Source organism: Arthrobacter sp. ERGS1:01 (genome assembly GCF_001281315.1).
Lineage (GTDB): Bacteria > Actinomycetota > Actinomycetes > Actinomycetales > Micrococcaceae > Specibacter.
This window is the reverse complement of sequence record NZ_CP012479.1, coordinates 3,036,824-3,498,196: the sequence shown is the minus strand read 5'-3', so window position 1 is coordinate 3,498,196 and position 461,373 is coordinate 3,036,824. Positions and strand designations below refer to the sequence as shown.

At 65.2% G+C, this 461,373-nt stretch carries 409 protein-coding genes, 5 tRNA genes, 5 pseudogenes and 2 riboswitches (1 of these 421 running past the window's edge); of the genes and pseudogenes, 261 read left to right on the top strand and 158 right to left on the bottom strand.

Translation table 11 applies throughout. The annotated features are described in order from the left end of the window. Window positions 1–105: 105 nt before the first annotated feature. From AL755_RS19755 to paaZ, 4 genes are read left to right on the top strand one after another with little or no spacing between them, the layout of a single operon-like run. Entirely contained in the window at window positions 106–1,329 is a 1,224-nt protein-coding gene (locus AL755_RS19755) for a thiolase family protein (RefSeq protein ID WP_054012469.1), read from the top strand. A gap of 11 nt (window positions 1,330–1,340) precedes the next feature. Next, window positions 1,341–2,147 (top strand): enoyl-CoA hydratase/isomerase family protein, encoded by an 807-nt coding sequence (locus tag AL755_RS19750; protein ID WP_445290519.1) that lies wholly within the window; start codon window positions 1,341–1,343, stop codon window positions 2,145–2,147. Then, entirely contained in the window at window positions 2,144–3,001 is an 858-nt protein-coding gene (locus tag AL755_RS19745; protein WP_054012468.1) for a 3-hydroxyacyl-CoA dehydrogenase family protein, read from the top strand. The genes AL755_RS19750 and AL755_RS19745 overlap by 4 nt, the downstream gene beginning before the upstream one ends. A 52-nt stretch (window positions 3,002–3,053) precedes the next feature. Further along, window positions 3,054–5,186 carry a phenylacetic acid degradation bifunctional protein PaaZ gene (gene paaZ, locus AL755_RS19740; RefSeq protein ID WP_054012467.1) on the top strand — a complete coding sequence of 711 codons (2,133 nt, stop codon included), beginning with the start codon at window positions 3,054–3,056 and terminating at the stop codon, window positions 5,184–5,186. Window positions 5,187–5,248: 62 nt separating this feature from the next. Here the strand turns inward: paaZ and AL755_RS19735 are convergent, their stop codons facing one another. The 4 genes from AL755_RS19735 to paaI all read right to left on the bottom strand — a co-directional run bounded on the left by AL755_RS19735 (window position 5,249) and on the right by paaI (window position 8,533). Beyond that, window positions 5,249–6,016 carry a DUF427 domain-containing protein gene (locus tag AL755_RS19735; RefSeq protein ID WP_054012466.1) on the bottom strand — a complete coding sequence of 256 codons (768 nt, stop codon included), beginning with the start codon at window positions 6,014–6,016 and terminating at the stop codon, window positions 5,249–5,251. A gap of 43 nt (window positions 6,017–6,059) precedes the next feature. Then, entirely contained in the window at window positions 6,060–6,680 is a 621-nt protein-coding gene (locus AL755_RS19730) for a TetR/AcrR family transcriptional regulator (RefSeq protein ID WP_054012465.1), read from the bottom strand. A gap of 82 nt (window positions 6,681–6,762) precedes the next feature. Then, window positions 6,763–8,079, bottom strand: coding sequence for a phenylacetate--CoA ligase PaaK (paaK, locus tag AL755_RS19725; RefSeq protein WP_054012464.1), 1,317 nt, complete (start codon window positions 8,077–8,079; stop codon window positions 6,763–6,765). After that, window positions 8,072–8,533, bottom strand: a complete 462-nt coding sequence (paaI, locus tag AL755_RS19720; RefSeq protein WP_054012463.1) for a hydroxyphenylacetyl-CoA thioesterase PaaI — start codon at window positions 8,531–8,533, stop codon at window positions 8,072–8,074. The genes paaK and paaI overlap by 8 nt, the downstream gene beginning before the upstream one ends. Window positions 8,534–8,745: 212 nt before the next feature. On the opposite strand from paaI, the gene paaA reads away from it, so the two are divergent. The 6 genes from paaA to AL755_RS19690 all read left to right on the top strand — a co-directional run bounded on the left by paaA (window position 8,746) and on the right by AL755_RS19690 (window position 13,699). Continuing rightward, window positions 8,746–9,756, top strand: coding sequence for a 1,2-phenylacetyl-CoA epoxidase subunit PaaA (gene paaA / locus AL755_RS19715; RefSeq protein WP_054012462.1), 1,011 nt, complete (start codon window positions 8,746–8,748; stop codon window positions 9,754–9,756). Between the two features lie 2 nt (window positions 9,757–9,758). After that, a complete protein-coding gene (gene paaB, locus AL755_RS19710; protein WP_054012461.1) occupies window positions 9,759–10,091 on the top strand; it encodes a 1,2-phenylacetyl-CoA epoxidase subunit PaaB in 333 nt (110 codons plus the stop codon). Then, the gene (gene paaC / locus AL755_RS19705; protein ID WP_054012460.1) at window positions 10,088–10,924 is read left to right on the top strand and encodes a 1,2-phenylacetyl-CoA epoxidase subunit PaaC; all 837 of its coding nucleotides are present in this window, start codon (window positions 10,088–10,090) and stop codon (window positions 10,922–10,924) included. The genes paaB and paaC overlap by 4 nt, the downstream gene beginning before the upstream one ends. A 5-nt stretch (window positions 10,925–10,929) precedes the next feature. After that, a complete protein-coding gene (gene paaD, locus AL755_RS19700; RefSeq protein ID WP_272946716.1) occupies window positions 10,930–11,484 on the top strand; it encodes a 1,2-phenylacetyl-CoA epoxidase subunit PaaD in 555 nt (184 codons plus the stop codon). Continuing rightward, window positions 11,484–12,704 carry a 1,2-phenylacetyl-CoA epoxidase subunit PaaE gene (gene paaE / locus AL755_RS19695; RefSeq protein WP_054012458.1) on the top strand — a complete coding sequence of 407 codons (1,221 nt, stop codon included), beginning with the start codon at window positions 11,484–11,486 and terminating at the stop codon, window positions 12,702–12,704. Before paaD ends, paaE begins: the two co-directional genes overlap by 1 nt. A gap of 212 nt (window positions 12,705–12,916) precedes the next feature. Next, window positions 12,917–13,699 carry an enoyl-CoA hydratase/isomerase family protein gene (locus AL755_RS19690; protein WP_054012457.1) on the top strand — a complete coding sequence of 261 codons (783 nt, stop codon included), beginning with the start codon at window positions 12,917–12,919 and terminating at the stop codon, window positions 13,697–13,699. Here the strand turns inward: AL755_RS19690 and AL755_RS19685 are convergent. The 4 genes from AL755_RS19685 to AL755_RS19670 all read right to left on the bottom strand — a co-directional run bounded on the left by AL755_RS19685 (window position 13,686) and on the right by AL755_RS19670 (window position 17,606). After that, window positions 13,686–14,234, bottom strand: coding sequence for a hypothetical protein (locus AL755_RS19685; RefSeq protein WP_054012456.1), 549 nt, complete (start codon window positions 14,232–14,234; stop codon window positions 13,686–13,688). The two genes, AL755_RS19690 and AL755_RS19685, sit on opposite strands and share 14 nt — an antisense overlap. A 55-nt stretch (window positions 14,235–14,289) precedes the next feature. Then, window positions 14,290–15,063: an isocitrate lyase/PEP mutase family protein gene (locus tag AL755_RS19680; RefSeq protein WP_054012455.1), complete on the bottom strand. Its 774-nt coding sequence runs from the start codon at window positions 15,061–15,063 to the stop codon at window positions 14,290–14,292. 260 nt (window positions 15,064–15,323) lie between these two features. After that, window positions 15,324–16,988: an APC family permease gene (locus AL755_RS19675; protein ID WP_054012454.1), complete on the bottom strand. Its 1,665-nt coding sequence runs from the start codon at window positions 16,986–16,988 to the stop codon at window positions 15,324–15,326. Window positions 16,989–17,153: 165 nt separating this feature from the next. Then, window positions 17,154–17,606, bottom strand: coding sequence for an Lrp/AsnC family transcriptional regulator (locus tag AL755_RS19670; RefSeq protein WP_054012453.1), 453 nt, complete (start codon window positions 17,604–17,606; stop codon window positions 17,154–17,156). 283 nt (window positions 17,607–17,889) lie between these two features. Here AL755_RS19670 and AL755_RS19665 point away from each other — a divergent pair, with 283 nt between their 5' ends. From AL755_RS19665 to AL755_RS19645, 5 genes are read left to right on the top strand one after another with little or no spacing between them, the layout of a single operon-like run. Beyond that, window positions 17,890–19,050, top strand: coding sequence for a thiamine pyrophosphate-dependent enzyme (locus AL755_RS19665; protein ID WP_054012452.1), 1,161 nt, complete (start codon window positions 17,890–17,892; stop codon window positions 19,048–19,050). Further along, on the top strand, window positions 19,047–20,135 hold the full coding sequence (locus AL755_RS19660) for an alpha-ketoacid dehydrogenase subunit beta (protein ID WP_054012451.1): 1,089 nt from the start codon (window positions 19,047–19,049) through the stop codon (window positions 20,133–20,135). The genes AL755_RS19665 and AL755_RS19660 overlap by 4 nt, the downstream gene beginning before the upstream one ends. Further along, window positions 20,132–21,688 (top strand): 2-oxo acid dehydrogenase subunit E2, encoded by a 1,557-nt coding sequence (locus tag AL755_RS19655; RefSeq protein WP_237762559.1) that lies wholly within the window; start codon window positions 20,132–20,134, stop codon window positions 21,686–21,688. Before AL755_RS19660 ends, AL755_RS19655 begins: the two co-directional genes overlap by 4 nt. Window positions 21,689–21,717: 29 nt before the next feature. After that, window positions 21,718–22,446, top strand: a complete 729-nt coding sequence (locus AL755_RS19650; protein ID WP_054012449.1) for an MBL fold metallo-hydrolase — start codon at window positions 21,718–21,720, stop codon at window positions 22,444–22,446. 47 nt (window positions 22,447–22,493) lie between these two features. Further along, complete coding sequence (locus tag AL755_RS19645; protein WP_054012448.1) at window positions 22,494–23,690, top strand: MFS transporter; 1,197 nt, start codon at window positions 22,494–22,496, stop codon at window positions 23,688–23,690. A gap of 304 nt (window positions 23,691–23,994) precedes the next feature. Here the strand turns inward: AL755_RS19645 and AL755_RS19640 are convergent, their stop codons facing one another. Beyond that, on the bottom strand, window positions 23,995–24,897 hold the full coding sequence (locus AL755_RS19640; RefSeq protein ID WP_054012447.1) for a phosphatase PAP2 family protein: 903 nt from the start codon (window positions 24,895–24,897) through the stop codon (window positions 23,995–23,997). A 59-nt stretch (window positions 24,898–24,956) separates the two neighbouring features. Between AL755_RS19640 and AL755_RS19635 the strand changes: the two genes are divergently transcribed. After that, entirely contained in the window at window positions 24,957–25,931 is a 975-nt protein-coding gene (locus AL755_RS19635) for an o-succinylbenzoate synthase (protein WP_054012446.1), read from the top strand. Window positions 25,932–25,950: 19 nt separating this feature from the next. On the opposite strand, the gene AL755_RS19630 is transcribed toward AL755_RS19635, so the two are convergent. Next, window positions 25,951–26,358: a hypothetical protein gene (locus AL755_RS19630; RefSeq protein ID WP_150117188.1), complete on the bottom strand. Its 408-nt coding sequence runs from the start codon at window positions 26,356–26,358 to the stop codon at window positions 25,951–25,953. Between the two features lie 109 nt (window positions 26,359–26,467). Further along, entirely contained in the window at window positions 26,468–27,313 is an 846-nt protein-coding gene (locus tag AL755_RS19625; RefSeq protein ID WP_054012444.1) for an SGNH/GDSL hydrolase family protein, read from the bottom strand. Between the two features lie 163 nt (window positions 27,314–27,476). Here AL755_RS19625 and menD point away from each other — a divergent pair, with 163 nt between their 5' ends. Further along, the gene (gene menD, locus AL755_RS19620) at window positions 27,477–29,258 is read left to right on the top strand and encodes a 2-succinyl-5-enolpyruvyl-6-hydroxy-3-cyclohexene-1-carboxylic-acid synthase (RefSeq protein WP_054012443.1); all 1,782 of its coding nucleotides are present in this window, start codon (window positions 27,477–27,479) and stop codon (window positions 29,256–29,258) included. A gap of 54 nt (window positions 29,259–29,312) precedes the next feature. On the opposite strand, the gene AL755_RS19615 is transcribed toward menD, so the two are convergent. The 4 genes from AL755_RS19615 to AL755_RS19600 all read right to left on the bottom strand — a co-directional run bounded on the left by AL755_RS19615 (window position 29,313) and on the right by AL755_RS19600 (window position 33,610). Then, the gene (locus AL755_RS19615) at window positions 29,313–30,116 is read right to left on the bottom strand and encodes an amino acid ABC transporter ATP-binding protein (protein WP_054012442.1); all 804 of its coding nucleotides are present in this window, start codon (window positions 30,114–30,116) and stop codon (window positions 29,313–29,315) included. Continuing rightward, window positions 30,113–31,087, bottom strand: a complete 975-nt coding sequence (locus AL755_RS19610) for an amino acid ABC transporter permease (protein ID WP_237762558.1) — start codon at window positions 31,085–31,087, stop codon at window positions 30,113–30,115. Before AL755_RS19610 ends, AL755_RS19615 begins: the two co-directional genes overlap by 4 nt. Before the next feature lie 3 nt (window positions 31,088–31,090). After that, entirely contained in the window at window positions 31,091–32,026 is a 936-nt protein-coding gene (locus AL755_RS19605; RefSeq protein ID WP_054012441.1) for an ABC transporter substrate-binding protein, read from the bottom strand. A gap of 213 nt (window positions 32,027–32,239) precedes the next feature. Further along, window positions 32,240–33,610 carry an isochorismate synthase gene (locus tag AL755_RS19600; protein WP_054012440.1) on the bottom strand — a complete coding sequence of 457 codons (1,371 nt, stop codon included), beginning with the start codon at window positions 33,608–33,610 and terminating at the stop codon, window positions 32,240–32,242. Between the two features lie 114 nt (window positions 33,611–33,724). Here AL755_RS19600 and AL755_RS19595 point away from each other — a divergent pair, with 114 nt between their 5' ends. The 4 genes from AL755_RS19595 (at window position 33,725) to AL755_RS19580 (ending at window position 40,637) form a co-directional block, all read left to right on the top strand. Next, window positions 33,725–34,426: a demethylmenaquinone methyltransferase gene (locus AL755_RS19595; protein WP_192841641.1), complete on the top strand. Its 702-nt coding sequence runs from the start codon at window positions 33,725–33,727 to the stop codon at window positions 34,424–34,426. A 16-nt stretch (window positions 34,427–34,442) separates the two neighbouring features. Next, a complete protein-coding gene (locus tag AL755_RS19590) occupies window positions 34,443–35,765 on the top strand; it encodes a geranylgeranyl reductase family protein (RefSeq protein ID WP_054012439.1) in 1,323 nt (440 codons plus the stop codon). Next, window positions 35,762–36,865 carry a polyprenyl synthetase family protein gene (locus AL755_RS19585; RefSeq protein WP_054012438.1) on the top strand — a complete coding sequence of 368 codons (1,104 nt, stop codon included), beginning with the start codon at window positions 35,762–35,764 and terminating at the stop codon, window positions 36,863–36,865. Before AL755_RS19590 ends, AL755_RS19585 begins: the two co-directional genes overlap by 4 nt. Before the next feature lie 505 nt (window positions 36,866–37,370). Continuing rightward, complete coding sequence (locus AL755_RS19580; RefSeq protein WP_054012437.1) at window positions 37,371–40,637, top strand: discoidin domain-containing protein; 3,267 nt, start codon at window positions 37,371–37,373, stop codon at window positions 40,635–40,637. A 144-nt stretch (window positions 40,638–40,781) separates the two neighbouring features. On the opposite strand, the gene AL755_RS19575 is transcribed toward AL755_RS19580, so the two are convergent. Continuing rightward, window positions 40,782–41,204 (bottom strand): hypothetical protein, encoded by a 423-nt coding sequence (locus tag AL755_RS19575; protein WP_054012436.1) that lies wholly within the window; start codon window positions 41,202–41,204, stop codon window positions 40,782–40,784. 40 nt (window positions 41,205–41,244) lie between these two features. Then, entirely contained in the window at window positions 41,245–41,889 is a 645-nt protein-coding gene (locus AL755_RS19570) for a trimeric intracellular cation channel family protein (RefSeq protein WP_054012435.1), read from the bottom strand. A 121-nt stretch (window positions 41,890–42,010) separates the two neighbouring features. Between AL755_RS19570 and AL755_RS19565 the strand changes: the two genes are divergently transcribed. The 15 genes from AL755_RS19565 (at window position 42,011) to AL755_RS19495 (ending at window position 60,289) form a co-directional block, all read left to right on the top strand. Next, on the top strand, window positions 42,011–42,955 hold the full coding sequence (locus AL755_RS19565; protein WP_054012434.1) for an ABC transporter ATP-binding protein: 945 nt from the start codon (window positions 42,011–42,013) through the stop codon (window positions 42,953–42,955). A 2-nt stretch (window positions 42,956–42,957) separates the two neighbouring features. Then, window positions 42,958–44,178, top strand: coding sequence for an ABC transporter permease (locus AL755_RS19560; RefSeq protein ID WP_054012433.1), 1,221 nt, complete (start codon window positions 42,958–42,960; stop codon window positions 44,176–44,178). Then, window positions 44,175–45,689: an MFS transporter gene (locus AL755_RS19555; RefSeq protein WP_054012432.1), complete on the top strand. Its 1,515-nt coding sequence runs from the start codon at window positions 44,175–44,177 to the stop codon at window positions 45,687–45,689. Before AL755_RS19560 ends, AL755_RS19555 begins: the two co-directional genes overlap by 4 nt. Before the next feature lie 70 nt (window positions 45,690–45,759). Further along, the gene (locus AL755_RS19550; protein WP_237762557.1) at window positions 45,760–46,473 is read left to right on the top strand and encodes a sirohydrochlorin chelatase; all 714 of its coding nucleotides are present in this window, start codon (window positions 45,760–45,762) and stop codon (window positions 46,471–46,473) included. Between the two features lie 95 nt (window positions 46,474–46,568). Further along, window positions 46,569–47,777 (top strand): thioredoxin domain-containing protein, encoded by a 1,209-nt coding sequence (locus AL755_RS19545; protein ID WP_150117187.1) that lies wholly within the window; start codon window positions 46,569–46,571, stop codon window positions 47,775–47,777. A gap of 112 nt (window positions 47,778–47,889) precedes the next feature. Next, on the top strand, window positions 47,890–49,653 hold the full coding sequence (locus AL755_RS19540; RefSeq protein ID WP_054012430.1) for a nitrite/sulfite reductase: 1,764 nt from the start codon (window positions 47,890–47,892) through the stop codon (window positions 49,651–49,653). Beyond that, window positions 49,650–50,468, top strand: coding sequence for a phosphoadenylyl-sulfate reductase (locus AL755_RS19535; protein WP_082369435.1), 819 nt, complete (start codon window positions 49,650–49,652; stop codon window positions 50,466–50,468). Before AL755_RS19540 ends, AL755_RS19535 begins: the two co-directional genes overlap by 4 nt. Next, the gene (gene cysD / locus AL755_RS19530) at window positions 50,465–51,484 is read left to right on the top strand and encodes a sulfate adenylyltransferase subunit CysD (RefSeq protein ID WP_237762556.1); all 1,020 of its coding nucleotides are present in this window, start codon (window positions 50,465–50,467) and stop codon (window positions 51,482–51,484) included. The genes AL755_RS19535 and cysD overlap by 4 nt, the downstream gene beginning before the upstream one ends. Continuing rightward, entirely contained in the window at window positions 51,484–52,875 is a 1,392-nt protein-coding gene (locus tag AL755_RS19525; RefSeq protein ID WP_054012429.1) for a sulfate adenylyltransferase subunit 1, read from the top strand. The genes cysD and AL755_RS19525 overlap by 1 nt, the downstream gene beginning before the upstream one ends. Before the next feature lie 272 nt (window positions 52,876–53,147). Continuing rightward, complete coding sequence (locus tag AL755_RS19520; RefSeq protein WP_054012428.1) at window positions 53,148–54,167, top strand: GTP pyrophosphokinase; 1,020 nt, start codon at window positions 53,148–53,150, stop codon at window positions 54,165–54,167. 241 nt (window positions 54,168–54,408) lie between these two features. Then, complete coding sequence (locus AL755_RS19515) at window positions 54,409–55,566, top strand: ABC transporter substrate-binding protein (protein WP_054012427.1); 1,158 nt, start codon at window positions 54,409–54,411, stop codon at window positions 55,564–55,566. Further along, window positions 55,563–56,366 carry an ABC transporter ATP-binding protein gene (locus AL755_RS19510; RefSeq protein WP_082369433.1) on the top strand — a complete coding sequence of 268 codons (804 nt, stop codon included), beginning with the start codon at window positions 55,563–55,565 and terminating at the stop codon, window positions 56,364–56,366. Before AL755_RS19515 ends, AL755_RS19510 begins: the two co-directional genes overlap by 4 nt. Continuing rightward, complete coding sequence (locus AL755_RS19505) at window positions 56,359–57,255, top strand: ABC transporter permease (RefSeq protein WP_054012426.1); 897 nt, start codon at window positions 56,359–56,361, stop codon at window positions 57,253–57,255. The genes AL755_RS19510 and AL755_RS19505 overlap by 8 nt, the downstream gene beginning before the upstream one ends. Window positions 57,256–57,500: 245 nt before the next feature. Next, entirely contained in the window at window positions 57,501–58,772 is a 1,272-nt protein-coding gene (cobA, locus tag AL755_RS19500; RefSeq protein WP_054012425.1) for a uroporphyrinogen-III C-methyltransferase, read from the top strand. A gap of 38 nt (window positions 58,773–58,810) precedes the next feature. Next, on the top strand, window positions 58,811–60,289 hold the full coding sequence (locus tag AL755_RS19495) for an FAD-dependent oxidoreductase (protein ID WP_054012424.1): 1,479 nt from the start codon (window positions 58,811–58,813) through the stop codon (window positions 60,287–60,289). A 77-nt stretch (window positions 60,290–60,366) separates the two neighbouring features. Here AL755_RS19495 and AL755_RS19490 read toward each other — a convergent pair whose 3' ends face one another. From AL755_RS19490 to AL755_RS19480, 3 genes are read right to left on the bottom strand one after another with little or no spacing between them, the layout of a single operon-like run. Further along, entirely contained in the window at window positions 60,367–61,917 is a 1,551-nt protein-coding gene (locus AL755_RS19490; protein ID WP_054012423.1) for an APC family permease, read from the bottom strand. 12 nt (window positions 61,918–61,929) lie between these two features. Continuing rightward, on the bottom strand, window positions 61,930–62,913 hold the full coding sequence (locus tag AL755_RS19485; protein WP_237762554.1) for an agmatine deiminase family protein: 984 nt from the start codon (window positions 62,911–62,913) through the stop codon (window positions 61,930–61,932). Then, complete coding sequence (locus tag AL755_RS19480) at window positions 62,810–63,952, bottom strand: nitrilase-related carbon-nitrogen hydrolase (RefSeq protein ID WP_237762553.1); 1,143 nt, start codon at window positions 63,950–63,952, stop codon at window positions 62,810–62,812. Before AL755_RS19480 ends, AL755_RS19485 begins: the two co-directional genes overlap by 104 nt. 139 nt (window positions 63,953–64,091) lie before the next feature. Between AL755_RS19480 and AL755_RS19475 the strand changes: the two genes are divergently transcribed. The 4 genes from AL755_RS19475 to AL755_RS24185 all read left to right on the top strand — a co-directional run bounded on the left by AL755_RS19475 (window position 64,092) and on the right by AL755_RS24185 (window position 68,102). Further along, the gene (locus AL755_RS19475) at window positions 64,092–64,703 is read left to right on the top strand and encodes a TetR/AcrR family transcriptional regulator (RefSeq protein WP_054012421.1); all 612 of its coding nucleotides are present in this window, start codon (window positions 64,092–64,094) and stop codon (window positions 64,701–64,703) included. A gap of 170 nt (window positions 64,704–64,873) precedes the next feature. Then, complete coding sequence (locus tag AL755_RS19470) at window positions 64,874–65,299, top strand: hypothetical protein (protein ID WP_150117186.1); 426 nt, start codon at window positions 64,874–64,876, stop codon at window positions 65,297–65,299. Window positions 65,300–65,304: 5 nt separating this feature from the next. Next, window positions 65,305–66,228 carry a hypothetical protein gene (locus AL755_RS24190; RefSeq protein WP_054012419.1) on the top strand — a complete coding sequence of 308 codons (924 nt, stop codon included), beginning with the start codon at window positions 65,305–65,307 and terminating at the stop codon, window positions 66,226–66,228. Window positions 66,229–66,329: 101 nt separating this feature from the next. Next, a complete protein-coding gene (locus AL755_RS24185) occupies window positions 66,330–68,102 on the top strand; it encodes a hypothetical protein (RefSeq protein WP_054012418.1) in 1,773 nt (590 codons plus the stop codon). A gap of 40 nt (window positions 68,103–68,142) precedes the next feature. On the opposite strand, the gene AL755_RS19455 is transcribed toward AL755_RS24185, so the two are convergent. Next, window positions 68,143–69,597: a PucR family transcriptional regulator gene (locus AL755_RS19455; RefSeq protein WP_054012417.1), complete on the bottom strand. Its 1,455-nt coding sequence runs from the start codon at window positions 69,595–69,597 to the stop codon at window positions 68,143–68,145. A 151-nt stretch (window positions 69,598–69,748) separates the two neighbouring features. Between AL755_RS19455 and AL755_RS19450 the strand changes: the two genes are divergently transcribed. From AL755_RS19450 to AL755_RS19430, 5 genes are all read left to right on the top strand, one after another. After that, window positions 69,749–71,179: a gamma-aminobutyraldehyde dehydrogenase gene (locus AL755_RS19450; protein WP_054012416.1), complete on the top strand. Its 1,431-nt coding sequence runs from the start codon at window positions 69,749–69,751 to the stop codon at window positions 71,177–71,179. A gap of 46 nt (window positions 71,180–71,225) precedes the next feature. Continuing rightward, window positions 71,226–72,590 (top strand): 4-aminobutyrate--2-oxoglutarate transaminase, encoded by a 1,365-nt coding sequence (gene gabT / locus AL755_RS19445; RefSeq protein WP_054012415.1) that lies wholly within the window; start codon window positions 71,226–71,228, stop codon window positions 72,588–72,590. Between the two features lie 182 nt (window positions 72,591–72,772). Further along, on the top strand, window positions 72,773–73,993 hold the full coding sequence (locus AL755_RS19440; RefSeq protein WP_150117185.1) for a hypothetical protein: 1,221 nt from the start codon (window positions 72,773–72,775) through the stop codon (window positions 73,991–73,993). Window positions 73,994–74,068: 75 nt separating this feature from the next. Further along, entirely contained in the window at window positions 74,069–75,100 is a 1,032-nt protein-coding gene (locus tag AL755_RS19435; protein WP_054012413.1) for a hypothetical protein, read from the top strand. A gap of 123 nt (window positions 75,101–75,223) precedes the next feature. Next, window positions 75,224–76,045: a universal stress protein gene (locus tag AL755_RS19430; RefSeq protein WP_054012412.1), complete on the top strand. Its 822-nt coding sequence runs from the start codon at window positions 75,224–75,226 to the stop codon at window positions 76,043–76,045. A gap of 49 nt (window positions 76,046–76,094) precedes the next feature. Here the strand turns inward: AL755_RS19430 and AL755_RS19425 are convergent, their stop codons facing one another. From AL755_RS19425 to AL755_RS19415, 3 genes are read right to left on the bottom strand one after another with little or no spacing between them, the layout of a single operon-like run. After that, window positions 76,095–77,477, bottom strand: a complete 1,383-nt coding sequence (locus AL755_RS19425; protein ID WP_237762552.1) for a dihydrolipoyl dehydrogenase family protein — start codon at window positions 77,475–77,477, stop codon at window positions 76,095–76,097. Between the two features lie 31 nt (window positions 77,478–77,508). Beyond that, window positions 77,509–78,522, bottom strand: a complete 1,014-nt coding sequence (rarD, locus tag AL755_RS19420) for an EamA family transporter RarD (RefSeq protein ID WP_054012410.1) — start codon at window positions 78,520–78,522, stop codon at window positions 77,509–77,511. Window positions 78,523–78,555: 33 nt separating this feature from the next. Continuing rightward, the gene (locus AL755_RS19415) at window positions 78,556–79,659 is read right to left on the bottom strand and encodes a hypothetical protein (RefSeq protein WP_054012409.1); all 1,104 of its coding nucleotides are present in this window, start codon (window positions 79,657–79,659) and stop codon (window positions 78,556–78,558) included. A 159-nt stretch (window positions 79,660–79,818) separates the two neighbouring features. Here AL755_RS19415 and AL755_RS19410 point away from each other — a divergent pair, with 159 nt between their 5' ends. The 6 genes from AL755_RS19410 (at window position 79,819) to AL755_RS19385 (ending at window position 89,529) form a co-directional block, all read left to right on the top strand. Next, entirely contained in the window at window positions 79,819–81,105 is a 1,287-nt protein-coding gene (locus AL755_RS19410) for an Ig domain-containing protein (RefSeq protein WP_054012408.1), read from the top strand. 174 nt (window positions 81,106–81,279) lie between these two features. Further along, on the top strand, window positions 81,280–82,698 hold the full coding sequence (locus AL755_RS19405; RefSeq protein WP_054012407.1) for an FAD-dependent oxidoreductase: 1,419 nt from the start codon (window positions 81,280–81,282) through the stop codon (window positions 82,696–82,698). 230 nt (window positions 82,699–82,928) lie between these two features. Further along, entirely contained in the window at window positions 82,929–84,950 is a 2,022-nt protein-coding gene (locus tag AL755_RS19400; protein WP_054012406.1) for a vWA domain-containing protein, read from the top strand. 230 nt (window positions 84,951–85,180) lie between these two features. Further along, window positions 85,181–87,046 (top strand): sigma-70 family RNA polymerase sigma factor, encoded by a 1,866-nt coding sequence (locus AL755_RS19395; protein ID WP_082369430.1) that lies wholly within the window; start codon window positions 85,181–85,183, stop codon window positions 87,044–87,046. Window positions 87,047–87,172: 126 nt separating this feature from the next. Next, window positions 87,173–88,681 (top strand): amino acid permease, encoded by a 1,509-nt coding sequence (locus AL755_RS19390; RefSeq protein WP_054012404.1) that lies wholly within the window; start codon window positions 87,173–87,175, stop codon window positions 88,679–88,681. Between the two features lie 68 nt (window positions 88,682–88,749). Continuing rightward, on the top strand, window positions 88,750–89,529 hold the full coding sequence (locus tag AL755_RS19385) for an oxygenase MpaB family protein (RefSeq protein ID WP_082369429.1): 780 nt from the start codon (window positions 88,750–88,752) through the stop codon (window positions 89,527–89,529). 35 nt (window positions 89,530–89,564) lie between these two features. Here AL755_RS19385 and AL755_RS19380 read toward each other — a convergent pair whose 3' ends face one another. Then, a complete protein-coding gene (locus AL755_RS19380; protein WP_054012402.1) occupies window positions 89,565–90,200 on the bottom strand; it encodes a DUF2461 domain-containing protein in 636 nt (211 codons plus the stop codon). Between the two features lie 153 nt (window positions 90,201–90,353). On the opposite strand from AL755_RS19380, the gene AL755_RS19375 reads away from it, so the two are divergent. From AL755_RS19375 to AL755_RS24695, 3 genes and pseudogenes are all read left to right on the top strand, one after another. Beyond that, window positions 90,354–90,812 (top strand): Fur family transcriptional regulator, encoded by a 459-nt coding sequence (locus AL755_RS19375; RefSeq protein WP_054012401.1) that lies wholly within the window; start codon window positions 90,354–90,356, stop codon window positions 90,810–90,812. 2 nt (window positions 90,813–90,814) lie between these two features. Further along, window positions 90,815–91,923, top strand: a pseudogene (locus tag AL755_RS24700) (catalase); the annotation flags it as partial. Between the two features lie 189 nt (window positions 91,924–92,112). Next, window positions 92,113–92,280, top strand: coding sequence for a catalase-related domain-containing protein (locus AL755_RS24695; RefSeq protein WP_445290518.1), 168 nt, complete (start codon window positions 92,113–92,115; stop codon window positions 92,278–92,280). A 206-nt stretch (window positions 92,281–92,486) separates the two neighbouring features. Here AL755_RS24695 and AL755_RS19365 read toward each other — a convergent pair whose 3' ends face one another. Further along, window positions 92,487–92,816 (bottom strand): ankyrin repeat domain-containing protein, encoded by a 330-nt coding sequence (locus AL755_RS19365; RefSeq protein WP_054013204.1) that lies wholly within the window; start codon window positions 92,814–92,816, stop codon window positions 92,487–92,489. Window positions 92,817–92,940: 124 nt separating this feature from the next. On the opposite strand from AL755_RS19365, the gene AL755_RS19360 reads away from it, so the two are divergent. Together AL755_RS19360 and htpX are read left to right on the top strand one after the other, a co-directional pair. Then, complete coding sequence (locus AL755_RS19360) at window positions 92,941–94,227, top strand: MFS transporter (protein ID WP_054012400.1); 1,287 nt, start codon at window positions 92,941–92,943, stop codon at window positions 94,225–94,227. Between the two features lie 75 nt (window positions 94,228–94,302). Further along, window positions 94,303–95,172, top strand: coding sequence for a zinc metalloprotease HtpX (gene htpX / locus AL755_RS19355; protein ID WP_054012399.1), 870 nt, complete (start codon window positions 94,303–94,305; stop codon window positions 95,170–95,172). A 97-nt stretch (window positions 95,173–95,269) separates the two neighbouring features. Here htpX and AL755_RS19350 read toward each other — a convergent pair whose 3' ends face one another. Further along, window positions 95,270–96,394 (bottom strand): aminotransferase class V-fold PLP-dependent enzyme, encoded by a 1,125-nt coding sequence (locus AL755_RS19350; protein WP_054012398.1) that lies wholly within the window; start codon window positions 96,392–96,394, stop codon window positions 95,270–95,272. Between the two features lie 146 nt (window positions 96,395–96,540). Here AL755_RS19350 and AL755_RS19345 point away from each other — a divergent pair, with 146 nt between their 5' ends. From AL755_RS19345 to AL755_RS19335, 3 genes are read left to right on the top strand one after another with little or no spacing between them, the layout of a single operon-like run. After that, window positions 96,541–97,239, top strand: a complete 699-nt coding sequence (locus tag AL755_RS19345; protein ID WP_054012397.1) for a histidine phosphatase family protein — start codon at window positions 96,541–96,543, stop codon at window positions 97,237–97,239. Continuing rightward, window positions 97,226–98,515 carry a sensor histidine kinase gene (locus AL755_RS19340; RefSeq protein WP_054012396.1) on the top strand — a complete coding sequence of 430 codons (1,290 nt, stop codon included), beginning with the start codon at window positions 97,226–97,228 and terminating at the stop codon, window positions 98,513–98,515. The genes AL755_RS19345 and AL755_RS19340 overlap by 14 nt, the downstream gene beginning before the upstream one ends. Next, window positions 98,512–99,189, top strand: a complete 678-nt coding sequence (locus AL755_RS19335) for a response regulator (RefSeq protein WP_054012395.1) — start codon at window positions 98,512–98,514, stop codon at window positions 99,187–99,189. Before AL755_RS19340 ends, AL755_RS19335 begins: the two co-directional genes overlap by 4 nt. Before the next feature lie 102 nt (window positions 99,190–99,291). On the opposite strand, the gene AL755_RS19330 is transcribed toward AL755_RS19335, so the two are convergent. Continuing rightward, window positions 99,292–100,068 carry a VOC family protein gene (locus AL755_RS19330; RefSeq protein WP_054012394.1) on the bottom strand — a complete coding sequence of 259 codons (777 nt, stop codon included), beginning with the start codon at window positions 100,066–100,068 and terminating at the stop codon, window positions 99,292–99,294. Window positions 100,069–100,341: 273 nt separating this feature from the next. Further along, entirely contained in the window at window positions 100,342–100,830 is a 489-nt protein-coding gene (locus tag AL755_RS19325) for a YajQ family cyclic di-GMP-binding protein (protein ID WP_054012393.1), read from the bottom strand. A 161-nt stretch (window positions 100,831–100,991) separates the two neighbouring features. Here AL755_RS19325 and AL755_RS19320 point away from each other — a divergent pair, with 161 nt between their 5' ends. The 4 genes from AL755_RS19320 (at window position 100,992) to AL755_RS19305 (ending at window position 103,033) form a co-directional block, all read left to right on the top strand. Continuing rightward, window positions 100,992–101,327, top strand: a complete 336-nt coding sequence (locus AL755_RS19320) for a hypothetical protein (RefSeq protein ID WP_150117184.1) — start codon at window positions 100,992–100,994, stop codon at window positions 101,325–101,327. Window positions 101,328–101,460: 133 nt separating this feature from the next. Continuing rightward, a tRNA-Tyr gene (locus tag AL755_RS19315) sits at window positions 101,461–101,542 on the top strand. A 101-nt stretch (window positions 101,543–101,643) separates the two neighbouring features. Continuing rightward, on the top strand, window positions 101,644–102,324 hold the full coding sequence (locus tag AL755_RS19310) for a hypothetical protein (RefSeq protein ID WP_054012391.1): 681 nt from the start codon (window positions 101,644–101,646) through the stop codon (window positions 102,322–102,324). Window positions 102,325–102,403: 79 nt separating this feature from the next. Further along, window positions 102,404–103,033 (top strand): sunset domain-containing protein, encoded by a 630-nt coding sequence (locus AL755_RS19305; protein WP_054012390.1) that lies wholly within the window; start codon window positions 102,404–102,406, stop codon window positions 103,031–103,033. Window positions 103,034–103,100: 67 nt separating this feature from the next. Here AL755_RS19305 and AL755_RS19300 read toward each other — a convergent pair whose 3' ends face one another. Together AL755_RS19300 and AL755_RS19295 are read right to left on the bottom strand one after the other, a co-directional pair. Next, on the bottom strand, window positions 103,101–103,343 hold the full coding sequence (locus AL755_RS19300) for a hypothetical protein (RefSeq protein WP_054012389.1): 243 nt from the start codon (window positions 103,341–103,343) through the stop codon (window positions 103,101–103,103). Window positions 103,344–103,443: 100 nt separating this feature from the next. Then, a complete protein-coding gene (locus AL755_RS19295; RefSeq protein ID WP_054012388.1) occupies window positions 103,444–103,995 on the bottom strand; it encodes a GNAT family N-acetyltransferase in 552 nt (183 codons plus the stop codon). Between the two features lie 58 nt (window positions 103,996–104,053). Here AL755_RS19295 and AL755_RS19290 point away from each other — a divergent pair, with 58 nt between their 5' ends. The 3 genes from AL755_RS19290 (at window position 104,054) to AL755_RS19280 (ending at window position 106,230) form a co-directional block, all read left to right on the top strand. Next, a complete protein-coding gene (locus tag AL755_RS19290; protein ID WP_054012387.1) occupies window positions 104,054–104,488 on the top strand; it encodes a MarR family winged helix-turn-helix transcriptional regulator in 435 nt (144 codons plus the stop codon). Between the two features lie 128 nt (window positions 104,489–104,616). Continuing rightward, window positions 104,617–105,777, top strand: coding sequence for an MFS transporter (locus AL755_RS19285; protein WP_082369627.1), 1,161 nt, complete (start codon window positions 104,617–104,619; stop codon window positions 105,775–105,777). A gap of 72 nt (window positions 105,778–105,849) precedes the next feature. Continuing rightward, entirely contained in the window at window positions 105,850–106,230 is a 381-nt protein-coding gene (locus AL755_RS19280) for a thioredoxin family protein (RefSeq protein ID WP_054012385.1), read from the top strand. 93 nt (window positions 106,231–106,323) lie between these two features. Here the strand turns inward: AL755_RS19280 and AL755_RS19275 are convergent, their stop codons facing one another. Further along, the gene (locus AL755_RS19275; protein ID WP_054012384.1) at window positions 106,324–106,602 is read right to left on the bottom strand and encodes a putative quinol monooxygenase; all 279 of its coding nucleotides are present in this window, start codon (window positions 106,600–106,602) and stop codon (window positions 106,324–106,326) included. A gap of 75 nt (window positions 106,603–106,677) precedes the next feature. Further along, window positions 106,678–107,634, bottom strand: coding sequence for a DNA-3-methyladenine glycosylase family protein (locus AL755_RS19270; protein WP_054012383.1), 957 nt, complete (start codon window positions 107,632–107,634; stop codon window positions 106,678–106,680). 73 nt (window positions 107,635–107,707) lie between these two features. On the opposite strand from AL755_RS19270, the gene AL755_RS19265 reads away from it, so the two are divergent. Next, window positions 107,708–108,217 (top strand): GNAT family N-acetyltransferase, encoded by a 510-nt coding sequence (locus tag AL755_RS19265; RefSeq protein WP_054012382.1) that lies wholly within the window; start codon window positions 107,708–107,710, stop codon window positions 108,215–108,217. A 106-nt stretch (window positions 108,218–108,323) separates the two neighbouring features. After that, window positions 108,324–108,818 carry a hypothetical protein gene (locus AL755_RS19260; RefSeq protein ID WP_054012381.1) on the top strand — a complete coding sequence of 165 codons (495 nt, stop codon included), beginning with the start codon at window positions 108,324–108,326 and terminating at the stop codon, window positions 108,816–108,818. A gap of 71 nt (window positions 108,819–108,889) precedes the next feature. On the opposite strand, the gene AL755_RS19255 is transcribed toward AL755_RS19260, so the two are convergent. Both AL755_RS19255 and AL755_RS23545 read right to left on the bottom strand, forming a co-directional pair. Then, a complete protein-coding gene (locus tag AL755_RS19255) occupies window positions 108,890–109,393 on the bottom strand; it encodes a hypothetical protein (protein WP_054012380.1) in 504 nt (167 codons plus the stop codon). A gap of 41 nt (window positions 109,394–109,434) precedes the next feature. After that, complete coding sequence (locus AL755_RS23545; RefSeq protein ID WP_160318934.1) at window positions 109,435–109,590, bottom strand: hypothetical protein; 156 nt, start codon at window positions 109,588–109,590, stop codon at window positions 109,435–109,437. 251 nt (window positions 109,591–109,841) lie between these two features. Here AL755_RS23545 and AL755_RS19250 point away from each other — a divergent pair, with 251 nt between their 5' ends. Beyond that, complete coding sequence (locus AL755_RS19250; RefSeq protein ID WP_150117183.1) at window positions 109,842–110,609, top strand: hypothetical protein; 768 nt, start codon at window positions 109,842–109,844, stop codon at window positions 110,607–110,609. Window positions 110,610–110,719: 110 nt separating this feature from the next. After that, window positions 110,720–111,322 (top strand): hypothetical protein, encoded by a 603-nt coding sequence (locus tag AL755_RS19245; RefSeq protein ID WP_054012378.1) that lies wholly within the window; start codon window positions 110,720–110,722, stop codon window positions 111,320–111,322. 28 nt (window positions 111,323–111,350) lie between these two features. Here AL755_RS19245 and AL755_RS19240 read toward each other — a convergent pair whose 3' ends face one another. Beyond that, entirely contained in the window at window positions 111,351–112,556 is a 1,206-nt protein-coding gene (locus AL755_RS19240; protein WP_054012377.1) for an SLC13 family permease, read from the bottom strand. Beyond that, entirely contained in the window at window positions 112,553–113,491 is a 939-nt protein-coding gene (locus tag AL755_RS19235; protein WP_054013203.1) for a LysR substrate-binding domain-containing protein, read from the bottom strand. The genes AL755_RS19240 and AL755_RS19235 overlap by 4 nt, the downstream gene beginning before the upstream one ends. Window positions 113,492–113,669: 178 nt before the next feature. Between AL755_RS19235 and AL755_RS19230 the strand changes: the two genes are divergently transcribed. After that, window positions 113,670–117,122: a bifunctional proline dehydrogenase/L-glutamate gamma-semialdehyde dehydrogenase gene (locus AL755_RS19230; RefSeq protein WP_054012376.1), complete on the top strand. Its 3,453-nt coding sequence runs from the start codon at window positions 113,670–113,672 to the stop codon at window positions 117,120–117,122. Window positions 117,123–117,223: 101 nt separating this feature from the next. Here AL755_RS19230 and AL755_RS19225 read toward each other — a convergent pair whose 3' ends face one another. Continuing rightward, on the bottom strand, window positions 117,224–117,625 hold the full coding sequence (locus tag AL755_RS19225) for a VOC family protein (protein WP_054012375.1): 402 nt from the start codon (window positions 117,623–117,625) through the stop codon (window positions 117,224–117,226). A 10-nt stretch (window positions 117,626–117,635) separates the two neighbouring features. Continuing rightward, the gene (locus AL755_RS19220; RefSeq protein ID WP_054012374.1) at window positions 117,636–118,085 is read right to left on the bottom strand and encodes a helix-turn-helix transcriptional regulator; all 450 of its coding nucleotides are present in this window, start codon (window positions 118,083–118,085) and stop codon (window positions 117,636–117,638) included. Between the two features lie 94 nt (window positions 118,086–118,179). On the opposite strand from AL755_RS19220, the gene AL755_RS19215 reads away from it, so the two are divergent. Both AL755_RS19215 and AL755_RS19210 read left to right on the top strand, forming a co-directional pair. Further along, window positions 118,180–119,556 (top strand): cystathionine beta-synthase, encoded by a 1,377-nt coding sequence (locus tag AL755_RS19215; protein ID WP_054012373.1) that lies wholly within the window; start codon window positions 118,180–118,182, stop codon window positions 119,554–119,556. 28 nt (window positions 119,557–119,584) lie between these two features. Next, window positions 119,585–120,745 (top strand): cystathionine gamma-synthase, encoded by a 1,161-nt coding sequence (locus AL755_RS19210; protein WP_054012372.1) that lies wholly within the window; start codon window positions 119,585–119,587, stop codon window positions 120,743–120,745. Window positions 120,746–120,862: 117 nt separating this feature from the next. On the opposite strand, the gene AL755_RS19205 is transcribed toward AL755_RS19210, so the two are convergent. The 3 genes from AL755_RS19205 to AL755_RS23350 form a co-directional block, all read right to left on the bottom strand. Further along, window positions 120,863–124,450: an alpha-N-acetylglucosaminidase TIM-barrel domain-containing protein gene (locus tag AL755_RS19205; RefSeq protein ID WP_054012371.1), complete on the bottom strand. Its 3,588-nt coding sequence runs from the start codon at window positions 124,448–124,450 to the stop codon at window positions 120,863–120,865. Window positions 124,451–124,577: 127 nt separating this feature from the next. Continuing rightward, window positions 124,578–125,393 carry a hydrolase gene (locus AL755_RS19200; protein WP_054012370.1) on the bottom strand — a complete coding sequence of 272 codons (816 nt, stop codon included), beginning with the start codon at window positions 125,391–125,393 and terminating at the stop codon, window positions 124,578–124,580. Window positions 125,394–125,423: 30 nt separating this feature from the next. Further along, on the bottom strand, window positions 125,424–125,645 hold the full coding sequence (locus tag AL755_RS23350; protein WP_150117182.1) for a hypothetical protein: 222 nt from the start codon (window positions 125,643–125,645) through the stop codon (window positions 125,424–125,426). 97 nt (window positions 125,646–125,742) lie between these two features. Between AL755_RS23350 and soxR the strand changes: the two genes are divergently transcribed. After that, complete coding sequence (soxR, locus tag AL755_RS19195; protein WP_054012369.1) at window positions 125,743–126,213, top strand: redox-sensitive transcriptional activator SoxR; 471 nt, start codon at window positions 125,743–125,745, stop codon at window positions 126,211–126,213. Window positions 126,214–126,607: 394 nt separating this feature from the next. Beyond that, on the top strand, window positions 126,608–127,336 hold the full coding sequence (locus AL755_RS19190) for a LysM peptidoglycan-binding domain-containing protein (protein WP_054012368.1): 729 nt from the start codon (window positions 126,608–126,610) through the stop codon (window positions 127,334–127,336). 125 nt (window positions 127,337–127,461) lie between these two features. Here the strand turns inward: AL755_RS19190 and AL755_RS19185 are convergent, their stop codons facing one another. Then, the gene (locus AL755_RS19185; RefSeq protein ID WP_082369626.1) at window positions 127,462–128,829 is read right to left on the bottom strand and encodes an amidohydrolase; all 1,368 of its coding nucleotides are present in this window, start codon (window positions 128,827–128,829) and stop codon (window positions 127,462–127,464) included. Between the two features lie 138 nt (window positions 128,830–128,967). On the opposite strand from AL755_RS19185, the gene AL755_RS19180 reads away from it, so the two are divergent. The 9 genes from AL755_RS19180 (at window position 128,968) to AL755_RS19145 (ending at window position 139,828) form a co-directional block, all read left to right on the top strand. Further along, entirely contained in the window at window positions 128,968–129,717 is a 750-nt protein-coding gene (locus AL755_RS19180) for an SDR family oxidoreductase (protein WP_054012367.1), read from the top strand. Window positions 129,718–129,909: 192 nt separating this feature from the next. Continuing rightward, window positions 129,910–130,002, top strand: a complete 93-nt coding sequence (gene kdpF, locus AL755_RS23035; protein WP_107503890.1) for a K(+)-transporting ATPase subunit F — start codon at window positions 129,910–129,912, stop codon at window positions 130,000–130,002. Window positions 130,003–130,011: 9 nt separating this feature from the next. Further along, on the top strand, window positions 130,012–131,667 hold the full coding sequence (kdpA, locus tag AL755_RS19175; RefSeq protein WP_054012366.1) for a potassium-transporting ATPase subunit KdpA: 1,656 nt from the start codon (window positions 130,012–130,014) through the stop codon (window positions 131,665–131,667). After that, window positions 131,664–133,754, top strand: a complete 2,091-nt coding sequence (gene kdpB, locus AL755_RS19170) for a potassium-transporting ATPase subunit KdpB (RefSeq protein ID WP_082369427.1) — start codon at window positions 131,664–131,666, stop codon at window positions 133,752–133,754. Before kdpA ends, kdpB begins: the two co-directional genes overlap by 4 nt. Before the next feature lie 4 nt (window positions 133,755–133,758). Beyond that, window positions 133,759–134,340 (top strand): K(+)-transporting ATPase subunit C, encoded by a 582-nt coding sequence (kdpC, locus tag AL755_RS19165; RefSeq protein ID WP_054012365.1) that lies wholly within the window; start codon window positions 133,759–133,761, stop codon window positions 134,338–134,340. Window positions 134,341–134,359: 19 nt separating this feature from the next. Continuing rightward, on the top strand, window positions 134,360–136,900 hold the full coding sequence (locus AL755_RS19160) for a DUF4118 domain-containing protein (protein ID WP_054012364.1): 2,541 nt from the start codon (window positions 134,360–134,362) through the stop codon (window positions 136,898–136,900). Between the two features lie 13 nt (window positions 136,901–136,913). After that, window positions 136,914–137,588, top strand: coding sequence for a response regulator (locus tag AL755_RS19155; RefSeq protein ID WP_054012363.1), 675 nt, complete (start codon window positions 136,914–136,916; stop codon window positions 137,586–137,588). Between the two features lie 75 nt (window positions 137,589–137,663). Beyond that, complete coding sequence (locus AL755_RS19150; protein ID WP_054012362.1) at window positions 137,664–138,266, top strand: PadR family transcriptional regulator; 603 nt, start codon at window positions 137,664–137,666, stop codon at window positions 138,264–138,266. Window positions 138,267–138,361: 95 nt separating this feature from the next. Further along, window positions 138,362–139,828, top strand: a complete 1,467-nt coding sequence (locus AL755_RS19145; protein WP_054012361.1) for an MFS transporter — start codon at window positions 138,362–138,364, stop codon at window positions 139,826–139,828. On the opposite strand, the gene AL755_RS24180 is transcribed toward AL755_RS19145, so the two are convergent. Continuing rightward, window positions 139,825–140,028 (bottom strand): hypothetical protein, encoded by a 204-nt coding sequence (locus AL755_RS24180; RefSeq protein ID WP_150117181.1) that lies wholly within the window; start codon window positions 140,026–140,028, stop codon window positions 139,825–139,827. The two genes, AL755_RS19145 and AL755_RS24180, sit on opposite strands and share 4 nt — an antisense overlap. 17 nt (window positions 140,029–140,045) lie before the next feature. On the opposite strand from AL755_RS24180, the gene AL755_RS19140 reads away from it, so the two are divergent. The 11 genes from AL755_RS19140 to AL755_RS19090 all read left to right on the top strand — a co-directional run bounded on the left by AL755_RS19140 (window position 140,046) and on the right by AL755_RS19090 (window position 161,499). Further along, on the top strand, window positions 140,046–140,684 hold the full coding sequence (locus AL755_RS19140; RefSeq protein WP_054012360.1) for an NAD(P)-dependent oxidoreductase: 639 nt from the start codon (window positions 140,046–140,048) through the stop codon (window positions 140,682–140,684). A gap of 247 nt (window positions 140,685–140,931) precedes the next feature. Beyond that, window positions 140,932–144,447, top strand: a complete 3,516-nt coding sequence (locus AL755_RS23340) for a DUF1349 domain-containing protein (protein WP_082369426.1) — start codon at window positions 140,932–140,934, stop codon at window positions 144,445–144,447. A gap of 107 nt (window positions 144,448–144,554) precedes the next feature. Next, a complete protein-coding gene (locus tag AL755_RS19130; RefSeq protein ID WP_054012359.1) occupies window positions 144,555–145,223 on the top strand; it encodes an MOSC domain-containing protein in 669 nt (222 codons plus the stop codon). A gap of 57 nt (window positions 145,224–145,280) precedes the next feature. Then, complete coding sequence (locus AL755_RS19125; protein ID WP_160318933.1) at window positions 145,281–148,703, top strand: DUF1349 domain-containing protein; 3,423 nt, start codon at window positions 145,281–145,283, stop codon at window positions 148,701–148,703. A gap of 417 nt (window positions 148,704–149,120) precedes the next feature. Beyond that, a complete protein-coding gene (locus AL755_RS19120; protein WP_237762551.1) occupies window positions 149,121–151,079 on the top strand; it encodes a DEAD/DEAH box helicase in 1,959 nt (652 codons plus the stop codon). A gap of 267 nt (window positions 151,080–151,346) precedes the next feature. After that, window positions 151,347–151,418, top strand: a tRNA-Thr gene (locus tag AL755_RS19115). A 64-nt stretch (window positions 151,419–151,482) separates the two neighbouring features. Then, window positions 151,483–151,556 (top strand) — tRNA-Met (locus AL755_RS19110). Between the two features lie 135 nt (window positions 151,557–151,691). Then, window positions 151,692–152,666, top strand: a complete 975-nt coding sequence (locus tag AL755_RS19105; RefSeq protein WP_054012357.1) for a helix-turn-helix domain-containing protein — start codon at window positions 151,692–151,694, stop codon at window positions 152,664–152,666. A gap of 215 nt (window positions 152,667–152,881) precedes the next feature. After that, window positions 152,882–159,022 (top strand): DUF5979 domain-containing protein, encoded by a 6,141-nt coding sequence (locus tag AL755_RS19100; RefSeq protein WP_160318932.1) that lies wholly within the window; start codon window positions 152,882–152,884, stop codon window positions 159,020–159,022. Between the two features lie 168 nt (window positions 159,023–159,190). Beyond that, a complete protein-coding gene (locus AL755_RS19095; RefSeq protein ID WP_054012355.1) occupies window positions 159,191–159,853 on the top strand; it encodes an NAD(P)H-binding protein in 663 nt (220 codons plus the stop codon). A gap of 71 nt (window positions 159,854–159,924) precedes the next feature. Further along, window positions 159,925–161,499 carry a Na+/H+ antiporter gene (locus tag AL755_RS19090; protein WP_054012354.1) on the top strand — a complete coding sequence of 525 codons (1,575 nt, stop codon included), beginning with the start codon at window positions 159,925–159,927 and terminating at the stop codon, window positions 161,497–161,499. Here the strand turns inward: AL755_RS19090 and AL755_RS19085 are convergent. From AL755_RS19085 to AL755_RS19065, 5 genes are read right to left on the bottom strand one after another with little or no spacing between them, the layout of a single operon-like run. After that, a complete protein-coding gene (locus AL755_RS19085) occupies window positions 161,483–162,838 on the bottom strand; it encodes an LLM class flavin-dependent oxidoreductase (protein WP_054012353.1) in 1,356 nt (451 codons plus the stop codon). The genes AL755_RS19090 and AL755_RS19085 overlap by 17 nt on opposite strands. A 2-nt stretch (window positions 162,839–162,840) precedes the next feature. Beyond that, window positions 162,841–163,779: a TauD/TfdA dioxygenase family protein gene (locus AL755_RS19080; RefSeq protein ID WP_054012352.1), complete on the bottom strand. Its 939-nt coding sequence runs from the start codon at window positions 163,777–163,779 to the stop codon at window positions 162,841–162,843. 37 nt (window positions 163,780–163,816) lie between these two features. Next, window positions 163,817–164,722, bottom strand: a complete 906-nt coding sequence (locus AL755_RS19075) for an ABC transporter permease (protein WP_054012351.1) — start codon at window positions 164,720–164,722, stop codon at window positions 163,817–163,819. Further along, a complete protein-coding gene (locus AL755_RS19070) occupies window positions 164,722–165,600 on the bottom strand; it encodes an ABC transporter ATP-binding protein (RefSeq protein WP_054012350.1) in 879 nt (292 codons plus the stop codon). The genes AL755_RS19075 and AL755_RS19070 overlap by 1 nt, the downstream gene beginning before the upstream one ends. Before the next feature lie 2 nt (window positions 165,601–165,602). Next, complete coding sequence (locus AL755_RS19065) at window positions 165,603–166,643, bottom strand: ABC transporter substrate-binding protein (protein WP_054012349.1); 1,041 nt, start codon at window positions 166,641–166,643, stop codon at window positions 165,603–165,605. A gap of 324 nt (window positions 166,644–166,967) precedes the next feature. Between AL755_RS19065 and AL755_RS19060 the strand changes: the two genes are divergently transcribed. From AL755_RS19060 to AL755_RS19050, 3 genes are all read left to right on the top strand, one after another. Beyond that, window positions 166,968–167,840 (top strand): HpcH/HpaI aldolase/citrate lyase family protein, encoded by an 873-nt coding sequence (locus AL755_RS19060; RefSeq protein ID WP_054012348.1) that lies wholly within the window; start codon window positions 166,968–166,970, stop codon window positions 167,838–167,840. Window positions 167,841–167,953: 113 nt separating this feature from the next. Further along, on the top strand, window positions 167,954–168,871 hold the full coding sequence (locus tag AL755_RS19055; RefSeq protein WP_082369422.1) for a hypothetical protein: 918 nt from the start codon (window positions 167,954–167,956) through the stop codon (window positions 168,869–168,871). A gap of 277 nt (window positions 168,872–169,148) precedes the next feature. Further along, window positions 169,149–169,388 (top strand): hypothetical protein, encoded by a 240-nt coding sequence (locus AL755_RS19050; RefSeq protein WP_054012347.1) that lies wholly within the window; start codon window positions 169,149–169,151, stop codon window positions 169,386–169,388. Between the two features lie 120 nt (window positions 169,389–169,508). On the opposite strand, the gene AL755_RS19045 is transcribed toward AL755_RS19050, so the two are convergent. Further along, window positions 169,509–171,059 carry an MFS transporter gene (locus AL755_RS19045; protein WP_054012346.1) on the bottom strand — a complete coding sequence of 517 codons (1,551 nt, stop codon included), beginning with the start codon at window positions 171,057–171,059 and terminating at the stop codon, window positions 169,509–169,511. Between the two features lie 78 nt (window positions 171,060–171,137). Here AL755_RS19045 and AL755_RS19040 point away from each other — a divergent pair, with 78 nt between their 5' ends. The 6 genes from AL755_RS19040 (at window position 171,138) to AL755_RS19015 (ending at window position 176,380) form a co-directional block, all read left to right on the top strand. Then, entirely contained in the window at window positions 171,138–171,692 is a 555-nt protein-coding gene (locus AL755_RS19040; RefSeq protein ID WP_054012345.1) for a TetR/AcrR family transcriptional regulator, read from the top strand. Window positions 171,693–171,743: 51 nt separating this feature from the next. Further along, window positions 171,744–172,193, top strand: a complete 450-nt coding sequence (locus AL755_RS19035) for an FAS1-like dehydratase domain-containing protein (RefSeq protein ID WP_054012344.1) — start codon at window positions 171,744–171,746, stop codon at window positions 172,191–172,193. Then, on the top strand, window positions 172,193–172,618 hold the full coding sequence (locus tag AL755_RS19030; protein ID WP_054012343.1) for a MaoC family dehydratase: 426 nt from the start codon (window positions 172,193–172,195) through the stop codon (window positions 172,616–172,618). Before AL755_RS19035 ends, AL755_RS19030 begins: the two co-directional genes overlap by 1 nt. After that, window positions 172,615–173,940 carry an MFS transporter gene (locus AL755_RS19025; RefSeq protein WP_054012342.1) on the top strand — a complete coding sequence of 442 codons (1,326 nt, stop codon included), beginning with the start codon at window positions 172,615–172,617 and terminating at the stop codon, window positions 173,938–173,940. Before AL755_RS19030 ends, AL755_RS19025 begins: the two co-directional genes overlap by 4 nt. Continuing rightward, the gene (locus AL755_RS19020) at window positions 173,937–175,001 is read left to right on the top strand and encodes a UDP-N-acetylmuramate dehydrogenase (protein WP_054012341.1); all 1,065 of its coding nucleotides are present in this window, start codon (window positions 173,937–173,939) and stop codon (window positions 174,999–175,001) included. Before AL755_RS19025 ends, AL755_RS19020 begins: the two co-directional genes overlap by 4 nt. Window positions 175,002–175,252: 251 nt before the next feature. Beyond that, window positions 175,253–176,380 (top strand): fatty acid desaturase family protein, encoded by a 1,128-nt coding sequence (locus AL755_RS19015; protein ID WP_054012340.1) that lies wholly within the window; start codon window positions 175,253–175,255, stop codon window positions 176,378–176,380. 458 nt (window positions 176,381–176,838) lie between these two features. Here AL755_RS19015 and AL755_RS19010 read toward each other — a convergent pair whose 3' ends face one another. Beyond that, on the bottom strand, window positions 176,839–178,236 hold the full coding sequence (locus AL755_RS19010) for a hypothetical protein (protein WP_150117180.1): 1,398 nt from the start codon (window positions 178,234–178,236) through the stop codon (window positions 176,839–176,841). Between the two features lie 508 nt (window positions 178,237–178,744). Here AL755_RS19010 and AL755_RS19005 point away from each other — a divergent pair. Next, window positions 178,745–179,863, top strand: coding sequence for a winged helix DNA-binding domain-containing protein (locus AL755_RS19005; RefSeq protein WP_054012338.1), 1,119 nt, complete (start codon window positions 178,745–178,747; stop codon window positions 179,861–179,863). An 80-nt stretch (window positions 179,864–179,943) separates the two neighbouring features. Here the strand turns inward: AL755_RS19005 and asd are convergent, their stop codons facing one another. The 9 genes from asd to AL755_RS18960 all read right to left on the bottom strand — a co-directional run bounded on the left by asd (window position 179,944) and on the right by AL755_RS18960 (window position 190,442). Then, the gene (gene asd, locus AL755_RS19000; protein WP_054012337.1) at window positions 179,944–181,080 is read right to left on the bottom strand and encodes an aspartate-semialdehyde dehydrogenase; all 1,137 of its coding nucleotides are present in this window, start codon (window positions 181,078–181,080) and stop codon (window positions 179,944–179,946) included. 89 nt (window positions 181,081–181,169) lie between these two features. After that, a complete protein-coding gene (locus AL755_RS18995; protein WP_054012336.1) occupies window positions 181,170–181,754 on the bottom strand; it encodes a dihydrofolate reductase in 585 nt (194 codons plus the stop codon). Next, window positions 181,751–182,569, bottom strand: coding sequence for a thymidylate synthase (locus AL755_RS18990; protein WP_054012335.1), 819 nt, complete (start codon window positions 182,567–182,569; stop codon window positions 181,751–181,753). Before AL755_RS18990 ends, AL755_RS18995 begins: the two co-directional genes overlap by 4 nt. A 9-nt stretch (window positions 182,570–182,578) precedes the next feature. Then, on the bottom strand, window positions 182,579–183,007 hold the full coding sequence (locus AL755_RS18985) for a GntR family transcriptional regulator (RefSeq protein ID WP_054012334.1): 429 nt from the start codon (window positions 183,005–183,007) through the stop codon (window positions 182,579–182,581). Between the two features lie 6 nt (window positions 183,008–183,013). After that, complete coding sequence (locus AL755_RS18980) at window positions 183,014–184,651, bottom strand: hypothetical protein (protein ID WP_054012333.1); 1,638 nt, start codon at window positions 184,649–184,651, stop codon at window positions 183,014–183,016. A gap of 225 nt (window positions 184,652–184,876) precedes the next feature. Then, complete coding sequence (locus AL755_RS18975; RefSeq protein WP_054012332.1) at window positions 184,877–185,845, bottom strand: NUDIX hydrolase; 969 nt, start codon at window positions 185,843–185,845, stop codon at window positions 184,877–184,879. Then, complete coding sequence (locus AL755_RS18970) at window positions 185,845–188,088, bottom strand: RNA degradosome polyphosphate kinase (protein ID WP_054013200.1); 2,244 nt, start codon at window positions 188,086–188,088, stop codon at window positions 185,845–185,847. The genes AL755_RS18975 and AL755_RS18970 overlap by 1 nt, the downstream gene beginning before the upstream one ends. Window positions 188,089–188,175: 87 nt before the next feature. Further along, on the bottom strand, window positions 188,176–189,162 hold the full coding sequence (gene mshD / locus AL755_RS18965; protein WP_054012331.1) for a mycothiol synthase: 987 nt from the start codon (window positions 189,160–189,162) through the stop codon (window positions 188,176–188,178). Between the two features lie 260 nt (window positions 189,163–189,422). Continuing rightward, window positions 189,423–190,442, bottom strand: coding sequence for a hydroxyacid dehydrogenase (locus AL755_RS18960; protein ID WP_054012330.1), 1,020 nt, complete (start codon window positions 190,440–190,442; stop codon window positions 189,423–189,425). Window positions 190,443–190,650: 208 nt separating this feature from the next. Between AL755_RS18960 and AL755_RS18955 the strand changes: the two genes are divergently transcribed. Further along, window positions 190,651–191,799 (top strand): substrate-binding domain-containing protein, encoded by a 1,149-nt coding sequence (locus tag AL755_RS18955; protein ID WP_054013199.1) that lies wholly within the window; start codon window positions 190,651–190,653, stop codon window positions 191,797–191,799. Here AL755_RS18955 and AL755_RS18950 read toward each other — a convergent pair. Further along, window positions 191,796–192,494 carry a winged helix-turn-helix transcriptional regulator gene (locus AL755_RS18950; protein WP_054012329.1) on the bottom strand — a complete coding sequence of 233 codons (699 nt, stop codon included), beginning with the start codon at window positions 192,492–192,494 and terminating at the stop codon, window positions 191,796–191,798. The genes AL755_RS18955 and AL755_RS18950 overlap by 4 nt on opposite strands. A 151-nt stretch (window positions 192,495–192,645) precedes the next feature. On the opposite strand from AL755_RS18950, the gene AL755_RS18945 reads away from it, so the two are divergent. The 5 genes from AL755_RS18945 (at window position 192,646) to AL755_RS18925 (ending at window position 197,704) form a co-directional block, all read left to right on the top strand. Continuing rightward, window positions 192,646–193,380, top strand: a complete 735-nt coding sequence (locus tag AL755_RS18945) for a hypothetical protein (RefSeq protein ID WP_054012328.1) — start codon at window positions 192,646–192,648, stop codon at window positions 193,378–193,380. 149 nt (window positions 193,381–193,529) lie between these two features. Continuing rightward, window positions 193,530–194,129: an FABP family protein gene (locus AL755_RS18940; protein WP_054012327.1), complete on the top strand. Its 600-nt coding sequence runs from the start codon at window positions 193,530–193,532 to the stop codon at window positions 194,127–194,129. 274 nt (window positions 194,130–194,403) lie between these two features. Then, the gene (gene ygfZ, locus AL755_RS18935) at window positions 194,404–195,501 is read left to right on the top strand and encodes a CAF17-like 4Fe-4S cluster assembly/insertion protein YgfZ (protein WP_054012326.1); all 1,098 of its coding nucleotides are present in this window, start codon (window positions 194,404–194,406) and stop codon (window positions 195,499–195,501) included. Between the two features lie 97 nt (window positions 195,502–195,598). Further along, window positions 195,599–196,162, top strand: a complete 564-nt coding sequence (locus AL755_RS18930; RefSeq protein WP_054012325.1) for a PadR family transcriptional regulator — start codon at window positions 195,599–195,601, stop codon at window positions 196,160–196,162. 45 nt (window positions 196,163–196,207) lie between these two features. After that, window positions 196,208–197,704, top strand: a complete 1,497-nt coding sequence (locus tag AL755_RS18925) for a DHA2 family efflux MFS transporter permease subunit (RefSeq protein WP_054012324.1) — start codon at window positions 196,208–196,210, stop codon at window positions 197,702–197,704. On the opposite strand, the gene AL755_RS18920 is transcribed toward AL755_RS18925, so the two are convergent. The 4 genes from AL755_RS18920 to AL755_RS18905 form a co-directional block, all read right to left on the bottom strand. After that, on the bottom strand, window positions 197,652–198,374 hold the full coding sequence (locus tag AL755_RS18920; protein ID WP_054012323.1) for a GNAT family N-acetyltransferase: 723 nt from the start codon (window positions 198,372–198,374) through the stop codon (window positions 197,652–197,654). The two genes, AL755_RS18925 and AL755_RS18920, sit on opposite strands and share 53 nt — an antisense overlap. Window positions 198,375–198,564: 190 nt before the next feature. After that, window positions 198,565–199,590 carry a 6-phosphofructokinase gene (locus AL755_RS18915; protein ID WP_054012322.1) on the bottom strand — a complete coding sequence of 342 codons (1,026 nt, stop codon included), beginning with the start codon at window positions 199,588–199,590 and terminating at the stop codon, window positions 198,565–198,567. 126 nt (window positions 199,591–199,716) lie between these two features. Then, window positions 199,717–200,046: a hypothetical protein gene (locus AL755_RS22635; RefSeq protein WP_082369421.1), complete on the bottom strand. Its 330-nt coding sequence runs from the start codon at window positions 200,044–200,046 to the stop codon at window positions 199,717–199,719. A 50-nt stretch (window positions 200,047–200,096) separates the two neighbouring features. Continuing rightward, the gene (locus tag AL755_RS18905) at window positions 200,097–201,602 is read right to left on the bottom strand and encodes a PspC domain-containing protein (protein WP_054012321.1); all 1,506 of its coding nucleotides are present in this window, start codon (window positions 201,600–201,602) and stop codon (window positions 200,097–200,099) included. 113 nt (window positions 201,603–201,715) lie between these two features. On the opposite strand from AL755_RS18905, the gene AL755_RS18900 reads away from it, so the two are divergent. Beyond that, window positions 201,716–203,014: an ATP-binding protein gene (locus AL755_RS18900; RefSeq protein ID WP_054012320.1), complete on the top strand. Its 1,299-nt coding sequence runs from the start codon at window positions 201,716–201,718 to the stop codon at window positions 203,012–203,014. A 10-nt stretch (window positions 203,015–203,024) separates the two neighbouring features. Then, a complete protein-coding gene (locus AL755_RS18895; protein WP_054012319.1) occupies window positions 203,025–203,681 on the top strand; it encodes a LuxR C-terminal-related transcriptional regulator in 657 nt (218 codons plus the stop codon). A 328-nt stretch (window positions 203,682–204,009) separates the two neighbouring features. On the opposite strand, the gene AL755_RS18890 is transcribed toward AL755_RS18895, so the two are convergent. Continuing rightward, a complete protein-coding gene (locus AL755_RS18890; RefSeq protein ID WP_054012318.1) occupies window positions 204,010–205,242 on the bottom strand; it encodes a pyridoxal phosphate-dependent aminotransferase in 1,233 nt (410 codons plus the stop codon). A 240-nt stretch (window positions 205,243–205,482) separates the two neighbouring features. Here AL755_RS18890 and AL755_RS18885 point away from each other — a divergent pair. The 9 genes from AL755_RS18885 (at window position 205,483) to rplL (ending at window position 211,519) form a co-directional block, all read left to right on the top strand. Continuing rightward, window positions 205,483–205,555, top strand: a tRNA-Trp gene (locus tag AL755_RS18885). Window positions 205,556–205,673: 118 nt separating this feature from the next. Further along, window positions 205,674–205,967, top strand: a complete 294-nt coding sequence (secE, locus tag AL755_RS18880) for a preprotein translocase subunit SecE (protein ID WP_054012317.1) — start codon at window positions 205,674–205,676, stop codon at window positions 205,965–205,967. Between the two features lie 89 nt (window positions 205,968–206,056). Next, window positions 206,057–206,902, top strand: coding sequence for a transcription termination/antitermination protein NusG (gene nusG, locus AL755_RS18875; protein WP_054012316.1), 846 nt, complete (start codon window positions 206,057–206,059; stop codon window positions 206,900–206,902). 129 nt (window positions 206,903–207,031) lie between these two features. Further along, window positions 207,032–207,463 carry a 50S ribosomal protein L11 gene (rplK, locus tag AL755_RS18870; RefSeq protein WP_054012315.1) on the top strand — a complete coding sequence of 144 codons (432 nt, stop codon included), beginning with the start codon at window positions 207,032–207,034 and terminating at the stop codon, window positions 207,461–207,463. Window positions 207,464–207,652: 189 nt separating this feature from the next. After that, window positions 207,653–208,360 (top strand): 50S ribosomal protein L1, encoded by a 708-nt coding sequence (gene rplA / locus AL755_RS18865; protein ID WP_054012314.1) that lies wholly within the window; start codon window positions 207,653–207,655, stop codon window positions 208,358–208,360. 115 nt (window positions 208,361–208,475) lie between these two features. Further along, window positions 208,476–209,018: a GNAT family N-acetyltransferase gene (locus AL755_RS18860; RefSeq protein ID WP_054013197.1), complete on the top strand. Its 543-nt coding sequence runs from the start codon at window positions 208,476–208,478 to the stop codon at window positions 209,016–209,018. A 22-nt stretch (window positions 209,019–209,040) separates the two neighbouring features. Continuing rightward, on the top strand, window positions 209,041–210,114 hold the full coding sequence (locus AL755_RS18855; RefSeq protein ID WP_054012313.1) for a GNAT family N-acetyltransferase: 1,074 nt from the start codon (window positions 209,041–209,043) through the stop codon (window positions 210,112–210,114). Window positions 210,115–210,458: 344 nt separating this feature from the next. Continuing rightward, entirely contained in the window at window positions 210,459–211,043 is a 585-nt protein-coding gene (gene rplJ, locus AL755_RS18850) for a 50S ribosomal protein L10 (RefSeq protein WP_054012312.1), read from the top strand. A gap of 101 nt (window positions 211,044–211,144) precedes the next feature. After that, window positions 211,145–211,519 carry a 50S ribosomal protein L7/L12 gene (rplL, locus tag AL755_RS18845; RefSeq protein ID WP_054012311.1) on the top strand — a complete coding sequence of 125 codons (375 nt, stop codon included), beginning with the start codon at window positions 211,145–211,147 and terminating at the stop codon, window positions 211,517–211,519. 258 nt (window positions 211,520–211,777) lie between these two features. Here rplL and AL755_RS18840 read toward each other — a convergent pair whose 3' ends face one another. Next, a complete protein-coding gene (locus tag AL755_RS18840) occupies window positions 211,778–212,257 on the bottom strand; it encodes an aminoacyl-tRNA deacylase (protein ID WP_054012310.1) in 480 nt (159 codons plus the stop codon). Beyond that, window positions 212,254–213,453 (bottom strand): acetyl-CoA C-acetyltransferase, encoded by a 1,200-nt coding sequence (locus AL755_RS18835; RefSeq protein ID WP_054012309.1) that lies wholly within the window; start codon window positions 213,451–213,453, stop codon window positions 212,254–212,256. Before AL755_RS18835 ends, AL755_RS18840 begins: the two co-directional genes overlap by 4 nt. Window positions 213,454–213,867: 414 nt before the next feature. Between AL755_RS18835 and rpoB the strand changes: the two genes are divergently transcribed. Beyond that, window positions 213,868–217,386, top strand: a complete 3,519-nt coding sequence (gene rpoB / locus AL755_RS18830; RefSeq protein WP_054012308.1) for a DNA-directed RNA polymerase subunit beta — start codon at window positions 213,868–213,870, stop codon at window positions 217,384–217,386. Between the two features lie 104 nt (window positions 217,387–217,490). After that, complete coding sequence (locus tag AL755_RS18825; RefSeq protein WP_054012307.1) at window positions 217,491–221,393, top strand: DNA-directed RNA polymerase subunit beta'; 3,903 nt, start codon at window positions 217,491–217,493, stop codon at window positions 221,391–221,393. Between the two features lie 124 nt (window positions 221,394–221,517). Here the strand turns inward: AL755_RS18825 and AL755_RS18820 are convergent, their stop codons facing one another. Continuing rightward, window positions 221,518–222,510, bottom strand: coding sequence for a patatin-like phospholipase family protein (locus AL755_RS18820; RefSeq protein ID WP_160318931.1), 993 nt, complete (start codon window positions 222,508–222,510; stop codon window positions 221,518–221,520). Window positions 222,511–222,913: 403 nt separating this feature from the next. On the opposite strand from AL755_RS18820, the gene rpsL reads away from it, so the two are divergent. The 4 genes from rpsL (at window position 222,914) to tuf (ending at window position 227,299) form a co-directional block, all read left to right on the top strand. Beyond that, a complete protein-coding gene (gene rpsL / locus AL755_RS18815; RefSeq protein ID WP_038464715.1) occupies window positions 222,914–223,288 on the top strand; it encodes a 30S ribosomal protein S12 in 375 nt (124 codons plus the stop codon). 1 nt (window position 223,289) lies between these two features. Then, a complete protein-coding gene (gene rpsG, locus AL755_RS18810; protein WP_054012305.1) occupies window positions 223,290–223,760 on the top strand; it encodes a 30S ribosomal protein S7 in 471 nt (156 codons plus the stop codon). Window positions 223,761–223,833: 73 nt separating this feature from the next. Beyond that, window positions 223,834–225,948: an elongation factor G gene (fusA, locus tag AL755_RS18805; RefSeq protein WP_054012304.1), complete on the top strand. Its 2,115-nt coding sequence runs from the start codon at window positions 223,834–223,836 to the stop codon at window positions 225,946–225,948. A gap of 160 nt (window positions 225,949–226,108) precedes the next feature. After that, on the top strand, window positions 226,109–227,299 hold the full coding sequence (tuf, locus tag AL755_RS18800) for an elongation factor Tu (RefSeq protein WP_054012303.1): 1,191 nt from the start codon (window positions 226,109–226,111) through the stop codon (window positions 227,297–227,299). Between the two features lie 198 nt (window positions 227,300–227,497). Here tuf and AL755_RS18795 read toward each other — a convergent pair whose 3' ends face one another. Continuing rightward, entirely contained in the window at window positions 227,498–228,925 is a 1,428-nt protein-coding gene (locus AL755_RS18795; RefSeq protein ID WP_054012302.1) for a GH1 family beta-glucosidase, read from the bottom strand. Continuing rightward, the gene (locus tag AL755_RS18790; protein ID WP_054012301.1) at window positions 228,922–230,211 is read right to left on the bottom strand and encodes an MFS transporter; all 1,290 of its coding nucleotides are present in this window, start codon (window positions 230,209–230,211) and stop codon (window positions 228,922–228,924) included. Before AL755_RS18790 ends, AL755_RS18795 begins: the two co-directional genes overlap by 4 nt. Window positions 230,212–230,614: 403 nt before the next feature. Here AL755_RS18790 and rpsJ point away from each other — a divergent pair, with 403 nt between their 5' ends. The 39 genes and pseudogenes from rpsJ (at window position 230,615) to glmM (ending at window position 256,579) form a co-directional block, all read left to right on the top strand. Beyond that, window positions 230,615–230,923 (top strand): 30S ribosomal protein S10, encoded by a 309-nt coding sequence (rpsJ, locus tag AL755_RS18785; protein ID WP_003803825.1) that lies wholly within the window; start codon window positions 230,615–230,617, stop codon window positions 230,921–230,923. 17 nt (window positions 230,924–230,940) lie between these two features. Beyond that, entirely contained in the window at window positions 230,941–231,591 is a 651-nt protein-coding gene (gene rplC / locus AL755_RS18780; RefSeq protein ID WP_054012300.1) for a 50S ribosomal protein L3, read from the top strand. A gap of 4 nt (window positions 231,592–231,595) precedes the next feature. Continuing rightward, window positions 231,596–232,249 (top strand): annotated as a pseudogene (gene rplD, locus AL755_RS18775) (50S ribosomal protein L4); the annotation flags it as partial. Continuing rightward, entirely contained in the window at window positions 232,229–232,432 is a 204-nt protein-coding gene (locus AL755_RS24690) for a sunset domain-containing protein (RefSeq protein ID WP_445290517.1), read from the top strand. The pseudogene rplD and the gene AL755_RS24690, both read left to right, overlap by 21 nt. After that, complete coding sequence (rplW, locus tag AL755_RS18770) at window positions 232,429–232,734, top strand: 50S ribosomal protein L23 (RefSeq protein ID WP_054012298.1); 306 nt, start codon at window positions 232,429–232,431, stop codon at window positions 232,732–232,734. Before AL755_RS24690 ends, rplW begins: the two co-directional genes overlap by 4 nt. 30 nt (window positions 232,735–232,764) lie before the next feature. Next, the gene (rplB, locus tag AL755_RS18765) at window positions 232,765–233,604 is read left to right on the top strand and encodes a 50S ribosomal protein L2 (RefSeq protein ID WP_054012297.1); all 840 of its coding nucleotides are present in this window, start codon (window positions 232,765–232,767) and stop codon (window positions 233,602–233,604) included. A gap of 12 nt (window positions 233,605–233,616) precedes the next feature. Continuing rightward, window positions 233,617–233,898 carry a 30S ribosomal protein S19 gene (gene rpsS, locus AL755_RS18760; RefSeq protein ID WP_011775591.1) on the top strand — a complete coding sequence of 94 codons (282 nt, stop codon included), beginning with the start codon at window positions 233,617–233,619 and terminating at the stop codon, window positions 233,896–233,898. 38 nt (window positions 233,899–233,936) lie between these two features. Continuing rightward, window positions 233,937–234,302, top strand: a complete 366-nt coding sequence (gene rplV, locus AL755_RS18755) for a 50S ribosomal protein L22 (RefSeq protein ID WP_044576432.1) — start codon at window positions 233,937–233,939, stop codon at window positions 234,300–234,302. Next, window positions 234,303–235,151, top strand: a complete 849-nt coding sequence (gene rpsC / locus AL755_RS18750; protein ID WP_054012296.1) for a 30S ribosomal protein S3 — start codon at window positions 234,303–234,305, stop codon at window positions 235,149–235,151. Beyond that, entirely contained in the window at window positions 235,152–235,568 is a 417-nt protein-coding gene (gene rplP, locus AL755_RS18745; RefSeq protein WP_054012295.1) for a 50S ribosomal protein L16, read from the top strand. It begins immediately after the preceding gene. Window positions 235,569–235,570: 2 nt separating this feature from the next. Further along, window positions 235,571–235,894: a 50S ribosomal protein L29 gene (rpmC, locus tag AL755_RS18740; RefSeq protein ID WP_054012294.1), complete on the top strand. Its 324-nt coding sequence runs from the start codon at window positions 235,571–235,573 to the stop codon at window positions 235,892–235,894. Between the two features lie 62 nt (window positions 235,895–235,956). Further along, window positions 235,957–236,187, top strand: coding sequence for a 30S ribosomal protein S17 (rpsQ, locus tag AL755_RS18735; RefSeq protein ID WP_082369419.1), 231 nt, complete (start codon window positions 235,957–235,959; stop codon window positions 236,185–236,187). A gap of 696 nt (window positions 236,188–236,883) precedes the next feature. Continuing rightward, on the top strand, window positions 236,884–237,252 hold the full coding sequence (gene rplN / locus AL755_RS18730) for a 50S ribosomal protein L14 (protein WP_054013196.1): 369 nt from the start codon (window positions 236,884–236,886) through the stop codon (window positions 237,250–237,252). 3 nt (window positions 237,253–237,255) lie between these two features. Further along, window positions 237,256–237,618, top strand: coding sequence for a 50S ribosomal protein L24 (gene rplX, locus AL755_RS18725; RefSeq protein ID WP_054012292.1), 363 nt, complete (start codon window positions 237,256–237,258; stop codon window positions 237,616–237,618). Further along, the gene (gene rplE / locus AL755_RS18720) at window positions 237,615–238,199 is read left to right on the top strand and encodes a 50S ribosomal protein L5 (RefSeq protein ID WP_054012291.1); all 585 of its coding nucleotides are present in this window, start codon (window positions 237,615–237,617) and stop codon (window positions 238,197–238,199) included. The genes rplX and rplE overlap by 4 nt, the downstream gene beginning before the upstream one ends. 85 nt (window positions 238,200–238,284) lie before the next feature. Next, entirely contained in the window at window positions 238,285–238,683 is a 399-nt protein-coding gene (gene rpsH / locus AL755_RS18715; protein ID WP_054012290.1) for a 30S ribosomal protein S8, read from the top strand. A 23-nt stretch (window positions 238,684–238,706) separates the two neighbouring features. After that, the gene (rplF, locus tag AL755_RS18710) at window positions 238,707–239,243 is read left to right on the top strand and encodes a 50S ribosomal protein L6 (protein WP_054012289.1); all 537 of its coding nucleotides are present in this window, start codon (window positions 238,707–238,709) and stop codon (window positions 239,241–239,243) included. Window positions 239,244–239,245: 2 nt separating this feature from the next. Continuing rightward, window positions 239,246–239,617, top strand: a complete 372-nt coding sequence (gene rplR / locus AL755_RS18705) for a 50S ribosomal protein L18 (protein WP_054012288.1) — start codon at window positions 239,246–239,248, stop codon at window positions 239,615–239,617. A 26-nt stretch (window positions 239,618–239,643) separates the two neighbouring features. After that, window positions 239,644–240,321 carry a 30S ribosomal protein S5 gene (gene rpsE / locus AL755_RS18700; protein WP_054013195.1) on the top strand — a complete coding sequence of 226 codons (678 nt, stop codon included), beginning with the start codon at window positions 239,644–239,646 and terminating at the stop codon, window positions 240,319–240,321. Next, window positions 240,321–240,533, top strand: coding sequence for a 50S ribosomal protein L30 (rpmD, locus tag AL755_RS18695; protein WP_054012287.1), 213 nt, complete (start codon window positions 240,321–240,323; stop codon window positions 240,531–240,533). Before rpsE ends, rpmD begins: the two co-directional genes overlap by 1 nt. Before the next feature lies 1 nt (window position 240,534). Next, on the top strand, window positions 240,535–241,008 hold the full coding sequence (gene rplO, locus AL755_RS18690) for a 50S ribosomal protein L15 (protein WP_054012286.1): 474 nt from the start codon (window positions 240,535–240,537) through the stop codon (window positions 241,006–241,008). Window positions 241,009–241,228: 220 nt separating this feature from the next. Beyond that, on the top strand, window positions 241,229–242,554 hold the full coding sequence (gene secY, locus AL755_RS18685) for a preprotein translocase subunit SecY (RefSeq protein ID WP_054012285.1): 1,326 nt from the start codon (window positions 241,229–241,231) through the stop codon (window positions 242,552–242,554). Window positions 242,555–242,559: 5 nt separating this feature from the next. After that, window positions 242,560–243,120 carry an adenylate kinase gene (locus tag AL755_RS18680; RefSeq protein ID WP_192841702.1) on the top strand — a complete coding sequence of 187 codons (561 nt, stop codon included), beginning with the start codon at window positions 242,560–242,562 and terminating at the stop codon, window positions 243,118–243,120. 111 nt (window positions 243,121–243,231) lie between these two features. Further along, entirely contained in the window at window positions 243,232–244,068 is an 837-nt protein-coding gene (gene map / locus AL755_RS18675) for a type I methionyl aminopeptidase (protein ID WP_054012283.1), read from the top strand. Between the two features lie 203 nt (window positions 244,069–244,271). Continuing rightward, complete coding sequence (locus AL755_RS18670) at window positions 244,272–244,994, top strand: glycerophosphodiester phosphodiesterase (RefSeq protein WP_054012282.1); 723 nt, start codon at window positions 244,272–244,274, stop codon at window positions 244,992–244,994. Further along, window positions 244,995–245,963 carry a carbohydrate ABC transporter permease gene (locus AL755_RS18665; RefSeq protein WP_192841638.1) on the top strand — a complete coding sequence of 323 codons (969 nt, stop codon included), beginning with the start codon at window positions 244,995–244,997 and terminating at the stop codon, window positions 245,961–245,963. It abuts the gene before it with no gap. After that, window positions 245,960–246,922 carry a carbohydrate ABC transporter permease gene (locus AL755_RS18660; RefSeq protein WP_082369416.1) on the top strand — a complete coding sequence of 321 codons (963 nt, stop codon included), beginning with the start codon at window positions 245,960–245,962 and terminating at the stop codon, window positions 246,920–246,922. The genes AL755_RS18665 and AL755_RS18660 overlap by 4 nt, the downstream gene beginning before the upstream one ends. Window positions 246,923–246,977: 55 nt before the next feature. Further along, the gene (locus tag AL755_RS18655) at window positions 246,978–248,336 is read left to right on the top strand and encodes an ABC transporter substrate-binding protein (RefSeq protein WP_054013192.1); all 1,359 of its coding nucleotides are present in this window, start codon (window positions 246,978–246,980) and stop codon (window positions 248,334–248,336) included. 86 nt (window positions 248,337–248,422) lie between these two features. Then, window positions 248,423–249,367: a P1 family peptidase gene (locus AL755_RS18650; protein ID WP_192841636.1), complete on the top strand. Its 945-nt coding sequence runs from the start codon at window positions 248,423–248,425 to the stop codon at window positions 249,365–249,367. A gap of 233 nt (window positions 249,368–249,600) precedes the next feature. Next, window positions 249,601–249,822: a translation initiation factor IF-1 gene (gene infA, locus AL755_RS18645; protein ID WP_009358723.1), complete on the top strand. Its 222-nt coding sequence runs from the start codon at window positions 249,601–249,603 to the stop codon at window positions 249,820–249,822. Between the two features lie 29 nt (window positions 249,823–249,851). Beyond that, window positions 249,852–249,965: a 50S ribosomal protein L36 gene (rpmJ, locus tag AL755_RS18640; RefSeq protein ID WP_011775570.1), complete on the top strand. Its 114-nt coding sequence runs from the start codon at window positions 249,852–249,854 to the stop codon at window positions 249,963–249,965. Between the two features lie 189 nt (window positions 249,966–250,154). Beyond that, window positions 250,155–250,532 (top strand): 30S ribosomal protein S13, encoded by a 378-nt coding sequence (gene rpsM, locus AL755_RS18635; protein WP_054012280.1) that lies wholly within the window; start codon window positions 250,155–250,157, stop codon window positions 250,530–250,532. Between the two features lie 47 nt (window positions 250,533–250,579). Then, the gene (gene rpsK, locus AL755_RS18630) at window positions 250,580–250,981 is read left to right on the top strand and encodes a 30S ribosomal protein S11 (protein WP_054012279.1); all 402 of its coding nucleotides are present in this window, start codon (window positions 250,580–250,582) and stop codon (window positions 250,979–250,981) included. A gap of 155 nt (window positions 250,982–251,136) precedes the next feature. Next, window positions 251,137–252,147, top strand: a complete 1,011-nt coding sequence (locus AL755_RS18625) for a DNA-directed RNA polymerase subunit alpha (RefSeq protein ID WP_054012278.1) — start codon at window positions 251,137–251,139, stop codon at window positions 252,145–252,147. Window positions 252,148–252,235: 88 nt separating this feature from the next. After that, window positions 252,236–252,751, top strand: a complete 516-nt coding sequence (gene rplQ / locus AL755_RS18620; protein WP_054012277.1) for a 50S ribosomal protein L17 — start codon at window positions 252,236–252,238, stop codon at window positions 252,749–252,751. Window positions 252,752–252,857: 106 nt separating this feature from the next. Beyond that, window positions 252,858–253,766 carry a tRNA pseudouridine(38-40) synthase TruA gene (truA, locus tag AL755_RS18615; RefSeq protein WP_237762549.1) on the top strand — a complete coding sequence of 303 codons (909 nt, stop codon included), beginning with the start codon at window positions 252,858–252,860 and terminating at the stop codon, window positions 253,764–253,766. Window positions 253,767–253,991: 225 nt separating this feature from the next. After that, entirely contained in the window at window positions 253,992–254,435 is a 444-nt protein-coding gene (rplM, locus tag AL755_RS18610) for a 50S ribosomal protein L13 (protein ID WP_054012276.1), read from the top strand. Between the two features lie 37 nt (window positions 254,436–254,472). Beyond that, window positions 254,473–254,988 (top strand): 30S ribosomal protein S9, encoded by a 516-nt coding sequence (gene rpsI, locus AL755_RS18605; protein ID WP_082369415.1) that lies wholly within the window; start codon window positions 254,473–254,475, stop codon window positions 254,986–254,988. Window positions 254,989–255,232: 244 nt separating this feature from the next. After that, window positions 255,233–256,579 (top strand): phosphoglucosamine mutase, encoded by a 1,347-nt coding sequence (gene glmM / locus AL755_RS18600; RefSeq protein ID WP_054012275.1) that lies wholly within the window; start codon window positions 255,233–255,235, stop codon window positions 256,577–256,579. Between the two features lie 71 nt (window positions 256,580–256,650). Here glmM and mscL read toward each other — a convergent pair whose 3' ends face one another. The 3 genes from mscL to coaA all read right to left on the bottom strand — a co-directional run bounded on the left by mscL (window position 256,651) and on the right by coaA (window position 259,168). Next, entirely contained in the window at window positions 256,651–257,043 is a 393-nt protein-coding gene (gene mscL, locus AL755_RS18595; RefSeq protein ID WP_054012274.1) for a large conductance mechanosensitive channel protein MscL, read from the bottom strand. Between the two features lie 76 nt (window positions 257,044–257,119). Further along, on the bottom strand, window positions 257,120–258,199 hold the full coding sequence (locus AL755_RS24175; protein ID WP_237762548.1) for a M15 family metallopeptidase: 1,080 nt from the start codon (window positions 258,197–258,199) through the stop codon (window positions 257,120–257,122). Then, on the bottom strand, window positions 258,200–259,168 hold the full coding sequence (coaA, locus tag AL755_RS18585) for a type I pantothenate kinase (RefSeq protein ID WP_054013188.1): 969 nt from the start codon (window positions 259,166–259,168) through the stop codon (window positions 258,200–258,202). Between the two features lie 141 nt (window positions 259,169–259,309). Between coaA and glmS the strand changes: the two genes are divergently transcribed. From glmS to AL755_RS18555, 6 genes are all read left to right on the top strand, one after another. Next, window positions 259,310–261,220 (top strand): glutamine--fructose-6-phosphate transaminase (isomerizing), encoded by a 1,911-nt coding sequence (gene glmS / locus AL755_RS18580; RefSeq protein WP_054012273.1) that lies wholly within the window; start codon window positions 259,310–259,312, stop codon window positions 261,218–261,220. 194 nt (window positions 261,221–261,414) lie between these two features. Next, complete coding sequence (locus tag AL755_RS18575; protein WP_054012272.1) at window positions 261,415–261,762, top strand: holo-ACP synthase; 348 nt, start codon at window positions 261,415–261,417, stop codon at window positions 261,760–261,762. A 2-nt stretch (window positions 261,763–261,764) separates the two neighbouring features. Beyond that, entirely contained in the window at window positions 261,765–263,294 is a 1,530-nt protein-coding gene (locus tag AL755_RS18570; protein WP_054012271.1) for an NAD(P)H-hydrate epimerase, read from the top strand. Window positions 263,295–263,308: 14 nt separating this feature from the next. Continuing rightward, window positions 263,309–265,414, top strand: a complete 2,106-nt coding sequence (gene glgX / locus AL755_RS18565) for a glycogen debranching protein GlgX (RefSeq protein ID WP_082369413.1) — start codon at window positions 263,309–263,311, stop codon at window positions 265,412–265,414. A 47-nt stretch (window positions 265,415–265,461) separates the two neighbouring features. Further along, window positions 265,462–266,499, top strand: coding sequence for an L-glyceraldehyde 3-phosphate reductase (gene mgrA, locus AL755_RS18560; protein ID WP_054012270.1), 1,038 nt, complete (start codon window positions 265,462–265,464; stop codon window positions 266,497–266,499). 256 nt (window positions 266,500–266,755) lie between these two features. Continuing rightward, the gene (locus AL755_RS18555) at window positions 266,756–267,835 is read left to right on the top strand and encodes an inositol-3-phosphate synthase (RefSeq protein ID WP_054012269.1); all 1,080 of its coding nucleotides are present in this window, start codon (window positions 266,756–266,758) and stop codon (window positions 267,833–267,835) included. 119 nt (window positions 267,836–267,954) lie between these two features. On the opposite strand, the gene AL755_RS18550 is transcribed toward AL755_RS18555, so the two are convergent. The 6 genes from AL755_RS18550 to AL755_RS18525 all read right to left on the bottom strand — a co-directional run bounded on the left by AL755_RS18550 (window position 267,955) and on the right by AL755_RS18525 (window position 276,074). Further along, window positions 267,955–268,575: an endonuclease domain-containing protein gene (locus AL755_RS18550; RefSeq protein ID WP_337589561.1), complete on the bottom strand. Its 621-nt coding sequence runs from the start codon at window positions 268,573–268,575 to the stop codon at window positions 267,955–267,957. A gap of 535 nt (window positions 268,576–269,110) precedes the next feature. Next, the gene (locus AL755_RS18545; RefSeq protein WP_054012267.1) at window positions 269,111–270,793 is read right to left on the bottom strand and encodes a glycoside hydrolase family 13 protein; all 1,683 of its coding nucleotides are present in this window, start codon (window positions 270,791–270,793) and stop codon (window positions 269,111–269,113) included. After that, entirely contained in the window at window positions 270,793–271,671 is an 879-nt protein-coding gene (locus AL755_RS18540; protein WP_054012266.1) for a carbohydrate ABC transporter permease, read from the bottom strand. The genes AL755_RS18545 and AL755_RS18540 overlap by 1 nt, the downstream gene beginning before the upstream one ends. After that, a complete protein-coding gene (locus tag AL755_RS18535; RefSeq protein WP_054012265.1) occupies window positions 271,668–272,597 on the bottom strand; it encodes a carbohydrate ABC transporter permease in 930 nt (309 codons plus the stop codon). Before AL755_RS18535 ends, AL755_RS18540 begins: the two co-directional genes overlap by 4 nt. 3 nt (window positions 272,598–272,600) lie before the next feature. Then, entirely contained in the window at window positions 272,601–273,911 is a 1,311-nt protein-coding gene (locus tag AL755_RS18530; RefSeq protein ID WP_054012264.1) for an ABC transporter substrate-binding protein, read from the bottom strand. A 9-nt stretch (window positions 273,912–273,920) separates the two neighbouring features. Next, window positions 273,921–276,074 carry an alpha-galactosidase gene (locus AL755_RS18525; RefSeq protein WP_054012263.1) on the bottom strand — a complete coding sequence of 718 codons (2,154 nt, stop codon included), beginning with the start codon at window positions 276,072–276,074 and terminating at the stop codon, window positions 273,921–273,923. Between the two features lie 106 nt (window positions 276,075–276,180). Between AL755_RS18525 and AL755_RS18520 the strand changes: the two genes are divergently transcribed. The 3 genes from AL755_RS18520 (at window position 276,181) to AL755_RS18515 (ending at window position 278,371) form a co-directional block, all read left to right on the top strand. After that, window positions 276,181–277,356: an ROK family transcriptional regulator gene (locus AL755_RS18520; RefSeq protein WP_082369412.1), complete on the top strand. Its 1,176-nt coding sequence runs from the start codon at window positions 276,181–276,183 to the stop codon at window positions 277,354–277,356. A gap of 110 nt (window positions 277,357–277,466) precedes the next feature. Continuing rightward, entirely contained in the window at window positions 277,467–277,991 is a 525-nt protein-coding gene (locus tag AL755_RS23005; protein WP_107503884.1) for an SSI family serine proteinase inhibitor, read from the top strand. Continuing rightward, window positions 277,988–278,371 (top strand): serine protease inhibitor, encoded by a 384-nt coding sequence (locus AL755_RS18515; RefSeq protein WP_237762547.1) that lies wholly within the window; start codon window positions 277,988–277,990, stop codon window positions 278,369–278,371. Before AL755_RS23005 ends, AL755_RS18515 begins: the two co-directional genes overlap by 4 nt. A gap of 106 nt (window positions 278,372–278,477) precedes the next feature. Here AL755_RS18515 and AL755_RS18510 read toward each other — a convergent pair whose 3' ends face one another. From AL755_RS18510 to mshA, 3 genes are all read right to left on the bottom strand, one after another. Further along, a complete protein-coding gene (locus tag AL755_RS18510) occupies window positions 278,478–281,612 on the bottom strand; it encodes a S8 family serine peptidase (RefSeq protein WP_445290484.1) in 3,135 nt (1,044 codons plus the stop codon). Window positions 281,613–281,948: 336 nt separating this feature from the next. Further along, window positions 281,949–283,652, bottom strand: a complete 1,704-nt coding sequence (locus AL755_RS18505) for a peptide-N4-asparagine amidase (RefSeq protein ID WP_054012262.1) — start codon at window positions 283,650–283,652, stop codon at window positions 281,949–281,951. Window positions 283,653–283,918: 266 nt separating this feature from the next. Further along, entirely contained in the window at window positions 283,919–285,187 is a 1,269-nt protein-coding gene (gene mshA, locus AL755_RS18500; RefSeq protein ID WP_107503883.1) for a D-inositol-3-phosphate glycosyltransferase, read from the bottom strand. 151 nt (window positions 285,188–285,338) lie between these two features. Between mshA and alr the strand changes: the two genes are divergently transcribed. From alr to tsaD, 5 genes are read left to right on the top strand one after another with little or no spacing between them, the layout of a single operon-like run. Continuing rightward, window positions 285,339–286,562: an alanine racemase gene (alr, locus tag AL755_RS18495; protein ID WP_054012260.1), complete on the top strand. Its 1,224-nt coding sequence runs from the start codon at window positions 285,339–285,341 to the stop codon at window positions 286,560–286,562. Then, on the top strand, window positions 286,562–287,170 hold the full coding sequence (gene tsaE / locus AL755_RS18490; protein ID WP_054012259.1) for a tRNA (adenosine(37)-N6)-threonylcarbamoyltransferase complex ATPase subunit type 1 TsaE: 609 nt from the start codon (window positions 286,562–286,564) through the stop codon (window positions 287,168–287,170). The genes alr and tsaE overlap by 1 nt, the downstream gene beginning before the upstream one ends. A gap of 10 nt (window positions 287,171–287,180) precedes the next feature. After that, complete coding sequence (tsaB, locus tag AL755_RS18485; protein ID WP_054012258.1) at window positions 287,181–287,873, top strand: tRNA (adenosine(37)-N6)-threonylcarbamoyltransferase complex dimerization subunit type 1 TsaB; 693 nt, start codon at window positions 287,181–287,183, stop codon at window positions 287,871–287,873. A 32-nt stretch (window positions 287,874–287,905) separates the two neighbouring features. After that, window positions 287,906–288,415, top strand: coding sequence for a GNAT family N-acetyltransferase (locus AL755_RS18480; RefSeq protein ID WP_054012257.1), 510 nt, complete (start codon window positions 287,906–287,908; stop codon window positions 288,413–288,415). Beyond that, a complete protein-coding gene (tsaD, locus tag AL755_RS18475) occupies window positions 288,412–289,518 on the top strand; it encodes a tRNA (adenosine(37)-N6)-threonylcarbamoyltransferase complex transferase subunit TsaD (RefSeq protein ID WP_054012256.1) in 1,107 nt (368 codons plus the stop codon). Before AL755_RS18480 ends, tsaD begins: the two co-directional genes overlap by 4 nt. 31 nt (window positions 289,519–289,549) lie before the next feature. On the opposite strand, the gene AL755_RS18470 is transcribed toward tsaD, so the two are convergent. The 13 genes from AL755_RS18470 to AL755_RS18410 all read right to left on the bottom strand — a co-directional run bounded on the left by AL755_RS18470 (window position 289,550) and on the right by AL755_RS18410 (window position 301,258). Further along, entirely contained in the window at window positions 289,550–289,879 is a 330-nt protein-coding gene (locus tag AL755_RS18470; RefSeq protein ID WP_160318930.1) for a YciI family protein, read from the bottom strand. A gap of 110 nt (window positions 289,880–289,989) precedes the next feature. Next, entirely contained in the window at window positions 289,990–290,430 is a 441-nt protein-coding gene (locus AL755_RS18465; protein ID WP_202813536.1) for an SRPBCC family protein, read from the bottom strand. Between the two features lie 25 nt (window positions 290,431–290,455). Then, window positions 290,456–291,424: a TIGR03086 family metal-binding protein gene (locus AL755_RS18460; RefSeq protein WP_054012254.1), complete on the bottom strand. Its 969-nt coding sequence runs from the start codon at window positions 291,422–291,424 to the stop codon at window positions 290,456–290,458. Beyond that, window positions 291,414–291,746 (bottom strand): ArsR/SmtB family transcription factor, encoded by a 333-nt coding sequence (locus AL755_RS18455; protein WP_082369623.1) that lies wholly within the window; start codon window positions 291,744–291,746, stop codon window positions 291,414–291,416. The genes AL755_RS18460 and AL755_RS18455 overlap by 11 nt, the downstream gene beginning before the upstream one ends. A 60-nt stretch (window positions 291,747–291,806) precedes the next feature. Then, entirely contained in the window at window positions 291,807–293,108 is a 1,302-nt protein-coding gene (locus AL755_RS18450) for an APC family permease (protein WP_054012252.1), read from the bottom strand. Then, the gene (locus tag AL755_RS18445) at window positions 293,105–294,106 is read right to left on the bottom strand and encodes a sensor histidine kinase (protein ID WP_054012251.1); all 1,002 of its coding nucleotides are present in this window, start codon (window positions 294,104–294,106) and stop codon (window positions 293,105–293,107) included. Before AL755_RS18445 ends, AL755_RS18450 begins: the two co-directional genes overlap by 4 nt. Next, window positions 294,103–294,774 carry a response regulator transcription factor gene (locus tag AL755_RS18440; protein WP_054012250.1) on the bottom strand — a complete coding sequence of 224 codons (672 nt, stop codon included), beginning with the start codon at window positions 294,772–294,774 and terminating at the stop codon, window positions 294,103–294,105. The genes AL755_RS18445 and AL755_RS18440 overlap by 4 nt, the downstream gene beginning before the upstream one ends. Beyond that, window positions 294,761–295,495, bottom strand: a complete 735-nt coding sequence (locus tag AL755_RS18435) for a VTT domain-containing protein (RefSeq protein ID WP_202813535.1) — start codon at window positions 295,493–295,495, stop codon at window positions 294,761–294,763. The genes AL755_RS18440 and AL755_RS18435 overlap by 14 nt, the downstream gene beginning before the upstream one ends. Next, window positions 295,495–296,211, bottom strand: a complete 717-nt coding sequence (locus AL755_RS18430; protein ID WP_237762545.1) for a phosphatase PAP2 family protein — start codon at window positions 296,209–296,211, stop codon at window positions 295,495–295,497. Before AL755_RS18430 ends, AL755_RS18435 begins: the two co-directional genes overlap by 1 nt. 355 nt (window positions 296,212–296,566) lie before the next feature. After that, window positions 296,567–297,247: a GntR family transcriptional regulator gene (locus AL755_RS18425; protein ID WP_054012249.1), complete on the bottom strand. Its 681-nt coding sequence runs from the start codon at window positions 297,245–297,247 to the stop codon at window positions 296,567–296,569. 61 nt (window positions 297,248–297,308) lie between these two features. Then, window positions 297,309–298,772 carry a chlorohydrolase family protein gene (locus tag AL755_RS18420; protein ID WP_054012248.1) on the bottom strand — a complete coding sequence of 488 codons (1,464 nt, stop codon included), beginning with the start codon at window positions 298,770–298,772 and terminating at the stop codon, window positions 297,309–297,311. Between the two features lie 56 nt (window positions 298,773–298,828). Then, a complete protein-coding gene (locus tag AL755_RS18415; RefSeq protein ID WP_054012247.1) occupies window positions 298,829–300,043 on the bottom strand; it encodes an amidohydrolase in 1,215 nt (404 codons plus the stop codon). A 228-nt stretch (window positions 300,044–300,271) separates the two neighbouring features. Next, window positions 300,272–301,258, bottom strand: coding sequence for an ornithine cyclodeaminase family protein (locus AL755_RS18410; protein ID WP_054012246.1), 987 nt, complete (start codon window positions 301,256–301,258; stop codon window positions 300,272–300,274). Between the two features lie 254 nt (window positions 301,259–301,512). Here AL755_RS18410 and AL755_RS18405 point away from each other — a divergent pair, with 254 nt between their 5' ends. After that, the gene (locus tag AL755_RS18405) at window positions 301,513–302,898 is read left to right on the top strand and encodes a DUF3100 domain-containing protein (RefSeq protein WP_107503952.1); all 1,386 of its coding nucleotides are present in this window, start codon (window positions 301,513–301,515) and stop codon (window positions 302,896–302,898) included. A gap of 177 nt (window positions 302,899–303,075) precedes the next feature. On the opposite strand, the gene AL755_RS18400 is transcribed toward AL755_RS18405, so the two are convergent. Further along, window positions 303,076–304,218, bottom strand: a complete 1,143-nt coding sequence (locus tag AL755_RS18400; protein WP_054012245.1) for a glutamate--cysteine ligase — start codon at window positions 304,216–304,218, stop codon at window positions 303,076–303,078. 103 nt (window positions 304,219–304,321) lie between these two features. Between AL755_RS18400 and AL755_RS18395 the strand changes: the two genes are divergently transcribed. Then, on the top strand, window positions 304,322–305,134 hold the full coding sequence (locus AL755_RS18395; protein ID WP_082369409.1) for a shikimate 5-dehydrogenase: 813 nt from the start codon (window positions 304,322–304,324) through the stop codon (window positions 305,132–305,134). A gap of 83 nt (window positions 305,135–305,217) precedes the next feature. Here AL755_RS18395 and AL755_RS18390 read toward each other — a convergent pair whose 3' ends face one another. The 3 genes from AL755_RS18390 to AL755_RS18380 are packed head-to-tail and all read right to left on the bottom strand — an operon-like array spanning window position 305,218 to window position 308,173. Continuing rightward, window positions 305,218–306,453: a class I SAM-dependent methyltransferase gene (locus AL755_RS18390; protein ID WP_054012243.1), complete on the bottom strand. Its 1,236-nt coding sequence runs from the start codon at window positions 306,451–306,453 to the stop codon at window positions 305,218–305,220. Window positions 306,454–306,482: 29 nt separating this feature from the next. Continuing rightward, the gene (locus AL755_RS18385; RefSeq protein ID WP_054012242.1) at window positions 306,483–307,295 is read right to left on the bottom strand and encodes an ABC transporter permease; all 813 of its coding nucleotides are present in this window, start codon (window positions 307,293–307,295) and stop codon (window positions 306,483–306,485) included. Next, window positions 307,292–308,173 carry an ABC transporter ATP-binding protein gene (locus tag AL755_RS18380; protein ID WP_054012241.1) on the bottom strand — a complete coding sequence of 294 codons (882 nt, stop codon included), beginning with the start codon at window positions 308,171–308,173 and terminating at the stop codon, window positions 307,292–307,294. The genes AL755_RS18385 and AL755_RS18380 overlap by 4 nt, the downstream gene beginning before the upstream one ends. Before the next feature lie 309 nt (window positions 308,174–308,482). Here AL755_RS18380 and groES point away from each other — a divergent pair, with 309 nt between their 5' ends. The 3 genes from groES (at window position 308,483) to AL755_RS18365 (ending at window position 312,785) form a co-directional block, all read left to right on the top strand. Further along, entirely contained in the window at window positions 308,483–308,779 is a 297-nt protein-coding gene (groES, locus tag AL755_RS18375) for a co-chaperone GroES (protein ID WP_038464523.1), read from the top strand. 97 nt (window positions 308,780–308,876) lie between these two features. Continuing rightward, entirely contained in the window at window positions 308,877–310,484 is a 1,608-nt protein-coding gene (groL, locus tag AL755_RS18370; protein ID WP_054012240.1) for a chaperonin GroEL, read from the top strand. 216 nt (window positions 310,485–310,700) lie between these two features. After that, window positions 310,701–312,785 (top strand): acyltransferase family protein, encoded by a 2,085-nt coding sequence (locus AL755_RS18365; RefSeq protein WP_054012239.1) that lies wholly within the window; start codon window positions 310,701–310,703, stop codon window positions 312,783–312,785. On the opposite strand, the gene AL755_RS23000 is transcribed toward AL755_RS18365, so the two are convergent. Continuing rightward, a protein-coding gene (locus tag AL755_RS23000) for an IS5 family transposase (protein ID WP_107503784.1) occupies window positions 312,782–313,679 on the bottom strand; the annotation gives its coding sequence in 2 pieces (ribosomal slippage) (window positions 312,782–313,321 and window positions 313,323–313,679; 897 coding nt in all). The two genes, AL755_RS18365 and AL755_RS23000, sit on opposite strands and share 4 nt — an antisense overlap. 221 nt (window positions 313,680–313,900) lie before the next feature. Between AL755_RS23000 and guaB the strand changes: the two genes are divergently transcribed. Next, a complete protein-coding gene (gene guaB / locus AL755_RS18355; RefSeq protein ID WP_054012238.1) occupies window positions 313,901–315,415 on the top strand; it encodes an IMP dehydrogenase in 1,515 nt (504 codons plus the stop codon). Between the two features lie 100 nt (window positions 315,416–315,515). Here guaB and AL755_RS18350 read toward each other — a convergent pair whose 3' ends face one another. The 4 genes from AL755_RS18350 to AL755_RS18335 form a co-directional block, all read right to left on the bottom strand. Beyond that, on the bottom strand, window positions 315,516–316,124 hold the full coding sequence (locus AL755_RS18350; RefSeq protein ID WP_150117177.1) for a hypothetical protein: 609 nt from the start codon (window positions 316,122–316,124) through the stop codon (window positions 315,516–315,518). 83 nt (window positions 316,125–316,207) lie between these two features. Further along, window positions 316,208–316,813 (bottom strand): hypothetical protein, encoded by a 606-nt coding sequence (locus tag AL755_RS18345; RefSeq protein WP_054012236.1) that lies wholly within the window; start codon window positions 316,811–316,813, stop codon window positions 316,208–316,210. Window positions 316,814–316,934: 121 nt separating this feature from the next. Beyond that, window positions 316,935–317,612: a hypothetical protein gene (locus AL755_RS18340; RefSeq protein ID WP_150117176.1), complete on the bottom strand. Its 678-nt coding sequence runs from the start codon at window positions 317,610–317,612 to the stop codon at window positions 316,935–316,937. Between the two features lie 75 nt (window positions 317,613–317,687). Next, entirely contained in the window at window positions 317,688–318,620 is a 933-nt protein-coding gene (locus tag AL755_RS18335; RefSeq protein WP_054012234.1) for a hypothetical protein, read from the bottom strand. A 218-nt stretch (window positions 318,621–318,838) separates the two neighbouring features. On the opposite strand from AL755_RS18335, the gene AL755_RS18330 reads away from it, so the two are divergent. The 5 genes from AL755_RS18330 (at window position 318,839) to AL755_RS23635 (ending at window position 325,275) form a co-directional block, all read left to right on the top strand. Next, entirely contained in the window at window positions 318,839–319,963 is a 1,125-nt protein-coding gene (locus tag AL755_RS18330) for a GuaB3 family IMP dehydrogenase-related protein (RefSeq protein ID WP_054012233.1), read from the top strand. 400 nt (window positions 319,964–320,363) lie between these two features. Continuing rightward, the gene (locus tag AL755_RS18325) at window positions 320,364–322,172 is read left to right on the top strand and encodes an HNH endonuclease signature motif containing protein (protein WP_054012232.1); all 1,809 of its coding nucleotides are present in this window, start codon (window positions 320,364–320,366) and stop codon (window positions 322,170–322,172) included. Window positions 322,173–322,546: 374 nt separating this feature from the next. Continuing rightward, the gene (locus AL755_RS23335; protein WP_150117175.1) at window positions 322,547–323,929 is read left to right on the top strand and encodes a hypothetical protein; all 1,383 of its coding nucleotides are present in this window, start codon (window positions 322,547–322,549) and stop codon (window positions 323,927–323,929) included. 396 nt (window positions 323,930–324,325) lie between these two features. Continuing rightward, complete coding sequence (locus tag AL755_RS22620; RefSeq protein ID WP_082369408.1) at window positions 324,326–325,105, top strand: rolling circle replication-associated protein; 780 nt, start codon at window positions 324,326–324,328, stop codon at window positions 325,103–325,105. Next, on the top strand, window positions 325,105–325,275 hold the full coding sequence (locus AL755_RS23635) for a hypothetical protein (RefSeq protein WP_192841634.1): 171 nt from the start codon (window positions 325,105–325,107) through the stop codon (window positions 325,273–325,275). The genes AL755_RS22620 and AL755_RS23635 overlap by 1 nt, the downstream gene beginning before the upstream one ends. On the opposite strand, the gene AL755_RS18305 is transcribed toward AL755_RS23635, so the two are convergent. Beyond that, window positions 325,270–326,670: a recombinase family protein gene (locus tag AL755_RS18305; RefSeq protein WP_192841633.1), complete on the bottom strand. Its 1,401-nt coding sequence runs from the start codon at window positions 326,668–326,670 to the stop codon at window positions 325,270–325,272. The two genes, AL755_RS23635 and AL755_RS18305, sit on opposite strands and share 6 nt — an antisense overlap. A 298-nt stretch (window positions 326,671–326,968) precedes the next feature. On the opposite strand from AL755_RS18305, the gene AL755_RS18300 reads away from it, so the two are divergent. The 6 genes from AL755_RS18300 to AL755_RS18275 all read left to right on the top strand — a co-directional run bounded on the left by AL755_RS18300 (window position 326,969) and on the right by AL755_RS18275 (window position 336,810). Next, complete coding sequence (locus AL755_RS18300) at window positions 326,969–328,708, top strand: glycerol-3-phosphate dehydrogenase/oxidase (protein WP_054012228.1); 1,740 nt, start codon at window positions 326,969–326,971, stop codon at window positions 328,706–328,708. 21 nt (window positions 328,709–328,729) lie between these two features. Beyond that, entirely contained in the window at window positions 328,730–329,221 is a 492-nt protein-coding gene (locus AL755_RS18295; RefSeq protein WP_054012227.1) for a PTS sugar transporter subunit IIA, read from the top strand. A 104-nt stretch (window positions 329,222–329,325) separates the two neighbouring features. Beyond that, window positions 329,326–330,153 carry an SURF1 family protein gene (locus AL755_RS18290; protein WP_054012226.1) on the top strand — a complete coding sequence of 276 codons (828 nt, stop codon included), beginning with the start codon at window positions 329,326–329,328 and terminating at the stop codon, window positions 330,151–330,153. Between the two features lie 12 nt (window positions 330,154–330,165). Continuing rightward, the gene (locus tag AL755_RS18285) at window positions 330,166–330,663 is read left to right on the top strand and encodes a DUF3817 domain-containing protein (protein ID WP_054012225.1); all 498 of its coding nucleotides are present in this window, start codon (window positions 330,166–330,168) and stop codon (window positions 330,661–330,663) included. 63 nt (window positions 330,664–330,726) lie between these two features. Further along, a complete protein-coding gene (guaA, locus tag AL755_RS18280; RefSeq protein WP_054012224.1) occupies window positions 330,727–332,316 on the top strand; it encodes a glutamine-hydrolyzing GMP synthase in 1,590 nt (529 codons plus the stop codon). A gap of 108 nt (window positions 332,317–332,424) precedes the next feature. Further along, window positions 332,425–336,810, top strand: a complete 4,386-nt coding sequence (locus AL755_RS18275; RefSeq protein WP_054012223.1) for a DUF4011 domain-containing protein — start codon at window positions 332,425–332,427, stop codon at window positions 336,808–336,810. Between the two features lie 266 nt (window positions 336,811–337,076). Here the strand turns inward: AL755_RS18275 and AL755_RS18270 are convergent, their stop codons facing one another. The 3 genes from AL755_RS18270 to AL755_RS18260 all read right to left on the bottom strand — a co-directional run bounded on the left by AL755_RS18270 (window position 337,077) and on the right by AL755_RS18260 (window position 339,250). Next, window positions 337,077–337,994: an RcpC/CpaB family pilus assembly protein gene (locus AL755_RS18270; protein WP_150117173.1), complete on the bottom strand. Its 918-nt coding sequence runs from the start codon at window positions 337,992–337,994 to the stop codon at window positions 337,077–337,079. A gap of 153 nt (window positions 337,995–338,147) precedes the next feature. Beyond that, the gene (locus AL755_RS18265) at window positions 338,148–338,438 is read right to left on the bottom strand and encodes an FmdB family zinc ribbon protein (protein ID WP_054012221.1); all 291 of its coding nucleotides are present in this window, start codon (window positions 338,436–338,438) and stop codon (window positions 338,148–338,150) included. A gap of 110 nt (window positions 338,439–338,548) precedes the next feature. Beyond that, the gene (locus AL755_RS18260; RefSeq protein ID WP_054012220.1) at window positions 338,549–339,250 is read right to left on the bottom strand and encodes a 5-formyltetrahydrofolate cyclo-ligase; all 702 of its coding nucleotides are present in this window, start codon (window positions 339,248–339,250) and stop codon (window positions 338,549–338,551) included. Window positions 339,251–339,334: 84 nt separating this feature from the next. Here AL755_RS18260 and galU point away from each other — a divergent pair, with 84 nt between their 5' ends. The 6 genes from galU (at window position 339,335) to AL755_RS24170 (ending at window position 343,955) form a co-directional block, all read left to right on the top strand. Continuing rightward, window positions 339,335–340,237, top strand: a complete 903-nt coding sequence (gene galU / locus AL755_RS18255) for a UTP--glucose-1-phosphate uridylyltransferase GalU (protein ID WP_054012219.1) — start codon at window positions 339,335–339,337, stop codon at window positions 340,235–340,237. Between the two features lie 5 nt (window positions 340,238–340,242). Continuing rightward, window positions 340,243–340,857, top strand: a complete 615-nt coding sequence (locus tag AL755_RS18250) for a GNAT family N-acetyltransferase (RefSeq protein ID WP_054012218.1) — start codon at window positions 340,243–340,245, stop codon at window positions 340,855–340,857. A 290-nt stretch (window positions 340,858–341,147) separates the two neighbouring features. Then, window positions 341,148–341,882, top strand: coding sequence for a hypothetical protein (locus AL755_RS18245; protein WP_150117172.1), 735 nt, complete (start codon window positions 341,148–341,150; stop codon window positions 341,880–341,882). Between the two features lie 120 nt (window positions 341,883–342,002). Then, a complete protein-coding gene (locus AL755_RS18240) occupies window positions 342,003–342,800 on the top strand; it encodes an SDR family oxidoreductase (RefSeq protein ID WP_054012216.1) in 798 nt (265 codons plus the stop codon). A 73-nt stretch (window positions 342,801–342,873) separates the two neighbouring features. After that, window positions 342,874–342,949: transfer RNA gene (locus AL755_RS18235), tRNA-Ala, on the top strand. A 601-nt stretch (window positions 342,950–343,550) separates the two neighbouring features. Continuing rightward, window positions 343,551–343,955, top strand: a complete 405-nt coding sequence (locus tag AL755_RS24170) for a hypothetical protein (protein ID WP_237762544.1) — start codon at window positions 343,551–343,553, stop codon at window positions 343,953–343,955. Here AL755_RS24170 and AL755_RS24685 read toward each other — a convergent pair. The 9 genes and pseudogenes from AL755_RS24685 to AL755_RS18195 all read right to left on the bottom strand — a co-directional run. Further along, window positions 343,875–344,669 (bottom strand): annotated as a pseudogene (locus tag AL755_RS24685) (recombinase family protein); the annotation flags it as partial. The gene AL755_RS24170 and the pseudogene AL755_RS24685 overlap by 81 nt on opposite strands. Window positions 344,670–344,893: 224 nt before the next feature. Continuing rightward, a complete protein-coding gene (locus tag AL755_RS18225; RefSeq protein ID WP_054012214.1) occupies window positions 344,894–345,499 on the bottom strand; it encodes an antirestriction protein ArdA in 606 nt (201 codons plus the stop codon). After that, a complete protein-coding gene (locus AL755_RS18220) occupies window positions 345,499–346,509 on the bottom strand; it encodes a replication-relaxation family protein (protein WP_054012213.1) in 1,011 nt (336 codons plus the stop codon). The genes AL755_RS18225 and AL755_RS18220 overlap by 1 nt, the downstream gene beginning before the upstream one ends. Beyond that, entirely contained in the window at window positions 346,502–348,391 is a 1,890-nt protein-coding gene (locus AL755_RS18215; protein WP_160318929.1) for a type IV secretory system conjugative DNA transfer family protein, read from the bottom strand. The genes AL755_RS18220 and AL755_RS18215 overlap by 8 nt, the downstream gene beginning before the upstream one ends. A gap of 262 nt (window positions 348,392–348,653) precedes the next feature. Next, entirely contained in the window at window positions 348,654–348,857 is a 204-nt protein-coding gene (locus tag AL755_RS23325) for a hypothetical protein (RefSeq protein ID WP_150117171.1), read from the bottom strand. A gap of 60 nt (window positions 348,858–348,917) precedes the next feature. Continuing rightward, complete coding sequence (locus tag AL755_RS23320; RefSeq protein WP_150117170.1) at window positions 348,918–349,115, bottom strand: hypothetical protein; 198 nt, start codon at window positions 349,113–349,115, stop codon at window positions 348,918–348,920. Continuing rightward, window positions 349,105–349,803 (bottom strand): MT-A70 family methyltransferase, encoded by a 699-nt coding sequence (locus AL755_RS18205; protein WP_202813534.1) that lies wholly within the window; start codon window positions 349,801–349,803, stop codon window positions 349,105–349,107. The genes AL755_RS23320 and AL755_RS18205 overlap by 11 nt, the downstream gene beginning before the upstream one ends. 530 nt (window positions 349,804–350,333) lie before the next feature. Then, window positions 350,334–350,579, bottom strand: a complete 246-nt coding sequence (locus tag AL755_RS18200; protein ID WP_150117169.1) for a hypothetical protein — start codon at window positions 350,577–350,579, stop codon at window positions 350,334–350,336. 9 nt (window positions 350,580–350,588) lie between these two features. Continuing rightward, entirely contained in the window at window positions 350,589–350,897 is a 309-nt protein-coding gene (locus tag AL755_RS18195) for a hypothetical protein (RefSeq protein WP_054012209.1), read from the bottom strand. 139 nt (window positions 350,898–351,036) lie between these two features. Here AL755_RS18195 and AL755_RS23315 point away from each other — a divergent pair, with 139 nt between their 5' ends. Then, window positions 351,037–351,909, top strand: coding sequence for a hypothetical protein (locus AL755_RS23315; protein ID WP_150117168.1), 873 nt, complete (start codon window positions 351,037–351,039; stop codon window positions 351,907–351,909). Between the two features lie 276 nt (window positions 351,910–352,185). On the opposite strand, the gene AL755_RS23310 is transcribed toward AL755_RS23315, so the two are convergent. From AL755_RS23310 to AL755_RS18190, 3 genes are all read right to left on the bottom strand, one after another. Next, window positions 352,186–352,932 carry a hypothetical protein gene (locus AL755_RS23310; protein WP_150117167.1) on the bottom strand — a complete coding sequence of 249 codons (747 nt, stop codon included), beginning with the start codon at window positions 352,930–352,932 and terminating at the stop codon, window positions 352,186–352,188. After that, the gene (locus AL755_RS22610; protein WP_082369407.1) at window positions 352,929–354,230 is read right to left on the bottom strand and encodes an SIR2 family protein; all 1,302 of its coding nucleotides are present in this window, start codon (window positions 354,228–354,230) and stop codon (window positions 352,929–352,931) included. The genes AL755_RS23310 and AL755_RS22610 overlap by 4 nt, the downstream gene beginning before the upstream one ends. 232 nt (window positions 354,231–354,462) lie before the next feature. Continuing rightward, the gene (locus tag AL755_RS18190) at window positions 354,463–355,509 is read right to left on the bottom strand and encodes a hypothetical protein (protein WP_202813532.1); all 1,047 of its coding nucleotides are present in this window, start codon (window positions 355,507–355,509) and stop codon (window positions 354,463–354,465) included. Between the two features lie 309 nt (window positions 355,510–355,818). On the opposite strand from AL755_RS18190, the gene AL755_RS18185 reads away from it, so the two are divergent. From AL755_RS18185 to AL755_RS18160, 9 genes are all read left to right on the top strand, one after another. After that, complete coding sequence (locus AL755_RS18185) at window positions 355,819–356,061, top strand: helix-turn-helix domain-containing protein (RefSeq protein WP_054012208.1); 243 nt, start codon at window positions 355,819–355,821, stop codon at window positions 356,059–356,061. Between the two features lie 181 nt (window positions 356,062–356,242). Then, the gene (locus tag AL755_RS22605) at window positions 356,243–356,524 is read left to right on the top strand and encodes a DUF3892 domain-containing protein (RefSeq protein ID WP_082369406.1); all 282 of its coding nucleotides are present in this window, start codon (window positions 356,243–356,245) and stop codon (window positions 356,522–356,524) included. A 204-nt stretch (window positions 356,525–356,728) separates the two neighbouring features. Then, window positions 356,729–358,120 (top strand): SIR2 family protein, encoded by a 1,392-nt coding sequence (locus AL755_RS22600; RefSeq protein WP_082369405.1) that lies wholly within the window; start codon window positions 356,729–356,731, stop codon window positions 358,118–358,120. Continuing rightward, window positions 358,117–360,246 (top strand): ATP-binding protein, encoded by a 2,130-nt coding sequence (locus tag AL755_RS18170; protein ID WP_082369404.1) that lies wholly within the window; start codon window positions 358,117–358,119, stop codon window positions 360,244–360,246. The genes AL755_RS22600 and AL755_RS18170 overlap by 4 nt, the downstream gene beginning before the upstream one ends. Window positions 360,247–360,692: 446 nt before the next feature. Further along, window positions 360,693–361,061, top strand: a complete 369-nt coding sequence (locus AL755_RS22985; RefSeq protein ID WP_107503882.1) for a peptidase inhibitor family I36 protein — start codon at window positions 360,693–360,695, stop codon at window positions 361,059–361,061. Between the two features lie 344 nt (window positions 361,062–361,405). Continuing rightward, window positions 361,406–362,299: a hypothetical protein gene (locus AL755_RS23305; RefSeq protein WP_150117166.1), complete on the top strand. Its 894-nt coding sequence runs from the start codon at window positions 361,406–361,408 to the stop codon at window positions 362,297–362,299. Next, window positions 362,296–364,290 (top strand): ABC transporter ATP-binding protein/permease, encoded by a 1,995-nt coding sequence (locus AL755_RS22595; protein ID WP_272946692.1) that lies wholly within the window; start codon window positions 362,296–362,298, stop codon window positions 364,288–364,290. The genes AL755_RS23305 and AL755_RS22595 overlap by 4 nt, the downstream gene beginning before the upstream one ends. A 21-nt stretch (window positions 364,291–364,311) precedes the next feature. Then, complete coding sequence (locus AL755_RS23300) at window positions 364,312–365,190, top strand: hypothetical protein (protein ID WP_150117165.1); 879 nt, start codon at window positions 364,312–364,314, stop codon at window positions 365,188–365,190. 545 nt (window positions 365,191–365,735) lie between these two features. Beyond that, complete coding sequence (locus AL755_RS18160; RefSeq protein WP_150117164.1) at window positions 365,736–366,692, top strand: hypothetical protein; 957 nt, start codon at window positions 365,736–365,738, stop codon at window positions 366,690–366,692. Between the two features lie 129 nt (window positions 366,693–366,821). On the opposite strand, the gene AL755_RS18155 is transcribed toward AL755_RS18160, so the two are convergent. The 3 genes from AL755_RS18155 to AL755_RS18145 form a co-directional block, all read right to left on the bottom strand. Further along, on the bottom strand, window positions 366,822–367,046 hold the full coding sequence (locus tag AL755_RS18155) for a DUF2188 domain-containing protein (RefSeq protein WP_054012202.1): 225 nt from the start codon (window positions 367,044–367,046) through the stop codon (window positions 366,822–366,824). A 165-nt stretch (window positions 367,047–367,211) separates the two neighbouring features. Then, entirely contained in the window at window positions 367,212–368,555 is a 1,344-nt protein-coding gene (locus tag AL755_RS18150; protein ID WP_054012201.1) for a hypothetical protein, read from the bottom strand. A 123-nt stretch (window positions 368,556–368,678) separates the two neighbouring features. Continuing rightward, window positions 368,679–369,428, bottom strand: a complete 750-nt coding sequence (locus AL755_RS18145; RefSeq protein ID WP_150117163.1) for a hypothetical protein — start codon at window positions 369,426–369,428, stop codon at window positions 368,679–368,681. A 70-nt stretch (window positions 369,429–369,498) separates the two neighbouring features. Between AL755_RS18145 and AL755_RS18140 the strand changes: the two genes are divergently transcribed. Both AL755_RS18140 and AL755_RS18135 read left to right on the top strand, forming a co-directional pair. Beyond that, window positions 369,499–369,984, top strand: a complete 486-nt coding sequence (locus AL755_RS18140) for a very short patch repair endonuclease (protein ID WP_082369402.1) — start codon at window positions 369,499–369,501, stop codon at window positions 369,982–369,984. 143 nt (window positions 369,985–370,127) lie between these two features. Next, window positions 370,128–371,135: a DNA cytosine methyltransferase gene (locus tag AL755_RS18135; protein ID WP_054013177.1), complete on the top strand. Its 1,008-nt coding sequence runs from the start codon at window positions 370,128–370,130 to the stop codon at window positions 371,133–371,135. Here the strand turns inward: AL755_RS18135 and AL755_RS18130 are convergent. Together AL755_RS18130 and AL755_RS18125 are read right to left on the bottom strand one after the other, a co-directional pair. Beyond that, window positions 371,132–371,977 carry an HNH endonuclease gene (locus AL755_RS18130; protein WP_054012199.1) on the bottom strand — a complete coding sequence of 282 codons (846 nt, stop codon included), beginning with the start codon at window positions 371,975–371,977 and terminating at the stop codon, window positions 371,132–371,134. The two genes, AL755_RS18135 and AL755_RS18130, sit on opposite strands and share 4 nt — an antisense overlap. Next, the gene (locus AL755_RS18125; protein ID WP_054012198.1) at window positions 371,974–372,906 is read right to left on the bottom strand and encodes a NaeI family type II restriction endonuclease; all 933 of its coding nucleotides are present in this window, start codon (window positions 372,904–372,906) and stop codon (window positions 371,974–371,976) included. Before AL755_RS18125 ends, AL755_RS18130 begins: the two co-directional genes overlap by 4 nt. A gap of 164 nt (window positions 372,907–373,070) precedes the next feature. Between AL755_RS18125 and AL755_RS22590 the strand changes: the two genes are divergently transcribed. The 6 genes from AL755_RS22590 (at window position 373,071) to AL755_RS18105 (ending at window position 380,288) form a co-directional block, all read left to right on the top strand. Next, the gene (locus tag AL755_RS22590) at window positions 373,071–374,180 is read left to right on the top strand and encodes a DUF262 domain-containing protein (RefSeq protein ID WP_082369401.1); all 1,110 of its coding nucleotides are present in this window, start codon (window positions 373,071–373,073) and stop codon (window positions 374,178–374,180) included. A 41-nt stretch (window positions 374,181–374,221) separates the two neighbouring features. Beyond that, window positions 374,222–374,704, top strand: coding sequence for a HEPN domain-containing protein (locus tag AL755_RS23295; RefSeq protein WP_150117162.1), 483 nt, complete (start codon window positions 374,222–374,224; stop codon window positions 374,702–374,704). 492 nt (window positions 374,705–375,196) lie between these two features. Continuing rightward, entirely contained in the window at window positions 375,197–375,571 is a 375-nt protein-coding gene (locus tag AL755_RS23290; protein WP_150117161.1) for a hypothetical protein, read from the top strand. 2,164 nt (window positions 375,572–377,735) lie between these two features. After that, the gene (locus tag AL755_RS18115; protein WP_150117159.1) at window positions 377,736–378,449 is read left to right on the top strand and encodes a hypothetical protein; all 714 of its coding nucleotides are present in this window, start codon (window positions 377,736–377,738) and stop codon (window positions 378,447–378,449) included. A gap of 214 nt (window positions 378,450–378,663) precedes the next feature. Next, window positions 378,664–379,068, top strand: coding sequence for an immunity 8 family protein (locus AL755_RS24680; RefSeq protein ID WP_054012195.1), 405 nt, complete (start codon window positions 378,664–378,666; stop codon window positions 379,066–379,068). Between the two features lie 434 nt (window positions 379,069–379,502). Further along, window positions 379,503–380,288, top strand: a complete 786-nt coding sequence (locus tag AL755_RS18105; protein ID WP_054012194.1) for a CPBP family intramembrane glutamic endopeptidase — start codon at window positions 379,503–379,505, stop codon at window positions 380,286–380,288. Between the two features lie 396 nt (window positions 380,289–380,684). On the opposite strand, the gene AL755_RS18100 is transcribed toward AL755_RS18105, so the two are convergent. Further along, window positions 380,685–381,461, bottom strand: a complete 777-nt coding sequence (locus AL755_RS18100) for a CPBP family intramembrane glutamic endopeptidase (RefSeq protein ID WP_054012193.1) — start codon at window positions 381,459–381,461, stop codon at window positions 380,685–380,687. A gap of 1,144 nt (window positions 381,462–382,605) precedes the next feature. Between AL755_RS18100 and AL755_RS18095 the strand changes: the two genes are divergently transcribed. The 3 genes from AL755_RS18095 to AL755_RS18085 all read left to right on the top strand — a co-directional run bounded on the left by AL755_RS18095 (window position 382,606) and on the right by AL755_RS18085 (window position 384,990). Beyond that, the gene (locus AL755_RS18095) at window positions 382,606–383,070 is read left to right on the top strand and encodes a MarR family winged helix-turn-helix transcriptional regulator (RefSeq protein ID WP_054012192.1); all 465 of its coding nucleotides are present in this window, start codon (window positions 382,606–382,608) and stop codon (window positions 383,068–383,070) included. 17 nt (window positions 383,071–383,087) lie between these two features. Continuing rightward, window positions 383,088–384,065: a zinc-binding dehydrogenase gene (locus AL755_RS18090; RefSeq protein ID WP_054012191.1), complete on the top strand. Its 978-nt coding sequence runs from the start codon at window positions 383,088–383,090 to the stop codon at window positions 384,063–384,065. A 160-nt stretch (window positions 384,066–384,225) separates the two neighbouring features. Further along, a complete protein-coding gene (locus tag AL755_RS18085; protein ID WP_082369619.1) occupies window positions 384,226–384,990 on the top strand; it encodes an alpha/beta hydrolase family protein in 765 nt (254 codons plus the stop codon). A gap of 34 nt (window positions 384,991–385,024) precedes the next feature. On the opposite strand, the gene AL755_RS18080 is transcribed toward AL755_RS18085, so the two are convergent. Further along, window positions 385,025–386,830 (bottom strand): glycerophosphoryl diester phosphodiesterase membrane domain-containing protein, encoded by a 1,806-nt coding sequence (locus tag AL755_RS18080; RefSeq protein ID WP_082369400.1) that lies wholly within the window; start codon window positions 386,828–386,830, stop codon window positions 385,025–385,027. Between the two features lie 238 nt (window positions 386,831–387,068). Between AL755_RS18080 and AL755_RS18075 the strand changes: the two genes are divergently transcribed. From AL755_RS18075 to AL755_RS18035, 9 genes are all read left to right on the top strand, one after another. Then, the gene (locus AL755_RS18075) at window positions 387,069–387,611 is read left to right on the top strand and encodes a PadR family transcriptional regulator (protein ID WP_054012189.1); all 543 of its coding nucleotides are present in this window, start codon (window positions 387,069–387,071) and stop codon (window positions 387,609–387,611) included. 5 nt (window positions 387,612–387,616) lie between these two features. Next, window positions 387,617–389,329 (top strand): ABC1 kinase family protein, encoded by a 1,713-nt coding sequence (locus AL755_RS18070; protein ID WP_054012188.1) that lies wholly within the window; start codon window positions 387,617–387,619, stop codon window positions 389,327–389,329. Between the two features lie 132 nt (window positions 389,330–389,461). Next, window positions 389,462–390,406, top strand: a complete 945-nt coding sequence (locus tag AL755_RS18065; protein WP_202813531.1) for an amino acid ABC transporter permease — start codon at window positions 389,462–389,464, stop codon at window positions 390,404–390,406. Beyond that, window positions 390,406–391,170, top strand: coding sequence for an amino acid ABC transporter ATP-binding protein (locus AL755_RS18060; protein ID WP_054012186.1), 765 nt, complete (start codon window positions 390,406–390,408; stop codon window positions 391,168–391,170). Before AL755_RS18065 ends, AL755_RS18060 begins: the two co-directional genes overlap by 1 nt. 34 nt (window positions 391,171–391,204) lie before the next feature. Then, window positions 391,205–392,125 carry an ABC transporter substrate-binding protein gene (locus AL755_RS18055; RefSeq protein WP_054012185.1) on the top strand — a complete coding sequence of 307 codons (921 nt, stop codon included), beginning with the start codon at window positions 391,205–391,207 and terminating at the stop codon, window positions 392,123–392,125. Window positions 392,126–392,159: 34 nt separating this feature from the next. Beyond that, window positions 392,160–392,906, top strand: coding sequence for a GntR family transcriptional regulator (locus tag AL755_RS18050; RefSeq protein WP_054012184.1), 747 nt, complete (start codon window positions 392,160–392,162; stop codon window positions 392,904–392,906). Window positions 392,907–392,969: 63 nt separating this feature from the next. Further along, a complete protein-coding gene (locus AL755_RS18045; protein ID WP_202813530.1) occupies window positions 392,970–393,755 on the top strand; it encodes a BtpA/SgcQ family protein in 786 nt (261 codons plus the stop codon). Continuing rightward, window positions 393,752–394,282 (top strand): ureidoglycolate lyase, encoded by a 531-nt coding sequence (locus AL755_RS18040; RefSeq protein ID WP_054012183.1) that lies wholly within the window; start codon window positions 393,752–393,754, stop codon window positions 394,280–394,282. Before AL755_RS18045 ends, AL755_RS18040 begins: the two co-directional genes overlap by 4 nt. After that, a complete protein-coding gene (locus AL755_RS18035; RefSeq protein WP_054012182.1) occupies window positions 394,275–395,225 on the top strand; it encodes a carbohydrate kinase family protein in 951 nt (316 codons plus the stop codon). Before AL755_RS18040 ends, AL755_RS18035 begins: the two co-directional genes overlap by 8 nt. A gap of 300 nt (window positions 395,226–395,525) precedes the next feature. Here the strand turns inward: AL755_RS18035 and AL755_RS18030 are convergent, their stop codons facing one another. From AL755_RS18030 to AL755_RS18005, 6 genes are all read right to left on the bottom strand, one after another. Then, on the bottom strand, window positions 395,526–396,017 hold the full coding sequence (locus AL755_RS18030) for an SRPBCC family protein (RefSeq protein WP_054012181.1): 492 nt from the start codon (window positions 396,015–396,017) through the stop codon (window positions 395,526–395,528). Between the two features lie 95 nt (window positions 396,018–396,112). Further along, window positions 396,113–397,300, bottom strand: coding sequence for an ADP-dependent glucokinase/phosphofructokinase (locus AL755_RS18025; RefSeq protein WP_054012180.1), 1,188 nt, complete (start codon window positions 397,298–397,300; stop codon window positions 396,113–396,115). A gap of 19 nt (window positions 397,301–397,319) precedes the next feature. Beyond that, window positions 397,320–398,183 (bottom strand): ketose-bisphosphate aldolase, encoded by an 864-nt coding sequence (locus AL755_RS18020; protein ID WP_054012179.1) that lies wholly within the window; start codon window positions 398,181–398,183, stop codon window positions 397,320–397,322. 46 nt (window positions 398,184–398,229) lie between these two features. Beyond that, window positions 398,230–399,069: a carbohydrate ABC transporter permease gene (locus AL755_RS18015; RefSeq protein WP_237762543.1), complete on the bottom strand. Its 840-nt coding sequence runs from the start codon at window positions 399,067–399,069 to the stop codon at window positions 398,230–398,232. A 7-nt stretch (window positions 399,070–399,076) separates the two neighbouring features. Then, window positions 399,077–400,036, bottom strand: a complete 960-nt coding sequence (locus AL755_RS18010) for a carbohydrate ABC transporter permease (RefSeq protein WP_082369398.1) — start codon at window positions 400,034–400,036, stop codon at window positions 399,077–399,079. A 12-nt stretch (window positions 400,037–400,048) separates the two neighbouring features. Beyond that, window positions 400,049–401,284 (bottom strand): ABC transporter substrate-binding protein, encoded by a 1,236-nt coding sequence (locus AL755_RS18005; protein ID WP_237762542.1) that lies wholly within the window; start codon window positions 401,282–401,284, stop codon window positions 400,049–400,051. A gap of 178 nt (window positions 401,285–401,462) precedes the next feature. Here AL755_RS18005 and AL755_RS18000 point away from each other — a divergent pair, with 178 nt between their 5' ends. Together AL755_RS18000 and AL755_RS17995 are read left to right on the top strand one after the other, a co-directional pair. Next, window positions 401,463–402,305, top strand: a complete 843-nt coding sequence (locus AL755_RS18000) for a DeoR/GlpR family DNA-binding transcription regulator (RefSeq protein ID WP_054012177.1) — start codon at window positions 401,463–401,465, stop codon at window positions 402,303–402,305. Between the two features lie 76 nt (window positions 402,306–402,381). Next, window positions 402,382–403,398, top strand: coding sequence for a class I mannose-6-phosphate isomerase (locus tag AL755_RS17995; RefSeq protein ID WP_054012176.1), 1,017 nt, complete (start codon window positions 402,382–402,384; stop codon window positions 403,396–403,398). A gap of 83 nt (window positions 403,399–403,481) precedes the next feature. Here AL755_RS17995 and AL755_RS17990 read toward each other — a convergent pair whose 3' ends face one another. The 8 genes from AL755_RS17990 to AL755_RS17955 all read right to left on the bottom strand — a co-directional run bounded on the left by AL755_RS17990 (window position 403,482) and on the right by AL755_RS17955 (window position 411,078). Continuing rightward, complete coding sequence (locus AL755_RS17990) at window positions 403,482–404,381, bottom strand: tagatose-bisphosphate aldolase (RefSeq protein WP_054012175.1); 900 nt, start codon at window positions 404,379–404,381, stop codon at window positions 403,482–403,484. A gap of 60 nt (window positions 404,382–404,441) precedes the next feature. After that, window positions 404,442–405,026 (bottom strand): AAA family ATPase, encoded by a 585-nt coding sequence (locus AL755_RS17985; protein ID WP_054012174.1) that lies wholly within the window; start codon window positions 405,024–405,026, stop codon window positions 404,442–404,444. A gap of 46 nt (window positions 405,027–405,072) precedes the next feature. Then, window positions 405,073–405,801: an SDR family oxidoreductase gene (locus AL755_RS17980; RefSeq protein ID WP_054012173.1), complete on the bottom strand. Its 729-nt coding sequence runs from the start codon at window positions 405,799–405,801 to the stop codon at window positions 405,073–405,075. Continuing rightward, window positions 405,798–407,312, bottom strand: coding sequence for a mannitol dehydrogenase family protein (locus AL755_RS17975; RefSeq protein ID WP_054012172.1), 1,515 nt, complete (start codon window positions 407,310–407,312; stop codon window positions 405,798–405,800). Before AL755_RS17975 ends, AL755_RS17980 begins: the two co-directional genes overlap by 4 nt. A gap of 89 nt (window positions 407,313–407,401) precedes the next feature. Further along, complete coding sequence (locus tag AL755_RS17970; protein ID WP_054012171.1) at window positions 407,402–408,382, bottom strand: ABC transporter substrate-binding protein; 981 nt, start codon at window positions 408,380–408,382, stop codon at window positions 407,402–407,404. Window positions 408,383–408,429: 47 nt separating this feature from the next. Then, on the bottom strand, window positions 408,430–409,515 hold the full coding sequence (locus AL755_RS17965; protein WP_054012170.1) for an ABC transporter permease: 1,086 nt from the start codon (window positions 409,513–409,515) through the stop codon (window positions 408,430–408,432). Then, window positions 409,512–410,276 (bottom strand): ATP-binding cassette domain-containing protein, encoded by a 765-nt coding sequence (locus tag AL755_RS17960; RefSeq protein ID WP_054012169.1) that lies wholly within the window; start codon window positions 410,274–410,276, stop codon window positions 409,512–409,514. Before AL755_RS17960 ends, AL755_RS17965 begins: the two co-directional genes overlap by 4 nt. Window positions 410,277–410,370: 94 nt before the next feature. Then, a complete protein-coding gene (locus AL755_RS17955; protein WP_054012168.1) occupies window positions 410,371–411,078 on the bottom strand; it encodes a nucleoside/nucleotide kinase family protein in 708 nt (235 codons plus the stop codon). A gap of 351 nt (window positions 411,079–411,429) precedes the next feature. On the opposite strand from AL755_RS17955, the gene AL755_RS17950 reads away from it, so the two are divergent. From AL755_RS17950 to AL755_RS17935, 4 genes are all read left to right on the top strand, one after another. Further along, complete coding sequence (locus AL755_RS17950) at window positions 411,430–412,419, top strand: LacI family DNA-binding transcriptional regulator (RefSeq protein WP_237762741.1); 990 nt, start codon at window positions 411,430–411,432, stop codon at window positions 412,417–412,419. 68 nt (window positions 412,420–412,487) lie between these two features. Continuing rightward, the gene (locus tag AL755_RS17945) at window positions 412,488–413,690 is read left to right on the top strand and encodes an AGE family epimerase/isomerase (protein ID WP_054012166.1); all 1,203 of its coding nucleotides are present in this window, start codon (window positions 412,488–412,490) and stop codon (window positions 413,688–413,690) included. A 52-nt stretch (window positions 413,691–413,742) separates the two neighbouring features. Then, window positions 413,743–414,396 carry a class I SAM-dependent DNA methyltransferase gene (locus AL755_RS17940; protein WP_054012165.1) on the top strand — a complete coding sequence of 218 codons (654 nt, stop codon included), beginning with the start codon at window positions 413,743–413,745 and terminating at the stop codon, window positions 414,394–414,396. A gap of 23 nt (window positions 414,397–414,419) precedes the next feature. After that, window positions 414,420–414,941 (top strand): hypothetical protein, encoded by a 522-nt coding sequence (locus AL755_RS17935; RefSeq protein WP_054012164.1) that lies wholly within the window; start codon window positions 414,420–414,422, stop codon window positions 414,939–414,941. Between the two features lie 12 nt (window positions 414,942–414,953). On the opposite strand, the gene AL755_RS17930 is transcribed toward AL755_RS17935, so the two are convergent. The 4 genes and pseudogenes from AL755_RS17930 to AL755_RS17915 all read right to left on the bottom strand — a co-directional run bounded on the left by AL755_RS17930 (window position 414,954) and on the right by AL755_RS17915 (window position 419,032). Then, a complete protein-coding gene (locus AL755_RS17930) occupies window positions 414,954–415,568 on the bottom strand; it encodes a phosphoribosylanthranilate isomerase (protein ID WP_054012163.1) in 615 nt (204 codons plus the stop codon). Window positions 415,569–415,741: 173 nt separating this feature from the next. After that, on the bottom strand, window positions 415,742–417,184 hold the full coding sequence (uriT, locus tag AL755_RS17925; protein ID WP_202813529.1) for a uridine transporter UriT: 1,443 nt from the start codon (window positions 417,182–417,184) through the stop codon (window positions 415,742–415,744). Window positions 417,185–417,232: 48 nt separating this feature from the next. Next, window positions 417,233–418,108: a carbohydrate kinase family protein gene (locus AL755_RS17920; RefSeq protein WP_054012162.1), complete on the bottom strand. Its 876-nt coding sequence runs from the start codon at window positions 418,106–418,108 to the stop codon at window positions 417,233–417,235. A 13-nt stretch (window positions 418,109–418,121) separates the two neighbouring features. After that, window positions 418,122–419,032, bottom strand: a pseudogene (locus AL755_RS17915) (pseudouridine-5'-phosphate glycosidase). Window positions 419,033–419,151: 119 nt separating this feature from the next. Between AL755_RS17915 and AL755_RS17910 the strand changes: the two are divergent. Next, window positions 419,152–420,054 carry a LysR family transcriptional regulator gene (locus tag AL755_RS17910; RefSeq protein ID WP_082369397.1) on the top strand — a complete coding sequence of 301 codons (903 nt, stop codon included), beginning with the start codon at window positions 419,152–419,154 and terminating at the stop codon, window positions 420,052–420,054. Here AL755_RS17910 and AL755_RS17905 read toward each other — a convergent pair. From AL755_RS17905 to AL755_RS17890, 4 genes and pseudogenes are all read right to left on the bottom strand, one after another. Then, window positions 420,051–421,397: an MFS transporter gene (locus tag AL755_RS17905; RefSeq protein WP_054012160.1), complete on the bottom strand. Its 1,347-nt coding sequence runs from the start codon at window positions 421,395–421,397 to the stop codon at window positions 420,051–420,053. The genes AL755_RS17910 and AL755_RS17905 overlap by 4 nt on opposite strands. A 282-nt stretch (window positions 421,398–421,679) precedes the next feature. Next, window positions 421,680–424,069, bottom strand: a pseudogene (locus AL755_RS17900) (ATP-binding cassette domain-containing protein). Between the two features lie 69 nt (window positions 424,070–424,138). After that, on the bottom strand, window positions 424,139–424,495 hold the full coding sequence (locus AL755_RS17895; protein ID WP_054012159.1) for a VOC family protein: 357 nt from the start codon (window positions 424,493–424,495) through the stop codon (window positions 424,139–424,141). 140 nt (window positions 424,496–424,635) lie between these two features. Continuing rightward, a complete protein-coding gene (locus tag AL755_RS17890; RefSeq protein ID WP_054012158.1) occupies window positions 424,636–425,334 on the bottom strand; it encodes a FadR/GntR family transcriptional regulator in 699 nt (232 codons plus the stop codon). A gap of 288 nt (window positions 425,335–425,622) precedes the next feature. Here AL755_RS17890 and AL755_RS17885 point away from each other — a divergent pair, with 288 nt between their 5' ends. The 3 genes from AL755_RS17885 to AL755_RS17875 all read left to right on the top strand — a co-directional run bounded on the left by AL755_RS17885 (window position 425,623) and on the right by AL755_RS17875 (window position 429,367). After that, window positions 425,623–427,110 (top strand): amino acid permease, encoded by a 1,488-nt coding sequence (locus AL755_RS17885; RefSeq protein WP_054012157.1) that lies wholly within the window; start codon window positions 425,623–425,625, stop codon window positions 427,108–427,110. After that, the gene (locus AL755_RS17880) at window positions 427,100–428,896 is read left to right on the top strand and encodes an asparaginase domain-containing protein (protein WP_150117158.1); all 1,797 of its coding nucleotides are present in this window, start codon (window positions 427,100–427,102) and stop codon (window positions 428,894–428,896) included. The genes AL755_RS17885 and AL755_RS17880 overlap by 11 nt, the downstream gene beginning before the upstream one ends. A gap of 93 nt (window positions 428,897–428,989) precedes the next feature. Then, a complete protein-coding gene (locus tag AL755_RS17875) occupies window positions 428,990–429,367 on the top strand; it encodes a VOC family protein (protein ID WP_054012155.1) in 378 nt (125 codons plus the stop codon). Window positions 429,368–429,398: 31 nt separating this feature from the next. Here AL755_RS17875 and AL755_RS17870 read toward each other — a convergent pair whose 3' ends face one another. After that, a complete protein-coding gene (locus AL755_RS17870; protein ID WP_054012154.1) occupies window positions 429,399–430,925 on the bottom strand; it encodes a PucR family transcriptional regulator in 1,527 nt (508 codons plus the stop codon). A gap of 176 nt (window positions 430,926–431,101) precedes the next feature. Between AL755_RS17870 and speB the strand changes: the two genes are divergently transcribed. The 4 genes from speB (at window position 431,102) to AL755_RS17850 (ending at window position 436,739) form a co-directional block, all read left to right on the top strand. Next, on the top strand, window positions 431,102–432,097 hold the full coding sequence (speB, locus tag AL755_RS17865; RefSeq protein ID WP_192841632.1) for an agmatinase: 996 nt from the start codon (window positions 431,102–431,104) through the stop codon (window positions 432,095–432,097). 277 nt (window positions 432,098–432,374) lie between these two features. Beyond that, complete coding sequence (locus tag AL755_RS17860; RefSeq protein WP_054012152.1) at window positions 432,375–433,832, top strand: purine-cytosine permease family protein; 1,458 nt, start codon at window positions 432,375–432,377, stop codon at window positions 433,830–433,832. An 84-nt stretch (window positions 433,833–433,916) separates the two neighbouring features. Next, entirely contained in the window at window positions 433,917–435,419 is a 1,503-nt protein-coding gene (locus AL755_RS17855; RefSeq protein ID WP_192841630.1) for an aldehyde dehydrogenase family protein, read from the top strand. 27 nt (window positions 435,420–435,446) lie between these two features. Next, the gene (locus AL755_RS17850; protein WP_054012151.1) at window positions 435,447–436,739 is read left to right on the top strand and encodes a D-arabinono-1,4-lactone oxidase; all 1,293 of its coding nucleotides are present in this window, start codon (window positions 435,447–435,449) and stop codon (window positions 436,737–436,739) included. A 77-nt stretch (window positions 436,740–436,816) separates the two neighbouring features. On the opposite strand, the gene AL755_RS17845 is transcribed toward AL755_RS17850, so the two are convergent. Further along, complete coding sequence (locus tag AL755_RS17845; RefSeq protein WP_054012150.1) at window positions 436,817–437,488, bottom strand: GAP family protein; 672 nt, start codon at window positions 437,486–437,488, stop codon at window positions 436,817–436,819. A gap of 107 nt (window positions 437,489–437,595) precedes the next feature. Here AL755_RS17845 and AL755_RS24165 point away from each other — a divergent pair, with 107 nt between their 5' ends. From AL755_RS24165 to AL755_RS17830, 4 genes are all read left to right on the top strand, one after another. Continuing rightward, entirely contained in the window at window positions 437,596–438,555 is a 960-nt protein-coding gene (locus AL755_RS24165) for an ATP-binding cassette domain-containing protein (protein ID WP_237762539.1), read from the top strand. Next, window positions 438,513–439,181 (top strand): ATP-binding cassette domain-containing protein, encoded by a 669-nt coding sequence (locus AL755_RS24160; RefSeq protein ID WP_237762538.1) that lies wholly within the window; start codon window positions 438,513–438,515, stop codon window positions 439,179–439,181. The genes AL755_RS24165 and AL755_RS24160 overlap by 43 nt, the downstream gene beginning before the upstream one ends. 90 nt (window positions 439,182–439,271) lie before the next feature. Beyond that, on the top strand, window positions 439,272–441,341 hold the full coding sequence (locus AL755_RS22980; RefSeq protein WP_202813528.1) for a S8 family serine peptidase: 2,070 nt from the start codon (window positions 439,272–439,274) through the stop codon (window positions 441,339–441,341). Between the two features lie 114 nt (window positions 441,342–441,455). After that, entirely contained in the window at window positions 441,456–443,399 is a 1,944-nt protein-coding gene (locus AL755_RS17830) for a penicillin-binding transpeptidase domain-containing protein (protein ID WP_082369395.1), read from the top strand. A 64-nt stretch (window positions 443,400–443,463) separates the two neighbouring features. On the opposite strand, the gene purU is transcribed toward AL755_RS17830, so the two are convergent. Next, a complete protein-coding gene (gene purU, locus AL755_RS17825; protein ID WP_054012148.1) occupies window positions 443,464–444,324 on the bottom strand; it encodes a formyltetrahydrofolate deformylase in 861 nt (286 codons plus the stop codon). Further along, the gene (locus tag AL755_RS17820; RefSeq protein WP_054012147.1) at window positions 444,321–445,811 is read right to left on the bottom strand and encodes an amino acid permease; all 1,491 of its coding nucleotides are present in this window, start codon (window positions 445,809–445,811) and stop codon (window positions 444,321–444,323) included. Before AL755_RS17820 ends, purU begins: the two co-directional genes overlap by 4 nt. Before the next feature lie 142 nt (window positions 445,812–445,953). Beyond that, window positions 445,954–446,051, bottom strand: a riboswitch (glycine riboswitch). Window positions 446,052–446,195: 144 nt separating this feature from the next. Beyond that, window positions 446,196–446,290, top strand: a riboswitch (glycine riboswitch). 152 nt (window positions 446,291–446,442) lie between these two features. On the opposite strand from AL755_RS17820, the gene gcvP reads away from it, so the two are divergent. The 6 genes from gcvP to AL755_RS17790 all read left to right on the top strand — a co-directional run bounded on the left by gcvP (window position 446,443) and on the right by AL755_RS17790 (window position 454,881). Continuing rightward, window positions 446,443–449,334 carry an aminomethyl-transferring glycine dehydrogenase gene (gene gcvP, locus AL755_RS17815; protein ID WP_054012146.1) on the top strand — a complete coding sequence of 964 codons (2,892 nt, stop codon included), beginning with the start codon at window positions 446,443–446,445 and terminating at the stop codon, window positions 449,332–449,334. 18 nt (window positions 449,335–449,352) lie between these two features. Beyond that, window positions 449,353–450,474, top strand: a complete 1,122-nt coding sequence (gcvT, locus tag AL755_RS17810) for a glycine cleavage system aminomethyltransferase GcvT (protein WP_054012145.1) — start codon at window positions 449,353–449,355, stop codon at window positions 450,472–450,474. 277 nt (window positions 450,475–450,751) lie between these two features. Continuing rightward, window positions 450,752–451,135 carry a glycine cleavage system protein GcvH gene (gene gcvH / locus AL755_RS17805; RefSeq protein ID WP_054012144.1) on the top strand — a complete coding sequence of 128 codons (384 nt, stop codon included), beginning with the start codon at window positions 450,752–450,754 and terminating at the stop codon, window positions 451,133–451,135. Next, window positions 451,132–452,448: a serine hydroxymethyltransferase gene (gene glyA, locus AL755_RS17800; RefSeq protein ID WP_054012143.1), complete on the top strand. Its 1,317-nt coding sequence runs from the start codon at window positions 451,132–451,134 to the stop codon at window positions 452,446–452,448. Before gcvH ends, glyA begins: the two co-directional genes overlap by 4 nt. Window positions 452,449–452,593: 145 nt before the next feature. Continuing rightward, window positions 452,594–453,991, top strand: a complete 1,398-nt coding sequence (locus AL755_RS17795; RefSeq protein ID WP_054012142.1) for an L-serine ammonia-lyase — start codon at window positions 452,594–452,596, stop codon at window positions 453,989–453,991. 140 nt (window positions 453,992–454,131) lie between these two features. Continuing rightward, a complete protein-coding gene (locus AL755_RS17790; RefSeq protein WP_237762537.1) occupies window positions 454,132–454,881 on the top strand; it encodes a methylenetetrahydrofolate reductase in 750 nt (249 codons plus the stop codon). A 16-nt stretch (window positions 454,882–454,897) separates the two neighbouring features. Here AL755_RS17790 and AL755_RS17785 read toward each other — a convergent pair whose 3' ends face one another. Beyond that, a complete protein-coding gene (locus tag AL755_RS17785; RefSeq protein ID WP_054012140.1) occupies window positions 454,898–455,638 on the bottom strand; it encodes a dienelactone hydrolase family protein in 741 nt (246 codons plus the stop codon). Window positions 455,639–455,814: 176 nt separating this feature from the next. Here AL755_RS17785 and AL755_RS24155 point away from each other — a divergent pair, with 176 nt between their 5' ends. Both AL755_RS24155 and AL755_RS17775 read left to right on the top strand, forming a co-directional pair. Further along, a complete protein-coding gene (locus AL755_RS24155; RefSeq protein ID WP_054012139.1) occupies window positions 455,815–456,096 on the top strand; it encodes a hypothetical protein in 282 nt (93 codons plus the stop codon). Next, window positions 455,991–457,673, top strand: a complete 1,683-nt coding sequence (locus tag AL755_RS17775; RefSeq protein ID WP_237762740.1) for a DUF2264 domain-containing protein — start codon at window positions 455,991–455,993, stop codon at window positions 457,671–457,673. Before AL755_RS24155 ends, AL755_RS17775 begins: the two co-directional genes overlap by 106 nt. 21 nt (window positions 457,674–457,694) lie before the next feature. Here AL755_RS17775 and AL755_RS17770 read toward each other — a convergent pair whose 3' ends face one another. From AL755_RS17770 to AL755_RS17760, 3 genes are read right to left on the bottom strand one after another with little or no spacing between them, the layout of a single operon-like run. Further along, on the bottom strand, window positions 457,695–459,332 hold the full coding sequence (locus AL755_RS17770; RefSeq protein ID WP_054012137.1) for an ABC transporter permease: 1,638 nt from the start codon (window positions 459,330–459,332) through the stop codon (window positions 457,695–457,697). Continuing rightward, window positions 459,329–460,267, bottom strand: a complete 939-nt coding sequence (locus tag AL755_RS17765; protein WP_054012136.1) for an ABC transporter ATP-binding protein — start codon at window positions 460,265–460,267, stop codon at window positions 459,329–459,331. The genes AL755_RS17770 and AL755_RS17765 overlap by 4 nt, the downstream gene beginning before the upstream one ends. Before the next feature lie 16 nt (window positions 460,268–460,283). Next, entirely contained in the window at window positions 460,284–460,952 is a 669-nt protein-coding gene (locus AL755_RS17760) for a TetR/AcrR family transcriptional regulator (RefSeq protein ID WP_054012135.1), read from the bottom strand. 49 nt (window positions 460,953–461,001) lie between these two features. Here AL755_RS17760 and AL755_RS17755 point away from each other — a divergent pair, with 49 nt between their 5' ends. Next, window positions 461,002–461,373 carry the 5' portion of a GyrI-like domain-containing protein gene (locus AL755_RS17755; protein WP_202813527.1) on the top strand. Its footprint extends 240 nt past the window's final position, so the window shows 372 of its 612 coding nt (coding positions 1–372); the start codon lies at window positions 461,002–461,004; its stop codon lies off the right edge, out of view.

The window sequence follows — 461,373 nt, the reverse complement described above, 5'->3', positions numbered from 1 at the left end:
GTGCCCCATCACATGGAATATTTATAGAACGAACGGTCGGTAATTTACCGCACGTACCCGGCGACGGCATGGGCCGCGCCGGCCACGACGTTGAAGGGTGTGTCCATGTCCGCAGCACCGCAGGCATTCCTGGTGGGAGGCGTCCGTACGCCCGTGGGTCGTTACGGGGGAGCGCTCGCCTCCGTCAGGCCCGACGACCTCGCCGCAGTTGCGGTCCGGGAACTGATGGCCCGCACCGGGATTGACCCGGCCGACGTCGACGAGGTGATCCTGGGCAACGCCAACGGCGCCGGCGAGGAAAACCGCAACGTGGCGCGCATGGCGTGGCTGCTGGCCGGCTTCCCGGACACCGTCCCCGGCATCACCGTCAACCGGCTCTGCGCATCCGGCATGAGCGCCATTACGATGGCCAGCCACATGGTCAAGGCGGGCGCCGCGGACATCGTGGTGGCCGGCGGCGTGGAATCGATGACCCGCGCGCCCTGGGTCATGGCGAAGCCGGAAAAGGCATTCGCCAAGCCCGGCGACACCTTCGACACCTCCATTGGCTGGCGCTTCTCGAACCCCAACTTCCTCTCCGGCGAGCTGTCCCGCGACGGGAAAATGACGTTCTCGATGCCGGAAACCGCCGAGGAGGTGGCCCGCGTGTACGGGACCTCCCGGGAGGACTGCGACGCCTTCGCGGTCCGCTCCCACGAACGCGCACTGGCCGCCATCGCCGCCGGCCGCTTCCGGGATGAGATTGTCCCCGTCACGGTCAAGGGCCGTCGCGGCGACACCGTGGTCGACACCGATGAGGGCCCCCGCCCCGGCACCACCCTGGAGGTCCTGGCTGGGCTGCGCCCCGTGGTCAAGGGCGGCAATGTGGTCACGGCCGGCAACGCCTCGAGCCTGAACGACGGCGCCTCCGCGATCATCGTCGCCTCCGAACGCGCCATCCAAAAATACGGACTTACCCCGCGCGCCCGCATCCTCGACGGCGCCGCGGCCGGCCTGGCCCCGGAAATCATGGGCATGGGCCCGGTCGCCGCCAGCCGCAAGATCCTCGAAAGGCAGGGTATCGGCGTGGGCCGGTTGGGCGCCGTCGAACTCAACGAAGCGTTTGCCTCCCAGTCGCTGGCCAGCATGCGTGAGCTCGGCATCAACCCGGAAATCGTCAACAACGACGGCGGCGCGATCGCCCTGGGCCACCCGCTGGGCTCCTCCGGATCACGGATCGTCATCACGCTGCTGGGCCGGCTGGAACGCGAGGCGCCGGGCGGGATGGGGCTCGCCACGATGTGCGTTGGCGTGGGCCAGGGCGCCGCGCTGCTCGTGGAGGCGCTGTGACGCCGGAAAACCTGCCGGGCCAGCCCCTGGCGCACGACGCCGGCGCCCGCCTGGACACCTCCGCCTTCAGCACGCTGCTGGTCACCGAGAACGCCGACCGCCTGGCCGTGCAACTAAACCGCCCGGCCGTGCGCAACGCGATCGACGCGGCGATGGTGGCCGAACTGCACGCCGTGTGCGCCCATTTGGAGGCCGCGCCGAAGCTGCTGGTCCTCTCCGGAATTCCGGGCACCCCGGAAGCCAAGGGGATCTTTGCCTCCGGCGCGGACATCGCCGAACTCATGCAACGCCGTCGCGCCGACGCCCTGGCCGGCATCAACTCCGGATTGTTCGACCGCATCGCCAAGCTGCCCATGCCCGTCATCGCCGCCCTGGACGGCTATGCGCTCGGCGGCGGGGCGGAACTCGCCTATGCCGCCGACTTCAGGATCGGCACCCCCTCGCTGCGCATGGGCCAGCCGGAGACGGGCCTGGGCATCATGGCCGCGGCCGGCGCCACCTGGCGGCTGAAGGAACTCGTGGGCGAACCCGTCGCCAAGGACATCCTGCTGGCGGGGCGCATCCTCACGGGCGAGGACTGCCTGCGGGTGGGGCTCATCACCGAACTCGTGGAATCGGCGGGCCTCCTGACCGCCGCGGACGCGCTCGCGGACAGGATTGGCCGGCAGGATCCGTTGGCGTTGCAAACCACCAAACGCGTGTTCCACGAACCACGCGAGGCGCACCCCGGGGTTGATAACCGGGCGCAGGCGGAACTATTTGAATCGCCCGCCAAATTTGAACGCATGCAGGCTTTTCTGGATAAGAGGAAGAAATGAGCTCAACAACCGCCCTGCCCACCCGCGTCGGCGTCCTTGGCGGCGGCCGCATGGGGGCCGGAATTGCCCACGCCTTCCTGATCAACGGCTGCGAGGTGCTGGTGGTGGAACGCGACGACGATTCCGCGGCCGCCGCGCGCGAACGGGTGGAATCCGCCGTGGCCAAGTCCGTGGAACGCGGCCTGGCCGGCACCGTGGAAGGGATCGCCTCCCGGCTGACAGTATCTACCGACTACGCCGACTTTGCCGACCGCGAACTGGTGGTGGAGGCCGTCCCGGAAATCTGGGACTTGAAGGTTTCATCGCTGCAGGGCGTGGAAAAGCACCTGGCCGACGGCGCCGTGCTGGCCTCCAACACGTCCTCGCTCTCCATGACCGGGCTGGCCGCCGAACTCGCCCGCCCGCAGGACTTCATCGGCCTGCACTTCTTCAACCCCGTTCCGGCGTCCACGCTCATCGAGGTGGTCATCGCCCAGCAGAGCCGCCCCGAGCTGGTGGGCACGGCGAAAGGCTGGGTGGAGGCGCTGGGCAAGACCGCCGTCGTGGTCAATGATGCACCGGGCTTCGCCTCTTCACGGCTGGGCGTGGCGATCGCGCTGGAAGCCATGCGCATGGTGGAGGAGGGCGTGGCGAGCGCCGAGGACATCGACAACGCCATGGTGCTGGGCTACAAGCACCCCACCGGACCGCTGCGCACCACGGACATCGTGGGCCTGGACGTGCGCCTGGGCATCGCCGAATACCTGGCGGAAACGCTCGGCGAACGGTTTGCGCCGCCGCAGATCCTGCGCGAGAAAGTGGCCCGCGGCGAGCTGGGACGCAAGACCGGCAAGGGCTTCTTCGACTGGGCCTAACCGCCCACACCACCACCTCCCCACATCAAGACCAACACGAAAAGGACGGGTCATGACGACCACAGCAACGTCGATTGAAACGGTTCCCAGCTACGTCCAGGACGCCTGGTGGACCCCGGCCGACGGCGCCAAATCCGTGGCGGCGCGCGACGCCAGCACGGGCGAGGTGCTGGCACAGGTCTCCGCCGAGGGGCTCGACCTGGCCGCCGCCGTGGCCCACGCACGCTCCGTGGGCCAGGCGGAACTGGGCAAGCTGACCATCCACGAGCGGGCTCTGAAGCTGCGCGAACTGGCCCAGTACCTCAACGACCGCCGGCAGGAACTGTACGAGGTCTCCGCCCGGACCGGCGCCACGAAGATCGACTCCATGGTGGACATCGACGGCGGGATCGGCGTGCTGTTCACGTTCTCCTCCAAGGGACGGCGCGAACTGCCCAACTCGAACGTGATCGTGGACGGCCCGGTGGAGGTGCTGTCCAAGGACGGCTCGTTCATCGCAGAGCACATCTACACCCGCATCCCCGGCGTGGCCGTACAGATCAACGCGTTCAACTTCCCCGTCTGGGGCATGCTGGAAAAATTCGCCCCAGCGTTCGTTGCCGGGGTGCCCACGATCGTCAAGCCGGCCACGCCCAGCGGCTACCTGGCCGAGGCCGCCGTGCGCGCCATGGTCGAGTCGGGCATCCTGCCGGCCGGATCGCTGCAACTGGTCTCCGGCTCCGCCCGCACCTTGCTGGACGTGCTGGACTACCGCGACCTGGTTGCGTTCACGGGCTCCGCGACCACCGCCAACACGCTCAAGAGCCACCCGAACGTGGTGCTGGGTGGGGTCCGCTTCACCTCCGAAACCGACTCCCTGAACGCTGCCATCCTGGGGCCCGACGCCGTCCCCGGAACCCCCGAGTTCGACGCGTTCATCAAGTCCGTGGTCACCGAGATGACGGTCAAGGCCGGCCAGAAATGCACGTCCATCCGCCGCACCATCGTGCCCAACGAGCTCAAGCAGGCCGTCATCGACGCGATTGGCGCCCGCATCAGCGAACGCGTTGTGGTGGGGGATCCCCGCGCCGACGGCGTCACAATGGGTGCGCTCGCCTCGCTGGAACAGCTTGCCGACGTCCGCGCCGCCGTCGAGACCATGATCGCGGCCGGCGGCGAGCTGGCCTGGGGCACCCTGGACGCGCCGGTCGTGACGCGGGCCGACGGCTCCGTGGCCGCGGTCGCCGACGGCGCCTTCATGTCGCCGGTGCTGCTGAGCTGGGCCGACGCCGAAGCCCCCGAGGTGCATTCGCTGGAGGCGTTTGGGCCCGTGTCGAGCGTGATCGGCTATGACACCCGCGACGGCGACGTTTCCGAGGCCGTGCGGCTCGCCGCGCTCGGCGCCGGCTCCCTCGTGGCCACGGTCTGCACCAACGATCCCGCCACCGCTCAGGCGCTCGTGACCGGAATCGCCGCCCACCACGGCCGCGTCCTGGTGCTCAACCGCGAGGACGCCCGCACGTCCACGGGCCACGGTTCACCCGTGCCGCACCTGGTGCACGGCGGACCCGGCCGGGCCGGCGGCGGCGAGGAACTGGGCGGCATCCGCTCGGTCAAGCACCACATGCAGCGCACCGCCATCCAGGGCTCGCCCAACATGCTCACGGCCGTCACCGGCGTGTGGCACACGGGCGCCAACCGCGTGACGGCCGGCGACCCCGAATTTGGCGGAACGGCCGGAGCGGTCCACCCGTTCCGGAAGTCCCTGGCGGAGCTGCACATTGGCGACGCCTTCGCCTCCGGACTGCGGCAGGTCACGCTGGAGGACATCACGGCGTTTGCCAACTCCACCGGCGACACCTTCTACGCCCACACCAACCCCGTCGCCGCCGAGCAGAACCCGTTCTTCCCGGGCATCGTGGCGCACGGCTACCTGCTGGTCTCCTGGGCCGCCGGGCTCTTCGTGGAGCCCGCGCCGGGCCCCGTGCTGGCCAACTACGGGCTGGAAGCGCTGCGCTTCATCACCCCCGTTGCCGCCGGCGACTCGATCCGCGTGACCCTGACGGCCAAGAAGATCACGCCCCGCGTCACCGACGAATACGGTGAGGTCTGCTGGGACGCGATCCTGCACAACCAGGACGGCGAAATCGTGGCCACGTACGACGTGCTGACCCTCGTGGAGAAGGAAGACACGCTATACAAGTAGGGAGTTCGGTGGTCGGGCTTGTCGAGACCCAGGCTGTGGAGACCGGATCTCGACAAGCTCGATCACCGGATTTCTTCGACGTCCACCAGGTTGTCGTAGAAGCACACGTAGCCGGCGAGCTCACCGGCTTCGGGCAACGGGTTTTGGTAGCTCCAGGCCACGTCGCCGTCCGGACCGCCGGCCAGCTTCCAGTAGCTGGCCGTGCCCTTGTACGGGCATAGGGTGGCCGAATCGGTGGGCGTCAGCAGGTCCCAGTTGACGTCAGCCGGCGGAACGTAGATCCGCTCCGGCAGGTTCGTTTCAAAGACCATCATCGGTTCGGCTGATTCGGCCAGCACCGCGTCGCCAGCGGTCACCTTGACCCGGCGCGAACTGTGCCGGAGGTCCACGCGGTGGAACGGGTCGCGGGGGTGCGACTGGACGGGGTCGTCCTCCTCCAACCAATCGAAGGCTTCCGAATTGAAGGCCACGTACCCCTCAAGGTCGGGGTCGTTGAGGCGGAAGGCGTCGCCGGCCGCGAGCTGGCCGCCCGCGGAGACGTCCAGGGCTGCGCCGGGTGTGCTGTGCCGGCTGAACGGGATGCCCGGGTGCAGCACGGGCGGGGAAGCGCCGTCGGCCGGGGTGGTGGTGGCGGGGCTCAGGGTGGCGGCCACGTCTTCGGCGGGCACCGCGTAGCACGGCACCACCCGCCGCGGCTCCCACACAATGACGGCGCGGCGGGAATCGAGGGCCACTGCCTGGCCCAACAGGGCGCGGATGCGCTTGGTGGTGGGTTCGTAACGGAGTTCGCGCGAGAGTGCCTGCAGCGATGCGGAGATTTTGGTTGCCATGACACCAGCGTGCGCCCGCGGGGCCGGGTTGTCGAGGGGATTTTTACCGGCGCAGGCCCTGGAACGACATGGAGATGACGTCGTCGGCGAGTTTCGCCCCGGTCAGGGCTCCTCCCGGTTTGTACCATTCGACGATTGAGTTGATGGTGCCGAACAACAGGCGCGTGATGGTGCCCGGCTCGATGTCCGTGCGCAGGGTGCCGTCCTGCTGGGCGGCGGAGACCAGGGTGGTGATGGTCCGGTCGAAGGCACGACGGCGGGCCAGCGCGTCGCGCTCCATCTGGGTGTTCCCGCGCAGGCGCAGCAGCAGCGTCACGAACGGCAACTTCTCCACGAGGACGGCGATGGTGCCGCGGAGCACGAATTCCAGCCGCGCATCGGCGGGTCCGGACGTGGCGCCGCTTTCGCGCAGCACCTCTTCCAGACCTCCCATCGCCTCCTCCAGGGCCAGCCGCAACAGTTCTTCCTTGGACGGCACGTGGTGGTAGATGGCCGACTTTGAAATGCCCAGGTTGGCCGCCAGGATGCCCATGGAGGTGGCCTCGTAGCCGTGGACGTTGAAGACGTCGACGGCGATCCGCAGCACCGACTGTTGGTCGTAGCCGGGCCGGCCGCGCTTGCTTGTGGCGGTTGTCGGCGTGGTGGCGGGGGCGGTGTTGGGCATGGTTCCTAGTTTCTCACGGTCCCCAGCCCCGCCCGGCGCCCGCATGCGCGCGCCGGATCTCTCGGGCTGTGGGCCCAGGCTCTCAGGCCTGGGTGCGGTTGTCGTAGATGCGCTTGAGCTTGCCGTTGGAGCGTTCCAGCGTGCCGGGCTCGACGACGTCGATCATGCAGGAGGAGCCCACATGGATCTTGATCTGGGCCTTCAAGGTTGCGGCGGCGGCGGCGCGGTCGGCCGGCGTCGTGTTTTCCCGCGGCTCGATGTGGATGGTCATTTCATCCATCCGCCCGGTGCGGGTCAGCTCGAGCTGGAAGTGCGGGCTCAGCGCCGGGATGCGCAGCGCGATTTCCTCGATTTGTGACGGGAACAAGTTCACGCCGCGCAGGATGATCATGTCGTCGCTGCGGCCGGTGATCCGGGCCATGCGGCGCATTGACGGGCGGGCCGTGCCGGGCAGCAGGCGGGAGAGGTCCTTGGTGCGGTACCGGATGATCGGCAGCGCCTCCTTGGTCAACGCCGTGAACACGAGCTCGCCCTCCTGGCCGTCGGGCAGCACGGTGGAGTGGTCGAAGGGGTCGATGATCTCGGGGCGGAAGTGGTCCTCCCAGATGTGGTTGCCGTCCTTGGTTTCCACGGATTCGCCGGCCACGCCCGGGCCCATGACCTCGGAGAGGCCGTAGATGTCGCAGGCCTGGATGTCGAGGCCGGTTTCAAGTTCGTGGCGCATTTCCTCGGTCCACGGCTCGGCCCCGCACACGGCGAACTTCAGGGACGTGGAGCGGGGGTCGATGCCGCGGTGCGCCATGGCGTCCATGATGGTCAGCAGGTAGGTGGGCGTGCACATGATCGCGTCGGGTTCAAAGTCGGTGATGAGCTGGATCTGCTTTTCCGTCTGCCCGCCGGACATGGGAATCACCGTGGTTCCCAGGGCTTCGGCGCCGTAGTGGGCGCCCAGGCCGCCGGTGAACAGGCCGTATCCGTAGGCATTGTGGACCTTCATGCCGGGGCGGACGCCGGAGGCGCGCATGGAACGGGCCACGAGCGACGCCCACACTTTGATGTCGTTGGCCGTGTACCCCACCACCGTGGGCCGGCCCGTGGTGCCGGAACTGGCGTGGATGCGCACCACTTCGCTTTGCGGCACGGCGAACATGCCGAACGGGTACTCCTGGCGCAGGTCTTCCTTGGTGGTGTACGGGAACTTTGCCAGATCCGACAATTCCCGAAGATCGGTGGGGTGCACGCCGGTCTCGTCAAACTTCCGCTTGTACAAAGGCACCTTGTCGTAGGCGTACTGCACCGTGTGCTGCAGGCGGGACAGTTGCAGGGCCTCGAGCTCGTCACGGCTCATGAGCTCGGCGGCGTCCAGCTTTGACGGGTCGATTACGGCTGAGTCAGTCATCGGTGACGGACCTTTCTGTCGTGGTGTGGCGGTTCGGGATGGTCCGGCTGCGGCCGCGGAATTCGGCAATGACGGTGGAAACGCCGTCGTTCTCGCCCAGGACCTGGACGTCGTACAGGCCGCTGCGGCCCTGCTGCTGGCGCCGGTTGGCGACGGCCGTGATGCGCTGGCCCGCACGGCTCGGGGCCAGGAAGTTAACGTCGACGCCGGCCGCAACAGTGACGGTGCTGCCGTCCCCGTCGGCAGGGTTGCAGGCCAGGGCGAAGGCGGAATCGGCGAAGGCGAAGATCATGCCGCCGTGCGTGATGCCAAAACCGTTCATCATCTCCGGGCGGAGCGTCATGGCGATCGTGGCGTGGCCGTCCCCGAGCCGGAGCACCTCGATGCCGAGCCACTCGGTTGCGTTGTCCTGGGCGAGCATCGGATGGTGGACATCCGAGTCGATGGGCGACATGTGTCACTCCTCACGTTTTCTTACCGAATGTTCATTAGGTAATACCCTTTCGGGTGGTTCTGTCAATCCATCGCCGAATAAAGACGGGCCGCCGGCGAGCCCGGCGCAAAGAGCCGCGAATAGTGATTGACGAGGCGTCCGTCACACTATATTCTGAACGAACGGTCGGTAATTAAATTCCGCATACATCGGCAGAAATCTGAGGAGACGTCATGGCGCAAAACGTGCAGTCCGGGGGAGAGCCCTCGCAGAGCCAGGCTGCGGCAGACGCCGCCGGGCAGGAGAATTTTGACGCGATCATCGCCAAGGATTCCCGCGTGGAACCGAAGGACTGGATGCCGGACGCGTACCGCCGCTCCCTGGTCCGCCAGATCTCCCAGCACGCCCATTCCGAAATCATCGGCATGCAGCCCGAGGCCAACTGGATCACCCGGGCCCCGAGCCTGAAGCGCAAGTCCATCCTGATGGCCAAGGTCCAGGACGAAGCCGGACACGGCCTGTACCTGTACTCGGCCGCCGAGACGCTGGGCACCTCCCGGGACGAGATGATGGACGCCCTCGTGGCCGGCAAGGCCCGCTATTCCTCCATCTTCAACTACCCGACCGTCACCTGGGCGGACATGGGCGCCATCGGCTGGATGGTGGACGGCGCCGCGATCTGCAACCAGGTGCCGCTGTGCCGCGCGTCCTACGGACCCTATGGCCGGGCCATGGTCCGGGTCTGCAAGGAGGAATCCTTCCACCAGCGTCAGGGCTTTGAGATCCTGCTGGAACTGGCCAACGGAACGCCCGCGCAAAAGGAAATGGCGCAGGACGCGGTCAACCGCTGGTACGCGCCGTCGCTGATGATGTTCGGCCCGCCGGACGACGATTCGCCCAACTCCAAGCAGTCCATGGCGTGGAACATCAAGAGGTTCAGCAACGACGAACTCCGTTCCCGTTTTGTGGGCATGCTGGTGGAGCAGGTCAAGGTGCTCGGCCTGACCCTCCCGGACGATCAGATCGGCTTCAACGAAGACACCAAAAAGTGGGATCACGGTCCGCTGGACTGGGAGGAATTCAAGGAAGTCCTGGCCGGCCGCGGCCCCTGCAACGCCCAGCGCCTGGAACGCCGCCGCTCGGCACACGAAGAGGGCGCCTGGGTCCGCGAGGCGGCCGCCGCCTATGCCGAGAAGCAGGCCGCCAAGCAGTTCGCCACCATCGCACAGAAAGCAGCAGCCTAAAGATGAGCGCCCAAGAATCGAATGAAAGCACCACGCCGGCTGCCGCAGCAGGTGCCTACCGCTGGCCCCTGTGGGAGGTTTTTGTCCGCTCCAGCCGCGGCCTGAGCCACGTCCACGCCGGTTCGCTCCACGCACCCGACGCCGAAATGGCCCTGCGCAACGCCCGCGACCTCTATACCCGCCGCAACGAAGGCGTCTCCATCTGGGTGGTCCCCTCCGACGCCATCGCCGCATCCGATCCCGACTCCAAGGGCTCCTTCTTTGAGTCCCCCCAGGGCAAGGATTACCGGCACGCCACGTACTACACCAAGAGTGAAGGGGTGAAGCACCTTTGAGCGACGCATCAGCCTCCGCAACCCGCATCACCCCCGGCAACGCCCTCCGTCCCGAGGACATCGCCCTGGCCACCCAGACCGGCACGGCCAAGGCCGGCGAGGATGTGGCCGAATACGCGCTGCGCCTGGGCGACGACGCGCTGATCCTGGCCCAGCGCCTGGGCCACTGGATCTCCCGCGCACCGGAGCTCGAGGAAGATGTTGCGTTGGGCAACATCGCCCTCGACCAGCTGGGCCATGCCCGTTCCTTCCTGACCTACGCCGGCAGCGCGTGGGACAAGAGCGAGGACGATCTCGCCTACTTCCGCCGCGAACCCGAATTCCGGTCCGCGCACCTCTTTGAGCAGCCCAACGGCGACTTCGCGGTCACCATTGCCCGGCAGTTCATCGTGGCCAACTACCAGTTCCCGCTCTACCGCGAGCTGGCCCGCTCCGCCGACCCCATGCTGGCCGCCATCGCCGCGAAGGCCGTCAAGGAAGTGGACTACCACCGCGACCACAGCACCCAGTGGGTGCTGCGCCTGGCCGGCGGAACCGACGAGTCCCGCCGCCGCATCGTGGCCGGGCTGGCGTTGATGTGGCCGTTCGTCGGTGAACTGTTCGAGGACGACGCCCTGACGGCGCGCCTGGGCGATTCCGGCGTCGTGCCGTCGAGCCTGCGCGCGGAGTTTGACCGGGCGGTGGCGGAAGTCCTGGCCGAGGCCGAGCTCGAGGTCCCGGCGGCGCCCGCAGCCACGGGTGGCGGGCGGCACGGCCGCCACTCCGAACACCTCGGCTACCTGCTGGCCGAAATGCAGGTGCTGGCCCGCGAATACCCCGGGGCCAGCTGGTGACCGCCATGGACACCATGGACAGGACTGCGCAAGCAAAGACAGCGCAAGCAAAGACAGCGCAGCAGGCGGCCTGGGATGTTGCCGCCTGCGTGTGCGACCCCGAAATCCCGGTGCTTACCATCGCGGACCTGGGGATCCTGCGCAGCGTTGAGGTGTTCGACGGCGGCGCCGCCGGCAAGCCCGCCGTGCAGGTCACCATCACACCCACCTACTCCGGCTGCCCGGCCATGGACGCCATCCGTGACGACCTTTCCGCCGCCTTTGCCGCGGAAGGCTACCCGCGGGCCGGCGTCGTACTGGTGCTGGCACCGGCCTGGACCACGGACTGGATGACGGACGCGGGCCGGGCCAAGCTGGAGGAATACGGGATCGCCGCCCCCAGCGGGCACTCCGGCGCCGGCGGCCACAGCGGCCCCGTCCGGCTGGCCCTGCAGGTCAAGTGCCCGCAATGCAGCTCGCTCAATACCAAGGAAATCACCCGCTTCGGTTCAACGTCCTGCAAGGCGCTCTACGTCTGCCAGGACTGCAAGGAACCCTTCGACTACTTCAAGGTGCTCTAATGACCGTCCCCGCAGACGCCGCGGCCCGACGCCGGGCCTCCTTCCATGAACTCGCCGTCTCCCAGGTGCGCCGGTTGACGGAGGACGCCATCGAGGTCACGTTCGCCGTGCCCGGTGAGCTCGCCGGCTATTACGACTACCTGCCCGGCCAGTACGTGGCCCTGCGCATGCACATGCCCGGTGCCGACGGCGTGGAGAGGGAAGTGCGCCGCAGCTACTCCATCTGTGCGGCCCCCGTGGAGTTCGACGACGGCAGCTCCGAGATCAAGGTCGCGATCAAGCGCGATATTGGCGGTGAGTTCTCCACCTGGGCCAACGCGGAGCTGGCTGCCGGCGCCGTCATGGAGGTCATGAGCCCCATGGGTGCGTTCATCTCCAAGCACGGTAAAGGGGAGCAGAGTAACGCAGTCGACGGACAAGTCGAGAACGTGCTCAACAGCATGAACCACCCCGAGGACATGGCGCGCGACGCCGGAAGCTACGTGGCGATCGCCGCCGGCTCCGGCATCACCCCCGTCATGGCCCTCGCCAAGTCGCTGCTGGCCGGCAATCCGGGCACCCGCCTGGATCTGGTCTACGCCAACAAGGCCACCATGGACGTCATGTTCCTGGAGGAATTGGCGGACTTGAAGGACAAATATCCGCAACGGTTCGCCCTCCACCACGTGCTCTCCCGCGAACAACGCATCGCCCCGCTCATGAGCGGCCGTCTCGACGCCGAGAAGCTCGAGACCCTGCTTGGCACGGCCATCCACGCCGACGACATCGACGAATGGTTCCTGTGCGGGCCGTTCGAACTCGTCCAGCTCTGCCGTGACGTGCTAGCCGCCCGCGGCGTCCCCAAGGACCGCGTCCGCTTCGAACTGTTCACCACCGGCCGCCCAGACCGCCCCGAGGGCCAGGCCGGACGCCCCATCATCGTGGACGAAGCCGAGGAGAACTACAAGATCACCTTCACCCTCGACGGACTCACGGCCGATGTCCTCAGCCCCACCCACGCCCGCGAATCCGTGCTCAATGCCGCGCTCCGGGTGCGCCCCGATGTGCCTTTCGCCTGCGCCGGCGGGGTCTGCGGAACCTGCCGGGCCAAGGTGGTTTCCGGCAGCGTCGAAATGGAGGAGAACTACGCATTGGAGCCCGACGAGGTCGACGCCGGCTACGTCCTCACCTGCCAGTCCCGCCCCACCACCGACGCCGTCACCGTTGACTACGACGGCTAACCCGGTGATCGAGCTTGTCGAGATTCCGGCGGCGGGGACGGCATTTCCTCGGCTGCTTTCCGGCCGTCGGCCGCGGGCGGCCTTCGGCCTCCCTGACGCAGCCTACGAAAACACCGTCCCCGCCGCCTTGCTGCTCGTCCCACCTGGTCCGGTGATCGAGCTTGTCGAGATCCCTTCTCTTGTCGAGATCCCTTCTACTGTCAGGAACCCACATGATTGAGCTTTCCATTGCCGGCAGCGTGGCCGAGATTGTGCTGAATGCGCCCGGGAAACTGAATGCGCTGGACGAGGCGGGGCTCGGGGAACTGGAGGCTGCGTACGGCGAGGCCGCCGCTGCCGTCGCCACAGGGGAAGTCCGGGCACTGCTGCTGCGCGGGGAGGGCCGGGCATTTTGCGCCGGCCGGGACATTGCCGGCGTCGACGGCGCAAACGACGACGCCCGCACCTACCTGGAGGGGCTGCTCACCCCGCTGTTGCGCAAGATGAGCACCTTCCCGGCGCCGACGTTTGCCGCGGCGCAGGGCGCCTGCCTGGGCGTGGGGCTGGGCCTGCTGATCGCCACCGACGTGGTCTATGTGGCGGACAATGCGAAGATCGGTTCCCCGTTCGGCAACCTCGGGGCCACGCTGGATTCCGGCGGCCACTGGCTGTTCACCGAACGGCTCGGCGCCCACCGAACCCTTGATCTCATCTACTCCTCCGAGCTCATGAGTGGCGCGGACGCGGTGGCGGCGGGGCTGTTCAGCCGGGCCATGCCGGTGGACGGATTGCTTGACTTCATCCGTGCCGCCGCTGCCAAGGCCGCCACCGGACCCACCACGGCGTTCAACGCGAGCAAAACCCTCGTGGCACAGATCCGGGACCAGCGGCTGGGACTGTGGGACGCCGTCGAACGTGAGAATGAGGCACAAGTGGCGCTGTCAAAAACCGCCGACTATGCCGAAGGATTCGCGGCCTTCACGGACAAGCGGAAGCCGGACTTTACCGGGAAGTGAGCCGCTGCCGCAGCTGCGGCGCAAACGGCCAGGCGACCGTCACCGCACCCAGCAGCGCCAGGATGTACGCCTCGCCGGGGACGTCCAGCACGCGCAGGCCAATCGCGATGAGGACGTATACCAGCGACGCCCACTTCAACGGCTTGAACTTCAACCGGGAGCCCCAGGCAAAAAGCATGACCGCGAAGAAGAGGCTCAGCTCAAAGCGGGCCGACCAGTCGATGAAGAAGAAGATCAGCGCCAGGATGAACATCAGTCCGGCGGCGGTCACCGACTGGCGGCGCGCCTCCGTGCGATTCGTGAAACTCAGCGGCACCCAAACGGCGACGGCGCACAAGGCCGGGACCAGCGGGGCGGCAACAAACACGCCCATGCTGATCCGGGCGGGATCCCCGGCGCCCAGGAACTGCATCACCGCGGACAGGATCGCACCAAGGCCCGCGGCCGCGAAGATCAGCTTATTCACCGCGGGGGCTTCCAGGGCGGCGACTGCGGTCTCGGCGGCTTCGGCCCTGACGACGTGATGACTCTTCATGCCCCCATCGTCGCAGATTAACCTGTGGCCGGATTCCCGGCCGGTCCAGATCCCGTTAGTTCAGCGGCCGGGTACCCTCCGGCAGGGCGCCGTTGTTCATCAGCGCGGTCGCGGCGTCGGCAATCGCCGTCATGGCCACCCGCTGGATCCACGGACCGTAGGAAATCCTCGCCACGCCCAGTTCCTCCAGCTTGGACGGCGTCAACGACCCCGGCACGTTGATGACGCTGACCATGCCGCGGCCAATGCCGGCCACGAGTGCCCGCACCGTCGGTTCGTCAAGTTTTCCGGGCACAAAGACGCAGGTGGCCCCCACCTCCAGATAGGCGCGGCCGCGTTCGACGGCGGCCTCCAGGACTTCCCGCGGGTCACGGTCGGCGCCGCGCAGGAACGCGTCGGTGCGGGCGTTGAGGACAAAGTCGATGCCTTCGGCCGCACCGGCGTCGGCGGCCTCCTTCATCTGTGCCACGGCCTGGGTCAGCGGCCGCATCTGGTCCTCGATGTTGGCCCCGACAATGCCGACACCAATCGCCTTCCGGATGGTGTCGCCCGGGTTCCCGTACCCGGCCTCAAGGTCCGCCGTGACGGGCAGCTCGGTGGCGGCGGCAATGCGGCCCACCGCCTCGATCATGGTGTCGAGCGGTATGTGCTCGCCGTCCTCATAACCGTAGGAGGCGGCAATCGAATGGCTGGCGGTAGCCAAGGCCTTCGTGCCGGGCAGATCGGAAATCACCCTGGTGCTGATCACGTCCCACACATTGGCCAGTTGCAGGATTTCCGGCGCCCGGTGGAGACGCAGGAGCTCGGTGGCCTTGCTTGCTGTGCTCATGATTTGAGCCTATCCCCACTTCCCGGCCCGGTAAATCGCTGGCGCGATTTCCGGGAACCTGGGAAGCGTGGCCCCACCCACTTCCCGGCCCGGTAAATCGCTGGCGCGATTTCCGGGAACCTGGGAAGCGTGGCCCCACCCACTTCCCGGCCCGGTAAATCGCTGGCGCGATTTCCGGGAACCTGGGAAGCGTGGCCCCACCCACTTCCCGGCCCGGTAAATCGCTGGCGCGATTTCCGGGAACCTGGGATTGAACCCGCTTACGCAACTCCCGGGGACGGTTCCTCCTCCGCCACCACGGAATTGACCATCTTGTGGATCTCCTCGGCGCTCAGCGAAACATGGATGGCCCAGAAGTAGATGATGGCGCTGAACACGGCGGTGGCGAGAATGTCCCAGCCCAGGGGGAACCAGGGGTGCTTGAGCGGACCAAAGTCGCTCAGGAACACCACCATTCCCATGCCCACTAGGTAGACCGGCAGCCATTGGGCGGCTTTCCAATCCATTTGCGGCTTGGTCGGGTTTAACTTGAACACCCGGTTGACGACCAGGATCACGTAGCCGATCAGGATGGCGATGCCCAGCTTCCAGTCCGTGGTCCAGCCCGCCCAGAGGATGAGCAGGTTCGCCACCACGAAGGCCAGGGGCGACATGATAGTGGCGGCCGGCAGCCGGTAGGGACGTTCCTCGTTGGGGAGAACTCGCCGGAACACGCCCAGCGCGAGGGGTGCGCCGGCATACATGAGCACGCTGGCACTGGTAATCAAGCCGACGATCGATTGCCAGGTGGGGAACGGCAGGAAACAAATGCAGCCGATCACGAACGCCGCGATCAAGCCAACCCACGGGACACCCGACCTGTTGGTCTTTTCAAAAGCCACGGGCACGTAGCCGTTGCGGCTCAGGCCGTAGGAGACGCGCGACGACGCCGTGATGTAGATCAGTGCGGTGCCGCCGGGGGAGACGATCGCATCAATGTACAAGATGGCCGCCAGCCAGCCGAAGCCCACCAAGGTGGCGAGCTGTGCGAACGGCCCCGTCATGGCCGTGTACAGGCCATTCTTCCAGGTGCTGCCAATCTGTGATGCGGGAAGGGCCACCAGGAAGGCGAATTGCACCATGAGGTAGATGAACACGCCAATGATCGTGGATCCAATGACCGCCCGCGGGATGTCGCGTTTGGGGTTCTTGCTTTCCCCGGCCAGCTGGTCGGCCTGTTCAAAACCCAGCAGGGCAAACACGATGCCACCGGTCGAAACCGCGGACAGGATCGCTTTCACGCCGCCCGGGTCAAAGCCGTTCGCGGCGGTGAAATTGCCGGGATGGAAGTTGAAGACGGCCAGCATGAAGATGGTCACCAGCGGTACGCCGACCTTCCACCACGTTGCCGCGCTGTTGACGGTTGCCAGCTTCTTGATGCTCAGGAAGTTGACGCCGGTGACAACCGCCATCAACAGGATGGCCACGGCAAGGCCGCTGGAGGTCAGTGTTGGCTGCGGCCCGGAAGCCGTTTGCTTGATGACCAGCCAGCCCTTGGCGAAGTCGTAGTGCCCGGCGTAATTGATCATGGCCTGGACCTCGATGGGAGCCACGGTTGCCGCCTGCAGCCAGGAGAACCAGCCAAAGGACGCGCCCACCGCGCCGCCGAACGCGTAGTGCGGGAATCGCGCCGTGCCGCCGGAAACCGGGTACATGCCGCCGAGTTCCGCGTGGGGCAAGGCCAGAATCAAGATACAAATACCGCCAATCACCCAGGAGATGATGACGGCTGGACCCGCTATTTGCAGGGCATCCTTGGCCCCGAACAGCCATCCGGACCCGATGACGGAGCCGGTGGACGCCCAGAGGAGTCCGATAAATCCAATTTCACGTTTCAAGCCCGGAGTGGAGCCCGTGGGCGGCACAGCTTTTTGCACGGTTGTCATGAGTTGCTCCCAAAATTTCAAATCCCCCCGCCGCACCAGAATGCGCGCGGCTGGGAAAAACGTCAATGGAAGCATTGCAATTCATGGCAAACTCATGGTCTAATGCCGCGAGTTTAGGTGGCGGGGGGATATTGGCAACGCCTGGCACTACCTTTCCGGGTGCCATCAGCGCGTGTCGAGGTCCTCGAAGATCAGGAATGTCTGGGTGTCCAGCACGCCCGTCATCGACTGGAGCTGGTCGAAGATGACCCGCCGCAGGCCCGTGTTGTCCTCGGCCCGCACCAGCAGGATCACGTCAAAATCGCCGCCCACCAGGGCAATGTGTTGCACCTCGGGAATGGCCCGCAATTCCTCCTTCAATTCCCGCCAGGCATGCTGGCTGACCTTCAGGGTCACGTAGGCGGAGGACTTCAACCCGGCCTTGACCGGGTCCACCAATGCGGTGAACTTGGTCAGGACGCCGGTGGAGGTGAGCCGGGAGATCCGCGCGTAGGCGTGCGCCCGGGAGATGTGCACGAGCTCCGCCACGGTGGTCACCGACAACCGGCCGTCTCCGGTCAGTTCCTTGATGATCCGCCGGTCCACGTCGTCCAACGGAACGGGGGAGGAATCGGGCATGGTTCTCCTTGGGGTGGCCGGCGGGTGCATGGTGTGCGGGTCAACGAGCCCTGGTGAACGAGTGCCCAACAAGCTGTCTACGTAACGCCCGTCACAGTGCAGTTATGTCTTTCAGGTTATGGCAATTACTCGCAATCTTCCAGACTTTCACCAAGTTATGGCGACGAAACGTCTTCCAATCCCATACTGAAATCACGGAACATCTTTGTATGCACGCATGGCCGCCACCCCGGAAACCGGGCGGCCCGCCAGCGTGCGACTCCACGGGAGGAGTGGGACTTCAATGACGAATCACCCGGAATTTTTGGAATACACCGGCAATGCCGGTCGCGCGGAGGGCTACCTCCTGCCGTCCGCCACGCCCGTCCAGCTCATCGACCAGGACGGCACCCCCGCAACGGCCGGCGGCTACAAGGAAAACTACTCCTTGCCTGACGCGGCCGTGTTGCTGGAAGGCTATGAACGGCTTGTGGTGGGCCGGCGCGTCAACGAACAGGCCAACGCCCTGGTGCGGCAGGGTCGGATGGCGGTCTATCCGTCGTCGACCGGGCAGGAGGCCTGCCAGGTGGCCGCCGACATGTGCCTGCGCAGCAGCGATTGGCTGTTCCCCACCTACCGGGACACCGTGGCGATCCTGGGCCGCGGCGTGGCGCCCCTGGAGGTTTTTGAGTCCCTGCGCGGCGACTGGCACAGCGGATTCGACCCCCACCAGTACAACACCGCACTGCCCACCACTCCGCTGGCAACCCAGCTGCTGCACGCCGTCGGGGTGGCCCATGCGGCCAAGCTTCGCGGCGAGAACACCGTGGTGCTGGCGCTGTGCGGCGACGGTGCCAGCAGCGAAGGCGACTTCCACGAGGCCCTGAACTTTGCCGCCGTATTCCACGTGCCCGTGGTGTTCCTGATCCAAAATAACCAATACGCCATCTCCGTTCCGCTCATCCACCAGTCCGTGGCGCCGTCCCTGGCCCACAAGGCCGTGGGCTACGGCATGCCCGGGGAGCGCGTGGACGGCAACGACCTCGCCGCCCTGTTGGCCGTGCTGGGCCACGCCGTCAACCGGGCCCGCAACGGCGGGGGACCGGCCCTCGTGGAGGCGCACACGTACCGGATGGAATCGCACACGAACGCCGACGACGCCACCCGCTACCGGAACGCCGAGGAAGTGGCACAGTGGGTGCCCAAGGATCCGCTGCGCCGGCTCAAGACCTACCTGGACGACGCCGGCCTGCTCAGCGCCGCCGATTCCGAACGGTTCGCGGCAGCAGCCGAGACCCTCGCGGCAACCCTGCGCGACGGCCTCAACACCGAAACCAGCCCCGACCCGGCCGAACTCTTCCGCTACGTCTATTCCGAACCGACGCCGCAGCTGCGTGAACAAAGCCAGCTGCTGGCGGCCGAACTCGCCGCAGGATCGGCAAACCTCGAAGGAGCGCTCCGATGACCACCATGGCCCAGAAGCCACAGTCGCAGGCCGCCGGGCCGGTTCCCGCCCCCGAACTGACCGGCGTACAAACCATCACCTTCGCCAAGGCGCTGACCCTGGCCATGTCCGACGCCATGACGGCGGACACCTCCGTGCTGGTGTTCGGCGAAGACGTGGGCACCCTGGGCGGCGTCTTCCGCGTCACCGACGGGCTCACCCGGCAATTCGGCGAGGAACGCTGCTTCGACACCCCGCTCGCCGAATCCGGCATCATCGGCATGGCCACCGGCATGGCCCTGAACGGCATGAAGCCCGTGGTCGAGATGCAATTCGACGCCTTCGCCTACCCGGCCTTCGAACAAATCACCAGCCACGTCGCCAAGATGGGCAACCGCACCAAGGGCCGCGTCCGGCTGCCCCTGGTTATCCGCATCCCCTACGCCGGCGGCATCGGCGGGGTGGAACACCACTGCGACTCCTCCGAGGCCTACTACGTCCACACGCCCGGCCTGACCGTGCTGACGCCGTCCACCGTCACGGACGCCTACATCATGCTCCGCGACGCCATTGTGTCGCAGGATCCCGTGATCTTCCTGGAACCCAAGAAGCTCTACTTCGCCAAGGACACCGTGGACCTGGACGCCCTCCGCGCCCGGTACGCACCCGCCGCCACTGCTGCCGCTGCGGAAACCAGCATCGGCAAGGCCGTCGTCGCCCGTCAGGGCACCGACGCCACCCTCATCGCCTACGGGCCCTCCGTCGCAGCAGCGCTCGCCGCCGCAGAAACCGCCGCCGCCGAAGGCCGGTCCCTCCAAGTGGTCGACGTCCGCTCCCTGGTCCCGTTCGACGACGAAACCGTCGCCGCCGCCGTCCGCTCCACCGGGCGCGCCGTCGTCATCGCCGAAGCCCCCGGATTCGCCTCCATGGCCTCCGAAATCGTCGCCCGCCTCCAGGAACGCTGCTTCCACTCCCTGGCCGCCCCCATCCTGCGCGTCACCGGCTTCGATATCCCGTACCCGGCCCCGCGCTTGGAAAAGTACTACCTGCCCGGCGTGGACCGGATCCTGGACACCGTCGACGAACTCCAATGGGAGGACTCATGAGCCCGCAAGTATTCCTGCTCCCCGACCTCGGCGAAGGCCTCGTCGAAGCCGAACTCGTCACCTGGCTCGTCGCCGTCGGCGACACCATCCACGTCGACCAGCCCATCGCCGAAGTCGAAACCGCCAAGTCCGTGGTTGAGGTGCCTTCACCCTTCGAAGGCACCGTCGAGACCCTCCACGGCGCCGAAGGTGACACCCTCGAAGTCGGCAAGCCGCTGATCTCAGTTGCTGCCCTTGGATCGTTGGACTCCGACGCTGCGGTGCCCGCAGGAGAAGCGGCCCCTACCCCTGCCCGTCCCCAGGCGCTCCCGGGACTCGCAAGCTCGCCCCAGGTCCCTCGCGCCAGTGGGCCCACCGCGGTGCCCACCACACCCTGGGCAGGGGCCGCTGCTCCTGCTTTGGGCACCTCCGCGCCTGACTCACCTTTGGCGGCGGCCCCGGAGCCTTCCGACGCCGAGGCTGCCGCTGTCACCTCACCTGTCGCCGTCTCCGAACCGGCTGCCTCTGGAGGGTCGGGGAATGTGCTGATTGGGTATGGGACTTCTTCGCATGGGGGGCCGGGTCGGACCCGGCCCTCGCGACGCAGCCACTTGCTGGGCGTGTCGGGGGTAACGGCGGCCGTGCCCGCTTCTGCTGTGCCGCACCGGGCGCATCTGGTGGTGTCGCCGTTGGTGCGCAAGATGGCGCACGACAACGGCGTGGCACTCGCCGACATCCATGGTTCCGGTGCCGGCGGGCTGATCCTGCGCCGCGACGTCGAGGCCGCGATCGCACCCGTCGCCGCTCCGGGAGCGGACCACGCCGACGCAGCAGAGGCGGGCGGGGCCGGCGTCGTCGATCCTCGCACGGGGCTGCACGTGCTGGCCCGCACGCCGCTGACCGGCGTGAAGAAGGCCGCCGCCACGGCGCTGGCCCGCAGCCGGCGCGAGATTCCCGAGGCCACCGTCTGGGTCGACGTCGACGCCACGGCCCTCCTGGAACTGCGCGCAAGCCTCAAGGCCAAGGACGGCACGGCGCCGAGCATCCTGGCCTTCGTGGCCCGGTTCGTCACGGCCGGGCTGGCCCGCTTCCCGCAGCTGAACACCCAGCTGGTCAGCGACGGCGGCACCGACACCGTGGTGGAGTTCGACGGCATCAACCTAGGCTTCGCCGCCCAAACCGACCGCGGCTTGGTGGTTCCCGTGCTGCGCGGCGCACAAGGACGCAGCGCACGCGCCCTCGACGGCGCCATCCGCGAACTGACCGGTACCGCCAGAGATGGCAAGGCCGGCCCCGCACAGCTGAGCGGCGGCACGTTCACCATCAACAACTACGGCGTGTTCGGCGTGGACGGCTCCGCGGCCATCATCAATTACCCCGAGGCCGCCATGCTGGGGATCGGGCGGATCACGGACAAGCCGTGGGTCGTCGACGGGCAGCTGTGCGTGCGGAAACTGACCGAACTGACCCTTGCGTTCGACCACCGGGTTTGCGACGGTGCCGTGGCCGCCGGGTTCCTGCGGTTCATCGCGGACGCCATGGAAAACCCGGCCTCCGCGCTCGCCGAACTCTAGACTGGGGGCACCAACCCCCGGAAGGACCCATGACGACATCCCCGCAGTGGCAGGACCTCGGCGGCGGCAGCCACCTGCTGCCCAGCAGTGCGGCCAGGGCGCTGGTCAACATCGGGCTGGTCGTGGGCACCGAGCGTGCGCTGGTCATAGACACCGGCTGCGGGCCCCGGCACGCCGCGGAAATCCTGGCGGCCGTGCGAACCGTGACCGCGTTGCCCCTGGTGGTGGCCAACACGCACGCCCACTGGGACCACTTCTTCGGTAACGCCGTCTTCAAGGACCACGGCGCTACCGAGATTTGGGCACACGCCGCCGCCCGGCGGGACATCGCCGCGACGGGGGAGTTGCAGCGTGCGGCGGTGGCCGGCGTCGAACCCGAGATGGCGGCGGGGGAGGGGTCGGGCACCGAACTGGTGATCCCCACGCACCTGGTGGACACGGAAGCAGTGGAACTGGACCTTGGCGGGCTGACCGCCACGCTGTTCACCCTGGGCCCCGCGCACACTGACGGCGACCTCCTGGTGGGCGTGCCCGGCGTATTGTTCGCCGGCGACATTCTGGAAGAGGGCGCCGAGCCCCAGTTCGAGGACGCCAACCCCGCCGGTTGGATCAGGGTGCTGCGGACCCTTGCCGTGATGGGCGCCGACTACCCCGTCATGGTGCCCGGGCACGGCCGCCCCGTCACGCCGGCATTTGCCGCACACATGGCGGACCGTATGGAGGCCGGCCAGGGTGACTGGGCCCGTCCCGGTGATTGAGCTTGTCGAAAACGGGGTGAGGGAGCACCGGGTCTAGAGTTGGGCCAGTGAGTAAAAACGACCGACCCGGTGACTTTAGCCTGTGGTCCATCGCCATCCCGGCGTTTGGGCCTTCCTTGTTGTTCGGCATCGGCGAAGGCGCCATCCTGCCCGTGATCCCGCTGAGCGCCCGAGACATGGGGTCTTCCCTGGCCGGTGCGGCCCTGGTGGTGGCGCTGATTGGCATCGGCTCGCTGGTGAGCAACATCCCGGCGTCGATCATCACGGCAAAGTTCGGCGAGCGGGTCGGCATGGTCGGCGCGGCCACCCTGAGCCTGGTGGCCTTGTTGCTGTGCGTCTTTGCCCACGATCTGTGGCTGTTTGGCCTGGGCGTGTTCCTCATCGGTGCCGCGTCCGCCGTGTTCAACCTGGCCCGGCAAAGCTACCTGACCGAAGCAGTTCCGCCCTTTTTGCGAGCCCGGGCCATGTCCACGCTGGGCGGGGTGGGGCGGATCGGGCTGTTTGCCGGCCCGTTCATCGGCGCCCTGTTGATCCATCTGGTGGGCCTGTCCGGCGCGTACTGGGTGGCCGCGATCGCCGTCGCCGGGGCGGGTGCCGTGGCCTGGAGCCTGCCGGACCTCGTCAGCAGCCAGGGGCCGGCGCCCAGCGGACCGGGCCCCACGATTCGTTCGCTCATGGTGGCGCACAGGCACGTGTTCCTGACCGTGGGCATCGGGGTGCTGCTGGTCAGCGCCGTCCGGTCCTCGCGCCAAGTGGTGGTGCCGCTGTGGGCCGACAACCTGGGCCTCAACCCCGCCGTGACGTCGCTCATCTACGGCCTCTCCGGCGCCATCGACATGCTGGTGTTCTACCCGGCCGGACGCGTCATGGACAAGAAGGGCCGCATCTGGGTGGCCGTGCCGTCCATGGCGCTCATGGGCATTTCGCTGCTGTTGATGCCGCTGACCACGGGTGCCGTGTCGCTGCTTTTGGTGGCGATGCTCATCGGTTTTGGCAACGGCATCGGCTCGGGCCTGATCATGACCCTCGGCGCGGACTATTCGCCCCGGCACGGGCGCGCCCAATTCCTGGGGATCTGGCGGTTCCTGGCCGACGCCGGCGGCTCCAGCGGCCCGGCCATCCTCGCCGGATTGACGGCCGCCGTGACGTTGTCGTTCGGGGTGGCCGTCACGGGGCTATTGGGCTTGGCGGCGGCGGCCGTGCTGGGGTATTCGGTGCCGCGGAACAAGCCGCAGCACCGCTAAACCGGGGGTTTTTCGGTACGCCCCAAAATAGTTCTTGACGCCCGGAGTGGTTCCGCGAACGATGGGACCATGAACACTCGAATCGTGGCACTCCGACAGGCTTTGCGGGAATCGCCGCGCAAGGTGTCCGCGCGCTGGGCCGGGCGGCCCAAACGCATACTACGTACCGGATGGGTCGTCGGGGAAAAGTCGTGGCCCGGGCCCTGGCTGCACCGCTGATGGCCGCCCGCTCCTGACGGAGCCGTGAGCGCCCATCGCTGCCGGGCTGTCGCGAGAGCGCCGGGCACTTGGCTGAGCCGGAATGCTAACGCCGTTTCCGGGCCTTGACCTGGCGGGTCATGAACAGTGTTCCGGCCGCCGTCACGCCGTATCCGGCCACAACGATCTGGCACACGCCGGCCAGGAAATAGCCCGTGGTGCTGGTTTGGTTGTGCCCCACCTCGGCCCGCAGGATCAAGAGCGTTGCCGCCGCGGCAAGTACCGCAACAACCGCCGCCGTGCCAACCCATCTGCGCCGTGATGCCCAGTGGTCGCCGGACCCCAGCCACACGTTCCACCCCGGACCGGTCCGCAGGATCAGCAGGCCCGCCGCGAGTGCCCAAAAAGAAACCACGAAGAACGCGGCCAGGACGTCGGCCGGCCTATGCCACTGGTTGATCAGGGTGGAGACGCCGGCCAGGATGGCGTAGCTGCCGCCCACAAAAGCGGCGGCCGGCCGCCAGCGGGGGGAGACCACCAGGAATACGGCGGCCGCGGCACTCGCCGCGAGCGTGCTGTGGCCCGACGGCAGCGAATTCAGCGCAAGGGTGGCGATGCCGACGTCGGGCCTGTCGGGCAGGCTGGCCTTGATCAGCTGGGTGGTCAGGTTGGCGGCAGCCATGGCCGCCAGGGCAATGCCCGCGGCCTTCCAGCGGCGCCGGGCAAGCGTGACAAAGAGCACCACGACCACGGCGATCACCACCGAGGTGACCGGCAGGAAGTCGAGCAGTTGCGAGGTCTGGGCGCCAATGATGCGCCGGGCCACGGCTGCCTGGACCAGGGCCGATTCATCGATGAACTGCCCGCGGGTGCTCTTGATAAAAAACGTATAGGTCGCCACCAGCCCGGCCACACAGGCCAGGGCCGCAACAATGAAGGGGGCAGCGGAAATGGGGGCGCGTCCGTGCGGGCGGGTTCCGCGGCGGGAACTGTGGGCGTGCGTACTCATCCAAACTAGGTTCCCACAGATTCATGGGAAGAAGCTGGCGGCGGCGCTACAGTGAATTCATGCCTGACACCGTGGACCTTGAGGAAATTCTTGCCCGCACCCACGTGGTGACCCTGCCCATGCGGGTGAAATTCCGCGGCGTGCTGGCCCGGGAGATCCTCCTGCTGGACGGCCCCGCCGGGTGGGCCGAGTTTTCCCCGTTCGTGGAGTACGACGACGTCGAAGCGGCCAGGTGGCTCGCCGCGGCCCTGGAAGCGGGCTGGCTGGGCTACCCCGAGGCGGTGCGGGACTGGATTCCCGTCAACGCCACGGTCCCGGCCGTCTCCGCCGCCGAGGTCCCGGCAGTGCTGGGCGCCTTTGACGCCGTCCAGACGGTCAAGATCAAGGTGGCCGAGGCCGGGCAGTCCCTGGCCGAGGACGCCGCCAGGGTGGGTGCCGTGCGCCATCTGCTGCCCGACGCTCTGATCCGGGTGGACGCCAACGGCGGCTGGGATGTGGAGACGGCCGTGCGGGCCCTGCGGATGCTGAGCGCCTTTGGCCTGGAATACGCCGAACAGCCCGTTGCCTCCGTTCCCGAGCTTGCCGCCGTGCGGCGCGAGCTTGCCGGCTCCGTATTGATCGCCGCCGACGAAAGCGTGCGCAAGGCCACCGACCCGCTGGCCGTCGCCCGGGCCGGCGCCGCGGACCTGCTGGTGGTCAAGGCCGCGCCGTTGGGAGGCGTGCGGCGGGCTCTGGAGATTGTCGCCGAAGCCGGCCTGCCCGCCGTCGTCAGTTCAGCCCTTGACTCCTCGGTGGGCATCCGCGCCGGGCTGGCGCTGGCCGCGGCCCTGCCCGAGCTGCCCTATGCGTGCGGGCTCGGGACGGTTTCGCTCATGGCCGGGGACGTGGCCGCCCGGCCGCTCGTGGCGGTGTCCGGCGGGATTGCAGTGCGGGACGTGGCCGCGGATCCGCAGCTGTTGGCCCGCTTTGCCGCGCCCGCGGAGCGGCGCGATTGGTGGCTGGCACGCCTGCGCCGCTGCCACGCGCTGCTGTAGCGAGCCTGCGGTTGTGAGGTTACCGAAACCCCGGGTTGCGGCGAATAACCAGCCAACCGAAGCCGACGGCGCCGGCCCAGATGGCGGCAAGGGACATCCATGGTGCCGGGGCGCCGATGACCATCGAAGAGACGCAAAACACCAGTAGTGCAACCATCACGACAGTGGCAAAAATTTCAAAACCCGTTCCGGTGTCCGGTCTCGAATGCCACCGGGAGAATTCCAGACGGTCCTGCCATTGGGGCAGGCGCGGAGCCACCACGTAAGATCCCGCAAAGACTCCAAGGATCATGAGGGTTGTGGGGATCTCCGTCCACCGTGTGCTGAGCGATCCAAGAGTGGCGTAAGCGGCCATGAGCAGGAACGCGCAGGCCAGGGGTGCGCCCTTCGTGGCTGAGCGCCACCTGAGCCGTTGCTTGTAAGACATGTTGCCGGACATCATGAATCACTTTCCCCCAATTGCCGTGACCTGCCGATGCCCCGACCCTGCCAGTCGCCGGAGCCGGCTGTCAAGGCGCCCGCGGGTGCGGCCGCCCCTATTTGGCCGCCGCGGGGCCCCTGAGGCCCATGGCCGCGAGCTGCTTGGCCAGCACCCTGGCCAGCACCTGGTGGCCGCTTTCATTCAGGTGCACGGCGTCGGCGAGGGACCCGGCCACCCCGTAGCGGGTCAGCCAGTCGCCGACGCTGACGAAGGGCAGTCCGTTGCGCTTCGCAAAACCGGCCAGCAGGGAATCCACGTGGGTGCGCCGGCCGCCGCCGTGCGTGGCGCCCTTGGCGAGGGTGCCGATGAACAGGAACCTCGACGTCGGATAGCTCGCCTTCAAGTCCTTGAGGAGGCGGGCGGCATTGGCCAGGATCGCATCATCGGCAACGCCCTGCGAGGCGTCGTTGCCACCGCCCTGGACCACGACCAGCGCGGGATTGCCGTACGGGAGCAGGGTCTTGCCGCTTTCCAGCCCGGTCGGATAGTTCGCCGCCTTGGACGTCCTGGCGACAAAACCGGTGCCGCCGTTCCCCTCAAAGCGCACCGTGTAACCCTGGGCCGCCAGCCCCCGCACCACCCAGGTGTCCGCCGACTTCACCCCGGCTGCCCCGCCGGATTGGGAGTCGCCAATGAGGACGGCGGAACGGGTGATGGCCGGGTCAATCACTTCCGTGCGGCCGGAAGCCGGGTTCAGGTACTTGGTGCCGGCCGGAAGTGGGGACGGTGGCAACGCGGCGCCCGCAGTGAAGGGCGTGGCCGGCGTCGTGGTTGGCGTGCCGGTGGCCGCCGGTGACATCACGGGGGCCGGCCCGCCGGCTGCGCCGAATCCGCAACCCGCCAGGGCCAGGGTGCAGGCGAGGACGGACGCCCAGCTGCGGATGGTGGTGCCGCGATGCATTCGTTGGTCCTTATCTTGGTGTGGTGCTCCCACCGACACTATAACCACGCAAAGTGACTTCCTTGCCCCCGGAGTCGGAAGCGCGGGCGCCCCGGGAAAACCGGCGTCCGTGCTGCTTGGCCGGGGCGGGTGATTAGATGGTTGCGTGACACTACTGAATTCCATGGACACCGCCCGCTACGTGGTGGATGCGCTGGAACGCGCCGGAGTCCGCCACATTGTGGTGGCGCCCGGTTCGCGCAGCGCCCCGCTCGTCTACGCCCTTGCGGAGGCCGAGGCCGACGGCCGGATCACCACGCACGTGCGGATCGACGAACGGGTTGCCGGCTTCACCGCGCTGGGACTCGCCCAGGGCTCGGGCAGCCCCGCCGCCGTGCTGACCACCTCGGGAACGGCCGTGGGCAACCTGATGCCCGCCGTCATGGAGGCCAACCATGCCGGCACGGCGCTGCTGGTGCTCTCCGCGGACCGCCCGGCGGAATTGCGCGGCACCGGGGCCAACCAAACCACCGCCCAGCTGGACCTGTTTGGCGAGCACGTGCGGTTCGCCACCGATGTGGCCGCCGGGACGGACCCCACGAGCGCCATTGCCACGGCCCTCAGCGCTGCGCGGGGACGCCTGGAAGGGATCCCGGCAGGCCCGGCACAAGTCAACCTGTCCTTCCGCGACCCCCTGACCCCGGCGCTCGACGGTTCCGAATGGGAACGCCTGATGCCGGTGGTCGATGTCCCGGTGGACGAGCCGGTTTCGGTGATTGAGCCTGTCGAAACCCCGTCCGGCCCGGTGGTTGGGCATGATCCGGTGATTGAGCCTGTCGAAACCACCAATGGCCGCCCGCCGCTGCCGTCGTCGAGCCACCGCACTGTGGTCCTCGCCGGGCACGACGCCGGCCCCGCGGCCGAGTGGTTTGCCCGCACCCTGGGGTTGCCGCTGCTGGCCGAGCCGTCGTCGAACGCCCGCTTTGGCCCCAATGCCGTGGGCCCGTACCGCCTGTTGCTGGAGAAGTTTGGCCCGGACAGTGCGCAGCCGATCGAACGGGTTGTCGTGTTTGGCCGGCCCACGCTTTCCCGCCCCGTGGCCAGGCTGCTGGCCCGCACCGATGTGGAGCGAGCCCTGTACCTGCCGCATCCCGTGGCCTGGTTTGAGGCGGGTCGCCGCCCCGAACTGGTGCTCACGCAATGGGACCAGGTGGTGGGTTTTGCCGGCCACGGTCCCGACGGCTGGCTCGCCGCCTGGCAGGAGGCCGCCGGCCTGGCCGAAGCAGCCCTGGACGCCGTGTTGGCGGAGGCCGCCGTGCCCGGGACCCTGAGCGGACCGGCCGTGGCCCGCCTGGTGTGGGAACGAATCCAGCGGGATGAACAGGACGGCACACCCGGCAACTTCATGCTCGGCTCCTCCAACCCGGTCCGCGACGTGGACCTGGCCGGCCGCCCCGCCGCCGGGTTGCCCGCCGCCGGGGAGTCCGGCTCGCTGGTGCGGACGTTCGCCAACCGCGGGTTGGCCGGCATTGACGGCACGCTTGCCACGGCCACCGGAATCGCACTGGGCACGGGCGCCCCGGCCCGCGTGCTGCTGGGCGACGTCACGTTCCTGCACGACGCCGGCGCCCTCCTGCTCGGCACGGGCGAGCCCGCGGCCGATGTCCAGGTCATTGTCCTAAACGATGCCGGCGGCGGGATCTTCTCCGTCCTGGAACACGGGGCCCTGGCGCAGGCACCCAACTATGCGGCCGCCGTCGAACGCTTCTTCGGCACCCCGCACGCCGTTGACGTTGCCGCCCTTGCCGCCGCCTACGGGTGGCGCCACACGGTGGCCCGCACGACGGCGGAGCTCACGGAGGCGCTCGAGGCACCTGTCGCGGGCCGGAGCATCGTCGAAGTCGCGGCAACCCGGGACGGCCTGCGCGATCTCCACGCCCGGATCCACAAGGCGCTCACCCTGTAGAAACAGAGGTGGCGGGGCCGGTGAATCACCAGCCCCGCCACCTAATTGCACTAGCTACAGCACGCGGCTGAGGAACTCCTTGGTCCGGTGGTGCTGCGGGTTGGCGATGATCTCGCGCGGGTTGCCGCTTTCCACCACCACGCCGCCGTCCATGAACGTGAGGGTGTCGCCCACCTCGCGGGCAAAGCCGATCTCGTGGGTCACCACGATCATGGTCATGCCGGACTTGGCAAGGTTCTTCATGACCTCCAGCACGTCACCGACGAGCTCAGGGTCCAGGGCGGAGGTGGGCTCGTCGAAGAGCATCAACTCCGGCTCCATGGCCAGGGCCCGGGCGATCGCGACACGTTGCTGCTGTCCGCCGGAGAGCTGGGCCGGGTAGAAGTTGGCCCGGTCGGACAGGCCCACCATCTCCAGCAATTCCAGGGCCTTGACCCGGGCCGCCGTCTTGGACTGGCGCTTGACCTGCGTGGGCGCCTCGATCACGTTTTGCAGCGCGGTCTTGTGCGGGAACAGGTTGAAGCGCTGGAACACCATGCCGATTTCCCGGCGCTGGGCGGCGATCTGCTTGGTGTTCAGGTCGTGCAGCTTGCCGTTGACCTCGCGGTACCCGATGAGGTCGTCATGGACGTAGATCCGCCCAGCGCTGATGGTCTCCAACAGGTTGATGCAACGCAGCAGCGTGGACTTGCCGGAACCGGACGGACCAATGATCACCGAGACCTCGCCCTGCTGGACGGTCATGTCAATGCCCTTGAGTACGTGGTGGTCGCCGAACAGCTTGTGCACGCCCTGGATTTCCACGAGCGGCTTGGTGCGGGTCGTTTCGGTTTTGCTAAGTGCAGCGGTGTCCGTCATGACTGGCCGCCTTCCGTGGTTCCGTCGGCGGGGTCCACCGGATTCGCGTGGGCTGCGGCGACGGCGGCCGTGGCCTTCACTGGCGCCTTCATGACGTTGTCCACGCCCTTTCCAAAGTGCCGTTCAATGTAGTACTGGCCCACCATCAGCACCGAGGTGATAACCAGGTACCAGAACGCGGCCACCATGAGCAGCGGGATGGGCAGGAACGTGCGGCTTGCCAGGGCGTTCGTGACGAACGTCAGGTCCAGCGTGAACGGCACTGCCAGCACCAGCGAGGTGGTCTTGAGCATGCCGATCGTCTCGTTGCCCGTGGGCGGGATGATGACGCGCATGGCCTGCGGCAGGATGATCCGCCACATGACCTTGGAACGGCGCATGCCCAGGGCCTCGGCGGCTTCCATCTGCCCGTTGTCCACCGACTTGAGCCCGGCCCGGAAGATCTCCGCAAGGTACGCGGATTCGTTCAGGCCCAGCCCCACAATGGCGGCAACGGTCGCGTTGATGACCGTGGCCGTATCCCAGGAAAACAGTTCGGGCCCGAACGGCACGCCGACGATGATCTTCGGATACAGGGCGCCCACGGAGCCCCAGAACAACAGCTGGGTGTAGACGGGGGTGCCACGGAAGAACCAGACCCAAACCCAGGAAACGTAGCGGAACAACGGGTTGTCCGACTGCCGCATGAACGCCAGCAGGATGGCCAGCACAATGGCGATAACCATGGAACTGACCGTCAGGATCAGCGTCCAGCCCACGCCCTGGATGACCAGGACATCAAAGAGGTAGGTCCGGAAGGTGCCCCAGTAGAACTTGGGGTTGGTGGTCATCGACTGGATGACCAGGATCAGGACCAGGAGAATGATCGCGGCGCCCACCCACCGCCACGGGTGCCGGACGGGAACTGAACGGATCAGGTCGACGTCGGCGCCCGCGGCGTGGGGGGAGCGGTGTGTGATGAGGCGGCTCAAGGTTTAGCCCGCCGTCGGGTTCAGGACTGCCTTGGGAAGGGCGCCCTCGTCGTTGTTCCACTTGGTCAGGATCTTCTTGTAGGTGCCATCGTCGATGAGCTTGTTCATGACCTTTTCAATGACACCGGCAAACACGGTGTCCGACTTGGCGATCGCAATGCCCTGTTGTGCGGAGTCATAGACCTCGCCGAGGGTTTCCAGCTGGCCGTTGGTCTTGGCGAGGGCGTTCTTGATGATGGGGGAGTCGGCGCTCATGGCGTCAATCGTGCCGCCCACCAGACGGGTGGTGACGTCGGTCTGGTCCTTGAGCGAGACGATCGTGATGGCGGGCTTGCCGGCGGCCACGCACTTGGCGGAGCGGTCCTTGACATCGGGATCCTCCTCGACCGTGCCGGTCTGGACGCCCACCTTCTTGCCGCACAAATCAGCCAGGCTGATGCCCTTGGGGTTGCCCTTCTGGACGGCCCACCAGACGCCGGCGTTGAAGTAGCTGACAAAGTTCACGGCCTTGGAACGCTCGGGGTTGATCGTGAAGGAGGAGATGCCCAGGTCGTAGATGGTGCCCAGCTTGGGCAGGATCGAGGAGAAGTCCGCCGTGTGGACGTCGGCCTTCTTGCCCAGGGTGGCCGCGATCGCCTTGGCGATATCGACGTCGTAGCCGATGGGGGTTTGGCCGTCCTTGTCCAGGAACTCGGCGGGCTCGTACGAGGTATCGGAACCGACATCGATGGTTGCCTTGCTCTTCAACGCCGCAGGCAGCATCGCGATGAGGGCGTCATCCTTGGCGACGGTGGTGGGATCGAAGGAGGCATCGGCTCCCGTATTGACTGGCGCACCGCTGGGGGTGTCCTGCGACGCAGTGGTGCATCCGGTCAGGGCCAAGGCGGCGACAGCGGCGACGGTGACAAGGCGAACGGTCAACCTGGATGAGATTTGCATGTAGTTACCCTTTATTTCTGAACTGGAGCACAGTAAGTGAAATCTAGTGTAGCGGCCTGTGATTTGCATCACGGTAAACGAGATTTTACTATTGAACAACTTTATCCGAGACTTGGCAACCCCGAAATTAACCCTTCTGTCTCTAATACCGGACTGCAGGATAAATTTCCGGCGCGCAAATGCGCGGCCATCCGCAGATGACGGGGGAGTGGATCAGGCGTGCAGTCCCAGGGCCTGGAGCATGGGGCGGAACTTGGCCCAGGTTTCGGCCAGTTCCGCGGTGGGGTCGGAGGCCTCCACAATGCCGGCGCCGGCATACAGGCGGACCGTGGTGGGGGTTTCCAGGACGGCGCCGCGCAGGGCAATGCCCCACTCGCCGTTGCCCGCACCGTCGAGCCAGCCAACGGGCCCGGCGTAGGGGCCGCGGTCCATTTTCTCCAACTCGAGGATCAGTTTTCCCGCGTCTTCCCGCGGAGTTCCGCACACGGCGGCCGTGGGATGCAGGGCCTCCACGAGGGCCAGGGAGGTGGGCAGGTGGCCGTCGGTGTCGGCCAGTTCGGCGCTGACGTCGGAGGCCAGGTGCCACACATTGGGCAGTTCAAGGATGAACGGCTCGGCAGGGAAGGATAGATCGGTGGCGAACGGGGCCAGCTGGCGGGTCAGGGAACGGACGGCAAAATCGTGTTCCTGGCGCTGCTTGGTGGAACCGCCCAGGACGTCGGCGGCGAAGCCGACCGAGCCCTCCGGCTCATCCTCGCGGTCGAGGGTTCCGGCGAGCACACGGGCCTGTGCGGTGGTCCCGTCCACCTTGATCAACATCTCGGGTGTCGCGCCCACCAGACCGCGCACTCCGTAGGTCCAGCATTCGCCATAGAGCCGGACCAATTGTTGCAAGATTGAAACCCGCTGCACGGGTTCGGCGAACGTGGCCACCACGTCGCGGGCCAAAACCACCTTCTCGAGGCCGCCGCGGGCAATGGCGCGGACGCCCTCGGCCACCGAATCCTTCCACTGCTCCTCGGTGAGCGCCCCGGACCGAAGGGTGCCGGCGGAGTCGGGCGCCGCCGTCGAACCATCCGAAGCGCCAAACGTGCCCAACGCGTCGGCAGGCGCGGCCCCCGTGAGGAAGGAGCGCAGCAGGGCATGGGCGGAAGCGGCCGTGGGGGCGCTGCCGTCGGCCGTGATCTGGGTCAGCCAGGCGGTGCCGTCGCGGAAACCCACCGCCAGGGCGGGGACGATCAATACGGACGGGTGCTGGCTGGTCTTGGAGAACGCGAACGAGCCAAAGGCCAGGGCGCCGGTGCCGGGGACCCTGATGGGGTCGTTGACGCGGGCGGCGTCCACCACGGCCTTCCACCACTGTTCGGCGTCGGCAAAGCGGTCGGGGCCGGTGCCGGAGAACGTGGCGACCTCGCCAAAGCCCAGCAGCCCCTCGCCGCGCCGCAGCCAGCACAAGGGATCGGTTTCCGGGCCACAGGAGGCCAGTAGGTCCGCCGGGGTGGCTGCGGACGCACCGCCCAGCGACGCGGCATCCAGGGCCGTGGTGAGGGTGCGCAGCGTGGGGGTGCCCAGGAAAGCAGTCATGATGAGTCAAGATTACTCGCCCGCGGGCGGGCGGAATCGCGGCGCGGCGGTGGGATGGCCCACAAGCGTGTCCCCCGATGCGCCAATGGGACCAAAGTTTGAGAGACTATGGGGGTGAACCGTGCATCCTTGGAGAAGCGTCCGGAAGAAGTGGCCGCCATGTTTGACGACGTGGCCCCCAAATACGACATCGTCAACGACATCCTGTCCATGGGGCAGACGCGGCGGTGGCGGCGCATTGTGGTTGATGCGGTCGGTGCCGTCCCGGGTCAGCGGGTCCTGGACCTGGCCGCCGGTACCGGCACCTCCAGTGAGCCGTACGCGGACGCCGGGATCGCCGTCGTCGCCTGCGACTTCTCCGTTGGCATGCTCAAGGTGGGCAAGCGCCGCCGCCCGGACATCGACTTCATCGCCGGGGACGCGACCAACCTGCCGTTTGCCGACAACTCCTTTGACGCCACCACCATTTCCTTCGGACTGCGCAACGTGATCGACCCGAAGAAGGCGCTGCGCGAAATGCTGCGCGTCACCAAGCCCGGCGGGAAGCTGGTGGTGGCCGAGTTCTCACACCCCACCTTTGCCCCGTGGCGCACCGTCTATACCGAATACCTCATGCGCGCCCTGCCGGCCGTGGCCCGGAAAACCGCCTCGAACCCGGACGCCTATGTGTACCTGGCCGAGTCCATCCGCGCCTGGCCCGACCAGGACAACCTCTCCGCCTGGCTGACCGAGGCCGGCTGGAACGGTGTTGCGTACAGGAACCTCAGCGGCGGCATCGTGGCTGTGCACCGCGCGGTAAAGCCCGCCACCAACTAAAGGAACCCCGCACACCGTGAAGGTACTTGTTGTAGGCGCCGGACCCGCAGGATCCACGGCGGCCTGGCACCTGGCATCCGCCGGGATCGAGGTCACCGTGCTGGAGAAGACCCGATTCCCGCGCGAAAAGGTCTGCGGCGACGGCCTGACCCCCCGCGCTGTTCGCGAAATGCAGCTCATGGGCCTGCCGCACGACCCCTCCGAGGGCTGGCGCCGCAACAAGGGGCTGCGCCTGATCGCGGGCGGTCGCACCGTGGAAGTTCCGTGGCCGGAGCTGAGCAACTTCCCCGACTACGGGCTGATCCGCACCCGCCTCGGTTTCGACGAGGCCCTGGCCCGGCATGCGCAGGCGGCCGGCGCCCTCATCCTTGAAGGCCATTCGGTCACCTCCGCCCTGACGGACGACGCCGGCACCGTGGTGGGTGCCACAGCGGCGGTTTTGGACGAGGCCGGGCGCAAGACGGGCCAAACGCGGGACTTCTATGCCGACGTCGTGCTGGCTGCGGACGGCAACTCCACCCGCACGGCCGTCTCGCTGGGTCACGAGAAACGCGACGACCGCCCCATGGGCGTGGCCTACCGGACCTACTTCACCTCCCCGCGCCACGAGGACGACTGGATGGAAGGCTGGCTGGAGCTGCCCGACAAATCCGGCAATCCGCTGCCCGGTTACGGCTGGGTGTTTGGCGTGGGCGACGGCACCTCCAACGTGGGCCTGGGCATCCTGAACTCGTCCCGCGAATTCGGCAAGCTCGATTACCGTGCCGTGCTGCGTGACTGGACCGCCGGCATGCCCGCCGAGTGGGGCTTCACGGAGGAAAACCAGGTGGGCCCCATCCGCGGCGCCGCGCTGCCCATGGGCTTCAACCGGACGCCGCACTACTCGCCGGGCCTGCTGCTGCTGGGCGACGCCGGGGGACTCGTGAGCCCCTTCAACGGCGAGGGCATCTCCTACGCCATGGAATCGGCCCGATTCGCCGCCGACTTCATTGAGCGCGCCTCCCACGCCAACTCCCGGCTGGCCGCCAACCACGCCCTGCAGGGGTACGCCGGTTTTGTCCGTGAACAGTGGGGCAGCCACTTCACCCTGGGCCGCGTGTTTGCGTCGCTGATCGGCAAGCCGCGGATCATGAAGCTGGCCCTGCGCACGGGCATGCCCGTGCCCGTGCTGATGCGTTTTGTGGTGCGCATGATGGCCAACCTCACCGACGCCGATGAACGCGGTTTTGAGGATAGAGTGATTCATCTACTGGAGAAGCTGGTGCCTGCCACCAGCAACCAGGGCAAAATCCGCACGTCCAAGCAACAATCCCTACCAATAGTTAGTGTTAAGCAGTGACTAATTCCGCGAACCACAGCTGGACCCACGCCGGACACGGGTTGCCCGAATCCGCCGAACCTTCCCCCAGCACCATGGCCATTGCCACCGGACTGCAATTGCCTTCCGGCTTCACCGCCGTCGCCGAAGACCCGGAACTGGGCCCGTCCATTGCCATGAGCATGGCCAAGGTGGAGAAGGTCCTGCGGGAAGCCATCGCCAACTCCGATCCCCTGGCCGATGCCACCAGCCGCCACCTGGTCGAGGCCGGCGGCAAGCGCATCCGGCCCCTGCTGGTGCTGCTGGCCGCCCACCTCGGCGACGCAAGCCGCAAGGAAGTGGTGCAGGCCGCCGTCGTGGTTGAACTGACCCACCTGGCCACCCTCTATCACGACGACGTGATGGACTCGGCCCCGTACCGCCGCGGCGCACCCACCGCGCACGAGGTGTGGGGCAACACCGTGGCCATCCTCACCGGCGACCTGATCTTTGCCCGCGCCTCCATCCTGGTGTCCGAGCTCGGCGCCCGCGCCCTCGGCATCCAGGCCCGCACCTTTGAGCGGCTGTGCCTGGGCCAGCTGCACGAAACCGTGGGCCCGCGCGAAGGCCAGGACCCCGTGGACCACTACCTGTCCGTCATTGCGGACAAGACCGGCTCCCTCGTGGCCGCCTCCGGACAGCTCGGCGCCATCTTTGCCGGCGTGCCCGAGGAACTCCAGGACGTCATGCTCGAATACGGCGAAAAGGTGGGCATCGCCTTCCAGCTGGCCGACGACGTCATCGACGTCACCGGCATGAAGCAGGTTTCCGGGAAGTCGCCGGGCACCGACCTGCGCGAAGGCGTCCCCACCCTGCCCGTGCTGTTGCTGCGCAAGGCCGCCGCAGCCGGCGACGCCTCAGCCGTTTCGGTGCTGGCGCTCGTGGACGGCGACCTGAGCAGCGACGAGGCGCTGGCCGAGGCCGTCGCCGCACTGCGCGAACACCCCGTCACCGCCGAATCCTGGATCGTGGCCCGCGAATGGTCCGCCGAGGCAATCGCCGCCCTGGCCCCGCTGCCCGACGGCATGGTCAAGACGGCCCTTGCCAGCTTTGCCGAGGCGGTCGTCTCCCGCGACGTGTAGTCCCCACCCGCTCCCCAGCCTCGTTCCTCGGCTGGGGCCCCTCGCGGGCGTGGCCCCACCCGCCCGCTCCCATCGCTCGCAAGCTCGCGACGGGCCCCTCGCGCTTGTGGCCCCACCCGCTTCCCAGTCGGTCCGGGGGTTGTTGTGGTGATTAGCCAGTGGCCGGCCACTGGCAAATCACCACAACAACCCCCGGACCGTCGTTTTATGTCCGCAGCGGCATCCAATGACCGTTCCGGCCCCCGCCCGGCTTTTGGCGTGCCCGGCAGATTCACTTGCCGCCCGCCCCTGCCCTTGTCCCGGGGACCACACCCCACCCCGGCCCGCCGCCGCCCCATGAGGCCCTGCGAAGAGTGGCCCCCAACTATGGGATGGTCAACATTCGGTAACCATTCGGCTAATTCCCAGCTTGAAATATCGGGTAATTACACTTGTGTTATGGATAACACGAATGTAGTGTGAGTCACGCTTCCCCACATTAATGACGTTGTAACTAGGTAGGGTCATGACTCGTATTCATTCCACCAAAGCCACCATCGCCGCAGTCGCGACGGTGGCCGCATTGTTGGCCACGCCAATCCTCGGAATCTCACCGGCCAGCGCCGATGCCGGCCCGCCTCCGGGCAGCGCGATTCCCGAGAACCTTTACTCCATTGCCGGGTTCGACAATGAATCGCCCGCATACCCCGCGCCGCCGTCGCTCGACGGCACCGCGAAGGGCGCCATCGACTCCGACGTCAGCACGGAGTGGACCTCACTCAACACGCCGGCCCCACATTGGCTTTCGGTTGACCTTGGCGCCAGCTACACCGTGACTGGCATCCAGTACTCGGTCAAGAAGCAGGGCAACGGCCCCATCAAGGATTACAAGGTCTTCGCAACCAACGATCCCGCGGTGGCCGGCTCGCCCACCGGCGACTGGGGTGCCGCAGTGGCAACGGGCACCTTCACCCAGCCCGCGAGCAACGCCGCACAGCAGCCGGTCACGTTCTCGGCACCCGTCAAGGCCCGCTACATCAAGCTCGAGGGCGACTCCACGATCAACGGCGCCAACTTTGTCGCGATCTCGGAGATCCAGGCCTTTACCTCCGACGACGTTCCGCCCGCAGGTGCCGCAATCCCGGCCGCCGGATACACGGTTGCCGGCGCCGATTCACAGGCAACCGGCGGAGCCGCAAAGAACGCCTTCGACGGCGACACCGGCACCGCGTGGACCTCCAACAACTCCGCACTGCCGCACTGGCTCGCTGTGGACCTGGGTGCCAGCTACCCCGTGACGGGCGTGCAGTACTCCGCGAAGAAGCAGACGGACGGTCCCATCAAGGACTACAAGGTCTTCGCCACCAACAACGCGGCCATTGCGCAATCGGCCACCGGCGATTGGGGAACCGCCGTCACCACCGGAACCTTCATGCAGCCTGCCAGCGATGCCGCGGTACAGTCGGTGTCATTCGCCAAGCCGGTAACGGCCCGCTACATCAAGCTCGAAGCCGACACCACCATCAGCGGCGCCAACACGGCCTCCGTATCGGAGTTCCGCGCCTACGCCAACGGCCCCGCGATCACGCCGCCGCCGTACAGCGTGAACGTGAAGTCGAAGGGCCCGTGGGACAACCCCGACGACACCTCCGCCAGCCCGTTCATCGACAAGGACGGCAAGTTCTACTACGAGTCCGCCCACTCGCTCTATGGAGCAAGCGACTCAAGGACGTGGACGTTCTTCACGGGCAACACCATGGACGACGCCACGGCATCCGACACCATCAACAACGCCGTGAACCCGAACGACCCCACGGACAAGAACAACGACACCACGGCCCGTTGCAACAACAGCCCCACCGGCAAGACCGCCACGAAGGCCCCGGCGGGATCCGGCTACGCGCAGCCCAACTACTGCGACCTGACCCAGATGTGGGTCGACCCGGACACCGGGAATTGGTACGGCCTGGTCCACAACGAGTTCACGCCCCAACCGTTCGGTGACGGCCTACACTACGACGCGATCGACTACGCCGTCTCCACCGACCAGGGCAAGACCTGGACCATCAAGTCGCAGGTCGTGACGACGCCGTACAGCACCGTCCGCGGGGACACCGCCACGTTCCCGCAGAGCACCTTTGACTATGGCGACGGCGATCCCCGCCTCTTCGCCGACACCGCCAGCGGCTACTTCTACATGTACTACGGCTCGAGGATCGTCAACAAGGGCGGTAGCTGGGCGGCCTTCTACGAGCATGTTGCCCGCGCCCCGATCTCCGGGAAGATGGCCCCCGGCACCTGGAGCAAGTGGTACAACGGCACCTGGTCGCAGCCCGGACTCGGCGGCAAGGAAAGCAACGTGGTTCCCGTTGACGCCTCCAACGCCAACGGATACACCCCGGTGGAGAAGGAATACAACCCGAACAACCCGGGCTCCGTTGCCTCGCAGGTTGCGGCCGGCACCATGCCTGCCACGTCGCCGTTGTTCGTCATGGACATCACCTACAACGCCTACCTTGGCCTCTACATTGGTGAGCCGCAGGTGCCGGACCAGAGCGGAAACGCCCCGCAGCAGTACTACGCCACGAAGGACCTAGCAACGCAGAAGTGGACCCTGCTCGGTGACACCGGCTCGTACACGACGGCGTCCTGGTACCGCTGGTTCCTCGATCCGGCCAACGCCACGAACTCAAACATCGTCGGCAAGGACTTCCGGTCCTACTGCTCCTTCGGTTGCTCCAACGGCAGCTCCAGTGAGTACGTGAACGTCTCCATCGAGCCGAACAATACCGTTCCGGCCTCCGTTATCGATACGTCCAAGAACTACTCCATCGCGAGCGGCGCGAACCGTACTTTGGCGCAGGCCAACGGATCCACCGCCACGACGCTCACCGATGGCGCCACGTACTCGGATGCGGCCGCCTGGACGTTCGCTTCCAACGGTGACGGCTCCTACACGATCGCCAACGTTGGCACCGGTGACTTGCTGGGGGTTGGAAACACCACGGCAGGCCGTGCCTGGGCCGCCCCGCTGCAGGTCACCCCGGCAGCAACGCCCAGCCAGGCGGCGCAGCAGTGGTTCGTGATTCCGGGAGCCACCGAAGCGGGTGTCGCAACCGGGGACTTCAAGTTGGTCAACCGCTACAGCGGACAGGTCATTGCGCTGACCGCAGGCGCCGACCACGGCCAGACGGCACCCGTCCGCAGCTGGGACGCCACCACGGCCACCCCTGCCGCGAAGGTCCTGGCTGCGGCCGCCACCGTTGCTTCCGGCGACGGCGGCAGCGCGAAGGCGCAGACCTTGGCCTTGAAGGAGGCCGTGGCGGTGGAGCCCACCGAAACCGCGACGGCGACCCCGACGGACACGGCAAGCCCCACGGCCAGCGCGACGGCAACCGACAGCCCGACGGCGACCGAGACTCCCACGGCAACGGACAGCCCCACGGCCACCGCGACGGCAACCGACAGCCCGACGGCGACCGAGACTCCCACGGCAACGGACAGCCCCACGGCCACCGGCACCGGGACGGCTTCCCCGACCGCATCCGCCTCGGCTATGCCGACCGGCACGGCCACCTCGCCGGCAACGTCGAAGCCCGCCGTGTCGTCGTCCACGCAGTCGAGTTCCAGCGCGGCCGCCGTCGTACCGACAGCGGCCGACAACACCCCCGGCAACGATCTTGCCTACACGGGTGCGCCGGTGATGCTGCCGATCGGCGGAGCCGCCCTGGCGCTGATCGCCCTCGGTGGTGTGATGCTGCGGCGTCGAAAGGCCGCGGCAAGCCACTCCTAGGCTGAGGGAGAACTAAAAACGCCGGGTTCCTTGGTGTGGACGTCACTAAGACGTTCACACCAAGGAACCCGGCGTTTTTGGCCCAAGCTCGGATCTCGACAGGCTTGGATCTCGACAAGCTCGATCACCGTGGTGGAGAAGAGGTTAGTCCTCGTCGTCGCTGAAAACCCAGTCCAGCATGTCGAATACGAACTCGCTGAAGGTGCCTTCCTCGTTGACCCAGGCGCCGGTGGCATTGTTGCGGCGCCACACGATCGGGTCCGGAACGTCGGCCTGGTCCGCGCGAACGCCCCAGGTGTAGGCCTCGTCCTCGTCCTCAAGGAAGAGCAGGTAGCCGTCCTGGACTTCGAGCTCCTCGGGATCCCAGAAGTAGTAGTACGCCTCCATGAGGTCCTCGCAATTGCCCAGGGCGTGCAGGAACTCGCGCAGGGCCTGCGGAACCGTGAGGTTCAGCTCGGTGAAGACGGCGTCGAGGTCCGCCATGGCGATCCCGTCGGCTTCCTGCCACGGCTCTTCCAGGTAGAGCGGCACCAGGCCACGGAACTTTTCCACGAAAATCTCGGACATCAACTTCTCCAAATCCAACGGAACCTACTTAGCCTCAATCCTAGCCGCGCCGGAAACGCGGCCGCGCCCAGCTGCGGGCCGCCAGCGGTGCGTGCCAGCCAAAGCGCCGGCTGAGCATCCGCAACCCAAAGACGACGACGGCGGCAATGCTCCCGGTGACCAGGTTAAGCCAGCCCAGGTGCCACAATGCGGCGGCCAGCCCGGCGCCCACAAAGGCGGGGATCGCGTAGAGGTCCTTGGGGTCAAAGACGCTGGGCACCTCGTTGGCCGTGACGTCGCGCAGGATGCCGCCGCCCACCGCCGTCGTGACGCCCAGCAGGATCGCGGCCACGGGGTTCATGCCGGCGTCGAGGGCCTTGAGCGTGCCGGTGATGCAAAACAGGGCCAGCCCGCCGGCGTCGAACGTCAGCACCCAGCGGCGGCTGCGTTCCACGTTGCGGGGCGTGAAGTACACGAGCGCCGCGGCCAGCAATGGCGGGGCCAGATAGATCGGGTTGGAGAACGCGGACGGCGGTCCGGCGTTGAGGATGACGTCACGGACCACGCCGCCGCCCAGGCCCACCATGGAGCCGAGCAACAGCGAACCCACCAGGTCAAAACCCTTCCGGGCCGCCAGCAGCGAGCCGGAGACGGCAAAGAAAAAGACGCCCAGCAGGTCAAGCATCAGGGCGAGGTCGAAAGTCATGAAGTCAGTCCAAGGGTGGTGGGGGCGGCCGCGAAGATTGGCCGATCCAAGCGTACGGGGCGTGGGAGTTCCGCGGCGAACTTTGCGTGTCTTTGCACCAATAACTGGCTACGCTGGGCGCATGAGCAATGACCCCGCCACCCACCAGCCGCTGATCCACATCCAAGACTTTCACATGCAGTTCGGCGACAAAAAGGTCATTGACGGGCTGAGCTTCGATGTGGCCCGCGGGGAGACCTTCGGCTTCCTGGGCAGCAACGGCTCCGGGAAGACGACGACGATCCGGGCGCTGCTGGGCATCTACCGTCCCACGGCGGGCATCCTGGAAATCAACGGGCGGGTCTTCAGCGACGATTACGGGGCACGGCTCGGGTACCTGCCGGAGGAGCGCGGGCTGTACAAGAAGGAATCCGTGCTGGACGTGATGACCTACTTTGGCCGGTTGAAGGGCCTGAGCAAGTCGGCCGCACAGAAATTCTCCCGCGACTACCTTGACCGGGTGGACCTGGCCGACAAGGCGGACATGCGTATCGACAAGCTCTCCGGCGGCCAGCAGCAAAAGATCCAGCTGGGCGTGACCATCATGAACGAGCCGGAACTGCTGATCCTGGACGAACCCACCAAGGGCTTTGACCCGGTGAACCGGCGGCTGCTGATGGACATCATCGAGGACAGCAAGAAAGCCGGCGCCACGGTCATGATGGTGACCCACCAGATGGAGGAGGTGGAGCGCCTGTGCGACCGGATCATCCTGCTCAAGGACGGAAAGTCCGAGGCCTACGGCACCCTGGACGAGGTGCAGAACCAATTTGGCGGGCGCACCGTGCGGCTCAAATACAGCGGCACCATCCCGGCGTCACCGCTCTACCAAGTGACCCTGCAAGAGAACAACTATGCCGAGCTGTCGCTGGACGACGCCGCCGACGAGGCCGACGTCCTGCGCGAACTGGTCAACTCCGGGCTGGTGGTGCGCGGCTTCGTGGCGGCCAAGCGCAGCCTTGATGACATCTTCATCCAGGTGTACGGCGAACGCCCGGTTCCGGCGCTCAACGGGGCGGTGGCGTAACCATGGCACGGCACAACCTCGGCACCGTGGTGTACTTTGAATTTACCCGGACCATCAAGAAACGCCGCTTCTGGATCGCCACGCTGGCCGTCCCCATCCTGCTCGCCATCGTGTTCGGGCTGGTGTTCGCCAGCAATTCCTCCACGAACTCCCTGACGGAGGCGCAGAAGAACAACAAGCTCGCCTTCTCCTATACGGACGCCTCGACGTTGATCAACCCGGACATCGCCAAGGCCATGGGAGGAGTCCTGGAGGCCAACCCCGGCACCGCCGTCGAACGGGTCAAGGACGGGCAGCTCGCCGCCTACTTCAGCTACCCGGCCACCATTGAAAACCAGCCCGTGCAGATCTACGGCGCCGACCACGGCATCTTCAACAACGGCACCTACGACGCCGTGGCCAAGCAACTGCTGGTCCTTTCCGCCCAGCAAAAGGTGGGATCGGCCGAACTGACGGCCGCCGTTCAGGGCAACTTCAACACGAACACGCAAACGTTCAAGGACGGCAAGCTCTCCGGCGGCCTGGAAACCGTGGTGCCGCCGCTGCTGTTCCTGGTGCTGTTTTACGTGGTGATCATCTTGCTGGCCAACCAAATGCTCGCCTCCACCCTGGAGGAGAAGGAAAACCGGGTCACGGAAATGATCCTGACCACGCTGAACCCGACCACCCTGGTGGTGGGCAAGGTGATCTCGCTGTTCCTCGTGGGAGCCGTGCAGGCGGTGGTGTTTGCCGCCCCCATGGTGCTCGGCTATGTGTTCTTCCATGACCAGCTGAGCATGCCCAATTTCGACCTCTCCCACCTCACCTTCCAGTTCTGGCCGTTGCTCGTGGGGGCCTTGCTGTTCATTGGCGGGTTCATCCTGTTCACCGGCGTGCTGGTGAGCATTGGCGCCGTCATGCCGACCGCGAAGGATGCCAGCGCCGTGTTCGCCCCCGTCATGATCATGATGTTCATTCCGTTCTACATCGTGACCCTGGTGGTCAGCGACCCCACCTCCCTGATCGTGCAGATCTTCACGTTCTTCCCGTTCACGGCGCCCGTGACGGCCATGCTCCGCAACGGCTTTGGCTCGCTCAACGGCCTGTCCGCCGCCCTGGTGATCGTGGAGCTGTTCGTCTTCGGGCTGCTGGCCCTGCGCATGGCCGTGCACCTGTTCCGCTACGGCTCCATCGAATACTCGCGCAAGCTTTCACTCCGCACCGCATTTGCCAGGAAGGGATGATTCCCATGCAGCGACGGGTCCTGTGGGTGGCCATCCTGGCATCCTTCGTGGCGTTCCTGGACGGCGCCATCGTGAACGTGGCGCTGCCCGCCATGACCCGCGAGATGGGCGGCGGCATCACCACCCAGCAGTGGGTTGTCGACGCCTATCTGCTGGCGCTCGGCTCGTTGATCCTGATTGCCGGATCGCTCTCGGACAGCTTTGGGCGGGTGCGGATCCTGCGGGCCGGGCTGTTGATCTTTGGCCTGGCGTCCCTGGCCTGCGCCTTTGCGCCGAGTGCGCTGCTGCTGATCGTGGCGCGCGCCGTGCAGGGGGCGGGGGCGGCCCTGTTGGTGCCCAGTTCGCTGGCGCTGATCACCTCCACGTTCAGCGGACCTGCGCAGGGCAAGGCGATCGGTTCCTGGACGGCCTGGACCGGCACTGCATTTCTGGCCGGACCGCTGGTGGGCGGACTGCTCGTGGAATTCGCGAGCTGGCGGTTCATCTTCGCCATCAACGTGCTGCCCATCGCCGCCACCTTGATCCTGCTCCGCGGGCTGGCCCTGCCGCAGTCCTTGCCGCAGGCAGCGAACGACGACGCCGGAGCCGCCACCGCGGGCAAGGTACCGTCCAGCGTGCCGCCGGGGGAGGGGCGGGCCCGCCGCATCGACCTCACCGGGGCCGCGTTGGCCGCAGCCGGGCTGGCCGGAACGGTGTTCGCCCTGATTGAGCAGGACCGGTTGGGTTGGGGCAACCCGGCCGTGTACGGGCCGTTCGCCGTCGGGCTGGCAGCGCTGGCCACCTTCCTGTGGTGGGAAAAACGCACGCCCCAGCCCATGATGCCGCTGCCGCTGTTCCGGATCCGCAACTTTGGCGTGGGCAACCTTGCCACCACGTTCATCTATGCGGGCGTGTCGCTGGGCCAGCTGATGGTGGTGTTGTTCCTGCAGGAGATCGCCGGGTTCACTCCCGCCCAGGCGGGGCTGGCATCCCTGCCGGTCGCCGTCATTTCCCTGTTTCTGGCGGGGGCCTTCGGCACGCTGGCGGGCAAGTACGGGCCGCGGCTGTTCATGGCAGCGGGGCCCGTGGTGGCGGGGATCGGCTACCTGCTCATGACCCGGGCCGGCACCCCGTTCAACTTCTGGCTCCAGATCCTGCCGGGCCAGATCGTGTTCGCCGTGGGGCTTTCCATCACGGTGGCGCCGCTGACGGCGGCCATCCTGGGCGCCGTGCCGCAGGAACAAAGCGGCATCGGCTCGGCCATCAACAACGCCGTGTCCCGGGTGGCGGGCTTGATCGCCGTGGCCCTGGCCGGGGTGATCCTGGGCGGCGTGCTCGACTATGATTCCTTCCGGCGCGTCATGGTGGTGGCGGCCGTCTTGTTCGTGGCCGGCGGCGTCATCTCCGCGCTTGGCATCATCAACAAACCGGCCGCCCACTCCGACGTGACCGCGGCCGCGGCGGCAAGCTGCCAGGACAAACCCGTGCCGGGTGCGTCCGCCCACACCGGGTCGCAGCCGACCGTTCCCTGACGTGCCGTACATTGGCAGCAAAACACCGCCGTACATTAGACGCAGACGTACATCCCGAAGGAAGAGGGCATTGGCCTTGGCAGAAGAATCGTTCAACCCGGGTGCGCCGGAAACCGTCATGGTGGCCTGCGCCCACGGCACCAACAATGCCCGGGGGCGGGAGCTGATCAACCAGCTCAGGGACCACATCGCGGCGCTTCGCCCCGGCCTTTCCGTCCTTGAGGCCTATGTGGACGTCCAGGAGCCGGCACTGCCCGACGTCATGGCGTCGGTGCCCGCCGGGGTGCCGGTCGTCGTCGTGCCATTGCTGCTCACGGTTGGCTACCACGTGCAGGTGGACATTGCCGAGGCCGTGGCGGCCAGGCCCGGTTCGGTGGCCGCGGCGCCGTTGGGGCCGGACCCGCGGCTGGCCGGACTCCTGCATGAACGGCTGGGGGAGCTGCCAAGGGACTGGGGCATCGTGTTGGCGGCGGCGGGGTCCTCGCGGCCCGAGGCCGCCGAACAGATCGAGGTGCTCGCCGCCGATCTTGCCGTCCGCCGGCCGCAACGCGTGCTGGCCGCCTATGGGGCCAGCGCCGAACCATCCGTGCCGGACGCCGTGGCGCGATTGCGCGCCGGTGGCGCCGCCGGGGTGGCCATTGCCTCCTATCTGCTGGCGCCCGGGTACTTCCACGACCAGCTGGCCACGGCGGGCGCCGATCTGGTGAGCGCACCCCTGCTGTCCTCCCGCTTGGTGGCGCAGTTGGCACTGGAACACTTTGATGCGGCGGTCAGGCACGCCTGAGGTCCGGATCTGCCTGACACGCCGGCCGTGGCCAACGGGCGGCTCACCTTTCTGGCACGATGGAAGGGACATTAGGCACTAGCGGAAGGCCACCCGTGGGCGAGGTTCCGGAGCACGACCCCTTTAATCCGCCGGCACCCCAAGGCTGGCAACCCCCTGTTCCGCCGGGGCCGGCGGTTCCCCCGTTGCCGCCGGGCCAGCAGCCCGTGCCGCCACTGCCTCCGGGACCTGCCGGGCCGCAGGGCTGGCAGCCGCCGAACCAACCCCCGGTGCCGCCGTCGTACTGGCAGCAGCCGCCACCCTACGGCCAGGCCTACCAACCGCCGTACCCGAACGCCGCCCCGTACAGCGATCGCACCAACACCCTGGCCATCGTTTCGCTGGTGTCGGCGTTCTTCGTCAGCCTCGCCGCCATCATCACCGGCCACATTGCGCTGGGCCAGATCAAGCGGACAGGGGAACAGGGCAGGGGCATGGCCATTGCGGGCCTCATCATTGGCTATGTGGGCGCGGTGGGGACGGCGTTGTTCGTCGTGCTCGCAATAGTCCTCGGGTTGATCGGCGGCTTTGCCACGACCAGCGGATTTGTCCAGCAGGGCGGGTCGACCACCGTGCAGAATGTGGGTCCGGTGCCGGAGAACGCCAACAGCTTCGGCGGCATCACCTTCGGCAAGAACGGTGCCGTGGTGCCGCCGGCGCCCGGTCCCCGGACCGTGGACTACTCCCAGTTGCCGCCCGATCCCGAGGGCGAGCCGGAAAAGGCCTTCGGGCTGAACAGCATTGGCATCCAGGCCTCGGCCACGGGCCAACCCGTCCAGGTGGTGGTCTACCTCGACTTCATGTGCCCCTACTGCGCCGCGTTTGAAAAACAAGTGGGCCCGGACCTGAAGAAGTGGCAGGACGAAGGGAAGGTCACCGTCGAGTACCGTCCGCTCGACTACCTGAACAGGGCCTCCAACGGCACCTATTACTCCTCCCGCGCCGCCATGGCGGCCGCCTGCGTGGCGAATGCCTCCCCGGGCAAGTACACGGCATTTGCCGAATCCCTCTTCGCCCACCAGCCCGCCGAGAACAGTGACGGGCTCGACGACGACACCCTGGCCGCCCTTGCCGCCGCTGCCGGCGCCGCGGACATCAGCGACTGCCTCGGCACGGAAACGTATTACCCGTATTCGGACTACACCTCGGGCCTGGCGTTCGCGCACGGGGTGACGGGCACGCCCACCGTATTCATGGACGGCAGGCAATGGCTCGGCGGCACCTTCGGGGAGTTCTCCGGCCCCATCCTGGCCGCCAAGAAGTAGCCCCGAAAGCACAAAATCCGGCCAAAAAGCATGTGTGACGAAATGTTGCCCTAGGTGAACGCGCGTTGCATTTTCGATTGGCCGGGGGTGGGCGGCACCCTACGCTCGATTCATGACACAGACAGCTCTAGCCGGAGCAACCGCAGAGGCGGACGCCACCGTACCCGCCGCCGTCGTACCTGCCCGCCCGGCCCGCACCCGGCCCGCGGCCAAGCCGCACGGCCAGTGGAAGATCGACGGCACCGCCCCGCTGAACGCCAACGAAACCTGGAAGCAGGAAGACGGCGGCCTGAGTGTCCGCGAGCGGATTGAGACGATTTATGCCGACGGCGGTTTCGACAGCATCGACAAGACCGATCTGCACGGCCGCTTCCGCTGGTGGGGGCTGTACACCCAGCGCAAGCAGGGGATCGACGGCGGCAAGACGGCCACGCTGGAACCGCACGAGCTTGAAGACAAATACTTCATGCTGCGCGTCCGCATCGACGGCGGCGCCCTGACCACCGAGCAGCTGCGCGTCATCGGCCAGATCTCCACCGATTTTGGCCGCGACACCGCCGACCTCACGGACCGCCAAAACGTCCAGCTGCACTGGGTGCGGGTCGAGGACGTCCCGGAGATCTGGAACCGGCTCGAGGCTGCGGGCCTGTCCACCACCGAGGCCTGTGGTGACGTGCCCCGCGTAATCCTCGGTTCCCCGGTGGCCGGCATCGCCAAGGACGAGATCATCGATCCCACCCCCTTGATCAAGGAGGTCAGTGCCCGGTTCATCGGCGACCCCGAACTGGCCAACCTGCCGCGCAAGTTCAAGACCGCCATCACCGGCCACCCGTCCCAGGACGTGGTCCACGAGATCAACGACTTCGCCCTGGTGGGCGTGATCCACCCCGAGCTGGGCGCCGGTTACGACCTCTGGGTTGGCGGCGGGCTTTCCACGAATCCCCGCCTGGCCGAGCGCCTGGGCGTATTCGTCAGCCCCGAGGTGGCCGCCGAGGTGTGGCTGGGCGTCACGAGCATCTTCCGCGACTACGGCTACCGGCGCATGCGCACCAAGGCCCGCCTGAAGTTCCTGCTGGCCGACTGGGGCCCCGCCAAGTTCCGCCAAATCCTGGAGGACGAGTACCTGGGCCACAAGCTGCCCGACGGCGAACCGGCCCCCAAGCCCACGTCCCCCGGTGACCACATCGGCGTGCACGAGCAAAAGGACGGCAAGTTCTTCATCGGCGTCACACCCACCGTGGGCCGCGTTTCCGGCAGCACCCTGACCGCCCTGGCCGACGCCCTGGAAGCCCACGGCTCGTTCCGGCTGCGCACCACCCCGCACCAGAAGCTCGTCATCCTCGACGTGCCCAAGGAGCAGGTGGAGCCGCTCATCACCGTGCTGGACGGCCTGGGCCTGTCCGCCCGCCCGTCGCTGTTCCGCCGCTCCACGATCGCCTGCACCGGCATCGAGTACTGCAAGCTGGCCATCGTGAACACGAAGGACACCGCGGCGACGGCCATCTCCGAGTTGGAGACCCGGCTGGCCGACCTTGTGGACACCGGCGTGCTGAACCAGCCGATCGCGCTGAACATCAACGGCTGCCCCAACTCCTGCGCCCGCATCCAGACCGCGGACATCGGCCTGAAGGGCATGATGCTTCCCACGGACGATGGCGGCACGGCCCCGGGCTTCCAGGTCCACCTGGGCGGCGGGCTGGCCACCGACAACCGGGTGGAGGCCGGCCTGGGCCGGACCATCCGCGGCCTGAAAGTCACCGCGTCCGAACTGCCCGACTACGTGGAGCGTGTGGTGCGAAGCTACGTCTCCCACCGCAGCGCCGACGAGACGTTTGCCGAATTCGCCCACCGCGTCGATGAGGAGCTGTTGAAATGACGAAGACACCCCAGGAGGTCTCGACAGGCTCGACCACCGAGCCGGTGGTTGAGCTTGTCGAGACCCCGGTGGTCGAGCCTGTCGAGACCGGATTTCGACAAGCTCAATCACCGCCGCTTCGCACTCATGAAGAGCTCAAGGCCATCGCCGAATCCGGTGCCGCAGAACTCGCTTGGGACGCGTCCGCGCAGGACGTGATCGCCTGGGTGGCACGGAACTTCGCGACCGGGGCAACCGCCGTCGCCTGTTCCATGGCCGATGCCGTGCTGCCGGCCCTCGTCGCCGACCAGCTTCCCGGCGTCGACGTGCTCTTCCTGGACACCGGCTACCACTTCCCCGAAACCTATGAGACGCGGGATGCGGTGGCCGAGAACCTGCGGGTGAACGTCGTCGACGTGCTGCCGCTGAACACCGTGGCCGAGCAGGACTCGCTGCTGGGCAAGGATTTGTTTGCCCGCGACCCCGGCCAGTGCTGCGCGCTGCGCAAGGTGGAGCCGCTGACCCGCTCGCTGAAGGGCTACGAACTCTGGTTCACCGGCGTCCGCCGCGACGAGGCCCCCACCCGGACCAACACGCCGCTGGTCACCTGGGACGAGAAGAACGGCCTGGTCAAGGTCAACCCCGTCGCGACCTGGACATACGACGAGCTGATCACCTACTCGGATGACAACCTGCTGCCCGTCAATCCCCTCCTCAGCCAGGGCTACCCGTCCATCGGCTGCGCACCCTGCACCAAGAAAGTGGCCCCCGGCGCCGACCCCAGGTCCGGACGCTGGGCCGGATCCTCCAAGACAGAATGCGGACTACACGTATGAGCACCCAAATTACCGAAACGGTGGTCGATCCCCAGTCGCTCCCCAACCTCGCAAGCTCGGCCGGGGACCCCTCGCGACAGGGGCCCCATGTCGAGACCCCTGTCGAGACCCTCGTCGAGACCGCCGAGCTGAACTCGCTCGACCTGCTCGAATCCGAGGCCATCCACATCATCCGCGAGGTCGTCGCCGAGTTCGAACGCCCGGCGCTGCTGTTCTCCGGCGGCAAGGATTCGGTGGTCATGCTGCACCTGGCCACCAAGGCGTTCTGGCCGGGCAAGGTGCCGTTCCCGGTGCTGCACGTGGACACCGGTCACAACTTCCCGGAGGTCATCGAGTTCCGCGACCGCACGGTGGAGCGCCTGGGCCTGCGCCTGGAGGTGGGCTCCGTGCAGGAATTCATCGACCGTGGCGAGCTGGCCGAGCGTGCCGACGGCACCCGCAACCCGCTGCAGACCGTGCCGTTGCTGGATGCCATTGCCAAGAACAAGTTCGACGCCGTCTTTGGTGGCGGCCGCCGCGACGAGGACAAGGCCCGCGCCAAGGAGCGCATCCTGTCCCTGCGTGACGAGTTTGGCCAGTGGGATCCGCGCAACCAGCGCCCCGAATTGTGGAACCTGTACAACGGCCGCCACACGGTGGGCCAGCATGTGCGGGCGTTCCCCATCAGCAACTGGACCGAGCTGGACATCTGGCGCTACATTGCCCGCGAAAACGTCGAACTGCCGGGCCTGTACTACGCCCACGACCGCGAGGTCTACGAGCGCGACGGCATGTGGCGCGCAGTGGGTCCGGTGTCCGAACCGCGCCCCGATGAGGAAGTCGTCGTCAAGCAGGTCCGTTACCGCACGGTGGGGGACATGTCCTGCACCGGCGCCGTGGCCTCCGACGCCGTCACCGTCCACGACGTCGTCCGCGAAGTCGCCGCCTCCACCCTGACCGAACGTGGCGCCACCCGGGCCGATGACCGCATCTCCGAGGCAGCCATGGAAGACCGCAAGAAAGACGGCTACTTCTAATGAGCACCATCACCGAGAACCCGATTTCGACAAGCTCAATCACCGGCGGAACCCTGTTCCGCTTCGCCACGGCCGGTTCCGTCGACGACGGCAAGTCCACCCTGGTGGGCCGGCTGCTGCACGACTCCAAGGCCATCCTCGCGGACACGCTTGACGCCGTGACCCGCACCTCCGCGGACCGCGGCTTCGGCGGGGAAAACGGCAGCACGCAAAAGATCGACCTTGCGCTCCTGACGGACGGCCTGCGCGCCGAACGCGAGCAGGGCATCACGATCGACGTCGCGTACCGCTACTTCGCCACGGACCGCCGCAGCTTCATCCTGGCGGACTGCCCCGGGCACGTGCAGTACACCAAGAACACCGTGACGGGTGCGTCCACCGCGGACGCCGTCGTCGTCCTTATCGATGCCCGCAAGGGCGTCCTCGAGCAGACCCGCCGGCACCTGTCCGTGCTGCGCCTGCTGCGGGTGCCCAATGTGCTGGTCGCCGTGAACAAGATCGACCTGGTCGGCTTCAGCGAGGACGTCTTCCGCGCCATTGAGGCAGACGTGCAGAAGGTCGCCGCGGAGATCGGCGTCACCGACGTCCTGGTGGTTCCCGTTTCCGCGCTGGAGGGTGACAACGTGGTGGACCGCTCCGCCCACACCCCCTGGTACACGGGTCCCAGCCTGCTGGACATCCTCGAAACCCTGCCCACCACCGATGAGCTGGAGCGCGGCCTGGAGCCGTTCCGCTTCCCGGTGCAGCTGGTGATCCGCCCGCAAGGTGCGCTGGCTCCCGAGCTTGCCCTGGCCGACGACGCCGGTGCCGCCTTCCGTGACTACCGCGCCTATGCGGGGCAGGTCGCCTCGGGCTCGGTGTCCGTGGGGGAGGAGATCACGGTGTTGCCGTCAGGCCGGACCGCGACGGTTGTCGGGATCGATTTTGCCGGGAGCTCACTGGAGAAGGCCGTGGCGCCGCAGTCGGTGTCGCTGCGCTTGAGCGAGGAGATCGACATTGCCCGCGGCGACGTCATCGCCGCCACCGGAACGTTCGGCGAGGTCAGCCAGGACGTGTACGCGGAGCTGTGCTGGCTGTCCGTCAAGCCGCTGCGCGAAGGTTCCAAGGTGCTGATCAAGCACGGCAGCAAGACCGTCCAGGGCCTGATCCGGGCCGTGACGGGCAAACTGGACCTGGCGACGTTCGCCGAGGAACCGGCGTCGGGCTTGGAATTGAACGACATCGGCTCCGCCCAGATCCGCCTCGCGTCCCCGCTGCCCGTGGAGAACTACGCACGGCACCGCCGTACGGGCGCGTTCCTGGTGATCGATCCGCAGGACGGCAACACGCTGGCCGCCGGCCTGGTCAAGGACCACCCTGGCGACCATGAGGACGAGCGCTACGTGATCTAGCGCCCCGCTCGGTGGTCAAGCCTGTCGAGACCGGAAAAGCCGGCGTTCGCGGTTAAAGCCGGCGGTCTACCGCCGTCCTTAACCGCGAACGCCGGCTTTTTTCGCGCCGAACACTGTCGTGCGCCAAACCCGCCACGAGTCCGGCGTGGAACAGTCCGGCAGCGGCGCAGCCGGGCCGCCGAGGTGGACAAGTGCGCCGAAGGTGGGAGAATCGCATCATGGTGCGGCGCTGCAGCAAGGGCGGCCCGCCGTGACAAGGGGGCAATGCAATCGTGACCCAGTTGGCCGGGAACTCACAACCGGCAGCCGAGGCGGTCCCGTACCGGGCCGTGGCACTGAAGGCTGCCGCCGAGTCGATCCGGAACACTATTGTGGGCCGGCTCCAGGACGACGGCCTGAACCACCACGACGTCCGCTACCGGGTCAAAAGCGAAAAGTCTGCGCTCGAGAAGATCGGGCGGCGTTGCGACAACGGCCAGTTGAAGTATCCCGGCGGCCTGACCCACCTGGACGACCTGATCGGCATCCGCGTGATCTTGTTCGTGGAAACCGACATTGACGCCGTCGCCATCGCCCTGACCAGCCAGTTCACCTGCCACGATGACGAAGACAAGACCGCCATGATGCGCAAGAACGGCGGCATTGGCTACGCGGGCCGGCACCTGACACTGGAAGTGCCCGCCGGCAATCCGCCCAACGGCTGCGGCGAATGGGTGGGGCAGCGCTTCGAGGTGCAGATCCGCACGGTGCTCCAACATGCGTGGGCCGAATTTGAACACGACATCCGCTTCAAGGGCACCAGCGGCGGCAACGCGGAAATCAGCCGCGCCTTCACCATGGCCTCCACCCTGATTGAGCTGGCTGACCAGCAATTCGTGAACATCAACGACATCCTCAAGCGCCTGCAGGCCGAGGGCGCCGTAGAACCTGCCGCCGAGGCGCAGCGGCTCGACGCCGGATCCCTCCGGGGCGTGCTGGCACGGGCCTTCCCCACCTTCCGCAGCAGCAAGGCCAACCAGTACGGCTGGATGGTGGACGTTTTGGCGGCCAACGGCGTGAACACCGTCAGCGAGGCCGAGGACTGGTTCAACTCCGTGGACCCGGACCAGGTCTCCCGCGTCATGGGGTACAGGTTCTCGCCGGGACAGGTTCGGGTGGCAGACGACCTCCTGCTCCAATCCTTGGGCGAGTCCTATGTGGATGCGACCAAGGCGGTCGGCAACGACACCAACCGTGAAGGGAAGCTCCGCTCCCGGCTGCGCAAGCTGCGCACCGAGCGCAACGGTTCCTGAAACCGCGCCCTATGTGACGCCGCATGAACCCGCGTGACCCCGGGTGTCAGGATCGTTGAATGCGTCCACGGGGTTTCCTTACCGTTGACCCATGACCACTTTGGCAGAGCCCGCCGGAATCCCGGCCCGGCCCATGATGAGGCGCCAGCGCACACCCCGAACGGGGATGTCCATGCCGCGATGTTGCCCGCAGTAGTCGCAACCGCCCTCCCGCTCATCACCCCCGAAGGACCCTTCCGCCATGTCGAAAAACCCGCAAAACCCCGAGTCGCAGAATTTGAAAACCACCCGGATCGTGGCCGGTGAAAAGCCCAAGCGCAAGCTGCGCACCATCGAAATCGTCGCCGTCGCCGGTCTCGTCGTCCTGATCGGAGCCGGCGCCGCCGTCGCCTCCGTAACCGCGAGCAACAACAACGACGCTGCCGCCCCGGCACCCACCCAGGCCGCCACGCTCAAGCTCGGCTACTTCCCGAACGTCACCCACGCCCCCGCGATCGCCGGCCTGCAGGAGGGCATCTTCGCCAAGGACCTGGGCGCCACGAAGTTGTCCACGCAGACCTTCAACGCCGGCCCGTCGGCCATCGAGGCGCTCAACGCCGGTGCCATCGACGCCGCCTACGTGGGTCCCAATCCGGCCATCAACTCCTACGTCAAGAGCCACGGCGCCTCCATCCGGATCATCGCCGGGGCCACCAGCGGCGGGGCCCAGCTGGTGGTCAAGCCGTCCATCACCTCGGCCGCCCAGCTGCGCGGAAAGGTCCTGGCCACCCCGCAACTTGGCGGCACCCAGGACGTTGCCCTGCGTTCCTGGCTGGCCGGGCAGGGCTTCAAGACGACGCCCGACGGCGGCGGCGACGTCACCATCAACCCCACCGACAACGCCCAAACCCTCAAACTCTTCCAGGACGGCAAGCTCGACGGCGCCTGGCTGCCCGAGCCCTGGGCCTCGCGCCTGGTGCTCCAGGCCGGCGCCAAGGTGCTGGTCAACGAGGCGGACCTGTGGGCCAAGGGGCAGTTCAGCACCACGGTGCTCATTGTGAACAAGTCCTACCTGGACGCCCACCCGCAAACCGTCAAGGACCTGCTCAAGGGCAATGTGGACTCCATCGACTGGCTCAACAAGAACAAGGACCAGGCCGCCACGGTCATCAACGCCGGGCTGACCAAGGACGCCGGCAAGCCGCTGCCGGAAAACGTCATTGACCGCTCGCTGAGCGAGCTTTCCTTCACGGCGGACCCGCTGGCCTCCACGTTCCCGGAACTGCTCAAGCACGGCGTCACGGCGGGAGTCACCAAGCAGGCCGACATCTCCGGGCTCTTCGACCTCGCCCCCCTGAACGCGACGCTCAAGACCGCCGGGCAGGCACCGGTCTCGGCCGCGGGATTGGGCACGGAATGACGCAGCTTGCCACGGGCGCCCAGCCCGCCGTTGAACTGAACCACGACGCCGGCCCGGCCGGCAGCGCCGGCGGGTCACCCGCCGTCGTCCTTGAGAACGTGGGCAAGCGCTTTGGCGCCGGCGCCCCCGTGCTGGAGGACGTCAGCGCCACGGTGGGGCAGGGCGAGTTCGTGGCCCTGCTGGGGGCCTCGGGCTGTGGGAAGTCCTCGCTGCTGAACATCATTGCCGGGCTCGACACCCCGTCCGCCGGCGCCCTCGAGGTGCCGGCGGACGGCGCCGCGTTCATGTTCCAGGACTCGGCGCTGTTCCCCTGGCTCAGCGCCCGCGGCAACATCGAACTGGCGCTCAAGCTGCGCGGCGTGGGCAAGGCCGACCGGCGCGCCCGGGCCAATGAACTGCTGGAGCTGGTGCGGCTGGGCCATTCCGCCGACAAGCGTCCGCACGAGCTTTCCGGCGGCATGCGCCAGCGCGTTGCCCTGGCGAGGTCGCTCGCTCAGGATCGGCAGCTGCTGCTCATGGACGAGCCCTTCGCGGCCCTGGACGCCATCACCCGCGACCTGCTGCACGACGAGCTGGAACGGGTGTGGAAGGAAACCGGCCGCACCATCATCTTCGTGACCCACAATGTGCGCGAGGCCGTGCGGCTGGGCCAGCGCGTGCTGCTGCTTTCGTCCCGGCCCGGGCGGGTCGTGGCGGAGTGGGACGTCTCGGACGCGCACCGCACCGACGCCTCCGCGGCCGGCGAGCTGACGGCCGTCATCACCACCCGATTGCGCGAGGAGATCCGCAAACATGCCTGAGACCGTGACCGCCCCGGCGCTGAAAAGCGGCAGCCCCGAAGAGATCCGCTCCCTGGAAGCCGGGCTCGATTCCCTGCAATCGGACCTCCAGGAACGCCGGCGCTTTGACTACTCCCGCGTGCTGCTGCCCGTGGCCGCGTTCGTGGTGCTGCTGCTGGCCTGGCAGTTCTATGTCTCCCTGGGCCTGCGCCGCCGCGACCTGGTGCCCGGACCGCTCGACGTCCTGGGCTCGCTGGGTTCGCTGTGGAGCGACGGCACAGTCCAGCAGGCCGTGGGCACCTCGCTGCAGCGCGGCGTCATCGGCTTCGCCATCAGCGTCATCGTGGCCACCCCGATCGGGCTGCTGCTGTCCCAGGTCAAGGTGCTGCGCCGCGCGTTCGGCCCCCTCATCTCCGGGCTCCAGGTGCTCCCGTCCGTCGCCTGGGTGCCGGCCGCCATCATCTGGTTCGGCCTCACCGACGCCACCGTCTACTTCGTGGTGCTCATGGGCGCCATCCCCTCCATCATCAACGGCCTCATCGCCGGCGTGGACCAGATCCCGCCGCAGTACCGCCGCGTTGGCCACGTGCTGGGCGCCTCCCGCTGGGAAATGGCCGTCCACGTGGTGCTGCCCGCCGCCCTGCCGGGCTACGTGGCCGGGCTGAAACAAGGCTGGGCGTTTTCCTGGCGCTCCCTCATGGCGGCCGAGATCATCGCCATGGGCGGCACCCTCGGTTTCGGCCTGGGTTCCCTGCTCGAACAAGGGCGCCAACTCGCCGACATGGGCATCGTCATGTCCGCGATCCTGACCATCCTGTTCGTGGGGATCGCCGTGGAACTGCTCGTGTTCGCGCCCGTGGAAAAGCGCCTGCTGCGCGGCCGGGGTCTGCTCGCCGGCAGCACCCGCTGACGCCGGATCTCGACAAGATCGATCAAAGGACAGCAAGCTCGATCAACGGACGGCAAGCTCGATCAACGGACGGCAAGCTCGATCAACGGACGGCAAGCTCGATCAACGGTGGTCGAGCTGGCGCAACGGTGGTCGAGCCTGTCGAGACCTTTCGCGCGCCACCGAATGTTTCCTTGCGTGACGCCGCGTGAACTGGTGTTTCGTCTTTATTGAGCGGCCCCCGTCATCTTCCCTAAGGTCAATCCATGGCAATAGCTGATCTTTTCCCCACAACACTGCGGCTCCTTGGCCGCCCCGCCCTGGTGGTGGGCGGCGGCAAGGTGGCGGCCCGTCGCGCCAGGGCATTGCTCGACGCCGGCGCGCAGGTCACGCTGGTGGCCCCCGTGCTTGAGGACTCCGCCCGCGATCTTGTTGCCCTGCTCAGCTGGCAGGAGCGCGAGTACCGCAGCACCGACATGGACCACGCCTGGTTCGCCGTAGCGGCCAGCGGCGACTCCGATGTCGATGCCCGGGTGGCGGCCGACGCCGAGGCACAGCGCGTCTGGTGCGTCAACCATTCCGACGCCGCCGAGTCCGCAGCCTGGACCCCCGCCGTCGCCACATTCGAAGACGTCACGATCGCCGTCAATGCCGGAGGGGACCCGCGGCGCGCCGTGGCCATCCGCAACGCCGTTGCCGCCTCGCTGGAAACCGGCGAACTGCCGCTGCGCCGCTTCCGGAAGGGCCAGGACCGGGGCCCACAGGCGGAAGGCCGGCGCGGCCGGGTTGCCCTGGTCGGTGGCGGACCGGGTGCCGAGGACCTCATCACGGTGCGCGGCCGGCGGCTGCTGGCCGAGGCCGACGTCGTGGTTGCCGACCGACTTGGCCCGCGCGGGCTCCTGGCTGGCCTGGGCGAGGACGTCAAGATCATCGAAGTGGGCAAGACGCCGGGCCACCATCCCGTGCCGCAATCCGAGATCAACGAGATCCTGGTCCGCGAGGCCCAAGCGGGCAACCGCGTGGTGCGCCTGAAGGGCGGGGACCCCTATGTTTTGGGCCGCGGGGGCGAGGAAGCCATCGCCTGCCGCGAAAACGGCGTGGACGTCGAGGTGGTTCCCGGCGTGACCAGTGCCGTCAGCGTTCCGGCAGCCGCCGGCATCCCCGTCACGCACCGCGGACTGGCCAAGGCCTTCACCATGATCAGCGGACACGAGGAGCTCGACGCCGTGCCCGCCGGCAGCGACCACACCGTGGTGCTCCTCATGGGCGTGGGGACGCTCAACCGTTCCATGCCCATCCTCGAGGCCGCCGGCCGCGGCGCGGACTGCCCCGTGGCCATCATCGAGAACGGCTACGGTGCGGACCAGCGCGTCACGATCGGCACGCTGGGCACCATCGTCGCCCAGGCCCAGGCGGCCCGGGTGCGCAACCCGGCGGTCGTCGTCGTCGGCGACGTGGTGCGGGTGAGCCCGCTGGCACCGCCGGAACTGGCCACCGCCAATTACGGCACGCGGGAAACCCTGCGCAGCATCTCCTAGAATTAGCACATAGACCTTTTTCCTTATTACGCAAAGAAATGAGCACAGCCGTGTCAGCAAACACCCCTGAGTCCGTCGAGAGCACCGCCGCCCGAGGCACCGCGGAACGCCCCCTGCGCATTGCCATCATCGGTTCCGGCCCGGCCGGCGTCTACGCCGCGGACATGCTGACCAAGAGCGAGGAAGTGCGCGACGGGCTGGTCCTGGGCATCGACCTCTTTGACCGCTACCCCGCCCCGTACGGCTTGATCCGTTACGGCGTGGCCCCCGACCACCCGCGCATCAAGGGCATCGTGAACGCCCTCCACAAGGTGTTGGACCGTGGCGACATCCGCTTCTTCGGCAACGTGGACTACGGCACCGACCTTTCCCTTGAGGACCTGCAGACCCACTACGACGCCGTCATTTTCGCGACGGGTGCCATCAAGGACGCGGACCTGAACATCCCGGGCATCGAGCTCGACGGTTCCTACGGCGGCGCTGACTTCGTGTCCTGGTACGACGGACACCCGGATGTCCCCCGCGAGTGGCCGCTGACGGCCAAGGAAATCGCGGTGATCGGCAACGGCAACGTGGCCCTGGACGTGGCCCGCGTGCTGTCCAAGCACGCCGACGATTTGCTCGTCACCGAGATCCCGGACAACGTCTACGCCGGGCTCAAGGAATCTCCGGTAACGGACGTGCACATCTTTGGCCGCCGCGGCCCGGCCCAGGTGAAGTTCACCCCGCTGGAATTGCGCGAACTCAGCCACTCCCGCGACGTGGACATCGTCCTGTACGAGGAGGACTTCGACTTCGACGACGCCTCCGACGAGGCCGTCAAGACCAACAACCAGATCAAGACCATGGTGGGCACGCTGACCAACTGGCTCGTGGAGCAGGACGACGACGCCGCCGATCCCACCACGGGAGCCTCGCGCCGCCTGCACCTGCACTTCCTGCACAACCCCGTGGAAATCACCGGCGAGGATGGCAAGGTCACGGGCATCAAGTTTGAGCGCAACGAACTCGACGGCACCGGCAACGCCCGCGGCACCGGCGAATTCATCGACTACCCCGTCCAGGCCGTCTACCGTTCCGTGGGCTACTTCGGCTCGGCCCTGCCGGATGTCGACTTTGACCACCGCCGCGGCGTCGTCACGAACGACGGCGGCCGCGTGCTGGGCGCCGACGGCACCCAGGTGCCCGGCGTGTACGCGACGGGCTGGATCAAGCGCGGACCCGTGGGCCTGATCGGCCACACCAAGGGCGACGCCCTGGAAACCATCACGCACCTGCTGGCCGACCGCACGGAACTGCCCGCCGCCGTCGTGCCCGCAGCCGACGCCATTGGCGCACTGCTGGAATCCCGCGGCGTGGAATTCACGTCCTGGGAGGGCTGGAACGAGCTGGACGCCCATGAAAAGGCGCTGGGCGCGGCGGCCACCGAGGCGGGCCCCGTGGCCCGTGAGCGCGTCAAGGTGGTTTCCCGCGAGGAAATGGTCAGCGTTTCCCGCAGCGCCGGAGTCCTGCGCTAACAGCGCAGCACAAGGCGCAAAAAAGTACGGCCCGCTCAGGCGGGCCGTACTTTTTGCTTCCCGGGCGGAAGGTCAGGCTACTCCGGGACCACGAGTGCGGGGGTGTCCTTCTTGAGCGTTTCACCCCGGAAGAAGCCGGGCATCTTCTTGTAGACCACGGCCATGACCACCAGGCCGAGCAGGATGATGCCCACGCCGATCACGAACACCAGCCCGACGCCGAACAGTTGCGAGCCGCTGCCAAAGGAAGGGTTCCAGCTGTCCACCGCGGTCTGCAGGAACACGACGCTCAGGCCGATGCCGCCCAGCAGCGGGAACACGAGCCGGAAGAAGAAGTTCCGCACGCTCTTGAACAAGGAGTGCCGGAAGTACCAGACGCAGGCCAGCGCCGTGATCCCGTAGTAGAAGCAGATCATCAGGCCGAGCGCCTGGATGGTGTCGTTGAGGACGTTATCGCTGAGGAACCGCATCATGGCGTAGAAGCCGGCGGAGACAACGCCCGCCACCACCGTGGCGAACACGGGGGACTGGAATCGCGGGTTGACCTTGGCAAATCGCTGCGGCAGGGCCTTGTAGTAGCCCATGGCCAGCAGGCCGCGTGCCGGCGAGACGAACGTGGATTGGAGTGAGGCGCCGCAGCTGGAGAGCACGGCCAGGGACAACAGGATCGCGAACGGGCCCATGACCGGGCTTGCGATGGCCGTGAAGACGTTCTCGGCGATGGCCGGGTTGGTCAGGCCGATTCCGGTGTTCCCGACGCCGGCGAACATGACGGTTGCCACCGAACCCAGCAGGTAGATGACCAGGATGGCGACGGCCACGATGGTTGCGGCGAGCCCCGAGGTCTTCTTCGAGTTGGAGGTTTCCTCGCTCATGGTCAGGCACAGGTCCCAACCCCAGAAGGAGAAGATGGACAGCGACAACCCGGCCGCGAATGCGGAGAAACTGCCAATGCTGAACGGGTTGAACCAGTCCCAGTTGAAGGGGATCCCGCTGGGGGCGTGGCCCTGGGAGATCTTGGAGAACGCGCTGATCACGAACCAGGCGAGCACCACCAGCTGGAAGCCGACCAGCAGGTATTGCACGCTCTTGGTGGTTTTCACGCCGCGGCTGGACACCCAGACGGCGAGTGCCACAAATACCAGGCAGGTCAGGACGTTGACGGGCTTGTTGTCGGCGATCCCGGCAATCCACCCCTGGCCGGTCAGCTGCGAAAGGAACAGATAGAAGAAGTCCACGGCCACGCCGGCCAGGTTGGAGAGCACGATGATGTTCGCGGCCAGCAGCCCCCAGCCGCCCATCCAGCCCACGAACGGGCCGAACGCTTTCGTCACCCAGGTGAACGTGGTGCCGCTGTCGGGGGAGTCGGCGTTGAGTTCCTTGTAGCCGAGCGCCACCATGAACATGGGGATGAAACCGACGATGAAGATGGCGGGCAGGTGGGTGCCGATGGCCTGGACCGTGGGGCCCAGCGTACTCGTGAGCACATAGGCCGGCGCGATGGTGGAGATGCCGATGACGACGACGGCCAGCAGGCCGAGCTGGCCGGCGGCCAGGCCCTTGCCGCCGGGGGACGTCGTCGTCCCCTGGCCGGCCGGGGGCGCGGTGAGTGTGCGGTTCTGACTCATGGGAGAGCCTTTCTAGAGGAGCCGGGGTTGTTGCTGCGTGATGCAGTGGATGCCGCCGCCGCGGGCGAAGAGTTCGCGGGCGTCAACGCTGACCACCCGGCGGCCCGGGTAGGCGTCGGCGAGGATTTGCAGGGCCTTGTCATCCATGGGGTCATCGAAGCTGCAGGCGATCACGCCGCCGTTGACCACCAGGTGGTTGATGTAGCTGTAATCGACAAATCCCTCGTCGTCGGAAATGGCTTCAGGGGCGGGGACCTCGATGATGGTCCAGTTCCGGCCGGCGGCGTCGGTGGCGCCTGCCAGGAAGTCGATGATGGTTTTGGTGATCTCGAAGTCGGGGTGGGCCGGATTGTTTTGCCGGTGGACCAGGAGCGTGCCCGGGCTCGGGATCGCCGCCACAATATCGACGTGGCCGCGGGTGCCAAAGCGTTCCGCGTCCCGGGCCAGGCCGCGCGGCAGCCAAATCACCTTGGTGGCGCCGATGGTGCGGGCCAGCTCGGCCTCCACCTCCGCCTTGGACATCCCCGGGTTGCGGAAGGGATCCAGCTGCACGGTCTCGGTGACCAGGACCGTTCCCTCGCCGTCCACCTGGATGCCGCCACCCTCATTGACCAAGGGGGAATCGATGACGTCGACGCCGGCGAATCCGCCAACGGCTGCACCAATGAGCGAGTCCTTGCCCCAGGTGGCCCAATCCTGGGCGCCCCAACCGTTGAATACCCAGTTCACGGCACCCAGGCGCGGCTCGCCGCCGTCGTCCTTCATGACGAAGGTGGGGCCAATGTCGCGCATCCAGGCGTCGTCCAGCGGTGCCACCTTCACCTGCACCTCGGGTGAGAGGTAGCGGGCGGCGATCTCGACGTCGTCGGGCGCCACGATCATGGTGACCGGTTCAAATTCGACGGCGGCGTTGGCCACGGCGGCCCAGCAGCTGCGGGCGGCGTGGGCCTCCTCCTCGGTGTCGCCGAGGGCATAGCCGCCGGGCGGGAAGGCCATCCAGATCCGGGACTGCGGAGCGGTTTCGGCCGGCATGACCCAGCCCATCAGCGTGCCTGTCCGGTGGTTGCCACTGCGGGTCGCCGTAGGGGTGCGCGGCGTCGACGGGAGCGGTGAGCCGGCCGTACGTTTCGGGGCGGCGGGTGGCCAGGAACGGGAACAGCTCCAGCCAGTCGGCGCGCTGGGCAAGGTCGAGGTCGGCCACCAAAACGGCGGATTCGTCGCGCGGGGCCTGGACGAGGATGCGCCCGTAGGGATCGGAGATGAACGAGGAGCCGTAGAAGTCCACGTTGCCTTCGTTGCCCCAGCGGTTCGGGACCACCATGAACAGGCCGTTGGCGATGCCGTTGCCCACGATCACCTGCTGCCATAACGACTGCGTGTCGAAGTCGGGGAAGGAGGGCTCGGAGCCGATGGCCGTGGGGTAGACCAGCAGTTCCGCCCCGCCCAGCGAATACATGCGGGCCACCTCGGGGAACCATTCATCCCAGCAGGTCGGCATGCCCAGCCGGGCGCCGTGCAGTTCCCCGGGTGCGTGGACCTGGTAGGCGTCCGCGGCATTGGGGCCGGGGCGGAAGTACTTGTCCTCGAAGTAGCCGTCGGTGCGCGGAATGTGCAGTTTGTGCGTCCGGGCCAGCAGCTCGCCGTCGGGGGAGACCAGGATGGCCGTGTTCAGGCCCAGTCCGTCCCCGGCGTCGGCGCGCTGGAACAGGGACGCATGGACCGTGATGCCGAAGTCGCGGGCGGCCTGCGCGGCAAAGGCGAAGGTGGGGCCCGTGAGCAGGTCCTCGGCCGTCGCGTTGGGGGCGCCCTCGGGCAGGGTGTCCGCGGGGTAGCGGGACAGCGTGAGCTCCGGCAGGAACACAGCGGTAGCGCCAAGGGTGGCGGCGCGGGAGATGCCCTCGCGGAGTTCGGTGCGCACGGCGTCCGGAACGGCCTGCCAGCGGTGCTGCACCAGGGCTGCGCGCAGCGGGGCGCGTCCGGTTTCTTGCGTGCGGGCCCAGGAGGCGGGCGGATTGAAGGCTGTCAGTTCCAGCATGACTGCTCCTTGGAGAGATCGGAATCACATAAAACGAATGTCATTCGTTTATTATGGGAGCAACGTCGACGTGAGCGCAAGGGTTAAACGAATATTGTTCGTTATCCTTGGGGGAATCGTTGTTTGGAAGGAACCCGTCATGGCCCGACCGTTGTCTCCGAAGCTTTCCCCCGTGATCATCGCCGAGGCCGCCCTGGCCATGGTGGATGCCCAGGGCGAGTTCACGTTGCCCGCCCTGGCCAAGCGGCTTCGGGTCAGCCCGTCCTCGCTGTACAACCACATCAGCGGCAAGGCTGACATCATCGAGCTCATGCGCGGGCAGGCGGTGGCGGCGGTCGACGTGGCGGGCGCCTCGGAGGGCGAGCCGCACTGGGCCGCGGCCATTCGCGACATCGCGGTGCAGTACCGCAATTCCTATTCGCGGCACCCCCGGTTGATCCCGCTTCTGACCGCCTACTCGGTACGGGACGAGACCACGATCGGCATGTACAACGTGCTGGCGGAGCGGTTTGCCGAGGCCGGGTTCGGGCCCCGGCGCATCCTGGAGGCAATCACCGTGCTGGACAACTACGTGCTGGGCTCGGCCCTGGATGTTGCGGCGCCGGAGGAGGTGTGGGACCCGGGAGCCAAGGCCTCCGCATCGCTGCGGGCGGCCCTTGACGCCGGTTTGGGCCGGGAGCACCGCGCCGACGAAGCTTTCCTGTTTGGGCTGGACCTGATCATGGCCGGCCTGGAGCGCGCAGCGGCCTAGCCGTGCCCCGTCCGAAATATTGCAGAAAATTTAATCAGACTCTGGCGGTTCTCGCGGAGCGGACGTACGCTGGAAAAAGGTCATTGCGCCTGTTTTGGGCGCATGGCGGTCTCAGACTGGCGTTCCTCAAGCGCGCCCGTCACACGCAGTCCTTGGGTGGGGTGAAGGCAGTGGACAATGACGAAAATTCGTCGTTGGGCACCACGCCCATTCTCCGTGCCGTCCGGCTCTCCCTCGGAGCCGCCTTGATCGCCGCAGCCTTCCTGGTTCTGGGATCGACGGGTGCCTTTGCCGCCTCGTCGAACCCCAACTCTTCCTCATCCTCCCCGGCCGCTTCCGGCGGAAAGGGCCTCATTTCGGGCCTGCTCAACCCGGTCGTCAAGCTGGTCGACACCACGGTGTCCCAGGTTCCCGTGGTCAAGGACCTGGTGGGAAGCGACACGGTTTCCAAGATCACCACACCCGTGACAAACGTGACGGACAAGGTCGAAGGCTCGGTAGCCTCCCTTCCCGTCGTTGGCCCGGTTGTTGGGGCTGTCTCAACACCCGTGCAGAACATCACCAACCAGGTGGTGGCCCCGTACTCACCACGGTAACTTCCGTGACGACGCCCGTCCTGGGTGCCGTGGATCAGGTCACCAAACCCGTCACCGCGGTCCTCGCCCCGGTCACCGACACCCTCAATCCCGTCGTCGGCGGCGTGACCGACGGCGTCACCGGAGTCGTTGACGGCGTGGTCGGTGGAGTCGTTGGCGGAGTGGTCGACGGCGTCCTGCCGGGCAACCCCGGAAATCCCGGCAACCCCGGAAATCCGGGAAATCCGTCAAACCCCGGAACGCCGGGCACCCCTACCGACCCAGGAACCCCGTCAACACCCGGCACGCCGTCAAACCCGGGAAATCCGGGCACCCCGACCGGCCCCGGAACCCCGGGCACGCCGGTGACCCCTGGAACACCGGGCGGAAACCATTCGGAACCCCCGGCGACGGGAACCACAGCTCCCGGCGTAGTCGTGCCCGGTGCGCCCGTCCCGGGAGCCCATGACGGCAGTTCAGTAGCGGACCCGCAGCAGGCAGTCGCTTCGGGGCACAAGGCAAGCGGCGCCTCGGCGGCCGCCGCCCGGACCCTGTACAACTTCTCCCAGTCAGACTCCCAGGCCGAAGCGAATTCGGCGTCGGCGCTCTTTGCCGCCAGGCTCCTGCAGGAGTCCTCGGCACCCGCAACAGGACACCCGGTATTCGCGGCCATGACGCTCCCGGGCTCCGGCGGTGCGAGCGCCGCCTGTGCCGCAGCCACGGGCGATTCCGCCGTGGGTCCCTGTCCTCCCGCCGTCATCACGAGCGCGGCGACGGCGGCCTCAGCAAGCATGTCTTCCGGCGGAGCGGGCGGGTCAGCCGGATTCGCGGCCGCCGATGAATTCTTCCCCTTGTCTTTGCGCATGGCAGCGCACGGTGCGCCGTTGTGGGACGTCGACTGGGCCCTGCCTGCCTCCATGCCCTCGGACCCGGGCTCGAGCCCTGACTAGTTGACCGCCGGCCGCCCCGTCCAAGGGAAAACGGCCCCCGGTATTTCCTGGCATTTGCAACCGCAAACCAGGTCAAAAAGACTTTTCAGGAGTTGAACATTATGCATGTCGTCATTCGTCGATCGCTCTGTGCAGCGGTCTTTGCCGGAGGGCTTCTGGCCCTCGGCGCAGGTGCAGCCAACGCTGCAGAACAGCCAGTCACCGGTTCATCCGGTGGCGCCCACGCGGTGCAGAGCACTGTTTCCTCCGTGGTCCAGGGACTGGGCCACCAAACAAATTCGAACTCCTCGGACGGCGGCGGCCTGTTGGGCGGCGTGGTCGGGAACGTCCTGGGCAATGTCCAGGTGGCCGTGCCCGTCACGGTTCCGGTGAATGTCTCCGGCAATGCCGTGGGCGTCCTGGGCAATGCCGTGAGCAGCGGTTCGAAGGCCTCAAACACCACGGTTGCGCCGGCCGTCAAGCAGGACGCCGGTGGGCAGACCGCCGGTTCTTCGCACGGTGACGGCCTGCTGGGCGGCGTGGTCGGGAACGTCTTGGGCAATGTCCAGGTGGCCGTGCCCGTCACGGTTCCGGTGAACTTGTCCGGCAATGCCGTGGGCGTCTTGGGCAACGCTGTCAGCAGCGGTTCCCAGGCAAGCAACACCACTGTTGCCCCGCCCGTGAAGCAGGACGCCGGAAGCCAGACCGCCGGTGGGCAGACCGCCGGTGGGCAGACCGCCGGTGGGCAGAATACGGCAAGCCAGCCCGCGGGAAACCCCAGCACCGGTGGGCAGACCGCCGGAAGCCAGAATGCCGGCTCATCGCACGGTGACGGCCTCCTGGGTGGTGTGGTCGGCAACGTCCTGGGCAATGTCCAGGTGGCGGCCCCCATCACGGTTCCGGTAAATGTTTCCGGTAATGCCGTTGGGGTTTTGGGCAACGCGGTCAGCAGTGGTTCCCACGCCACGAACACCACGGTTGCCCCGCCCGTGAAGCAGGACGCCGGAAGCCAGACCGCCGGTGGGCAGAACACAGGTGGGCAGAACTCAGGTGAGTCCCACGGCGGCGGAATCCTCGGCGGCGTGGTTGGCAATGTCCTGGGCAATGTCCAGGTGGCGGCCCCCGTCACGGTTCCGGTGAATGTGTCCGGCAACGCTGTTGGGGTTTTGGGCAACGCGGTGAGCAGTGGTTCCCACGCCACGAACACCACGGTTGTTCCGGGCGTCAGCCAGACCGCAGGAAGCCAGAATGCCGGCCACTCCAACGGCGGCGGCCTCCTTGGCGGACTGCTGGGCAACGTGCTCGGCAACGTACAGATCGCCGCACCCATCACTGTCCCGATCAACATCTCCGGCAACGCCGTGGGAATCCTGGGAAATGCGGTTTCCGTTGGCTCTGATGTCACCAATGTGGTGACCCCCGGCACGCCGGGTACGCCGGGTACACCGGGTACGCCGGGTACGCCGGGTACACCGGGCACGCCGGGCACGCCGGGCACGCCGGGTACGCCGGGTACGCCGGGCACGCCGGGTACGCCGGGTACGCCGGGTACGCCGGGTACGCCGGGCACGCCGGGCACGCCGGGTACGCCGGGTACGCCGGGTACGCCGGGCACGCCTGGCACCCCCGGTACGCCGTGGACCCCGACGACCCCGTCGGTTCCCGCAACCCCTGTGACGCCGATCATCCAGATCACGCAGTGGGCTCCCCAGGGTGTCACCCAGATGTCACCCGCCGGGAACCTGCAGGCCATGAGCTCGGGCACGGTGGCCATGGACGCCGCCGCACCCGCCCAGCTGGCCTACACCGGTGGCGGCATCTGGCCGGTCTACACGGGAGCGCTTCTGGTGTTCCTGGCCGGCTTCGCGCTGATCCTGCTGCGCCGCTTCCTCTAGGGCTCGCAGCGCCCGTGATGCCCCGCCGGCCCTGCCCCGATCAGGGCTGGACCGGCGGGGACAACCGGCGCACGGCAAGTGCCAGCCACAGCTGGACCCGGTCCGGAGTCAGGGCGGGGTCGTAGCCGGTGAGCTCGGCAATTTGCGTCAAACGGTAGCGGACGGTGTTTCGGTGCAGCGTCAGGGTCTCGGCCACTGCCGCCACCGAACCATTGAGCCGCAGGTACGTTTCAAGGGTGTCGACCAGTTCGGCGCCGTGTGCGGTGTCAAAGGCAAGCAGGGGCCCCAGGGCCTCCGCAGCCATGTCGGCCATGGGAACATCCTCGCTGGCCAACAGAAGGGAGGTCAGGCTCAGCCGCTCTGGCACGTTGACGTCAAGTCCGCGTGACGCGGCCTCACGCGCCTCAAAGTAGCTCCACCGCAGGCCGTTGGCCTGGGAATAGGCGCCACCAATCCCCACGGCGGCGGCGAGTCCAATGCCGTGCATCTGGCGGCTCAAGGCCCGTCCCAGGATGGCCGGATCGCCAAGCTGAGCGGGTACGACGATCAGCAGTTCCTCGCGCTCGTCCGCCTTCATGACGGCGGCGACTGCGGTCTCCAGCTCCGGTGGCAGTGTCATGGTGGAGAGGCTGGCGGACTTTTCGTCCTCCGAGCGCACCAGCAGCACGAAGTTCTTCGCTGCGGGGATGATGCCCAGGTTCTCCAACCTGGCGGTGGCGTCGGCCGCTTCAAGCGTGCCCCGGACAATGTCGGCAATGACCTGTCCGGCGATTTGCCGTGCCGTGTTGCGGCGCTGGAGCAGGTTGTTCAGCTCGATGCTGATCAGTCCGCGGGCGTAGTCAACGATGCCGTCGTCGTGGAACGGCTTGCGCAACCACAGTGTGCTGGCGTCGCGTTTGCCCGTCGACAGCGCCACCGCATGCCAGTCGGCGTCGTTCGGTCCGCTGCCCGGAGCGGTGGAGAACACCTCGCCACCGTATTGGGTGATGGCCAGCTCGGAGCCCACCATGGACGCCAGTTTGCGCAGCAGCGCAGGCAGGCCGCCGCCCGTCAGCAGTGCCCGGGCCAGGACCTGGTGCTCCCGCAGCAGCCGCTCCAGCTTGGTGTAGTGGTCGGAGGAACGTGCGTCGGCCACGAGTTTGCCAATGGCGATGAAGGGGGTGCTGTAGGGCACCTCAACCACGGGCACGGCCCAGCGGTTGGCCTCGGCAATCAGGGCAGGTGGAACGGCGTCGTGCTCAAAGCCAATGCCAAAGCCAATGCCGACGGCGCCCGCCCGCCTGATCTGGCGGACAAAGGAGCGCTGGGCGTCGACGGTGCCCTGCCGCGCGCCCGTGGTCAGGACCAGTTCGCCGCCGCTGAGGAAGGCTTGCGGGTTCTCCAACTCCGTCACGGCCACCCAATCGATGGGCGCGGTCAGCGGGGTCCTGGTGGAGCCCATGTTCTTCAGGTGCAGGGCCGGTGCGGCCATCAAGTCAGCCAGGGAAAGTGCCATGCAATAACTATACAAACGCACTACGTGTGATGGGTGCCATGGTGCAAAATGCCATTCTCGTTCGAGGGGTGTGGGGCTTAGGCTCTGCTTAGGCGGCAAAGACCCAGGACACTGCCGCGTCCTACCCATCGAGTTAAAGAGGTTGAACACTGTGGTCCAAACCTTGCAGAATTTCATCAACGGCGAGTTTGTGCCCGTCACCGGGCCGGATTCCTTGGACATCATCAATCCCGTCAACGGGGAAGTTGTGGCCAAGGCCCCGATTTCGAGCCAGGCCGATGTGGACGCTGCCATGACCGCCGCAGCCACCGCCTTCAAGACGTGGAAGCGTGCCACCCCGGCGCAGCGCCAAAGCGTGCTGTTGAAGCTTGCCGATGCCATCGAGGCACGCAGCGACGAGCTCGTTGAAGCCCAGCACCGCAACACCGGCCAGGTCAAGCAAATGATCGCCGATGAGGAAGTGGGCGCCGGCGCCGACCAGCTGCGCTTCTTTGCCGGTGCCGCCCGCCTGCTGGAAGGCCGCTCCGCCGGCGAGTACATGGAGAACTTCACCTCCTATGTGCGCCGCGAACCCGTGGGCGTCATTGCCCAGGTGACCCCGTGGAACTACCCGTTCCTGATGATGATCTGGAAGATCGGTCCGGCCCTGGCCGCCGGCAACACCGTGGTCCTCAAGCCCAGCGACACCACGCCCGAAAGCACCCTGGTGTTTGCCGACATCGCCAAGGACATCGTCCCCGCCGGCGTGCTGAACTTCGTGCTCGGCAACGGCGCCACGGGTGCCGCACTCGTGGACCACAAGGTGCCGGCCATGGTCTCGATCACCGGATCCGTCCGCGCCGGCATCGCCGTCGCCACGGGCGCCGCCAAGGGCCTCAAGCGGGCGCACCTGGAATTGGGCGGAAAGGCTCCCGCCATCGTCTTCGCCGACGCGAACCTTGGCCAGACGGCACAGTCCATTGCCGAGTTCTCCTTCTTCAACGCCGGCCAGGACTGCACCGCCATCACCCGCGTGCTGGTGGAGGAATCCGCCCACGACGAGTTCGTGGCCGCCCTGGCCACCGCCACGAAGGGCCTGGAAACCGGCCACGAGGACGACTCGCTGAACTACTTCGGCCCGCTCAACAACGTCAACCACTTCAACGCCGTCAGCGAAGTGGTGGCCAACATCCCCGCGTATGCAACGGTGGTCACCGGCGGCAAGCGCGCCGGCGAGAAGGGCTTCTTCTTCGAGGCCACGGTGGTTGACGGCGTGAAGCAAAGCGACGACATCGTGCAGAAGGAAACCTTCGGCCCGGTCATCACGGTCCAGACGTTCAAGACCGAGGAAGAGGCCGTGGAAATGGCCAACGACGTCGAATACGCCCTGGCCTCCAGCGTCTGGACATCCAACCACGGTGTGGCCATGCGCGTCTCCCGCGACCTGGACTTCGGCGCAGTCTGGATCAACACCCACATCATGCTCACTGCAGAGATGCCGCACGGCGGGTTCAAGCAGTCCGGCTACGGCAAGGACCTGTCCATGTACGGCGTGGAGGACTACACCCGCATCAAGCACGTCATGAGCAACCTGGACGCCTAGAGCGCCCCCGCCCACACTTTGACACCCCATTTTGAAAGGTCACCCCATGTCTGAAATCACCTACCGGCTCGAACAAAAACGGCACCTCACCGGCGCGTTCCCCGGCCCGAAGTCCGCAGCGCTCGACGCCCGCCGCAAGGCAGTTGTTGCCGGCGGTGTCGCCTCCAGCGTGCCCGTATACGTTGCCGACGCCGACGGCGGCATCATTACCGATGTGGACGGCAACTCCTTCATCGACCTCGGTTCGGGCATTGCCGTGACCAGTGTGGGCGCCTCCGATGCGAACGTCGTCGAGGCCGTGCAGGAACAGGTTGGCCACTTCACGCACACCTGTTTCATGGTCACCCCGTACGAGAGCTACGTTGCCGTTGCCGAGGAACTGAACACCCTCACCCCCGGCACGCATGAGAAGCGCACCGTGCTGTTCAACTCCGGCGCCGAAGCCGTGGAAAACGCCGTCAAGGTGGCCCGCCTGGCCACCGGTCGCGACGCGATCGTCGCCTTCGACCACGCCTACCACGGCCGCACCAACCTGACCATGGCACTGACCGCCAAGGCCATGCCGTACAAGACCAACTTTGGCCCGTTCGCACCGGAGATCTACCGCGTGCCCATGAGCTACCCGTACCGCGAGGAAGCCGACATCAAGGGTGAGGAAGCGGCCCGCCGCGCCATCACCATGATCGAAAAGCAGATTGGCGCCGACTCCGTGGCCGCCATCGTGATCGAACCGATCCAGGGCGAGGGCGGCTTCATCGTCCCCGCCGACGGCTTCCTGCCCGCCCTGGCCGCCTGGGCCAAGGAAAACGGCGTCGTCTTCATTGCCGACGAAGTCCAGTCCGGCTTCTGCCGCACGGGCGAATGGTTTGCCTCCCAGCACGAGGGCGTTGTCCCGGACATCATCACGATGGCCAAGGGCATCGGCGGCGGTTTGCCGCTCTCCGCCATCACGGGCCGCGCCGAGCTCATGGACGCCGTGCACCCCGGCGGCCTTGGCGGCACCTACGGCGGAAACCCGGTGGCCTGCGCCGCCGCCCTGGCCGCCATCAAGACCATGAAGGAGCACGACCTCAACGGCCGCGCCCAGAACATTGAAAAGATCGTCACCGACCGCTTCACGGCGCTCGTTGAGGAACTTGGCGAGAACGGCATCATCGGCGAGATCCGCGGCCGCGGCGCCATGATGGCAATCGAACTGGTCAAGCCGGGCACCGCCCACACAACCAAGGAAGCGAACGCGGAGGCCGCCAAGGCCATCGCCGGCGCCTGCCTGCAGGCCGGCGTCGTGATCCTCACCTGCGGCACCTACGGCAACGTCATCCGCCTGCTCCCGCCGTTGGTCATCGGCGACGAACTGCTCAACGACGGCCTGGACGTATTGTCCGACGCCGTACGCGCAGCCTCCAACTAGTTTGGAAAGCCCCGCGTAGACGGAACGTAAGGCACTGAACGACGGCGGCACCCCGAGGGAACTTTTCCCCGGGGTGCCGCCGTCGTTTGTTTCGTGGGTAGGTGCCCGGCGTGGATAGGCTGGGGCGAACATCTTCCGTGCCGGACATTGTCCGGGCACGGCACACGCATCTTGGGGGTTGCATGGAACACGTGGAGTTTGACGAGCGGTACCCGGCCATCTTTCAGCCCGGCGGCGACGAGCTGCCCCGCACGGCGCACACTGCCGCGGCGCCCATCTTCGCGCCGCCGGCCACCACGCCGCAGACAACCAATGAGCCGGCCCCGCTGATACAAGCGCCGGCGCGGCCCTTGGTGGCGCCGACAGTGAGCGCACCTCCGGTCCCGGTGTCCCGCGCGGTCCGCGTGGCGCCGGCACATGAGCGGTTTGTCCCGGAGCAGGCTCCGCTTCCGCCGGCCGGGCAGCCCGCCCCCGCGGTTCAAGCCGCCCACGTCTCTCCGGCCACATCCGATGCCGTTGATGCGGGGGAGGGAACCGCGTCGCACCCCGCAGCCGGGCTCCCGGGGGAAACAGGCACGCAGGCGCAGCCCGATGAGATCCTGCCCGGGGCGCGGCGGATTCACTGGAGTACGCGGTCGTGGGTCGTCGGCATGGGCGCGGGTCTGCTGGCCATCGCGGCCGGCGTATTTTGCCTGTTCGCGGCGGTGCTGATTCCTTCATCCCGAAGTGTTGCCGGCGATGGATCCGACGGGATGAGGATGGTCACTTGGGTAACATTTTTGACCTCGGTGGCTCCTTCGCTGGTCATTGCCGGCCTCGGCATGGTCGCGGCGATGTTCATCGTGGGTTCCCGCCATTACACGGCGAGAGCCCGCTGGCTGTGGGCCGGGGCGGCGGTGGTGGGCGTGATCGCGACTGTCGGGGCAGTCCTGGCTATGTTTTCCCCCAACCTTTTTGCAAAGTACATGTACTTTGAGGCGGAATCCGGCGGGTACTCCAGTTCATCGTTGATGATGCTGATGTACTCAGCAATGCAACCGTTGACGGTGTTTGGCTTATCCGTGCTGGCCGTAGTGGCCATTGTGCGCCCGGGAGCCAGCCGCGCGGGTGCTGTTGCGTCCGGCCCGGCAGCGTTGCTGGCAGGTGGCATGCTCCTTGTCGGTGCGGTGGTTGCGTTGTTTGCACCCCAACTGTTCCCGCGGTCCATGTCGAGCACCACCCAAACCATGGGGGACATGACCTTTTCAACCATCCCATGGCCAACCATCGTTTCCGGCTCCGGCAGCTCCGTTGCGCTCGTTGGCGCCGGGATCTTCCTCTGGGGCGTGCTGATCCAGGCAACATCCCGGCGGGTCTATGCCGAGGATCCCAATGACGAATTGGAAGCAGAACCGGCCGCCTAGTGGGTAGGCTGATCCCACTATCGACAGGAGCGCGGTGCCGTTGAACCGGTTCCGCCCAGCCGCAGTGGGGGAGTCATGGGAAACGCACGCTTTGATGACAGATATCCGGAAATATTCCAGGCCGGCGGAGACAGCGGGTTGCGGAGCCCTGAGCCCTCGCCACATGCCGGCGTCGACGTGTCGGATGACGCCGGCTCCGTAATCACGGATCGCATCGACCCCGCCCCGCGCGATGACGCGCCGGTGCCCGCGTCCTTGTCTGCGCCGACGGACCTGCCTGCGGCTTTGCCGGAGCCCGCGTGGTCGCCGCGGCGGTGGGTTCCGGCCGTCGCCGCCGCTGTCCTCATGCTGGCGGTTGCAGTTTTTTGCATCACGGCCCAGTACTGGCTGCCTGCCGCCAAGACGTCCAATCCCGCGGACTACCACGGCCTCACCATGGATCCCTGGGGGCGCGTGATCTTCATGGCGGCACCGGCGTTCCTGGCGGGCGGCCTCGGCATTGTCGGGGCGCTGCTCTTTCTGGCCTCGCGGCGTTCGGCGAAGGCCGAACTGGCCTGCAGGCTGGCGTTAGGGGTGCTGGGTGTCCTGGTTTCCGCCGCCGGATATGTGGCCTTGTTCGCGAACTTCCTTTTCCCTGAAGCACTCCAGTTCGGTTCGCCGGGCGATGAGACGGTCACACCGGACATTCCATGGCCGTACGCGATTGGGCCGAGTGGCGTTTCGCTCCTGACGCTGGGGCTCCTGATCCTGGCGGTCCTGCTGGTGGTACCTCGCCGCTGGCAATCGGGCGGCCCTGAACGGCGGGCGACGCTGCGGTCGGGGCGGGCCCGGGCGGCCTGGTTCGGCGCAGCCTGCTTGGCGGGTGGCGTGTTTTCAATGATGCTGCCCTACATCTTCCCGTTGTCGACTGCTTCACAGACGGTTGAATTGGCCAACGGCGGCACGACCTTGATGAGTTCATGGTCGAACCAGGCGGGCATCCTCATGCCGTCGCTGCTGCTGGTGGGCGTGATCGCCGTGGCCTGGGCGGTGATCCTGCCCGCGGTGGCGCCGGCAGCCGATGCTGAGGACGACGGCTGGCAGGCGGCAGACGTCGTCGAACCCTGACCCCCGCAAACCGGCGCCGCCCGTGCCCTGTTCGGCGCGGCCCGGCGGCTGTACAGTCAGTGCTACGAACGCCTCGGCGCGCCGGTACCGTCCGCCCGCCGGGCCCACCGAAGGGTTGATTGCATGAAATATGTAGTTGGTTACCGGCCTGACGACCGTGGCGAAGATGCCGTTGCCCTTGCCGGGGTCATTGCAAGGACGCAGGGCGCCGAACTCCACCTGGTCAACGTGATCCGCGGCAGCATGGTGGAGGTGCCCGAAACCCAAAAGCAGGCCCTGTCCATGGTGCCCGACGATGTTACGGCCACGTTCTCCACGCGCAGGGCCGAGTCCTTTGCTCACGGCCTGATCGAGGCGGCAGCGGAGGACGACGCCGCGCTGATCGTGGTCGGCGCCGCCAGCAACGGCCTGTTCAAACGGTTCACCGTCGGTTCGGTGGCCAACGGGCTGCTGCACGCGTCCCAGGTGCCGGTGGCGCTGGCGCCCCGCGGCTACAACCGGCGGGACAAACTGACCCGGCTCACGGTCATGGTCGGCATGCGCGAGGGCTGGCAGGCAGTGCTCGACGTCGGCGTCACGGCGGCCGGGCGGCGCAACGTGCCGCTGCGCCTGGTTTCCGTGGTGGAGATCGACCAGCTGGAGCAGGAGGACTTTGACCTGGACAACGCCCTCAGCCCCGCCCGGCAGCACGTCAACACGGTGCTTGCCGACGCCGCAGCAAGGCTTCCCGAGGACACTGTCACGGTGACCCTGGCCCACGGACGCAACATTGAGGAAGCCGTCGACGGGATCGGCTGGAAATCCGGCGAGCTCGTGGTGGTTGGTTCCAGCCGCCTGGCCGAGAACCGCAAGATCTTCCTCGGCTCCACGGCCAACAAGATCCTCCGCGCACTTCCGGTGCCCATGGTGGTGGTTCCGCGCGACTTCCAGGCGCAGGGGATCTAGTCGAGGGACCCTGCCTACACCGGCGGCCGAGCCGGAATTCCCTCGCCGGCTAGGCCGCCAGGAAGGCGTCGCTGAACAGGAGTTGCAGGCCCTCGGCCATGGTGGGGTGGGCGATCACGGCGTCGCGCAGCTGCTGGTAGGGAAGCTTGCCCAGGATGGCCATCTGGACAACGGCGATGACCTCGCTGGACTCATGGCCGTGGAGCGCGACACCGAGGATCATGTCGGTATCGCGGTCCACCACGGCCTTCCAGCGGCCGTCCAGCTGGCCCACCGTGCGTGCTCGGGGGATGGCGGAGACGGGCATGGCGGCGACCCGGATGTTGTAGCCCGCGTGCAGGGCCTCGGTTTCGCTCAGCCCCACCCGTCCCAGCTCCGGCGTGGTGAACACGCAGTAGGGGATGAGCCGGTCCTTGGTGCTCCACGAGCCGCCGGCCAGGTTGGTCTTGAGGATCCTGTAGTCGTTCCAGGAGGCGTGAGTGAACTGCGGAGTGCCCGCTACGTCGCCCGCGGCCCAGACGTTGTCCGCCGTGGCGCGCAAGTATTCGTCCACGCGCACCAGCCCGGAATCGGTGAGCTCGACGCCCGCAGCATCCAGGCCCAGCCCGTCCGTTACCGGGGTGCGCCCCACCGCAACGAGGATCTCAGCGGCGGTTACTGACGTGCCGTCGGACAGTTCCATGGTGACCCCGGAATCGGTGCGGGATACCGCAGTCGCCGAGACGCCCGTGCGGACATTCACGCCGTCGGCCGTGAGGGCGTTGGCCACCGATTCGGATACGTCAACGTCTTCATTTGGCAGCAGGACGCCCCTGCGCTGCACCACCGTGACCCGCACGCCCATGATGGAAAGCATGGAGGCAAATTCGCAGCCAATGTAGCCGCCACCCAGGATGAGGATGCTCTCCGGCAGTGATTCAAGCGCCAAAATGGAGGTGCTCGTCAGCGGCGCGGAATCGCGCAACCCCGGCAGGTCCGGCACGAACGGAACCATGCCGGTGTTGACCACCACATTGGTGCCGCGCAGCGTGCGGCGGGCACCGGCGTCGTCGGTCACTTCAACGGTGCGCGGGGCGGTGAAGCGGGCCTCGCCGATCACCAGGTCCATGCCGGAGGCCAGGAACGACTTCCGCTGCCCGGCGACCATGGTGCCCACTACCTCCTCCTTGCGGGCGCGCAGCAGGTCAATGTCAATGGCAGGCGAACCTGACATGGTGATCCCAAATTCGGCGGCGCGGCGCGTCACCGACAGCAGCCGGGCACTGTTGACGAGGGTCTTGGTGGGGATGCAGGCGACGTTGATGCAGGTGCCCCCGATCATGCCCCGCTCCACCATGGCCACGCGCTGCCCGGCCGCCGCCAGATCCATGGCCAGGGATTTGCCGGCCTTGCCTCCGCCAACCACCAAAAGATCAAATTCCTCAACAGCCATGTGCATGCCCTTCCTCGAGGTGGGGGTGAAGCTAGGCGGTTGCGGCCTTCCGCAGCCTCGCCGTGTGCCGGTAATTCCGCAGCGTATCGACCGTCAAGATCACCAACGCAAGCCACACTATGCCAAAACCAATCCACCGGTCGAGGCCCATGTGCTCGTTCAGCAGGGTCACGGCCACCACGAACTGCAGCAGCGGCGCCACGTACTGGAGCAGGCCGATCGTCGTCATGGGCAGGCGCCGGGCGGATGCGCCAAACAGCAGCAGCGGCACGGCCGTAATGACGCCGGAGGCGGCCATCAACCAGAAGTGGCCGGCGCCCAGGCCAGTCAACGTCGCCTGCCCCACCAGGGTCAACACCACCATGGTCACCACGGCGAACGGTGCCAGCACGGCGGTTTCCACGCTCAGGCTGGTGAGGGCGTCCACCTTTCCGCCCACCCGGTTCTTGACGAAGCCGTAGAAGCCGAAGCTGAACGCCAGGACCAGCGCAATCCAGGGCAGCTTTCCATAACTGACGGTCAGGACGACGACGGCGGCCACGCCGACGCCGACGGCCAGCCACTGCAGGGGCCGCAGCTTTTCCTTGAGCACGATGACGCCGAGCAGCACGGACACAAGCGGGTTGATGAAGTAGCCCAGGGACCCTTCAATGGCGTTTCCCGTGGTCACTGCGAAGACATAGGTGAGCCAGTTGATGACGATGAGGACGCCGGCAATGGCCAGCGGCCAGAGCACGCGCGGATTCTTCACTGCGGCGCTGAATTTTCCCCAGGAGCGCGTGGCCGTGATGAGGACGGCGCAGAAGATTACCGACCAGACCACCCGGTTGGCCACGATCTCGATGCTGTTGGCCGGCATGAGCCAGATGAAGTACAGCGGCAGGAGCCCCCACAACCCATAGGCGCCAAAGCCGAAGATCATTCCGGTGGCGGTTTCCGTGCGGGCCGGCCGGCCCGCCTTCGCTGTTGTTGGGGGAGTGGACACTGGGGTGGTTTTACTAGTTGACACAGCCTCATAACAGCATGCCCGTGGGTAATATTCCATATCCACAGCGCAAGGATTGGCCGGGTTTGGCGCCTAGAACACGTTCTGGACGTTTCCGCTGAGCGTCGGGGCGTTGGCTGCGCCGTTGGATTGGGAGCCGAGGATCTTGATCGGATTGGTCCCCGTGGCGCTGATGGACAGGTTGGACAACGCGCAGCCGGTGAGCAGCCACTGGTTTGCAACGTGGTTGTTGGCCTTGATGTTCGTGTACCAGAGCGTGTTGCCCGTAAAGGTGGGGGGCAGCAGGCCGTCGACCACCACGCCGGATCCGGGATCGGTGGACACGCCGCCGATCGGGAAGGCCGCGTTGGAGGTCCAGCGGGCCCCGCCGCTGCCGTTGCTGTGGTTGAACGTGTTGCCGGTGACGGCGCCGTGGTTCCAATTGTCCGAGGTCTGCGCGCCAAAGGGGCTGGTCTTCGCGTACGAATAGTAGGCGCCGTAGCAGTTCACCACCACGTTTCCCGTAGTGGTCAGGTTGCCGGAGCTGTTCCAGATGGCCAGGCGGTTGGTGTTGAACACGTTGTTGGCCAGCAGTGAGTACTCGGCCCGGTCGGCGAAGGACACGCCAAAGTAGCAGCGGACAAAGTTGTTCCCCTGCACGTGCCCGCGGTAGGAAAAGTAGTCGTCGGAGGTCGACCCGGTGACCGCGATCCCGGCACCCAGCCAGTAGTTGAAATCGCAGTCGGTGATCCGGAAGCTCGTGCAGCGAACCAGCTTGATGGCCGTGTGGGCAAAATTTGCCGCCGCATTCAAGGTGTCGTCGGTGCGGCCCTGCAGGGTGAGGCCCCGGATGGTGATGCCCACCTTTGACGTGGCGGTGAACGCGCCCATGGACTCCTGGGCCACGGTGATGATGGCGCCGTTGCCCTCGATCAGCGTGTTGTTGGGCAGATCCACAGGAGCCGCCAAGGTATAGGCGGCGCCGGCAACGAGCTGGACCTGGGGCGTGCGGGCAAGCGTTGCCGCCCAGTCGTCGTCCGGGCCAAGAACCGGCAATGTCAGGTTGGTGTCTGCGGCGTGGGCCGCAGGGGAGAGGGCGACGCCGGCCAGGGCTCCCAGCCCCGCGACGCCGGCGCCCGCCAACAAGCCGCGACGGCCAAGCGGCGACACGGAACGCTTTGAGGTGGGATGTGCCATGTGGGTTCTCCTGTAATAAAACTGCTGCCGGATGAAAATCTGCTCTAATGTGACACAGAATACACATTTTCAATCAATGTTGTGCAGAATTCTGTTTGTGACGATGCCCGGCCGGCGCCGTGGCCATCCCTGTGCACGACCCGACCCCGTGGAGTCCGAATGCTGCGTTGGCACCTGCCGAAGTCCATCCTTGCCGTGTGCGCCGCAGCGTTGCTGGTGGTGGGCGGAAGCGCACTGACGGCCGCTCCGGCCCAGGCCGAGGTGTCCGCCACCGTGGCCGTCCAGATCACGGCCGGCCAGCAGGTGAACCAACCGCTGGACAATTCCGGGTGCTATCCCAGCGGGACCGCCGGGAGCTACCAGGTGGTCACGTTCCGCACCACCACATCGGCTTCCGGCAGTTTCCGAGCGGCCGTCGCGGCCGGCAACGGAGCGCTCGTGGCGGCCCTCTATGAAGGCGCCTTCACGCCGTCGAACACCGTGGCGCACTGCGTCAAGCGCGCTGCCGGTGCCGCCGCGGGCCAGACCGCCACCCTGAACTGGGGCGCCCCGGCGTCGTCGGACCCCGCAACGGCCAAGACGTGGTCCCTGGTGTTGTTTGCGTCCGCGTCGGACACCGCCCCGGTGGGGGCCACGGTATCGCTGACATCCAACGGCACCGTCAGCATTGAGGGCCAGCCGCTCACGCTCCAGGGTGGCGGCTTGGGGTCCGCGAACCAGGGCGAGGGCTTTGAGGCGGGCTTCACCAGCGTCAACGGAACCCCGCCCTACAAATACTCGGCCTCGGGACTTCCCGGCGGTCTGTCCATCGACGCCGGCACCGGCGCTGTGAGCGGGACTCCCACCGAATCCGGGACGTTCGACCCCGTCATCACCGTCACCGACTCTGCGCCCACCCCCGCAAGTACCTCCAGGACCATGCCCCTGGATGTGGTTGCCGCCCAAACCCCCACTCCCACGGCCACGCCCACGGCCGAGCCCAGCAGTTCCCCCGAAACCACCACTTCAACCCCGGAGACTTCCTCGGCCGCGCCGGAAACGACGACGGCGGCTCCGGAAACGACTACGGCTGCTCCGGAAACGACTACGGCTGCTCCGGAAACGACTACGGCAACACCTGAAACCTCGGCTGCCGCGCCGGAAACGTCCTCGGCCGCGCCGGAAACGACGATGCCGACCACCGCTCCCGGCAAGCTGCCGTCGGTATCGGCCACCACTGAGGGCGCCGCACCAGCTGCATCAGCCACCACAGCGCCCTCGGAGACAAGGGCGCCAAGCGCAACGAAGGCCACCGTCGGTGCCGTACCCGGCCAGGCAGGGGAGGCGCGCGGCCTTCCCAACACGGGTGCCGCCGTCGTCCTTGTGGGCACGGCCGGCGCAGCGATCCTGGGAACAGGGATCCTTGTCTTCGCCGCGTCGCGGAAACGGCGGGCGCGGCACGGATAGCTCCCGCGCTGGCGGATGGGCGGGGCGCCTGAGCCATTGGTCACTTTCCCGAACCGGCCCTTACCGGCTTTCAGCCCGGGCACTTAGACTTGGGGAAGCAGCGCCCACCGGGCGGTTTCGCCCGTGGCGCCAGTTCCTTGGTGCCACGATTTACAGTTCGGAAGGACTTCATCCTTGTCTAGCTCGACAACCTCCCGCCCGTTCCGCGTCGCCATCATCGGTTCCGGCCCGGCCGGCGTCTACGCCGCGGATATCCTGACGAAGTCCCAGGAAGTTGCCGGCGGCGACGTTGACGTCAGCATCGACATTTTTGAGGCCTACCCGGCCCCGTACGGCCTGATCCGCTACGGCGTGGCCCCCGACCACCCGCGCATCAAGGGCATCGTGAACGCCCTCCACAAGGTGCTGGACCGCGGCGACATCCGCTTCTTCGGCAACGTCACCTACGGCCGGGACCTTTCCCTGGCCGATCTCCAGGCCCATTACGACGCCGTGATTTTCGCGACCGGTGCCATCAAGGATGCGGAGCTGAACATCCCGGGCATCGAGCTCGACGGCTCCTACGGCGGCGCGGACTTCGTGTCCTGGTACGACGGACACCCGGACGTCTCCCGCGAGTGGCCGCTGACGGCCAAGGAAATCGCCGTGATCGGCAACGGCAACGTGGCCCTCGACGTGGCCCGGGTGCTGTCCAAGCACGCCGAGGACCTGCTCGTCACGGAGATTCCGGACAACGTCTACGCCGGATTGAAGGAATCTCCGGTCACGGACGTGCACATCTTTGGCCGCCGCGGCCCGGCCCAGGTGAAGTTCACCCCGCTGGAATTGCGCGAACTCTCCCACTCCCGGGATGTGGACATCGTGCTCTACGAGGAGGACTTCGACTTCGACGAGGCCTCGGACACCGCCATCAAGACCAACAACCAGATCAAGACCATGGTCAACACCCTGACCAACTGGCTCGTGGAGCAGGAAGACGACGATTCCCGTCCGGCCGCCTCGCGCCGCCTGCACCTGCACTTCCTGCACTCGCCCGTGGAGATCACCGGCGAGGACGGCAAGGTCACCGGCATCAAGTTTGAGCGCAACGAACTCGACGGCACCGGCAACGCCCGCGGCACCGGCGAATTCATCGACTACCCCGTCCAAGCCGTCTACCGTTCCGTGGGCTACTTCGGCTCGGAGCTGCCGGAAGTGGGCTTTGACGCCAAGCGAGGCGTGATTCCCAACGACGCAGGCCGCGTGGTGGACCAGGACGGCACGCCCGTGCCGGGCCTGTACGCGACGGGCTGGATCAAGCGCGGGCCCGTGGGCCTGATCGGCCACACCAAGGGCGACGCCCTGGAAACCATTGGCTGCCTGTTGGAGGACCGCCTGGGCCTACCCGTCGCCGAGCACCCCGGCGAGGCGGACATCGTGGAATTGCTGGAATCCCGCGGTGTGGACTACACCACCTGGGAGGGCTGGAACAAGCTCGACGCACACGAGAAGCAGCTCGGTGCCAGCTATGTTCCGCAGCCGGGGAACGACGTCGTCCGGGAACGGGTCAAGGTCGTGGACCGCGAGGAAATGATCGGCATTTCCAACAAGTAGCACCGCCGGGTGCCCGCCCACGGCAACAGCCAAGGGCGGGCACCCGGAATTTTTCCCGTCCCAATCGGCGTCACGAATCGTGGCGGCGGCGCTCTCACCCTTTGAACCAACCGGAACCCCGGTTGACACGAGGTGAAAGTTGCATGCTGGACATGACGAGAATAAATCTTTGGCGGGGACGCAAAATTGTTGCTACTGCAGCAGTGTTGGCGGCAGCCGGATCCTTGGCGATGGGCGCGCTTCCCGCCATCGCCGCCCCCGCACCCACCAAGGCGGCGGCCGCGGCCCCCACCGTTTCCCCCAACCCTGCACTGCCGCAACGGTGCGGGTTGAACCTTGCCATGGTCTTTGACCTGTCCAACTCCATGTCCGACGACGACATTGCCAGCGTCAAGAAGTCCAGCAGCCAGGCCGTGGCCGCGTTGCAGGGCACCGGGACATCCATGGGCGTCTACAGCTTCGGCACCTTTGCCACGGCAAACCTCGGCGCAACCTCGCTGGCCTCCGCCCAGGGGGCAACCGCCGTGACCTCGGCCATCAACGGACTGATCCGGCCCGGCGACAGCAACAAGATGCTCGGCGGCACGAACTGGCAGCAGGCGTTGGCCATTGTGCCCGCCAAGGCCTACGACGGCGTGATTTTCTTTACCGACGGGCGCCCCACCTTCTTTGGTGCCGCCCCGCTTAACGCAAACCAAAGCAAGACCAGCGGCAATGGCGGAACCGGTTCCGACGACACCAGCGGCACGGGAGCGAATGTCGCAGCCGCGCTGGACGCCGCAATCCCCGAAGCCAACAAGCTCAAGGACGCCGGAACCCGGGTCATCGGCGTGGGCGTCAAGGACGCTGACGCCGCGCGGCTCGCCCAGATCACCGGGCCCGTCGCCGGCTCCGACTACTACACCACCAACTACGACCAGCTGGCAGCCACGTTGAAGGCGATTGCCACGGCCGGCTGCCAGAGCACCTTGAACGTGAACAAGGCCGTGCAGGCCTTCGACTCCACCGACACGACCCCTGGTGCGGGATGGGTTTTCGACGCCACGCCGGCCAACGCCCCCGCCGTCGCCCTGACCACCGGTGCCAACGGCCAGGCCGGCATGAACCTGGACTTCACGTCCAAGCAGCCCGTCGCCGTGACCATCAAGGAACGGCAGCTGCCCGGCTACGCCGTGGTCCAGAACGCCGGGTTCAACGCGGTCTGCACCCGTGACGGCGCCCCGCTGGCCGTCACCAACACCAACGACGCCGGAAACACGGGCTTCACCGTCACGGCCCTGGCCAGCACCGTGACATCGTGCACCGTAACGAACAAGGCGCCGCTGAAGGCCTGGACCATGTCCAAAACCTCCGACGCCCGCGGCACGGTGAACCCGGGCGACACCATCAGCTACACTGTTGACGCCGTGAACACCGGCGTGCAGGCAGTGGACGGCATCTCCTTCCGCGACGACCTCTCCGGGGTCCTGAGCCATGCACGCTTTGTGCCCGGCTCCGCAACGCTGTCCGTCGCCGGCGGTACTCCGGTCGCGGTGGCAGACCCTGCCGCCGCCATCCTCACGGCCGGTCCCATGACCCTCGGCAAGGGCCAGGGCGCGCGCCTGAGCTACCAGGTGGTGGTCAATGACGACGCCTTCGGAGCCACCCTGAGCAATGCCGTCACGGGCACGGGATCCATCCCGCCGGCGTCCTGCACCGCAGAAGCGCCGTGCACCACCACGGATGTGACACCGCCGAAGCCGGTCGAGCCGACTCCGACGCCGACTCCGACGGTTGAGCCGTCTGTCGACCCGACGCCCACGGTTGAGCCGACCACGGATGCGACGCCGACGCCGACCCCGTCTGTTGAGCCGACCACTGGCCCGACGCCGACCCCGTCTGTTGAGCCGACGACGGATCCGACTCCGACGCCGACTACGGACGCGACGTCGACCACGTCCCCGACCCCGACGGCAGACCCGACGCCAACTCCCACGACGGACGCGACGTCGACCTCGTCCCCGACCACGTCGATCCCGCCGACGGCGTCGGGCACGTCAACCACGGCCCCGACGGCGTCGAACCCGTCCCCGACGGTCAAGGGCACCAAGGTGGCGAGTGGGGCGCCGCAGACTGCGAAGCCAACTGAAGCGGCCACTGGCGATCTCGCCTACACCGGAGCGTCTTCGGCCCTGCCGCTGGCAGTGGGCGGACTGCTGCTGGCGTCCGGCTGCGTCCTGGTCATGGTCCGACGGAGCCGGCGCGCACACTAACGCCTCTTCGACGAGCGAATCCTGCTAGCCGCGGGCGGTCCGTGGACAATCCACGGACCGCCCGCGGCTGCCGGCTTTTAACCCGATTTGGCCGGCGTCGAAAGTTTTTTAAAGTTTCTTCATTTTTCGCGTCATGAAATCCCAAATCAGACTCACAGTGCAACTGCCCGGCGGTCAGCTATTCTTGGAAGTTGCTCATTCGTGCAAGGCAGTCGATGGAGAATCGTTAGATGGTGTCTGGCAATACAAGCGGCACAAGTGCCAATCCTGAGCTTGAATCAAGTGATGAGGCATTGATTCTCCGGGTGCGCGCCGGCGACTCCGATGCCTACGCCGCCTTGTATGAACGCCATGTCGGTGCCGCCGCCACGACCGCCGCCCGGCATGCCGGAAATCCCAGCGATACGGCCGACCTCATCGCCGACGCATTCGCCAACGTGCTCGCCGCCATCCAGGGTGGTCATGGCCCCACAGTCTTCTTCCGCGCCTACCTGCTGACCACCCTGCGACGGCTTGCCACGGCGAAACGCGAGGCAGACAAACGCAGCATTGCCACCGATGACCTGGAGACCGTAGCCCCCATCGAAGCCGGCAAGGATCCGGCGGTGGCCGCGTTTGAAAACGAGGTGGTGAGCCGGTCCTTCAAGACCCTGCCGGAGCGATGGCAGGCGGTGCTTTGGTACACCGAAGTGGACCGCATGACTCCCGCCGCCATCTCACCCCTGCTGGGCATCGCCCCCAACGCCGTATCGGCATTGGCCGTGCGCGCGCGGGAAGGATTGCGCCAGTCGTATCTGCAACACCATCTGGTGACCGTGGACCAGGGCTGCGGGCCCCACTCAAAGAACCTGGGCGCCTACGCCCGGGGCGGCCTCACGCGGCGCAAGGCCGCCACCATGCGCGAACATCTGGACACCTGCCTGAAGTGCACCGCCATGTTGGTGCATGTCCAGGACGTTGGCGCCGGCATGCGTGCCATCATCTTCCCCGCCGTCGCGGGCTTGGGTTTCTCCGGCGCAGGCGCCGCTGCCGCCAAAGTCGCCGGGATCGGCGCGGGATGGGGGATCGGCAAGCTCCTTGGCGGCGGTAGTCACGGCTCCAAGCTTGGCTGGGGTGCGGTGGTTGCCACGGCCGTCACCGGGATCGCCGCCGTCGGCATTGCCATGGCCGCGACCGTCGGGTTTTCACCCTTTGGCGGCGACAATGGCAAGACGACCATTGCCGGTGCCGAAGCCGTTGCGCCCGGACAGCCCGGGCCGGTCAGTCAAGCCCCCGCCGTTGGACCGACGACGCCGGCTCCCGGCACGAGCAAGCGGCCTGCGTCCACACCCAGTCCCTGGGTGACGCCCGGCGCCCGGCCAACGCCGGCGGATGTGCCGAGCCCGCCCGTGATCCAGGCGCCGATCGTGATCCTGCCCGAGGGAAACCGGCCGGAGCCGATCAGCCCGGCCCTCCCGACAGCGCCGGAACCGGCTCCGGAGCAGACCCCGGTGCCGACGCCTGCACCTTCAGCGAGCCCTACCGCGACCGTGGCACCGTCGCCGACCACCACGGCGGCACCGACCGCAACAGCGTCGCCCTCACCGACGGCGACGCCGTCACCCACACAGTCGCCGACGCCCACCCCGACGCCGGAACCCAGCGAAACGGCGGAACCGTCCGCCACCGCATCCCCGTCCCCGACGACGGATCCGACGACCACGCCCACCGATCCCACCGTGCCCGAATCCGCCGGCATTACGATGACCTCGGAGCTTGTCCGGAACGGGCTTCAGTCCACCACCGTCCGGATCACCCTGGCCACGGACGCCACAGGCGGGCTCAAGAACGCCGCCGTCACGTTCAAGTACCCAAATAGTGGGCTCGCAGCCCCGGCCACGGTAACGATGCCTGAAGCCTGGAAATGCACGGATGCGACGGTGGGCGGTTCCACGGCCATCAACTGCACCGCGGCAGCGGACACTGCGCAGTCCCGCACCTTCGAGCTGTCCATGCCCCTGCTCACCTTCCTGCTCGCCGGATACGTCGATGTCGACGCGACCGCCGACGGCGTCGTCCCCTACAGCGGGCGGATTACGCTCGGCTGGCTCTCATAAAGTGTGACGGAACCTTACGGCGAGCGTGTTTCACATCGTGAGACAGAATCGGCGCAATGACGATATTCTGATAGGGCTTCGCTAGTGTTGTCGAGTTGTAAAAAACCTGAAGATTAAGCGATTTCCATGAACTTGTTCCGCACCAAATCCATTGAACACTCCCTCGCCGATGCCGACGAGCCCGGGCGCACCCTGAAAAGGACCCTGAGCACTTGGGACCTGATGATCATGGGAATTGCGGTCGCCGTTGGCGCGGGCATCTTCTCGGTCGGAGCCAAGGCCGCGGCCAACTACGCCGGGCCCGCCGTGACCATCTCGTTCGTGCTGGCAGCCATCACCTGTGCCCTGGCGGTCATGTGTTACGCCGAATTTGCCACCGCGATCCCCGTGACCGGCAGCGCCTATGTGTTTACCTACGCCACCATGGGGGAGCTGCTGGCCTGGATCATCGGCTGGAACCTGATCCTGGAACTGCTCATGGCCGCCTCGGTCATCGCGAAATATTGGGGCGTGTACCTCAGTAACTTCCTGGAGGCGGTGCACGTGAATGTGCCCTCCAATGTCTCGGTCCTTGGCGTGACGGTCTACTGGGGGCCGTTGATCGTGGTGGCGGCCTTCACCGTGGTCCTGGTGCTTGGCACCAAACTGTCGGCCCGCATCAACAACGTCTTCACCATGATCAAGATCGCGATCGTCATCTTTGTCATCGTGGTGGGTTTCTTCTTCGTCAAGGCCGGCAACTATGCGCCGTTCATCCCCACCTCCGAACCGGCCGCGAACACCGACATCTCCTGGACCACCCAGCCCTTCCTGTCCTTCCTGACCGGCGCCACCCCGGCCATGTACGGGTTCACCGGCATTATTTCCGGTGCCGCACTGGTGTTCTTCGCCTTTATCGGCTTTGACGTGGTGGCCACCAGCGCCGAGGAAGTAAAGAACCCGGCCAAGACCCTGCCGCGCGGCATCTTTGCCGGCCTGGCCGTGGTCACGGTCCTGTACATCCTCGTCACCCTGGTGGTCACGGGCATGGTTTCCTACAAGGATCTTGCCGCCCAGGCCGATCCGTCGCTGGCCACAGCCTTCCACCTGGTCGGAGCAGACTGGGCCGTCGTCGTCATTTCCCTGGGCTCGCTGATCGGCTTGACCACCGTCATCATGGTGCTGCTGATGGGCCTTGCCCGCGTCAGCATGGCCATGAGCCGCGACGGCATGCTGCCGCGCGCACTGAGCCGCACCTCCGACAAGCGTGGAACCCCCGCCCGCACGCAGATCCTGTGCGGCGCCGTCGTGGCAATTCTTGCCGGTTTCACGCCCGTGGAAGTGCTGGGCGAGATGATCAACATCGGTACCCTGAGCGCGTTCGTCATGGTCAGCATCGGCATCCTGGTGCTGCGCCGCAAGCGCCCGGACCTCAAGCCTTCGTTCCGTGTCCCGTTTGGGCCTGTGCTGCCGATCATTTCCGCAATCCTGTGCATCTACCTCATGTTCAACCTGGCCACCATGACGTGGGTATTCTTTGCCGGCTGGGTGGTTCTCGGGCTGATCTTCTACTTCTCCTATGGTCACTGGAACTCCCAGCTGCGCCGCGAAGAGGCCGCCGGGCTGGTGCGGACGGTCCCGGCCAAGCTCCCCTAAAAGTCCGGCTGCGACAACCAGGCCCGGTGTGCCACGCTTGACGGTATGACTGGACGAACGCTGCTGCCGTGAGAACGCCACGCTGCCTGGCTGACCTGGCCCCGGAATCCGTGCAACTTGCCGGCGCGGGCCGCGCCGTCCTGCTGCAGCTGGCCAACCCGGCCGTTGGGTACGGCGTGGCCCGGCATTCCAACTTCGTGGCTGATCCGCTGAAGCGGCTCAATGGCACCCTGAGCTATATTTACGCGCTCACGAACGGCACCCCGGCCCAGCGGGAGAAGGCGGCGGCCGCGGTTGCGCGGGCCCACCGCCCCGTCCGCGCCAAGGCGGCCGCCGACGGTACGCACCCCGCCTACGACGCGGCCGATCCCGAACTGCAACTGTGGGTTGCGGCCACGCTCTACGATTCCGCCATGCAGGTGTACGGGGCCGTGTTCCCGGCCCTGGCACCCGACGTCGCGGAACGTTTGTACCGCGAATACGAGGTCCTGGGCACTGCGCTTGGCATGCCGGCGGGACTGTGGCCGGCCACTCGCGCCGACTTCGCCCGGTATTGGGATGCCCAAGTGGCCGGCTTGAAAGTCGATGACACCGTGCGTGCCGTCGGAGCGGAGCTGCTGGCCGGCAGGAATCTGCCTGCTTGGATCAAGGTGTTCATGCCGCTTGCCCGGTTCCTTACCGCCGGGTTGCTGCCTCCTTCCATCCGTGCCCAGTATGGCCTGGCCTGGTCGCCACCCAGGGAACGCCTGCTGGGGCTGCTGTTCAAGGCCTTGGCTGTCCTTGTCCGGGTCACGCCCGCCCGGATCCGGCACGCCCCGATGCGCCACTACCTGAAGAAGCTGGGCTGAAACGGCTGGGCTAAGGCGCTAGGGGTGGAAGCCGTTCACGGTGCCGCATAGCGGATGACCCAGTCCACGAGCGGCCGCAGCTGCTCCCATCGCGCCGAGACTTCTTGTTGGGCCCCGGGCGTGTCCAGCCAGTCCGGGGAGCCCAGCATCGCCGAGGCGCTCAGGGTTTTGTGTTTGAGGAGTTCGGCCCGCGGATGGTCCTTGGGGAATCCCCGCGGCACCGTCTTGAGCTTCTCCCCGTCCACCGAAAACCCGGCCGCCGCCGTGGCATCCACGATCCTTGCCAGCGCCTCACCACTGACGGGCGCATCCACCGCGGTGCGGTACCGGGCCAATTGGGCAGGGGAGTGGGAGTGGTAGCCCCCGCCCACCAACAGTCCGTCGGCACTGATCTGCAGGTAGAAACCGACGCCCTCGTAGTTGGACGCAAATGCGCCCTGGGCCGTCTTGTAGGGGGACTTGTCGGGGGAAAACCGCACGTCCCGGTTCGGCCTGAACATCTTTGCGGGACCAAAAACCGGGGCCAGCTCCGCAAGGAGGTGCTCCATGGGAAGCCGCACCACGGCGTCGTAGGTGTCCTTGTTCTCCAGCCACCACTGCCGGTTGTTGTTGTCCTCAAGTTCGGCATAGAACTCGCACGCTGCTGTGGGAATGCCGGTCGCTGTATTCATGCCTTGGATCCTACGGAAGCCGTTGGGGTGGCACCAGATGCACGGCCGCCGAAGTGGATGACGGGCTGCCATGAGTGCCCTGTGGAGGGACAAACACGCCGGCAAAAAAACTTATACTGGACTCAGTCCAGAAAACGTGAAAGGCTATGGACCATGATCGATGTACGGGAACCGGAGGACATGTTGCGGGCGGCACAGCTGCGCGTGACCCGTCCTCGGCTTGCCGTCCTTGAAGCGGTGCGCGCGCACCCCCACGCAGATGCCGACACCATCATTGGTGCCGTGCGGGAGGCATTGGGTGCCGTGTCCAAGCAAGCCGTCTATGACGTGCTGGCTGCGCTGACGGGGGCAGGCCTGGTTCACAGGATCGAGCCGTCCGGTTCGCCGGCGCGCTTTGAAACCCGGGTGGGGGACAACCACCACCACGTGATCTGCCGCAGCTGCGGTGACATCGCCGACGTCGACTGTGCCGTCGGCGAGGCACCGTGCCTGCACGCCTCCAACAGCCACGGCTTCACGATTGACGAAGCCGAGGTCATTTACTGGGGCACCTGCCCGGCCTGCATCGACAAACAGACTTTAGAAGCACAATCCACAAGGAGCGATAAGTAAAGATGACTATCGAAAACACCGCCCCCCTGACCACTGCCGCAGGCGCGCCTGTTGCCAACAACCAGGACAGCCTCACGGCCGGCCCCCGCGGCCCGATGCTGCTGGAGGACGTCTGGTTCCTGGAGAAGCTGGCCCACTTCAGCCGCGAAGTGATCCCCGAGCGTCGCATGCACGCCAAGGGCTCCGGCGCGTTCGGTACCTTCACGGTCACCAACGACATCACCAAATACACCAAGGCGAACATCTTCTCCGAGGTCGGCAAGCAGACCGAACTGTTCACCCGCTTCTCCACGGTTGCCGGCGAACGCGGCGCCGCCGACGCCGAGCGCGACATCCGCGGCTTCGCCGTGAAGTTCTACACCGAAGAAGGAAACTGGGACCTGGTGGGCAACAACACCCCGTGTTCTTCTTCCGCGACCCGCTGAAGTTCCCCGACCTGAACCGCGCCGTCAAGCGCGATCCCCGCACCAACATGCGCAACGCGGAGAACAACTGGGACTTCTGGACCAACCTGCCCGAGGCCCTGCACCAGATCACGATCGTCATGTCCGACCGCGGCATCCCGGCGTCGTACCGCCACATGCACGGCTTCGGCTCGCACACCTACTCCCTGATCAACGCCGCGGGCGAGCGCTTCTGGGTCAAGTTCCACCACGTCACCCAGCAGGGCATCAAGAACCTCACGGATGAGGAAGCCGCCGTCCTGGTGGGCTCCGACCGCGAGTCCAGCCAGCGCGACCTCTTCGATTCGATCGAAAACGGCGACTTCCCCAAGTGGAAGCTCATGATCCAGGTCATGCCCGAAGCCGACGCAGCCACCTACAAGTACCACCCCTTCGACCTGACCAAGGTCTGGAGCAAGAAGGACTACCCGCTCATCGAGGTCGGCGAGTGGGAACTGAACCACAACTCGGAGAACTACTTCGCCGACGTCGAGCAGTCCTCCTTCACCCCCGCCAACGTGGTTCCCGGCATCAGCTACTCCCCGGACCGCATGCTGCAGGGACGTCTGTTCTCCTACGGCGACGCCGCCCGCTACCGCCTGGGCGTCAACCACCACCAGATCCCGGTGAATGCCGCGAAGAACCCCGTCAACACCTACCACCGCGATGGCCAGGGACGCGTTGACGGCAACCAGGGCCGCACCCCGGGCATCGAGCCGAACTCCTATGGCCGCTGGCAGGAACAGCCTTCCTTCGCCGAGCCGGCACAGGCCATTGGCGCCGTTGCGGACCGCTTCAACTACCGCGAGGACGACGCCAACTACTTCGAGCAGCCCGGTATCCTGTTCCGCGAGAAGATGACCGAAGACCAGCGCCAGGTGCTCTTCGAGAACACCGCCCGCGCCATCGACGGTGCCTCACAGGCCACCATCGAGCGTCACATCTTCAACTGCACCCAGGCCGACCCCGCCTACGGTGAGGGCGTCCGCAAGGCCATCGAGGCTCTGCAGGCTTCCAAGGCCTAAGCCTTAAAGAAGTCCGACGGCGGCACCCGCCTTTCGCTTTTCAGCGGAGGGCGGGTGCCGCCGTCGTTTGTTCGCATGCGGCCCGGTGATCGAGCTTGTCGAGATCCTGGTTTCGACGGGCTCAGCCACCAGTGATACGGCGTCGGCGAATAGTGCGCCAAAAGTGATACGGCGTCGGCTGGAATGCCGCCAGAAGTGATACGGCGTCAGCCGAGGAGGTGTTCGCGGCCGAACATGGCCGCGGCGGCGCGGGCGCTGGGGGTTCCGGCGTCCAGGTCGGCGCCGGCGGCGGACAGGAGCGCCACCACGGCGTCCTCGCCCTTGAACAGGGCCCCGGCGATCGGCGTCTGGTCGCGGTCATTGCGCAGGTCGGGGTTGGCGCCGCGGGCCAGCAACATCTCCACGGTGCCGGCATGACCCCGGTAGGCGGCGAGCATGAGCAGGGTGTTGCCGCCGTCGTCCTGGGCATCGACGGGCAGGCCGTGGCCCAGGAACTCGGACAATTCGTCGGTCTTGCCGTCACGGGCCAAATCCATGGCGAGGGCGGTAATGCGGGCCGTCTGCTCTTCGCTGAGCGGGGAATCAGTAGTCACCCCTCCAGCGTAGCGGCTGGAATGCCGGCGTGGTTTGGGAAATTGCGTGCGGGACTAAGCTTTACCCGTGCCAAAACTCCTTGCCGATGTGACCCCGCTGCGTGAAAGTCCGGCATTCCGGCGACTGTGGCTGGGCAACGGGCTCTCCTCCATCGGTACGCAGCTGACCGTGGTGGCCGTGAGCCTTGAGGTGTATTCGCTCACCGGCTCCACCTTGTCCGTGGGCCTGCTGGGGCTCGTGGCCCTGGTGCCGCTGGTGTTTTCCGGACTCTACGGCGGCTCCGTGGCCGATGCCTACGATCGCCGCAAGGTGGCGCTGGCGTCCTCGGCCGTGCTGTGGTTGGTGACGATCTGCATCGCGCTGCAGGCGTGGCTGGGACTGGGCAATGTGCTGCTTTTGTACCTGCTGGTCGCCGTGCAATCGGCGGCCGCCGGGGTCAACGGCTCTGCCCGCAGCGCGATCGTGCCGCGCCTGGTGCGGCCGGAATTGCTGCCGGCCGCCAACGCATTGAGCATGATCGTTATGGGCCTGGGCACCACCATCGGCCCCCTCATGGCCGGGATCCTCGTGGCCAACATCGGCTACGGCTGGACCTACACGGTCGACGTACTCACCTTCACCGCTTCGCTGTGGGCGCTCTTCCGGCTGCCCCCGCTGCCGCCCACCGCCCACAAGGACGGCACGGTGCAGCGCGCGGGCCTCAAATCCGTCGTGGAGGGCTTCCGCTTCCTGGGCACCCGGCCCAATGTGCGCATGACCTTCCTGGTGGACATGTGCGCCATGGTCTTCGCCCTGCCCCGGGCGCTGCTGCCCGCCATCGGCGCCGTGTGGCTCGGTGGCGGCGACCAGACGGCCGGCATCCTGCTGGCCTCCATCGCCGCCGGATCCTTCCTGGCGGCACTGTTCTCCGGCCCGCTGGGCAGCGTGCGCCGCCAGGGCCTGGCCGTGGTCTGGTCCATCACGCTCTGGGGTGCGGCGATCGCGGCCCTGGGCGGGGCCGTGCTGGCCGGCGGCCGGCATCTGGACGGTGCGGGGACGTCGCCGTGGATCGTCGGGGCGGTTGCCGCGCTGGTCGTGGCCGGCGTGGCCGACTCCGTCAGCTCCGTGTTCCGCTCAACCATCCTGCAATCGGCCACCCCCGACCACATGCGCGGCCGCCTGCAGGGCATCTTCGTGGTGGTCGTAACGGGAGGGCCGCGCCTGGGTGACGTGTTTTCCGGGACCACCGGCCAATGGTTCGGCGAAGGCTGGGCGGCGGTGGCGGGCGGGGTGCTGTGCATCGCGGCCGTCTGGGCGCTGGCGGCCTGGCAGCGCGGTTTCCTGCACTATGACGCCCGCCACCCGAAGCCGTAAACGGGGAACAACCGCCCCGTGTGGCACGTTTTACAAGTTGAAGTAACAAAAACGTTCCATAGGGAAGGATCGGTTGTGCGCAGCCATTTCAACGGTTTGAAGACCGCGGCACTCTTTGGGGTGCTGTGGGCGGTACTGCTCGGCATTGGTGCCGTCATTGCCGGGGGAACCCGCAGCCCCGCCCCGTTGGTGATCTTCGCGCTCATCGGTGTGGGCACCACGGCCTACGGGTACTGGAACAGCGACAAGATCGCCATCCGGTCCATGCAGGCCTACCCCGTCACGGAGCAGCAGGCACCGGGGATCTACCGGATCGTGCGCGAGCTCTCGGTCAAGGCCAACCAGCCCATGCCGGCCATCTACATTTCCCCCACCCAGGCCCCCAACGCCTTTGCAACGGGCCGTAATCCCAAGAACGCGGCCGTCTGCTGCACCGAGGGCATCCTGAACATCCTCGACGAGCGTGAACTGCGCGGGGTGCTGGGCCATGAACTCATGCACGTCTACAACCGCGACATCCTCACCTCGTCCGTGGCGGCGGCCGTTGCCGGCGTCATCACCTCGGTGGCCCAAATGATGCTGTTCTTTGGTGGCGGGGACCGTCGCAACGCCAACCCGATCGCCATGATCGCGATGGCCCTGCTGGCCCCCATGGCGGCGTCGATGGTCCAGCTGGCCATCAGCCGCACCCGCGAGTTCGACGCCGACGAGGACGGCGCCACGCTGACCGACGACCCGCTGGCGTTGGCGTCGGCCCTGCGCAAGCTTGAACTCGGCGTCCAGAATGCGCCGTTGCCCCAGGAACAAAACCTGGTCAACACCAGCCACCTGATGATCGCCAACCCGTTCAGCAACGGCGGCGCCCGCAAGCTGTTCTCCACCCACCCGCCGATGGCCGAGCGGATCGCCCGGCTCGAGAAGATGGCCGGCCGCCCGCTTCAGTAACCGCCCCGCCCCCGCGCCGTTGAGAGCCCAGATAATCCCCAGGATTATCTGGGCTCTCAACGGTGTTGACGGGGATTATCTGGGCTCTCAACGCGGGTTAGGCGAAGCCGGCCAGGACCAGGGTGGCGTGCGCGATCGACTCCTTGTCGGTCGTGGCGTGCACGGACAGCCTGATCCGGTGTGCCCCGTGGAGTGTGGCGTTGATGCCGGCCATGGCCAATTCCGTATGTGCCGCCGCCGCGTTGCCGTCCGGGAATCCCGCCACGACGATGCCGGCACGTTCCGCGGCGTCGCGCGGGGAGAGGACGTCCACGCCGGCGTCGTCGAGCTTGTCGGCGAGCAGCCCGGCGGTCTCCTCGATCTTGGCCGCGATCCGGCCGATCCCGGCCTCCTCAATCAATTCCAGTGCGGTCGCAAACGCCCCGGAGGCAAAAGGGGACAGATTGGTGACGTTGTACTTCAGCGCGTCTTCGCGGGATGCGTGTTCGACGGCGTCGTAGAGGCTGGGGTTCTCAACTCCCGTCCAGCCGCCCAGGGTGGGGCGGATCCGCTCCAGCCCGGCGTCGGAAAGGGCCATGGCGCCGGAGCCCCAGCCGCCGCGGACCCACTTTTGGCTGCCGATCACCATGGCGTCGGCGAGCGTCCAGTCAATGTGGGAGGCGCCAAAGCCCTGGATGCCGTCCACCAGCAGGAGCCGGTCCGGGCCGATGACGGCGCGGATCCCGGCAAGATCGGCGCGGTATCCGGTCTGGAAGTCCACGGCGCTGACGGCCACGGCGGTCACGTCAGGGCTCAGGGATGCCGCCACGAGGGCCGGGGTCACGAGCGTGCGGGCCCCGCCCATGAGGGCAATCTCGGCGTGGCCGGCCTGCCGGGCACGGAGCCACGGGTAGACGTTCGCGGGAAATTCGCCGGCCCCCACCAGCACCTTGCCGCGCACGCCGAAGGCGAGCTGGAACAGGCCATAGGAGACGGCCGGCACCAGCGCGACGTTGTCCGTTGGGAATCCGGTCAGGCGGCCAAACGCGGCCCGTGCCCGTACGTCCTCGGCATGGAGCTTGTCCGAGGCGCCCACGGCACCCTCGGCGGCCACCGCCATGAGCTCGGCGGAGGTCTCCAGGACTGCCGCGGACGGCGGGCCGTAGCTGGCAAAGTTCAGGTAGCCGGGCTGTTCCCGGAACGCGGCAAGGTAACTGGCGGGAAGGGGGAGTGCGACCGGCATGGCAGAGGTGTCCTCACGGTATGTTCTGGCGGTGCCGGGCACGGCTGGCCATTTGGGCCGCCCGGCTGCACAAAACGTTATCGCATTCCCCGCAGCCCGTCCGGTGCACGCACGCGGGGCACAGGCAAGTAGGACAGAATGGGGATATGCGACTGATCTTGATTCGACACGGGCAGACTCCCAGCAATATCGACAACCTGCTGGACACGACCGTGCCGGGGCCGGGGTTGACCGAGCTTGGCCGGGCGCAGGCCGCCGCCGTCCCCGCGGCACTGGCCGGCGAAGAGATCGAAGCGCTCTACGTTTCCAACCTGACCCGCACCGCCCTGACGGCCGCACCCCTGGCAACGGCGCGCGGCTTGGTGCCCGTCATCCGCGAGGGGCTGCGGGAAATCAGCGCCGGTGAGCTGGAAATGAAGGCCGACAATGCATCGATCATGGCCTTCCTGGAAACCGTGAAGGCCTGGCTGACGGGGAACCTGTCCGCCCGGATGCCCGGCGCCGACACCGGCCATGACATCCTGGAGCGCTTCGACGCCGTGGTGCGCGAGGCCGCCGGGAAGCACGCCGGCACGGTTGCCATGGTCAGCCACGGGGCCATGATCCGTTTTTGGGCCGCCTACCGCGGGGTCAATATTGACTGGTCGAACGAGAAGTACCACGACCTCTCCAACACCGGAATCGTCACCATGGTGGGCGAGCCCGTCGACGGCGCTGCCCCGGGCGGGTGGACCATCGAGGAGTGGCACGGGGCGCCCGCGGGCGGCCTGCCCGGGATGGACCTTGACGGCCCGACGGCGGAGCTCGTCGCTGAAGGATTGCCCTCCGGCCATGACCAGGGCTAGGCCCTTCCGGGCGCTGCCGGCGGATACGGACGCGCCCGCCCCCTTCAGCACCAGCAACTTGTGGCGGCTGAAGAAGCTCAGCTGGGTATGGCTGGCCACGGCAGCGGTGTGCATCACGCTGCTGGCCGTCGGGGCCCCGTTGAACACCAGCGTCTACCAGATGGCCCTGCCGTTCGGCTTGGGCATGGCGATCCTGCATGCCGCCTCGCTGGGCCTGACCGCGGCTCGGCCCGTAGCCGGCGTCCTGGTCTCCCTGGCGCCCATGGTGGTCATGCCGCTGGTATCGAATCCGGTGGGTGCCGCACCCATGCCCTTTAGCGTGGTGGCCATGGTGACCCAGGTCCTGGTGATTTGCGTGGCGGGGCTGCGCAGCCACTGGATGGTGCCCGCCACGGCATGGCTGCTAAGCGTCGGGGTGGGGGTCATGGCCAACTACCTGACCATGCCATTGGGCCAGACCGAGGGCGCCCAAATGAACGTGGTCATCTTCGCCGCGGTGTCCGGCGGGCTCATGGTGGCCGCCGTCGTCGCCCAGCAGTGGCAGCACCTGCGCACCGAACTGGCGGCCGAACGCACGCTCACCGCCGACGAACAGTCCCGGCGCAGGCTGGCCGAGGAACGCACCCGCATTGCCCGGGAGCTGCACGACGTCGTGGCGCACGGCATGTCCGTGGTGGTGGTGCAGGCGACCACGGCGGCCTACCGGCACAACGGGCTCAGCGACGAGCTCAAGCAGGAATTTGATGACATTGCGGCAAACTCCCGCCGCGCCATGACGGAGATGCGCAGCATGCTCGGCTCGTTGCGCAATGCCGGGGACGGCCGCGAAATGGGCCCGCAGCCGGGCTTCGCCGAACTGCCCGGGCTGTTGGCCTCGGCACGCACCGCCGGGGTGGTGGTGCCCGAACCCGAGCTGTCCGGCGTCGACCTGGACAGCGTGGGCGAGGTGATTGCGCTGACCGCCTACCGGATCGTGCAGGAGGCGCTCAGCAACGTGATCCGCCATGCGCCGGGCGCTACGGCCGTGATCTCCCTGAGCACGGCCAAGGGCCGGCTGGAGGTGTCGGTGGTCAATACGGCGTCGGGCGTGGGCGCAGTCATGGCCCAGCTGGACCGCGGCGCCCACGTGGGGCAGGGCCTGATCGGCATGCGGGAGCGGGCCACCATTGTGGGCGGCTCGGTCTTTTGCGCACCGACCCCCGAGGGCGGTTTCTCGGTGGTGGCGTCCCTGCCGCTGATCAGCGTGAACAAGACCCGCCAGGAGGAAGGGCTGTGACCATTCGGGTCCTTGTGGTGGACGACCAGGCAATGGTCCGGGCGGGCTTCGCGGCGCTCCTCGGCGCACAGCCGGACATCGAGGTGGTGGGGCAGGCCGAAAACGGTGCCCGCGCCGTGGAAATGGCCGCCGCGACCGCCCCGCACGTGGTGCTCATGGACGTCCGCATGCCCGTCATGGACGGCCTGGAGGCCGCCCGGCGCATCCTGGCCGGGGTTCCGGAAGGTGGGGAATCGCCCATCCACATCCTGATGCTGACCACGTTCGACGTCGACGACTACGTCTACGACGCCCTGCGCCTGGGCGCCAGCGGCTTCCTGCTCAAGGACGCGCTCGCCGACGAACTCGTGGCCGCCGTGCGCATCGTGGCGTCGGGGGATGCCCTGCTGGCGCCCTCGGTGACCAAGCGGCTCATTGAACAATTCGCGCTGACGGGCTCGCGCCCGGCCCCGTCCCGGCACCGGCTGGACGGGCTGACCGACCGCGAATTGGAAGTCATGACGCTCGTGGGCCGCGGCCTCTCCAACCAGGAGATCGCCGCCGAACTGTTCATTGCCCAGCAGACGGTCAAGACGCACGTCAGCAAAATCCTCGCAAAACTGGAATTGCGGGACCGCGTGCAGGCCGTCGTCCTGGCGTATGCCACCGGGTTGGTGGAACCGGGCGAGTCGTAGAGCCCCTCCGGACACAAAAAGCCGGCGTTCGCGGTTAAAGCCGGCGTTATACCGCCAGCTTTAACCGCGAACGCCGGCCCTTTTCGAGCAAGCGCCGAAATGCTACGCCGGCGGCTGCATGATCTTGAACATGGCACCCGTGGGGTCGGTCAAACCGGCAAGCCGGCCAAACGGTGTGTCCTCAGCGGGCTGGATCACCGTGGCGCCGAGGGACAGGGCCGTGGCAACGGCGGCGTCGGTGTCGTCCACCTGGAAGTAGACCTGCCAGTTGGACGGGACCTGCTCCGGGAGGGCGCCGGCGGCGTCCATGATGCCGGCGAGTGCGTCCTGGCCCTCGCCAAGGGTCGTGTATTTGAAGTCGGGAGTGTCCGCCATGACGGAGGTGTTCCAGCCAAAGACGTCCTGGTAGAACTTCACGGCGGCCGGGTAGTCCTTGCTCCAGAGTTCGTGCCAGTTGGCGGCACCGCTGACGGCGTGGGCCTGGAAGCCGGTGTGGCCGCCAAATTCCCAGACGCCCACGGCCGCGCCGCCGGGATCGCCCAGCATGGCCATCTTGCCCTGCTCGGGAACGTCCATGGGGGCCATGAAGGTGACGGCGCCGGCTGCGGTGGCCGCGGCGACGGTCGCGTCAATGTCATCGACGCGCAGGTAGGTGGACCACATGTCCGGGTAGCCGGCGTCGTCCTGGTTGCTTTGCATCAGGCCGGCCACGGACTTGCCGTCCTTGAACGCCAGCGTGTAGCCGCCGTACATTTCCTCGTCGCCCGTCTCATAGGTCCAGCCGAACAATGCCGTGTAGAACTCGCGGGCCTTCGTGGGGTCCGAGGTCATCAAATCAACCCAACACGGCGCTCCGGCCGGGATTTGCTCACTGCTCATGAATACTCCTAGTGCGGGTGCGTAAAAAGGGGAAACAATTCAAGAGCCTATGCCCCGGGTGCACGGCGGACAAGGGGAAAAAGGCACCTGCCCGCTGAGAGTTTCCCCAGTGTTTGCTCGGGGGTGGCTCTCAGCAGGCAGATGCCTTTGGAATTGCGAAATATTGGGCCCACACGGACGAGGGACCCGCCGCGAGCTTGCGCGGTTGGGCCCACGCTGGCCAGGTTCTTGAAGAAATCGCGCTAGCGATTTATTCAAGCCGGCCAGTGGGGATTAGCGCATGTTCACGAACTGCAGGTCGGCGTCCTCGAATTTGCGCAGCAGGCCCATGACTTCCTGGAGGTCATCGCGGCTCTTGGAGCTGACGCGCAACTCGTCGCCCTGGATGGTGGACTTGACGCCCTTGGGACCCTCGTCGCGGATGAGCTTGTTGATCTTCTTTGCGATGTCCTGGGCGATGCCCTCCACGATGGAGGCTTCCAGGCGGTATTCCTTGCCCGAGGCGTAGGGCTCACCGGCGTCCAGTGACTTCAGGGAGATCCCTCGCTTGATCAGCTTGGATTCGAAAACGTCCATGACGGCCATGACGCGCTCTTCGGAGTTGGCCTTGATCAGGATTTTCTCGCCGCTGAAGTCGATCTCGGCGCCGACACCCTTGAAGTCGTAGCGCTGGACTACTTCCTTCTGGGCCTGGTGCAGGGCGTTGGCGACCTCTTGCTTGTCGACCTTGCTGACGACGTCGAACGTTGACTCACTGGCCATGATTCCTCCACTTGCGTAAGTTTCTTTGGTTCTAAGGGTATCGCGAGCGCTAGCACTAGTGCCCGGAGGGCTCACAGTTCGCTCTAAGCATTTGATTGGCGGGATCACATTTGGTGTTGGCATCGTTGGACTTGTTGAGACCACCGCTTCCAGGAGGACCGATGAGTAACGCTGAAAGTTCGACGCCGGCACGCACCACCGCGGCAACCCCACCACTTCCCGAGCCGGCAACCCCGGCGAAGGCGAAGCCCGGGGTGAAGGCAGCCGTGGGATCGGCGGTGGCGGCGGCGACCCTGGCGGCCGTGACCGTTTTGTCCGGCCCCGTCTTCAGCTCCGATCCGGCAGCCATCCTGGCCGCACCCGTCAACTCCGCGTCGTCGCGGATCGCCGGCGTGAAAGAGGACATGGCCCGCGCCGTGGCGCTGCAGCAGGTGACGGCGGAGCAGGCCGCGTTCCTGGAAAACCAGCTGGTGCGCCGCATCCAATCCGGGGCATAGCGGGCCGCCGCAGCGGGTCATTTGGGGCATCGAAACCCCTCGATTCGATTCTTGGGCAAATACCTTGTATTGTTTTACTGCTCCCACTTGATGGGGGCGAAAGCCCAAGCCGGCATGTTCAGCTTGGGGCCATGGCAGATTACCCGAGTGGCCAAAGGGGGCTGACTGTAAATCAGCTGGCAACGCCTTCACTGGTTCGAATCCAGTATCTGCCACACTCTGGGGAAGCCCGGAAGCAAACGAGGAATCGTTTCGCTTCCGGGCTTTTCCTTTTGCCGCTGATGCCGCGAACCCGCTGTGGCCCTATGGTTGAGGTATGGAATTCGTCGTCCCGCTGATCATCGTTGCGGTCATTGTTATTGCCGTGGCCCTGGCCGTCCGTTTGTTGGGGCGAAGGGGCCGCGCAGGGGCCGGTCCGGCCACCCCGCGAGCTTCCGCGGGGCGGCTTCGTGGCCCGGAAATCACCCGGGAGATGGCCCAGGAGGCAAGCGCCCGGCTGACCCCGGAGGCCCACCGGCGCATCTACTCCATGATTGCCCAGCACCAGGTCCTTAACGCGGTGAAGGAATACCGCAAGGCCACCAGTTCCAGCCTTGGCGAATCGGCTGCGGCCGTTGCCGCGCTGGGCCAGTTTCCGCAGCCCTCGCCGGAGCCGGTGCCGGAGCCCGCGCCGCAACCCGATCCCGGTCCCGTGCCCGTGGAACTCGCCGAAACAGCCACGCTTTCCCAGGCCCCGCTCACCGTGGCCGACATCATCAACGCCGCACCGGCCACCCCTGCCGCACCGGCAAGCTACCGTTACCGCGCCATCGTTTCGCGCGGGGACGAGGTGCGTGAGGTGGTCAGCACCCGGCTCAACGCGGAGATCTATGGCCGGATCCGTGGCCTCGCCCTGTCCGGGGACCTCGACGGCGCGGCGAGCCTGCTGCGCGACCATGCGGACATCGGGGTTGCTGATGCCCGCGAATTCGTGGGCATGATCGACGCCGACACATAGGCCCGCCCCGCGGCTCACGAGATAAGATGGCGGTTCCAATCAAAGTGCCGGCGTGCCGGCTGTCTCCTTGGGGGAGAACGTGAATAGTTCGATCAATTTTGGCCGTCCCGCGCTGCGGTGGCTCATCCTCGCAACACTGGCAATATTTGCCGTGCTGGTGCCCATGCTGGCCGCTCCGGCGCCCGCCCAGGCCGCGGCAACCGTCAATACCCGCGTCGCCAGTTTCGCCGCAGGCCCGGCAACGGTGACGAAAGGCAAGGTCATCACGGTGTCCGCCGTGGCGCAGAAGCTGGCCGGAAAGCAGTGGGCCAAGCCCGGCGTCGTTACTGCCACGGTTTACTTTGACGCCGATGGAAGCGCCCCGAACAAGGCCGTGCGCACCATCAAGAGCAACGCTACCGGACAGCTGCGCACCACCTTCACCGCCTCCGTATCCGGCAAGTGGTCCATTCGCATGGCGGCCAAGGGTTCCTTGAAGGCCAGTGCCTCGGCCCAGAAGTACGTCAAGGTTGTCGCCGCGCCGAAGCCGACGTCGTCGAAGCCGGCCAGCAAGTGGAACTGCCCGTCGTGGGCGCCCATCAAGGGCAATGCGCCGAGCAAGATTTACCACATGCCGTGGCAGCGCTTCTACTCCCGGACCACCCCGGAGATCTGCTTCTCCACGGAGGCGGCCGCCGTCAAGGCCGGCTACCGCAAGTCCAAGGTGTAACCTGCCGTTTTAAACTGCGAACGCCCGATCCCGCAAGGGGTCGGGCGTTTTGTTTCCGTGGATGGTTTTAGCCGGCGTGGACTCCGCTTTCCAGTACGAATCCGTCCTGGTGGTGGATCAGCTGGCGACCCATGCCGTCGTCGAGCTGGATCCACAGGCACTGGCGGTCGTTCGTGAGCGTTTCCACGCGCCCGGACAGGCGCCAGCCGCGCTCGTTGATAAGGGCGATCGGCTGGTCCGTGGCCATGGCCGGCCAGACCTCGTGGTCATCCGGATGGACAAAGGCTCGATGGTGCGCGGGACGGGTCATGGTTCCTCCTGCAATGGGTAGCGGTGCGTAAACGTGATTTGAGTCAACACGGCCAGCATGGACGAAAGAAGTGAATTGGCTGTGAACTGCGTGTGGCCGCTCAGGCCATATTCGGTGAAATACCCGGAGCGTCGACGGCGAACACCAGTGAATCCATCCAGCGGCCGCGGATCAGCCTGTCATTCTTCAGATGGCCCACCTGGTCCATGCCGACTTTGCGCAGGACGCCGGCCGATGCCACGTTTTCCGGCCGGCACGTGGCCGTGATGCGATCGAGGCCCAATGGCCCGAACCCGAAGCCCGTCATGGCCATGCTTGCCTCCGTGGCGTAGCCGTTTCCCCAGTGGTCCGGATGGAGCGTGTAGCCAACCTCCGCCACTTTCCCCGCGTATCCCTTGTCCTTGCGCACGGTCAGGCCGATGGAGCCAATGACGGGCCCGCCCGCCAGGGTGATGGCAAGGGTGTAGCCGGTCCGGGGCGTGGCGCGGGCGGTCGCGGCGGCAAAGTCGAGGAAGTCCCGGGTGTCCTGTTCGGAGTTGGGCCCCCACTCCACGAAGACCAGGGTGCGGGGATCGGCGGCGAAGGAATGGACGGCGTCGAAGTCGCGGGATGTGTACTCACGCAGGAGCAGTCGAGGCGTTGTCAGTTCCATCGCCCAAGCCTACGGCCAACTTGACTGTTAGGTAGCCTAATTGTTAGACTACCTAACTATGAGTGAAGATCTTCTGGAACTTGCCCGCCGATACCGCGACATCCTGCGCCAGGCCGTCTATTTGGTCCGCGCCATGGACGCCGACGGCGAGCTGAGCACCCGGCAGGTCAGCACCCTGAGCATGGTTGCCGATGCGCCCACGAGGGTCAGCGACATTGCCCGGTTCTCCGGGATCCGTGTGCCCAGTGCCACGGAACAGGTCATCAAGCTCGAAGCTGCCGGCCTGGTGCAACGCGCGGCCGACGACTCCGATGCGCGGGTAGTGCTGGTCACCTTGACCGCAACGGGCCGTACCAAATTGGACGAGGCGAACGAACGGCGCAACTCCGCCATGGCGCAGGCGTTGACAACGCTCAGCGAGGCGGAGCAGCGGGCCATCGGGGAGGCCCTTCCGGCCATCGCGAAACTCAATACGGCGCTCACGTCGTCGTAGTTCCCGAGATCACCAAAAATTCTTCAGGACAAACACGTAGTAGGAAGAAGGCACAACAAGTGCAGCTCGACACAGCAGGCAAAGCGGTCAACGCCGGTGGGGGAACGCTCCACTCGGAGAAGCAATCAATGCTGAAACAGCCCAAGGCGGTGTGGGCGGTGGCGTTTGCCGCCGTGTTCGCGTTCATGGGAATAGGCCTGGTTGACCCGATCCTGCCGGCGATCGCCGAAAACCTCAAGGCGACCCCGAGTCAGGTTTCGCTGCTGTTCACCAGCTACTTCCTGGTGACCGCCGTGGCGATGCTCATCACCGGCTACGTGTCCTCGCGCATTGGCGGGAAGAAGACGCTGCTGATCGGACTGGCCGTGATCGTGGCGTTCTCCGCCTTCGCCGGAACCTCGAACACCGTCAACGCGCTGGTGGGCTTCCGGGCCGGCTGGGGACTGGGCAACGCCTTGTTCGTGGCGACGTCGCTCGCCGTCATGGTGGGCGTGGCCTCCGGTGGCGCCGCAACCGCCATCATCCTGTATGAGGCGGCCCTGGGCCTGGGCCTCTCGCTCGGGCCGCTCATGGGCGCCCTGTTGGGCGGCTGGCAGTGGCGGGCACCGTTCTTCGGCACCGCGACGGCCATGGCCATCGCGTTCGTCCTGGTCATGATCCTGTTGCCCAAGACCCCGCTGCCCGCGGTGAAGACCCGGCTGCGCGACCCCCTGATCGCCCTGGGCCACAAGGGCCTGCGGACCACCGCCGGCAGCGCCTTGTTCTACAACTACGGCTTCTTCACCATCCTGGCTTTCGTGCCGTTCATCCTGGGCTTCAACGCCTACGGCATTGGCGCCGTGTTCTTCGGTTGGGGCGTTGCGGTGGCCGTGTTCTCCGTGTTCATCGCCCCCATCGTGCAGCGCCGTTTCGGACCCACCAAGTCGCTCATGGGATCGCTGCTGCTGCTCATGCTGGTCCTGGCCGGGCTGGCCCTGGCCGCCGGCCACTCCGTGCCCGTCATCGTGGTGCTGACGGTTATCTCCGGCGCCCTGCTGGGCATCAACAACACGCTGTTCACCGAAATGGCGATGTCGGTCTCCGACTCGCCGCGTCCCGTGGCCAGTGCCGGCTACAACTTCGTGCGCTGGATGGGCGGGGCACTGGCTCCGTTCCTGGCCGCGAAGATCGCCGAACACTACAACGCCTCCGCCACGTTCTATGTGGCCGCAGCGGCCGTGCTGATCAGTGCCGCCGTGATCTTCACCGGGCGCAAGTTCCTCACCACCCACGAGCCCGAGGGCGTGTAGGCCAGGTATTCCCGCTCACGCGGTGAGCGAAACCGTAGCCATGTTTTAGCGTTCGTCCCGTAACGTTAAAGCATGGCTACAGTTGAAATCACCACCGAGTCCTTTGGCAGCACCATTGAAAGCAACGACATTGTGTTCGTTGATTTCTGGGCGTCCTGGTGCCAGCCGTGTGTCCGATTTGCGCCCACCTACGAGGCAGCCTCCGAGGCGCACGACGACGTCCTGTTCGGCAAGGTCGACACCGAGGCCCAGCAGCAGCTGGCCGCCGAAGCCAACATCACCTCCATCCCCACGCTCATGGCGTTCCGTGAAAAGGTGCTGGTCTTCGCCCAGCCCGGCGCGTTGAACGGCACCGACCTGGACAAGGTCATCATGGCCGTCAAGGAACTGGACATGACCGAGGTGCACGCCGCCGTCGCCAAGCAGCAGGCCGAAGGCAGCGCCGCCAACTAGGCTTAAACGGCTTTCGCGCCCGTTTCCGCTTGCCGCGCCCGTTCAACGGGGCGCACCAAGCGGAAACGGGCGCGATTTTTGTTGAGCGTGGGGTTACAGGCGGACGAGCTCCACCGGCGTGGCCAGCAGTGCGCTCAGGGACTCGTCGAGGTCCTGGACGGCGATGCCCTTGCTGTGCTTGTCGAGGTCGGCTTCGGAGGCCCACTGTTCGGTCAGCACGATCTTCTCTTCCGAGTCCTCGGTGATTTCGTACTGGATGCAGCCGGTTTCCTCCACGACCTGCTCGATCGCGATGTCCAGGGCGAGCTTCACGCGGAAGTACTCGCCGTCGTTGGGGATGAAGGTGGCCTGAAGGTTGATGATTTCGCTCATGGAATCAGCCTAGGGGATCGGTGCGCGCGGGCGGCAAGCGGTTCCGGAGTGTGAACGTGCGCGGCAACGGTGGCCTTAGTGCGCGCGGTGGTCCTGGATGGTCATGCGCGGCCCGCGTGCGGGTTTGCGAAAACCGCTCAAATACAGCATCCGCACCACACGTTGCCGGTGTCCGCGCCACGGCTCGAGAAGTTCCAGCATGCCGTCGTCGTCCACGGGTTTCCCCATCAATGCCCAGCCCACATAGGCGGCCAGGTGGTAGTCGCCCACGGCAACCTGGTCGGCGTCGCCGTGCGTGCGCTGGGTGACCTCCGCCGCCGTCCATACGCCAACGCCGGGGATGGTTTGCAGCTTGATCGCGGCCTCCGGTGCGGGCAGCGCAGCCAGGCGTTCAAGGCCCGACGCCGACCGCAGCACCCGCATGACGGTTGCCGAACGCTGCGGGCCGACTCCGGCCTTGTGCCACTCCCAAGAGGGAATGACGGCCCATTGTGCGGGGCTGGGTGCAACCATCAGATCCGCGGGGACGGCCGGATCCGTGCCGGCACCGGGGGCCGGGGTGCCGAACTTTCGCAGCAGCGTCGCGTAGCCGCGGCGGGCCTCCAGGGACGTGACTTTTTGTTCCAGGATGGCCGGGACGAGCGCGTCAACCATGCGCCCGGTGGCCGGCAGGCGCACGGCCGGGTGCCGGCGTCGTGCGTCCTGGACCAGCTGGGGGAGGGTGGCGGCAAAGTCGGGGGAGTCGAAGGCGGACCAGTCATCGCCGGCACCGAGCAGGGCCGGCGCCTCGGCAAGGGCGTGCTCCGCGCCGGGACCCCATGCGCGAATCCGGACCCCGATGGCGGTTTCGGTGGCGCCCAGGGTGGCGGGGCCGAGCGGGGTATTGAAGGCCAGCCACGCCGCGCCGGGCATGAGGCGCACGGTCCGATCGCCCGCGCCCCGGCCGATGATGCCCAGCGTCTGGTGCAGGCTGTAGGCGCCGCCGGCTTCCCAGAGCCGCGAGGTGCCGGCATGCGAGGCGGTGGTGGTCATGCCTCCATGGTCGCATGTGCTGCTGGGAGCCGCCGTGGTGATCCGGCGCAGGCCAATTTGCCATGATTGAACAATGAATTGGCCAATTATTGAATCCGTCGTATCAGAGCGCCTGCGTCTGGAGCCGCTCGCCGTCGGGCATGCGCCAGAAATGGTGGACGTATTGGCCCACGCATCCATCTATGAATTTACCGGCGGAGACGCTCCCTCGCTCGAGCAGTTGCAACGCCGATTCGCGAACCAGGTGGTAGGCCACTCCCCAGACCAGTTGCAGGGATGGTTCAACTGGATCGTGAAATCAAGGGACGGCAACGAGGCGTTGGGATTCGTGCAGGCGACCCTTGAGCGGACCGGGACCGATCTCGCTGCAAACATTGCCTGGGTCATTTCGCCGATCCATCAAGGCCAAGGAGTGGCGTCCGAGGCAGCCACGGCCATGCGCGGTGGGCTGCAGGCCAAGGGGGTCAAGAGCTTCATTGCATACATACACCCGGACCATCAAGCGTCCATGGGTGTCGCACGAAAACTAGCCCTTCACCCGACCGCCGTTACAGAGTGCGGCGAACTCCGCTGGGAATCGTAACGGGAGCGAAGCGATCCTTGACGCTTTAGTTGGTCGGTTCGGTTGCCACGGTCAGGAACGAAAGTTCGCCGGAACACTGACCCCAACGGAGGTCTAGGATGACGTCATGACATGGGGGAACGAGCCAACGCTGGCGCAGCTCGCCGCACACGAACGCAGGCAGCGACGCGTCTACCCACGAAATCCGCGGCACAAGGTCACGTTCGGAATCGGTGCATTCGCCATCGGGGCTCTGGTCTGGGTCGTTGTGTTCCCAGTCCCTGCCATGGTTTTCATGGTCAGCGACCCCACTTTCGGGGACGGCTTCGACGGCGGCCTGGCCGTCATTGGCGCTCCCATCGGCCTGGCGATCGAGTTCGGGATACCGTCAGCTGCCACGATTCTCGTGGCAGGCCTGCTCCTGGTGCGTGTCCGCCGGCAATGGATCCACGTGGTGGTGATCGCAGGGGTGAGTGGACTCACCCCACTGCTGCTCCTTCTAGCACTTTTGCCTTTCACCTCGGAGCACGCATTTGTTTTTGCCGGAGTGCCTTTGACAGCGGCAGTGGCTGCTGCCCTGGGCCGTGTGGCGGCCACGCCGCTTGTTTGTGTGGCACCGTAACCGTCCGAGTGGCCTGGCGGCCGACGGCGTGAACGGCAAAGTTTGCCGGCCAACCCCGGCTCCGGCGGGCTTTAGATGTTTGCCGCAAGAATCGTTCGGCCCCGGTTGAGGATTTCCGTGATGAGGGCGCGTTCCTTTTCGCTGAAAGAGGGACTGTAGTGTTGCCCTTCCGGCGTCACGCTTGCCAGGTTGTTGCCGGAGAAGAGCTTGTCGTAGCACGTGTCCAGGTCCGGGGACCGGTCGTCCAGGGTTGCCCCAACACTTCGGGCAATATCGTTGAACATGTTCCACGCGTTTAGTATTTGGGCGCAGGTCTCCTCGGAGATTGGCAGCTCCAGCAATTGCTCCAGCCCATCCAAATTCTGGACGTCAGCGTTGTCCTCGTCCAAGACCACGCCATAGCGGTGTGCGATGACTGGAAACTCTTCCAAGGTGCGGACGGATACTATTTTCCCGTGATCGACCAGGACACTATCCGTGTCATCCTCGACCGCTTCGGTTCCATCATCGCTTTGCCACACCAGACCGAGCGCCTGGCCTCGAAACATAATCCAGTGCCGGTACGAGATCTTCATCGTCGAATCCTACCCACGAAAAATCTTCCGCCCTTAGCCGGCTACCAATAGACCAGCGCTTCGCGAGCCGCCGCAATGATCTTTCCGGAAATGACGTCGCGGGTTTGTGGCATGTCGTCCCAGTCGTCCATGAGGCAAACCAGGTGGTTCAGCGCCTTTGGGTGCCGCAATTCCAGCCAGCCCTCACCAAAGACCAAGCCCACGCCCCTGCGCGGCGGTAAAGACCCGTCGACGATTCCGGCCAGCCACGTTCCGAAAAAGCCGCCAATCGCACGCTCTCAACTTCCGCACCGGTCATGGGTAGATCCTAATAGCGGATCCTGCATACCCTCGGCAGCGCTGACGCAGCGTCCATGCGATGAGCCGTCCTGGTCCGGCCGTCGCTCGCGAGCCATGCTAACTTCACGTCTATCGTTATTGTCGAGCAATCCTAAAATGGGGGATTTGAATGGTGCTGTCAACGTGGTGGTCATGGCTTCTTGTGCTGGTGGTACTTTCCGTCGTGGCCTTGATCCTGTTCTCGGGCCGCACCATGGCCAAGGATTCCGACGCGGTGGCGGGCGGCACCATGGTCCGGCTCACGCGACGCATCGCCTGGCTCTATGTCGCCATCTGCGGGGTGGGCGCACTGGTCGCCACGGCGGAAACCCTCTGGGACGCGGCAGTCACGGTGAGGCTGCCCGTCGCGGAGTTCTGGCCCAAGCTGCCGGAAACCGTGACCATTCAGACGCCCCTGGCCACGGTTGAATCCGGCGGCTTCGCGTGGGCCAACGTCAGCGTCAGCGGCCTTGATGTGCAAGCCCGGCTCATGCTGACCGGTGCCGTCCTCGCGCAGGCCGCGCTGGCCGTGGTTGCCGGACTGGTCATCATCAAACTGTGCACCGCCGTCATGAACAAGACCCTTTTTGCGCCCCGGCTGACCAAGGGAGTGCAGCAGGTTGCCGGCGTCGTGCTGGTCGGCGGACTCGTGTGGCAGGGCTGCCAGATCTTCGGCGGCACCATGGCCGCGGAGCAGGTCCTCGGCGCCACCGCCTGGGGCCAGGCGGGGGAAACCATTGCGTGGACCGACATCCACACCATGGTGGGCCTGCCATCCGTGGCCTACTCGTGGGAATTCAATTTCTGGCCAGTCGGAGTTGCGCTGGTCCTGATGGTCCTGGCCGAGCTCTTCCGCCAGGGCAGCAAGGTCCAACAGGGCGCGACCGGCCTGGTTTGATGGCCGACGACGACGCACCGGGCATCCACTGCCGGCTGGACGAACTGCTGGTGCACAGCTCGGCGCGGCAGTAGGGTGACAGCAAACATCTTGCGGGCCAGGGGGACACGATGAAGATTGCCGGACATGAAAGCTGGCAGATGGGCGAGGACGCAAGCTGGCACCTCACCGCTGCGCTCTACATCAGGGACGCGCTGGGCTTGCCCGCCACCAAACCGTTCTTCATCCCGCCGGTCCGGCCGTCCATCCCCGAACATATTCCGGTGACAGGTCCGGAGCTGGACATCCTGCTCGCCGGGGAATGGGCACTCTGGTTCTCCGACTTGTTGGCGGACCACGTGGACTGGGGAACGGACCAGCCCCTCAACGGCACGGTGTTGGAGCGGCGCTCGCAGGCATTTCAACAGGCCGTGGCGGACCACGCGGAGGCAGCCGGGGAGGCAGCGAGCACCTTCCGGGACAGCTACGGCCGGCACTTCCAGGCCAACTTCAAGTCTGAAGGACCCGTCATCAACCGGCTGGTTCGCTCGGTTGAAAAGGAACGCGGCCACAGGGCCGCGCCCTTCGAACTGCAGCTGCGGATCCTGCCCGTTGAAGGAATCTGGCTGCACCGGGTGAATCCGCAGCTGGTACTCCTGAGTGAGGTCACACGCCGGGACCCGGGATCCCTCAAGAACCTCCTGGGCCCCGTGATTACCGAGCTGGCGCGCTAAACCCGCCCTGCCGGCGTCGTGCCTTCAATCAGCCGGGCATGCCCGCGGCCAGCCACAACGCCAGCACCGCGCCCGGAACCACCACGATCAGCAGCGCCGCGCCGGCCAGCGCATAGCCGCGCCAGGAGACCGAGATGCCCATCGCCTTGAGCCGGCTGTGCCACAGCAGCGTGGCCAGCGACGCCCAGGGGGTCACGATCGGGCCTAGGTTCACCCCGATCAGCAGGGCCGCCAGCCGGACGGGGGAGTTGGCCGCCGGTTCAAGCGCCAGGAATGCCGGCAGGTTGTTGACGGCGTTGGCACTGAGCGCGCCCACCCCGGCCAGTTGCAACAGGGCCACGAAGCCGTCGCCGCTTCCGGAGAAGGTGCCCAGCGCCGCGGACAAACCGTGGTCGTGCAGGGTCTGGACCACCAGGAACAACCCCACTGTCAGCAGCAGCGGCTGAACCGGAAGCATGCCGGGACGGATGGCGCCGCGCTTCCGGATAAGGAACACGAGCAGCAGGAAGACCGCGGCTATGCCTGCCGGAATGGCCACGGTGACCCCGGAAACCAGCGCCGGAAGCAGCGCGGCCACGGTGATGCCGCTGATGACCAGCAACGGTTTGTCGGCCACGGGCTCCGGCGCCGGCGGCGCATACCGGCCGCGGAAGTCCTTGCGGAAAATCGCGAACAAGAACACCAGCGGCACCACCACGCCCACCAGTGCCGGCGCCCACAACAGCCCGGCAAATCCCAGCGGACTCACATCCAGTTGATGCTGGGCCAGCAGGTTGGTCAGGTTCGACACCGGCAACAGCAGCGACGCCGTATTGGCCAGCCACACCGTGGTCAGGGCAAACGGCAGCGGGTGGATGCGGGCGTGTTTGGCCAGCGAGACCACCACCGGCGTGACCAGCACGGCCGTGGTGTCCAGGGACAGGAAGATGGTACTGACGGTCGCCAGCGCCACCACCATCAGCCACAACACAATCACCCGCCCGCCGGACACCGTGCCCGGGGTGGCGCCGGAGCGGGCGCCCCGGGCCGCCAGCTTCGCCGTGACAAAGCGGAACACCCCGGCACTGTCGGCCAGCTCCGTCACTACGGTCATGGCCGCCACGAACAACAGGATGGGGATAGTGCGCCCGGCCAGTTCCTCGGCCGACGCCCGGCTCAGCAGGCCCGTGAACAGCAGGACCAGGCCAATCGCAAAGACGGCCGACGGCGTCCCCGCGGCAAGAAGCTTCCTCACGATTCACCGGGGTTGCGTGAGATGCGGCGGGCAGTCTGCTCCAGGATTTCCCGGCACGCCAGGATGGCGGGGCGGCGCTGGCTGGCGCGCCGGGCCGAGGTGAATACAGTACGCCGGGGGAGCCCCGGCAAATCGATGAGCGTGAGCGCCGGCGGCCGCCCGGTCCACATCAAATCCGGAAGCAGTGCCACCGCGTTGCCGGATTCGATGAGCCGCACCTGCGCCTGGAGGTCGGCGGTTTCAAAGCGGACATCGGGTTCAAAGCCGGCCTGCCGGCACGCCTGTTCGGCCCAGTGCCGGGACGCCGCGCCGCGCGGCTCCATGACCCAGGGAAGCCCGGCCGTGTCCGCAATGTCGGTGATGGGCCCGTCATGCAGCCTGGCCAGGCCGCCGGCAACGTCGTGGGACGGTACCGCCAGCCGGATCGCGTCGGTGGTCAGCACCACCCGGTCCAGTTCGGGATGCCGTGGCGCGGCGTGGCCCGGATATTGTTCGGCCACCACCAGGTCAAAGTCGCGGGCCCAGGTCTCGTAAAGCGCCGTCTCCGGTTCCCGCTGCACCATCTCAATCCTGACGTCGGGGTAGGTTTCGGCCATGGCCGTGAGCATCTCCGGCAGCAGGGCCAGGGCCGCGGATTGGAACACCGCCAGTTTCACCGTTCCGGCCACCGTGGTCAAGGACGCGTTCATGTCGGCCTCGGCCCGCTCCAGCGTCTCCAGGATTTCCGCCGTGTGCGCCACCAGGATTTCCGCCTGCGGGGTGAGCTGGACGCGCCGGCCCACTTTGCGCATCAATTTCACGCCCGCCTCCTTCTCCAGCAGGGCCAGCTGTTGGGACACGGCGGAGGGGCTGTATTGCAGGGCCAGGGCCACGTCGGCCAGCGTTCCGCGGATGTGCAATTCGCGCAGCAGCCGCAGGCGTTTTACGTCCAGCACGGGCATCTCCCGACAGTTAAGGAATAGTGACTGATATTCATCATAAATCACCACTTTTACTTATTGAACATTGGTCTCATACTGGTGATGAGAACGCTGAATCCGCGCCGTTGGGGACGCGGTGGCCGGCACCCAGCATCAGGGCTTCCATCCAGTAGAAAAGAACGCACCAATCACCATGACAAGTTCCGTCACCGCGGCCACCGCCGCCACCATCCCGGTCCCCGGCAATGACCTTGCCGACGAAACCATCGCCCTCGTCCGGCACTGGCTCACCGAAGCCGCCAAGTTCCCCGCCGATGTGTCCGCCCAGCGCCTGGCCGGCGTCCTGAAGGACCCCAACGGTCTGGACTTCACCGTGGGATTCGTCGACGGCGTCATCCGCCCCGAGGACCTGGCCGTGGCCGGCCGCAACCTGGCCGCACTGGCCCCCAAGGTGCCGGCATTCCTGCCCTGGTACATGCGCGGAGCCGTCCGCCTGGGCGGTGTCATGGCCCCCGTGCTGCCGCAGATCGTGATCCCCATTGCCCGCAAGGTGCTCCGTGAGATGGTGGGCCACCTGATCGTGGACGCCACCGACGCCAAGCTGGGCCCGGCCATCGCCAAGATCCGCCAGGGCGGCGCCGATTTGAACGTCAACCTCCTCGGCGAGGCCGTCCTGGGCGAGCACGAGGCCGCCCGCCGCCTGGAAGGCACGCTGCGCCTGCTGGCCCGCGACGACGTCGACTACGTCTCCATCAAGGAATCCTCCACCGTGGCCCCCCACTCGCCGTGGGCCTTCGACGACGCCGTCGACCACATCGTGGAGAAGCTCACCCCGCTCTACACGCTGGCCAACTCCTTCCCCAAGGCCAAGTTCATCAACCTGGACATGGAGGAGTACAAGGACCTGACCATGACGCTTGCCGTGTTTAAGCGCATCCTGGAAAAGCCCGAGTTCAAGCACCTTGAAGCCGGCATCGTGCTCCAGGCCTACCTGCCGGACACCCTCGCCGCCATGATCGACCTCCAGGAATGGGCCGCCGCCCGCCGTGCCGACGGCGGCGCAGCTGTGAAGGTCCGCATCGTCAAGGGCGCCAACCTGCCCATGGAACAGGTCCAGGCCTCCGTCTTCGGCTGGCCGCTGGCCACCTGGGGCACCAAGCAGGACTCGGACACCAACTACAAGCGCATCATCAACTACGCGCTGACCCCCGAGCACATCGACGCCGTGAACATCGGCGTGGCCGGCCACAACCTCTTCGACGTGGCCCACGCCTGGCTGCTGGCCAAGCAGCGCGGCATCAGCGCCACGTCCGGCCAGCTGGAATTCGAGATGCTGCTGGGCATGGCCACCGGCCAGGCAGAGGCCGTCCGCAAGGACGTCGGCTCGCTACTGCTCTACACACCCGTGGTGCACCCCGGAGAGTTCGACGTCGCGATCGCCTACCTGATCCGCCGCCTGGAAGAGGGCGCCAGCCAGGACAACTTCATGTCCGCCGTCTTCGAGCTCTCCGAGAACGAGGCCCTGTTCGAGCGCGAGACGAACCGCTTCCTGGCCTCCCTCCACGCCCTGGACATCGAGGTGCCCGGCACCAACCGCACCCAGGACCGCAACGTCCCGGCCGCCGCGGCACCCCGCGACTCCTTCGCCAACACCCCCGACACGGACCCGGCGCTGGCCACCAACCGCGTCTGGGGCAAGGACATCCTGGCCCGCATCCCCGGCTCCACCCTGGCCAACGACATCGTCGCCGCCACCACCGTCACCGAGCTGTCCGAGCTGAACCGGATCGTGGACACCGCCGTCGAATCCGCTGCCGCATGGGGCGCCATGACCGGCGCCGAGCGTGCCGCCGTGCTGCACCGCGCCGGCGATGTGCTCGAATCCCGCCGCGCCGAGCTCATGGAGGTCATGGCCTCCGAGACCGGCAAGACGCTTGACCAGTCCGACCCCGAAATCAGCGAGGCCGTGGACTTCGCCCACTACTACGCCGAGCGCGCCAAGGACCTGGACACCGTCGACGGCGCCACGTTCGTCCCCGCCAAGCTCACGGTCGTGACCCCGCCGTGGAACTTCCCCGTAGCCATCCCGGCAGGCTCCACGCTGTCGGCACTCGCCGCGGGCTCCGCCGTCGTCATCAAGCCGGCACCCCAGGCCCAGCGCAGCGGCTCCCTCATGGTCCAGGCCCTGTGGGACGCGGGCGTGCCCCGCGATGTGCTGGCGTTGGTCCAGCTCGGCGAGAACGAGCTCGGCACCGCCCTGGTGGCGCACCCCAGCGTTGACCGCGTGATCCTGACCGGCGGCTACGAGACCGCCGAACTGTTCCGCAGCTTCCGTTCTGATCTGCCTCTGCTGGCCGAGACGTCCGGCAAGAACGCCATCATCGTCACGCCCAGCGCCGACCTCGACCTGGCCGCCCGCGACGTGGTCCAGTCCGCCTTTGGCCACGCCGGCCAGAAGTGCTCCGCCGCATCCCTGGTCATCATGGTCGGTTCCGTGGCCAAGTCGGCACGCTTCCGCAACCAGCTGATCGACGCAGCCTCCAGCCTGTTCGTGGGCTACCCGGAGACCGCCACCACCCAGATGGGGCCGATCATCGAACCGGCCGCCGGCAAGCTCCACGCCGCCCTGACCACCCTCGACGCCGGCGAGAGCTGGGCAATCGAGCCCAAGCAGCTCGACGAAACCGGGCGCCTCTGGTCCCCGGGCGTGCGCACCGGCGTCGCGGCCGGCTCCACCTTCCACCTGACCGAGTTCTTCGGCCCCGTCCTGGGCGTCATGGCCGCGGAAACCCTCGAAGAGGCCATCTCGATGGTCAACCGGATCGACTACGGTTTGACCTCCGGCCTGCACTCCCTGGACTCGGCGGAGATCGGCCTGTGGCTGGACACCGTGCAGGCCGGAAACCTGTACGTCAACCGCAGCATCACCGGTGCCATCGTGCAGCGCCAGCCCTTCGGTGGCTGGAAGAAGTCGGCCGTTGGCGCCGGCACCAAGGCCGGCGGCCCCAACTACCTGGTGGGCCTGGGCTCCTGGGAGACCGCGGCGTCTTCGGCCACGGCAACCCTGGGTGACGCCGCGCGCAAGATGCTCGCGGCCGCCGCGGAGCTCTCCGCCGATGACACCGCGTTCCTGACCCGTTCGCTGCATTCCGATGCCGCCGCATGGGCCGATGAATTCGGCACGGCCAAGGACGTCTCGGCCCTGTCCGCGGAGCGCAACGTGTTCCGCTACCTGCCGCTGAACCCGCTGGTGCGCCTGGCCGAGGGCGAATCCGTCGCCAAGCTGCTGCGCGTCCTCGCGGCAGGCATCCTGGCCGGGGCCACCCCGGCAGTCTCCACCGCCGTCGTTCTTCCCAACGCCGTCCAGGCGCTGCTGGTGAGCCTGCGCATCACGGTCACCGTGGAGAACGACGCCGACTGGCTGGCCACCGCCCGCCGCTTCGGTGCCGGCCGCATCCGCCTCATCGGCGGGGATTCCTCCGCGGTTTACGAGGCAACCAGCGGACGCCCCGACCTGGCCATCTACCACGGTGAGGTCACGGAAGCCGGGCGCATCGAGATGCTGCCGTTCCTGCACGAGCAGGCCGTCAGCATCACGGCGCACCGCTTCGGCACGCCGAACCACCTCTCGGACGCGCTGATCTAACAGCCCACGCCCCGTCTGTGTTGCACTTGTTGGACTGGATAGCGCTCTCCGAAGCGATTTTCGTCCAATAAGTGCAACACAGACTGGGTTAAGCGGGAATGCTAGCCCTGCGAGATGCGCACCGTGTTGCCGGACGGGTCGCGGAACGCGCAGTCGCGCGGGCCCCACGGCTGGGCGATGGGTTCCTGCAGCACCTCGGCGCCGGCGGCGACCGCCTGCTCAAAGGTGGCGTCCAGATCCGAGGCGCTGAAGTTGAGCATGGGCAGCATGCCCTTGGCGAGGAGGCGGGCCATGTCGTCGCCGTCCTCCTGCGAGCGCCCGGCGTGCGGTTCGGACAGGACGATGCCCAGGCCCGGCTGGGTGCTGGTGCCCATGGTGACCCAGCGGAAGTCGCCGCTGCTGACGTCGTTTTGGACTTCGAGGCCCAGGGCGTCGCGGTAGAAGGCGATGGCCTCGTCAGGGTTGTGCACGGTTAGATGCGTGTATTGCAGTGAAATAGTCATGGCATCAACGCTAGTGCGCGTCGCGTGCCGGGGCTTCTTCGTTCCTGCTCGACTTGCCGGGACCGTTGCGGGCCGGCCGGGTGGCGAACCTGACGAAGCACGGCGGCATGGCCTCGATGGCGCTGTGTTCCCGAGCCCGGTAGGCGCTGGGGGTTTCGCCCATGATCTCGGTGAACCGGGAACTGAAGGAGCCCAGCGAGGTGGCGCCCACGGCCATGCAGGCGTCGGTCACGGAGGTGCCCGCGCGCAGCAGTGCGGCGGCCCGTTCGATGCGCCGGGTCATGAGGTAGTTGTACGGTGTCTCGCCATAGGCGGCGCGGAACTTGCGGGAAAAGTGCGCGGCGGACATGAACGCCTTTTGGGCGATGGTGGGCACGTCCAGGGGGAGTGCGAAGTCCCTGTCGATCATGTCCCGGGCCCGGCGCAAAAGCGTCAGGGTTTCGAGCTCCTCGGGTGTCATGATTTGAGGCTACCAGCCGGGCTCCGCACGCCACGGTGCCCCAAACGGTAACCTCCGGTGGCCTGCGCCCGCTGCGGGGGTTACGTTTGGACGTATGAAGTATGCGAACTCCATCCTTGACCTCATTGGCAACACCCCGCTGGTGAAATTGAACAAGGTGACCGAAGGGATCCGGGCCACCGTCCTGGTGAAGCTTGAGTACATGAATCCGGGCGGCTCCGCGAAGGACCGCATCGCCGTCAAGATGCTTGACGAGGCCGCGAAGGAGGGCAAAATCCTCCCGGGCGGCACGGTGGTGGAACCCACCAGCGGCAACACCGGCGTCGCCATGGCCATGGTGGCCCAGCAACGCGGCTACAACTGCGTGTTCGTGGTCCCGGACAAGGTGGGCGAGGACAAGCGCGCCGTCCTGGAGGCGTACGGCGCCGAGGTGGTGGTGACGCCGACGGCGGTCGCCGCGGACAGCCCGCAGTCCTACTACGGCGTCTCCGACCGGCTCGTCACGGAAATCCCTGGCGCCTACAAGCCGGACCAGTTCTCCAACCAAAACGGTCCGCTCAGCCACTACGAGACCACGGGCCCGGAAATTTGGCGGGATACCGACGGCACGGTGACGCACTTCGTGGCCGGCGTGGGCACGGGCGGCACCATCACCGGCACCGGCCGGTTCCTGCGTGAGGTTTCCGCGGACCGCCCCGCGGGCGAGGTGCAGATCATCGGCGCCGACCCCGAGGGCTCCGTGTACTCCGGGGGCACCGGGCGTCCCTACCTGGTGGAAGGCGTGGGAGAGGACATCTGGCCCAGCTCCTACGACCCGGCCGTGCCGCACAGGATCATTGCCGTCTCGGACAACGACTCCTTCGCGATGACCCGGCGGCTGGCCCGCGAGGAGGGCCTGCTGGTGGGCGGCTCCTCCGGCATGGCCGTGGTGGCCGCGCTGGAAGCGGCCAGGGGGCTGGGACCGGAGGCCGTCGTCGTCGTTCTCCTGCCGGACAGCGGGCGCGGGTATTTGGGGAAGATCTTCAACGACAAGTGGATGCAGTCGTACGGTTTCTTGAAGGTCACCGACGAACCGGCCATTGGCGACGTGCTGTCCGCCAAGACCGGGAAGCTGCCGGACCTGGTGCACATCCACCCCAACGAGACTGTCCGCGACGTCATCAACCTGATGAGCGAATACGGCGTGTCCCAGATTCCCGTGCTCACGCAGGAGCCGCCCGTGGTGATGGGCGAGGTGATCGGCTCGGTCGATGAACGCACGCTGACCGGCAAGCTGTTCCGCGGCGAGGCGAAACTGACCGACAAGATCACCGAACACATGCAGGCCATCCTGCCCATCATCGGCTCGCTGGAACCGATTTCCGCCGCCCGCGCCAAACTGCAGGACGTCGATGCGCTCATGGTGACGTTCGTGGGCGCCCCCGTGGGAGTCCTGACCCGCCACGACCTGCTGACCTACCTCAACGACTAGCGTTCCGACCGATTTTTTAGGAGACACCATGACTGAAGGCTTCAACACCCGCGCCGTCCACGCCGGGCAGACCCCGGACCCCACCACGGGCTCCGTGATTCCGCCGCTGTACCAAACCACCACGTTCGCCCAGGACGGGATCGGCAAGCTGCGCAACGGCTACGAATACGGGCGCGGCACCAACCCCACCCGCGATTCGCTGCAGGCCCAGCTCGCCGCGCTCGAAGGCGGGGACTTCGCGTTCAGCTTCTCCTCCGGGCTCGCCGCCGAGGACGCCCTGATCCGCGCCCTCCTGGTGCCCGGCGATCACATCGTCATGGGCAACGACGTCTACGGCGGCACCTACCGGCTCATCAACCGGGTGCTGTCCGTGTGGGGCATCAGCAACGCCGCCGTGGACATGTCCGACGCCGGTGTGCTGGCTGCCGCCGTCACGGCCGGCGGCCCCGGCGGGGCGACGAAGATGATCTGGGTGGAGACGCCGTCGAACCCGATGATGAAGATCACCGACATTGCCGCGATCGCCGAGGTGGCCCACGCCGTCGGCGCCCTGCTCGTGGTGGACAACACCTTCGCCTCGCCGTACCTGCAGAACCCGCTGGCCCTGGGCGCGGACATCGTGGTCCACTCGACCACCAAGTACATTGGCGGGCATTCGGACGCCTCGGGTGGGGCCATTGTGCTCTCCGATCCCACCGCGGCCGAAAAGATCGGCTTCGTGCAGTTCGCCGTGGGCGCCGTGTCCGCACCGATGGAGGCCTGGCTGACCACGCGTGGGCTCAAGACCCTGGGCGTGCGCATGGACCGCCACTCCTCCAACGCCCAGCAGATCGCCGAATGGCTGCTGACCCGGCCCGAGGTGGAGCGCGTGCTGTACCCGGGCCTGCCGGAGCACCCCGGGCACGAGCTGGCCGCCCGCCAAATGCGCGGATTTGGCGGCATGATCTCCGTGCAGTTCAAGGGCGGGGAGGCTGCAGCGCGCAAGGTGGCCGAATCCACGCACCTGTTCACGCTGGCCGAGTCGCTGGGCGGCATTGAATCGCTCATGAACTACCCGTCCGAGATGACGCACGCCTCCGTCAAGGGCACCGAGCTGGCCGTGCCGGAGAACCTGATCCGGCTCTCGGTGGGCATCGAGGACGTCGCGGACCTGATCGCCGATCTGGAACAGGCCCTCAACTCGCTCTAGCCCCGCCGCCCGCTAAGACGCCGTATCACTTTTGGTGCCTTTTCCCTCAACGCTTGTGCAATGGGTGCACAAGCGTTGGGGAAAAACCTGCCAAAAGTGATACGGCGTTTGGGGTGGTTAGTTGTGGCGGGAACGACGCCGGTTCGCCGTCAGTGCCAGCCCTCCCGCCAGGACCAATACGCCCAACGCCATGATCGGGGCCAGGCCCGAGGGGCCGGTGCTTGCCAGCCCGCCGGCCGAAGGCGTTGTGGTGGGGCTGCTCGCCGGGCTTGTGCTCGAGGCGGCTGCGCTCTTTTCGCCGCCGGCGCTTGCCGTTGCCGTTGCCGTGGTCTGGACGGGAGCCGAGGTTTCCGTAGCCGTGGCTGTCGGCGATGCGCTCGCGCTGGCCGTGACCGTTGCCGTGGGTCCGGCGGTTGCAGACGGGCTCGGCGTCGCCGTTTCGGTGGGTGTCGCCGTCTCCGTGGGAGCAACGACGGGGTCGGCGCAGGTGACGCGGGCGTTGGCCCAGTCGGCGCGGTCGAACCAGTTGACGTCGCCCTCGGACACCTTCAGGGTGAGTGTCTTCACGCCCGTCAGCGGGACCGAGACCGGCGTGGGTGCGCCGCCGGTGAGCTCGCCGCTGTTGTACAGTTCCTTTCCATCGCCCAGCACAATGAACGTCACGGACGGGGTCTTGCCGGGCTGATCCATGGTGGCGTCAATGCCCACCATGGCCTGGAAAACGGTACAGCGGGCGCTCACATTGAAGTCGATCGTGGTGGGTGCCTGCACCCCGAGGCCTGTCGCATAGCTGGTGCCGCCCACGTTGATGGGGTTGCGGACCCGAGTGGCGGCGTCGCCAATTTCGGTGTCGCGGGCAATCTCGCCGAACTCCGGCAGGTAGTCGGTGTGCAGGAACGGCAGCTGCGACAACTGGGTCACGCCGTCACCCGGTGCGGCCGGCGCGGGCTCGTCGCCGCCACAGCCCACCCGGGCATCGGCCCAGTCGGCGCGGTCAAACCAGTTCACGCCGTTCGGATCCACGTTCAGGGTCAGCAGGTCCACGCCCGTCACGTCCACCGACACGGCCAGCGGCTTTTGCGCCACCGTACCCGTGCCCGCGGTGAAGGCGCCCGAGGTGTACAGCGTCTTGCCGTCGCCGAGCACATTGAAAATCACGTTCGGGGCCTTGCCCGGCTTATCCATCGTGGCGTCAATGCCGGCCACGGCCGTGAAGCTGGTGCACTGCCCGGCCAGATTGAACACGATCGTGGACGGCGAGTTCACGCCGAGCCCCTTCGCGTACTCCACGCCGTCGAGGGTGATCTTGTCGCGAACCTTGGTGCCGGCGTCGCCAATGGCGGTGTTGCGGCCCGTGGCGCCCAGCGTCTCGTCGTGCTCGTCGGAGACGAACGGCAGCTCGGACAGGTACGTCACGCCGTTGCCTGGAGGGGCCGGCAGCGGCTGCGGCTTGGGCGTGAAGGCCGTGGCCTCGGTGTAACGGGCGACGGCGGTCCCTGCCAGGGCGTTGATGTCACCGCTGGCCGTGGTCGGGTAGCCGCCGGCGGGTTCATAACCGGCGGTGCCGTTGACGAACGCGGCCCCCATGGCACCCCAGTTGGGGGCGGTGCCCGGCCCGGTGCCGGCCATCTTTTGCTCGAGCGAATCAAAGTACGCGCTCCAGCGGGCCTTGTAGTAGCCGCCCACCAGGCCGTTCCACTCGCGGTTGGCGTAGTCGTTGAGGTCGGACAACGTGGGTGACCACAGGGTGATGATGGAGCGCTGGTCCGCCTCCAGGGCCGCCTTGTCCGCGGCGACGGTGGTCGAATCCGCCGCCTGCTTGAGCCAATTGCCCAGCAGCTGGGAGGAATTGGTGCCGGCGATCTTGTCCATCAGGTCCATGGTGTCCAGCCACATGGTGCGCAGGCTCGCAAAACTTTCGGTGTCACCGGCGTCGTATGCGGCCTTGATCTTCGGCAGCATGGTCCGGGAGAGGTTGGAGAGCACCTGCCGGGAGACGTCCATGAGGTCGTACTTGTACGTCTCGGTGGCTTTGACGGCGGCGCTCGCGGCCAGCAGCTTGGGCAGCGCGGCGGCGAACGTGTCCATGTCGTAGCGCTGCTCCTGCGGCGACCAGGCCGCGGCCGTCTTGACGGTCAGCGACGGTTGGGCGCCGAACAGGCCGTCGGCGGCCTCGCTCCAGCCGTCGTCGCTGGGCAGATCGTAGGCGGTTTGCCGCAGCACGTCCCAGGCGGCGGCCGCGTTGGGATCGGCCACCCCATAGCGGCGCTGGGCAAAGTCGGCAAACCAATTGGTCAGGTTGGCCGGGGCGTTGCGCCAGGCCAGTCCGGCGAAGAAGTCAAAGGCGGCGGGGTTGTTGTCTCCGCCCTCGGGGATGATGGCCAGGCCCTTCATGGCGCTGCCGGGCTTGTTCAGCCATTCGTAGTAGCGCTGGTTCTGCACGGAGATCTGCGAGCCCATGGTGGTGTGGCCGCCAAAGTTCCAGATGGTGCCAAAGGCGTACGGGATGCCCTTCCAGGTGGCCTCGCGGTTTTGGCCCGTATAACGGTCCGAGAGCCCGTCAACGATGAACGTGGTGGCCGGGTTGGCGGCCGCCACGACTGCCTGCGGCGGGTTGCTCTGCCAGCCCAAAAGCACCCAGAGGGCGTCCTTGTGGGCGGTTTGCAGCGCATTTTCCACGGACTTCGTGGCCTGGGAAACGTTGACGGATCCGGCCGTGCCACCTTCGTGGAGCAGGTCCATCTTGTACATCGAGGAGGCGCCCAGCCGGGCCGTGGACGCGTCGTAGAACGCCTTGGCGAGCTGCGGGTAGAGCGCGTTGTTCGGATCCAGCCAGTCTGGGCGGGTGTAGCCGCCCACCCAGCCGCCCTGCGGTACGACGGCGGCTCCCGGGTTCTTGTCCTTGAAGCCGGCCGGGACGGTGCCAAAGTAACCAGGGAGCACCGGGACCATGCCGAGGGAGCGCAGGTAGTCGGCAATGTCGCGGCCAAGCTTTGCCCGCTCGTTGACGGTGTTCATGGTGATGGGGTGGGGATCGCCGGACATGTTTTGCAGCAGCCACCACGGCTGGTGCGCGGATTGTGGGGTCCAGGCCAGAATCTCGGACTGGGTGTAGCCAAACTGCTTGAGCACGTCCAGGTAGACGGCCTCGGTACCCACGGGCATGAAGACCTCGTTCAAGCCGTGCAGGGCGAACGTGTCAATCATGTCCTTCCACTGCTCCAGGGAACGGTACGCACCCGTGTAGCCGTCCTCGACGTCGTTGTTGACGAAGCGGTGCGCCACATTCGCCGTGGCCTGGATGGGGGCTGTGGCCGGCAGGGTTGCCGGCAGCTTCAGCGAGCTGCCGTTCCAGGACGTGGACTGGTGCAGCACCTGGCCCACGTAGGCGTTGAAGCCGGCCAGGATGGTGGCCGGGGTGGAACCGGTGATGCTCACCCGGCCGCCGGACGCGGTGACCTTGTACGTGTCCTGGCTGTTGTCCTTAGCCATGAGGGCCAGGTCAAACTTGGCGGCGTCGGCGCCGGCCAGCCTTGCCAGCACGGCCGCGGCCGGTTCGGCGCCGGCACCAATGCTTGCCGCGGCGGGCAGCGCCTGCGCCTGCTGTGCCCCGGCGGGGGAAACCGGGCACAACAGTGCGGCGGCGATGGCAAGGGAAGCGGTGGCCGCGCTTAAACGCAGATAGCGGCGCCAGGGCGAAGGCATGGGCTGGATCCTTAGGATGGGCGGCGCCGCACCCCGTGGGGAAGGAGCGCGGCGCCGGGCTTATGTTATGGATCACATCATGGCACAGCCGTGGCCGCGCGCGCCCAAGATGACGGGCCTCTTGCCGCTATTCCTCCGGCGTGCCGTCCAGCCAGTCCATGTACCGCCGAAGCGAGCGGGCGGTGATCTCCTTGGCGCCGGCGTCGAGGATGCGGAAGGCGCCGTAGATCCTCTCGAAGGGCAGCGGTTCCGTGACGTCCAGGATGCGCAGGATGGCCTTTTTGGGCAGCGGAATGTTGTTGACGTAGCTGCGCATGGCGTTGACCGACGTCCGGTCACCCCCAACGGCGATCGTGTCGCCCGTGAGCAGGGCGCCCCGGCCGCCCGCACCCGCCGGCCAGTGCAGCACGCTGCTGCCCGCGAAGTGCCCGCCGCACTGGTACACGGGCACGCCCGGCAACAATTCCTGCCGGTCCTGCCAAAGCCGGATGACGGGGTCCGGCCGGCGAATCCATTGCTGGTCTGCCGCCGCCACGTACACGGGCACCCGGCCAAACGCGTGGCTCCATTGGATCGAGGATCCCGTCAGGTGGGGGTGGCTGGCGGTGACCGCCGCGATGCCGCCCAGCGCGCGCACCTTCGCCACGCCGTCGTCGTCAATGAATCCCGGCGGCTCCCACAACACGTTTCCGTGGTTTGTCTGGAGGAGCAGGCCGCGTTGGCCGATGCCCAGCTCGGGAACCGTTTCCACGGCGTGCAGCCCCGACTCCAGCTCGGTCACGACGGTGCGTAAGCCCTGGCCGGCGAGTTCGTCGCGGGTGGTCCAGCGCTGCCCGCCGGGCGGGATGAATTGGCGTTCGTCGGCGCATATTTCGCAGATCTGCGGCGGTGTGGGGGTGTCTGGGTGTTCGATCGCGCACGTGGCGCACGTCCAGATGGTCATGGAATTCCTTTTGGCTGGTTGGTGGAGAGCTTAGCGCGGGCCGGTGAGATGACCGGCCCAGAGCAGCGACATCGATTCGTGCGGAAGCGGGCGGTCCGGGGATTGCCGACGACGACGGCGCTCCCGTTGCGTGGGGTGGGCGGGCACGTTTTCATGGCCCCGATTGGCGCCGGAGGCCGCGGCGGCCGGGGTTGGTGCAAGCTGGGTCGGCGCTTCGGATCGGGTCCTGCGGGACAACTGTGCGGCGGTCATGGAAGCTCCTTGGGGTGGTGCCCGGTGAGTGGTGTGCTCCAGTGAAACAGCTCAAGCTAACTTGAGGTCAACCGCGGAGGCGTGGCAGGCTGGCGGCATGGCCCACATTGCCCCGAACGAGCTGCTCACCATTGGCGAACTGGCCCGGCGGGCCGGTGTTTCCGTGCCCACCGTGCGGTACTACGAGGAACGCGGACTGATCCGCTCCCAACGCACCGCCGGCAACAAGAGGCTTTTCCCACGGCACGTGCTGCGCCGCCTGGCCCTCGTGGCGGCCGGGCAGCGGGTGGGCCTGACCCTCGCCGAAATCGCCAACGCACTGGCGGAACTGCCGGCGGACAGGGCGCCGTCCCAGCGCGACTGGACCCGCCTGAGTACGGGCTGGTCCGAGTTGGTGGCTCGGCGGATTCGACAGCTTGAGGTCCTGCAGGAGTCCCTGGACAGCTGCATCGGATGTGGCTGCCTGTCCCTGGGGAAGTGCACCTTGTTCAATCCGGGCGACGAAGCCGCAGCCGAGGGGCCGGGCTCCCGATGGGTGCGGCGGGCGGAAGCCGGCGGAATCCGGTGAAGAAGCCGGGGCGGAAGCCGGCGAATAAAAGACGACTAAAAAAGATGCAGGGTCGCAGGCGGGCAAAAATCGGCCAAATCGGGGCGCCGAGGCCAAGAATCCCGAATTAAGCCACGGTGCTTACACCATGAATTTCCGAAAACTGTGTCGAAAAGATAACAAAATCCTGATTTAAGTATCAATTTGATTAAGTTCTGTGGGTGCCCTACCGTTGAAGTACCCCAAGGGGACGGCCGGACCATCTGGTAGGCCACGAATGCCCGGGCCTGTTCACACCGCACACCGTCATTAGGTCAGGCCGCGGAAAATAACCTCCACATCAGCAGGTTGGACGGTGGTGCAAAGATGTCCGGGGACGGGCGGAGCGCAGGTGGCCTCTTCGGAGCATGAACCCATGAAGAACAATAAAATTACGCGCAATATCGGTCGTGTCCTGGCTGTTGCAGCCATCGCCGGAGCCGGCCTCGCCGTCGCCGGGACCGGGGCCAATGCGGCCGACGGCAGTACCTGGGACCAGCTCGCACAGTGTGAAAGCGGCGGCAACTGGGCCATTAATACCGGCAACGGATTCTCCGGTGGGCTGCAGTTCACCCCCAGCACCTGGGCAGCCTACGGCGGCACCGGCGCCCCCGAGAACGCTTCACGTGCACAGCAAATCGCCGTTGCCGAGCGTGTCCAGGCCGGCCAGGGATGGGGCGCATGGCCCTCCTGCTCGGCTCAGCTTGGCCTCAGCGGTGGCGGCGGAACCGCCTACACCCCGGCCGCGGCAGCACCCGTTGCCGCACAGTCTTCGGAGGTCGCTCCCGTAGCTGCGGCCCCCGTGCAGGCGGCTCCTGTCCAGGCAGCCCCGGTCGAGCAGGCTCCCGTTGAGGCAGCCCCCGTCCAGGCGGCACCCGTCGAGCAGGCTCCCGTTGTTGAGGCAGCTCCCGTTGCAGCAACCCCGGCCGCCGTTGCCGTGAGCGGAAAGACCTACACGATCGCCTCCGGCGACACGTTGAGCGGGATCGCCCAGAAGCTGGGCATCACCGGTGGCTGGGAGACGCTGTACGCAGCCAACCTCGACACGGTCATCCACCCCGACCTGATCTTCACCGGCCAGGTACTGCAGCTTCCGGCCCAGTAATCCTGCCCACAAACGCCGTATCACTTTTGGCCCATTTTTCGGGAATGCGTGTGCACTAAATTGCACAAGCGTTCCCAAAAAGAGCGCCAAAAGTGATACGGCGTTTGTCCGTGGAGGTGGGGAAATTACACGCGTGAGGCGGCGGCGCCCGTCCGGGTGTCGACGTCGTACGTGTAAACGGGCTTGCCGCCAATGAACACCTTCAGGGCCCGCTGCATGACATCAAGTGGATCGCCGCTCCACAGCACCAGGTCCGCGTCCTTGCCCACCTTCAGCGAGCCGATCCGCTCCGCCAGACCCAGCACCTTGGCCGGGTTGATGGTGATGGCGCGCAGTGCGGTGTCACGGTCCAGGCCCTCGCGGACCGCGAACGTGGCCTGGTGGACCAGGAAGTTGATGGGCACCACCGGGTGGTCGGTAATGATGGAAATTTCGACGCCGGCCGCGGCCAGCTTGCCCGGGTTGGCCAGCGAGCGGGCCCGCAACTCGGGCTTTGACTTGGTGGTGAACAGCGGCCCGATCAACACCGGGGTGCCGCGCGCAGCCAGGACATCGCCAATCACGTGCGCCTCGGTGCCGTGGTCAATGACCAGGTCATAGCCAAATTCATCCGCCAGACGGATGGCCGTGGCGACGTCGTCGGCCCGGTGGCAGTGCTGGCGCCACGGGATTTCGCGCTTGAGCACCATGGCCAGCGCCTCCAGGTGGGCGTTGCGCGGGCGTGGTTCCGGCCCGGCCAGCCAGTTTTGCGCGTCCATGAACGCCTTGCGAATCACCAGCGCCGTGCCCAACCGGGTGGAGGGCGTCTGCTTCTTCTCGCCATAAATATTCTTGGGGTTCTCACCCAACGCCGACTTCAGCCCGCTGGGGGAGCGCAGCACCATCTCATCGACGCGGCGCCCGTGCGTGTGCAAAGCCACCGCCAGCCCGCCGATCGGATTCCCCGAGCCCGGATTGACGTTGACGGCCGTGATGCCACCCGAGAGGGCGTCGTCGAAGCCGGGATCGAAGGGATCCACGGCGTCAATGGCGCGCACCCCCGCCATGACCGGGTCCGTCATTTCATTCACGTCACTCGTGGAACCCACCTCGCCCTCGGGGTGCATGCCCAAATGCACGTGTGCGTCAATGAAGCCGGGCAGCAGCCACTGGCCCTTGGCATCAAGGACGTCGGCGCCGGCGGGAACCTGCACGGATGCGCCCAGGGCCAGGATCTTCCCTCCCTCCACCAACACGGTGCCGTCAAAGGGTGCGCCCTCCACCGGCACCACGCGGGCATTGGTAATGGCCAGCACGCGCTTCTTCGCCGCGTCCGCCGCCTCCCGGATCGCCGCGCTAATGGATGCCGTGTTGGCCGCCGGCTTGGCGGGAGCGCCCTTGGCGGCTTTCCCCTTGGCGGCAGGTTTTCCGGCAGGCTTCGCCGCAGGGGTGGCCGGCTTGGTCACCCGGCCCGGAACAAATGCCGGCTTGGGGGTGGGCAGTGTGGGAGTCATGACGGCCTTTCGAGGAATGCGCGTGATGTAGGTGAATGCGGGCCGGTGGGCCACTTCCACGCTACCCCCAAAGCGTTTGCCGCGGGCGGAAGTCGGGGGCGGAAGCTGCGGGCGGCGCATCGCACATAGGCTGGTGCGATGGAACAAAAAATTGCACTAGTCACCGGAGTGGGCCGTACCGCGGGCATCGGCGCCGGCATTGCCCGCGCTCTCGCCGCCGACGGCTGGGACCTGGTGCTGAACTATTGGGAAGCCTATGACGCGCGCATGCCCTGGGGCGTGCAACCCGATGACGTCCGCGCCCTGACCGCCGAGCTCGAGTCCGCCGGCGCCCGGGTGTGGGCGCTGCCGGCGGACCTCGCCGACCCGACCGCCGTCGAGCGGCTCATGGCCAGGATCGCCGAGGAGGCCGGGCCGCTGCGGGGCATGGTGCTCTCGCACTGCGAATCCGTGGACTCCGGCATCCTGGACACCACCCTGGAAAGCTTCGACCGGCACTTTGCCGTCAACTCCCGCGCCAGCTGGCAGCTGATGGCCGCCTTTGCCCGGCAAATCACGCCCGCCGGCGGCGCAATCGTGGCGCTGACCAGCGATCATACCGCGTTCAACCTCCCGTACGGCGCGTCCAAGGGCGCCCTCGACAGGATGGTGATTGCCGCCGCCAGGGAGCTGGGCGGATCCGGCATCAGCGCCAACGTGCTCAACCCGGGACCCGTGGACACGGGCTGGATGGACGACGCAACCCGCAGCGGATTGACGGCCATGCAACCGGGCGGCCGGCTCGGGACCCCCGCGGATGTGGCCCCCACTGCCGCGTTCCTGCTGTCGCCCGGCGGGCGCTGGGTCAGCGGGCAGCTGATCAAGGCCGACGGCGGATTTTCGGCGTAGCGCCGGCGCCGGAGGGGGCCCTGACAGTACCCTGCCATGGACCCTGGCCGCCGCCCTGCCCGGGGCCTGTCAGGAAGCCGTCAAGAAGCTGCCGCCGTGCGTTAAGAACCCGTAAAAACGGCGGCCGCGGACGCTGCACGGGTGTGCGATGGAACAAGACATCAACGCACAGTTTGTGAAAGCAGGTTCGTCGTGGCAATCGTTACGTGGTTAATTTTGGGGCTGGTGGGACTGGCCCTGCTGGTCTACCTGTTCGCGGCCCTCATCCGCCCCGAGAAGTGGTGACCGGCCGCCATGGAGCTTAATCTTTTCTCCTTCATCACCCAGATGGTGGTGCTGATAGTGGTGCTGGGCGCCGTCCACCAGCCCATGGGCCGCTACCTTGCGGCCACCTTCACCAGCCGCAAGCACCTTGCCGCGGAGCGGGGCCTGTACAAGCTTTCCGGCATCGACGCCCAGGCGGACCAGCACTGGAAGGTGTACGTCCGCTCACTGATGGTCTTCAGTGTCGCGTCCATCCTGGTGGTCTTTGCGGGGCTTCTGCTCCAGGGCGTGCTGCCGTTCAGCCAGGGACTGGGCGCGGTGGACCCGTGGGTCGCCATCAACACCGCGGTGTCGTTCGTGACCAACACGAACTGGCAGACGTACGTACCGGAAACCACGCTTGGTTTTGGTGCCCAGATGGGCTTGCTGGCCGTGCAGAACTTCCTGTCCGCCGCCGTCGGCCTGGCCGTGGTGGTCGCCCTGATCCGCGGTCTTGTCCGCTCCGAAACCGCCAATGTGGGGAACTTTTGGGTGGACCTGACCCGGGGCACGTTCCGGATCCTGCTGCCGCTGAGCATCATCGCGGCCGTGGTCCTGATCATCACCGGCGTCATCCAGAACTGGGGCGGCACCGACATCCACACACTTGTCTCCGGCGCCCAACAAACGGTTCCCGGCGGGCCCGTGGCCTCCCAGGAAGCCATCAAGGAACTTGGCACCAACGGCGGCGGCTATTTCAACGCCAACTCCGCCCACCCCTTTGAAAACCCCACGGCGTTCAGCAGCCTGTTCGAGGTGTTCCTGATCCTGCTGATCCCCTTCTCGCTGCCCGCCATGTACGGGCGCATGGTGGGCGACAAACGCCAGGGATACACGCTGCTGACGGTCATGGTCGCGTTCTGGCTCATTTCCACGACCCTGATGACGTGGGCCGTCGCCACGTTCTCCGGAACCGGCACCAGCGTGGCCGAGGGTTTTGAACAACGTTTTGGAATCGCCCCGAGCACCGTCTTCGCCTCCGCCACCACGCTGACCTCCACCGGAGCCGTCAACGTGGCCCACGATTCCCTGCCGCCTTTGGCCGGGGGCCTGGCCATGCTGAACATGATGCTCGGCGAGGTGGCTCCGGGCGGCGTTGGCTCCGGACTGTACGGACTGCTGATGCTGGCCCTGGTGGCCGTGTTCATCGGCGGGCTGATGGTGGGCCGGACCCCCGAGTTCCTGGGCAAGAAGATCGGCGCGAGCCAAATGAAGCTCGTGGCCATCTACATCCTGGTCACCCCGGTGGCGGCCCTGGTGGGCACCTCCATCACCGTCGCGATCCCGTCGCTGGCCGCGAACGCCCCGGCAGTTGGCCCGCACGGCTTCAGCGAAATCCTGTACGCCTTCACCTCCACGGCGAACAACAACGGCTCGGCCTTTGGCGGCATCACCACCTCCGGCCCCGGGCTGGCAACCCTGACGGCGGTCGTGATGTTCGTGGGCCGCTTCCTGCCGATCATCCTGGTCCTGGCCCTGGCCGGTTCCCTTGGCCGGCAGCGGCGGGTCCCGGACACCGCCGGCACCCTGGCCACGCACGGCCCGCTGTTCGCCATCCTGCTTGGCGGTGTGTCACTGCTCGTCACCGCACTCACTTATTTCCCGGCCCTTGCCCTGGGCCCGGCCGCCGAAGGACTCATCAAATGAACCTGACAAACACCATTGCGGCGCTGCCCCTGGCTTTCCGCAAGCTCAACCCCCGCGCCATGATCCATTCACCCGTCATGTTCACGGTGCTGATCGGCTCGGTGGTGTGCTCCTTCGTCAGCATCCAACAGCTCATCCAGGGCTCGTCGTCGGCGGTCTTCTCGATCGGCGTCACCGTATGGCTGTGGCTGACGGTGGTCTTCGGCAATCTGTCCGAGGCCATCGCCGAGGGCCGCGGCAAGGCCCAGGCGGACAGCCTGCGCGCCGCCCGGACCTCGGTCATGGCACGACGCCGGGTGGGCACCCTGGTGCCGGCCGGCGGCTCCGGGGACGGTTACACCGAGGAATTGGTGCCCGGCACCGAACTGGCCGTCGGCGACGTGGTCATCTGCGAGGCCGGGGACCTGATTCCCAGCGACGGCGACGTGATCGAGGGCCTGGCCAGCGTTGACGAATCCGCCATCACGGGCGAATCCGCCCCCGTGATCCGCGAATCCGGCGGCGACAGGAGCTCCGTCACGGGCGGCACCATGGTGCTCTCGGACCGGATCGTGGTCCGCATTACGGCGGCCAGCGGCAAGACGTTCCTGGACCGGATGATCGCCCTCGTGGAGGGAGCCACCCGGCAACGGACCCCCAACGAGATCGCCCTGAACGTGCTGCTGGCGTCCCTGACCATCGTGTTCGTGGTCTGCATCATGACCCTGGCGCCCATGGCCAACTTCGCCAACGCCCTGCCCACCCCCGTGGTCCTGGTGGCCCTGCTGGTCTGCCTGATCCCCACCACCATCGGCGCCCTGGTGCCGGCCATCGGGATCGCCGGCATGGACCGGCTGGTGCAGCGCAACGTGCTGGCCACCTCCGGCCGTGCCGTGGAAACCGCGGGCGACATCACCACGCTGCTGCTCGATAAGACCGGCACCATCACCTACGGCAACCGCCGCGCCGTCGCGTTCATCGCGGCCGACGGCGTCGACCAGCGGGTGCTCATCGACACGGCCCGCTTGTCCTCCCTGGCGGACGAAACCCCGGAGGGGCGATCCATCGTGGATTTGGCCCTTGACGGGAAGACCTCCGCGCCCGGCCCGGATGAGCTGACCCCCGAGGTGGAGGTCATCGAATTCAGTGCCGTGACCCGCATGAGCGGACTCAACCTCCCGGCAGGGCACCCGGCAAACCGGGGCACCGGCGTCCTGGAGGTGCGCAAGGGGGCCGCGGCCGCCGTCGAACTTTATGCCAAGGAACGCGGCGGGTTCCTGCCCCAGGAACTTGAGGACGCCGTGCTGGAGATCTCCGGCACCGGCGGCACCCCGCTGCTGGTGGCCACCTACGACGGCGAGCGCGCCCAGGTGCTCGGCGTCATCCACCTGGCCGACGTGGTCAAGCCGGGCATGAAGGAACGGTTTGCCGAGCTGCGCGCCATGGGCATCAGGACCATCATGATCACGGGCGACAACAAGATCACGGCGGCCGCCATCGCGGGGGAGGCCGGGGTCGACGACTTCCTGGCCGAGGCCACGCCGGAGGACAAGCTGGCCGTGATCAAGCGCGAACAGGAGGCCGGCCGGCTCGTGGCGATGACGGGGGACGGCACGAACGACGCCCCGGCACTGGCCGCCGCCGATGTGGGGGTGGCCATGAACTCGGGCACCAGCGCCGCCAAGGAGGCGGCCAACATGGTGGACCTGGATTCGGATCCGACGAAGCTGATCGACATCGTCGGGATCGGCAAGCAGTTGCTGATCACCCGCGGCTCGCTGACCACGTTCTCGGTGGCCAACGACGTGGCCAAGTACTTCGCCATTGTGCCGGCCCTGTTTGCCGGCGCCTTCCCGGGGCTGGAGCTGCTGAACATCATGGGTCTGCATTCCCCGGAAAGTGCCATCCTCTCCGCCGTGATCTTCAACGCCCTGGTGATTGTGGCCCTCGTGCCGCTGGCGCTGCGCGGGGTGAAGTACCGGGCGGTCTCCGCCGCCCGGGCCCTGTCCCGGAACCTGCTCATCTATGGCCTGGGCGGCGTGATCGCGCCGTTCATCGGCATCAAGCTCATCGACCTGCTGGTCGCCCTCATTCCCACGATTGGTTAGCACAATGAACGCTTATGGACGCCAACTCCTCACTTCCGTGCGGTTCCTGCTGTGCGCCACGATCCTGCTGGGCCTGGCCTACCCCGTCCTGGTCTTTGGGATCGGGCAGGCCGTGGCCCCGGCCCAGGCCAACGGGTCCATCATCACCGTGGCCGGCGCCCCGGCGGGATCCTCCCTGCTGGCTCAGCCCGTGACCGGGACGAAGTTCTTCTACCCGCGGCCCTCGGCGGTCGAGTGGAACCCGGCCACGTCCTCGGCCAGCAACCTCGGACCCAACCAGCCGGCGCTCGTGAAGGCCATCGCGGCAAACCGGGCGGAGGTCGCCAAGCGTGAGGATGTGGCGCCGTCCGCCGTGCCGATCGACGCCGTCACGGCCAGCGGCTCCGGGCTCGACGCCGAAATCTCCACGGCCTACGCCGCACTCCAGGTGCCGCGCGTGGCCGGCGAAAGCGGACTGGGCGAGGCGAAGGTCAGGGAACTCGTGGCCGCCAACACCAGCAGCGGGCTCAACGCCTTCCTGGGCCAGGCGTCCGTGAACACGACCACTTTGAACGCCGCGCTGCGCCAAGCCATGAACACGCACTAGCTGCTGCGACAATAACGTTATGGCACGGGGCATATTGCGGATTTTCCTGGGGGCGGCCCCCGGCGTGGGCAAAACCTACTCCATGTTGGAGGAGGGGCACGTGCAGGCGGCGGCCGGGGTGGATGTGGTGGCGGGCATTGTCCTGGACCACGGACGCGAGCAAACCCGGGCGCAGCTCGAAGGCCTGGAGCTCCAGCCCACCAAGAAGGTCCGCTACCGTGAGAGCGATTTCGACGAGCTCGACGTCGCGGGTCTGCTGGCCCGGCGACCCGCCCTGGCCCTCGTGGACGAATATGCCCACTCCAATGTGCCGGGCGCCGGGAACGCCAAGCGCTGGCAGGACGTGGAGGAGCTGCTGGCCGCCGGCATCGACGTCTATTCCACCGTCAACGTCCAGCACCTGGCCTCCCTGGGTGACGTGGTCGACGCCATCACGGGGGTGCGCCAGCAGGAGACAGTGCCCGATGACGTGGTCCGCCGGGCCGACCAGATTGAGCTGGTCGACATCCCGCCGGAACTGTTGCGTCAACGCCTCAGCGCCGGCAACGTTTACGCCCGCGACAAGGTGGACGCGGCCATGGCGAACTATTTCCGGCTGGGAAACCTCACGGCGCTGCGCGAATTGGCCCTGCTGTGGCTCGCCGACCGTGTCGAGGAAGGCGTGGCCAAATACCGGCAGACCCACGGGATCGAGGCCAGCTGGCCCACCCGCGAACGCGTGGTGGTGGGCCTGACCGGCGGGGCGGAAGGGGAGTTCCTGCTGCGCCGGGCTGCCCGGATCCTGAGCCGGGTCAGCGGCGGGGAACTCATGGCCGTGCACATCCCACGCTCCGACGGCGTGGCCGGCGACGTCCCGCTGGCCCTGGAAAGCCAACGCCAGCTCGTCACCGACCTGGGCGGCACCTACCATTCGGTGGGCGGGGAGGACCCTGCCCGGGCCTTGCTGGACTTTGCCCGCAGCGTGGGAGCCACCCAGATCGTGATCGGCTCCTCCCGCCGGAAACCGCTGCTGGGCGTTTTCGCCAGTCCGGGCGTGGGCGCCCGGGTGGTGCGCGACGCCGGCGACATGGACGTCCACATGGTCCCGCACCCGCTGGGCGGCACCTCGGGCCCGCGCTTCAGCCGCGGCGAGCTGAACAAGAAACGCGTCATCGTCGGCTTCGCGCTGGCCGTGCTGCTGCCGGTCCTGGTGCAGCTGGGCACGGGCGAGATGAGCCTGCAGCTGACCATGCTCATCCAATTTGCCGCCACGATCGGGGTGGCCCTGGTGGGCGGGCTGTGGCCGGCGGTCGTGGCCGCCGTGTGGAGCAGCCTGCTGCTGAACTTCTACTCCGCCCCGCCCGTGGGCACCCTGACCATCAGCGACCCCGAAAACCTGCTGGCCCTGCTCGTGTTCCTGCTCGTGGCCGTGGCCGTGGCGCTCGCCGTCGACCAGTCCGCCAGGCGGTCCCGGGAGGCCATCAAGGCGGGGGCCGAGGCCGCAACGCTCAGCGAACTGGCCCGCGGCATCCTCGCCTCCCAGGACACGGTGCAGGTGTTCCTGGAGCAGGTGCGTGAATACTTTGGCATGCGCAGCGTGGCGTTGTTCAGCGGCGTGGGGAACGATCTGAGCACGTGGCGCAAGGATGCCAGCGTGGGGGAGGAGCCGCCGTCGAACCCCGATGTGGCGGACAATGTGCAGGAAATCTCCGACCACTGGGTCCTGGGGTTGAGCGGGCGGATCCTGCCCGCGAGCGACCGGCGGCTGCTGGGGGCCTTTGGCGCCCACCTGATCGCGTTGGAACAACGCGAGGCGCTCACGCTCACCCAGCGCGAATACCAGCAGCTGGCCCAGGACAACAAGATCCGCACCTCCGTGCTGCGCGCCGTCTCGCATGACCTCCGCACGCCGTTGGCCGGGATCAAGCTGGCCGTGAGCAGCCTGCGCCAAACCGAGGTGCAGTTCGATCCGGCGGACGAGGCCGAGCTGCTGGCCACGATTGAGCACTATGCGGACAGGATGGACGCACTGGTGGGCAACCTGCTGGACATGTCCCGGCTGAGCGCCGACATGGTCCAGCCCGTGTTGGGGCCCGTGAGCTGGCAGGAGGTGATCCCGGCCGCGCTGCACGGGGTTCCGTCCGGGCGGGTGCGCAGCGAATTGCCCGCCAACATGCCCGCGGTCGAGGCGGACCCCGGCCTGCTGGAACGGGTGATCGCCAACATCGTGGAGAACGCGGTGAAGTACGCACCGGATTCGGACATCCTGCTGGTGGGTTCAGTGGGCGGCAGCGGCAGCGCCACGATTGACGGACGGCCCGCGAGCGAACTGCGGATCGTGGACCACGGCCTGGGGGTCCCGGCGGAGAACGTCATGGCCATGTTCCGGCCGTTCCAACGCCTCGACGACGTCTCCTACGGCCCGCAGGGCGGCACGGGGGTGGGGCTCGGGCTCGCCGTCGCCAAGGGATTCATCGACATCATGGGCGGAGTCCTGGACGCGGAGGAAACCGCAGGCGGCGGGCTGACCATGATCATTAGACTTCCACTATCAACCGGCACCACCAACGAGGCAGCATGAAGGGGGCGTCACCGTGACCACGGTATTGATCGTCGACGACGAACCACAGATCCTGCGCGCCCTCCAGATCAACCTGCACGCCCACGGCTACACCGTGGTGCCCGCCCACAACGGGACCACCGCCCTGCAGGCGGCACAGACCCAGCCGGTCGACGTCGTCGTCCTCGACCTGGGCCTGCCCGACATGGACGGGCTTGAGGTGATTGCCGGGCTGCGCGGGTGGACCGAGGTGCCGATCATCGTGCTGTCGGCCCGGCACGGCTCGCACGACAAGGTGGAGGCCCTGGACGCCGGCGCCGACGACTACGTGACGAAGCCGTTTGGCCTGGACGAGCTGCTGGCGCGGCTGCGCGCGGCCACCCGGCGCTCCGGAGTGCAGGTGGCCGAGCCGCTCGTCACGACGGCCGAGTTCACGGTGGACCTGGCCAACAAGCAGGTCACCCGGAACGACGCCGCAGTGCGCATGACCCCCACCGAGTGGAGCGTGCTGGAACTGCTGGTGCGCAACCCCGGCCGGCTGGTGAGCCAGCAGCAAATCCTGACGGAGGTGTGGGGTCCGGCCTATGCCAAGGAGACCCACTACCTGCGCGTGTACATGGCCCAGCTGCGGCGCAAGCTTGAACGGGACCCGGCAAGCCCCGTTCACCTGCTCACGGAGGCCGGCATGGGGTACCGCTTCCAGCCTTGAGCAGTGGGGCATCCCACAAAGATTCCTGCCGCCCGGCTATGGCGTGGTCAAAAAACGATTAGTAATATTATGACTATGTCCAAACGTTCCCCGCTGGCCCTTGCCGTGCTCTCCCTGCTGGAGGAGGCGCCCATGCACCCCTACCGTATGCAGCAGCTCATTACCTCGCGCGGCAAGGACAAGGTCATCAACGTCAGCCAGCGGGCCAGCCTGTACAGCACCATCGACAGGCTCACCCGGGAGGGCCTGGTCCGGGTGGCGGAGACCGAACGCGACGGGCAGCGGCCCGAACGCAACGTCTACGAAATCACCGACGACGGGCGCGCCACCGCCTACGGTTGGCTGACCGACATGCTGTCCGTGCCGAGGCGCAGCTTCCCGGACTTCTACGCGGCGTTGGCGCACGCGCCCATGCTGACTCCCGAATCGCTGGCGGAACTGCTCGAAACGCGCCGCGGCCTGGTTGCCGCCGAGGTGGACGAGCTGCGCAACGGTCTGGCGGCCGTGGAGGGCTTCCTGCCGCGGGTGGTGCTGCTGGACACGGAACTGATCCTGCAAACCCGCGCCACGGAAGTTGCCTTCCTCGACAACCTCCTGGCCGACCTTCGCTCGGGGGCCGTGACCTGGAGCCGGGAATCCCTGACCCTGCTGTCCCAAACCCACGAACCCCACCCGTAACTGCCCCGGTGGTCGAGCTTGTCGAGACCCGGGATTTCGCCAAGCTCAATGACCCGCCCCACACACTTTGCCTCACCACTATTCAAGGATCACCAATGAAAACCACGGCACCACCCATCGGCAGGGCCCGCTCCATAGCCCTCATCTCCTTGTTCCTGGCATCCTTCATGGAGTTGTTGGACGCCACGATCGTCAACGTCGCGCTCCCCGACATTGAACGGTCCCTCGACGCCCACAACGCCGAACTCCAGTGGATGGTGGCCTCCTACACGCTGGCGCTGGCCATCGGCCTGATCACCGGCTCCCGGCTGGGTGACATCTACGGGCGCAAGAAGATGTTCATCATCGGCCTGGTGGTCTTCACGGTGTCCTCGGTGCTGTGCGGCCTGGCCCAGAACCCGGAGATGCTGATCGCCTCCCGCGCGCTGCAGGGCTTCGCGTCCGCGTCGATGATCCCGCAGGTGCTCTCCAGCGTGCAGGTCATGTACAAGCCGAAGGAACGTGCCGGCGCCATGGCCGGTTTCTCCGCACTGGCCGGTGTGGCCGCCGTGTCGGGCCCCATCCTCGGCGCCATCCTGACCGACTCCAACCTGTTCGGCTGGGGCTGGCGCACCATCTTCTTCGTCAACGTCCCGGTCGGCATCTTCGCGGTCATCTGCGCCATGAAGTTCGTGCCCGAATCCTTCGCGCCCGTCCGGCACAAACTTGACCTCTCCGGCGTCGTGGTCCTGGCCGTCGGCATGCTCTCCATCCTGTACCCGCTGACCATGGGCCGCGAGGACGGCTGGCCACTGTGGACATTCCTGATGATGGGGTTCGGCCTCCTGGTACTGGTCGGTTTTGTGCTGTTGCAGCACCGCGAGGAGAAGCACGGCGGCGAGCCGCTGGTACCGGTGTCCTTGTTCAAGAGCCGCTCCTTCGCGGCCGGCATCGTCATGATGTTCCTGTTCTTCATCCCCATGAACGGCTTCTTCCTGATCCAGACCCTGTTCCTGCAGCTCGGTCTGCAGTACCCGATCCTGAAGGCCGGCCTGACCATGATCCCGTTCTCGGTCATGGTCCCGATCCTGGCCGGCCTGTCCGCGGCCATCCTGGCCAAGAAGATCGGCCGCGTGGTGCTGCAGCTGGGTCCGCTGGTCATCGCGATCGGCTTCGTGGTGCTGATCTTCACCGTCCAGGCCAACGGCGGCGGGGTCACCCCGTGGCACCTGATCGCGGGCCTGGCGTTGAGCGGTGCCGGCTTCGGCATGGTCGTGGCGCCCGTGGGCATCTTCGTGCTCTCCGAGGTGCCGGTGAAGTTTGCCGGCGCGGCCTCGGGCCTGTTCAACACCACCAGCCAGCTCTCCGGAGCCCTGGGCGTGGCGATCGTTGGCACGCTGTTCTTCAACGGGATCGAATCCAGCACGGCGCACAGCCAGTCCGGGGTGTTCATTGACGGATTCACCTCCACCATGTGGCTGATGGCCGGCGGGATGGTGCTGGCTGCGATCGCCGCCAGCTTCCTGCCCCGCTGGGCCTCCGAGGCCGACGTCCTGGACGCGGAAGAGTCCATCTCCGCCTAATTTCCGTCAAGCACGACGGCGGCCGGTGACCCGGGGTTTCCCAGGTCGCCGGCCGCAGTCGTATCCGGAGCGATTGCGGATTTGGTGGTGCAGCTGATGCGGGCTGCGGGCCGTGGAGCCCGCATCAGCTGCACCGCCGATGCGGGAGAGCGCCCCGAACCCACAGGAGCTGCACCGCCGATGGTTGTAGCCTGTTTCATGACGAGGGAGAGCAGCCATGAGACTGACGGTTTTTGGTGCAAGCGGCGGGGTCGGGCAGGAAATTGTGCGGCACGCGCTGACCGGCGGACACGATGTGACGGCGGTGGTCCGGGACCGCTCGCGGCTGCCTGTGACGGGGGAGCGCCTGGAGATTGTCGAGGTCGCCACGCTCGACAACCCCGAGGAGCTCGAGGATGCCGTGGCCGGACGCGATGCGGTGCTTTCCGCCGTCGGCCCGCGCAGCCGCAAGCTGGCGGGCAGCACGGCGCCGGTCACCCGGACCATCCGCGAAGCCATGGAGTTGGCCGGCGTGCGCAGGCTCCTGGTGGTCAGCGCCTCGCCGCTGGGCCCGGTGCCGGAAGGGCAGCCATTCCTGCTGCGGACGGTCATCACCCCGATCATCGAGCAGATCTTCAAGGAAAACTACGTCGATCTGCGCCTCATGGAGGCCGACCTCGCCGCGAGCGGGCTGGACTGGACCGCGGTGCGGCCGCCGCAACTGTTGAATACGCCGACGACGGGCGTCTACCGCACCGCCATTGACGCCAACCTGCGCGGTGGCCGGAAGATCAGCCGCGGCGACGTTGCCCATGCCATGCTCGCCATGGTGGGGGACAAGGCGAGCTTCGGGCACGGAGTGGGCGTGGCGTACTGAGCCGCTGCATGTCGTGTGGACGCAGCATTAAAGGTGTGATGTCTGATCGAGGTGGTGGTTGATTTTACTGAAGTGCCGAAGCGAACCGCATGCTGGATTCGCCCCCAAACTTCAAATTTCTTGGGCATTGCCGGGACCGGATCGCGGTCGGTTGAAAATACTTCAACAATAGATTTCAAAAAGTAACAATCGAAGCATTTACGCAAAGTGATAGACGTCATATGTCTTGGCTCAATACCATGTGCAAATGACACCAACAGCGAACGCTTCGCCGCGATGTGCGGCACCCGAGACAAAACTCCGGCGTTGGGGCGCCGGGTTCCTGGCGCTTGGCATGGGAGTGGTCCTCGTAGGGGGAACCGCACCCGTCCAGGCGCATGCCGCGGACCAGGCGCCCCTGGCCGGGGCATGGACTCCGGGACCATTGATGCCCGCAAAGGGCCTGAGCGCACAGAATGTCGGCTTTCACGCGGACCAGCCGGCCGTCCAGGACCAATCGGCATTGCCCGTGCACGCCAAGGAGCGGGCCATCGTCAAGGTCACCGACTTTGGTGCCGACCCCACGGGCAGGAAGGACTCCGCCAAGGCTGTCAATGACGCCATCCTCTACGCCAAGAGCCTGAAGAAGCCCGCCACCATCGTCTTCCCCTGCGGCAGCTACTCGATGTACCCCGAGGCCGCGCCCCAACGCGAACTCTATGTCTCCAACACGGTCGGCGCAGACCAGGCCTATGCGAACAAATCAATAGGCTTGCTGCTCGAGGACATGCACGACGTGATTGTCGACGGGATGGGCTCCGCGCTGACCTTCCACGGCAACCAGACCCAAATCGCCGCCATCCGATCCTCGGACGTCACGGTCCAAAACCTGGACACCGATTGGTACGCGCCCGGCACCCTGGACCTCACGGTCCTGACGAGCGGGGTTGCGGGCGGCCACGGCTACCGCGACATCAAGGTTCCGGCAGGGGTGAACTACGCAATCTCCGGGGCAAGCGCCACGTTTACCGGAGAAACCAGCCCCGTCACGGGCCAGCCGTATTGGACGCACGCCCCGTCCGGCGCAAGTGCCGGACAAAACCAGATCCGCGACCTCGCCAGCGGGCTGACCCTGCGCTCCGGACTGCCCCTGTGGACCGGTTCAAGCGCCGTTGCCGACCTCGGCGGGGGAGTGCTGCGGGTCAGCTACACCGCCGCCACCGACCCGGGCGGTGCGGGCAAGGTCTATGAAATGCGGAAAACTACGCGCGACACCCCCGGCAGCTTCATCTGGGAATCCACGCGGACAGCACTGAGCAACATGAAAATGCACTACTTGCACGGCTTTGGCATCGTTGGCCAGTTCAGCCACGACATCTCCATGGACAAGATCACGTTGCGCACGGACCCCGGCACCGACCGGCAGACCGCCTCCTTTGCCGACTTCGTCCAAATGTCGGGTGTGGCCGGGAAGGTGCAGATCACCAACTCGCTGTTCGACAACCCGCACGACGACCCCATCAACATCCACGGCACCTATGTGGAGGTCAAGGCGCTGGACAGGGCCGCCCGCACCGTCACCCTGCAGTACATGCACAACGAGACGGCCGGCTTCCCGCAGTTCTACCCCGGTGACGAGCTCCGTTTCGTCAAGAAGGCCACCATGCTTCCCGAAGGTGCCGCCACGTTCAAGGTGGTCAGCGTCGATGGCCCCAGTGGCACGGATTCATCCCACAGCCTGACCCAGATGACCGTCACGGTGGATGGTGACCTGCCGGCGAACCTTGCGGTGAGCCAGTTCGTGGCCGAAAACCTGACGTACACACCCGAGGTCTACGTGGCCGGCAATACCTTCCAGTCCGTGCCGACCCGCGGCATCCTGGTGACCACTCCCAAGCCGGTGCTCATCGAGCGGAACATCTTCGACCAAATGGGCATGGCCAGCATCTACATTTCCGCGGATGCCGCATCCTGGTACGAGTCCGGCGGGGTGGAGGACGTGAAGATTCGCAACAACGTCTTTGACCGCCCGGCCACGGGGTCCGCGACAATCTTTGTCGACCCCACCAACAGCCAAAACGAGGACGGCAAGGCTGTCCACCACGACATCTCCATCGAAGCCAACAGGTTCTCGCTCCTCTCCGGCGGGCAGCTGGTGAGCGCAAAGTCGGTGTCCGGACTCGAGTTCACCGCCAACGCGGTCAACCATTACTCACCAACGGCGCCCGTCAGCGTGACGTCGTCCAAGCCGCTCTTCTCCTTTAGCGGCAGCAGCGGGGTCCTCATTTCCGGCAACAGCTATGAGCCCGGTTTCAACCTGCGGGCCAATACCTCGGCCATGGCCGCCGCCGAGGTCGACGGTGCCGGCGACGGCGTCCTCACCAATGCGGACAACGTCACCGCCGTCAACGTGCCCAAGTCAACGCTGGCTGCCGGAATGGGATGGGTTCGTGAGGATCCGAGCCGCTGGGCCGCGGTCAACAAGGACACCGTCACGCTCAAGGCCGGTGTCAACGGATTGTGGGCCACCCAAAACGCGGCCGTGAACATCCTGCGCCAGGACGTCCCAGCGGTCGGCGACACGGACGCCGTCGTCAAGCTCAGCGGCGCCACCAAGTCCCAGTACGAGGAGGCCGGGCTGATCCTCTATGCCGACGACGACAACTACGTGGCCCTGGAACGCAAGCACGCCAACGGCTCGCCCGTACTTGCCCTGGTCACGGAAGCGGCCGGCCAACCCAATGAAAACACCCAGGTGGCCGCGCCCCCTGCGGCGGATGTGTGGCTGAAGATCTCGCGGACCGGGAACGCCTACACGGCAAGCTACTCGACGGACGGCACCGCCTTCACCGTCATTGGGTCGATTACCAACGCCGCCGTCGGCAACAACGGTCGCGTGGGCGTCCTTGCCGCCGGCACCAGCACGGGCGACACCGCATTCAACTTCAGCGCACTGACGGTCAAGGGTGTCGCGCAGCCCTTCTTCGGCACCGTGGTGGAACCGGCACCGGCCACGCTGCTGGCCGCGATTGACGCACCCACATGGTCGGGTGTGCAGTTTGCTGCACCGGTCTCACCCCTGGCCTGGATGGCCAACACCGATGCGGCAACCGCCACGGTATCGGCCAGGTTCAAGCCGGGCGATGCCGGGACAAAACTCCAGGTGCAGTTCAATGATGTCCGCATGGAACCGGCCGCCGATGGCAGTTACGCCTTTGATCTGATGTCCGGCCCCAACGTTGTCCAGGTACAAACCCTGGGCGCGGACGGCGTTTCCTCGCAAACTTACCGTTGGGTGATTGTGTCGGCGTTGCCGGCCAAGGCACCCGGGTCCAACGTGGTGTGTGCGCCGGTGGTCGAGCCGACGCCGGAACCGACGGTTGAGCCGACAGCGACGCCGGAACCGACAGCCGAGCCCACAACCGAGCCGACAGTTGATCCGACCATGACGGCAACGCCGAGCGTTGACCCGACGACCAACCCGACAATCAAGCCGACGACGGAGCCAACCGTTGAACCCACGGCTGAACCCACGGCTGAACCCACGGTTGAGCAGACAGTGTCTGCGACGCCGACAGCCGACCCGACGATGACGCCCACGGCCGGACCGAAGGCCACCTCGGCAGCGACCGCGACCGCATCGGCAACTGTATCCCCCTCGATGCCGGAGGGAGAGAACAATCTGGCAAGCACCGGGGCCGCGCTCTGGCCGGCAGTGGGCGGGGCCGTCGTCGTACTGGCGGGACTGGTCCTACTGGTGATGGGCCGCAGGCGCCGGGCCTAGCCTGAGGGGCGTGCGGGGTGTCGAGATGACACCCCGCACGCCCCTCCTGCCATGGAAGGTGGAAAACCAATGGGCCGGCCCCAACCCGCCCTGGCGTAGATTTGGGGATGAACAACGCAGCCGCCGGAACCGTCCTGGCCGTGTGCCGTGTCCATCAATTGCACGGCACCAAGACAGGCATAGGCGTCACCGCCATCGACAAGCGCGCCGTGGACGGCCCCGTCAAGGTCCGCCCGCTGGGCCTGCACGGCGACGTCCAGGCCGACCGCAAGAACCACGGCGGGCCGGACCAGGCCGTGTACGCCTACTCGCAGGAGGACGCGGACTACTGGGCCAAGGAGCTGGGCCGGGACATCCCGCCGGGACTCTTTGGCGAAAACCTGCGTACCCAGGGCATTGACGTCTCCGGCGCCGTGATCGGCCAACGCTGGCGGGTTGGTGCCGACGTGGTGCTGGAGGCCACGTCCCCGCGCGTCCCCTGCGCCACATTTGGAGAACGCATGGGCGAGCCCCAATGGGTCAAGCGGTTCACCCAGGCGGCGCGCATTGGCTGCTACCTGCGAGTGGTGGAGGGCGGCAAGCTTGCCGCCGGCGACCCCGTCACGGTCCTGTCCACCCCTGCGCACGGGATCACGGTGGGCAAGTTCTTCGCCGACCCCACGGTGGAGGACGTCCTGACCCTGCAGGCATTGCACGACGCCGGCGAGCTCACCCTGAGCGACAGCTACGCGGACTACTTTGTACGCATCTTACAAAAAAGTACTTTAGGGCACTGAACTTAACATTCGCATTGTGATGGACACCACATGTTATCGGTAACTACGATCGCAATCATGTCAATCACTCGCAATTCCCATTCCCTCGGCGGGCAGTCGAGTACCACGTTCAGGCGCCTCGGGGCGGGCGTGCTCGCCGTTGGAGTTGGCCTCGTGCTGACCACCGGCGTCCTGCCCTACGCCGCCCATGCGGCCGATCAGGAGCCGGCGCCGCTGTCCGCCGTCGGCCTCAACGCCTCAACCGTTGGCTACCATGCCGCAAGCCCCGCGCAGCCGGACCAGGCGTCGATGCCGGTCCACGCCGCGAAACGCACAATTGTGAACGTCACCGACTTTGGCGCGGACCCCACCGGTGTGAAGGATTCGGCGAAGGCGATCAACGACGCCATTCTCTATGCCAAGAGCCTGAAGGCCCCCACCACCATCGCCTTCCCCTGCGGCAGCTACACGGTCTATCCGGAGAACACGCCCAAACGGAACCTGTACATCTCCAACACGGTGGGCGAAAACCCGGCCTATGTCTCCAAGAACATCGGCGTCCTCATCGAAGACATGGACGACGTCATCGTCGACGGCATGGGCTCCTCGCTGACCTACCACGGCAGCCAAACCGAGATGGCGTCCATCCGATCCAAGGACGTGAGCTTCGAGAACTTCAGCACCGACTGGTACTCCCCGGGCGTACTGGACCTGACCATCCTGAAAACGGGTGTCAGCAACGGCCAGGGCTACCGGGACTTCAAGCTGCCGGCCGGAACAAGCTACACCGTCAACGGTGCAAAGGCCACGTTCCTGGGCGAAAAGAGCCCCGTCACCGGGCAGCCGTACTGGACCCAGGCCCCCGATGACACCACCGGATGGCAGAACCAGATCCGCGACCTGGCCACCGGAAAGACCCTGCGCCAGGATTCGGGCCTGCCCCTGTGGGTGAACTCCACCTCGGTTACCGACCTGGGCAACGACGTCATGCGCGTCACCTACTCCGGCGCCACCGATCCGGGCGGGGAGGGCCAGGTCTACGAGACCCGCCGCCACACGCGCGACACCTCCGCCGTCTTCATCTGGGAATCCGAGCGCACCGCACTGCAGGGCCTGACCCTGCACTACATGCACGGCTTCGGCATGGTGGGCCAGCTGTCCAAGGACATCTCCTTTGACAGGATCACGATGCTCGCCGATCCGGGCACCTGGCGCCAGACGGTGGGCTTTGCCGACTTCCTGCACATGTCCGGGGTAGCCGGCAAGGTCCAGGTGACCAACTCGCTCTTCGACAACCCGCACGATGACCCCATCAACATCCACGGCACCTACGTCCAGGTGACGAAGATCGACAGGGCCGCCAGGACGGTCGTGCTGCGCTACGAGCAATCGGACACGACCGGCTTCCCGCAGTTCTATCCGGGCAACGAGCTGCGCTTCGTCAAGCGAAGCAGCATGCTCCCGGCGGGCACCGACAGCTACAAGGTTGCGGCGGTCACCGGGCCCAACGGCACCGACACCACCGGAAACCTGCGGGAAATGACCGTCACCCTGGACAAGGACCTCCCGGCCGACCTCGCCGTGGAGACGTTCGTGGCCGAAAACATGACGTACACGCCGGAGGTGTACATCGCCGGGAACACCTTCGAATCGGTGCCCACCCGCGGCATCCTGGTCACCACGCCCAAGAAGGTGCTGATCGAACGCAACCACTTCGACCAGATGGGCATGGCCAGCATCTACATTTCCGCCGACGCCGTGGGCTGGTATGAATCCAGCGCCGTCTCCGACGTCACCATCCGGAACAACGTCTTTGACCGGCCCGCCAGCAACTATGCGGCCATTTGGGTGGAGCCCTTCAACACGGAAACGGTTCCGGGCCAGACGGTCCACAAGAACATCACCGTCGACGCCAACCGCTTCTCCCTGCTGCCATCGGGGCAGCTGGTCAACGCCAAATCCGTCACGGGCTTCCGCTTCACCAACAACGTGGTGAGCCACTACGCGCCTACCGAGCCGGTGGACCCGGCCGCGGTGTCGTCCAAGCCGCTCTATGCCTTCGACGGCAGCGCCACCATCACCATTTCCGGCAACAAGTACGCGCCCGGCTTCAACATGCGCGCCAACACCGCGGCCAACATGAGCGCCGGCGAGGTCACCGTGACGGGCGACGGCGCCCGCGTCAACGCCGACAACATCGACCTCACCGGCGTGCAGGTCTCCACCCTCGACCCCGCCATGGGCTGGATCCGGGAGGACGCCTCGCGGTGGACCGCCATCGACAAGAACACCGTGTCCATCAAATCGGGCATCAACGGGCTGTGGGCCACCCAAAACATCGCCGCCAACATGCTCATGACCAAGGCCGGCGCTGCGGGCGACACCGAGGCGGTCGTCAAGATCAGCGGTGCCACCAAGAGCCAGTACGAGGAATCGGGCCTGGTGTTCTACGTTGACGACGACAACTACGTGGCGTTCCAGCGCAAGCATGCGGGTGGATCCCCGGTTCTGGCGGTCGTCACCGAGACGGCCGGCAACGCCGACGAGTCCACCCAGATTGCGGACCCGGGCAACGCCGACATCTGGCTCAAGCTCAAGCGCACGGGAACCGGCTTCACGGGAAGCTGGTCCGCGGACGGCAGCAACTTCACCACGGTCGGCACCATCACGAACGCCGCGGTGGGCAACACGGCCAGGGTGGGCCTGCTCACCGGCGGGCTCAGCGACAACAACACGGCCTTCACCTACAGCAAGCTGACGGTCAACGGCACTGTGCAGCCGTTCTTTGCCACCATTGTCACCCCCGGACCGGTGGCCTTTACGGCGGCCTTGAAAGATCCGGCGTGGCAGGGGATCGACTTTGGTGCGGCCAAGTCCCCGCTCGCCTGGCTGGCGTACTCGGATCCCTCCGTGACGTCGATCAGCGCAGCCTTCACCCCCAAGGACGCCGGCACAAAGGTCCAGGTGATCTTCAACGGCGCCCCGTCGAAGGCCAACGGCGACGGGTCACACACCTTCAAGCTCCTGGCCGGTCCCAACGTGGTGGAGGCAAACACGATTGGCGCCGACGGTGTCGCAACCCAGGCCTACCGCTGGGTGGTGGTCTCCGCCCTGCCGGCCAAGGTCCCCGGCTCCAACGTGGTGTGCGCTCCGGTGGTTGAGCCGACGACGGAACCGACGGAAAGTGCGACCCCTACGGCCGAGCCGAGCGAAAGCGCGAGCCCGACGACGTCGGCGGCACCCAGCGTGACGCCCAGCGCGATCCCCAGCACGGTCCCGTCAACCGTGCCGAGTTCGACGGCGGGCGCCTCGGCAACCGTGCCGGCGTCGAGCGGCCCCACGCTCGCTGTGACGGCGATGGCCACGGCCTCTGTCACGCCGGCACCCGGCGACGGCCTGGCCAGCACCGGCGCAACCGGCCGCTGGTTCGCCGTGGGCGGGGCCGGCGTCGTACTGGCGGGGCTCGTGCTGCTGGTGCTGGGACGCCCGCGCCGGGCTTAACCGGAGTCAGGTAAACGGGCCGGGGCGGGTGTCGCGATGACATCCGTCCCGGCCCCATTGCGTTGCGGTGTGCGGAAACTCACGGGCCATACTGTTGCTTCACCCTAGGGGGGCGGTAGTCTATGCCCTACAATTTAAATATCCCCCACTCCGGTATCTCCTTTTATTTTCTGCCCAATTTTTGAGGCAGGAGCCTGAAGTGTTTGGGGCCCGCAATGATTCATTTTGGCGGGCAAGTAGCGTTCATAGGGGATTGCCGGCAAAGAAACGTCATGCACTATTGGCTTCGGCCGGCAGTGGCGGCCGTACCCACGGTGCGTCAATGACGCGAGACCCTGCCCGGGATTCCTGTAGCGGCTGGATCTCTGCAATGCGGCAACCTCGCCGCCTGGCCCTATGAATGAGGACATTTTGACCATGCCCGAAAACTTGACTGAAAACGCCCCGGAAACCGTGGACGAAGCAGCTGAAATCACTTTCGCCGATCTCGGCATCGACGGCCGCGTGCTGTCCGCCCTGAGCGATGTCGGCTACGAGAAGCCGTCCCCCATCCAGGCCGCCACCATCCCGCTGCTGCTTGAAGGCCGCGACGTCGTGGGCCTGGCCCAGACCGGTACCGGCAAGACGGCGGCATTCGCCGTTCCCGCCCTGTCCCGCATGGCCGAGCTGATGGACCTCAACGGCCCCACCAAGGACACCCAGATCCTGGTGCTGGCTCCCACCCGCGAGCTGGCCCTGCAGGTTGCCGAGGCTTTCACCTCCTACGCCAAGTACATGGACAACTTCTCCGTCCTCCCCGTTTACGGTGGCTCCGCCTACGGCCCCCAGCTGGCCGGCCTGCGCCGCGGCGCCCAGGTTGTTGTCGGTACCCCCGGCCGTGTCATCGACCACCTGTCCAAGGGCTCCCTCGACCTGTCCAACCTCCAGTACCTGGTGCTGGATGAGGCCGACGAAATGCTGCGCATGGGCTTCGCCGAAGACGTCGAGCAGATCCTGGCCCAGACGCCGTCGGAAAAGCAGGTTGCCCTGTTCTCCGCCACGATGCCCGGCCAGATCCGCCGCATCTCCAAGCAGTACCTGAACAACCCCGCCGAGGTCACGGTCAAGTCCAAGACCACCACGGGCGCCAACACCCGCCAGCGCTACCTGCAGGTCATGGGCCCGCACAAGCTCGACGCCCTGACCCGCGTCCTTGAGGTTGAGGAATTCGAAGGCGTCATCGCGTTCGTGCGCACCAAGATGGCCACCGAGGACCTCGCCGACAAGCTCAAGTCCCGCGGCTTCCAGGCTGCCGCCATCAACGGCGACATCCCGCAGCAGCAGCGCGAGCGCACCGTTGAGGCCCTCCGCGACGGCAAGATCGACATCCTGGTCGCCACCGACGTCGCAGCCCGCGGCCTTGACGTCGAGCGCATCACGCACGTGATCAACTACGACATCCCGCACGACACCGAGTCCTATGTGCACCGCATCGGCCGTACGGGCCGCGCCGGCCGCTCCGGCGACGCGATCCTGTTCATGACCCCGCGCGAGAAGTACCTGCTGCGCGCCATCGAGAAGGCCACGCGCCAGCCGGTGGAGCAGATGCACCTGCCCTCCGCCGAGACCATCAACTCGCTGCGCCTGGGCAAGTTCGCCGAGCGCATCACCGAGACGCTGGCCAGCGAGGACGTTGCCAAGTTCCGCGACCTCATCGCCAGCTACGAGGAAGAGCACGACGTGCCCGCCTCGGAAATCGCCGCTGCCCTTGCCGTCATGGCCCAGGGTGGACAGCCGCTGCTGGTCAACGACCTCCCGGCGGCCCCGGAGTACCAGAAGAAGGAACGCTCCAAGGACGGCTTCGGCTCCCGCGGCCCGACCCGCACCCTGACCGAGGGCAACGCCACCTACCGCATCGCGGTGGGCCGTCGCCAGCGCGTCATGCCTGGCTCGATCGTCGGCGCCATCGCCAACGAGGGTGGCCTGTCCTCCTCGCAAATCGGTGGCATCGACATCCGCTCCGACCACACCCTGGTGGAACTGCCGGCCGAGCTGAGCAAGGACCAGTGGCGTGCCCTGAGCAAGACCCGCATCGGCGGCGAGCTCATCAACCTCGAACTGGACAAGGGACGCCGTCCCGCCTCCGCCGGTGCCGGCGGCGGCTACAAGGGCCGTGACGACCGCGGTGACCGCGGCCAGGGCGGCTTCAAGAAGAAGTTCGACGGCGACCGTGGCGGCTTCCGCGGCGGCGAGCGTACGGGCGAGCGTTCGGCAGATCGCGGCGGCTTCAACAACGACCGCGGAGACCGCGGCCAGGGCCACACCGGCCACGGTGGCGGCGACCGTCGTCCCCGCCACGAAGGCGGCCAGAGCTTCAACAGCAAGGGCAAGTGGTAAACACCACGCCCTAGGGCTCTAAAAAGGGGCAGGAATCCGGCAACGGAATCCTGCCCCTTTTTTGCACTCGCGCGGCTATGTGACGCAAGTCATGAGGAGAGGAATGGAAGCTTGAAAAACCTTGATATTCCGCGGATTTTGACGGCTCCCGAACGGCCGTCGGGAGCAAAAGCACTGCCAAATCGGGCGCAAAACAGGCCGCCGGTGCGGCTTTGGCATTCCTCGATTTCACATCCGGCAAAACCACTGGTAAAGTATTTTCTCGTTGCCCCCCTAGCTCAGTGGTAGAGCGCGTTCTTGGTAAGAACGAGGTCACCGGATCGATTCCGGTGGGGGGCTCAGAATGGGAAGGCTCGTGTCAAGACGGTTTTGACCGGCTAGGCACGGGCCTTTTCCCATTCAGGGCGGCATAGCTCAGTTGGTTAGAGCGCACGACTCATAATCGTGAGGTCCCGAGATCGAGTCTCGGTGCCGCTACAGAAGAAGAAGTCCCCACACCGCCAAGGCGGGGTGGGGACTTTTTTGTGCCACCTTTGTATTTTCCATTAGTCTGGATTTTGATATCGCGGTAACGCGATGTCCTAAGCCTCATGGGGGAGGGTGGTACAAACCTTGACCGATCAAGGAATCCAGGAGAACCGGCAGCAGCACCGCCACGGCGTTTTGCTGCTCAGCGAGGCCGCCCTGCTGACGATTTCCCAGCCCTGGAAACTGGTGCCGCACAAGAAGGTCGGGTTCACCGCCACCGTCCAGAGCTGGTACTGCGAACGGCTCCTCCTCACACGGGCGCAGGGAGACGGCACGATCATGTACCGCACCCCGGCACACCTGGGCGACGCCTACGACGACTTCCTCGTGGTCGTGCTGGTCCACGAGGGCGGGCTGACCTGCCAACAGGGCGGAAAAACCTCAACCGCCCGGCGCGGGGATATTGTCACGCTCCTGCCGCGGGAGATCCACGAATCCAACGCGCTCGACGGAACCGACGCCACCTTGCTCTACGTACCCATCCGCTACCTGGAGGGCCGCGGGATCGCCACCGGCAAACTGGCGGCAGCCGCCTGGCCCGGGGGGCCGCTCCTGAAGGCGATCCTGGCCCTCGTGGAAAGCACCATGGAAATGGCCGGGGAGGAATCCCCCGGTCAGAGCATCCATGTTGAGCAGGCGCTGCTTGAACTGGTGGTCGGCCAGTTGAGCGCCTACCTGGCCACCCTTGCGGAGGAGGACGGTGCCGCGGAGGCCCTGCGCAAGCGGGTGCTGGAGCTCATCGCCGAAAACTTCACGAACCCGGACTACGACGTCGACGCCATAGCCGCCTGCATGGGCGCCAGCCGCCGGTTTGTCTACAAGCTCTTTGAGGGCCGGGAGGTTTCCGTCGCCACGCTCCTGCGCTCGCGCCGGCTGGACGCGGCCGAGGTGCTGCTGCGCACCCATGGCCGGGACGCCACCCTGGCCAAGATTGCCCGGGCCTCGGGCTTTGCCAGCGCCGACAGCTTCAGCCGCGCCTACAAGGACAGCCGGGGCGTTTCGCCGTCGGCCTTCCGTACCCGGCACCGCGCCGAAGCCCTGCTGCCCGCCAGGCCCTAGCGGCGCCGTCGAACACCCAATTGGCGGTGTTCCGTGCACCGGCGGATGGCGGTCTGTGCTTTCCGGAGCCATCGGGCCGCACCGCCGCTTAGGATTTGGCCTAAGTATAATTTCGCGCAAACCGCTTCTGCGCGGCCAATCCATGCCGGGAATCCTTGATTCACCGGCATGAGTTGTGTCCGGGAGCAATGCGCGCTTTTCATGATGGGGATCACATGCGATTGGCAGCACGTCGAATATCGGGCACCGCCCTGCGGATGCTTGTGGTGGGGGCCCTGGTGGTGCTCGGGATGGGGACGGCGTTACCGGCCCAGGCCGCGCCCGAGCCGCAAAGCGCCGCCGGAATCACGAAGACCAACAACCTTGACGGCAAGCCGCTGGTGCCGGGCAAGGAAGTCCTCTACGAGATTGTCGCGAGCTGCAAGAGCATCGTGGTGGAATGCGTGAACTTCACGGTGACCGATCAGCTGCCCGCCGGGCTGGAAGTCACCAGCCTCCCACAAAGCACCAACACCCGCGTGGTGAAATACGATCCGGCCACGGGCCTGCTGACGGTGGAATTCAAGATTCCGCTCCAGAACCCGGCCGGAGCCGTGGGCCTGCCTGCGGGATCCCCCCTGAGCTTTGAGGTGGGCATGCGCCTGCCCGTCGGCAGCCCGCTGAAGGACGGCGAGACCGTCGCCAACACCGCGCACGCAACGGGCAAGAACTTCCCGGCCGTGGAATCCACCAACAACGTTGTGGTCTCCGTCCCCAAGGTGGTCAACAGCGTCGCCACCAAGTCCTGGGCCGACGGCTCGGCAGTCGCCGGCAGCGGCGAGGCCGGCACCATCACCCTGGGCGTGCGCAACGACTCCTCCAGCTCCGCGACTATCACCGCGCTGAAGATCACCGATGACTCCCCGGCGACGTTTGAAAACTTCAACTTCACGGATGCCGCCGTCGCAACCTTCCCCAAGGGCGCCGATACGGCCGTGCTCCGGGTCAAGACGGCGGCCGGCTGGGTCGCCGGCGGCACCCTGGGCACCGCCGGCAGTTTCGTGTTACCGGCCGGCATCAACCCCGCCGACGTCGTCGGCGCCGAGGTCACCTTCACCGACAAGGCCGGCGCGGCACTCCCGTACGACGCCACCGGCGGCACCGTCAAACTGGGCGTGGAACTGCGCGATACGATCCGATCCACCGGGCAGAAGCTGCGCCCGGCGGACAAGCTCGTGGTCAACAACTGTGCAACTCCCGCCGCGGTGGATGCCAAGGACGGCGCCAAGGACGGGGCGCCGGCCTGCGCCAGCACCCAAATCCTGCCCGACTCCCTGGTCCTGAAGGGCGCCAAGAACTTCTTTGCCGACACCAACGGCGACTGGAAGAACTCAAGCAACGAACACGCCGTCGTGGGCGAAAACTCGCCCGTCACCGCCACGGTGGACGTCACCAACGGCTCGCCGTTCCCCGTCAAGGAAATCACCATCGTGGAGCCGGACCCGGCCAAGGCCACGGAGCTGAACAAGGTGGACCTGTCCACCATCCGCATCCGCCCGCCGTCGGGCACCACGGCAGTGACGCTGACCGTGAGCTACAGCAACGGCGCCCCGCTCGTGAAGAGCTACACCCCGGCGCAGCTCGCGGCGCAGGGCGGCATTGAGAACATCCTGCGTGCGGGCTCGGCCGTTCAGAAGGTGGAAGTTACCTACACGGGCGTGGATGCCGGCGGCAACCCGTCCATCGCCGAAAAGGCAACGGCGGGCCTGGACCTGCACGGTGCGTTGAACAACCTGGTCACCAACGAGGACCTCCCCGGCGGCACCAGCCCCAACATCGCCAACTGCGCAGCCTTCTCCGGTTCCGCGGGCCGCGTGGACGGCACGGGCATCACCTCCGGCAGCGCGTGCAAGAACCTGCCCGTGGAAGCACCCGTCCCGTCCTCCTCCGGCGTGAAGACCGTGGGCCAGCAGTCGGTCCCGCCGGGGCAACCCATTCCCTTCAGCCTTGAAGTGGCCAACAACGGCAACGTGCCGCTCGTGACACCGCGCATCAGCGACCCGCCCGTTGGCGCCGACGGTGCCCCGCTGTTGAACGCCGCCAACCCCTTCCTGTACGTGAAGCTGAATTCAGCCTCCGTCAGCAAGGCCGCGGAACTGCCCAACGTCACGATCGAACTGTTCGTCGGCGGATCCTGGGTGCCCTATGCCGCGGGCAACACCGCCAACCTGAACGCCGCCACGGGCATCCGGGCCACCCTGGACGGGAACCTGCCGGCCGGCGCCAAATTCACGCTGAACCTGGTGACCGAGCGCCGCCCGGGCATCCTGAACGGCGTGCCCTTCACCAACTGCTTCATCACCACCACCGGCGGAACCTTCAACCCCGCCAGCCCCAGCTGCGCCCCGCAAATCACCACGGGTGCCGCAAGCTCGGGTGCCTCACTGAACAAGAGCATCAGCAAGGCGAGCCTGCCCGAGCATGTTCCGGGCCTGCCCCAGCAGTTTGCCGATGTGACGCTGAGCATCAAGAACACCGGAAACCTCAGCGCCAGGGCCCTGCAGCTCACCGACGCGGATCCCGGCTTCTTCGACGCCGTGAACTTCAGCAAGATCAAGACCGTCAAGTTCCCCACCGGCGCCAACCGGGTGCAAATCGATGTACTCACGGCCGCCGGCTGGGTCAACGGCACCCCCAGGGCACAGGCCGCCATCCCCGCATCCGTGCAGGCCGCCAACGTGCTCGGCCTCCGCGCCACGTTCAGCAACAGCAACCAGGCCGGCGGCGGATACGCCATCATCCCGTGCTGGGACGTCACCGACACTGCCTGCGTGGGATCGCTCAGCTACGAATTCGCGCCGCGGGACACCTTGCGCAGCAACCCCTCCGCGGGAATCCCGGTGGCCCTGCAAAATACCGCAACGGGCAAGTATGAGACAGTGGCGGAAACCGGTGGGCTGGAACCTGTCAAGGGCGACGTCAACGCCACGATCAAGCTGATCCCGGGCAGCAACCAGCTCACCGTGGACAAGAAGCCGGACAGCATCATCGGCGCCGGCGAAACGGCACCGTTCTACCTGACGGTGAAGAACTCCGGCCAGGGAAACATCACCGACTTGGTAGTCAAGGACCTGTTGCCCCCGGGCATCGCCTTTGACGAGACCTTCAAGGGCGACAATGGCCTGCCGTTCAAGATCACGGTGAAGGACGTTCCGGCCAACACCGCCGCGCTCCCTGCCCCCGTCTTCACCCCCAGCACCACGGGGGAGCGGGTCTCGGCCCTGGAATGGGACTTCGGCAAGCAGGCCGACGGCAAGCCGTTCCTCTTTGCCCCCGGCACCGAGTTCGTCATTGAGATCCGGGCCACGCTGGAACCCGGCCCCGGCTCCGGCGCGGTCCTGACCAACACGATGGGCGCCACCGGCTCCAACCCGGACCTGGCCTGCGCCGGGTCCAAGGACACCGGGCACGCCTTTGGTGAGGGAACGTACTGCACCGACACGGCTACGTTGACGGTCAAGGCCGGCGCGTTCTTCCAGTCCCGCAAGTGGGTTGCCGGAACGCCAAGCCTGGGCTGGTACAACACCCTGACCAAGGAAGCCGTGCCGGTGGGCGGGGCAACGTGCCCCGTGACCGTCGACGGGGCGGGCCTGAAGTACACGGCCTACCCGTGCGTGGCCCTGGTGAACCCGGGCGACACGTTCAAGTACCTGCTGCGCCTGGTCAACGCCGGCACCGAGGCCGGAACGGACATGCGCCTCATCGACGTGTTCCCGGCCGCCGGCGACAAGGGCATCGTGGCCAACGAGGACCGCGGCACCGACTGGGACAAGCGCCCGGTCCTCGCCACGGAGCCCACGTTGAGCGGCCCCGGCACCCTGACCACGCTGTACACCAACAACGCCCAGGTCTGCGACAAGGACCTTGACATGGGTGGTGCCGGGTCCTCAAAACCGCAGTGCGCGGCATCCGATTGGAACGCGAAGTTCGGCCCGGCCGTCACCGCGGCCCAGATGCGGATCCACTTTGCCCCGAAGATCGCACCCGGGGAAAAGGTGGAGATCGCCTTTGAGATGAAGTCGCCGGTGGACGTGGCCGAGGCGGGCGATCCGACGATCGCCTGGAACTCCTTTGCCCACGCCGAGACCACCGACCGCAACGGCAGCGCCCATGTGCTCCCGCCCACCGAGCCCATCAAGGTGGGCGTGGCGCTGGCCTATGGCGAGCTGGTCCTGGCCAAGAAGATTGGCGCCAACCCGTCCAATCTGCCCCTCGCGGATGTGAAGTTCACCTTCCATGTGAGCTGTGAACTCACCCCTGTGGGTGGGGACAAACTTACCGTGCTGGACAAGGACTACAAGGTCTCCTCCAGCTCCGAGGTCCGCATCACCGGCATCCCGGCGAACTCAAGCTGCAAGGTGTGGGAGGTTGAATCCCTGGGCGGCTTCACCGACCACGGCGCGGACAACCCGTTCACCGCCGTCATCAAGCCCGCTCTGGGCGCACCCAGCGTGGAAACGGCCATGATCACCAACGACTTCCCCGACGCGGTTGTTGAGCTGGAGAAGAAGGTGACCGGTGCGGCCGCCGGCTTCGCCCAGGACAGCTACCCCATGGACGTCTTCTGCTCCTTCAACGGCACCCCGGTGGAGGGCTACAGCCCGAAGGCGGTCAACGTTCCGGCCAACGGCAAGAGCTTCGTGACGGCCGTGCCTCCGGGCAGCAGCTGCTACGTGGCGGAGACCGACAACGGCGGCGCCACCGAGGTCACGTACCTTCCGGCCAAGGCGGGCCAACCCGGCCAGTCCGATCCTGTCGTCACGCACTCCGGCATTCCGGCCCACGTCACCATCACGAACGATTTCCGCACCGGCTCCCTGTCGGTGAACAAGGAAGTCACCGGCTCCGGCGCCCCGGAACTCGCCCAGGGCCCGTTCACGTTCTCGGTCGTGTGTGCATTCAACGGCAAGGAAGCAGCCGTGAATGAGAGCATCACGATCCCGAAGGGCACCACGGGCCAGAGCGCCTTCACCTCGGAGAAGCTCCAGGGCCTGCCCGCAGGCGCCAGCTGCGAGGTGAGCGAGACGGACAACGGCGGGGCCGACGACACCCCGGCGCCCGTCACGGTGGAGGTGCCCGACAGCGCCAACGTCGTGGCAGGGTTCACGGGGGAGCACGCCAACGTGTTCACGGCCGGCACGATCAGCGTCACCAAGACGCTGGCCGGGGACGCCGCGGAGGAGGACTACGCCAAGAACGCCGTCTTCACCATCCTGGTCACCTGTGAACGGGACGCCAAGGATGCCGAAGGCAATCCCGTGCGTACCACGGTGTTCTCGCAGTCGGTGAACATCAAGGGCGGCGAATCCAGCGGAGCCTTGTTGGACGCCAACGGCAAACCGGTGAAGCTGCCGCTGGGCACCAGCTGCTACGGCGTCGAGACCAACACCGGCGGGGCAACCTCGGGCACCGTCAACCACGACTCCTTTGAGAACGGTGCCAAGGTGGTGAAGTCGGAGATCCCCAGCGACCTCCAGCAGCTTTCCATCACGGCAACGAACACGTTCAGCTATGGTGAACTGACGCTCTCCAAGAAGCTCGACGGCGCCGCCGCCGGGTATGTGGGCGAGCGCGAGTTCTCGCTGGCCCTCAGCTGTGAATTGAACCAGGGCGCGGCAACGGCCACCCCGGTGGTCACCGACCGTCCGTACACGATCAAGGGCGGGGAGGCCATCACGGTGGACAAGCTGCCCGTCGGGGCTGATTGCTGGGTGGCCGAAACCGCCAACGGCGGGGCCTCCAGCGTGTCGATCGACCACGGTGACCGCGCCAACGCCGCCGTCGTCGGACTCGATACGGCCGTGGCGCTGACGGTGACGAACACCTTCGATGCCGGCCTGCTGACCGTCTCGAAGAAGGTCGTCAACGGCGGCGCCGGCCCGTACCCCTTCACCCTGGTGTGCACCACCGGCCAGGGCCCCGTGGCCCTAGCCCCGGCGGACGCGGCCTTCACCCTGAAGGGCGGCACGGCCAAGACCATCAGCGTCCCCAACGGCGCGAGCTGCGTGGTGACCGAGGGAAACCTGCCGGACGGTGACACCGTGACGTACACGGCGTCCACCGGCGGCACGGACGGCAAGGTGACAGTGAACGGTACGGCAACCGTCCAGGTCACCAACACCTTCAAGGTGGCACCCGTTGCTCCGGTCGATCCGGGCACTGGCCCCGGCAAGGGCACGGGCAACGGCAACGGCACCGGTCCGGAGCTGGGCAACACGGGCGCCGCGGGAATCGGCGGGATCACCCTCGCCGCCGTGGGCGCGCTGCTGGCCGGGCTTGCACTGGCCGTCCGCAAACGCCGGAAGGCACGGGCCTAGGAGCCCGCACCACCTCCCGTAACGGGGCAAACAGCCACCCGGAAGCCCGACGCTTCCGGGTGGCTGTTTGTTTGCTCCCGCGGCCGCGCCGGTGGCCCAATCCGGGCCAAGGGTATGTACTGGGAAAGCAGCAGGTTCCGCACCCGGGGCCGCGACGAAGGGACACGCATGAAGAAGGTCATGATCATTGGCGGGCACGGCAAGATTGCGTTGTTGCTGGCACCGCTGCTCGCAGAGGCCGGCATCGAGGTTTCCGGGGTGATTCGCAACTCCGCCCAGATTGACGACGTTGCCGCCGCGCGGGCCACTCCCGTGGTGCACGACGTCGTTTCCGCCACGGCGGAAGAACTCGCCACCCTGTTTGCCGGGCAGGACGCCATCGTGTGGTCGGCCGGGGCCGGCGGCGGCAGCCCCGAACGCACCTACGCGGTGGACCGGGACGCCGCGATCCGCACCATGGATGCGGCCGCCGCGGCGGGCGTGTCCCGCTACGTCATGGTCTCCTACCTGGGCGCCGGGCCCGGCCACGGGGTCCCGTCCGAGGACGGCTTCTTCGCCTACGCCGAGGCCAAGGCGGCCGCCGACGCCCACCTGCGCACCACCGCCCTGGCCTGGACCATCCTCGGCCCCGGCGCCCTGACCTCGGAGGAGCCCACGGGCACCATCACCACGGCCCCCGACATGGCGCACCGGAACACCTCCCGCGCCAATGTGGCGCTCGTTGCCGCCGCCGTGCTGGATCACGCGGCGACCATTGGCCACACGATCGAATTCACCGACGGCGACGTACCCATTGGCCAGGCCCTGGACCAGACCCTGGCCAAGGGCTGAACGGCGGGCGTCAGGCGGCAATTCCCGGCACGGACCCAACCGCCTGACGCCAACCCCGTAAAGTAAACAAGGTGGAACAGCTCGTACTGATCATCGGACTCTTATTCGCCACCGTGGTTGCCGTGGGTCTGGGGGACAGGCTGCGGCTGCCCTACCCCGTGCTCATGCTCATCATGGCCGGGGCGCTGACCTTCATCCCCGGCTTCCCGGACCTGCGGATCGACCCCGAACTGATCCTGCCCATCTTCCTTCCGCCGCTGTTGTTCGCCACGGCGCAAAAAAGCTCATGGTCGGTGTTCCGGATCCGGTGGCGGACCATCCTGCTGCTGGCCGTGGCCCTCGTGGTGGTCTCCACCGCGATGGTGGCGGGGGCCGCCTGGCTGCTGATCCCCGGGATAGGCCTGCCCGCGGCCCTGGCCCTGGGCGCCATGGCAGCCCCGCCGGACCCGGTAGCCGTGGAATCCGTGGCCGGACGCGTCCACATGCCACGGCGCCTGATCACGGTGCTCCAAAGCGAGGGATTGTTCAATGACGCCGCGGCCATCGTGATCTTCCAGGCCGCCGTCGCCGCCGCCATGGACGGCGAGGCGTTCGGCCCCGGCGTCATCGGCAAGTTCGCGCTGGGAGCCGTGGTCGCCGTCATCGTCGGCATGGTCATGGGTTGGGTGACGGGGCTCATCACCAAGCTCATCACCTCCTCCGTGGCCCGCAGCGCCGTGACCCTGGTGGTGCCATTCGCCGCGTACATCCTGGCCGAGGAGGTCCACGCCTCGGGGGTCATCGCCGTCGTCGTCACGGCTCTGGAGATCAAGCGGCACGCCCGCGCCGAGGACGCCACCGAACGCATCACCCGCGCCGCGTTCTGGGACGTGGTGGAACTGCTCGTCACGGGCCTCGCGTTTGGCCTGGTGGGGCTGGAGGTCCGCGAGGTCATCAAGGCCGAAGGCTCCGCGATTTGGGGCATGCTGCCGCTCGCCATCGGGATCAGCGTGCTGGTGATCGTCGTCCGGTTCGTGTGGCTGTGGCTCGTGGCGCTGCTCTCCGCCAAGCGCGACGGCGACCTCCCGCCCACCAGCCTGAAGGACGTCGTCATCCTCACCTGGTGCGGCATGCGCGGGCTGGCCACCCTGGCCCTCGCACTGGCCCTGCCCACCGCGCTACCCAACGGCGACGCGTTCCCCGGCCGGCACGAGATCATCGTGGTGGCCTGTGCCGTACTGCTGGCCACCCTGGTGCTGCCGGGCCTGACCCTGCCCTGGCTCATGCGCGTGCTCAAAGCCACCGACGACGGCGCCGAGGAACGTGAGGCGGCCAAGCTCCTGGCCCTGCGCGCCCAGGGAGCGGCCGTTGCGGCGCTGAAGGACAACGACGTCATCCAAAACCTGCCGGCGGAGAAGCTGGCCCTGGTGAAGTCCAAGATGCTGCGCCTCCATGCCGAGCTCCTGGACGGCAGCCTCAAGAACGAAGGCAAGGAGGCGCAGCGCAAACGCGGACGGGAACTGGCAATCGCGGTTCAGACGATCGCCCTGGATGCGGCCCGGCAGGAAGTGTTGCTGGCCCGCAACGAACCGGATACGGACCCCGAGGTGGCGGACCGGGTGCTGCGCCAGCTGGACCTGCGCACCATGATCATGCCGGACGCCTGAGCTCCAAGTCGTCCGGTTGCACCTCGGCTTCGGTCACCACGGGACGCGCCAGGCCGTAGTGTTCGCGCAGGGTCCGGCCCGTGTATTCGGTGCGGAACAGGCCGCGCTCCTGCAGCAACGGCACCACCTTGTCCACGAATTCGTCCAGACCGCCGGGGAACGTGGGCGGCATGATGTTGAAGCCGTCCGCGGCCCCCGTGGAGAACCACAGCTCGATTTCGTCCGCCACTTGGGCCGGGGTGCCAATGAACGTGTAGTGGCCGCGCGCGCCTGCCAGCCGCTCCGTCAGACCCCGGATGGTCAGCGACTCCTCCCGGGCCACGTCCACAATGAGCTTCTTGCGGCTCTGCGAACCGTCCGTGCCCTCGGGGATCTCCGGCAGCGGGCCGTCCAGGGGATACCCGGACAGCTCGAAGTCCAGCTGTGCCGAGAGCTGCCGGACGCCGTATTCGGGATTCGCCAGCGAGTTCAGCGCCCGGTACTTCTCCTGCGCCTCCTCCACGGTGTCGCCAAGGTAGGCGCTGATGCCCGGCAGGATCAGCAGCTCCGACGCCGACCGCCCGTAACGGCCCAGCCGCCCCTTCAGGTCCGCATAGAATTCCCGGGCCGCGTCCACGCTGAGGTGGGCCGTGAACACTGCCTCGGCGTGGCGGGCGGCAAACTCCTTGCCCGCCTCGCTCGAACCAGCCTGCACCAGCAGCGGGTGGCCCTGGATGGGGCGGGGCAGGTTCAGCGGGCCGCGCACCTGGAAGTGTTTTCCGTGGTGGTCGATGCTGCGGATCTTCCCGACGTCGCTATAAATGCCCGACGCTTTGTCCGCCACCACGGCGTCGTCGGCCCAGCTGTCCCAGAGGGCCTTCGCCGTCTCCAGGAACTCGTTGGCCCGCTCATAACGGGCCGCATGGTCGGGGCGGTCGGCCAGGTTGAAGTTCCTGGCCTCACCCTGCCCGGCCGAGGTGACAATGTTCCAGCCGGCACGCCCGCCGCTGATCCGGTCCACGGAGGCCAGCGCCCGGGCCAGCGAGTACGGCTGGTTGTACGTGGTGGACGCCGTCGCGATGAGCCCGATCCGGCTGGTGGCCGTGGCCAGTGCCGACAACAGGGTCAGCGGTTCAAAGGAGTGGTGGACGTTGTAGGTGATGTTGTGCGAGATCGCCAGGCCGTCCGCAAGGAACAACGAATCGAGTTTGCCCCGCTCGGCGGCCCGGGCGATCCCCACATAGTGGTCAAGCCCCAGCTCGGCGCGCGGATCGACATCGGGGTGGCGCCACGCGGCCTCATGGTGGCCGGTGCCGTGCAGGAACGCGTTCAGGTGCAGCTGCCGGGTTTGCTTCGACATGGTCAGGACACCTGAGCAATCACGGAGTAGGCCGAGGAATCGCCCTGCACGGGCTGGCTGGGCAGCCCGGCGACGCCCACCGGGACGTCACCGGCGATCGTGACCCGGTTGAGCGTGCGCGGCGCCCCGTCGAAATTGTCGGGGGCGTAGTGCTGGGTGATGCGATTGTCGAAGAGCACCACCTGGTTGGGTTCCCACGCGACCCGGACAATGTTTTCCGGCCGGGTCACATAGGCCTGCAGCAGCCGGATGATGTCCTTGGATTCGGTGTTGGACAATCCCACGATCCGCAGCCGCTGGGCGAAGCCGCCAATGAACAAACCGCGTTCGCCGGTCAGTGGGTGGACCCGGACCACGGGGTGCACGGTTTCAAAGATCTCCCGGGTGAACTCCGCACGGCGCTCGGTGGCATTGGCGTGCTCGAGGTTCTTGGGCACCGAGTAGTCGTAGTCGTTGGTGTGCACGGCCCACAGGGAGTCGGCAAAGGTGCGCAGCTCCTCCGGCAGGTCCTTGTAGGCGGCGGCCGATGAGGCGATGAGCGTTTCGCCGCCATAGGGCGGCACGGTGATGCTGCGCAGGGTGGAGGCCTGCGGGGGATTGAGCACAAAAGTGACGTCGGTGTGCCAGGTGTTCGCGGAGCCGTTTTCGCTGTCCACGGGGAGCACGTTTTTGGCGCCGTCCACGGACGCCACCGTGGGGTGGGCCGCGGTCAGGGGGCCGAAGTGGGCGGCAAAGCGGACCTGGTCCTCATCCGTGCGGATGTTGGCCTCACGGAACACCAGGGCCTTGTGCCGGTTCAGGGCTGCGCGGATGGCCGCAATCCGGTCCTCGCTGAGCGGGCCGCTGAGGTCAAGGCCGCGGATTTCGGCGCCGATGCGGCTGCCCAGCTTGGTGAAGTGGAGTGTTTCGGTGGTGACGGGGGATTCTGCCGTGGTGGTCATGGGGATTCCTTAGTGGGTTTTGAAATGGTGGACGGGTTTAGGCGGTGAAGGAGCTGCGCCAGCGGGAGAAGTGCCGCTCGGCGGCGACCAGCAGGACGTTGACCAGCAGACCCAGCAGCGAGACGGTCAGGATGCCGGCATACATTTGCGGGATCAGGAAGCTGCTCTGGGCGTTGGTGATGAGATAGCCCAGGCCGGCCTTGGCCCCGACCATCTCCGCGGCGATCAGCACCAGGATGGCCGAGGTGCCGGCCATCCGGATCCCAGTGAAAATGGTGGGCACGGCCGAAGGCAGGATCACCTTCCGGAACAGGGCCAGATTGCCCAGGCCCAGCGACCGTGCCGCCCGCACCAGCAGCGGGTCGACCGTGCGCACCCCGGCAATCGTGTTCAACAGCACCGGGAAGAACGCGGCGAACGCCACGATGGTGATCTTGGATTCCTCGCCGATGCCCAGCAGCAGAGTGAAGACTGGCAGCAGGGCCAGGGCCGCGGTGTTCCGGAACAGTTCCAGCAGCGGGTTCAGGAAGGAGTTCAGCGGCCGGTACCAGGCGATGACCAGGCCCAGCGAAACGCCCAGGGCGACGGCGATCGCGAACCCGGCCGTGGACCGCACCAGGCTGGCGGCAATGTGGGTTTGCAGCTGCCCGTTGGCGATCAGCCCCGCGCCGGCAGCCAGCACCTCGTGCAACGGCGGCAGGAACACCCGGGTGGAATCGCTGGCCAGGTAGGTGGGCCCCAGCTCCCACAGGGCCAGGAACAACAGCACCGCCGCCGATTTCCACAGCCAGGCACCGGCCGTGGCGAGGATCGCACGCAAGACGGCGGCCGGCGTCGTCCGCTTCCTGGTGGCGGCGGCGGGTTCCTGGCTGCCCTGGACGGGCGCAGTTGCGGGCGCCGGCGCGGGCGGGGAGTCGGGGCGTTGGGTGGCGATGGTGCTCATCAGGCTGCGCTCCTGCGGGGTGTGGGACGTTCGTCCGGCGCTGTGCCGTCCGGGAGTACCTTGCGGTGGCCGGCGTCCCGTGCCGCCTGGACCTCGTCGTGGAGCAGGGTCCAGACCTTGTGCCGGTGTTCGCTGAATCCGGGGGTGGAGCGGATGTCCGCCTCCCCGTCGCGCTCGCCGAGGTCGATGTCCACGATGGCCTTCAGCCGGCCGGGCCGGGAGCTGAGGACGGCCACGCGCTGGCCAAGGTAGACGGCCTCGTCGATCCCATGGGTAATGAAAACCACTGTCTTGCCCGTCTCCTTCCAGATGCGCAACAGTTCGTCCTGGAGCTGTTCGCGGGTTTGCGCGTCCAGGGCGGCGAACGGCTCATCCATCAGCAGGATGTCCGGTTCATAGGCCAGGCTCCGGGCAATGGCCACGCGTTGCTTCATGCCGCCGGAGAGTTCGTGCGGATACCGTTCGGCGAAGCCGGCCAGGCCCACCAGCTCGAGGTATTCGAGGGCCTTCGCCGCGCGCCGGCGGCGGTTCAGGCCCGTGCCCTCCAGTCCGATCGAAACGTTCGTCGACGCCGTCCGCCACGGGAACAGCGCATATTGCTGGAACACGACGGCGCGGTCATGGCCGGGGCCGGTGACCTCCTTGCCGTCCACCAGCACCGCCCCGCCGGCCGGCCGGGTCAGGCCGGCCAGCAAGTCCAGCAGGGTGGTCTTGCCCGAACCACTGGGGCCCACGATGGTCAGGAACTCGCCGGGCCGGACGTCGAGGTTGACGCCGTCCAGCACCACCAGGTTCCCGGTTCCCCGGGCCGAGGCACCTTTTGCCGGGCGGATCGGGAATTCCTGGCGGATGTCGCGGAGACTGATCTTTGCCTGCATGGTCATCCTTTCGCGGCGGCTGATGCGGGGGTACCCGCCAGCTCGTTGAATTTGTTGGTGTAGTACTTCTCGGGTTGCAGCGTCCCGGTGACCACCCCGGCGTCCTTCAGGTAGCCGGCCCAAAGCGTGAAGTCCTTGTCCGCGATGACGCCGTTGTTGGGGACGCCGGGGCTCTTCCAGAACTGCAGGGCCGCCGTGCTTTCGCTGCGTCCGCGGCCCTGGATGATCTTGGTGAACCGGGCGATCACCTCCGCGCGCGGGGTCTCCGTCTCCCACTTGATGGCCTTGGCCACGCCCGTGGTGAAGGTCCGCACGGTGTCGGGGTTTTGGGCGATGAAGTCGTCGCGGAAAACGTATTGGCCGCCCGGGAACGTGCCGAAGAGCTTGAAGTCGTTGAACAGCGACCTGAGCCCGCCGGCGGCCACGGCGTGGTCCTGGAGCACCGAACCGAGCGCGCCGACGTCGACCTGGCCGCGGCGGACCGCCTGTTCGGTGTCATTGGGTGGCAGCACCACCAGCTGGACCTGTTTGATCTCTGCCTCGCTGAGCCCGTTCTGCAACAAGAACGTGTGGATGACGGCCTCGGACTGCCCGCCCAGGGTGTTGACGCCGATCTTCTTGCCGATCAGGTCCCGCGCCGTGTGGATGGGGCTGTTGTCCAGCACGTAGTAGCCGCCAAAAGTCTTGGCGTCCGAACCGTAGTAGTTCACGACGCCGGTGATCTTGGCTCCGGCGTCGGCCAGCTTGACCACGGCCCCCGTGAAGGCGCCGCCAAAGTCGGTCTGGTCGGTTGCGGCGGACTGGATGTCCTGGGGACCGCTGATGGTGTTGCCCACCCAGTCCAGTTTGATGTTGCCGAGGTAGCCCAGATCGGCGGCCAGCTCCGGCAGCGTGACCGAGTTGGCCGAGCCCTGGTACCGCAGCGTCGTGACCTCATGGCCGCCACCTCCGGCGTCGGCTGTGGCCGGGCCACCGCAGGCGGAGACGGCCACGGAGAAGAGGACGGCGGTCGCTGCGGTGAGGAGTGCTAGATGGCGTTTCATGGTGCCCTGTCTTTTGCCTGGTCCCCGGTGCCGGGTGGCGCCGATGTGTGCGGGACGGGTTGGTCTTAGCGGTTGCTTTGACCGATGCAACACCACATTCGGGCGGGGCGGAAGCAAGTGCGTCACGCCGGGAAACTGCGGGAAACCGGGCGAAACCAGGGGCAATGCGCTGACACATTTTCGCCGGTGACGGCACGTGACGGCCGGTTACCCAGGGTGACCGGCCGGCGCGCCCGCACAACTGGTGAGTTCCGCCAGCAACGCGCGCCCGGGCTTGTAGAACGGCGCCTCGAATCTTGGCGTCAGGCCGTATACGGTAGAAGCATGTCTAGTACCGTTGGCAGCGACGCCTCCTCCCAGCCCACCCGCACACGCAACATCCCGGCGGAAATCGCCCGCTCCTGGCTCTTGGTGCCCGCAACCCGTCCGGAAATCTTTGACGAAGCGGCCAACTCCCGCGCCGACGCAATCGTGTTGGATATCGAAGACGCCGTCGACCCCAAGAAGAAGGACGCGGCCCGTGCCGACGTCATCAACTGGCTCCGCAACGGCGGCAAGGCCTGGGTCCGCATCAACGACGTCCACTCCGACTTCTGGGCCGACGACGTCGCCGAGCTGCGCAACATTCCCAACCTGCTCGGCGTGATGCTGGCCAAGACGGAAAACGCGGAGCAGGTCAAGGAGACCTACCACCGCCTCGACGGCAAGACCCGCGTGCTGGCGCTGGTGGAATCCGCCGTCGGCATCGAGGAAGCCAACAACATCGCCAAGGCCGAGGGCGCCTTCCGCCTGGCCTTCGGCTCCGGCGACTTCCGCCGCGACACCGGCATGGCCGCCGACCGCGAGGCCATGGCCTACCCGCGCGCCAAGCTCGTCGTCGCCAGCCGTGTCGGCAACCTGCCCGGCCCGATCGACGGCCCCACCGTGGGCACCAACCACCCGATCCTGCGCGAACAGTCGGCCATCACGGTCTCGATGGGCATGACCGGCAAGCTGGCCCTGGCCATCGACCAGACCACCATCATCAACGAGGTCATCAGCCCCACCCCGACCGACGTCGCCTGGGCCACCGACTTCATGAACGACTTCAACGCCCGTGGCGGCGTCATCCGCGACGGCTCCGACCTGCCCCGCCTGGGCCGCGCCGAGAAGATCATGAAGCTGGCCGTGGCCTACGGCGTCCAGCCGGCCAGCTAGTCCGGTGACATTCGCAGGCTCGGCCGGAGCCGGGTATGGGCCCCCGGGAGCGGCTTCGGGCGCCCGCGAAGCGGGCGGGGGGCCCATACCCGGCGAAGGCCGAGCCTGGACACATGCCTGACGGCGGGCTGGTCCGCGGGGTGTCCTGGGGTGCCGACGGGCCTGCCCTTTCACTGATCACGGACAACGCCGACACCCGGCTGCCGTTGTCGGCCGGGCAGTGGCTGCGGTGCCGGGTGGAGTCGGGGCCGGGTGTTCCCGCCCGGTTCTGCCTGGGCTATTCCACCGTGCAGGGACCAGTGGACTCGCAACACTTTGCCTGCCCCACGAAGTCGGCCGCCGAGCGCGGATTCCAGTGCGGGCCGTGTTTTGGGCGCGACGATTTCCGGTTCATGCACGACTTCCACCGCAGCGGCATCGCCCCGCCCGGGCTGAAGGCGTATCTGGCCCAGCCGCATTGGCTCTACATCGCCACCTTTGCCGACGGCACCACCAAGGTGGGCACGGCGTCGGACCGCAGCAAATGGAGCCGTCTGGCCGAGCAGGGCGCACTCGTGGCCAGGTATGTGGCCCGGGCCCGCGACGGTTCCGTGGTGCGGCACCTCGAGGATGCCGTGTCAGCGAACCTGCCGCCCACCCAATTCGTGCGCGGCGCGGCAAAGTTCACCGCACTGCTCAATCCCCGGCCAGCCCTGCACCTGGAGCAAACCAATCAGGCGATGGCCGACGTCGTCCGCGGCTTCGTGGCCGGCCTGCCGATCGACGGTTTCGAAACCGTGGAGGAGCAGTGGGAGCGCAAGCCGTTCTCCGACGCCGTGGCGCTGCCGGGCCGGCGCACGGCGTACCCGCAGCCGCTGGAATCCGGCGGGCACGGCCTGCGCCTGGACTCCCTGCTGGGCGGGTACGCGCTCGTAGCAGTCGACGATGCCGATACGGCCTTCCTGGCCGACCTTTTCGCGCTCAAGGGCCGGCGCATCGCCTTTGGCGACTACTCCACCGATGTCCCGGCGCTGCAGGAATCCCTTTTCTGATCCCCACCGACCGTGGGCCCATTCGGGTCCCTCGGCCGGTAGCGTCTCCCGGCCTCCCAAAACTCGCTTCGCTCTCCCCGCCCGCTCCCACCACTCGCAAGCTCGCGGCGGGCCCCTCGCCGGCCGTGGGCCCTTTCGGGTCCCTCGGCCGGTAGCGTCTCCCGGCCTCCCAAAACTCGCTTCGCTCTCCCCGCCAGCTCCCACCACTCGCAAGCTCGCGGCGGGCCCCTCGCCGGCCGTGGGCCCATTCGGGTCCCTCGGCCGGTAGACTTGGACCGTGCTTAACGAATTCTGGGAAACCGCGCCGGCCGCCTACAAATACACCGTTTTTGGTGGCATGGCCCTGACCGCCGTGGGCATCATCATCATTATCATCGGGGCCGCGTCCACCACGCCGTCGCTGACGTTTGTGGGCCTGCCATTCATCGGGGTGGGCCTGATCGCCCACATGACCTCCATGGCCCTGCGCGGACGCGCCGTCCGCAAGGCGCTCAAAGCCGCCGACAAAAACAAGTAGAGTTCCCGCCGCCGATCCGCGGCAGATAAGAAAAGCCGGCGTTCGCGCTTTCGGCCGGCGGTATACCGCCAGCCGAAAGCGCGAACGCCGGCTTTTTTTCACATGGCCGCAGCCAGGAGCCTAGTGGTCCACCGGCGTCGGGCTTGATTTGGCCGAACGCAGCGCCCACAGGCACATGAGCGCCGCCCCCAGCATCAACACCACGCCCACCATGGCAACCACGCCCTGGCCGGAGTCGAAGGCGTGCTTGGCCGAATCCAGCAGCGCCTGGCCCTGCGCAGCCGGCAGCGTACCGGCGACCTCGATGGCCCCGCCCAGCGTCTGACCGGCAGTGTGCGCCCCGGCCTCCGGGATGCCGGCCGGCACCGCCACATGCAGGCGGTACGCGGCGGCGAGGATGCTGCCCAGCACGGCGGTACCCAACACCGAACCCACCTCGTAGGCGGTCTCGGAGATCGCCGACGCCGCACCCGCCTTGGCCGGCGGGGCTGCGGAGAGGATGAGGTCGTTGGAGATGGTCTCCGCGATGCCCACGCCGGCGCCGAGCACCACGAACGCCGCAATGATCCCGGCCACGGAACCGCTGGAGTTCAGCAACACGAGCAGGAATCCGACGGCGTTCAGCAGCAGGCCGGCGGCCACCAGCCGGGACGGCTTGAAGAATTTGGCCAGGGACGCCGCCAACAGCCCGGTCACAATGGAGATCACGAGCCCGGGCACCAGCACGAACGCGGCCTCGGTGGGGGAGAGTCCAACCACGAGCTGCAGGTGCTGGGTGATGAAGTACAGGAATCCCACCAGCGAGAAGATGCTCAGCAGGTTGGCCAGGACACCGCCGCTGAAGACGGGGTTCTTGAACAGGCGCACGTCCAGCATGGGGTTGCGGCGGCCCAGCTGGCGTCGCACGAACACCACGCCCAGGCCCAGGCCCACCGCGATGCAGACCACGTTGGTGAGGGTCATGCCCGTCTGGGCGATCTCCTTGATGCCGAAGATGGTCGGCACCATGGCGCCAAAGGACAGCAGGATGCTCAACGGGTCGATCTTGCCCGGCGCGGGATCCTTGGACGCCGGCACAAACAGCGGAGCCAGGATCAGCAGGGGGATCAGCACGGGCACGGCCAGCAGGAATACTGCACCCCACCAGAAGTGCTCCAGCAGGAATCCGCCCACGATCGGGCCCAGCGCCGCGCCGCCGGAGAAGCAGGCCGCCCACACCGCGATGGCGGTGCGGCGCTGGTCCTGGTGCGCGAAGAGGTTGCGGATCAGCGACAGCGTGGAGGGCATGAGCATGGCGCCAAACACGCCTAGGAGCGCCCGGTAGCCGATGAGGGCCGTGGCCGACGGCGCAAACGCGGCCAGCACCGAGACCAGGGCGAAGCCGGTGCTGCCCAGCAGGAGCAGCCGGCGCCGGCCGAAACGGTCGGCCAGGCTGCCCATGGGAACCAGCAGCGCGGCCAGGACCAGCGGGTAGACGTCGATGATCCACAGCAGTTCGGTGGCCGACGGCGTCAGCGCCAGCGAGATGGAGGGGATGGCGAAACTGAGCACGGTGTTGTCCACGGACACCAGCAGGACCGGCAGCATGAGCACTGCCAGGGCGATCCATGAGCGCACTCCTGCGCGGGCCGGGACTGTTCCGGAGGTCGGGGTGTGAAGTGTCAGAGCCATTCCTCCAGTGTAAACCGTCTAGTCGGTACAGTAAACCGTCCGGACGGTGTATTTGCTCACTTCTTGTAGTCTGTTCTGATGACTACACAACCGTCCGCACGCGATCGGATCCTGGCAGCATACGAGGATTTGCTGATCAACGACGGCCCCCGCGCGGCCACCCTTGACGCGGTTGCCGCCGCCGCCGGCGTTTCCAAGGGCGGGCTGCTCTACCACTTCAAGAGCAAGGAAGCGCTGCGGGACGGGTTGCTGGAAAAGATGGCCGAGCTGGCCGCCGTCGACTTTGACCAAATGGCCACCGACCCCGAGGGCAGCGCCAGCTACTACGTGCGCACCAGTGTCTTTGGCGGCACCACCTTCGACAAGACCATCGTCGCGGCCATGCGCCTGGCCCAGGGCGACGACAGCACCGTCCGGACGGCTTTCTCGGCCGTCCACGCCACCTGGTACGGCCTGATCCTTGCCGACGTCGGCGACCCCGCCGTGGCCCGGGCCATCATGCTCCTCGGCGACGGGCTCTACTACAACGCGGCGCTCTTTGGCCTGCCGTCCCTGCCCGCCCACGACGCCGGCCCCGACGGCGGCGTCGACGTTGCGGCACTGCTGGCCGTGGTGGCGCGAATGCGGTCTTAGCCTGCGGTCGCAGTATGCGGTCCGGGGTGCCCAAACTGTAGGCTGGAGGCCATGAGTATCAATCCGCAACTGCAGGGGCGCAGCTACCCCGCCGGCGACGTTTACAGCGTCGGCCGCGAGTCCATTCGGGACTTTGCCCGGGCCGTCAAAGCCGCCCATCCCGCCCACTTTGACGTTGCCGCCGCGCAGGCCCTGGGTCATGCCGACCTGGTGGCCCCGCCGACGTACGCCATCATCGTGGCCCAACGCGCCGACGCACAGTTGATCAACGATCCAGACTCCGGCATCGACTTTTCCCGCGTGGTCCACGCCGAGCAGAAATTCACCCACCACCGCGCCATCGTGGCCGGTGACGAACTAGTCGCCGAACTCCACGTCGACACCGTCCGTGCCATGGGCGGCGGCGCCATGATCACCACCCGCGCCGAAATTTCCACCGTATCCGGCGACGCCGTCGCCACCACGGTTTCGGCCATTCTGGTACGCGGGGAGGGACAATAATGAACTTTGCAGAACTCGTTGTGGGCCAGGAGATCGGCTCGCGCCGCATCGACATCACCCGCGCGGACCTGGTCAAGTATGCCGGTGCGTCCGGGGACTTCAACCCGATCCACTGGAACGAACGGTTCGCCCGGGAGGTGGAACTGCCCGGCGTCATTGCCCACGGCATGTTCACCATGGGTGCGGCGGTGCAGCTGGTGACCGATTGGGTGGGCGACCCTGCGGCCGTCCTCGGCTACGGAACCCGCTTCACCAAGCCCGTCCCCGTGGCGGACCTTGACGGGGCCCCGGGTGCCGTGGTCGACGTCGTGGGCGTCATTGGTGCGCTGGACGCGGACGCCTCCACGGCCCGCATCGATCTCACCGTCAGCCTCGATGGACAAAAGGTTTTGGTCAAGGCGCAAGCCACGGTCCGCGTGGCGTGAACGGCGTCACCGCCTGGCGCAACGGTGTAGTCACCGCCTATGCCGGATCCGGACTGGTCTTCGCCACTTGGGTGTCCCGTCTGCCGGCCATCAAGTCCGATTTGGGGCTGACCCCCGGCTCCGTGGGACTCATGCTGCTGTGCATGTCACTGGGGTCCTTCATCTCCGTCGGCGCGTCCGGGCTCGTGGTGCTGCGGCTGGGATCCAAGCTCACCTCCCGGCTGGGCAGCCTGATCCAGGCAGTCGGCATCATCACGATTGGGCTGGGTGCGACCGTTTTCGCAACACCCCTCGTGGTGGGCGCGGGCATGATCATCGTGGGCTTGGGCACGGGCAGTTGGAACACCGCCTCCAATATTGAGGGCGCTGCCGTGGAGCGGGCGCTCGGCCGGCACATCATGCCGCGCCTGCACGGTTCCTTCAGCATCGGCACCGTGGCCGGCGCAGGGCTTGGCGCCCTCGCCGCCTCGGTGCACCTGCCCGTGGCCATCCACCTGTCCGTGATCGCCGTCCTTGTCAGCGTTGCCGTGTGGATCGGGGCCGGCCACTACCAGGCCGACCGCCGCCAGCCCGGTGCCGTCATGGTCGACACCACCGTCAACACCGACCTCGACGCCGTTCCCGGCACCGGTCCCATCCCCATCGTCGCGACGGCCAAAACGCCTGGGCCGGCCGCGACCGCCGAGGACGCCGCCAAGCGGGCCGGCAAGGAAAAGATCGCCGCCGCCTGGAAGGATCCGCGCACCCTGCTGCTGGGTGTGCTGGTGCTGGGCCTGGGCCTGGCCGAGGGGGCCGCGGGGGACTGGGTGGCCCTGGCCCTCGTGGACGGGTACGGGGCAAAACAGGACATGGGCGCAATCGGCTACGGCATCTTCGTCTCCGCCATGACTATAGGCCGCTTTGCCGGAACCGTCGTGCTGGACAAGTATGGCCGCGTGATCGTGCTCCGCGTGGGGGCCGCCCTGGCCGTGATCGGACTTGGCTTGTTCGTCTTTGCGCCCAACCAGCCGCTGGCCCTGACCGCGCTGGTCTTCTGGGGGCTGGGCTCCGCGCTGGGCTTCCCCGTGGCGATGTCGGCGGCGTCGGACGACCCCGAGCACGCCGCGGCCCGCGTGTCCGTGGTCTCGACCGTCGGCTACGGCGCGTTCCTGGGCGGCCCGCCGCTACTGGGCCTGCTGGCCGAGCACGTGGGCGTGCTGCATTCGCTGCTGGCAGTCCTTGTCATGCTCGTGGTGGCGTTCTTCCTGACCCCCGTGGTGCGCAAGCCGAAGTATCTGGACAACACGGGACCCCACGCCTCCCGCGATACTGTAGAAGCGTGAATGAGCAAACTTTCCTGCACTCCCTGACCACGCTTGGCGTGGGCGGCCCGGCCCGCACTTTCGTCCAGGCCACCACGGAGGCGGAGATCATTGCCGCCGTGCGGCAGGCGGACGACGCCGGCACCCCCCTGTTAATTGTGGGCGGCGGCTCCAACCTGGTGGTCTCCGACGACGGCTTTGACGGCACCGTGCTCAAGATTGCCAGCACGGGCTTTGCCGCCAGTTCCGAGGACACGTGCGGGGGAGCCTCCGTGGTGGTCCAGGCCGGCCATGACTGGGACGACTTCGTCCACCAGTCGGTGCTGCACGCCTGGAGCGGGCTGGAGGCGTTGTCAGGCATTCCCGGCGCGGCTGGGGCGACCCCCGTGCAAAATGTTGGCGCCTACGGGGCCGACGTGGGCCAAACCATCGCCTCCGTCCGGGTGTGGGACCGCGAACGCAGCGCCGTGCGCACCTTCACCAACTCGGAGCTGAAATTTGGCTACCGGGACTCGATCATCAAGGCCGGGACGGTCAACGGCTCCCCGCGCCACGTGGTGCTGACGGTGGAATTCCAGCTGCTGCTGGGCCGCATGAGCGCGCCCATCAAGTATGCCGAACTGGCCCGCCGGCTCGGCGTCGAGGTGGGCCAGCGCGCCAATTCCCTCGAGGTGCGCCGCGCCGTCCTTGCCCTCCGCGCCTCCAAGGGCATGGTGCTTGACCCGGCGGACCGGGATACCTATTCAACGGGCTCCTTCTTCACCAACCCGATCGTCACCCCCGAGGCGGCCGACGCCCTGCCCGCGGACGCCCCGCGCTACCCGGGCGCCGGCGGCGTGAAGCTCAGCGCCGCCTGGCTGATCGAGCGGGCCGGCTTCGCCAAGGGCTTTGGCCTGGCCGACGACGGCGTTGCGTCCGGACGTGCGTCCCTCTCCACGAAGCACACCCTCGCCATCACCAACAGGGGCGGGGCATCGGCGTCGGACGTCCTGGCCGTGGCCCGCACCGTCCGCGACGGCGTGCAGGCGAAATTCGGCATCAGCCTGCACCCGGAACCCGTCCTGGTGGGCTGCTCGCTCTAGGCGGACCGGCCGGCGTCGAACTCGTGGCGGGTTGTGCGCACAACACTGTTCCGCGCAAAACTCGCGGCGGGTTCCCCGCAGAACAGTGCTGCTGGCTGCCTGCGGCCGGCGCACCCCTACCCGGGTAGGGGGTCAAGACGGCTCCCCGGTGTGATGTGCGCAGGCGCCGCGTTCCGTAGCGTTAATGAAAGATTCAGACCTTTCTATTAGCAGGGTGCCGCAGGCGTGATCGCGGCATCATGAGGAGCACGATGTCGTCGGCAACCATTGACAGCACGGACGTACTTGACGAGGCGGAAGCCGTCCTTCGGGTGGCGAAAAAACGCCCCGCGCGGGACCGGCACGTCACGGACTTCATCGCGCTGACCGAGCAGGTGCGGGCCGCCGGGCTCATGGAGCGGGAGATCCGCTGGTACGTGTTCCGGATGATCCGGCTGGGACTGGGCTTTGCCGCCGTCGGCGTCATGTTCGTGACGCTTGGCCAAAGCTGGTGGCAGATGCTTACCGCCGTGCTCTTCGCCATCATGTGTACGCTCACCGGTTTCCTTTCCCACGACGCCGCCCACCGGCAGATCTTCGCCTCCGCGAAGAAGAACGCCTGGACGGCCGTCATCTCCGGCAACCTCTTCGTGGGCCTGAGTCACGGCTGGTGGATGAACAAGCACGGCAAGCACCACGCCAACCCCAACAAAATTGGTGTTGATACGGACATTGCCGCCGGCGCCCTCGTCTTCGACCCGGAATCCGCCTCGCAGCGGACCGGCTTCGCCAAGTGGTTTGCCGCCCGCCAGGGCTGGTTCTTCTTCCCGTTGCTGACCCTGGCCGTGCTGGACCTGCACATCAACTCCGTGCGCCGCGTCCTTGACCGCAAGCACGCCATGCCGCACCGCAAGGTGGAAATGGCCCTGCTGTTCATCCGCCTGGTCATGTTCCCCATTGCCGTGCTGCTGTTCCTGGGCCCGGTCTTCGGCATCGCGTTCCTGGTGGTCCAGGAACTGGCGCTCGGCCTGTACATGGGCGGCTCCTTCGCCCCGAACCACAAGGGCATGCCGCTGGTTCCGAAGGACGTCAAGATCGACTTCATGCGCCGCCAGACCCTCATGAGCCGCAACATCTCCGGCGGTTGGATCGTCGACGCCGGCATGGGCGGGTTGAACTACCAGATCGAGCACCACCTGTTCCCCACCATGTCCTCGCGGAACTTGAAGCGGGTCCAGCCGATGGTGCGCGCCTACTGCGCCGAACGCAACATCATGTACACGGAGACCACGCTGGCCAAGTCCTACATGATCGTCATGCGCTACCTGAACCGCGTGGGCCTGGGCCAGCGCGACCCCTTCGAATGCCCCGTCACCGCGCAGCTCCGCTCCGCCCGCTAAGCGACGCTGTATCACCTTTGGCACGCTTTTGGCCGACGCGGTATCACTTTTGGCTTGCTTTTGGGCAACGCGGTATCACCGCCGGGTCTAGATTTGATCCATGAGCGTCACGCCCGCCACCCTTGCCCGGCTCCGTCTGGCAGCCCAATGGATTTTGCCTTCGTCCACCAGTCCCACTCCGGGACCGGTGGACGTTGTGCGTTGGATGACCGCTCTGCAGGGCCAAGACTTCCCGGGCGCGCAGTGGTCGATCGGATTGCGCAGCCCGGGCAGATAAGACCTGCATATCGTCTCGGCTCGGTGCGAGGTCGCTTGAGTGCGGGGATCACTTTGCCTGCCGTGCTCGGAATGGGTATTTCCCTCAACCGAATTCAGGCGCAAAAACGTCTAAAGGTGCTGGGCTAACCGCCGACATATCCACCTCAGTGGCGTACTCCCATTTTCAGCGCAAATCCGGATTAAAAGAGTGCAGACGGCGCCTCGGGGTCCTGCAGATATTGATCGAAGGGATGGTGCCATGACTCAGCGCGATAGTCGCCGATGCCTTGAGCCTGGTTAACTGGATCCCCGGGGTCGCCAATGCCGTCCATCGCAGCAGTCCAGAGGAACTCCACGTCCTCATCTCCTGCCAAGGCCCCCGGGACTTCATCCCAGTCGTAATCGGGGCCGTCGTCGGCCTCGTGAGGACCAAGCTCGACAGATTCAAATTCCTTGCCCCTAGGAAGGCTTGCGAGCTGGTTGCGGAGGAAGAATGTTCCCTCAATCTCTTGGAGCGCCGCTTTGATCCAGCCATCCCGACATGCGATGTAGATTAGCGCCTCCTCGGCTGGAGTTCGCGGATTCCATTTTTCGCCGGTGCGCATCGCCTCGATAAGGCGAATGCACGCATTGCCCAGTGTCACCCACCAGATGCGAGGCTGGGACAACACAACTGTTGGAAAGTCATGCATAAAGTTGTCGTTGTCAGGCTGCGGGCTTTCCTCTGCCCACGCTTCAAGTCCGGATTCCAGCAGTGACAGGATTCCGGAGAGCGAATTCCAAAGGACAAATCGAGTGCGTGCAGTCATTGGCCAGGGGCTCCAGCCGCTGTCCATGAAGCACTGCCAATCCTCAAGTTCATCTGCCTCGGTGTCCTCGGGAATGTCCTCACCGAAGTACTCGACCACCCACGCCGCCTCGGAATCGTAGGTCCCGGACTCCAAATCCTGCTTGACTCCATCGATGACCCAGACCCAGTATGCTCGAGTCTTCTGGGTTGTCCACCGCGGGTCGTTAAATACTTCCTTTAGTTCCATCGGCCCGAACATGCGCCGTTCTATTGGCTCGGGTTCGTCGACAAGGGGCCAGGCAGATCCCACCTTTTCAGGAGTGACCTCGGCCTCGCCGGATAGGACACGAACTCGACAAAGAACGTTGCCGGGTTCGTCCCGGTAGTTGTCGATGAGGGCCTGGAGGCTCAAATCATATGCCGCGGCAGCAGTGGACGACAGGTCGTCGGCTCCCGGAGTAAATGCGTACAACTCACGCACTACGGTCATTGGGTGGCCGTCGCTCCCGAGTGCCAGCGATGCAGGTGACGGCATTGCCAGAAGCGCCTGATTGCAGGCAAGCACGACAGCTTCCGGAAGTTCGGTCGCAGTGTCTTCCCAAGCGCGTCGATCCCCGGTCCACGCTGCGTTTGTCAGTGCAGATAGAAGTCGGTTGGCCTCGGAGTCTGTTCCCACGCTTACTGTGGTGACTGGGACGAGCAATTTGGAATGGGAGCTGAAGTCACCAACGAAAAGCCTAGCTTTGCCGGGTGTTCGTTGGATGAAGAAGGTAGAAGGGGGCGAGGGGTACGAGAGTTCTTCAGACATAGGACATTCCCAAAGTGGCAGCGGATATGACCTCGTACGCACCGCTACTTACAGTGCGTTACAGTCAATTGAACAATGAAAGCCGCGGGTCCCGTTACTGACGAGACTGCCCAACCACAATCACCGTACACCGGCACAGGCGAGAAGGATAGAGGCGGGGACTGCGCGGATTCGAGTTTGAGAAATCCTCGAACATGGTCGATTCAAATGGCTTCAACGGATTCGACGTTGATCGAGTTTGCTGTAACAACCGACTCGACAATCGCCCTGCCTTTGGTAAAGGACTCGGGGTGCACCTGCGGTTCCCCATGTATCCCATTTGTACTTCGATGTCGTAGATCAGGGGAGTCGAGCAGTTCATCGCTGCCGCTATCGCGGACTGTCCCCGCAGGTCAGGGCTGCACTGCAGAGGCCTCTCGCCAATCCGCTCCGCCCGCTAACCGACCCCGTATCACTTTTGGCGCGCTTTTGGGCAACGCGGTATCACCGCCGGGTCTAGATTTGATCCATGACCGTCACGCCCGCCACCCTTGCCCGGCTCCGTCTGGCAGCCCAATGGATTTTGCCTTCGTCCACCAGTCCCACTTCGGGACCGGCGGACGTTGTGCGTTGGATGACCGCTCTGCAGGGCCAAGACTTCCCGGGCGCGCTGTGGTCGATCGGACTGCGCAGCCCCGGCAGCACCCGGGAGGACGTTGAGGGAGCCTTCAACCGCGGGGAGATCGTCCGCTCCTGGCCCCTGCGCGGCACCCTGCACGTGAGCGCAGCCGAGGACCTTGGCTGGATCCTCTCGCTCACCTCGGAGCGGATGCTCAAGTCCGTGGCGTCCCGGCACCGCCAGCTGGGCATCACGACGTCGGATCTCGGGCAGGTGCGCGAGGTTGCCCTCTCGCTGTTGGAAGCGGACGGCTCGGGGGAGGTGCCGCGGGCCGGCCGGGATGAACTTTTCGCCGCCTTCGAAGCGGCGCGGCAACCCACCCAAACTCAACGCGGCATGCACCTGCTGTGGTTGCTGTGCGTGGAGGGGACACTGGTGCAGGGCCCCATCACGGGCGGCGCGGGAAGTGGAACCGCCCAATACTTTGTCCGCACGGACCAATGGATCACGGCGCCACGGACCCTGCCAAGGGAGGCCGCCCTGGCCGAATTGGCGCTGCGTTACTTTCGCGGCCACGGGCCGGCCACCGTCAGGGATTTCCAGTGGTGGGCCAAGCTCACGCTCGCCGACATCAAGATTGGCCTGGCCCAGGCCGGGGACCAACTCGAATCCGTGCAGTGCGAAGGAGCCACCTACTATTTGGCTCCGGAGACGGCCGAGCTCCTCAAAGGAACCGTGCCGGGTGCGCGGTCGGTGCTGTTGCTGCCCGGATTCGATGAGTATTTGCTCGGCTACACGGACCGCAGCGCAGCCCTGGCACCCGAACACGCGGACCTCACGGTGCCCGGCGGAAACGGCGTGTTCAGGTCCACCGTGGTGACCGGCGGCAAGGTGGCTGGGACCTGGCGCAAGGCACCCGCGGCGAGCGGCGCCGTCGTGCTTTCCGAACTCTTTGGCGAGCTCAGCCCAAACCAGGTCAAGGCGCTGGAGAAGTCGGCCGAAGCCTACGCGAAATTCCTCACCCCTTAAACGACTGTGTTGCACTTATTGGACGAAAAACGCCTTGGGAAGCGCTATCCGGAGCAATAAGTGCAACACAGACGAGGTGGCTAGAGCGTGCCGACCGCGATCTTGAGCATGCGGCGCAGCGGCTCGGCGGCGCCCCAGAGGAGTTGGTCGCCCACCGTGAACGCGCTGATGTACTCCGGACCCATCTCCATCTTGCGGATGCGGCCCACGGGAACGTCCAGCGTGCCGGAGGCGGCCACCGGGGTGAGATCGGCCATGGAGGCTTCCTTCGTGTTGGGCACCACCTTGGCCCACTGGTTGTCGTTGGCCAGCAGTGACTCGATCTCGGCCACCGACAGGTCCTCGCGCAGCTTCAACGTGAGAGCCTGCGAGTGGGAGCGCATGGCACCGATCCGCACGCAGAGGCCGTCCATGATCACGCGGTTGGCGTCGGAGGTGCCCAGGATCTTGTTGGTCTCCACCCCGGCCTTCCACTCCTCCTTGGACTGCCCGTTGCCCAGGTCCGCGTCGATCCAGGGGATCAGCGAGCCGGCCAGGGGGACGCCGAACTGGGTGGCGTCGACGCCCTCGCGCTGGTGGGCCAGGACCTTGCGGTCAATGTCCAGGATGGCCGACGCCGGGTCGTCCAGTTCGCTGGATACCTCGGAGTTGAGCGTGCCGAACTGGCTCAGGAGCTCGCGCATGTGCCGGGCGCCGCCGCCGGAGGCAGCCTGGTACGTCATGGACGTGCCCCACTCGACGAGGTTGTTCTTGAACAGTCCGCCCAGGCCCATGAGCATGCAGGAGACGGTGCAGTTTCCGCCCACGAAGTCGCGCGTTCCGCCGGCCAGGCCGGCGTCGATCACGTCGCGGTTGATGGGGTCCAGCACGATGATGGAGTCGTCGTTCATGCGCAGCGTGGACGCGGCGTCCAGCCACAGGCCGTCCCAGCCGCGCCCGCGCAGCTCGGTGTGCACGCGCTTGGTGTAGTCCCCGCCCTGGGCCGTGACGATGATCGGCAGCTTGGCCAACGTGTCAATGTCAAAGGCGTCTTCGAGCTTTCCGGCATCGCCGGCGCCGGCAATCACCGGGGCGCTGCCGCCGGCGTTGGAGGTGGAGAAGAAGACGGGGTTGATGTCGCCAAAGTCGCGCTCGGCCTGCATACGCTGCACCAGGACCGAGCCGACCATGCCGCGCCAGCCAACCAGGCCGACGGAAGGAACACTGTTAGAGGTCATGCCCCCAGTTTAGAGGGGGCGTCCCAAACCAAGAAGTTCGTTTCACTGGGTGAACGTGGGCCCCGTACGGCGGCGCGTTCCAGCGAACCCTATTCGGCGACGAACTCAGAATCGCCCTTGGCCCACAGGGTGAAACGGTATTCGGTGCCGTTTTTGGCCGTGTGCCAGCCCTCCTTGGGGGTGGCGCCGCGGAAGCTCCATTCCGGGCCCAGTGCCGGCGCCTGGGTGTCTCCGGCCACGTCCGTGTTGATGACGGTGATGACCGCGACGTTGCAGTCGTCGATGGCTTCCTCGAACACGTGCCCGCCGCCAATGACCCACACCTCGTCGCCGCCGGGGGAGAACTGCGCCTCCACGAGGGCCTCCTCGAGCGAATCAAGCACGACGGCGCCGCCCGCCTCGGGCGTTGCGGCCCACCCCTCCTGGCGGGTCAGCACGATGTTGGTGCGGCCCGGCAGCGGGCGGAACTTCGCCGGGAACGAATCCCACGTCTTGCGGCCCATGACCACGGGATGGCCGTCGGTGACGCGCTTGAAGTGGGCCAGGTCCTCGGGCAGGTGCCACGGCATGCCGCCGTCGGCACCGATGATGCCCTGGTTGCTCTGGGCCCAGATCATGCCCACGATGGGTTCGTTGAAGCGGTAAAGCGTGGGGAGGGAAGCGGGCTCGCTCATACGGCTATCGGCGCCTTAATCGTGGGATGGTGCTGGTAGTTGACCAGCTCAAAGTCTTCAAAAGTGTAATCGAGGATCGATTCCGGCTTGCGGGCGAAACGCAACTGCGGGTACGGGTACGGCTCGCGGGAGAGCTGCTCGCCCACCTGCTCCAGGTGGTCGTCGTAGATGTGCACGTCGCCGCCGGTCCAGATGAATTCGCCCGGCTCCATGTCCAGCTGGTGTGCCACCATCATGGTCAGCAGCGCGTAGGAGGCGATGTTGAACGGCACACCCAGGAACGTGTCAGCGGAGCGCTGGTACAGCTGGCAGCTGAGCTTGCCTCGGCCGTCGGCGGTCGGTTCCACATAGAACTGGAAGAAGGCGTGGCACGGCGGCAGCGCCATGTTCTTCAGCTCGCCCACGTTCCAGGCGGACACGATGTGCCGGCGGGAATCGGGATTGGAGCGCAGCGATTCCATGACCTGGGTGATCTGGTCGACGTGTTCGCCGTCCGGGGTGGGCCAGGAGCGCCACTGGACGCCGTAGACGGGGCCGAGCTCGCCGTCGTCGTCGGCCCATTCATTCCAGATCTTCACGCCGTTCTCCTGCAGCCAGCGCACATTGGAGTCCCCGCGCAGGAACCACAGCAGCTCCATGGCGACGGATTTGAAGTGCACCCGCTTGGTGGTGATCAGCGGGAAGCTTTTGGAGAGGTCAAAGCGCAGTTGGCGGCCAAAAACGCTGCGCGTGCCGGTGCCGGTGCGGTCCGATTTCGCGGTGCCGTGGGCCAACACATCGCGCAGCATGTCCTCATACGGGGTTGGAATACTCACCCCACCAGTCTACTGGCCCTGCCCAAACCGTCCGGCTGGCGGGGCCGATTGCTGCAGGCTGCCACGCAGCAGCGCCAGGATGGTCTTGTCGTCCAGGCCTGCCAGGCGGCCCGTCCGGATCAGATGCTCGACGGCGGCCATCACCTCCCGCTGCCCGCCGGCCGAGCCTGTCGAGACCACTGGTTGGGCTGCTTGGATTCCGGCCACCACCGTCCCCTGCCGCCGGTTGGTGGTGACGGTGCCGGCGGCTTCGAGTTCCTTATAGGCGCGCGCCACGGTGCCCGCGGCGACGCCGAGGTCGGCGGCCAGGCTGCGGACGGTAGGCAGCCGGGTGCCGGCCCGCAGCTGGCCCACGGCGATCAGCGAGCCGATCTGGCTTTGGATCTGTTCATACGGCGGTGTCGCCGTGCCGAGATCGATGACAATGCGGGCCTCCACGATCGGCTACCTCGCCGCGCCGGAGGTGCCGGATCCGGCCGGGGCATCGTGTTGGGCGTAGTCCGCCGGTGCCAGGCGGCGCACCGGATAGATCAACAACAGCGCCGCCAGGGCAATGCTGATGCCGCCGATGGCAGGCATGTTCAGTTGGACGGCCAGCGGGTTGGGATCCGTCTCCCACGGAACGTCCAGCAGCAGCGCGCCCAGGATGGCGAACCAGCCGGCCGCCACGGTCCGCGCAATTCGGAACAAGGAGCGCCGCCTCAAGTCCGCATCCATCCTGGGCGTGGCCTGGTTCAGTCCGGGTCGCCGAAGCACGGGCCATGCCGCCAGGGAGCCCGCGGCAGCGACCGCCAGGGCGCAGCTGGCCGGAACCAGGATGAGCGACGTCGGCCCACCCTGTCCGTACCAGCCTTCGGAGCCGCCCAGGCCCGCGGTTGCCGCGCGCAGGGCTAGGTTGATTGCCAGGACCAGGCCGCTTGCCGCAATCGCGAGCGCTGCGTACAAGGGCCAGGGGAGGGCGTCATCCAAACGGTTCCGGGAGCGGCCCGGTGTTGCGTAGTTGCGGCGCAACAGTACCTCCAGCCCGCCGTACGTCAAAAGGACAAAAATGATGCCGGTCAATGCCGGACCCAGCCAGCCAAACCAGGTGGTGAGTAGCGCGCCTGCGAGGACACCGACGACGGCGGCGGGCACCACGGCGGCCGCGCCGGAGTCGGCCAGCCTGAGTGCCGGGTTGCCTTGTGGAGTCCGGGAATCATAGGGGTCGGACGTTGCCTTCAGCGCCGGCGGCCGCCACCAAAGCATGGCGAACAACACCGCGATGTTGGCAAGGACCAGCCAGTTGGTCGGAGACTCCGGGGAGGGTTGAAACAGGAAATTGCCGGCAATGGCGCCAAGTCCCGAGGCGACTGTCGCGGACACCCGCAAAAGCCGGTTCATGCCGATGACCCGAAGAGTCGAGTTTTGTTCGTGGCTCAGGTTTTCCAAGGAACGGCGGGACGCAATGAGGCGCATGACACCGTAGGTCCCCAGCGCCAGTGTGATGAGTGCGGCCCCTAGCGCGGTGGCCAGGACCCAGCCCGGAACGCGGCCGTCCGGCGTGGCAAACGACGATCCGTCCGTGGTGGTCCGGGCGGGCAGCGCGGGAAATCCGGGGGCGAAAGCCAGCCAGATAAGGGTGCCGGCACTTAATGCAAAGACGCCCAGGACTGTCCACGCCAGGGCGGGCTCCATGAAGGCGCGCACCCGGCGGAACTCCAGAACTGCAACCCTCTTGGGGGATTTTGGTGCCGGCCAGGTGAGTTGGCCGACCAGGTGGACCAGCAGGACCGCTGCGATGGGGCCAAAGAGAGCCATGAACGGGATCGTGGCCCAAGGGTCGGCGGGGATGGTGGCCGACGGATTTGCCGGGTCGATGACTTGCCCGGCTGGGAGCAGTCCTGCACGGTTCCCGCCGGACAGGCTGCTCAGCGCCCAGGCGATGACCCCGGTCCACAGGGCGTGTTTGCGCACGTGTTCCAGTGACTTGTCCTGTCGCGGCGCCCATTTCACGAGGCGCTGGTATAAATACACCAGCAGTGCGACGATGACGCCCACGGTGCCAATTAGTACGATCAACTCGGCCGGATTTGGTGCAAGCATGATTCCCCCTCAATCTTTGTACCAATCGTAAGGTACAAAGTGGATGAGTGGTCGGATCACCACCAAAACACCGTTGAGGGCCCAGATAATCCCCACGCACTCCCATCTTTATCGCGCCGGGCGCGATAAAGATGAGTCCCTCGGGCCCAATTATCTGGGCTCTCAACGGTTTTGCTGGGGATTATCTGGGCCCTCAACGCGGGGTGAGAACCTCAATGAAGCGAGTCAGTCCTCGTAGGGTTTGTGCTGTTCGATCGCCACGATCCGCCCCGGATTGTCGATCGAGACATGGGCCACCAGGACTTCGCCGGGAGCCAGGTGCGGGTCCAGGACCGGCAGCACGCCGGCAAGGGCCGGGTCCATATGGGTTGCCAGGGTGGCCAGAACCGTGGGCAGCACTGGCCGGTGGGTGCAGACGGCCGTGGCGCTGGACTTGGCGAGCAGCCGTTCAATGACGGCGGCGGCCTTGGCCGGGTTGCGTTTGTGGTCGGCCTCGGTCAGCGACGGCACCACCTTGACCTTGGCTTTCGTGGCCTGGGCGTACGGCGAGATGGTGGCAATGCAACGCATCCAGCCGCTTGTGACGATCCTTTCCGGGTGCCAGGACATGAGCAGCCGTTGCAGGTACAAGGCCTGGCGCCGTCCGGTCGCGGCCAGCGGCCGTTCACCCTCGGCCCGGGTCCAGGCCGCACGGGGCTTGGCCTTGGCATGCCGAACCACCAGCAGCGGCCAGGTTGCAAGGGTCCCCGCCTCGTGGGCGGCCAGCAGTGCGTCGAGGGGTTCGACGTCGGACGGGTTGGACAGCAGCCCGCGCGCCTTGGTGGGGCTGCACCAGATGGTGGCGTCCACCTCCTTGCCGTCGGGAATGGGCGGCATGTCATCGACCGGTGCGGCCCAGTAGTGGACCTCCTTGAGCCCCGGCTTCACCACGTATCGGATTGAGGGCAGGGGAATGCCAAGGGTGATGGGCAGGCCCACTTCCTCGTACACTTCCCGCACGGCGCACTCGGCCAGGGTTTCGCCGTTGTCCAGCTTGCCCTTGGGCCAGGACCAGTCATCGTAGCGCTGGCGGTGAATGAGCAGAAGCTCGAGCTTCTTTTTCTTCACGCGCCAGCACAGGGCTCCGGCGGCGTAGACGGAAACGCCCGTGCCGCCGGGGTCGGCCACGTCTTCAAGATGTTCGGTGCTGCGCATTACGGGTGGAGGGTTAGGCGCTGACGCGAACGGCTGGCCAGAAGCCAGGATTGGACGTCGCTGAGCAGATTGCCGTCAGCGTCGCGGTGGTGGCGGGTCCATTCGCCGTCGTTTTCCAGGTGCCAGCTGGAGGTGCGTTCGTCCAGGTACCGATCCAGCAGGGACATGACATGCGAGATGTCGTCCTTGTTGCCGAGCCGGACCAGGGCCTCAACCCGGCGGTCCAGGTTGCGGTGCATCATGTCCGCCGAGCCAATGTAGACGATCGGGTCCCCGCCGTTGGCGAAGGTGAACACGCGCGAGTGCTCCAGGAACCTGCCCAGCACGGAGCGGACGGTGATGTTCTCGCTCAAGCCGGGCACGCCCGGGCGCAGCGAGCAGATCCCGCGCACCACAACGCCCACCTCCACGCCGGCCTGCGAGGCGCGGTACAGGGAATCGATGATGGATTCATCCACCATCGAGTTGACCTTGATGCGCACCTGCGCCGGAAGCCCGGCCCGCTTGTTCGCAATTTCGGCGTCGATGCGCTCGATCAGGCCCGAGCGCACGGAGCGCGGCGCCACGAGCAGCCTGTCGAACGTCGTCTTGGGGGCGTAGCCGGAAAGCTGGTTGAACAGCTTCGACAGATCCTCGCCCACCTGGTTGTCGGCCGTGAGCAGGCCCAGGTCCTCGTAGTAGCGGGCGGTGCGCGGGTGGTAGTTTCCGGTACCGATGTGGCAGTACCGGCGCAGGCCGTCCTGTTCCTGCCGCACCACCAGGGAGAGCTTGCAGTGCGTTTTCAGCCCCACGATGCCATACACCACGTGCACGCCGGCCTGTTCAAGCTTGCGCGCCCAGGAGATGTTGGCCTGTTCGTCAAAGCGGGCCTTGATCTCCACGAGGGCCAGCACCTGCTTGCCGGCCTCGGCGGCGTCCACCAGGGCATCGACAATGGGGGAGTCGCCGGAGGTCCGGTACAGGGTCTGCTTGATGGCCCTGACCTTGGGGTCGGAGGCCGCCTGCTCCAGGAACGCCTGCACCGAGGTGGAGAAGGAATCGTAGGGGTGGTGCAGGAGGATGTCACGACGGCGCATGGCGGCAAAGACGTTGGCCGCCTTGGCCGTTTCGGACTCGTTCAGGTCCCGGGACGTGTGGGCCACGTGCTTGGGGTAGCGCAGGTCCGTGCGGTCGATTCCGCCGATGATCGACAGTCCGCGCAGGTCCAGGGGGGCCGGCAGGGTGTAGACCTCGGTTTCCTCGATGTCGAGTTCACGCACCAGCAACTCCAGGATGTTGGGGTTGATGTCGTTCGTGACCTCGAGGCGCACCGGCGGGCCGAACCGGCGGCGCAGCAATTCCTTTTCGAGGGCCTGCAGGAGGTTCTCGGCGTCGTCCTCCTCCACCTCGAGGTCCTCGTTGCGGGTCACACGGAAGGTGTGGTGCTCCAGCACCTCCATGCCCGGGAAGAGCTGGTCGAGGTGCTCGGCAATGACTTCCTCGAGCGGGATGAAGCGGGCCACCCGGCCGGGCACGGTGCCGGCGCGCGGGCCGTCCACGGACACCAGGCGGTCCAGCAGGTCCGGCACCTTCAGGCGGGCGAAGAGTTCCTTGTCGCTGACCGGGTTGCGGACCACCACGGCCAGGTTCAGGGAGAGCCCGGAAATGTACGGGAAGGGGTGTGCCGGGTCCACGGCGAGCGGGGTCAGAATGGGGAACATCTTTTCCGCGAACATCTTGCTCAGCTGGCTCTTGGCGGTGTCGTCAAGTTCATTCCAGTGGACCAGGTGGATGTGTTCGTAGGCCAGCGCGGGGCGCAGCTGGTTGGCAAAGACGTGGGCGTGCCGGGCCTGCAGGGCGTGCGCGGCGTCGCTGATCTGCTCCAGCACCTCGATGGGGCTCAAACCGGCGGGGGAGGGCACGGCGAGGCCCGTGGCGATGCGGCGCTTCAGGCCGGCCACCCGGACCATGAAGAACTCGTCCAGGTTGGAGGCAAAGATGGACAGGAAGTTCACCCGCTCCAGCAGGAACAGATCGGGGTCCTCGGCCAGTTCCAGGACGCGGGAGTTGAAGGCCAGCCAGCTCAGTTCCCGGTCAAGGAATCGGTCGGGGGTGATCTCGCCGTCCGGCATGAGATTCGGCTCAAACTCGGGGATGTCGATCCGGTCCTGCGTGGCCCGGGCGGCCGGAACCTCGCCGGAGCCAAAACGTTCCCGCCCAAACGACGCCGCGGTTTGCACCGGTCCCGTGTATTCGCGTTTCATCGGTAGATCCTCAAAGTCGGTGCTGCTTTGCTTCAACATTACAAGCCCAAACGGGCCACGGCGGAACTGGTTCCGTGCACGAATGCCTCAGGCCGGCGACACCGGCCCGTACATGACGTCGGAGTCCCATTTGGTGAACCCCAGCCTGCGGTACAGGGCCACGGCGGCCTCGTTGTCGGCGTCCACGTACAGCATGATCGCGTGCAGGCCGCGCTGGTGCAGGTACTCGATGCCCTGGCTGGTCAGCGTCCGGCCCAGGCCCATGCCCTGGGCGGCGGGGGTGACGCCGACGACGTACACCTCGCCGATCGCGGCCTGGCCGGCGCGGGCCGGGTGGACCTTGGTCCAGTGGAAGCCGAGGATTTCATCGTCGCCGTTGACGGCCAGGAAGAAGCCCGCAGGATCGAACCAGGCCTCGGCCATGCGCGCCTGCAGGTCCGAGAACGTCATGGAGCCTTGTTCCGGGTGGTGGGCAAACGCCGCCGCATTGGCCGCAAGCCAGCCGGCCTCGTCCTTTCCCGGGACAAAGGTACGCAGATGGACGCCGTCAGGCAGTTGGGGGGTGATGGCAGGGGCGGGCTCGGTGGGCGGCGCCTGCCGGACCAGGCGCATGCGCCAGAGGTCCCGGATGGCCCGGTAGCCGTAGCTGGCGGCGAGGTCCGCGGCCGCCTCATGGTCGCCGTGGGACCACGCCTTGATGCCCTGGAGCCCGCGCACCTCCACGAGCTTGTCCACCAGCATGGTGCCGACGCCTTCGTTGCGGTAGGTGGGGTGGACGGCGATCTCCAGCACGCCCTCCCCGCCGTTAAGGACGACGACGGCGACCCCGGCCAGGTCCGCCCCTTCCGCATTCTTCCCGGAGGTTTCCTCGGGGGCGTGGGTCAGCAGGGTCAGGACGCTGCGCCCGTCTGCCTGTGCCGCCTTGAGCTCCACAAGGGTTTGCTCGGAGAACGGCGGATTTCCGTCCGCATCCTCCGCCGCATCCAGCAAGGCCAGGATGGTGCGCAGGGCATCGGGTTCGGGGGTGCCCGGGATTACTGTTACGGGCCAGCTGCCAGTCTTTGCGGGGCTCATGACCACAGCCTAACGGGCACGTGCTGCCCAGCGCGAGACACGGGCGCGGATGCGTAGTGTTTGGCCACTTGTCGAGGTTGCGGACGGCCGGCCCAGTGGAGGCCCCGAACGGGCCGGTTTGCATGGGAGGGGAAAGCTGGCCTATGGTTTGAGTGCAGCAAAACCGGGGGGATGCACCAGTGGGGTGTCCTCGATACGTTCGACCCGTATGTCCTCCACCAAGGAAAGGCCCGCTCCATCACGGAGCGGGCCTTTCGCTTTTAAGCAATCAGTTCCAGGTCCTCGGCGCGCACCTGGAAGGCGAGCGGCTCATTGTTGAGGTAGCGCTCCAGCTCGTCCAGGGCCAGTGTGGACATGCGCCGGGTTTCGGTGCCCAGGGAACCGGCAATGTGCGGGGTCAGCACCACGTTGGGAAGTTCGTACAGCACGGAGGTGGCGGGCAGCGGCTCGGGGTCGGTCACATCCAGGATGGCCGTGATGCGCCCGTCCCGGCAGGCATCCTCCAGGGCGGCAGTGTCCACGAGGGAGCCGCGGGCCGTGTTGATGAGCGTGGCGTTCTCGGGCAGGGCGGCAAGTTCCGCGGCACCGATCATGTGGCGGGTGCCGGGCAGCTCGGGGGCGTGCAGCGACAGGATGTCCACCTGCGGGATCAGCTCCGCCAACGGCAGCAGGGTTGCCCCGGCCGCCGCCACTTCCGCCGGATCCGCGTAGGGGTCGGCCACCAGAACCCGGACGTCGGTGAGATGCCGCAGCAACTCCACCACGCGCCGGCCGATCCTCGAATAGCCCACCACCCCGATGGTGCGGCCCACATTGCCAACTTCCCCGCGCAGGCCGCCATAGGCGTTGCTGCCGCGGAACTCCCGTGCGTCATTGGCAAGCACCTGGGCGCGTTTGCCGGCCAGGATGATCGTGGCGAACGTGAACTCGGCCACCGGAATGGCATTCGCGTCCGCCGCCGTGGACACCACGATCCGCCGCTCCCACAGCGCGTCGCTGGCCAGCGGCCGCACTGTGCCGGCGCAGTGGAACACCGCGCGCAGCCGCGGCATCCGGGCCAGCACGCCGGCGTCGAGCCGGGGAGCTCCCCAGCTCGTGAGGAGGATTTCAACCCCACCCAGGACACTGGCGACGGCGGGATCCGCCAGGGAGTCGGTCCACAGGGGCTCCGCCAGCTGGACCAGCTGCCCCAACCGGTCCAGGCGAGGGCCGTCGAACTGGTCATGGAACGTGCCCCGGTCCATGACCAGGAGTGCTTTTGGACGGGTTTCTTCCACCATGGTCGGAGGGCCTCTCGAGTTGCGTCATTTGGAGGCTCGGGCGCACACAATATCCCTTGCCAAGCTTCTCGAATCAGTACATACTCAGGATCGAATCGAGTCAATCAAAGTGAACAGATTCGATCAAGAACATTCAATGGTGGTCGCGGGATGGAAGTCTGCCTGCCCGCCGCCGGTCCACCCACCCTTCATCAAGGACACCAAGCGCATGAGCGAGAGCCAACCCCGTACCGCGGGCCTCACCTTGTTTTCCGCACAGCGCCGGCAACGGATCATGGACGAACTGCAGGCACGCGGCGCCGTCACTGTCCGGGCCATCGCGGCACAGCTGGGCGTGAGTGAGCTGACCATCCGGCGGGACGTGAACGCCATGGCCGGCCTGGGGTTGCTGCAGCGGGTGCACGGCGGTGCCACGCTTCGCAACGAACCGCTGCCACCGGCCGCACACACGGTTCCCGGTGAGCCGCGCTTCACGATCGGCATGGTGGTGCCCTCCCTTGACTACTACTGGCCGCAGATCATCAACGGGGCCCGGACCGAGGCCGACAACCGGCAGGCGCGGATTGTGTTGCGCGGCTCCAGCTACGACGCCGCGGACAACCGCAGGCAGCTGCAGCGGCTCGTGGACAGCCGGACCGTCCACGGCTTGATCGCGGCCCCGGTCACCACGGGACGGGACGGTGGGGAGCTGCTGCGTTGGCTGAATGCCCTGCCCATCCCCGTGGTGCTGGCCGAGCGGCGTCCGCCGGCGTCGATCCCGGCCCAGAAACTCGAGTGGGTCGCCACCGACCACGCTTTTGGGGCGGGCCTCGCCGTGCGGCACCTGTGGAAGGAGGGGCACCGGCGGATTGGCGTCCTGGCTGGACACGACAGCCCCACGACCCAGTCCGTGGTCCACGGCTGGGAGCAGGCGCTGATGGCGTTGGGCCTCCCCGTGGCGGACGCCGTGCGGGAGAGTCCCGACGCCGCGGCCATGGCGGACGGCGGCGCCTATTTTGAGCGGATCCTCCAGCAATGCCGTGCTGCCGGCACCACGGCCATGCTGGTCCACTCCGATTCCCTGGCCCTGGCGTTCCTGCAGCACTGCCAGGATGCCGGGCTGTCGATCCCGGAGGACATGGCGGTGGTCAGTTACGACGACGAGGTGGCCCACCTGGCCGAGCCGGCCATCACGGCGGTGCGGCCGCCCAAGTCGTACGTCGGCAAGGTGGCCGTGGAAATGATTGCGGCCCGGCTGGCGGAGGGGCACCGCCGTCCCGTGCACAGGATCAACCTCAACCCCGAACTGATCATCCGGGCCTCCTCCGTGGGCGGCAGGCGGGCAGCCAAAGGTTGGGGGCCCAGAGGTGAGGCTTAGGCGTCGGCGAGTTCGTCGTCGGGCTGTTTGGAGATCGTGAGCCGGTAACCCACATTCCGGACGGTGCTGATCAGGTTCTCGTGGTCGGAGCCGAGCTTGGCGCGCAGGCGCCGCACATGGACGTCCACGGTGCGGGTGCCGCCGTAGTAGTCATAGCCCCACACCTCGTTGAGGAGCTGGGCCCGGGTGAACACGCGCCCCGGGTGCTGGGCCAGGTACTTGAGGAGCTCGAACTCCTTGTAGGTCAGGTTGAGCACCTTCCCGTGGACCCGTGCCGTGTAGCTGTCCTCGTCGATGATGACGCCGGCGGCCTGGATCTCCTGGGTGACGGATTCCTCGGCTCCCGTGGACCGGGTGAGCGCCAGGCGGATCCGCGCCTCGACCTCGGCGGGACCGGCGGACTCGAGGATCACGTCGTCGGCCGCCCAGGACGCCGACACGGCGGCCATGCCACCCTCGGTCAGCACCAGCAACAGCGGCACGCTGATCCCCGTGGCACGCAACAACTGCGTCAACGAGCGGGATCCGGCCAGGTCCTTGCGGGCATCGACCATGATCACATCGGAGGGCTTCGCATCCAGCAGGGCGGTGGCCACCGCGGGCAGTATGTGGACGGAGTGGCTGAGCAGTTCCAGGGCAGGCAGAACATCCACGGAGCTGCCGTGGTTGTTGGTCAGCATCAAGATCTGCGACAAGGTTCCTCCAAAGTGCGGGGTGCGCATCTTTGAGCGACGGACCACTGGACCCCGACGAACCGGCTTCCCGGCGCGGCTTGTTGGCGTGGCCAAAAGGTCCGGCCCGTGGGTTGTTCCACAGTGTACCGAAAGAATAGGGCAGGATTGGTGTGTGAAGTCATCATTTGCCGGACTCGTTGGAATCGTTGCGCTCGCCGCCATAGTCGCCGGGCATGCCCTGGGGCTTGGCTACGGCATCGGGGTCGGTGTGGTGCTGTCCGTGGTCTTTGGCCTCGGCTGGCCCCACTATTTGGGGATCCCCGCTAAGAAAACGCTGGGAACCGTCGTCGCGCTCACGGGTGCCGCGTCGTCGCTGACCGCCGGGCTGAGCGCAGGCCCGGACTACCTGGTGTGGACGCCGCTCTTCATTGCCGTGGGCTTCGGCGCCGTCCTGGTGGTGCAGCTGATCCGCGGCACGGGGCAGGCTCACCGGCTTGAATCAACGCTGGGAGCCGGCACCGGCGTTGCCATTGCCGGCTTTGTTGGCGGCTGGGTGGCCTCGTACCGTTTCCTTGGCGATCCCGGAATGACCCTGATCACCGCCATCAGCGCCGCCGTGGCATTGCTGGTCGGCATGCTGCCTTGGCCCGACCGGGTAGGCGCCCCGCTCGCCATTGTGTTGGCCGCCCTCGCCGGCCCGCTGGCGGCACTCGTGTTTTCGGACCTTCGCATTGTGCCGGCCGCCGTGCTGGGCGCCCTCGTCGCCGCGGTGATTGCCAGCTTCCACCGCCTGCGCACCCTCACGGGCGCCCCGCGCAACCTTTTCGGCGCCCTGTCCGCGGCCCTGGGCCCCGTGCTCTCGCTGGGTGCGCTGGTCTATTTCATGGATAAACTGCTGTTAACTTAGCTCCGCACCGATCACTGTAGGATGGCATTATGAGCGTACTTGCCTTGGAAATCTTCTTCATCTGCCTGCTGGCCATTGCCGGCGTGACCATGGCCTGGTTCGCCGGTCTCGTGGTGTGGCGTTTGTTCAGGGGCCAGCAGTAACCTGCCATGGCCATTGAGATCCCCACGGACCTGATTCCGGAACTCGTCCCGCTTTCCTGGCTGCTGGGCACCTGGACCGGAAACGGCCGGCTCGGCGCCGGTGAATCCGATTCCGAGTACTTCACCCAGACCGCCACCTTCACGGACAACGGCCTGCCCTACCTCCAATACACGGCCGAGTCCTGGCTGACGGATGAGGAGGGCACCATTTTGCGTCCGCTCTCCGTCGAGACCGGTTTCTGGCAGCTGGACAGGACCCTGAACGACGCCGACGGCGGCCCCGGGCTGATCCCCGCCGACATCGTGCCCGCCCTGCGCACGGCCGACGACGTCGAGGCCCTCCGCAATGCCGACGGCGGCTTTGACATCATGGCCTCGATCGTCCACCCCGGCGGCATCTCCGAGCTGTACTACGGCAGCATCAAGGGCCCGCAGGTCCAGCTCTCCACCGACGCCGTCATGCGCGGTGCCGGCTCCAAGGAGTACACGGCCGCAACCCGCATCTTCGGGCTCGTCAACGGCGACCTGTACTGGCGCTGGGACGTGGCCGCGCAGGGCAAATCCCTCGAAGCCCACGCCTCCGCAGCCCTCCGCAAGGTCTCCTAACGCTCCCTCCGCTGGTCGAGCCTGTCGAGACCGAGTGCCAGGCGCCGAGCCGCTGTTTTTGAAAGTCCGGCGTAAAGGAGACCGTAAGGCCGCCCGCCGCGCAGACCCGGGCCCGAGTGCCAGCGGCAGGGCCGGCGTTTTTTGTAGGCGACGTAAAGGAGACGGCAAAGGCCGTCCACGGCCGTGGCGTCGGATAGTCGCCGGAAAATGCTGGACCCGCCGCTGCCCCGCCCTGGCACGGAATAGCCCGCCAAGAGAAGGTGTTGCACCCGTTATGAGCTATTTGAGTCCTTTGCTGAACCGCCATGGTGCCGTACAGGCGGGCGGCCTGGACGCCGGCGTCGCAGCCCACTATGGGGACCCCAACCGTGAACAGCGGCTGCTGGCCGGCTATAACGGCAAGCCCGGCACCGCCGTCGTCGACCTTTCGCATCGCGGCGTTGTCACGGTGACCGGCCCGGACCGCTTGAGCTGGCTGAACACGCTGTCCTCGCAGAGCCTGAGCAACCTTGCCCCGAAAATCGGCACCGAACTGCTGCTGCTGAGCATCCAGGGCCGGATCGAGTTTGATGCGCGCGTGGTCGACGACGGCGAAACGGCCTGGCTGATCGTCGAGGCCGAGGAAGCCGCGCCGCTGGCCGCCTGGCTGACGTCCATGAAGTTCATGCTGCGCGTGGAGATCGCCGACGTCACGGCGGACTGGGCGGTGCTGGGCTCCGTGGTGGAGGTTCCCGAGTGGGAGTCGCTGCTGGTGTGGACCGATCCGTGGCCGAACATCGGCACCGGTGGCTACAGCTACGCGGCCATCGAGGAAGACAAGCACCCCGGGCTGGAACGGCCCTGGCACGAATACCTGGTGCCCGCGGCCCAACTCGAAAGTACTGTAGGTGACCGGCCCCTCGCGGGGGCATGGGCCGCCGAGGCGCTGCGCATTGCCGCCTGGCGCCCGCGCCGCGGGGCCGAGACCGACGACAAGACCATCCCGCATGAGCTGGATTTGCTGCGCACCGCCGTGCACCTGGCCAAGGGTTGCTACAAGGGCCAGGAAACCGTGGCCCGTGTCCACAACCTTGGCCACCCGCCGCGACGGCTCGTCTTCTTGCAACTGGACGGCTCCCAACACACCATTCCGGCGCCGGGCAGCGAGGTGTTCGCGGGCGATCGGAAGGTGGGCGTGGTGACCAGCGTGGCCCAGCACTATGAGATGGGGCCCATCGCGCTGGCCCTCATCAAGCGCACCGTGGATCCCGAAGCGGACCTCACGGTGGACGACGCCGGCGAAAAGTACGTGGCGGCGCAGGAGCTGATTGTGGCCACCGACGCCGGCCAGGTGGTGGGCCGGGCCTCCGGTTTCCTGCGCGCTCCACGCTAAGGCAAAAAGTTCGCCAGCAATGTGGCACGGATCATTGCCCGCCAATAGTCCACGTGGAATAATTCTTGTGGACTACAAGTTGTGAAGGACGCGGGCCGTGACAAAAAATGCACAATTGACGCCCCTGGGCGTCTCCGCCCTGGGGTTGCTGGCTGAACGGCCCATGCACCCGTATGAGATGTACCAGTTGCTGATCCACCGCCATGAGGACCGATTGGTCAAGGTCCGGCCGGGCACGCTGTACCACACGGTCGGCCGGCTGGCCGCTGCCAACCTCGTGGAACCCGTGGGCACCGACAGGGAGGGGAACCGTCCCGAACGCACCACCTACGGGATCCTTCCGGCGGGCCGGGTGACGTTGGAACGGCGCATCAAGGAATTGCTCGCGGTCCCCGTCAACGAATACCCGCGCTTCCCCCAGGCCCTGGGGGAGGCGCACAACCTGCCGGCCGGCGTCGTCGTCGAACTCCTGGACCAGCGGCTGGCGGTCCTGGAAGCGGAGCTGGCGGAGCTGGACTCCCAGGCCGCCGAGGTCGGGGCCAAGGGCATTGAACAAAAGTTTTGGATCGACCTCGGCTACCAGCAGGCGCAGTTGGGGGCGGAAATCCGGTGGGTGGGCAGGCTTCGCGCCGGCATCGACTCCGGCGCCATCCCCTGGTGAGAACCGCCGGCACAGAATTGCTTTTACTAGATTAAGGAAACACCCATGGAAACCGTGGCAAAACCGTGGCCCGCGTTATGGGCGCTCGTGCTGGGCTTCTTCATGATCCTGGTCGATTCAACCATCGTCTCGGTGGCCAATCCCAAGATCCTCGAGGGCCTGCACACCGACATCAACTCGGTCATCTGGGTCACCAGCGCCTACCTGCTCGCCTACGCGGTCCCGCTGCTGGTCACGGGCCGGCTGGGCGACAAGTACGGGCCCAAGAACCTGTACCTGATCGGCCTGACTGTCTTCACCCTGGCCTCCCTGTGGTGCGGACTCTCCGGTGACATTGGCACCCTGATCCTGGCCCGCACCGTGCAGGGCCTGGGCGCGGCCATGATGACGCCGCAGACCATGGCCGTCATCACCCGCATCTTCGCCCCCGACAAGCGCGGCCCCGCCATGGGTCTCTGGGGCGCCACGGCCGGCGTCGCCATGCTCGTTGGCCCCATCCTTGGCGGCGTCCTGGTGGACGGGCTGGGCTGGGAATGGATCTTCTTCGTCAACGTCCCGGTTGGCATCGTGGCCTTCATCATGGCCTGGCGCCTGGTGCCGAAACTGAAGACGCACGACCACAAGTTTGATCTCCTGGGCGTGGCGCTGAGTTCCGTGGGCCTGTTCATGCTGGTCTTTGGCATCCAGGAAGGCGAAAAGTACAACTGGGGGACCATCGCCGGACCCATCACCGTGTGGGGCCTGATCATCGCCGGCATCGTGGTCCTGGGCTTGTTTATCGGTTGGCAGGCCGTCAACAAGGGCGAGCCGCTGATCCCGCTGTACCTGTTCAAGGTCCGCAACTTCTCCCTGGCCAACATCGCCATCACCGGCATGGGCTTCAGCATCACGGCCATGACGCTGCCGTTGTTCTTCTACTACCAGCTGGTTCGCGGCATGACGCCCACGCAGTCGGCGCTCATGATGGTTCCGATGGCGCTGTTCTCGGGCATCCTGGCGCCGTTCATCGGCAAGCTCGTGGACATCGTCAACCCGCGTTATGTGGCGTTCGTGGGCTTCATCCTGATGTCGGTGTCCTTGTTCTGGACGTCTTCGCTCATGAGTGCGGACACCCCCATCTGGCTGTTCCTGCTGCCCAGCGGCCTGCTGGGCATTGCCAGCTCCGGCATCTGGGCGCCGCTGTCCACCACGGCCACCCGCAACCTGGGTCCGCGTGAAGCGGGCGCCGGCGCCGGCATCTACAACACCACCCGCCAAATCGGTTCAGTGTTGGGCAGTGCCGCCATCGCAGCACTGATCGCCGCCCGGCTTGCCGCGGAAATGCCCGCAGGGGCAGGGCAGGGCGTCGGGGGAGGCTCCGGCCAGTTGCCGGAGTTCCTGCGCGCCGGTTTCTCCACGGCCATGAGCCAGTCGGTGCTGCTGCCGGCCGCCACGGTGCTGATCGGCGCCGCAGCCGCCATCCTGTTCGCCAAGCCGCGTGCCGTTGAGGCTATCTTTGCGGACTTTGAAGGGAAACCGACGTCTGCAGCCCGGCCGCAATAAAGCCTGCCGAAACTGCGAGTGCGCGGGCGGGTGTGTTGTTCACATCCGCCCGCCACTGCAGGATCAGTCCGGAGGCCAGGGCCTCATGGGCGGCAATATTGGTGGCCAACAGGCCCAGCCCCCGCCGCCTGAAATCGGGAGCCACCAGGGTGCCCAGCTGCGCCAACAGCCCCTCATACTCGGCGTAGGCGCCGGTGGCCACGGGATGCGCGTCGCTTTCGCCGGAATCCATGAGGGTGAACTTGTGCGCCAGCCTGGCAAGTCCGACGTCGTTCACGTCGTCGGGCGGGCACAGCGCCTCAAGTGCCACGGCCTCGGGATTTCCGTGGGAGACCGTGACGGAGGCGTCTGGCTGCCGCAAGGGTAGATCGTCCGCGTAGGAGAGCGAATGGGTGCCGCCGCCGCGACCGCCAAAGTCCCGGGTGAGGCGCAGCATGAAAGCGTGCTCGGCCAGTTCCTCATCCGTGCACTTTTCGGCGGCGGCCACCACGTCCGCGGGTCCCGAAAGGATCGACTGGTCCCACAGCCTGACGAACGTCAGGGCGCCCGAATCGGTGACATGGGTGATCCGGCTGCCGTCATCGCCGGAAATCAGGGTGTGGGCGGGCAGGCCCAGGCCGCGCTCCCAGGCCAGCCGGACAATGGGGGCGCTGCTGTACTCAAAGGTCATGGGTTAAACGCTAACTCCCCGCGCCCTCCCAAACTGACGCGGGCGCGTCAATTTGGGCCACGCGCCCGCGCTGGAACCCAAAACGCCCCGCACCGGATTCCGGTGCGGGGCGTTTTTGCATGCTCGGTGGGCCTACACTTGCCAGGTTCCCGAAGAATCGCGCCAGCGATTGTTCAGACCGGCAGGGGGGCTAGCCGAAGAGGATTGCGGCCTCGTCGTAGCGGTGCTGGGGGACGGTCTTCAGGTTGCCCAGGGCCGACTCGAACGGCACGTGCTCAATTTCGGTGCCCTTGAGCGAGACCATGGTGCCCCACCGTTCCTCCACCACCGAGTCCACGGCGGCCATGCCCAGGCGGGTGGCCAGCACGCGGTCAAAGCTGGAGGGAACGCCGCCGCGCTGGATGTGGCCCAGCGTGGTGGCACGGGTTTCGATGCCGGTGAGGGCCTCGATCTCCGGGGCCAATTGATCGGCGATGCCGCCGAGGCGCGGGCGGCCAAACGTGTCCAGGCCGCGCTCGGAGTGGGCGGAATCCTTGTGGTCGGGCACAAAGCCCTCGGCCACGACCACTAGGGGCGCGCGGCCGCGGTCGTGGGCTTCGCGGACCCAGGCGGCGATCTGTTCCATGCTGGTCTTCTGTTCCGGAATCAGGATGGCGTGGGCGCCGGTGGCCATGCCGGCGTGGATGGCGATCCATCCCACGTGGCGTCCCATGACCTCGGCAATCATGCAGCGGTGGTGCGATTCGCCCGTGGTGCGCAGCCGGTCGATCGCCTCGGTGGCGATTTGCACGGCCGTGTCGAAGCCGAAGGTGTAGTCGGTGGCGTCGAGGTCGTTGTCGACGGTCTTGGGCACGCCGACGATCTTCAGCCCGGCATCGGTGAGGCGGCGGGCCGCGGCGAGGGTGCCTTCGCCGCCGATCGCGATCATTGCGTCAATGCCGAGGCGGTCCATATGGGCCTTGATGACCTCGGGCCCGCCGTTGCCCTCAAAAGGGTTGGTACGGGAGGTGCCCAGGATGGTGCCGCCCTGCTTGGAGATGCCGCGCACCATCTGGCGGGGGAGGTCCATGATGTCGCCCTCGACGACGCCGCGCCAGCCGTCCCGGAAGCCAACAAATTCGTGGCCGTGGACTTTGATGCCCTTCAAGACGATGCCGCGAATCACGGCGTTCAGTCCGGGGCAGTCGCCACCGCTGGTGAGAATTCCAATCTTCATGTGTAACGGTCCTTCGAGGGGGATGGAGTCAATGAGGGGTCGAGCGCACCATTGAGCTCCTCATTGGCCATTCTAGACGCTCGTGTGACCGGGGCAACTCCTGCCCATCCCATGGACAGCCGCGGATTATTTGCGGACTGCCAGGTTGATGGCGCCGCCGGCCACCATGGCCACACCCGCGCCGAACAGCAGCCACATGGCAATCTGGCCGGGTGCAAGGCCCAATCCGGCCTGCCGGGTGAGGATGACGAGGACTCCGATGGCCACCACGATCACGCCCCACACCAGGGTGCCGACGCGCACGGGGTGCCGGGTTGGTTCGTCCATGACTGGCATGGGCTCCGCGGCGACATTGATACGGGGGAGTCCGCTTGTTTGCTTAGTCCTTGCCGGTTCAGTCGGGATGGCTTCGGTGTGGGCCGGTTCGGTGGGGATGGGCTCGGTCGGGTTGTTCATGGTGTTCTCCAAGTGTCTTTGGTGGCGGGTGGTCCGTCGTCAGTGGTGCGCTATTTTCCGGGGACCGGCACGATCGTGACATTGCCGGCGGCGCCGTCGAGGGTGAGCACCAGGCCGTGGCCCGTGGCCTCGGGGTTGATCTGTGTTGTGGAGCTTTGCACCACGGCGTTGCCCGCGTTGTCGGGTTGGCCCTGCACGTCCAGGGAGGCGGCGGCGAGGCTGCTCTTGACCGTGACGGGAATGGTCGACGGGACCTTGATGACCACCCGGGAGGCTGCCAGCCCCACCGGAATCTGAACGTCCGAGGTCAAGGGGGTGCCGACGTCGAACTTGGTGAGGTCGATCGTGGCGTCGCCAAACACCACGTTCAGGCCGTCCTCGGCCGCGCTGATGCTGGTGGGTGTCCAGGACTGTCGGGCCAGGGACGTCCACGTGCCCGATTGCGGGATGATGCTCAGCAGACCGGCCAGCACCAGGGCGATGATCGCGAACGCGCCAACACCGCCGGCGGAGCGGCCGCGCAGGCCCGCCACCATGATGGCCAGTCCGGCAACGACGGCGGCGACGGCGGCGGCCGTGGCCACCTGGTAGCCGTTGAGGTCGAGCACTCCTGACGCCTCCAGGATCAGGACGGCGGCGCCTGCCATCACGGCCAGGCCCAGGGCAAGGAGGCTGGCTGCGGCGCCCAAGCGGGGCTTGGGGGCGCGGGCGGCCACCGTCACGGGGGCGGGGCGGGGTGTGGGCAGCGGGCCGGGGATGGGTGCCGTCCAGGAGTTCGCGGTCCAGGAACTTGCGTTCGAGGTGGTGCGCTGCTGCGGTGCGGCGCCGGCAGCCGGGTACGTGGTTGGGCCGGCAGAAGGGCCTGCGGCCGGGCCGGCAGCCGGGCCTGCGGTGAACGGGGCCCGAGGCGCGGGGGGCGCATACGGGGCGCCAGCCGGGGAGCCGGGACCGCCGGCATAACCGGGACCGCCCGCGTAGGCTGCGCCGGCCGGGTTTGCCGGGGGAGTGGTCTTCTTGCGGTTGACCGCCCAAACCACCACTCCGACCACGGCGGCAATCCAGATGACGGGCCACGGGAACCAGCCGTCGTGGCCGCCCCACGCGACACCCTGGCCGGGGCCGGCCAGGCCAAGGAGGGTGACGGCGGTGGCCCCGGTCATGCCGGTGGACCAGTGTCCGCGCCCGACCTGCTCCACATGGATGCGGCCGTCGGGTTCGGGCAGGAGTGCCCAGGCGATGCCGTAAGCCAGCAGGCCCACGCCGAAGAAGATGGTCAGGACCACGGCCAGGCCCCGGACGATCACGGGGTCGATGCCCCATTTCTCGGCGAGCCCGCTGCACACGCCGCCAACCCAGCGGTTGGGGCCGCGGCGCACGCCCAGGGACCGCAGCCAGAGGAAGAACCTGGCACTTTCGGGTCCCGGCGCGGGAGCCGGTCGGGGCGCCGCGTTCGGGGCGGCGTTCTGCCCGGCGTTCGGCTCCGCGTTCGGCGCTGCGGGGGGCTGTTGCGGGGTGGAGCCGGATTCGGGTTGCTGGTCTCCGTCGGTGATGTTCATGCTTCAATCGTGCCGCGGAGCGCTGCCGGCTTCCATCGGGGGTGACCCTGAATCAACCCTGAAGGATCCCTTGGAACGGCTCCGGGACGCCCCCGGCGTGTTTGGATTGAACCATGAGCGCAAAGATGTACAGGTCCCAGGACCGGAAGGTGGCGGGAGTCTGCGGCGGCCTGGCCGAGCATCTTGGCATGCGCGTGGGCACCGTGCGGGCCATCATGATCGGTGCCAGCTTCTTCTTTGGCGCCGGCCTGGCGTTCTATGCCTGGCTGTGGGTTTTTGTTCCCATGGCCGGTGAGGATGCCGGCATCGCCGGCCCGCTCCTGGACGACGACGGCAACCCCCGCCTCAAGCTGTTCCGACCCGCGGCCGACGGCGTGGCCGGCTCCGTGCCGTCCCCACCGGCGGGTGCCTCTCCAGGCAGCTCGCCGGGCGCCTCACTGGGCGTCAGGGAGATCCTGGTCGGCGGCGCCCTGGTAGTGGCAGCCTTCTTCCTGTTCAGCCGGCAAACCGGGATGAACCTGAACCTGGGCGTGCTCGTCCCGCTGGCCGTGATCGCCGCCGGAGCGGTGCTGGCCTGGCGGCAGATTGACGCCACCCGGCGGGTGGGCCTGCTCAACGCGGCGAAGATGAATTCGCCCATGTCGATCGCCCGGTTCGCCGCGGGCCTGGTGCTCGTGATCGCCGGCGTCCTGATCATCGTCACCGGCACCGGCTCGTGGACCCTTGTCTGGTCCTCGGTGGTGGCCTCCCTGGCGGTGCTGGCCGGGGTCGGGCTTGTCCTGGCCCCGTGGGCGCTGAAGTTTTGGCGGGACTTCCAGGCCGAACGGGCCGGCCGGATCAGGGCGACGGAGCGGGCCGAGATTGCCGCGCACCTGCATGATTCCGTGTTGCAGACCCTGGCCCTGATCCAAAAACGTGCAGACTCCCCGCAGGACGTCAGCCGGCTGGCCCGGGCGCAGGAGCGTGAGCTGCGGGACTGGATTTACCAGGACGCCGGGCACGATGCCGGCAAGCTCGTGGCCGGCATCAAGGCCGTGTGCGCGGAGGTCGAGGACCTGCACGGGCTGCCCGTTGAGGTGGTCACGGTGGGCGACGCCGAACTCGACGACGCCATGCGGGCCCTGGTCCAGGCCACCCGCGAGGCGGTGCTGAACGGGGTCCGCCACGGCGGTACCGCCGTCTCCGTGTACGTTGAGGCGACGGGCGCCGGCGTCGAGGTCTTCATCAAGGACAGGGGTGCGGGTTTTGACCCGGCCACCGTGCCGGCGGACCGGCTGGGCGTGCGGGAATCGGTCAGGGGGCGCATGCAGCGCAACGGCGGAACGGCTGAGATCATTAGTTCGGCGGAGGGCACCGAGGTGCGCCTGCGCCTGCCCCTCGACGCCGCAACCACCACCGACACCACCCCGTGAGGACACCAAGATGAGCGAGAACAGCCGGCCCATTCGCGTCGTGGTGGTCGATGACCACGCAATTTTCCGTTCCGGGCTCAAGGCCGACCTTGCCGACGACATCGACGTCCTGGCCGAGGCGGCCACCGTGGAGGAGGCGATCGCCAGCGTCACGGCCCACGTCCCCGACGTCGTGCTCCTTGACGTCCACCTGCCCGGCGGGCGGGGCCAGGGTGGCCGGGAGGTCATTGCCGGCTGCGCGGCCTTGTTGGGGCAAACGAAGTTCCTGGCGCTGAGCGTGTCCGATTCCGCGGAGGACGTGGTCTCCGTGATCCGGGCCGGCGCGCGCGGCTACGTGACAAAGTCGATCTCCGGGGCCGAAATTTCCGACGCCGTCCGCCGGGTTGCCGGGGGCGACGCCGTATTCTCCCCACGGCTTGCCGGCTTTGTCCTAGACGCGTTCGGCACGGCCGAGGTGGCCGTGGAGGACGAGCTCGACAGGCTTTCCGCCCGCGAACTTGAGGTCATGCGCCTGATTGCCCGCGGCTACTCCTACAAGGAGGTGGCGAAGGCGTTGTTCATCTCCATCAAAACGGTGGAAACCCACGTCTCGGCCGTGCTGCGCAAACTTCAGCTCTCATCCCGCCACGAACTCACCCGCTGGGCCGCCGACCGCCGCCTGCTCTAGGGGCTGGTGCGAGACCCGCCGTCGAAGCCGGCTCTCGAAAACTGCTTTGCGTGCCGAGAACTGTTTCTGTGCACAGGATTCGGCGCACGGATTCAGTTCTCGGTACCGAATGCAGTTTTCGGCGCAAGCGATGTCCGAGCTACCGATACGCCGGGGGCCGCAATGGTGTTTTGCGGCCATTGTTGACACGTTTCGGCAGTCCGGGGGCCGTTGTGGTGATTCGCCCACGGCCCTCCATGGGCGAATCACCACAACAGCCCCCGCACCACTATTTAGTCAAAGTAAGGGGCGGGGCCGGCGCAAAACGCGCGGCGCCCGCCCCATATAACTACTTCGCGGTGCCCAGGAACTCCTGCAGGCGGGCCACGCCGACGGCGAGGTCCTCGTCGCCGAGGGCGTAGGACAGGCGCAGGTAGCCGCTGGGGCCGAAGGCTTCACCGGGAACCACGGCAACCTCGGCCTTTTCCAGGATTAGCGCGGCAAGCTCGGCGGACGTGGCCGGACGGATGCCGCCCAGTTCGCGACCCAGCAGGCCGCGGACGTCGGCATAGGCGTAGAACGCGCCGTGCGGGGTGGGGCAGACGACGCCGTCGATCGCGTTCAGGCCGGCAACCATGGCCTTGCGGCGGCGGTCGAAGGCCACCTTCATCTCATCGACGGCGGTCAGCGGCCCGGTGAGGGCGGCCAGGGCGGCCATCTGCGAGACGTTGGCCACGTTGGAGGTGGCATGCGACTGCATGTTCGTGGCGGCCTTGGCCACGTCCAGGGGTGCCACCATCCAGCCCACTCGCCAACCCGTCATGGCGTAGGTCTTGGCGACACCGTTGAGGATTACCACCTTGTCGCCCAGTTCCGGGGCGGCGGTGGCAATGGAAGTGAAGGGAACGCCGTCGTAGGTCAGGTGCTCATAGATCTCGTCCGTGATGACCCACAGGCCCTTGGCTGCAGCCCACAAGCCAATTTCGCGGGTCTGCTCCGGCGAGTAGACGGCGCCGGTGGGGTTGGACGGGGATACGAACAGCAGGATCTTGGTGTTCGGGGTCAGCGCGGCTTCAAGCTGGTCCACCGTGACCAGGTAACCCTGCTCGGGGCCGGCAAAAACCTCCACGGGGACGCCGCCGGCCAGCCGGATGGCCTCCGGGTAGGTGGTCCAGTACGGGGTGGGGATGATGACCTCGTCGCCCGGATCCAGCAAGGTGGCGAAGGATTCGTACACGGCCTGCTTGCCGCCGTTGGTGACAACCACCTGGGCCGGGTCCACGGCGTACCCGGAATCGCGCAGGGTCTTCGCCGCAATGGCGGCCTTGAGCTCGGGCAGGCCGGCCGCAGGGGAGTAGCGGTGGAACTTGGGCTGGCGGGCCGCGTCAATGGCGGCATCGACGATGTACCCGGGGGTGGGGAAATCGGGTTCGCCGGCACCAAAGCCGATCACCGGGCGCCCGGCGGCCTTCAGGGCCTTGGCTTTGGCGTCCACGGCCAGGGTGGCGGATTCGGCAATGGCGGCGATTCGGGCGGAGACGCGGCGTCCGGTGGCGGGGGCGGCTGTCATATCGGCAGACATCAAGTTACTTTCCTTAAAGGTGGTGAGCCTAAAACACAAACTTCGTCACCCCCTACTTTAGGCGTATCGCACCCCGGTTCGACGTTCAGCACAAGATTGCGTAGAATGGACAACCGGTGCCAAAACGCCATGATGGTGCACGCCTTGACGCTGGTTTGGAAAACAGCGGACCAAGACTGTAAGTTATTTCATGGCGATCGGCGCTGACGGGGCTTGCAGGCCCCAAGCTGAAAGTTACAAAGGGTAGTGGCGCAATTGGTAGCGCAGCGGTCTCCAAAACCGCAGGTTGCAGGTTCGAGTCCTGTCTGCCCTGCGCATAGGCGTAACGGGTTTGGTTCACAGTAACTTGTGAACCAAACCCATAGCCGTCTAGCGAATAAACTGCACAAGACACAGCTCGGTTGACGGGCGCGGTGTCATCCCAACAATTGATGAGCGAGGCACTGGTGACCGATACTGCGGCAAGCCGCCCCAAGGGCCCCTCTGCTAAGAAGACCTCCAAGTCCGGTGGCCCCGGGTTCTTTGGTCGCATAGCAGTCTTCCTCCGCCAAGTCATTGGCGAGATGAAAAAGGTTGTCACCCCCACTCGTAAAGAGTTGGTCAACTACACCGCCGTCGTGCTGGTATTCGTCGTAATCATGATGGGCATCGTCACCGTCTTGGATCTGGGCTTCGGCAAGGCCGTGCTGTGGATCTTTGGCGGGAACGTATCCGTCGAGCAGTAAACGCTCAACTTTGGCCGGCCCCGCCAGTGATTTTTGGCATGGGGTCGGTTTGAGCCATTTAAGAAACGCACAAGGAAAGCAGGAAATTCGTGTCTGAGCAGGAGCCCGAGGCAACTTACAGTGAGCAGGACCTGGACACTGTGGTTGCTGATGCTGCCATCAGTGCTGACCTTGATGCCCCCGAGGACGTAGACGCTCCCGAGGCTGAAGAGCTCGAGGACGACGTCGACTCCGACGAGGCCGTTGAAGAAGACGCCGTTGAAGAAGAGGCCGGCGACGACGCCGAGGCTGAGCAGGAGCCGGCCGACGCCGTCGTTCCCGCCGAGCCCGAGGTGGACCCGGCCGAGGAATTCAAGGCCAAACTGCGTCGCCAGGAAGGCGACTGGTACGTCATCCACTCTTACGCCGGTTACGAAAACCGCGTGAAGGTCAACCTGGAATCCCGCAGCCTGTCGCTGAACATGGAAGATTACATCTTCGAAGTTCAGGTTCCGATGGAAGAAGTCGTCGAGATCAAGAACGCCCAGCGCAAGGTTGTGAACCGTGTTCGCATCCCCGGCTACGTTCTTGTCCGCATGGACCTGACCGATGCTTCGTGGGGCGTTGTCCGCCACACGCCCGGCGTCACCGGCTTTGTTGGCAACGCACACAACCCGGTCCCGCTGCGCCTGGACGAGGTCTTCTCCATGCTGGCCCCGATCTTCGAGGAGCAGCAGGCCGAAGAGACCGGCGTTCCGCTGCGTCACGATCCGATCGACGCCGAGATCGACTTCGAGGTCGGCGAGGCCGTCATCGTCAAGGACGGTCCGTTCGAGACCCTCTCCGCGACGATCTCCGAGATCAAACCCGAAACCCAGCAGCTCGTGGTGCTGGTTTCGATCTTCGAGCGCGAAACCCCGGTTACGCTCTCCTTCAACCAGGTCACCAAGATCTAGTTGACCCCAAGATTTCGCTGCGCGGCAATTTGCTTAGTTGCCGCACAGCGTCCGGCCGAACGCCATTCGGCCACCCACCGTGGACGCGCTCCGTCGTCCAAGGAAAGTTATTGAGAGAAGGACCCTACATTGGCTCCCAAGAAAAAGGTCACCGGCCTTATCAAGCTGCAGATCCAGGCAGGCGCCGCCAACCCGGCACCGCCGATTGGTCCCGCGCTTGGTCAGCACGGTGTCAACATCATGGAATTCTGCAAGGCGTACAACGCTGCCACGGAATCCCAGCGCGGAAACGTTATCCCGGTTGAAATCACGGTTTACGAAGACCGTTCCTTCACCTTCATCACCAAGACCCCGCCGGCTGCAGAGCTCATCAAGAAGGCTGCAGGCGTTGCCAAGGGTTCAGCTACCCCGCACACCGTCAAGGTTGCCCAGCTGACCAAGGCACAGGTCACCGAGATCGCCAACCAGAAGATGGTTGACCTCAACGCCACGAGCATCGAAGGCGCCGAGAAGATCATCGCCGGCACCGCCCGTTCCATGGGTATCACGGTCGAGGCCTAAAGCCCCTTCCGGTGGTCGCGCTTGTCGGGACCATCAACCGTTGACCAAGCTTTTGCACGGTCGGCGGACACCACCAAAATCATAAAGAACGACGGCGTACAGGTCACCTAAGCGTGCCTGGCGCCGGACGTCAGTGGCAGGGCCCGCGCGGTCCTAACGACCACAACTGCACAAGGAGAAACAAGCAGCATGGCAAAGCGCAGCAAAGCATATGAGGCAGCCGTAGCCAAGATCGATGCGGACAAGGTTTACGCACCGTTCGAGGCCATCAAGCTCGCCAAGGACACCAACCCGTCCAAGTTCGACGCCACCGTTGAGGTCGCTTTCCGCCTCGGCGTCGACCCCCGCAAGGCCGACCAGATGATCCGTGGCACGGTTAACCTGCCGCACGGTACGGGTAAGACCGCCCGCGTCCTCGTTTTCGCAACGGGTGAGCGCGCCGAGGCCGCTATCGCAGCCGGCGCCGAATTCGTTGGCACCGACGAACTGATCGAAAAGATCCAGGGCGGCTGGACCGACTTCGACGCAGCCGTTGCGACCCCTGACCTCATGGGTAAGGTTGGCCGTTTGGGTAAGGTTCTTGGCCCGCGTAACCTCATGCCGAACCCGAAGACCGGTACGGTAACGAACGACGTCGCCAAGGCTGTCAACGACATCAAGGGTGGAAAGATCGACTTCCGCGTCGACAAGCACTCCAACCTGCACTTCATCATCGGCAAGGTTTCCTTCGACGCCATCAAGCTGGCCGAGAACTACGCCGCAGCCCTCGAAGAGGTCCTGCGTTTGAAGCCGTCCGCTTCCAAGGGCCGCTACCTGCAGAAGGCCACCGTCACCACGACGTTCGGCCCCGGCATCACGGTTGACCCGCAGGTGACGAAGGTTGTCACCGAGGACTAAGGCTTAAGCCTTGCTTTGGGAGGGGCCGGTGTAGCGTTTTCGCTACACCGGCCCCTTTCTTTTTTGTATGGTGGATGGATACGCGCGGTACACGCAAAATTTCGGGAGCATTTTCATGGGCGTCACAATTCGGCAGGCAACGACGGCGGACGCGGCGGCACTGTCCGAGTTGGCGGCGGCCACCTTTCCGCTGGCGTGCCCGCCGGGCAGCACCGAGGCCGACATTGCGGCGTTCATTGCCGAGCATCTTTCTGCGGGCGCCTTTTCCGGCTACCTTGTGGACCCTGCCCGGGCCGTATTCGTGGCCGAGGATGCAGGCGCCCCGCAGCCCCTGCTCGCTTACACCATGCTCGTGGACGCGCCCACAAAGGACCCGGACGTGGCGGCCGTGCTGGGTACGCCCGCGGCCATCGAGCTGAGCAAATGCTATGCACGCCCCGACTGCCACGGCCGCGGGGTGAGCACCATGCTCATGGATGCGTCCCTGCAGTGGGCGTTGGGGAAGGGCGCGCCGGAGGTGTGGCTCGGCGTGAACGACGAGAACCTGCGGGCCAGGTCATTTTATGAAAAACACGGTTTCAGCGTTGCCGGAACCAAAAGCTTCACATTGGGGAACCGGGTCGAACATGACTACGTCATGGTGCGGCCCTCATCATGAAAGTTTCAGGAGTGCCAAAGTTATGACTGACATCCGGATCGAACAACTCGTCGTCCCCGCAACCGTCGACGGCGACGGCGCGGAGGACTTCCGCGCGGCAGTGGAGGTGTCCCGGCAGGTGCGCAGCAACACCTGGGGCAACGACGACCTTGCCTACACGGCGGAGGAGCTGCTCGCCGTGTGCCACGACCCCTACGAGTGGTACGTGATGCTGGTTGCCCGGCTGGACGGCACCATCGTGGGCCGGGCAGGCATCGCCCTGCCGCTCGACGACAACACGGAGCTGGCCCATGTGACCCTTGACGTGCTGCCGGCCGCCCAGGGCCACGGCCTGGGCCGGAAACTGCTGGAAGCCGCGGAGACGTTCGTGCGCGGCGAAAACCGGCGGATCGTCGTCGTGGAGACCAACCACTCCGCCGCGGCGTTGGCCGACGACGGCGGAGAACGGCTGCCGGCCGCGAGCGGGGTCGGGGAGTTGCCGCTGGGCAGCCGGGAGGCACGCTTTGCCCACAACGCCGGATACAGCCTGGAGCAGGTGGAGCAGTTCAGTGCCTGCCCGCTGCCGTTGGATGCCGCCGTCGCACGGGAGTTGTCGGACCGGGCCCGGACAGCGCACGGTGATGCGTACTCCGTCCACCAGTGGACCGACCGGTGCCCGGAAAGCTGGGTGGCGGACATCATCAGGCTTGAACACGGCCAGGAGGCGGCAGCCTCGCAGCTGTGGGACATGGCCAGACTGCGGGAGTCCGAGGAACTGTCGCTGAAGACCGGGCGGCATTCCCTCGTCACGGCGGCCGAATGCGTCGCCACCGGCGAGCTGGTGGCCTTCACCTCGATCTCGGTGCTGGGCGAGCGCGACGACGTCGTCTACCAGGACGACACCATCGTGGACCCCGACCACCGGGGCCGGGAGCTTGGCCTGCAGATCAAGGTCGCCAACCTCGAACGGCTGGCCGTCGAGTTTCCGCATTCGCGCACCGTCTACACCTGGAACGCCGCCGACAACAACTACATGATCTCCGTCAACGACCAGCTGGGATTCACCGCCGCCGGGGTCACGGGGCAGTGGCAAAAGGAGTTCGACTCCGCCCTGTAGCACGCTTCGGAGCACCCGCCGATTTGGAGTCGGGGACCGGCGTCGTATAACCTTGAAGAACCAAAGACCGTTGGTCGATGGAAATCACCCCCACGAGCCAGGTGCATCATGCGCCTTGCAACGTTGGAGCCGGGCAGGTTTTCATCCGAAAGTCCGTATCAGGACGGCCAGCGCAGGTGCACAAAGCTTATGAGCAGTGTTGAACCTGGATGAAAATCCACAAAGGATCCGCTGCGAAAACGCCCCGTACATCTGTGCGGGGCGTTTTGTTTTTCCGTTTGATCCCGCAAGGGTGGCGCGGATGGGGACCTGAAGGACCGGCACTAATTCCCGGAAGGAGGGTTATGGCAACGCCAACAAAGGTGGCCGCAGTTGCAGAAATCGCACAAGATTTCAACGAGTCGACTGCAGCAGTCCTAACCGAATACCGTGGGCTCACCGTTGCACAGCTCAAGGAGCTGCGCGTTTCTCTCGGCCAGGACACCAAGTTCTCGGTTGTAAAGAACACCCTGACTGCCATTGCGGCCAAGGAAGCTGGTGTTGACGCTTTCGAAGGTCAGCTCAGCGGCCCCACCGCCATTGCTTTCATCAAGGGTGACGCTGTTGCGGCAGCAAAGAGCCTGACGGATTTTGCAAAGGCCAACAAGGCACTGATCATCAAGACCGGTATCTTCGAAGGCAAGGCTCTCGACGCTTCTGAGGTTGCCGCACTGGCAGCTCTGGAATCCCGCGAGCTGCAGCTGGCCAAGGTTGCCGGCATCCTCAAGGCTCCGATGGCCGCCGCTGCGCGCACCCTCGACGCCCTGCGCCTCAAGCTTGCCGAAGGCGCTCCGGCTGAAGCCGCACCCGCCGAAGAAGCTCCGGTTGCTGAAGAAGCTCCCGCCGCTGAAGAAGCACCGGCTGCTGAAGCAGAGACCACCGAGGCCTAGTCCTCATGGGGGCTTGTCCCCTGTAGTTTTTCCCTAAATCCATGAGGGCTTAGGTTTTAAGATTCGGCCTCCGGGCCAAGTACACAGAAGGAGCGCCACCCATGGCTAAGCTCACCAACGACGAGCTCATTGAAGCTTTCAAGGAACTGACCATCATCGAGCTCTCCGAGTTCGTGAAGAAGTTCGAAGAGGTCTTCGAAGTTACCGCTGCTGCTGTTGCAGTTGCCGGTCCGGCCGGTGCCGCAGCTGAAGAAGCTGAAGAGCAGACCGAATTCGACGTTATCCTCGAGTCCGCTGGCGACAAGAAGATTGCAGTCATCAAGGAGGTGCGCGCCATCACGTCCCTCGGCCTCAAGGAAGCCAAGGACGTCGTTGACTCCGCTCCCAAGGCTGTCCTCGAAGGCGCCACCAAGGAAGCTGCCGAGAAGGCAAAGGAAGCCCTCGAGGCTGCCGGCGCCACGGTTACCCTCAAGTAATCTCTCGCTTTTCACGAAGAAGCCCGCACCGTTTGGTGCGGGGCTTCTTTGCGTCCCGACGCCGTATCACTTTTGGCGCCCTTCCCCCGGACGCGGTATCACTTTTGGTGCCGAAACGGCGGACGCGGTATCACCTTTGGCGGGAAAACGATGAACGCCGTATCACCTTGCGATCTCTAGGTGATACGGCGTTCATCAAATCAGCGCCAAAGGTGATACGGCGTCGCCCCGGGGAGCGCCAAAGATGATACGGCGTTGCTACTCGGGGACAGAGATGTCCGCCACGGTGGCTTCGAAGGCGGCGATGAGGGCGTCGGCGTCGACGAACATGCTGTAGCCGTGCTCGCCCGCACCCATGGCGACCCGGCGACCCAGCACCGCCTCGTCCACGTAAAGCGGCCAGGCGGTGGTGCTGCCCAGGGGAGTGATGGTGCCGCGCTCGTAGCCGGTGGCGGCCAGGGCGACGTCGGCCTTGGGCATCTGCAGCTTGTTGACCCCCACCACGGCGCGCAACTTGGGCCAGGAAATGGACCGGCCGCCGGGCACCAGGGCAAACAGGAAAGTGTCGTCGCTGCGCTTGACCACCAGCGACTTCACGATGTCTGACGGCTCGATGCCCATGAGGGAGGCGGCCTCCACCAGCGAGTTGGCTGCGGGGCGGGGAAAGATCTCCACGCTCAGCCCGCGTGCGGCGGCATCCGCGCTGACCCGGGCGTGGCCCTGGGGTTCGGTGCTCACTTCGCGTCCCGGAACAGGAGCAACGCCTCGCCCTGGCCGCCACCGCCGCAGAGCGCCACGGCGGCCTTGCCGGAGCCCCTGCGGGAGAGTTCAAGGGCGGCGTGCAGCGCCAGCCGGGTGCCGGAGGCGCCGATCGGGTGGCCCAGTGCTACGGCGCCGCCGTGGATATTGCACTTTTCCAGCGGCACGTCGAGATCGCGCAGGGACTGCACCACCACCGAGCCGAAGGCCTCGTTGATTTCAAGGAAGTCGAGGTCGTCCGTGGTCCAGCCGGCTTTGTCCAGCGCGCTTTGGATCGCGTGGGAGGGCTGGGAATGCAGGGAGTTGTCGGGGCCTGCCACCTGTCCCGGGGCGCCCACAACGGCCAGCCAGGGCAGATCGTGGGCCTCGGCGTAGGCGCGCGTGGTCAGCACCATGGCGGCCGCGCCGTCGGACAAGGGGGAGGAGTTGCCGGCGGTGATGGCGCCGTCGGCGGAGAATGCCGGCCGCAGCGGGGCCAGGGTCTCCACCGTGGTGTTGGCGCGGATGCCCTCATCACCGGTCAAAACCAGGTCGTCGCCCTTGCGTTGGACCAGCGTGACGGGGGCGATCTCGTCGTCGAACACCCCGGCCGCAACAGCCGCGGCGGCACGCTGGTGGGAGGCCGCGGCCACTTCGTCCTGGGAGATCCGGCTGATGCTCAGGCGGATGTTGCCGCGTTCGGTCGACAGCCCCATGGACTCACCGTCGAAGGCATCCGTCAGGCCGTCGTGGGCGGCCGCGTCCAGGGCCTGCACGGCGCCGTAGGACCAGCCCTGGCGCGAACCCGGCAGCAGGTGCGGGGCGCGGGTCATGGATTCCTGCCCGCCGGCCACCACCACAGTGGCGTCCCCGCTGCGCAGCATCCGGGCGGCGTCGATCACGGCGGTCAGGCCGGAGAGGCAGACCTTGTTGATGGTCACGGAGGGCACGTTCCAGCCGATCCCGGCGCTCACGGCGCTCTGCCGGGCGGGATTCTGGCCGGCCCCGGCCTGGAGCACCTGGCCCATGATCACGTAGTTGACCTCCGACGCCGGAACCCCGGAGCGGGTCAGTGCGGCGGCGATGGCCTTGGCTCCCAGTTCGACGGCGGTGAAACTCGCCAACTGCCCGTTGAGCCGGCCCTGGGGCGTGCGGGCCCCGGCGAGAATAACCACATCGTTTGCTTGTGCCGTCATGGCAAGGCGCTCCTTACGTACGTCAGCACGGTTCACCGTTGACCCATGCTGGTCTCTATAAGTTCTAACAGTAGGAGATGGACGGAAATTTCCGCCCAAACCGGCACCGCCACGCCCGCACTGTGAGCAGCGGAACATCCACACTTGCGCATTTTCGTTTCCTGGGGTAGACACGCACGCCTATTGCCTGTAATGTAGTTCTTTGCGTATCCCTCTTAACCTTCAGCCTTCATATAGCGGTGGGCTTTGCTTAGGACAAGAGTTGGGACAACGTACATCAGCGGTTGGCCCGGCCTTCCGAACGATGCACGTTTGAACAATTTTTGGCCGGCGTTCCCCTTGGTTTGATGACCAGGCGGTGAAACGGGTGAGGGTTCACAAGAACAAGCCTGCAGGTCTGTGGAAGGATCCCTCTTGGTCGCCTCGAGCACCTCTAATGTAAATAACGCTGCAACCGCTATCGATTCAAACAGCACCGACGGTGCGAAGAGTCGCATCTCATTCGCCAAGATTCACGAGCCGCTTGACGTGCCGAATCTGCTTGCACTCCAGACCGAGAGCTTTGACTGGCTCGTCGGCAACGGACGCTGGCAGTCGCGCATGCAGACCGCCGTGGATGCCGGCGATGACAGTGTGGCCGTAACCTCCGGTCTGTCTGACATCTTCGAAGAGATCTCCCCGATTGAGGACTTCCAGGGCACCATGTCCCTGTCCTTCACGGAACCGGAGTTCGCCGATCCCAAATTCACCGTTGACGAATGCAAGGACCGCGACGCCACGTACGCCGCGCCGCTGTACGTCAAGGCCGAGTTCATGAACAACCTCACGGGCGAAATCAAGCAACAGACCGTGTTCATGGGCGATTTCCCGCTCATGACCGACAAGGGTACGTTCGTCATCAACGGCACCGAGCGTGTCGTTGTTTCCCAGCTGGTCCGTTCACCGGGTGCTTACTTTGAGCGCACCGCTGACAAGACCAGCGACAAGGAAATCTTCACCGCCAAGATCATCCCCTCCCGTGGTGCATGGTTCGAGCTGGAGATTGACAAGCGCGACCAGGTCGGCGTCCGCCTCGACCGCAAGCGCAAGCAGTCCGTCACCGTACTGTTGAAGGCCCTCGGCTGGACCGAAGGCCAGATCCTGGAGGAGTTCGGCGAGTTCGACTCCATCCGTGCCACGCTGGAAAAGGATGCCACCACCGGTCGCGAAGACGCGCTGCTGGACATCTACCGCAAGCTGCGCCCGGGCGAGCCGCCGACGGTTGACGCCGCCGACGCGCTGCTGAACAACCTGTACTTCAACTCCAAGCGCTACGACCTCGCCAAGGTTGGCCGTTACAAGATCAACCGCAAGCTGGGCATCGACATGCCGTTGAGCAACCCGGAATCCTCCGTGCTCAGCGTCGATGACATCGTCGCCATGATCAAGTACCTGGTCACCTTGCACGCCGGTGGCAAGACCACCAAGGGCCAGCGCGACGGCGCCGAGGTTGACCTGCGTGTCGACGTCGACGACATCGACCACTTCGGCAACCGCCGCATCCGCGCCGTCGGCGAGCTCATCGAGAACCAGGTCCGCACGGGCCTGTCCCGCATGGAGCGCGTTGTCCGCGAGCGTATGACGACCCAGGACGTCGAGGCCATCACGCCGCAGACGCTGATCAACATTCGCCCCGTGGTTGCCGCGATCAAGGAGTTCTTCGGAACCTCCCAGCTCTCGCAGTTCATGGACCAGAACAACCCGCTGGCCGGTTTGACGCACAAGCGTCGTCTTTCCGCGCTGGGCCCGGGTGGTCTCTCCCGTGACCGCGCAGGCATGGAAGTTCGAGACGTTCACCCGTCCCACTACGGCCGCATGTGCCCCATTGAAACCCCTGAAGGCCCGAACATTGGTCTGATCGGTTCCTTGGCGTCCTACGGCCGGATCAATCCGTTCGGGTTCATCGAGACCCCGTACCGCCGCGTCAAGGGCGGCGTCGTCACCGACCAGGTTGATTACCTGACGGCCGACGACGAGGTCGACGTTGTTATCGCACAGGCCAACGCGCCGCTGGATAACGACAACCACTTCACCGAAGAAACCGTCCTGGTCCGCCAGCGCGGTGGTGGCGGCGAGCCCGTCCTGATCCCGGCCGACGAGGTCGAGTACATGGACGTTTCCCCGCGCCAGATGGTGTCCGTGGCAACCGCCCTGATCCCGTTCCTTGAGCACGATGACGCCAACCGCGCCCTCATGGGTGCGAACATGCAGCGCCAGGCCGTGCCGCTGGTCCAGTCCGAGGCCCCGTTCGTGGGTACCGGCATGGAGCGCCCCACGGCAGTCGACGCCGGTGACGTTGTCATCGCGAAGAAGGCCGGTGTGGTTTCGGAAGTTTCCGCCGACATTGTTGTGATGTTGAACGACGACGGCACCGAGACCAACTACCCGATCGCCAAGTACCAGCGTTCAAACCAGGGCACCGCCTACAACCAGCGCGTCCTGGCCTCCGAGGGTCAGCGTCTGGAAGTTGGCGGCATCATCGCCGACGGTCCGGCAACGGACATGGGCGAGCTCGCCCTGGGCAAGAACCTCCTCGTGGCGTTCATGTCCTGGGAAGGCCACAACTACGAGGATGCGATCATCCTTTCGCAGCGCATCGTTGCCGAAGACGTGCTCTCCTCGATCCACATCGAAGAGCACGAGATCGACGCCCGCGACACCAAGCTTGGCGCCGAGGAAATCACCCGGGACATCCCGAACGTTTCCGAGGAAATCCTGGCAGGCCTGGACGAGCGCGGCATCATCCACATCGGTGCCGAGGTTGAAGCCGGCGACATCCTGGTTGGTAAGGTCACGCCCAAGGGCGAGACCGAGCTGACCCCGGAGGAGCGCCTGCTGCGCGCCATCTTCGGCGAGAAGAGCCGCGAAGTTCGCGACACTTCCCTGAAGGTTCCCCATGGCGAGTCCGGAACGGTCATCGGCGTTCGCGTCTTCGATCGCGACTCCGACGACGACCTGCCCCCCGGAGTGAACCAGCTGGTTCGCGTGTACGTGGCCAACAAGCGCAAGATCACCGATGGTGACAAGCTGGCCGGACGTCACGGTAACAAGGGTGTCATCTCCAAGATCCTGCCGATCGAGGACATGCCGTTCCTTGCCGACGGTACCCCCGTCGACATCGTGCTGAACCCGCTGGGTGTGCCCGGTCGAATGAACGTCGGCCAGGTCCTGGAAATCCACCTCGGGTGGGCTGCCAAGACCGGCTGGAAGGTTGAGGGTGAGCCTGACTGGATCAAGAACCTGCCCAACCTGCCGCGTGAAATCGGCCAGACCAAGGTTGCGACCCCCGTGTTCGACGGTGCCCGCGACGAGGAAATCACAGGTCTGCTCGATTCCACCAACGTCACTCGTGACGGTGACCGCCTGATCGACTCCTCCGGAAAGACCCGTCTGTTCGACGGCCGCTCCGGCGAGCCGTTCCCGGACCCGGTCTCCGTGGGTTACATGTACATCTTGAAGCTCCACCACTTGGTGGACGACAAGATTCACGCCCGCTCCACGGGCCCGTACTCCATGATCACGCAGCAGCCCCTGGGTGGTAAGGCCCAGTTCGGTGGCCAGCGCTTCGGTGAAATGGAAGTTTGGGCGCTGGAAGCCTATGGCGCCGCGTACACCCTGCAGGAACTGCTCACGATCAAGTCCGATGACATTCACGGTCGCGTGAAGGTCTACGAGGCGATCGTCAAGGGCGAGAACATCCCGGAGCCGGGCATCCCCGAGTCCTTCAAGGTTCTCATCAAGGAAATGCAGTCGCTGTGCCTGAACGTGGAAGTGCTTTCCACCGACGGAACGACGATTGAGATGCGTGACTCGGATGAAGAAGTCTTCCGGGCCGCGGAGGAGCTGGGCATCGACCTGTCACGGGCCGAGCCGAACTCTGTCGAAGAAGTTTAGGGGCGTTCGACGGCGGTGGCCCGCCTGCCGCCGTCGAACCTTCACTTCCTCCCGTACCCGCCTAGACATTCAGACTTTAGAGAATTAGAGAGAACAGGACCCATATGTCCAGCGAATCCTCCTTCGGCCTCATGCAGATCGGCCTGGCCACCGCGGATGACATCCGCGACTGGTCGCACGGCGAAGTCAAGAAGCCGGAAACCATCAACTACCGCACGCTCAAGCCCGAGAAGGACGGCCTCTTCTGCGAGAAGATCTTCGGCCCTTCCCGCGACTGGGAATGCTACTGCGGCAAGTACAAGCGCGTGCGCTTCAAGGGCATCATCTGTGAGCGTTGTGGCGTAGAAGTCACCCGCGCCAAGGTGCGTCGTGAGCGCATGGGCCACATTGAGCTCGCCGCCCCCGTCACCCACATCTGGTACTTCAAGGGCGTTCCCTCGCGCTTGGGCTACCTGCTGGACCTGGCACCGAAGGACCTTGAGAAGGTCATCTACTTCGCCGCCTACATGATCACCAGTGTCGACGACGAAGCACGTCACGAAGAGCTGCCGAACCTCCAGACCGAGCACGACCTGGAAAAGAAGCGCATGGTTGACACCCGCGACTCCGACATCGCCACGATCGCCCGCGACCTCGAGAACGAGATTGCCCGCCTCGAGGGCGAAGGCGCCAAGGCAGCCGACAAGAAGAAGGCCCGCGACTCCGCGGACCGCCAGATGGCCAACGTGCGCAAGCGTGCGGATGCGGACATCGACCGCCTCGAGCAGGTTTGGGACCGTTTCAAGGGCCTGAAGGTTGCCGACCTCGAAGGCGACGAAGCCCTGTACCGCGAACTGCGTGACCGTTACGGCATGTTCTTCGAAGGTTCCATGGGTGCCGAAGCCATCAAGAAGCGTCTTGAGACCTTCGACATGGCCGGCGAAGCCGAGATCCTGCGCGACATCATCCAGAACGGCAAGGGCCAGCGCAAGACGCGTGCCCTGAAGCGCCTGAAGGTTGTCAACGCGTTCCTGACCACCAACAACAGCCCCCTGGGCATGGTGTTGGACGCCGTCCCGGTGATCCCGCCGGAACTGCGCCCCATGGTTCAGCTCGACGGTGGCCGTTTCGCCACCTCGGACCTGAACGATCTCTACCGTCGCGTGATCAACCGCAACAACCGTCTCAAGCGACTGCTTGACCTGGGTGCTCCGGAGATCATCGTCAACAACGAAAAGCGCATGCTGCAGGAAGCCGTCGACTCCCTGTTCGACAACGGCCGCCGCGGCCGTCCGGTCACCGGACCGGGCAACCGTCCGTTGAAGTCGCTCTCCGACATGCTCAAGGGCAAGCAGGGTCGTTTCCGCCAGAACCTTCTGGGTAAGCGCGTTGACTACTCGGGCCGTTCCGTGATCGTTGTTGGTCCGCAGCTGAAGCTGCACCAGTGTGGTCTGCCCAAGCAGATGGCCCTGGAGCTCTTCAAGCCGTTCGTGATGAAGCGCCTAGTTGACTTGAACCATGCACAGAACATCAAGAGCGCCAAGCGCATGGTGGAGCGTTTCCGCCCGCAGGTGTGGGATGTTCTCGAAGAGATCATCACCGAGCACCCGGTATTGCTCAACCGTGCACCAACCCTGCACCGTTTGGGTATCCAGGCGTTCGAGCCCCAGCTTGTTGAAGGCAAGGCAATCCAGCTTCACCCGCTGGTTTGTGGCGCCTTCAACGCCGACTTCGACGGCGACCAGATGGCAGTCCACCTGCCGCTGAGCCCCGAGGCGCAGGCTGAAGCCCGCATCCTGATGCTGTCGTCCAACAACATCCTGAAGCCCTCCGACGGCCGCCCGGTCACCCTGCCTTCGCAGGATATGATCATCGGCCTGTACCACCTGACCACCAAGCGCATTGGTGCGGCAGGCGAGGGCCGGATCTTCTCCACCCCGGCCGAGGCCGTCATGGCACACGACGCCGGCGAGTTGCACCTGAACTCGCAGGTCAAGATCCGCATGACCGGTTTCGTGCCGAACGCCGAATGGGAGGCCCCCGAAGGTTGGGAGGCCGGCCAGCCGGCAATCGTCGCCACGTCGCTGGGCCAGGTCATCTTCAACGAGACCCTGCCCGCCGACTACCCGTGGGTTGAGAAGGTTGCCGACAAGGGCCAGCTCTCCGAGATCGTCAACGACCTCGCCGAGCGCTACCCGAAGGTTGTTGTAGCGGCAACGCTGGACAACCTGAAGGATGCCGGCTTCTACTGGGCCACACGCTCGGGCATCACGGTTGCCATCTCCGACATTGAGGTGCCGAAGGCCAAGCCGGCCATCCTTGAAGGCTACGAGGTCAAGGCCGCCAAGGTTCAGGCCCAGTTCGACAAGGGTCTGATCGCCGACGAGGAGCGCCGCCAGGAGCTCATCGACATTTGGAACCAGGCAACCAACGAGATCGCCGATGCGATGCGTGCTTCACTGTCCGCGTCCAACACGATTAACCGCATGGTTTCCTCCGGTGCCCGTGGTAACTGGATGCAGGTTCGCCAGATTGCCGGTATCCGTGGCCTGGTGGCCAACCCCAAGGGTGAAATTATTCCTCGCCCGATCAAGTCCTCCTACCGTGAGGGCCTGTCGGTTTTGGAGTACTTCATCGCCACGCACGGTGCCCGTAAGGGTCTGGCCGATACCGCTCTGCGTACCGCCAACTCGGGTTACCTGACCCGTCGTCTGGTGGACGTTTCACAGGATGTCATCGTTCGCGAAGACGACTGTGGCACCGAGCGCGGTTTGACGCTGCCGATCGCCGTCGTCGACGCCATGGGTGAAGTCCATCTGCACGAGGAAGTCGAGAACAGCGTGTACGCACGCACCTTGGCTGCCGAGGTTGTGGATGCCAACGGCAAGGTGCTCGCCTCCGCGGGCGCCGACGTCGGAGACGTGCTCATCGCTGAACTGTTCGCAGCCGGCATCGCCGAGATCAAGGTCCGCTCCGTGCTGACCTGTGAGTCCACGGTGGGAACCTGTGCACTGTGCTACGGCCGCTCGCTGGCCACCGGTAAGACGGTGGACATTGGTGAGGCCGTCGGTATCATCGCCGCTCAGTCCATTGGTGAGCCCGGTACCCAGCTGACCATGCGTACCTTCCACACCGGTGGTGCCGTTTCGGCCAGCCGCGGCGAGGACATCACGCAGGGTCTGCCCCGTATCCAGGAGCTCTTCGAGGCACGTACCCCCAAGGGTAATGCCCCGATCGCCGAGGCTGCCGGACGCATCAACATTGATGAGTCCGAACGCACCATGCGACTGATCCTGACCCCGGACGACGGCACCGAAGAAATCGCCTACCCGGTTCTGCGCCGTGCCCGCCTGCTGGTTGCCGACGGCGACCACGTCGAGGTTGGCCAGAAGATGGTTGTGGGTGCTGTTGATCCGAAGCAGGTTCTGCGCATCCTCGGCCCGCGTGCCGCTCAGAAGCACCTCGTTGAGGAAGTTCAGGGCGTTTACCGCAGCCAGGGTGTGGGTATCCACGACAAGCACGTCGAGGTTATCGTCCGCCAGATGCTCCGTCGCGTGACGGTCATCGAGTCCGGTGACTCCAACCTGCTGCCCGGCGAGCTTGCCGAGCGGGGCCGCTTCGAGACGGAAAACCGTCGCGTCGTGTCCGAGGGCAAGAAGCCGGCATCGGGCCGTAACGAGCTCATGGGTATCACCAAGGCCTCCTTGGCCACCGAGTCCTGGCTCTCCGCCGCTTCCTTCCAGGAGACCACCCGCGTTCTGACGCAGGCGGCCATGGAAGGCAAGTCCGACCCGCTGCTGGGTCTGAAGGAGAACGTCATCATCGGTAAGCTGATCCCGGCTGGTACGGGTCTGCCGCGCTACACCAACGTCACGGTGGAGCCGACCGAGGAAGCCAAGGCCAACCTGTTCACCGGTCCGAGCGCGTTCAGCGACTTTGACTACGTGGGCGGCGTGGGCGATCTTGGTGCCGAGTTCCGTGCCATCCCCTTGGATGACTACGACCTGGGCAACAACTTCAGCGGTTAGTAGCTGATAGGTCTCGACAGGCCCGACCAGCGGTGGTCGAGCCTGTCGAGACCGACGACGGCGGTTGGTGAGCTTCCTTGTGAAGCCCACCAACCGCCGTCGTGCTTTAACTCCCATTGACGGGTTAGAGGTTGAAGTCGCCGCTCTTCCACTTCGCCCAGTCCCAGGTGGTCAGGAACTTGTTGCCGCTGCCCACACCCTTGGTGAACAAGGTTGTCTTGTCGGCGGGGGTGAGGTGGAAGTCCGTTGCCTGGTACGGGGAGGTGTCCACGAAGATGGTGCGCGAGGTTGCTTGCGGATCGTCCACGTAGGCGCTGTCGTGGGCGCTCATCATGGTGCCGAGCAACGACTTGGCAAGGGCGAGGTTGTCGCTGTCCGGGCTCCAATCATCCGTGCGGATGGTGGTTTGCCCGGAGAGCTTCACGCCCAGGGTGGGCCAGCGGGAGTCCTTGCCGTCCTGCCGGTCGAAGATGGACAGCGGATAGTTCGAAAGCAGCCCGCCGTCGACGCACACAATGTGGTCGTGGCTTGTGACCGCGGAATCTGCGGGCATCTGCCAGGGCCGGAAGAAGAACGGAATGGACGCCGAAGCCCTGATGGCGTCGGCCACCGGGATCTTGTCCGGGTCGATGCCAAGGAGCGGCTTGTAGTCCCAGGGCAGGCGCAGCATCAAGCCGCGTGAGACGTCGGAGACAATCACCACCAACCGGTACTGCTGTTCCGGGGGCAGTGCGCTCCCGGGGTCGTCGTCCTTCAGGTCCCCCCAGGTGTGGATGCCGTGGGCGGCCATGGTTGCCGAAATCCAGGTGTGCATGAACTCACCGGCGAACAGGCCCTCATGGATGAGCAGTCCCGAGACGTCGTCCAGTCCGGGGACGTGCTTGAGGAGCCCGGCCCGGTCCTCGAACCGGGAAAAGTCCAGCTGGTCCATGATGTCCTTCACCTGGCCGGCGGAGATGCCGGAGGCGAGGAAACCTGCCACGATGGCGCCGGCGGACGTGCCGGCAATTCGGTGGAATTCATAGGGATCGCTGTGTTCGGTGAGGGCCGTTACCGCGCCCACCAAACCGGAGCCTTTGACTCCGCCGCCTTCAAGAACTAGATCTGCATCGGCCATGACGCACCTGAGCTTTGCCTGTGTACCGCTCCACATAGGGGTGCTGGGCGGAGACCGGCGGGGTGTCCGCACGGCGTGGAGTACTTAGAGATTGCGCCCGGGGCCCCGTCCTGTCAAGGGGTTTGGGGCACGATTCGGTGCAAGGTGCCGCACCGTGGTAACGTAGTAGCTAATTGTTAGTGTGGCAGTGGATAAGAGTAATCACATTTGGCGCTTAGGCGGTAAAAGTGACTACGGGTCCGGGTTGTACGGTTCTTGTACAGCGAATGCCACATTTTTGCATGCCTAGGCGCTGTGAAGTCGCCAAGTCTGCGACTACCAGTAAAAGGCTCTTCCGCGGCGCATTGTTGGCCGGGGAAAGCGACACGAGAAGCATCTCGAGAAAACAACGGAGAACACGAAAGTGCCTACGATTAACCAGCTGGTCCGCAAGGGCCGGACACCCAAGGTCACAAAGACCAAGGCTCCCGCATTGAAGGGCAGCCCCATGCGTCGCGGCGTTTGCACGCGCGTTTACACCACCACCCCGAAGAAGCCGAACTCGGCTCTGCGTAAGGTTGCCCGCGTGCGCCTTAACGGTGGCGTGGAAGTTACCGCTTACATCCCCGGTGTAGGCCACAACCTCCAGGAGCACTCCATCGTGCTCGTTCGTGGAGGCCGTGTTAAGGACCTTCCCGGTGTTCGTTACAAGATCGTCCGTGGCGCATTGGATACCCAGGGCGTTAAGAACCGCAAGCAGGCTCGCAGCCGCTACGGTGCAAAGATGGAGAAGAAGTAATATGCCTCGCAAGGGTCCGGCCCCCAAGCGGCCGCTAGTTGTAGATCCCGTATACGGCTCCCCGTTGGTCACTCAGCTGATCAACAAGGTCCTCGTTGACGGTAAGAAGTCCACCGCAGAGCGCATCGTTTACGGCGCACTCGAGGGTGTACGCGAAAAGACCGGCGGCGATCCCGTTGCTGCTCTGAAGAAGGCCATGGAAAACATCAAGCCGAGCCTCGAGGTGAAGTCCCGCCGTGTTGGTGGCGCCACCTACCAGGTTCCGGTTGAGGTCAAGCCGGGCCGTCAGACTGCTCTGGCCCTGCGCTGGTTGGTTGGTTACTCGAAGGCTCGCCGCGAGAAGACCATGACCGAGCGTCTGCGCAACGAAGTTCTGGATGCCTCCAACGGCCTCGGTGCCGCTGTCAAGCGTCGCGAAGACACCCACAAGATGGCCGAGTCCAACAAGGCCTTCGCCCATTACCGCTGGTAACTAGAGCCTTACGATCGCTCGGCGGTGAACCCGCCGAGCGGTCGACCGCTCTTCTCTAGAAAAGGGAGAAAACGTGGCACAGGACGTGCTTACCGACCTTAACAAGGTCCGCAACATCGGCATCATGGCCCACATCGATGCTGGCAAGACCACTACGACTGAGCGCATCCTGTTCTACACGGGTGTGAACCACAAGATCGGCGAAACGCACGACGGTGCTTCGACGACTGACTGGATGGAGCAGGAAAAGGAACGCGGCATCACCATCACGTCTGCCGCCGTGACCTGCTTCTGGAACAAGAACCAGATCAACATCATCGACACCCCTGGCCACGTTGACTTCACGGTTGAGGTTGAGCGCTCCCTGCGTGTGCTCGATGGCGCCGTAGCCGTCTTTGATGGCAAGGAGGGTGTTGAGCCCCAGTCCGAGACCGTTTGGCGTCAGGCTGACAAGTACAACGTTCCGCGTATCTGCTTCGTCAACAAGATGGACAAGCTCGGTGCTGACTTCTACTTCACCGTAGACACCATCATCAACCGCTTGGGTGCCAAGCCGTTGGTCATGCAGCTGCCGATCGGCGTCGAGAGCGAATTCATCGGCGTCGTCGACCTGCTCACCATGAAGGCCTTCGTCTGGGCCGGTGACTCAAAGGGTGACGTCACCATGGGTGCCGCCTACGAAGTCCAGGAGATCCCCGCTGATCTTCAGGAAAAGGCTGAAGAGTACCGTGCGGCCCTCGTTGAGGCTGCCGCCGAGTCCTCCGAAGAACTCATGGAGAAGTACCTCGAGGGCGAAGAGCCTTCCATCGAGGAACTGAAGGCCGGCATCCGCAAGCTGACGGTCAACTCCGAGATCTACCCGGTCTTCTGTGGTTCCGCATTCAAGAACCGCGGCGTGCAGCCCATGCTCGACGCCGTTATCGACTTCCTGCCGAACCCCTTGGACGTTGGAGCGATGATCGGTCACGATCCCCGCGACGAGTCCATCGAGATCAAGCGCGAGCCGAGCGAAACCGAGCCGTTCTCGGCTTTGGCTTTCAAGATCGCAACGCACCCGTTCTTCGGCCAGTTGAACTTCATCCGCGTGTACTCCGGCAAGGTAACTTCCGGTACGCAGCTGCTGAACTCCACGAAGCAGAAGAAGGAACGTATTGGCAAGCTCTTCCAGATGCACGCCAACAAGGAAATGCCCGTAGATGAGATCCACGCAGGTCACATCTACGCAGTGATCGGCCTCAAGGACACCACCACCGGTGACACCTTGTGCGATCCGGCCAACCCGATCGTTCTCGAGTCGATGACCTTCCCCGAGCCCGTGATCTTCGTTGCCATTGAGCCGAAGACCAAGGGTGACCAGGAGAAGCTGTCCACGGCTATCCAGAAGCTCTCCGCTGAGGACCCGACGTTCACCGTCAACCTCAACGAGGACACCGGCCAGACCGAAATTGGCGGCATGGGCGAGCTCCACCTGGACATCCTGGTGGACCGCATGCGTCGCGAATTCAACGTTGAAGCCAACGTTGGCAAGCCGCAGGTTGCGTACCGCGAAACCATCAAGCGTGGCGTAGCCAAGCACGACTACACGCACAAGAAGCAGACCGGTGGTTCAGGTCAGTTCGCTAAGATCCAGATCGCCATTGAGCCCCTGGATACTGCCGAAGGTGCAATGTACGAGTTCGACAACAAGGTTACCGGTGGCCGTGTTCCTCGCGAATACATCCCCAGCGTTGACCAGGGCATCCAGTCCGCACTGCCTGACGGCGTGCTGGCCGGTTACCCGATGGTTGGCATCAAGGCCACGCTGCTTGACGGTGCGTCCCACGATGTTGACTCTTCCGAAATGGCCTTCAAGATCGCCGGTCGCATGGCGTTCAAGGAAGCCGCTCGGATGGCCAACCCGGTTCTGCTCGAACCGTTGATGGAAGTTGAAGTCCGCACCCCTGAGGAATACATGGGTGAAGTTATCGGTGACATCAACTCCCGTCGTGGTCAGATGCAGTCCATGGAGGACGCAAGCGGCGTCAAGGTCATCAAGGCCCTGGTTCCCCTGTCCGGCATGTTCGGCTACATCGGTGACCTGCGGTCCAAGACCCAGGGTCGTGCCGTGTACTCGATGAAGTTCGACAGCTACTCTGAGGTCCCGAAGGCAGTAGCCGACGAGATCATCCAGAAGGCCCGCGGCGAATAGTCGCACTTTTGCTTGGCGTCTGTTCCGGCCGTAGGCTGGAACAGACGCCGGCAGCTAGCAATTTCTTAAATATAAAAAGCCCCCAGTAGACTTACTACGGTTTTAGTGACGAAAAGCGTCGCTAGAGAGTAAGTCATCTGAAACGTTCTAGGAGGAACCCGTGGCAAAGGCAAAGTTCGAGCGGACCAAGCCGCACGTTAACATCGGCACCATCGGTCACGTTGACCATGGTAAGACCACGTTGACGGCTGCCATTTCCAAGGTACTGTACGACAAGTACCCGACACTCAACGAGCAGCGTGATTTCAGCTCCATCGACTCGGCTCCCGAGGAGAAGCAGCGCGGTATCACGATCAACATCTCCCACGTTGAGTACCAGACCGAGAAGCGCCACTACGCACACGTAGACGCCCCCGGTCACGCTGACTACATCAAGAACATGATCACCGGTGCTGCCCAGATGGACGGCGCTATCCTGGTGGTTGCTGCGACTGACGGCCCGATGGCCCAGACTCGCGAGCACGTTCTGTTGGCCCGCCAGGTTGGTGTCCCCTACCTGCTGGTCGCACTGAACAAGTCCGACATGGTTGATGACGAAGAACTTCTCGACCTGGTCGAGATGGAAGTTCGCGAACTGCTCTCCTCGCAGGGCTTCGACGGCGACGAGGCACCCGTTGTGCGCGTTTCCGGCCTGAAGGCTCTGGAAGGCGATCCCGTATGGGTCAAGTCCGTTGAGGACCTGATGGATGCAGTGGACAACAACGTTCCGGACCCGATCCGCGACAAGGACAAGCCGTTCCTGATGCCGGTTGAAGATGTCTTCACCATCACCGGTCGTGGAACTGTTGTGACGGGCCGCGCCGAGCGTGGAACCCTTCAGATCAACTCCGAGGTCGAGATCGTCGGTATCCGTCCGGTCCAGAAGACCACGGTTACCGGTATCGAAATGTTCCACAAGCAGCTCGACGAGGCATGGGCCGGCGAGAACTGTGGTCTGCTGCTGCGCGGTATCAAGCGCGAAGACGTAGAGCGTGGACAGGTCATCGTGAAGCCGGGTTCCATCACCCCGCACACCGACTTCGAAGCCAACGTCTACATCCTGGCCAAGGACGAGGGCGGGCGTCACAACCCGTTCTACTCGAACTACCGCCCGCAGTTCTACTTCCGCACCACGGATGTTACCGGCGTCATCACCCTGCCCGAGGGCACGGAAATGGTTATGCCTGGCGACAACACCGAAATGACTGTCGCGCTGATCCAGCCGATCGCCATGGAAGAAGGCCTCGGCTTCGCTATCCGCGAGGGTGGCCGCACCGTTGGTTCAGGCCGTGTCACCAAGATCATCAAGTAATTAATTACTTAGATCGCTAGGAAAGCCCCCCAGCTTCGGCTGGGGGGCTTTTCTGTGTCCAAGGTGGCGGCCGGGCCGGCGTTTTTCCGTCCGGCTATCCGTCCCGTCGGCCGCGGGCGGCCTCGGGTCCTCCTTTACGCCGGACTACAAAAAACGCCGGCCCGGCCTCATCCGTGGTCGAGCCCAATGGTCGACAGCCTAACTCCGCTCCCGGGCGAGTGCCTGGAACATCCGGAACGAGTCCTTGGGCGTGCGAGCCAGGGTGTCAAAGTCCACGTGGACCAGGCCAAATCGCTGCGAGTATCCGGCAGCCCACTCAAAGTTGTCCAGCAGGGACCACGCGTAGTAGCCGCGCAGGTCCAGGCCCTCGGCCCGGCCGCCGGGTTTGACGGCGTCGAGCGCGGCACTGAGGTGTTGGACCAGGTACTCCACCCGGCGGGAGTCGTGGACTGCGCCGTCAGGGGAGAGCGAATCCTCGAAACTGGCGCCGTTCTCGGTGATGTACACGGGCGGAAGGGCACTGCCGTACCTGTCCCGCATCTGGGCCAAGGCGGTGCCGAAGTGTGCCGGTGCCACGGGCCAGCCGAAACCCGTGGAGGGGTATTCCGGCCAATCAGCAAGGTGGAACGGCAGCTGTGCCATGGCCGGGGCTGAGCCGTCCGGATTTTCACCGCCACCGGCCCCGGCGCCCACCCGGGTGGGTGCATAGTAGTTCAGGCCGTAGAAATCCAGTGGCGCCGAGATCGCCGCAAGGTCGGCCGCCGGGACGTCCAATAGGGGTGCAAACATGTCGGCCACCAGCTCCGGCACTTGCGGATAGTGGCCCAGCAGTACGGGATCGGCAAAGATCCTGTTGTGCAGGATGTCAAAGAGCCCCGCATACGCGACGTCCTCGAGGTTATCCGGATCCGCCGGAACCACGGGGGAGTGGACGTTGGTGATTCCCACCCCGCCGCTCACCCCGGCACTCCGGAGCGCCTGGACCGCAAACCCGTGTGCCAGCAATTGGTGGTGGGCCGTGGGCAGCGCATCGAAAAGCAGGGACTTGCCGGGTGCATGGACGCCCAGGCCATAGCCGTTGAGCGTTACTGTCGCCGGCTCGTTGATGGTGACCCACTTGTCCACGCGGTCGCCAAGCCGGCCGCCCACCAGGGATGCGTAGTCGCCGAAGCGTTCGGCGGTGGCACGGTTCAGCCAGCCGCCCGCCTGCTCCAACGGCAGGGGAGTGTCCCAGTGGTACAGCGTGGCCATGGGTTTGATACCGGCGGCCAGCAAGGCGTCCACCAGATGGTCGTAAAAGTCCAGGCCCCGGGGGTTTGCGGCTCCCGCACCGTCGGGGACGATCCGGGGCCAGGCAATGGAGAACCTGTAGGCGTCGATGCCCAGGTCCTTCATGAGTGCCACATCCTCGGCCACCCGGTGGAAGTGGTCGCAGGCGATGTCGGCGGTGTCGCCGTTGAGGATGTTTCCCGGCCCCGCAGTGAAGGCGTCCCAGCCGCTGGGCCCGCGACCGGCGTCGTGCACGGCGCCCTCAATCTGGAAGGCCGCCGTCGCCACGCCCAACTCAAAGCCGGAGGGCAGCTCGGCTGCCAACCATCTGCCCAATTCCTCCGCCGTTGCCTTCATCGAACACCTTTCACTTGAGCCACTGCCAATGCCCCGGCAAGCGCCGTGAGCCCGGAAACCACAAACAGCAAGGTGAAACCGCCGGCGGCACCCACCAGCAGGGCGCCCAGCATGGGGGCGAACGCCTGCGGCACCGTCAGGGCAATGTTCATGATGCCCAGGTCCTTGCCGCGGGAGAGCTGGTCCGGCAGGACCTCCGTGGCCAGCGCCTGGTCGACGGAGAGGAAGCAGCCGTAACCGAGCCCCAGCAGGCCGGCCGCGACGATGGCGGCGTCGAAGCTGGGCACGAACGCCAGGATCAGGGCCGCGGCGGCTTGCAGCACGGAGGAGATGAACACGAAGGTGCGGCGGTTGCCGAGCCGGTCGGAGAGCCGGCCCAGCCACAGCGACGCGACGATCACGAACACCATGTAGACGAGCGTGAGGATGATCAGCGAGTCTTCGGGGTCGGCCATGTGCAGGCCGAACTCGAGGAAGTACAGCAGCAGGCTGGTGCCGAAGGCGTTGCCCAGGTTTACCAGGATCCGGCTGAGCAGGGTCCAACCGAAGTCGGGATGCCGGCGCGGGCTGATCCACATGCCGTCGATCAGTGATCGGAACGTCAGTTTCGGCATGACACCGCGGGGGAGCACCTGGTCGGGGATGAGCAACAGGAACGGCAATCCCAACAGCACCAGCAGTCCGGCCATGAGGGCATAACCGGCGAAGGTGCTCAGCGCCAGGGCCGTGACGAGCACCAGTCCGGCGATGATGCCGATGGCCTGCGGGGCGGAGATCCAACCGGACACGTAACCGCGCTGGTTCACCGGCACCTGGTCGGAGATGGCGGCGGTCAGGGCCGCGGTCAGCACGCAAAAAAAGGTGCTGGCCGCGACCCAGCACAGGCCGATGCCCCACAGGCTGGACTGCAGGCCCAGGATGACAAGGGAGACGGCGAACCCGGCCGTGCCGGCGGCTATCCACGGCCTGCGCCGGCCCCAGGAGGAGGTGGTGCGGTCGGAGAGCGCACCCGTCAGGGGGTAGGCGATCAGCGCGAAGGCGCCCGCGATGCCGGAAATGACGCCAAAGGCCATCACGTTCCTGACCCAGTCCGTGGTGGCGAGCTCGTTCTCGATCTGCACCGGCAGCAGCAATTGCACGGGCGTGAGCTGGGCGATCCACACGCCAAACCAGCTCAGGGCAAAGAAGGTGATCCAACGCCCGCCCACTCGGCGGGTGGGAACGGCGGCCAGTGACTGTGCCTGTGCGGGGGAACCAACACCCGCGTTGTCGGTGACTTTGCTCACGCTTGTAGCCTCTCATGCCCGTCAATATCGGCACTAGAGGGGGTGGCGGCCCGATGGGGCGGCACCCCGGTTGGCGTTTGAGCCCATAATCCGGCATACTTATTGAGTTGTTCAAGTGCTTTTTCGTGTCCCGGTCGAGATAATGCTCGGTGCAGGGTCCAAGTCAAAGCCCAAACATAACCCACCTTCGCAATTCATGCGGGTACGTGCGCTTTTTTGAAGCGACACGCCCGACCGCGGGGGTCGGAGCTTCGGCCAATTGAGGAACCCGGAACTATCCGGATTCAGTTGGTTGGGAGCGTGGCTGGAAGTGCCATATGGAACAAGGAAAAGTAAACAGCGTTTACGTCAACAGCATCGCTACTACAGGTTGCTTCGTTACAGGAAAGAGAGTCACGACGCCATGGCGGGACAAAAAATCCGCATCCGGCTGAAGTCATATGACCACGAGGTCATTGATGTTTCGGCTCGGAAGATCGTTGAGACGGTCACGCGCGCAGGCGCAACGGTAGTCGGCCCGGTGCCGCTGCCCACCGAGAAGAACGTTTACTGCGTAATCCGTTCGCCTCACAAGTACAAGGACAGCCGCGAGCACTTTGAAATGCGCACGCACAAGCGTCTGATCGACATCATTGATCCCACGCCCAAGGCGGTGGATTCGCTTATGCGTCTCGACCTGCCGGCCGACGTGAACATCGAAATCAAACTGTAGGGAGGTGCTGAGAAACTATGACCGCGACCCGAAACACTAAGGGCATCCTGGGCACGAAGCTCGGCATGACCCAGGTCTGGGACGAGAACAACAAGCTTGTTCCCGTAACCGTCGTCCAGGCCGATTCCAACGTTGTCACCCAGCTGCGCAATGCAGAGGTTGATGGCTACGTTGCCGTCCAGATCGGCTACGGCCAGATCGATCCCCGCAAGGTCACCAAGCCGCTGGCTGGTCACTTTGAAAAGGCTGGCGTCACGCCTCGCCGCCACGTCGTTGAACTGCGTACCGCAGACGCCGACACCTACACCCTCGGCCAGGAGCTCTCCGTTGAGATCTTCGAAGCCGGCCAGAAGGTCGACGTCGTCGGCACTTCAAAGGGTAAGGGCTTCGCCGGTGTCATGAAGCGTCACGGCTTCCACGGTGCCCCGGCATCTCACGGTGCCCACAAGAACCACCGTAAGCCCGGTTCCATCGGTGGCGCGTCCACCCCCGGCCGCGTTTTCAAGGGTGTCCGCATGGCTGGCCGCATGGGCGCCGAGCGCACCACCACCATGAACCTCACGGTTCACGGTGTTGACGCCGAGAAGTCGCTGCTGCTGATCAAGGGTGCCGTTCCCGGCGCCCGCGGTTCGGTCGTCCTCGTACGCACCGCCGTGAAGGGAGCATAAGTAAATGGCTACTGTAAAGGTTGATCTGCCTGCAGAGATCTTCGACGTACAGACCAACGTGCCGCTGCTGCACCAGGTCGTCGTAGCTCAGCTCGCTGCTGCACGCCAGGGTACCCACAAGACCAAGACCCGCGCCGAAGTATCCGGTGCAGGCCGCAAGCCGTTCGCACAGAAGGGTACCGGCCGTGCCCGTCAGGGTTCCATCCGCGCCCCTCACATGACCGGCGGTGGCGTTGTCCACGGTCCGACCCCTCGTGACTACAGCCAGCGCACCCCCAAGAAGATGAAGGCTGCTGCACTGCGCGGCGCCCTGTCTGACCGGGCACGCAATGGCCGCATCCACGTTGTCTCCGAATTGGTGACCGGCACTGCGCCGTCCACCAAGGCTGCAAAGGCAACCCTGGCTGCCGTCTCCACGCGCAAGAACCTGTTGGTCGTCATCGAGCGCGCCAACGACATCGCCGCGTTGAGCGTTCGCAACATCACGAACATCCACGTCCTGTACGTTGACCAGCTCAACACCTACGACGTGCTTGTCTCCGATGACATCATCTTCACTCAGGCCGCGTATGACGCGTTCGTTGAGGGCCGCGCCGCTGCCGAGGCTTTCGCCTCCAGCATGCTGCTGGTTGAAGAGATCATCTTCGAAGATGACGCTGATGTTGCCGAAGGTACCATCAAGGGCAACAAGGACTCCATGAAGTACCACGTGCCTGGTTCACGCTGGTATGACGCCACTGTGGCCGAGGTTTGGTTCGCAACGGTTGAGGAAGCCAAGGCCGCAGGCTTTGTTCCCGCCGGCGGCGAGGCTGCCCAGACAATTGAGGAGGACGCCAAGTGAGCGCCGTCACCATCAAGGATCCGCGCGACGTAGTGCTTGCACCGGTCGTCTCGGAAAAGAGCTACGGCTTGATCGACGAAGGTAAGTACACCTTCCTGGTCGACCCCCGCTCGAACAAGACCGAGATCAAGCTGGCCGTGGAGAAGATTTTCTCCGTCAAGGTCGACTCGATCAACACCATCAACCGTGCCGGTAAGCGTAAGCGCACCAAGTTCGGATGGGGACAGCGCAAGAGCACCAAGCGTGCCATTGTCTCCCTCAAAGAAGGCACAATCGACATCTTCGGCGGTCCGCTTTCCTAAGCGGAGACCACTTTAACGAGGAAATAAACTATGGGAATCCGTAAATACAAGCCGACAACCCCGGGCCGTCGCGGCTCGAGCGTTGCCGACTTCAGTGAAATCACGCGGTCGACGCCGGAGAAGTCTCTGGTCCGTCCCCTGCCCAAAAAGGGTGGCCGCAATAACACCGGTCGTATCACGACTCGTCACAAGGGTGGTGGCCACAAGCGCCAGTACCGCCTGATTGACTTCCGTCGTCACGACAAGGATGGCGTCAACGCCCGCGTTGCTGAGATCGAATACGATCCCAACCGCACCGCGCGCATTGCCCTCCTGCACTACGTTGATGGCACCAAGCGTTACATCATTGCTCCCAACAAGCTCAAGCAGGGCGACTTTGTTGAAGCCGGCCCCGAGGCCGACATCAAGCCTGGCAACAACCTGCCGTTGCGCAACATCCCCGTGGGTACTGTTATCCACGCTGTGGAGCTGCGTCCCGGTGGCGGTGCCAAGATGGCTCGCTCCGCTGGCGCTTCCGTTCAGCTCGTCGCCAAGGAAGGCCGTTTCGCCCAGCTGCGACTGCCCTCCGGCGAAATCCGCAACGTTGACGTCCGCTGCCGCGCGACGATCGGCGAGGTCGGCAACGCTGAGCAGTCGAACATCAACTGGGGTAAGGCCGGCCGTATGCGCTGGAAGGGCGTTCGCCCGACCGTGCGTGGTGTCGTGATGAACCCGGTTGACCACCCGCACGGTGGTGGTGAAGGTAAGACCTCCGGTGGACGTCACCCGGTCAACCCGAACGGTAAGCCTGAAGGCCGTACCCGCCGCCCCAACAAAGAGAGCGACAAGCTTATTGTTCGTCGCCGTCGTACTGGCAAGAACAAGCGATAGGAGCCTGGAGACATGCCACGTAGCCTGAAAAAGGGTCCCTTCGTTGACCAGCACCTCTTTGTAAAGGTAGCTAGGGAAAACGATAAGGGCACCAAGAACGTCATCAAGACCTGGTCCCGCCGATCGATGATCATCCCGGACATGCTGGGTCACACGATTGCCGTGCACGACGGTCGCAAGCACATCCCCGTGTTTGTTACCGAGTCGATGGTCGGGCACAAGCTCGGCGAATTCGCCCCCACGCGGACTTTCCGCGGCCATGTCAAGGACGACCGTAAGGGCAAGCGCCGCTAGGCGCTGCTCTCTACGGCTAAGACGAGAGAAGGATAGCAATGGAAGCCAAGGCAAGTGCGCGTCATCTGCGCGTCACGCCTATGAAGGCCCGGCGCGTCGTCAACCTGATTCGTGGCAAGCAGGCGAATGAGGCATTGGCGATTCTGAAGTTTGCCCCCCAGGCAGCATCAGAGCCGGTATTCAAGGTAGTCCAGTCCGCAGTGGCTAACGCCCGCGTTCTGGCTGATCGCGACAGCATCGCGTTCAACGAAAATGATCTGTACATCAGCGAGATCTTCGTTGATGAAGGCCCGACCATGAAGCGGTTCCAACCGCGTGCACAGGGTCGCGCTTTCCAGATCAAGAAGCGCACCAGCCACGTCACCGTGGTTGTCGCTACCCCCGAGAAAGAGGAGGCTCGCTAAGTGGGACAGAAAGTAAACCCGCACGGGTTCCGTCTCGGGATCACCACGGACCACCGTTCACACTGGTTCGCGGACAGCAACAAGCCCGGCCAGCGTTACAAGGACTTCGTAAAAGAAGACATCCAGATCCGTGCACTCATGTCCACGGGCATGGACCGCGCCGGTATTTCCAAGGTTGAGATCGAGCGCACCCGTGACCGTGTACGTGTGGATATCCACACCGCACGCCCCGGTATCGTCATCGGTCGCCGTGGAGCCGAAGCAGACCGCATCCGCGGCGAGCTCGAAAAGCTCACCGGCAAGCAGGTTCAGCTGAACATCCTGGAAGTAAAGAACCCGGAAGCAGACGCTCAGCTTGTTGCCCAGGGCATCGCCGAGCAGCTGACCTCTCGCGTGGCTTTCCGCCGCGCCATGAAGAAGGCCATGCAGTCCGCACAGCGCACCGGCAGCGTCAAGGGCATCCGTGTCGCTTGTGCCGGTCGTCTGGGCGGCGCTGAAATGTCCCGCACCGAGTTCTACCGCGAAGGTCGTGTGCCCCTGCACACCCTGCGCGCCAACATCGATTACGGCTTCTTCGAAGCCAAGACCGTGTTCGGCCGCATCGGTGTCAAGGTCTGGATCTACAAGGGCGATGTCACGAGCAAGGAACTGGCTGCTCAGGCAGCTGCCGCTCCTGCCCGTGGCCGTGGCCCGCGTCGTGACGGCGATGACCGCGGAGCCCGCGGTCCCCGTGCCGGTGGCGACCGTCGTCGTAACGACCGTCCGGAGCGCACCGAGGCTGCTGCCGCGGTTGAGGCTCCTGTAGCTGCAGAGGTTGCAGCTCCGGTAGCAGAAGGAGGACAGGCTTAAATGCTTATCCCACGTCGAGTAAAGTACCGCAAGCAGCACCACCCGGGTCGTTCCGGCCAGGCTACCGGCGGCACCACGGTTACGTTTGGTGAGTGGGGCATTCAGGCTCTGACGCCCGCCTACGTCACCAACCGCCAGATCGAGTCCGCTCGTATCGCCATGACTCGTCACATCAAGCGTGGCGGTAAGGTGTGGATCAACATCTACCCCGACCGCCCGTTGACGAAGAAGCCTGCCGAAACCCGCATGGGTTCCGGTAAGGGTTCGCCCGAGTGGTGGATTGCGAATGTCAAGCCCGGTCGCGTTCTCTTTGAACTCTCCGGTGTATCAGAAGAGGTAGCTCGCGAGGCACTGCGCCTGGCAATCCACAAGCTGCCGTTGAAAGCACGCATCGTGCGTCGCGAAGGTGGTGAGTAGAGATGTCAGTTGGATCTAAGGATCTGGCCCCCGCACAGCTTGACGGGTTCGACAACGAGCGTCTTGTTGAAGAACTCCGGAAGGCCAAGGAGGAGCTGTTCAACCTGCGTTTCCAGTCCGCCACCGGTCAGCTGGAAAGCCACGGTCGCCTGCGCGTTGTAAAGCGCGACATCGCCCGTATCTACACTGTGCTGCGTGAGCGCGAGCTGGGCATTCGCCCGGGCGTCGTTGCCGCCGCACCGGTGGAGAAGGCCTCCAAGAAGGCTGACAAGGAAGCCAAGAAGGCCTCCAAGAAGGCTGAAACATCTGAGGAGGACGCCAAGTGAGCGATTCTGTAAACAACAATGAAGCCGCTGCGGAGACTGTTGTCCGTAACGAGCGTAAGAAGATGCGTGGCTACGTTGTCTCCGACAAGATGGATAAGACCATCGTTGTTGAAGTTGAGGACCGTGTAAAGCACGCCCTCTACGGCAAGGTTCTGCGACGCAACAAGAAGATCAAGGCTCACGATGAAGAGAACAGCGCCGGCATCGGCGACCTGGTCATCATCAGCGAGACCCGCCCGCTCTCCGCAACCAAGCGTTTCCGCCTGGTTGAGATCGTAGAGAAGGCCAAGTAGTCCACTCGCGCACTTGTGCGCAGTGAGTTACTGAAAGTGTTGGGCCCGTTGCCACTTGTGGCGGCGGGCCCAACGTGCGTTTAACGCCCGACGCCGGCCGGCTCGGGTTGCTCGGGTGTCCGGCGAGGCGGGCGCCCGTGACCGCGCTTCGTGCGCTTATCGGCGCTTTGCCGGCTTGGCGGCGGGTTATATCCACCCTAGGAGTCGGAAAAGCGCGGTTGAGCGAGCTAGCCGCGGAAGGCCGGCGGAGGGAGTGGCGTTCTCGTAGGCGAGGTAAAGGAGACACTAAGGCCGCCCGCGGCCGTGTGTCGGATAGTTGCCGAGACAATGCGGCTTCCTCCGCCAGTATTGCCCGCGTATTGTGCCACAGCTAACGCCTGGGCGCCGGCTCCCACGTCGCGCCGGGTTACGCCGTCGTGCTAGGATTATCTATTGCTGCGCCTTTTCTGCGCCGCCGTTTTCGGTAGCGGCAGTGGGTGCGCAATTACCTCGTAAATGCTCGTGCCACTACAAACTGCCGTCCGGCAGTGGAGCAATCCACGCGAATCGGTGCGGAAAGTGCAGTTGGCATGAGGTATTTAGGCGTGTTTTGGCAAAATCCAGGCACGTCGAGAGACATCCCGAACAATACGTTCCGCAAGGCTTGTCCATAGATGGATTATGGCCAAGAACCGGCGCGACGAACAGGAGACACTAGTGATTCAGCAGGAGTCGCGGCTTAAGGTCGCCGACAACACGGGTGCCAAGGAAATCTTGACAATCCGCGTTCTCGGTGGATCTGGGCGCCGCTACGCAGGCATTGGCGACACCATTGTCGCTACCGTCAAGGATGCAATTCCCGGCGGAAACGTAAAGAAGGGTGACGTCGTCAAGGCTGTCATCGTTCGCACCAAGAAGGAACGCCGCCGTGCGGATGGTTCCTACATCAAGTTCGACGAGAACGCCGCTGTGCTTCTCAAGAACGACGGGGACCCCCGTGGAACCCGTATCTTCGGCCCGGTTGGCCGTGAACTTCGGGACAAGAAGTTCATGAAGATCATCTCGTTGGCTCCGGAGGTGCTGTAACTAATGGCAAAGATCAAGAAGGGTGACCTGGTTCAGGTCATCACAGGTGGCAAGGCCGAACGTGGCGGCGACCGTGGCAAGCAGGGCAAGGTCCTGAAGGTATACACCGAAACCAACCGCGTGTTGGTTGAAGGCGTAAACCGCGTCACCAAGCACACCAAGGCCGGTCAGACGGATCGTGGCACCAACACCGGTGGCATCGAAATCGTCGAGGCACCCATTCACATCTCCAACGTTGCTGTGGTGGACCCGTCCACCAAGAAGCCGACTCGCGTTGGCTACCGCATCGACACCGTAGAGCGCGATGGCCGCCAGCGTCAAGTACGCATCCGCGTTGCCAAGGCCTCGGGGAAGGATCTGGCATGAGCGCCGTAGTTGCAGAGAACACGCCCAAGGTCACGCCTCGCCTGAAGACCCGCTATGCAGCGGAAATCAAGGCGACGCTGGTTGAGGAATTTAAGTACGCGAACGTCAACCAGGTTCCGCGCCTGGTCAAGGTCGTTGTCAACATGGGTGTTGGAGATGCCGCCAAGGACTCCAAGATCATTGACGGCGCCGTCCGCGACCTCACCGCCATCACCGGCCAGAAGCCCCAGGTTTCCAAGGCCCGCAAGTCGATCGCACAGTTCAAGCTGCGCGAAGGCATGCCGATCGGTTGCCACGCCACGCTGCGTGGAGACCGCATGTGGGAATTCCTTGACCGCCTGGTCACGCTGGCACTGCCCCGTATCCGCGACTTCCGCGGCCTGAGCGGCAAGCAGTTCGACGGCAATGGTAACTACACCTTCGGTCTGACCGAACAGGTTATGTTCCACGAGATCGACCAGGATTCCATTGACCGCGTTCGCGGCATGGACATCACTGTCGTGACCACCGCCAAGACCGATGACGAAGGCCGCGCGCTGCTTAAGGCGCTTGGCTTCCCGTTCAAATCCGAAGATAACTAATCTACGTAAAAGGTCCGTTCGGCCCGTGCGCAAGTAATTGCGCGACGGGTGAAGGAAACCGTTACGAGGAAGGGCAAGCGCCCAAATGACAATGACAGATCCTGTCGCAGACATGCTTACGCGTCTGCGCAACGCAAACTCGGCACACCACGACACCGTGTCCATGCCGTTTAGCAAGCTCAAGGGCCACGTCGCCGACATCCTCAAGGCAGAGGGCTACATTGCTGCCTGGAAGGTTGAAGACGCCGAAGTTGGCAAGAAGATGACCATTGACTTGAAGTACGGTCCCAGCCGCGAGCGTTCAATCGCCGGCCTGCGCCGCATCTCCAAGCCCGGACTGCGCGTTTACGCGAAGTCCACCAACCTCCCCAACGTTTTGGGTGGGCTGGGTGTCGCCATCTTGTCGACGTCTTCCGGTCTGCTGACCGACCGCCAGGCTGCCAAGAAGGGCGTGGGTGGGGAAGTCCTCGCCTACGTCTGGTAGTAGAGAGAGAAGGGAAAGAACTTATGTCACGTATTGGACGTCTCCCCATCTCCGTGCCTGCCGGCGTCGAAGTCAAGGTTGAAGACAACCTGGTTTCCGTCAAGGGCCCGAAGGGAACGCTGGAGCACACTGTGCCCAGCCCCATCGCGGTTGCTCTCGAAGAGAACACCATCACGGTTACCCGCCCCAACGATGAGCGCTCCTCGCGTTCACTCCACGGCCTGACCCGTACCCTCATTGACAACCTGATCATCGGTGTCACCAAAGGCTACGAGAAGAAGCTGGAAATTGTTGGTACCGGTTACCGCGTAGTCGCCAAGGGCAGCAACCTGGAGTTCGCTCTGGGTTACAGCCACCCGGTTGTCGTTGAGGCACCCGAGGGCATCACACTGACTGTTGAGGGCCCCACTAAGCTCTCCGTGTCAGGCATTGACAAGCAGCAGGTGGGCGAAGTTGCTGCCAACATCCGCAAGCTGCGCAAGCCCGACCCCTATAAGGGCAAGGGCGTTCGTTACGCTGGCGAGATCATCCGCCGCAAGGTCGGAAAGGCTGGTAAGTAACCATGGCACTGTCCGTAAGAGGAAAGTCCAAGGCCGCAGCACGCGGCCGTCGTCACCTGCGCGTTCGCAAGCGCATCAGTGGCACCACCGTACGTCCGCGTCTGGTGGTCAACCGCTCCGCACGTCACATGTTTGTCCAGGTCATCGACGACACCCAGGGCCTGACCCTGGTGTCGGCATCGACGCTGGAAGCAGACATGCGCTCCTTCGACGGTGACAAGACCGCCAAGGCCAAGCGCATTGGTGAGCTCGTTGCCGAGCGCGCCAAGGCTGCAGGCATTGAAGCTGTTGTGTTTGACCGTGGCGGTAACCGTTACCACGGCCGTGTTGCAGCTGTCGCTGACGGCGCACGTGAAGGCGGTCTGGCACTGTGACCGAAAACATTAACAAGGAGAACACTGTGTCAGAAGCAACTGCCGCTGACGGTGCAGCCGCTAAGACTGAGACTGCAGCAGCCGACGGCGGCCGTGGCCGCGGTGGCCGCGACGGTGCTCGTGGAGGCCGCGAAGGCGGTCGCGACGGCGGCCGTGGCCGTGGGCGCGATGGTGGCCGCGAGGCCGAGAAGAACCAGTTCATCGAGCGCGTTGTTAACATCAACCGTGTTGCCAAGGTCGTCAAGGGTGGTCGTCGCTTCAGCTTCACCGCTCTCGTGATCGTCGGCGACGGCAACGGCCTGGTTGGCGTTGGCTACGGCAAGGCCAAGGAAGTACCCGCGGCAATCGCCAAGGGTGTTGAAGAAGCCAAGAAGACGATGTTCCGCGTACCGCTGATCGGCAAGACCGTTCCGCACCGTGTCCAGGGTGAAGCCGCTGCCGGCGTCGTCCTGCTGCGTCCGGCTGCTGCCGGTACCGGTGTTATCGCCGGTGGTCCGGTTCGCGCCGTACTGGAATGCGTTGGTGTCCACGATGTGCTTTCCAAGTCACTCGGTTCCTCCAACGCCATCAACATTGTTCACGCAACGGTTGATGCACTGAAGCGCCTGGAAGACCCCAAGGCTGTCGCGGCTCGCCGCGGCCTGCCCTTGGACGAGGTTGCTCCGGCCGTGCTGTTGCGCAATATGCAAAAGGCGGGTCTGTAATGACTACACCGAAGAACATCAAGGTTTCCGAGAACAAGCTGGAAATCACTCAGATCAGGGGCCTCGTTGGCGCCAAGCAGAACCAGAAGGACACCCTTCGCTCATTGGGTCTCAAGCGCATCGGTCACACCGTTGTCCGCTCGGCTGACGCAGTGACTGCAGGCATGGTCAACACGGTTCCGCACCTGATCAAGGTTGAGGAGACTAAGTAAAGTGGCTACTGAGAAGAACACTGTTGAAAAGCAGAACGCTCTGAAGGTTCACCACCTGCGTCCCGCGCCGGGCGCCAAGACGGCTAAGACCCGTGTTGGCCGTGGTGAGGGTTCCAAGGGTAAGACCGCCGGTCGCGGTACCAAGGGTACCAAGGCCCGCTACCAGATCAAGGCTGGCTTTGCCGGCGGCCAGCTGCCGCTGCACATGCGCCTGCCGAAGCTGCGTGGCTTCAAGAACCCGTTCCGCGTCGAGTTCCAGGTTGTCAACCTGGACAAGCTGAACGAGCTCTTCCCCGAGGGTGGCGTTGTCACCGTCGATGCACTGGTTGAGAAGGGCGCCGTTCGCAAGAACCAGCCCGTCAAGGTGCTGGGCACCGGCGACATCACCGTCAAGGTTGACGTCACCGCCCACGCATTCTCCACCAGCGCAGTGGAAAAGATCACTGCTGCAGGCGGAACCACCGTCGAACTGTAAAAAGTTCACAAATGCGCACATCTAGCGATTAGACTCTTGGTGGGTGGAGCTTATGCTCCGCCCGCCAGGGGTCTTTTGCGTATTTGAGTGAACGTGACTTTAGCCGGCGCTTTAGGCTCAAAATCGGTCACAGTTTCAGTGCGAGCCAGATCACCCACTAGAATCTTTCCTTGGGCTTCAATTGTGAACCCACCTTCATCACTACACATCAGGAGGACGCTTGCTTACCGCATTTGGCCGCGCCTTTCGCACGCCTGATCTGCGACGCAAGTTGTTGTTCACGCTGGGAATCATTGCAATCTTCCGCTTGGGTGCTTTCATTCCCTCGCCCGGAGTTGACTACCGTAACGTCCAACAGTGCGTGAACGCTGCAAACACAAGCGAAGGTCTTTACCAGCTTGTGAACTTGTTCAGCGGCGGCGCCTTGCTGCAGGTTTCCATTTTTGCCCTGGGAATCATGCCCTACATCACCGCGAGCATCATCGTCCAGCTCCTGCGCGTGGTCATTCCCCGCTTCCAGGAACTGCACCTTGAGGGTGCGCAGGGCCAGGGCCAGCTGACGCAGTACACGCGTTATTTGACCATCGCCCTCGGCCTGCTCAACGCCACCACCCTGGTGACCCTGGCCCGTTCCGGCCAGTTGTTCTCCGGCTGTGGCGCCGCAGGCAGCGCAACCCCGCTGATTCCCAATGACAGCCTGATCACGATCCTGCTGCTCATCATCACCTTGACCGCCGGCTCCGGTTTGATCATGTGGATGGGCGAGCTCGTCACCGAAAAGGGTGTCGGCAACGGCATGTCCCTGTTGATCTTCACGGCCATCGCCGCGCAGTTCCCCACCTCCCTGGGCGCCATCCTGAAGACCCAGGGCTGGGGCACCTTCCTGACCGTCATGGTCGTTGGCCTGGTCGTCGTCGCCCTCGTGGTGTTCGTCGAGCAGTCCCAGCGCCGTGTCCCGGTGCAGTACGCCAAGCGCATGATCGGCCGCCGCACCATGGGCGGCACCAGCACGTACATCCCGATCAAGGTCAACATGGCCGGTGTTATCCCGGTCATCTTCGCCTCCTCGATGCTGTACCTGCCGGCACTGCTGGCCCAGTTTGCCACGCCGAAGAACTCCACGAACATCCCCGGTTGGGTCGAGTGGATCAACAACTACCTCACGCGTGGCACGCACCCGATCTACATGCTCCTGTACTTCGCCCTGACCATCGGGTTTACGTACTTCTATGTCGCGATCACTTTCAACCCGGAAGAGGTCTCTGACAACATGAAGAAGTACGGTGGGTTCATTCCCGGCATCCGCGCCGGCAAGCCCACGCAGGACTACCTGCAGTACGTAATTTCACGCATCACCCTGCCGGGATCGCTGTACCTGGGCATCGTTGCCCTGATCCCGCTCATTGCCCTGGTCATGATTGGGGCAAACCAGAACTTCCCGTTCGGCGGTACCTCGATCCTGATTGTGGTGGGTGTCGGGTTGGAGACGGTCAAGCAGATTGATGCACAGCTCCAACAGCGCCACTATGAAGGGTTATTGCGATGACAAGAATGCTGATCATTGGACCTCCCGGTTCGGGTAAGGGAACGCAGGCTGAACGCATCTGCGTCGAACTTGGCATTGTTGCCATTTCCACGGGCGATATCTTCCGTGCCAACGTCAAGGGCGAAACACCCTTGGGCATCGAAGCGAAGAAGTACATCGACAACGGTGACTTCGTGCCGGACAGCGTGACCAACCGGATGGTGCGTGACCGGCTTTCCCAGGACGACGTCGCCAACGGCTTCCTGCTCGACGGTTACCCGCGCACCACGGCCCAGGTTGATGAGCTTGACGACATCCTCGGCACGGCCGGCGTCGTGCTCGACGTGGTGGTGCAGCTGACCGCCGACGACGAGGAACTCGTCAAGCGCCTCCTGGGCCGCGCCCAGGAGACCGGCCGCAGCGATGACAACGAAACCGTCATCCGGCACCGCCTGGACCTGTACCGCGAACAAACCGAGGTTGTGGTTGCCCGTTATGCGGAGCGCGGCATCCTTGCCAAGGTTGACGGGCTCGGGGACATGGACGACGTCACGGCACGCATCATGGACGCCATCAAGAACGTCTAGTTCGACACGTTTTATGAGCTGCGGCCTGCACCGCATGCCATGCTAGAAGGAGGGCTCCTTCCCGGTACCGGGGAGGGGCCCTCAAACATTCGTCAAGTGAAGGGACCCGTCATGGCGTTTGGCCAGCAACGGATTGAGTACAAAACCATCGACCAGATGCGCATCATGCATCGCAGCGGCCTCATCCTCGATGACGCCCTGAACCAGACGATCGCAGCCGTTGCACCGGGCGTCACGACCGCCGAGCTGGACGCCATCTTCGCAGGACTCCTGAAGAAGGCCGGCGCCACCTCCAACTTCCTGGGCTACTACGACTTCCCGGCCTCCATCTGCGCCTCCGTGAACGAGGAAGTGGTGCACGGCATCCCCGGCCCGCGCGTGCTCAAGGCCGGTGACATCATCTCGATCGACGGTGGCGCCATCGTGGAAGGCTGGCACTCCGATTCGGCGCGCACCACCATCGTCGGCGGCCCCGACGCGGAGGACCCCGCCGACCGGCGCCTCAGCGACATCACCGAGGAGAGCATGTGGCGCGGCATTGCCGCCATGGCCTCCGCCAAATACGTGGGCGACATTGGCGACGCCATCGACGAGTACGTCTCCTCCCAGCCCGGCACCCCGCTGGGCATCCTGGAGGACTACGTGGGCCACGGGATCGGCTCCGCCATGCACATGGCCCCCGACGTGCTGAACTACAGCTCCAAGCACCGCGGCCCCAAGCTCAAGCCCGGCATGTGCCTGGCCCTGGAACCCATGCTGGTGCGCGGCGGGCTCGAAACGAAGACCCTCAGCGACGACTGGACGGTTGTCACCACCGACAAGTCCCGCGCCGCGCACTGGGAACACTCCGTGGCAGTCCATGCCAAGGGGATCTGGGTGCTGACGGCGGCCGACGGCGGCGCGTCGCGCCTTGCGCCGCTCGGCGTCACCCCCGTGCCCCTGGGCTGAGCGAGGGTTCCACTCTTGTGCCCCGGTCCCGACGACTCTCGTCCGGACCGGGGCACAACTGTTTAAGTTGCGTTTCCCTGCCGTCCAGACGGTCGACACCCGGCGTGCTGTACTCGTCGGTAGCTTGGTCATGAACCCGTCGGGAACACCGCCAGCAAGGCGGAAAGTTCGGTAGCGGGAAGACCAATGAGGAGCACGCGGATATGCGTATCTATGCCCATCGGGGAGTCTCCGCACACCTTCCGGAAAACACCCTCGCCGCCTTCTCGAAGGCACTTGAGCTTGGCATCGACGGCATCGAACTGGACGTCTACCTGTCCGCGGACCGGGTTCCCGTGGTCATCCACGACGACACGGTTGACCGGACCACCAACGGCACCGGACCGATCTCCGACTTCACCGCCCGGGAACTTGGCCTGCTCGACGCCGGCGGCGCCCAGCACGTGCCCACCCTGGACGAGGTCCTGGCCCTTGCCGCCGGTAAGGCACGCGTCAACATCGAGCTCAAGGACGCCACCGCCGTCGCGACCGTCCTGGACGTGGTTGGCGCACACCCCGGGCTTGACTGGTTCGCGTCCTCGAGTGACTGGGATGCATTGGTCGAACTGGCCGGGCTGGCCCCGGACGGCGACTGCTATCCGACCACCCTGGGGCTCTCCCTTGAGCCGGGTGGCCCGGGCGGAGTGCGTGAGGCCATCGACTTTGCCCTGGCACATGGCGGCTCGGGAATTTCCATCTGGGAGGGATCGTTGGACGGGCCCGCCGTCGAGGACGTCCATGCCTGCGGCCTTGAGGTGTGGGCCTGGACCGTCAACGACCCCGGGCGGGCGCAGGAACTCACGGACCTTGGCGTTGACGCGCTCTGCACCGACGATCCCGAACTGATCCGCAGCGCCCTGCTCCCGTCCACCGCACCGGGCCGCTAGATGGCCACCTTGCAAGGAGCCCCGCGAGGCACCCGACGCGCGCCGTACGCCGGCACCCCGGGAACGCCCGCAAACCGCAGGAAAGGGGCCCTTTCGCCGAGGGCGCGCCGCGACGCGTGGGTGTTCCTCGCCCTGGCCCTGCCCAACCTGTTGCTGATCGCGTTCTTCACCTACCGGCCGCTGATCGCGAACATGTACTACTCCACCCTGGATTGGACGCTGGGATCCGCGGACGCCACAGTGGTGGGGCTGGGCAACTACCTTGAATTCTTCACCTCGGCGGATGCCCCGGCCGTGCTGGGCGCCACGGCGGTCTTCACGGTGGCCACCGTGGGCGGGTCCATGCTCCTGGGGATGCTCGTGGCCGTGGCACTGAATCAGAAGGTGCCCGGGCGCACCCTGGCCCGCTCCGCGGTGTTTGCCCCCTATGTGCTTTCCGGCGTGGGCGTGGGCATGGTCTGGCTGTTCATCTTCGATCCCGTCTACGGGGTGCTTTCCTGGGTGCTCCGCGGAATCGGCATGGCCAGCCCGCAGTGGATCAACGACCCCAAGCTCTCACTCGTCATGGTCATCATCGTGTACGTGTGGAAGAACCTGGGCTACTGCGCCGTGGTCTATCTTGCCGGCCTGCAGTCGATGCCCCAGGACGTCATGGAGGCCGCCGCGCTCGACGGCGCCGGCCCGTTCCGGCGGTTCCGCTCGGTGACGTTCCCGTTGCTATCACCCACCACCTTCTTCCTGCTCATCACCACGCTGCTGGGCTCCCTGCAGGCCTTCGACATCATCAAGATCATGACGCCCACCGGCAACGGCACCGGCACGCTGATCTTCGAGGCCTACCTGCAGGCGTTCGGCGCCTACAACCGGGCCGGCTACTCGGCGGCCATCTCCGTGGTGCTGTTCGTGCTGTTGCTGATCATGACGGGGCTGCAACTGCGGTTCGTCGAACGAAAGGTGCACTACGCATGAGCACCAAGACCGCCACTGCCGCCACCACTGCCCAAGCCAAGGCGGGGCGCGCCAACACGGCGCAGGCCGGCACGGGCCGGGCCGGTAAGGGCCACCCCGCGCCACGGCGCCGGAACCATCCGCTGTCCCCGGGGAACCTCTCCCGCACCATCGCCACCAGCTACCTGCCGCTGATCCTGGCAACGCTCGTGGTGGTGGCCCCGCTGGCCTGGATGGTGCTGTCCTCGCTCAAGGGACCCGGGGAAATCATCACGACGGACCTGACGGTGCTGCCGCGCAACCCGACCCTGGAAAACTACGGGCTTGCGGCGACCACGGTGCCCTTCGCCAGGTTCTTCCTCAACAGCGTCATCGTCACCGTGGTCGGCTCCACGATCAAGTGCGTCCTGGCGATCCTGACCGCTTACGCCCTGGTCTTTGTCAGCTTCCCGTTCAAACGCGTGATCTTCCTGGCCATCCTGGTGGCACTCATGGTGCCGCCGCAGGTCTCGGTGCTGCCCAACTACCTGTTCATCGCCGGCCTGGACGGCCTGAACACCTACTGGGGCATCATCCTGCCGGGGCTTGGCACGGCATTTGGCACGTTCCTGCTGCGCCAGCACTTCCTGACCCTGCCGGCGTCGATCCTGGAAGCGGCCGAAATCGACGGGGCCGGGCACTTGCGCCGGCTGTGGCAGGTGGTGGTCCCCATCTCCGGGCCCAGCATCGCCACGGTGGCGCTCGTGACGGTGGTGGGGGAGTGGAACGACTACATCTGGCCGCTCATCGTCACGGACAAGCCGGAGATGATGACCCTCCCGGTGGGCCTGACCCTCCTCGCCAACAGCGACTCCACGGCACAGGCGTGGGGCGTGCTCATGGCGGGCGCCGTCATCGTAATCGTCCCGATCCTGCTCATCTTCGCCGCCCTTCAACGCTTCATCGTCGACGGCCTCACCCAGGGCTCCGTCACCGGATAACCAACTCATCACCTCACACCCACAAGGAACGAACCAGATGAAAGAGAACATCACCATGTCACGAGCAATGAACCGCAGGAACTTCCTCACGGTCACGGGGATCGGACTGGGCGCGGCGGCATTGGCTGCCTGCGGCGGACCCAACACGGCGGGCACCGCCGCCAAGGCCTCGATCACCGACTGGTCCAAGGTGACCCCGGCCGCCAGGATCACGTTCATGTCCAGCCACCCGGGGCAGTCCGCCGACATCGAGGCCGCGCTGATCAAGGACTTCGAGGCCGCCAACCCCGGCATCAAGGTTGATCTGGTCACGGGTGGCGCCAACTATGAGGAAGTGGCGCAGAAGTTCCAGACGTCCCAGGCAGGCTCCAACGTGCCCGACGTCGTTGTGGCCTCCGATGTCTGGTGGTTCCGTTACGCCATCGCGGACACCGTGATGCCTCTCGATGAGCTCCTGGCCGCCGTGGGGGATAAGACCGAGAAGTTCAACACCACCTTGTTCGGCGACTACAAGTACGCGCAAAAGCACTGGGCCGTGCCCTTCGCCAGGTCCACCCCGCTGTTCTACTACAACAAGGACCACTTCAAGGCTGCCGGCCTGCCGGACCGCGCACCCACCACCTGGGACGAGTTCGCCACGTGGGCGCCCAAGATCCAGGCCGCCAACGCCAAGAAGTCCGGCTACCAGCACGCCTACCAGTACCCCGCCCTGGCCGGTTACGCCGGGTGGACGCTGCAGAATGTGCTCTGGGGCCAGGGCGGCGGATGGTCGAAGGAATGGACCATGACCGCCAACTCCGCGGAGTCCGTCAAGGCCCTCCAATGGGTCCAGGACACCATCGTGAAGGACGGCTGGGCCGGGGTCTCCTCCAAGGATGCGGTCTCCGACATGACCGCCGGTGCCGTCAGCGCAACCGTCAGCTCCACGGGCGACCTGGTGGGCACCCTCGCGGCCGCCAAGACGGCCGGCATGAACATTGGCGTCGGCTTCCTGCCCGGCGGGGCCGTATCCGCGTCCCCTGTCTGCCCCACGGGCGGTGCCGGCCTGGTCATCGCGGCCAAAACCTCACCGGAACGCCAGCTGGCGGCCGCAAAGTTCGTCTCCTTCGTCACCAACGCCGCCAACACGGCCCGGTTCTCCGCCGCCACGGGCTACATGCCCGTCCGCACGGATGCCGACATGACGGACGTGTTGGCCAAGACGCCGCAGATCAAGGTGGCCCTGGACCAGCTGGGCGTGACCCGCAGCCAGGACTACGGCCGGGTGTTCCTGCCCGGCGCCGACCTGGAGATGGCGAACGCGGCGGCCAAGATCATGAATGAAAAGGCCGACGTCGCCACGACACTCGGTGCGCTTCAGGACAAGCTGGAGGGCATCTACGAGAAGACCGTCAAGCCCAAGCTGAAGAGCTAATCCGCGGCGGCCGGGCGCATTTGTCCCTGTTTGGTCCTAGCATGGTCACGACGGCACCACCTCAAGAACCGTCCGAAGGACATGCCATGACCAGCAGTTCGATCACAGATGTGCCCGGTATCCGCGTGGGGCAGGCGCAACGCCAGGGGGACGGCTGGCTCACGGGCGTCACCGTGGTCCTGCCGCCCGCCGGCACCATCGGTTCCGTCGACGTCCGGGGCGGGGGCCCCGGCACGCACGAAACCGACGCCCTGGACCCCACCACCATGGTTTCCACCGTCGACGCCGTGGTGCTGACGGGCGGCAGCGCATACGGCCTGGCCGCCGCAGGGGGAGTGCAGCGCTGGTGCGAGGAGAACGGGCGCGGCTTCCCCGTCCCCGGCGGCGTGGTGCCGATAGTGCCCGCGGCAGCCATCTTCGATCTGGGCCGCGGCGGCGACTTTGCCGCCCGCCCCGGCCCGGACATGGGCTACGAAGCCGCCCTGGACGCGGCCGGCTCGGCGGAAGGGGCCGACGTCGACCGCGGCACCGTGGGAGCCGGCACCGGCGCGGCCCTGGGGTCGGGTAGGTTCAAGGGCGGCCTCGGCACCGCGGCGGTCCGGCTGGGCGGCGACAACGCCGCCGTCGTGGTTGGTGCGTTGGCTGTCGTCAACGCCGCGGGCATCCCCTGGCAGCCGGGCACCCGGGCGCCCGAGCCGGGAACCGGCCTGAACACGACGCTGGTGGTGGTGGCGACCAACGCCGTCCTGACCGTTGCCGAAGCCAAACGCACCGCCACGGCCGCCCATGCCGGCATGGCCCGGGCACTGAACCCCGTCCATACCCTCGCCGACGGCGACACCATCTTCACCCTCGCCACCTGCCAGGTTCCCTTGGTGCCCCACCCCCTGGTGCCCGTCGCGGCCATGATCGAACTCCAAAGTGCCGCCGCCGAGGCCGTGCGCCTGGCGATCCTTGACGGGGTGGCCCGCGCCACAGCGGTGGAAACGCCGGCCGGCTCCTGGCAACCGTTCCCCTCCGGACCGGCTTAAAGCCACAGTTGACGCACAGTGGGTCAATTTAACATATTTGCCACTATGCCGTAGAGTTGGTTGTTGGTTGTCTGTGCCCGGAGTAATCCAGGGCGCGCCGCGCTGGTCCTGTGCGAACGGGGGATGGTGTCGGTGCATTCGGACGAGCAACAAATGAGTAGTAAATCCAAAGCCAGTCCTGCTGTGTCCAATCCGGGCCAAACAGGGTTGGCGCAACAAAGTTAGCGGAGGATATGGCCAAGAAAGACGGGGTCATTGAGATCGAGGGCGTTGTGACTGAAGCGCTGCCCAACGCGATGTTTCGTGTTGAGCTGACGAACAAGCACATCGTTCTTGCCCATATCTCAGGAAAAATGCGCCAGCACTACATTCGTATCCTTCCTGAGGACCGAGTTGTGGTGGAGCTGAGCCCTTACGACCTCACCCGTGGTCGTATCGTCTACCGCTACAAATAACTACAACTGCAATCACGCAAAGGAATGCCATGAAGGTCAAGCCGAGCGTCAAGCAGATCTGCGACAAGTGCAAGGTGATTCGCCGTAACGGTCGAGTCATGGTGATCTGCGAGAACCCGCGCCACAAGCAGCGCCAGGGCTAATTTCCTCTTCCTTGAGGAAATACCCGGGCAGCCGCTCACGTAAGTACATATAAATAAGGCAGCACAAGTTGGTCGAAGGCGGAATGTTCCGCAACCGGCCAACGGACCCCCGGTCGGAGGCCGGGGCCGCATTGTGAATTATGCGGGTGTACTGTCTACGACCTCCGGTTTACACAAGGAGCAGCCACTATGGCACGTCTCGCTGGCGTAGACCTTCCCCGCGAAAAGCGGTTGGAAGTAGCGCTTACATACATCTACGGCGTGGGCAAGACCCGTGCAAAGAAAGTTCTCGCCGACACGGGGATCTCCCCGGACGTCCGCGTCAAGGACTTGACCGACGCTGAACTCGTTCAGCTGCGTGACAACATCGAGGGTAACTACAAGGTTGAGGGTGACCTTCGCCGCGAGGTTGCAGCCGATATCCGCCGCAAGGTTGAAATTGGCAGCTACCAGGGTATCCGCCACCGTCGCGGCATGCCCGTGCACGGCCAGCGCACGAAGACCAACGCTCGTACCCGCAAGGGCCCGAAGCGCACCGTCGCAGGCAAGAAGAAGGCCGGCCGCTGATTTTCAGCGTTAGCCGTCCCCTCAATAAACTTTCGTAGGAGAATAAAATGCCCCCAAAGACTCGTGGAGCGGTTCGTAAGCCGCGTCGCAAGGATAAAAAGAATATTGCGCTGGGCCAGGCGCACATCAAGAGCACCTTTAACAACACCATCGTTTCCATCACGGATCCGAACGGTGCCGTCATCTCGTGGGCCTCGGCCGGCGAGGTTGGCTTCAAGGGCTCACGCAAGTCGACTCCGTACGCCGCACAGATGGCTGCTGAAGCAGCTGCCAAGCGCGCACAGGAGCACGGCCTGCGCAAGGTTGACGTTTTTGTAAAGGGTCCGGGCTCGGGCCGCGAAACGGCTATCCGTTCGCTGCAGGCTGCTGGTCTTGAGGTTGGCTCCATTCAGGATGTCACCCCCAGCGCCCACAACGGCTGCCGTCCGCCCAAGCGCCGTCGCGTCTAAGGACTTCATGCTGCGTTAGTTGGCCTTCCCCCCATGCCCCGGTATCAACCGGTCGGTTGCGGGGAGGGCCAACTTCGCCGCCGTTAAGTCCTCAGCCGTCATTTCCACTACCTGTGTTGCGTCATATAGCGGATGCTCGCTGAAAGGAAACCCCAGTGCTCATTGCACAGCGCCCCACCCTCTCTGAAGAAGTAGTTTCCGAAAACCGGTCCCGGTTCGTCATTGAACCGTTGGAGCCCGGCTTCGGCTACACCCTGGGAAACTCCCTCCGTCGGACCCTGCTGTCCTCCATCCCCGGCGCTGCTGTCACCAGCATTCGCCTGGATGGCGTCCTGCACGAGTTCACCACGGTTCCCGGTGTGAAGGAAGATGTCACCGAGATCATCCTGAACATCAAGGGCTTGTCCGTATCCAGCGAGCATGACGAGCCCGTCGTCGCCTACCTGCGCAAGCAGGGTCCCGGCGTCGTCACGGCTGCCGACATCGCCCCGCCGGCCGGTGTGGAATTCCACAACCCGGACATGCACATTGCCACGCTGAACTCGAAGGGCAAGTTCGAACTCGAACTGACCATCGAGCGCGGCCGCGGCTATGTTTCGGCAGCACAGAACAAGAGCGCGGATTCCGAGATCGGCCGTATCCCGGTTGACTCCATCTACTCTCCCGTTCTGAAGGTGACCTTCCGCGTGGAGGCCACCCGTGTCGAACAGCGCACCGACTTTGACAAGCTGATTGTCGACGTAGAGACGAAGCAGGCCATCTCCCCGCGGGATGCCATCGCCTCTGCCGGCACCACGCTGGTTGAACTCTTCGGCCTGGCCCGCGAGCTGAACACCGCGGCTGAAGGCATCGAGATCGGCCCGTCCCCGACGGACGCCGCCCTCGCCGCCGACATGGCCCTGCCGATCGAGGACCTGGACCTGACGGTCCGTTCCTACAACTGCCTCAAGCGTGAGGGTATCCACTCCGTGGGTGAACTCGTTGCTCGCTCCGAGGCTGACCTGATGGACATCCGCAACTTTGGTGCGAAGTCCATCGACGAGGTAAAGGCAAAGCTGGTTGAACTGGGTCTGTCCCTGAAGGATTCCCCTCCAGGATTTGATCTGGCCGCCCGTGCCGCAGCCATTGATGAGAACGACGACGCCTACGGCGACGACGAACTCTAAAGACGAACAACCATATTTTTAGCCGGCCGTAAGCGGACACAGTCGATGTGACCGATTGCGGTTCGGCTGACACTTGAGGAGAAACACCATGCCTACCCCCACAAAGGGTCCCCGCCTCGGAGGCGGAGCGGCTCACGAGCGCCTGATGCTCGCGAACCTTTCTGCTGCTCTGTTCGAGCACAAGCGGATCACCACCACGCTGACCAAGGCCAAGCGCCTGAGCCCCTACGCAGAGCGACTGGTAACTTTCGCAAAGCGTGGGGACCTGGCTTCGCGTCGCCGCGTTCTCGGCCTGATCAGCGACAAGGGCATCGTCCACGAGCTGTTCACCGACATCGCCAAGGCTGTGGAGAACCGCGACGGCGGCTACACCCGCATCACCAAGATTGGCAACCGCAAGGGCGACAACGCCCCCATGGCCGTCATCGAGCTCGTTCTGGAACCGGTCAGCGCCAAGCAGGCCGTCGTGAAGGAAGCAACCGCTGCCGCCGCCAAGGCTGCCCCGGTTGAAGAAGCACCGGTTGAGGAAGTTGTTGAGACCGAGGTTGTGGCTGAGGAAGCCGCTGCCGAGGTTGAAGAAGCAACCGCCGAAGAAGCCAAGTAAGGCCTAAGCGAAAGCTTTAGTTTTACGCGCAAGGACCCGCAACCCCGCAAGGGGAGGCGGGTCCTTTTGCATGCCCGGGCCTTCTTGGCCACGTAGAATTGTGGCCATGCACAACCCCGAACAGGTCCCCGCGGACCCCGCCATGACGCGGATCCGCCTCGACATCGCCTACGACGGCGGCCTCTTCAGCGGGTGGGCCGTCCAGCCAGGACTGCGCACCGTCCAGGGGGTGTTGGAGGAGGCCCTGGCCATGATCCTGCGCCGCCCCATCCGGCTCACCGTGGCCGGCCGCACCGACGCCGGCGTGCACGCCCGCGGCCAGGTCGCCCACCTGGACGTATTGGATTCGGAATGGCTTGGCCTGTGCCGCGGGCACGACGTCGACCCCGCCCACTCGCTCAAGCGCCGGCTCAACGGCGCGCTGGGACGGGTATTGGGGGAGCTGCACGGCTGTGTGGAGATCGTGGACGCATCCCGGGCCCCCGAGGGCTTTGACGCACGGTTCTCGGCCCTCTGGCGGCGCTACAGCTACCGGATTGCCGATGCCGGCACGCGCCGGGACCCGCTCCAGCGTGCCGTGACGCTGTGGCACAAACACGACCTCGACGTCGAACGGATGAACAAGGCAGCCAAGCCCCTGCTGGGCCTGCAGGATTTTGCCGCGTTCGCCAAGCCGCGCGAAGGCTCCACCACCGTGCGGACCCTGCAACGGCTCGATTTTGAGCGCGGCGCGGACAACGTGATTAATATCAACGTCCAGGCCGACGCGTTTTGCCACAACATGGTCCGGGCGCTGACGGGTGCGGCGCTGCGGGTGGGGGACGGGCGGGAGAAAACGGACTGGATGCACCAGCGCCTGCTGGCGGGCGTCAGGGACGCCAAATCGGTCCTTGCCGCCCCACACCCGCTGATCCTGGAGGAAGTCCACTACCCGGACGACGCACAAATGCATGAACGGGCCACCCTGACACGTGCCCGGCGCCTCATTCCGGACTCCGACGCCGTCCCACTTTGACCCTGGGCCCTTTTTAACGCTATCGTTGGTAGTCGTTGTGCGTGTCCTATCTCGATACCACGCGCCCGTTGGAGGTCCGGTTGCAGGACTGCCACCCAACAGGCGTGATTGAGAAGTGTATGGATAACTGGTGTTAGAGCCCTCACCTCTGTTCCGGTAAACGCATAGATAGCAGGTGTCAACCATCTGTGACACCACCTAGAACAAGAAACGAAGGCAAAAACCGTGCGTACGTATACCCCGAAGCCCGGCGATATCAACCGTCAGTGGCACATCATTGATGCCAACGACGTTGTCTTGGGCCGTCTTGCCAGCCAGACCGCAACACTGCTGCGTGGAAAGCACAAGCCGACCTTCGCTCCCCACATGGACATGGGCGATTTCGTCATCATCATCAACGCCGAGAAGGTTGCCCTGACCGGCGCCAAGCTCGAGCAGAAGCGCGCATACCGCCACTCCGGTTACCCGGGCGGTCTGTCCAGCGTGAACTATGCAGAACTGCTGGAAACCAACCCGGTTCGTGCAGTGGAGAAGGCCATCCGTGGCATGCTCCCGAAGACTTCGCTGGCAGCAGCGCAGATCGGCAAGTTGAAGGTCTACCGCGGTGCCGAGCACCCGCACGCTGCACAGCAGCCCAAGACCTTCGAAATTACCCAGGTCGCCCAGTAGTCCTGGCCACCAACCCAAATATTTATCAAGGAGAATCGTGGCTCAGAATACTGAAGAGCTGAACACCGAAGCCGTCGTGGCTGAGGAAGAAGTTTTGACCAGCTACACCAGCGAAAGCGCTGCAGCAACCGATGCAGCTCCCAAGAAGGAGCGCCCGGCCCTGACGGTTTCCGGTGCTGCTGTTGGCCGTCGCAAGCAGGCAATCGCCCGCGTCCGCGTCGTTCCCGGTACCGGCAAGTGGGTTGTGAACGGTCGCGAACTGGCCGACTACTTCCCGAACAAGCTGCACCAGCAGGAAGTTAACGACCCGTTCCGCATCCTCGACCTCGATGGTGCCTACGACGTTATCGCCCGCATCCACGGTGGTGGCCCCTCCGGCCAGGCCGGTGCCCTGCGTCTGGGCGTTGCTCGTTCCTTGAACGAGATCGACGTCGAGAACAACCGCGCCACCCTGAAGAAGGCAGGCTTCCTGACTCGTGACGCTCGCGTCATCGAGCGCAAGAAGGCCGGTCTCAAGAAGGCCCGTAAGGCTTCGCAGTACTCCAAGCGCTAATTTCAGCGCTTCACAGAAATCCCCGGTTCGCTCTGCGAGCCGGGGATTTTTGCGTCCGGGGGCCGTTGTGGTGATCCGCCCATGGCCGGCCGGCGTCCGATCACCACAATGGCCCCCGGCGCGGCGATTCCCGTCCGGAACGGGGTCCGGTCACCACAACGGCCCCGCACGGTGTTGGGCGGGCGCGGGAGCCTCACAACGGCTGTGACCATTATTTACAGTCGAATGATTTAGACTTGTCACGATGTCTAGATTATTTGGAACAGACGGTGTCCGCGGCTTGGCCAATGGCTTGCTGACGGCTGAACTCGCACTCTCGTTGGCCCAGGCGGCCGCCGTCGTGCTCGGCCACGATCAGATGAGCGAAGGCAAGCGGCCCCGTGCCGTGATTGCCCGCGATCCCAGGGCGAGCGGTGAGTTCATCGGCGCGGCTGTGGAGGCGGGGCTGGCCAGTGCCGGCGTCGACGTCTATGACGCGGGCGTGCTGCCCACCCCGGCCGCCGCATTCCTGATCGCCGACCTCGGTGCCGACTTTGGCGTGATGATCTCCGCCTCGCACAACCCGGCACCCGATAACGGCATCAAGTTCTTCGCCCGCGGCGGCACGAAGCTCCCTGACGACGTCGAGGACGCCATCGAGGCGCAGCTCCAGCACGACGCGTTCCGGCCGGTAGGCGTGGACGTGGGCCGGATCCAGCGCTTCTCCGACGCCGAGGACCGCTACATCCTGCACCTCCTTGGCACCCTGCCGCACCGCCTGACCGGCCTGAAGGTGGTCCTGGACTGCGCCAACGGCGCCGCCAGCGGCTGTTCCCCGCAGGTCTTCACCGACGCCGGCGCCGAGGTCACCGTGATTGGCGCCGATCCCGACGGCCTGAACATCAACGACGGTGTTGGCTCCACCCACCTGGAAAAGCTGCAGGAAAAGGTGCTCGCCACGGGCGCCGACCTTGGCATTGCCCACGACGGCGACGCCGACCGCTGCCTGGCCGTGGACCATGAGGGCAACGTCATTGACGGCGACCAGATCATGGCCGTCCTGGCCGTGGCCCAGAAGGAAGCCGGCGAACTCAAGGACGACGTCCTTGTCGCCACCGTGATGAGCAATCTTGGCCTGAAGATCGCCCTGCGCGATGCCGGCATCACGATCCGTGAAACCGCCGTTGGCGACCGGTACGTGCTGGAAGAAATGCGCCGCGGCGACTACACCCTCGGCGGTGAGCAGTCCGGCCACGTAATCTTCTCCGAGCACGCCACCACCGGCGACGGCCTGCTGACCGGCCTGCAGCTGGCCGCCCAGGTCGCCATGACCGGCAAGAGCCTGAAGGAACTGGCCTCGGTCATGACCAAGCTTCCGCAGGTCATGATCAACGTCAAGGGCGTCGACAAGAGCCGCGCCGCCATTGTGCCGGCCGTGAATGCCGCCGTCGCCAAGGCCGAGGCCGAACTCGGAGACACCGGGCGGGTGCTGCTGCGCCCCTCCGGGACCGAGCAGCTGGTCCGGGTCATGGTCGAGGCCGGGGACATTGAGACCGCCCAGCGCATCTGTGACGAACTTGTTGCCGTGGTCCGCACCGAATTGGCGCTCTAGGAACCATCCGGCTTAACCACATCAGGGCGGCAACTCCATTGGAGTTGCCGCCCTGATGCATGTGGTTGGTCTTATTGCCTGGAACGGAGGGCGTCACGGATTTCGGTCAGCAGTTCAACCTGCGGATCGACAGCCGGTTCGTTCGCCTTGATGCCAAGCTTGGCGTTGCGGCGGGCAATGATGTGGTTCATGGGGACCACAACTGCGAAGTAAATGGCAGCAGCGACGAGAATGAAGTTCACCAGGACCGTCAGGAACGACCCGAACAGGATGTCGTTGTGGTTGATCGTGATCTTGCCAAAGCTGTCAAAGTTGGGTGCTCCAACCAAGGCGGAGATCAACGGCATGAGTATGTTGGCGACGAATGAGTTGACGACGGCGCCAAATGCAGCGCCAATTACGACGGCGACGGCAAGGTCTACGACGTTGCCTTTCATTATGAAATCTCTGAATCCCTTTAGCATGACCCAAAAATACCGCACAATTGCCTGCAGGGGGAGGCATTTGGCGAATTAAGTTTCGCGCCCCCCGGATCGGGTTTTAGTAGCCCGGGGCGGCGGGCATGCCGAGATATTCCTCGTAGCTGTGGAAGCCGCGCGCGGCCATGTCGCGTGCCACCCGAACGCCCACGTAGCGCAGGTGCCAGGGCTCCGCCAGATAACCCGTGACGGCCTGGAAGTCCAGCTGGTAGCGGACGATGAAACCGTAATCGGCGGCGTGGGCGGCCACCCATTTGCCTGCCGCGCTCTCCGCCATGCAATAGGTGAACGCGCAATCCGGGCCGGCATTGGCGTCCCCGATGTCCAGGGCCAGCCCGGTTTGGTGCTCCGAGAATCCGGGCCGTGCCGACGACGTGTCCGCCTGCTCCACGCCCTTTTGGGCCACGTAGCCGTTGTACAGGCCCACCTGGGTTTGGTAGGACCGGAAGCCGCTCAGGATGGTCATGGCGACGCCGTCGGCCGCCGCAGCGGAGAACATCCGCTCCACCGCCCCAGCAGCCTCGGCCCGCAGCTGGGCCGGTTCGCCGGATGCCATCGCAAACCTGGGGTTCAGAAGGTCGGCGGGCAGATAGTCGGCCGGTTCCAGATGACGGCGCTTGTTCACCAGGACAAGGATGCTCGCGGGATTGTCGATGTCCAACAGGGCCTTTTCGGCCGGCGACGGCGACGCCGTGACAAACAGCTTCTGGATCGGTGCGTTCGCCGGCACCCCCGCCACGATAGTCCGCACGGGCGCTTTGGCCGCAGTGGCCGCAACGGACGGTGACCCTTGGGCTGCCGGTGTTGTCGGTGTAGTCGGGGGAGTCGTCCCGGCGGACCCGGCGTCCCCGGCGGCGGTGGCCGAAGGGGTTGCGCCACCGGCGGCAGCGGTCGCCCCTGCCGCTGAGACGGCGCCACTCGTGGCGGATGCCGTGGCGGAGGGCGACGCGGCCTGGGTTGCCGCGATGGCAGCGTACGACGGCGTCGGCAGCTGGGCGGGGGCCGGCGTCGAACTTCCTGCGGCGGGGCCGGAGCCAAACGCGACGGCGCCGGAAAAGACCAGGCCGGCGCCAACCACCGAGACCAGGATGCCCGCGGGGTGGGGCCAGGACAGGGCGCGCCGCAGCGGCGCCGCCGGCACCTAGACCTTCCTCAGCAACATGCGGCGGATGGAATGGTCGGAATCCTTGGTCAACACCAGTTGGGCGCGGCCGCGGGTTGGCAGGACGTTTTGGAGCAGATTGGGTTCGTTGATGCTCTTCCAAATCCGCGAGGCGGTGGCCACGGCCTCGGCGTCGGAAAGATCGGCGTAGCGGCGGAAGTACGATTCCGGATCGGCGAACGCACCGGTGCGCAGGGACCGGAAACGGTCGATGTACCACTGCTCGATGTACTGCGTTTTCGCGTCCACGTAAATGGAGAAGTCGAAGAAGTCGCTGACGGCCAGCCCGGAGCGGCCGTCGGTGCGCGGGCGCGCCGCGGCCAGGACGTTCAGGCCCTCCACGATCAGCACGTCGGGCCTGCGCACCACCACTTCCTTGCCGGGCAGGATGTCGTAGGTCAAATGGGAGTACATCGGCGCGCGCACTTCCTCGGCGCCGCTCTTGACGGCGCTGACAAAACGCAGCAGGGCGCGGCGGTCGTAGGACTCGGGGAATCCCTTGCGGCCCATGAGCCCGCGGCGCTCCAACTCGGCGTTGGGGTACAGGAATCCGTCGGTGGTGATGAGCTCCACGTTGGGGGTATCGGGCCAGCGGCGCAGCATTTCCCGGAGCACGCGCGCGGTGGTGGACTTGCCCACGGCCACCGAGCCGGCCACGCCGATCACGAACGGGGTGCGGCTGCCGCGTTCGCCCAGGAAGGTGGTGGTGGCGCTGTGCAGGGCGCCGGCGGCACCCACATAAAGGTTCAGGAGCCGGGACAGCGGCAGGTAGACATCGCGGATCTCACGCATGTTAAGTTGATCACCCAGGCCGCGGAGGCGCGCAATGTCGTCCTCGTTGAGGGGTTGCTCAATCTTGTTGGCAAGACGAGACCAGGTGGGGCGGTCCAGCTCCACGAACGGGGAGGCGCCTTCGCCATTGCTGGACTCGGATTTGTGCGTTGTCACAGCCTTGATTCTGCCTTGTTTGCGGGGCAGCGCGAAATACCCGGTGTTGGAGGGCAAAACCCGCATGACATATTTTCACCCCTTCTTTTAGGCAGGACGTAGAACGTCCTGCAATCGCGCGGGGGCCTATGATTGTTTTTCATGTGTGGAATTGTGGGTTACGCCGGAACCGTACCGGCCAATGGAACGTCAACGCCGGTCGGTCACCAGGCCCTGGATGTGCTGATGGAAGGCCTGCGGCGCCTTGAATACCGCGGCTACGACTCCGCCGGCGTGGCCGTGATCGCCCCCGAGGGCATCGCCATGCGCAAGAAGTCCGGCAAGCTCGCCAACCTGGTCGCCGAGCTTGAGGCCAACCCGCTGCCCGACTCCATGACCGGCATTGGCCACACCCGGTGGGCCACCCACGGCGGGCCCACGGACAAGAACGCCCACCCCCACGTGGTGGACCGCGGCAAGCTCGCCGTCATCCACAACGGCATCATCGAAAACTACGCGCCGCTGAAGGCCGACCTCACGGCGCAGGGCTACACCTTTGTCTCCGACACCGACACCGAAGTGGCCGCCGTCCTGCTGGGCCACATCTACCGTTCCCTGGCCGCCGTCGACGGCGCCGCCACCGACGGCAGCCTGCTGACTGGGGCCATGCAGCTGGCCTCCCAGCAGCTCGAGGGCGCCTTCACGCTCCTGGCCGCACACGCCGAGCAGCCCGGCGTCGTCGTGGCCGCCCGCCGCAACTCGCCCCTCGTGGTGGGGCTGGGCGACGGCGAGAACTTCCTGGGCTCGGACGTCTCCGGCTTCATCGACTACACCCGCCGCGCCGTGGAGCTGGGCCAAAACCAGGTGGTCACCATTACCGCCAACTCCGTGGACATCACCGATTTCTACGGTGAACCCGCCGAGGGCAAGGAATACCTGGTCGACTGGGACGCCGCCGCCGCGGAGAAGGACGGCTACCCGTCCTTCATGGAAAAGGAAATCAACGACCAGCCCGAGGCCGTGGCGCAGACGCTGCTGGGCCGCTCGGACATCGACGGCAACCTCACCCTGGACGAGCTTCGCGTCGACCCGTCGGTGCTCAAGACCATCAACAAGATCATCGTGCTCGCGTGCGGCACGTCCGCCTACGCCGGCCAGGTTGCCAAGTACGCCATTGAGCACTGGTGCCGCATCCCCACCGAGGTCGAGCTTTCCCACGAGTTCCGCTACCGGGACCCGATCGTCGACGACAAGACGCTGATCGTCTCCATCTCCCAGTCCGGTGAAACCATGGACACGCTCATGGCCGTCCGCTACGCCCGCGAACAGGGCGCCAAGACCGTCTCCATCTGCAACACCAACGGCTCCACGATTCCGCGCGAGTCCGACGCCGTGCTGTACACGCACGCCGGACCGGAAATCGCCGTGGCCTCCACCAAGGCGTTCCTGGCGCAGATCACCGCCGCCTACCTGCTGGGCCTGTATTTGGCACAGTTGCGCGGGAACCTGTTCCAGGGCCAGATCAAGGACATCCTGGCCGACCTGGCCAAGACGCCGGCCAAGATTGCGCAGATCCTGGCCAACGCTGACCAGATCAAGGAACTGGCGCGCAGCATGTCGGACACCCGCACCGTGCTGTTCCTGGGCCGCCACGTGGGCTACCCCGTGGCCATGGAGGGCGCCCTGAAGCTCAAGGAGCTCGCCTACATCCACGCCGAGGGCTTTGCCGCCGGCGAGCTCAAGCACGGGCCGATCGCCCTGATCGAGGAAGGCCAGCCCGTCATCGTGGTGGTGCCGTCCCCGCGCGGACGCGATTCCCTGCACTCCAAGGTTGTCTCCAACATCCAGGAAGTCCGGGCTCGCGGCGCCAAGACGATCGTCATTGCCGAGGAAGGCGATGAGTCCGTGCGCGAGCACGCCGAGCACGTCTTCTACATTCCCGAGACCACCACGTTGCTGGCACCGCTGCTCACCACCGTGCCGCTGCAGATCTTCGCCTGCGAACTCGCAACGGCCAAGGGCTACGACGTCGACCAGCCGCGCAACCTGGCCAAGTCCGTCACCGTCGAGTAGCAGGAACGGCCCGGCCGACACATCGGACGGCGCTTGCGGTTAAAGCCGGCGGTCTACCGCCGGCTTTAACCGCAAGCGCCGTCCTTTTTCGTTGTGGACGGTTCGTGCGCTTGGGCGGGTCGGGCGGGGCCACAATTGCGGGTCCCGCGGTGAGCTTGCGAGCCGTGGGAGCAACGGGGGAATAAGGTGGGGTCATGATTATTGGCATTGGTGTGGACGTTGTTGACATTGAACGCTTTGGCCGCCAGCTGGAGCGCACCCCGGGGCTGCGCGACAGGCTGTTCGTGCCGGCCGAACGCGGCCTGAACACCCAATCCCTCGCCGCCCGCTTTGCCGCCAAGGAATCGGTCGCCAAGGCCCTCGGCGCCCCGGCCGGGATGAACTGGCAGGACTGCTGGATCGGCCTGGACGAGCACGGCCCCACCATCAATGTCACGGGCACCGTGGCAGCGGTCGCGAAGGCCAAGGGCATCAAGCACTGGCACCTGTCCATGAGCCACGACGGCGGCATTTCCACGGCCATGGTGATCGCCGAGAGCTGACGGTGCTCCACGCCTACACGGCGGCCGCCGTCCGGGCCGCCGAACAGCCGCTCCTGGACGCCGGTCACGGCCCTGCGCTCATGCAGCGGGCTGCCCACGGGCTGGCCATGGGCATCCTGGGTGTCCTCCGGGGGCGGGGCCGCCCCGTCTATGGCGCGCGCGTGGTGGTCCTTGCCGGTTCGGGCAACAACGGCGGCGACGCCCTGTATGCCGGGGCCTACCTGGCTCGGCGCGGTGCCCGCACGACGGCGCTGCTCACCAGCGACCGCACCCATCCCGATGCGCTGCTCGCGTTTGAGAACGCCGGCGGCCGGATCGAACGGCTCCTGGCCGACGCCGCCCCCGATGCGGCGGGGCACGCCGCGGCGTTCCTTGCCGAAGCCAGGGCCGCCGACGTCGTGGTGGACGGACTGCTGGGCACCGGCGGGCGTGGCGGGCTGCGGGAGCCTTCCGCCAGCATTGTGGCGCAACTGTGCCAGATAGCGGCGGGCGGGCACGGCCCCGCCGTCGTGGCGTGCGACCTTCCCAGCGGCATCGATCCCGACTCGGGCGAGGTCCACCCTCCCGTGCTGGCCGCTGACGTCACGGTGACCTTTGGCGCCGTGAAGACCGGACTCGTGTGCGCCCCGGCCGAGCAGCTGTGCGGCGAGGTGGTGCTCGTGGACATTGGCGTGGAAGCCTTCCTGCCCGAGCCCGACGTCGTCCGGCTTGAAAGTGCCGATCTCGCGACCCTGCTGCCGAGCCCATCCGTGGACGACCAGAAATACACGCGGGGCGTGGCCGGGATCGTGGCCGGTTCGGCGCAGTATCCGGGCGCAGCGCTGCTGGCCGTGGCGGCGGCGTCGGCCTGTGGACCGGGCATGGTCAGATATCTGGGGGAACCGGCCGTGCAGGCGGCCATCCACCTCCGCAACCCTGAAGCCGTGTGCTCCGCCGACGCACCCTCCGACGTCCGGGTCCAGGCGTGGCTGGCCGGGCCCGGGATCGACGGCGACGACGGCCAGGCGCGCAGGGCGCGGGAGGCCATGGCATCGGGCCTCCCCACCGTCGTGGACGCCGGCGCACTGGCGTTGCTGGCGGTTGGCAGCAGTGGAAGCAATGCCCACCTGGTGCTCACCCCGCACGCCGGTGAGCTGTCCACCCTGTTGGCCCGCCACGGGGTCACCACGCCCCGCGCAGCGATCGAGGCCGCGCCGCTGGCCGCAGCCCGGGCTGCCGCGCGGCTCACCGGCGCCGTGGTGCTGCTCAAGGGGCCCACCACCGTGGTCGCGGCGCCGGACGGGAGCACCTTCACCCAGGCGGACGGCACGCCGCGCCTGGCCACCGCCGGCAGCGGCGACACCCTGGCGGGAATCCTGGGGGCCCTGCTGGCCATGAACGCCGGCCGCGACGATCCGGACGAATTGGCCGTGGTGGCCGCACTCGCGGCGGCACTTCATGGCAGACTGGCGCACGAGGACCCACACGCACCCCTGAACGCGGGAATGCTGGCGGCGCGCATCCCGGCCGCCTGGGCCGCACTCACGCGCTGACCCAAGGAGTTTTTGTGGAATTGTGGCCCGGAAGATCACACCCGCTCGGTGCCCACGCCGACGGGAACGGCACCAACTTCGCGTTGTTCAGCGACGGCGCCCAGGCCGTGCAGCTGTGCCTCTTCGACGCGGACGGTACCGAAACCCGGGTCGAGCTGACCGAGGTGGACGGTTTTGTGTGGCACGGCTACCTTCCCGGCGTGAAACCCGGCCAGCACTACGGCTACCGGGTGGACGGACCCTGGAACCCGGCCAAGGGCCTACGCTTCAACGCGAACAAGCTGCTGCTCGATCCCTACGCGAAGGCCGTCGCCGGATCAGTCAGCTGGGGCCAGCCCGTGTACGGGTACACCTTTGGCGAGCCGCTGACCCGCAACGACGACGACTCCGCCGCGCACACGTACCGTTCCGTGGTGGTGGACGCCGCCTACGACTGGGAGGGCGACGCCGCCCCGGACGTCCCGTACCACCACAGCGTCATCTACGAGGCCCACGTGAAGGGGCTTACCGCGCTCCACCCCGACGTTCCCGAGCACCAGCGCGGCAGCTACGCCGGATTGGCCCACCCCTCGGTCACGGCCCACCTGAAGAACCTGGGCGTGACCGCCGTCGAACTCATGCCTGTGCACCAGTTCGTCCAGGATGACGCGCTCACCGCCAAGGGGCTGCGCAACTATTGGGGCTACAACACGATCGGCTTTTTCGCCCCGCACAACGAGTACGCGTCCACGTCCGACCCCGGCCAACAGGTGCGCGAATTCAAGGACATGGTCAAGGAGCTGCACCGCAACGGCCTGGAGGTGATCCTGGACGTGGTCTACAACCACACCGCCGAGGGCAACCACCTGGGCCCCACCCTGTCCTTCCGCGGCATCGACAACGACGCCTACTACCGGCTCATGGACGGCGATCCGGAACACTACCTGGACTACACGGGCACCGGGAACTCGTTCAACGTCCGGCAGCCGCACTCGCTGCAGCTGATCATGGACTCGCTGCGCTACTGGGTCACCGAGATGCACGTGGACGGCTTCCGCTTTGACCTGGCCGCCACGCTGGCCCGCGAATTCTATGACGTGGACAAGTTGTCGTCGTTCTTTGAAATGGTGCAGCAGGACCCCGTGGTGTCCCGCGTGAAGCTCATCGCCGAACCATGGGACCTGGGGCCCGGCGGCTACCAGGTGGGCAACTTCCCGGCCCTGTGGAGTGAATGGAACGGCAAGTTCCGGGACACCGTGCGGGACTTTTGGCGCGGCGAGCCGGCCACACTGGGCGAGTTCGCGTCCCGGCTGACCGGCTCATCCGACCTTTACGAGCATTCCGGGCGGCGCCCCGTGGCATCCATCAACTTCATCACCGCGCACGACGGCTTCACGCTGGCGGACCTGGTCAGCTACGAGTCCAAGCACAATGAGGCCAACGGCGAAGACAACCGGGACGGCGAATCCAACAACCGCTCCTGCAACTTTGGTGCGGAGGGCCCCACCGACGACCCCGCCATCCTGACGCTGCGGGCCCGGGCGCAACGGAACTTCCTGGCCACCTTGCTGCTCGCCCAGGGCGTGCCGATGATCCTGCACGGGGATGAGCTGGGGCGCAGCCAGAACGGCAACAACAACGCCTACGCCCAGGACTCCGCGTTGAGCTGGGTGAACTGGGAATCCGCCGACGCCGGCCTGACCGACTTCGTTGCCCGGCTGGGCCGGTTGCGGGCAGCGCACCCGGTGTTCCGGCGTCGTCGCTTCTTTGACGGCCGGCCCGTGGAGCGCGGGGACGACGGCGCACTGCCGGACATCGTGTGGCTGCGCCCGGATGCCGCAGCCATGACGGCCGCCGACTGGGACAGCGGATTTGGCCGCAGCATTGGCGCGTTCCTCAACGGCGGCGGCATCCCGGACTGCGACGACCGCGGCAAGGTGGTGGTGGACGACTGCTTCCTGATGCTGTTCAACGCCGGTGACGACGCCGTGGACTTCACCCTGCCCGCGGAGGACTACGCCAACCACTGGGTGGTGGAAATCCACACGGACGGGATCAGCGCCGACGCGTTCACGGCGGGTGCACGGGTCTCCGTGGCGGCGCGATCCATGCTGGTCCTGCGGGCGCCGGAGCGCAGCTGACGTCACCGTGGCCGGAATTGCCCCCGTTCGGTGGCAAGATGAGAGGTATGACTTTTCACGCCGCGGAAAACCGCTATGAAACCATGCCGTACCGCCGGGTTGGGCGCAGTGGGCTGAAACTGCCCGCCGTCTCCCTGGGCCTGTGGCACAACTTCGGCGACGACATGCCGTTCGAGACCCAGCGCGCCATCCTGCGCCGCGCCTTTGACCTGGGCGTCACCCACTTCGACCTGGCCAACAACTACGGCCCGCCCGCCGGCAGCGCCGAGACCAACTTTGGCCGCCACCTGAAGGACGACTTCGCCGCGTACCGCGACGAGCTGATCATCTCCACGAAGGCCGGCTACGACATGTGGCCGGGCCCCTACGGTGAGTGGGGCTCCCGCAAATACCTGCTGGCCAGCCTGGACCAGTCGCTGAACCGGATGGGCCTGGACTACGTGGACATCTTCTACAGCCACCGTCCCGACCCGGAAACCCCCATGGAGGAAACCATGGGCGCCCTGGACACCGCCGTGCGATCCGGCCGTGCCCTGTACGCCGGCATCTCCTCCTACACGCCCGCCCAGACGCTGGAAGCGGCCCGGATCCTGAAGGAAATGGGCACGCCGCTGCTCATCCACCAGCCGTCCTACTCCATGCTGAACCGCTGGACCGAAAACGGCGAGCCGAACCTGTACGAGGCGCTCGACGCCGTCGGAGCCGGTTCCATCGCGTTCTCGCCGCTGGCGCAGGGCATGCTCACGGACAGGTACCTCAACGGCGTGCCGGCCGATTCCCGCGCCGCCAAGGAACACTTCCTGCACGAACACGACCTCACCGAGGACAAGATGGCGCGCGTGCGGTCGCTGAACGACATCGCCGCCAGCCGCGGCCAGTCGCTGGCCCAGATGGCCATCGCCTGGATCCTCCGCGACCAGGTCAAGGGCAGCCCCGTAACGTCGGCGCTCGTCGGCGCCTCCAGCGTCCGCCAGCTCGAAAACAATGTGGCCGCCATCAACAACCTGGCCTTCACCGAGGCCGAGCTGACCGCCATTGACCAGTTCGCCGTCGAATCCGACATCAACCGGTGGGCGCAAAAGTAACAAGCACAGCACCAAGGACATTGCCCACCACGCCCCGAGCGTGGGCGATAAATGTAATGTGAGTGACAATCCTTGCCTGGGGGAACAAAATCGGGGCAGGGGTAGTTGTCTAGAATGGTTAAGGGCGCCGTTGGGGCGTCAGGTCCGGTCGAATAGCCGTGCGCCGCGTCTTTATGCAAAATGTGAAGGCGTGCGTCGACCCATCACCGAGAAAAAGTGAGAGCCGGACCCTTGCGTAAGTTTTAGAAGGAGTTCCGTGTCCAATCATCCTATTCGGGTTGCCATTGTCGGTGTGGGAAACTGTGCCTCGTCACTGGTGCAGGGTGTCCAGTACTACCGAAACGCCGACCCGACCGTTAAGGTGCCGGGCCTGATGCATGTCGAGTTTGGCCAGTACCACGTCAACGACGTGCAGTTCGTGGCCGCGTTCGACGTCGACAGCAAGAAGGTGGGCCTGGATCTCTCCGACGCCATTGGCGCCAGCGAGAACAACACCATCAAGCTCGCCGATGTGCCGAACCTTGACGTTCCGGTGCTCCGCGGACACACCCTTGACGGCCTGGGCAAGTACTACCGCGAGACCATCGTGGAATCCGATGAAGAGCCGGCGGACATTGTTGCCACGCTGAAGGCCGCCAAGGTCGACGTCATGGTCTGCTATCTTCCGGTGGGCTCCGACGCCGCCGCCAAGTTCTACGCGCAGTGCGCCATCGACGCCGGCGTTGCCTTCGTCAACGCCCTGCCCGTGTTCATTGCCGGCACCAAGGAATGGGCCGACAAGTTCACCGCTGCCGGTGTTCCGATCGTGGGCGACGACATCAAGAGCCAGATTGGCGCCACCATCACGCACCGCGTCATGGCGAAGTTGTTCGAAGACCGCGGCGTGGTCCTGGACCGCACCTACCAGCTCAACGTTGGCGGCAACATGGACTTCAAGAACATGCTGGAGCGCGAGCGCCTCGAGTCCAAGAAGATCTCCAAGACCCAGGCCGTCACCTCCAACACCTCGGCCGTGCTCAGCGAGGACGACGTCCACATCGGTCCGTCCGACTACGTCGCCTGGCTCGACGACCGCAAGTGGGCCTTCGTCCGCCTCGAAGGCCGCAACTTCGGCGACGCCCCCGTGTCCCTGGAATACAAGCTCGAGGTATGGGACTCGCCCAACTCGGCCGGTGTCATCATCGACGCCATCCGTGCAGCGAAGATCGCCCTGGACCGCGGCATCGGCGGACCCATCCTCTCCGCCTCCAGCTACTTCATGAAGTCCCCGCCGGAGCAGTACGCGGACGACATTGCGCACGAAAAGGTTGAGGCCTTCATCCGCGGCGATATCTAGACGCCGTATCACCTTTGGTGCGTTTTCCTTGAACGCGGTATCACCTTTGGTCGATTAATCCAGAACGCTCTCCCACTATGTGGGGGAGCGTTCTGCTTTAATGGCATTTTCTTCCGGGCTCATTTGCTGTCAGCGAAACCGGCCTCGACGGCGGGATCCGTCCAGGCGTGTCGAAGAGCGGTCTTGATGCGGCGGATCGCTGTTTCAAAATGGTCGGCGAGATCCTCCTCGGTGAAGATCAGCACGGTCCAGCCGGCCGCTTCCAAGGCCTTGTCCCTACGCCGATCGCTGTGCCGCTGTACCTCGTCAAGGTGATGGGCGCCGTCGTACTGGAGGGCGATGCGTCGTGACCGGTAGCCGGCATCTGCCGAAGGGGCGCCACGAGCCACCCGGAGGGTGAGCTGCAACTCGGGTTCCGGCAGGCCGGCGTCGGCCATGGCCAGGCGTAAGAGTGTTTCAGGGGGTGAATCGGCGCCTACACGCATGAGCCCAAGGGCTTCCCGAGCCCGGACAATGCCCTGCAAGTTTCGGTGTCGTCCCACCATGGCCCGCAGCGATTCCAGGGTGGCGAAGGGTTCCTCACGGTCCTCGAATTCCGGCCGTGGGATGCGAATGAGCTGGTCGCCCATGCACACGAGGTCCTGAAGTGGCAGGGTTTTTGCCAGGTCAAGCCACGTACGCGCCCGGGTGCTGAGGCGGATCTCTCCGGCATTTTCCGTTTCATCGTTGAAGGCGGTCACGCGATGGCCGGTGATGCCTTTTCGGCGTATTTGCGGCAGGTTCCGCGACTTGCTGAAGTGCAATTCATTGGAGTCAGACAACCATGGCGGCAGGACAAGTTCGTGCAACCGGGCGGCTGTGGAATGCGAAATCCAGGCGCCGGGCGTGGCTGTGCAGAGAGCCCGGGCCGCGTCCCGCACGTCGAAATCCCATGTGTCCGGACGGTACAAACCGTGGCTGATCCCCGTGACCCCCTGCCCCCTGAGGTCGCCACGCGTCAGTCCGCGCGCACGTGCTTCAGCGGAAGTGAACGGGATTTCGGGGATCCCCAATGCTTCTGCGGGTGCCATGAAGCCAGTTTGACCCACATTTGGATTCTCCGCCGGAAGTTATCCACAGGCGGACAGATACCATTGGCTGCGACCGGGATGGTCGCAGCCAAAGGTGATACCGCATCGGCGGAAAGTGCGCCAAAAGTGATACCGCGTTGGCCGGAGGTGCGCCAAAAGTGATACCGCGTCGGCCGGAAACGCGCCAAAAGTGATACCGCGTCTATTAGGGGGCGAGCCAGAGGGTCGTCTCGGGGCCCACGGTGCCGTCCGCCGATGCGCCGGAGCTGAGCACCACCTTGGCGGGATCGACGTCGGCCGGCAGTGCGGCGGGCACCGCGGCGAAGTTGGTGAGCACCTCCCAGCCGTTGGGGCGGCGGTAGCGGACCACGGACGCACCGGGCTCGCTGAGCCATTCCAACGACTCCGCCGACTGCAGCTTGCGCCGCCAGTCCAGCGCCGAACGGTACATCTCCAGCGTTGACCCGGCCACGCCGTCCTGCACATCCGCGGCGTGCTCGCCGAACCACGCAGGCTGGGGGAGCCACGGCGTGCCGCCAAAGCCAAAGTTCGCGGCACCCGAAGACCAGGGCAGCGGCACGCGGCAGCCGTCGCGGCCCTTGACCTTGTGGAGCGTGCGGAACCAGGTGGGGTCCTGCAGCGAAGCGGCGGGGAGGTCCGCCACCTCGAAGAGGCCCAGTTCCTCGCCCTGGTACAGGTACGCCGAACCGGGCAGGCCCAGCATGAACAGCGTCGCGGCCCGGGCCCGGCGCAGGCCGCGCGGCAGGTCCGGAACCGGGGTGGCGCCGTCGGCCAGCAGCCACGCCTCAAGGTCGGCCAGGGTGCTGCCGTCGGGCAGGGCGTAGCGGGAGGGATGGCGGATGACGTCGTGGTTGGAGAACACCCAGGTGGAGGACGCCCCGGAGGCCGCGGCCTCGTCGAGGCACTTTTCGGCGATCGAGCGGAACTCGGCCGCGTCGAACGGCGCCTGCAACAGATCGAAGTTGAACGCCTGGCCCAGCTCGGTGGGGCGGGCGTACTTGAGCCGGCGCTCGGTGAACGGCACCCAGGCCTCGGCCACGGCGGCCTTGGGCGGATCGTATTCGTTGAGCACGGTGCGCCAGCCGGCAAAGATCTCGTGCACGTCGTCCCGGTCAAAGAGCGGGTCCGTGCCGTCGTCGACCAGGATTTCCAGCTCCGGCTTGGAGCGCAGCGGCAGGGACATGTCCTTCGCCAGGCCGTGCGCCACGTCCACGCGGAAGCCGTCCACGCCGCGGTCCGCCCAGAACCGCAGCGTCGTGTGGAAGTCCTCGCGCACCTCCGGGTGGTCCCAGTTGAAGTCGGGCTGTTCGGTGGCGAACAGGTGCAGGTACCACTGGCCGAGTGAACCGGCGTTGGGGCCGGCCTGCTCCACCACACGGGTCCAGGCGCCCCCGCCAAAGTGCGAGGGCCAGTCGGACGGCGGCAGTTCGCCGTCGGCCCCGAGCCCGTCGAAGAACTGGTAGCGGGCCCGTTCGGGGGAGCCGGGCGCCGAAGTCAGGGCGGCCTTGAACCACTCGTGGCGGTTCGAGGAGTGGTTGGGCACCACATCGACGATGACCCGGATGCCAGCGGCATGCGCGGCGGCCACCATGGCGTCAAAGTCGTCCAACGAACCCAGCCGGGGATCGACGTTGCGGTAATCGTCGACGTCGTAGCCGCCGTCGGCCAGCGCCGAGGGGTAGAACGGGCTGAGCCAGATCGCATCGATGCCCAGCTCGGACAGGTACCCCATGCGGGCGGTGACACCGGGCAAATCGCCCATGCCGTCGCCGTTGGCGTCGGAGAAGCTGCGCGGGTAGATCTGGTAGACGGCGGCCTGGCGCCACCAGTTGGCATCCGGATGGGTGGAGGGAATATCGGTGCTCATTATTTGATGGATCCTCTCATGACGCCGGAGATGACCCAGCGCTGGGCAAATAGGTAGATCAAGAGCAACGGTGCCATGGCCATGAGGTAGGAAGCAAAGGCTGTTGTGTAATCGGTGTTGAATTGTCCCTGGAAGACGTACTGGACCAACGGCAGGGTGCGCGTGTCCGGGTCGGAGAGGATCACCAGCGGCAGCAGGAAGTCGTTCCACGCCCACAGGCAGGTCAGGATGCCCACGGTGGCGTTGATGGGGGTCAGGATCGGGAAGATGACCTTCCGGAACGTGGTGAAGACGCTGGCCCCGTCCATGATGGCCGCCTCCTCCAGTTCGGCCGGGATGGACTTGATGAACGCGGTGTACACAAACACGTTGAAGCTCAGCCCGTAGACCGTGTACAGCAGGAACAGCCCGATCGGGTTGTCCAGGTTAAGGATCGCCATTTCCTTGGTCACCGGCAGCATGATGATGGGGAACGGCACGAACAAGGCGGCGATGAAGAAGTAGTACAGCGCCTTGAAGAACGGGCGGTGCATGTTCCGGGCAATCGCGTAGGCCACCAGCGAGTTGGTCAGGATGGTCAGGACCACGGCCGCCGCCGTCACAATGCCGGAGATCAGCAGGGCGTGCGGGAAGTTGGTCAGCTTCCAGGCGTTGGAGAAGTTCTCGAAGTGGATGCTGGTGGGCAGAGCCAGCCCGTTGCCGCCGAGCTGGTCGGAGGACTTCAGGGCCGTGACGATGGTGAAGTACAGCGGGATCAGCACGGTCAGCGACAGCACCGCCACCAGCAGGGTCAAAGGGACGTTTACCGAGGAACGACGGCGTGGCTTGGCCAAGGTGTCCGGCGTCGGGATGGTGGGGTCTTGGGTCAGTGTGCTCATGAGAAGTCAGCCTCCTTGCGCTGAAGGACGCGCATCTGCAGTAGGGACAGCACCACGATGACCACCAGGTACACCACGGAGTTTGCCATTTGGTAGCCGTATTCGCCGCCCTGGAAGCCGCCGCGGTAGATGACCATGGCCACCGATTCGGTGGACGTGCCGGGGCCGCCGTTGGTCAGCGCCACGATTTGGTCGAAGGCCTGCAACAGGCCCTTCAATGCCAGCACCATGTTGATGGTGAAGAAGCCGGAGATGAGCGGGAACGTGATGGAGCGGAACTGGCGCCACGGGGAGGCGCCATCGAGGCTGGCGGCCTCGTACAGTTCGCCGGGAACCGTCTGCAGGCCGGCCAGGTAGATGATGACGCTGAAGGCGATGGACTGCCAGGCGGTCACCCCGACGATGCCCACCCAGGCCAGGTCCGGGTTGGCCAGGATGGAGGTGGAGAGCCACTTGATGCCCAGCGCCTGGCCGATGAGCGGCAGGTTGTTGGAGAGCAGGTAGTTGAAGACGTAGCCAACAATGAGCACGGAGAGAATGTTGGGGATGAAGAAGATCCCGCGGAACGTGGTCTGGAACTTGATCTTGGAGTTGAGCAGGATCGCGACGAACAGGGCGCCAACGTTGACCACGATCGTGGTGGTGACGGCGAACAGGAACGTGAAGCCGTAGGACGCCATGATGCGGTCGTCCTTGAACAGGTTCACGTAGTTGGAGAGCCCCACGAAGTTCCACTCGCCGTAGCCGGCGTAGTTGGTGAGGCTGAAGAACACGCCCGTCAGGGTGGGGAGGGTGTGCAGCACCACGAACAGGACGAGGGCGGGGACAACCATCCAGTAGAACGTCTTGTTGGCCCGGGACGGGCGGCGGCGTTGCAGGCCGGCGGTGGTGCGGGGCTTGATTGCCTTGGCCGCTGTGGTGGTCATGGTCTAGTCCCCTTTCCGGGTGATGGTGCGGGCGGCGACCTTTTCAAATTCATGGTCCATGCGGGACAGGAAGCCCGATTCGTTGCGGTCAAGGACGAACTGTTGCAAGATCGCCGGAAACGGGATGCTGGCGGGTACGTGGTGGTCGAAGTAGCCGATGACCCGCCCCTGGTTGAAGAAGCCCTGCATGCCGGCGAGCCCCGGATCGGTGCTCGGTGCCGCGTCCTGGACCGGGGTCAGGGACGACTGGGCCTTGGCGTAGTAGTCGAGCACGGGCTTGGACATCAGGTACTCGACGAACTTCTTGGCCTCGGCCGGATGCTTGGTGTCCTTGCCGATCGCCAGGGTCACGTCGACGCCGGAGACCAGGACGTTCTTGGCGGGCTCGTTCGTGGTGGGGTAGGGGAAGGACTTGATCGCGGCCTTCGGGTTTGAGGCGCGGATGGCCGGGATCGCGAAGCTGCCCTGCAGGTACATGGCGGATTTGCCGGCACCGAAGGCGGCATTGCCGTCGTTGTAGCCGGCACTGGCCGCCCCGGCCTGGGCGTAGCTGAAGAGCTTGAGGAGTTTCGTCGCGGCGTCGCTGCCGTCCTTTTCAAAACTGTTGGTGCCGTTCGCCGCTGTCCACCCGGACGTGCCGACGTTCCCGAAGAAGTCCTTCGGCATGAGGTTTCCGGCCAGGTTCACGAAGGACGGCAGTACCGTCCAGGCATCCTTGAGCGTCATGAAGAACGGGTTGACGCCGTGGGCCTTGAACGTGTCCGCGGCCGCGATCAGTTCATCCCAGGTTTGCGGGACCTGCACGCCGTACTTGGCAAAGATTTCGGGGTTGTACAGGATGCCGCTGGCATTGTTGGCGAACGGCAGCCCGTTCGTTTGGTTGTTGTGGCAGGTGCCCAGCCCGTTCAGGATGCCCTGCACGGCGGGCGTGACCCGCTTGGCTGAGGGCATGTCGGAGAGGTCGGCAAACACGCAGGCCTTGGCCAGGTCGCCGAAGTTGCCGTTGCCGTTGAGGGTCATGACGTCCGGCGTGCGGTCCTTGACCAGCAGCGTCCGGATGGCGGTGTCCGGGTCCGGGGAGTTGTTGACAACTATGTCGATGTTCGGGTTTGCCGCCTCGAAGTCGGCCACGATCTTGTTGAACTGGGCCACGGCCTCGGGCTTGAACTGGAAGAAGTCCAGCTTGATGCGGCCGTCGCCGGCGCTGCCGCAACCGCCAAGGCCCAGTGCCAGGGCAATCACGACGGCGGCGCTTGCCACGGCCTTGGCCGGCCTTCGCCAGGGCGCGGGGACGGGGCGTGGTGGTGTTTTCATGCTCACTCCTTAGATGGCCCGCGCAGGATCGGCGTCGACCCTGGTGAGCGTGATGAGGACGGATTGTTCGGGGAAGAGGACGGGGGACTGGAGACCCACACTGTCCAGGACGACGCCGGAAAGCACGCAGTCGTGCAGGGGCCACGCCAGGGGGGACTGGCCGTTGCCGACTTCCTCGTCCAGCGGATGGGACAGGGCCACGCGGTAGCGCGCCTCGGGCACCAACCCCGGCAGGGTGATCCGTCCCGACGGGTAGGTGATGGATGCCTCGCGCTGGGTCAGGGCAAAGACAGCGCTGCCGCCGTTGGCCGCGACCACGCCGCGCAGGTCAAGGGCGGGGTCGGGAAGGTCGGCATGGACCGAGGTGCCCGTGTGGAACAGCGCGCGGTGCGCCTTGTGGAAGGCCACCCAGCCGGCAAGTTCGGCGGTTTGGGCGTCGTCGATCTCGGCGATGTTCCACTCGATGCCGAAGTGGCCGAAGATGGCGGTGCGGGCCATGAAGCCCAGGCTGTGCCGGCGGCCGGTGGAGTGCGACTTGGGGCCGCCCACGTGGGCGCCCATGAGTTCGTAGGGGACAAGGAGCCCGGTGTTGGCCTGGTTGTCCAGCCGTTCCAGGGGGTCGATGCAGTCGCTCGTCCAGATCCTGTCGGTGTAGTCCAGGATGCCAAGGTCCACGCGGGCGCCGCCCGAGGCGCAGCTTTCAATTTCCAGGCCGGGGTGGCGGCTTTTCAGCTCGGCGAGCAGCCGGTACAGGGCCAGGGTGGTTTCCCGCACGGCGGCGCGGCCGGTGCGGGGATCGGCGGCGTCGAGCAGGTCCCGGTTGTGGTCCCACTTGATGTAGTCGATGGGGTACTCGGTGAGGATGGCATCGATGCGCCCAAGCAGGTAGTCGAAGCAGTCGGGGTTGGCCAGGTTGAGCACCTGTTGCTGGCGGGCGCGCACGGGCCAGCGGCCGTCGGTGTGCAGGATCCAGTCGGGGTGATTGCGGGCCAGCTCGCTGTCGGGGTTCACCATTTCCGGTTCAAACCACAGGCCGAATTCCATGCCGAGGCCGCGCACATGGTTGGCGATGGGGCCCAGTCCGTCGGCCCAGACGGCCGGGTCCACGAACCAGTCGCCCAGCCCGGCGGTGTCGTCGCGTCGGCCCAGGAACCAGCCGTCGTCGAGCACGAAGCGCTCCACGCCGATGGCCGCGGCCTTCTCCGCCAGGGTTCGCAGCGTGGCGAGGTCGTGGTCGAAGTAGACGGCCTCCCAGGTGTTCAGGGTGACCGGACGCGGCCGGGACGGGTGGACCGGGCGGTCGCGCAGGTCTTCGTGGAAGCGGGACGAGAGCTGGTCCAGGCCGTGGCCCCAGGAGCCGAGCGCCCACGGGGTGGAATAGCTGCCACCGGGAGCCAGCACCACCTCGCCGGGCAGCAGGAGCTCGCCGGCGGTGAGGAAGTTTTCGCTCGTGATGGTGCGTTCGGCGCTCAAGCGGTGGTTGCCGCTCCAGGCCAGGTGCACGCCGTGGACCAGGCCGCTGCGGTGGCCAAAGCCGGCGGAGCCGGCCAGCATGAGCAAGGTGGAGTCGGCGCCGGGACGGCCGCGACGGCTTTCACGCACATGGGCGCCCACCGTGAGGGGGCGCTGCTGGGCCGAGCGTTCCTTCAGGTGTCGCCCCGTGGTGTCCTGGACCGTGACTGCCGTGGTGGGCAGCGGGAACACGGTGTGCAGCTCATGCAGCTGGTAGTCGGTGCTGCCCGTGTTTTCCAGGGTGTGGCGCTGGCGCAGGACTCCGTGGGCGCTCAATGCCAGGTCCGTGGTCAGGCGCAGCGCGGCGGCCTCGTCCACCGCTGTGATGGTGAGGCCGTGGGTGTCCGCAACAACCGCCGTCGTGCGCAGGGCGCTGGCCCAGGCCGTGCCCGAACGCTGTCCCGACAAGGCCGCGGTGCCCTGCCAGCCAAAGACCTCCTGGGGCAGCAGTGTCAGGCGGGCGGGGATGTCGATGCCGCCGGAGACGCGTTGCGGGCGGGCGGCCACGGCAACGGCCGCGAGTTCGGATTGTGCCAGGACACCGGTGGCGGGACCCCAGTGGACGATCGCGGGGAGGCCGGCGGTGCCCGGGTCGACGATGACGGAGGTGCCGCCGCGGTGCAGCTGGATGAAGGGAAATTCAGGGCTCATGTATTAGTTTTATCGCAAAAGTAATTACTGTGTCAAGGGTCACGAAAGAGCGCAAAATGCGGGCCGGCTTCCCTTGATTAGCGCCGAATTGCAATAAACTGGGGTCATGAGCTCCTATCAGCCGCACTCAGTCCTCCCGTCCGCGACGGGCCCGGGGGCCGTGGCGCTCGCCGATTCCGCGCTGGAGCTGGCCCGCACGGTGCTGGTGCGCGGACCGGTTTCCCGCGGCGAACTGGCCCGTGAACTGAAACTGAGCGTGGCCAGCCTGACCCGCTTGAGCAAGCCGCTGCTGGATGCCGGCCTGCTCATGGAGGGCGACCTTGTCGCCGACGGCACGGTGGGCCGGCCCGTGCGCCTGGTGGACATTCGCAGCGGGTCCAAGCACTTCCTGGGGGTCAAGGTCACCGGGACGTTCCTGCAGGCCGTCGTGACCGACCTCCGCGCCACCATCGTCGCCGAACAAACCCTCGACCTTGCGGAAACCTCCGTGGAGACCGTGGTGGACGGCGTCAAGGGCCTGGCTCGGGACCTTGAGGCCCGGGCGAAGGTCACGCTGGCCGGCGTGGGGGTCTCGCTGGGCGGGCAGGTCCTGGCCAACGGCGTGGTGCACCGGGCGCCCTTCATGGAATGGCAGGACGTGCCCTTGGGCGAACTCCTCGCCGGGGCGCTGTCCCTGCCGGTGGTGGTGGACAACGACGTGTCGGCGCTCGCCGCCGCCGAGCAGTGGTTTGGTGCCGGACGCTACGCCGACGACCTTGCCGTCATCACGGTGGGCGCCGGCGTGGGGTACGGGCTGGTGATGCGCGGGCAGGTCATGCGGACCATCGATACCGGCCTGGGCCTTGGCGGGCACATTCCGCTGGATCCCAACGGCCCGCTGTGCATGGACGGGCACCGGGGATGCTCCACCGCCATGCTTGCCATCCCGGGCATCTGCGCCCAAATTTCCGCCGCCCTCGGGCACACCGTGGACTACGGGCAGGCGCTGGAGCTGGTCCGCGACGGCAACAAGGTTGCCTTGGCCGTCTTTTCGTCGGCCGCGCGGGCGCTGGGGCGGCTCGTTGCCCTTGCCGCCAACCTGGCCATGGTGGGCACGGTGGTGCTTGGTGGTGAGGGGATCGAGCTGTTCACCGTCATGGAGGACACGGTTCGGGAGGCCGTGGTTGCCGACCGGGATCCGGAGGCTGCGCCGCTGAACCTGGTGGTGATGTCCGCGGACTTCACCCAGTGGGCCCGCGGTGCGGCGGCCGTGGCCATTCAGGCCCAGGCTTTCGTCTGCTGATTTCGGCCAAGTCCGACGACGACGGTGGCTCGTGAGCACGGCCGAGGGCGGCGTCCGTGGCAGCGCCCGGACCGTGCGGTAGCCTTGCAGCAACCCAGGGAAGGCTCCCCATGCGCAGATTCCCCGCACCCATGGTGCTGGCCGCCGTCGTCATTGCGGCCCTGACCGCCTGCGCCCCAGTCGCCGGCAGCGGGGCGGGCCCCGGCACTGCAGGTCCCGGCACTGCAGGCCCCGGCACTACAGCACCCGTGACGGCTGCGACGACGAACAGTGTGGCGCCCGGCTCCGGATCGGGGAACGCGGACCTGACCGTCAGCTTGAAGCAGGCCGCGGATGCCACACCGGTGGTGTATGCCCTGATCTGCGCCGACGGGGCGCCCGCGCCCGGCAGCGATCTTCCCACGGCGGCGCAGGCCTGCGCAGCGTTGCGGAAGAGCCCCCAGCTGTTGGCCCAAACCACGCCGCCGGCCGGACAGCTGTGCACGGAACAATATGGCGGGCCGCAGCAGGCCGTCGTCAGCGGCACGGTCGACGGGACCGCGGTCCGGGCGTCCTATTCCTTGCGCAACGGCTGCGAAATTTCCGCCTGGAATGCCGTCAAGGACATCGTGGGCGCCGCGGGAGGGGCATCGTGAGCAATCCGTCCACCGGCACGCACCCGGACACCAGGATCGAGCTCGCCGTCCATCTCACGGAAGCACCGGGGGACCCCGGCCACGTGTTCCTGCTCCGGGCCTCGGAAGGGGTGCCGGATCCCGCCTCCACGGTGCCCGATCCCGCCGCGGCGCTGGCCGCGGTGGATCGCTTCGGCGAGGCCATCTTCTTTCCGCAGCCCGGCCCGCCGCCAATCTGCACGCAACAATACGGCGGCCCCCAGGTGGCCCTGGTGGATGGCACCTTTCTGGGCCGCGAGGTGCATGCCCGCTTCAGCAGGACCGATGGCTGTGAAATAGCTCGATGGCGGGCCCTGGCACCGCTGTTCGGCGCTGCCGAGGGTTCCCGCGGCGAGGTGTAGAACGTTCCGCCCGGCTCGCAAGACGGCGGTGGCCGGCAGATCCACGCGGATCTGCCGGCCACTGCCGTATTTCATGGGTGCGGGACCGTGCAGGCCGGAACCGGCGCTAACGAAGCATGTCGTTGTGCGGGGTGATGGCGGGCTGCTCCTGCTTCTTCGTCTCGCTGTCCGCCTTGTCCAGTTGAAGCTGGCGTGCGGCGCCGTTGTTCTCATGGTCCGGAACCACGGCCGTGCCGCCCGGGGTCACCACCACTGAGACAAAGGTGGCCGCGGCGGAACCGGCGTAGCTCACCCGGCCGATGTAGGAACCGGCAGCCAGGCCCGTCCAGTTCAGCGACACTGCGCCGGACTTTCCATTGGCCAGGCGCAGCGGATTCGGCCTGAGGGTGGCATTGCCCACGTTGGTGGTCAGGACCGCCGCATCAACGGAGGCCTTGGTGGCACGCCCGCCCGGACTGGAGTACAGGTTGGCGAGCACCAGGTAGCTTCCTGCCGCCGGATTCGCCACCGACAGTGACTCGCTGGCCGAGGCGGTTTGGGCCTTCAGCAACTGGCCCGCGGGGTCGATGACGATCATGTCGAAGTCGGCGCCGGGGTCGGCGGAGAAGACCGAGAACTTGGCCAACGGCGAGCCTGCCGGAACAGTGACGGCCTTGGCGAAGTTGGACGCGTTCGTGGTGGCGGCCAACGGTCCCGGAACCAGTTCCACGGCTGATGAATCTGCCTTGGACAGGCCGTCGAGCGTGATGGCAATCGGGGAGTTCGTCCCCGAAACCACCGGAATGGCGCCCTTGCCGGTGCCGCCCGCCGAGGAGAACGCCACGTTGGCGGGAGCCTGGACGGCCTGCGGACGGACGGCAATGGGCGAGGTAACGGCCTTGCCGGCACCTTGCCACTGCAGGGATCCCATGGCGAACTGGCCGAAGGGCGCGCTGGTGTTTTCAAAGCTAACCTTGAAGGTGCGCTTTTCCCCGGCAGAGGAGAAGTTCAACACCGACGGGGTGACGGTGACCTTGACCCCGGGGACGTCGGCCTTGGCCCGGTACAGGCCGGCCGTGAGGGCCGTGACCGTGCGGGTGACTTCCACCTTGCCCGTGAGGGTGCCCAGGGCAAAGGAGGCGACGTTCATGTCACGGGACTTCGTGGCACCCAAATCCGGGATGCCCAGGTCAAGGCCGGTTCCCTGGATGAACTTCAGGTAATCGTCCTCGGCGGCGTCGTAGACCAGTCCGGGGGCAAGGGCCTTGCCCACGTCAACCTGGCCGGCTCCGGTGGCGAAGAGGTCGGTGTTCTTCGAACCGTCCTCGTTGACCACGGCGGAGGTGGTGGTCATCATGGCCGACTTGATGGTGGCCGGGGACCAATGCGGGTTGTTGGACAGCAGCAGGGCGCCGAATCCGGCCACGTGCGGGGAGGCCATGGAGGTTCCGGACATCATGCCGAATTGGGCGCCGTCGTTGGCGATGGGGGAGACCCCGGCCAGGACGGCAACCCCGGGGGCGGCGACGTCGGGCTTGAGCAGGTCCGAATCCACCGCCTGCAGCGGGCCGCGGGAGGAGAAGCCGGCGACCTGCGGCTGCGGGGCGGCCGCCAGGCCCGTGGTGTCCTTGTTGACCAGTGACACCAGGACGGCCGGGTTTGCGGCAATCTTGGCCTTGATCGCGGCCGTTGCCGGCGGGTTCACATGCACGGTGGGCACGGCATGGACGTCCACGTCCTCGGAGGATGAGGTGACGTTGACCAGGATCATGCCAATGCCGCCGGCCCGCTTGACCTCGGCGCTCTTCGCCACGCGGTCCACGACGCCACGGTCACAGACCACGATCTTGCCGGCGACCTTTGCCCCGTCGAGGGTGTTGGGACCGCACAATTCGGGGTTGGCGGCCCCGGCGGCGGCTGCGCCGGCGGCCAGGACAACATGGCTGGCCGGGACGTTGTTGGCCATGATGCTGGCGCCGCGGAACTTGGTGCCGTCGGCGAACACCACGGTGCCGGCGAGTTCGGAGGAGAAGGACGTGGCGGCGACGGTGGTCAGCCAGGGCGCACCATGGTTGACCGTGCCCGCGGTGGGGCCGGAGTTGCCGGCGGACACGGCGACAAAGATGCCGGCCGAGGCTGCGGACAGGAACGCCAGGGACACCGGATCGGTGGTGGTGGAGGTGCTGCCGGAGATGGAGTAGTTCAGCACGTCAACGCCGTCCAGGATGGCCTGGTTGATGGCGGCCACGGCCGATGAGCTGTAGCAGCCGCCGGTGTCGGGGTTGTCGTCCTCCCAGCAGATCTTGTAGACGGAGATCTTGGCGGCGGGCGCCACGCCGGCCGTGACGCCCATGTCGCGGGCGCCGAGGTTGGCGTGCACGTTGGCGTTGCCGGCGGCAGTGCTGGCCGTGTGCGTGCCGTGGCTGGCAACATCGACGGGGGAAATCAGTTCCTGCGGCGCGCGGTGTTCCGGCGGGACCGAGTTGAGGAAGTCGTCGGCAAAGTAGCGGGCGCCGATGACCTTGGAGTTGCAGGCCGAGCCGTCGAAGGCGGCACCGGTGCCCTGGCCCTTTTGGCATTCGCCAACGAACGTCTCGCCGTCGGCCTTGAGCATGGCGATCTTGCCGTCGCCGGTGCGGTAGGGGACGCCAACCTTGGGCTCGCCCTTGAGCGGCTTGACGTCGTTGCCGGCAAAGAAGGGGTTGGACGGGGTGTAGCCGGTGTCGATCACGCCCACCACAATGCCCTTGCCCGCATTGGCCGCCCCGCCAAAGGAGCTCTTCCAGATGCCCTTGGCGCCGGGGAGGTTCAGGAAGTCGCTGGTGGAGTAGTCGGGTGCGTTCTCGGTGTCCGGGGCCACCACCAGCACGCCGGGGTCCTTGGACAGCTTCACGGCCTGGTCGGCGGACAGATCGGCGGAGAAGCCGTTGATGGCCGCGGTGAACGTGCGCTTGATCTTCACGCTTTCGGACTTGGCCACCGCCGCCTGCTGGGATTCCAGGTGCGACTGGTACTTCTTCACCTCGGGGCGGGCCGCGTCAAGCTTGCGGCCGGCGGCCGGCTTGGTGGCGGGCAGACCAGCGGTGCCGCCCTCATAGGTGGCGGCCGGCTTCTCGGCCAGGACCACAATGTAGCGGCCGGCCTTGAAATCGGTCGTGGCGGCCGCCTTGGCCGGGGCTACTGCGGCGGATGCCGTGCCATGGAGTGGGGCGGCGTTGGCCGGCGCTGCGGCCAATGATGAGATTAGGAGCGGAATGCCCACGGAGATGGCCGCAGCCTTGCGGTACCCCGGGCTTCTGAAAAAGGTCTTTACTGCAGGTATCAAGAGTGATGCTCGCCTTTCGTAAGGAACAGTCCCCGGGGGTTTTGCCGGGGGTGCGCTACGCGATTTGCAGCATGTGACAATTTTGTCGATCCCATGCGGCCAATTGTCATACCGTACAAGGAGTTTGACATTTAGGAAATGGAAACCGTGAAATTGCCTTGAAATTCCTGTGAGTTGGGCCTGAATCGCCGGGTGGCCCACATGCGACCGGGCCCGGTCGGGGACGTCACTTTCGTGTGTCCCGGCCGGGCCCGGTGCCGTGCCTGGTGCTATCTACTTGTTGAGCAGGACCTTGCCGTGCTCGGTCACGATGTTGTGCCGGTAGGGCTTGCCGGCGTCGTCCTTGCCTTTATAGGACGAGGTCGAATGGCCGTCGGACTCGCTGGTCACCCCGGCCGTCCGGCCAAGGATGCCGTAGGAGTCCAGCTCCCAGTTCCAGTTCCGGGCGGTGCGGGTGCTGCCTTCCTTCACTACGCTGTCGACGTCCTGGCCCATGTGCACGGTGGCCGTGAGCGAGAAGTTCTGGTCGTTGGTGTAGTTGGCCGAGGAGGCGTCAACCGTGATCGGGTAGGACTCATCCAGGGAGCTCGAGCGGATGGTCTTGTTCCCGATGCGGGAATTCGAGTCCTGCGTCATGCGGTCGCTTTGGCGGATGGACTGGACCAGGCCGTTGTCCGAGGCCGTCCCGGCGTTCTGCCAGGTGCGGTTGTTTGCCGCGGTCGTGTAGACCCGTCCGGCGGAGGTGTCGATGTAGCCGGCCGTAAGATCGTTCCGGCTTGCCTTCTGCGTGTAGCTGACGGCTCCGTTCCGGGCCGGATCCACGGTGGTCGACGTCGTGGCTGCCGCGGCAACCTTGCTGGTGGTCAGTGCCCCGGAGGTCCGGGCCTGGCCGTGGTCGGTGAACAGGAACAGGTTCGCCATGACGTTCCAGGTGTCGCCGATCTGGCCCATGGACACGGTGACCTGGTGGGTCCCGCCGTCCACAAGCTGGCCGGCAAACGGCGTCAGGTCCAGGTTCTCCGGGCGCAGGTCGAGGGTGTCGATCGCCAGGACGGGGCGCCACAGGGTGGGAACGATCCCGCCGGAGTAGATGTGGGGGTAGGTTCCAACGGCGCCGGCCCGGGTGCCGTCGACGGAGACCAGCGCCTCACGGTACGAACCGTGGCCGCACAACCCCGCACCGGGGAAGGTGGCCGCGACCTTGTCCGGCACCGTGGTGAACCACTGCTCGTCGCAGCCGTTGCCCTTCAGCGTGACCCGCAACTGGGCCGCGGTGATGTTGCGCGGCAGCCCGGCCAGGGTTGCCGTGGAGCTCGGGGATCCGGGCGTCAGGTCGGAGACCGGCACGGCGATCACCTTGTCAGGGGTCCGCGGGGCCGGGAATCCCTTGCCGGTGCGGTAGTAGGTGACCGTCACGGTCTGCGAGTACACGCCCGTGTACACATTGGAGGTGTAGTTCCCGATGCCGCCCGAGAACGGCTGCGGCGTGGTCAGCAGCGACGAGTAGTCGGTGATGTCCTTGCTGAAGTGGAACGTGGTGGTCTGCGGGCCGCTGGGTTCCTGGGTGGTGCCGAACCATACGTTGACCCCGCCGATCTGCAGCGTGCCCGAACGGTCGAACTGCCGTCCGCTGACCTTCGAGGTGTAATCCAGCACCACCTTGGACCACGGGCCCGGGCAGGCAGCCGGCGGGGCCAGCGTGCCGGAGAAGTTCTGCGGGCTGCCGTCCGCGGCGTTGGAGGCAAAGTCGCTGGCAAGGGTGACCGTGCAGCTCTGGGTCGTGGGGCGGCTCACCGGCGGGGCGGCGGATACGGGATCGCTGACCCCGGTCTCAATGAACGACGGCGCCGGGGTTGGGGTTGGTGCCGGCGCGGCCTGTACGGGTGCCAGCGCGGTCAGCGACAGAGCGGCGGCGACGGTGAGGGACGCGAGCCCTGCCGCCAGCGGCCTGGCGATTGATGGGAGGGATACGGTCATGGGAGTGCTCCGTCTCTAGCGAAAAAGTGATCGTTTGTGCGATTCGCTTGCCAGTTTGCGCCTCAAACAATCACTGTGTCAACTTTTGTCAACAGGAGTGACCGGTTTCAATTAATGTTGGCGCTTTTTTGACAGGACGGGCTTTCCTGAGTCTAGCGCCCGTGCGTGACAGGCCACTTGCGCCGCACAGCCCGGGCATCACTCAGGACCTGCACCGCGCATCGGTATGAGCGGCGGGCCCGCAGCCGCCACGGAAAGTGGCTTGCTCAGCAGCCGGGCGGGGTCACGTATTGGTAGGTCAGCGAAAGGTCGTAGCTGGCCATCGTGGCGGCGGCCGTGTTTTCCCAGCCAAACGATTCGGCAAAGACGGAGGCCGCCCTGCCCATGTCGGTGCGGGTTTGCGGGAAGTCGAAGAGGGAGGCGATCGCCTCGGCCCACAGCCGCGGTGCACGGCCCTCCACCAGCAACCCCGTGCGGCCGTCGCTGACGGCGCGCGGCAGCCCGCCCACGTTGGTGGCCAGGACGGCCGTGCCGCACGCCTGCGCTTCCAAAGCCACCAGCCCGAACGACTCGCTGGAGGACGGCACGGCCACGACGTCGGCGCTGCGGTACCAGTCCGCCAGCTCGGCGGGTCCCACGGGCGGGTGGACGGCGGCGATGTCCGCCAGCCCGGCGTGGTCGATCATGTGCGGCAGATCGTATTTGTCGTGGCCGCTGCGGGCGCCCAGGAACGTCAGGCGCAGGGGGATGTCGGGGCGTTCCTCGCGCAGGATCGCGGCGGCCCGGACCAGCACGTGCGGGCCCTTGAGCCGTTGCACCCGCCCGGCAAAGAGCACGTGGAAGTCCGTGGCGGCCACGCCGCGCCCCAGCCGGGACCTGTCCCGAAACGCCGGTTTGAACACCTTCAGGTCCACGCCGGGGGAGACAATGTCGATGCGCTGCTCGCAGCCGTCGTAGTGGCCCTCAAGCTCGGCGGCCTCCGCCGTCGTGTTGGCAACCAGCCGGGTCGCCGCCGCCACAATGCGCTGCTCCCCGTCCTCCCGGATTCCGGGCTCGGCGGTTTGCCCGGGCTGGAGATGCTTGTTTTTGACCCGGGCCATGGTGTGCATGGTGTGGACCAGCGGCAGATCCAGTGCCCGGGCCACCAGGATGCCGGCCATGCCGGAGACCCAGTAGTGCGAATGCACCACACTCACCGGCACGGCTGCCGGGGACGGGCCCGAGGCAAGGGTGCGGATGTGGGCGGCAACGGCGTCGGCCATCTCGGTGATGAGATCCGGCAGGTCCTCCTTGGACACCTTTGCGAACGGCCCGGCCTTCACATGGTGCACCATGACCGACGGCGCCAATGCCACGGTGTCCGCCTGCTTCGCGGAGGTGCGGCGCGTGTAGATGTCCACCAGGACCCCCGCCGCCGCCAGCTCCAGCGCCAGCTGGCGGACATAGACGTTCATGCCGCCGGCGTCGCCCCCGCCGGGCTGCTCCAGCGGGGAGGTGTGGAGGGACAGCATGGCAACGCGTCGAACCTGATGCACGGACGGCCCTTCTCGGCGGCGAATATGACATGCCTATCTTTCCACTGCGGGGCACGCGCGGCCACCCGTCACCGATTTGCGCCGTGAATGCCGCCACATTCGGCCGCCGGCGGCCGGCAGCGTCCCGGGACCAGCGCCGGCAAGGCCTAAAATGAGAGCTGTGAACCCCACCGTTGCGTCCGTTCCGGCCGGCGATGCCGTCCCCGAACGGCAAGCCGTCATCGATCTTTCCGCCATTACCCACAATGTTGGCCGGCTCCGTTCCATCGTCGCGCCCGCCAAGCTCATGGCCGTGGTGAAGGCCGACGCCTACGGGCACGGCATGATCCCCGTGGCCCGCACAGCCGTGGCCGCCGGCGCGGAATGGCTGGGCACCGCCCACGTCAGCGAGGCCCTGCGCCTGCGCGAGGCGGGCATCGACGTCCCGGTCCTGGCCTGGCTGCACACGCCGTCCACCGACTTTGCCGCCGCCGTGGCGCAGGGCATCGACCTTGGCTGCTCGGGATGGGAACTGGCGCACATTGCCGCGACCGCCCGCGAGCAGGAGCATCCGGCCCGGATCCACCTCAAGATCGACACCGGCCTGGGCCGCAACGGCTGCTCCCTGGCCGACTGGGACGCGCTCGTGGCCGACGCCATCGCCTACCAGGACGAGGGCCTGCTGCGCGTGGTGGGCGTGTTTAGCCACTTCGCCGTGGCTGATGAGCCGCACCGCCCTGAAACCGATGAGCAGATTCAGCGCTTCCGTGAAGCCGTGGCCGTGGCCGAGGACGCCGGCGCCGACCTGGAGGTGCGCCACATCGCCAACACCCCGGCCGTCCTCTCCCGCCCCGACTCGCACTTCGACATGGTGCGCGCGGGCCTGGGCCTGTACGGACTTTCACCCTTCGAAGACCAAACGTCCGCCCAGCTGGGCCTGATTCCGGCCATGACCCTGCAAACCCGGGTGGCCCTGTGCAAGGACGTGCCCGCCGGCCAGGGCGTCTCCTACGGGCTCAACCACGTCACCACCGAACCCACCACGCTGGGCCTGATCCCGCTGGGCTACGCCGACGGGATCCCGCGCGTGGCCACGGGCGGGCCAGTCCGGGTCAACGGCGTCACCTACCCCGTGGTGGGGCGCATCGCCATGGACCAGATGGTCATCGACCTCGGTCCCGACGCCCGGGCCGGCTTCGGTGACGCCCAGGTGCCGGGCTCCGCGCTGGGCGCCACGGCAGTCCTGTTTGGCAACGGCGCCGACGGCGGGCCCGTCGTGGAGCAGTGGGCCGACGCCGCCGGAACCATCAACTACGAGGTGGTCACCCGGATCAGCCAGCGCGTGCCCCGCAGCTATGTGGGCGGCCCCGACACGACGCTCGCGGGCGGTGCCTGATGGTGTGGGAGTTTGCCACCACAACCGCCGAACAAACGCAGCTCATCGCCGAGAACCTGGCCAGGTTGCTGCGCGCAGGCGACCTGCTGGTCCTCAGCGGCGAGCTGGGCGCCGGCAAGACCACCTTCACGCAGGGCCTGGGCCGCAGCCTTGGCGTGCGCCCGGGCATCATCTCGCCCACGTTCGTGCTGGTGCGCATCCACCCCAACCTCGCCGACGGCCCCAACCCGGGCGGCCCGGACCTGGTGCATGTGGACGCCTACCGGCTCGGCACGCCCGCGGAAATTGACGACATCGACCTGGAAAACACCATGGATTCGGCCATCACGGTGGTGGAATGGGGTGCCGATCGGGTGGAGCACCTGGCCGCCAGCCGGCTGGAGATCGAGCTGGTCCGCGCCACGGGCGACGTCCCCCGGATGCCGGCCGAGTTCACCCCGGCCGACGACGGCGCCGATGACGCCGGATTCGACCTCGACTTCGACTTTGACGCCGACTCCGACGACGACGATGACGAACCGCGCCTCCTGCGCCTGCGCGCCGTGGGGCCGCGCTGGGACGGCGTCGACCTCGGCGGACTCGCCAACCCGTTGACGGCAGTGGAATAGGCTTAGGGCCGTGCGTATCCTCACCATTGACACCTCCGCCGTGGCCAGCGCGGCGATCCTGCGCCTTGACCCGTCCAGCCCCGGCCGGGACGCCGTCGTCGAGGCCGAATTTGCCACCGCGGACACCCGCAGCCACGCCGAGGTGCTGGCCCCGGGCGTGAAAGCCCTCTTTGCGGATCCCGTGACGGAAGGCCCCCAACTCGACGCCATTGTGGTGGGTGTGGGGCCGGGTCCGTTCACCGGGCTGCGCTCGGGCATCGCGATGGCCCGCACGCTCGCCTTCACCTGGGGTGTGCCCCTGCACGGGCTCATGAGCCTTGAGGCGCTGGCCTGGGACGTCGTGGACGGCGGAACCGGCGACGGCGGCGAGTTCGTGGTGGCCACCGACGCCCGGCGCAGGGAAGTGTATTGGGCCCGGTACGCGCCCGACGGCGAACTGCTGCACGGTCCCGTGGTGGGGTCCGCGGAGGACATCCGCGGCGTCACGGTCCACGGCGCCGGTGCCGGGATCTACTCGGAGGTGCTGGCCGCCAACGGCTGCCGGGTCGACGCCGCCCTGGCCGAACGGCAGCCCACGGCCCGCTCGCTGGGCCTCATGGCGGCCCGCAAGATCCAGCGCGGCGAAGCACTCCCGGACACCACACCGCTGTACCTGCGCGAGTCCGACGCCAAGGTGCCCGGGCCGCGGAAGCGCGCCCTGTGAGCACCCCAACCCCACCGAATGGGCAGTCTCCGATGAGCCTGCGCAACATGACGGCGGCGGACATTGATTTCATCACGGCACTCGACGCGCAGCTGTTCGGCGTCGACTGCTGGCCGCGGCACATGTTCGTCGACGAACTCGCGCAGCCCGAAACCCGCCGCTACGTTATTGCCGAGGTGCCGTCGTCCAGTCCGGGCGGAAGCCCGCAGATCGTCGGCTACGCCGGCCTGATGTGCGTGGCACCGATCGGCGACATCCAAACCATCGGCGTCCTGCCCGAGTTCGAGGGGCGTGGGTTCGCCCGGGCCATGATGGCCGAGCTGATCGGCGAGGCCGGGCGGCGCGGAGCCACGGACATCATGCTGGAGGTCAGCTCCGTCAACCCCCGTGCCCAGGAACTCTACCGGCGGCTGGGCTTCGAGCACATCCACACGCGCCGGCGCTACTACCGGGACGGATCGGACGGGCTGATCATGCGCCTGTCCCTGACGGAAGCCGACGACGCCGGCACACCAGACACTGACGGGAAAGAACAGCCATGAGCCACGCAAATCCGCTGATCCTGGGGATTGAATCCTCCTGCGACGAGACGGGCGTGGGGCTGGTGCGCGGCACCGAGCTGCTGACCAACACGGTGTCCTCGTCCATGGCGGAGCACGTGCGCTTTGGCGGGGTCATTCCCGAGATCGCCTCCCGCGCGCACCTCGACGCTTTTGTGCCCACCCTCCAGCAGGCCCTGGCCGACGCCGGAGTGAGGCTCGAGGACGTCGACGCGATCGCCGTCACGAGCGGCCCCGGCCTGGCAGGCGCCCTCATGGTGGGCGTCAGCGCGGCCAAGGCGCTGGCCCTGGCCACGGGCAAACCGCTCTACGCGATCAACCACCTCGTGGCGCACGTGGGCGTCGGCCTGCTCGATGAGTCCATCGCGGCCAAGGCGGCGGCCCTGTCGACGGGGCCCGGCGGGCTGCCGGAAAACCTGGGCGCCTTGCTGGTCTCCGGCGGCCACACCGAGATCCTGCGGGTGCGCAGCATTGCCGACGACGTCGAACTGCTGGGTGCCACGATCGACGACGCCGCCGGGGAGGCCTTCGACAAGGTGGCCCGGCTGCTGGGGTTGGAGTACCCGGGCGGGCCGGCCATCGACGCGCTGGCCAGGGAGGGCAACGCCAAGGCCATCAGGTTCCCGCGCGGGCTGACCGTGCCCAAATACATGGGCACGGCCGAGGCTCCGGGGCCGCACCGTTACGACTTTTCCTTCTCCGGCTTGAAGACGGCCGTGGCCCGGTGCGTTGAAGGCTTTGAAGCGAAAGGCGAGCCGGTCCCGGTGCCGGACGTGGCGGCGTCGTTCCAGGAAGCGGTGCTGGACGTCATCACGGCCAAGGCAGTGCTGGCCTGCCGCGAAAACGGCATCACCACGCTGCTGCTGGGCGGGGGAGTGGCCGCGAATTCACGGCTGCGCGAGCTGGCGCAACAGCGCACCGCGGCCGCCGGAATCACGCTGCTGGTGCCCAAGATGTCGCTGTGCACCGACAACGGCGCCATGGTGGCCGCCCTCGGTGCGCAGTTGGTCATGAACGGCGTGGCACCCAGCGACCTTGCGTTCGCCCCGGATTCCTCCATGCCCGTCACGAGCATCAGCCTGTAACCGTTCCGGCCACAATCGAGTGGCCGGTGGGCTACATGCCCATGTCGATGAGTTCGAAGATTTCCAGGGTGAAGCGCCCCTTGCCTTCGGACATGAACGGCAGGCCGTCGGCCAGGGCCTTGGCGGCGTCGAGGTCCGCCGCTTCGACGATCGTGTAGCCCTGCAGTTCACTGGGCGCGGCTGCCGACCCATCGTCGGAGACTGCCGCGCGGGCGCCAAAGGGTGCGCCGCCGTCGACCATTGCCGTGCCGACCTTGCCCATCCAGGCGCCCCAAGCAGCCGTCACCTCGGCCGACTGCTCCTCGGTGAACTGGTCCATGGGGGTGGCCGGGCCGTTGTAGATGTAGATGAACTTGCTCATGATGATTCCCTTCATCAATTCCGTTGTGCCTTCTGTGGCCGCGAACGGAATGTGCTGCATTGAACGTACTGTCCGGGAGCGCGCCCGGAGAGTGGCTGCGCCGGTTAGCTTTAGGGCAGCCCGGATTCAAGGATTTCCTTCAACTTCGCCAAATCCTTGCGCATGGCCCGGCGCATCATGGGGGCCATGAGGACCGAGGCAACAGCGGAGAACCCCCGGGGTTCGCCGTTGTTGCGCAGGGTCATGAGGGTGCCGTCTCCGGCGTCGGACCACGTGTACGTGGTTTGCATGGGGAACGGGCCCTGGCTGGTGCGCATCACGAGCTTTTCCTGCGGCACGAGTTCGGTGAATTCGTAGCTGTAGTCCAGTGTCCGGCCCAGGAAGCGGGCGCTGAATGCCAGTTGTGAACCAATCCGCAGCGGCGGTTCGCTCAGCCACCGGGCCGAGTCGATGTTTTGGTACCACTGCGGGGCATTGTCCGGATTGGACGCGTAGCCGGCAACATCCGCACGCGGGACCCGAATGTGAATTTCGGTCTGGACATCGACCACGATGGCCTCCTCTCCGTATTCGTGTTTAGGCGTTGGCAGGTTGGCGCCCGGTGAACGCCACGAGCCGGTCCAGGCTCTCGGCCGATTCCTCGACCAGGGTTTCCTCGGCGAAGCTGTGGCCGCGCATGCTGGGGGCGATCGTGTTCCGGGCCAGGCCCAGCACATAGTCGGACAGCATCGGCGCAACGTCCAGGGGCCGCCCCGTGGCGGTGGCGAAGTCCCAGGCGTGGACCAGGAATTCGATGTTCAGGATGTTGGCGACCGTGCCGGCCGGCAGGACGGCGAAGCCCATGTCGATGGTGCCGTCCAGGCCGCGGGCATTGAACGCCTCCAGGGTTGGGGCCGCCGCATTGGCCACCCGGACCTCCGGGGAAGCGCTGGCGTCGTCGCTCAGCTCGACGCCGAGCGCCTTGCCGATTCCCATAACCGAGCCCACGAGGTGCTCCACCAGGGCGGCCACCGTGAAGTCCGCGCAGGGGGTTTGCAGGTCCATGTCCGATTCAGTGAGACCCGCCAGGGTGCGTTGGGCAATGGCCAGGGTGGCCTCGGCGCTGATGAGTTCGTTGATCGGATCCGGGGCTGCGGCCCAGTCGTCGGGACCGGCGTCGCCCGTGGTGGCCAGGGCCACCAGGCGGCCCAGGAAGTGGATCCACCCCTCGGTGTGGCCCGCGGCGGCCTCGTCGCCCAGGCCCTCGTGGACCAGGCGCACCGTGGTGCCGCCGTCGCCCGGTTCAAGGGTGATGGTGACCGTGGAGGCATCCGCCTCCGGACCCTCCCAGCCCCAGGTGAAGACGACCCTCTTGCCGGGTTCGATCTCGGTGAACGTGCCGGCGGCCGAATGCCCGGGTGTGATGGTCCAGCGGTAGTCCCCGCCAACCCGGAGGTCCACGCGGGCGGCCACGGTCTGCCAGCGGCGCAGGCGCTCGGGCTCGGTGATGAGGGCAAATGCGGTGTCCGGGTCGACCGGGATGAAGACGGATTGCTCAATGGTCATCGGAATTCTCCTGTGGGTGGTTTTTTCGGGCCAGTGCGGCGGCGTCCGCCGCGAGTTGGTCCAGTTCGGTTGTCCAAAACATCTCCAGCGACTCCCGCAGTTGGGACATTCCCTGCGGGTCGAGGCTGTAGTACCGCCGCCGGCCGTCCTTCCTGGCCCTGACCAGTCCGACGTCGGCCAGCAACAGCAGGTGCTGGGAGATCGCGGACCGGCTGACCGGAAAGTTCTCCGCCAATTCACTAACGCTCCGCTCTCCACGTCCCAGCAGCTGCAACAGGCGGCGCCTGTTCGGTTCGGCTGCGGTTTCGAGAAGGTCGGGCACGTTCAATACGTTAGTCCTCACTAACGCATTAAGCAATGGCCTCGCGGACTCTTGGATTCGTCAGCCGCGGGAAGCCCGACGGAGCCGCAACCAGCGGTAGGCCACGCCTACGCCGAACATGGCAACGCCCGCCACCACGGCCGACGCCGGCAGTGTGGCTGCCAGGACCAGGCAGCCGGCCGCGCCCGCCAGTTGCAGGGCACGCGGGTAGCGGCGGTCGGGACCGGCCTGGGTGAACGCGGCCAGGTTGGCCACAAGGTAATAGACCAGGACGCCGAAGGAGGAAAAGCCCACGGCGCCGCGCAGATCGGCAAAGGCGATGATCAGACAGATGGCCGCCCCGAGCGCCAGTTCGGCCCGGTGCGGCACCTTGAACCGCGGGTGGATGGCGGCAAACCAATGCGGGAGGTCCGATTCCCGCGCCATGGCCAGCGACGTCCGGCCCAGCCCCGCCACGAGCGCCAGCAGGGCACCCAGGGAGGCCAGCGCGGCCCCGACGCGGACCACCGGCACGGCCCAGCCCCAGGAACCGGCGGCCACCGCGGCGGCCAGCGGTGCAGGAGTTCCCGCCACGCCGTCCGGGCCCAGGGCGGCCAGGATGGTCACGGCCACGACGGCGTAAATGGCCACCACCAGCGTCAACGCGACCACGATGGCCCGCGGGATGGTCCGGCGGGGGTTGGCCACTTCCTCCCCGAGTGTGGCAAGGCGCGCGTAGCCGGCAAAGGCGAAGAACAACAACCCCGCCGACTGCAGGATCCCGTACCAGCCGTGTTGCAGCAGCCCGGCGCTCCCGGCATCGAAAATCCCCGTACTGAAAATCCCGGTACCGAAAATCCCCGCGCCGCCGGTCTCGGCGCCACCTGTCCAGACCGCCGCCACCGCCACGGTGAGGGCCAGCAGCACCGCGGTGACAATGATCCGGGCCAGCGCTGCGGTCCGGCTGATGCCGCGGTAGTTCACGGCCACAAGCAACACAACGGCCAGGATCGCCACGGGGCGTTCCCAGCCCGGCGGGGCGGCGTACGCGGCAAAGGTCATGGCCATGGCGGCGCTGCTGGCCGTCTTGCCCACCACGAATCCCCACCCCGCCAGGAATCCCGGCCACGGGCCCAGCCGCTCGCGCCCGTAAAGGTAGGTCCCGCCGGAGGTGGGGTAGGCGGCAGCCAACTGGGCCGACGACGTCGCGTTGGCGTAGGCCACGGCGGCGGCAAGGACCAGGCCCAGCAGCAGGCCCGAACCCGCGGCCTGTGCGGCCGGGGTGAAGGCCGCAAACACGCCGGCCCCGATCATGGACCCCAGGCCAATGACGACGGCGTCGGTGGTGCCGAGCCGCCGCTCGAGTTCCGGCCGGCCGCTCAACGAATCGTTGCCGCGGGCAGCGTAAGTTCCATGACGGTGCCGTCCGGTCCGGTGGAGCGGATTTCAATGCTCCCGCCGGCCGCGACGGCGATTTCCCGGACCAGCGCCAAGCCCAGTCCGTAACTGCGCCGGCCACCGGCGGCGGGCTCCGTGGTCCGGGCGAACCTGTCAAAGACCCGACCCCTGTCAATGCCCGAGATTCCGGTGCCGGTATCGGCCACCGCAATGACTGCCTCCCCGCCGCGCGCGGCCGTCGTGACCGTGATCCGGCCGCCCTCGGGAGTGTGGTTGAGCGCATTGTCCACCAGGCCCAGCACGGCCCGGCGCAAACTGTTGGCCTGGATCATGACCGGCGGGGCGGCGTCGTGCGCGGTGGACAGGCTCACGCCGCGGTTGCCGGCCAGGTCCTGCAGGCCGGCCGTGACGGCGTCCACCACCTGGCTGACGTCCACGAGCTCGGCGGGGACGGCGTCGGCGCCGCCGGTGGCCGCGAGCAAAAGCTCCTGGACCGTGGCGGACAGCGCTTCGGTGTCCTGGCGGATCTGCGCCAGCAACGCCGCGGCATCCGTTCCGGGGGACACCCTGTGCTGGGCCAGCTGGACCCGGGCGTCGAGGATGGTCAGCGGCGTGCGCAGCTCATGGCTGGCGTCCTGGACAAAACGGCGTTGCAACGCCAGCGCGCGGCCCAGCGGACGGATGGCGTTGCGGGCGCTGAGCCAGCCGATGGCGCCGGCGGCCAGGATCCCGGCCAGGCCGGCCACCGCCATGGCCTTGAGCATGTCGTTGGACTCCACGTAGACCCGCGGCGAGGCCGGGTCCGACGACGACACGTCGGGATGGTGCGAGAGGTACAGCATGTAGATGGCCGCGGCCACGATCACGGCAAGCACCATGACGGCGCAGGCGACGGTGATCCGCACACCCACGGTCAGGGCGGCCCGGCGCAGTTGCACCGAGTCCGCGTCGGGGGCGGGGGAAGGGGTGTTCCGCCACGTCATGAGGCATCCCCGATCTGGTAGCCGGCGCCGTGGACGGTGCGGATTACGGTTTTTGCCACCTTGCGGCGGAGGTAGTGCACATAGGTGTCGATGACGCCTGGGCCGTCCTGCGGGTGGAACAGGGCCTCGACGAGCTCGGGGCGGGTGAATACCCGGTCCGGTTCGCCGGCCAGCATGGCCAAAAGTTCGCTTTCCTTGGCCGTGAGCGATACCTGCCCGCCATACGAGGAGCGCAGCAGCCGGCTGGCCGGGTCCAGCACCCACTCGCCAATGGTGAGCTCGGCGGGGGCGGGGTCAAAGCTGCGGGTGATGGCCCGCAGCCGGGCGCGCAGTTCGCCGGCGTCGAACGGTTTCGTCATGTAGTCGTTGGCGCCGGCGTCGAGCCCCTCGATCTTCTCGGCCGTGGTGCCAAGGGCCGTGAGGATCAACGCGGGCGTCGGGACACCGTGCCGGCGCAGCGCCGCGACCAGCTCCAAACCGTCCATGACGGGCAGGCCGCGGTCAACCACCAGGACGTCCCACTCGCCGGTCAGGCCCAGGTGCAGGCCCTTTTGGCCGTCTGCGGCCAGTTCGACGTCGTAATCGTCGGCCAGGAGCTGGGCAATCAGCCCGCCCAGGACGGGATCGTCTTCCACCAGCAGGAGCCGTGGCAGCTCAGAGTTGCGCATGTACCCCATTGTCCCGCTCCGCGGGCGGTGTCGTGTCAGCAGCCGCCTCGCGCGCCGTTTCGTTCGGTGCGCGGCGGGAGATGCGCCGGGATTTGAGCATGCCGATCACCCCGGGCAGCACCGAGACCAGGACCATGAGGATGGCGATGACGTCGATGTTCTTCGCGATGACGTCGAAGTGCCCCAGCCAGGTGCCCATCAGGACCACCGACGTCGCCCAGCCCAGGGCCCCGGCAACGTTCCAGAGCGTGAATTTCTTGTAGTTGTAGCGGGCGATGCCGGCCACCAGGGGTGCGAAGGTGCGCACGACGGGCACAAAACGGGCCAGCACTATGGCCTTTCCGCCCTGTTTGGCGAAGAACTCCTCGGTCCGCTCCAGGTAGGCGGTCTTGAGGATGCGGGCGTCGTCCTTGAACCAGCGCCGGCCAAACTTGCGCCCGAGCATGTACCCCACCTGGTCGCCGGCGATGGCGGCCAGGGTGACTACGCCGATGAGCACGGGCAGGGCCAGGTGCAGTTGCTGGTGCAGCAGCCCGGCCGTGAACAGCAGGGAATCGCCGGGCAGGAACGGGAACAGGACGCCGGATTCGATGAAGATGATCAGCGCGACGACGCCGAGCGTGGCCGGTCCCAGCCCCTGCAGGAGTGCTGCGGGGTCGAGGATTCCGGTGATGGAGTGCGGCAGGACGGCTGCGAGCAGGTGCATGGAGTGGGTTCCCATCAGGAGGCGATCCGCTTTTTGGCGGGCGCAGGGGAGGGTGTGGGGACGGGGCCAAAGCGGTAAATCAGCGGTATGCGGGGCAGGATCCTCCCCTGGTAGTGGTTCCACAGGCCGGCAAAAAGGAGCACGGCGGCGGTTGCGGCCAGGAAGGAGGCCGCAACATCACTGGGGTAGTGCACGCCGATGTAGAGGCGGGAGCCGGCCACAATCACGGGCACGGCGATGCCGGCGATGACCGCCAGCGACGCCCAGCGGGTGTTGCGGGCCAGGAAGAAGAACGCCCAGGCGAGCCCGACGGCCAGTGCCACGTGCCCGCTGGGGAAGCTGTTGGACCCGGTTTCGGGTGCCAGCGGATCGACCAGCAGGGCCGGGTTGGGGCGCGGGCGTTCAACGATGACCTTGAAGAACTGGCTGGACAGCCAGCCGGCCGCGGCCACCCCGCCGAACGCAAACGCGTTCACCGGGGATTTTCGCACGACCAGCAGGTAAACGCAGATGATGGCGATCATCACAATCCCGCCGGCCGGGGAAAACACGTAGTTCAGGGTCATCGCGAGCGCGTTGAGGACGCCGTCGTGGTGGCGGCTGAGGTCCTGGTCGACCGTGAACTCACGGGGGCTGAAGCCGGGTACATCGATGGCGACGAAGCCGACCGTCAGCACGGCCGCGGACAACAGCACCACCCACAGGCCCCAGAACCGGGGTTGCGGCAGCACGGCCAGGCGGGTGCGGAGGCGTGTTCGGGGGACGGGCGCTCGGGGCCGGGCGTTTCGGCGGCGGCGTGCCTGCTGGCGGGCAAACGGGTCAAGGAATTCTCCGAATCGTGGCGGGACGGGAAGCGGCCCGAAGGCCTTTCTTCCACTGTTCCGCACGGGATCTAAGAATTCACTAAGAATTGGGGACGAGGGGTGGGCAGGGGGTGCGCGCGGGGCAGGCCGGCGTCTGCGGGGGCCGGCGTGGTGATCCGACGTCGTTCCGGACATCCCGCCCGAGCCCGGGGGCTGTTGTGGTGATCCGCCCGCGGCCCGCCACGGGCGGATGGCAATAACAGCCCCGCGGCAAGCTTTGGCGCTAGCTGTCCGCCGGGAGCACCTTGGCCAGTTCCGCCAGGGACGGCTCGCGGCCAAGCTCGATGTGTGAGTAGGCCAGCGCGGCGGCCAGGTCAGGCTTGCCGGCATGGATCGCCTCGCACAGGGCGATGTGCTCCCGGTATTGGGCCTGCGGGTCGCGTTCGCTGGTGAGGGCGAACAGGCGCCGGAGCCGGCCCAGGACGGGGCGCATGGTCGTCTCCAGCAGGCTGTTGCCGCTCATGGCGATGATCTCGGCATGGATTGCGGAGTTGAACTCGGTGATGGCGGGGTAGTCGCTGGCGGCCGTGGCGTTTTCCGCCGCGGCCATGAGCTCTGCGAGCCGCGTGGACGAGCCCCCGTTGGCAACGTGTTCGGCGGCCTTGCGGGCGGCAAAGACCTCCAGGTTCAGCCTGACGTCGAACAGCTCGCCGACATCGTTGAGCGTGAAGGCGCGCACTACGGCGCCGCGGCGCGGGAAGATGGCGATGAAGCCGTCCGCCTCGAGCTGGGGCAACGCCTCGCGGATGGGGATGCGGGAGACCGCCAGGTCTTCGGAGATTTCGCGTTCCCGCAGGCGGTGCCCCGGCGGGTAGTGCCCGTCGATGATCTTCTCGCTGATCCGCGCGTACGTCTGCTCCGCCAGGGACAGCCTGGTGTCGCCCTCCGGTGCTAGCTGCTCCATGCTTCGTCCTTCACTGCGCTCGCCTGCCGGACTGCCCGACAGCCCCCAGTGTACGGGCAGTTCAGTCCGCCGCCGGGTAGCTGGGCGGGAACAGCACGGACGCCGGACGGCCCTGGAAGTCGCGCTCGCCGTAGGCATCGCGCATCTTGGCGAAGATCTCCTCGGCGGCCCGGCCCAGGGACTCGAGGTCGACGCCGGGAATGGCGCCGCCCGCCATAACGGTGCGCCCGGCCACAACTGAGTGGAAGGCGTTGCGGGCCGTGCCGTTGAGCAGCAGGGTGCGCACCGGATCGTCACTGACGCCATCGCGGAAGTCGTCAAGGCTGAAGGCCACCATGTCGGCCTGCGCCCTCGGTTCCAGGCGGCCCAGGTCGGGACGCTTGAGCGCTGCCGCCCCGCCCAGGGTCGCGGCGTCGAGGTAGTCCGACGCCGGTGCGGCGTCCGCGCGGCCGTCGGCAAGCTTGGCCAAATGCACCCCGGCGTCCATGCCGCGGACCAGGTCCGGTGGGAAGGAATCAGTGCCCAGGGCCATGGTGATCCCCGCCTTCTTGTAGCTGCTGAAGGAATCGATGACCTGGCCGTAGCGGAATGAGGTCTGCGGGCAGTGGATGATGCTCACGCCCGCCCCGGCCAACGTGGCCAGGTCCCCGCGGTCCTCGCCGTGGACGGCGTGGTGCCGGTCGGTGAGGATGCCGTGGGGGATGAGCAGCCTGTCGTTGAGCAGTCCGGCCGCGGCAATCATCTCCAGCGGGGTGGCGCCGTGCCGCTCGGCCAGGAAGTTGCGTTCAAAGACGCCCTGGAGGCTGTGCAGGCGCACCAGAACTCCACGCTCGCTGGAGGCCTCGGCGGTGTCCGCCAGCAACTCGGGCGTCAGCGTTTCGATCCGGCAGGGCAGCAGCACCCCGTTCACGAGCGGGTCGGCCAGTTCCTCCACCCAGTCGAGGAAGGCCAGGGCGTCCTGGAGTCCGGCCTCGCCCAGGGCAGGTTCGAACAGAACGGTGCGCTCGCCGTCGTCGGTTACCACGTTGACTCCGGAGCGGTAGGCCGGCCCCAGGTACCCGCGCAGGCCTAGCTCCCGTGACGTTTGCGCCATCCCCGCCAGCTCCGCGGAGTCCTCGGCCCACGCGCTGTGCACCTCGGAGGCAATGGGCATGTAGGTGGTGATGCCGTGCAGTGCCAGCTGCACCAGGGCGTAGCGGCGGATGGTTTGGCGCTCCTCCGTGGTGAACACGTCACGCCGGGCCCGGGCAAAGTACTCCGCCGACCACGTCAGGCCCTTGGCGTCCTCGGCACCGTGCCAGGAATCCAGCAGGAGGTGGTCGATGTCCGTCAGCGCATCCAGGTCGATGAACCCGGGGGTCAGGAGCGCGTTGCCGAGGTCAACGTGCCGGTCCACCGGCCCCGCGTAGCCGTGCCCCACATGGATGATCACGTCATCCTCGTAGACCACGGCGGCGTTGCGGAAGAGCACGTGGCCGCCGTCCCGGTGGCCCAGGACGTGGCTGGCGGTGAGTTGGGTGCGCATGACGGTATCTCCTTTGGATGGGGCGGCTGCAGCCGTGGTCTAGCTGCGGCGTTGGGTCAGACCAGCTGCAGGTTCTCGGCCACGACGCGGCCCGCGTGGATGACGGTGCGGTCCGCGGGGCGGTCCATGACGGCGGCGCTGACTGAATCGCCGGACACGATCACGAAATCGGCCGGATCCCCCACCGCGGTACCCGGGCGGTCGAGTTCGGAGGCCAACCGGGGGATGGCGCGGTCCAGGATGGACGCGCCGCCCACGGTGGCCACGGCCAGCGCGTGTTCGATCAAGTCGTCGAAGCGGAAGCCGTTGGCAAAAGCCAGCTGCCAGGTTCGGTCCAGCATGTCGGCGTTGCCGTAGGGGGACCAGTAGTCGCGTTGGCCGTCCTCGCCGAGGCCCACGCGCACGCCGGCCTTGGCCAGTTCGGCCAGGGGCAGCTGGAAGCGGCCGGCCGGGGCAACCGTCGCCGTCGAGATGTCCAGTTCCGCCCACGTCTCGATGAGCTGGCGCGTGTGGGCCTCGCTGACGCCCCAGAGCGGGTAGCCGTGGGAGATGGTGACGTTTCCCTGCATGCCCAGCGCGCGGGTCCGCTCGGCAATCAGCGCGGCACTGAAATGCCCCAGCTCGCCGGGTTCGTGCAGGTGGATGTCGATCGGCACCTGGTACTTCTCGGCCAGGCCGAACACGATGTCCAGGTGGCGGACGGGGTCCTTGTCCAGGGAGCAGGGGTCGATGCCGCCCATGACGTCGGCGCCGTTCTTCAGGGCCTCCTCCATGAGGGCCGCGCTGCCGTCCTCCAACAACAGGCCGGCCTGCGGGAACGCGATGATCTTCACGTCCGCGCGGTCCTTGTGGGTCTCGCGGGCGGCAGCGACGGCGTCGAATTTCTCCAGGCCGCAGTCGACGTCGACCTGGGCGAAGCTGCGAACGCGGGTGGTGCCGCGCTCGATCATCATGCGCAGCGCCGTGTCGGTGCGCTCGCCGATGCTCGTCTCGGCCGTCCGCCAGTTGTTGCGGTCGTTCATCATCATGCCCCAGACGCCGGGACCGCCAGTGTGCTCCCGAAACGGCAGGCCCAGGCGGTTGGAGTCGAGGTGCACGTGGACGTCGGAGAAGGAGGGAAGCAGCAGCCGGCCCGCACCCTCGACGACGGTGCCGGTTCCGGCAGCTGCCGGGTTGTGGGGCTCAACCGAGCTGATGCGCCCGTCCGTGACGGTGACGTCGCTGAGCTTTCCGCCCCACGGGCGGACCTGGCGAATGAAGGTTGAAGACAAGGTGGGACCTTTCGAAAAGTTGACTGCTTTTGTATGCCAAATCCGGGCAATTTGGACTTTGAGGTGGCTTGGCTACGAGGGTGCGTCATTTTGGTATACCAAAACTATAGCTAGCGCACCCACGTCTGTCTGTACTCTCGCATCCCGGCGGCAAATCTGCCGGTCCGTCAAGGGTTCGGCCAGGGGTCGGCCAGTGGTCCGGCCAGTAGCGTGGCTGGGTGCGGCGGCTCAGGCGCTTAGATCCACCGCGAGGCCCATGCCGCGTTCGAGTGCCAAATCGTAGAGCAGGCGGCCGATGGCGAGGTCCAGTAGGCCGATGCCTACGGAGTTGAACAAGGTGATGTCCGCCGCATTGCGCCGCCCCGTTTGGTGGCCGGCCACCACCTGGCCGAGTTCGGCCACCACATCCTCCAGGGACAGGGCGCCTTCCCGGATCGGAATGAGCAGGTCGCCGGATTTCTCCGCGGCCGTGGCCAGGCTGTCTACGATGACCCGGCTGCGCGTCATTCCCCAGGAGTCAATCTCGCGGTGTTCCGGGCGCGGGCGCGAGCCGACGGCGTTAATGTGCTGGCCGGGGCGGAACCATCGCCCCTCCACCACGGGTTCAATGGCGGGGGTCAGGGTGCAGGCCACATCCGCGGTGGCAAAGACCTCTTCCGCGGTGCCGGCCACCGTCACGGGCAGTCCATGACGGGCAACCCGCGCGCGGAACGTGTCGGTGGTCGTCGTTGTGCGGGACCACACGACGATCTCCTCAATGGGCAGCACGGCCAGGATGGCGTCGACGTGCTCGACGGCGAGGGCGCCGCCACCCACCAGTCCCAACACCCGGCTGTCCGGGCGGGCCAGGTGCTTGGTGGCCACGGCGCTGGCTGCGGCGGTGCGGACCCGGGTGGGCACGCGCCCGTCCAGGATCGCGAGGGTCTCGCCCGTCAGCTGCGAGGCGAGCATGATGGTCGAGCGCTGGGTGGGCAGGCCGGCGTCGCGGTTGGCCGGAATGTCGGCGAGCATCTTCACGGCAGCCAGCTGCTGGGAGTCGGCGAGTGCCGTCATGGGCAGGAACCGCGCATCCGAGCCCGGCAGGTGCAGCGAGGTCGGGGCGGGCTGGTGGGCCGTGCCGCGGGCAATGTCACCGAAAGCCAGCTCGACGGCGGCAATCGTCGCCTTCATGTCAACCAGGGCGGCGAGATCGGAGTTGGAGAGGATCAGGGTCATGCGGTGCTCCTTGGGGTAATTCTCGAACGAGCGGCGTGCGGAGACGGGCGGACAGCTGCAAGCTCCGGAACTTTGCTACGACAATACTCCCATTTGGTATTCCAAATGAACAGCCCGCAGCGAGGGGCTTTGGCGCAAAGATCAAAAGAACACGAAGAAATCGGTCTTTTTTAGGTTTCACCAAGTGATTTACATCGCAACTCCGGATGTGTATCTTGATCTTGGTATACAAAATTGACCTGAAGGTGAGTCTGATGTCCAACACAACCCGCATTTCACAACGCGGCGCAGCCGCATCCCCGATCACCGGCCGGCACTGGGGTGTGGTCATCGGACTTTCGGTGGCGCTCTCCATCGTCGCGGTGCTCATTGGCACCGTGAAGTTCCAGCTTGGCCCGGCCGCCGTGGTGCTGCTGCCCATCATTTGGGCGGTTGTCATTGGCGGGGTCATTGGCACCCAGCGGTGGCGGCCCATCACGCCCGCGGCCCGCGGCGTGGCCACGGTCCTGCTGGAGATCGGCATCATCGTCTTCCTGGCCCGGCTCGGCACCCAGATCGGCCCCACCCTGGTCCAGTTGGGCGGCATTGGCCCGGCCGTGGCCCTGCAGGAGGTAGGCCACATCTTCGGCACCGTGATCATCGCGCTTCCGGTCGCGGTGGCCCTGGGTCTTGGCCGGGTCGCCGTCGGGGCCGCCTGGTCCATCGACCGTGAATCGTTCCTGGCCTACGCCATCCAACGCTTCGGCGTCCGCTCCCCGGAATACCGCGGCGTGTTCTCCGTCTGGCTGCTCGGGAGCCTGTTCGGCGCCGTGTTCATCTCCCTGCTGGCCGGCTTCCTGGGTGGCTTGTCCATCTTCGATCCCCGGGCGCTTGCCCTGGGGCTGGGCCTTGGCTCGGCCTCGATGATGCTCGGTGGCGCCGGTGCGCTGGCCCTGCTCTACCCGTCCCAGGCCCAGGAAATCATGGCCCTGGCCGCCCTTTCCAACCTGGTCACCAACATTGTTGGCTTCTACGCCGGCGTGTTCCTCTCACTGCCCGTGTGCCGCAAGCTCTTCGTCTTCTGGAGCCGGCTGTTCGGCAGGGACGACGACGGCCGCCGGGTTGGCCGCGCCGTCGTCGCCCGCAATGGTGCAGCGCAGGGCAGCGCCGTGAAGGGCAGTGAATCCGACGCGGACGTGCCCGACATCGCGCTGGACCCGAAAGTGAAGCTGACTCCCCGCTACGCCTTCCTGGCCTACGGGGTGGTGGGTGTGAGCGGCCTTCTCATGAATATTCTTGGCACCAAGACGTTCACGTTCACCGACGTCCTGGGTGTCCTGGTCCTGCTGTTGCTGACGGCGCTGTCCTTCAGGCTTTCCCGGTGGGTGCCGTCCGTCCCGTCAAGCGTCTGGGTGCTGGGCATCGCCACGATCCTCTCCGCACCGTTCCTGCCGACGTCGGCGCTGCTGGCCTCCTGGACCGGCAACCTGAACGTGATCCTGCTGGGCGTGCCCACGCTGGGACTCATCGGGCTGACCATTGGGCGGGACATCCCGGCATTGAAGTCGCTGAGTTGGAAGGTCGTGGTGGTCGCCCTCATCACCTACAGCGCCTCGTTCATCGCCGCGGCGGCCCTGGGGCAGACCGTGTTGCACCTCTAGTCGGTACCGCACTTCTGATGACTTCGGCCCCCACACCATTGGTGTGGGGGCCGAACTGGTGATTCGACGCCGTTCCGCACCTAATCCGGCAGACGGCGCGAGTGGGCAAGCGTTGGCGAAAAGTGCGCCAAAGGTGATACCGCGTCGTCGGTTTGGCCGCCAAAGGTGATACCGCGTCTAGTTGGTGGCCATCTCCGCCACGAGTTCACGGACCACGGCGCGCAGGTCGCCGGAGTGGGCGGCGGCCACGCGGCGCTGGCGCTGGTAGCTGGCGCCCTTGGCGACGATTGACTCCACGCTGGCGAGTTCGTCCGCGCAGCCCAGGCGGGCGGCGACGGGTTCGAGCTTGTTCAGCAGCTCCACCAGGTGTTCGGTGACGAGCTGTTCCTTGCCGGCGGCGTCGAGGATGATGATGGCGTCCATGCCGTACCGGGCGGCCCGCCACTTGTTTTCCTGGACGTGCCAGGGCGGCATGGTGGGGATGGTGCCGCCGTCGTTCAGGGTGGTGGAGAAGTCCTCCACGAGGCACTGAGTCAGGGCCGCGATGGCGCCGATTTCCTCCAGCGTGGACATGCCGTCGCAGATCCGCATTTCCACGGTGCCCAGGCCCGCCACGGGGCGGATGTCCCAGCGGATTTCACTCGTGGTGTCGATGACCCCGGTGGTGAACATGTCCTGCACATAGGACTCGTAGGCGTCCCAGGTGGGGAACTGGAACGGCAGGCCCGCGGTGGGAAGTTGCTGGAACATCAGGGCCCGCTGTGAGGCGTAGCCGGTGTCCTCGCCGTTCCAGAACGGCGACGATGCGCTCAAGGCCTGGAAGTGCGGGAAGTAGTTGACCAGGCCGTCCAGTACGGGCATGGCCTTGGAGACGTGGTCCAGGCCCACATGGACGTGGACGCCGTAGATGAGCATCTGGCTGCCCCACCACTGGGTTCGGTCGACCAGCTTGGAGTACCGCTCCTTGTTGGTGACTTCCTGCGTGCGCGGGTTGCTGAACGGGTGGGTGCCGGCGCTGAGCAGGTCCAGCCCCAGCGGGTGGGCGGCCTCGCGGACAATGTTCAGGTTCCGGCGCAGGTCCTCGGTGCCTTCGGCGACGGTGTGGCAGATGCCGGTCACCAGCTCTACCGTGTTCAGCAGCATCTCGCCCTTGATGTGGGGGTGCTCGCCGTCGTTCATGACCTCGGGGTGGTCGGCGGAAACCTTGGCGAGGATGTCGTTTGCCCCGGCGGTCAATTCGCCCGTGGCGGAGTCGACGAGGGCGATTTCCCACTCCAGGCCAAGGGTGGACTGTTCAGATTTCGCAAAGTCGATCTTCACTAAAGGATCCCTCCTGGTCGATGGAACTTACTTGGATTGCACATGGGAAAACACGCCAGACGCACCTTGATTGTAGTGGACAGCGGTGCGGCAGAATGGGGGAGTGCCCATTTTGAACAAAGACATGACGCTCTGCATTTCCCTGGCGGCCCGGCCCAGCAACATTGGCACGCGCTTCCACAACTACCTTTACGACGCCCTGGGGCTGAACTTTGTCTACAAGGCGTTCGCGCCGGTGGACCTGGCCCAAGCCGTGGCCGGCATCAGGGGCCTGGGGATCCGCGGGGCCGCCGTGTCCATGCCGTACAAGGAAGCCGTCATTGGGCTGGTGGACGTCATGGACGCCTCCGCCGCCGCCATCGAATCGGTCAACACGATCGTGAACGACGACGGCGTCCTCACCGCCTACAACACCGACTACCTGGCCATCGCCGGGCTCCTGCAACACCATGCCGTCCCGTCCGCCTATAACGTTTTGTTGCGCGGATCCGGGGGCATGGCCAAGGCCGTCGCCGCCGCCCTGCGCGACGCCGGACACACCAAGGTGACGGTGGTGGCGCGCAACGAGGAAGCCGGCCGGGCACTGGCGGAACTGTACGGATTCAGCTGGCTGCCGGACGCCGGGCAGGAAACGGCGGACCTCCTGATCAACGTCACGCCGCTGGGCATGGCCGGCTCCCAACAGGACGTCCAGTCCTTCACCGACGCCCAGGTGGCTGCCGCGCGGACCGTGTTCGACGTCGTCGCGCTTCCCTCCGAGACCCCGCTGATCAAGGCCGCCCGCGCCGCCGGAATCCCCGTCATCACGGGCGCCGAGGTCATCGCGATCCAGGCCGAGGAACAGTTCGTGCTGTACACGGGCGTTCGCCCAAGCCCCGAACTGGTGCGCGAGGCCTCGGAGTTCTCCCGGTCCTAGTCCCCACGCCCTCCCCGCCTGCGGCTCGCAAGAGCGAGCCGCAGGCGGGGCCCCTCGGGCGCGTGGGCCCAGGCTCGGCTACCTTAGAGCCCGCGCGGTCCGTCCACGGGGCCAAACGGCTCAACGACGATTGCGAGCCGTTCCTCGCCGACCCTTGTCAGCACCAGCGTGGCCTTGTTGGGGCCCTTGCCGGAGCCGGTGAGCAGCTGGCGGCGCAATTCCTCCGGAGTCGTGGAGATGCCACGCTTCTTGATGTCCAGCACGCCGATCCGGTTCGCCTTGACCCAGCTCTTCAGGGCCTTGACGTTGAAGGGCTTGACCTCCAAAATCTTGTACGCCCGCGCAAACGGGGTGTCGACGGGCTCCTCTGCGCACAGGTAGGCGATGTGCGGATCCACCAGGTGGGCCCCCATGCTGCGGGCCAGGTCCGCCACGAGCCCCGCCCGGATCACCGCGCCGTCGGGCTCGTACAGGTAGCCGGAGACGGGGCCCGTTTCCACGTCCTGGTTGGCGGCGTCGTAGGGGACGGTGCTCGTCAGCTCCGCCATGCCGTGCTGGCCGATGACGAGTGCGGCGCGGCGCACGCCGGGACGGGCCAGGGCGTTGAAGTAGAGTCCGGCTTCCACGACGTCGCCGTTGACGGAGATCCATTGGGCCTCGGCGGTGTCCGGCACGGCCTCGTGGGGGATGCCGGGGCCCATTTTGACGCCCACGGCCAGGCCGTCGTCGGCCAGCTTTTCGGCAAAGGACAGTGGCGGGGAGAACGCCTCGGGGTCAAAGAGCCGGGTGGTGCCGGAGGTGTTGGTGGTGCGCCGGGCCGGGTCGAGCCATACGCCCTCGATCCCGGTGAGGTCGGTGTCCTCGGCCCGTCCGCACACCACCTTCGCATGCGGGAAGGGCATCAGGTTCACGGTGGTGCAGGCAGCCGTCAGCTCATCCATTTCAACGGCGGTGACGTTGATGTCCAGGCTGGCCATGGCGAGCGAATCGGCGCCAAGCCCGCAGCCAAGGTCCGCCACGGAGGTGATGAACGCCGTCGTGAACCGCTGCGCGTGCAGGGCGGCAATGCTCAACCGGGTGGCCTGTTCAAGCCCGGCCGCCGTGAACAGCATGTGGCTGGCAAACTCGCCAAACTTGGCCTCGGCCTTGGCTCGCAGCCGGGCCTGGGTGAGAGCGGCGGCCACCAGTTCGGGGGGATGGCCGGCCTTGCGGAGGGACTCGTTGAGCTTGAGCGAGTCGGCTTCCTTATAAGGGCCCAGCGTGGACAAAAGCTCCCAGCCGGCAACGGTCAGGAGGGGGGAAATTGCATCAGTGGCCATGGAACCAGCTTAATGGCCGCGCAGCACCCTCAGCTGTCCTTGCGGATCCAGCGGAACGTGACCTTGCACAGCACCAGGCCCACCACCAGCCAGAGGCCCATGACCAGCGCCACCAGGCCAAGATTCCAGGCGCCGCTCGGTTCCATCACTTCAAACCTCTCAGGCAGGAACACGCTGCGCATCCCCTGCGCCATCCACTTCAGCGGGAAAATGCTGGCAAAGTTCTGCAACCATCCCGGCAGTTGGGAGAAGTTCAGGTAGACGCCGGAGATGAATTGGAGCAACAGGACAATCGGGATCACCACGGCCGTGGCGCTCTTGCCGGTGCGGGGGAGTGCGGAGAGCGCAATGCCCAGGACGCAGCTGGTGACCACGCCAAAGAGGAAAACCCACGCAAACGTGAACCACTTGCCGGGGTCGGCGGGCAGTGCCACGTCAAAGGCGAAACGGGCCACCAGCAGCAGCAGGGTCACTTGCAGCACCGAGCTGACCAGCACCATGCCGATCTTGCCCATGAAGTACGAGAACACGGGCAGCGGTGTGCCGCCGAGCCGTTTGAGCGTGCCGTCGCCCTTCTCGCCGGCGATGTCCACGCCCAGGTTCTGCACGCCACTGAGCAGCATGCCGGCGGCCACCATGCCGGGCACGTAGAAGGCGGCGAAGGAGATCCCGCCGCTGCCGTCGGGCAATGCACCGATGGGTCCGCTGGTGCTGAAGGCCACGGCAAACACGGACAGCATCAGGATCGGGAACAGGAACGTGAAGAACACGGAGTCGCCCTGGCGGAAATACGTGCGCAGTTCATAGCCGATCCGTGAGCCACCCAGTTGCAGCGTCCTCATGCCGGTTCCTCCATGTCTACCGGGATGCCGCCGTGGCTCGCCACCAGGTCAAGATAGATGGCCTCCAGGCTGGGCCGGGTGATTTCCAGCCCGTCCACCTCACCGCCCGCCTCGGCATGGAGCCGGGCGGCCAGCGCCGTGGGCTCCATGGTGCGCTCTGACCGGACGACGCCGTCCTGACGCCACCGCACCAACGGCACCTTTGCCTTCGCCCCGCCAATCTCGCCGATCGGGCCGATGTCCACGAGTTTGCCGCCCACGATCACGCCCGCACGGTCGGCCAGGGCGGCCGCCTCGTCAAGGTAGTGGGTGGTCAGCAGGATTGTGGTGCCCTCGGTCTTGAGGGTCTCCACCAAATCCCAAAACTGGTGCCGCGCCTCGGGGTCGAAGCCCGTGGTTGGTTCATCCAGGAACAGCAGCCTGGGCCGGCCGATGATGCCCAGCGCCACATCCAGGCGCCGCCGCTGCCCGCCGGAAAGCCGGCCGATCCTCGTCTTAGCCTGCCCGGACAGGCCCACGGACTCCAGGACCTCGCCCACCTTGCGCGGTTTGGGGTAGTAACCGGCAAAGTGGTTCAACTGCTCCAGCACGCTCACATTGCCGCTTTCGCCCGTCGATTGGAGCACGATCCCCAGCTGGGCCTTCCAGGCCACCCCTCCGTGCTGCGGGTCGACGCCGAGCACCAGGGCGTCGCCGCCGCTGCGGTCCCGGTAGCCCTCGAGGATCTCGATCGTGGTGCTTTTCCCGGCGCCGTTGGGGCCCAGCAGGGCGAAGGTCTCGCCGTCCGCGATGTCAAAGCTGACGCCGTCCACGGCGGCGGCGCGGCCGTATGTCTTCCTCAAGTCGCGCACCTGCACGGGCGCAGCGGTGGTCGTCATGGTTTCATCGTTGCACCGCCGCAGCTGCCCGTCCACAAACTCTCCGGCGGGTTGCCGCCCGGCGGTGCGCCGAGAGCGTAACCGGGCCGGCCGGCGTCGAACTTTTACGGTTTTCGCTGGCACTCGCCTTGACCGAGTGCTAACCAAGTCAATAGAGTCAGGGTTAGCACTCTCACCCCGAGGGTGCTAACTTGCAGAACTTTTGGCCATGGGATCATCACCGGCACCGCGACGACGGTTGGGATCCACTGTCATGGCCCTTTCGTTCGCAGTCGTCCATAGAATTGCCCATGTGAAGGAGAGGTCCGAGTGTCGGTCTCTATTAAGCCTCTTGAGGATCGTATTGTTGTTCGCCAGCTCGAAGCAGAGCTGACCACCGCCTCCGGCCTGGTCATCCCGGACACCGCCAAGGAAAAGCCCCAGGAGGGCGAAGTTGTGGCAGTGGGCCCCGGCCGCGTTGACGACAACGGCAACCGCGTCCCGATCGATGTTGCCGTCGGCGACGTCGTCATCTACTCCAAGTACGGTGGAACCGAAGTAAAGACCGGCGGCGAAGAGCTGCTGGTTCTCTCGGCCCGCGACGTGCTGGCCATCGTCGTAAAGTAACCACGTTTGTAAAGCCCCGCGCCCGGCAATCATGCTGATCGAGCCAGTCGAGATCACGGATTAGGGTGCGGGGTCTTTGCGTGAAAGGACAAAACGCATGGCTAAGCAGCTTGCATTCAATGACAGCGCACGGAAGGCCCTTGAGGCCGGTATCGACAAGCTCGCCGACACCGTCAAGGTGACCCTCGGCCCGCGCGGTCGCAACGTTGTGCTGGACAAGAAGTGGGGCGCTCCCACCATCACCAACGACGGCGTCACGATCGCCCGCGAGGTGGAGCTGGAAGACCCGTATGAAAACCTTGGCGCACAGCTGGCCAAGGAAGTTGCCACGAAGACCAACGATGTTGCCGGCGACGGCACTACCACGGCCACCGTCCTGGCACAGGCACTCGTCAAGGAAGGCCTGCGCAACGTAGCCGCAGGCGCCGCTCCCGGCGAGCTCAAGCGCGGCATCCAGGTTTCCGTTGAAGCCATTGCCGCCCGCCTGCTGGAGAACGCCCGCCCGGTCGAGGGTGGACAGGTGGCAGAGGTTGCCGCGATCTCCGCGCAGAGCCAGGAAATCGGCGACCTGCTCGCCGAGGCCTTCGACAAGGTTGGCAAGGATGGTGTCATCACCATCGAGGAGTCCTCCACGACGTCCACCGAACTGGTCCTCACCGAGGGCATGCAGTTCGACAAGGGCTACCTGTCCCCGCACTTCGTCACCGACGCTGAGCGCCAGGAAGCCGTCATGGAAGATGCGCTCATCCTCATCAACCAGGGCAAGATCTCCTCGCTGCAGGAATTCCTGCCGCTGCTGGAAAAGGCGCTGGCCGCCAACAAGCCGCTGTTCATCATCGCCGAGGACGTCGACGGCGAGGCCCTGTCCACGCTGATCGTCAACCGCCTGCGCGGCACGCTGAACGTAGTTGCCGTCAAGGCTCCGGGCTTCGGCGACCGCCGCAAGGCCATGCTGCAGGACATCGCGATCCTGACCGGCGCACAGGTTGTCTCCCCGGAGATCGGCCTGTCCCTGGACCAGGTTGGCCTCGAGGTGCTGGGTACGGCTCGCCGTATCACCGTCACCAAGGACAACACCACCATCGTTGACGGTGCCGGCACGTCCGAGGACGTAGCGGATCGCGTAGCCCAGCTGCACGCCGAGCTCAAGCGCACCGACTCCGAATGGGACAAGGAAAAGCTGCAGGAACGCCTGGCCAAGCTGGCCGGCGGCATCGGCGTGATCAAGGTTGGCGCAGCCACCGAGGTCGAGTTGAAGGAAAAGAAGCACCGCATTGAGGACGCCGTGTCCGCAACGCGTGCCGCTTTGGAAGAAGGCATTGTTGCCGGTGGCGGTTCCGCCCTGGTGCAGGCCGCCAAGGCCCTCGACGAAGACCCCACCGTGGCAGCCCTGACCGGCGACGCCGCAACCGCCGTCGAGCTGGTCCGCAAGGCTGTTGCCCAGCCGCTGCGCTGGATCGCCCAGAACGCCGGCCACGACGGCTACGTCGTGGTGCACAAGGTTGGCGAACTCACCGACGGTTTCGGCTTCAACGCCGCCTCCGGCGAGTACGAGAACCTGATCCAGGCCGGCGTCATCGACCCGGTCAAGGTCACCCGTTCGGCCCTGCGCAACGCAGCGTCCATCGCAGCACTGGTGCTCACCACCGAGGTGCTCGTGACGGACAAGCCCGCCGAGGACGACGAAGCAGGACACCAGCACTGACGCACACCCCCGTCGTGAAATGAGACGGCGTTTGCGGTTAAAGCCACCGGTCTACCACCGGCTTTAACCGCAAACGCCGTCTTTTTTGCGTCATGGTGGCCGTGTCGAGTGGTGGCATTGTTCACTTAAATTTTGGGTTTTGCACCTAGCAGGTACCGTGTTAATGGACTTCTGACCGTTGGGGAACGGTGCAAACAATTTATGAGGGTGTATTGAATGTCGCTTGAAACACTGGCCACACCAAGGGTGCCGGGCCGGCGATCCGCCGCGTCCCAGCCTGCCGGCACGGCCGGGAAATCACGCAAATTCCTGCCCGAGGTGCAAGGCCTGCGCGCCTTGGCGGTGTTGATGGTGGTTGCCTACCACGTCTGGTTTGGCAGGATTTCCGGCGGCGTGGACATCTTCCTGCTGATCTCCGCCTTCCTTTTGACGGGGCAGTTCACCCGCCGGCTTGAAAGCGGAAAGTCCCTTGAACTTTTCAAGTACTGGGCCCACCTGTTCAAGCGTCTGCTGCCACTGATCACGGTGACGCTGCTGGCAACTCTGGCGGCCACCTTCCTGTTCCTGCCCCAAACCAGCTGGAACAGCATCTTCGGCCAAACCTGGGCGTCGTTGTTCTACTACCAAAACTGGTTCCTGGCCGCCGAGTCCGTGGACTACTACGTCCAGGACCACAGCCTCGCCAGCCCGCTGCAGCACTTCTGGTCGCTGTCCATCCAGGGGCAGATCTTCATCCTGTGGCCGTTGATCTTTGCGGCTGCCGCGCTCATTGCCCGCCGCGGCAAGCTGTTGGTGCGGCCGCTGCTGATGTACATGTTCGGAACCGTCTTCGTTGTGTCCCTGGTCTTCTCCATCATCACCACCCACACCAACCAGGCCTTCGCCTACTTCGACACCCGGACCCGGCTGTGGGAATTTGCGCTGGGATCCCTGCTTGCGCTGGTGCTTCCGTTGCTGAAGTTTGGGCGCACCACCCGGATCGTCCTTGGCTGGCTGGGTGTCGCCGCGATGCTCTCCTGCGGCCTGATCCTGCAGGTCGGGCAGCAGTTCCCCGGCTACATGGCACTGTGGCCAACGCTCGCCGCGGCCTGCGTGATCGTCGCGGGCCATACCGGGAGCAGCGCCGGCGCCGACCGTTTCCTGAGCTGGAAGCCGCTGGTGAAACTCGGCGATAGTTCGTATGCGCTGTACCTGTTCCACTGGCCCGTTTTGGTGATCTTCTTGATCGTTTCCGGACGTGACCATGCCGGCATCAAGGCCGGCCTTGCGATCATCGTGGTTTCCCTGCTTGCCGCAATCCTTGCCACCAAGTGGATTGACACCCCGCTGCGCCGCAACAAGTGGATCGAGAAGAAACGACGCCGGGCCGTGACGGTGATTGCCGTCAGCGTCGCCCTCGTCGCAGCACCCCTGGCCGGCTGGCAGGGCACCTTGCTGGCTGAAGCCTCCGCGGCCGGCCGGCAGGTTCCCTCCGACAATCCGGGCGCCCTGACCATGATGACCGGCTACGTGGACAAGGTCACGCCCGGTGCAGCCGTGTTGCCGACACTGGCCGGCATCGAATCCGACCGGCCCGATTTCGCCGAGGAGTGCAGCGGGGACGCCGTGCCGCCCACGGAACGATTGCGGGCGGACTGTACCCAGGACGGCGTCCTTGACGGCACCGAGACGGAAACCGTCATGGTGGTGGGCAGTTCCCACGCGCACCACATCTCCGGAGCCGTCCGGGCCATGGCAATGGAAAACCATTGGAAAGTGGTGAAGCTTTGGCGGCCCGGCTGCATCTTTGGCGCCGAGGCGGGCAAGGCTGTCGAATCGTGCCTGAAGTTTAACGACGAGGCTACCGACTTCGTGCTGTCAATGAAGCCGGACAGGGTTTTCACCATGGCAACGGTCTCCGTGATGTCCGCGCCCAAGGAGGCGCTCGCCCCGGGGTACGGGCAAAAGGTCCGGCAGTTCACAGACGCCGGCATCAAGGTGATCGGCGTCAGGGACAACCCCCGCTTCAAGGCGGGCGTGCCCGCGTGCATTTCCCGGTATGGCGCCGACGCACCAGCCTGCAATCCGGCCCTGTCCAAGGTGATGCCCGCGGTCTCGCCGCTGGAGGGCTTCGCCGCCGATAATGCGAAATTCTTCCCCGTCGACATGACGGACCTTATTTGCCCTGACGGCGTGTGTCGAGCCGTGATCGGCAACGTGCATGTCTACATCGACAACAACCATGTGGGCAAGACCTACTGGAATACAATGGCCGCCGAATTTGCCAAACGGCTGACCGCGCAAAAAGGGTGGAGGGCCTAGGGCGTGTCTCCTAATGCGGTCAGCCAGATGGTGAGGGCGCGGAGGACGGCTCCGCCTCGGTAGGTGAGGGCGAGTTTGTCGTAACGGGTCGCCAGTCCGCGCCATTGTTTGAAGGTGTTGAAGTTTCGCTCAACGACGTTGCGGCCTTTGTAGTCTTCCTTGTCGAATGCTGGTGGTCGGCCACCGGAGGAGCCGCGGCGTTTCCGGTGCCCGATCTGATCGGATGGTTGCGGGATGACGGCCGTGATGCCCCGATCTCGAAGGTGGGTCCGGATTGCTTTTGAGGAGTAGGCCTTGTCTGCGCGTACCCGGTCCGGGCGGGTTCTTGGCCTGCCCGGACCGGCCCGGTTGATACTCAGATGGTCCATCAGGTGGGGAAACATGGGTGCGTCCCCGCCCTGGCCGGGAGCAACCAGTAACGCCAGGGGCCTGCCGTTGCCATCGACCAGGGCATGGATCTTCGTAGTCAGCCCGCCACGGGAGCGGCCAATTGCATGGTCGGCCGGCTCATCGAGCAGATTCATGTAATTCGATGGGTCCCCCTGTGGGGCGGGGAAGATTGGTGCCGTGCTGATGGGCGCGGTTGACCGTGGAATCGACCGAGACCGCCCAATCCACCAGGCCCACAGCATCGGCTGCAGTGAGCAGCTGGGCCAAGATCCCGTCCCACGTGCCGTCCCCGCTGTAGCGGCGGTGGCGTTTCCAGATCGTCTGCCATGGACCGAACTCGGTCGGCACGTCACGCCAAGCGATCCCGCACCGATACCGGTAAATGATGCCCTCGACCACCTTGCGGTCATCCCGAAAGGGGCGACCCCGACGGCCGGAGGACGAGGGGAGTAACGGCTGGATACGGGCCCACTGACCATCAGTCAAAACAGAAGTACGTGACACCCTTCAATCATTGCGCACCACCACACCACCATTTAGGAGACACGCCCTAGCCCTGGGCAACGGCCGGGCCCGGATGTGAGGTATCACTCGCGGGCCCGCTGGGAATAGGGCAACGGCCCCTTTCGTTTTAGAATGTATCCAACGCACAGGCCAGCCTCGTAATCACGGGCCCGGTCATCGGATGCGCACCCCGCCGGTTCTACCCCCGCCAAGGAGCCTTCGTGTCCCAGCCTGAAATTCATGACCCCTTCGCCTTCGTTGGCCTGACGTATGACGACGTCCTGCTCCTGCCCGGGCACACCAACGTCATCCCGTCCGACGCCGACACCAGCTCGCGCGTTTCCAAGCGGATCACGGTGCAGACGCCGTTGCTCTCCGCCGCCATGGACACCGTGACGGAATCCCGCATGGCCATTGCCATGGCCCGCCAGGGCGGTTTGGGGGTTGTGCACCGCAACCTCTCCATTGAGCGCCAGGCCGAGGAAGTTGACCTGGTCAAGCGCAGCGAGTCCGGCATGATCACCAACCCGGTCACGGTTGGCCCCGACGCCACGCTGGCCGAGCTCGACGAGCTGTGCTCCCGCTTCCGCGTCTCCGGCCTGCCCGTGGTCGACGCCGACGGCCGCCTCGTGGGCATCGTCACCAACCGCGACACCGTGTTCATCCCGGAGAACGAATACTCCCAGCGCCTGGTCCGCGACGTCATGAGCCACATGCCGCTGATCACCGGCCGCGTCGGCATCAGCCGCGAGGAAGCCTCGAAGCTGCTGGGCCAGAACAAGATTGAAAAGCTCCCCTTGGTGGACGACGCCGGCGTGCTGCGCGGGCTGATCACCGTCAAGGACTTCGCCAAGGCCGAGCAGTACCCCCTGGCCACCAAGGACGACGGCGGCCGCCTGCGCGTCGGTGCCGCGATCGGCTTCTTCGGCGACGGCTTCGAGCGCGCCATGACCCTGATCGACGCCGGTGTTGACGCCTTGTTCGTCGACACTGCCAACGGCCACAGCCAGGGCGTGCTGGAAATGATTGCACGCCTGAAGAGCGAAAAGCGCGCAGCCCACGTCGACGTCATCGGCGGCCAGGCTGCCACCCGTGAAGGCGCCCAGGCGCTGATCGACGCCGGTGCCGACGGCATCAAGGTCGGCGTCGGCCCGGGCTCCATCTGCACCACCCGCGTGGTTGCCGGCGTCGGCGTCCCGCAGATCACTGCCATCTACGAATCCGCCAAGGCCGCCATCCCGGCCGGCGTGCCGCTGATTGCCGACGGCGGCCTGCAGTACTCCGGCGACATCGGCAAGGCCCTCGTGGCCGGCGCCGACACCGTGATGCTCGGCTCGCTTCTGGCCGGCACGGAAGAGTCCCCCGGGGACCTGGTGTTCATCAACGGCAAGCAGTACAAGGCCTACCGCGGCATGGGATCGCTGGGCGCCATGCAGTCCCGCGGCAAGAACACCTCCTACTCCAAGGACCGCTACTTCCAGGCCGATGTCTCCGGCGACGACAAGCTCATCCCCGAAGGCATCGAGGGCCGTGTCGCCTACCGCGGCCCCGTGTCCTCCGTGGCCTACCAGCTCGTGGGCGGCCTGCGCCAGACCATGTTCTACGTCGGCTCCCCGACCATCCCCGAGCTGAAGGCCCGCGGCAAGTTCGTCCGCATCACGGCTGCCGGCCTGAAGGAATCGCACCCGCACGACATCCAGATGACGGTCGAGGCGCCGAACTACGGTTCGAAGTAATCCCAACCCTCTAGGGTCTTAGCACCCGTTTTTAGAAGAACGACGGCGGTCCCGCACCTTGGCATCCAAGGTGCGGGACCGCCGTCGTTGGTTAATGGGGTTAGGCCGCGAGGGCGGCACCCAGGGAGTCGACGGCGGTCGCGGCGGGTACGGATTGCTCGGAGCCGTCGTTGGTGTGCATGGTCCAGTCGCCGGATTCGAGCGCGGTCAGGGTGGCAGAGACGGTGTCCTTGCCGACGTTCAGGCGCTCGATCACGGCGGTCGCGGGCAGGCCCTCGGCCGCGCCTTGGAGGTATTCGCGGCACAGGTGGAGGGCCAGCGCCAACATGGCCGGCCCGGATTCGATGGGCTGGATGTCGTGGACGCCGTAGGGGCCCAGGCTCAGCAGCACGGCACCCACGTTGGAGCCGGACATGACCAGGGCGTGATCCGTGGACGGAGTGGCGAGTGAGATCTTCAACCATTCCTGGGCCTGGGACAACACCGTGCCCACGATGGCGGCCCGCTCCACGGGGACGATCCGCCCGCCCTGCGGTTCAGCAAGCCCCCGGACCATGAGGGTGCTGAGCCCGGCGTTGGTCAGCAGCTCGTTGCCGGTGTGACCGTCCAGGCCAAAGAGGCCCAGCGTGGTGCCGGCCGATTCCGTGGGCGTCATGGACAGCAGGGCCAGGATCTCGTGGTCGGTCATGCGCAGTTCAGTTTCACTCATGCGCCAAGCGTACCGGCCGAGGGGCCCCGACCGAGCGGAGCGAGGTTGGGGAGGCCGGCACGCGGTACCGGCCGAGCGGGCTCCTATTTGATCTGGCTGCGGAGTTCGGCGTATTCGGCCTGTGCGAGCGGGCGCCGGGCCAGCCAGCGGGTAAAAACAGCATCCCGGTGTCCCACGGTGTACCCGGTGATGAGGAATAGTGCGGCAACGGCGCCCGGTCCGATCAGGGCCAGGGGGAGCAGGGTGACCACGTTGTGCGCCTTGCTGGCCCAGGTGGGGCCCCCGAAGATTGCCGCCAACACCATGACGACCACGGCGATGAACGCCATGATCCCGACGCCGATCCAGGCATCGGCAACCGTCTCCGGCGTCTTGGGGGCCATGACAGCCCGGGGGCGGAGCAGCGTCTTTCGCCTGCTGAAGGCCCACGCGAGGATGCCGGCGGCGGCCGAGCAAGCTATCCCAAAACCAAGGACCGTGCCAAAGGCGCCGGCGGCCCCGGGGCCGCCCGCAAGGTAGCCGGTGGCGGCGAGAATGACGGCGATCACGAGCAGGGCGACGCCAAAGGCAAGCAGCGCGAGCACAAACGCCAGCCGGCGGGCCACGGGGACTGCCAGCTTGGCCAGCGTTTCTTCCGTCACGGCGTCGGGGACGGGGCGCGGGGTGATGCTGCCAAATGACAACGACATGCTGCTGCGATGCTCCTTGTGGTGGGGTGTTGAGGCTCCCTGGGGATGAGGGCGTCCTTGGGATGAATGGTACGCCACCAAGACCGCGGCGGGCAGCCTGGGGCAGCGCTGGCGGGCGACCCTAGAACGCCAGCGACTGCCCGTACTTCTCATACAGATCCGCGTCCGTGATGTCGATTTCGCTCAGGCCGCCGTCGGCCGTCAGGGGTGATCCCGCCAGGGCCGTGCTGCCGTCGGCGGCCACCCGGATGCTGGCGGTGGTGTCCTCCCCGCCAAGTCCCACGTGCTGGGTGATCACGACTGCCGGCTTGGCCAGGGACGGATCTGCCAAAGCGTTCCGGGTCAGTGAAATTGCCTGCTCCAGCAACGGGGTTGAGTCGTTGAGCGGACGGAAGCCAAAGATGCTCAGACGGTCCACGGAGACCACCAGGTTGCCCGCCGGGGAGCCCACCAGGAAATAGGCGTGGGTTGCCGGACCGGCCACGATGCCCAATTCAATCCACTCCACCGCCGTGGTCAGGCTCGCGGCAATGCCAAAGGCCGGGCCCGACGGGGAGAACTCCTCGTCCTCCAGGACGCCCAGGCCCCGGACCAGGAGGGTGCTCATGCCCATCTCCATCAGTTCGGCGTCATCGGCACGGTCGGGCAGGCGAAACAGTTCGCGGGATGCGGTGGCCGAAGGGCCGATGTTCAACGACAGCAAGGTGAGGATCTCATGCGCCGTCAGGGCCACCTGGGAGTTGTCCGTGGCCGGACCCGTGACGTTGGCCTGTGAAGTTTCAAGGGTGATGGTAGACACTGTGGGGTTCTCCGTCATTTGTGGTTTCTCATTTTCTGTTCAAAGCCGTGGTTTCGGTACCGCCGCTGGCCGACGTCAAAACCCGAAGGCGTGCCACACGTTGGAGGCGCCCTTGCCGATATCGTCCAGGACCTTGCCGCCGGCGTCGCCAATCTTGTTGACCACCTCGACCGTGCCCTTTCCAACGTCCGCGCCAAAGTCGACGATGCGCTTGCTCAGGGGAACGTCCCCGGAGAAATACTGCCCAATCGCCCACCCGGCGCCCAACCCGGCAGCGACCCACCCCACGGGGCCGGGAACCAGGGACACGGCGCTCAGGACCGTGGTGATGGCGCCGTCGGCCACGCGGTAGCCGTCGTTCTGTTGGATGCCGGCGTAGATGTCCAGAGCACCCATGCCCATCCCCACGACCGACCCGGCCTGGCCGATTCGGGTTGCCGCGTTCAGTGCCCGCAGAACCCCGGCGCCTTGAACACCGTCGGCCAGTTTTGCGGCACGCAGCCAGCTGAGGAATTTGGGTGAATCGGCCAGCAGGGCCGCCTTTTCGGCCTGGAGGAGTTTGACGCCGCTGGCCACACCCAGGGCGCCGGCACCCAGGCCCAGCCCGGTGTTCCAGGCGCCAAAGTCCAGGCCCAACTGCTCCCCGAGCGCGCCGCCGGCGGTCCACCCTGGTTTGTTGGGGTCCCACCACGAGCCGGGACTGCCGGCAGTGCCACCTGGCGTGCCGGCCGCGCCGGTGTCCGCGCTGGCCTGTTCCTGCTCCTTGGCCTGGGCCGTGAGGATGGCGGAATAGTCGGTGAGTGATTCACCCGTGGTGCGCAGCTTCAGGCGCATCCCGTTGTTCCACTGGCCGCGGAACCTCTCGCTGTCGGATCCGTTCCAGCGGGCCGAGGAAATGCTGCCGTGCAGGGTCATGGACAGTTGCTTGAGCGTATTGCCCGAGGTCTCCAGCGTCTTGGCGAGATCGCGCAGCTGCTGCGGGTCGGCGCCGATCAAACCGTCAGCCATGAGGGCCCTGCCTTTGCGGAATCGGGAGTGTCGGGACATGGGATACGCAGTCCCCAGCGTAGGTGTGCGGCCAGCCGCACGCGATGGGGACAACTCACCATGCCCGCTTTGCCGGGCGCGGTTGCGGCGAGCTTGCCGCGGCGCTCGCCAGGTTCGACGCCGGTCCGTGCGACGGACTGCTTGGTGGGCTCGGGCGGTGCCTGGGATAGGCTAGGGGCGTGACTTATGAGATTGAGATTGGCCGTGGCAAGCGTGGACGTCGTGCATACTCCCTCGATGACATCGCGATCGTCCCGTCCCGACGGACCCGTGACCCCAAAGATGTGTCGGTAAAGTGGCAGATCGACGCCTACCAGTTTGAGATGCCCGTCATTGGCGCGCCGATGGACTCCGTCATGTCCCCGGCAACAGCCATTGCCATGGGCAAGCTGGGCGGCCTGGGCGTGCTGGACCTCGAGGGCCTCTGGACCCGGTACGAGGACCCGCAGCCCGTCCTTGACGAGATCGCCACGCTCGAGGGCTCCGTCGTCGAGCCCAACACCACCCGGCGCCTGCAGGAGCTCTACAGCGCCCCGATCCAGCCGGAGCTGATCACCCAGCGCCTGGCCGAGATCCGTGCCGCAGGCGTGACCGTTGCCGGTTCGCTGACGCCGGGCCGCACGCAGGAGTTCTACAAGACCGTGGTGGCCGCCGGCGTCGACATCTTCGTGATCCGCGGGACCACTGTTTCGGCCGAGCACGTCTCCAAGACCACCGGACCGCTGAACCTCAAGCAGTTCATCTATGAGCTCGACGTGCCCGTAATTGTTGGCGGCGCGGCCGGGTACACCCCGGCCCTGCACCTCATGCGCACCGGTGCCGCCGGCGTGCTTGTCGGCTTTGGCGGGGGAGCATCCACCACCACCCGCCGCGCCCTGGGCATCCGTTCACCCATGGCCAGCGCCATCTCCGACGTGGCCGCGGCCCGCCGCGACTACATGGACGAGTCCGGCGGACGCTATGTTCACGTCATTGCCGACGGCGGCATGGGTTCCAGCGGCGACATCGTCAAGGCCATCGCCATGGGCGCCGACGCCGTCATGCTCGGCGCCGTGCTTTCCCGCGCCGAGGAAGCACCCGGCCAGGGCTGGCACTGGGGTGCGGAGGCGCACCACCAGGAGCTGCCCCGCGGCCACCGCGTGCGGATGGGCACCGTGGGAACCCTGGAAGAGGTGCTCTTCGGCCCGGCCCACCAGGCTGACGGCGCGTCGAACCTCATTGGCGCCCTGCGCCGTTCCATGGCCACTACCGGCTACTCGGACCTGAAGGAATTCCAGCGCGTTGAGGTGCTGGTCTCCCCGTAGTATTTGCTTGTTTGAGGCGCCCCGGCTCATTGTGAGCCGGGGTGCTTTTTTGCGCTCTGGACCGTGTTTTTCCGTGCGACGGCTGCAATGGCTCCTCCATAGGCTGTCCTGTACTAGTAGTTGCTAACTTCTAGGGATTATCTTCCAAAAATGTCGGTGCCTGCGCGTAGTGTTTTTATATGGAAGCAATGGCAGGTTTGCTGGGTACGACCGGCATCCACACAGGGACGGGAACTGTTGGTGATCACATTCACCAACTCCTCGCCTTGGCCGCAGCCCTGAATGCAGCAGCCTGTGAGGCGTCAATCCATGAGGAAGATCCCGCCGGCGCCTCCACCGATGTCCCACGCGGCACGGTGGCTCCACTCGGCGTGGGCTTGGTTCCCTTGGTGACCCGCAGTTGCTTGCCTGGGCCCGGGATCTGGAATGCCTGGGACGGTTCCTTGCCGCCCTGCAGGTCCAGGCCGCCGGAGAGGTCGCCGCACGGTCACTTGCCGGCCGATTCGACAGCGCAGGGGCTACCTCGCCGGCGGACCTCCTCACCACCACGCTTCGCATCAGCCGGGCCGAGGCTAACCGCCGGCTCCGCCTTGCCAAGCACTTCCTCCCCGCGACAAACCCGCTCACCACGGTCGTCACACCGCCATCCCAGCCGGTGCTGGGATCCGCCTTTTTCGCCGGTGACCTTTCCCCGGAGCTGGCGCTCCTCGCATCCGCCTCCATCGACGATGCCACATCCCTTGCCGACGCCGGGCGCATCCCGGAAACTGCCGCCAACGACCTCGAGGCCACGCTTACCGCTTATGCGCAAAAGGAGGGCCCGGACTTCCTGCGTTCCGGGGCTACCCGCGCCCTGGACCTCCTGGACCCGGACGGGCAGAAACCCACGGAAGGTGAGTTGACCGCCAAACAAGGCATCTTCTTCCACCACTCCCGACGCGGACTCGTCCACTATGACGGCTACCTCACCATCGCCCAATATGAAACCCTCATGACCGCCATCGGCTGGGCGTCGAACCCCAACCGCCACAAGGACATCAACAAATGCGCGGTGGGGGAGGATGGCTGCGGGGACGGGCCCGGCGGTGCTGGCGATTCCGACGGAGGGTCCGTCGGCTTCCGCGGCACAACTGACGGCGGCAACGGATCCGTCAGCGGGTCCGGCGGCATACAAAACTGCGGCGGCACCGAGCACAACAAAGCCGAGAAGGCTGGCAGCGCACCGGACGGCCAGGGCCTGCTGTGGGAGGTCCTCCACGCAGCGGCATGCGCGCCGCCCGCCTCGGGCCAAGCATCCGATGGCTTCCGGCCTTTGGCCAAGTCCTGGCCGCTGCCCCAGGGGCAGCCCCCGGATTGGGCGCTGCCGCCTGACGGGGAGCGGCCGGCCCGCCACATGGCAGATAAGGACGGCGGCATGGGAGTCGAAGGCCCGCGCAGCACTGCCCGCAAGGCCACTCGGGACTCCGAGGCGGAAATCGACGGTACCTCCGGTGGCGCCGCTGGCACCAAGGGCGCAGACGGCGACCCCGCCAGCCCCAAGGCGACGGGAAACGGCACAGCCAGCACAGAGGCCGAGCAAGACGGCACCGCCGGCCCCGAGGCAGCTTTCGATGGCACAGCTGTGACTGCTCCATGGCCGCACCTGGTGGACGGGATCCTTGTGCCCGAGCCCGGTTCTGGCACGGAACTCCCCGGACTAAACCCCATCGACCCCAATTGCACCGACCTTGCTGTACAGGACAAGCGGACGCATGGGCAGAGACTCCTCGACGGACTCATTGACTGTGTCAAGCTGGCCGCCCGCACAGGGCTCCTTCCCGTGGCAGGCGGAATGAAGTCGCAGCTGGTCATTTCAACCACGGAAGCCGACCTTGAACGGAACAGAACAGCGGGGACGGGCGGCGGCATCGCCTTCCTGCCTTACACGGGTCCGCATAATCTGTCGCTCTTCGAAACCGAGCTGTGCGACGCCGACGTGACCACCATGGTGCTCGGTGACGGGAGCACCATCCTCAACGTCGGACGCACCCAGAGGCACTTCACGGACGCCCAACGGAAGCTCATCATCGCCCGGGATATCGGCTGCACCTTCCCACACTGCACCCGACCGGCAGCCATGTGCGAGGCCCACCACATCATCCCCTGGCAGGACGGCGGGGAGACCAACCTCGACAACGGGACAAATTGTAAATATGACCCCTTCGGATAGACCTGGTCTTCAAAGTCAGTTTCGAGTCCCGGGCTGACCGGTCCATCTAGGCACCAGTTCCGGCCTGTCGCCGACATATCGAAGCACAGCACCCGGTTCATGGATATAGTGGGCCGCATGAAAGCCGGATACATAAATCACAAGTGCTACGTCTGCAGGCAACCTAGCAACTTCAAGTATCTCCCAAGAGAAAAAGACGTCTACGGGCGTACTTTGATGGTTTGTACTCGGTGTAGTAGCAGGGTGGCGATCCCAGGGCAACCAAAGCCGACATGGAATGAGATTCTGGAGCGAGACTAGTACCGGGAACTTGATAGATCTTGAACTTGGTGAAATGCGCCACATCTGCGTCAGTACACACTAGAATTCCTACTGTGGACCAGAAGAATAGAAATTCAGCAAATAGCCTAATTATTCCACGCCTCAATGCCTTCTTGGAGGCGATGCGGGCACTAAGAAGCCTCCAAGAATTCGTGCAAGAAAATTTGAGGACCCTCGCGGCCGTCGAGGATGACTATGTCTTACAAGGAAAACGCCTATATCCGAGTGTCGATCCTTCGATTCATCGCGCTGTTGCAGACTTTCTACATCCACAAATTCACCTTCGGATGAGTCGCGCCAAATCGATCAAGAATAGTGGTGGCGGTCCAAAACAACTTGATAAAATGAGAAAGTCTTGGGCGGAGAATGTTCGAATGGGAATTCTTGCAATTACGAACGACCCTGATTATCTCCCCAAGTCTTCCCATATTTGGGACCAGTGTGGTAGGTCTCCTTTAAAAACTCGACTTCTTCGAAATTCACTACTCATGGGTGCAGTCAGCGATTTTGAAGTACTCGTCTCGGGCCTCGTACGGGCATTTCTCACCCTGAGGCCAGAAATCTTGCGCTCAAGTGACCAAAAATATTCGTTTGCCGATCTCCAACCTTTTTCTACAATTGAAGAGTTTCAAGAGCATTGCATCGAAAACATGGCGGAGGTTCTTCTCCGTGGTGGCTTTGATGACTGGATGGAGTGGTTCGGTAAGAAGAGAAACATCAAAGTGCCAGGAGTTACAGAGGACGCTGGAGCCCTGGTTGAGATCTTCCAACGGAGGCATCTACTGGTTCACAACGGTGGTGTCGTCAACAAATTCTACTTATCCAAAGTCTCGGGTCCCGAGCTTCCCGTATTGGGTGATCGCCTCCATGTTGGAACTCAGTACCTAGAGAATTCTGTGGATGAGTTGACAGTCGCCGGTGTTAAGTTGAGTTTTTCATTGCTTCAAAAAATGGCTCCGAACGAGGTTGACCTAGAAGAGCTCAGTCACCGCTTGGAACACCTATCCTTCGACCTGTTGTCCGCTGGCTACTTTAGACCTGTTTTCAGTCTAAATGACTGGCATTTGGGCTTTGTCAAGGACTCGGAAAGACGACTCATTGTCATGGTGAACAAATGGATCGCCATGAAAAAAATGGGGCTAGCTGAGCGTGTCTGCATCGAAGTCGCTGAATGGGACACGGCAACACTTTCGGGGACATATCGCCTTGCAAAGCTGGCCCTGATCGATGATAATGCGGCCGCATACTCGCTCGTAAAGGCAATGATCTCAGCAGGTGAACTGCGGAGAGAGAGTTGGCGCGACTGGCCACTTCTTGAAGGCGTTCGAGAATTTGAATTGAAAAATATAGGGTCAGCGGACAAGATCTGGGTCGTCGCCTTTGGTGGCGAACACACTCACCCTAATACTGAGGACGGTCGCAACGCTGAGGCGTAACGGCACACATCCAAAATATGCGAACCGGATGTGTGGCCTGGAGGTGGCGGCGAAGCCGCCGCCCTTTACTTGAAATAGCAACATAACTCGCAGACCATTTCAGGCACGGACCATCGTCTGGATTGGCTAGTGACAGCCATGTAATTCGTGTGGCATGATGAGGGCATTGCTGTACCCGGCGGACCAACTCAGGGCCGGGAATACATTAATTGCAGGTGGCCTTCCTGAGGGGCCGAGCAGCGTGGTAGGCCCACGTTCCTAAATATGCTCATGGTTTAGACAGAGAGGGCCCATCCGGAGCGAGACCGGATGCTGATGCCCCTGTCGTAGCGCTTTCCTTTTTCACCTGGCGGTGGCTTCAGCGATTCCTTGTCGGTTTCGTTCCTTGGGGTCCCAATGTCCACTTCTGCTGTCAGTAATTCACTTGGCCGGCTCATTGCTCCGGATGCCGGCTGGTTCTTTTCTCTCTATCCGGAGGCCGGTGAGGGTGGCGGCGGGTTCCGCTCGTCGTACAAGCCCAACCGGTCGTTCGTTGCCAAAGGTTCCGCAGCCAATCCTGAGCGCGCCGCTGCCGAAGCCGGTCGGCGCGCTGGGTCCAAACTGCGACGCTACTGTGCTGCAAACCGCCTTAATCGTCTCGGCACACTGACCTATGCCGGTACCGGCTGCCATGACCCCCAGGAATTGCGAACCCATTTGGGCGCATTCTTCCGAGACATTCGGGCGAACCTCGGCGGAGCACCGTTGCCCTATGCATGGGTTCCGGAATGGCACAAGACGGACCATGGACTACACGCCCATTTCGCCGTCGGACGCTTCATTCACCGCCATCTGATCAAAGAAGCCTGGGGCCGTGGGCACGTTCATATCAAGCTACTGGGCGACTTGCCGGTGGGTTCGGGGGAATTGTCCGAGGCACGCAAAGCGGCCGGTTATCTGTCGAAATACGTGTCCAAGACGTTCACGGACCCGACCTCGCAGGTGTTCGGGCTTCATCGCTATGACGTCGCCCAGGGGTTCCAACCGGTCAAACTCGCTCTCAGTGGAGATTCTCCAGCTGATGTTCTGGCGCAGGCCTCGGACTATCTCAACGGTCCGCCGCAAACTCAGTGGTCGTCCTCTTCTGTCGAGGACTGGTCTGGTGCTCCTGCGATTTGGGCCCAGTGGGGTTCCTGATGCTCGATCAGAGAGTGCTTGCTGAGTGGCTCGAGGCCAACTGCGCCGCCCAGGGTGTCCCGGTGCATGTGACCGACCCCGGTGTTCTCGCGCGGGTTGGTGTGCTCATGGGTGCCGCGCCCGGAACGGACGGACGCGGCAGCGGCCGGAGTACCGCCGCGGCGTCATAGCTGCCACACGGGCTGAATCCGGGCCGGGTCCAGCGATCGTGCACCCAGCGTCCCGGGCAGAATGGTCGCGTAGTCCAGGACGGCCTTGATAATCGCGGACTGCCTGTCGAGATTCAGCATCTCCCACGTGGCCGTTAGCTGCCCGCCGGTACCGATCAGACCGTCCAGAGCTGTTGAATTCGATGCCTGCGCGAGTTGTCGTTCCGTCGACTGAATTCTTGCCTCAATGGGGCCGCGGGCCGCTTTCCACTCGGCGCTTGAAATTTCTTTGGCCGCCCAGAGCTCGGATAGCTCCTTCAGCTGGCTACGGTCTGCCTCCAATGCTTCCAATAGGCTGCCTTGCCGCTCGTCCACTGCACGGCGTCCGGTCAATGCATCCGTCATCTCGGCAGTATCGAGCCGCATGAGTACCGCAGCGCAGATGAATTCTTCCAGCGGTGCTGCCACGATCGTGAGGCGTCCGCATCCCCCATGGTCCGGGCCCGAGAGGCAGACGTAGCGACGGGTGTCAACACGGATGGAGGAAAATAGCTTGTTGCCGCACTTGCCACAGCGCAACAAGCCGGACAGTACATATCGGCGTGGTGCGCGAGTGTTCGTTCGCTTCTTGGTTTCAAAATGGCCAAGAATCTGCTGCCGCTGTGCTGGCGTGATGATCCCTTGCCATTGAGCGTCGGCCACCACAACTCCCTTGTGTTCCCGCAGCCCTGCGATGCGACCGGATTTCAGGATCGCGTTAAGTGTCCCCGTCTGCCAGGGACCGCCAGCCGTCGTCTGAACGCCCTCGTTGTTGAGCCAGATACAGATCGAACGTGAAGATTCCCCGGCCAGGAACCGTGCCACGGCCTGACGCAGAACCTCAGCTTCTGCCTCATTCACCGTTATGCGGTCTTGTTCATAGCCAAACGGGCGATGGTGGCCGCCGTTGGGCAGTCCCTGCTCCGCCAGTTGGCGCGCTTTACGTTGGAGACGCTGGGACTTCCTACCAGATTCCTTGGACGCGATCGCCGCAAGGATACGGGCCACAAAGAGACCGTCATCGTTTCCTAGGTCGATGTCAGCCGTCACGGACTTTACTTGCGTCACCCCTGCCTTCTCGCACAATCGAGTGAACTCCTCGAGCTCCAATGGCTGTCGGGTAAGTCGGTCCATGTTGTAAACGATCACAGCGTCCCGGTAGCCCTCGGCAAGATCGTCGAGCATTCGCTGGTACTGGGGTCGCAGCTTCCCCTTGAAGGCGCTGATGTCGTTGTCGACATACTCATCTCCGACCGTCCAGCCGTGATTCACCGCGAGCTCGCGACAGTCCTCCAACTGACGTTTGACTCCCAAGGCCTCCCCGGACTGGTCCGAGGAGATGCGGGCATATATCGCGGCCGAACGGGGAGTCATCATAGGGGTCAGACTAACAAATAGTGACTAATGCGGCCCTGCTGTGTGGATACCACCACACCCTGATCCACAAGGGCCTTTGGGCCGTCAGGCTCCGCCGCGGAGTTCCGCTATACACGCCCGGCTACGGTGTGGACCACCTCCGGCGTGAGCGACGCAACACCTACCACCACGGCCTTATTGATGACGGTCCGGGCTCCGCATAACACCCAAATGCCCCACAGGAATAACCCCTGCCTTTCTGAGCGTCAACCGCGTAAGGTTTTTAGTGCCAGCTCGTCCCATCTTCAGGAGGTTCGAAATGTCCGCTTCACCCCACCCCAACGGCAACATCGGCCCGGCAACGCGGGAAGCAAACCTCGCGGCGCTGAAGGCCTCCACGGAACCGGGCCGGGAACTGGACATTCTGATCGTCGGGGGCGGTGTGGTCGGGGCCGGGTCGGCCCTCGACGCCGTGACCCGCGGACTAAGCGTGGGTCTGGTGGAGGCCAACGACTGGGCGGCCGGGACGTCGTCGCGCTCCTCAAAACTGATCCACGGCGGGCTCCGGTACCTGGAAATGCTCGACTTTGCCCTGGTCCAGGAGGCGTTGCAGGAGCGAGGGCTGCTGATCCAACGGATCGCCCCGCACCTGGTCCGCCCCGTACCGTTCCTGTACCCCCTGGCAAAACGGTTCGTCGAGCGTCCCTACGTTGGCGCCGGCATCCTGCTCTACGACACCCTGGGCCTGACCAGCGGCAACAGCCGCGGCGTCCCCATGCACAAGCACCTCACCCGGCGCGGCACGCTGCGGGCCGCGCCCAGCCTGAAGGATGACGCCATGATCGGCTCCATCCGTTACTACGACGCCCAGGTCGACGACGCCCGCCTAGTGGCCAATGTGATCCGTACGGCCGCCAGTTTCGGTGCGCACACCGTCAACCAGACCAAGGTGGTCGACTTCCTGCGCGAAGGTGAACGGGTGGTCGGGGCGAAGGTGGTGAACCAGGAAAACGGTGAAACCTTTGAAATCCGGGCCAAGCAGGTCATCAACGCCACGGGGGTCTGGACCGACGAGACCCAGGCCATGGTCACCGACCGGGGCCAGCTGAAGGTCAGGGCTTCCAAGGGCATCCACCTGGTGGTTCCTCGGGACAGGTTCCAGTCCACCGTGGGGCTGATCCTGCGCACCGAAAAATCGGTGTTGTTCGTCATTCCGTGGGGCCGGCACTGGATCATCGGCACCACCGACACCGACTGGAAACTGGACAAGGCACACCCGGCCGCCACCAGCGCGGACATCGACTACCTGCTCGGCCATGTCAACAAGGTGCTCAAGCGCCCGCTCACCCGGGAAGACGTGGAGGGCGTGTACGCAGGCCTTCGCCCGCTCCTGGCCGGGGAAAACGACTCGACGGCCAAGCTGTCCCGGGAACACGTCGTCGCCCATCCCGTTCCGGGGCTCGTGGTGGTGGCCGGCGGCAAGTTCACCACCTACCGGGTCATGGCCAAGGACGCCGTTGACGAGGCAACCCGGGCGTTGGATGAGAAGGTCCCGGAAAGCTGCACCGACACCATCCCGCTGCTGGGTGCCACGGGCTTCAAGGCGGCCTGGAACCGTCGCAACCGTACAGCCGAGGAGACGGGTGTGCACGTGGCAAGGGTGGAGCACCTGCTCAACCGCTATGGATCCATGGCGGGGGACGTGCTGGACCTCGTGACGGAAACGCCCGAACTGGGGGAGCCGCTGCCCGGAGCCGACGACTACCTGGGCGCAGAGGTGGTGTACGCAACCACCCACGAGGGCGCCCTGCACGTCAATGACGTACTCACCCGGCGCACCCGCATTTCCATCGAGGCCTGGGATCGCGGCGTCGCGGCGGCACCCGTGGTCGCTAGACTGATGGGAGGCATTTTGGGGTGGAGCGAAACCCAAAAAGACAATGAAGTTGCCAACTATTTGGCCCGGGTTGAGGCCGAACGGCTCAGCCAGCAACAACCCGACGACGAATCGGCGGATGCGGCACGGCTGGGTGCGCCCGGGATTGTGCCGCTGAGCTAGATCAACACTTGAAAGGCACTGATGACAACCGGTTCGCTGGAGCGGTACGAGACCGAACTTACCAACCCCGGGCTGGTGATCCTGGAGATGGTCGCGGACTCCAAACAGGATGCGGCCGCCCAATTGGCCGCAAAGCTGTTTGAACAGGGCAGGATCAGCGACCTCGACGGTTTTCTGCGGCACGTCAACGCCCGGGAACACCAAATGGCCACGGGCCTGCCGGGCGGGATCGGGATGCCGCACGCCCGCAGCGACTACGTCACCGAGACCTCGATCGCCGTCGGAATCACGAAGTTCGGCCACAGCCTGGACTTTGGCGCCGTCGACGGACCGGCCACCGTCATCCTGCTGATCGCCACGCCCGCATCGTCCTTTTCCGAGCACCTGGAGGTACTGGCCACCCTGGCCCGCTCGCTGTTCAAGGAAAACTTCCGCGAGTCTCTGCGCCGTGCCCACGACGCCGAGGTCATCGCCGAACTCATCAACTCCACCCTGGTGTTCTTCGACCACTGACCCACGTCCGACGGCGACCCCGCCGGCCGCTGCAGAGCACCCGGCCGCAGGGCCGGGCTGGGGGGCATTCGTTGTTCTACACAGTTACGAAGTACCGTTGTAGTGTGTTAAAAACTGCCCTCAAGCCCAAATGGATCGCCGCGCTGGTCTTTGCCCTCGTCGTCGCGGCCGTCTTTGTCCTGCTGAGCCAGTGGCAGTTTTCCCGGTCCATGGAAAAGGATGTGGCCCCGCCCACCGTGACGGAGAAGGTCCAGCCGCTGCTGTCCACGCTCCAACCCGGCCAGCCGCTCATGGGCAGCGCCGAGGGCCAGCTGGTCACGGCAACGGGTCACTTTGACGCCTCAAAGCAGGTCATTGTGACGGCACGCGTCCAGGACGGCGCCACCGGTTTCTGGGTCGTCACCGCCTTCGTGGTGGACGGCGCCCCCAAGCTCAAGGGCGTTGCGGCCACGGACGAAATCGTGATTCCCGTGGCCCGCGGCTGGATTTCCGATCCTGCCAAGGCCACCGCCCCTCCCTCGGGCACCATCACGGTGGAGGGCCGGCTGCTGAACTCGGAAGGCCCCGTGCTGTCCAAGGGGCTTCCCGCCGACCAGGTCGGCGCGCTATCCTCGGCTGAGCTGACCAACCGCTGGAAGACCACCACATATGCCGCCTTTGTGGTCTCCCACGATGAGGTGGTGAACGGCAAGAACGTTGGCGCCGTTGCCGGCCAGGGGGACCTGGTACCGATTACCGTCACGGCGACTGACCAAAACGGCAAGATCAACTGGCTGAACATTTTCTACTCGATCGAGTGGGTGGTGTTTGCCGGATTCGCGGTATTCCTGTGGTGGCGCCTGGTGGCCGACGAATACCGCCGTGAGCAGGATGAACTTTTTGATGTGGACCGCGGGGAGTCCGACGACGCAGTGCAAGACCAAATCAGCTAAAGAGGAAACACAGTGACCGATCCCAAGTCCGCAGAGCGCACCAACACCACCGCCGGGCGTCCCGCACCGAAGCGCCGTTTCGGCGGCACCCCCGCACAGATCATGGGCGCCCTGAAGCTCTACAAGGTGCTCGCCTACGCCACAGGCATCATGCTGTTGCTGCTGACCGTCGAACTTGTGGTCCGCTACGGCTTCGGCAGCGTGCTCATGGCCGGCGGCACAAACGCCGTCACGGGTGCCTCGCACGGCTTCGGCTTTGTCGCCATCGATGCGGTGTCCGGTGGCGTGAACCTGTCCACCACGGTGCTGATCGTGCACGGCTGGATGTACGTGGTGTACCTGATCGCCGACTTCCGCCTGTGGTCGATGATGCGCTGGCGCTTCCCGAAGTTCGTCCTCATCGCCCTGGGCGGCGTGGTGCCGTTCCTGTCGTTCATCGTCGAGGGCCGCGTCCACAAGCAGGCCATGGCGGAAATTGCCGCCAACCCGCAGGCGCCCAAGCGTTACTGAGGCGCTCCTCACTCCCGCACGCCCCACGTGGGCGGGTGGGAATTGATTGGGTAAGATTGAGGGGTGACTAATCCCGCTACGGCCCAGACTTCCCAGAAGCCCGTCCTGGTTGTGGACTACGGTGCCCAGTACGCCCAGTTGATTGCGCGCCGTGTGCGTGAGGCCAATGTGTACTCGGAAATCGTGCCGCATACCTATACAACTGCGCAGTTGCTGGCTAAAAACCCAGCTGCCATCATCCTCTCCGGTGGACCTTCAAGTGTCTACGCAGAGGGTGCGCCGAACGTTGGCGCCGACCTTTTCGAAGCCGGAATCCCGGTCCTGGGCATTTGCTATGGCTTCCAGGCCATGGCCGCCGCCCTGGGCGGAACCGTTGCCGAGACGGGCCTGCGCGAATACGGTTCGACCCAGGTGCAGATCCTCGGCGAAAGCCGTTCCATCCTCAGCGACACCAATGGTGAACAGACCACCTGGATGAGCCACGGCGACAGCGTGCAGCAGGCACCCGAGGGCTTCGACGTCCTCGCGTCCTCCGCCGGCGCCCCCGTTGCAGCCTTCGCGAACGAGGAAAAGTGCCTGTTCGGTGTGCAGTGGCACCCCGAGGTCAAGCACTCCGAATTCGGCCAGAAGGTCCTGGAGAACTTCCTGTTCAACGGCGCCAAGCTGGAAAAGAACTGGACGGCCACGTCCATCCTCGACGAGCAGGTTGCCCGCATCCGCGAGCAGATCGGCACCGCCAAGGTCATTTGCGGTCTCTCCGGCGGCGTCGACTCCGCCGTTGCCGCGGCCCTCGTGCAGCGCGCAGTGGGCGACCAGCTCACCTGCGTGTTCGTCAACCACGGCCTGCTCCGCCAGGGCGAGGCCGAGCAGGTTGAGACCGACTTCGTAGCCTCCACCGGCGCCAAGCTGTACGTTGCCAACGAACAGGACCGCTTCCTGAACGCCCTTGCCGGCGTCTCCGATCCGGAAACCAAACGCAAGATCATCGGCCGCGAATTCATCCGCGCCTTCGAGGAAGCCGAACGCGCCATCATGGCCGAGGCCGCCTCCGAGGGCGAAGAGATCAAGTTCCTGGTCCAGGGCACCCTGTACCCCGACGTCGTCGAATCCGGCGGCGGCGAAGGTGCAGCCAACATCAAGAGCCACCACAACGTGGGCGGCCTCCCCGAGGACCTGCGCTTCGAGCTCGTTGAGCCGCTGCGTGCGCTCTTCAAGGACGAGGTCCGTGCCGTTGGCGCCGAGTTGGGCCTGCCCGCCGAGATCGTCGGCCGCCAGCCGTTCCCCGGCCCCGGCCTGGGTATCCGCATCGTCGGCGAAATCACCGGCGAACGCCTGGAACTGCTGCGCAAGGCTGACGCCATTGCCCGTGCAGAACTGACGGCAGCCGGCCTGGACAACGAAGTGTGGCAGATGCCCGTTGTGCTGCTCGCCGATGTCCGCAGCGTTGGCGTGATGGGCGACGGCCGCACCTACGGCCACCCGATCGTGCTGCGCCCGGTCTCCAGCGAGGACGCCATGACGGCCGACTGGTCACGCCTGCCGTACGACCTGCTGGCTCGGATCTCCAACCGAATCACCAACGAGGTGGAAGGGGTCAACCGGGTTGTCCTGGACGTCACCTCCAAGCCGCCGGGAACCATTGAGTGGGAGTAATCCCCTAGGAACACCGGAGGGGGCCGTTAGGGCTTTTTAGCCTTAATTTTGGCCCCCTCCAGTGTGCCGAACCGGCATATGCGGGCTAGGGGCGATAGCCTGAATTGCATGTCAGTATGGTCAAGACCGTTTCGCTCAAATGCAGAGAAGAAGGCTCCCGTGTCCGAAGTTGCAAGTCCCGATGAGAGCTCGATCGAGCTCCAAACATGGCTTGCGGGATTGGATACCTACTCCGGGCCCGACACAGCACTGGCGTTCGCCAAGACGAACACCGGTTGCATTGACCTCACCCATGCGCACCCCTCCGGCCTTGCGCAACTGCTGGCCGGACGGAAAACACGCCTCTCAACACTGATCCGCGAACCCGAGCACTACGCGTCCGCGAAGCGTGCCGCAGCAGCCCTGCGCGCGAAAATCTTTGAACTCAGCACCGACCGCGGCATCGACGTCGGCTACCTCGCCGCCGGGCTGGCCCGCTGGTCGGCCGTGGACGGACCCAACAGCGGCGACGTCTGCGCTCCCGTGCTGCTGGCTGCCGTCGCCCTGAGCGTGCGTGCCGGCCAGGACGACTACGAACTCCAACTCATGGAGCAGGCCCAGATCAACCCGGCCCTCGTGACGCACCTGCGCGAGCACTCCAGCATCTTCGTGGATGCACCCGCATTGGGACGCCTGGCCTACAGCACCGCGCGTTTTGACCCGGTGCCCGTGCTGGACAAGCTGCGCACCCTCCTGGCCCCCGTGCCCGGCGCCTCGGTGGAACATGACCTGTTGGTCTCCACCTTCGCCTTCCTGGCCGACAACCTGGCCGACCCCGCCCTGCAGGTGGGCACCGAATTGTTGGAACAGCTGCAACGCCACAGCGGCGACGACGTCCTGCCGGTTGAACTCGAGCCCGACTTCTCCCGCTTCACGGCCCTGGATGAGCGGCACCCGGCCGAGGAAATCCTGGTCCGCGACGCCGACCCCCAGCAGCAGTATGTGCTGGACCTTGTCCGGGCCGGCGAGTCCGTGCTCGTGTCCACGCCTCCCGGCACGGGCCAAACCCAGACGGCCATCAACGCCGTGGCCCAGCTGGTCCACGACGGCAAGAGCGTGCTGGTGGTGGGGGAGCGGCGCAGCACCCTGAACGAGTTTGCCCAGATCCTGGCGGACATGGACCTGGATTCGCTGCTGCTCCAGCTCAGCGCCCAGACGGGACCACAACAGCTCAAGTCCCAGCTGATCCGTTCCATCACCCGCAACGAGAAGGCCGTGGAACCGCAGCTGGCAGGCCTGTACGAGACCTTGGTGGATCACCGCCACCAGCTCGTGGACCATGTGGCGAGCCTGCACAACGTGCGCGAACGCTGGGGCTGCTCGCCCTACCAGGCCATGCAGTCGCTGGCCGAACTGACATCCATCCACCCGGCACCGGCCACCACCGTCCGGCTCAAGCGCAGCGTCCTGGACAACATCAAGGACCGCGCCGAACTCAGCGGACGACTGCGCCGTGCCGCCGAACTTGGCTCGTTCAGCCAGGTGGCGGTGGGCAGTGCCTGGCACGGCTCCCGGCTGGTGACCCGCAAGGAGACCGAGGAAGCCTACGCCCTGGCGGAGGATCTCTTCGAGCACGTTCCGGCATTCGCGGAAAAAATGCGCGAGGTGGCCGAGTTTGGCCAGATCCGCCACGGCAACACCTTCGCCGAATGGGGACGCCAGCTGCAGATGCTGGTCGCCATCCGCGAGAGCCTGGACAAGTTCAAGTCAGATGTTTTTGACTGGCCCATCGACGAGATGATCGCGGCCACCGCCTCAACGGCCTGGCGCCGCGAGCGGGGCATCGACATGCCTGCCCTGCAGCGTGCCCGCTACCGCCGCAACGCCAAGGACTTCGTCCGTCCGGGCGTGCACATCGCGGATCTGCACGAGTCCCTTGTACTCGTGAACGAGCAAAGCTCGCTGTGGGCGGCCGCCGCCACCAGCAAGCGCCACCCCACGGTTCCGGCCGGGCTGGCCGAGCTCAACGGCACCTTCCGGGAGCTCCACAAGAAACTGCGCACCCTGGGCACGTCCCTGGAACGTACGGTGGACGGCGGGGACCTGCTGAACTTCAACGCCGGGGAACTGGTGGGCCGGCTCGAGGCGCTCGTTGCAGACAAGGCTTCGCTGGAGACCCTGCCGGAGCGGACGCTCCTGCTCGAAAGCATGCGCGAGCAGGGCTTGGGCGAGCTGCTCGATGACCTGTCCCGCCGCGAGGTGGGTGCGGGGGAGACCCGCGCCGAGCTTGAACTGGCCTGGTGGCAGTCGGCCCTTGAGGCCATGATCAGCGGCGATGACTACCTTGCGATGTCCGACGGCGACAACCTCCGCCGCCTGGAGGCCGAGTTCCGCCTAGCCGACCAGACACATGTGGCGTCCGGCCCCAGCCGTATCCGGTGGAAGCTCGCGCAGGAATGGCGCGAGGTGGTCGCCGGGCGCAACCGCCAGGGTGAGATGCTCCGCAACGTGCTCAAAGACGGCAGGGTTTCCCTGGAGGCCCTGGGCGCGCAGGCTCCCGACCTGCTCAAGAACCTGGTTCCCGTATTCACCGCCAGCCCGCTGGTGGTGCCCTCCGTGATCCCGGCCGGTTACCGTTTCGACGCCGTCGTAATCCTGGACGCCGAATCCACCTCGCTGCAGTCGGCGCTGCCGGCACTGGCCCGGGCCGAACAAGTCGTGGCGTTTGGCGACGAGCAGACGGCCTGCCCGCGCAGCTTCACCGTGGCTGTTGGCGATCCCGAGGCCAAGGGCGTCGACCAGCATCCACTGGAGAGCGTGCTTGGCGCGCTGTCTCGCGTTCTGCCGCGTCACCGCCTCACGGTCTCCTACCGCGCCGTCGATGAAGACCTGGTGCTGCAACTGAGCAACGGCTTCTATGATTCGCAGCTGCAGCGGCTCCCCGACGGCCGCGCCGTCACGGGGCTGGAACGGGCGCTCACCGTCGACTACCTCCCGGATGGCAAGGGCCTGCCGGGCGCCGGCAGCGGCGGCGTTGAATCCGTCGTCGCCGAGGTCAACCGCGTGGTGGACATGGTGTTTGAACACGCCAGGGTCCGTCCCCGCGAGTCGCTGGCCGTCATCACCGCGAGCGATCGCCACGCCGTGCGCGTGGCCCAGGCCATCCGCCTGCAAATGGCCAACCACCCCCTCCTGGCCAGCTTCTTTGAGTCTGGCCCGGAATCGTTCCGTGTCGTGACGGTGGACAGGGCGGCCGGACTGGTCCGTGACCGGGTCATCTTCTCCCTGGGCTATGGGCGGACCCCGCACGGCCGCGCACTGCACGGATTTGGTGCCTTGTCCGAGCCCGACGGCCGCGCGAAGTTTGCCTTGGCCATGACCCGGGCCCGCCACCACATCCACATCATCACCTGCTTCCGGCCCGAAGACCTGGACGAGCAGAGACTCAGCCATGGCGCCGTGGACTTCTTCGAGCTCTTGGATCGCGAACTCGCCGGGAAGTCCCTGCTGGGCACCCCGGCCTCCCGGGCACAGGACAGCGAGAAGCAGTCGGGCGAGGACCCGCTGGTGGCGGACCTCGCCGACCGGTTGCGGGCCCGTGGCGCGCGCGTTTGGCACCACTACGACGGCGCCCTGGACATTGTGGCCGCACCGGACCCCGTCCAGCTTCTGGGCCGAGACGACCACGAGATCCCCGTGCCCGTGGCAGTGGAATCCGACGGAACCGCGAAATACCAGAACATGAGCGTTCGTGAACGCAGCCGCCTGCGTCCGCAAATGCTCGAACGCCTCGGCTGGCGTTACGTCCCGCTGTGGACCATCGAAGTCTTCACCGATCCCTCCAACTGCGCCGACCAAATTGGCCGGTACCTGGGATTGGCCTCCGTGGTCGACTCGGATCTCTCTTCCCTGGTGGGCACCGCGCTGGACACCTCGATGACGGCCGTCATCGACTCCCCGCGGTCCCGCCGCAGGACACCGCTCCTCGACTCGGCTGAGCCAGCAGTTGCCACTCTGGAGGTTGCAAGCTCTGCCGCCGGAACCTCCGCTGCGGCAACCCCCGAAGCTGCCGTTGCTCAGCTTGCAGGGGAGCCTGCCGAGGGCGGCGCCGTTGCGACTGCCGCGGAGGCAGTTGCCAGGTCGACGGCAGCCAAGTCCGTCGCCGACCAGCTGGGCCTTGGCCGGGACGACGCGCTGGATGCGGAGTTCGACGAACCCGCTGCCGGGAACCCGCGGACAAGTGAAACAACCGAAACAACAGCACGTGAAGAAGGTGTGACCCCGGTGAGTGAGCCTGGTGAAAACAACAATGGCGAGAACAACAAGGATGAATCCGCCGCGCCTGTGACGGACGACGCCACAGCCGATTCGGCTACGGCCAAGCCCGCGGGAACGGAGTCGGACGTGCTGCCCAAGGTGGCCCCGCACGACGCCGCACATACCTGGGGCGACGAACCCGGCGACCGGGGCCACGATGCGTGGTTGCGGGAAAACAAGCCCCCGCACTGGGGCTGACACCCAGTCTTACCCTTTGAACCGTGCCGCCGGGCCTCCCGGCGGCACGGTTCTTTTGTTGGGCTACTTTTCCGCATGCACACCTGGGCGCGGGTCGGTAAGGCGCCGAAGGTGCCTGAGGTGCCTGAGGTGCCACAGGCTACAAGGCCGAGAAGCACCTCCGACGCCCCGGATACCGCAGACCGTGACGTCGTGGAGCACCACTGGAATCGCGACCGCAGGCGGGCCGTGGCCGGTTCCCACTGGGGGCCGCGGCCCAGGACCAGTCAGTTGACGAGCACCAGGAACACCTTGCCGCGGGCCGACGCCCCGGCCAGCAGTGAAGCCTGCTCGGCGGTGGCCGCAACCACCACCAGGCCATCGGTCTCCTGGCTGGGCAGCAGCCCTCCGGTCGACGCAGCAAGGTTGGGGGTCCACAGCACGGGAACGGACCTGGCCAGGACATCATTGCTTGTAGGCCCGTCCAGGCCCGCGCTGGAGCTCAGCACCACGTTGACCAATTGGCCCTGCCGCAGCAGACGAACGGTGCTGGGGTCGGCAAGCCTCAACGGCACGGCCTGGCTTCCGGGCGGGGCACCGATCAGCAGCTCGTCGCCAAGTAGCGCGGCATCCGTCATCACCTCACCCCGGCGCACAGGCCCGGAAACCTGCCGGCCTACCCAGGACCCAGCCGGGACGGTCTGAGTCGAAGTTCCTGCGGCTCCAGCATGGCCGGCTGCCGCACCGGCGGTGTCCGCGGTGCCGCCCGTACGGCCTGTGCTGCCGGTGTCGCCGGTGTCGCCGGTGTCTGCCGTGTCGCCGTCGTTAGGGGGCGATGCGCGGCTGGCCGCGTCGCCCACATTGGCGCCCACATTGCCCGGTGGCGTGAGCGTGCCGTCGGGAACCATGGCCGGGCTGACGGCCGCGGGCATGAGGTCGGTCGGAACAAGGGTGTGTCCGGCGGGGAGGTCATGGGCTGCCACCAGGACGTTGGTCGTGACGGGGCGGGCCGGCGTGAGTTGCTGCACGGCTATGGCAGTGGCGGCACAGAGCAGGAGCGCGGCCACCAACCGTCGGCGCCGGCGCAGCCAGCGAACGAATTTCTCGCGTGGCGTGGCCGGGGGAGTGCGCCCGGCAAAGGGGGAGCCGCCCCAGCGGGGTGGGGCGTATCGTGACGGTGCTTCCGGGCTGTTGGCTGACCTCATGAAACTTACGCTAGGCCGCAGCCCGGCATAGGGGCAGAGTCAGCTCCGGGAATGTGCGCCGGCAGCGCGGCAGCCTCGCCTGTGCAGGGATGAATCATCCAAACGTGGGCTCAGTCCAATAAAGTTCAAGTCAGTAAAGAAGAACGCGAAGAGCTAGCTTCCGACGCTCGCGGGCGCCTTGGCGGCACTGCTCGCAGCGGGTGCAGCCGGGGCTGATTCCTTGGCGGTAGGTGCGGAGCCGCTGGCAGCCGGCACGGTGCTGGAACCGGAGCGGGAATCCGTGCGGTAGAAGCCGGAGCCTTTGAATACAACGCCCACGGAGTTGAACTTCTTGCGCAGGGCGCCGCGGCATTCGGGGCAGACAGACAGGGAGTCGTCACTGAACGACTGCTGGATGTCGAATGCATGGCCGCAGTCTTTGCAAGCATAGGCGTAAGTGGGCACTGAATTTCCTCCTGGATACGTGCGTCAGGACCGCGACTGCCTAGCAGTCCAGGGTCCTGAGTGCCAATTCTATCATCGACCTCTATAACGCCCCGTTGGGCCCCGTTATTTCAACCCACCCCTGCACCGGATCGCGCGGACGTGACAGGTCGGTAGCCCGACGGTGTCACGACGTAGTCCACGGGCTTGTCCAGGGTGTCGTGGGGGAGGAGCCCCGGCGCAAACACTTCGCTGTCATGCACGACGGCGGCCGTCGGCACTGCGCCGAATCCGTCTGCTGCGCCGAAGTCGCCTGCCGCTGTGCTGGCCGCTGTGCCAGCCGTGACAGAGCCTCGCACCGCGTTCCCCAACGAAGCCAGGAACCGGTCGTAGTACCCGCCGCCCTGCCCCAGGCGCACGCCGGTCGTGTCGGCGGCCAGTGCGGGCAGCAGGATCCCGGCTACCTGTCCCAACGAGGAAAAGGGAAGTCGGGGTCCCACGGGTTCCATGACGGGGGCCAGGACGCTGCGAACCATCTCGACGCCGGGGGTCCATGGGGTCCAACTCAGCTGGTGATCCGGTTCGCAGACGGGCACAAAAATCGGGTGCCCGGCCCGCACCAGGGCAGCCAGCAGCAGTTCCGTGGGTGGCTCGTGGCCGGTGGAAATGTAGGCGCACACGGCGCCCTGGGATGTGCCATTGCTCACGGATCCGGCCCAGGCGAGCCCCGCGGCGGCGAGGCCGGCGGCGGCACGGGAGCGGCCGGCGTCGTCCATGGAGATGCGGGCGGCGCGCAGCACGGCGCGCCATTCAATCTTGCTGGAGGGGTTCATGGGGACCTGTTCGCTGGGCTGTGTTACGCCAAACCTAGCAAGCGCATCCCCGGGATATGTGTGCGAGTCGGTTAGCCTAGGAGCATGACTTCTGTACCACGTGTCCGTAAAGCCGTTATTCCTGCGGCCGGTTTGGGGACCCGTTTCCTGCCGGCCACCAAGGCCATGCCCAAGGAAATGCTTCCCGTTGTTGACAAGCCTGCCATCCAATATGTGGTGCAGGAAGCCGTCAGCGCCGGATTGACGGACGTTTTGATGATCACCGGGCGCAACAAGCGCGCCCTGGAAGACCACTTTGACCGCGTGCCCGTCACCGAGCAGCTGCTCGAGGCCAAGGGCGACGCCGAGCGTCTCGCCGCCGTCCAGCACGCGACCGACCTGGGTGAGATCCACTATGTGCGCCAGGGCGATCCCAAGGGCCTGGGCCACGCGGTGCTGCGCGCCAAGACCCACGTGGGCGACGAGCCCTTCGCCGTGTTGCTCGGCGATGACCTCATCGACGAGCGCGATGAGCTGCTGACCACCATGATCGACGTCCAGGCCCGCACCGGCGGCTCCGTGGTGGCGCTGATCGAGGTGCCCATGGACAAGATTTCCGCCTACGGCTGCGCCGACATGACGGTCATCGAAGGCGAAGACTACGTACGCGTCAACCAGCTGGTGGAAAAGCCGGCTGTGGAGGACGCTCCGTCCAACCTGGCCGTGATCGGCCGCTACGTGCTGCACCCGGCCGTTTTTGAAGTACTGGAGAACACCCCTCCGGGACGCGGCGACGAAATCCAGCTGACCGACGCCCTGCAGACCCTCGCCACCCGTGAAGGTGACGGCGGGGGCGTGTACGGCGTCGTGTTCCGCGGCCGCCGCTACGACACCGGTGACAAGCTCAGCTACCTGAAGGCGGTGGTGACCCTGGCCTGCGAGAGCGAAGATCTGGGCGCGGACCTGCGTGAATGGCTGGGCGAGTTCACCGCAGACCTGCAGAAGTAGGGCCCATGTGGGGCCAGGCCATTTGGCCGGTGACTCTGGAATCCGGTGACTTGATCCTGCGCCCCATCAAGCTTCGCGACAGGGCTGAATGGATGCGGGTGCGCTCCCGCAACGCCGCCTGGCTGCAACCGTGGGAGGCGTCCAACCCCGTGGGGCAGGGTGATCTGCCAACCTTTGGCGGCATGGTGCGGGCCCTGAATGGCCAGGCCCGTGACGCTACTGCGCTGCCGTTCGTCATCACCGAGCGCGTGCCCCACCAAGCCAAGCCCGCATTGGTGGGGCAGCTGACGGTTTCCTCGATCATGTGGGGCTCGGCCATGATGGCCACCCTGGGGTATTGGGTGGATCAGGGGCGGGCCGGGCGCGGCATTGCCCCGACCGCCGCGGCGATGGTGACGGACCACTGCTTCCAGACGTTGGGCCTGCACCGGATGGAGATCAACATCCGGCCCGAAAACGCCGCCAGCCTGCGTGTGGTGGAGAAACTTGGCTTCCGGGATGAGGGGCTGCGTCCCCGTTACCTGCACATCAACGGGGAGTGGGCCGATCATCGCAGCTTCGCGTTGACGGCCGAGGAGGTTCCGGGCGGAATTCTCCCCAGGTGGCTGGCAAACCGCTAACTGCAGGAAATCTGGTGTCACCTTGCGACACACCGGCAGTAATGCCAGTTGGGACATATTTCCCCTCTAGGGTTGAACCGTGGATGCGCCCAACGCGTAACCATGTTTTGGTGGTTGAAACGACTGCCACGCCGCAGCCGGCACGCCAAACCCAGCAGTTGCAGGAGACGTCAATGGAAAGCAGTACTTCCGACGCCCACACTCTCGTGGAGCCGGGACAGTCATCCGCCATGCCCGTTCACAGCCCTGCACCGTCTAATATCCGCTGGGGACGCACAACAATCGCGGTAGTGGGCCTTCTTGCCCTGCTGACGGCTGGTATTTCCGGGGCCTTGAACGTGTTCAACATTGGCTCCGCAGCGCTGACCTGGACCGCTTTGGTCCTGTTTGCCGCCGTCCTGGCCGGCCTGCGTTCCGTGGCTGTCCGCGACCAAAACCTTCGACGTGCCGCCTGGCAGGCTTCAGCCGAGGCGCGTGCGACGGCGAACGCCAGGTCCGCGGGTGCCTCCAGTGCCGCTCCGGCTCCCCGGGAAACCGTGCTGTTCGACGGCGCCGAGGGTGCCGAGCCTGCCCCGGTGCAAAAACCGCTGACCGCCGAGGAATTGCGTAACGCCGCTCTGCGTGTGGCCGCGAAGGGCACGGCTGACGCCATCCTGGCCCACACCCAGACTTTGGCCGAGGGTGAGCTTGACGGCGAGACCTGGGAACCCGTGGAGGTGCCCAAGCCGGGTTACGTCACGGCTGCCCGCGCAGCGTCAAAGGAAGCCCCGTTGGAGGTTCCCGAGGCGCCCAAATCCGCCGGGACCTCGATCAAGGCCGATCAGGCCGGTGTCGGGGTAGGACCGTCCGTTCCCGTTGTGGTGGAGGGTGGCAAGGCTGACGCCGATGCCGCTTCGGAAGACGCCGCCAAGGACACCAAGGACGCCGCCGAGTCCACGGAGAAGACTTCCGTTGCAGCCAAGCCCGGCAAGGCCGCACACGGGCTGACCAACCTGGACGTCGTGTTGCAGCGCCGCCGCGCATAGCTTTTTCCCAAGAATTTTCCATGGATGGCCGGACCTTCGGGTCCGGCCATTTTTGTGTCCGTTGGTGCCCGCGGTTTGTAGCATCTTTTGTTCTGGACTGGCCCGGGGTAGGGTCGGGGCATGGTTGTCATTGCTGTTGCCGGAGGGACGGGCACCGCTGGACGCGCGGTGGTGCAGGATGCCGTGGCACGCGGCTATTCGGTGCGGTCGCTGAGCCGGCACGTGCCCGTGGACGGCGACGCGAAAAGGGTCCATGGTGCCACCTACCTCGAGGCGGATTTCCGGACCGGACGTGGCGTAGCCGAGGCGCTGGCCGGCGTCGACGTTTTGGTCGAGACATTGGATGCCCGGACGGGATCCGCGTTGAAGGCGCTGCCGTCCACGAGCGTGGCGGTTTTGGCGGCGGCCTCGCACGCCGGCGTGTCCCGGTGTGTGCTGCTGACCATCGTCAACGCGGCCGAGTGCACCATGGGGTATTACCAGGTGCAGGCCGCACGGGCGCGCAGCTACGAGGCCTCGGGCATGGCCACCACGGTGGTTTACGCGACGCAGTTCCACAATCTGGTGGCCGGATTGTTTTCCGCAGGAGCCAAGGTCGGCTTGATCCCGGCGTTCAGCGGTGTGTCCTTCCAGCCGATTTCGACGTCGGATGTGGCGCGGGTGCTCGTTGACGAGGCCGTTGCGGGATTGGCCCCCGGGGCGCCGGAGCACCACTCGGTGCAGGCAGGCGGGCCTTCGGTGTGGACCATGAAGGTGCTGGCGGAGCAGTGGAAATCGGTGACGGGCCGGCGCGGCGTGGTGACCGCAGTGCGGCTGCCCGGAGCATTCGGCACGTTCCTGCGGGCGGGAAAGAACCTGGTGCCCGATGCGGCGGTGGGCGGCGTCGAATTTGGCGAATGGCTCCAAGACCGGCAGTAGCGCGCGTGTCAGTTTGGAATCTTGCCGGGGATGGGCATAATCTAGAAATCGTTGATGGTGTAACCACCATCACGGGGCTATGGCGCAGTTGGTAGCGCGCCTCGTTCGCATCGAGGAGGTCAGGAGTTCGAATCTCCTTAGCTCCACCATAGTGGCCGTATTCGAAACATCGGCGTTGTCGATGGCGTCGAGTAAGTCTTCTACGGACACGAAAAGGGAAGCACCGAGTCGGGTGGTTCCCTTTTTCGTCTCGCTGTGTGAGGCGTGGTGTGTCTGGGCTGTGGCGATGGCATCCTGGCGGCTTGAACCGCTTCGTAAGGCTCTGTAGCCGGCCTGTGCGGCAAGGAGTGTTGCCAAAGGCTCCGTCAGGTGAGGCGTCGGCACTTCGCCTTCTTCGACAAGGATTTTCACGAAGATGGACTGGTTGAGCTGCCGTCGTTCTTCGTCAGTGGCGCCCCTATAGAGGGCCTCTGGATCTTCTAACAGGTCCAGGTAGGTCTCGAGGTAGCGGGCGCCGGCTTCGAGGTTCGAGTCGATGCTCTCCAACTGCTCGCGGATGCGAGTGCGCTGACGTTCAATCTCCGTCAGTCGGGTACGTATCTTGTCCTTGGCGAGTGTGCCGTCGGCGGCAAGATCAATCAGGTTTTCCTCTTTGGCATCGCACTCCTGGAGGGTTGAGGCCAGCTGCTGCCGGAGCAGATGGTTGGCCATCTCTTTGGCCTTGAGAGCTTCACGAATACTTTTCCGGGCATGCGCGAGAAAGTCGGGGGCCAGCTGTATTTTGGCATATTCCTTGATGACCGCGTCTTCCAGCAGGGCAGTGCTGATATGGCTGGAGGAGCAGTCCTTGGATGTCCTGCCGGCACAGAAGAAGTAGAAGTATTCGGTGCCATTTCTGCCCACGGCCCGCTGGATGACCATCCGGTGGACGATGCCCCGTTTATGGCAGCTGTCGCAGTACAGCGTGCCTTTGAGGTAGTGGTGATAGATTCGGCGTCGTTCACCGGACACGCCGCGGCTGTCGAGGAGGTGCTGGACTTTTTCAAACAGCTCATCGGATACGAGGGCCTCGTGACGGCCGGGGTATTCGGCGCCGCCGAGGGTGACGACGCCGACGTAGTAGCGGTCGCGAAGCAGTCGGGAGAAGTACGTTGAAGCGATCGCCTTCGACGGGCGCCGGGCAGTTGCCTTGGTTGTCAGGCCGCGGTCTTCCATGGCCTCGGAGAGGTCAGCGAAGGTGTAGTTGCCGGTGGCATACAGCTCGAAGGCCTGGGCAACGAGGGGGCCGCGAATCTCATCGACGGCGACCGAGCGCACCTCGCGCCCTTCGAAGAATTCACGGACGTTGACGTAGCCAACAGGGGCTTTGCCGATGGTGCCGCCAGTTTTGGCCTTTTGGGCCATCTTGTATTTGATGTCGGCTCCATCCTCGGCTGAGCGGTATTCGTTGAAGGCGGCGAGCAGTCCATGCATCAGCTGGCCGACGGGGCTGGCATCGATGCTTTCGGTGGCGCTGATTAGGGTGACGCCGCGTTTCTTGAGGTCGGCCATGACGATGGCGTCGTCGGTGCGGTTGCGTGCGAAACGGGAGAGCTTGTAGACAACGATGTAGTCGACGTCGCGGTCGGCCCGGACCCGGCGCAGCATTTCTTGGAAGGCAACGCGCTTGGTCATTTCGGTGGCGCTGCGCCCGGGCTCGATGTACTCGGTGACGACGGTGAGGCCGAGTTGCTCGACTTTGCGTAGGCAGGACTCACGTTGGGCGGGGATGGAGATGCCCTCTGGGTCGTAGTCGGTGTTGACCTGGCCTTTGGACGAGACCCGCAGATAGAGGACGGCTCGTGAGCCAGCTGGCGCGCTGTCGTCCATGTGGGTGAAGTCCAGTGACTTGTCTTCATTGACGTGGATGATGTCGGCGATGGGTTCGTCGGCGGTGGCGTAGGCGCTGGTGATGGTGGGTGTAGTCATTTGTGTTCTCCGGTTAGGCAGCTCTGACTGTAGCTCTTCTTCGCCGGGATTGGAACGGTCAAAATTAGGTGCTTTCAAAGGGCCTCTTTTGACCCCCGTTGTCCTTAGCAGGCTGCTGTGGATAACTATCGGCTGAAGACATGGATGACCCCTTCTCTGGTTTCCAGAACCTCCCAGGCCTCGGTGTAGGCCCGCCAGATGGCCCGCCGATCGAAGTGGACGAGCCCTTCAATGCCTTGATCAGTAATAAAAGCGTTGAAGGCTTGCTGCCACCCCATGGATTCCAGAAATGCGTCAATGCATACTTCTGCGTTGATGAATGTGGCTTGGTAGCAGTCAGTGAATTCGTCCATGACATCCGGCCCAGCACCATGGGCCACGACGAACGCTGCGAACGCTTCACCTTTGAAGGCAATGCCTCGCCCGATCCGCGAAATCTCATCGAGATCTGTCCCTAAGTACAGGCCAAGGTCGTAAAACCCCCGATTGTCCTCGATGAACCAACCGGGCACACCCGGCTGGGCAGCCTTCAGATCGGGGGAGGCGGCCATCAGCTCCTCGATCTGTACTTGCAACATGTCGGCTTGCTGGTCGGCGCTGATCCAGGCAGAGTGGCGAACATTGTCCATATAGTCGGCAAGTGAGGTGACGTAGATGAAGGGGGTGCCTGGTGGCCAGTTCAGTCGTTCGGGGTCGGACTGCGGCGGGCGAATGTATTCTTGTTTCTCCATTAGTGGTGCCCTCCCGGTTTCGGTCCGTTCAGGGTGCCGCCGCCGGCGATCAGCCGCGTCAGATTGTCCAGCTCGATGATCCTGAATAGCTCGTTGTCGAGCGTTGCCGTGGCGGTGATGGCAGCCTCGATCTTGAGGCGTCGGGCTGCGTCCGGAACGACCCAGACGGTCAGTGGGAAGACCCCTGCTCGCTCTTGTTCAATGCCCCGGTCGTGGTAGAGCTGGACGGCGTGACACTTGCGCAGGACCGTTGGCAGATGCTCGGTGCCGCGGTCGACTTCGATCATCCAGTGATCCTCATAGTCGGGCGTTTGGGTCACGATGAAGAGGTCGGGTTTGAGGTGGGTCGCTTGGCCGTGGCGGTTTAAATACGGTCGCCAGCACTGCGGTTCCATTTGTGTCTGAACAATAGTGAAGGCGCCAGTTCGGTCGCCTTCGATTATTTCCAACCGTGTATCGGTTATGGCCAGGACATGGTCCAGGAATTGGGTGGAGGGCTGGTCGTAGCGGCGACGTTTACTGCTGACGTTCTTGAGGTCGCCGATGGCTTTCTCGCCGGTGTCGGTCACGGCCCAGATATATGCCCTGGAGCCGCCGTCGAAGCCGCCGACCCGCCGTTGCAGGCGCATGATCAGGGTATGGCTGTGGAGGCGGGCGAGGACTCGGACAGCGGCGCGTGCTGCGGCAATGCTGCTTTTGTGGCTGTAGAAGTAGAGCCGTTGGATTTGGGTGGTGGTGAGGTAGCGGTGGGCAGCTAGGCCGAGCAGGATACTTCGGTCGCGTTCGGTGAGGTGGGCCAGGATTTGCTGGCGTTGGTGCTTTCCGGTCCGGGTTGAGCTGGCATCTGTCCTCCCAAAGGGAGGATCAGTCCCTAGCTGTAACGTCGGATCGGGCGCGGACTTCGGGGCCTGTTCGACCACCGTCACAGACGCGGTCGGATGGGCGGCCGGACTATCGTCCGTAGACTCCTCAGTCTCCGAGTGGTCGTCGTCAAGTTCAATTTCATTCATCGTCCATCCTCCTTTTTCTGCCGACGGGTGAGGTTGTCGGCGGTTGCGTTAATGGTTTTTCGTATGAGGGTGACGCGGCAGCGCTGGCTGGTGGCGGCTTGGTTTCCTCTGGTCCATAGAGGGCTCGACTTCGACGCCGGATGGCATCCGGATCACTAATCTTGATCGGTGGCGGCAGCGTCCTGCCCGAGGCCCAGCCGGACGGCTGCCCGGCTGCCACCAGATTGCAGTAGATCTCGTACTGCCCGAGAGACTGGAAATCCACCGGCTCCAGCTCAGGCGCCATAGCAGCCATGGCTCTCGCGTCATCAACCTCAAGGGTGAAAGCGACCTTGCTGCGGGCATTGTTGTCGATGGCCGCTGCCATGGAAACCGACAGTTGTTTGCGATACTGGTGGGCCAGCTGCCAGCCAACACCCATTGATCGGGACTGAGCCAAGGCATCGGTCAGATCACCGATCTTCAAATAGTCCTGGACTTCGTCAACAGTGATGATCACTGGCATTCGCTGGCTGGCCGGCACGGCCGCCCGGGCCAGGATGCACTGCCATAGTTCAGCTACCAAAAGCGACCCGAGCAGGGCTGCTGATTCGGCCCCGACAAGTCCCTTGTTCAGGGGCACGAGAAGAATGCGCGATTTGGTAAAGACGTCGTTGATGCGGAATCGCGGAGCGGCTTGGGACAGGATGCGGTTTAGTTGCGGGCGCAACAGGAAGACGCGCAGCTTGTTGAGCAGTGGTGCCGTGGTTGACGCCTGGGCTTCTGGTCGGAGTCCGTCGTACCATGCCCAAAATCCGGCGAGGACGGCATCGTCAGCCTGTGCGGCCGTGAGCGGGCGTCGGTAGGCTGGGTCGCTGAGGAGCTGCGGTATGTCGGCCAAGGTGTGGTGGCCGGCCCGCACCAGCGTTAACAAGGAGGCGTGCAGGATGTCCTGGCTGCGGGGACCAATGCCGTCGAAGATGTCTTTGATGGCGGCCAGAATGCCGTCAACAACAACATCGGGGTTTCGCCCCGAGCTGTCCAGCGGGTTGAAGCCGACCGGCGCCTCGTCGCTGACATCAAGAACGACGACGTCTTCGCGGCGGTCTTCTGGCACGCGGGCCAGGATGTCATCGATGAGATCATGCTTGGGGTCAATGACGCAGACCGATCGGCCGGCAAACATATCGCCCACGATGGTGTTGAGCAGGGCCGTTGACTTACCGCTGCCGGTTGGCCCAATAAATACGCAGTGCCGAAGAGCATCGTCCGGTCCGATGCCCAGATGCCGCCGTGGCCCGGGAGCGGTCGCTTGGGCAAAGATTCGCTGCTTGGAATCGACGGCCGGAGAGGCCGGCAGGTGGCGAGGGTGAAGTGGTGGCAGTCCCGGCAGGTCGCTGCTGCCGAGTGGTGGTGCCAGAACAACGCCGAGTTCGTCGACGCTGAGTCGTAGCGGCCAGAACAGGCGCGGCGCTCTGGCGAGGTTGAGGTTCACCGCCCGATCCGGCACCAAGGTTGCCCTGAGGCCCGGGCCTTCGATAGTGGCAATGGCGCCCAGTAGTCCCAGCGCAAGCGACTGCCGTTTGGCCGGCGTCTCTGCGGTCACACCGATTCTAACGACCGCGTCACTGGCGTGTTGATTGGCCTTGGCCGTGAGGCGGGCGGCAACGTTTCGTGGCGCTGGCCGTCGGCCGACGGTCAGGAGGTTCCACCACGGCGCCAGTGGGTTGTCCTGGTTATCTGACAGGGTGGGGCTGTAGCCGGCGCCGATGACCACTTGCATTACCAGCTGGTCATCGGCGAAACGAGCGGCCGACAGGGCAGCCAGCATTGTTCTGGCCACGGTTTCGGCATCGCCGATGTGGGCGGCCAGCGAGGTGGGGGACAAGCGCAGACTGGCCACTTTGGTAACCGATGGTCTGGTCCCTGTTGACGTGAGCACAACGCCGGGCAAAAGTTGACGGAGCTCGTAGGCGAATCTCCGCGCCTGTTCCGGATTTGTCCCAACAAAATACTGGATCACGCCATGGTGAGCCCGGACTTCCCAGACCACGTGACCGTGAAGGCGGTTGGATGCCAGGAAGCGGGCCAAGGTTGTGACTGCCGCGGGGAGGAGCGGGCGGGGCCAGTGAAGTTGACGCCAGACCAACGTGGATACGGCCGGGCTACTCATGGGGCGCCTCCTGCCGGGCTTTCCGGTCGGCTTCTCGCCGCTCTTCTTGGGCCTGCTTCTCCTGGGCGGCTTGGCGCAGGGCCATATCGAGGAGTGCAGTGGTCAGCCGTTCCAGGTCGGGCGGATCTTGGCGAATGCTGCGCACCCGCAGCCGTCTTTCGGGCTTGGTGCTTCTTCGTCGTGATTGCTTTCCCATTGCTGATCCTCCTCCCGTTGTAAAAGTGATGATTCGTCTTCCCGGCAATTGCCCGGCGGCCTACCAGCGTCTTCGCCACAGCCGCCACCAGTTGACAATGCCGGTGACGGCTACGGCGACGACCGCGATGATGACCAGCCCGAGCCAGACTTGGGCGAACAGGCACAAGGCCCAATTCAGGGCGAGTGCCGCGCCGAGGAGAAGCAGTGCCCCGTCAAATAGCCAGCGCATTGGGCTGCGTGCAGGCTTATCTGCCATGGCGGATCCCCTCTTTCTCTGCCGTCGTCGGTCGCATGGCGTCTGAGGGAACGGGGTAGCCAGGGATGCTGATCTGGCTGTCGATTTCATTGCCCCAAGCGTCCCAACCTGGCTGGTGGCGGCGGGCGAACAGTTCCAGCCGGGGGCCGTCACACAGGCGCTCGATCGGGGCGTAGAACTCCTCCGGTTTATGTGAGTGGTCTTGGACCGGCGCGAACATCCACGTCGGCTGACTGCGGTAGTTCGGCTTCACATGTCCCCTCGTGCCGACCAACAGGTGTTCTGAGGCGTGCCGCAGATAATTACCGAGACCGAACTTAGGTTTGATCCAGGTGAAGGGCACGCGCGGCGTGAAGCCCCACGTTTCCAGGACGTCATAGCCGGCCCGCAGGGTACCGTTGGTGACCCACAGGAAACACCAGCTATCCGGTGCGGCAAGGGACGCGACAGGCATGGCCTTGATCCGCTCAAGCGTCATCAGGTCGTAGTGGCGCTCGGCGCCAAGCTTGCCCTTCTGATCGACGTCCCACGGTGGATCGGCCAGGATGCAGGAATATGTACTCTGGACGGTTGGGCCGCCAGGCATGGCCGGTACGGGGCCGCGGTCTGCCGTGGGGGAGGGATGCAGGTCCGGATAGGCAACAGTAGTTGCGTCGCTGGACTTGTCCTTTTGGTGCTGGGTATCCATTGCTGAGTGCTCCTTTCTGAGCTGTTTTGGGCGCGAGAGGCTGCGAGATGACCTTCATTTGGTGGGGATTTGGCAGCGTTAGCGCGATGCTCTGTCTGTACTAAAAACCAAGTGAACGGTTTCGTAAATCGTCCAATCGCTGCCAATCGTTACCGATCCGACAGGGCGACCGGACGGCCGCTAACAGAGGTCGAAATGATCTTGTGAGCGGCGACTTTCACAACGGAAAATGTGATGTGGAATGAACAACATCCACTTTGGCTCCATGCCTGATGGCCACGCTGGTGGTCGGCACGTAATGACCGATTTTGATCAGTCTCGGCGGATATGGCGTATCTGCCGGACAGCACGCTCGTAGGCAACCCGAAGACGTGCAGTTGCAGCTTCGGCTTCACGCTCAACCCTTTGAATGCTGTCGAGCCGCGACTCATTGGGCCTGTCACGGTCCAGGGCGGAACGTGCCCAAGAAACGAACCCAGAAACGGCGACGATACCGACGGCGGTAACCAATATGTGCAAGCAGAACATGGCTAGCCTGTCACCTTCGGCCATGCTTCGACCGCAGCCAAGGTGAGGCTTGCGAGCTGCTGAGCGGTCACCCTCAAATGGCGGGCGGCAGCCGGCGCTGTCACCTCGATACGAGCGGCATGAGCCTCCAGATCATCGACCAGCGTCGTCACGCCGCTGATAAGCAAGCGGACGGCATCCTCGTTCTGCGTGTCGAGTTTGTCCGAAGGCGAGCGGGGCTTGAGTCGGCGAGGGAAGATCGATTCCATGGTGATCACCTACCGTTGAAACCGGCGGACTTCCAGCGCCGCATACTCGGCAAAGGAATCCGCAATGTAGTTCAGGCGTTCTGCCGTCCGAGGGTCGCCGTCGGACAGGAACTGGGCCTCGCGGCTGAGCATGGCCGAAAGCTGAATACCGGTCGCGGCGACAAATCCGGCCGACTGGACACGGGCTGCGGTGACGAGTCCATTGGCAATCTCGTTGTTCTGGCGGCGCTGCAAGCCCTTGGCTTCGGGACGAGTAAAGCCACCAGGTGCGGAGAAAGGTGATGCGTCGCCTCCGGGGCGACGAATAAGGTCAGACATGATCTTGGTCCATTCCGTTGAAGTTGTCGTGTTTCCCAAAGCGGTTGCTGTGCCGTTTCGGGGCTTGATACAAGTCTGTTCGGAGGGGGTGGACAGAAAGGGGGTATCGTTTCGGACAAAAGTCGGGTAATTGTTGGCTATGAACGCATCTGCCATTCCAGACGTCCAAGAACTGCTCGCTGACTTGGTCGTTCTTGGGCAACATGGGATCTCGCCAAGCCGGATTCCTGACGTTCCTAGCCTGAGTTCGCTCGCCATTGTGCAAACCGAGGTTCGAGGACCGGCCAAGGCTGACCTAGCGATTGGCATGATGGCAGTGCTAAAGGAAGCAGCGGCTGAGCTGGGTGAGGGACCCACAGGTGAAGCCGTCCGGCTGTACTTGGGACTTGTCCCTCGAACCCGCGGACAGCGGCAGCGTGACCGCAGGGACGCTGCCGCAGATGCCATGGGCATAGACCGAGAAACATGGCGAAAGCACTGGGAACGATCCGCGCTTGAAGAGTTGGCGGCTGAAATTTATCGATTCGAGCAGGATCGGCGTATTCGCGTCAGAGTCAGGCCTCGACGACGTCCCGACGGCGCAATTCTCAATGACTTTGCCGCGGCTGGTGGAAAATCACTGGACAAGCGTGAAGCTGAGGCTCGCTTGTTCTCAACGGCCTACGCCCTGCGCGCAGACTTGCTGGCGAGCGAACGGGCCAGCAGCGACGGGCAGACAACTCGAGCCGAAGAATTTGCCGCGACAGCACTCTGGCGCTACGCAGTCCTGGCGGAAGCTTTGGCCAGATATGTAACCGACTACGGTCAGGCGATGGTGATGGTCGGCAATGAAGTCACACTCGATGAGATCACAAGCCTTCTCGGATACCGGGCGCCTTTTACAGATGAACAGGTTACTTGGCTCCGGCTACAACTAGCGGCTACCAATAACTTCAATGGCTCAAGAGAAAAATTTCTTGATCGTATAAGAAGTAGTGATGTCATGAACCTCTGGCAAAGTAATATAATATAGCTAAGTGTGACGAATAAATTAAAGTCGACTGGTAATCGAAATAAATTTGGCATCCAGGAATTGGGCAAATTAATAACTGCAGGACAGAGGCGCGATATGGATGGTCAGGGCAGCTGTTCGTTGTGGTTGCATGTGATCGGAATAACCAATCGGAATTAAAGCACAAAAATTCGCTAACTTTAGATACTCAGTTCCAAGTTAGCGAATTATCAATGATTATCAAAACAAGCTAATCAAAAAAACAAATTAGGCATTCTTCACTCCGACCTAATTAGGTCAGGAATCTAACGTTGCCTCAAGTAGATACTCTGTTTCCAGAGCGTTCTCTCGGTCATTAATGTCAGCAGCGTCTTTAGCGATTTCTTCCAGTCGCTTGATTCGTCGCCCACGTTCTAAGACCGCGACTGACGTACCACCGAGCTCTTTTGCCAAAACTGACTCATCTCCTTGCTGTCGAGAACCTGCCTCTTCAGTGGATACTAGCTCTTTAGAGGATACCACTGAGGCTAATGTTACACTATCTAATTCCTCATGTTGCCTTTCACTGTTTGATTCTCTATCAAAATTTGGACCAATCATTGTGGTTTTCCCATTTAGTTCAATGTGCGAATTATAGCAGAGGGGTGAAGTGGAGTCAAGGGTTCGGCGCAGGACGGACCGTCCAACTGCGACCAATGTAGTCTTTAGTTTATCGATCTCTGAAAGATCGAGGCTATGGAACCTATAGTCCAGTTTTGCTTCTTCAATTCCTGCAAGTGTGATAACACCAACGGGAACATTTCCGGTGTATGACTTGCCGTCGTATTCCTTTTTGATATTCAACAATATTGGAACGGAGAAGAAGGATCTCCATCTTGAAGCTGGACGTCCACCGAGTCCAAGGTCCGATAGGTCTTGTAGTAGAGGGCGGCCTTGAAGGAAGGTCACTACAGAGGCATTTGAAGACTCTGTTGAAATTGGCTCCTTTCTGAGTAGGTCATCGTCCACGAGAAGAGGTCCGGTAGAGTTTGCAAATAGTGTCAAGGTCCGGTTGCTTGATCCAGGTTTAATTCGAACCCAGATTTCCAATCTAAGGAATGAATTTTCATTTTCCTTTTGGGGCAAAATTTCCGAAATTTGATTTTGAGTGCATCTTGAAGAATTTGATGAGCTTCTTCCGGATTGGGTCTATTAGTTTCCCACTCGGTTTGCCATTGAAAAAGACGTTGCTCGTAAGAGATTCCAATATTGTCTCGATATTCTCGATTGGTTCTTCTGCCGTGAAGAACCAGGGCTAGGTTCAATTCTTCGATAAATTGTGCAGTTTGGGAATGTGACATAGGATGGAGAATGTGAATACCTAAATGTTTTCCACGGTACCCAAGTAACCGATCGACGTCATCTTGAGTTATTCTTTCGATCGCATCTTTAATTGAAAAATTGCAGTCGTAGTTTAGAGGATCAAGCGTGGTTGTCGGATGTACCAACGCAAATCGGTTTTGTTTGGTTGCGTCTTTTGTTTTAGTTAAAGCAAGGGCTTCAACAAGCGGACCATCCGTAAGGCTGGCGCCCGCTACAAGCAATGACTTACCGTCGATATATTCCTTTATCTTGTCGGTAATTGTATTACGGGAGATCGAATAGCTGTTCTCGTCTAGAACAACTGTCCCTTCAGTGGCGGTACCTGGGCGACCAACTCTGCCGTGGAGGTATACGATTCGGACTATTGATTTGGTCTTGACGGCGTCCTGGATTTTACGTGGAGTCCATGTTGAATTGGAGGGCAATTTTGGAGAAATTAGCCTCTCTAGTCCTGGGTATCGAACAGTGACGCCGGCTTGATTGGCCTTATCACTCATTTCTTTACACACTCGAATAAATTCTTCTTCGATGTAAACATCATAATTTGTCGTTAGGATCGTCACACTTTTCTTGTACATTGCTGCTACAATTGCAAGCCGTACTAGGTTGCTAAGTAAGTTTCCTTCACTCCAGCCATTTTCTTCATAAAGAATTTGTTGGAGTTTTGAAGTAAGATACTCATTTGTATCTGTAGCGCCATTTTCTGTGAAATACTCCGTGAGGATCGAAGCGCGCTGCTCCTCGTCTTTGAGGTTTTTGAGTAGGAAATCGATAGCCTTGTGATCTCGTTCGCGGTTTTTCCGTCCGTGATCTTTGGATTCCTTGAATAGTTCGCTGAGGAGCTGTGACCAGGAGAGCCCTGTTCTATCGATGCTCACACCTGCACCACAATAGAAGACAAGATCATCTGCGCTCGAAAGTGAGGTAAGCGCGCCGAGCACAGCCTCACTTCGGAGGAAGAACTGTATATGTCCCGTCATGTGGAATCCCCTTGTCTATGGCGGCGGGAAATTCCATTCCCAAGTTGTGAGCTTGATCATAGCGGTTGTCGAGCGCATTTGGCGGCTTCTTCTACTTCGGTAGTTTCGAGCCAGGTTTTTGACCGTTTGTCTCGTCAAAGTGTGGGCGAATCAACGCGTTTTTCGTCGGGCTGATGACGGTACTTTCAGTCAGATTGTTACGGGCTCGTTCTTAGGTCGGCCAAGCGGAAAGCTATTGCTGCTCATCACTAAGGACCCACACAAACGCGATCCCGGTTCGTGGAAAGACCCATCCGTCGAAGTCGACACTGACAGTTTTGCCCGGCACGGATAGAGGAGTCCGCTCCACTCGCGCCTGTTTGCTACTGGCGATCAGATCGAGGACCTTGACCTGGCTTACGTCTGTGTTGCTATAGTCCAGTGTCACGCTCAGGCCCTTCGTTGGTTGCACAATATCGAAATGAAGTAGATGACCTGACTGCGCCGTCACGGTCCGGTAGGTGAATGAAATGCGCACTGGCTTCGCAGCCTCGACGACTTCGCGACCGAGTCTCACCGTGTAGGTCTGCCCGCTTTTGCGTGCAGTCCGACGGATGGCGCGCTGGTCGCCGTCCACGGCGTAATGAACGAGCTCGTACGATTCCTTGTCTGCGGCATCGAACCCGGAAGCCGGTGTCATGAACCAGACAAGGGTCGCAGGGATGTCTGTCAGCAGGTCGCGGAACTCTTCTTTGTCTGAGACGCAGGCAAAACGCTGAGTCTCGTGGGTCGGTACGACGGTGTACTCCCATTTCACCGTAACGACGAATCGAGGAACGCCAACGGCGTTCCTCTCACCTATAGGTGAGAGGCGAATTTGCACGTCAACGTCGTGCCAGCGCTCAGGGGCACGAATGGCCTGATCGCGGATGTCAGCGTAGACCTCCTCGGCAAAGGTGCGGTCACCGAGCCGCAGCGCCAGAACATTGCCGGCGATGCTGTCGAGCAGCTCGGGCGTGGCCACGCGCTTCAGGTCGTCGCTCTCGACGGCGAAGCCACGAACTACGGCATCACGGAAATCTGGGGCGGCTTCCGTCAGTAGCCGTCGAATGCGTTCGTCTTCGCGACCTTCTTTGTCCTTGCCGTCAAAGTAGTCCCAGGCAATGCCAAAGAGACCGGCGGCAAAGAGTGTGCCGCCGATCTCTGAGAGTGGCAAGAAATTCAGCCAAGGTGCGATGTCACGGCTGTGGAGCGCCACCACCTGCAGGCCGAGGCCGAGACCCAAGGACAGCAAAGCCACGATGGTGACTTTGAGACGATAGATCCGTTGTAGTGGGCTTGGCCGCATAGCTGGCGTTCATTATGAAGTATGAGCGCCTTTTTGAGAAGGCCATGTGGAAAAGTCGCTGGGTCGTGGTCTGCGCAGACCGTCCAACGCTTTCCAGAATGCCACTGTTTTGCCTGTAGATAAACCCGTCGCCGCCGCTCATGTACGCCACCTCTTCACAATTTCGTTCCGCCTGATGGAGGGCAAATTCAGGGTGAATCAGCCCTCATCAAAACCATATCCGATCTTGGGATATTAAGTAAGGCCGGATGGACTGACCATGTGGACAAATCAATCTATAGCGAGGAATACCGGGAGTTCCGTGAACTCCTGAAGCATCTTCGTCTGGAGGCGGGCGTCCGCCAGATTGACTTGGCAGAAAAGCTGGGTGTCCAACAGTCTTTCGTCAGCAAGTATGAGAGCGGTGAGCGGCGCTTGGATGTCATTGAAACAGCCCGGATCGCCGGCGCCCTCGGGACCAGCCTCCAGAAGATCGTGCAGCAACTGGACCAAACTCACCAGTAGGGTGGCGGATGTGCGGGCCCAATTGCGGTTTTTGATCTGGTAAGCCTAGTAGCGATCGTCGATTGGTTACGGCCGTTCAGCGGCCACCGTGCGAGAATGTCAGACCCTCCTGTCATGGTTGGTCGTAAGCGGAATCAACGCTGAGCAACTTGCCCAGCACCGCTCGGCTGAAGGGGTCCTCGTGGCTATTCAGATTACCCACGTCCGGCTTGCTGCAAACGGCACCGGGCACGATTCCATCACGCGCTACAAGTGGCGTAACGAAAGCACGGGAAAGACTGGAGATAGCGACAAGCCCACCATGGTCACGTGGGTCGATACGGCTGGCAATTCGGCCTATGTCAGCAACGGTTTGTCTCGGGTAGCCGTGGGTGTGTACCGGCCCCAAAACGGTTCACCGTACCTCAAGACAAATGCCAATGGCGTCTGGACGGATAACCTTCTGGCGCTGCCCCGTTTCTAATCTCGAACCCCTCGTACGGGACGCCCGGCGTGGCTTCATGTCGCGCCCTTGGAGTTATAGCGCATGGTCACTGCAGCGCAGTGGTCGATGATCGTTGCCAAGGTTAATGGTGGGCTCCGGTCAGGTACGGTTGAGGTGACTGACATACATGACCTGTGATTTAACATCTTTGATATCGCAAGGCGGAAACTGGGGGGAGTCTAGATGACTAACGATGAGGGTGGGACAGTTACTCTCGAAGATGGCGGTGCTGGGCTTTTCGTTATCGGGGGCGTAGTGAAATCGCGAGTAGCTGATGGGGACCGACAAGTCGTGATCGACCATTTGGCATCGCTGCTGCAAGTGCATAATTTAGTCGTTCTCGTTGGCGCCGGAGCGTCCTTTCATTTAGGTTCACCTAAGATCAGGGAACTCTCAAATGTTTCGGTTGAAATACTCATTCGGGATGCGGGTGGAGTTGTCACTGCTACTGACAGAGCAATCCTGGTACGTCTGAATCCGGCCGACAAGGGGGACCTCGAGACACTTCTCAATGCGCTCCAACTTGCCAGCGCCTTTGCTTCGCATGCAGGACTCTCGTCTGTCTCCTTTGGCGAAGAACAACTTGCCTCGTCATTTGCCATTGAGGACATCCGGTCGCTCCGGCTAAAGATCAACTCTGCGCTTGCGTTTGCCTGCAGGCTGCCGGATGAGGAGTCTTCGAAGGAGGATCCTTTTGCTGCCCACAGGACCTTTTTCTCTAAAATCGTGCGCGGTCGACGTTCAAACCTGCCTCGGCCCAAGGTATTCACAACTAACTATGACCTAGTCATTGAGCGTTCACTTGATGAACTTGGATATCCATATATTGACGGATTCAGTGGAACGGTCAACCGAAAGCTCAATCTGGCTTACTACGGGTTGGATTTCCATCGAGTCGAAACCACTTCTCAGCAGGTAGTCGCACGTGCGGACAATGCCCTCTACCTTCACAAAATTCACGGTAGCCTCAACTGGCGCTCAACTACCGGGAAGGACCCCGCAAGCGGTATCGAGACGTTGGAAGTAGTTCAAGTTGGCGAGGACGAGTCCAGCGAGGGGTCTGTCCTTATCTATCCCACCTCTGCGAAAGAGGGAGACACGCTTGCCTACCCGTACTCCGACCTCATGCGCCTGCTCGGTGATGCCGTCCAGCAACCTGACACCGCAATAATCAGTGTCGGATACGGATACTGGGATCCCCATATCAACAGGATCCTACTGCGTGCCCTCGGAATGAACCCTGGAATGGGCGTCCTCGTCGTCGATCCGGTGGCTGTGATGGAACCTGACACCTTGGTAGAGGTCATCTCCGATCCAGAGGTGGTGGGGAAACGACTATGTGATATTGCATCTCTCAAAAGCACTCCTATTGCCTCGCTGGCGTCGGGGCAGGATTCCAGGATTGCCGTCCTAACAGGAGCAAGTGGGGAGTTCACTAAATTCGCTGATCTATTGCCTGACTCACTGGTCAGTGGCAATTTTTCGGCGCCGGCGGCCGTGAACCAGTTAATCGAGTCGTTGAGCATGGTTTGGAATGCCACGGGTAGTACTGACGTCGCAGGACCGTCAGTATGAACGAATTTGGTGTCATTGGTCGGGTAACGTCAGTGGCGAGTACGATGCTTCGAGTCGATCTGGACGTCGGCGCAAAAGGGTTCACAAAAGTTGGACCGGATGGGCTTCACACTGTTGGGGTGGTTAACTCCTACATAACGGTTCCAGCGGGGACTCATCGGGTTGTTGCAATTGTCACTGGTGTGCATATTAACCCTCGCAAGTTGCCTCAGGAAAGCCGGGGTCTTCTAAGTGAAGACGACCAGAGTTCCTACGAACTTGAGACTTCAATCGTTGGACGATTCGAAGGTGTGGCATTCAAATCTGGCTTGACGGCCTATCCGGCACTACATGCCCCTGTACGGGTTGCTACACCAGACGAAGTGAGAAGCATTTTTGTTCCTCATGATGTGCCCGTCGTCCGTTTGGGATCGTCCGCAATCGCGAGTGAGCAGGATGTCTTCCTAGACGCGAACCTCCTTCTGGGCCACCATTGCGCAATAGTCGGATCCACAGGGTCGGGAAAATCTTGTACGGTAACGGCTGTCTTGGATGGGCTGCTCGAGAATCAAATACCAAACGGTCATGTCGTCATCTTTGACATCAACGGTGAGTATGCGCAGTCGTTCGCCCCGGAAACTGCCAGGGGCAAGCGAACCCGCTCTCTTGTTCTGGGCCCCAAGCCGGGGCCTGAAAGCGGACTCTTTTTACCGCATTGGTTCATGAACAATGAAGAGCACCTGGCGCTCTTTCGTGCCGGTGAGGGCGTGCAAGCGCCTGTTCTCCAGCGCGCCGTGGCCGACGCGCGCATGACTTCGAGCTCAACGAATGTAGAAGTCATGCGCCTTCAAACGCTTCAGAGTTCGATGTTGTTGATCGAGCAGATATTTGGTGACCCAAAGAATTCGGAGCGTCCCGCATTCAAGCAGATTCAGGGAATGAGCGAACTGATTCACCATCAAGCTCTCCCAGATACGCCAGCTGCCGCGTCGATACAATGGTCGACTATGGCGGGTCTAATCGATGCGTCAATCAAGGACGCCAACCTCCAGGATGTACAGTGGTCGCTCCTTTCCGCGGTTCAGAAGGACATTTTAGGGCGCCTGTTCATCGAGCTGAGACATCAAATCTTAGAAGCTTTTGGCGCTTTGGGGATCGGGAGCTCGGAGGCGGGAGCAGACTTTGACGCCCCGGTCTACTACTCTCTTCAGCAACTCTGCGACTTCTTCTTGCCGAACAGGATCAAACTAGAACAAGCCAACGACAACAAGGTGGGAGGGTACGTAGCGACGCTTCAAATGCGGCTTAGCCGGCTACTGGCGGATGGTCGCTATGACTTCATTACTCGTGTTGAGCAGCACGAAGACCCTCTTGGCAGTTACTTGAAAGCGCTGATGGGAGCTAACCCGTTGGACAAAGATGCTGGTGGGTTGCCGTGGCCTGGCGCTGATAACTTCCATAGTCAGTCGTCTGAACACGGTAGTGGCCCCTCAGTGACGATTTTTGACCTCAGCCTGATTGCAAGTGACGTTCTCGAAAACGTGACTTCGTTGTTAGGCAGACTGATCTTCGATTTCGCCGTTCGAAGCGAACCGCGAGCCGCCCATCCTATTCTTCTCGTGCTTGAGGAGGCTCATCGGTTTATACCTTCAAGGCGGGATCAAAATGGAGTGGGCTCGCGCTCAACTGCGGTCTTTGAAAGGATCGCGAAGGAAGGCCGGAAGTTTGGTGTGTCGCTTCTGTTGGCAAGTCAGAGGCCGAGTGAGTTGAGCGAAACTGTCGTTGCTCAGTGTGGCACCGTGATTGCTCATCGCCTGACGCACGAAGCGGATCAGAATCTGCTTCGTCATGCGACTGCGCTGAGTTCTCGCGCTCTGCTTGATCAGTTGCCTAGCCTTGCTCAGCAGCACGCTCTTGTGACAGGAGTTAGCACAGGGGTACCAGTTGCTGTCAAGATTCGGAGTGTACTGGACCCACCAAAGAGCAATGACCCGGATTTCATGTCAATTTGGGGAGACGCTACTCAGCTCGAAAGATTGTCCGACCATATCGACAAGATGGTGTCGGTCTGGCAAGGTCAGCCAACTTCATGGGACGCAGATTCGGCTAAACCCGGAGAATCAGTGGCGGGGAGGGGCGAAGGCTGATCTTCCACTCTAGAGACGAAGCGCCCGTGCATTGTCGAAATCTCGAGGGGTCCGCCCCGGTTCTTTGACAGGGAGTCAACTAAACCGGGGGAGACCCGCACGCTTGATGGAAGAGCTGGGGTAGCTGAGCCCTTTGAGTACGCCCGTGATATGCCCGAAAGCTTCTCTTTGATTTAGGTTGATGACAACACGCGTCTCTGGCGGACTCGCAATTCGAAAGCTCATGGGCGCAGCGTGATATAGGGATAGAACAGCGGACCGCACAACTTTGCAAAGTAGACGGCCGCGAGGGTCAAACACAAATGGTGACAACCATGTCACGGTCTTTGACATTCGATACATCGCCTACTACAGTTCACGTGAGGTCAGTCACTCGCTGAACTCTATTGACTCATGGTCAATGGTCGTAATTATGATCCCGACCTGGTCGGGAATTGGGGGAAATTATGAAGAAGATTATCAGTGCTGGTGTCGTGGCATTGGTTTTGGCCGGTGGGGGTGTGGCTGCTGCAGCACCTGCAAATGCCGCGGACCTTGGCGCATGCAAAAGTTCGACAGTATGCGTCTACGACGGAGACCAGTACAAGGGGGCAAATCTTCCCCTGTCAGGCTATACGTCATATTCGACGCTCGGCCTGTTGACAGACAAGGTTACCTCGTGGCGAAATGCCTGTAATGCACAAGCATTTTATCTCGGTGATACGATCCAAGGCGCCCGGACGATCCTTCAGGTATTGTCCGCAGGTTGGTCGGAACCCAACGTGGGCACCGCTAGGAATGACAAGGCAGATTTTGTTGCATGGGCTAATAGCTAGGCAATACAGGTCTTAGGAGTCATTGCGCGTTGTGCCGGGTTTTAACAAGACCCGGCACAACGCGCCCTTTTCCGTCAACGATGTGGGTAACTGTGAAACGGCGTGGTCTTGTTCTGTCCCTGTGTGTCCTAGCGTCTATCGCGCTGACCTTGTGCGCGGTGTGGGGCGTCGGTCAGTTCCGAACTGTTTCCCAAAAAGCAGCAGAAGCTGCGCCGCCAGCCCCTTCGATTATTTCTGCTGAAGTTCAACAGAAAGTTCTCCAGCAAACGATAACATTATGGTGTACGGCGTCTCCAGCGAACGAAATTACTGTCAATCTGCCCGCGGGGCAGGGCCAAAGGGTCTTGACTTCGGTTAACGTGACGGCTGGCGAGACTATCAATGAGGGAAAGCTCCTTGCGACACTTAACGGCCAGCCAGTAATTTCAATATTTGGAGCATTTCCGCTTTACAGAGACCTGAAGCTCTCTGACGAAGGCCCGGATGCGAAACTCGTTAATGACTTCCTTGGTCGTACTGGATATTTAGTTGGTAACGACTTGGCGCCAAAAGTTACTGAGTGGACGATTACCGCGATGAAGAATTTTTTGCGCGACCAGGGATTCCCCATTAGCAGTTCGGGAACTTGGGCAATACCGTCCACATATTTTGTAGTTTTGCCCAGTGCCAGCACCATCATCTCCGACCCTCCGACATCCGGAGTCGCCGCAACAGATGAGTTTTTCAAGGCTGGCTACGGTGGCACGGGACTATCCTGTACAGGTCGTGATGGCAAAATTCCAGCTGCTATTGCGTCCGGACAGGAAATCACAGTCGCGTCTTTTGGCCCTGGGAAACAAGCCAAACTCGAGCTCAGAGACGGACCTACTAGCACCGCAGCGAGCCAGCTGCCGAGTACTTCCGGATCAAGCACTTCTCAGGGTAGCCCGCCGGCCTCCGGTGGAGCGGGACAGAAAGTAGCTTGGGCAGCGCTGCCGGGCGGAGTGAAGGTGCCTGTGGGCAAAGTAGAAGGAACCGTCGTACTAAAAGGCACTGAAAATGCCGAGTTGGTTGTTCCCTCCTCAGCACTGTGGACGAAAGGTACGAGTCTCGTCGTCACTCGAGCCAACGCGGATGGCACCCAAACAAACGTCGAAGTTGCAGTCGTGTTTAGCGCAAACGGCAATAATGCCGTGAGGCCAACGGTGAAAGGCCAACTTAAGTTGGGCGACAAAGTTATCGTTGCTAGGGCATCGTGACTCGCACATATCTATCAAAACCCTCAATTGCCAACCCTCCGATTGTCTGGGCCCAAGACCTAAGCCGAACATTTCGGACTGGGACTTCGGATGAAACGATTGTCGACCACGCCAGCTTCGAGATTCCATCTGGCCAAATGATTGCTGTTTTGGGCCGTTCAGGATCCGGTAAGAGTACTCTCCTAAATATGCTTGGCCTATTGTTGGCGCCGACATCAGGTGAGCTCTTCATTGCGGGCCGCCAGGTTGATGGCATGAGTCGACGTGAGGCAGCCAATTTTCGTCTGGCGAACGTTGGATTCATATTTCAGGCATTTCATTTGGTGGAGCATAAAACAGTTCGGGAAAACGTTGAACTTCCACTCACCTATCTTTCAATCGGACGCAGGGAGAGAAGGCTCCGAACTGATGAGGTCATTGCGCAGCTAGGCCTCTCGCACCGGCGAGACAGCTACCCAGCAACCTTGTCCGGGGGCGAAAAACAACGGGTGGCAATTGCTCGGGCAATTGTGACCAAGCCCAAGTTGCTCCTTTGTGATGAACCGACCGGAAATCTTGACAGCCATCGGGCCGCTGAGGTCCTTGAAATTCTGCGGGGCTTGAATGGCCCTGAGCAGGCTACGATAATTGTTACGCATGACCCGGTTGTGGCGAGTGCCTGTGACGCAGTGATTCAAGTGGACGACGGCGTCGTAAGCGGATCTATGCCTGGACCCCGACCGAATTCAGAAGCCTCACGCGCAGGCACAAAGAGACGTCGTTTTGCACCCGGACACTGGCTTAAAATTGGGTCTATCGAAGCTTTTAGAGCCAGCTTTTCTAGACTTCGTCGAAACCTTTTTACGGCCCTGGGTGTTTCCCTCGGTATTGCGTCCCTAGTACTGACTGTTGGCTTGTCAGCCACGGTATCGTCACAACTTTCTGATCGATTTAACGAATTTCTAGCGCAAAAGATTACGCTTACGGACCAATCGGTTTCGGACAATGACTACGAATCGATAGTTGCCCTTGATTCTTCACCAGGGATGTCTCGCGTTCGAGCGCTCAACGGAGTTGATGGGGCAGGACTTGTTCTCGATGTATCGAGCGCGAAGACGGTTTCAATGGTTCTCCCGGATATCAATGCGGTATCCGATGGAAATAGCGTACTCTCCCGAGTGCAGGCACCGATTATGGCAGCGTCTCCACAAGCCCTAAGTGCTCTCGGAGTTGCTTTGCAACACGGACGGGTCTTCGATGAAGGGCACTTAAAGCGGCACGACCAAGTCGCCCTCATCGGCTCAGGTGTGCTGCATCGTCTAGGAATGCAGTGGGTCCCCGGAATGACGATGTACTTAGACGCAGCCCCAGTGTCAATAATTGGTGTTATTGGTGACGAGGATCCCTCAGGTAGCCTATTTTCCTCAGTGTTGATACCGCTGGGCAATGCCGAAGCGGACGAACTGGGCGATGATATCCAGCCTAAAGTCGTTGTCCGGGTGGACCCAGGGGCGGCTTCTCAAGTTGGACAAGAGGCGCCGGTGGCATTGAACCCTGCCCAACCAGACTTGGTTTCGGCGGAAATCCCCCCGGAGCCCTCAACTCTGAGACAAGCTGTAGATAATCAACAACAGACTTTGATGCTTTCAATGTCGGCTGTAACTCTAGTCATCGGCGGCGTGGGCATTATGAATACCTTCCTTGTCGCTGTGATGGAACGGCGAAGAGAGATAGGGCTTCGAATGGCCCTGGGCTCGTCACGGGTTGGCATTATTGCCCAATTTGGTGTTGAAGCTACAATTTCGGCCTTGATTGGGGCGGTTATTGGAATTCTATTGGGAATAAATACTTTGACGATAATCTCTGCAATTAATCATTGGATTCCAGTGATAGATCCACTCGTTATTCCCGTAGGTCTCGGTGCGGGCCTTTTGGTAGGCTTCTTGGCTGGTCTTTTTCCTGCAATCAAGGCGGCGAATACTGATCCCGTACTTTCACTCGCACAAAGTTAGATTATTAAAGGACCATATTTAATGTCACGTAAATTTTCGGTTGTCGCTATATTACTCGCTGCTCTTGTTTCGACTGCGTGTTCATCTCAGGCTGCACCGCCTGCCGGTAATCTGCAAACCAAGGGGGACGGCCTTATTCCAGCGTCAAAGGTGGTTGATCCCAATTCCATCGCAAAAGCTCTAGATTTTGCTAATCCCAGCGCTGTGGCTGAGCAGGCGCGAACCCTTGCCACGAGCAATTGCCTAGAAGCGTTGGGATTTACATTTACTCCACCGAAAACTGCTGAGGTCGATATTTACATGGCCATGGGAATTCCAAGAATTACTGAGCAGCAGGCATTGCAGGACGGGTATCCCAAGAGTGTGTTCGGTGCAAATGAGCAGACTGAAGCTAATGACGTTGATCTTAGCAAGGCTTTATATGGACCCGCGGACAGTCCAAAAGTTAGTGCCGTGCTCGGCGATACTGAGAAAAGCATCTCGGGAAGCGGTTGTTTTGCCGACGGGTTTAAGAAGGTGTATGGAACGATTGCCGACGGAATGTTGGCAACTGGTTTGGCGACTGACTCGATTCATGGTGCGACTCTGTCCGCGGCATACGACGATGATCTAGGGGCAGCTAACGCCGAATGGGCAGGCTGTATCAAAGGTACGCCTTTTCCGGAGCTCGAGGGACCCGGCGCAGCCTACGCGTTCGCCCAGGATAACCCTGATCAGGCTCTCGCTGTCGCCGAGGTGGATTCAGAATGCAGAGAGAAAGTCAATTTTAACCAGAAGCTAGATTTGGTCATCGAGAAATACTTGACGACCTATCTCCATAATATGGAGCCGTATATTAACCAAATTCAATCAATTCGAGCAAAAGCGGAGGTTCGCGGACGCAGCATCCTTGGCGGCTAGCAGTTTTTTCATAAATTATACTACCTTGCCGACACCAGTATTTATCGCGAATCTTCAACGACCATTGTCGGTATGCGGCGGCACGGCACGAGGGTAGCCCTGCAACGATATGATTGGGTGAGGTTATGTCGAGGTCAACGGAGTGGCCTATGGCGCGAGTTGGCGGCCCATCGGAAAATTGGCGGTCGGAGCAAATGGACATCAGGAATGTCGCGATGACTGCTGCGTCAATGTGCACGGCAATCGTTGCGACCTGTGCCGTATGGCAGTCTCGCTCGTCCACCTAGAAGGCGAACACTACAACCAAGTCGATTGCTCAGGCCGAACGAGAGCGTCGCCACGGCGTAGAGGTCAGTGATATTGCAATTCGTCCAAGAGGTGAATTCACGTTGTTTACAGGTGCCGCAGCCACGTTTCTTGATGCGCCGCACTTGAAGTCCGACAAGTTCTGGGGGCAGCGCTCCCGATATAGTGCCGGGGGTGCAGCTGATTGTCTGTTCCATGGCAGCCCCGGGGCCGGGTGGCCGGAGGGAAGATACGATTTGATGGAATCGAATAGCGGTGCAGACGAGCTGTCCTTCTGCCCAGGGGAGTATTGGGTATATCGGCTACGAGATGAAGCACCGTCAGAGCAAGTCCTCGTCCTTGATGTCACTCGGGACAAACGCAAGGTCAGAGTAGAGATCGAGTTTGTCGACGGTGTCGGCGCCGGCCAAAAGCAGTCCGTACCTGGTAATCGACTTCGGGTGCCGTGGGCTGATGTCGATACCTTCGATCAGTTGATGGCCAACTGGCAGCGCCTTGAAGAAGAGGGCATCGACGAGGTCGAGGAATTTGCCTGCGACGTGGTCTATGAGCGCCTTGTCCCAGACGACGTCGCCGAGGTTTTCACTGGAGGCAGGGCTAGGAATGGACTCGAGGTGAAGGATATTCCAGCCCTCGAATTGCTCATGGGGCGCCCGATATTCGATGCGAAGGAGCGCAACGCCTGGTTTGAACTTAATGGAGCTCTCAATTTATCTTCAACCGGTGGCCTCGACGTCGCTGCCGCAGTCTGTCAGGAGAATCCTGACCCGATCTTGGAATACATCATGGCCGAGGAAGCCAAGATTCGGCACTATTGCAAGCATGGTCGCAAGGATGAAGGACGTCGTGGCCAGGAAGACCGCTCGACCTCGCCTGAATGGGAATATCACTACTATCTGAAGTACATCAAACCCGTTCACGAGTTACTCCGTCAGTGGTGTGGGTATCGGGCGGTAACGGCGCACGAACGCTTGGTCGCTGCTGAAGCTGAGACGAGGCGCCTCGATGTCTTGATAGCTCAGGCCATTGATGCCCTGCGAGATAGCCACAAGAGTATGCTGGCCGATCATCTCGAAGAAGAACACGAGCGTGAACGCATCGTGCCCCATAGGGTTCGACCAGTCCCGGACCGGCCGCTTGAACCATCGGAAATACCAGTCATCAGGGTGCCTACGCGTCGACAGTGGGGTTGGTAGCTCAACTTCGCTGAACAGCCACGCTTTGCCGGCGCTAATGAATCGAAGTGTCGCGGCGTCCGCTCGAGATGACTCGTGCCGCAAGCGGACGCCGCGATACTGCCTTGCAGGTTGTTATGACTTGGACACTTAGCCCTTCGGCGGGTGAGGATCGTTGCCATACGAATTGCGAGCACCAATTTTTCCGTCGAGGTTCTTGATAATGTGCTCCACCTCGCGCTGCTTAGCCATGCGGCGCCCCTCTGCTTGGGCCTCCTGCTTGGTTTCTGCAGTGTTTGACGCGCGGGCGTTGCCTTGCACGCGGTTCTTCCACTTGCCGTCTTCGTGGTAAGTCTCGACGCCTTTATTCGCCATGGTATTGCCTCCGATGCCGTTGCCGGACGCGAGTCGTCCGCCATTTCAAAAGCTAGCAGGAGTCACTGACACTCTGTGTGCCCCGTCGCAGGAGGAGGCGTGATACAAGACTGGCGACGCGGCAGCGTCGATTGGAATCTCACACCTCAGAAGGTGGCCAGCTGTCTATCTCGCTCCACGGGGTCCATGCGGGCTCCACCCATCCAGGAACGGGGTCAGGTCATCGTCGGGATACTCCAACAGGACTGGAATCTCGATGGGTTTCAACAGGGGATCTTTAGCGTCGATATGCTTGCGCATCCAGTCCAGCCAAGCCTGTCCGCGCCTAATCAGATCATTGTCTTGCTCTTCGACTATTTTCACTTCGACGGCGTCAACGTACCTGCGGAGCGTGCCCACTTCTGCCCACGTGTTGGCCTGGGCTGTAAGTTGTTTGGCTTTGTGGTGGTCCTGAATTCTTACCCGAGCACGTTCCATGGCTGCCTCCCACCGCCGCTTGATCGCTTCCTCCTTGATCCGCGCCTGGTCTTTACTCCACTCATGTTCAAGGTGTTGGATCTCGAGCTCGCGAAGGATCGCGGGCAATACGTGGTCGAGCGTTTGACGTTTGCCGTCGCGATAGCGCTCTGGGCGTCCGTTGGTGGAGTACTTTTCTGTCAATTCCAGCTGAAGTCGTCCTGTTGAGACGAAATCTGGATTGACGACGAGCTTCCTGGACCTGTCTGAATGGTTGTAGGAAAGGATGTAAGGTCTCGCTGCGCCGGCGTTTGGGGGAAGTTCCCTAATCTCCAATGCGATGGTCGTGGTGCCGCTGGCAATGGCTATATCGCCGTTGAGGGTTCTAGTTCCCCGGTGTGTGGGCCTTTCGAGGCTTGACGGCACGGCTACCTCGTAACCGCGGGACTCACTTTCCGCCGCCACCGCATGAAGTAGCTTGGATGCACGGGCAACGTGTTCTTTGGAGACGCCCGATTTTCGTTCGCGAAACTCCTTGGCGACCGCATGGTACTTACCCACCGTTTCCGGGACAGGAACTGGCCGCAACTCGACGTCGTCAGGGAAATGGCGCACCCAACGCGCCTCGTGTTTTGGTTTTTGCCATGAACCCACATCGGCAATTTCAAGTCTGTAGCCCTTTGGCCGCAACGCTGATTTCATGACACTGCGGATGAGGGCTTCGTTGGCCGCGATGAGATGGTAGCCGCCTTCGACTTCGTGGACACCGCCGCCGGTTTCGAGTCGCTGGATGAATTTGTCTGCTTCGGATTGGACGGCACCTTCTTGGCTGTCCGACTCAGCAACTCCTTCAAGGACTTCTCGACCGCGCTTAGTAATCTTGCCCGCCCAAGTCGGACCCTTGCCTGTAATAGTGATGTAGCGGTCATCGGCCAAAGCTCTTGCGGATATCCGGTGCGAGTAGCCTTCGAAGACGCCATCCGGGCAACCGTCATTCACCCATTTCAAAACTTTGGACTGCAAATCGCTGAGAGGCTTGTGTTCCTGTGGCAAGGGAATTCTCCAATCCGAGTCGGTCTATGGAGAGTAACAAGATCCCGAATGAACCGAAGTGCGCCCCAGCAAACTGTGAGTGAAGTGCAGGGGGCATGGACCGCCATCATGGGGTCCTGACCGCTACAGGTCCTCCGCTTCGGACTTCCAGAGATCCAGGATGTCTGGTCGCAACCGGTCCGGGCCAGTCTGAAGACGACGATTCTCACGGATGCTATCCACGTACGTGCCAAGCTGCTCGACATCACGCTGTCGGTATCCGAGACGGTAGGCAAATAATTGCAGGTCATGCCTGCGGTACGTATAGCCGTTCTTGTGGAGTAGTCGGAGTGTCTGCACGATTTCGTCCTTGCCGCGGCCATTCCGGATGCCTCCGTGCTCGCTCATGACATCATGCGGCCGCGCTATGGCAACACGGACCACAGGATCCAGTCGCTCGATGAAGCTGGTGTCGGCTGGCATACCCGACGGCAGCTGGATGGCCCCGTGCGCTTCAAGCCACATTTCGAGCTGGTCGAAGCCTGGCCACAAGGTGATGCAAAGGTCGGCAGTAGTGGGGTCGACCCGGTCGACGATGCTTTCGGCGATCTTTTCCTCGGGATAGAGGGCGATGACGGAGTGTCCAGCAGCAACCTTGGAGACGGTCTGGCTGAGGTATTCGGTCTCGGCGTCGGGACAGCATGCCAGTAGGCCCGGAAGCGTCTGCTCCTCAACCTCGGAGCTCTTGGGGCTCACGAGTATGGACTTATCTGGCCGAGGACTGGTCTCGAGCCAGTTGGCCAGGAATCCGACAGCAGATCGCTGTTCCCCCATGGCGGCCCATTCATTCCATGAAAGGTAATAGAGTCCCGGTTCCCGGGTGAAATCTGTCATGGAAAGAGCCTGACATACGGCACTGACATTTGCTTGTTGGGCTGACGCCGCGGAGAGTACGATCGACGGCATGGTGGATGTGCTGACTCCGGAGCAGCGTCATCTCGTTATGTCCCGTATCCGGAGCAAGGATACGAAGCCCGAGATGATCGTGCGGCGATTGCTGTATGCCCAGGGCTACAGATACCGACTTCATGCCAAGGATTTGCCGGGCAAGCCGGACATCGTCTTCCGTGGCCGTCACAAGGTGATCTTCGTCAACGGCTGCTTCTGGCATTCACACAGTTGCGCCGACGGTCGTCATCGTCCGCAAACGAACGCGGATTTTTGGGGTGCAAAGCGGCAGCGGACTCTGGATCGCGATGCTCACGCCGTGGCTGTTCTGGAGGCGAATGGCTGGAGCGTCGCCACCGTTTGGGAATGCGAGCTCCGTGACGCTGAGGGTTTGCTTCGAGTTCTCGGCGTGTTTCTGGGACCCACTGCAGCCGACGCGCGAAGCACCGGCGGGGGATTTGACTCCGGGCCCGGTGAAGGTGACCCTCGCCCGCTAGGCTAATGGTCGCTGATTTGAGTATTCGGCAGATCGAAGCGTTACTTGATGTGGCGGACTCCTCGCAACGATGTCGGTGCCTCGTGGCAATGTAGGAGACACACCACAGAAGGTCGAAGTAACTGCTTTGTAATGAGAAGATGGACGACATGAACACCACCACCCCCCTTTCCGCTCTTGAAATCTGCGCTGGCGCAGGTGGCCAGTCGGTTGGCCTGGAAGGTGCTGGCTTTGGCCATGCCTTGGCCGTCGAAATCGACAAGGATGCGGCAGCCACGCTGAAGCTCAACAGGCCGTCGTGGAACGTTCATCATGGTGATGTTCGGGAGATCAACGGCCGGGAGTACAAAGGGATTGATCTTCTCGCCGGCGGTGTCCCTTGCCCTCCGTTTAGCGTGGCTGGCAAGCAGCTCGGCGCCGATGACGAGCGCGATCTGTTCCCGGAAGCGCTGCGACTTGTCAGAGAAGCCAACCCGCGCGCCGTCATGCTCGAGAACGTGAAAGGGCTGGCGTCAGCCAGGTTCGCCACGTACCGCAAGTCGATTCTGGATGAGCTGGAAGAGCTCGGCTACCACGCAGATTGGCAGCTGTTTTATTCAAGTGAATTCGGCGTTCCTCAGTTGCGCCCTCGCTTTATCTTGGTGGCAGTTAAAAACCGCTATCACAAGAAGTTCGCATGGCCCGCGCCACAAGGGACTCCTCCGACGGTCGGCGAGGTGCTGCTCCCTCTTATGGCGAGCGGTGGATGGGCCGGTGCGAAGGCTTGGGCAGCCAACGCAAATAACGTTGCCCCTACGGTGGTTGGAGGCTCCAAAAAGCATGGTGGGGCCGACCTCGGCCCGACTCGCGCCAAGGCAGGCTGGCTGCAGTTAGGCGTCGATGGCAAGGGAATTGCCAACGACGTACCGGGACCCGGGACGCCGCTCGACCACATTCCTCGTCTGACCAACCAGATGGTCGCACGCATTCAGGGCTTTCCTCCGGAATGGCAGTTCTCCGGGCTCAAGACTTCCGTCTACCGGCAGATTGGCAATGCCTTCCCGCCGCCTGTAGCGACTGCCATCGGAACGTCAATAGCGACCGCGCTCGGCGTTAAAGCTGCGGCTAAGAAGCACGATTGGGAAGATAGCGAGCGCCACCTTCGCGCCGTGGGCTAGCTCGGCATCTGCTGTTCGGCTAACTTCTTGTCCTTTTCGATTTGCTTGATAAGGGCAGCGATGGGTTCTGCCGGCCACGGCGTCCACTTGGTTAGTTCGTAGTAACTGCGCATTCGCCCGTACTCCTTCTTCTTGCGGATCTTGAAGTCCCAGCCGAGTTCTCGCAGTTCACGTGTACGCTTCTGCCAGTCTTCTTGGTACTGGATCATGCAGGCAATCAAGCCGACCACCTCCGACGGAGCTGGTTCACCAGCTTCCTTGAAAGCCTTGAGCGTTTCGCCGATGCGCTTGTGCGGCTCAAGAAGAGAGGCGGCCGCCCGAATTTTGTCGGAATACGCATCGAATGACGCGTAGTAATCCTGTTTGTTGTGATTGCACTCTTCACAGAGTGGTTGGAGATTCTCAATGTCGTCCGTACCACCCCATGCCAGCGGAAGTTTGTGGTCAACCTCGAGTTTTACTCTGTCCACCAACGGCGTCTTTCCGCACATGGCGCATATTTGGCTGTGGAGGACCTGGGCCTTCAGCTTGCCTGAGATTGGCCTTCTTCCGGGATGGGTCTGGTCTCGTAGCCCTTCAAGGACGTACCGCGGCTTCTTGTTAATGCGTCGGCACGGTGCGTCAATTCCATAGACGTCCCGGAGATCGCGGAACCGCCGATCGGTCTGGGAATGGTCTTCACCCGCGAAGGTGGCGGCGTGTGCTCTGATTTCCACCATTGTGGGCGGATCATCGTTGCGGCCGTAAATGTACTCGTAGATGACCCGATGCGCGGTTGAGGGGATCAAGTCGATCAGGGCCTGTGTGCCGGGTAAAGGCAGCGCATTGAAGCCTGCAGTCACTGGCTGATCACTTTCGGCGCAGCTGCCGTCGAAGCATGGCCATGTTCAATCCTTCGCCAGAGCTGGCCGTCGAGCTCTACGGAATTTTCCACCACGTAGTCCACTGGGCCGACTCGAACACTGACGAGCTCGCCAGGTTCAGGCACAACGCAGCCAACTGCTCGGGCAACAGCCGTTTGCGCTGAGTAGTCGCCGCCGAGGATGAGGTAGCCCTCGGTACGAAGGGTGCTTCGGGCACCGCCGTTTTCCCGCACGCGTTTCATGAAGTCGTTCTGTTGAGCCACGGTGGCGATGATGTTCCGAGAAATCCGCATGTTGGTGGCGATCCGGAAAAGTTCGTTGACGCGCGCCTGGCCACTCTTGGGCGCAAAAATGCGTGCAACTTGATCCTCGGGCAGCTGTAAGAGGATGTTGGGCTGCATGGGGGCGTCCTTGAAAAGCCACCGAATTCGCGACTTGCCGAGCGCGTTCAGGCTACCTTTCATGTCCCGATTCGTGCCAACGTTGCGGTTCTCCGGTGTCGCCCGGACAACTCCAATGCTCCAGGTGGACTTCACGTCGCTGGCGACGGAGCCAAGTATGAGGTGATCGATGCTCTCTGGCGGGAGCATCCACTGGGCCGAGGCCGAGTACTTGCAGTCAATCTCATGGCCAGCAATCTTGTAGTCCATGACGAGGCCGTCCTCGAATTTGAACTCGCGTTGGAGGTTGATCTCGATGAGGGTGCCGTAGTGGGTCTTCTCTGTCTTGTAGAGCTGATCCCAGCGGTAGCGCCCTGTGCGCTGACCATCATAGAGCTGGTCGAAGGTTTCCCGGAAGACGCGTGCCATGCGGGAGCCATCCGGATCCGCTTGCCGGAACCAGCCGAGAACTGCATCTAGGTCAGGGTCGACGGACTCGGCATCGCGTTCTAAGGAAAAAGGCAACATTAGGTCACTCTATTCTGACTTCGATGCAGACATGAATTCACCGATCCGAGACGGACGTCGTCGACAGACAACTAGTCCGACCAGAACATGGGCCACAATTGGTCGAACGGAGTTGCGTCGTTGTGTATATTGGCAAGTGAGTCCGCGCCGCAAGGAAGATTAAAATGACAGAATCAACAAGGGACAGCGAAGTCTTCGAACTCAGCGACGAAGAGCTTGAGGACATGGAAGAAGCCACCCCGCTGATCGAACCGATCGTATACTCCGGTCAGGATTTTGACGTTGACGGGCTTAACCGTCGGTTGCGGCAGCGAGACATCATCATCCCCAATTTTGGGCATCATGATGAAGAGATTGAGACTTCAGGATTCCAGCGAAATTTTGTATGGAATCGACGTCAAATGGATAAATTCATCGAGTCGATGCTCCTTGGTTATCCAATTCCTGGAATTTTCCTTATCCGCCAGAGCAATAGGTCATACCTTGTTCTTGATGGTCAACAACGACTGAAGACTATTCAATACTTTTATGCAGGAAAATTCCAAAATCGAATTTATTCACTTCGAAATGTTGCTGAGAAATTCAAAGGGCTAACTTACGATACTTTGCCAGACGAGCTGCGACGAACTCTTGATAACGCCTTTATTCAGGCAACTATTGTAGATGCGGGAGATACTCCCGAGAGGTTGGAGGCCGTCTATCAAATATTTGAGCGATTGAACTCTGGCGGAACGCAACTGACAGCTCATGAAATTCGTGTCGCGCTCTATGCTGGACAGCTGATCGACTATTTAGAGACACTCAATCAGGACCGGTCTTGGAGAAATCTCTACGGAAAATCAAGTTCACGAATCCGAGACCAAGAACTTGTATTGAGGATTCTTGCGCTATATGTTGACAGTAACGATTATGTAGCACCTCTAAAGTCATTTCTGAATACCTTCTGCACGAAACATAAGAAGGAGTGTGGAGCTGACTTGCTCGCTGCGGGAGATCTATTCCTGAAGGCGGCGGCACTTCTCGACTCAGCGGTTGGGAGCCAAGCGTTGCGTCGTGAATCGTCTCAGGTGAATACTTCCCAAACCGATGCGCTGTTCATTGGACTGATGACGAGGTTATTATCTGGAGAAATTTCAGTTTCAGAGGTAGCTTTCGGAGTTGCTGAAATAAAATCAAATGAAACTTTCGGTGAATTGATTAGTGAGTCAACCTCGCACGAGGATCGTGTGAAGGCTCGAGTTGCCGAGGCGATCAGAATATTTTCTCAGTTCTAATGCCTCGAAATAGTACAGGCAATGCTTGGCCGACATTAGCCATGCAAACCAGTAGAAATCGATTAGTTGAGCTTCGAAATTTGGTCGACATTAGGGTTGCAACTGCTGAATTGATAGATCTCGAGGAAATGCAGCGGCAGTTGGCGCGTTTTCTCGTTGTGCGCTCCGCGGGGCACCTGGAGTTCACTCTTGATGAATGCATTGCAGGATATGTGGAATCTCGGGCTGACCCGAGCGTAATCTCATATGTTAAGTCTGGCCTCAAGCGCGGATCTAATCCTTGGCCGAAAACGCTTGTAGGGCAGGTTGCAAAATTCAAAGGCGAATGGGGATCGGTTCTTGAATCTCAACTTGCCGCTGAAGATGAGCGACTGAACTTGATGATAAAGCACATGGTTGGCCAAAGGAATTCCATTGCGCATGGCCAAAATGAAGGAGTGACGGTTCGTAAATCACTCGACTATTGTCAAGCCGCCCTCGAGGTTGCTGATTGGCTTGTAACCACAATGAATCCGGGGAGCTAACACGACTGACTAGCATATGCTTTGGTCGTGTCCTGCGCCCAGAGCAGCCGATTTGCGGGGGTAGGCGGCCCCTTCTTCGATCTTGGATGCAGGTAGAAATTGTCCATGCTTTTCGGTGAGGTGCTTCATTGAGGACTCTATGGTCGTTCTACATGCCATGGCGTTTTTCACGAACTTCAATCGGTGTCGAGCTTTTTGGATTATCTGGTTCCACGCGACGGCTCTAATAGTGACGGGGTACTTAGCGGTTGCTACCTGGATAACTCCAGCCTTGTTGGTCTTCATTTTCGCCGAATTTGGAATCTTGTCTCCAACAATCCAAAATTCCCAAGTCGTTGAGTTCATGTAGAAGCGTCCGTCATCTACGACCGCGGCCGCATATCGGTAACCTTGCGGTGTGGGGTGTCGCCGTTGTAGACATGGGCGGCAAAACGAGCATCACCCTCCCGCACGCGATTCTCACGAGTCTTGGTGTACCCGTGTATGTTATCTTTGACGGTGATGGAGGTTTTGAAGCCCGGGCCATCGCGAAAAAACAGACCCGTCGCCAAGATCAACGTAGAACGAATCGGCCACGTTTCAGCCAACAAGAAGCTGCTGAAGTACTTCGGACTGCCCGAGGTCGATTTTCCGACACAGCAGACAACCGAGAATGTCGCTATTCTAGACGATCATCTTGAGGCTCTTTTGGAATCCGAATGGCCTGAGTGGGTGGCTGCATGCACCGCTTTGGAATCTGAGTCAGGTGTTGTGCTCCAAAAGAACCAAATGGGTTATCGATCTGCGACAGTGCGGGCGACAGGGACGCCTCCAATGATTTTGTTGGATGCAATCAATAGGGTGCTCGCGTTGGCCGGTAAACCCTAGGCTTTCAGTCATGGACCGTGTGATTGAAAGCGGATCGCATCTGCACTCCTGCCTCCACTAGACGCTTTCGAACAGTCTCCTTGTCAGCCCCAAACCGTTCGCCGACCGCTTTGAGCGAAGCTCCTTGTTCATAGAGCTTGGCGGCTTCTGGGATATGCCGCGGATCTAGGCCATACCTGCGTGGTGGCACGCCATGGGATTTTAGGTGCAGGGTGACGCTGCTCGGGTGGAGGTTGAACTTGGTCGCGATGTCCTTGACTGGCATACGGGCTTGGTAGTCGGCAATGAGTTTAGTCGACTGTTCGTTTGTGAGATGACGGATTCGCTGAGGGATAGGGGATTCGACTCGCTTGCGACGTGGTCTCCCGCCAATCTTCCTCATCAGGGTTCCAAGTTTGACGGAGTCGGTGGAATGTTTTGAGTAGAAATGTAGGACCCCCACCCCATTACCCCTCTGAGCTGCAGTAAGCCGCAGCTCAGAGGGATTTTTGTTTGCCCATTTTTGGCCCAACGACACGGAAATGACACGCTTTGAGTCCAGCAGAGCCTTTCTGCGGTCGGATTGGGCCTGCTGGTTCACGATGCGCACCGTTTCGTTGTCCGCAGCGATGAGAATGGAGGTTGATGCTTTCGAGCCCAGCACCTAGCCAGACGCCGGGCGAGTTCCCTGACTTTGTGTAGTAGTCCGTCAAGTCCCGAATGCTCATGTCTCCATGCGCTGTCGTCTTGGGTAGAAACTTCACTCCGGCCTCGGCTGACAACCGGGCAATGGACATGGTCATGGTCATGTGCGGGACCGTCCCCAATGGGAGAGTGGTCTGCACTCAAAATCTTGCCTGCTGCCGTCATATTTGGTTCCCTCTTTCTTCTGCATACATGTTCATGGCGTTTGAGCGGCTAAACGGCATGACTGAAGAATATTTCGGGCGAGACGGCCGGTGCTTGGGTGCAAAACGTGTGAGGCTTTTGCGGGCAGAAGGTTGTTGGCGGGTCTCTTGGTCAAGACTGCCTATGTGGTGGCCGTCACGATGAAGAGCCGGTGGCAGATGAAGGAGTGTGGAGTGGGCAGTCAAAGCACTTGACGGGGATTCTCGTTGGAGGGTTGGTGTCGAAAATGGCGGCAAGTGAGTTCCGGGCGGCGCGTCGGCGGCATTGCCAGGCCAGCCTCTATCGGCGGCTTCGGATTGGAAACGGTCCCCCGAAGCGATCGTCGAACGGCTACGGGTTCATGCCTTTGAAGCAAGGTGGCTCCCCGTGTACGTGCCCGGAAGGGGAACCCTCAGCGGGACGCAATTCCCGGTCCACCTGGTTGCACCCTGCGGTCCGTAGACTCTGATCGCCCGGAGTCGTCTTTTGATCCTCGTGCGAGAATGTGAGCTATGGGTCCACTACTATCTGTCGCTATGGTGACGTTTCCGGCCATCTTCGTCTTATTCCGGCTAGCCCCGGCCATTGCGCGTCGTTCACGAATAGTCGGCTTAGGCTTGGGTGCCTTTGGAGCTGCGGTGATGATTGCTGATGGAGTAGTAGGAATGGCTTCCGGACTGGCGGTGCCCGTTGTTCTAGGAGTACTTCTGGCGGTTGTCGGGCTTGCTCTGGGTGTTCTCTTTATTCGGCCATCACTCCTGCATCGCTTATCGAAAGCCCGCCGTTGATATAAGTTCACGCCCAGAACTCGACGAGCGTCTCGCAAACCGCCGACCTATTGGACCCGGTGCCAGACAAACAATCGACTATCGTCCAAAGACGGCTTGGCACCGCCGGGCATAGGAATGAATCCTTGATTTTACAATGGCAGCCCACCCCAAGGGTCGACGAAGAATCATCTGGAAACGTGAAGCATCGGCGACCGCTCCGCCCGCAGGGGAACGGTCGGCGGGCACCGTGTCGGGCAGATCTGTACCGTCAACCTAACGGCCAAGCCTAAGCATCGGCAGCGTCAGCGTTGATCTCCTTGTCTTACTCCCAGCCCACGACACCGTGTCACGAGGCTCATGCCTCAGACTGCGCCTAAACTGATGCCACACCAATGACGTGGGGGATGATGCAACCGGAAACCGTACAGCTCCCCGATGGGCTGCAGCTGCCCGCCATCGCCCTCTCCCCGGAATCGGCACCTGTGTGGGATGGGTCTCGCCTACGCCGGCGCCTCCAGAGGCGTGCCGTGCTGGCCGTGACCGTATTCGCCGTCGTGCTGCTGGGCTCGTTGTTCGAATTCGGTTCAATCACCAGACCTTATTGGGGCGGGTTCATCAGCGTCCCAGCGGTTGTGACCGGCCAGCACCCTTACTACTCCAGGGGAGATCACTGTGGCCTGGGACTGCGGTTCACCTTGGACGGACAGCAACACACGGCCACTTTCGATCCGGCTTCCACCTGTGCCGGGATGCCCGCGCCGGCGACGACCGTCACCGCCAGTGTGGACCCGATCGATTCCTCTCACGTCTTGATTGTCGGCCTGGACAGATTTCAAAGGAACCTGCCCTATATCTTCGCGTTCACTGACGCGCTCTGGCTGAGTATGGCTGGCGCGTTTCTGTGGTTGAGCGTTTCCAGCTACCGCAATCTCCGAACCCTGACCGGCAGAGGACAGTGGCGACAGTTGGCCCCCAGCGTTCTCCAGCGAACCGTGGTCAAGAGCACGACCCAGCTGACTCTGCAGGCGCCGGACCTGAGCGGAACACCCCAAATCTTCGAATTGGCCTACCCTGGCCATGGCCCGTGGCCAAGCGTTCCCTCGGCGGGGCAAGCCTTGAACCTTTGGATACTCGCCGACGGGGGTCGACACGTCTTACTCTCCGGACCGGACTGCAAGAATGCCACGGCCGGCACAGCGTATGTGCCGAACAGTTTCGAACTGCGAACCATGGGCCTATGACAGGGCGGTCAAGCACGACTGATGTGGCGCCATACACCCGCACGCAATCGTTCGAGCAGATCGCTTGGAATCCATCCAATTTCGGGGGCCCGCGTAGGAAATTGGGGGAACGCTCTGCGGGCGCCGATGAACTTGTAGAGTTACGGCACCACCCTGGAAGCCGTAACTAGGTAAACCCCGGGCTAGTTTCGAAAGCTAGGTTGAAGGACAGACTATGCGCAGGGCCAAGCGGCAATGTGCACTTGGGTATTACGGGGATGGACTGATGAGAGCTGAAATGCGTTCGTTGTCGAGCACTTCGATCGATGACCTGGACGCTTGGCGGCCCATAGAAGAGAGCTGGTCCGTGGGCATTAGGCTCTTGGCTGGACCTGCAGGAGAGCCTGGGGAGGAATCCTTCGATATTACGGTGTGCAGCACGGCCTGGATTAACGAGCTGGTTGCCCGCGACGGTATTTGGAACGGACGGCATCATCTCATTGCGGACGGTTTCAATTGGCAACGCATTCGTTCATATATTGTCGGCCGTGTGGAGGCCTGCCAAGGACCGACGTGGAGCGAGGTCGCAGAACAATTGAGTAGATTGGGCTACTGGGAATTTGAGGACTATCAACCGTAGTACTCGGTTCATACCCTGATAAAGGAACCAGAGTCCGGCCTAAACTTTCACCTTCGTCCCGCAAGGGGTGCCCCAAATAGGCGCCGCCGAACCGTCCCGTATGACGGGTCGACCTTCGCGACGTTAGACCTCGGAACCCGGAAGTGAAAAAGAAGCACCCGGCTGCCCGCAAACGAACCCTCTACGGCACGCGAGCTCGCAGGGTTGCTCGTTCGGTGGCTGGCATCAGAACAAACTGGACGCAAGCACACTTTGATCCTTGTCGTCGGGAGAGGTCATGAGGGCACGAATCTGCCGATCCATACTTGTGCATGTGATTGGCCACAAATTCACTTCTTGGATGGATTATTCAAATTGGTTCTAGTATTTTCTTGAATTAGTCTGTGAGCGCACAAGCCCGGGCTGCACTACCTAGACCCTATTAAGGAGCCTTGATGGCAACTGAAGCAACTGCGCCGACCAAGAAGAGATTTGGACGCCTGATCGAGCGGGCCGACGGTCGCGACTTCCCCTACTATGACGGCGAACCCGTTGAGGTGGCGGGCTGGAAGTGGGGTGTAATCATTCTTGCTTGCGCGGTCGGCTTCGCAGCGTTGCTCTTTTACCCAGCCAGCAATGACCTCCAATCACTCGTACCGCGAATTCTGTTTCCGGCCATTCCCCTGGCAGTGTTCATTGGGTTCACCGGCCGCTATTGGAAGTCCCTGTTTAAAAAGCTCACGGGCGTGGACTACCTGAACATGGTTGTCTTCTGGCTTTTGAACCTTGCCGTCTCCTCAGTGGTCGGCCTGATCGTCATGGCCGTCTTCGGGGCCAACGCCAACCCCGCAACCAATGGTCTTATTGACGGCGGGCCGATCCAAATAATCTCTTTCTATGTCGGAACGGGCATTCAGCTCTTCGGCGAGGAAATCTTCACGATCCTGCCCTTCCTGGCTGTCATGTATCTGCTCTTCACCAAAGCAAAGCTCTCTAGGAACACCTCCGTCATTCTGGCCTGGTTGATCACGGCAGCATGGTTCGGGGCAGCACACTTGCCGACTTATGGTTGGAACTTTGCACAGGCCTTCCTGATCATTGGCGCCGCCCGGCTTGTCCTGACCCTCGCCTACATGAGGACTAAAAACATCCTCGTCTCCACGGGCGCTCACATCCTCAATGACTGGAGCACGTTCACTTTCGCGCTCATTGCAGCCGGCGCAGCAGGGGTGGCCAGCTAGCGCCAGCTGAGGAGCTCAAGGGCTCGAAATAGACCCGGTGTTCCAGGTCGCAAAACATGCCTGGGATCCATGAAAAGGGCCCGGCGGAGATGTTCTCGGCCGGGCCTTTTCTTGGATTTCTATGGAGGCGTCATTCTGGCGGTGTAGCTGAGGGGTGAAAGGTACTGCCTGCCAGGGGAGAAATAGCGGTGGTACCTTGCTCCATAGGCTAGGAGAGTCACGTTTCTGTGGCCAGGACACGGGGAAGTAACCACTCCCTCGGTTACTTCGTCCCGAGGATTCCGGCGTTTTGGTAGAAGTAGCGGACTCATCGAACATGCCCGAGGCCTGGAAGTATTCCATCCATGAACTTCTCCCAATCCCGTCTGTTCACCCAACCGTTTTGAATGGTCCGGGCTAGTGCTGGGCCGAGACTCTCTTGATTTCCGTGGCATGCTTGGGCTCGACACCCTTGAAAACGCTCCAGACCACAGCCACTCCAGCAATGAGGATCAGAATCGGTGCAAGTGAGGCCGGGGAGGTTCCGGTAGAGGCGAAACTGGAAGTGAAGACAGAAATGTCCCACACTGCGTGCAGAAGCATCGCCAGGATCAATGACCCAGTTGTGCGGCGAAGGATGTAGAAGGCCGTCCCGCCTCCGAAGGCGAGAAGTACTTGCATGAACGTTCCTCCGAAGTCAGCTCCGAGAAAGACGTTTATTAGATGCATCAGACCAAAAGTGGCGCTGCTGATCAGCCACACCAACACTTCTGACAGTTTTGACCGCAGTGCAACAACGAGCAGCCCGCGAGTGACCATTTCCTCGCAAAAACCTACGAAGATGCCGAGCAGGAGTATCGCGAAAAGGAAAAGTGCATCGATCTTGGACCAGTCGGTGTAGGCCAGGTTGACGACAGCGGCAAGCAACATAATTACAGGCACGAAGATCGGCCATTTGTGCCGACTGCGCTGCTGCTCAAACAGTGCTGACTTCCACCATCCCAGCAGTGTCGTTGTGATTGCTAGCAGTATCCCTGCGACACCGAGCGACAGGACTGCGGTGCGGAACACATTCTCCGCCGACGTCCCGAATTCAGGGTAAGGAACCCCGCTAAACTTCTGGATACCGCCAATGACAACGACATAGCCGATGAATATTGCGAATCCGATCCAAACACGAGGTGCTACGCGCATCTCGATCCCTCCTAAAAACCGTTAAATTGAGCTGAGGGCGGGTGCCCCGTCGAGAGCGCCAGCGCTCGATGCCCCTATGTTTATACCATTTGAATTAAGTGCCACATTGAATCATCGGCATTCGCACGGCCATTCAAGGAACGCCGATTGAGGGTTTTTCATAAAATCTGACGTTGTTTGCGCTCGTCAACGAATGGTTGCTACAAGTCTGACGTGGCAGTGTCGATGAGGCGGACAATAGGTCAGTGAAAACGCTGCCGCTGGCCTTTCGCCCCTGGCTCCGTCGCACCACAATCCAGGTTCTTTAGGAATAGTGGACTGCCCACTGCAAACCTCACCACGAGGCACCATCCAGAAGACACTCATCCCCACACATTGCCTTCTACAACTTCACGGACTGGTCTCCCGCCACGTCGCAGTGAGTGGTCACAACATGAGGCAAGCCCCGGCTGCGTCGAATTCGAAAAATGACCGCTAAGGGTGTTTCTGGATAGGCGTGTGTCACTGTCCCGTAAGCCGGTCCCTCACCGGACGGATTACCTCCTGACCTGCGGTTCTATGATTGCGGCTATTGGGGTGTCCCGTTTAGGGTGTCCGGTGAACTGACCGGTGACCGGGCGTCATACGGGACGTTATTGGACATGCCTAATACGTCGATTGGCTACCCTCGGCCGACGCCTGGAGGTGAGGACCAAGTCCGACAGGTTCAGACCCTAGTGGTCTGGGCAATCCTGGCTCCGACCGTGTCGCACACTTTTTGGCAAAAGCAGGTGGTTTCTCATAATCAGTCCTGACGCTCCGTCCCGGACCAGCTTCGAACGGCTGCAAAATCGACACGGAAACGAGGCGCTTTGGTCCAAAATGCGTCGTTGTCCGACGGTCATCGCGAGCCATCGAAAACCCTGATTCACCCCGGATTCTAGGGGATCTAGGCAACATTGAAGACCGTCAAAAACACCACAATTCGAAGAGGAGGTAAGGAGTTCGAACCTCCTTAACTCCGCCATGGATGGCCCTCCGCGTTGACCGCGGGTCAGGACGGAGGGCCTTTTTCATGCCCAAAAGCCGGCGGGGTGCACTCAAAGTGAGGATCCCCACGGTCAAATAGATTGTGCACAAGTTACTTGTGTGCAAGACTTTAATCATGAACGACAGCGAGCATTCCACGGGGGTCGATCCCGACCCCCTCGACCAGATGATTTGTTTCGCACTGTACGCCGCCACCAGGGCAACAAACCGCCGGTACGTGGCCTTGTTGGCGCCGTGGGGACTGACCTATCCGCAGTATTTGGTCCTGGTTCTTTTGTGGACACATCGGTCCCTGGCCGTCAAGGAAGTCGCGGAACACCTGAAGTTGGATTCCGGTACCACGTCACCCTTGATCCGCAGGCTCGAGGCCCGGGGCTTCCTCACCCGGGAACGCTCCGCGGACGATGAAAGGGCAGTAATCGTGTCCTTGACCGACGCCGGCGCCGCCTTGCGGGAGGAACTGGCACATATCCCCGGATGCGTAGCCGAGGCAAGCCGGTTCACGGCGGCCGAAGCAAAATCCGCGCTCGAATTCCTGCACAACGTAACGACCAACCTCTCCGAAGCACCCACCAAGTAAAGAAGATTGAGAGCATCATGCGCGCCCTAATGCACAACACGTTCGGCGATCCGTCCGAGGTCCTGACCGTTGAAAACATCCCTGCCGCTGAGCCCGGTCCCGGCGAAGTCAGGGTCCGCCTGGTCATTGCCACCATCCACAACCACGATCTGTGGACCATCCGCGGCACCTACGGCTTCAAGCCCGAATTGCCGGCCCGCACGGGCAGCGAAGCCATGGGCGTTATTGACGCGCTCGGCGAAGGCGTGACCGGTCTTGAAGTGGGGCAGCGCGTTGCCACCGGTGGAACGTTCGGGGTCTGGGCGGAGTACTTCATCGCCAAGGCTGCGGCTTTGATTCCGGTCGACGACGCCATCACGGACGAGGTGGCCGCGCAGCTGGTGTCGATGCCGTTCAGCGCCATCACGCTCTTGGACTTCATGGACCTGAACCAGGGCGACTGGATTGTCCAGAATGCCGCCAACGGCACCGTGGGACGCCTCGTGGCGCAGCTCGCCGCCGCCCGCGGGATCAACGTCGTCGGGCTTGTCCGCCGGAGTGCCGGCGTCGAAGAACTGGCCGCACAGGGCATCGGCAACATCGTGGCGACCGACGACGACGGCTGGGTCGAGCAGGTGCGGGCCCTCACCGGCGGCGCGCCCGTCGTCGCAGGTGTTGATTCCGTCGGCGGCAAGGCCAGCGGCGAGGTCCTCTCGCTGCTGGCCGAGAACGGCACCCTTGTCGTGTTCGGCGCCATGCAGTCTCCCGTCATGGAGATCAGCTCGGGGGACGTCATCTTCAAGCAGGCCACGGTCCGCGGTTTCTGGGGGAGCAAGGTAAGCACCTCCATGGCGGCCGACAAGCGCGGCGCGCTCCTCGGCGAACTCTTCGGCTACATCAAGGCCGGAGCCCTGACACTGCCCGTCGAGGCGACGTATTCCTTTGCGGACGCGCACGCTGCGGCCAAGGCGAACTTCGCCCCAGGCCGCGTCGGCAAGATCATGCTGCGCCCGTAACTTCGCGCATCAGTGGGACAAGGACCCCGCAGCTACGGCTGCGGGGTCCTTTCCGCGTTAACCGACTTGCCGACAAAGCTCTGGACACCGGGCCCGACCGCGGGGGAAGATGCGCTTGGCGGCGCCGTGCTTGCCACGGCTGACGGAAGGCGAACTGATCATGACTGATTCAACCCACACGGAGGCAGAACCGGAGATCCTGCGGTACGGCGATTCGGACCAGCAATTCGTTGAACTGTGGGCCGCGCAGACCGAAACCCCGCACGGCTACGCGATCCTGATCCACGGCGGCTACTGGCGGGCCATGTGGGACGCCACGCTCATGCACCCGCTCGCCGCCGATCTGCTGGCCCGTGGCTGGGCCGTGGCCAACATCGAGTACCGGCGGGTGGGCAACGGTGGCGGCTGGCCAATCACCCCCGACGACGTCTGGTCCGGCATCAGGGCAGCCAAGGACGCCCGGCCGCAATGGTGCGCCGCCGGCGCCGTGGTCAACATTGGCCACTCGGTGGGCGGGCAGCTGGCCCTGCTGACCGCGGACCTGGCGGACGCCGTCGTCGGCCTGGCCCCGGTGACGGACGTGCGGCGCGTCGACGCCGAGGAATTGGATGACAACGCCGCGCTCGGGTTCATGGGCGGCCACTACGCGGACATGCCCGAGGCCTATGACGCGGCGTCCCCGATCCGGCAGCTGCCCCTGGACAAGCCGCTGCTCATCATCCACGGCGACGTGGACACTCGCGTCCCCGAGGTCCGCTCCGAGGCCTTCGCCGCCGCGGCCGTGGCGGCGCACGACATCATCGACTACCGCATGGTGGCCGGCCTGAGCCATATGGACCAGATCGATCCCACCGCGCCGCACTGGGCACACACGGTGGAATGGATGGAGCACCGCAGCGCGGCCAAGCGCGCCGTGGCCCGCTAAGCGGGGGCGGACACGCGCACAAAAGCGGTAAACGTTACTGCGGTTTGATCTGCCTGATGGCACTGTCGAGGTACCGGGATACAGAGTTCTTGATGGTCTCATTGAGATGGCGGGTCGTGATGGCCTCGGCGACGCTGTCCGTGATGATCCCATCCACGCCCCGGCCCAGGTAATCGCTGATGAGGGTGGGGTCGTTGATGGTCCAGACGAACAGCTTCTTTCCCTGGTTGTGGAGGCTGACCAGCATCTCGTCGGAGTAGGACCAGTCCTCGATGGCGACGCCGCCCGTCGTGGTCCGCGGCGCATTGCCGATCTGGAAACCGGTCACGAGGACGACGGCGCGGGTGGGGTCGGCCCTGACGATCGCATCCACGACGCCCGTGTTCAGCGATTGGATCATGTGCCGGTGCTGGGGATCCAGGCGGTCCATCACGTCAACAACACGCTGCGCGAAGCCCGGAGCCTCGTGGCCGTGCGGCTTCACCTCGACCAATACGCGGATCCCGAGCTCGTCGGCCGTCTTCAGATATTCCTCAAGGGTGGGGATATGACCGCTGAACCCGCCCTGCCTGACCACGATGCCCGCCGCCTCGGCCTGGGTGAGTTGGTACACGCTGCGCGGATCCCCGGCCAGGCGCTGCAGGCCGACGTCGTGGATCACCACAAACTTTTGGTCCGCCGTCTCCTGGATGTCCATCTCGACGACGTCGGCCCCCGCGGCCGCCGCCGCACGGAGCGACTGGATGGTGTTCTCGACGCCGCCGGCGGTGTAGCCGCGGTGCGCGATGACGAGCGGGGCCGCAGACGGTTGCGCGGCCATGGTCGCGTAGACGGTCGGCGGGGCGGCAAGGAGCACGAAGAGCGTGAGGACCACTCCCGCCGCCACCCGTGAAGCCCTGTCGCGCACGGGCACCCTGTACGACGGCGACACCCGGCCACCGTGCAGCAGGGCCACAAAGAAGAATGCGAGGAACGCAGCCGCAATCCCAGTGCCGATGAACTGCACGAGGGTGAGGACCGCCAGCATGCTCCCCGCGACGTGGCTGCCTGTGGTGGCGTTCGGCGCAAGGGCCACCGGCACCGTGCCAAGCAGTGCGGCAACAAAGAACACCACGACGGCGGCCGCGCCCACCGCGAGGACCACCAAGGCAATGTAGATCTGCGTGCGCTTCGTCAACGCCATGCTCCGCCGCATGGCCCGCAGGACGGTGCCCTGCCCGCCGCTGAGCGCCGCCGGCGTCCCTGCCAGCCGCAGGCCCAGATAGACAAGGACAACGACGATTGCGGCGTAGCCGATGGAGCCCGGAACGGTCTTGGTGATCTCGCCGCTGACGAACTTTGGAATGGCGATATGGGACGTCAGCGCCGATCCGACGCCCACGTGGGACAGCGGAATGACCAGGAGTGCATAGCCGGCGAACAGGACGATCTGCCAGCTCATGGCGCGTCGCCCGATCCCGGCCAAGCCGCGGAGGATGGCCGGCATCGAGGGTGCTTCTCCACGGAAGCAGAGTTGGGCAATGACCGTGAAGACGCAAATTTCCAGCAACGCGAAAAACGTGGCCAGCAGAACGGCCAGGATCAGCGTCAGCAGTGCGAGCGGATTGCCGAGCAGGCCGGGCAGGCTCGCCTGGCTCAGCCCGTCGACGCCGGCCACCCCGAGCGCGGCCTGGAAAAGCAGCAGGACCAGCGGCAGCACCGCCCAGGCATAGACGCCCTGCGTTGCCACGGTGGCCACGATGACCAGGAGCAGCCGGCGCCGTAGCAGGCTCCACGCTGCCGCGAAGGACCGCATCACCTGGGTTCGCGCTGGAGCGGTGGGCGCAACATCAAAAGACATGAAACGAGCATAATGCGGGGAGGTGCGCAGCCTTCCCAAGGCCGGCGTCCGGGTCCCCGCGAAGCAGCAAACTGGACGGATTCACCGTTTTCACGGTTGCGGCACCGGTCGCGCCTGGTCAGCCGGTGTCTGGAATGGCACCCGGACGCTGCCTCCGAAACCATTGTTTTTGCTGCCGTACGGGCGTATATCTTTAACTATCGTTTAGTATCGTTCGCGATCAACCGAGGTGAGCAAAATGCATGATTCATTCCCCGCAGGCGGATTCATGGGCAACAACCTGGACGGCGTTTGGCAGGCCGTTGAGGAGTTCCGGACCCGGTTCGACAAGCGCTCCGGCACCCGGGCGGGCCGGGGCGAGCTGCGGACGGCGGTGCTGGCCCTGCTCGCGGAGCAGCCCATGCACGGCTACCAGATCATCCGGGAGATCGAGGAGCGCAGCGGCGGCAACTGGAAACCCAGCGCCGGCTCCGTCTACCCAACCCTGCAGTTGCTGGCCGACGAGGGACTCATCCTGGCCGAGGAATCCAACGGCCGCAAGATCTACTCGCTGACCGACGCCGGCCGCGAGGAAGCCGCGACAGCCGAGGCGTCCGCGCCCTGGGACCCGGCCGGTCCGACGTCGGGCAAGGGGTTCGCCGCCCTGCCCAAGGCCGGGATGGAGCTGGCCCAGGCGGCGGCGCAGGTGGGCCGCACAGGAACGTCGAAGCAGGTGGAGGAGGCAGTGGCGGTGCTCGATGAGGCACGGCGCCGGCTGTACGCGATCCTCGCCCAGGACTGAGCTAGGTGGCATCGGTTCAAGGCGCCCGGGCGGATCCGGTGCCCGGGGCGCGGGACACCCGTGCCCGGTACCGCCGGATCCTGCGCTTTGCCGCGTGGCATCTGGCGGTGACCTGGTGGTTTGAGCTGGCCCTGCCACGCTTCGGGCTGCGCAGGATTGCCGATCGCAACCGGTCCAAGCGGATGCGCCGCTTCGCGCAGCGCTTCCATGTGCTGGCGGTGGAACTGGGTGGGCTGATGATCAAGGTGGGCCAGTTCATGTCGTCCCGGCTCGACGTGCTCCCGCCGGAAATCACCGCCGAACTCGAAGGGCTGCAGGACGAGGTGCCGCCCGTGCCGTTCCCCGCGATCCGGGCCCTGGCCGAATCGGAGTTCGGTGCTCCGCTGGAGGCGGTGTTCGCCTCGGTCGAGGAGATCCCGATCGCCGCCGCGTCCCTGGGGCAGGCGCACCGGGCCCAGCTCCTTCCCGGCAATGCCGCCGACGTCGGCCTCAGCAACGTGGTGGTGAAGGTGCAGCGGCCGGGCATCAACGCAATTGTCGACGTCGACCTGGCCGCGCTGCGCAAGGTGGGCGGCTGGCTCAGCCGCATCCGCATTGTGTCCTCGCGCGCCGACGTGCCCGCCCTGGTCAAGGAGTTTGCGGCGACGAGCCTCGAGGAGATCGACTACCTGCATGAGGCGGCGAGTGCGGAGCGCTTTGCCGCCGACTTCGACGACGACGGCCGGGTGGCCGTGCCCGTCGTCGTCTGGGAGCGAACCACCCGCCGCGTGCTGACCCTGGAAGATGTCACGGCCATCAAGATCACGGATGCGCAGGCGCTGCGGGCCGCGGGGATCGACCCGGCGGAAGTGGCTCCGGTGTTCGCGTCGGTCATGTTCGACCAGTTGTTCACGAACGGTTTTTTTCATGCCGATCCGCATCCGGGCAATATCTTCATCACCCCTGTTTCCGATGCATCGGCGGAGCATCCGTGGAAGCTGACGTTCATCGACTTTGGCATGATGGGCGAGGTGCCGCCCAAGACCCGCAGCGGGCTGCGAAAGCTGCTGATCGCCGCCGCAGCGCGTGACGGCAAGGGCCTGGTGGCCGCCATCAGCGACATTGGCGTGCTGGTGCCGACGGCGGACACCGCCGCGTTGGAGCGGGCCATGACGCACCTCTTTGGCCGATTTGGCGGGATGGGTTTCGCCGAACTGCGCGACGTGGACCCGCGGGAGTTCCGCGATTTTGGGTTGGAGTTCGGCGATGTGGTCCGCTCGCTGCCGTTCCAGCTGCCGGAGAACTTCCTGCTCATCATCCGCGCCATGTCCCTGACCTCGGGCGTGTGCAGTTCACTGGACCCCAAATTTAACCTGTGGGACTCGGTGGAGCCATACGCGGCGCAGCTGCTGCGCGATGAGCGCGGCAACCTTGTGAAGGATCTGGGCTCTCAAGTGCTTGACGTCGCTTCGGTTGCCTTGCGTCTGCCGAAACGCCTGGACGGACTGCTTACCCGGATCGATGAGGGTTCGCTGCAGGTGGCCAACCCACGCCTGGAGCGGCAGCTGGCCCGGTTGAACCGCACGGCCCGGCGAGCGGTCGCCGCGCTGATCTTCGGCGCCGTGCTCATCGCGGGCGCCGTGGTCCGGGGGAGTGACCTGGTGCTCGGCAACGTGCTGATGATCGGCTCGGTGCTTCCGCTGCTCTACGGGCTGTGGGCGGGGCGCCGGCGGCGCTAAGACGCCCCAGTGCCGGGGCCGTGCCCTCGAGAAGAAGCTCAAGAAACAATCGTGGACCCGTCTTGACATGTGCCCCGCATCACTCTAATTTGAAGTTGTACACCTGACCATACAACTTTCAAGATGAGGGCCATGCCAATGCTTTCTCAAGCAGCCCCCGACGTCTCGCGCGTCGCAGCGGAGGCTTTGCAGCAGCGAAGCTACAAGATTGTTCGGCTGAAACACCCGGGACAGTGGCTGGCCGGAGTGGTCGTCGTCGTTCTCCTGGCACTTTTGGTCAAGGCCTTTGCCGACGGCCAGATCCGCTGGGACGTGGTGGGCAAGTTCCTCACGGCCGAGGTGATCCTGCGCGGCTTTGCCAACACCCTGCTCATCTCGTTCCTGGCCATGATCCTGGCCGTGGGGCTCGGCACCATGTTCGCCGTGATGCGCCTGTCCACCAACCCGGTGACCCGGTTCGTGGCGTGGCTGTACGTGTGGATCTTCCGTGGAACGCCGGTGCTGCTGCAGCTGCTGATCTGGTTCAACATCGCCCTGGTCTTCCCCACGCTTTCCATCCCGGGGCTGTGGGAGGCCCGCACGGTGGACGTGGTCACCCCGTTCGTGGCCGCCCTGCTGGGCCTGGGCATCAACGAGGGCGCCTACATGACCGAGGTGGTCCGCGGCGGCATCAGCTCCGTGGACCATGGCCAAACCGAGGCCGCGCAGACCATCGGCATGTCCCGCTTCCAGACGCTGCGCCGGATCATCCTGCCGCAGACCATGCGCCTGATCATCCCGCCCATGGGCAACTCCGCCATCGGCATGCTCAAGTTCTCCTCCCTGGCCACCGCCATCTCCTACACGGAAATGCTCAACGCCGCGCAGCAGGTCTACTTCGTCAATGGCGCCGTCATTGAACTGCTGCTGGTCTGTGCCGTCTGGTACCTGCTGGGCACCACGGTGCTGAACATCTTCCAGTTCTACATCGAACGGCACTACGGCCGGGGCGTGGCCCACGGCGGCGGCCGGGCAAAATTCAAGTTCAACTTTGGTTTCTCACGTACGGCACGCGCCGCGGCAGTGGAGGAGAAGTGATGACAACGGTTGTCAAGGCCATCAACATCCACAAGACGTTCAACGGCAACCAGGTCCTCAAGGGCGTGGACCTGGACGTCAACGACGGCGAAGTGCTGTGCATCCTGGGCCCCTCCGGCGGCGGCAAGAGCACCCTGCTGCGTTGCCTGAACCACCTGGAAACCCTCGACGACGGCGTGGTCTGGATCGATGGTTCCGTGATCGGCTACGAGCTCCGCGGCGACACCCTGCGCGAACTTCACCCGCGCAAGGTCCGCAGGCAGCAGCGCGAGATCGGCATGGTGTTCCAGCACTTCAACCTGTTCCCGCACATGACCGCGTTGCAAAACGTGATCGAGGGGCCGGTGACGGTCCGCAAGGAGTCGCGCGCCTCGGCGTCGGCCCGGGCCGTGAAGATCCTGGCCTCCGTTGGCCTGGGCGACCGCGGCGGCGCCTACCCGGCCGAGCTCTCCGGCGGCCAGAAGCAGCGCGTGGCCATTGCCCGGGCGCTCGCCATGAACCCGAAGGTCATGCTCTTCGATGAACCCACCTCTGCCTTGGACCCCGAGCTTGTAGGTGAGGTCCTGGACGTCATGCGCGGCCTGGCCGCCGCCGGCACCACCATGGTGATCGTGACGCACGAGATCGCGTTCGCCCGGGAGGTCGCGGACCGCGTGGCCATCATGGTGGACGGCACCATCCGCGAGATGGGCCCGCCGGATGAGGTCCTCAGCAACCCCCAAGACCCGCGGGTACGCAGCTTCCTGACCCGCGTCCTCAACTAATCCCCGTTCCCCACCAACCACAAAGGACTCAACAATGACGATGTTTTCTGCCAAGACCAAGCGCTCCCTGCGCACCACCGCACCCCTCGCACTGGCCCTGGCCGCAACCCTGGCGCTGAGCGCCTGCGGCGGCGCTGGCGGCTCCAGCGATGCCGCCCAGTTGGCCCCGACGACGGCGGCCAACCAGACTCTGCGGGCCATGCTGCCGGCGAAGGTCAAGGATTCCGGCACGCTCAACGTGGCCATCAGCCTGGCCTACCCGCCCATGGAATACTCCGAGGCCGGCTCCACCGACCTCAAGGGCGCCGACATCGGCCTGGCCAAGGAAGTGGCCGCACGCCTGGGCCTGAAGCCGAACTTCCAGAACGTCGACTTCTCCCAGCTCATCGTCTCCGTGACCACGGGACGGGCCGACATCATCTGGACGGCGTTCTCCGACCTGAAGAGCCGCCAGCCGCAGCTGGACTTCGTGGACTACTTCCGCACCGGCAACCAGTTCTTCGCGCCGGTGTCGAACCAGAAGGACATCAAGACCTTCGCGGACTTGTGCGGCAAGACCGTCACGGTCTCCACCGGCACCAGCTGGGTGGGCTCGGTGGAGGATTTGAGCACCAAGACGTGCCCGGCGTCGAACCCCATCAAGATCCTGCAGATCCCCACCCAGGCCGAGGAAATCCTGCAGATGCAGCAGGACCGCGCCCAGGCATCGCTGATCGGGCTCGAAGGAATCCTGGACCTGCAGAAGCAGCAGCCGGGCAAGTTCTACTCCCTCGGTGACCTGTTGGAGCCGGGCAACTACGGCATTGCCGTGGCCAAGGACAACACCAAACTGCGGGACGCCATTAAGGCCACCATGGAATCCATGGTCACAGACGGCACCTACACGAAGATTTTGGACCAGTATGGTCTCAAGGAAGCTGCCCTGAAGACCATCACGGTCAACCAGGGCAAATAAAACCTCACGAGAATGAGGGGGACAGGCTCACACCATGACTGAATTTGCACTCGATCCGCAGGATTCGACGCCGCTGTACACCCAGCTGTACCGAGACCTGCGCCAGCGAATCCTGGACGGCACCTACCCGGAAGGGGACGCGATCCCCTCGGAGACCGCCATGCGCGATTTGCATGGCATCACCCGCAGCACCGTGCGCCATGCGGTGTCGCTGCTGGTCTCCGAGGGGCTGGTGCGCCAGATCCGTGGCAAGGGCACCCTTGTCACCTACACGCCCATCAACCACAGCGTGTGGAACTTTGGCGGCTTCACGGATTTCTCCAAGGCGCAGCACCAGCGGCCCGTCACCAAGGTCCTTACGCAAAGCGTGGAGGAGGGTCCGCGCGGCCCGCAGCTGCTGCTGGTCCGGGCCCGCGGCTTCGCCAACGACGACGCCCCCACCTACCTGAACCTGGACACCTCCGTGCTGGAGCTGAGCCGGTTCCCCGGGCTGGAGCGCTTCGACTTTGAGCGGCACTCGCTGTATCAGGTGCTGCGCGAGCACTATGAGGTGGCGCCGGTGCGCAACGAGCTCAAGCTCTCCGTGGCGCTCTCTTCGGAGTTGACCCGGCAGGTGTTCGGCGAACAGCCCGGCGTGCCCGGATTCATCTGCGCCAGCGGCGAGGTCTACGACAGCAGCGATCAGCTCGTTGAGCACACCTCGGTGATCTATTCGCCGTCCCTGGAGATGCATGTTGGCACGTCGTGGAACGGCGCCGTCAACGAGTCCGTCCCCGCCTAAAACTCTCAACACCCTCGTAGCCGGCACATTCCCGGCTACCCCCTTCCCAAGATTGGAAATCCCTTGACGCTCGGTGACAGCCGGTTCAGCCGCACCTTCAACAACCCCAAACCCATTTTGGGCATGCTCCACCTCTCCGGTGACACCCCTGCCGAACGGCTCGAGATCGCCAGGCGCGAACTGGACATCCTGCGCAACGGCGGCGTGGACGCCGTGGTGGTGGAGAACTACTTTGGCGACAAGACCGATGTCCGCAACGTGCTCGAATGGCTCGAGGGCAAGCACGCCGATCTGGTGGTGGGCGTCAACGTGCTCCACGACCACCACCTGGCGTTTGAGCTCGCCCGCCAGTTCCGCGTGGACTTCATCCAGATGGATTCCGTGGCCGGGCACCTGGCCCCGGAGGCCGACGCCGAATTTGCCGCCGAGCTTGCAGGGCTGCGGGCCGGCGTGGATTCGGTGCTGCTGGGCGGGGTCCGCTTCAAGTACCAGCCCGTGAACTCGGGCCGTTCCGAGCGCGAGGACCTGCTCCTGGGCATGGAGCGCTGCGACGCGTTCGTCATCACGGGCGAGGCCACGGGCCAGGAAACCGACGTGGAGAAGGTCAAGCGGTTCCGCAGCGTGGTGGGCGGCGACTTCCCGCTGGTGATCGGCGCGGGCCTGACGGCCTCCAACGTGGACGATCAACTGCGCGACGCCGACGGCGCCATCGTGGGCAGCTACCTCAAGGACACCCACGTGGACACCGGCCTCATTGTGGCCGAGCACGTGGAAAAGCTCATGCGTGAAGTGCGCCGGGTGCGCGACGGCGTGTTGGCGCCGGTGCTGAGCCCGGCCCTGGGGGAGTGAACCCGGTGAAGGTCCTGGCCCGTGAGGTGACCGCGGAGAGCTTTGCCCCGTTCGGGAAGGTCCACGCCTTTGGGCTGGGAAAGCCTGCCGACGACGACGGCAGCCTGGTGGTGACCGCGGGCGACGGTTGGAACGACGCCTTCACGGCCAATCCGCTCATCAGCACCAACGGCAGCCTGGGGATCACCCAGGGCCCGGCCGCCCCGTTCAGCACGCGGCAGATGGAACGCCACCTGCTGACGGAGGAGGCGTTGTTCCCCGCGGATGTGCCGCTGGTGCTGGCCGTGGCCGCCCCTACCGACGCCGGCGCACCCAGCGCCGCGGACATCCGGGCGTTCGTGATCAACCCGGGCACCGCCGTCGTCCTGCACGAGGGCACCTGGCACGATGCCTGCCGCGGGGCGGACCGCGAAACCCATTACTACTGGATGGCCACGTGCGGCCTCGAGGGCTCCACCTGGACGGACGTGAACGGCGGCCCAGTCCGGGTTGAGCTGGCACCGGAAGAAGAGACTGAAAATGACTGAGAACCAGGCGCCGGAGACGGCGTTCTTCATCGGCGATGTGGCCGTGGACGACTACTTCACGGCGGACCGCTGGCCGGGGCTGGCGGACAAGGCCGCGTTCAGCGAGAGCACCAGCTATGTGGGCGGCATGATCGCCAACGCCGCCTCCGTGCACGCGGGTCTGGGCGGCGCCACGGAATTCATCTCCCTGCTCAACCACGGGGCGCTGTCGCAACGGCTGTGCGAGGACCTGGGCGAGCATGGCGTTGGTACCGCGCACATGCTCTACGACCCCAATGTGCCCGATTCGCGGAACATGATCTTCCTAGTGGGCGGCGAGCACGTGGTGCTGTACGTCGAGACGGGGGACATGCCGATGGTGCTGGCAGAGCCGGCGCTCGCCGCGCTGCAGAGCCCGGGCTTCCTGTACACCACGTTGTCGCGGGCCAAGCGGCTGCGGGCGGGGGAGCTGGCCGGGGCCGAGGTTTTGGCGCAGCTGCGCGGTTATGGCCGTCGGACGGTTTTCGACCTGGACGTGGAGGGCTTTGAGCCAGGGGACGAGGCATACCTGGAGGGCGCCGAGGTGGTGGTCATGAACGAAATCGGCTTCGGGCTGTCCTTCGGCTCCCCGAACGTTTCCGCTGTGAATACCTGGATGGCTGAATATGGCGTGAAGGCGGTGATCCGCACGCTCGCGGCTGCCGGCGCCGAGCTGTACGACGGCGAGGGGGTCACCTTGGTGCCGGGGCACCGCGTGGACGTGATGGACGTGACGGGCGCCGGCGACACCTTCGGCGGTGCGTTGGTGTTCGCGTTGTCGTCTATGGCCAGCATGGCGGACGCATTATCGTTTGCTGTGGCTGCCGCTTCCAGGGCGGTGACGATTGAGGGCCCGCGCGGGGGAGTAGCGACGCGGGAAGAAGTTGAACGGTTTCGCGAAGCCTCGGCGGTAGCCGCAGGCTGACCTGGCAGCGCGATCGTGCTTGCCGAATGCGCAACCCGACACCGGTTAGTGGTGGCGTCAGTTTCGAACTCAAAACGGCTAATAAAGTTGTGACTGGGCATGTCAGTTCTGATGTTTCGAAGTTCAGCTACTTGTTCTAAATCATGTCAAGAGGTTTTGATATTCGCACCATGCGCTCGGCTTGTTGGTCGTTACCAAACAATAGAACAATCGGGCCAATACCCCGAGTCAACAAAAGCCGGGGCAGACCCCATGGGAAACTCTGGGTCAGATTGCGAGGAACTACATCAGGTGCAGGGGCTACTGCCCACGCAGCGTCCGACTCAGCCCTTCCTCACCTCTTCGCATCATGTGGGCGTGTGCGGCCTTGAAAATCGGCGAAGCCACCGTGCCGAGGAGATTCATCCAGCCCTGCGTGGGCCGCACCCGCCATTCGATATCCATCCGAGTCTGGCCGGACCCAACCTCTGAAAGTGTCACCCGGCCGGTACCAACAAGGTGGCCGCCGGCGTCGAACTCGATCAGCTGGAGTGGCTCCACCTTGGTGGGGTGGACGCTGATGGTCAGGGTGTAGCCAAGCGGTGCGTGGAAATCCAGATGTGCCGTGGTCGACTTCAGCAGGTCGGCCGGGCTGACCGTAGTGGGTGCCGTGCGCTCCAGCGGTCCGGCGAAGCTACAGTGCGGCCACCAGGACGGCCAGCTCATGTCCGGGTCCGCGATCACGGCCCAAACATCCTCCCGCGGGAACGGGACCGTCCAGCTGGACTCCAAGTCATACAGGCGCGACTTCATGCTGCCAGTTTCGCACGCAGCCCCAAGGTCGCATAGACGCAATGGAAGCGGGCTCCCCAACCGCCAGGTTGGGGAGCCCGCTCACAAGATGAAACTCAGCCGCGGTGCAGGGCCGCCACGAAACCGCCCACAAAGGTGTCGCCCAGGCCGATCGTCGTGGGGTGCTCCACGTCGATCGTGATGCCGGGCAGACAATGGACGGAATTGCCCAACTTGGTGTTGATCGACTCCGCAAACTCGGCCCCCAGGGTGTTGGGACTGAGCTCGGCGACCGCCGTGTAGTCGGCAGCCGTGAAGCCGTCGCCGTGGCGGTACCGGGTGCTCGCCATGGTGATCCCGCCCCGCAGGCCGGCGTCGTGCCTGGCAGCGTCTGCGCCATACGCCAGCGACCAATACTTGGTGTGCACCACCAGGGTGGATGCCGGGATAATGCCGTGCAGTTCCGCTAGGGCATCGCACATGCCGCCCACATCCAGCAGATCCAGCGGCCGGCCAACATAGGCCTGCATTTCGTCCTCGTTCATGCTGTAGATGTCCACCTCGCCCACGATCGAATCGCGGACCTGCTGGCTCATCGCCGGCACATGGAAGCCGGCATCCTCATAGAACACCACGGCCGAGGAGGGCAGCTGCTCCATGTGTTCCATGAGGCTCGCCAAGCGCTGCTCCAGCACCTCCGGTTCCTGGATGGAGTTGAAGCCGGAGACCATGAACACCGAGGCATCCGTCAAAGCCACGCCCAGCCCGTCGCTGAGCAGAAGCTCCCGATTGGGCGGGTCATTGGCGTAGATGACCCGGTTGGGATGCGGCGTCACCAGGTCGATGTCGCCGCTGTGAATCCGTTCCCCTGCGCGGTACTGCACGATCAGGTGCGGATCCGTGGTGTCCTCCGATGCACTGCAGAGGTAGTCAACCCCGGCCGGCAACAAACGCCGGACGGTGTCGTCAATGCTCACCAGGTGAACCGTGCTGTCGACGCCCAGCGCCTGCATGGCCAGCGCCGCCCGGACTGGCGTCCCGCCGAGGGTCAGGCTGCGATCAAAGCGGGCGGCGAACTGCTCCACGATCTCCGAGGAGGCAACGAACCGTTCCCCGCCCACGCCGTCGCGCAGGAATGCCAGCAGGGTCAGGAGCAGGGCCCGCTCGCTGTCGACCGGGATTGAAGAGCTGAGTTCGGCGGCGCTGACGCGGTACTCCGAAATCAGCCCTTCAATCACCAAGGCGTCCCACACGATCTCGTAGTCGACCGTACCGCCCAGCCCGAGTACGAGTTTGTTAGTCATGGTGGAACGGTTCCTTCTCTTAGTAGAGCGCAGCCTTGCCGGCGGCATTGAACAGGTCGATCTTCTGGGCGGCCGTGACCTTCATGGCGGCGATGCACGGCGGCTGGATGGTGTTCGGCTCGCGGACCCCGGCGTCGCCAGCCAGGATCTCGCGCATCTTGTCATGGTAGGCGGTCTTGATGTCGCTGGAAATGTTGATCTTGTTCACGCCCAGGGACACCGACTTGCCGATCTCCTCGTCCGGGTTGTTGGAGCCGCCGTGCAGCACCAGGGGGATGCTGACCTTGTCCTGGATCTGCTGGAGCAGGTCCAGCTTCAGCTCGGGCGTGACGCCCTGGGGGTAGAGGCCGTGGCAGGTGCCGATGGCGATGGCCAGGCTGTCCACGCCGGTTTCGGCGACGAACCGAACGGCGTCGTCGGGGTCCGTGTAGATGATGGTGTCGGTGCCGGCCTCGGCGTTGCCGTCGGTCTTGCCGATGGTGCCCAGCTCGCCCTCAACGGAGATGCCCACGGCGTGTGCGGCGTCCACCACCTTCTTGGTGATGGCCACGTTCTCGTCGAAGGGGAGCAGGGAGCCATCGATCATGACAGAGGTGAAGCCGCTCTTGATGGCCAGCAGCACTTGCTCGTAGCTGGCGCCGTGGTCCAGGTGAATGGTGACGGGGACGGTGGAGCGGTGTGCGCGGGCCACGATGGCCGGCAGCATGTCGACACCAATGTGGCTCAGTTCATCGGGGTGGATGGCGACGATGAGCGGTGAGTCCTTCTCCTCGCTGACCTCAAACAGACCGTTCATCATGGCGTAGTCGCTGACGTTGAACGCCGGGACGGCGAAGTTGTTCTTGTTTGCTACGTCGAGCAGATCGATGCCGTTCATCAACATGGTGATTCTCCTGGGATTGTTGTTTGGAAAGGGGAAAATTGGGGGATTAACTCTTGACTCCGCCGGCGGTCAGCCCGCCGATGAAGTACCGCTGGAAGAACAGGAAGAGGATAAGAACGGGGATGCAGCCAAGGATGCTCATGGCCATCATTTCGTTCCACTGGTAGGAGTGCTGGCCCATGAGCAGCTGGATGCCAACGGGCACCGTCCGCATGTCCACGGAACGGGTCAGGGTCAGCGCGAACAGGTATTCGTTCCACGCGATCATGAACGTGTAGATCCCCACCGAGACGATGCCCGGGATCGACACCGGCACCAGCACCCGCCACAGGGCCGCGAACGAGCTGGCCCCGTCCACCTTGGCGGCCTCATCGAGCTCCTTCGGGATGGTGTTGAAGTAGCCGGTCATCATGATGATCGCGTAGGGGAGCGTGAACACCATGTACGTCAGGATCAGGCCCTGGTAGGTGTTGTAGAGCCGCAGCACCACCATCAGCCCGAAGAACGGGATGAGCAGCGTGATGGGTGGCACCGCCTGGACGCTGACGATGATCATGTTCAGCGGGTGCTTGCCCCTGAACTGGTACCGGCTGAACGCGTAGGCGGCCAGGATGGCCACGATCAGCGTCAGGATGGTCACCCCGATCGACACCACGTAGCTGTTGATGAAGAACCGTACCTTGGCGGGGTCCGTCAGGATGGTGGTGTACGCGGTCAGGGAGAAGTTCTCCGTGATGATCCGCGGTGGGAACTCGAAGATTTCCGAGTTCGCCTTGAACGAGCTGACAGCCATCCAGAACACCGGGAACGCCGCGAACACGGCCCCCGCGAGCAGGGCGATGATGATGCCGGCCTTGCTCGCCAGTCGCTTCTGCGCCTTCGTCATGGACATCTCAATCCCTCGCTTTCTGGTGCCGGATGTAGAAGAAGGCCAGGATCATCGACAGCAAAAGAATGACGACGGCGGAAGCCGAGGCCAGCGAGAACTGGTACTGGCTGAAGGCCAACTTGTAGGTGTAGGTGCTGAGCATTTCGGTGACGTTGATGGGCCCGCCGCCGGTGGTCATCCAGATCAACGCGAACTGCTGCGAGGTCCAGATCAGATCGAGCATCGCCATGCTGATGATGATCGGCTTGAGCTGGGGCAGCGTGACGTGCAGGAACTTCTGGAAGCCGTTGGCGCCGTCGACCGTTGCAGCCTCGTACAGATCCTTCGGGATGCCCTGCAGGCCGGCCAGGATGCTGACCATATAGAACGGATACCCGGCCCAGATGTTGATGAACGTGACCGCGAACAGTGCCGTGCCCGGTGAGGACAGCCACTCGATCTTCGAATCGATGATCCCGGCATTCATCAGCAGGAAGTTGATGACGCCGTTCGGGTCCAGGAGCAGCCGCCACAGCACCGCGATGATCGCCACCGTGAACAGCCACGGCAGCACGTAGACCGCCCGGAACAGGGCCTTGAAGCGCGTGCCCAGCAGCGGGGAATTCAGCAACATCGCGAACAGCAGGCCCAGCACGATGTGGGCCGCCACGCTGGCGAACGTGAAGATCAACGTATTGGCCAGCGCCGTGTGGAACACGCTGTCCGTCAGGATCGTCACGTAGTTGTCCAGGCCCACGAACTTCGGGTGCTTGGTCATGATGACGTTGTTCATGAACGAGTACCCGATGACCATGACGATGGGCACCAGCATGAGCACGAACATCAGGATGACGGTGGGTGAGACGAAGCCGTACGGGGCCAGCCGGCGCTTCAGGCCGCCCCAGCCGGCCTTCCTTGGCTTGACCGGGTCAACCGGCCACTGCGTTTGGAGCAGCGGCTCGGGATCTTTGAGTGTGGATTTCATGGGGGAGGGCTCCTAGAACGATTTCATCCAGGTGGCTTGGGCGTTGGTGAGCAGTGTGTCGACGTTCTGCTGGCCGCTGAGGGTTTTCTGGAGTTCCTCGTCGAAGCTGCGCATCAGCTGTTCGGCCACGGGCAGGCCCACGAATTCGTTGGCGGGGGTGCCGCTCTTGTAGATCTCGAACGCCTTCTTGAAGAGCTCGTCGCTGTCGACGAAGTCCGGCACGGCCTTGGTGTTGCCGGGGAAGGAGTTGGAGAGCGATGACAGCTTGGCGTTGGTTTCCTCACTCATGAGGAAGTCCACGAGCTTCCAGGCCTCGGCCTTGTTGGGTGAGTTGTCCGCGATGCCGATGCCCCACGCCGCGTAGGGGATGCCGCGCTTGCCCGTGAAACCGTCGACGGCGGGAATGGCGGAGATGCTGAACTTCAGCTTCGGGTTGTTCTCCCGGATCAACTTGATGTGGGCCAGGGAGTCGATCATCATGCCCACGCGGGCGTTGGTGAACTCCTCCACCTTGTCCTGTTCCTTCATGGTCAGGGCGCCGGGGGAGACCACCTTCTTGTTCCAAAGGTCCTGGACGAAGTCGACGGCGCTGTGGACGGCGTCGTTGGTCAGATCGGGCTTGCCGTCCTTGAGCATGCTGCCGCCGGAGGCCCAGACCCAGGACATGACGTCGTTCTGGATGCCGTTGGGTGCTTCCTGGGAGAGCGGGAGGACCCAGCCCTTGACGTTGGAGTCCGCCTTGCTGATGGCCACGGCGGCCGCGGTGAATTCGGTGCGGGTTGACGGCGGCTTGGAGACGCCGGCCTTGGCGAGCAGATCGTCATTGGTGAACATGGGGTAGACGAAGTTCACGGCCGGGATCATCAGCGTGGTGCCGTCGATCTTGACCTGGCTGGCCAGCTGGCTTTCGTCGTACTTGGAGTCCTTCATCAGGGCGGAGAGATCGGCGAGCGAGCCCTGCTTGGAGAAGTCGTTGATCCAGGCACCGTCCAGGCCGACGACGTCGGACATGGTGCCGGCCGCCGCACCGGCGATGACCTGTTCCTTCGTGGAGGCGTAGGGGCCGCTGAGGAGCTTGACCTTGATGCCGGGGTTTTTCGCCTCGAAGGTGTCCATCAGGGTGCGCAGTGCGCCCTTGGGCAATTCGGGCTCCCACCATTGGGCGAATTCCAGGGTGACGGTTCCATCGGCGGACTTGCCGGCATTCGAGGTGCCACAGCTTGCCGTCATCGCGACTGCCGCCGCCATTCCAAAGTATCCAAGGACTTTACGCCTTGACAGAGCATCGTTGCTCATGTTGCTACTCCCATCTCAGACGTGCTGAAATACGCTGATTTATGCGTCTCGCTGCACGATTAATGCGACTTTATCCGCAAAAAACAGCAAGCGTCAAGCATAATTCCGCAAATAGTGCTAATAATTGCTTATGACTACTAATGCGACGTCCACAACCGACCGCGATGGATCCCCCCGCCATCTGCCCGCCGGGCGCAAGGCCGTGTTGGCGGCCTATGTGCAGGAGGCGGGCGAAGTGACGGTGGCCGAGCTCGCCGAGCGGCTCGACGTATCCACCGACACCATTCGGCGCGACCTGGACCGGCTGGACCGTGACGGCATCCTGATCCGCACGCACGGCGGCGCCGTCAGCCTGCAGTCCCTGCCGCAGGCCGATACCGGCATCGACGTGCGCCTGCGCCTGCAGGCGTCCGCCAAGGAGACCATCGGCGCGCTCGCGGCAACACTGGTCCAGGACGACTCGGTCGTCATGCTCAACGCCGGCACCACCACCCTGGCCGTGGCCCGCCACATGAGCGAGCGCCGCGGCCTCACGGTGGCCACCAACAGCCTGCGCATTCCCGCGGAACTGTCGTCGAATACGTACCGCGACCTCTATGTCTTTGGCGGGACCTACCACCAGGTGGCCCAGGCGACCATCGGACCCGTGAGTTTCCAAACCGCCGTGGGCGGCAAGAAGCTCGGCGTCCAGAGCGACCTGGCGCTGCTCGCCGTGGGCGCCGTCTCGGTGGAGGGCGGCTACTCCACGAGCAACGTGGCCGAGGCCGTCATGATGAGCGAGATGATGACCAACGCGTCCCGGGTGGCGTTCCTGGCCGATTCCTCCAAGTTTGGCCGACGCTTGTTCGCACAGGTGGCCGAGCTGGGCCGGGCGGACTACTTCGTCTCCGATGCGCCACCCCCGGCCGAGATTGCCGAAGTGCTTGCGGCCAACGGCGTCCAGGTCATGTATCCGCCGGCGTCCGCCACCTAAGCCGCTCAAGAATCACCCCACCTTCCGTTTGACCGGGCAGCTTTGCCGCGGTCCGATACCCCCTGAGAGAGCCCCAATGTCCATTGTTCGGTTGTCCAGCAACCAGCCCGCCGACCGGTTTTACCGGGGCGGGGCGAAGATCAAGAACTTTCGGGCCGGGGACGCCCAACCTGCCTCGGGAAGTCATGTGCCCGAGGACTGGGTCGGTTCGACGACGCGGATCTTCGGCGAAGCCGACGCCGGCCTGACCCGGGTTTCCGGTGGACAGAGCCTGCTCGACGCCGTCTCGGGCAACCCCGTCCATTGGCTTGGCGAGGACCACATTGCCTCCTTTGGCGTGGACACGATGGTGTTGGTCAAACTGCTCGACGCCGGCCAGCGCCTGCCCGTCCACCTCCACCCGGGACGCCATTTTGCCGGCTCCCACCTGGGCCGGCGCCACGGCAAGGCCGAAGCGTGGCTGATCCTGGAGGGCGGCACGGTCCACCTGGGATTCAACCGCGACGTCCGGGCCCACGAGCTTGCGGACTGGGTCAGGGCGCAGGACACGGAGACCATGCTGTCTGCCATGCACGCCATCGAGGTTTCCCCCGGCGACAGCGTCTTTGTCCTGCCGGGAATGCCCCACGCCATCGGCGAAGGGATCTTCCTGGTGGAGGTCCAGGAGCCGGAGGACCTGTCCATCCTGTTGGAATGGAACGGGTTCGCCATCGATGGTGCCGCGGACGGACACTTGGGGCTGGGGTTCAAGACCGCCCTCACGGCCGCCGATCACCGCGGCCGCACCGTGGAGGAGATTGGCACGCTGGTCACGAGGACGGGTGAGTGTTCCCTGCCCGTCGGCAGCGAACGCTATTTCCGGGCCGAACGGCTCGCGGTGTCGGCGAGGATCGAGCTCGACCCAGGATTCGGCGTCGTCGTTGTCACGGCAGGGGAGGGGTACCTCGAATGCAAAGCGGGCCAGCGGTTGGCCGTGGCCGCGGGTGACACGCTCCTGCTTCCCCACGGCGCCGGATGCGTGGTGGCGGATGGCTCCATGGAGATCATTTGGTGCCGGCCGCCGGCGCCAAAAGTCACGCACCCGGAGTCCTAAACAACGCATCCCTGAGTGAAGCGCCGGCAGCGTAGACGTCCTTTGACGTTCGCTGCCGGCGCTTCACTCATTCCGGAGGCGGGCTAGGAAGCGACGAGCAGGCCGTCCACCACGGCCTCGAGCTCCTGCAGGCGGGGGAGCGCCCGCGTGGTGAGCAATTGCTCGCGGACTTCCGCCGAGACGGCCAGGCTGTCCTTCCACAGTGAGCGTCCGGCCATGGCGCCACCGGCGCCGTTGGCCACGGCGATTCCCACCTGCTTGATGAACGTCTCGTGGTCAACCCCGGCGGACAGCACGGCCCACGGCACGCCGGCCGCCGCTTCCGTCACCAGCGCGCTGGCCTCGGCGGACCCCGGGTACTGCAGTTTGAGCACCTTGGAGCCGCAGTCAACCGCGAGGCGGGCGGACTCGATGACCAGGCTCGGGAATGCCGCCGCGTACTCGGCCTCGGTCTCGCCGTCCAGGCGGTACACCAGGATTTCAACGATGAGCAGCAGCCCCTCCGCGGTGCAGGCCGTGACCAGTTCGCGGATCTCGTCGGCCACCCGCGACTGTGCATCCTGGCGGTCGGGGCGGACGTACCAGAGCATCTTCGCCACGTCGCCGCCCAGCTCGCGGACCTTCCGCGGCGTCATGCCGGCCACGAAGTTGGTGTACTGCAGGCCGTCCACGGTGTCGAAACCCGAGGCATCGAGGCCCACCACGAGCGCCGTGTCGCGGGCCAGGACACCCTCATCCGCCACCCGCGGCAGGGCCACCTCGGGGTCGAGCAGGATGGCCGGTGCCGCATTGCCGAGGAACCGGACCAGGTCCGCCTTGGCATCCGAGAGCTGTTCCGTGGTGATCGAGGACGGTCCGTTCGGGGCGTCGTGCATGACGGCCTTCATGCCGTTGCGCTGGTCAGCGGCGACGATGAGCATCTTGCCGCCGGGCGTTGAGATTGCGGCCATGCCGCGTCGTTCAAGGGTGGTCAGTTCATTCATGGTGTGCTCCTAATGGGGATGGTGATGGTTTGTGGGGACTGTGGCGAGCGGCCGGGGCGCTCAGCTCACGCCTTGGCGGACGCCGAGGTCGTCAAGGAAGTTCTCGATCTGCGCATCCGGTGCAAGCAGGCCGTCAATCCGGAGGTGGTCGACGCCGGGCGGGCGCGTCACCTCGGGGGAGAGGAAGGGGCCCGGATCCTTGACCTTTTCCAGGTCGCGGGCGGCGCCGCGGCGCTTCATGCGGTTGACCACCTCGTCCGGCGGGGTGTCCATCCAGGCGAGATGGACCTGGGAGTACGGGACGTCCAGGCGTTCGACGAGCCGGTTCCAGGCCGCGGGGAAGGTGCGTTCGGAGGTGAACGGGGCCACCACGATCACGCTGTTGCCGAGGGCGAGGTTTTCCCGGGCGGTGTCGAAAAGACAGGTGTACCGGATGTCGTTGACGCTGGCGCGCGCCGTGGGTTGCTCGGTGGGGACGTCGACGAGGAACTCGCCGCCCATGTGTTCAAACAAGGGATTGGTGAGGGTGTCGAGGTCGAGGAGCGTCCAGTGGAGTTCGCGGGCAAGATCATGGGAGAACGTGGTCTTGCCGCTGGCAGGAACGCCGCAGACGATAATCGCCTCGGGGGTGCGTTCTTCGGTCATCGGGGCTTTTCCTTTTCAAGTCGGGGAATTCGTGGTGGGGGTGGGGTCAGCGGCAGGTGTATCCGCCGTCGATGGGCAGGGCGACGCCCGTGATCATCGCGGCGGCATCGCTGAGCAGGAAGACGATGGGTGCGGCAATTTCGTCCACCGTGGCCCAGCGCCCCAGCGGCATTTGCTCGAGGAAGGGCTCGCCGATCTCCGCCCGTCCCCAGTAGAAGTTGGACATCTCGGTCATGACGACCGTCGGGTTGACGCTGTTGACGCGGATGTTGTGCCGGCCGAGTTCCAGGGCGCTGACCCGGGTGATGCTGTCCAGGGCCGCCTTGGAAGCCCCGTAGGAGACGTGGCTTGCCAGAGCCACCAGGCTGGCCTGGCTGGAGACGTTGACGATTGCGCCGCCGTTGCCCTGCCGGATCATGGACGGGACCGCGTGCTTGATCACCAGGAGTGCGCCGCGGGCATTGACGCTCATGACCTGGTCGAACACGTTGATGTCGGTTTCCTGCGGTTTGGCGATTTCGCCGCCAAAGCCGGCACAATTCACGATGCCCCACAACTCAAGGTCTTCCAGGGCGTCCCTGATGCCCTCCTCGGAACCGAGGTCGAAGGCCAAGGGTTGCGCCCCCGTTTCCTCGCAGAGCGGCGCAAGCGATTCAAGGGTGCGGGCGGCGGCGATGACTTTTGCGCCGGCGGTTGCGAGCTGCCTTACGGTGGCGGAGCCAATTCCGCCGGCGGCGCCGGTGACAAGAATGGTCCGTCCGTTGAAGTCGGTCATGAGGCTGCTTTCTGAAGAGTGGGGGTGGTGTGGTTGGTCAAAAGTTCGACGGCGGCCTGCGCCCCTGAGCGCCGCAGGACTTCCCGTGCGGCCAGGTAGGCGGCAACGAACCTTGGGTTCGCGCCCACATCACCAAAGACCTCATGGAGCCTGAGGAATGCTCCGGGTTCGTCCCGCTCGGCGCGGATGGCGGCAAGTAGCTTCGGCATCCTCCGGTCGGTGGGGCCATCCGGATCCGCCGGGCCGTTTCGGTCCAGGGCGAGTTCCAGTACCCCTGCCCAGGCCGCAACGGCCACCGCAGCGCGCTCGATGGGACCGCCTGCGCGAAGCTGGTCACGAACCACCGGCAGCAGGAACTTCGGGATCCTGTCCGAGGCGTCAACCATTTGACGGGCGAGGGTGTCACGGAAGGAGGGGCTGGAAAAGCGGTGCAACAGCTCGTGGCGGTAGGCCGTGAGGTCGATCCCGGGCACCGGCGGAAGGGTCGGCGTCGCCTCCTTCTCCATGTACCCGAGAATGAATGCGGCAAAGGCCGGATCGGCGCACACCTCGTGGACCTGTCGGTAGCCGGCGAGGTACCCCAGGTGGCTCATGACCTGGTGGCCGGCATTGAGCAGCCGAAGTTTCATGAGTTCATAGGGTTCAACCCGCTCCACGAGCTGGACGCCGACCTCGTCCAAGGCCGGGCGGCCGGCGGTGAAGGTGTCCTCCAGGACCCATTGCGCAAACGATTCGGCCGCCACCGGCCACGCATCGGCGTACCCATGGAGTCGGGTCGCGGTGGCACGGTCCAGATCGGTGGTGGCAGGGGTGATCCTGTCCACCATGGAATTGGGGAACGCGACGAACTTTTCGATCCAGTCCGCCAGGCCCGGATCCTTGAGCCGGGCAAAGGACACCAACGCCTTGCGGGCGGCATCGCCGTTGCCCTGGATGTTGTCGCAGGACATGACGGTGAACGGCGTCGTGCCAAGTTCGCGGCGGCGGGCCAGCGCGGCAGTGATGAAGCCGAAAACCGAGGTGGGAACGGCGTTCGGTTCAAGATCGTGCAGGATGTCCGCCGCGAGCGGCTGGAATTCCCCGGTGGCGTCGTTGAGGCCGTAGCCGCCCTCCGTGATGGACAGGGAGACGATCCGGGTGGCCGGGAATGCCAATTTATCGATGACGGCCGCGGGGTTGTCGGGGGCGTACAGGTACTCGATGATGGAGCCGATGACCCGGGCGTGCTCGCCGCCATCGGGGTCCTTCAGGATCAGGGTGTACAGACCGTCTTGTGCGTTGAGGACGTCACGCATCTGCTTGTCAGCCGGCAGCACGCCGACGCCGCAAATTCCCCAGTCCCGGGAACCGCCCAGTTTCAGCAGGCGGTCGATGAACATGGCCTGGTGGGCGCGGTGGAATCCGCCAACCCCGAAGTGAACGATGCCCGTCCGGAGCGTGTGCCGCTGGTAGGTGGGGGAGGGGAGTCGGTGGGCGAGGTCGGGCAGGGTGGTTTCGCTGAGTATCGTCATGGTCTTCCTCCTTGTCGAGTGGGATGGTGGGTGGCTGGGTGGGGTGTTGTTGCCGGTTTGCGGTCCGGCAACAACACCCCGAAACGGCTCTACTGGCAGGAGGACTTGTATACGTACTGGGCGCCGTCGGTGCTGAGGTTGGCCGCGGTGATCTGCTTGAAGCCTGTCTGGATGGTCTTCTCCGTGGTCTCGCCCTTGATGGCCTTCAGGGCCTGTTCCACACCGTCGGTGCCGATGGTTGCCGGCTCCTGGGCGATCAGGGCCTGGACCACGCCGTCCTTGAGCTGCTTGACCTGGGCCGGGCCGGCGTCGAAGCCCACGATCTTGACCTGATCCTGCTTGTCGGCCTGGCGCACGCCCGTCGCGGTGCCCTCGGCGGCGAAGGTGTTGGCCGCGAAGACGCCGACAATGTCCGGGTCCTTGGCAAGTGCCGCGGACACCAGTCGGGCTGCCTCGGCGGGATCGTTGTGGCTGTACTGCACGCCCAGGTACTGGAAGGACGGATCGGCCTTTGCGCCTTGTTCAAAGCCGGCGACACGGGCGTCCGCCGTGGAGATGCCGGGGTCGGTGGAGACCACCAGGACCTTGCCGCCCTTGGGGTTGAGGGCCTTGATGGCCTTGAACGCCTCGAGTCCGCCGCCCGTGTTGTCGGAGGAGATGACCGAGGACGCGAAGGACGGGTCCTGGACCGTGGTGTCGACGAGGACGATCTTGATGCCGGCCGCGGCGGCCGCCTTCAAGGGGGCCTGCATGGCGGCCACATCGGTGGGGGCAATGAGGATGGCGTCCGGGTGGGAGGCCACCACGGAATCGACGATCGGCTTTTGCAGGGTGGGGTCGAACTTTGCCGGACCCTGCGTGTTGACGGTGACGCCGGCCTTCTTGGCGGCGGCGTCGATGCCGCACTTCATGCTGACGTAGAACTCGTCGCCGGCGACGCCCTGGATGAAGACGAGTTTCTTTGCGCCCGAGGCGCCCTCGGCGGAGAGGTTGGCGCCGGCACAGGCGGAGAGGGAGGTGGCGGCGAGCAGGCCCGCGGCGAGCAGGGCGAATTTAGGGGTTAACTTCATTGTCTGGCTCCTGGGTTATTGGTGGGGGTGGTGAAGTTGAGGGGAGATTAGCGGGAAAGCAGGCCGAAGAGTTTCTTGCCGCCCTCGGCCTTGGCGGATTGGCCCCTGGCGGCCGCGGCCCGGCGTCGTTGGTCGATGTAGACGGCCGCGACCAGAACGGCGCCCACGGCGACCTGCTGCCAGAAGGGCTGGATCCCCACGATGACGAAGCCGTTTTGCAGCACGGCCGGGATGAAGAGGCCGACGACGGTGCCGAAGATGGTGCCGACGCCGCCAAAGAGGGACGTTCCGCCGATCACGACGGCGGCGATCACGCTCAGGTTGGTCGCGGACTGGCCGGCAATGGCCGTGGTGCCGTACTGCGAGAGGGACAGGATGCCGGCCACTCCGGCGAGGCCGCCGGACAGTGCGTAGACGCAGATCAGCTGGCGGTCGACCTTGATGCCAACCCGGCGGGCGGACTCCTCGTTGGATCCGACGGCGAAGGTGTGCAGGCCGAACTTGGTCTTGTGCAGCACCACCCCGAAGATCACGATCAGTACCAGCGCGATCATGGTGATGGTGGGCAGGGTGGTGCCGGGAACGTTGCCGTAACCGATGGTGTCCTGCAGAACGGACGGAACATCCCTGATGTCCACGCCGCCCGTGATGACCTGGGCCAGGCCCAGGGCTGCGCCCAAGGTTCCGAGCGTGACGATGAGCGGCGGGACCTTGGCCTTCGCAATGAGCACGCCGTTGAGCAGTCCCCAGCCGAGGCCGCAGCCGACGGCCACCGCCACGCCCACGAACGCCGTGCTCCAGCCGTTGTCGCCCATGGACTGCATGACCTTGGCCGCGACCACGCCGGAGAAGACCAGGTTGGAACCCACGGACAGGTCGATGCCCGAGGTGACGATCACGAACGTCATGGCGATGCCCAGGACCCCGAGGATGGAGACGTTTTGGATGATCTGGCGGACGTTGTCCCAGGTGGAGAACACTCCCGGCGCCATGGCCGTGAATATCAGGAAAATGACGAACAGCACCAGCAGGATCTGGAACGACTGGACATGCAGGATCCGGCGGAGCGAGCTTATCCGGGACACGGGCTCCGGAGTTGCGGCCGTGACGTGGGTGGCTTGGGCGGTGGTCATGAGTGTGCTCCATCCAGTGCGCCGGTCATCGCGCCGACTAGTTCTTCCACGCTGGTCTTCTTGGCTTCGTAGGTGGCCACGCGGTGTCCCAGGCGAAGGACCTGGACGCGGTCGGCGACGTCGATCACGTGCGGCATCGAGTGGCTGATGAACACGACGCCCACGCCCTTGTCGCGGACGCGCCGGATTGTTTCCAGCACGTTCCTGGTCTGCACGACGCCCAACGCGGCCGTGGGTTCGTCAAGGAAGATGACGCCTTTGGCCCAGGCGACGGCCCGCGCAATGGCGATGGCCTGCTTCTGCCCGCCGGACATGGCGCCCACGGGGTCGGTCAGGCTGCGCACCGTGGCGCCCAGTTCGTCAAAGGCCGTTCGCGACTTGGCGCGCATGGCCTTGTTGTCCATGAAGCCCAGCCGGCCCTGGAATCCGGGCTTGGGAATCTCCCGGCCCAGGAACATGTTCTGTGCCGCATTCAGGTGCGGGGCCAGGGCCAGGTCCTGGTAGACGGTTTCGATCCCGAGGCTGCTGGCGTGGGTGGGAGACGAAAGCTCCACCTCGCCGCCGGCGAAGAGGATCTTGCCCGAGTCCAGGACCAGGTTTCCCGAGAGCGCCTTGACGAGGGTGGACTTCCCGGCGCCGTTGTCGCCGATCAGGGCGACGACCTCGCCGGCGTGGACGTCAAAGTCCACCGAATCAAGGGCCCGCACGTTGCCGAAACTGCGGGTCAGCCCCCGCGCCTCAAGAATGGGAATGCTTGTCATGGTCTTACACCTGTCAGCTGGTTCGGGACGGTTGTCGAGGGCCCGACCTGCCGGCCGGAGACACTTCGTTGTGTTGTCACTTCTGGATTCCTCTTCATTCGGATTCGGCGGAGTTCTGGGGGCGGTGCGGTGTGGCCAGCCTGATGAGCAGATCGGCCCTGTCCCGGGTGGCCGCGACGACGGCGGCGTTGTGCTGGTCGCTGCCGAGCGCCCAGCTCCTTGCCTCGTCCGGGGACTTTCCAAAGGACTCGTGGCGACGCACCAGCCGGAGCCGGCGCTCGCCGTCGTCCACGTCCAGGTACCAGACCTCATCGATCTGTTTGCGGGCCGCAGGCCAGCCCGGAGCGTCCAGCAGGAGGTAGTTTCCCTCCGTGATGACCAGAGGAACGTCGCGTGGCACGGAGATCGCGTTGCCGATGGAGGCTTCCAGGCTGCGGTCAAAGACCGGGGCATGCACCACGGGTTCGACGTTCTCCTTCAGGCGGCGCAGCAGGTGGGCGTAGCCACCGGCATCAAAAGTGTCGGGAGCGCCCTTCCGGTCCAGGGAACCGTGGGCGGCCAGGATGCCGTTTGCCAGATGGAAGGCGTCCATGCCCACCTGGAGCGCTTGTCCGGCCAGGGCCTCGACAATGGCCGTTGCCACGGTTGACTTGCCGGCACCGGGAGCCCCGGCAATGCCCAGGATCCTCCGGGTGGTGCCGGAAGCCAGGACGCGGGCCCGCTCAACCAACTCGTCAAGCGTGCACTCAAGCGGCTCCGCTTCCCGGACAGGTGCTGGCCGGACGACGCTGACACCGCTCATCACTGTCTCCTCCACTAATTGTTGATGGTGAAGAAGCCGTGCTGCCTCACCGTTGAAGCGCTGCCAAAACATGCGCCTAAGTCTGGATTTGACGATCACTGCCGGCTCCCGGGGAGCTTCGATGTGATCCGCCTAACAGCAATCTAGGGGCACCATGTCATCGATGTCAAGGGAAGTTCGGAAATTCATGTCATCGATGTCATGAGGTGCTTGTAGTTATCCGAAACATCAGGCAGGATGGGGTGGGCGGCCATTTGTCACCGATGACATACCTTGGAAGGTGCGTCATGCGTGTGGCCTGGCCGTGAGAAGAACACTTGGGGACGATGAAGGAGCCGAACAGTGACTACCATGCAGGACGTGGCCGCTCGCGCGAAGGTAAGCGCCAAGACGGTTTCCAGAGTCTTCAATGACGACCCGCACGTCACGGACGACACCCGCGAACGCGTGCAGGCGGCCATGCTGGCACTGAACTATGTGCCGAACATGATGGCGCGGACCTTTCGCGAGGGGAAGTCGGCCGTCATCGGCATTGCGGTCCCGGATGTCGCGGACCCGTTCTTCGCCGCCGTCACGAAGGGGATTGAACTTGCGGCGCGCGAACATGACATGGCGATTGTGGTCACGAGCCTGGGGGACAACCCGTCGCTGGAGCGAAGCATCATTGAAACCACCATCCGCCATCAAATTGGCGGGCTCATCATTGCCCCGATCGCGGAGGACCAGTCCTATCTGGCCCGCTGGCAGGACAGTTTCCCGATCGTGTGCATTGACCGTGCGCCCAACAAGCTCAAGGCCGACTACTTCGTGGAGGACGACTTTGGCGGGGCCTTCGAGGCGACCACGCATTTCATCGAGCACGGACATCGCCGCATAGCCATCGTGGGGGATTCGACGGCGGTGCCCACCACCAAGCTGCGCCTGGACGGCTACCTGGCCGCCCTGGAAGCCGCCGGCCTGGACGTCGATCCGGACCTGATTGCGCTCGGATCGCGCGACGCCGACGCGGCCGCGCAGGTCTGTAAGACAATCCTTGAACTGCAGGAGCCGCCCACGGCGATCTTCTCGTCGAACGCCCGTTTCTCGACGGGCGTCTTCCCCGCCCTGCAGGCGTTGGGCAGGACCGACATTGCCCTCATCAGCTTTGGCGACTTCCCCATGGCGGATGTGCTCCAGCCCTCGGTGTCTGTCATCGACCAGGATCCCCGGCATGTGGGTAGGGTGGCCGCCGAACGCATTTTTGACCGCATTGCGACGCCGGCCAGGAAGTTCCGCCGCAAGAACGTCCTGCCGGTCACGTTGATTGAACGCCAGTCCTGCCAGTCCCTGGTGGTTCGGTAACGCCGCTCCCGGTGTGACGGGAAACCACGCCCACGACTGCTCCACCGACAACGAACGAGAGCCCTCCAATGCGCCAGCTTTCCACTTCCCTGAGTGCTGCCCGTCACAAGGACGTTGAGGCGCTGATCGGTTTCGCCAGGGCGGCCATGCTGCCGGACGGCTTTGGGTTCCTGGACCGCTTCGGCGTCGTGGAGCCGGCACGTTCTCCTGCATGTTTCGTGACGGCTCGCATGACCTTCAGTTTCAGCATTGCGGCGTTGCTGGACGTACCGGACGCCCGGCGTTTCGCCGAACACGGCGTAGCCCGCCTCTCCGGCGAATTCCACGATGATTCCTGGGGCGGCTACTTCGGCTCGCTCGACGGCACGCCGCAGTCGGGCCGGAAGCGCGCCTACGACGCCTGCTTTGTCGTCTTGGCGGCAACGGCCGCGGCGACGGCAGGGATTCCGGGCGCCCACGAACTGGCGGAGCGGGCCGGGGCAGTGCTGGAGAGCAAGTATTGGTCCGAGGACGACAATGCACTTATTGAATCGTGGGACAGGGAATTTACCTCAGCAGAAGCGTACTGGGGTGCCAACGTGAACATGCACGGGCTGGAGGCGATGCTGGCGCTCCACGGCTACTCGGAGGACGCGGTGTGGCGGGATCGCGCACTGCGGATTGCGGAGAACTTCATCAATAGGCGCGCCAGGTCCGCGGACTGGTGGCTCAACGAACACTTCGGAGCGGATTGGATGCCGCTGCCCGACTTCAACGTGGACAACCCCCGCGATGTATTCCACCCCTATGGGATGACCATTGGCCATCTCTTCGAATGGAGCCGGCTCCTGCTGCAACTCGAGTCAACTTTTGACGTGCCCCCGGCCTGGCTCCGGGAAGCCGCACAAGGACTTTACGAGACGGCCGTCCGGCAGGGCTGGGCCGTTGATGGCAAAGACGGATTTGTCTACACGGTGGCATGGGACGGGACGCCGGTCATCCGCGACCGCCCACACTGGGTGCTGGCCGAGGCGATTTCCGCCGCCGCAACGTGGTGGAGGCTCACCGGGGACGGGCGCTACGCAAATGAGCTGCATGCGTGGACGAGCCATGCGGAGAGCCATTTTGTGGACGCCGACCACGGCAGCTGGCACCACCTGCTCGATTCCGACAACCGTCCCAGCTATGCAATGTGGTCCGGGAAACCCGATATCTACCATGTCCTCCAAGCGTTCCTCCTGCAGGATCTGCCCATTGCGGCAAGCACGGCCCGTGCCGCCACGGCGCCCTGAATCCCGGGCCTTGGAGCGGGGCGGCACTCGCCGCCCCGCTACGATCGAAGCTATGGATGAGCCCCTCGATGTGACTGCCACCCGCGCCGCGTACGACACCGTCGCCGCCAGCTACGAGGAACTCCTCCGGGACCTCATGGCCGAGAAGGTCTATGACCGGGTCATGGTGGCGGCCTTCTCCGAGCGCGTCGTCGGCACCGGCAACGTGAAGGTGCTCGACGCCGGCTGCGGGCCCGGGAGGATCACTGCCCACCTGGCGTCCATTGGACTGGACGCCGCCGGCATGGACCTGTCTCCGGGCATGATCGAGGTGGCGCGCAAGGCGCACCCCGGGCTTGACTTCGAAGTCGGTACCATCGAGGCCCTCGATGCCGATCCCGGGTCCCTGGGCGGAATCGTCGCCTGGTATTCCCTGATCCACACCCCGCCCGAGCGCCTGCCCGGCGTGCTCGATTCCTTCCACGCGGCTTTGGCCGGGGGCGGCTTTCTGCTCCTGGCCTTCCAGGTGGGCGACGCCGGCCGGCACATCGGGAGCGCCTACGGTCACGACGTCAGCTACGACGCCTTCTTGATGGACCCGGAGCGCGTCACAACGATGCTGGAGCAGGCGGGATTCAAGCTGGAAGCGAAGCTCGTCCGCGGGCCGGACCGCGATGAAAAGACACCGCAGGCGTACTTGATCGCCCAAAAGCGGGCGCGCCCTTGACCTCCGAGCCCGTCCCTCCGCCCATGCGACTCTCCGAAATGGTGGTGGCAACGCTTTCCGGCATCACGTTCGGAATGACGTTCATTGCAGTTGTCCTGGTGCCGGCGACCTTTTCCACCGCATTCTTTGAGCGCAGGGACTCCGGCCCGCTCGCCATGAGCGGCCTTCTCCCGGCCCTGGTTTTTGTGGCGTCGTTGGCCCTGCTGGTCTTTCTTGCCACGGGCAGGAACCGGTCCGGAGCCTTTGTGGCTCCCACTGTGGCGGTGGCCTTCGTGTTTCTGGGCCATGGGGTGCTGACGGCGATGTTGTTGTATTGGTACCTCGCATTCGCCGCCGACGCTGGGTCCATCCCGGCCGGGATCGACGTGCTGGCCCCGATCATCCCGTTCCTGACCGTCGCCGTGGCCGCACTGTTCAGTGCCCTTGAACGGACCGGCCTCGTGCGGTGGCGACCCTTGGCGGTCGCCCGGCTGCCGTACATCGTGCCGGCGTTGTTCCTCCTGGCCGGCACAGCCGTCGTCGTGCTGGCCAGGATCACAAGGTAGGCCAAAAGACGTCTACCCGGCGGACCGCGCAGCGGAGATGAACGACCGGATCAAGCCCACATCCTTGACGCCGCGGCTGGATTCCACGCCGCTGGACACGTCCACCCCGTCGGGGCGCAGGGCCGCGGCAAGCTGGGCCACGTTGTCCGGGTTGAGTCCGCCGGCCAGCAACCAGAAACCCTCGGGTGCACCGCCGTCGATCAGGCCGGCGTCGAACGCCACACCGGCACCCGGCTCAACAGCGTCGAGCAGGATCCGCTCGGACTCCCACGCCAGCTTCTCCTCGGTGGAAAGGGCGGCATAGGATGCGGCCGAGAACGCCCGCAACGTGCGGAACCCCGCCTCACGCACCCGCACAATGTCGGCCAGGGTTTCCTTGCCATGCAGCTGAACCGTAGTCAGCGAAGCCGCCCGCGCAATGTCCAGGACCTCGTCGATGGGCTGGTTGCGGAATACGCCCACCGTCTCGACGTCCGCCGGGACGGCAGAGCCCAACTCGCGGGCGAGCTCCGCGCCGATGGTCCGCGCACTGCCCGGGGCAAATACGAATCCCACGGCATTTGCGCCGGCATCAACGGCCGCGGCAACGGTTTCGGCAGTCTGCAAACCACAGATCTTTACGTACATTCCTGACACCAATCCTGACTCTCGTGAATCCCGCGGGCGGCTGTGAACCGCCCGGGGATGTCCTTGTCATGTTAACAGCAGAGATCCCCGGGCCTCAGCGTGGGGAGGCGAACCCTTCCACGCTGAATCCCGGGGATCCCTTTCTCACGGCGGATGCACCCGCCGCAAGCTCCTTATGCCTTCTGTACTTCCACTCCGGCATCGGACGGCGCGGGGATCAGCAGCGACACCAGGAAGGCCGCCACGGTGATGCCGGCACCGGCCAGCATGGCCAGGGTGTAACCCGAGACCCCGGCCCCGGCGTTCGCCTGGATGGCCGGCAGGATCGCGAAGCTGAGCCCGGCGCCCATGCCGAACGCCGCGGAGTTCATGCCGGGCAGGAACCCGGGGTTGTCCAGCGGCGAGAGCACCACACCCAGGCCGTTGAGCATGATGTTGCCCATGCCGGCGTACGTGACACCCAGGAGCAAGGTGGCGCCCACCAGGAACACCAGGTTGTGCGTGCCCACCAGGGCCAGCACCAGGATGCCGATGGTGCTGCCCACCAGGCCGATGCGGAGGATGGTGCGGTACCCCAGCGTCGAGGCCAGGCGGCCGGAGAACGGGCCGGCAACCCAACCCAGCAGCGCGTACGGGGTCAGCAGGATCAGCGACGCCCAGTCGGCCTGGAGTCCAAAGCCCACCTCGGTGTTCTGGGCCACGGACATGACGAGGCCGTTCACGGTGGCGAAGACACCCGTCATGGTCAGCATGGTGGTCAGCAGGATCGCCCAGGTGGAGCGCTGCTTCATGAGGGCCGGCGTGGCCAGGGGCTGGCGCACGGCGCCCTCGATCCGCCAGAACACCACAGCCGCCACGGCGGCGCCCACCAGCAGCCCGGCGGTCAGCCCAAAGTTGGCGGCCGAGCCCTTGCCGAGTTCGTTGACGGCGGTCTGCAGCAACAGGATGGTGACGGCCAGTGCCAGCACGCCCCACCAGTCCATGCGGACGCCCTGCGAAGGCCGGGTGTCGGGCACGAACAGGGCCACCAGAACCACGGCGACAAGTCCGACGGCGGCAATGACCCAGAAGATCGACCGGAAACCGAAGTTGGTGGCCAGGAAGCCGCCGGCGAAGGCGTCAATGCCGGCAATGCCGCCGTTGACGGCCGTGACCAAGCCCATGAGGGTGCCGTACTGCTTGGCATCCTTGACCTTGCTGCGCAGCACCATCAGGCACACCGGCACGATGGCGCCGGAGATGCCCTGGATGACACGGGCAATGATCAGTACCGTAATGTTCGGTGCGAAGGCGGCCAGGATGGAGCCCAGCACCATGACGCCGACCATCAGGACCAGGATCTTCCGCCGGCCCACGATGTCGCTGAGGCGGGGCAGGAACAGGCCAAACAGGGCCGTGCTGGTGAAGAACGCCGTCTGGGACAGCCCGACGGTGACCTCGGTGGTGTGGAGCTGGGCAGCCATCGTCACAAGAACGGGGCTGAGCATGCTCGCATTGAGCTGGAATGCGATGCAGGCGGCCAGCAGCGCCACCATGAGCGAGACGATGCCCTTGGTGTCGGTTGCCCCGGAATCCCGGACCGAGGATTTGTTGCGTGTGTGCAGCGGGTGCGTCATTGGAACCCTTTACTAAGGTGGAAACTCCACGGTGGTGGGTGGACGGACTTAGTCCGCCATGGAGGCGCCGGGGGAGCTGAGGACGCGGGCTGCGTTGGAGTGTCCTCCAACGCAGGCGTCCGTCAGGTCCCACGTGGCGAGATACGTTGAAAGAAAACCTGCGGCGAAGGCATCGCCCGCGCCGGTGAGGTCCCGCACTTCTGTTACGGGCGGGACGGGTACGGTGATTTTTGCTTCCGTACCCTGCAGGACGACGGTGGGGTCTGCGCCGGCCTTGGTGACAATGATGGTGCCCGGCAGCCGGGAGAAGTTCGGTCCGGGTTCGCCCTTGACGGCCAATCCCAGGAACTCGGACTCGCTCTGGTTGCCGATGATGAAATCGGGACGCAGTTCCGTCATCAGGTCCAGGAACTTCTCGACCCCGTAATGGGCCAACATGCCTGTGGAGGAGGCATCGATGGAGACCAGGATGCCCCTCTGGCGTGCCCGGCGGATCAGGTCCGTGACAGCGTTGCCCACGGGGTCGCCGTCGAAGGTGTAACCGGGCACGTGAAGCAGCTCAAGCCCGTCGAGCCACTCGTCCGGAACGTTCTCCAGGAGTTTGGCGGCGCCGCGGTACGGGAGCATGGTGCGTTCGCCGTCCTGGTCGATCAGGATGACGATGGAACCGGTGGTGCCGCGTCGCTGGACGACGACGTCGATGCCCTGGTCTGCGAGGTTCTTTACCAGGGAGTCGCCCAGGGAGTCTTCCCCGACGCAGCCCATGAATCGTGTTGGCCCGAGGTGGCCGGCGAAGCTGGCAACATTTGCCGCGCTGCCACCCCGGGTGTGGAAGATCTCCACATCGGTGTCGGTGCCGTGCCTGATCGGCTCAGCAAGCCACACGATGACGTCTTCAACGAGATCTCCAATGATTCCCAACACGATTTTTTGGTCCTTACTTGGTCAGCGAAGTGGCGAGCTGGCCGCCGAGGGCCACGTTGCCGCGGTAAACGTCGATGTTGACTTCCAGGCTGCGGCCCTTGGTGTCGCGCTGGATGAAGTCAAGCAGGAACGGGGTGCTGGCGTTGCCGCTGATGCCCTGGGCTTCGGCTTCGCTCCAGGCGCGGGCCAGGATGTCCTCGAGCTCTTCCGGGGGAGCTGCTTGTCTTCGGCAACTGGGTTGGCCAACAGCACCGACTGGGGCAGGCCCAGGTCGTCGCGGGCGTTGATGATCTTGGCAGCCTCGTCGGTGTTCTTCACGGCGTAGTTGACCTTGAAGCCGGAGTCGGAGACGTAGAAGCCCGGGTACTTGGTGGTGCCGTAGCCGATGACCGGGATGTTGAGGGTTTCGAAGCGCTCCAGGGTGGCGGCAACGTCCAGGATGGACTTTACGCCGGCGGAGATGACGACGATCGGTACCTGGGCCAGGGTGGTCATGTCGGCGGACTCGTCGAAGGTTTCGCTGGCGCCGTGGTGCACGCCGCCGAGGCCGCCGGTGGAGAAGACCTTGACGCCGGCGTGGTGTGCCAGGAAGGCGGTGGCTGCAACGGTGGTGCCGCCGTGGACGCCCAGGGCGCTGACGACGGGCAGGTCGCGGAGGCTGACCTTGTCCATGTTGTCCACCTGGGACAGTTCGGTGATCTGCTCGGTGGTCAGGCCAACGGTGGGTACGCCGTTGTAGACGCCGATGGTGGCGGGGGTGACGCCGGCAGCGCGCAGGCTTGCCTCGGCTTCGAGGGCAACTTCAAGGTTGCGCGGGCGGGGCAGGCCGTGGGTGAAGATGGTGGATTCAAGGGCAACGACGGGACGGTTTTCCCGAACGGCGGCCTGGACTTCTTCGGAAACGAAAATGGCATTGGAATTCATGGAGAACTCTTCCTTTGGTACTTCAGTGGGTGAAATCTGGTGGGGCTATGACGTTAACGCTACCGAGCGGATCAAGTTGAATCCAGAAACAGTTATTTGGTTTTTGATAGACTTTGCCTATGGGAATAACGTTGCGCCAGGTGGAAATTTTTGTGGCCGTTGCCGAAGAGCTGCACTTTGGCCGGGCGGCCGAGGCACTGCATATTTCGCAGCCCACGGTGAGCCAGGAAATCAGCCGGCTGGAGAAGACCCTGGGCCTGTCCCTCTTCGATCGATCCCGCCGATCCGCGTCGCTGACCCCGGCCGGCGAAGTCATGGCGGAGGAGGGCCGGGCGCTGATGGCCCAGGCCGCCAGCCTCGTGGGACGGGTGAAGCTGTATGAGGAAAGCCGGATGCGCACTGCGGTGATCGTCGCCTCGCCCAGCGTTGTCAACCAACTGCTGCCCGCCGTCATCAGCCGGGCCGAGCACGTGCTGCCGCAGGTCCAGATCTCCGAATCCGCCGTCGACACCGGACAGGTGTCCTCGACGTTGGCGTCCGAGCGCGGCGACATTGGTTTGGGCCGCTTCCTTGACGAGATCCCCGGATTCACGAAGGCGACGATCGCCGATGAGCAGGTCTTCGTGGCCGTGAGCCGGGCGCACCCGCTGGCCGGCGGGGAGAGCATTGAACTGCAGGAACTCCACGACCTGCCGCTGCTGTTGTGGCCGCGCGAGCAGAATCCCGCGTACTACGACTTCCTGCTGCAGCTGTGCACCGAACGCGGGCTCAGCCCCATGGTGCTGGTGAGCCCGCCAAAGATCGTCGGCTCCCGGCGGTACCTGCTGTCCGAGGCGCGGGCCTTCTCCCTGGTCCCGGCGTCGATGGTGGGCCACATGTCGGAGGATTTGAGCACCCTGCCCCTGGCCGTCCCCGCAACGCTTGCCCTGGAGATGCAGTGGCGCAGCAGCGATGTCCGTCCGCAACTGAAGATGCTGCGCAAGCTGATCCGCGAAGAGGCCGTGGCCCTGGGAAAGATCTAGGCCCGGGGCACGTGGGCCGTTCCCCGGCCCGGATTCCTAGAGCCGGACCGGGACCTGAACGTGGGCCTGCGGCTCACCAGGCTGAGCAGGGCCAGCACCAGGGCGGCGCTTGCGGCCAGGGCAAAGCCCGGGCGCGAGCCGAAGGTCTCGGAAATGGTTCCGCCGAGCGCCGTGAAGAGGGCCTGGCCCACGATCAAGGCGCTGGCCAACATGGTCATGACGGTGGTGGTGCGGCCCTTCGGGGTGCGTTCGTTGGCAATGCTGAACAACGTCACGATGGTTACGCCGATGCCCGCGCCGGCCGCGGCAAGGCCGATCGACATGGTTGCCACGGTGGTGGCCGCCATGAGGGAGGCGCCGGCCGCCGTCGCAAGGGCGGCGAAGATCAGCCAGCGTGCGTGCAGCTTGAAGCGGGCGGGGGCGAAGATGATCAGGATGGCCGTGATGACCGAGCCGATGCTCATGCCACCGTAGACGATGCCCGTTGACAGTTCCATGCCCTGGTCCTTCATGAACACGGTCAGGGCGGTCAGGGTGGAGCCGAAGAAGGCGCCGACCAGGAACATGCCCACCGGCAGGATCAGCAGGGCGGGGTTGAAGATGCTGGTTTTCTCCGTTGCGGCGTGGTCGGCCTTGGCGTGGCCGTCGTCGTGCGTTTCCTCGGGGCTGCCGGTGGGGTGCAGGGCGAACCAGACCACGAACACGGCCGCGATGGCGGCGGCGACGGCCAAGGGTGCGCCCGCGCCGAGCGCCGTGGCGGCGAGTCCCACGGCCACCGGACCCAGCACGAAGGCGGTTTCGTCGGCGACGGATTCGTAGCTCATGACGAGCGAGAGCATGCGGACCCGGTGGGCTCCCGACGTCCGCTTCATGACGAGTGAAACGAGCCGGGTGCGGGAGAACGCGGCAACCTGCGGGGCGCTGGCGCCGATCAGGAATCCCACGGCGCCGATGGCCCAGAGCGGGGCTGCGGCGTAGCCCAGGAACAGGAAGGCGACCAGGGCCGCGACGTTGGCCGCGGAAAAGGAAAGCAGCACGCGGCGTTGGCCGTATTTGTCCGCGAGCGAGCCGACCATTGGACCCACGGCGGCCGTGCCGACGCCGGCGATCGCGGAAACCAGTCCGGCCTCGGCGATTGAGCCGCGAACGCTGGCGGTGAAGGTCAGCAACCCCACCACCGTCATGGCGAACGGGAGCCGGCTGATGAAGGCGAGCGGGAAGTAGACGGGTCCCACGGCGGAGTACAGTTCCTTGGCGCGCGACGGCGGTCGGGTGCCCGGTGCCTGCTGTCCCGTTGCCGCCGCTGTGCCGGATCCGGCCTTGCGCACGTCGCGCGTTTTCATCAAAGTCTGCTTTCTGTCCTGGAGCGGCGGGACCGTGGCCCCGGGCCGTACGCCCGTACTGCCGTCCTAGGCGAGCCTATAAACAGATGACATTGCAATCAATAATGAATAATACGAATCTACATAGACAAAGGCTATGAGCGGACTGGGGGCGGCGCCGTGAGTGCGCAGCTGATGCTGTTTCCAAAGTTGTAAACCACATCAGCTGCGCACTAACTGCCCGCTGTGGCCACGCCCGCGAGGGCCCCGAACCGAGGAACGAGGTTTGGGAGCGGGTGGGGATCACGCTCCGACGTAGGCCGCCAGGTGCTCGCCGGTGAGGGTGGACTTGCCGGCCACGAGGTCGGCCGGCGTGCCCTCGAAGACGACCGAACCGCCGTCGTGCCCGGCGCCGGGGCCGATGTCGATGATCCAGTCCGCGTGGGCCATGACGGCCTGGTGGTGCTCGATCACGATGACCGACTTGCCGGATTCCACGAGCCGGTCCAGCAGGCCCAGCAGGTTTTCGACGTCGGCCAGGTGCAGGCCCGTGGTGGGCTCGTCCAGGACATAGACGCCGCCCTTCTCGGAGAGGTGCATCGCCAGCTTCAGGCGCTGGCGCTCACCGCCGGACAGCGTGGTCAGCGGCTGGCCCAGGCTCACATAGCCGAGTCCGACGTCGTTGAGCTGGGCCAGGATCTTGTGCGCGGCGGGGATCTTGGCATCGCCCGAGCCGAAGAACTCCTCGGCCTCGGCCACGGACATGGCGAGGACCTCGCTGATGTCCCTGCCGCCGAGCTTGTACTCGAGCACCAGGGCCTGGAAGCGCTTGCCGCCGCACTCCTCGCAGGGCGTGGAGACCGTGTCCATGAAGCCCAGCTCGGTGTAGATGACGCCGGCGCCGTTGCAGACCGGGCAGGCGCCCTCGGAGTTGGCGCTGAACAGGGCGGGCTTCACTCCGTTGGCCTTGGCAAACGCCTTGCGGATCGGCTCCAGCAGGCCCGTGTAGGTGGCCGGGTTGCTGCGCCGCGAGCCCTTGATGGCGCCCTGGTCGATCGAGACAACGCCCTCGCGGCGGGCCACGGAGCCGTGGATCAGCGAGCTCTTGCCCGAGCCTGCCACGCCCGTGACGACCGTCAGGACGCCCAGCGGGATGTCGACGTCGACGTTCTTCAGGTTGTTCGTGTTGGCGCCGCGCACCTCAAGGGCGCCCGTTGCCTTCCGTGCCGTGGTCTTCAGTGTGGCGCGGTCGTCGAGGTGCTTGCCGGTCAGGGTGCCGCTGGCCCGCAGGCCGTCCACGGTGCCCTCGAACATGACCTCGCCGCCCCCGCTGCCGGCGCGCGGACCGAGGTCCACCACGTGGTCCGCGATCGCGATGGCCTCCGGCTTGTGCTCAACCACCAGCACGGTGTTGCCCTTGTCGCGCAGCTGCAGCAGGAGCGTGTTCATCCGGGCAATGTCGTGCGGGTGCAGGCCAATGGTGGGCTCGTCGAAAACGTAGGTGATGTCCGTGAGCGAGGAGCCGAGGTGGCGGATCATCTTGGTCCGCTGCGCCTCACCGCCGGACAGCGTGCCGGACGGCCGGTCCAGGCTCAGGTAGCCCAGCCCGATCTCGACAAAGGAATCCAGGGTGTCGCCGAGGGCGCCGAGCAGGGGAGCGACGGACGGCTCGTCCAGGCCCCGGACCCAGGCGGCGAGGTCGCTGATCTGCATGGCGCAGACGTCGGCGATGTTCAGCCCGTGGACCTTGGAGGACCGTGTCAGCTCGGCCAGCCGGGTGCCGTCGCACTCGGGGCACGTCTGGAACACCACGGCGCGGTCCACGAATGCGCGGATGTGCGGCTGCATGGCGTCGCGGTCCTTGGACAGCATGGACTTTTGGATCTTCGGGATCAGGCCCTCGTAGGTGAGGTTGATGCCCTCGACCTTGATCTTGGTGGGCTCCTTGTGGAGGAGGTCGTTGAGTTCCTTCTTGGTGAACTTGCCCAGCTTCTTGTCCATGTCGAAGAAGCCGGAGCCGGCGAAGATGCGCCCGTACCAGCCGTCCATGCTGTAGCCGGGGATCGTCAGCGCGCCCTCCGAGAGCGACTTTCGGAGTCGAATAGGGCACCCAGGTCAAAGTCGGACACCGCGCCGCGGCCCTCACAGCGCGGGCACATGCCGCCCGTGACGCTGAAGGTGCGCTTCTCCTTGACGGTCTGGCCGCCCTTTTCGATCGTGACGGCGCCCGCCCCGCTGACCGAGGGCACGTTGAAGGAGTAGGCCTGCGGCGAGCCGATGTGCGGGGTGCCGAGCCGGCTGAACACGATCCGCAGCATGGCGTTCGCGTCCGTCACCGTGCCCACCGTGGAGCGCGGATTGGCACCCATCCGCTCCTGGTCCACCAGGATCGCCGTGGTCAGCCCCTCGAGCACATCGACATCGGGCCGGGCCAGCGTGGGCATGAATCCCTGGACGAACGTGCTGTACGTTTCGTTGATCATCCGCTGCGACTCGGCCGCAATGGTGCCAAATACCAGTGAACTCTTGCCCGAGCCCGAGACCCCCGTGAACACCGTCAGGCGGCGCTTGGGAATCTCAACGCTGATGTCCTTGAGGTTGTTCACGCGCGCGCCCTGCACCCGGATCAAATCGTGGCTGTCGGCAATCCTCGGCGCCGGCTGCTGCTGGTCAGTGCTCGTGTCGGTGCTCATGGGCTCTCGCTTCTCTGGTGCGGGGTGTTTGCTGTCTACTTTATCGCCGGGGACGTTCGACGGCGGCGCTCACCTGTCCTCGACGACGCCCAGGACATTTCCGTCCAGATCGGTCACGCTGGCCACCCAACGGGTGCCGCCAACATTGTGGGCGGGCTCGGTCACGGTGGCGCCGGCCGCCGTCAGCTCGGCAAGCTTGGCGTCGATGTCGGGCACGGCCCAGTAGGCAACCGGCGATTTCATGGCCTGCGGGCCGCCGTTGGGCACGAGGCCGATGTGCTGGCCCTCGGCGTCGTAGCCGACGTAGTAGGGGGAATCGGCCTGCGGTTCCATGCCCAGCAGGGCGGAGTACACCGTCTTGGCGGCCGCCAGGTCGCTGACGGGGTGCAGGACGATCTTGATGCCTTCGGTGGGTGTTCCGGCCATGACGACTCCTAGGTTTGAGGACCATTGTTGGCCCGGTTCAGCTTGTTGAGCTCAACTCTAGGTGGGGAGTCGCGTGGCGCTTCTTGAATCCTGCTCGGCTTGGCAAGGCCCGTGAAGGGGGCCCGCAAAGGGCAGTCGCCTTAGTGCGCCGCGGCGTCGATGTTGGATACTGCCACGGCCACCTGGCGCAGGTGGTTGGCCATGGCGTTCCGGGCCTGTTCGGCGGAGCCGGATTCGATGGCCTTCACGATCTCGGCGTGCTCAATGTCCGAGGCGTGCTGGCGTGCCTGGGTGACGTTGAGGAATTCGGACTGGATGTCCAGGGCCTGCCGGGTGGAGGCCACCACGGACAGGAAGACGGGGTTTGCGCTGGCTTCGGCGATCGCGACGTGCAGTTCGCCGTCGAGCTTGACCCAGGCGTGCAGGTCCTTCGTGGCGTCGAGCTTGGCCAGGATCCGGTGCAGATTGGCCAGCTGGTCCGGGGTGCGGCGTTCGGCGGCATAGCCTGCCGTGGGCACCTCGATGTGGGGGCGGGCCTCGATCAGGTCCCGGGCGCTGAAGTCGCCAAACACGAGCTGTGAATTCTGGGTCTTGGCCAGCAGGAACGTGCCGCTTCCGGTGCGCGTTTCCGTCAGCCCCAGCGTGGCGCAGGCGTGCAGGGCCTCGCGGACCACGGAACGGCTGACGCCGAATTCGCGGGCCAGTGCGAGCTCGGCCGGGAGCCTGTCACCCACGGCGTAGCGGTCGCTTTGGATCATGGCCGTGAGGGCACGGAAAACGGCCTCCGTGGCGCTGATGCGCTCGATGCCATACTTGGCCGGACCGGCAGTCACTGTCATGCTCCTAAGTATTGAAGCCCCCGCAACAACAGTCAATTTGGAGGGGTGGGCGCGGGCCCGCGGGACGGCCAAAAGGGAGGCCTTCGGGAGGGCTCCAGACGGGTCCGCGCCGCCGTGGTGCACGTCATCCAAGGGGTGGTTAGGAGTACGTGCTTGTGTTCTGGAGCACTTTCGCCCTAAACTACGAAACTAATAATCTGTCCGACAGCTCGACAACTGGGCAGCTAGGCAGCTTCTGGGGAAGCGAACGATTATTTCCGAAGTTTTTTCTGAGTCGAAAGGTATCTGATGACCGAGAACAAGGACGTTCTGCAAGCCAGCAGTCCGCAATCCCAGGCCGTGGACATCGGCGACGCCGGCTACCACAAGGGGCTCAAGCGCCGCCACATGTCGATGATCGCCATTGGCGGCTCCATCGGCACCGGCCTGTTCCTGGGCGCCAGCGGCCGCATGGAACTCGCCGGCCCGTCCCTGGCCATCGTCTACATCATCTGCGGCGCGTTCGCGTTCTTCGTGGTGCGGGCCCTGGGTGAACTCGTCATGTACCGGCCGTCGTCGGGCGCGTTCGTCTCCTACGCCCGTGAATTCATGGGGGAGAAGGGCGCCTACTCCGTGGGTTGGCTGTACTTCCTGAACTGGTCCACCACGGTGGTCGCGGACATTACGGCCATTGCGCTCTACGTGCACTTCTGGTCGATGTTCGTCTCGATCCCGCAATGGGTGCTGGCGCTGACCGCCCTGCTGATCGTGGTGGTCATGAACGTGATCTCCGTGAAACTCTTTGGTGAGATGGAGTACTGGTTCGCGATCATCAAGGTCGGCGCCATCGTGATCTTCGGCCTCATCGGCATCTTCTTCATCGTCACCGGCTCCCAGATTGCCGGGCACACTCCCGGACTGTCCATGATCGCCGATAACGGCGGGTTCTTCCCCAAGGGCATCGCCCCCATGTTCACCATTGCGCTCGGCGTGGTCTTCGCGTTCGGCGGCACCGAGATGGTGGGTGTTGCGGCCGGCGAGTCCGAGAATCCGCGCGCCGTGATCCCCAAGGCCGTCAACTCGATCATGTGGCGGATCATCCTCTTCTACGCCGGTTCGGTGGTCCTGTTCACGCTCCTCATGCCGTGGAACGCGTACTCTGCCGGCGAAAGCCCCTTCGTAACCGTCATGAACGCCGTGGGCATCCCCGGCGCCGGCGACATCATGAACATCGTGGTCCTCACGGCTGCCATGTCCAGCCTGAACGCCGGGCTCTACGCCACCGGCCGCACCCTGCGCTCCATGGCCATGGCCGGCACCGCCCCCAAGTTCGCCAAGCGCATGAACAAGTCCGGCGTCCCGTACGGCGGCATCCTGATCACGAGCTCCATCGGCGTGGCCGGCGTCATCCTGAACTTCTTCGTGCCGGAGAAGGCCTTTGAGATCGTGCTCAACCTGGCCGGAATCGGCATCGTGGGCACCTGGGTGTCCATCATGGTCTGCCACTGGCTGTTCCTGCGCAAGGCCAAGCGCGGCGAGGTTGTCCGCCCCACCTTCCGGCTCCCGCTGGCCCCCATCACCAATGTGGTGACGCTGGTCTTCCTGGCCATGGTGGTCATCCTCATGGCCATGGATGCCGAGGTTGGCCGGATCACCCTGGGCGTCTTCGCTATCGTGGTGCTTGCGATGGTGATCGGCTGGTACGGCATCCGCAAACGCATCAACCCCGATGCACTGACCAGCGTTGCCGGCGGCTCCGGCAGCGGCACCGTTGACGAGGGACCCCTTGAAAAGTAATACAGCAACAAAGAGTTCCGCACCCCGCGTGGCCCGGCTCGGCATCATCACCGGTTCGGGCCCCGAGGCCGGACTCGACCTGTGGTCGAAGGTGCTCCGGCACAACCGGGCCATGCTCGGCGAGCTCTACCAGGGCGATACCGACGCCCCCTTCGTGATCATCGCCTCCGTGCCGGAACTGGGCCACTCCATGGAGCTGGAAACCCAGGAAGAACGGGTGTGGCTGGCGCTGGAGCGCACTGCGCGGCAGATGGCCCCGCAGGTGGACTACTACGTGATCGCCTGCAACACGCTCAACTACTACGCCGACCGCCTGGACGCGCTGGGGTTGAGCGCCAGGCTCATCACGCCCGCCCAGGTGGTCATTGAAGAACTGCACCGGCTGGACACCGATTCCGGGCAAAGCGTGGCCCTGCTGGGCAGCCGGCAGACCATGGACCTTGCGCACTGGTCCTCCTATGCGTCGCTGGCCGGGCACTTCCCGCTGGAAATCCCGGCGGAGAATGAGTTGCACAGGCTCATCTACGACGTCAAGGTGGCCGGCGGGTCAACGCCGCAGATCGAGGAGGCCTTCCTGTCACTGGCCGCTTCGCTCGAGAGCACCGTGGTGCTGCAGGCCTGCACCGAGCTGCCGCTGATCAACGTGAGCAGCGAACAGGCCGGCAAGACCTTGATCGACGTCTCGGACCTGCTGGCCCGGACGCTGGCGCAAAAGCACGTTGACGCCCTGTTGGCGGTCCCCGGCCACGGCCACACCACCAACGACGACGGCGCCGATCCCCGCCTGCTGATCGTGTACACGGGCGGTACCTTCGGCATGCACGACCTGGGCGCCGGCCTGGAGGCGAACGCCGAGCTCCAGGAAGAGATCTCGGCCCTGATCGGCGACTACGACGCACGCCGCGGCACGGCCCTGGACTGGGGCTACGTCAAGCTGGAGAAGATCATCGACAGCGCGGAGTCAACCCAGCAAACCGCCGTGGACCTGGCCGCGGAGATCCGCAGCAATGTCGCAGCCGGGGCGGGGGGCGCCAACTATGACGGCGTGCTCGTCATCCACGGCACCGACACCCTCGCCTACACGGCGGCCCGCGTCGCCTTCGAGCTCGCGGACCTGGCCGTGCCCGTGGTGTTCACCGGCGCCCAGTTGCCGCTCGGCTATGCCGGCAGCGACGCGCCGTCGAACTTTGAATACGCGCTCGACGTGCTCACCGGCGTCGTCACGGGGCAAACCTGGGTGGCGTTCAACCACGAGCTGCACCCTGCCGTCCGCGTCAGCAAGTACTCCAGCGAAAGCATGGCCGGATTTGCCTCCCCGCGCCCCCTCGCCGAGGTGGGCGACCCCGCACGGGTCGGCGCCGTCGTCGGCCGGGCGGGGCGGGGGAGCGGGGACGCCCGCAGCATTGGCGTGCTTCCCGTGTTCCCCGGCATCACCACCGAAAACGTGCGCACGGCCCTGGCCTGCTACCCCGACGGCCTGGTCATGGAGTGCTACGGCGCCGGAACCGCGCCGGTCAACACGCCGGGCTTCGTTGACGCGCTCGCTGCGGCCGTGGCCGCCGGAACGCCCGTCCTGGCCATCACCCAGTGCCAGACAGGCTCCGTCAGCCTCTCCCGCTACGCCGTGGGCTCCGCACTGGCCGACGCCGGCGTGCTGGGCGGCGGCGACATGACCCTGGAGGCGGCACTCGCCAAGCTCGGCTACCTGGTGAGCAGTGACGTGGACGCCGCCGGGATCCGGGAAGCGCTCGAGGTCAACCTGATCGGTGAAATCACCACGGCGTAGCCCGTCTGGTGACGGCACCGGCAGCGGTCCCGCTCCCGCTTTCGGTGCCGCACCCCTTCCGCAACGGCCGCGGCAGGACTAGCGTGTGTGCCCATGGACTGGAAACTTGAACTTGTGTTTGTCCCCGTGTCCGATGTGGACCGCGCCAAGGATTTCTACGTCAACAAGGTGGGCTTCAACGCCGATTTTGACGAACGCCCCATGCCGGGAATCCGCTTCGTGCAGCTGACCCCGCCGGGATCGGCGTGCTCCATCTGCTTCGGCGAGGGCCTCACCGATGCCCCTGCCGGGAGCGCGCCCAGCCTGCAAATGGTGGTCAGCGACATCCAGGCGGCCCACGCCCAGCTCAAGGCCAATGGTGTCGACGTGAGCGACGTGGACGTCCAGGACTGGGGCCACTTCGTGTATTTCGCGGACCCCGACGGCAACAAGTGGGCCGTGCAATTCATCCCCGGGCGGCCCAACGGCTAAGTAGTCACTGGGGCGTGCGCAGGCGCCCGCGTCAGAGCGGGGCGGGCGGGCGGCCCGCCTGCCCCTGGAAGTCCATGGCCTCGTTAATCTGCAGGGCAAACCACAGCTGGGCCAGGGTGGATGTCTCCGCCATGTTCAACCCCGTCAGCTCGCTGATCTTCTTGATGCGGTAGATGACGGTTTGCCGGTGGGTGAACATGGCCTCGGCAGTCTTTGCCCACGAACGCTGGAGGTCCAGGAAGGTCCGCAGCGTGACCATGAGGTCTGGCTGCCGGCCGCGCTCGTACTCCATGATGGGACCGAGGAGCCGCTGGACGATTGCCGCACCCTGTTCATAGCTGGTCAGGCCCAGCCACGAGGGTCCGTCGGCGTAACAGACCAGCTGCTCGGCACTGTGCCCCGCAGTTCCCAGGGCCCACAGCGATTCCTGCAGGGCCTGCTGCAGTTCGTTGACGGTGGACGGCGTGCTGACCCCGAGCCTGACGTCCGCCGGTACGGCATGGCGCAACATGTCCAGCGGGCATTCGGCGGAAACCAGGGCATGGAGTTTGTTGAGTCGGCGCACTACGATCGCCGGAAAACCATGTCGCCACAGTTCCAGGTGGATGTCCGCCAAATGCCCGTCGTCGTCGCTGGACATGGAGAGCACCAGGAACTTTTGCGCGGGAACGCCAAACGCCGCCAGCTGGTTTTCCATTTCCGCCAGGCCGTACCGGCCCTCAAAAGCCTGCAGCAGGAATTCCGCGCCCACGCGGCGTTGGCCCTCCAGCGCCAGGACCGTCCGGGACAGCTCCAGGCCGAGGACAGTGGCGGCGTGGAGCAGCACGACGGCGTCCGGGTGCGGTTCCGCGTGCGGCATGACGATCAGCAGCGCGTTGGCATGGGTTGGAATGCCCACCAGCAGGAAATGGTGGTCGCCCACCATGTGCCAGCGAAACGTCTTGGACCCGGCCGCGGCATTCCGCGCCAACGGCTCCACCTCGGCGCGGACCGCCGCGGGAAGCGGTTCGCCGTCCGGATGCCAGGGGTGCAGGCAGCGCCGGTCCACCACGAAGAGCCGGGAATCCACCTCCGCGGCGACGCCCTGGACCAGGCTTTGCCAATGGTTGCCGGTGGTGTCGGTCAACCGCAGGAGGTCGTAGATCCTGGCCGTCTGCCGAAGCCGGCGCGACTCCTCCAGCAGCGATGACTCCGCCACCGTGCGGGCAATGGCGATGAACGGCAGCGGGTAGGGCACGTTGATCAGCGGCAGGGCCAGGGCATCGCAGGCCGCCAGGAACTCGGGCCGGAGGGCGGGGGCGTGCATCTTTTCACCGATGGCCAGTCCGCTGGCGCCGGCGTCGACCAGGGCATGGGCCAGCTCAACCTGGCCGGGCGCGTCGGCCGGGATCGACAGGCCATTGGTCATCATGATCTCGCCGCCCGTGACCCACTCCCACAGCCTGGGCAGATCCGAGGTGTGGGCCCACGTGATGCGGTTCCCCAGGCCGTCGGCGCCCGCGATCAGGCTCAGGCCAAGCTGCGGTTCGGCCAGCAGTTCGGCAACGGTAATCGCCATGGGGATTCGCTCCTTCGTTGGTGCGGTGGCGCGGGCAAATCGTGCACCTTAGACAAATGTATAGACCGCAGGGCGTTTCGTAGTCAATTGCTCGATATACAACGTGACGCACGCCACCAATGATTGAAGTAGCGAGTTCCACCGCCACGAAGAGCAGCCACGAAAGAGGGTCCGCAATGACCACCCACCAGCCAATTGGCCCCGTCGACGCCACCAAGGTTCCGCGCTTTGCCGGCCTGGCCACCTTTGCCAAGCTGCCGCAGATCGACCAGGTGCCCGACTACGACATCGCCGTCGTCGGTGTCCCGTTCGACGGCGGCACCTCCTACCGCCCGGGCGCCCGGTTCGGTCCGGCCGCCGTCCGCGAAGCCTCCCGGCTGCTGCGCCCCGGCTACCACGTGGAACTCAACGTTGAGCCCGTCAAGGAGATGCAGGTGGTGGACGCCGGTGACCTTGCCTGCACCCCGTACGACATCGCCCGCGCCGTGGCCGAAATCGAGGAGCAGGCCCTCCCGCTGATGGCGGAGGACAAGCGGGTCATCGCGATCGGCGGCGACCACACGATCGCCCTGCCCATGCTCCGCGCGCTCACCAAGGTCCACGGGCCCGTGGCGCTGCTGCACTTCGACGCGCACCTGGACACCTGGGACACCTACTTCGACCAGCCCATCACGCACGGCACCATCTTCCGCCGCGCGTTCGAGGAGGGCCTCCTCGTGGAGGACAGTTCCATGCACGTGGGCATCCGCGGGCCGGTCTATGACCGTGACGATTTCCTGCGGGACCACGAGTTCGGCTTCCAGATCATCCGCTGTTCCGACCTGGACGTGATCGGCGTGCCTGCCGCGATCCAGCAGGTCAAGGACCGGCTGGGCAACACCCCGGTCTACGTCTCGATCGACATTGACGTCCTTGACCCGGCGTACGCCCCGGGCACCGGGACGCCGGAGATGGGCGGACTGCACTCCCGCGAGTTGCTGGCGTTGTTGCGCGGATTGAACGGGATCAACATCGTGGGCGCCGACGTCGTCGAGGTCGCGCCGGCCTACGACCATGCCGACATCACTTCCGTCGCCGCGGCCACCGTGGTCTTCGACCTCCTCGGGCTCATGGTCAACCGCAGCAAGGGCGAGCGGATCGTGGCCGAACGGGACCTGGAGGCCGCCGTCTAATCTCTCCGGGCGTGCCCCGGCTCCCGCAAAATTGCACCCCCGCCACCTGTGGCGGGGGTGCAATTCGGCTTAAACTAGTGGTGGATGCCGGTTGCCGCCGGCTCCGAGGGGACTCCGACAAGCGACTAGACAAATGTATGAACGGCCTCGACATATCTGTGCAATCACCGGATTTCAAAAGTGACGCCCGTCACGAATGATTGAAATGTCAGCTTCCTAGCTCACTGAGGGCAACCAGGGAGACAACGAGGTTTTCCATAAACTCTTGGAGCACGTCATGAGTATGAAATCAACACCCCCCGGAACGACGGAGGTTCCTCGCCTCGAGGACAAGACCATCCAGCCCATCCCGTTGAACGAACGCCACGGCAAGGCACGGGATCTGTTCACCATCTGGTTCGGATCCAACATCATGATCATGACCATCGTGACGGGCGGGCTGGCCACCACGGTATTCGGGCTCAACTTCACCACCGCCATCGTCGGCCTCATCATCGGCAACCTGGTGGGCGGGATCTTCATGGCACTGCACTCCGCACAGGGACCGCAACTGGGCGTCGCACAGATGGTGCAGACCCGCGGCCAGTTCGGATCCTACGGCGCCCTGCTCATCGTGGTGATCGTGGTGGTCATGTATGTGGGCTTCTTCGCCGCCAACCTGGTGTTTGGCGGCCAGGCGCTGGCCGCGGTGGCCCCCGGAATCGGCGTGGACGGCGGCATCATCGTGATCGGGGTGGTCAGCGTCATCGCCACCATCTTCGGCTACCGGCTCATCCACGCCTACGCCAGCTTCCTGAGCATCGTGGCCGGTCTGGCCCTCCTGCTGGCCTTTGTCTGGATCCTCTTCGTCCACGGGCTGCCCGCCGGATTCCTCCACGAAGGCAGCTTCAGCTGGGTCGGATTCATGGCCACGGTGTCGGTGGCGGCGCTTTGGCAGCTGGCCTACGCACCTTACGTCTCCGACTACTCCCGCTACATGCCGCAGGGAACCGGCTCTCGCCAGGCCTTCTGGGCCTCCTACTCCGGCTGCGTCCTCGGGACCCTGTTCCCCATGGTCCTGGGCGCAGTGGTGGGATCCCTGGCCGCCGTGCTGACCAAGAACCCGGCCAACGTGGACATCGTCGGTTCCCTGGGTGCACAACTGGGGCCCTGGACCCTGCTGATCATCGCCATCTTCTGCCTCGGCGTGGCAGCCTCCAACGCCATGAACCTCTACTGCGGGGTGCTGTGCACGCTCACGATCGGGCAAACCTTCAAGCCGGCCTGGCTGCCGCGGGCCAAGACCCGCAGCGTGGCCGCCGTCATCCTGTTCCTCGTGGCCGTCTCGATCGCCCTGTTCGCCCGCGACAACTTCATGCTCTTCTACACCAACTTCCTCTCCTTCCTGCTCTACGTCCTGGTTCCCTGGACGGCCATCAACCTGGTGGACTACTACCTGCTGCGCCACGGCGACTACCGGGTTGAGGACTTCTTCCGCCGCGACGGCGGCGTCTACGGCCGCTTCAACTGGGTGGCGATCGGCTGCTACATCGCCGGCATCCTCGTCCAGCTTCCCTTCTCCTCAACGGCCCTGTTCATGGGCCCCGTGGCCCGGGCCATGGGCGGGGTGGACCTGTCCTGGCTCGTCGGCCTGGTAGTTGTTGCACCCGTCTACTACGTCGCCGCCCGGATCGCCGGACGGGCAGCCGCTCCGGCAGTACCGCCGGCACCCGTCCTGGCAACCGACCTCATCTGAAACCGTGCCGGTCGCAGCAGATGCGGCCGGCACGGGCAAAACCCCTCACGTCGAACAACGTACAGAAAGCAAAGGCACACCATCATGACCCTCACCGACATTGAACCCTTCACCGTCCAACGCCCGGCAGCCGGGCAGGATCCGTCGGCCGAGGTGCCGCCGGCGGGGCACTTCATCGGTGGCTCCTTTGTTCCCGGGTCCGGTGCGGACACCATCGACGTCGTGGACCCGGCCACCGAAAACGTCATCGCCCAGGTGCCGGCCGGAACCGCGGCGGACGTCGATGCCGCCGTTGAGGCCGCACTGGCCGCGCAGAAGAGCTGGGGTGCCACAACACCCAAGGAACGCTCCGAGGTGCTGGCCCGGATCGCGAACATCATCGAGGCCAACCGCGAGAGCCTTGAACTGCTGGAATCGGCCAACACCGGCAAGCCGCGGGCCGTTGTCGAGGACGACGTCTCCAGCACCATTGACACCTTCCGTTTCATGGCCGGCGCCTGCCGGACGCTGACCTCGCTGGCCGGCGGCGACTACGCCACCGGACACACCTCGGTGATCCTGCGCGAAGCCGTGGGGGTCGTCGGGGTCATCACCCCCTGGAACTACCCGCTGCTGATGGCGGCCTGGAAGGTTGCGCCGATCCTGGCCGCCGGGAACAGCGTGGTCCTCAAACCCTCCGAACAAACTCCGCTGTCGACCCTGAAACTTGCCGAACTGGTGGCGGGCCAGATTCCCGACGGAATCTTCAACGTTGTCACCGGTCACGGGCGCACCGTTGGCCAGCGCCTGGCCGAACATCCCGCCATTGCCCTTGTGGCGCTGACCGGAAGCGTGGTCAGCGGCCAGGCCGTGGCCGAAACGGCAGCCCGGACCGTCAAGCGGGTCCATCTTGAGCTGGGCGGAAAAGCCCCCGTGGTCGTGTTCCCGGATGCCGATCTTGCCGCGGCCGCGGCCGGAGTGCGCAATGCCGGGTTCTGGAATGCCGGCCAGGACTGCGGCGCCGCATGCCGGGTGCTGGTGCACGAATCGGTCGCCGAGGAATTCACCAGGCTCCTGGTCCAGGAGGTCTCCACGCTTGCGGTTGGCGCGCCGGGGGCGGGGGACGGCGTCGAAATTGGCCCCATGATTTCGCGCCCGCACTTTGAGCGGGTGCGCGCCGCCCTGGCCGAGGCGAAGGCGGCCGGCCTGCACGCCGCCATCGGCGGGAACGTGCTTCAGGGCCCCGGCTACTTCATCGAACCCACCGTTTTCAGCAACGTGCCGGCCGGAGCCGATATTGCCAGCCACGAAATCTTTGGCCCCGTGGTGACCGTCGAAACCTTCGGCAGCACCGAGGAAGCCATTACCCGGGCCAACGAGACACCCTACGGATTGTCCGCCTCGGTCTGGACCAGGGACTCGGCCCTGTCACTGAACGTGCCCAAGGCGCTGGATTTCGGCACCGTCTGGGTCAACTCCCACCTGGTGCTGGCGTGCGAGGTTCCATGGGGCGGCTTCAAGGGATCGGGCTACGGCCGTGACCTCTCCCTCTACGCGCTGGACGATTTCTCCCGCACCAAGCACGTCATGATCAACCACGGCGCATGAGCCCCGCAACCAGCATTGGAGCTTGAGATGACCACGATGAACCTGCGCCAGACGCCCCTGCCGAGTGCCGCCGTCCCGCCCGTTCCCTTCGGCACGGACGTGCCGTGGACCAACTGGGGCGGGAACCAGCAAGCCACCCCGGCGTTCACGGTCCGGCCACGGACGGAGCAGGAAGCACTCGACGCCGTCCGCTTCGCCATCAAGGAAGGCCTCCCCGTCCGCGCCGTCGGATCCGGACACTCGTCCTCGCCGCTGGTCCAGACCGGTGGCGTGCTGCTGGAAATGTCCGCCATGACCGGAATTACCGGCACGGACAAGGCCCGCCGCCGCGCACGGGCACTGGCCGGAACCACCATCAACGCCTTCGGCGACCCGCTGTGGAAGCAGGGGCTGGCCCTGTCCAACCAGGGCGACATCGACAAGCAGCAGATCGCCGGCGCGCTCGCCACCAGCACGCACGGCTCCGGCAAGGACCTGGGCAGCTTCTCCTCGGCCCTGCGCTGGGTCAAACTCATCAACGGCCACGGCGAAATCGTCGAAATCGGAGAGGGGCAGCTGCGCGAACTCCGGGCCGCCCAGGTTGCCCTGGGCACGCTGGGGATCTTCCTCGAGGTGGAACTGGCCGTGGAGGACAGCTACTACCTGCAGGAACAGATCACCTATCCGGACTGGGCCGAGACCGCGGCCACCTGGGATGCGGACATCGACGGCAACCGGCACTATTCCCTTCTCTGGTGCCCCGGCGAAGGATCGGCGGAGCTTTTGGACCTGCCGGGCGCGCCCGGACTGAGCATGACGAACCGCAGCTACACCAAGCGCTACAACAAGGTCCGGATCGCTGATGAAAGCGAAATTTCCACCGTGGAGGGTTCCCGGCTGGATAGGTCGTACCGGATATACCCGGGCGGATTCACCACGCCGTTCCACGAACTGGAGTACTTTGTCCCCCGGGAGCACGGCCTGGCCGCCACCGAGGCCGTGCAGGAGCTGATCCGCACCCGGTATCCCGAGCAGAAATACCCCGTGGAGGTGCGCTGGGTGAAGGCCGACGAGGGCTACATGTCCCAGTTCCAGGGGCGCGAAACCACCGTCATCACGCTCACCACGGAACCGGGAACCGACTACTGGCAGTTCTTCCGGGACGCGGACGCGCTGCTCCAGGAGTTCGAGCCGCGGGCCCACTGGGGCAAGATCCACTTCATGACCCGCTCACGGCTGGAAAGGCTCTACCCGCAGCTCGAGACGTTCATCGATGTCCGGCGCGAATTCGATCCCCGCGGAGTTTTCCTCAACGACCACACGCGGGCGCTGCTCGGCTAGACTGCGCAACCGACCGCGAGGCCCCAGCCAATGGCTGGGGCCTCGCGGTGGCGGCAGTCCACTCGGCGGTCCACGGCCTAGAAGCCGGCGATCCCGTTGCCGATCAACACAAAACCGAAGACCACCAACAGCAGGCCCGTCATGATCGAATGGTTGACCCGCAACCAGGCCATGACCGCCTGCAGCGGAACGTCCGCCCGACGCGGCGCCACCAGGTAGCCGGTCACCGGCAGCAATACCGTCAGCGAGGCGATCAGCAGAAAAGCGGCAGCCGCCCACACTTCCTGGCTGTGGTTCAGCGGCGCGGCACCAATCGTGATCCCGGCGGCCGCCGTCAATGCGAGGTTCTTGGGGTTCGCCGCGGACAGGGTCAGCCCCATGACCAGGCTGCGCCCGGGGGAGTAGCCGCCGGCTGCCGCCATCCAGCGGGGGAGCCCGCCGGCGTCGGGCGGGCCAAAGCGCTTGGCGAACTTGCGCCCGGCCATGACCAGCAGCGCGACGCCCAGCAGGAGCCGGAGGATCCCGACCGCCACCGACGGGCTGCCGTCGCCTGCGTCCGCCACGGCGTCAAGGGAGAGTGTCAGCACGCCCACCACAGCCAGGAGCCCGGCCACCCAGCCTGCCAGGAAGGCCAGGCCGTTGCCCTTGGGGCGGGCCGAGCCGAGCAGCAACACCACCATGATGATCGGAAACGGGCTCAGGCCGACGGCCAGGCCCAGGGGAAGCAGGCCCCCAATGACGTTGTTCACAGCATTGACCCTTCCACATTCGAGCGGGTCCCGGGCGCCCGCGGGCCGGTAAAGTGGAGGCGGGTGTTTAACCAGGGCCCGCCATTCGCAATTGAAGGACCACACCCATGAGCTTGATCCGCCTCAACGACGTCAACGTCCGCTTCGACAACGTGCAGGTGCTGCGCGAGGCATTCTTCAAGCTCGACGACGGCGACCGGGTGGGCCTGATTGGCCGCAACGGCTCCGGAAAGTCCACCCTGCTCAAGCTCGTCATGGACCAGGTGGAGCCCGACTCCGGCACCGTCGCCGTCGAACTGGGCACGAAGATCGGCTACTTCTCGCAGTTCTCCGAGCTCAACGGTGCCGCGACCATCCTGGAGGTGCTCGAAGAGGTCTTCGTCCACGTCAAGGACGTCGAGGCCGAACTTGCCGGGATCGACGCGGCGCTCGCCGTCGACCAGCCCGCGGATGAGCTGGACAGGCTGATCCACCGCCAATCCGAGCTGTTCGCCGACATGGACCGGCTGGACGGCTGGGACTACCAGCGCTCCATCGACAAGGTCCTCACCACCCTTGGCTTCAACGAGGCGCACCGCGTGTGCGCCATCGACGACCTCTCCGGCGGTTGGCGCAACCGGGCCGCCCTGGCGAAGATCCTGCTCGAGGCCCCCGACGTGCTGCTGCTCGATGAGCCCACCAACTACCTCGACGTGGCCGGCGTCGAATGGCTCGAGGGCTGGTTCAAGAACTTCAAGGGCGCGGCGATCATCGTCTCGCACGATCGGAAGTTCCTGGACGCCGTGGTCACCCGGATCATCGAGGTGGAGAACTTCCACCTGCACGAATACCCGGGCAACTTTGCCGACTACGTGGTGGCCAAGCAGTTCCGGCTCAAGACGCTCGAAAGCCAGTTCGTGCACGAGTCCGAGCTGCTCGCCTTCGAGGCCGAAGGGATTTCGGACCGCCGCGAGGCCGCCAAGGCCGCGTCGAGGGCCTGGATTCCAAGCTCTCCAAGATCAAGAAGTCCCGCGCGCCGCGGCCGGTGGACAAGATCATCACCGAAATCTACGGCGGCCTGCACGTGAAGGACGTGCTGTGCAGGGTTGAATCGCTGACCAAGGCATACGGCGAGCGGACCCTGTTCAACGACCTCAGCTTCGAAATCCGCCGCGGCAACCGGATCGTGGTGCTGGGCGCCAACGGCTCCGGAAAATCCACCCTGCTGCGCGCCCTGACGGGGGAGGAGGCGGCCGACGCCGGCTACGTCACCTGGGCCAAGGGTGGCGGGCTGGTCTCCTACAACAAGATCCTGGACGAGCTGGACCCCGACGACACCGTCACGCACGCAGTGAACGCCATGCCGGACAGCCTGGCGCTCACCGCCACCAAGAAATCGGTGAACCGCTTCCTGGCCATGTTCCAGTTCTCCGAGGCGGACTTGAAGCAGCGGATCGGCAACCTCTCCGGCGGCCAGAAGGCGCGTGTGGCGATGGCGCAATGCCTGCTCTCCGGCGCGTCCGTGCTGGTGCTCGATGAGCCCACCAACCACCTGGACATGTCCAGCACCCAGGTCATGGAGCGGGCGCTGCTGCATTTCCCCGGCGCCGTGCTGGTGGTCAGCCACGACCGCTTCTTCACCGACAAGATCGCCAACCGTCGCCTCGTGTTCAACCCGGACGCACCCGGCGTCGTCGACGTCCGCGGCGGCTAAGCGCGCCCGAACCCCGAACGCCGGACGCGCCCGCCGAAACATGGTCACGCCGATGCCGGCCGCGGGGCGTTTGTGGGGCAAAGTACCCTTGTGAGCAAACTCGTGTACCAGGCCCTCGCCGCTGCCCTGGCCGTTCTCCTTGGCGTCTCCCTTCCAGCCGCGGGCGCCGTCGCCGTGCCGTCACCGCCTCCCGTTCAACGGACTGCGGCGGCAGTCCATCCGGACGTGCATCGCAACGTCAAGGCCGCCCTGGCCGGGCACAGGTCCAAGGCTGTCTGTGCGCCGGCCGCCCCCGGACGGGCCAGCTGCAATGCGGTCAAGGACACCGTGGTGGGCGGCCCGTTGGCGGTGTCCGCCGTGCCGGCGGGTTACGCGCCCACGGACCTCCAAGCCGCGTACAAGCTTCCAGCCTCGACCAACGGCGCCGGAATGACGGTGGCCGTGGTTGACGCCTATGGGGACCCCGGCGCCGAAGCGGACCTGGGCGTCTACCGGGACAAGTACGGGCTGCCGCCCTGCACGGCTGACAGTGGATGCTTCACACGCATTGACCAGCGCGGGGGCACGGCTTACCCGGCATCCAACGCAGGATGGACCCAGGAAACCAGCCTCGACCTGGACGTTGTTTCCGCGGCCTGCCCGCTGTGCAAGATCATGCTGGTCGAGGCGGATACGCCGTCCTTTGACGATCTGGGCGCCGCCGTGGACATGGCGGTGGCCAAAGGTGCGGGGGTGGTTTCCAACAGCTACGGGGCGTCGTCGGACACCACGGATCCGTCCTTTGACGCCCATTTCAACCATCCGGGGGTGGCCATCACCGCCAGTTCCGGCGATGAGGGCTACGGCGCGGAATACCCGGCCGCCTCGCCCCATGTGACGGCGGTCGGCGGCACCAGCCTCAGCCTCGACACCGGCGCCCGCGGATGGGCGGAGACGGCGTGGGCCGGTGCCGGCAGCGGCTGCTCCGCGGCATCGGCCAAGCCGTCATGGCAGGTGGACAAGGGGTGCAATACCAAGACCGTCACCGACGTCTCCGCCGTGGCAGATCCCCAAACGGGGGTCGCGGCCTATGACGCCGCCGACGGCTGGATGGTCATGGGCGGCACCAGCGTCTCCGCCCCGCTGGTCGCCGCCGTGTACGCCCTGGCCGGTCCCGCCGCACCCGGTTCCGCACCGGCCGCGTTCCCCTATGTGCACCCGGATCAACTCAACGACGTCACGGCCGGGCGCAACGGCAGCTGCGCTACGGCCTACCTGTGCTCGGCCCAGGCCGGTTACGACGGCCCAACGGGCCTGGGCACCCCCTCCGGAGTCGGGGCCTTCACGTCCCCGCCCGTCCCGACGCCGACGCCCAGTCCGACGCCGACCCCGACACCCAGTCCGATGCCGACCCCGCTACCCAGTCCGACGCCGACCCCGGCCGTGCGCGCAATCCCAAGTTTGGCCGACACCGTGTATGCGGACACCGCGGGCAGGCTCTTTGACGCCCCGGCCAGTGGCAAGGGCGCCGTGGGAACCGCCCGGCAGATCGGTACCGGTTTCTCCGGCGTCCGGGACATGCACGTGACCGACTGGAACAGCGACGGCATTGCCGACCTGCTGGTGCAGTGGACCAGCGGCCGGGTCAACGTCTACCTCGGCACCGCCACGGGGCTCGTGAACGGTCCCGTCATCGCAACCTCGGGCTGGGCCGGTGTCACGCTCACGGTTGGAAAGTGGCAAACCTCGGCCCCCTACCCTTGGCTGGTCGGCACCAACGCGGCCGGCGGCCTGTACTACTGGGCCAACCGCCACGGAACCACGGTGGATACCGCCGTCAAGATCGGCACGGGATGGGGCGGGTTGAAAATCACCCAGCTCGATTTCGACGCGGACGGAAAACAGGACCTGCTGGTGCGGCGCTCCACCGGGGTCCTTCAGCTCTACCGCAGCAACGGAGCCGGCCAGCTGGTCAACGAGACCCATGGGACCATCGGCACCGGCTGGCAGGGCTTCGATTCCCTGAGTCCGGTCCCGGGATTTGCCGGTTCCGGCAGCCGCGGGATCCTGGCCCGGACTGCGGCAAGCGGGATCCGCTACTACTATCCGGTCCTTAAGGGTGGCTGGGGTGCCCGGGTCACCCTGCCCGGCAGCTGGAAGAGCCTTTCGATTGCCGACTGATGTATTCCGGCCGGCCTGCGGGCAGGCCCCGCACCGCCACCGTGATCCCGCGTGGAAGTCCGGCCGGGCAATCTTTCTTCGGTAGGCTAAGCACAAACCAACGTCAGGGAGCTCATGATTCGTCGCGTCGCAGGTATGTTGCTGGTCCTAGGCCTTGCCCTCACGGGCGCGGCCTGTTCCTCGCCCAAGGATGACGGGACGGCGACCGCCAAGGCCCTTGCCACGGCGCTGTCCACGCACACCGTGGGCAGCGTGCCGTTCGACCAGCCGGCCTCGGACGTGCAAACCCAGCTGACGGACCTGTCCAAGACGATCGACCCCACCTGGCCCAAGGTCACCGTGGCCGGCGTCGCGGTGAAGGAGGACGGCACCGCCCGGATCTCCCTCGACTACTCCTGGACGTTCCCCCGGATCGCCACGCCCTGGACGTACAAGACCGGCGCCGACATGAAGCGCAACGGCGACGGCTGGACCATCACCTGGACCCCGGAGATGGTGGAGCCCAGCCTGAAGGCCGGCGAACTGATGAAGGTGGCCACCGTCTACGGAAAGCGGGCGGGCATCGAGGCCTCGGACGGCCAGGAGATCGTCAAGGACCGCCCCGTGCAGACCCTGGGCATCAACAAGGACGGGCTCACCGACGCGCAGGCCGCGGCCTCGGCCAAGACCCTGGCCGGCGTCCTGGACATCGACCCGGCAGCCTACCTGGCCAAGGTCAAGGCCTACGGCCCGGTTGCCTTCGTCGACGCCATCACGCTGCGCCAGGAAGCCTACGACGCGCTCAACCAGGATCAGCTCAAGCCCATCAAGGGATTCCTGGCCACGGCCGGCACACTCCCGCTGGCGCCGTCGCGCACCTTTGCCCAGGCCATCCTGGGCTCTGTGCACGAGGCCACCGCCGAAGACATCGAAAAGTCCAAGGGCACCGTGGTGGCCGGGCAGATCCTGGGCGGCAGCGGCCTGCAGGCCGCCTTCGATGCCCAGCTTGCCGGCACTCCCGGCGTCAACGTCACGGCCGTTCCAGCCGAAGTGGCCAAGCCGACGGCGAGCGCAAGCGCCGCCGCCGACTCCACGGCCACCGACACGGCAGCCTCGCGCAGCTTGTTCAGCGTGCCCGCCACGGACGGCAAGGACGTCAAGACGACCCTGGTGACCAAGCTGCAGAGCACCACCGAGAACATCCTGGCGGACGTGAAGACACCCAGCTCGATCGTGGTCATGAAGCCGTCCACCGGTGCCATCCTGGCCGCCGCCAACGGCCCCGACAGCAACGGCTACAACACCGCATTCCTGGGCGAATACGCACCAGGATCCACGTTCAAGATCGCCACGTCGCTGGGCTTGTTCCGCACCGGGTTGACCCCCACGTCCACGGTCAGCTGCACCCCCGAGTTCACCGCCGACGGCAAGAAGTTCTACAACGCCCCCGGCTACGCGGCCGACGCCACGGGCCAGATCCCGCTGACCACGGCCATTGCGCACTCCTGCAACACGGCGTTCCTGTCCGAGTACCAGAAGCTCTCGCAACCCCAGCTGGCTGACGCCGCGGGCGCCCTGGGCATCGGCATGACCAATGACCTGGGCCTGGATGCCTACATGGGCTCAGTGCCGCGCGATTCGGCCGGCACGGAGCACGCGGCGTCCATGATCGGCCAGGGCAAGGTGCAGGTGTCCCCGCTGGCACTGGCCACCCTGATGTCCTCCACGGTCAAGGGTTCCGTGGTGGTTCCGAAGCTGATCGTGGGCCATGACGGCAAGGCCAAGCAGGCGGCCGGTGCACCGTTGACGGCGAAGGAAGCCGCCGGCCTGCGGACCATGATGCGGGCCTCCGTCACCGACGGCTACCTGACCATCCTCTCGGATCTGCCCGGCGCCCCTGCCCTCGGCAAGACCGGCACGGCCGAGTACGGCACCGACAACCCGCCGCGCACGCACTCCTGGGTCATTGCGGCCCAGGGTGACATTGCCGTCGCCGTGTTTGTCGAGGACGGGGACCTGGGCGCCATCACGGGTGGTCCGCTGGCCCGTGCCGCGCTCGTGGCCGCATCCGGCAACTAATACCGAACCTTAAACGAGTGGGGCCGGCCGCGGTTACGGCCGGCCCCACTCGTTTGAGGGAGGGTTAGCGGAGCACCACTGTCCTGTTTCCGGAGAGGATGATCCGGCCCTCGGCGTGCCATCGCACGGCATTCGTGAGCGCCTTGCATTCGGCATCCCGGCCGGCTGCGACGAGGTCCTCCGGCTCGTAGCTGTGGTCCACCTCGATGACGGACTGGGCGATGATCGGGCCCTCATCCAGCTCGGAATTCACGTAGTGGGCCGTGGCGCCCACGGTCTTGACCCCGCGCTCGTAGGCCTGGTGGTACGGCTTGGCGCCCTTGAAGCTGGGCAGGAACGAGTGGTGGATGTTGATGGCCCGCCCGGAGAGCACCGAGGTGAGGTTGTCGCTGAACACCTGCATGTAGCGGGCCAGCACCACCAGTTCAACCTTGTACGTATCCACGAGTTCCAGCAGCTGTGCCTCGGCGGCCGGCTTGGTGTCCGGGGTGACGGGGATGTGGTGGAACGGGATCCCGTGCCAGGTGACCAGGTCCTTGTGGGTTTCATGGTTGGAGACGACGGCGACGATCTCTACCGGCAGTTCGCCGTTGCGGGCGCGGAAGAGCAAATCGTTGAGGCAGTGGCCAAACTTGGAGACCATGACCAGGATGCGTTCCTTGCGCTCCTGCGGTTCCAACCGCCACTTCATGCCCCAGCGCTCGGCCACCGGGGCAAACTCCGCCCGGAGTACTTCGCGGTTTGGCCCGTCGCTGCCGGCCAGGAAATGCACCCGCATGAAGAAGTGGCGTTCAATTTGGTCGCCGAACTGCTTGATGTCCACGATGTAGCAGCCATGGTTGAGCAGGTATTCGGCCACCGCATGGACGATTCCGGGGGACTCGGCACAGTCCAGGGTCAGCACAAACCCTTCGCTCGCCGTCATCGTCCGGCCACCGTTCCGCTGTCGCTCAAGTCCTGGGCCGCGTCCTTCTCAGACTGCAGATCGCCCTGGAACTTCTCATAGCGGGCCAGGTGGTTGGGGCGCTTGCGCAGGAAGAACCACACCACCCCGAGGATGATGAACCAGACCGGCGTGACGAGCAGCGCCTGGAAGGTGTCCGGCTGGGTAGTCAGCGCCCAAAGGACGAACGCGAAGAACGCGAAGACCACCACCACCATGGGGATCCCGCCGGGCATCTTGAATTTGGAGGCCCGGTGCAGTTCCGGGCGGCGCCGGCGGAACGCGATGTAACTGGCCAGGATGATCGACCACACGAAGACGAAGCACACGGCGGAGACCGTGGTGACCATGTCGAACGCCTTGCCGATGTCCTGCCCGGCGTACATGAGCACCACACCGGAAAGGAGCAGGACGCAGGAGAGGAACAAGGCGTTCTTGGGCACCTTGCGGCCGGAAAGCTTGCCGAACAGGGTGGGGGCGTCGCCCTCCTGGGCCAGGCCGTAGACCATGCGGGAGGTGGAGTAGATGCCCGAGTTGGCGCTGGACATGGCCGACGTCAGAACCACGAGGTTGACCACCGTGGCGGCGGCGCCGAGCCCGGCCAGCGAGAACATGGCGATGAAGGGGCTGTGACCGGCGGCGAACTGGGTCCACGGGATCACGGACATCAGGATCACCAGGGCGCCCACGTAGAAGAGCAGCACGCGCACGGGGATGGAATTGATCGCCTTGGGAAGGTTCTTTTCCGGGTCCTTGGCCTCGGCCGCCGTCGTACCCACCAGCTCGATGCCCACGAAGGCGAACACGGCGATCTGGAAGCCGGCCACGAATCCCATGAATTCGTGCGGGAAGAAGCCGCCGTGGCTCCACAGGTTGGTGAAGCTTGCGGCGCCGGCTTCCGAATGGAATCCGCTGAAGATCATGAACAGGCCCACGATGATCAGGGCGGCAATGGCGACAATCTTGATCAGCGCGAACCAGAATTCGGTCTCGCCAAACGCCTTCACGGTGGTCAGGTTCAGCAGCAGGAGGATGCCGATGGTTACCAGCCCGGGAATCCACAGGGGAAGTCCCGGCCAGAGTTCCTGCGAATATCCGGCGATCGCGATCACGTCCGCGATCCCGGTGATGACCCAGCAGAACCAGTACGTCCAGCCGGTGAAGAAGCCGGCCCAGGGACCCAGCAGGTCCGCGGCGAAATCGCTGAAGGACTTGTAGTGGAGGTTGCTCAGCAGGAGCTCGCCCATGGCGCGCATGACGAAGAACAGCATGAAGCCGATGATCATGTAGACAAAGACCACGGAGGGGCCGGCGGCGGAGATCGTCTTTCCCGAACCCATGAACAGGCCCGTGCCGATGGCCCCGCCAATGGCGATCAGCTGGATGTGCCGGTTGCTCAGCTGCCGTTCAAGCTTGGGCGGCGTGCCGGAGGCGGACGCGGGCTGATGAATCGTCAAAGGGAACTCCATCGTTCAGGTGGCAGGGCAGCCACGAGGATTCGGGTTCCTCCCCACTCTGTCCAAGGACCTGAGAGTTTCCGCGCCACTTTGATGTGAAGTGGCGCTTGCACCTTCGGTGAGCCCGGTTGCCCGGACTGCTTTCCAGAGTTGCCTCGCCACGGCGGTACATGGGCCTGAGAGATTCCCGGGGAGGGTTTGCTCCTACGGCGCCTGCTGACTGTACCGGCAGGACTCTCCCGCCGCGGATCATGGGCATTCACTTATTTGGGTGACGCGAGTCACACACTAGCGTGATCGCGGGACCCGGCGCAAGGTGGCTTCCGGGACACTTTGCCATGTTTGCGAAGTTCGTGTACTGTGTGAGCCGAGTCACCCACATCTTAATATGCTTTTTGAACCGTGGCGGGAGAGTCCTCCAGCTATTTGGTGGCGCCGTAGGAGCAAATCCTCCCCAGGAATCTCTCAGGCACCCGTACCGCCACGGCGAGGCAACTCTGGAAAGCAGCCAGGCCCCAAGCCCGGCTCACCGACGGTGCAAGCGGACGTGAAAAGTCCGCGGAATCTCTCAGGTCCAAGACAGAGCGGGGAGGAACCCAATCCATGCCGCGCACCCTGCGCCGGCCGTACCTTGGAGTTCCTCATGACGATTCAATCCATTCCAACAGTGTTTGCCGACCGGCACATCGGCGCCCGCCGCCAGACCGACGTCGACCGCATGCTCAAGGCCATCGGCTACGACAGCGTTGATTCCCTGGTGGACACGGCCGTCCCCGATTCCATCCGGCAGGCCACGCCCCTGGTGCTCCGGAACGCGCTCAGCGAGGTGGAGGTGCTGGCGGAACTGCGGGTCCTCGCCGCGAAGAACAAGACGGCCGTGCAAATGATCGGCCAAGGCTACTACGACACCGTGACACCCCCGGTGATCCGCCGCAACATCCTCGAGGCACCCGCCTGGTACACCGCGTACACGCCCTACCAGCCCGAGATCTCCCAGGGCCGGCTCGAGGCACTCCTGAACTTCCAGACCATGGTCAGCGACCTGACCGGGCTGCCCGTGGCCAACGCCTCCCTGCTGGATGAAGCCACCGCCGTCGCCGAAGCCGTGCTGCTCATGCGCCGCGCCAACAAGTCCAAGGCCGCCGCCGACGGCAAGACAGTCCTGGACGCGGACCTGCTGCCGCAGACCATCGCCATCGTCAAGGGCCGCGCCGAGGCGCTCGGCTTCGAGGTGGAGGTCGCCGACCTCGCCCTGGGCCTGCCCGACGGCGCCATCAACGGAATCGTCCTCCAGCAGCCGGGTGTCTCCGGGCACGTCTTCAACCACGGCCCCGTCATCGCCGAGGCCAAGGAACGCGGCGCACTCGTCACGGTGGCCGCGGACCTGCTGGCCCTGACGCTCATCACCCCTCCCGGCGAGCAGGGCGCGGACATCGCCGTCGGCACGGCCCAGCGCTTCGGCGTGCCGCTGTTCTTCGGTGGCCCGCACGCCGCCTACATGGCCGTCCGCAACGGCATGGAGCGTTCGCTTCCCGGCCGCATCGTGGGCGTCTCCACGGACAACACCGGCCTGCCCGCCTACCGCCTGGCCCTGCAAACCCGCGAGCAGCACATCCGCCGCGAGAAGGCCACGTCCAACATCTGCACCGCGCAGGCCCTGCTGGCCATCGTCGCCTCGATGTACGCCGTCTACCACGGCCCCGAGGGCCTGAAGGCAATCGCCGAGACCGTCCACGGCCACGCACTCACCCTCGGCACCGCGCTTGCCTCCTCCGGCGTCGAGCTCCTGCACACCTCCTTCTTCGACACCGTCACGGTGCGGGTTCCCGGCCGCGCCGGCGCCATCGTGGCTCTGGCCGAGCGTGATGGCATCAACCTGCGCGTCATCGACGCCGACCACGTGGGCATCTCCGTCGATGAGACCACGACGGCGGACATCGTGGCCCGCGTGGCCGCCGCCTTTGGTGCCGCACCGGCAGGCGACGGCGCCGATCACGCCAATGATCCGGTGATTGCCCTCGCCGCGGACACGGAGCGCACCTCCGACTTCCTGACCCACCCCGTGTTCAACACGCACCGTTCCGAAACGCAGATGCTGCGCTACATCCGCCGCCTCAGCGACCGCGACCTGGCCCTGGACCGCACCATGATCCCGCTGGGCTCGTGCACCATGAAGCTGAACGCCACCGCCGAGATGGAGGCCATCTCCTGGCCCGGCTTCGCCTCGATCCACCCCTTCGCCCCGGATTCCCAGACCGAAGGCTGGCGCGAGCTGATCGGCGGCCTAGAGGCGGACCTGTGCGAGATCACCGGCTACGACCAGGTCTCGCTCCAGCCCAACGCAGGCTCCCAGGGTGAACTGGCCGGCCTGCTGGCCATCCGCGGCTACCACCTCTCCCGCGGCGACGTGCAGCGCACCATCTGCCTCATCCCGCAGTCCGCCCACGGCACCAACGCGGCCTCCGCCGTGCTGGCCGGCATGAAGGTCGTGGTGGTGGCCACGGCAGCCGACGGCACCATCGACCACGCCGATTTGACCGCCAAGATCGAGGCGCACAAGGACCAGCTGTCCTGCATCATGATCACCTACCCATCCACGCACGGTGTGTACGACGCCGACGTCCGCGAGGTGTGCGACGCCATCCACGCCGCCGGGGGACAGGTCTACGTTGACGGCGCCAACCTCAACGCCCTGGTGGGCCTGGCCCAGCCCGGCAAGTTCGGCGGCGACGTCAGCCACCTGAACCTGCACAAGACGTTCTGCATCCCGCACGGCGGTGGCGGCCCCGGCGTCGGCCCGGTTGCGGCCAAGGCCCACCTGGCGCCCTTCATGCCCGGCGACGCCAACGCCTCGGAGGAATCCGGCACCGGCGTGCCGATCTCCGCCTCGCGCTTCGGCTCCGCCGGCGTGCTGCCCATCTCCTGGGCGTACGTGAAGCTCATGGGCGGGCAGGGCCTGACCGAGGCCACGAAGTCCGCGCTGCTGGCCGCGAACTACATCGCCTCCCAGCTCAATGAGCACTTCCCGGTCCTCTACACGGGCGCCGGGGACCTCGTGGCCCACGAGTGCATCCTGGACCTGCGTGACCTGACCGCCACGACCGGGGTCACCGCCGAGGACGTGGCCAAACGCCTCATCGACTACGGCTTCCACGCCCCCACGCTGTCCTTCCCCGTGGCCGGCACGCTCATGGTGGAGCCCACGGAGTCCGAGGACCTGGGTGAAATCAACCGGTTCATCACCGCCATGGTCAGCATCCGCCACGAAATCGACCAGGTCGCCGCCGGCGAGTTCACGCTGGCCGACAGCCCGCTGCGCAACGCACCCCACACGGCTGCCGCCGTGGTCGATTCCAACTGGGAGCGCGGCTACCCCCGCGAGCAGGCCGTCTTCCCCGTGGCCAGCCTGCGCCAGGACAAGTACTTCCCGCCCGTGGGCCGCATCGACGGCGCAGCGGGGGACCGCAACCTGGTCTGCAGCTGCCCTCCGATCGAGGAATTCGCCGAAGACTTTTCCGCAGATTTCGCCAACTAACACCGCAAAGGAATCACCATGACTGAGAACCACACAGCCCTTTACGGCGAACACGAAAAAGCCGGCGCCTCCTTCACCGACTTCGGTGGCTGGCAGATGCCGCTGAAGTACTCCTCCGAGCTGGCCGAACACCACGCCGTCCGCAACGCCGCCGGCCTGTTCGACCTCTCCCACATGGGCGAAGTCTGGGTCACCGGCCCCGATGCCGCAGCGTTCCTGGACTTCGCCCTGGCCGGCAAGCTCTCCGCCGTGGCCGTCGGCAAGGCCAAGTACTCGCTGATCTGCAACGCCGACGGCGGCATCATCGACGACCTCATCTCCTACCGCCGCAGCGACGAGAGGTACCTGGTGGTCCCCAACGCCGGCAACGCCGCCACGGTGGCCGGCCTGCTGGCCGAGCGCGCCGCCGGCTTCGACGTCGTCGTCAACAACGTCTCCAGCGAGACCTCGCTGATCGCCGTCCAGGGCCCCAACGCCGAGGCGATCCTGCTGACCCTGGTCCCCGCGGAACAGCACTCCCTCGTGACGGAGCTGAAGTACTACGCCGCCGTCGACGTCGTCATCAACGGCCAGGAACTGCTCTTGGCACGCACCGGCTACACGGGCGAGGACGGTTTCGAGATCTACATCCCGAACGCCGACGCCGCCACCCTGTGGCAGGCGCTGCTGGCAAACGGCACGGCCCAGGGGCTCATCCCGGCCGGCCTGGCCGCCCGCGACTCGCTGCGCCTGGAGGCCGGCATGCCGCTCTACGGCAACGAGCTCTCCCTGGACGGCCACGCCTACGCAGCCGGCCTTGGCCCCGTGGTCTCGCTGGCCAAGGAAAGCGACTTCGTCGGCAAGGCGGCACTCGCCGCCATCAAGGAATCCGGCGACGGCACCACCACGGGCCGCAAGCTCGTGGGCCTGAAGGGCATGGGCCGCCGCTCGGCCCGCGGCCACTACCCGGTCCTGAAGGACGGCGCCACGATCGGCGAAGTCACCTCCGGCCAGCCCAGCCCCACCCTCGGCTACCCGGTCGCCATGGCCTACGTCGACGTCGCCCACGCCGAACCCGGCACCGTGCTCGACGTCGACCTCCGCGGCAAGGCCGAGCCCTTCGAGGTTGTCGCCCTGCCGTTCTACAAGCGCCAAAAGTAGTCCCCGCCCGCGCCGGTGGTCGAGCTTGTCGAGACCACCGGCCCGGACCGGACCTAGGCGTTAGTGGTGGCGGAGACGGTGTTTCCATAGGCGACGTAAAGGAGGCCCCCAAGGCCGCCCGCGGCCGACGGGCCGGATAGGCCCCAGACGCTCCCATTGCTCGCAAGCTCGCAACGGGATCCTCGCATCTGTGGGCCCAGCCGAGGAAATGCCGGCTTCGTCACCGCCATCCATCCCAGTTCATAGTTTTCAGCAGACGATTTGAAAGGTTTACCTCATGAGCAAAGTAGCTCCCGAACTGCAGTACTCCGCCGAGCACGAGTGGATCGCCACCGACGGTGCCGGCCCGTCCACGATTGGTGTTTCAGCCGTCGCCGCCGACGCGCTGGGCGACATCGTATACGTGGACTTGCCCGAGGTCGGCTCCACCGTCACCGCCGGCGAAAGCTGCGGTGAAATCGAATCGACCAAGTCCGTCTCCGATCTGTACGCCCCCGTCACGGGCGAGGTCACCGAGGTCAACCCGGCCGCCGTCGAGGACCCGGCCCTGATCAACACCGACCCCTACGGAGCCGGCTGGCTGTTCAAGGTGACCGTCGAATCCGAGGGCCCGCTGCTGAGCGCCGCCGAGTACGCCGAAGCCAACGGCGGCGAGCTGTGAGCGCCGTCGGAGTGGACTACACGCAGGTGGTCTCGCCCAGCCTGGACGCGCCGCTGTCCGCGCTGGACCCGGAAATTGCCGCGCAGATCGACGCCGAACTGGGCCGCCAGCGGACCGGCCTGGAAATGATCGCCTCGGAGAACCACACCGCGGCCGCCGTCATGGCGGCCCAGGGCTCGGTGCTGACCAACAAGTACGCCGAGGGTTACCCGGGACGCCGCTACTATGGCGGCTGCGAGTACGTGGACGTCATTGAGCAGCTGGCCATCGACCGGGTCAAGGCCCTCTTCGGTGCGGAGTACGCGAACGTCCAGCCGCACTCCGGCGCCCAGGCCAACGCCTCCGTCATGCACGCCCTCATCAAGCCCGGCGACACCATCATGGGCCTGAACCTGGCCCACGGCGGCCACCTCACGCACGGCATGAAGATCAACTTCTCCGGACGCCTCTACAACGTGGTCCCGTACCAGGTCCGCGAGGACACCCACCAGGTGGACATGGCCGAGGTGGAGCGCCTGGCCCTGGAGCACAAGCCGGCCCTGATCGTGGCCGGCTGGTCCGCCTACGCACGGCAGCTGGACTTCGCCGAATTCCGCCGCATCGCGGACCTGGTGGGCGCCTACCTTATGGTGGACATGGCCCACTTTGCCGGACTCGTCGCGGCCGGACTGCATCCCTCACCGGTGCCGCACGCCCATGTCACCACATCCACCACGCACAAGACGCTGGCCGGCCCGCGCGGCGGCATTATCTTGAGCAACGACGCCGACATCGCCAAGAAGATCAACTCCGCCGTGTTCCCTGGCCAGCAGGGCGGGCCGTTGGAGCACGTCATTGCCGGCAAGGCCGTGGCGTTCAAGATCGCCGCCTCGCCGGAATTCGCCGAACGCCAGGAACGGGTGCTGCTGGGTGCCCGGCTGCTGGCCGACCGACTGGTCCAGCCCGACGTCGCCGCCAAGGGAATCTCCGTGATCTCCGGCGGCACCGATGTCCACCTGGTGCTGGTTGACCTGCGCAACTGTGAACTGGACGGACAGCAGGCCGAAGACCGGCTCGCCGCGATCGACATCACCGTCAACCGCAACGCCGTCCCGTTCGATCCGCGCCCGCCCATGGTCACCTCCGGCCTGCGCATCGGCACCCCCGCCCTGGCCACCCGCGGCTTCGGCGAGGCCGCCTTTGCCGAGGTCGCCGACATCATCGCCGAGGCACTCTTGGCCGACGCCGGCGCCGACCTGTCCGGTCTGCGCACCCGCGTTGAGGCGCTGGCCGCGGCGCACCCGCTGTACCCGTCGGTGGCGGCCTTGTCCTAAGCAGGAGACCTTCCTGCTCCCACGGTTCGCCGTCCCGGGAGTTCCAGCGCATTGGGGGTGCTGGGACTCCCGGGGTGGCACCCGTTCCTGCTCCGTCCTCCCGACACCCCGCCAATACTGGCGAGCCTTGAAAGGTGTTTCCGTCATGTCCGTTGGTGTTTTTGATTTGTTTTCCGTGGGGATTGGTCCGTCCAGTTCGCATACCGTGGGGCCGATGCGGGCCGCTGCGGCGTTTGCCCGTGAACTTACCGAGCAGGGACTTGCTGGCCGTGTCGCGGCCGTCCGGGTGGACCTGTACGGTTCCCTGGCCGCGACGGGGCGTGGGCATGGCACCATGACGGCGGTGCTGCTGGGGTTGGAGGGGCGCGAGCCGGAGTTGATTCTGCCGGCGGAGGTTGATGAGCGGTTGGCCGCGTTCGCCGCCGGTGACCCGTTATTGCTGGCCGGCAGTGTCGAACTCGCCTACGGTGCCGAGGACATCATCTTGCATCCCCTGACCATCCTGCCCCGGCATACGAACGGGATGAAGTTTGCCGTCAGCGATGCTGCCGGGGTGGTGTTGGCGGAGGCGACGTTCTTTTCCGTCGGGGGCGGCTTCATCATCCGTGAGGGCGAGGTCGAAGCAGCCGCCGCGGAACTGGAAAATTCCAAGGCCCGGCTGCCCTACCCCTTCCGTACCGCCGCCCAACTGCTGGAGCACTGCGCCGCCGTGGGCGGGAACTTTAGTGATGTGATGCTCGCCAACGAACGCATCTCCCGCCCCGAGACGGACATCCGGTCCGGGTTGTTGCATATCCGCGACGTCATGGAGGACTGCAAGAACGCCTCCCTGGCCCGCACCGGGTTGCTGCCGGGCGGGTTGAAGGTCCGGCGCCGGGCCCCGGACTGGCACACCCGGCTCCGGGCCGAGGACCCGGACCGGGATCCGAAGTTCTGGCAGGAATGGGTGAACCTGGTCGCGTTGGCCGTGAATGAGGAAAACGCCTCCGGCGGCCGGGTCGTCACCGCCCCGACCAACGGGGCTGCCGGGATCATTCCGGCCGTCATGTTCTACGCCACCCACTACACGCCCGGGATGGCCGAGGCCACCCCGGAGCAGGTTGATGCGGTGGTGGTGAAGTTCCTGCTCGCCGCCGGCGCCGTCGGGGTCCTGTATAAGGAACAAGCGTCCATTTCCGGGGCCGAGGTCGGCTGCCAGGGCGAAGTCGGCTCCGCGTCCTCGATGGCCGCGGCCGGGTTGGCCGAGGTCATGGGCGGCACCCCCGAACAAGTCGAGAACGCCGCGGAAATCGCCATGGAACACAACCTCGGCCTCACCTGTGACCCGATCGGCGGGCTCGTCCAGGTGCCCTGTATTGAACGCAACGCGATCGCCGCCGCGAAAGCCATCAACGCCGCCAAAATGGCGCTCTGGGGCGACGGCCAGCACCGCGTCTCCCTCGATGAAGTCATCGTAACCATGCGGGAAACCGGACGGGACATGTCCTCCAAATACAAGGAAACCGCCATGGGCGGCCTCGCCGTCAACGTCGTCGAATGCTAACAACCTCTTCCACGCACAACCCACCACCAGTCCCGCGCGGAACACCGTTCCACGCACAACCCACCACCAGTTCCACGCGGAACACTCCGCCGCACTGATCGCAGCCCGCCAGATCCTTCCACCTTCGATAGGATTCCCTGATGCTCCCCACACGATTGGAAATCATTCCCACCGACGGCATCGTTGCCGATGTGCGGGCCCAGCTTCCCGCCGGCACCACCATCACGGTCACCTGCCTGCCGCACCACGGGATTGAACGCACCATGGAAACGGCGACCGCGCTGGCGGGGCACGGCTATAATGCGGTCCCGCACCTCGCCGCCCGATCCATCGTGTCCCGGAAGCAGCTGGCCGGGATCGTGCGGGATTGCGGCGGCGCGGGCATCACCGAGCTTTTCGTTATTGGCGGGGACAAGACGCACTCTGCAGGGCCGTTCACCTCAAGTGAGGGCCTGATGCGCGAGATTGCCGAAGTGAGCGGCAACACCATGACGATGGGGGTTGCCGGGTATCCGGAGGGGCACCCCTCCATCACCGACGGACAACTGCTGGATTCACTGCGGGCCAAGCAGGAGCTGGCCAGCCACATCGTCACACAGATGTGTTTTTCCCCGACAGCCATCGCCGGCTATTCCGCCATGCTGCTCCGCGAAGGCGTGACGCTCCCGGTATGGGCGGGCGTTGCCGGAGCCGTGCCGCGGACCAAGCTGATCATGCTGGCCACGAAGATCGGCGTCGGCAGCTCGCTGAAGTTCATCACCGGCAAGGCCGCGCTGGGCAAGAAGTTGCTGGGCGGCGGCCGCTACCAGCCCGGCGAGCTCATCGAGGATCTTCAGGCGCTTCCAAGCCCGCCGGCCGGGATCCACCTTTACAGCTTCAACAACCTCTAGGTGCGCCGGGCCGCTACTACTGCACGTGTTTTTCCAGGAACTCCAGCGTTTCCGTCCAGGCGATGCGCGCCGGTTCCGCGCGGTAGGTCTGGGTGTTGCCGTCATTGAAGAACGCGTGCCCGGCGCCGGAGAACACCGTGTACTTGAAGTCGACGCCGGCGGCCTGCATGCTGACGATGAGGGCAGGCAGCCCATCGGTGAGGGCTGTGTCGTCCTCGCCGTAGAACGCCAGGATGGGGCAGTTGATGCCGGCCAATTCCTTGGCCGTGAAGTTTGCGTGGCCGTAGAAAGGCACGGCCCCCGCCAACCGGGGTTCGTCCACGGCCAGGGCAAAGGAATAGGTCCCGCCAAAGCAGTAACCGACCACGGCGGTCCGGCCGGCACCCTCGGCGGTTGCCTCCAGATGGTTGAAGACTTCCTTGACGCCGTCCCGGATCCTTGCGGCCGACTCGGGCGAACGCAGGGGAGCGGTGGCCTCCCTGATCCTTGGCTGCGCTGCGGCACCCTTGACTGGATCGTTGCGGTCGGCCCCCAGCTCGGCCAGCAGGGTTGCATCAAGCCCGGCAAGCCCCATTAGGTCGGGTGCCACGGCTAGGTATCCGGCGGCCGCGAACCTGTCCGCGACGTCCTTGATATGGCCGGTGAGGCCCCAGATTTCATGGATCACCAGGACGGCCCCGCGCACTACGCCGGTGGGCTCGGCCCGGTAGGCCTGGAAGTTTTGCCCCGCAGTGGTGAAGTCGATGATTGCGCTCATGGTTATACATTTACACTGCGCACTGGGTGTTGGTGTGGAAAATCCTGAATATTTATCACTTCTTTGCGGTGAGCGGACATGGTGCCCGGAGGGAGGAATAGGGCCTCAATTCCCCACGGAAAGCCCTTTCCCGCTAAGGTGGAGGCACTGTAACGGCGCCGCGCAAGGGAGCAGCAATGATTGAGATGCCCACGGACAATCGGGACACCAGCCCCATCACGGGCTACACCCGTGAGCATTGGCTGGCCGCCGCCGACGCCCAGCTTCTGGCCGTGCGCCCCTACGCAAGCGAAAGCCATGCCTTCATCAACCTGCCCGGCACCCCAGCGGCTCCGGCGCCGTATCCGACGGACTGGAGGGATTCGCCCGCACGTTCATCCTTGCCGCGTTCCGGGTGGCCGGCGAACACGGCGCCGACCCGCACGGTCACCTGGCGTTCTACCGCAGCGGCCTGCTAGCCGGCACGGATCCGGAATCGGCCCAACCCTGGCCGCGCATCGAGGTAACCCGGCAGGCGTTGGTGGAGGCGGCGTCGTTGGTCCTGGCCCTGCACCTGACGCGCACCTGGCTGTGGGACACCTTGGCCGTTGCAGAGCAGGACAGGGTGGTCGACTGGCTGGGCGGCTCGGTGGGCGTTGGAATCCCGGACAACAACTGGGTCATGTTCAAGGTCATGGTGCAGGAATTCATTGCCTCTACGGGCCGGGCGTTCCACGAAGCCGACATCACCGACGGGCTGGCGCGGATCGAGGACTGGTACGTGGGGGAGGGGTGGTACCGGGACGGCGCCGGGCAGCGCTTTGACTACTACGCCGGCTGGGCCATGCACCTGTACCCGTCGCTGTGGACCATGATGGCCGCACCGCGCGTTCCGGAGCTCGCCGCCGCCAAGGCCGCCGTCTACCGGGAGCGGCTGGCCCGGTACCTCACGGATTTCCAATACTTCTTCGGCGCCAACGGCTCCCCGCTGTTCCAGGGCCGCTCCCTGATCTACCGCTTCGCCGCCACGGCACCCCTGTGGCTGGGCGAACTGCTGGGCGTGAGCCCGCTGGACCCCGGCGCCACGCGGCGGTTGGCCAGCGGAGCCCTGCGCCATTTCAACGACGGCGGCGCCTTCGACGACCGCGGACTGCTGCCCTGCGGCTGGTTTGGGCCGTTCGCGCCCATGACGCAGAGCTACTCCGGGCCGGGATCGCCGTACTGGACGTCCAAGGCGTTCATCGGCCTGATGCTGCCCGCCGACCACCCCGTCTGGACGGCGACGGAAACCGCCGGCCCCGTGGAGACCGCCGATGCGGCGCGCACCTTGGCCGCCCCCGGATTCCTGCTGTCCAGCACCGCCGCCGACGGGGTGGTGCGCCTGGCCAACCACGGCAGCGACAACCAGCCCGGCCTGGCCGACCGCGACGATCCGCACTATTCACGCTTCGCGTTTTCCACCCATGCCGCACCGGACTTCAACGCCCCGCTGGACAACCACATCGCCGTCCTCGATGCGGCGGGCGTGCCGTCGCGCCGGGTCAGGATTCTCCGCCGGCCAAGCACGACGCCGGCCACCCAGGCCAGCGCGCACCACCCCGTGTGGGGTGCGGCGGAGACCGGCAAGGACTCCGCCTGGACCATCACCTCCGCGACGGCCATGCGCGGGCCCTGGGAACTGCGCGTCCACGTGGTGGAGTCGGAAAATCCCGCCACCGCCCCCGTTCGTGAAGGCGGCTACGCCGTGGCCGCAGAGACTCCAGGGAGTGTGGCTAGCCGGCTGATCCCTGTCCTGGGCCACGACGACGGCGGAACGGCAGCGGCCTCCGGCGCAAACCCCATGACGGCGGAAACCGAAACACCGTGGCTGTCCGGAACACACCACGGAACGCGGAGCGTGTTTGCCTCACTGGCCGTGCTGTCCGGGGATCCTGCCGTGGCAGCGGCGCTCGCCGCCGCGGAACTTCGCCCCGAACTGCACGACGCCGGCGGCACGGTCACGGTGACCATCATCGCGCCGGACGGCCACCCGCTTTCCGCGGGCTTCCGCCCCTGACGGCCCGTTATTGACGGCTCGCTATTCGGCGACGATGTCGCGGGTGCGGAACCGCCGGATGCCAAGTGCGGCGAGAACCAGCGCAATCACCGTGAGCACCACGAGCGGCATGACCGAGAAGGAATCGGCGGGCATTCGCGGGACGGCGCCAAACGGGGTGGCCCTGATGACGGATTCGGACAGCGAGAACAACCCGCCAAACATGGCAATCACCACCGAGACCCCGTAGACGGCCCAGCTCAGGCTTACGCTCAGCCGCGGCGCGAAGGCGTGCAGGAACAGCATAACGGCCATCATGAGCAGCACGGCCGGCCAGTACGCAAACGCCGCGCCGGCCATGGCGGAACCCGTTGCGGCGCCGTCGGACGACACTCCGGTGAGCCAGCCGCCCAGCAGCAGCATCGCGAGCGAGCCGGCCGCCGCGACGGTGATGTGGGCGCCGAGCCACCGGGTGCGGGCGAGGGAACCGGCCAGCTGGGACTCGAGCCGGCCGGCGGACTCCTCGGCACGGGCGCCGGAGAGGCTTTGGATCGCGAAGGCACCGGCCAGCATGGCGTTGAACAGCACGAACGTGCCGAGGATGCCGTTGAGCACGTTTTGGGAATCGCCGAGGAATGCCTTGGCGAAGGAGTTGGACGGGTCCAGGACCGAGGTCATGGCCTTCGCGACGCTGCCGAAGAACAGCCCGGCCACGACGGCGCCCAACAGCCAGGAGATGAGCGTGGCCCGCTGCAGGCGCAGGGACAGGCCCAGCGGCGAGGCCAGGAACGCGGTGGCGCGTGCCGGCCCGCGGCGCGACGGCACCAGTCCCATGCCAAGGTCGCGGCGGGTTTCAATGCGCAGCGCCAGGACGCAGCCGCCGACGGCCAGGGCAATCAGGGCCAGGAACGGCCACCACGTGTCCTGCTCGAAGGAGCGCATGTTCTGGCCCCAACCGATCGGCGAGAACCAGCTCAGGGCCGTGACGTTCGTGCTGTGGGCGTTCACGTCGGCGATGGCCCGGATGAGGTAGAAAACGGCCAGCACGGCCACGCCCAGCGAGTTCGCGCCGCGGCTCGTGGAACTGACCTGCCCGCAGATCGCGGCGATGCCCACGAACGCAAGCCCGACGCCGGCAATCGAGCCGCCCAGGACCCAGGAGCCGGCCGTGGGCAGCTTCTCGGCCAGGGCCAGCAGGGTGATCAACAGGCCCGAGACGACGCTGAGCCCGCCCACCACCGCGTAATTGGCAAGGCTGAACGCATGCCGGCCCAGCGCCGAGCCGCGCAGCAGCTCGGTGCGGCCAGCCTCCTCGTCGGCGCGGCCGTTGCGGGTGACCAGGAAGATCGACGCAAATCCGAGGGCGACGGCGAGGGTCATCCAGATCTTGATAACCAGGATCCCGCCCAGGCTGCCGGCCGCGTACGGCAGGCCCGTCATGGCGGCAATGGCCGGGGTGTTGGCCACATTGGCGTAGGCGTCGCGGTCCGCCTGCGTGGGGAAGGTCGCCTGCTGGGAGTTGTAGACCACGGGGATCATCAACGCCAGCACGGCCGCCCAGATGAGCAGGCGCAGCCAGTTGCGGCGCAGGATGAACCGTACGGACAAGCCGAATCCGGACAGCGTGCCGGTGGCGGACGGAGCCGCCGCGGTGTGCAGGCGGGCGGTTGCGACGCTCATCGCGCACCCGCGGTCTGCACGGGCACTGTCCCGGTGCCGGTGGAAACGCCGCCGTAGTGGCGCAGGAACAGGTCCTCCAACGACGGCGGGCTGGAGACCAGCTGCCGCGGCGAGTATCCGGAAATGGCTGCCAGCACGCCGCCCAGCTCCGCTTCTCCCACGGTGAAGGTGGCCTTGGCGCCGTCGGCCACCAGGTCGTTGACCCCGGGGACCGAGGCCAGGACGGCGCCGTCACGGTCCAGCACCACGGAGACCGTGGTGCGGTGCAGGTGGCGGAGTTCGTCCAGCCGGCCGGATTCGACGGTCCGGCCCTCGCGGATGATGGTCACGGTGTCACACAGCTTTTCCACCTCGGCAAAGATGTGGCTGGAGAGCAGCACGCTGCGGCCCTCGGCCTTGGCCTCCCGGATGCAGTCGGTGAACACCTCCTCCATCAGGGGGTCCAGGCCGGAGGTGGGTTCGTCCAGGATCAGCAGCTCGGCATTGGAGGCCAGGCCTGCCACCAGCGCCACCTTTTGCCGGTTGCCCTTGGAATAGCTGCGCGCCTTCTTGGTGGGATCCAGCTCGAACCGCTCCAGCAGCATGTCCCGCTTGACGTTGTCGACGCCGCCACGCAGCCGGGACAGGATATCGATGGCCTGCCCGCCGGTGAGGTTGGGCCACAGGCTCACATCCCCGGGCACGTACGCCAGGCGGCGGTGGAGCGCCACGGCGTCGTGCCAGGGGTCTCCGCCCAGCAGCTTCGCGCTTCCGCCGTCGGCCCGCAACAACCCGAGCAGGACCCGGATCGTGGTGGACTTCCCCGCCCCGTTGGGGCCAAGGAAGCCTGCGACGTTTCCCTGCTCCACGAGCAGGTTCAGGCCGTCCAGGGCCGTGGTCTGGCCGAAATTCTTGCGCAGGCCGCTAACCTCAATGGCCGGAGTATTTGGGCTCATGATGTCTTCCTAACCGTTACTCAGGTGCTCCCGCGAGACCCGCGGGATGGCGTTCGGTGCCGGCCACGTACGCCAGGTACTGGTCGAGGTAGGAGCTGTCGGTGAACAGGCCCTCCGTGTAAACCTCAAGCGTTGGCAGCATGGTGTCGGCATAGATTTGTTCCGTGACCGCCTGGAAATCGTCCAGGGGCATGTCGGGGCGCATGGCAAAACGGACGATCAGGCCGCCGATGGATTGGTGGATCAGGTAGCGCACCCGGGCCTCCTCATCCCGGCTGGGCACGACGAGGCCGCGGGCCACGGCGTCGAGGGTGAATTCGAGGGCTTCCTGGATCATGTTTTCCACGAACTCCCGCCCGGCCGGGCCGCCGTCGCGGACGCTGCGCAGGATGTAGACCATCAGGATTCCGCTCTCCCGCGAGGATGGGAGCCGGGAAAACAGCAACCCCGGTTCGACATTCATGCTGTCCACCTTGAGGGTCCGGTACCGTTCAAGGACTGTGGCATCGCACTCGGCCCGCAACTCTTCCTTGGACCCGAAGTGGTGGCGGACCAGCCCGGCGCTGACGCCGGCCCGAGCCGCAATGGTCCGCAGGGATTCGTCAAAACCCCGCGCGGCGAAGCACTCGATCGCGGCATCCCGCAACCGGGCCCGACCGGTCAAATCCTCCTGGGCTGTACTCATGTATAGGAGACTACTCGCCTGTATAGCCACTGGCAATGGTTATCTTTGATTGGCATTCAAGGACGACGGCGCCGGGAAGGGTGAGTGCCGCCGCGCACCATTGACTTTGGGTATCGGTGCCCCGCGGTTGCCCTCGGCCGCCCACGATGTGCGGGTGAATTGCCTGGGTTCCGGCAGGCAATATCCGCCCGAAGCCGATGCCGCTACAGTTGGAAATATGCGCTATCAGGTGACGGTGAAGGATGTCGCGGCTCGTCCCACGGCGGTGGTGCCGGCGACGACCACCTGGCAGGAGTTCCCGACGTTGTGGCGGGAATTGAGCGATGAGGTGTGGGCGTGCCTGCGCGCGGGTGGGATCTCCGGGGGCTGCCGCGTCGTCATGCTGTATCTGGACGATGTTCCCAACGTTGAGGTTGGGGTC

What these genes read in the sequence shown, in the direction of transcription:
- AL755_RS19755 (WP_054012469.1), top strand. Translation starts at nt 106, where the DNA reads ATGTCCGCAGCACCGCAGGCATTCCTGGTGGGAGGCGTCCGTACGCCC.
- AL755_RS19745 (WP_054012468.1), top strand. Translation starts at nt 2,144, where the DNA reads ATGAGCTCAACAACCGCCCTGCCCACCCGCGTCGGCGTCCTTGGCGGC.
- paaZ (WP_054012467.1), top strand. Translation starts at nt 3,054, where the DNA reads ATGACGACCACAGCAACGTCGATTGAAACGGTTCCCAGCTACGTCCAG.
- AL755_RS19735 (WP_054012466.1), bottom strand. Translation starts at nt 6,016, where the DNA reads ATGGCAACCAAAATCTCCGCATCGCTGCAGGCACTCTCGCGCGAACTC.
- AL755_RS19730 (WP_054012465.1), bottom strand. Translation starts at nt 6,680, where the DNA reads ATGCCCAACACCGCCCCCGCCACCACGCCGACAACCGCCACAAGCAAG.
- paaK (WP_054012464.1), bottom strand. Translation starts at nt 8,079, where the DNA reads ATGACTGACTCAGCCGTAATCGACCCGTCAAAGCTGGACGCCGCCGAG.
- paaI (WP_054012463.1), bottom strand. Translation starts at nt 8,533, where the DNA reads ATGTCGCCCATCGACTCGGATGTCCACCATCCGATGCTCGCCCAGGAC.
- paaA (WP_054012462.1), top strand. Translation starts at nt 8,746, where the DNA reads ATGGCGCAAAACGTGCAGTCCGGGGGAGAGCCCTCGCAGAGCCAGGCT.
- paaB (WP_054012461.1), top strand. Translation starts at nt 9,759, where the DNA reads ATGAGCGCCCAAGAATCGAATGAAAGCACCACGCCGGCTGCCGCAGCA.
- paaD (WP_272946716.1), top strand. Translation starts at nt 10,930, where the DNA reads ATGGACACCATGGACAGGACTGCGCAAGCAAAGACAGCGCAAGCAAAG.
- paaE (WP_054012458.1), top strand. Translation starts at nt 11,484, where the DNA reads ATGACCGTCCCCGCAGACGCCGCGGCCCGACGCCGGGCCTCCTTCCAT.
- AL755_RS19690 (WP_054012457.1), top strand. Translation starts at nt 12,917, where the DNA reads ATGATTGAGCTTTCCATTGCCGGCAGCGTGGCCGAGATTGTGCTGAAT.
- AL755_RS19685 (WP_054012456.1), bottom strand. Translation starts at nt 14,234, where the DNA reads ATGAAGAGTCATCACGTCGTCAGGGCCGAAGCCGCCGAGACCGCAGTC.
- AL755_RS19680 (WP_054012455.1), bottom strand. Translation starts at nt 15,063, where the DNA reads ATGAGCACAGCAAGCAAGGCCACCGAGCTCCTGCGTCTCCACCGGGCG.
- AL755_RS19675 (WP_054012454.1), bottom strand. Translation starts at nt 16,988, where the DNA reads ATGACAACCGTGCAAAAAGCTGTGCCGCCCACGGGCTCCACTCCGGGC.
- AL755_RS19670 (WP_054012453.1), bottom strand. Translation starts at nt 17,606, where the DNA reads ATGCCCGATTCCTCCCCCGTTCCGTTGGACGACGTGGACCGGCGGATC.
- AL755_RS19665 (WP_054012452.1), top strand. Translation starts at nt 17,890, where the DNA reads ATGACGAATCACCCGGAATTTTTGGAATACACCGGCAATGCCGGTCGC.
- AL755_RS19660 (WP_054012451.1), top strand. Translation starts at nt 19,047, where the DNA reads ATGACCACCATGGCCCAGAAGCCACAGTCGCAGGCCGCCGGGCCGGTT.
- AL755_RS19655 (WP_237762559.1), top strand. Translation starts at nt 20,132, where the DNA reads ATGAGCCCGCAAGTATTCCTGCTCCCCGACCTCGGCGAAGGCCTCGTC.
- AL755_RS19650 (WP_054012449.1), top strand. Translation starts at nt 21,718, where the DNA reads ATGACGACATCCCCGCAGTGGCAGGACCTCGGCGGCGGCAGCCACCTG.
- AL755_RS19640 (WP_054012447.1), bottom strand. Translation starts at nt 24,897, where the DNA reads ATGAGTACGCACGCCCACAGTTCCCGCCGCGGAACCCGCCCGCACGGA.
- AL755_RS19635 (WP_054012446.1), top strand. Translation starts at nt 24,957, where the DNA reads ATGCCTGACACCGTGGACCTTGAGGAAATTCTTGCCCGCACCCACGTG.
- AL755_RS19630 (WP_150117188.1), bottom strand. Translation starts at nt 26,358, where the DNA reads ATGTCTTACAAGCAACGGCTCAGGTGGCGCTCAGCCACGAAGGGCGCA.
- AL755_RS19625 (WP_054012444.1), bottom strand. Translation starts at nt 27,313, where the DNA reads ATGCATCGCGGCACCACCATCCGCAGCTGGGCGTCCGTCCTCGCCTGC.
- menD (WP_054012443.1), top strand. Translation starts at nt 27,477, where the DNA reads ATGGACACCGCCCGCTACGTGGTGGATGCGCTGGAACGCGCCGGAGTC.
- AL755_RS19615 (WP_054012442.1), bottom strand. Translation starts at nt 30,116, where the DNA reads ATGACGGACACCGCTGCACTTAGCAAAACCGAAACGACCCGCACCAAG.
- AL755_RS19605 (WP_054012441.1), bottom strand. Translation starts at nt 32,026, where the DNA reads ATGCAAATCTCATCCAGGTTGACCGTTCGCCTTGTCACCGTCGCCGCT.
- AL755_RS19600 (WP_054012440.1), bottom strand. Translation starts at nt 33,610, where the DNA reads ATGACTGCTTTCCTGGGCACCCCCACGCTGCGCACCCTCACCACGGCC.
- AL755_RS19580 (WP_054012437.1), top strand. Translation starts at nt 37,371, where the DNA reads ATGACTCGTATTCATTCCACCAAAGCCACCATCGCCGCAGTCGCGACG.
- AL755_RS19575 (WP_054012436.1), bottom strand. Translation starts at nt 41,204, where the DNA reads ATGTCCGAGATTTTCGTGGAAAAGTTCCGTGGCCTGGTGCCGCTCTAC.
- AL755_RS19570 (WP_054012435.1), bottom strand. Translation starts at nt 41,889, where the DNA reads ATGACTTTCGACCTCGCCCTGATGCTTGACCTGCTGGGCGTCTTTTTC.
- AL755_RS19565 (WP_054012434.1), top strand. Translation starts at nt 42,011, where the DNA reads ATGAGCAATGACCCCGCCACCCACCAGCCGCTGATCCACATCCAAGAC.
- AL755_RS19560 (WP_054012433.1), top strand. Translation starts at nt 42,958, where the DNA reads ATGGCACGGCACAACCTCGGCACCGTGGTGTACTTTGAATTTACCCGG.
- AL755_RS19555 (WP_054012432.1), top strand. Translation starts at nt 44,175, where the DNA reads ATGATTCCCATGCAGCGACGGGTCCTGTGGGTGGCCATCCTGGCATCC.
- AL755_RS19540 (WP_054012430.1), top strand. Translation starts at nt 47,890, where the DNA reads ATGACACAGACAGCTCTAGCCGGAGCAACCGCAGAGGCGGACGCCACC.
- AL755_RS19535 (WP_082369435.1), top strand. Translation starts at nt 49,650, where the DNA reads ATGACGAAGACACCCCAGGAGGTCTCGACAGGCTCGACCACCGAGCCG.
- cysD (WP_237762556.1), top strand. Translation starts at nt 50,465, where the DNA reads ATGAGCACCCAAATTACCGAAACGGTGGTCGATCCCCAGTCGCTCCCC.
- AL755_RS19525 (WP_054012429.1), top strand. Translation starts at nt 51,484, where the DNA reads ATGAGCACCATCACCGAGAACCCGATTTCGACAAGCTCAATCACCGGC.
- AL755_RS19515 (WP_054012427.1), top strand. Translation starts at nt 54,409, where the DNA reads ATGTCGAAAAACCCGCAAAACCCCGAGTCGCAGAATTTGAAAACCACC.
- AL755_RS19510 (WP_082369433.1), top strand. Translation starts at nt 55,563, where the DNA reads ATGACGCAGCTTGCCACGGGCGCCCAGCCCGCCGTTGAACTGAACCAC.
- AL755_RS19505 (WP_054012426.1), top strand. Translation starts at nt 56,359, where the DNA reads ATGCCTGAGACCGTGACCGCCCCGGCGCTGAAAAGCGGCAGCCCCGAA.
- cobA (WP_054012425.1), top strand. Translation starts at nt 57,501, where the DNA reads ATGGCAATAGCTGATCTTTTCCCCACAACACTGCGGCTCCTTGGCCGC.
- AL755_RS19495 (WP_054012424.1), top strand. Translation starts at nt 58,811, where the DNA reads ATGAGCACAGCCGTGTCAGCAAACACCCCTGAGTCCGTCGAGAGCACC.
- AL755_RS19490 (WP_054012423.1), bottom strand. Translation starts at nt 61,917, where the DNA reads ATGAGTCAGAACCGCACACTCACCGCGCCCCCGGCCGGCCAGGGGACG.
- AL755_RS19485 (WP_237762554.1), bottom strand. Translation starts at nt 62,913, where the DNA reads ATGGCCTTCCCGCCCGGCGGCTATGCCCTCGGCGACACCGAGGAGGAG.
- AL755_RS19480 (WP_237762553.1), bottom strand. Translation starts at nt 63,952, where the DNA reads ATGCTGGAACTGACAGCCTTCAATCCGCCCGCCTCCTGGGCCCGCACG.
- AL755_RS19475 (WP_054012421.1), top strand. Translation starts at nt 64,092, where the DNA reads ATGGCCCGACCGTTGTCTCCGAAGCTTTCCCCCGTGATCATCGCCGAG.
- AL755_RS24185 (WP_054012418.1), top strand. Translation starts at nt 66,330, where the DNA reads ATGCATGTCGTCATTCGTCGATCGCTCTGTGCAGCGGTCTTTGCCGGA.
- AL755_RS19455 (WP_054012417.1), bottom strand. Translation starts at nt 69,597, where the DNA reads ATGGCACTTTCCCTGGCTGACTTGATGGCCGCACCGGCCCTGCACCTG.
- gabT (WP_054012415.1), top strand. Translation starts at nt 71,226, where the DNA reads ATGTCTGAAATCACCTACCGGCTCGAACAAAAACGGCACCTCACCGGC.
- AL755_RS19440 (WP_150117185.1), top strand. Translation starts at nt 72,773, where the DNA reads ATGGAACACGTGGAGTTTGACGAGCGGTACCCGGCCATCTTTCAGCCC.
- AL755_RS19435 (WP_054012413.1), top strand. Translation starts at nt 74,069, where the DNA reads ATGGGAAACGCACGCTTTGATGACAGATATCCGGAAATATTCCAGGCC.
- AL755_RS19430 (WP_054012412.1), top strand. Translation starts at nt 75,224, where the DNA reads ATGAAATATGTAGTTGGTTACCGGCCTGACGACCGTGGCGAAGATGCC.
- AL755_RS19425 (WP_237762552.1), bottom strand. Translation starts at nt 77,477, where the DNA reads ATGGCTGTTGAGGAATTTGATCTTTTGGTGGTTGGCGGAGGCAAGGCC.
- rarD (WP_054012410.1), bottom strand. Translation starts at nt 78,522, where the DNA reads ATGGAATATTACCCACGGGCATGCTGTTATGAGGCTGTGTCAACTAGT.
- AL755_RS19415 (WP_054012409.1), bottom strand. Translation starts at nt 79,659, where the DNA reads ATGGCACATCCCACCTCAAAGCGTTCCGTGTCGCCGCTTGGCCGTCGC.
- AL755_RS19410 (WP_054012408.1), top strand. Translation starts at nt 79,819, where the DNA reads ATGCTGCGTTGGCACCTGCCGAAGTCCATCCTTGCCGTGTGCGCCGCA.
- AL755_RS19400 (WP_054012406.1), top strand. Translation starts at nt 82,929, where the DNA reads ATGGGCGCGCTTCCCGCCATCGCCGCCCCCGCACCCACCAAGGCGGCG.
- AL755_RS19395 (WP_082369430.1), top strand. Translation starts at nt 85,181, where the DNA reads ATGGTGTCTGGCAATACAAGCGGCACAAGTGCCAATCCTGAGCTTGAA.
- AL755_RS19390 (WP_054012404.1), top strand. Translation starts at nt 87,173, where the DNA reads ATGAACTTGTTCCGCACCAAATCCATTGAACACTCCCTCGCCGATGCC.
- AL755_RS19380 (WP_054012402.1), bottom strand. Translation starts at nt 90,200, where the DNA reads ATGAATACAGCGACCGGCATTCCCACAGCAGCGTGCGAGTTCTATGCC.
- AL755_RS19375 (WP_054012401.1), top strand. Translation starts at nt 90,354, where the DNA reads ATGATCGATGTACGGGAACCGGAGGACATGTTGCGGGCGGCACAGCTG.
- AL755_RS24695 (WP_445290518.1), top strand. Translation starts at nt 92,113, where the DNA reads ATGACCGAAGACCAGCGCCAGGTGCTCTTCGAGAACACCGCCCGCGCC.
- AL755_RS19365 (WP_054013204.1), bottom strand. Translation starts at nt 92,816, where the DNA reads ATGGATTTGGCCCGTGACGGCAAGACCGACGAATTGTCCGAGTTCCTG.
- AL755_RS19350 (WP_054012398.1), bottom strand. Translation starts at nt 96,394, where the DNA reads ATGCCGGTCGCACTCCCCCTTCCCGCCAGTTACCTTGCCGCGTTCCGG.
- AL755_RS19345 (WP_054012397.1), top strand. Translation starts at nt 96,541, where the DNA reads ATGCGACTGATCTTGATTCGACACGGGCAGACTCCCAGCAATATCGAC.
- AL755_RS19340 (WP_054012396.1), top strand. Translation starts at nt 97,226, where the DNA reads ATGACCAGGGCTAGGCCCTTCCGGGCGCTGCCGGCGGATACGGACGCG.
- AL755_RS19330 (WP_054012394.1), bottom strand. Translation starts at nt 100,068, where the DNA reads ATGAGCAGTGAGCAAATCCCGGCCGGAGCGCCGTGTTGGGTTGATTTG.
- AL755_RS19325 (WP_054012393.1), bottom strand. Translation starts at nt 100,830, where the DNA reads ATGGCCAGTGAGTCAACGTTCGACGTCGTCAGCAAGGTCGACAAGCAA.
- AL755_RS19320 (WP_150117184.1), top strand. Translation starts at nt 100,992, where the DNA reads ATGAGTAACGCTGAAAGTTCGACGCCGGCACGCACCACCGCGGCAACC.
- AL755_RS19310 (WP_054012391.1), top strand. Translation starts at nt 101,644, where the DNA reads ATGGAATTCGTCGTCCCGCTGATCATCGTTGCGGTCATTGTTATTGCC.
- AL755_RS19300 (WP_054012389.1), bottom strand. Translation starts at nt 103,343, where the DNA reads ATGACCCGTCCCGCGCACCATCGAGCCTTTGTCCATCCGGATGACCAC.
- AL755_RS19295 (WP_054012388.1), bottom strand. Translation starts at nt 103,995, where the DNA reads ATGGAACTGACAACGCCTCGACTGCTCCTGCGTGAGTACACATCCCGC.
- AL755_RS19290 (WP_054012387.1), top strand. Translation starts at nt 104,054, where the DNA reads ATGAGTGAAGATCTTCTGGAACTTGCCCGCCGATACCGCGACATCCTG.
- AL755_RS19285 (WP_082369627.1), top strand. Translation starts at nt 104,617, where the DNA reads ATGCTGAAACAGCCCAAGGCGGTGTGGGCGGTGGCGTTTGCCGCCGTG.
- AL755_RS19280 (WP_054012385.1), top strand. Translation starts at nt 105,850, where the DNA reads ATGGCTACAGTTGAAATCACCACCGAGTCCTTTGGCAGCACCATTGAA.
- AL755_RS19275 (WP_054012384.1), bottom strand. Translation starts at nt 106,602, where the DNA reads ATGAGCGAAATCATCAACCTTCAGGCCACCTTCATCCCCAACGACGGC.
- AL755_RS19270 (WP_054012383.1), bottom strand. Translation starts at nt 107,634, where the DNA reads ATGACCACCACCGCCTCGCATGCCGGCACCTCGCGGCTCTGGGAAGCC.
- AL755_RS19265 (WP_054012382.1), top strand. Translation starts at nt 107,708, where the DNA reads ATGAATTGGCCAATTATTGAATCCGTCGTATCAGAGCGCCTGCGTCTG.
- AL755_RS19260 (WP_054012381.1), top strand. Translation starts at nt 108,324, where the DNA reads ATGACATGGGGGAACGAGCCAACGCTGGCGCAGCTCGCCGCACACGAA.
- AL755_RS19255 (WP_054012380.1), bottom strand. Translation starts at nt 109,393, where the DNA reads ATGAAGATCTCGTACCGGCACTGGATTATGTTTCGAGGCCAGGCGCTC.
- AL755_RS19250 (WP_150117183.1), top strand. Translation starts at nt 109,842, where the DNA reads ATGGTGCTGTCAACGTGGTGGTCATGGCTTCTTGTGCTGGTGGTACTT.
- AL755_RS19245 (WP_054012378.1), top strand. Translation starts at nt 110,720, where the DNA reads ATGAAGATTGCCGGACATGAAAGCTGGCAGATGGGCGAGGACGCAAGC.
- AL755_RS19230 (WP_054012376.1), top strand. Translation starts at nt 113,670, where the DNA reads ATGACAAGTTCCGTCACCGCGGCCACCGCCGCCACCATCCCGGTCCCC.
- AL755_RS19225 (WP_054012375.1), bottom strand. Translation starts at nt 117,625, where the DNA reads ATGACTATTTCACTGCAATACACGCATCTAACCGTGCACAACCCTGAC.
- AL755_RS19220 (WP_054012374.1), bottom strand. Translation starts at nt 118,085, where the DNA reads ATGACACCCGAGGAGCTCGAAACCCTGACGCTTTTGCGCCGGGCCCGG.
- AL755_RS19215 (WP_054012373.1), top strand. Translation starts at nt 118,180, where the DNA reads ATGAAGTATGCGAACTCCATCCTTGACCTCATTGGCAACACCCCGCTG.
- AL755_RS19210 (WP_054012372.1), top strand. Translation starts at nt 119,585, where the DNA reads ATGACTGAAGGCTTCAACACCCGCGCCGTCCACGCCGGGCAGACCCCG.
- AL755_RS19205 (WP_054012371.1), bottom strand. Translation starts at nt 124,450, where the DNA reads ATGCCTTCGCCCTGGCGCCGCTATCTGCGTTTAAGCGCGGCCACCGCT.
- AL755_RS19200 (WP_054012370.1), bottom strand. Translation starts at nt 125,393, where the DNA reads ATGACCATCTGGACGTGCGCCACGTGCGCGATCGAACACCCAGACACC.
- AL755_RS23350 (WP_150117182.1), bottom strand. Translation starts at nt 125,645, where the DNA reads ATGACCGCCGCACAGTTGTCCCGCAGGACCCGATCCGAAGCGCCGACC.
- soxR (WP_054012369.1), top strand. Translation starts at nt 125,743, where the DNA reads ATGGCCCACATTGCCCCGAACGAGCTGCTCACCATTGGCGAACTGGCC.
- AL755_RS19190 (WP_054012368.1), top strand. Translation starts at nt 126,608, where the DNA reads ATGAAGAACAATAAAATTACGCGCAATATCGGTCGTGTCCTGGCTGTT.
- AL755_RS19185 (WP_082369626.1), bottom strand. Translation starts at nt 128,829, where the DNA reads ATGACTCCCACACTGCCCACCCCCAAGCCGGCATTTGTTCCGGGCCGG.
- AL755_RS19180 (WP_054012367.1), top strand. Translation starts at nt 128,968, where the DNA reads ATGGAACAAAAAATTGCACTAGTCACCGGAGTGGGCCGTACCGCGGGC.
- kdpA (WP_054012366.1), top strand. Translation starts at nt 130,012, where the DNA reads ATGGAGCTTAATCTTTTCTCCTTCATCACCCAGATGGTGGTGCTGATA.
- kdpB (WP_082369427.1), top strand. Translation starts at nt 131,664, where the DNA reads ATGAACCTGACAAACACCATTGCGGCGCTGCCCCTGGCTTTCCGCAAG.
- kdpC (WP_054012365.1), top strand. Translation starts at nt 133,759, where the DNA reads ATGAACGCTTATGGACGCCAACTCCTCACTTCCGTGCGGTTCCTGCTG.
- AL755_RS19160 (WP_054012364.1), top strand. Translation starts at nt 134,360, where the DNA reads ATGGCACGGGGCATATTGCGGATTTTCCTGGGGGCGGCCCCCGGCGTG.
- AL755_RS19150 (WP_054012362.1), top strand. Translation starts at nt 137,664, where the DNA reads ATGTCCAAACGTTCCCCGCTGGCCCTTGCCGTGCTCTCCCTGCTGGAG.
- AL755_RS19145 (WP_054012361.1), top strand. Translation starts at nt 138,362, where the DNA reads ATGAAAACCACGGCACCACCCATCGGCAGGGCCCGCTCCATAGCCCTC.
- AL755_RS24180 (WP_150117181.1), bottom strand. Translation starts at nt 140,028, where the DNA reads ATGAAACAGGCTACAACCATCGGCGGTGCAGCTCCTGTGGGTTCGGGG.
- AL755_RS19140 (WP_054012360.1), top strand. Translation starts at nt 140,046, where the DNA reads ATGAGACTGACGGTTTTTGGTGCAAGCGGCGGGGTCGGGCAGGAAATT.
- AL755_RS23340 (WP_082369426.1), top strand. Translation starts at nt 140,932, where the DNA reads ATGACACCAACAGCGAACGCTTCGCCGCGATGTGCGGCACCCGAGACA.
- AL755_RS19130 (WP_054012359.1), top strand. Translation starts at nt 144,555, where the DNA reads ATGAACAACGCAGCCGCCGGAACCGTCCTGGCCGTGTGCCGTGTCCAT.
- AL755_RS19125 (WP_160318933.1), top strand. Translation starts at nt 145,281, where the DNA reads ATGTCAATCACTCGCAATTCCCATTCCCTCGGCGGGCAGTCGAGTACC.
- AL755_RS19120 (WP_237762551.1), top strand. Translation starts at nt 149,121, where the DNA reads ATGCCCGAAAACTTGACTGAAAACGCCCCGGAAACCGTGGACGAAGCA.
- AL755_RS19100 (WP_160318932.1), top strand. Translation starts at nt 152,882, where the DNA reads ATGCGATTGGCAGCACGTCGAATATCGGGCACCGCCCTGCGGATGCTT.
- AL755_RS19095 (WP_054012355.1), top strand. Translation starts at nt 159,191, where the DNA reads ATGAAGAAGGTCATGATCATTGGCGGGCACGGCAAGATTGCGTTGTTG.
- AL755_RS19085 (WP_054012353.1), bottom strand. Translation starts at nt 162,838, where the DNA reads ATGTCGAAGCAAACCCGGCAGCTGCACCTGAACGCGTTCCTGCACGGC.
- AL755_RS19080 (WP_054012352.1), bottom strand. Translation starts at nt 163,779, where the DNA reads ATGACCACCACGGCAGAATCCCCCGTCACCACCGAAACACTCCACTTC.
- AL755_RS19075 (WP_054012351.1), bottom strand. Translation starts at nt 164,722, where the DNA reads ATGAGCACCATCGCCACCCAACGCCCCGACTCCCCGCCCGCGCCGGCG.
- AL755_RS19070 (WP_054012350.1), bottom strand. Translation starts at nt 165,600, where the DNA reads ATGCAGGCAAAGATCAGTCTCCGCGACATCCGCCAGGAATTCCCGATC.
- AL755_RS19065 (WP_054012349.1), bottom strand. Translation starts at nt 166,643, where the DNA reads ATGAAACGCCATCTAGCACTCCTCACCGCAGCGACCGCCGTCCTCTTC.
- AL755_RS19060 (WP_054012348.1), top strand. Translation starts at nt 166,968, where the DNA reads ATGTCTAGTACCGTTGGCAGCGACGCCTCCTCCCAGCCCACCCGCACA.
- AL755_RS19055 (WP_082369422.1), top strand. Translation starts at nt 167,954, where the DNA reads ATGCCTGACGGCGGGCTGGTCCGCGGGGTGTCCTGGGGTGCCGACGGG.
- AL755_RS19045 (WP_054012346.1), bottom strand. Translation starts at nt 171,059, where the DNA reads ATGGCTCTGACACTTCACACCCCGACCTCCGGAACAGTCCCGGCCCGC.
- AL755_RS19040 (WP_054012345.1), top strand. Translation starts at nt 171,138, where the DNA reads ATGACTACACAACCGTCCGCACGCGATCGGATCCTGGCAGCATACGAG.
- AL755_RS19035 (WP_054012344.1), top strand. Translation starts at nt 171,744, where the DNA reads ATGAGTATCAATCCGCAACTGCAGGGGCGCAGCTACCCCGCCGGCGAC.
- AL755_RS19030 (WP_054012343.1), top strand. Translation starts at nt 172,193, where the DNA reads ATGAACTTTGCAGAACTCGTTGTGGGCCAGGAGATCGGCTCGCGCCGC.
- AL755_RS19015 (WP_054012340.1), top strand. Translation starts at nt 175,253, where the DNA reads ATGTCGTCGGCAACCATTGACAGCACGGACGTACTTGACGAGGCGGAA.
- AL755_RS19010 (WP_150117180.1), bottom strand. Translation starts at nt 178,236, where the DNA reads ATGTCTGAAGAACTCTCGTACCCCTCGCCCCCTTCTACCTTCTTCATC.
- AL755_RS19005 (WP_054012338.1), top strand. Translation starts at nt 178,745, where the DNA reads ATGACCGTCACGCCCGCCACCCTTGCCCGGCTCCGTCTGGCAGCCCAA.
- asd (WP_054012337.1), bottom strand. Translation starts at nt 181,080, where the DNA reads ATGACCTCTAACAGTGTTCCTTCCGTCGGCCTGGTTGGCTGGCGCGGC.
- AL755_RS18995 (WP_054012336.1), bottom strand. Translation starts at nt 181,754, where the DNA reads ATGAGCGAGCCCGCTTCCCTCCCCACGCTTTACCGCTTCAACGAACCC.
- AL755_RS18980 (WP_054012333.1), bottom strand. Translation starts at nt 184,651, where the DNA reads ATGCTTGCACCAAATCCGGCCGAGTTGATCGTACTAATTGGCACCGTG.
- AL755_RS18975 (WP_054012332.1), bottom strand. Translation starts at nt 185,845, where the DNA reads ATGCGCAGCACCGAACATCTTGAAGACGTGGCCGACCCCGGCGGCACG.
- AL755_RS18970 (WP_054013200.1), bottom strand. Translation starts at nt 188,088, where the DNA reads ATGAAACGCGAATACACGGGACCGGTGCAAACCGCGGCGTCGTTTGGG.
- mshD (WP_054012331.1), bottom strand. Translation starts at nt 189,162, where the DNA reads ATGAGCCCCGCAAAGACTGGCAGCTGGCCCGTAACAGTAATCCCGGGC.
- AL755_RS18960 (WP_054012330.1), bottom strand. Translation starts at nt 190,442, where the DNA reads ATGGTGGAAGAAACCCGTCCAAAAGCACTCCTGGTCATGGACCGGGGC.
- AL755_RS18955 (WP_054013199.1), top strand. Translation starts at nt 190,651, where the DNA reads ATGAGCGAGAGCCAACCCCGTACCGCGGGCCTCACCTTGTTTTCCGCA.
- AL755_RS18940 (WP_054012327.1), top strand. Translation starts at nt 193,530, where the DNA reads ATGGCCATTGAGATCCCCACGGACCTGATTCCGGAACTCGTCCCGCTT.
- ygfZ (WP_054012326.1), top strand. Translation starts at nt 194,404, where the DNA reads ATGAGCTATTTGAGTCCTTTGCTGAACCGCCATGGTGCCGTACAGGCG.
- AL755_RS18925 (WP_054012324.1), top strand. Translation starts at nt 196,208, where the DNA reads ATGGAAACCGTGGCAAAACCGTGGCCCGCGTTATGGGCGCTCGTGCTG.
- AL755_RS18920 (WP_054012323.1), bottom strand. Translation starts at nt 198,374, where the DNA reads ATGACCTTTGAGTACAGCAGCGCCCCCATTGTCCGGCTGGCCTGGGAG.
- AL755_RS18915 (WP_054012322.1), bottom strand. Translation starts at nt 199,590, where the DNA reads ATGAAGATTGGAATTCTCACCAGCGGTGGCGACTGCCCCGGACTGAAC.
- AL755_RS22635 (WP_082369421.1), bottom strand. Translation starts at nt 200,046, where the DNA reads ATGAACAACCCGACCGAGCCCATCCCCACCGAACCGGCCCACACCGAA.
- AL755_RS18905 (WP_054012321.1), bottom strand. Translation starts at nt 201,602, where the DNA reads ATGAACATCACCGACGGAGACCAGCAACCCGAATCCGGCTCCACCCCG.
- AL755_RS18900 (WP_054012320.1), top strand. Translation starts at nt 201,716, where the DNA reads ATGAGCGCAAAGATGTACAGGTCCCAGGACCGGAAGGTGGCGGGAGTC.
- AL755_RS18895 (WP_054012319.1), top strand. Translation starts at nt 203,025, where the DNA reads ATGAGCGAGAACAGCCGGCCCATTCGCGTCGTGGTGGTCGATGACCAC.
- AL755_RS18890 (WP_054012318.1), bottom strand. Translation starts at nt 205,242, where the DNA reads ATGTCTGCCGATATGACAGCCGCCCCCGCCACCGGACGCCGCGTCTCC.
- secE (WP_054012317.1), top strand. Translation starts at nt 205,674, where the DNA reads ATGAGCGAGGCACTGGTGACCGATACTGCGGCAAGCCGCCCCAAGGGC.
- rplA (WP_054012314.1), top strand. Translation starts at nt 207,653, where the DNA reads ATGGCAAAGCGCAGCAAAGCATATGAGGCAGCCGTAGCCAAGATCGAT.
- AL755_RS18860 (WP_054013197.1), top strand. Translation starts at nt 208,476, where the DNA reads ATGGGCGTCACAATTCGGCAGGCAACGACGGCGGACGCGGCGGCACTG.
- AL755_RS18855 (WP_054012313.1), top strand. Translation starts at nt 209,041, where the DNA reads ATGACTGACATCCGGATCGAACAACTCGTCGTCCCCGCAACCGTCGAC.
- rplJ (WP_054012312.1), top strand. Translation starts at nt 210,459, where the DNA reads ATGGCAACGCCAACAAAGGTGGCCGCAGTTGCAGAAATCGCACAAGAT.
- rplL (WP_054012311.1), top strand. Translation starts at nt 211,145, where the DNA reads ATGGCTAAGCTCACCAACGACGAGCTCATTGAAGCTTTCAAGGAACTG.
- AL755_RS18835 (WP_054012309.1), bottom strand. Translation starts at nt 213,453, where the DNA reads ATGACGGCACAAGCAAACGATGTGGTTATTCTCGCCGGGGCCCGCACG.
- AL755_RS18825 (WP_054012307.1), top strand. Translation starts at nt 217,491, where the DNA reads ATGTCCAGCGAATCCTCCTTCGGCCTCATGCAGATCGGCCTGGCCACC.
- AL755_RS18820 (WP_160318931.1), bottom strand. Translation starts at nt 222,510, where the DNA reads ATGGCCGATGCAGATCTAGTTCTTGAAGGCGGCGGAGTCAAAGGCTCC.
- rpsG (WP_054012305.1), top strand. Translation starts at nt 223,290, where the DNA reads ATGCCTCGCAAGGGTCCGGCCCCCAAGCGGCCGCTAGTTGTAGATCCC.
- AL755_RS18795 (WP_054012302.1), bottom strand. Translation starts at nt 228,925, where the DNA reads ATGAAGGCAACGGCGGAGGAATTGGGCAGATGGTTGGCAGCCGAGCTG.
- rpsJ (WP_003803825.1), top strand. Translation starts at nt 230,615, where the DNA reads ATGGCGGGACAAAAAATCCGCATCCGGCTGAAGTCATATGACCACGAG.
- rplC (WP_054012300.1), top strand. Translation starts at nt 230,941, where the DNA reads ATGACCGCGACCCGAAACACTAAGGGCATCCTGGGCACGAAGCTCGGC.
- rplB (WP_054012297.1), top strand. Translation starts at nt 232,765, where the DNA reads ATGGGAATCCGTAAATACAAGCCGACAACCCCGGGCCGTCGCGGCTCG.
- rpsS (WP_011775591.1), top strand. Translation starts at nt 233,617, where the DNA reads ATGCCACGTAGCCTGAAAAAGGGTCCCTTCGTTGACCAGCACCTCTTT.
- rplV (WP_044576432.1), top strand. Translation starts at nt 233,937, where the DNA reads ATGGAAGCCAAGGCAAGTGCGCGTCATCTGCGCGTCACGCCTATGAAG.
- rplP (WP_054012295.1), top strand. Translation starts at nt 235,152, where the DNA reads ATGCTTATCCCACGTCGAGTAAAGTACCGCAAGCAGCACCACCCGGGT.
- rpmC (WP_054012294.1), top strand. Translation starts at nt 235,571, where the DNA reads ATGTCAGTTGGATCTAAGGATCTGGCCCCCGCACAGCTTGACGGGTTC.
- rpsQ (WP_082369419.1), top strand. Translation starts at nt 235,957, where the DNA reads ATGCGTGGCTACGTTGTCTCCGACAAGATGGATAAGACCATCGTTGTT.
- rplX (WP_054012292.1), top strand. Translation starts at nt 237,256, where the DNA reads ATGGCAAAGATCAAGAAGGGTGACCTGGTTCAGGTCATCACAGGTGGC.
- rplE (WP_054012291.1), top strand. Translation starts at nt 237,615, where the DNA reads ATGAGCGCCGTAGTTGCAGAGAACACGCCCAAGGTCACGCCTCGCCTG.
- rpsH (WP_054012290.1), top strand. Translation starts at nt 238,285, where the DNA reads ATGACAATGACAGATCCTGTCGCAGACATGCTTACGCGTCTGCGCAAC.
- rplF (WP_054012289.1), top strand. Translation starts at nt 238,707, where the DNA reads ATGTCACGTATTGGACGTCTCCCCATCTCCGTGCCTGCCGGCGTCGAA.
- rplR (WP_054012288.1), top strand. Translation starts at nt 239,246, where the DNA reads ATGGCACTGTCCGTAAGAGGAAAGTCCAAGGCCGCAGCACGCGGCCGT.
- rpmD (WP_054012287.1), top strand. Translation starts at nt 240,321, where the DNA reads ATGACTACACCGAAGAACATCAAGGTTTCCGAGAACAAGCTGGAAATC.
- AL755_RS18680 (WP_192841702.1), top strand. Translation starts at nt 242,560, where the DNA reads ATGCTGATCATTGGACCTCCCGGTTCGGGTAAGGGAACGCAGGCTGAA.
- map (WP_054012283.1), top strand. Translation starts at nt 243,232, where the DNA reads ATGGCGTTTGGCCAGCAACGGATTGAGTACAAAACCATCGACCAGATG.
- AL755_RS18670 (WP_054012282.1), top strand. Translation starts at nt 244,272, where the DNA reads ATGCGTATCTATGCCCATCGGGGAGTCTCCGCACACCTTCCGGAAAAC.
- AL755_RS18665 (WP_192841638.1), top strand. Translation starts at nt 244,995, where the DNA reads ATGGCCACCTTGCAAGGAGCCCCGCGAGGCACCCGACGCGCGCCGTAC.
- AL755_RS18660 (WP_082369416.1), top strand. Translation starts at nt 245,960, where the DNA reads ATGAGCACCAAGACCGCCACTGCCGCCACCACTGCCCAAGCCAAGGCG.
- AL755_RS18655 (WP_054013192.1), top strand. Translation starts at nt 246,978, where the DNA reads ATGTCACGAGCAATGAACCGCAGGAACTTCCTCACGGTCACGGGGATC.
- AL755_RS18650 (WP_192841636.1), top strand. Translation starts at nt 248,423, where the DNA reads ATGACCAGCAGTTCGATCACAGATGTGCCCGGTATCCGCGTGGGGCAG.
- infA (WP_009358723.1), top strand. Translation starts at nt 249,601, where the DNA reads ATGGCCAAGAAAGACGGGGTCATTGAGATCGAGGGCGTTGTGACTGAA.
- rpmJ (WP_011775570.1), top strand. Translation starts at nt 249,852, where the DNA reads ATGAAGGTCAAGCCGAGCGTCAAGCAGATCTGCGACAAGTGCAAGGTG.
- rpsM (WP_054012280.1), top strand. Translation starts at nt 250,155, where the DNA reads ATGGCACGTCTCGCTGGCGTAGACCTTCCCCGCGAAAAGCGGTTGGAA.
- rpsK (WP_054012279.1), top strand. Translation starts at nt 250,580, where the DNA reads ATGCCCCCAAAGACTCGTGGAGCGGTTCGTAAGCCGCGTCGCAAGGAT.
- rplQ (WP_054012277.1), top strand. Translation starts at nt 252,236, where the DNA reads ATGCCTACCCCCACAAAGGGTCCCCGCCTCGGAGGCGGAGCGGCTCAC.
- truA (WP_237762549.1), top strand. Translation starts at nt 252,858, where the DNA reads ATGCACAACCCCGAACAGGTCCCCGCGGACCCCGCCATGACGCGGATC.
- glmM (WP_054012275.1), top strand. Translation starts at nt 255,233, where the DNA reads ATGTCTAGATTATTTGGAACAGACGGTGTCCGCGGCTTGGCCAATGGC.
- mscL (WP_054012274.1), bottom strand. Translation starts at nt 257,043, where the DNA reads ATGCTAAAGGGATTCAGAGATTTCATAATGAAAGGCAACGTCGTAGAC.
- glmS (WP_054012273.1), top strand. Translation starts at nt 259,310, where the DNA reads ATGTGTGGAATTGTGGGTTACGCCGGAACCGTACCGGCCAATGGAACG.
- AL755_RS18575 (WP_054012272.1), top strand. Translation starts at nt 261,415, where the DNA reads ATGATTATTGGCATTGGTGTGGACGTTGTTGACATTGAACGCTTTGGC.
- mgrA (WP_054012270.1), top strand. Translation starts at nt 265,462, where the DNA reads ATGACTTTTCACGCCGCGGAAAACCGCTATGAAACCATGCCGTACCGC.
- AL755_RS18545 (WP_054012267.1), bottom strand. Translation starts at nt 270,793, where the DNA reads ATGAGCACCGATATTCCCTCCACCCATCCGGATGCCAACTGGTGGCGC.
- AL755_RS18540 (WP_054012266.1), bottom strand. Translation starts at nt 271,671, where the DNA reads ATGAGCACACTGACCCAAGACCCCACCATCCCGACGCCGGACACCTTG.
- AL755_RS18535 (WP_054012265.1), bottom strand. Translation starts at nt 272,597, where the DNA reads ATGACCACCACAGCGGCCAAGGCAATCAAGCCCCGCACCACCGCCGGC.
- AL755_RS18530 (WP_054012264.1), bottom strand. Translation starts at nt 273,911, where the DNA reads ATGAAAACACCACCACGCCCCGTCCCCGCGCCCTGGCGAAGGCCGGCC.
- AL755_RS18525 (WP_054012263.1), bottom strand. Translation starts at nt 276,074, where the DNA reads ATGAGCCCTGAATTTCCCTTCATCCAGCTGCACCGCGGCGGCACCTCC.
- AL755_RS18520 (WP_082369412.1), top strand. Translation starts at nt 276,181, where the DNA reads ATGAGCTCCTATCAGCCGCACTCAGTCCTCCCGTCCGCGACGGGCCCG.
- AL755_RS23005 (WP_107503884.1), top strand. Translation starts at nt 277,467, where the DNA reads ATGCGCAGATTCCCCGCACCCATGGTGCTGGCCGCCGTCGTCATTGCG.
- AL755_RS18505 (WP_054012262.1), bottom strand. Translation starts at nt 283,652, where the DNA reads ATGACCGTATCCCTCCCATCAATCGCCAGGCCGCTGGCGGCAGGGCTC.
- alr (WP_054012260.1), top strand. Translation starts at nt 285,339, where the DNA reads ATGAGAGCTGTGAACCCCACCGTTGCGTCCGTTCCGGCCGGCGATGCC.
- tsaE (WP_054012259.1), top strand. Translation starts at nt 286,562, where the DNA reads ATGGTGTGGGAGTTTGCCACCACAACCGCCGAACAAACGCAGCTCATC.
- AL755_RS18480 (WP_054012257.1), top strand. Translation starts at nt 287,906, where the DNA reads ATGAGCCTGCGCAACATGACGGCGGCGGACATTGATTTCATCACGGCA.
- tsaD (WP_054012256.1), top strand. Translation starts at nt 288,412, where the DNA reads ATGAGCCACGCAAATCCGCTGATCCTGGGGATTGAATCCTCCTGCGAC.
- AL755_RS18470 (WP_160318930.1), bottom strand. Translation starts at nt 289,879, where the DNA reads ATGAGCAAGTTCATCTACATCTACAACGGCCCGGCCACCCCCATGGAC.
- AL755_RS18460 (WP_054012254.1), bottom strand. Translation starts at nt 291,424, where the DNA reads ATGACCATTGAGCAATCCGTCTTCATCCCGGTCGACCCGGACACCGCA.
- AL755_RS18445 (WP_054012251.1), bottom strand. Translation starts at nt 294,106, where the DNA reads ATGACGTGGCGGAACACCCCTTCCCCCGCCCCCGACGCGGACTCGGTG.
- AL755_RS18440 (WP_054012250.1), bottom strand. Translation starts at nt 294,774, where the DNA reads ATGCGCAACTCTGAGCTGCCACGGCTCCTGCTGGTGGAAGACGATCCC.
- AL755_RS18435 (WP_202813535.1), bottom strand. Translation starts at nt 295,495, where the DNA reads ATGGGAACCCACTCCATGCACCTGCTCGCAGCCGTCCTGCCGCACTCC.
- AL755_RS18425 (WP_054012249.1), bottom strand. Translation starts at nt 297,247, where the DNA reads ATGGAGCAGCTAGCACCGGAGGGCGACACCAGGCTGTCCCTGGCGGAG.
- AL755_RS18420 (WP_054012248.1), bottom strand. Translation starts at nt 298,772, where the DNA reads ATGCGCACCCAACTCACCGCCAGCCACGTCCTGGGCCACCGGGACGGC.
- AL755_RS18410 (WP_054012246.1), bottom strand. Translation starts at nt 301,258, where the DNA reads ATGACCCTGATCCTCTCCAACTCCGATCTCGCCGCCCTGGTTGACATG.
- AL755_RS18405 (WP_107503952.1), top strand. Translation starts at nt 301,513, where the DNA reads ATGTCCAACACAACCCGCATTTCACAACGCGGCGCAGCCGCATCCCCG.
- AL755_RS18390 (WP_054012243.1), bottom strand. Translation starts at nt 306,453, where the DNA reads ATGGCCACTGATGCAATTTCCCCCCTCCTGACCGTTGCCGGCTGGGAG.
- AL755_RS18385 (WP_054012242.1), bottom strand. Translation starts at nt 307,295, where the DNA reads ATGAGGACGCTGCAACTGGGTGGCTCACGGATCGGCTATGAACTGCGC.
- AL755_RS18380 (WP_054012241.1), bottom strand. Translation starts at nt 308,173, where the DNA reads ATGACGACCACCGCTGCGCCCGTGCAGGTGCGCGACTTGAGGAAGACA.
- groL (WP_054012240.1), top strand. Translation starts at nt 308,877, where the DNA reads ATGGCTAAGCAGCTTGCATTCAATGACAGCGCACGGAAGGCCCTTGAG.
- AL755_RS18365 (WP_054012239.1), top strand. Translation starts at nt 310,701, where the DNA reads ATGTCGCTTGAAACACTGGCCACACCAAGGGTGCCGGGCCGGCGATCC.
- AL755_RS18350 (WP_150117177.1), bottom strand. Translation starts at nt 316,124, where the DNA reads ATGAGTGAAACTGAACTGCGCATGACCGACCACGAGATCCTGGCCCTG.
- AL755_RS18345 (WP_054012236.1), bottom strand. Translation starts at nt 316,813, where the DNA reads ATGTCGTTGTCATTTGGCAGCATCACCCCGCGCCCCGTCCCCGACGCC.
- AL755_RS18335 (WP_054012234.1), bottom strand. Translation starts at nt 318,620, where the DNA reads ATGGCTGACGGTTTGATCGGCGCCGACCCGCAGCAGCTGCGCGATCTC.
- AL755_RS22620 (WP_082369408.1), top strand. Translation starts at nt 324,326, where the DNA reads ATGTCCACTTCTGCTGTCAGTAATTCACTTGGCCGGCTCATTGCTCCG.
- AL755_RS23635 (WP_192841634.1), top strand. Translation starts at nt 325,105, where the DNA reads ATGCTCGATCAGAGAGTGCTTGCTGAGTGGCTCGAGGCCAACTGCGCC.
- AL755_RS18305 (WP_192841633.1), bottom strand. Translation starts at nt 326,670, where the DNA reads ATGATGACTCCCCGTTCGGCCGCGATATATGCCCGCATCTCCTCGGAC.
- AL755_RS18300 (WP_054012228.1), top strand. Translation starts at nt 326,969, where the DNA reads ATGTCCGCTTCACCCCACCCCAACGGCAACATCGGCCCGGCAACGCGG.
- AL755_RS18295 (WP_054012227.1), top strand. Translation starts at nt 328,730, where the DNA reads ATGACAACCGGTTCGCTGGAGCGGTACGAGACCGAACTTACCAACCCC.
- AL755_RS18275 (WP_054012223.1), top strand. Translation starts at nt 332,425, where the DNA reads ATGTCAGTATGGTCAAGACCGTTTCGCTCAAATGCAGAGAAGAAGGCT.
- AL755_RS18270 (WP_150117173.1), bottom strand. Translation starts at nt 337,994, where the DNA reads ATGAGGTCAGCCAACAGCCCGGAAGCACCGTCACGATACGCCCCACCC.
- AL755_RS18260 (WP_054012220.1), bottom strand. Translation starts at nt 339,250, where the DNA reads ATGAACCCCTCCAGCAAGATTGAATGGCGCGCCGTGCTGCGCGCCGCC.
- galU (WP_054012219.1), top strand. Translation starts at nt 339,335, where the DNA reads ATGACTTCTGTACCACGTGTCCGTAAAGCCGTTATTCCTGCGGCCGGT.
- AL755_RS18250 (WP_054012218.1), top strand. Translation starts at nt 340,243, where the DNA reads ATGTGGGGCCAGGCCATTTGGCCGGTGACTCTGGAATCCGGTGACTTG.
- AL755_RS18240 (WP_054012216.1), top strand. Translation starts at nt 342,003, where the DNA reads ATGGTTGTCATTGCTGTTGCCGGAGGGACGGGCACCGCTGGACGCGCG.
- AL755_RS24170 (WP_237762544.1), top strand. Translation starts at nt 343,551, where the DNA reads ATGCGCGAGAAAGTCGGGGGCCAGCTGTATTTTGGCATATTCCTTGAT.
- AL755_RS18225 (WP_054012214.1), bottom strand. Translation starts at nt 345,499, where the DNA reads ATGGAGAAACAAGAATACATTCGCCCGCCGCAGTCCGACCCCGAACGA.
- AL755_RS18220 (WP_054012213.1), bottom strand. Translation starts at nt 346,509, where the DNA reads ATGAATGAAATTGAACTTGACGACGACCACTCGGAGACTGAGGAGTCT.
- AL755_RS23325 (WP_150117171.1), bottom strand. Translation starts at nt 348,857, where the DNA reads ATGGGAAAGCAATCACGACGAAGAAGCACCAAGCCCGAAAGACGGCTG.
- AL755_RS23320 (WP_150117170.1), bottom strand. Translation starts at nt 349,115, where the DNA reads ATGGCAGATAAGCCTGCACGCAGCCCAATGCGCTGGCTATTTGACGGG.
- AL755_RS18205 (WP_202813534.1), bottom strand. Translation starts at nt 349,803, where the DNA reads ATGGATACCCAGCACCAAAAGGACAAGTCCAGCGACGCAACTACTGTT.
- AL755_RS18200 (WP_150117169.1), bottom strand. Translation starts at nt 350,579, where the DNA reads ATGGAATCGATCTTCCCTCGCCGACTCAAGCCCCGCTCGCCTTCGGAC.
- AL755_RS18195 (WP_054012209.1), bottom strand. Translation starts at nt 350,897, where the DNA reads ATGTCTGACCTTATTCGTCGCCCCGGAGGCGACGCATCACCTTTCTCC.
- AL755_RS23315 (WP_150117168.1), top strand. Translation starts at nt 351,037, where the DNA reads ATGAACGCATCTGCCATTCCAGACGTCCAAGAACTGCTCGCTGACTTG.
- AL755_RS22610 (WP_082369407.1), bottom strand. Translation starts at nt 354,230, where the DNA reads ATGACGGGACATATACAGTTCTTCCTCCGAAGTGAGGCTGTGCTCGGC.
- AL755_RS22600 (WP_082369405.1), top strand. Translation starts at nt 356,729, where the DNA reads ATGACTAACGATGAGGGTGGGACAGTTACTCTCGAAGATGGCGGTGCT.
- AL755_RS18170 (WP_082369404.1), top strand. Translation starts at nt 358,117, where the DNA reads ATGAACGAATTTGGTGTCATTGGTCGGGTAACGTCAGTGGCGAGTACG.
- AL755_RS22985 (WP_107503882.1), top strand. Translation starts at nt 360,693, where the DNA reads ATGAAGAAGATTATCAGTGCTGGTGTCGTGGCATTGGTTTTGGCCGGT.
- AL755_RS23300 (WP_150117165.1), top strand. Translation starts at nt 364,312, where the DNA reads ATGTCACGTAAATTTTCGGTTGTCGCTATATTACTCGCTGCTCTTGTT.
- AL755_RS18160 (WP_150117164.1), top strand. Translation starts at nt 365,736, where the DNA reads ATGGAATCGAATAGCGGTGCAGACGAGCTGTCCTTCTGCCCAGGGGAG.
- AL755_RS18155 (WP_054012202.1), bottom strand. Translation starts at nt 367,046, where the DNA reads ATGGCGAATAAAGGCGTCGAGACTTACCACGAAGACGGCAAGTGGAAG.
- AL755_RS18145 (WP_150117163.1), bottom strand. Translation starts at nt 369,428, where the DNA reads ATGACAGATTTCACCCGGGAACCGGGACTCTATTACCTTTCATGGAAT.
- AL755_RS18140 (WP_082369402.1), top strand. Translation starts at nt 369,499, where the DNA reads ATGGTGGATGTGCTGACTCCGGAGCAGCGTCATCTCGTTATGTCCCGT.
- AL755_RS18135 (WP_054013177.1), top strand. Translation starts at nt 370,128, where the DNA reads ATGAACACCACCACCCCCCTTTCCGCTCTTGAAATCTGCGCTGGCGCA.
- AL755_RS18125 (WP_054012198.1), bottom strand. Translation starts at nt 372,906, where the DNA reads ATGTTGCCTTTTTCCTTAGAACGCGATGCCGAGTCCGTCGACCCTGAC.
- AL755_RS22590 (WP_082369401.1), top strand. Translation starts at nt 373,071, where the DNA reads ATGACAGAATCAACAAGGGACAGCGAAGTCTTCGAACTCAGCGACGAA.
- AL755_RS23295 (WP_150117162.1), top strand. Translation starts at nt 374,222, where the DNA reads ATGCAAACCAGTAGAAATCGATTAGTTGAGCTTCGAAATTTGGTCGAC.
- AL755_RS24680 (WP_054012195.1), top strand. Translation starts at nt 378,664, where the DNA reads ATGCGCAGGGCCAAGCGGCAATGTGCACTTGGGTATTACGGGGATGGA.
- AL755_RS18105 (WP_054012194.1), top strand. Translation starts at nt 379,503, where the DNA reads ATGGCAACTGAAGCAACTGCGCCGACCAAGAAGAGATTTGGACGCCTG.
- AL755_RS18100 (WP_054012193.1), bottom strand. Translation starts at nt 381,461, where the DNA reads ATGCGCGTAGCACCTCGTGTTTGGATCGGATTCGCAATATTCATCGGC.
- AL755_RS18095 (WP_054012192.1), top strand. Translation starts at nt 382,606, where the DNA reads ATGAACGACAGCGAGCATTCCACGGGGGTCGATCCCGACCCCCTCGAC.
- AL755_RS18090 (WP_054012191.1), top strand. Translation starts at nt 383,088, where the DNA reads ATGCGCGCCCTAATGCACAACACGTTCGGCGATCCGTCCGAGGTCCTG.
- AL755_RS18085 (WP_082369619.1), top strand. Translation starts at nt 384,226, where the DNA reads ATGACTGATTCAACCCACACGGAGGCAGAACCGGAGATCCTGCGGTAC.
- AL755_RS18080 (WP_082369400.1), bottom strand. Translation starts at nt 386,830, where the DNA reads ATGTCTTTTGATGTTGCGCCCACCGCTCCAGCGCGAACCCAGGTGATG.
- AL755_RS18075 (WP_054012189.1), top strand. Translation starts at nt 387,069, where the DNA reads ATGCATGATTCATTCCCCGCAGGCGGATTCATGGGCAACAACCTGGAC.
- AL755_RS18065 (WP_202813531.1), top strand. Translation starts at nt 389,462, where the DNA reads ATGCCAATGCTTTCTCAAGCAGCCCCCGACGTCTCGCGCGTCGCAGCG.
- AL755_RS18060 (WP_054012186.1), top strand. Translation starts at nt 390,406, where the DNA reads ATGACAACGGTTGTCAAGGCCATCAACATCCACAAGACGTTCAACGGC.
- AL755_RS18055 (WP_054012185.1), top strand. Translation starts at nt 391,205, where the DNA reads ATGACGATGTTTTCTGCCAAGACCAAGCGCTCCCTGCGCACCACCGCA.
- AL755_RS18050 (WP_054012184.1), top strand. Translation starts at nt 392,160, where the DNA reads ATGACTGAATTTGCACTCGATCCGCAGGATTCGACGCCGCTGTACACC.
- AL755_RS18035 (WP_054012182.1), top strand. Translation starts at nt 394,275, where the DNA reads ATGACTGAGAACCAGGCGCCGGAGACGGCGTTCTTCATCGGCGATGTG.
- AL755_RS18030 (WP_054012181.1), bottom strand. Translation starts at nt 396,017, where the DNA reads ATGAAGTCGCGCCTGTATGACTTGGAGTCCAGCTGGACGGTCCCGTTC.
- AL755_RS18025 (WP_054012180.1), bottom strand. Translation starts at nt 397,300, where the DNA reads ATGACTAACAAACTCGTACTCGGGCTGGGCGGTACGGTCGACTACGAG.
- AL755_RS18020 (WP_054012179.1), bottom strand. Translation starts at nt 398,183, where the DNA reads ATGTTGATGAACGGCATCGATCTGCTCGACGTAGCAAACAAGAACAAC.
- AL755_RS18015 (WP_237762543.1), bottom strand. Translation starts at nt 399,069, where the DNA reads ATGACGAAGGCGCAGAAGCGACTGGCGAGCAAGGCCGGCATCATCATC.
- AL755_RS18010 (WP_082369398.1), bottom strand. Translation starts at nt 400,036, where the DNA reads ATGAAATCCACACTCAAAGATCCCGAGCCGCTGCTCCAAACGCAGTGG.
- AL755_RS18005 (WP_237762542.1), bottom strand. Translation starts at nt 401,284, where the DNA reads ATGGCGGCGGCAGTCGCGATGACGGCAAGCTGTGGCACCTCGAATGCC.
- AL755_RS18000 (WP_054012177.1), top strand. Translation starts at nt 401,463, where the DNA reads ATGACTACTAATGCGACGTCCACAACCGACCGCGATGGATCCCCCCGC.
- AL755_RS17995 (WP_054012176.1), top strand. Translation starts at nt 402,382, where the DNA reads ATGTCCATTGTTCGGTTGTCCAGCAACCAGCCCGCCGACCGGTTTTAC.
- AL755_RS17990 (WP_054012175.1), bottom strand. Translation starts at nt 404,381, where the DNA reads ATGAATGAACTGACCACCCTTGAACGACGCGGCATGGCCGCAATCTCA.
- AL755_RS17985 (WP_054012174.1), bottom strand. Translation starts at nt 405,026, where the DNA reads ATGACCGAAGAACGCACCCCCGAGGCGATTATCGTCTGCGGCGTTCCT.
- AL755_RS17980 (WP_054012173.1), bottom strand. Translation starts at nt 405,801, where the DNA reads ATGACCGACTTCAACGGACGGACCATTCTTGTCACCGGCGCCGCCGGC.
- AL755_RS17975 (WP_054012172.1), bottom strand. Translation starts at nt 407,312, where the DNA reads ATGACGATACTCAGCGAAACCACCCTGCCCGACCTCGCCCACCGACTC.
- AL755_RS17970 (WP_054012171.1), bottom strand. Translation starts at nt 408,382, where the DNA reads ATGAAGTTAACCCCTAAATTCGCCCTGCTCGCCGCGGGCCTGCTCGCC.
- AL755_RS17965 (WP_054012170.1), bottom strand. Translation starts at nt 409,515, where the DNA reads ATGACCACCGCCCAAGCCACCCACGTCACGGCCGCAACTCCGGAGCCC.
- AL755_RS17960 (WP_054012169.1), bottom strand. Translation starts at nt 410,276, where the DNA reads ATGACAAGCATTCCCATTCTTGAGGCGCGGGGGCTGACCCGCAGTTTC.
- AL755_RS17955 (WP_054012168.1), bottom strand. Translation starts at nt 411,078, where the DNA reads ATGAGCGGTGTCAGCGTCGTCCGGCCAGCACCTGTCCGGGAAGCGGAG.
- AL755_RS17950 (WP_237762741.1), top strand. Translation starts at nt 411,430, where the DNA reads ATGCAGGACGTGGCCGCTCGCGCGAAGGTAAGCGCCAAGACGGTTTCC.
- AL755_RS17945 (WP_054012166.1), top strand. Translation starts at nt 412,488, where the DNA reads ATGCGCCAGCTTTCCACTTCCCTGAGTGCTGCCCGTCACAAGGACGTT.
- AL755_RS17940 (WP_054012165.1), top strand. Translation starts at nt 413,743, where the DNA reads ATGGATGAGCCCCTCGATGTGACTGCCACCCGCGCCGCGTACGACACC.
- AL755_RS17935 (WP_054012164.1), top strand. Translation starts at nt 414,420, where the DNA reads ATGCGACTCTCCGAAATGGTGGTGGCAACGCTTTCCGGCATCACGTTC.
- AL755_RS17930 (WP_054012163.1), bottom strand. Translation starts at nt 415,568, where the DNA reads ATGTACGTAAAGATCTGTGGTTTGCAGACTGCCGAAACCGTTGCCGCG.
- uriT (WP_202813529.1), bottom strand. Translation starts at nt 417,184, where the DNA reads ATGACGCACCCGCTGCACACACGCAACAAATCCTCGGTCCGGGATTCC.
- AL755_RS17910 (WP_082369397.1), top strand. Translation starts at nt 419,152, where the DNA reads ATGGGAATAACGTTGCGCCAGGTGGAAATTTTTGTGGCCGTTGCCGAA.
- AL755_RS17905 (WP_054012160.1), bottom strand. Translation starts at nt 421,397, where the DNA reads ATGAAAACGCGCGACGTGCGCAAGGCCGGATCCGGCACAGCGGCGGCA.
- AL755_RS17895 (WP_054012159.1), bottom strand. Translation starts at nt 424,495, where the DNA reads ATGGCCGGAACACCCACCGAAGGCATCAAGATCGTCCTGCACCCCGTC.
- AL755_RS17890 (WP_054012158.1), bottom strand. Translation starts at nt 425,334, where the DNA reads ATGACAGTGACTGCCGGTCCGGCCAAGTATGGCATCGAGCGCATCAGC.
- AL755_RS17885 (WP_054012157.1), top strand. Translation starts at nt 425,623, where the DNA reads ATGACCGAGAACAAGGACGTTCTGCAAGCCAGCAGTCCGCAATCCCAG.
- AL755_RS17875 (WP_054012155.1), top strand. Translation starts at nt 428,990, where the DNA reads ATGGACTGGAAACTTGAACTTGTGTTTGTCCCCGTGTCCGATGTGGAC.
- AL755_RS17870 (WP_054012154.1), bottom strand. Translation starts at nt 430,925, where the DNA reads ATGGCGATTACCGTTGCCGAACTGCTGGCCGAACCGCAGCTTGGCCTG.
- speB (WP_192841632.1), top strand. Translation starts at nt 431,102, where the DNA reads ATGACCACCCACCAGCCAATTGGCCCCGTCGACGCCACCAAGGTTCCG.
- AL755_RS17860 (WP_054012152.1), top strand. Translation starts at nt 432,375, where the DNA reads ATGAGTATGAAATCAACACCCCCCGGAACGACGGAGGTTCCTCGCCTC.
- AL755_RS17855 (WP_192841630.1), top strand. Translation starts at nt 433,917, where the DNA reads ATGACCCTCACCGACATTGAACCCTTCACCGTCCAACGCCCGGCAGCC.
- AL755_RS17850 (WP_054012151.1), top strand. Translation starts at nt 435,447, where the DNA reads ATGACCACGATGAACCTGCGCCAGACGCCCCTGCCGAGTGCCGCCGTC.
- AL755_RS24165 (WP_237762539.1), top strand. Translation starts at nt 437,596, where the DNA reads ATGAGCTTGATCCGCCTCAACGACGTCAACGTCCGCTTCGACAACGTG.
- AL755_RS17830 (WP_082369395.1), top strand. Translation starts at nt 441,456, where the DNA reads ATGATTCGTCGCGTCGCAGGTATGTTGCTGGTCCTAGGCCTTGCCCTC.
- purU (WP_054012148.1), bottom strand. Translation starts at nt 444,324, where the DNA reads ATGACGGCGAGCGAAGGGTTTGTGCTGACCCTGGACTGTGCCGAGTCC.
- AL755_RS17820 (WP_054012147.1), bottom strand. Translation starts at nt 445,811, where the DNA reads ATGGAGTTCCCTTTGACGATTCATCAGCCCGCGTCCGCCTCCGGCACG.
- gcvP (WP_054012146.1), top strand. Translation starts at nt 446,443, where the DNA reads ATGACGATTCAATCCATTCCAACAGTGTTTGCCGACCGGCACATCGGC.
- gcvT (WP_054012145.1), top strand. Translation starts at nt 449,353, where the DNA reads ATGACTGAGAACCACACAGCCCTTTACGGCGAACACGAAAAAGCCGGC.
- gcvH (WP_054012144.1), top strand. Translation starts at nt 450,752, where the DNA reads ATGAGCAAAGTAGCTCCCGAACTGCAGTACTCCGCCGAGCACGAGTGG.
- AL755_RS17795 (WP_054012142.1), top strand. Translation starts at nt 452,594, where the DNA reads ATGTCCGTTGGTGTTTTTGATTTGTTTTCCGTGGGGATTGGTCCGTCC.
- AL755_RS17790 (WP_237762537.1), top strand. Translation starts at nt 454,132, where the DNA reads ATGCTCCCCACACGATTGGAAATCATTCCCACCGACGGCATCGTTGCC.
- AL755_RS17785 (WP_054012140.1), bottom strand. Translation starts at nt 455,638, where the DNA reads ATGAGCGCAATCATCGACTTCACCACTGCGGGGCAAAACTTCCAGGCC.
- AL755_RS24155 (WP_054012139.1), top strand. Translation starts at nt 455,815, where the DNA reads ATGATTGAGATGCCCACGGACAATCGGGACACCAGCCCCATCACGGGC.
- AL755_RS17770 (WP_054012137.1), bottom strand. Translation starts at nt 459,332, where the DNA reads ATGAGCGTCGCAACCGCCCGCCTGCACACCGCGGCGGCTCCGTCCGCC.
- AL755_RS17765 (WP_054012136.1), bottom strand. Translation starts at nt 460,267, where the DNA reads ATGAGCCCAAATACTCCGGCCATTGAGGTTAGCGGCCTGCGCAAGAAT.
- AL755_RS17760 (WP_054012135.1), bottom strand. Translation starts at nt 460,952, where the DNA reads ATGAGTACAGCCCAGGAGGATTTGACCGGTCGGGCCCGGTTGCGGGAT.